This window comes from Rhodothermales bacterium (genome assembly GCA_041391505.1).
In the GTDB taxonomy this organism is placed as follows: Bacteria; Bacteroidota; Rhodothermia; order Rhodothermales; family JAHQVL01; genus JAWKNW01.
The window spans coordinates 57,672-405,353 of record JAWKNW010000003.1; the positions used below are offsets into that span (position 1 = coordinate 57,672).

Genomic DNA, 347,682 nt, shown 5'->3' on the forward strand with positions numbered 1-347,682 from the left:
CGGCGCGGATGCCGGGGCGGTTGTCGCCCGGGAGCCGGTCGTCGCCGACGTACGACTGCGGCGGCCAGAACGCCGGCCACGTCTCGGCGAAGTTCGACTGCGACGTGTACTCGATGAGGTTGACGAGTTCGTTCTGGAGCAGCCCGTCGTTGTTCAGGTCCTCCCCGTCGTCCAGCACGCCGTTGCCGTTGGCATCCTCATTCAGGCCGCCGATGAAATAAAAGCCGGCGTCGGTGAGCCGCTGCCGGTCGTCGGCGTTGTCGTTGAGGCGGTTGCGGGTCGTCGGGTCCCCTTTCATGTTGTAGTAGCCAGGGACCGCCGTGAAGTGGAATTTGTGGCTGCCGCTCGGGTGGGTGTCGCCGCCGCTGCGGTTGTAGCTCTCGCTCAGGATCCGGAGGGTGTCGCCGTTGTCGCTCACCACTTCGCCGCCGACGATGAAGCTCATCGTGTGGCCGTATTCCACGCCCGACCCCTTCGGCCAGGTGATGCGGTTCGGCGAGATGGTACCGCCCCAGTAGCCGGCCGAGATGTTGACGTTGGTGACGTACGGCACCTGGATGAGGTTGCCCGAGGCCAGCCCGCCGCGCACGAAGTTGCGCAGCGAGAGGTCGGTGATGGCCTGCACCGTGGCGTCGCGCCGGCCCCGCTTTTTGCCGGCGTCCTCCCATTTCTCGATGGCGGCGTCGACCGCCTCCTGGCGCTCGAGCGCGGCCCGCTCCTCGCGGAGCGCGTTTTTCGACTGCCCGAACGCGCTGGCCGTGGCCATACACCCGATCAAAACCGCGAGCGCTATTTGCCCAACGTACGTCTTCATGAATCGCTGTATTGCAGAGTTCTGAGTGCGGATGCGAGCCGGGTGGATGGACACGCCGTTCGCGCCCTATTGCCGCCGGCGTGCATCGACGCCTTAAAAGTTGACCGTAACCGCCAGCCGGATCAGCCGCGGGGCGGAGTACCAGCTCGGGACGTTGTCGTCCTGGTTGCGGGAGAACAGCCCGACGAATTCGTTGACCCGGTTGCGGTCCGCCTGCACCACCGGCAGACGCACGATCTGGCCGGCGCGGCCGGAGACCGCATCCACGAACCGCTCGTTCAGGCGGTTGAACACGTTGTCGACCTGCAGCCGGATGCCGTACGACAGCGGGCCGGCGCTAAACCGTTTTTCGGCGCTCATGTCGAACGTGAACAGCACGGGCTTGCGCTCGGCGTTCAGGAATTCGTTGTCCGGGAAGTCGAGGTTCGGATCGAGGAACGCCGGCGTGTACGGCTGCCCGGTGGCGAGCTGGCCGATGAAGCCGACGTTCCAGTTGCCGGCGACGCCCACGTTGGCGGACAGGTTGGCGGTCAGCGTCTGGTCCCAGTCCAGCGCGATGATCTGCCGGTCGATGAACAGGTCGCCGACTTCGCCGGAGCGGCCGGCGATCACGATGTTGGCGATGTCGTTCGGGTTGGACGAGCTGCCCCGCGCGTCGGAGTAGGTGACGTCGAACGAGGTGCCCAGCAGCATCCCGACGGGCCGCGTGACGAGCGAGAACGTGCCGCCGCGCACCAGGCCGTAGTCCCGGTTCACCGTCCGCAGGTACTGGACGTTATCCAGCGTGGAGAGGATTTCGGTGCCCAGCAGGTTGCGGATGTTCTTGTAGAAGAGGTTGATGTCGACCCCAATGAAGTCCGTCAGCTGCTGCTGCAGGCCCATCTCGTACTTGATGGTCCGCTCGGGCTGGAGGTCCGGGTTGCCGACCTGCCGGTTTTCGAGCCGGCCGACGTTGATGCCGTCGAACACCGGGTTTTTGAAGATCTCGAGGTACGCCGGCATCTGCACGAAATGCCCGTACGCCACGCGGAACGCGCCGCGGGTGGAGATCGGGTAGGAGACGCCGAGGCGGGGGCTGAAATAGAACTTCGGGCTCGTGGCGGTGAAGTTGTCGGCGCGCCCGAGGCGATCGGTCGGCGTGCGCGGGTCGAGCAGGCGCTGCTCGCGCACGTCGAAGTATTCGAACCGCACGCCGGCCTTGACGACGAGGCGGGAATCGAACTCCAGCTTGTCCTGCGCGAACACGGCCAGTTCGATCGGCGACTGCTCGAAGCGGTCGTTCACGGCAAACCGCTGCAGCTCGGGCACCAGCACCGGCGTCAGCCCGGCGACGGCGTCGAAATAATCCTCGAAGTTGGGGTAGTCGAAGGCCGACGGATACGGCAGGTTGATGAAGAGCGAATCGGGATGGTCGCGGAAGACCCAGCTCCGGTCCAGATCCTCGACGACAAACGTATTCTGCCGGAACTGAACGCCGGTTTTGAACTCGTTGCGGTCGTTCACCTGCCAGGTCAGGTCGGCCGAGCCGATCAGCTGCTCTTCCTTGCGCTGGTAGGCCGTGTTGTCCGTGGCGCCCAGCGTGAAGCCGGTGACGTCGTCCTGGGCATTGATGAACTGATAGCGGGCATCCTGCACCGAGTCGAAGGCGTGCTCTTCGTAGTCGGACGTCTTGTACGACCCGCGCAGGTTGAACACCTTGTTATTCCCGATCGTCTGCTTGTAGTTGAGGATGCCCGTCCACGACGTGAAGTACTCGTGGTCCCGCCCTTCCGGCGCATACCGCCAGGCGTTGTTGAAGCCCTGGCCCTCGGACTGGTTGAAGATGCCGCCGACGGTGAGCGAGGAGCGCGCGCTCGGGCGGAAGACGAATTTAGGGTTGATGGTAAACGAGCGGCGCCAGTCCATGTCGACGATCGAGCCGTCGCCGGAGGCGAAGGTGATGGGGTTGCCGTCGCGGCCCAGGATATAGTTGCCGGCAGGCGTGCGGGCGGTATCGAGCGTGATGAGGCGGGTGTCGTCCGGCTGGTACAGGTCGCGGTACCAGCGGCGGTAGGTGTCGATCTTGAACCCGTCCTCTGGCAGAAAGTCCTCGACGCCCTTCAGATGCCCGACCCGATCCTCGTACCGGCTCGACACGAAAAATCCGAGACGGTCGAATTTCTTGATGATGGGCCCGCTCAGCGTGAGCGAGACGTCCTTGCTTTCGATGGGGTCGAAGGCGTTCGTCCCGACGAAGATGCCGTCCTCCGGCGCCAGGAAGCCGCTCCCCTGCACTTTCAGGTTGCCTTCTAGCTTGTTGCCCGGGTCGCGGGTGGTGAGGCTGACGATGCCCGACTGGGCGCCGCCGAGTTCGGCGTCAAACGTGCCGGTGAACACCTGAAGCTCCTGGATGGACTGGACCTCGAGGTCCACCGTGTTGCCGCCGCCCTGGCTGAACACGTCCTGCACCGGGATGCCGTCGACGATGTACGCCGTCTCGCGCTGCCGGCCGCCGCGAAAGTTGAAGCCGCCCTGCGCGTTCGTCACGACGCCCGGCTGAAACCGCACCAGGTCCGCCACTTCGGTGACCGGCAGGTTCTCGATCGTCTCGCGCGACACGAAGGACACCGTCGTCGTCCGGTCCCGGATCACGATCGGCCGGTCCGCGCTGACGACGATCTCCTCACCCTGAAACACCTCTTCGGCCAGCTTGCCGTCGACGGTCGTCGTGCGCCCCGAAAACACCTGGACGTCGGCCGTCTTGAGCGTCGAAAACCCGACGAAGGACATCACCACGGTGTACGTCCCGGGGGGGACGCTCAGCAGGAAGTACTTGCCGTCGGCGTCCGTGACCGTCCCGACGTACGTGTTCTCTTCGAGAAACACGTTGACACCGGGGAGCGACTCGCCGGTGGCGGTGTCGACCACCTGCCCGGAAATCTTGCCCGTGGACTGTGCCCGCGCCGGCGAGGCACACAGCGCCACACAGGCCAGCAGCACGCTGAAAAGGATCGAAAGACGGTACGAGACCATGCTCGGTATGCGTTTGCGGATGGACTGCCGGTCGGTCGGGAAGCACTGCAGGCCTCGTTGCCCGGACCGAACGCTGCGTTGGAACTTGTCGAAAAAAGACCCGCGCGCGTTCGTGCGGGTGGTGGAATGCCGTGGTGAAGATCGCAAACCCGACAACAGGATCTGTTATGGGAGCATAAAGATTCGCGGTATAGTGACCCTGTTTTCAGGGACACTCGCGCTGACGCGATCCGGTAACAGGACGGCGCAATCTACACCTTTCCAATGTTTCTCAGATTATGAATATGTTTCCTTTCATGCAACACCCGAATAGGGCTGGTTCAAGGTTCTGTGTTCGAGGATCCATGTGTGGATGGCGCGACTCAGGCCATTGAGGATGCGATGTAGGCGCGACCGATCCCTGCGCCGGCATGGCAACGCGTTGAACCTCGAACCTTCCCCCTTGAACCGCCTTACCCATTCCCATAGATGCACAGCACCCGGGCGATCTGGTCGGTGGGGTTGTTGAGGGTGTGCTCGGTGGTGCCGTCCTCGTAGAGGCAGTCGCCGGCTTCCAGGCGGAACCGCTGGTCGCCGTATTCATAGTCGAGGGTGCCTTCGAGCACCATGAGAAACTCCTCGCCCTCGTGCGCCAGCTTCTGCCGGCGCGCCTCGCCGGGCGGGACCTCCAGCAGGAAGGGCTCCATCACCTTGTTGGGCCGCTTGTGGGCCAGGGCATGGTAGACGATATTGGAATCCGGTCGATCACGCTCGACGACCAGCCGCTCGTCTTTCCGCACGATCACCATCTCGGGGCGCGCGTCGAGCCCCTCGAACAGTTCCGACATCGTCACGCCGAGCGCATCCGCGATCTTGGCGAGCGTGGCCAGGGATGGGGTGACGCGGAAGTTCTCTACCTTGGACAGCACGCCGCGCGTGAGGCCTGTCAGTTCGGATACCTGTTCGAGCGTATACCCTCGCAGCGTCCGAAGCACGCGGATGCGCTGCGACAATTGAACCAGATTCATCGCTATATTGGTCATGCATGCGGCGCCGCCCCAGCCGGGTGCGACCCGCATCATCGTATGATGTACCCTTAACGTAGTGCCTTCGGGAGTTTGAACAGGTAGCTTGATGCCCATCGCTCGTCACCCATCCGATGTGAAGATCGGAATCGCTTTTCTTATTTGCCTCTTTTTCTACACGCCGGCCATCGGGCAATCCCTTCCCTTCTACGACGGGTTCGACGACGGCGATTTTGCGGGCTGGAGCGTCCACGACGACGTCGAGCCCCAGAGCGGGCCCAGCCAGTGGGTCGTAGAGAACGGGGTGCTCGTCCAGAAGTCGAATATCTGGTCCTACGCGCCCGTCGAACTCGAAACGAAATATCACCTGGGCACCCACGTCGTCGCCGGCGACGCCGCGTGGGCGGATTACAGCCTCAACGTCATCGCCCGCTCGGCCGACAATGACGGCATCGGCCTCATCTTCCGGTATCAGGACGCGCGGAACTACTACCGCGTCCTCCTGATGAACGACCCGGCGTGGTCGGGCCGCGACATCAACGGCGTCGCCGTCAACACGCCCATCCAGCGCATCGAAAAATATGCGGACGGCGAGCCCTACATCCTGGCCGAAAACAAGGTTGCCCAGGCCTATCCCTCCGGTTTCTTCTCGCTGACCGCGGAGGCGCGGGGCGATACGCTGACCGCCTACCTCAACGGCGACGCCATCCTCACCATCGTCGACACCTCGTATACCGCCGGCCCCGTCGGGCTGCTGTCCTACGCCAACGCCGGCGCCTATTACGACAGCGTGTCGGTGACGGCGGAGCCGCTCGTCTACGACGGCGCGGGCAGCGTCGCGACCACCTACCCGGTTCGCGAGTTTCGCGCGCCGTACATCCAGGACCCGACGCAGACCTCCTTTTCCGTCGCCTGGCGGACGCTGGAGGCCTATGCCGGCGAGGTCCGCTACGACACGGAAAAGGACCTCCTCCGCTTCTCGGCCGTCGAGGCGGACGCCACCAAAAAGCACTTCGTGCGCGTGGACGGCCTCGAACCGGGGCAGCGGTATTATTACGCCGTGTACGACGGGGATACGGAGGTGCAGGGCGAGGAAAAGACGCGCACGGCGCGCGGCCCCGACGAAACGCAGTTCTCTTTTCTCGTCCTGGGCGACAGCGGCGTCGACACCCCCAGCCAGTGGCGCGTCGGCGCAGAGATGCGCGAGAGCATGGACCGCCAGGAAATCGATTTTGTCGTCCACGTGGGCGACGTACACCAGGGCATCGGGGACTATTACGACAACATCTACTTCAAGCCCTACCGCGAAATCATCAAAAACGTCAACATCTTCACCTCGCTCGGCAATCACGACGTGATCACCGACAACGGCGACGTGTACATCGACGATTTTTATCTCCCCCACAACAACCCCGACAGCACCGAGCGCTACTACTCGTTCCGGTGGGCCAACGCCTTTTTTATTGCGCTCGACACGAACGGCGATTACAGTCCGGGCTCCCCCCAGTACCAGTTCCTGGTGGAGCAGCTCGAATCCAAGGAGCGGGAGGATGCGCTGTGGACGTTTATCTATGCGCACCACCCGCCCTTCTCCGAGTACTGGGTGGGCTATTACGGCGAAGCCGGCGTGCAGAATGACCTCATGCCCCTCTACGAGCGGTACGGCGTCGACATGGTCATGAACGGCCACACCCACAGCTACGAACGCGGCGAAAAGGAGCACGTCCATTATCTGATCTCCGGCGGCGGCGGCGGCGCGCTCGACGACTTTTTCGTCGACTACGAGCACATCAGCTACTCCCGCAAGGCCCACCACTTCACCCGAATCGACGTGGTGGACGACCAGCTGACGGTTTCGGCGACCGACGAGTTCGGGACTCCGATCGACCACTTCGTCATCGACAAATACACCCAGGTCGCCCGCGAACCCGGGCCCCTCGTGCCGGCAGGCCTCGAACTCGACCAGAACTTCCCGAACCCCGTCGCCGGCTCGACCAGCATCCGCTACCGCGTCCCCGAACCCGGCCCGGTCCGCCTGGAGCTGTTCGACCTGCTCGGCAAACACATCGCCACCCTGGTGGACCGCCAGCACATCCCGGGCTCCTACCTCGCCACGTACGACACCGTGCGCCTGGCCGCCGGCACCTACCTGCTGCGCCTCACGAGCGGCGAAACGTCGGTCAGTCGGCAGATGAAGGTGGTGGATTAGGGCCGTGTGCCTCGCCGCGTGTCATCCAAGCATCGGTCTGGCGAGAAACAGGACTGGGGCAAGCGCCGAGCCACCGCGCCAGGTGATTCAGTACGGTTTACCCGGTCCTTCTGTCATCACCCGGTCTTCCATGGATCCCCACTTTCGTGAGGATGACAAGACGGGGCTGCGGGGATGACGGTCAGGCGCCTCCCGGCACGGCCTGGTAGTACCCGTTGGCCTGAAGCAGCGTCACGGGCGTTTCGTACAGGGCTGAGAGGACGCCGTCCGTGAGGAGGTCGGTCTTGGCCCCGGCGTCGAAGACCGCGCCGGCCTTGATGAGCACGATCTGCTCGATCTCCGGCGGGATCTCGTGGAGGTGGTGAGTGACGAGGATGACGGTCTTGCCGGCCTGCATGAGAGAGCGGATCGTGTGCAGATACTGAAAGCAGGCGTTCAGGTCGAGGCCGCTCGTCGGCTCGTCGAGGATGAGGGTCTGCGGGTCGTTGACGAGGGCGCGGGCCAGCAGAAAACGGCGCTGCTCGCCGGTGGACATCCGGGCGTAGGTGCGGTCCGCAAGGTGGGCGATGCCCAGGTCTTCGATGACCCGTCGCGCCCGTTCGCGCTGCTCCGGCGAGAAGGTCTGATGCGGCCAGGTGTCGATGCTCGCGTAGAAGCCCGAGAGCACGATGTCGTCCCCTTTCGCATGGCCGACATAGTCGAGCTGCAGATCGTGCGATACGACGCCGATCTGGCTGCGCAGCTCCCAGACGTTCCAGCGCTCCTTGCCGAGGACGCGCACATGGCTATCCTCGGCATACACCGCATGGATCTCGCGGCAGAGCAGCTTGAGGAGGGTCGACTTGCCGGCGCCGTTCGGGCCCAGGATCGCCACATTCACGCCGGCCTCGATGCGCAGGCTCAACCCATCGAACACCTTGTTTCGACCGCGGAAGACGGTGGCGTTGGCGATATCGAGTAGTGCAGATCGCAAATCGCAAAAGGCAAATTGAGTGGCGCACATCGTCGGGGGAAGCGCCGATAACCCGCCGAAGCCCTACCCGGCATTCCGGTGACCGCACGATTACCCCCGTCCTTCAGGGCGGGGACAGGATACCACACGACGACTTCGACGCCAGGACTTTCAGGTTGAACCGATCGAGGTTCAAGGTGCCATGTTTATGGCAACAAATCCCTACACCCCCCGCAGCGTCGCGTCGAAGCGATCCAGGAAGGCGTCCACGGTCGCCTCGTCATGGGCGATCGAAAGATAGAGTTTCGTCCCCATCGGATTCAGAAAAATCCCGCGCGCGAAGAGCCCGAGCATCACCGCGCGGCTTTTGACGGAATCGCCGCGCCGCGTGGCGCGGTAGTCGCGCACCGGCTCCGACTCGGTCGTGAACACGACCTGCGCCAGGGGGCCGTCGCCGATGATCTGGCCGGCGATGCCGCGCTCGGCCAGCACCCGGCGCATGCCGGCGCGCATGTACGCGCCCATCCGGTGCAGCTCGGGATAGATGCCATCCGCCCGAAACACGCCCAGCGCCGCTGCCGCCGCCGTCGTGGAGATCGGATTCCCCCCCAGCGTCGACGCCGTCCACACATAGTGCGGGGAATGGCCGAGACCGTCCTCACGAACCAGCGCCATGATGTCCGCGCGCCCCCCGTACGCCCCGATGGGATACCCACCGCCGAGCGCCTTGCCGTAAGCCACGAGGTCGGGCACGACGCCGTAGTATTCCTGCGCCCCGCCGTAGGCCAGGCGGAAGCCCGTCACCACCTCGTCGAAGATGAGGAGCACGCCGTGGCGCTCTGTCGCCTCGCGGAGCGCCTGCAGGAAGCCCTCCGCCGGCGGCAGGCAGCGGTGCAGCGGCTCGACGATCACGGCCGCCAGCGCGCCGGCGTGTTCGGCGATCAGCCGCGCAGTCGTCTCGATGTCGTTGTAGGGCGCGATCAGGACATGCTGCTGCACGGCGTGGTCGACGCCGGCGGACGACGGCTCGGGCGCCGGGAACGCCTGCAGCTTCTGAGGAAACAGGCTGGTCACGCCCTCGTCGTTCGCGCCGTGGTAGGCGCCCTCGAACTTGAGGACCTTCTTGCGCCCCGTAAACGCGCGCGCCAGCCGCAGCGTGTACATCGTGGCCTCGGTGCCGGAGGCGCAGAAGCGGATCTGGTCGCACGCCGGACTGAGCCGCACCAGCTCCTCCCCCAGCGCGAGCGAGGCCTCGGTAACATACGCGAAGTTCGATCCCCGGCCGGCCTGTCGGACGACGGCGTCCACCACCTCGGGCCGGGCGTGCCCGACGAGCGCGGAGCCCCATCCCATCGAAAAGTCGAGGAACGAACGGCCTTCGGTGTCCCATAGCGTACACCCCTCGCCGCGATCGATCACGATCGCCATGTCGTCGGGAAGGTTGAACTCGCCGTTGGAGCCGGCGGGAAACACGCGCAACGAGCGCTCGGCGTCGGTGATGGTCGTTTGCATGGGCATATGAGAAAGCTCAAGTCGCAAATCGCAAAAGGCACATCGCCTCATGGTGTTCGCGATTCATGTTCGTCATTCGGTGTGCGGTTTACAATTCAGCGATACACGCCTCCAGGATGTCCAGCGCCTCGTCCAGCTCGGCGTAGGAAATCGTCAGCGGCGGCACCAGAAGGAGGATGTTGCCCATCGTGAGCTTGAAGCTGAGGCCTTTCGACAGGGCGGCGTACATCACCCGTTCGGCCTCGTCGATCGCCTTCGATCCGTCGGGGCGGACGAGGTCGGCGCCGAGCATCAGGCCGAGGCCGCGCACATCGCCGATCAGCGGATGCCGCTCCCGCATGTCGAGGAGCCGGCGCAGGGCGTATTCCCCCTTCAGCCGGGTCTGTTCGAGCAATCCTTCCTGCTCGATGACCTCGATGGTGGCGAGCGCCGCCGCGCAGGCGACGGGGTTTTTTTCGTGGGTGAAGTGCCCGAGCGCCCGGTCGCCGGCGACATCAAACCGTTCCCGGGCCAGCACGGCGGCCAGCGGGAAGACCGCCCCGCCCAGCCCCTTGCCAATCACGAGCATGTCGGGCACGATGCCGTAGTGCTCCACGGTGAACATCGTCCCGGTGCGCCCGAGGGCATGCGGGATCTCGTCCAGGATGAGCAGCGCGCCATGCCGGTCGCACGCGGCGCGCACCTTCCGCCAGTAGTCCACGGGCGGGATATAGGGTGTGCTGCGGACCGTCTCGGCGATGACCGCGGCGACGTCGCCCTCCTTGGCGAGGACGTAATCGATGTAGTCCGCGCACTTGAGCCGGCACGTCCCGCCGCAATCCCACGGGCAATCCGACGGGTTCGGGGGCGGCACGTGCTCCGTGCCGGGCATCAGCGGCCCGATATCCTTCCGGAAGATCGCCTCGCCGCCGATGGAGATGGCGTCCAGCGTCGCCCCGTGGAAGGCATCCCACATGGAGATCGTCTTGTGCCGGCCTGTCACCGAACGCGCCAGCTTGAGGGCCATACTCATCGCCTCGGCCCCGCCGGGCGCGAACAGCACCTTGTTGAGGTCGCCGGGCGCCAGTTCGGTGAGTTTTCGGGCGAGATGGATCGCCGGCTCGTTCGTGTAGCGCCGCGTGCAAAACGGCATCGTTTCGAGCTGCTTCACGACGGCCTGCATCACGTGCGGATGCCGGAAACCCACCTGGTGGACCCAGTTGCCGTGGAAGTCCAGGATCCGCCGGCCCTGCCGGTCGATCAGGTAGCTCCCCTCGCAGGCCTCGATGACGTTGAGGCAGGGCGTGGACAGCGACTGATGCAGAAAGTACCGCGCGTCGTCGGCGAGCAGTTCGGCCGTGCGGTCGTCCACATGGGCGTCCTGCCAGGCCTTGCGGTGCGGCGAGATGTTGAGGTCGCCTTCGGAGCGGAGTTCATCGAGCGGATTGCTCATCGGTCACCTCGCCATGGCCGCAACGCCCATCGCCTCCAGCGTGTCCGCGATGGCGCCGGCGAGGCCCCGGATATCGTCCGGGAAGATCTGGCCGATGTTGCCGATCCGGAAACAGTCCGCCTTGCTGAGCTTGCCGGGGTAGATCACGTAGTTGAGATCGCTGAGCCGGCTGTAAAAGACCTCGAAATCGAAGTTCGGATCGGTCGGGTAATAAAACGAGGTGATGATGAAGCTCTGCCGTTCGGCCGGCAGGTAGACCGTAAAACCGAGCCGGCTCATCTCGGCGATGAGCAGCGTATGGTTGCCCCGGTACCGGGCGCCGCGCGCCGCCACGCCGCCTTCGGCCTCCAGTTCGAGAAGCGCCTGATGGAAGGCGAGCAGCGCATGCGTCGGCGGGGTAAACCGGAACTGTCCGTTCTGCTCGAGCCCTTTCCACTGGGCGAGCAGATCGAGGCTGAGGCTGCGGGCGAAGCCGGCGATGGCGAGCAGCGCCTCGCGGCGGGCAAGCACAAACGCGAAGCCCGGCACGCCCTCGATGCACTTGTTGGCCGACGACACCAGGAAATCGATGTGCGCATCCGCCATGTTCGCGGGGATGGCGCCGAAACTGCTCATCGCGTCGACGCAGTACACCTTGCCGTGGCGACGCACGATGTCGCCGATCTCGCGGATCGGGTTCAGGATGCCCGTCGTAGTCTCGCAGTGGACGACGAAGACGTGGGTGATGGCCGGGTCGGCCGCCAGCCGGCGGTCCAGCTCGGCCAGGTCCGGCGTCTCGTCCTCCGGGCAGCTCTGCTCTTCGGTGGCGATCCCCAGCACCCGCGCCATGTGCGCGATGCGGGTCCCGTACGCCCCGTTGATCACGACGAGCAGCTTGCCGTCCGGCGGCACGACGGAGCCGACCACCGACTCGATCCCGAACGTCCCGCTGCCCTGGACGATGACGGCCTCGTAGCCGTTCTCCTGCGAGAGCCCGTCCAGCGCGAGGAGCCGCCGGCGGATGTCGCGGACGACGGCGATGAACGACGCGTCGCGGGAGCCGAGGTCGACCTTCATGGCGTCCTTGACCGTCCGGCTCGTGGTGAGCGGACCCGGGGTGAACAGCAGTTTGCCGCGATCGTCGCCGGCGTGGGTTTCGGATGTGGGTTGCATGCGTGCGCGCTCCTACCAGGGAAGCGAAAAGGTTTTGACGGTCGACATGTACTTCATGGATTCCTGCACCCCCTCCTTGATGCCGAGGCCCGAATCCTTGACGCCGCCGAACGGCGACAGCTCGATCCGGTAGCCGGGCACCTGGTTCACGTTGACGGTGCCGGTGCGAATGCCCTTGACGGCCTTGAGCGCGTGATCGAGGTTCTGCGTCACGATGCCGGACGACAGCCCGAAGTCCGAGCTGTTCGCCAGCGCGATCGCGTCGTCAATGTCGCGCACGGCCAGGATGGGCGCGAGCGGGCCGAAGGATTCCTTGCACACCATCTCGGTCGTGCGCGGGACGTCGGCGATGACGGTCGGCTCGATCTGCGCGCCGGTCCGCTTGCCGCCGAGCAGCACGCGGGCACCCTCGGCGACGGCCTGATGGACGCGGCGTTCGAGGGTCCTGGCGGCGGCCTCATCGATCACGGTGCCCACCACCGTCTTCGGGTCGGCGGGGTCGCCGGCGAGGTAGGATTTCGACTTCTCGACGAACGCCTCGGTGAAGGCCGGCAGGATCCCGTCCTGAACCAGGATGCGCTTGACGGCGGTGCAGCGCTGGCCCGAGTTGCGGTAGCTGCCTTCGGCCGCGAGCGACACCGCGAGGTCGAGGTCGGCGTCATCCAGGATGATGAGCGGCGAGTTGCCGCCCAGCTCGAGGCACAGCTTCTTGTAGCCGGCGATCGAGGCGATCCGTTTCCCCACGCTGGTGCCGCCGGTGAAGGTGACCAGCTCGATCCGCTCGTCGCGGATCATGGGCTCCACCACGTCCTCGATCGATCCCAGAAACACGCTCAGCATCCAGCCGGGCAGGCCGGCTTCGTAGAGCAGCTCGGCGAACTTGATCGCGGTGAGCGGGGTCTTTTCGGAGGGTTTGAGGAGGATGGGCGCGCCCGAGGCGATCGCCGGCGCGATCTTGTGCGCCACCTGGTTCAGCGGATGGTTAAACGGCGTGATGCCGAACACCAGCCGGAGCGGCTCGCGGAGGGTGAAGATCTTGCGCGCCTTGCCCTGGGGCGTGATGTCGCACGAAAAGATCTGGCCGTCGTCGCGAATGGCTTCCATCGCCGCGAACTGGAGGACGTCCTGCGCGCGGCCCACCTCGTAGTGGGTCTCCTTCATGCAGAGCCCGGCCTCGCGGCGGATGCAGTGCGCGAACTCGTCGGCGCGGGCCTTGAGCAGCTCGCGGGCGTTGTTGAGGATTTCGTAGCGCTGGTAGCGCGACAGCGGCTCGCCGGCCTTGAGGGTGCGCGCGATCATGCGATCCGCCTCGTCCCAGCCGATGGCGGCCACCGAGCCGACCTGCTCGCCCGTGTAGGGGTAATGCACCGCCACGGTCCGGCCGGTGCGGACGGCGTCGCCGGCGATGTAGGAAGGGAGGTCCTGGACGGGTAGTTCCGTTTCGCTCATGCTGTCGTTCCGTTACAGATAAAGTCGAAGATGTCGAAGTTGCGCGGGTCGCCGGCGGCCAGCGCATGATAGTGATCGTTGAGCGGCTCGGAGATGAAGAAAGGCACCATTTCCTCGTAGCGCCCACCGTGGGAGCGCAGGCGATCGGCGAGCTGGCTGAGGTCGTGCTGCGCCGGCGTGCGCCCGAGCACGACGTCGCGCGCCGAGAGCACGAACAGGTCGCCGATGCGCTCCGGCGGCAGTTCGAGCTTGAGCGCCGCCATCTCGCGGTCGTACACCTCGGTGACGCCGTCGCGGGCGAGCAGCCAGCGCGCCACGTCGTCGACCGGTACGTCGTCCGGCACGTAGACCGTCACTGCCGAGCCGAGCGCGCCGTGGTGGACGACATACGGATCGGTGATCGGGCAGATGACGCGAAACGGCCGGCCGAACTGCTGCTCCAGCATGGTCTCCACATAGAGCACCTTCGGCGTGCCATCAGGGTGCGTCTTGGCGTTCATGCCGTGGTCGGCGGTGGCGGCGACGATGGCGCCGAGCTGGGCCAGCCGGCCCAGTTCGCGGTCGATCGCTTCGTAGAAGTCGAGCGACTCCGGCGCCTCGGGCGCGTACGCGTGCTGCATGTAGTCCGTCAGCGACAGGTACATAAAATCCGACAGCCCCTCCTCCAGCAGCCGCACGCCGGCGCGGAGCACGTACAGGCTCGCCTCGCCGCTGTAGATATTCGGCATCGGCCCGACCAGCGCTTCCACGTTGTCGATGCCGTTCACGGCCCGACTGGCCTCGCGGGCCTTTTCGGAGGAAAACGCGATGCCGTCCATCCCCTTCGAGAGGATCGCCCGGAGCTTGTCTTTCGCGGTGACCATCGCCACCTTCCGGCCGGCGCGGGCGGCGGCGGCGAGGATCGTGTCCGTCCGCAGGTACTCCGGCGCGTTCATCATCACTTCCTGGCCCGTAGCCGGGTCGAGGAAGTAGTTGCCGCAGATCCCGGTGACCGCCGGCGGGACGCCGGAGACGATGGCCGAGTTGTTGACGTTGGTAAACGACGGCAACGCCCCGCGCATGAAGCCCCGGTAGCCGGCGCGCTGCATGGCGTTCAGGTGCGGCATCCGGCCCCGGGCCAGGGAGACGGACAGGTACTCATCGGCGCATCCGTCGATGCAGATGACGGCCAGCGGGCGGGCCGGGGGGGCGTAGCGCCGGCCGTTCACTTCAAACGGCCGGGTTGCAGGGGTGTCGGACAAAAGAGACCTCGTAGCGACGTTAACGTGATGTTGCGCGCAAGATAACATGCGGATCTTTCAAGAAACAGATAAGAACAGGTCGATCCAAAAAAGTTTATGCGCGCGCGCCAGCGGCAAGCTAGCTGACGCAAGGGGCATGGGGATAATCAAATTGTCATCATGCAACGTGCTTCGGACAACTCGCCGATGTCATCTCAACCACGCCTTCACGCGCCATAGCGAACGGAGAGATCACCAAGCCTCGAAAAATGTCTTCTCGACCGAACCCGCGATGCCATCGTGGGGAAGCGGAGAGACCTCCCGATGAAATGCGATGAGTTGGTGGAGGTCTCTCCGCTCCGGACCGATACATCGGTCCTACGGTCGAGATGACATGGCCCAGCCCTCGTCAGGAGGTCTCTCCGCTCCGGACCGATACATAGGTCCTACGGTCGAGATGACATGGCCTAGCCCTCGTCAAGAGGTCTCTCCGCTCCGGACCGATACATCGGTCCTACGCCGGCTGAGATGACATGGCCCAGCTCCCGTCACGGTTTTCCGCTCCCGACCGATACATGGTCCTACGGTCGAGATGACACTGGAATTTTTATTGTCTGGGCGGGGTTCAGAAACTGTTGAGAAATAAAAAAGAGTTGTCTTCTCGAGCCCCCGGCGCTTGCGACGGGTTATCGAAGGACCTCCCGAATCACTCGCGAATGGCTCCTATGAGCGTCTCACGGTGGTTCGAGAGGTCTCCCGCTTGCGCGGACGAAAGACTATCACGCCCACCGCAAGCGGAGGGCGGTTCAGGATGACGCACCGAGAAGGATTTTTGAAAATCCCAACCGTTTCTCAAGCCACTAAACACCCGCAACGGCGGCAGTGCCGTATCCCCGGCTTGCATCTCCACCGCTTCGAGCGCGAACTTCCGCTGATCCAAACACCAACAAACGCCCCAACCTCGTATGAAACGACTTTTTTCCGGTCTCCTGATCCTCGCGCTCGTCGCCGCAGCGGGCTGCGCCGGCTCGAAAAACGCCGCCAAACAGCCGCACCCGCTCGCCGGCGACTGGAGCTACCAGATCGACAGCCCCGAAGGCGCCTACACGGGCTCCATCATGGTGAGCGAAAACACCGGGGGTGGCATCGACGGCACCCTGACGAGCGATGTCATCCCGGGCGAGATGACCATGACCAACCTGATGTTCGATCAGAACCGCTTCACGTTCCGGTTCGATAGCGGGCAGTACGGGATCGTCGGCGTTAACGTGCTCGTCACCGGCGACGCGTTCAACGGCATGGTCAACGTGGATGGCGTCGGCGAGATGCCGATCCGCGGACAGCGGAAATAAGCCGGCTCTACGTCCGTTTTAGAGACCTCCCCCGGTTGCCGGCGGGAGGTCTCGCTGTTTCAGGCCCCCGTCGCCGTCCACGCCCCGGCTTCCCGAGCCGAGCGATCCATCGCCTCCACCACCCGCAGGGCCGACAGCCCGACGCCGGCGTCCGCCGCCGGCGGGATGCCCTGCTGGATCGCCTCGCCGAACGCCTGCATCTGGAGCAGAAAGCTCTCCATCCGGTAGTCCCAGAACGACTCCTCCGCGGCCGGCCCCTCCCCTTCCCGGTCGTTGTCCGCCGTCCGCCTGAACCAGACGACGTTCGGCTTGCAGCGCATCGTCCCCAGCGTCCCGCTGATCCGAACCTCGAAGCGGACTTCGGTGCAGTAGGTGGAAACCATCGTCCCCAGCGCCCCGTCGGGGAGCGTGAACGCCGCCGCCACGCTGTCGACCACCCCCGGCGGCGTCTGGATCGTCCGCGCCTGCGCGGCGACGGAGGTGATCGGGCCGATGAGGTAATGCACCAGGTCCACCGCGTGCACCCCGAGCTGCATCACAGGCAATAGCGGGCATCGGGTGGGGTCGAGCCGCCAGGCGTCCGCCGGCATCCGCGTCGCGTTGTCGGCCGCATAGTGGATCTCGACGGCGACGACCTGCCCGAGGTCGCCGGCGTCCAGCCGCTCCTTCGCCCGGCGGGCCGCCCGCGTGAACCGCTGGTTGTGCCCCACCATCAGATACCGCCCCGCCCGCCGCGCCGCCTCCGCCATCGCCTCGCCGTCGGCGACCGTGTTGGCGATGGGCTTCTCGACAAACACATGCAGTCCGCGCGCAAACGCCGCCTCGGCCTGTTGCCGGTGCAGGAAGTTGGGGGTGATGAGAGCGACGGCCTCGATGGCGTCGTCGGCGATGAGGGCGTCGAAGTCGGCATACGCCGCCGCGCCGAAGCGCGCCGCGGCGAGGTCGCGCTCGGCGTCGTTGGGGTCGCATACGGCAACAACCTGGATCGCCGGCGCCGCCTCGCAAGTGCTGGGCCCAGGCGTGCGGCCATGCCCGCCGAGTCCGACGCGAGCCCGAGGCGGATGGGAGATGGGGGTGGGTTCACGGATTAAGGATTAAGGTTTTTGGGAGTGTCATCCTCGCGGAAGCGGGGAACTGTCCGCGAATGCGGGGAACCGTCCTCGCGAATGCGGGGATCATACAACCAACCAGCCTGGCGTGGATCCCCAATCGAGTTGGGGATGCCGGGGATGTTGGGGATGACGAGCGCGCGTGTGGTTCGGGAGGTCTTGGTCTTGCCCCGATTTCGCGGAGTCCCGGTTAAGGGGTTCAGTTGGTAGTGTTGTTCGTATTGCTGCGGGCTGAGGTAGCTGATCGTCGGCGTCGACGCCTGTGGGTTGTACCAGCCCTCGATGTATGCAAAGATACTGCTGCGTGCTTCATCACTTGTTCGCGTAGCGTCTCATGGACGCGCCTCGTTTGAGGTGGCGAAGAAGCTCTCGGTGGGCGCGTTGTCCCAGCAGTTGCCTTTGCGGCTCATGCTGCAAACGATGCCGGCATCCCTGAGCATCTGCTGGTAGTCGCTGCTGGCGTATTGACCGCCGCGGTCGCTATGATGCAGCAGGCCGGCGCCAGGCTTACGCTGAGCGAGCGCCATCGTTGCCAGCGCAGGCCTTGACGAGCGCGCCGTCGATGCGCCGGTTCATAGATCAGCCCACCACACGGCGGGAGAACAGATCGAGCACGACGGCCAGGTAGAAGCCAGCCCTGCGCGTCCAGACATACGTGATATCGGATGTCCAGACCCGGATCTGGGCTCGGGAACCGGAAGCCCTGATCCAGCAGATTGGCCGCCACCGGCATCCCGTGCTTCGAATCGGTCGTTACCCTGAATCGCTTCGATCAGCGCCTGAATGCCGTGCGCACGCATCAATCGCGCTACCCGGTGGCGACCGCACTGCGCCCCGCGATCCTTCAGGTCGCGGTACACACGTGGACTGCCGTAGCTCCGATCACTTTCCCGATGGATCGTCTGGATTCGGCCCAGCAGCGACTCGTTGGCCCGGGCTCGCGCGCTCACACCGCACACGCCAGGCAGTGCAACCGCTGAGCGATACCTCCAGCACACGGCACATCGCCGCAACAGCGATTCCTGATGCATGTCAATGAACTGGCATCTGCGCGCCGCTCATGAAGATACCCACTGCCTTTTTAGGGATGAGCACCTCCTCGCGAAGACGGTCGCTCTCGCGTTTGAGGCGGGCGAGCCATCACGCGGATTGCTGCCCGGAAAGGCGCGCCTGGTATCCTGCGCAAGGCGTTCCCGCCACCGGTAAATCATGTTCTCGTTGATGCCCAGATCGCGAGCCGTTTGCGCAATCCCGTGCCTTGCCCGTTGGAGTGCTTCTTGTTGAATTCCTTCGTGTGTTCTGCGTGCTGTCATGGGAGTCTGGTTTGGCGTAAAGTAGTGCTTTTCCAGACTCCACTTTTTCGGGGCAAGCTCATCTCCCCGCGTTCGCGAGGAGTGGCATTCATCACGCCCACCGCAAACGGCCTACGGCTCGGGATGACCGAGTTATTCCTCCGCATTCGCCGGAGGCGTTCCAGGCTGATTTCGGCATTTTGCAACAGCGGCTCGCAGTGCGTTTCCAGCGTCAGGTGCCCGAGTGCCGGGGGTTTCGCCTCGCCGAGCCAGCCGAGGATGTCGGGCCACGGCGGTCATGCCGGCGCCGACGGCCACCCAGGGCGCCTCGGGCTTTTTGGGCGAGAAGTCCTTCACGTGGAGGTTGACCAGATACGGCGCGAGGGTGTGGACGGCCTCGTCCGTGACCCGGCCGCCGCCCCACTGGAGGTTGGCGGGGTCCCAGTTAAAGCGCAGCGCGGGGTGGTCGAGTTCGCGTAGGAGGGCGATGGACTCCGCCGGCCGGTCGATCCAGAAGTTGGGCTCGTTCTCGACAGCCACCGTGATGCCGGCCTCCGCGGCCGCCTCGGCCGTCTGCTCGAACGCGCGGAGGACGCGGGCTCGGTTGGATTCGCGGCTCCGCCGCGTCCATCTCGAACCCGAATACGATGAGTGTCGGCGCTTCGAAGCGCTGCGCCAGTTCGAGGCTTTTGGGGAGGACGTCGTCCAGCTCGCGGCGCAGCCGGTCGGTGTCGGCGACGTTGCCCTTGAAGATCCCGGGGGAGACGGCCGTGATCCGCGCGCCGGCGGCCCGCTCGGCGTCGATCCGGGCGATTTCTTCCTTCGTGAATCCGGGGAAGCGCGCCTTGCCGCCCTCGCGGAGTTCGAAGAGCGAGAGGCCCCAGGTAGCGGCCACGTCGAGGGCCTCGTCGAGGGCGCGGGAGATTTCGTCGGTGACGATACCGATGTTCATTGCAAATCAAAAAATCGTAAATCGCAAAACGGGCCGTCGCAAGCTGAAACCGCCGTAGGTCGGGTTAGGATCCGTCGGGTTGTAAAACCTGACCATCCGTAACCCGACACCCTGCAAGATGTAACCTCGTCCCGACCATCCGTAACCCGACACCCTGCAAGATGCACTCCCTGTCCCGACCATCCGTAACCTGACACCCCTGCAAGATGCACCTCGTCCCGACCATCCGTAACCCGACACCCCGCAAGGTGCACCTCGTCCATTCATCGAATCAACGTCACGGCACGCGTGACGGTCACCGGCCCCTCCCGCCCCACGGCAACCATCTTGACGACATACAGCCCGCTCGCCACCTGACGCCCGGCATCGTCCCGCGCATCCCACACCATGCGGTGCCGGCCGGGGCTCACCGCCCCCTCCTCAAGGCTGCGAACCGACACGCCCAGCGCGTTGTAGATTTCCACCCGCACCTCAGCCTGCTCCGGCACATCGTAGGACACGGTCGTTTGCGAGCGGAAGGGATTGGGGTAGCTCGTGTGCAGGACGTAGCCTTCCGGCAACCCGCTCGTCGGGCGCTGCCGGCCCGTACCCGTAGGCGGCATGTACGTGAACTCCGCCTGGAGCACGCGGAGTGGATCGGGGCCCGCGTGCAGGACGGCGATGGGCTCCTTAACCATGTCGTTAAAAAACCGATAGGTTGTGGTGGTGTCGACGCCGAGGCCCCGAAAGCCGGCCATTAATTTGGCGATATCCGTGACATCCAGCCAGCCGAGTGGAGGAATCTTGGCATCAATCCGCGTCTCCGTAAACCGGGTCTGTTTTTCACGCAGGACGGTGTAGGTACCACCGGGGATGGTGAGGGCGCCAAACGCATCGACCGCCTGGAGCTGATTTATTGCGATCCGGTAACGCAACGAATCCGGCTGTATGAACTGCCGCAAGCTGGCTACCAGCGCCGGCGTAAACGCCTCGGGCGCCTCGGCGTAGAGGATGCCCGAACTACTGGCGCGGGTGTCGAAAAAGTTGAGCGGAGCGTAGCGATCCCCTAGCGGCGGATTGTACTGAAACAGGGAAGGAACGAACAGATCGAGGGGGGTGCCATAGTCCGCCGTCACCTCGATACGATCTTCGGTCACGTTGTAATACCGCTCCAGAGCAGGAGCAAAGACCGTGAACAGCTCGGCATCCGGGACTTCCGCGTTGCCCTCGCCGGCCGGTCGAAAAATGATCGCGTAGGTCGAATCGACCTGGAGACCGCTGTAGTCCCACACCAGATCGAACCCGGGAGGCGAAACCACCACGACGGCCGCGTCCGGCGCGTCGTCGATGGCCATGCGGAGCGTGTCGCCGGCGGCCGGGAAGGTTGCGTTGGTGACGGTGATCTGGGCGAATGCGGCAGGGCAGACCGCGAGGACGACGACGAGCGCCGCGAGACGAACGGAGGTCTTTTCCATAGGGAGCCGGAGTGGGCCGGCGGGCTGGTTGGCCAGGCGACATTACGACACAGCGCACTTCCCTACAAGATCCGCCTATTCGTTCGACGTGCCCCGGGTTACGGCGCCTCCATGGTTCGGATGTTTACCGCGTAGGCCCTCTGAGGATTTTGCATGAGAAGGAGGTCAATCTCCTCCTGACTGAATCCATGATCCGTCAAGGCCGGCACCAGGTAGTCGAAAATATCTATATATCCACGGTAGTCGCCCCCATTCTCCTGCCCTACGTGATACCACCCCGCATCATGCGAGATCAGTACTTTGTGAAGCAGACGCTCATCTTTCATCTTCTTCAGGACAGGCACCAACCAATCGATTCCGCCGGGCTTGTCCGCATTAGCATGATTCACGTTATCCAGTGAAATCCATGCCCCCTGTCTGGCGGCGTTAATGTACCCTTCCACCGTACCTCCCTGCGCATGCGTCCAGACAAACGCGTCGGCAGATACGCCCTCTTCTTTCAGGATCTGCAGTTGAGCCCGCGCAGGACCATCCGCACCCGTATGGGAAACAATGGTCAACCCCGTTTCTTTGTGCGTGATCGCCGCCGCCCTTACGAGGTTTACATGCATGGACGACAAGGTATCTCCCCCATCCACCGCCATTTTGATAAAGCCCGGGAAAATGCCTGTCCCTTCAATTCCGTTCTTAAATTCATTAATCCATACCTTAGCCATCTCATCCGGGCCGGCCTCTAGAGCCGACGAGGGAATAAACCGATTATTCCCCGCCCCATAATACCCTGTGTTTGTAACGATGTTGAGGCCGCTTTTTTCAGAAAGCTCCCGCAGCAACAGAGGATCTCGTCCGACATACGCAGGGGTGCATTCAAACAAGGTTTTTACTCCTCGCTCTTTGGCCTCCAGCAAAAAAGGCAGGGCACGCGCTACTACTTCGGACCGATCCCAGCGATGATACCCCGTGCTGTCCGCTCCGATGAAATCCACCAGGACATGCTCATGAATTAACGTGATCCCCATTTCCCGTACGGGTAGTTCACCGTTCACGGTAATGATGTACTCCTGACTCGGAATCGGCGCACAGCTCGAAACCATCACACATAGAAATAGAAGTATGCTTCGATTCTCCATCCTTATTTCTAACGTTGGGCAGGTGCCATGATGTTGTCTTGCTGCATGTACTGAGCGAAGCCGAAGTGAGCCTCGCGAAACAGCTGTCTGAAACGCGATTCCGAGCGAAAACGGCATCATTTGCGTCTTATTCACTCATGTTACGCAAGGCATCGTGTCCATCTGTGGATGCAAGATGAAGGATGCAGGATTTCGTCCGAAAAGCCTGTTGCCCGGTACAAAATCCTGCATCTTGCATCCTGCATCAGACTACCAGGCACACGGCTGCGTAAGATCAGTTATTCAGTTCCTTCACTGCATTGCTAATGACAACGTATGTAGCGACGCAACCCTTTGATCAGCGATACGCCATAAATACGATCGGTCGTGGGGTTTGTCGCCGAGTGGTGTCAGACTCAAAACCGCCCTGTCATCGCGACCGTACGCAGTGGCGATAGCCGATGCGGAAGCGGAGCGACCTCCCAAAGCCGGCTTTGAGCCATTCATATGGAGGTGCACCCGCCTTCGCGGGGGCAGGCTCTCCGCTGCAGTGCCGCCTTGCGCCGGCACTTCCGGCCAGGATGACAGGGCTCTTTATATAAATACCTCTCGGCGCCGTCCTTCAGACCCACCCGTCCCTGAGTTTTCGCTGACTCTATGCCAGGGCCATGTCATGCCCGAATAAAAAGCCCTGCGCAGCTGGGCTCCGCGTCTCAGGAGGACAAATTAACTCGTGTTACGCAAGGCATCGTGTCCATCTGTGGATGCAAGATGAAGGATGCAGGATTTCGTCCGAAAAGCCTGTTGCCCGGTACAAAATCCTGCATCAGATTACCAGGCACACGGCTGCGGAAGATCAGATATTAAAGCAAAGTGTGTATCGTCAGGTCGTAAAACGGCTTATCCTGGATTCCTTTTCTCCAACTCAGCGATTCGCTGTCGCAAGCGGGCGTTTTCCCGTTCGAGATCTGGCAGGGTTGGTGTACTCAAATTCCCTGGCTGGACGATTCGATCCTCCGTAAGGTAGACGCCGGAGAACATCGACGTCTTGACCGTCGCCTCGTGCAGGCTGCCCGTTCGATCCCGATAGCGGATCTCATAGATACGATCGCTTTTTTCGCCGAACCAGCCCCGTCCGAACGGACTCCACTTCGACTCAAGCAGTTCGCCGCCCTGGCTACCGATATACTCCTTCACCCGATTGCCCTCCAGGCTGCCGGCGATCAGCCGGTAGACGAGCAACACCACCAGAAGAACAGCGATTATCGTATAAGTATCCATGAGCTATGCGAATCAAGCGTTGAAACGTTCAAAAAAGCGGCGTCATCTCGACCAGAGGCCCGATCCATCGGGCCGCAGCGGAGACACGAGCGAAGCGACTGATGAGCGCCGCGAATCAACCCTCCGTAGGCCGAGCCATTCGCCAGTCATAGGAGGTCGCTCAGCTTCCGCATCGGCTGGCGCCGCTGCGTCCGTTCGCGATGACAGGGCTGGTTTTAGAAACACCACTCGAAGCCTGAGCAATGCTTCTACTCGTACCGCTACGCATGCGATCCGTGTTGATAAGCCCACGGGGGACTGGGGTTTTACCTGGTTTCGTTCTTCGGCCCTGTCGTCGTTCCGGGTTCTTTCCGGGCCGGCGTGTGTGCGAGCGCATCGTTCAGCGCGAGCCTGTTCATGGCGCACACTCGAAAAATCGCCGAGCAAGCCCTCCAATGTCACGCCGGCTCGGAGATGAAGCACCAGTGTATCTAACGGAACGCGGGTCGCTGTGAACACCGAGGTGCCAGTATTGGTTTTCCACGCGGTTCATGGCCGTGCTGGATGGATGGTGAAAGGTGCAATGTCGTTGGTGAGAAGAACGAGATCTTCCCGCGTGCCGCTTTGGCCGTAGTGCAAGGCCTCCCCTCGGTGACTTCGTAAACACTCCACGCCGGATCGCCGTAATCGATCAGGACCAGGTCGCGCTCGCGCTTCTTCTCGTGGTCGAAGAATTTGCCCCGGTTGCGCAGGACCTCGACGATTTCCCGGTTGCCGTAGCTGTCGGTATATAGATGGCAGAATGCCCGATCAACACAACCTAAGACTCGGCGTAGCGCGGGTTGTACGCGCACAGCTTGGCGTCAAGTCGGTCGTTGAAAAACAGCGAGCGGTTTCTAGCGCTGGCGGCAAGCGGCACTTCCAGATCAAACCCGCCCCGTCGCTCGGCTTCCTCGCGGTACCAATCGTCCATCGATGGCCTACGCGTATTCGAGGATCCTGGCTTGGACGGTTTCACGCTCTCCGGGGGAATACATAGCTAAAAGTCCCAATCAGTATCGGTCGGTTCTCCGTCAGGCTCGGCCGTTTCATTTGCCGTCCCAACTCCACTCCAATCGTCTGCCACGGCCTGCCAATTTGGCTCTCGCACCACTGGATTGCCATCTGAGTCTTTTCCTGTCCAAACATCCCAGTAATCGGGATCTGCCGACTTGGGTTGCTTGTCTTTCGGTAAGTCATTCATATGCACCAATACCGGTAATTCAGAGGCCCAACCGAGAAGAATGGCATTCTGAGAGGGAAGAGATGGTAGTTCCCTGAGAAGCCCCTTCAAATTGTCAGGAACGAGTTTGTGGACCAGTTCCTGATCTCGATCATTACTGATTCGATGAAGTAGGAACGTGTTGCATTGAGATAGAACAGTCGGAGATAACTCAGATGGCCGTTGTGATGAAAGAACAAGACCCAACCCAAACTTCCGGCCCTCACGGGCAATCTTCTCAAACACCTGACAGCAGATCGCGGACACATTGGAATTATCAGAATCTTCCCGATACCGCTTAATGAACGTATGCGCCTCCTCCAAAACTAGGACGGTTGGCAACGTCAACGTCTTGGTGTGGAGTTTCCGGTAGCGTTGAAGGAACTCGAAGCACATCCGTGCGATCACTGATGTGACAAGATGCATAATCTCCGCAGGAACTAGTGAGAGATCAATGACAATGACACATTTCTCGTCCTCCGGTGCTCTCCCAATATAGTCCCCGAGCCATTTCTCCAGAGTAACTTCGTCGTCGTCTCCAATGACAGAACTCATTCGTGTGTCAGCCAACATTGTGCGAATGCGGGCGAGGAGGAACTCGACATATTGTTCATTACCTGTTTCCTGCGCCAAACCTGCAAGAAAGTCGGCGAAAACCTCGCCAGAGAATTTCACCGGAACATCTTCATTCTTCGGGAGAAGATCATTTGGACTTCCGCCTATCGAGGTATAAGCATTGCGCATTTCTTCCAGAAGATCATCCACCTCGGCGGCCGTGTAGATCAGGTAATCTGTGAATTTTCCAGCGGCATTTGTAATCTTGTGCGCAGTGACCAAACTTTCCAAAGCTTCTTGCAGTGGACTTAAGTCTGTCTCGATTTTCGTGTCATACTGCCCGACACTCGTGGCCCAAGAGGATAGCCGTTCTGTGAAATTTTTTGAGTGAGGGAATGCTCGAAAGGGTTCTCCCGCATTCTTCGCAACACTTGTCGCCTGAAGGATGATCCCAACGAACCTGCGCGCCGAAATTTCCACGTCTTCACTGATTTCAAATTGCTCATTGCGCATGGATCGAAGTGCGCGTTTGAGGAGGGGCACTTGTGCACGCGCGCTGGCTTGAGTAAAAGCGCACCACTCTGCGCTATTCCAAAACCAAAGTGGAACTTTCAGTGGGTTCGCCTCGGTGTTGACCTGAAATACTCTCGCAGTACTGCCAAACGCATGAGCGTATTCGCCATTGGGATCGAGAATCACAAAGCGGGCATTGGGTGTGGAGCCACTCGCAGCTCGGGCCTGTTCAAGAGACCAATGAACTAGACCTGCGACCGAACAGGATTTCCCACTTCCCGTGTTTCCCAATACAGCGAGATGCCTGCCAAAGATTCGATCTGGATCAACCTTAACTTCTGCATATGCTGCCAACGGGCTGGTGCCGATTTTTACACGGCGACAGTCCCCAGACATGACTATCGAATGAAGTTGTTTCTCAGTCGGCAGGAGCACTCCAGTTCCGATCGCTGGTAGTGAGTCTGCGCCACGCCGGAAACCATATTCAGACTTTGAACCCGGCTTCTTCCGAAGAGTCCCGAGCGGAATCAGACTCATTCTGCGAAGCGGATAAGGCAGATCAATCAAACCGAAGTCCTGCATCCCTCGCCGCTTTGGGAAGGCAGATCGCTCGACGGTCAACCACTCGATCTGGCCGACGAGGTATCCGTCATCGACCGGGATGAGCACGTATCCGTTTACTCGCGGAAAAGGGCGAGGAGACCCCGCATTCAACGCGACGGAATCTGGAGCTTCAATATCCAGTAGGACTTTGATTTCGTCGGGAGAGACGAAGTCAACAGTCCCGATTCGGAGGCTTCCAGCGTGCTCAAAAGGCGTTTCACTCATTAGCTGAGTCAGGTTCGGGTGTCTGAGGAGCCGATTCGGCTTGGGATATGCCCCAACGCGATTTGAGCAGTTCGGACATTTTGAACGTGGTCCGGTCAATCGCGGGCTTCGGCATGTAATTATCGACTAGGTTTCGCAGGTCACCCAGATGCGCGCCGATAAGCATCGTGATTTGGGCAGAACGGCCAAGCTCTACGTAGGTCTGCATGATTCGCCCCAAAGGGTCACCGTAGGCTATGACGACGAGGTGAGTGGATGGAATTGTCAGCATGTCCTTGATCACCCGGTTGATGTGCTCGTCTCCGAAGCTGTATCCAAATGAAATCAACGTGCTGTTTGGGCGACAGACCGCCGCCGCAAAATCACGAAAGAGTTCGACGTAAGGGTAAGCCGCTGTCTCCCGATCCTTCGCTGCATTGGGGTGAATCATCAGGTTCAAGGCTTCGCCATCACTCAATCCGGGTGCCTTCAAGTAGGGCGCGATTTCTTCACTACCGAAGGGTAGTCCGATCTTCCGAATTTGCCCCTCCGTGCTTATCCAGTCCAGGGAGCCATGCAATTTTGTGAAGCGGGCAACCCCTTCGAGGTAGCGAGGCTCCCCACGGATCCCTGGTGGGTTGTAGTGCATGTCGATGTCTAACCGAGAAGACCTGAATATGGGCGCGAGCGAGCCAACGAAGCGGTCAATGAGGTGCAACCCTGCGGCATCTGCGCCAGCCTCGATAAAGCGGTCGTAATTGGTCGTAAATACCTGCAGACGATCTCTCATTCCCGTTCTGCTGGCAAAGCTCATGAGGAAACTCACGAGATAGTTGAATGCTTTCTCACGCTTTTCCGACGGAGCGGTGATCAATCCGTTCTCTCCCTTGAGCACTGAATCCGCAAAATTTGCGAGAACGATCTTCAGTTCGGACCGCAGAGACTTTAAAGACTCTTTGAGCGTGAGTTCCTGTGACGATAGGATTTCAATTCCCCGGATCAATTCGTTCACGACGCGAATCTGATCTTCTATATTTCCTGCATTTCTCCCTGCTAGCTTCGCTGACTCCCTGGCTTTATCGGCAATTGCGGCGTTGTAGTTTGTGAATGTGGCCTGGCTCATGCCTGGAAGAAGATTGCCCGTAGCGATGCAGTGGACAGCGTGGGAGAGACCGGAGCCAGCCAAAAGCGCAAGGTGCTCCGACTGGAATAGCGAGGTTAACCAAGGCTCGATTCGCGGGCGAAGTTTATCAGATCCGAACTCGGTTCCCCCAGCCATCCACGAGCAGTCGGCATTCTCGACAAGTTTGAAATTACCCTCTTCGCCGCTGTCCACGAATTCGACGCAGGCTTTATCATCTCGCGTTTTGAGGATATGTTTCGTGCTCATACTGTGATCTAAATTTTGTGAACGCGGATCCTCGCGGTCAGTAGTTCGATAAGGGGGGCGCGGAAAAGATATCTGAGTGCTCCGAGCTTTCCTTGATTGCCGCCTAGATTTTGATCAACGATCCCGAGTGCCTTCAAGAAGTCGACTTGCTCAGCTGGGGATGGAATAGGGATAAGCAGCGGCTTGAGTTTGATCGGAAGATACGCGATTGCGGTTCTAGTGTTGGTCACGGTGTGGGTGTGGTTAGAAAAGAATGCGAACATTATCCATTGAACCATGAACTTGTTAGTGATTTGATCATTCTTTGGACGCAATCGGTGATGAGCTTTCCAGTAAATGCGGTTAGCGATGATGCTGTCCCAAAGTGCTGCACGTCCTACTTCTCCGCCTTCACAGACGAGAAGATCACCTCTCCGAAACTGGAACAGATCCGCTTCCCGATCGCTTTTGTCCATTCGCAGCTAATCGTCAGTGTCAATTAGGCCCCACTGGAGGTTGATGTTTCGCAAATAGGCACTCGGCTAATCTTCAACTTTCGCTTTCTCGGAAGGCATTATTCCGAGCAAATTTTCAAAGAAATGGCCGATGGAAAGTAGCTCCTAGCTTTCGAGGAGGGGGCCTATTTCGGTTGGTTTTTGGCGTTCGTTGCAGTGGTCTTCGGTGAGGAGCTTGTGCATAGGGCCTTTTTCAGTTCGGTGGTGGCCTGAATGATCCGCGCCCGCGCTTCGATGGATCAGGCGCATCCCAGATTCAGGATTCGAGGGATTTCCCGCTACCATTATTGTTTGCCATCTGTGCTGAGCCCTGTTGTTTTGATGTGCACACTCATGAATTGTCGGGACACTACCATCTAAGAACCGGAAGACCATCTAAGAACCGGAAGCCCAACTAACACACCACCCTGGCCACTGTAATGTTTCCTTCTTCACGCGACTCGATCCACACGGAATGCCGGCGCCGAAATGTCAACACGAACCGCCGCGCTTGATCACCTCCGAGAAGGACGATTGAGATGTACGGTGAACTGTTATGCGTGTAAAATGCCACGGACTTGGTCCGGGGTCCACGGGTATGCACCATCCTACTGGATCCCCGACTTGATCGGGAGCCTGCCCCAACTTGATCGGGAGCCTTCCCCGACTTGATCAGGAGCCTTCCCCCGACTTGATCGGGAGCCTGCCCCCCGACTTGATCGGGAGCCTGCCCCCAACTTGATCGGGAGCCTGCCCCCGACTTGATCGGGAGCCTGCCCCCGACTTGATCGGGAGCCTGCCCCCGACTTGATCGGGGGAAGACAGGAAATAGGTGAGGTTTCTGCTTTAACGTGGACCCGTTTTCATTAAGGAATGCTATTTCCTCGGCGCCTCAGGGCTCCGGGACCGGGATGACTTGCTGCCTGATCTTACGCAGCGGCTCCCATTGGCGGCAGCTATTCGCCGAAGGATGACCGTAGGGACCACAATATATCGTGTCCCTACTCGCATTCCGCATAATGTCAGTTACTGCTTCATGGAGGCGTCCAGCGAGTGGATGAAACCCCTGTTTACCCGCGCAAATCCCTCTCACCGCCTCCGCCAGCCGATCCACCTCCTCCTCGTTATTGAAGATATGCGTCGACACCCGCAGGGCGTCGACGCCGCGCTCGGTGACGACGCGGCAGCGCATTTTGTGCTCGCCGAGCAGCACGTGGAAGAGCTCGTCGTAGCGGGACTTCTCGGACTTGAACGTCGTCATGATGGCGGGGAGCACTGGATGCGATCGGCTAAAAACAGCTGAAGGAGACAACTACATTTAGAAAAGCATCAGAATGCTCTCCTGCTCGGTCATAGCCAACTTCTCGACCTGACTGTTCTCTCGCCGCAAAAATGCCTCTATGTCACGTGTGGAGCAATTCCCACGGCGTATTCAGATCACTTTTGGCGGCACACAGCGCAAGTGGCTAATCTCATTGAAATCAGAATCTTTGCTCACGATCACGAATCCATTCATACGAGCATAGTGCCAGACAACGAGATCATCCGCTTCATCAAGCCCTACCTCCGTCACGTGAACAGAGTCCTCATACACATCAGCCAGTAATCCAACCAGGCGTGGCGAGAGGTTCTGATCGAACAGCAACTTCATGCAGAAACAGCCACAATAGCACGTTCGCGATCAGCCGCATACTCGAGGCTGGCCAGGATATCCTCTTTCTCCAGATAGGGGAAGTCAACGAGCAGTTCTTCGTACGTCAAACCAGAGGCGAGGTAGCTCAGTACATCGTACACCGTAATGCGTAGTCCCCGAATACAGGGCTTACCGCCGCGTTTTCCGGGTTCGAGCGTTATCCTATCCTTGTAGCTCATGGTTTCTGGTATGGGAGCCGAAATCTTGAAATCAGGTACAGCGCCGGCGATCTGCGGTTTCGTCAAGCCACGTTCCACGGGCGGCTCCCGCAGCCTGATTCCGCTGCTTGATGGTTGGCGGATGTGTCGGGTTACGGATATCGGTCTGGGGACCGATGATCCTAGCCGCGACCTACAGGGCACACCGATCGGCGCGGGATTAACCCATAACGAGGCTGCGCACCGCCTCCGCCAGACGATCCACCTCCTCCTCGTTATTGAAGATATGCGTCGACACCCGCAGGGCGTCGAGGCCGCGCTCGGTGACGACGCGGCAGCGCATCTTGTGCTCGCCGAGCAGCACGCGGAAGAGCTCGTCGTAGCGGACCTTCTCGATCTTGAACGTCGTGATGCCGGCGGACAACGACGCGTCCTCCGGCGTCAGCACGGTCACGCCGGCCATCGCGCGGAGCTGCTTCTGGAGCCGGCGCGCGAGGCCCTGCCCGTAGGCGGCCACCTGCTCCATCCCGATCATCTCCATGAACTCGACGGCAGCGACGATGCCGGCCACGCTCGTCGCGTCCCGCGTGCCGGGCTCGTAGCGCTCGGCTGTTTTGTTATACTCCAGCTTATCCGGAATATCGAACGTCCCGTCGTCGGAGTAGGCGCCGACCTCCGTCGGGGCGACCTCATCGAGCCGGTCTTCGCGGACGTACAGCACGCCGGTGCCGTGCGAGGCGCCGAGCCACTTGTGGCCGCTCGTCGCGTACGAGTCGCACCCGATCTCGCGGAGGTTGAACGGATACGCGCCGGCGGACTGCGCGCCGTCGATATGGAACCACAGCCCCCGGTCGCGCGCGAGGGTCGCCATGGCGTCGACGGGCATCTTGATGCCGGTCGGGGCCGTCGTGTGGCTCACCTGGAGGACCCGCGTGCGCGGGGTGATCAGCGCCTCGATGCGCTCGAGGTTGCCGGCGGCGCTCGTCGGGTCCGGCTCGAAGACTTTCACCTTGATCCCCTGCTGCTTCTGCCGGCTCATCCACGGAATCGCCCCGCCCGGGTGGGCATGCGACTCGAAGATCACCTCGTCGCCGGGGCGCAGGAACGTCAGACCCGATGCGATCGTCGCGTTGCCCTCCGTCGCGTTGCGCAGGAAGGCGATCTCCTCGGGCTTGACGCCGAAGAAGCGAGCGACCGGCTCGCGCGCCTCCATGATGCGGTTGTGGCCGTGCTCGGAGAGGCGCTGGAGCTGCATCATCAGCGACGAGACGGTGTCGACCACCGGATACGGCGCCGGCCCGAGGCCGCCGGTGTTGAAATAGACGCGGTCGTGGGTGAGCGGATACTGCGCCCGCACCAGCGCCCAGAAGTCGTCGGGCGGGAGATGGGCCGGCGGAGGCCACGGCGCGCGGCCGGCGGCCGGCAGCAGCGCGGCCATCGGGGCGGCGGAGAGGCGCTTGAGGAAGTCGCGGCGAGGGGTAGGATCGTGCATGCGATGTGCCTGGCTGATGGAGGTCTCTCCGCTTCACCGACGGCACGCCGTCGCTTCCGGTCGAGATGACGTTTTTTTAGGGTGAGGAGCTTCAATCCATGCGCCATGCCAGCCCCAAGCGCCCCATAGCCCCCACACTTCAGTGTGGGGGGGCGGGATGCGCGCGGAAAGGATCCACGCAAAGGCCCAATCTCAAACGAGCTTTATCGAAGCCTCCATGCGTTGTATAATACCAGCCGCACCGCAAGACCACAACCCCATGATGCCCCGTCTCTTCCTCGTCGTCCTCTTCCTCATCTTGCTCGCCGGCGCCGGGTGCCGGGGCGGGTCGGCTCCAGCGTCGGACGGACGGATTCCGCTGCGGCTCTACCTCCTCCTCATCAACACCGGGCAGGTAGCGTTTTTCGACTGGGCCGAGCAGGAATACGAAGCCCGGCACCCCGACGTCGACGTCATCATCGAGCAGTTCCCCGGGACGTCGCTCAAGGACTACGAGATCAAGCTGCGGCTGCGCTACGCCAGCGGGCAGGCGCCCGACATCTGGTCGCTCCGGGAAAACGAACTCACCACCTTCGTCGAGAACGGGCTCGTCCGGCCGGCGCCGGAGGCCATCGCCCGCATCGTCAAGGAGAACAGCATCAACGACCTGATCCGGCTCGCGCCGGTCTTCAACGACACCGTCTACGGCATCGTGCATCACGCCGGCTGGACGATGCTCTACTACAACCGCGCGCACTTCCGCGAGGCCGGCCTCGACCCCGACCGCCCGCCGCGCACGTGGGACGAGATGATGGATTTCGCCGACCGCCTCACCGTCCACAACGCCGACGGGACCCTCGAACGCGCCGGCATCTCCCTCCGGAAGGTCGGCTACAAACCCGGCACGGCCGAGAAGTGGCTGTCGTTTTTCTATTCGGCCGGCGGCGTCCCGTTCAACGAAGACGGGACGGACAGCTACTTCGACAGCGACGCCGGCCGGGCGGCGTTCCAGTTCTACCGGGACGTCCTCGACCGCGGCTACGACGACGTCACGTTCGAGGGCGACCAGCGCGGCTTCGGGCAGGGGCGCGTAGCGATGTTTATCCGCGAGGATCATGTCATCGCCTGGCTGACCGAGCACTATCCCGACCTCGACTACGGCGTCGGCCACATCCCGAGCCGCGACTCGACCTATACGTCCTACTCCTCCGGCGGCGCGTTCCCGTTCGTGGTAAGCAACCAGTCCGCCCACCCCGACGCCGCGTGGCAGTTTCTGGAGTTCCTGTTCGAGGACGACGTCTACCTGCGCTACATCGACCTCGTACACGCCCAGCCGAACTACCTCTCCGTGGCGCGCCTCCCGCAGTTCTGGGACGACCCGCGGCTGAGCGTCTACCGCACGCAGCCGGTGAAAGTCCCCCCGAAGTTCTCGCACGACAAATACTCGCTGGAGCGCATCGGCGAATACGTCGAGCGGTTCAGCTACGGCCGTCTCGGCATCGACGAGACGCTGCGGCGGATGAACGAGGAAATCGATCGGGGATTGCAAAGTGCGAAATGAAAATGGCAAATCGGGGGTAAGGCACGTATTCAATACAATGTCATCTCGTTCAATACAATGTCATCTCGTTCAATACAATGTCATCTCGTTCAATACAATGTCATCTCGTTCAATACAACGTCATCTCGACCGGACCCCCGACTTGATCGAGGGGTAGCGGAGAGACCTCCTCACAATGGCACTGCCAACCGTCGGGAGGTCTCTCCGCTGCCTCACCACAATTATGGCGATTTCGGTCGAGATGACATTGCGTGTGTTTTAATTATTGTCGGGTTACGGTCCCTGTGGGGGACCTGACCCGACCTACGATATCATTTTTCACGTTGCCTATTGAAATTCCCCATGCTTCTCTCAGGCATTGCCGACGAAGCCGGCACCGACCTCGCAACGCAGATCCGCGCGCACCGGACGCTCGGCTGGGCGTACATCGACCTCCGCAACGTCGACGGGGCGCAGTTCACGACGCTCGACGACGCGGCGTTCGACGCCGTCTGCGGCCGGCTCGCGGACGCCGGCCTGAAGGTATCCAGCTTCGCCTCGGGCATCGCCAACTGGGCCTGCCGGATCGACGACCCGTTTGAGGATTCGGTGGCGACGCTGAACAGGGCAATCCCGAGGATGCGCCGGCTGGATTGCCGCTACATCCGGGTGATGAGTTATCCCAACGCCGGCCTGCCCGAGCCGGCCTGGCGCGACGAGGCCGTCCGGCGGATGAAGGCGCTCGGCCGCATCGCCGAGGACGCCGGCATCGTCATCACGGTGGAGAACTGCGACGGCTGGGCGAGCACGTCGCCCGGGAACTACGCGCGGTTTTTCGAGCTGGTGGATTCGCCGGCCGTGAAGGCGGTTTACGACACCGGCAACCCGGCCTCGCACGGGCACACGAACACGTGGGACTGGTATCTCCATGCGAAGCCGCACATCGCCTACATCCACATCAAGGACCACACAGGGCCCACGGCGGACGGCGCCGGCGAGCACGTCTGGCCCGACGCCGGGATCGGCTGCGTGTCCGAGACCCTGCGCGACCTCGCGGCCGGCGGGTACGACGGGTTCGTCTCCATCGAACCGCATCTGGAGACGGTCATCCACGAAGGAAAAGGCATCACCCGGGCCGAGGCGGCCTTCGCGGCGTACGTCGAGTACGGCCGGCGCGTCGCGGCGCTGGTCGGCGAGGCTACCTCACCACCAGCAACTTGAGGGTTCGCGACGCGCCTCCTTCCTCCAGACGGCCCAGGTAAAGCCCCGGCGGCTGCCCGGCCGCGTGCCAGGGCATTTCATAAACGCCGGCGGGATAGATGCCGGCCATCAGCCGGTCGACTTCCCGGCCGAGCGCGTCGAACACCGTCATCCGCGCAAATCCGGGGCGCTCCAGTTCGAGTCGAATCGTGGTCTCGTCCCGGAAGGGATTGGGGTAGTTTTCCAACCTCCCCTGACGCCCCGGCAGCGGGTCGCGCTCCGTATCGAGTGCGAGCCCGAGCATCGGATACATATCCAGTTTGAGGCTGTCGAAGTACGCGATGCGGTTCGGCACGGTAGCCTGGATCGTGTCGTACAGCGAGGTGCTGATCTGTTCGGGGCGAATGCGGACGGCGAGATAGGTCAGGAAGGTCTCGGCGATGTCCTCGCGCGTCGGGTTATCGCGCGCGTAGGTGGAGATGAAGTCGCCGTCGGCCTGCTGCGCGGCCACCCAGCCGGGAGCGGCGGCATGATAGGCATCCAGCGAGGTGTGGGAGGCTTCGTGGACGAGCGTCTCCTCCAGAATCCCGGCGGCCCGGTAGGCATCCGCCTGGCCGACATGGATCAGCAGGTTGTTGTTGCCGCCGCCGAACGGCTGCGTCCCCATGTGGATCCAGACGGTTTCGAGATCCGTCCGGAGCGCCTCGGGCAGCCGTCCGATCACCGGCGCAAAGACCTCAGCCTGGACCTGCGCCGCCTCGGGCGTCCCGAACTCCGGGTTCACCTGGATCTCGACGACAAAGCTGTCCACCCCGTTGCTGCGCCGAAAGACCGCGTCGTACAGGAAGGCGTTGGCCGTTATCCAGTTGTTGACGCGCCGGTCGAACATGGTGCGCATCCCCTGGCCGGCGTACGAGAGCCGCTGGAAGGCCGTCGGATCGGCGGCGACGATGATCGTCGAATCGAGGAAGATGGTGCCGTTGAACGGCGGCGACGCGGACGCCTTCGAGGCATCCTGGGCGGCGACCGTCGGGCCTGGCGCACTCGACAAAACGAGCAGCAGGGCGAGGAAAATCGGAGTTTGAGATTTCATGGATAGGCGCTGACTGGATGCGTGGCCGGTTGATAACGCGCCCCTGCAGATCTGGTGCCGAAGCGATCCCCTTCGCGCTCGCTGGGGATGCGTGCAGGGTGATTGCATGCTCGCCGTGGTAGTGAGAAGCGTATGGGAGTTTGGGTGTATGGGGGCACTTTTTACCGCAAAACCTCCCATACCCCCATACTCCCATACCGGGAGATGCTCACGTTTGAAGAGCATGCGATTGCCCCTGGGGATGAGCGCATACGACTGGCGTTTTGCCGGCTCGCGCCGTATCGTTGTGCGCTCCGCACCGTAACTGTTTCCCGCACGCAGCATGCCCAAGCCCACCCTCTTCGCCCCCGTCTCCCGCGTCACGTATCCGGCCGGTGGCCCCGAAGTCGAGCAGACCGCCGCGGCCGCGTTGTGCCGGGGCCTCGGGATCGCTCCGCCGACGGCGGCGCAGGACGCCGGCGCCGGCCTCCGCGTCGGCGTCGCGCCCGGGCCGTGGGGTCTCGGGCCCGAGCCCGCGCCGAACGACGCGCCCTGGTGCTGGGCGCGGATCGACGAGGCAGGCAACGGCGAGGTGACGTCGTCCGAGCCGGCGCTGCTGTATGCGTTCGTCCACCTGCTCCTGGAGGGCCTGAGCGATGCCCAGCACGGCCAGCTCCGCGCAGGGTTGCTGCTCCCTGCCTCCTTCGCGTGGAATCGGCCGCTCTACGACTCCGTGCTGACGCAGGTCGCCCGGACCGTGCGCGACTTCGACGCTGAGTCGTACATCGAACAGATCGCCCGCAGCGGCTTCACCCACCTCGAAGTCAACGGCCTCGCGGCGCCGACGCCGCAGGAGCCGGGCGTGCCGACCGAATTTTATCAGGCGTTTTATTCGTACGGCCCGGGCCTGCTGCAATTCGTGGACTCCGACATCACGCGCGGGCTCTACGACCGCTCGTACGTCCGCGCCAACCTGGAGCGGCTCAAGCGGATCGCCGGCATCGGCCGCAAATATGGCCTCAAGCCCGGACTGCTCTGCTACGAGCCGCGCGCGATGCCGGAGCCGTTTTACGACCGCTACCCCTACCTCCGCGGCGCGCGCGTCGATCATCCCTTCCGGTCCCACAAGCCGCGCTACACGCTCGCACAGGACCATCCGGTTTCCCGGGAGCACTACCGGCAGTTGATGGACAACATGATGCGGGAGGTGCCCGACCTCGCGTACCTGTCGGTATGGACCAACGACAGCGGCGCCGGCTTCGAGCACACCAGCTCGCTGTACGTCGGCCGCAACGGCGGGCCGTACCTCATCCGCGAGTGGCGGACGCACGACGCCATCGCCGAGGCCGCCGGCAAGAGCGCCGTCCGCTGGATGCGCCTGCTCCAGGAAACCGCCGCCGCCTACAACCCCGACTTCGTCGTCAGCCTCCGCATCGACGCCTTCCGCGACGAGCACGACCACCTGGTCGGCGCCATGGACCGCCACCTCTCCATCGAGGGCCCGTCGCTGCTGGTGAAAGGGTACGACATGCCGTATGTCCACCCCCGCTATCCGGATCAGGACGGCGTCGCCGGCTCGATCTATCAGACCGAAGTCGACCACCAGGAATCCGAGGCGCTCGCCCACTACCGGAGCCTGTCCGTCGAACCCTCGGTGTCCTACTCGGCGGGATCCAGCTTCAACATGGAGCCCCTGCTCGGCACCCCGTTTCCCCGGTCGCTGCACCGCAAGCTGCTCAACCTGCGCGAGGCCGGCCTGAAGCGGGTGAGCGCGCACGGAGGGCTGCTCCACCTCGACAAGACGCCCTACTGGCCCCATCCGACCGTCATCCAGCAGGCCCAGCTCAACCCCGAACGCCCCATCGACGACATCCTGATGGAACTGGCGGAGCGGTGGGCCGGCGAGGCCCGGGCGCACAAGCTGGTCGACGCCTGGGACATGATCGACGAGGCCATCACCTGGGTACCCTACATCTACCTGTACAGCTTTTTCGGATTCGTCTGGTACCGCGCGTGGATCCGCCCGCTGATCCCCAACCTCGAAGCCGTCCCCGAACCGGAGCGGCGGTACTACGAGCAGTTCATCGTCACCGTCAAGAACAACACAAATAACGTCGACCTCAGCCGCGACGTCATGTTTACCCTCATGACGCCCGAGCAGGCCGCCGTCAAGGTGCGCGGGTTCGACGCCAACGTCTTTCCCCGGCTCGACGCCGTCGAGGCCTTCCTCCAGCCGCTGTCCGGCGAGGCCGTCTTCAGCGACCTGCTCGTCCGCGTACGGGCCCTGCGCGCGTGGACGATGGCGCAGCGCAATGTCTGCGCCTGGACGGAAGGCGTGTACGGCTATCTCGGTGCGACCACCGACGCCGAGCGGGCGCGCCACCGCGCCGGCCTCCAGGACATGATGGATCGGGATCTGGCCAACACCCGGCTGCTGATCGACCTGTGGGAGCAGCGGGAGACGGAGTGGATGCTCGTCGCCGGCGCCGGCGAGACGCCCTTCGTCTTCGGCCCCAATTTCGGCGATCACCTGCGCCGCAAGATCGACCTGACCGAGCGCTACCGCGATGCGGAGCCGTTCATGGACCCCGACGTGCTCTGGAGGATCTGACGCGATGGATGTGCCGCCGCCGCTCCGGGGAACGGACCCCGATTCCTTCGCCCGCTCGACCGTCACGACGCGTCTCGCCGGCCTGGCCCGGCGCGCCCTTCTGAACGCGGCGCTGCCGGCGGACGCCGCGCCGGCCATCGAAGCGCTCGCCGCCGAGCTGCCGCACGCCCCGATCCGCCACCTCGAGGATCCGCTCGCGCCCGACCTCGACGCGTGGCGCGCCCTGGTCGAGCCCCATGCCGGCGCCTCGTGGCTGGAAGCGCCCTGGCTCTTCGCCGAGTTCTACCTGTTCCGCCGCGTGCTCGAAGCGACCGGTTTTTTCGGTACCGGCGGCGGGCGCGGCATCGATCCCTACGCGCCCGACAAGCGCGCGAGCCTCGGCCTGTCCGAGCCCCTCCTGCAGCGCCTCCCGGACACCCTCGCGCCGGACGCCCCCGTGACGCGGCGCGGCGTCATCGATGCGTTCAAGGCGGCGCTGTGGGGCAACCAGGCCGACCTGAGCCTCTGGCAGGCAGGCGAAGGCCCCGGGCACGAACGGATCGACCGGGATGGGCAGCTGCTGGCGGATCACACGTCGCGCGCGGCGGACTGGCTGCTCGGGGCCGCCTCGCCGATCGATATCGGCTTGATGGCGGACAACGCCGGCGAGGAGTTCACCATGGATCTGGTGCTCGCCGACATCCTGCTGCGGCTGCCGCGGCCGGCGCGGATGACGCTCCACGTCAAGGCGTTTCCCACGTACGTGTCGGATGTGACCCCCGCCGATGTCGACGACACGCTCGCGCATCTCCGCCGCGCCGCCCTGCCCGCCGCGCGGCGGCTGGCGGAGCGCCTGGATGCCGCCCTCGCCGAGGGCCGGCTCACCGTCCGGGCGGACGCCGCGTGGGCCCAGCCCTATCCGTTCCGCCGTCTGCCCGATGCCCCGCGCGCCCAGCTCGACCGGCACGACTTCCTCATCTTCAAGGGCGACGCGAATTACCGGCGCTTGCTGGACGACAGCCACTGGCCGGCGACGACGCCCTTTGAATCGGTGGTGACGTATTTCGCCAACCCCATCCTGGCGCTGCGGACCTGCAAGGCCGAGGTCATCGCCGGGCTCGACGCCGACCGGGTGGAGCAGCTTACGGCGATCGACCCGTCCTGGAAGGTGAACGGACGCTGGGCGGTGGCGCAGGCGTCCGGTTTGCCGGCCGACGTTCCGCCGAACCGCCGCCGCATTGCTTGAGGCGCATACGCCTTTGCTCAAAAGACCCCACCCGGATGTCGTCAAACCTCCATTGCCGGGATGGAGGCACGCCGGTACCTTGTCGCCACCTCACCGTCATCAGGCGCGTGCGGTGCTGCCGGCGGATGGTTCGCAAGCGGGTTTCTGCTGGTTCGTCGTTCCGTAACGATCTAATTAACAGCCGGATCACCCCCCATTTCTTACCGGCTTCAGCCCCAAACACAGGCCCACGCAGGTAAGCATTCGCTTATGATGCGATCTTGCGCACCCTGTCGCTCCGATGAGCAGATGCGGGAGATTCGATACGCGATGTACGCGCATCGCGTCACCGAAATCGAGCGTCTGCCGGACGGATTTCAAGCGACGAAGGCGCAGGTGCGGAAGCTCCGTTGTGATAAGGCCGACCGACACGGATCGACATCGCTGCGCCACTCCTCCTCCAGCGCCTGTCGCATCTCCCGGTATCCTGTCTTATCCGGCGTGACCGTGCCACCGCAAGGCGGCCGCGGTGTTTTATTTTCCAAACTGCAACACCCTGAAGCCCAATGAAAAAGAGCGTTGATTTTTACTGGACCCAACGTATTATCGACCTCTTGATGAAAGTCGCGGGTGTGGTCGTCACGTCGGCCGCCACCCTCGAAGTAGCCAAACAGGCGTTTGTCGGCATCGACGAGCCGTGGCTGACCGTGATCAAGGTAGGCGCCCTGATGCTCGTGGAAGGCGCATTTATCGTCTCCTGGCTCGCGATCGACACCCAGCACAACGCGCCCATGCCGATGAAGATCGCCTGGGCCGTGACGCTCGTGGTCATCTACGTCGCCCTGCTCGTCATCGCCCTGGAACACGGCGAAGGCGCCGCCGGCTGGGCGTTCCGCTTCGTACTCGCCGTCATGATCGGCCGAAGCATCTACGAGGCCGGGATGTACGAGCTGCTCAAGAACCACAAGAAGGCCGAACGCGATATACGCAGCAGCTTCGTCGTGCGCCGCGTGGGCCGGCAGCTCGCCAAGAAGGACGCCATCAAGGCGCTGAACATGGAGAGCATCCAGTCCAACTACGCCCGCGAACTGGGCAGCGAGGTCGCCCGCGCCAAACTCGAAGCCGAACACGAAGCGGCGCTGATCGATGTGAAGCTGATGCGCGAGCGCCTGCTCGCGAGCGTTCACGCCAAGGACAACCTGGCGCGCAAGAAATTCCAGGCCCAGCTGGCCGCCGAAAACCGGAGCGCCCAGTATCAGCTGGATTCCGCCAAAAACGGCTCCCTGATGCCGCATGCGCCGGCGAGCAACGGCGCCGCATCACACACCAATGGACAGGCTTCGCAGGAAGTCAACCAGGAAGTGGCCGGCGACGACAGCGAGGACAGCAACCTCGCCAACAAAAAGGAGCGCCTCAAAGACATGCTGCTCTGGGCGCTGATGGAAAACCCGAATCACTCCAAGCAGGCGCTCAGCGCCCACGTCGGCGCGTCGCCAGGCACCATCCGCAAATACCTCGACGAGCTGCTCGATGAAGGCAAGCTCCGCACGACCAACAAGACCCGCTCGGGCTTCATGGTCGTGCAGGGCGATGCGATGATGAATTGAGGGTTCAAGGATCGATGTTCAAGGTTCAAGGGAATTGGGCATAGCCTCCCTTGAACCTTGAACATCGATCCTTGAACGCTTCGTGTTATCGCATCAGCGACAACACGTTAGCAAAGATCCGGTACGGCCCCGGCACGTTGAACGGGACCTGCCGGTGGATGGCGTAGGCGAAGTAGGTGAAGCGGCCCGATCCATATTCCGCGGTCAGCCAGCCGCCGTCCTGCGGCGCCTGTCCGGCATCGTTGCAACGGATCAGGGGGGTGTAGGCGTCGTCCCACGAGGCGAAAAATTTGGAGCCGCGCTGTTCGATCCAGCCGTCGAAATCCGCCGGCGTGATCCGGTTCGGGCCGGCGAACACCGGGTGGTCGGGCGCCAGGATCGTCACCTTTGCATCCTCCTCCGACACCTCCTCGGCCGACTGCGGCAGCGACGCGGTGTAAGGCGCCTGCTCTTCCGGCCGGTACTCCGGCGTCTGGTACAGCACCACGAGGTGCCCGCCCGCCTTCGCGAAATCGAGCAGTCGGCGGTTGTAGGACACCAGGTCGGCGCGGACCGCGTACGCGCGCGTGCCCACCACGATCACATCGTACCCCGTGAGGTCGCTGCCGGCCAGATCGTCCTCCTCCAGCAGCGTAACCGAAGCCCCGAGTTGCTCGATGCCCGACGGCACCTCGTCGCCAACGCCCATCACGTACCCGACCTTGAGCCCCTGTGCGATCCGCACATCGACGCCGCGCACGTTGACGACGGCCGGACTGTAGAGGTACCGCGTCTCCCACGCCGGCCGGCTGATGGCCTCATATCCCTCCGAATACGTGCGCCCCCCGCTCGACAGCTCCGGCTCCAGCGTGTAGCTGCGCCCCTCCAGCCGATCCGGCGTCACGGAGAACGTGAAGGTGGTGCGCTCTCCGCCCCGGGCCAGCGACACCGCATGCACGGCGGGATCCGTTTTCCAGCCGGCCGGCACGCGCAGCCGCAGTTCGCCCTGCGCGTCGTCCGGCTGATTGTTCTGCACCTCGATGCGCACATCGAACGGCGCGACGCCGCCCGAGAGCGGCACCATCCGGCTCGACGGCGCGGCACGGACGGAGAACGCCGGCACGACGCTCAACTCCCGCATCACATACCCTTCCGGCAGCTGCGACTCGCGGGTCCGGACCGTCTCCGTCATCCGGAAGGGCACGCCATACACTTCATATTCGGCTACGGCCCGGAGCGCCGGACGCGGGAACGGCAGCGTCCGATCCGGGGTCTCGGCGATGTCGTACCGGTTGTCCATGATCGTCGCGCGCGAGAAGTACGGGCGCGTCACGGCCACATCGCGCGGCACCACCGTGGCGAAGGCGTGCGTCATCGGCTGGTTGCCGCTCAGGGAGGCGCCGGCGGCGTCGCCGGCCGCCGCCAGCCATCCGCTGCCGCCATCGAGGGTCAGCGCGTGGAGGCGAACCGGGATGTCGGACGGGTTGACGAGCTGCGTCTCGACGCGCAGCGCCTGCCCGGGCACCGCCGCGCCCATCGTGGGCAGCGGCATCCAGGGGCTGGAGGACGTTTCGGATGCCGCCGGCATGGCGATCGCATTCAGCCGGAGCCCCAGCGCCTGCTGGACGGCGTCTTCGATCTGGCGGGCCTTGATGCGGAGTACGAAGGCGACCTCGGAGTCGTCGTCGAGGCTCGCGATGAGCTGTCGCAGGCCGCGGGCGGCCTGGGCGAGCGGCTCGACGACGCGGGCGGGGTTGGCGACATCGTAGCGACGGACGGCCTCGTCGATGCGGCCGGCGGCGGCGCGGAGCGCGTCGAGCCCGCCATCCGGCGGCGTCTCGCCCATCAGCGCGAAGAGGCCAGGCAGCGACGTATCGAGGCCGGCGAAAAAGCCCCCCTCCATGCCGGCCGCGGGATCATCCAGCCGTTCGTAAGTGGCCAGGGCCGGCCCGAACGCCTCGCGGGACCGACCGCTCGTTTGCGATTTCTGGAGGCTGAGGCCGTAGTAACCGAAGTTGTTGTACGTCGCCCCCAGCCAGGGGCTGTAGACGCCAGGGTCCACCACGACGTTGCCCCGTTCGCCGTCGCGGATGCCGCCGCGGTAGAGTTTACGCACGCGCCACGGACGCAGTCCTTCTTTCGAAAGCTGCTCGGGAAACGCGCTGGGGTCGGAGGCGAGCCGGACGGCGTCCGGCGTGATGCCGCCGGCGGCCTGGTGGTTGCCGTGGCCGTCCCGCTCCGAACCGTGGAATCGCGAGATGACCACCAGCGGCCGGTTGATGCGGATGATGCGCACCAGCTCTTCGAGCACCGTGTCGCGCCCCCAGTTGGTGAGGGATTCGTCGAGCGTCTTGGAATAGCCGTAGTCGGTCAGCGCCGTGAAATACTGATCGTCCAGCCCGTAGTAGCGGCCGGCGAGGCGCAACTCCTCGGAGCGGACGAGCCCGAGCCCGTCGAACAGTTCCGACCCGATGGCGTTGGCGCCGGACTCGCCCCGGTTCAGCGTCGCGAGCGCCAGGCGGGCGCCTTCGCCGCGGCTGAGGTAGGCCAGCAGGCCGGCGTGCTCGTCGTCGGGGTGCGCCGTCGTGTGGAGCGCGCTGGCCGTCGTCTGAAGCTTGAGCAGGCGTTGCCAGAGTCCGATCGCCCCTTGATCCTGGGGCAGGGCGCCGTAGCCGCTTTTATCGGAAAGCTTCGTCAGCACGCGGTCCGGTGCAGCGACATAGGGCTGTGCGACGAGATGCCGCGCCGGGGCGACGCACAGCATGACCAGGAGCGCACCGACGATGCGCGCATTCGGGGTGAACATGGCAATGACGGTTGGGATCAGGAGGTTAGCCGGCGTTCATGATAGGTCAGGGGCGGCAAACTTTCCAGATCGGGGACATCCCTCCGCGTATAGCTGCTTGCTCGGCTGAGGGCAATCTATTGAGCTGGGCCGATGGCGCGGGGCGGTGAGGTCTCTCCGCGATTAAACGCTTGCCTGGCGCGGGGAGGTCTCTCCGCGTTTAAATGCTTGCCTGGCTCGGGGAGGTCTCTCCGCGATTAAACGCTTGCCTGGCTCGGGGAGGTCTCTCCGCTGCAGCGCCGGCAGGGCCGTCGCTTTCGGTCGAGATGACATTGCTTTTAGGGTTGTTCTATCCATTGTCATCTCGACCGTAGATCCGATAGCCTGCGACGAAGCGGAGAGACCTCCCGGCCGGCGCTGATGACCTTCCGATTCTATCGTCGCCGCTCAAATCGACCATGTCCGGGTTGATGCTCCGTAAGCGGTGAGCTTTTTCAGTCCCCATCGCTTGATCTGCTTCTCGCGATCGAGTGCGTCGAGAACGAAATGGAATAAATGCGCGCCATGCAGGAACTGGTTTCCTTTCTAGACGATTGGCGCTCATTGACATAACGCGGATCGACCATACGTGCTGCCACCTACCTCATTGCACAGATGCGGAGGTCTCTCCGCTTCAGCGACGGGCAGGCCGCCGCTTTCGGTCGAGATGACATTGCTTTTAGGGTTGTTCTATCCATTGTCATCTCGACCGTAGATGCCGGCGATAGCCGGCGACGAAGCGGAGAGACCTCCCCGAGCCAGGCAGACGATAGACCTTCCCGATTCCTACATCAAGTCGCCACTCAAATCGACCATGTCCGGGTTGATGCTCCGAATAAGGGTGAGCTTTTTCGCACGTCCCCATCGCTTGATCTGCTTCTCGCGATCGAGTGCGTCGAGAACGAAAGCGTGCTCTTCAAGATAAACGAGTTCGTGACACTGATATTTGGATGTAAAGCGCCCTCCCTTTCCGTTCCGATGCAGCCAAATCACTGCGCGATATCTCCAGTAACTCCTGTATAAACACGGTGCGATGCCGGTTGCTCAGGATGTAGATGGAATAAACGCGCCATGCAGGAACTGGTTTTCCTTTCTAGACGATTGGCGCTCATTGAACATAACGTGCGGATCGACCATACGTGCTGCCACCTACCTCATTGCATAGATGCGGGAGGTCTCTCCGCTTCAGCGACGGGCAAGCCGCCGCTTTCGGTCGAGATGACATTGCTTTTTAGGGTTGTTCTATCCATTGTCATCTCGACCGTAGATGCCGGCGATAGCCGGCGACGAAGCGGAGAGACCTCCCCGAGCCAGGCAGACGATAGACCTTCCCGATTCCTACATCAAGTCGCCACTCAAATCGACCATGTCCGGGTTGATGCTCCGAATAAGCGTGCGCTTTTTCGCACGTCCCCATCGCTTGATCTGCTTCTCGCGATCGAGTGCGTCGAGAACGAAATGGAATAAACGCGCGCCATGCAGGAACTGGTTTTCCTTTCTAGACGATTGGCGCTCATTGAACATAACGTGCGGATCGACCATACGTGCTGCCGCCCACCTCATTGCACAGATGCGGGAGGTCTCTCCGCTTCAGCGACGGGCAAGCCGCCGCTTTCGGTCGAGATGACAATAGGTTATTTTGAGAAGCATCATCGCAAAAGCGACTCTGCATGCCACCGGGGAAAGCAGAGAGAACCCTCCAACCATCGCCACCCATGACCGACCCCGCCCACCGCCCTGCCGATGTCATCCGCGTCACGCGCGGCGCGCCGGCGGCGCTGATCGATACGCTGGCCGTCGAGGAACCGCTCGAGATCCGCCTCGCGACAGCCGGCGAGGCCGGCCGGCCGATCTCCATCACCATGCGCACGCCCGGGCACGACGCCGAGCTGGCGGCCGGCTTCCTCATGGGCGAAGGCCTCGTCCGGTCGGCCTCCGACATCGCCGGCATCGTAGAGGACGACGCGACCGGGTGCGGCAGATCCGCCGGCAACACCCTCACCGTCGTCGTCCGCCCCGGTCTCGCGATCGACCCCGCGCGGCTGGAACGGCATTTCTACACGACGTCGAGCTGCGGCGTCTGCGGTAAGGCCTCGCTCGATGCGCTCGAAGCGCTGAATCCGCCGGCGATCAGGCCGCGCCTGCCCGAGATCGGGCCGGATGTCGTCCACCGCCTGCCGGGCCTCCTGCGGGAATGCCAGCCCGTCTTCTCGCGAACGGGCGGACTCCACGGGGCCGGCCTCGTCACCCCGGAGGGCGTCATGATGCATTGCCGGGAGGATGTCGGCCGGCACAACGCGGTCGACAAGACGCTCGGCCGCGCGCTGCTCGACGGGAGTTGCCCGCTGTCGGACTGCATCCTCCTGCTCAGCGGCCGCGCCAGCTTTGAACTGATCCAGAAGGGGGCGATGGCCGGCATCCCGATCGTCGCGGCGGTCGGCGCGCCCTCCACGCTGGCCGTCGACTACGCCAGCCGGCGCGGGATGACGCTCCTGGGTTTCGTGCGCGACACCCACTTCAACGTCTACACCGGCGCCGAACGCATCGCCTCCCTCGAACCCGTTCTCCCCATCCTCACGCCATGAACGAATCGCCGCATCACATCCGCGCCGAGCCGCCCGAGGAGACCACCCGGCTCGATCTCCGGCCACCGCCGGAGCGTGCCGCCGGCGTCGCCGCCATCCGATCCGCCCTGCGCATCATCCGCGAAGAGATGCGCCTCGGGCGAGGCCTGAACATCCTCCGCCGCGTCAACCAGCGCGAGGGCTTCGACTGCCCCGGCTGCGCCTGGCCCGACCCCGCCGGCCGCCGCTCGTCCCTCGGCGAGTACTGCGAAAACGGCGCCAAGGCCGTCGCCTCCGAGGCCACGGAAAAACGCATCGGGCCCGACTTCTTCGCGGAATACAGCGTGGACGACCTGCTGGGGCAGTCCGACTACTGGCACAACCAGCAGGGCCGCCTCACCCACCCGATGATCCTCCGGGAAGGGAGCCGGCACTACGAACCCATCGCGTGGGACGACGCCTTCACCCGCATCGCCGCGCATCTCCAGGCGCTGGACAGCCCGGACCAGGCGCTGTTCTACACGTCGGGGCGGACGAGCAACGAGGCGGCGTTTCTCTACCAGCTGTTCGGCCGGCTGTTCGGCACGAACAACTTCCCCGACTGCTCCAACATGTGCCACGAGTCGAGCGGGATGGCCCTCGGCGCGGTCATCGGGTCGGGCAAAGGGACGGTGACGCTGGACGACTTCGACGTGGCGGAGGTCATCGTCGTGATCGGGCAGAACCCGGGCACGAACCATCCCCGCATGCTGTCGGCCCTCCAGCGCGCCAAACGCAACGGGGCCACCATCCTCCACATCAACCCGCTGCCCGAGGCCGGCCTCAAACGGTTCAACCACCCGCAGGAGGTCGCCGGCTGGTTATCCCGGGGGACGATGCTGGCGGACCAGTTTCTGCAGGTCCGCATCAACGGCGACGTCGCCCTGCTGAAAGGCCTCATGAAGGCGATGATCGAGCGCCACGGCGAGGCCGCGCTCGATCGGGCGTTTATCGATCCGAAGACGGACGGCGTGGAGGGCTTTCTGGAGGATCTCCGGACCGAATCGTGGGAGACGATAGGCGAGGAGTCGGGAATCGACCGGGATGAGATCGATCGCGCGGCCGACATCCTGGCCCGTCGGGAACGGATCATCGTCTGCTGGGCGATGGGGTTGACCCAGCACAAGAACGCGATCGCCAACATCCAGTCGTGCGTGAACCTCCTGCTGATGCGGGGGGCGTTCGGCAAACTCGGCGCCGGCGCCTGCCCGGTCCGCGGCCACAGCAACGTCCAGGGCGACCGGACGATGGGGATCACGCCGCGCCCGGCGCAGCCCTTTCTCGACGCCCTCGCCGCCCGCTACGGCTTCGAGCCTCCCCGCCGGCCCGGCCTCGACACCGTCGACGCCATCCAGGCGATGCACGCCGGCCGGGCGCACGTGTTCTTCGCGCTGGGCGGCAACTTCCTCTCCGCCACCCCGGACACCGCCTTCACCGCCGAGGCACTGCGCCGCTGCCGGCTGACGGTCCAGGTATCTACCAAACTCAACCGCGCCCACCTCGTCACCGGGCGCGAGGCCCTCATCCTGCCGTGTCTGGGCCGTACGGAGGTCGACCTGCAGGCCTCCGGCCGGCAGTTTGTGACGGTCGAGAACTCGATGGGGATCGTGCATACGTCGCGCGGGTTTCTGCCGCCGGCGTCCGAACACCTGCTCAGCGAGCCGGCGCTCGTCGCCCGGCTGGCGCGGGCCGTCCTCGGCGCCGCCTCGCCGCAGCCGTGGGAGGCGTGGGCCGGCGACTACAACCGCATCCGCGAGGAGATCGAGGCCGTCATCCCCGGCTTCACCGACTACAACCGCCGCGTCCGCGAGCCCGACGGGTTCTACCTGCCGAATGGCCCGCGATCGGGGGTTTTTAAGACGGATACCGGGCGCGCCATGTTCACCGTCCACACCATCCCCCGGTCTGCTCTCCCTGAGGGTCAGTACCTCATGATGACGATCCGGAGCCACGACCAGTACAACACGACCATCTACGGCCTCGACGACCGGTACCGCGGCATCAAGGGCGCGCGACGCGTCGTCATGATGAACCCCGAGGACATGGCCGATGCCGGCCTGAAGGAGCGCGACGTCGTCGACCTGACCAGCCACTTCCACGGCGAAACCCGCCGCGCCGAGGCCTTCCAGGTCGTCCCCTTCGCCATCCCCCGCCGCTGCGTGGCGACCTACTTCCCCGAAGCCAACGTCCTCGTCCCGATAGGGAGCACCGCGGACGGGAGCAACACGCCGGCGTCGAAGTCGGTAGTGGTATCACTGGCTTTCGCCAGGAATACCGTCATTGGTCAATAGCCACTGGTCAGGAACAGCCTGCGGCTGCGGTCAGGAGACTTCGCGGGCATGAGCAGCCTGCGGCTGCGGTCAGGAGACTTCGCGGGCATGAGCAGCCTGCGGCTGCGATCAGAAATCGCCTTCGGCCCGGTCAGGAGCAGCCTGCGGCTGCGGTCATTCATACCAGCATCCCCAACCGCGAGCGAAGCGAGCTCATGACGGCATAGCTCATGACCGCGTAGCTCATAACAGCGAAGCTCCCCACCGCACAGCCCCTCACCACGGAATCCCGAACAGATTCTGGAGCGAAATCGCCAGCGTCGGATCGCGCTTGACGTAATGGATGAGGACGATGTTGCCGTCGAGGTAGACGTCGTAGGAACGGGAGTCGACCAGATTGGCCTGGGTGCGGGCGTCGGCGGGGCGTTTGAAGAAGTAGACGTCGGCCATGTCGCGCGCGTTCAGGGTGAGGCGGGCGCTGTTGTCCGCGACGAGCAGACTGCCGGCGCGGCCCGTGTCGCGGGCCTGGATGCCCTCGCCGGCGAGGACCCGGATAAAGGCGTTGACATCGTCGTAGACGGTGCTGGGTGGCGCTTCGCCGGGCTTGAGGGCGGCGCAGCCGGCGAGAAGGCAAAGCGCAAGGAGCCGGATCATGGCGATGGGGTTGGTTTATGTGCGTATCCGGCAGCGCGCATAAAGTTGCCGAAGCCCCCCATCCTTCACCGCAGCACCGTAGCGACAAACCCGTAGGTCGGGTTAGGCTCCCATCAGGGGCCGTAACCCGACGCGTGCATCCAATGGCCCGGCAGTACCCGTGGATAGGCCCCCATCAGGGGCCGTAACCCGACGCGTGCATCCAATGGCCCGGCAGTACCCCGTGGATAGGCCCCCATCAGGGGCCGTAACCCGACGCGTCAGCATCCAATGGCCCGGCAGTACCCCGTGGATAGTATCCGCGTAGGTAGGGTTAGGCCACCATCAGGGGCCGTAACCCGATAGCAACCAGAATACATCAAGGGTCCGTATCCCGGCCACCCGTCCAACAGACCTCACGCGGAGGCCGAATCCCAACAAACTCGCCTGTTCACCTCAGGGCACTAGAATAGAATGCGCTCCGAGGTATAAAATCGCCGCTCCACCCAGGGCGACACGTAGCCGTCCGCCGACATCTGGATGCGAAAATACCAGGGCTCCGATGGGGGCACCGACGGATTCGGATGCAGCGTTCTCGTCATTTCCAGCACGAGTCCGCTCTGATACCCGTTCATCGAACCACTGCCTGTGATGGCCTCCTCGAACGTCGCGCTCTGACTGATCTGGTAGAAATACCCGAAGGTACCGTTTGGCTCAGACGAGAGCGTCCACGTAAACGTAACCGGCTCTCCGCGCACCACCGCGCTGTCGTGCAGCGGTGATACGAGGTCGAGCTCGATGCCGGCCAGGTTGGTGGCTTCCGGATCGTGGGTGTCGCAAGCAGACACAGCTACGAGCAGGCATGCCAGGATGAGCCGGAACGGGTTGAGGCTACGCATTATATTCCTCTCAATATCTTTGGTCGATTGGGTGTCGGGTTACGGTCCCTAGTGGGACCTAACCCGACCTACGGTCACGACTAACACGATAATATACCTTCATTATCTGGCGCAACATGGCGACACCCCTGAAATCACCATCCGGCCTTGTCCTCGCCGGCGGACGCAGCGCGCGGTTCGGGTCCGACAAGGCCCTGGCGCTCGTCGACGGCCGGCCGATGATCCGGCAGGTTTTCGAGACCCTTGCCGGCATCGCGCAGCCGGTCTTCGTCAGCGTGGGCGACGCGGCGACGACGTACGACCTGCCCGCGCGCCACGTCGCCGATCGGTACCCCGGATGCGGACCGCTCGGCGGAATCCACGCCGGCCTCCTCGCCTCGCCCGCCGAATGGATGCTCGTCGTCCCGTGCGACATGCCGGACCTCGACGCTGCGTCGCTGAAGAAACTCCTCAAGGCGCGCACGGCGGATGGGGATGCGGTCGTGGCCGTCGATCCCGCCGGCCGGCCCGTCCCGGTCGTGGCGTGTTACCATCGCCGGGCCCTGGCCCGCATCGAAGCCCGCCTCGCGGGGCCCGATCTCTCCCTGCACGGCCTGCTCGATCTGCTCGACGTAGTCACCGTGCGCCTGAACGAGCGCGCACTGCGCAACATCAACACGCCGGCCGATGCGGGCGTCTGACCCGCGTCAGGGCGCGTCTGTCCTCACCCCTTTCAGCGCCGGCCGCCGGTCGCCGGCGCCGCGTACGAGATTGTTCGAGAACGACACGTAGATCGAGTCGCCGGCGAACCGGGTCTCCACCCGATCGAAATACGGCCCCTCCGGATAACGCCAGTGCCACGCGAGCGTCGCATCGGACGACCAGACCGCCGCAGCCGTCACCGTCGGGGCATCGGTCGAGAGGATCGGGATGCTCCGGGGCGGCGACAACGGCATGGTGTTGGGCTGCTCAATCCAGGCGCCGAAGCCGGCGCGCACCGTGTGCTCCCCCGTCGAATCCTGCAACGCAAAACGCGCTTCGCTCGGATCGATGGCGATGGTCAGGGTCGTAGCCTGCATCGGGTTGGCGTCGAGGCGGAAGGTGGACGTCCGCCCGTTGGCAAGGGGCGCCGGCGTGGGGGTAACGGCTTCCGGAAACAGCGTCAGCGCGTCGAGGCGGGCGTGCAGGTTCGCCGCCGACCCGGGCGTGGCCGGCAGCGGCGCATCGTGGAACGCCGGCAGGAGCTGCTCCCAGATGATATCGAGGACGCGCTGCATATCCAGCGACGCACCCGTGATCGCCACGACCGCGTCCTGTTCGGGCAGGACCAGACTGTACTGTCCGAACGCCCCGTCGCCCCGGAAGGCGCCGTGCGTGCTGGGCCAGAACTGGTAGCCGTACCCCTGCGCCCAGTCGTCGACCGCCCGCTCTTCCGGCGTGTCGGCATACACCTCGGCCGTCTCGATCTGGGGCGACGTCGCCGCCGCGACCCACTCCGCCGGTAGGAGCCGGCGCCCTTCCCACTCCCCGCCCTGCAGATAGAGCAAACCCAGTTTGGCCATGTCCTCCGTTTTCACCTTGAGCCCCACGCCGCCGGCCCGGATGCCGAGCGGACTCGCGTCCCACGTGGCGCCCTCAATATGCAGCGGCTCGAACAGCCGAGGCGTCAGGAAGGCCACCAGATCCTGTCCGCTCGTTTTCTGGACGATGGCCGACAGCATGAACGTGGCGGAGGTGTTGTAGCGGAAACGGCTACCGGGCGGATGGACCACCGGCGTGGCGAGGAACGACGCCACCCAGTCCGGCGTCGCCGGCGACATGTCGCCGTCCGCTTCCTGCCCGGTCGACATCGTGATCAGGTGGCGGACCCGCATCGCGGCGAGCCCGTCGCTCACCGTGGCCGGCAGCGCGTCGGGGAAAAAGGAGACTACGGGATCGTCCAGCGAAAAGAGGCCTTCGGCCACGGCAAACCCGACGGCGGTCGACGTGAAGCTCTTGCTCATCGAAAACATCATGTGGCTCCGCTCGGCTTCGAACGGCGTCCACCACCCTTCAGCCACCACACGACCGTGGCGCACGATCATGAGGCTGTGGAGTTCGACGGCCGATTGCGGTTTCAGCCGCTCGGCTTCGAGGGCGTCGACGAACGCCTCGATGGCGGCGGACGACATCCCCTGCGCTTCCGGCTCGCTCCGCGGCAACGCGCCGGCAGGCCGCTGCGGCCCGGTTTCAGGCGGCCGGCAGCCCCCGATCAGGCCTGCGAGCAGACACAGAACCGGTGCGATTCGGTACATGGATACGGGTCGATTGCGCATGGTTTTAGGGTTTGCACGGGATGGATTTTGTTGGGGCGGACAAGCCGTCCCTGGACGGCGCGCCGTTCAGCGCAGCCATTCCTCGCGATGCGCCGCCACGAAGGCGTCGTCATTGAGATGGGGGTAGGCGCGGTAGACGCGGTCGATCTCCTCCATCTGGCCGGGCGACAACCCCTCGTGCGGGTCGAGGCAGCGGATGGATTCCAGTAGGCCCTGCCGGCGGAGCACCTCGTGGATGCCCGCGATGCAGCCGGCGAAGGCATTCGCGGCGTCGAAAAACGCGGCGTTGGCATCCGTCACCTGCGCCGCCAGCGTGAGCGCCTCGTGCGGCACCGCCGGCGCTTCGCGCCACGCCTTGCATCGATCGAGCAGTTCCACGGCCTTCTGCGTCCAGCACGCCCAGTGGCCCAGCAGCCCGCCCACGACGCGCAGCGACGCCGCGCCCTCGTCGGTGGGGATCGCAAACCGGGTGATCAGATCCGTCACGATCGCGTCGTCGTTGCCGGTGTATAGCGCGATCGCGGGCGCTCGCCCGGAGGCGGCCACGCCGCGCAGCACATCCAGTGTCTTGTACCGGTCGAACGGCGCCATCTTGATCGCCACGACATTGGGGATGCGCGCAAATTCCCGCCAGAACGCCTCGGGCAGGACGCGCCCGCCGACCGCCGGCTGGAGGTAGAAGCCGATGACCGGGATCTGCTCCGCGACCCGGTGGGCATGCGCCAGCAGGTCGTCGAGCGACGCGTCGCGGAGCGCCGCGAGGGAAAGCAGGCCGGCATGGTATCCAAGGCGCTCCGCAAGCTGTGCCTCACGGACGGCCTGGCGGGTCGGACCGCTGATGCCGGCGACGCGGACCGTCTGCCGCCCCGTCGCGGCGTCGCACGCGGCCAGCGTCTCGGCCGCGAGTTCGAGGACCGGCTCGAAGAGCCCGATCTTCGGGTCGCGGATGGCGAACTGCGTGGTATGGACGCCCACGGCGACGCCGCCGGCGCCCGCCGCATGGTAATACCGTGTCAGCGCCCGCTGCCGGCGCGTGTCGAACCGCCCGTCGGCGTCCAGCGCCAGCGGATGAGCAGGAATGACCAGGCCGGCGTGCAGCGCGTCGAGGACCCAGGCTGGAGGTTGGGGATACATGGGGTTAGCGGGTAAGATGCGAGCCGGCCGTCACAAGCTGCGGCGCTTCAGGCTCGGGTGCGGGATGCGGGGTGCGGGATGCCCACGGGGCCCCATTTTGCGATTTGCGATTTGCCATTTGCGATACACAACCTGCCGTTCATCCTAAAACCCGCCATCCCGGACCTGAAAATGGGTCGGTTTGCCGTGGGTGGTGCCGCCCGACTTCACCCAGTTCGCCGTCCAGGACAGCATCGACTCCAGCGCCGTTTCCGGCTCCCCGAGCAGCGCGGCCGTCTTCCGGGCGTCGTTCAGGAGGGCGGTGGGCGCTTCCGAGCCGGCGAAGGCCACGGGCAGGTCCATCAACGCGCCGAGGCGTTGTGCCAGGTGCCGCACCGAGAGCGTCGCCGTGCCGGTGAGGTTGACGGGAGCGGCGGGGAGCCCGGCGAGCGGGAAGCTGCGGAGGATCATGTCGTTCGCATCGCGTTGCCAGATGCAGTTCAGGTAGCCCATGGTCAGGTCGACCGGCTCGCCGCGGGCGATGCGCTGCGCGAGGTCGACCAGCACGCCATAACGCAGCTCGACCGCGTAGTTGAGGCGCACGGAGGCGAGCGGCGTCTGAAAGCGCTCGCTCGCGTACCGGTAGATCCGTTCGCGCCCCAGGCACGCGTTCGCATATTCGCCGATGGGAGCGAGTGGGATCTCCTCGGTCGCGCCGGCGCTGCCCGCATCGACGAACGGGTAGACGTTGCCGGTCGACAGCGCGACGACGCGGGCGCCGGCGTAGCGCTCCACCGCGATGGCCGGCGCGAGGGTGTTGATGGCCCACGTGAGCGACGGGTTTTGCTTCGTGCCGAACTTCATCCCGACGAGGTAGACGACGTGGCCGGCGTCCGGCAGCCGGCCGACGGCCTCGCGGTCGAGCACGTCGCACGGGATGGTCCGCACGCCCCGCTCCTCCAGCCACATCCGGGAGGCTTCGTCGGAGAATCGGCTGACGGCGACGACGACGAGCCGGTGCCGCGCGGCTTCGGCGGCGCGCTTCGCCATCACGCAGAGCGTGGGCCCCATCTTGCCGCCGGCGCCGAGTACGACGAGCGGGCTGGGAATGGTCGAGATAAAGCGGATCAAGGCTTGCGACGGGCGGGTCAACGCCTCGTCCAGGGCAACCTCTGAATCGATCAACACAGCGGAATCTGGTTAGCTGCCGGGGTGGATGCGCAGTATACAGGAAATCGCGGGCATTGTCATCCGGGCGATGGTCCTCGACCCGCGATCGCGGCCATCAGGGCCGCGACATCCCCGATATGGCGTCCGAGCGCCGCCGGCAGCACCGCGCAGGCCGCCGCCGCCTGCGGCAACGCCTCCTGGCGGATGATGTCCCGCGCCGGCCCGAGCACCCGGTCCCCCAGCGCCACCGCCAGCGACCCGAGCACCACGATCTGGGGATTGAGCGCATCGATCAGCAGTGCCATGCCCCGCCCCATCCAGCGCCCCGCCTCGGCCGCGACGGCCAGCGCCTCGGGATCGTCCGCCAGCATCGCCTCGACAACCGCCCGGATCGGCGTCTCGTCCGTCCATCGCGCCGGATTCTGCCGGATGGCAAGCTCCACCAGCCCCGCCCCCGAGGCGTACCCTTCCCACGATCCGTCCTTTCCGAAGCCGTGCGGGCCGCTTTCGCTCAGCCGCCAGTGCCCCACCTCGCCGGCGGTGTCGGACGCCCCGTGAAGCACCTGGCCGTTGACGATGAACCCGGCCCCGAGGCCCGTTCCGAACGTGAGGAAGACGAGGTGCCGAAGGCCGGCCCGTCCTTTCCCGACGCCGAAATGGAATTCCGCCAGCGCGCCGGCGTTGCCGTCGTGCTCCACAAAAACCGGGAGGTCGGGATAGGCCCCCTCCAGCCGCGCCTTGAGAGGGATGCCGTGCCAGCCGGGGAGGTGCGGCGGGTCGATGAGTTCGCCGGGGCCGATGCGCAGCGGCCCGCCGATGGAGACGCTGAGGGCATCGATGCGCCGGCCGGCGGCAGAGGCCTCGGCGATCGTCGCGTCGATCAGCGCCCGCAGCGCGGGGAACCGCTCGTCGAAGGGCATCGCCGCCAGCGTCGGGATCTCGCGCCGCTGCAGGATCGCGGCGTCGCGCGTCCCCTCGACGACCGCCGTCTTGGTGCCCCCGATGTCGAGGCCGATGATCGTCCCGGAGGGCATCACACCACCAGCACCGTCGACCCCGTCGTGGCGCGGCTCTGGAGCGCCACGTGGGCCTTCGCAGCCTCCTTCAGGGGGAAGCGCTGGTTGACAGCGATCCGGACCTTACCGGAGAGCACGGCATCGAACAGCTCGTTCGCGGTGGCCACCAGTTCGTCACGCGTGCCGGTATAGTGAAACATCGAGGGGCGCGTGAGATACAGCGACCCCTTCTGCGTGAGGAAGGTGACGGGGATCGGCTCCGCCGGGCCGGAGGACTGGCCGAAGGACACCATCAGCCCGCGGATGCGAAGGCAATCGAAGGAACGGATGAGGGTGTCTTTCCCCACCGAATCGTACACGACGGGCAGTTTCGCGCCGCCGGTAATCCGGTTCACCTCCTCCACGAAATCCTGCTTTGTGTAGATGATGGGGTGATGGCAGCCGTTGGCGCGCGCGAGTTCGGCTTTTTCTTCTGTGGATACCGTGCCAATAACGGTCGCGCCGAGCGCGGAGGCCCACTGGCACAGGATGAGCCCCGTCCCGCCGGCGGCGGCGTGGATCAGGATGGTGTCGCCGCGTTTCACCTCGTAGACCCGCCGGATGAGCATCTGCGCCGTCATCCCCTGCAGCATCATCGCGGCGGCCTGCTCGAACGAGATCGCGTCCGGGAGCTTGACGAGTTTGTCGGCGGGGAGGATACGAGCCTCTGCGTAGCTGCCGAGCGGGCCGGCATACGCGACGCGGTCCCCGACGCGCACGGCCGTCACGCCCTCACCTACGGCGTCCACCGTGCCGGCGCCCTCGACGCCGGGCGTAAACGGCAGCGGCAATTCGTACAGCCCCGTCCGGTGGTACGTGTCGATGTAGTTGAGCCCGGAGGCCGCCTGGATGAGACGGACCTCCCCCGGCCCGGGCATGCCGACGGATACCTCCTCCCATTTCATGACATCGGGACCGCCGGTTTTATGGATGCGTATGGCGTAGGGCATGGTTGAATCAGGCTGTGTGGTGATGGAGCCACGGTACACATCGCCGGCGCGTTTTGCAAGCGGTCTCGCATGCAGACGTGTGGCAGGATGGGGGGCCGGGGGAAATTTCGTACATGTACACGCGATGCGTACTTGCAGAACAGCATGCGGGCACGCGCACGAAAAAATGGTCTCCCATCCTCCCACACCCCCATACTCCCACCCCCAACCGTTGCGCAAAGCCCCGACGTCCCCTATTCTTTCCCGCACTTCCCGCCTGCAACCCCGTACCGATGATCGATCGCCGCACGTTTTTCCGTCAATCCACCGCCCTCCTGCCGCTCGCGCTGCACGCGCCGCGCCTCGTCCGCGCCCTGCACGCCGGCCCGCTGCCCTTCGGGCTTTATTTCGACGAACAGCAGCTGCCCACGCTGCAGCGCCGCTTCAACGAAGACCCGCTCTTCCGCCCCTTCCGCGACGAACTCGCCGCAAAGGACCGGGCCGCCGAGCGCCGCTTCCTGACGAGCGAGGTAAAATTCAACGATCACCTGTACGATATCGCCCGCGTCGCCGCGACCGCGCAGCAGATGAGCTTTTATGCGCTGATGACCGGAGACGAGGACGCCGCCGGCCTGGCCCTGCTCGCGCTCCGAACCCTCGCGAAATTTCCGAAGTGGGACTATTTTCAGGAGGCCGGCCGGTACACCATCAGCATCCAGCGGGGCTCGGCCGCGACGTTTGCGACGGCGCTCGCGCTCGACTGGCTCGGCGATCGGGTGTCGGACGACGAGCGCCGCGAGCTGCTCACCATCATGGCCGAGCGCGGCTGCGAAACCACGTTTCGCACGATCTACGGCATGCGGTATCCCGACCGCGTCGTCGGCTGGTCGATGGATCCCGAGAGCAACTACCTGGAGCACCGCCCCGGCGACATCATCGACCTCTCCAACTGGCCCATCATCCTCAACCGCAACAACCTGAAGGCCGTGCCGGCGTCCGCCCTCGCCATCGGCGCCATCGCGTACCGGATGACCTTCGGCGAGACGGAGGACACCGCCCGCTGGATCGAGCAGGCCGCCTTCAGCCTCGGCGAGTTCGACGCGCTCTTCGAACCGGACGGCTCATACGAGGAGAACATTTCCTACGCCGACTACACGGCCGTCCAGCTCATGCAGGGGATCACCCTGCTGGACCGGCACGCCGGCATCGACCTGCTCGACATCGTCAACTGGCAGGGGCTGATGACCTTCTCCCTCGAGATGTCGATGCCCACCCACGCCGAGCCCCGCACCGTCGTCAACTTCGGCGACACCGGCCGCTCCATGTTTTCCGGCACCCCGTTCTGGATCGCGGCCCATGCACGCGACGGGCAGGCCCAGTGGTACGGCACGTACCGGACCATGGGGCACAACGAGTGGTCGGTAATGTGGTACGACGAACGCGTCCGCCCGGAACCCCCGCCCCGCCGGCCGCACCTGTATGTCTCCGCGCTCGACTGGCTCGTCGCCCGCACCGGCTACGCTCCCGACGACCTGGTCGTCGCCCTGCGCAGCGGCCGGCCGGCCAATCACGAGCACGCCGACCGCAACAGCCTCATCGTGAAGTGTTATGGCGAGGTCCTCGTCGCCGATCCGTACCGCCCGCCCTACAGCTACAGCGATCCCTCGTGGATGCTCCGCACCACCGCCGGCCACAGCGCGCTGCTGATCGACGGGAAAGGGCATCAGTATCACGACGGCCGGGAAGGCACCAACGCTTCCGATGCCGCGGCGCACATCGTGCGCTCGGGGGAACGGAACGGCTACATGTTCTGGGCGAGCGACGCCACCGAGGCGTACGCGCTCGTCATGCCGGACGTATCCTCGGTCACCCGCAGCGTCGTCGTGCTACCCGATTGGCCGGCCATCGTCGTGGTCGACAAGGTGATCAAGTCCAGCACCCCCTCCACCCTCGAAGCCCGCTTTTTCGCGGACAACATGGACGGCGAGGCCACCGTCAGCGCCGACAACGCCATGTTTGCCGTCGAGCGACCCCATGGCGCGCTGCAGGCCCGTGGCTTCAGCACGCAAAAGGCGTCGGCGTCGGCGGGGCAACTCCCCATTCCCGCCGAAGTAGCCGCGCGCCATCCGTTTGTGGCGGTGAAGACGGCCGAGCCGGCGCTGGAAAGCCTGCTAATCACCGTCCTCCTCCCCCGCCGGCCGGGGCAGGCCGAAACCATCATCCAGGCCGATCACCCCGTGCCGGGGCACCATCGCATCGCCCTGTCGCGCGACGGTCAGTCCGCCGCGTGCACCGTGATCGATTCGGGAACGCTGCCGGAATTCGACATCGAGGTGTGACACGGGGCGTTCGATGGAGGGATGATGGATGTTGGATGCGGGATGCAAGATGTTGGATGCGGGAGGTTGGATGCGGGAGGTTGGATGCGGGAGGTTGGATGCGGGAGGTTGGATGCGGGAGGTTGGATGCGGGAGGTTGGATGCAGGATCTTGGATGCAGGATGTTGGATGCAGGATGTTGGATGCAGGATGTTGGATGCAGGATATTGGATGCAGGATATTGGATGCAGGATTACCGATTAACCGCTCGGTTTTTCCATAAACATCCTGCATCTTGCATCCCGCATCCAACATCCATCATCCCGCATCCACCATCGTCCCTGACGCCACCTGGCAATTTTACACGTTCCATTTTTCGATTGGCTTTCCCATGAATGTCTACGTCACACGTCCTATCCCGCAACCCGGCATCGACATCCTCGAGGCTGCCGGCGCCACCGTCACCTGCAATCCGGATGACCGCGCGCTGACGCGTGAGGAGCTACATGAAGCCGTTCAGGGGCGCGACGGCGTGTTATGCCTGCTGTCGGACCGCATCGACGCGGACACCATGGACGCCGCCGGCGCGCAGTGCCGGGTGTTCGCCAACTATGCCGTCGGGTTCAACAACATCGACCTGGACGCGGCCCGGGCGCGGGGCATCCGCATCACCAACACGCCGGGGGTGCTCACGGATGCGACCGCCGATATGGCGTGGGCGCTGCTGTTCGGCGCGGCGCGGCGCGTGGTGGAGAGCGATCGCTTCATCCGCACCGGCGCCTGGAAGAGCTGGGGACCGATGCAGTTCATCAGCGCCGACATCACGGGGCGCACGCTGGGCATCGTAGGCGCCGGCCGCATCGGGACGAACATGGCGCTCAAATCCGCCGGCTTCCGGATGAAGGTGCTCTACACCGGCCGTCGGCCCAACGAAGAGCTGGAGACCCACCTCGGCGCCCGTCGCGTCGCCCTCGAAGAGCTGCTGCGGGAGTCGGACTTCGTCTCGCTGCACGTCCCACTCAACGAAAGCACCCGCCACCTGATCGACGACGCGGCCTTGCGCCTCATGAAACCGTCGGCGATCCTGATCAACACGAGCCGCGGCCCGGTGGTGGATGAAAAGGCGCTCGTGGCCGCGCTGCAGCGGCGTCAGATCGCCGGCGCCGGCCTGGATGTCTACGAAGAGGAGCCGCTCATGGCGCCGGGCCTCGCCGAACTGGACAACGTGGTGCTCACCCCGCATACGTCGAGCGCCACCCTCACGACCCGGACGAAAATGGCGACGATGGCCGCGACCAACCTCGTGGCGGTGCTGCGCGGCGAAGAACCCCCGAACCCGGTGGTTTGAGTGTCAGCGCATCGCCAGCCGGGCGGCCTCGTAGTTTGCCCGGCCGTCGTTCAGGAAAGCCACGAACCGGTCGACGGCGACGACGCCGCTGACGCGCGCGATGAGCTTGTTCTGCGTCGGGTCGACGATGGCATAGGTGGGCAGCGCGACCGTGCCGGTGAGGTCGAGTTGATACCGCTGGAGGTCCGGGCCGGCGTCGAGGTCGTCGGTATACAGGCGCAGCGTCACAAACTCGTCGTCGAACTGGCGCGCCACTTCCGGATGCGGGAAGACGTTGGCTTCCATCTGCCGGCAATTCGTGCAGGTATAACCCGTAAAGTCGATAAACACCGGCTTGCCGGTCTCCCGCGCTTGCGCGAACGCCGGCTCGATCTCCTCAAACCACCCCTCGCTGCTCGCATTCGACGCCTCGCTACGTACGAATGAGGCCGTGAGACTCATGTCCGTGCCTTTCCGCGGCGGCAGAAACGCATCGAGCCGGTTGAGGGGGGCGCCGAACAGGCCCGGAATCAGGTACAGCGAGACGCCCAGGAACGCGATGGCGGCCAGCAGCCGGCCGGTGCCGATCTGCTCCAGCGCCTCGTCGTGCGCAAGGCGAATCTTGCCGAGCAGGTACAGGCCGGCGAGGAAGAAGATCACGACGGACAACGCGATGGCCAGCGGCCTCGAAATGATGTTCCAGCCCCAGACCAGATCCGCGTTGGAGAGAAACTTGAGCGCCGCGGCGAGTTCGATAAAGCCGAACGCGACCTTCAGGCTGCTCATCCAGCTCCCCGAGGCCGGCAGACGGGAGAGCCCGCTGGGAAATAGCGCGAACAGGACGAAAGGCGCGGCAAACGTGGCGCTGAAGATCACCATGCCGAGCGCCGGGTAGTTCCACTGCCCCACCGTCGTGGCCGCCAGCAGGGTGCCCACAAACGGCGCTGTGCAGGAGAACGACACCAGCGCAAGCGTGGCGCCCATGAACACGACCCCGACATAGCCTTTCTGCTCGTTGCTCTGCCGGTTGAAGAAGTTGAGCATGCCGTTTGGCAGCCGCAACTCGAAGAGCCCGAGCAGCGACAGCGCAAACGCGACAAACACGAGGCCGATAAACAGGTTGATCCACGGATTCGCCGCGATCGTCTGCGCGCCGGATGCGCCGAGCAGGAGCGCCATCAACAGGCCGAGCCCGGTAAACAGCCCCACGATGGAGAGGCCGTAGACGAGCGCCATCCGGACCGCCTCGCCGCGGTCGTGCGCGTGTTTGGTGAAGTAGGATACCGTCAGCGGGATCATCGGAAACACGCACGGCATCAGCAGCGCGCCGAGGCCAGCCCCGATGGCCAGGAGGATGAATCCCCAGAGGCCCCCCGAACGAACCGGGGCGATTTCAAGCGATTCGACGGCCGGGCCGGCCGGCGCCGGCGCAGCGTTTTCGGCCAAAGCGGGAGTCTGGGGCGAGGCGGCCGGCGTCGAGACCGCCCCCGTGGCGGTTCCGCTGAGCGTCAGGGAGGCCTCGAACGGCGTCCGCGACGGCGGAAGACAGATGAGCGTCTCGTCGTTGCAGATTACGAACGTCACCGTGCCGGCAAGCGGCGTGGGGCCGGCGGGCGCCCCGGCGCCGACGCGGACGTCGGCTTCCAGAAACGTGTGCTCCTTGACGATGAGGACTTCTTTTTGGAACGCCTCGTCGTAAAAAACGGTCGGTTCGCGCTGCCGGAGGTCCCCTTCGACGGCGAAGCCCGCCGGCGATTCATTCAGCTTGAACCGAAGCGGGTAGCTGGGGCTGGGCGAGCCCACGGCATACATCTTCCAGGGTTTGGCGATGGTCGCGTCGAGCCGCAGGGTGACGAGATCCCCGGCCGAGGCCTCGGCCGGCGCGAGGGTGCTTTTCCAGGACACATACTCGCTCGCCGGCCCCTGCGCCAGCGCGGGAGACGCGATTTCAACCGAAAAACCGAGCGCCAGCAGGGCGACCAGGAAGACCGATGTGATACGATAGGATGGCATGCGAAACGTCTCCAGGCAATCAGGTGGCGGGTCGGAAGTTCGAGTTATGCGACCAGTACACCCGACGGCCTCCTCACACGTAATGGAAAAGGGTGTTCGCCACACTCGGTAACGAACACCCTTTCCAAAATGTTGCCAGATTTACGGGCGCGTACTCAGGCGGCCTCGCCCTCTTCCTGGAGCGGCTCGACGCGCACTTTGACCTGCGCCGAAACGTCGCTGCTGAGCCGAACCGTGGCCGAATACACACCGATCATACGGATGTCTTCGTTCAGTTCGATCAGGCGGCGATCCAGTTCAAAGCCCTGCTTGGCGAGTTCGATCGCAACCTGCGTGGGGGTTACCGTACCGAAAATACGGTTTTCTTCGCCCACGCGCGCATGAACCACCACCTCGGCCTGCTCGAGCTGGGCAACCAGCTGGAGCTGCTCCTCTTTCCGCTTCGCGATCTTGCGCGACATCTGGCGGCGTTCTTCGGTGCGCGCCTTGATCGAACTCGGCGTCGCCATGACACCCAGGTGCCGGGGAATCAGGTAGTTGCGGCCATAGCCGTCCTTTACCGTTACGACGTCGCCCTGATCGCCCAGCCCGACTACGTCTTGCAAAAGAATGATCTTCATAGTCTCACCGAACCGTATCAGAAACAAACGGAATAAGTGCCAGATGCCGGGCGCGCTTGATGGCGCGCGTCAGCTGGCGCTGCTGCTTGGCCGTAATGCCGGTAATACGCCGGGGCAGGATCTTGCCCTGCTCGTTCAGAAAGCGCAACAGCAACTCGGTATTCTTGTAGTCGATGTACTCGACCTTCTCCATGCCCGGGACTTTTTCTTCCGAGACATCTTCGCCTTTCGGCATGCGTTTGGGCTCCATTGCCATTCAGCCTCTCGTCATGTGATCGTGGATGGGGGAATCAAGCCGGCGTGCCGGCCTTCTTCGACTGCTCGTAGTGCCGGACCATTTTCGAATCCATGCGCAGCGTGATGTAGCGCAGGATGTCGTCGTCGATCTCCAGCGAACGCTCCAGACGTGGGATAATCCCGCCCGGCGCGTTCATGTAAAGGTTGACGTAGTGTCCGTTCCGCTTCTTCTTGATCGGATACGCCAGTCGGCGGTTGCCCCATTCGGTCGTGTCGATGATAGAGCCGCCGTTTTCCTCAATCGTCTTCTTGACGCGCTGTACGACACCCTTGATCTGATCGTCGTTGAGCACAGCGTTCACGATGTACGTCACTTCGTACATGTACGTGGAATCAGCCATTTTACCCTGTGGTATGATGATGAATCATGCCCCCGAGGTCGGGAGCAGGGATAGGCAGCCTGATAGCCGCTTCCCCGGCAGAAGATCCGAAAGCGCGGGAATCTTCACAAAAACCCAAATAATCGCAAAATGGGAATCGCAAAAGGCAAATTGAACGGGGGCCGTTTCAGGGTCATCGCATTCGCTTCAAACGTGAGCATCTCCTGGCTTGGGAGTATGGGGGTATGGGAGGTTTTGCGGTAATAAATGCCCCCATGCGCCCAAACTCCCATACGCTTCTCACTGCCACGGCGAGAATGCGATGGCCCTGGGGCCGTTTCAGAATTTTCGATATGCGATTTGCGATTACAAATGCCCCAGCTTCTCCGCGTAATCGGCCGTACGCAGGGCGTTGATGACGTCGGCGAGGTCTCCGTGCATGACCTGCTGGAGGGGGTAGTTCTTGGCGTCGCCTTCGAGGCGGTGATCCGTGAGGCGGTCCTGGGGGAAATTGTACGTCCGGATCTTGGCGGACCGGTCGCCGGAGCCCACCATCGATCGCCGGGCTTCGCTGCGTTCGGCGTTGCGGCGCGCCAGTTCCTGGTCGTAGAGCCTGGACCGGAGCACGCGAAGCGCCTTGTCCTTGTTCTTCAGCTGGCTCTTCTCGTCCTGGCAGGTGACGACAAGGCCGGTGGGGAGGTGTGTGATGCGGACCGCGGAGTCGGTGGTGTTGACCGACTGGCCGCCCGGGCCGCTGGAGCGATACACGTCGATCTTGAGGTCGTTCGGGTGGATGGCGATATCCACCTCATCGGCCTCGGGGAGGACGGCGACGGTGGCCGCGGAGGTGTGGATGCGCCCGCTGGACTCGGTCGCCGGCACGCGCTGCACGCGGTGCACGCCGCTCTCGTATTTCATCATCCCGAACACGTCGGCTCCTTTCAGGCCGAAGATGACCTCCTTGAAACCGCCCTGCGCTCCGTGCGAGGCCTGCATCTCGTCCACCTTCCACCCCTGATCTTCGGCGAACCGGGTGTAGAGCCGGTACAGGTCGCCGGCAAACAGCGCGGCCTCGTCGCCACCGGTGCCGGCGCGGATTTCGACGATCGCGTTTTTGGAATCTTCAGGGTCTTTCGGGATCAGCTTGAAGCGGAGGTCTTCCTCGACATCGGGCAGCCGCTCCTCGAGCGCCCGGATCTCATCCCACGCCATCTCGACCAGCTCCTCGTCCTTCTCCACCTGCACCAGCTCCCGGAGGTTGTCCAGCTCGCCCAGCGTCTTTTCGTACGACGCGATGGCCTCGACCACGTCCTTCAGCTCGGTATGCTCGCGCCCCAGCGCCGCCATCCGCTGCACGTCTGTCGCGATATCCGGCAGGGACATCAGCTCCGTCACTTCGGAAAACCGACGTTTTATATCTTGTAGCGATTCGAGATTGATCATCGATGCATGCCTCTACATGCCGGCGTGCGTCTAAATCGGCCGGCGCGACACGTAAACGCGGCAACGACCCGCTTGTTGATGCCGCCCCACGCTTTTTTTGCGGATTCGCGGTAAAAAACGGACCTTGGTCAGGTTCTGCCTGAAAAACCGTTCAGACAGCAACGTATCCTGAACGTGATTCGGGATCCAACGCTGTATGGGAGGTCTTTTGGATGCTCCGGGACGACCCGAACGATTTTTCAGACACTGCCTGGAAGCTCGATGCGGGATGCTCGCCGCGGGCTGTCCCCGCAATCCGTCCCCGCCGGCACGACGCTTCGTCGACGCCCTCCATCACCCCACTCCCTGTCGGAGCCATGAATAAAACCTTTTCACTGGGCACCGTGCTGCTGATCGCGCTCGTGGCGGTCGTCGCCGCGTTGCTCGCGTATCGCGCCTGGTTCGGCCCTTCGGCCGAAGGGATCGACCGCGAAAACCGGGAGCTGATGATCCGGCTCGAACGCTCCCAGCGCACGCGCGACTCGCTCCAAACGATCGTCGCCTCGCTCAACACGGAACTGACCGGGCTGCAGCGCCGCGAGGGCCAACTCGTCGCGTCGCTCGACAGCCTGGATACCACACTGGCCGACCGCAACACGCGCATCCGCATCCTCCAACGTAACCTCACCCGCTATGATCTCCCGCCTGACTCGCTCGTTCGCGATCTCAATGCTATTCTTGCTCGGCTCTATGCCGACTCAAGCGCAGGCGCCCCGTGACAGCGTCGCCCTGGTGAGCATGCCGGCGCGCGGCGAAACCTACGCCCTGCCCCGCGCGGCCGCGGTGCACTACCGGAATCTGGTGTTCGAACTCGTGCCGGCGATGGAAGCCAAGATCGCCGCGCTCGAAACCACGGTCAGCACCCAGTCCGAACTCGCCGCCAATCGCCTCCGGCAGGTCGAGAACCTGTCCCAGACGCGCGACACGATGACGCGGCAGATCGATTCGCTAGAATCCGACCTGACCGCCCTGCGCGACCAGTTCGAACGCGTCGACGCGGCCCGCAAACGCGAAATGCGCTGGAAGAAGTTCTGGAAAGGATCCAGCTTCGTCGCGGTGGGCGCCGCCGTCGTGCTGGGCGTCGTGGCGCTGGGGAACTAGGCGGGACGCGAGGTCCGGGGTCCGGGGTCCGGGATGCGAGATCCGGGGTGAAGATACCTTAATGGATCCGAGGGGACGGGACCGAGTTTCTCTTCCCTTAAACAGAATTCGTTCGGCCAGACCGCACAATTCCCTTCGAACAACAGCCTGGATCCTGCTTCGAGTATCTCGCATCCTGCATCCCGGATTTCGCATCCCGGATCTCGCATCCCACACCCAGTACCCCATGTCCCAGATTCCACGCGAAAAAGGCATCTTCTGTAACCGTACCCTCAACCTGCGTAGCATCGAAGCGATTGGCTACGACATGGATTACACGCTCATCCACTACGACATGGCGGCGTGGGAAGAGCGTGCGTACGCCTACCTCAGGGAGGGATTAAAACGCAACCTGCACTGGCCGGTGGACGACCTCGCGTTCGACCCGGACCTCGCGATGCAGGGGCTTATCGTGGATACGCAGACGGGCAATGTCCTCAAGGCCAACCGGTTCGGCTATGTCAAGCGCGTGTTCCACGGCACGAAGCCGATGGACTTCACCCAGCAGCGGGATCTGTACCAGGGCACGCTGATCGACCTGCACGACGACCGCTGGAAGTTCATGAACACGCTCTTCTCGATCTCGGAGGCGTGCATGTACATGCAGCTGGTGGAACTGCTCGACGCCGGCAAGCTCCCTCCCTCGCTCGGCTATGAAAACCTCTACCGGCATGTCCGCGAAGTGCTCGACGAAGCCCACCTCGAAGGCCTGCTCAAACAGGAGATCATCGACCACCCCGAGCGGTTCGTCCAGCCCGACCCGGACGTGCCGCTGACGCTGCTCGACCAGAAGGAGGCCGGCAAAAAGGTGATGCTCATCACCAATTCCGAATGGAGCTACGCCGCGCCCATGCTGTCGTACGTGTTCGACCCGCACCTGCCCGGCACGATGACATGGCGCGACCTCTTCCACTACACCATCGTCGGCGCCCGCAAGCCGGACTTCTTTTCGAGTCGCTCTCCGGTCTTCGAGGTCGTCAACGAGGAAGGCCTCCTGCGCGAACACCGCCGGCCGCTGCAGGAAGGCGGCATCTACGTCGGTGGCAACGCCGCGCTCGTCGAGCGGTCCCTCGGCCTGACCGGCGAAAAAATCCTCTACGTGGGCGACCACATCTTCTCGGACGTCAAGGTGTCCAAGGCGCTGCTGCGGTGGCGCACGGCGCTCATCATCCGGGAACTGGAGGACGAGATCCGCGCGATCGACGCCTTCGAGGAGCAGCAGTACACGCTCTCGATGCTCATGCACCAGAAGGAAGAACTCGAGAGCGAGTTTTCGGCGCTCCGGCTGGAAAGGCAGCGTAACGTCCGCCAGTACGGCCCGCAGACGGACCGGAGCCCGGCGACCCTCGACGCGCAGTTGCAGGAATTGCGCCGGCAGCTCGTCGCCCTCGACGAGGCGATCGGCGAACTCGCCGTGGCCGCCGGAGAACTGCACAACCCGAACTGGGGGCTGCTCATGCACGCCGGCAACGACAAAAGCCACTTCGCCCGCCAGCTCGAACACTCGGCCGACATCTACATGTCGCGTGTATCCAACTTCCTCAACTACACCCCCTTCGTCTACCTCCGCTCGTTCCGCGGCAGCCTCCCGCACAGCCCGATGGATCAATCAGACTACTCTTCGCTCGCAAAATGAGCATCACACATCCGGCCTTCTGTACCGGCGGACGCAGAGCCGGCGCCCCATTTTACGATGTACGATCGAGCGATCCCACCCATTCCCAGGCCCGCGCCGCCGTTCCCAGCACCCCCATGTGATCGCTCAGGTTGGATATCACGATCGGAACGGGCTCGCCGACCGGGTAGCGGAAGATGTGCCGGTTGACATGCTGTCGTAGTGGTTCCAGAAACTGATCTGCGGCGAGCGTGGCCCCGCCGCAGAGGATGATGATTTCCGGCGCGTAGACATGCACCGCGCTGACCAGCAGCCAGCCGAGTTGCTCGATCCAGCGGTCGAGTTCGTCCCGGCAGAGCCGGTCGCCCCGCTCGACGGCTTGCATCACGCGCTTGAAGTCGACGCTCGTCGGATCCTTGAAGTAGGCGTCGCTCAGGCTCGACTCGATGCCGCGCTGGAGCGCGTTGCGGACGGACATCGCCAGCGCGGTGGCCGAACACAGCATCTCGGCCGTGCCCCGGGCCCCGGTGATGCACAGGTGGCCCTGGTTGGATTGCTGCACGATGTGGGACATCTGCGTCCCGAACTGGAGGTGCGGATCCCGCAGGATTTTCCCGTCGAGCCGGACGCCCGAACCGACACCCGTCCCGATGGTGATCGTCATTGCCCAGGCGTGATCCTTCGCGGCGCCATAGGTCGCCTCGGCATACATCGAGATGCGTCCGTCGTTGTCGGCGATGACCGGCACGCCGGCGGCGTCCTCGAGCAATTCGACGATCGGGAATCCCTCCAGCCCCTTCACCTTACCCGGTAGAAAGACAACCCCCTTGCGCGGGTCGACGGCGCCGGAAAACGCCAGTCCGATCGCCTTCGGCTGCTCCCCCATCGCCCCCGCGATGCGCTTGATCTCGTCGCGATAGGCTTTCAGGAGCTTCTTCGGCACCATGCCGTACCCGGATGGCATCACGCCGGCCGCCCGGATGCGTCCCGCACGCGTCACCGCGCCGCTCTTGAGCCGCGTGCCGCCGAGATCGAAGCCGATGACGTAATCGGAGGGGTTCAAGGTTTGAGGTTCGAGGTTTAAGGGGGATGATACGGGCAGGGGGATGCCTTTTGAACCGCCCTCGCGCTAGCGATACAGGTGGGCGAGGCTCTTCCGGTATCCTTCGTAAAACCGCTCGAGCTGTTCTTCGGCGGGGTCGTTGCCGATGAACTGGTGGCTGGGGAGCAGTTCGGGCTTGATGCCGCGGGCGAGCAGCTTTTCGGCTGTCTCGACGCGGAGCATGTTCATGATCATCCCGCCGGTAACGGTGGACGTCGGGCCGGTGCGCCATTCGAGGCCTTCGAGCTCCAGGATGCAATCGCCGGGCGGGCAGTGGTTGTCCAGCACGACGTCGGCGAGGTCGATGAGTTTTTTGCCGGAGGAATGCGCCGGCTTCGACTGCTCGCAGTGCGGCCGCGACACCATCGCGATGACGGGCATCCCGCGCTGTTTCGCCCCCATCGCCATCTCGACGATCAGCGGGCGGATGCCGCTCGTGGAGATCAGGATAAACGCGTCGTGCGGCCCGAACTTGAAGCCCTTGAGCAACTCCTCCGCATACCCCTCCACCTTCTCCAGATGGAGCGGTCCGCGCAACCCGTTCATCCCGATGATCGAGGCATGGTTCGATACGGCCAGTTCGACGAACGCCACGAAGCCCACGAAACCGCCCTGCCGCGGCGTGATCTCCTCGCACATCATGCGTGAATGGCCGGCGCCGAACAAAAAGACGAGCCCGCCTTTCTCGATGGCGTTTGCGCAGATCTCGGCCGCCCGGTCGATGTGGGGCTGCTGCGACGTTTCGATCTGGCGAAGCAGCGCCATGGTTTTATTGAAATAGTCCTGTCCTGCTGACATGGGTTGACAATGGATGAGGGTTTTACGGAGTCGCCGCGCGACGGACGCAAGGTACCGCAGCCGCCGGCGTCCGTCAAATGGCCGCATAGGGCTCACCATGCTGGCGGCGCAAAATCCTGCGTTTCTTACCCGTCGAATCGTACCATCGATTCGCCACCACAACCGCGGCACGCCACAACCCGCCCGGAGGCACAAGATTTTGCGTCTCTTGGTGGGGCGGCGTATGATTACTGCCTGTCCTCGGCTTGACTGGGGACCTGTCCCCAGCTCGACTGGGGGCCTGTCCTCAGCTTGATTGGGGACCCATTCCCAACCTGACTGGAGCTTGTCGCTAGCTCGACTGAGAACCCATTCCCAGCCTGATTTGCAGCAGTCCCCTCACCCGATCGAACGGATGCGTCGTTATTTCGTCTTCGCCCTCTTTCTGTCGATGGCCGCGCCGGCCTTCGCGCAGTCGCCCGACACCAACACGGTCGTCGACCCCGCGTTTTTACAGGCACTCACCTACCGCAACGTCGGTCCTTCGCGCGGCGGACGCGTCACCGCGGTGGCCGGCACCCGATCCCCCAAACCGACCCTCTATTTCGGGGCCACGGGCGGCGGCGTGTGGCGGAGCCGTAATCACGGACTGAGCTACCAGAACGTTTCGGACGGCTTTTTTTCGGTTGGATCGATCGGCGCCATCGGCGTCGCCGAGTCCGACTCCAACGTCGTCTTCGTCGGCACCGGCTCGGCGTGCATCCGGAGCAACGTATCGGCCGGCAAGGGCGTCTACCGGTCGCTCGACGCGGGCGAGACCTGGACCTTCGCCGGCCTTCCGAACGCCGGCCAGATAGGCGACCTCCTCATCGACCCCCAGGACCCGCAGCGCGTCTATGTGGCCGTCCTCGGCGATGCGTTCGGGCCGAGTCCGGAGCGCGGCGTGTACCGATCCGTCGACGGCGGCGAACATTGGGAGCGGGTGCTGTATGTGTCGGACAGCACCGGCGCCGTGGCGCTGGCCATCAATCCCCGGAAACCAACGGAGCTGTACGCCGCCATGTGGCGGGCGCAGCGCAAGCCGTGGACGATCGTCAGCGGCGGCTATGAGAGCGGGCTGTACAAGACGACCGACGGGGGCACGACGTGGAAGAAGCTGGAAAACGGCCTCCCTGCGGGCATCGTCGGAAAAATCGATGTCGACGTCTCGCCGGCCGACCCCGACCGGGTGTATGCGCTGATCGAGGCGGCCGACGGGCAGAGCGGGTTGTATCGATCGGACAACGCCGGCGAGCAGTTCGAGCGGGTTAGCACGCAGCTCAGCCTCCTGTGGCGGCCGTTCTACTACACCCATCTCACCGCCGACCCGAAAGACCCTGACGTCGTCTACGTCAGCAACGAAAGCTTTTTCCGGTCCGCCGACGGAGGCCGCACGTTTCAGTCCATCGGCACCCCGCACGGCGACCACCACGCGTTGTGGATCCATCCGGAGGACCCCGACTACCTGTTCCAGGGCAACGACGGCGGCGCGACGGTGAGCACCGACCGCGGCGTCTCGTGGTCGTCGATCTACAATCAGAACACGGCGGAGCTGTACCATGTCGTGGTGGACAACCAGTGGCCGTACTGGCTGTACGGCGAGCAGCAGGACAACACCACCATCGCCGTCCCCTCCCTCCCGCCCCAGGCGTCGCAGAGCCTGGACGCGCGGCAGCACTGGTCGGCCGTCGCCGGCTGCGAGACCGGGCCGCTCGCCATCCATCCCACCGACCCGAACATCGTCTACGGCGGATGCAAGGGGCGCTTCAGCCGGTTCAACCGGGCCACCGGGCAGGAGCAGCAATACTGGGTCTATCCGTATTTCAATTACGGCCACGCCGCCTCCGAAATGCCGTACCGGTTCCAGCGCACGGCGCCCATCGAAGTGTCGCCGCACGACCCGAAGATCATCTACACCGGATCCCAGTTCGTGCACCGCACCGCCAACGAGGGCGTCAACTGGGAGGTGATCAGCCCCGACCTCACCGCCGCCGAGCCCGACAAGCAGGGGTATTCGGGCGGCCCCATCACGCGGGACATCACCGGCGAGGAGATCTACAGCACGCTCTACCAGATTCGTGAGTCGCCGGTACGCGCCGGCGTGATCTGGACCGGTTCGAACGACGGCCTCGTCTACGTCTCCCAGGACAACGGCGCGACGTGGACGAACGTCACGCCCGACTCGCTCGCCCCGGGCGGACGCATCCAGACCATCGAGCCTTCTCCGCACTACGCCGGCCGCGTCTACTTCGCCGCCTACCGGTACATGCTGGACGACTGGCGCCCCTACATCTTCCGCAGCGACGACTACGGCGCCACCTGGACGCTCCTGACCGACGGCCGCAACGGCATTCCGGCCGATCATCCCACGCGGGTCGTACGGGAGGATCCGGACCGCGCCGGCCTGCTCTACGCCGGCACCGAGTTCGGGATGTTTGTCTCGTTCGACGACGGCGGCCACTGGCAGTCGTTCCAGCAAAACCTGCCCGCCACCCCGATCACCGACCTCCGCATCCACCGCGACGACCTCGTGATGAGCACGATGGGGCGGTCTTTCTGGATCATGGACGACCTGACGCCGCTCCGCACGCTCGTCCAGCCCGAAGCACTCCACGTCTACGCGCCGCGCGACGCCTATCGCATCCGCTTCTCGCCCCCGAGCGACCTGTTCGACGGCGCCACGCCGGAATACCCGACTTTCGGGGCCTCCATCTACTACGCGCTTCCCGACGAGCGGTACGAGCCGCTGTCGATCGACATCCTCGACGCCGCCGGCCAGACGATCCGCACCTTTTCGAGCGACACCTCCGCCGCCCCGCCACGCGACGCCGCCTTCCCGATGCACACCCACGCCGCGCGACCGGCCGAACGCGCCCGCCTTGAACGCGGCCGCGGACTGCATCGCTTCTCGTGGGATCTCGCGCACGCCGGCCCCGACGTGCTGCCCGGCCAGCGTCGCGGCGAATCGGGCCCGATGGCGGCTCCGGGGGCCTATACCGTCCGCTTCCGCCTCGGCTCGGAGACCGTGTCCGTCCCGCTGACGCTCCGTGCGGATCCACGACTGGCCGCCGATAACGTGACGCTGGCCGATATGGAGGCGCAGGTCCTGCTCATGAACCGGATTCGAGACCGAATCTCCGCCGTGCGCGATGGGATTAGCGAAATACGGGCGGTACGCAAGTCGTTGCAGGGCAACGACGAACCCCAGGCCCGACTGGTGCTGGAGCGCCTGTCTCAGATTGAAAACGCGCTGATCCAGACCGAGGCCGGCAAGGTAGGCGCGCAGCTCAAACCGATGCTGATGCGCCAGTTGACGTACCTCTACGACATGCTGTCCTACGCCGACCAGCGCCCCGGTGAAGATGCCTACCTGCGATTGACCGATATCGAGCGGGAATTGGAGCTTCACCTGGCTGAACTGAGACAGGTCGTGGACCACGAGACCCCATCCAGACCGGAGTGACGCACGATCTTGCGCCATACCCTCATCCCCACGCACGCCCGATCGCGCATTGAGCCGGCACGGTTTTAGTAAAGGTTCGATGAACCTCCTCCCCTCCGGATGCCGGCGCCCGTAGAGGCCGGCATACTACGCAACGCCCAGTGTTCGTTTGTACGATGATCACGGATGGCCGTGACGGCCGGCGTTGATGTTTTACGCATCCCTGTTCAAGATCGACCTTTGGCCGATAGGGGATCTCCCTCTCAGCCGTGGATACCATACATGCAGCTCTCCGATCCGATAGATCTCGACCCCATGGAAAACCGACTCACACCCAACGTCCTCGTCGTTGACGATAATCCGCTCCACCAGGAGTTGATGAAACACCTCCTCCGCATCCTCGGCTACCGCGCCGTGATCGTGCGATCCGGCGAGGAGGCTGTCGAAGCCATCTCCAAAGATAACTTCGTCATCGTCCTGACCGATGTGGCCATGCCCGGCATGGACGGCCTGGAAACAGCACGCCAGATCCGCAAGATCACCGGGTACGAAGAGCCGTGGATCATCGCCGTGAGCGCGATGAAATGGCCTAACGCCTACAACGAGTGTCTCGCCGCCGGCATGAACGACTACATGCTCAAGCCGGTGACGCTGGACGATCTCCGAAACACCCTCGCCCGGTACGAAGCCCCTTTAGCTAGCGCGACCTCGTAGGGTCGCGTTTTTTATCGGGGTCTCGCCCGATCGCGGCGACTTCGATGATGCGGAGTGGGGGGATGAGAGAAAACCTGGAGGCAACGCGCGTCGATGAATAAAACGCCCCCACGCTGAAGCATGGGGGCATAATGAAGATGCACGCTTTGAGCGGGCCACGAACGTCGCTCCTCCAAGCCGCCCCCATGCTTCAGCGTGGGGGCTACAACACAAGGCGCGGCGACTATCGATGGTGCGGAGTCGAGGCTCTGGCAAACCAGGAGACGACGCTCGTCGATGAATAAAAGCCCCCACGCTGAAGCATGGGGGCGTAGTGGAAATGCAGGCTTTGAGCCAGCCACGAACGTCGCTCCTCCGTGCCGCCCCCATGCTTTAGCGTGGGGGCTACAAATCAAGGCGTGGCCACGAACGTCGACTCCATGCGGCCCCCTTGCTTCAGCACGGGGGCGAACATCAAGACGCAAATTCGGGCTCAGGGCGACCTCGAGACCCTGAGGAAGCCGCCGGCCATCCTCACATCTCCGCCGCCACGCGCTCAACCTCACGCAGGACGCGCAGCAGGTTGCCCGACCACAGCTTCCCGATCTGCTCTTCCGTGTACCCGCGGCGGACCAGCTCCAGGGTCACGTTGCCCGACTCCGCCGCGTTGTTCCAGCCCGAGATGCCGCCGCCGCCATCGAAATCCGAGCTGATGCCCACGTGGTCGATGCCGATCAACTTCACGGCGTAGTCGATGTGGTCGACCACATCCTTGATCGTCGGGCCCGGATACTGCCGATCGATGGCGGCCATCTTCTGCTGGTAGCCGGCGCGCTGCGCGGCGCTCAGGTTTCGGAAAGCGCCCGGGCTGTCGATGCCGTACTCGGCGCGCAGGTCGGAGATGGCTTTGGTCTTCTCGGGCGAGTCCTTTTTGATGAAGGAATCAAGCGCCACGATATTCATGACGCCGCCCGTCTCCTTGAGCGCCAGCATCGCCTCGTCGTCCATGTTGCGGGGCACGTCGCATAGCGCCTTCACGCTCGAGTGGGAGGCGATGATGGGCGCGCGCGACACGCGGGCCGCGTGGATGGCGGCTTTTTTGGAGATGTGGGATACATCCACCATGATCCCCACCCGGTTCAGCTCGCGGACCACCTCCTCGCCGAAGGGGCTGAGCCCGCCGTGTTCCTCGCCGTTGTCGCCCAGATTTTCACGAGGGTTGGCGGAATCGGCGATGTCGTTATTTCCGTTGTGCGCCAGCGTCATGTAGCGGGCGCCGAGCTGCTGGTACTTCTCGATGAGCGAGAGGTCCTTTCCGACGACATAGCCGTTTTCGATGGCGATCAGCGAAACCAGCTTGCCGCTCTGGTGGATGCGCTCCACATCGTCGGCCGTATAAGCGATTTCGATCTCTTCAGGGTACATCTGCTCGGCCATGCGGTGGATCGCGTTGAACTTGTTCATGGCGTCCGCCTTCGCTTTTTCGTAGTTCTCGGGCGTGCGCTCCGTCTGGCCGACGTAGACGATAAAGGTCGCCACATCCAGCTTGCCCTCGCGCATCTTCGGGAGATCCACCTGCCGGCTGCCGTTGACCCCGGGGTCCACCTCCGGCGTCGCGAAGTTTTCCTCGATGTCATCGTGGGTGTCGAGCGTGAGGACGCGCTCGTGGATGCCGGCCGCGTAGGCGCGCAGCTGCGCCTCCGTCATGGACCGAACATCGGGGCCCTGCTGGGCAAAGAGGTTGCCCGACGTCACGAGCAGCAGGGCGAGCAGCAGAAAGGAACGGTATAGGAGGTTTCGCGAGGTCATCCGGTTACGAATGGCTGGTGGAGAAAAGCGATGCCCCAATATACCACACGCGCGCCTTGCGCGCGAGGCATCGCGAAACACGGCGCGGATGCGGTTATCTTTCGATAAATTTGAATATCTTGCCCCTCAGCACTGCTATGCTGTCGTACGCACCAAGTCATCCCCATCCAGCCAACCATGCGCACCCGCTTCCTATTCCTCTTCGCCCTCCTCCTCGCCCTCCCCGCCTGCGGCCCGCAAGGTGGCTCGGACACCGCGGCTCAGGCCGATGAAGTCACCGTCGGCGTTTCGCTGCTGACGATGACGCACCCGTTCTTCCAGAACCTGGCCGCCGGCCTCGAGGAGGAAGGCGCGAAGCACGGGATGAAGGTCACCGTGGTCTCGACCGAATTCGATGTCGCGAAACAGAAAGACCAGCTCTCCAACTTCATCGTCCAGGGCGTCGACGCGATCGTGCTCAGCCCGGCCGACTCGAAGGCGATCGGGACGGCCATCAAGGAGGCCAACGACGCCGGCATCCCCGTCTTCACCGCCGATATCGCCGCGCTGGCGGATGGCGTGAGCATCGTCACCCACATCGCGACGGACAACTACGCCGGCGGCCGGCTGGCGGCCGAAGCCGTCATGGAGGTGATCGGCACGAACGGCCAGGTCGCGATCGTCGACCACCCGGAGGTCGAGTCCGTCATCCAGCGCACGAAAGGATTTCACGACGTGATCGACGAGGCGAACGCGAAGGGCGCGAAGATCGAAATCGTCGCCCAGCTGACCGGCGGCGGCACGAAGGACCGCGCCTTCAAGGTGGCCGAGGACATCCTGCAGGCCCATCCGAACCTCGACGTGATCTTCGCGATCAACGACGACACGGCGCTCGGCGCGGTGGCGGCGATCGAGAAGGCCGGCAAGTCGGGCACCGTCCAGGTCGTCGGGTTCGACGGCACGAACGAGGCCCGCAAGGCAATCCGCGACGGCAAGATCTACGCGGATGTGATTCAGCATCCCCGGCAGATCGGCGAGATGACCATCAAATCGATCATGGGCTATATGGCCGGCGACGCCATGCCCGCCGAGCAGCTCATCCCGGCTACCCTCTACCGGAAAGCCGACGCCCAGGCCGACCCGACGATCGCGGAATGACCATGGCGGCAGCGGATGGGGCGCCCCTCCTGGCGATGGAGGGCATCGACAAGTCGTTTCCCGGCGTGCACGCGCTGAAGGGCGTCCGGCTGGACCTCCGGCGGGGCGAGGTGCTGGCCGTCGTCGGGGAAAACGGCGCCGGCAAAAGCACGCTCATCAAGGTGCTCGCCGGCGTGCACCAGCCGGAATCGGGCGAAATCCGCATCGACGGCGTCGCACAGCGGTTTGCGACGCCCCTGGATGCGCAGCGGGCCGGCATCGCGGTCATCTACCAGGAATTCAACCTCATTCCCGGCCTCACCGCCCGCGAAAATATCCTGCTCGGGCATGAAAAAACCCGCTTCGGATTCTTTTCGAAGAAAGAGGAGCAGCAGACCGCCGAGGCGCTCTTCGCCCGGATGAACATCCGCATCAACCCGGACGCCGTCTGCTCCACCCTGAGCGTCGCTCAGCAGCAGCTCGTCGAAATCGCCAAGGCGCTCTCGCTCGGCGCCCGGATCCTGGTGATGGACGAGCCGAGCGCCACCCTCACCAACCAGGAGGTCGAAACCCTCTTCAACATCATCCGCGACCTCCAGCGGCAGGACATCGGAGTGATCTACATCAGCCACCGGCTCGATGAGATCTTTACGATCGCCGACCGGGTGACGGTGCTGCGGGATGGATCCTACATCGACACCCGCCCGGTGGCCGACGTCAACCGCGACGCCCTCATCGAGATGATGGTGGGCCGCTCCATCGAGAACGAATTCCCGAAGGTCAGCCATCCCGTGGGCGACGTGCGGCTGGAGGTGCGCGGGCTCGCGCGTACGCTCGAGGAGCCCGGCGTGTCCCTCGCGATCCACCGGGGCGAGGTGCTGGGGTTGACCGGACTCGTCGGCGCCGGCCGGACCGAGCTGGCCCGGCTCATCTTCGGGGCGGACCGCGCCGCGAAGGGCGAGGTCCTCCTCGACGGCCGGCCGCTGCTGATCCGCAATCCGAAGGACGCCATCCGCCAGGGCATCTGCCTGCTCACCGAGGACCGCAAGGCGCAAGGCCTCGTGCTCGGACTGTCCTCGCGCGAGAACTTTGCGCTCCCCAACCTCGGCCACTGGTCGAGCCGCGGCTTCATCGACCGGAAGGACGAACGCGATCAATTCGCGCGGTATATCGACAGCCTCAAGATCAAGCTCTCCAACCAGGACCAGATCGTCCGCAACCTCTCCGGCGGCAACCAGCAGAAGGTGCTGCTGGCGCGGTGGCTGGAGTCGAACTCGGACGTCATCATCTTCGACGAGCCCACCCGCGGCATCGATGTCGGGGCGAAGTACGAGATCTACCTCCTCATCAACGAACTCGCGCAGGCCGGCAAGGCGATCCTCATGATCTCCTCCGAATTGCCCGAGGTCCTCGGCATGAGCGACCGGGTGCTCGTGATGCACGAGGGCCGCATCAGCGGCGAAATCACCGACGTCCGCCGCGCCACGCAGGAAGAGGTGATGGCGCTGGCGGTGGCGTGAGCTTGGTTGGGTTGGGGAGTTTGGGGGGAGTATGGGGGGGGGTGGGAGTATGGCTGTAAGTACCTATTTTTCGTACTCAACCATCCGCTCGCACCCCGACCCCTCCACTCCTCCACACCATACCCTCAGACTCCCAGCCCTCAACCACCCATACTCCCAAACACCCACACTCCCAAACACCCAGACTCCCAACCTCCCACACCTGCACCATGCCGAACCAGACCGTCACCGACTTCCTCACCCGCTACGGCATGGTCGCCGTGCTGCTCGCGTTGTGCCTGTTTTATTCGTTCATGACGATGGCCGAGCAGAACCCGCGAGGCGAGGACGCGGCGGCGGCGATCGCGGACGACATCCGGGAGGCGGCCGGCAGCGGGCAGGTGGTCATCGTCGCCAAGACCAACACGGAGCACCGGCAGTTTGCGGAAACGCTCGAAGCGACGCTGCGCGCATCCGGCACCCCGATCGCCGGCGTGATCTCGGGTGAGCCGCCCGAAATCCGCGAGGCGCTGGAGGCCCTGGCGGCCTCGGGCACACCGGTGACGGCCATCGCGACGCCGCAGGACTACGCCACGATCGTCGGCAACGTGACGTCGCGGATACCAGCGCTGGCCGGCGCCACCATCACGGCGCCCCGGAGCTACCGCTGGCCGACCTTCCTGCTGGCGAACAACCTGCGCAACGTCGCGAACCAGATCGTCGTGATCGCCATCCTGGCGGTGGGGATGACGATGGTGATCATCACAGCCGGCATCGACCTGTCGGTGGGCAGCCTCATCGCCCTCTCGGCCGTCGTGGCGGCGTGGCTCATCCGCAACATGGGCGGCACGGAGGCCTCGTTTGGCGCGATGTTCATCGCGTCGCTCGCGGCCATCCTGATGTGCGGGCTCGTCGGGGTCGCGACCGGTCTCACGATCACCCGGTTCAAGGTGCCGCCATTCATCACCACGCTGGCCGTGATGCTCGTCGCAAGCGGGTTCGCCTACATCATCTCGCGGGGCGAATCGATCTACGAGATCCCCGACTCCTACGTATGGCTCGGCCGCGGGGCGGACCTGTTCTCGATCCCGAACGCCGTCATTCTCATGGCGGTCATCTACGTCCTCGCGCACATCCTCATGACGCGCACCACCCTGGGCCGGTACATCTACGCCGTGGGGGGCAATCCCGAAGCCGCCCGGCTTTCGGGCATCCGCGTAGACAGCGTGCTGCTGTTCGTGTATACCGTGTGCGGCATGCTCGCCGGCCTCGGCGGCATCGTCCAGGCCTCCCAGCTCAAAAGCGGCGCGCCGACGTACGGCCTGCTGTACGAGCTGTACGTGATCGCCGCCGTCGTCGTCGGCGGCACCAGCCTGTCCGGCGGCGAGGGCCGCATCATGGGCACCCTCGTCGGCGCCTTCATCATCGCCGTCATCCAGAACGGGATGAACCTCACCGGCGTCGAGAGCTACACCCAAAAGGTCGTGCTCGGCCTCGTCATCCTCGGCGCGGTGCTGCTGGACATGATGAAGAAGCGCAAATGACGCTGTCATTTGAGGTTCAACAATCGATGCTCCATGTCCAAGGATCAAAGTTCAAGGCGCCCATCCTTCTCCCTTCATTTCTGACCGCCTTGAACCTTACACATTGAACCTTAAACCTCGAACGGCGAACGCCCTCCGCGTTCGCTCCTCCTACGGCGCACCGCCGCTTGCGCCACACGCTTAAGTAAGCGACGCCTAACGTCGATACTCCCGCAGGTCATAGGCGGCTACTTTTCTGTACGCGTTTCGCGCAGGGGCTCCTCTCCGAATCCTCACTCTGGCCCTTCAATTCCCCCGCGCAACGCAGTCGCTTCGTTCGTCACTTCCTGCCTGTCTCGTACTCATGCTTCCACGTTTTACGCGGAGCGCGTGGCGCATTGCGGCCATGCTGTGCCTCGTTGGCGCCGTTGCCGGCGGCGCGTACCGATTGATCCCCTACGGACTCGACGCCCCGGCGCCGGTCGGCCGGTTTCTCAACGGCGCCTTCCCGTCGACCACGCCGCAGCCCGGCGCCAAGGCCGTGAGCTGGCGCGCGACGCCGGCGTTCCCGGACGTCGCATTCACCGACGCCATGGCGATCGCGCCGGTCCCGGGTACCACCTACCTCTGCGTCGCCGAACGATCCGGACTGATCTGGTTTATCGAGAACGATCCCGCGACACGCCTCCGACTCCTCGTGGCCGACCTGCGCGACCGCGTCGAACTGCCGCGCGACGGGGGGTTTATGGGGATCGCCTTTCACCCCCATTTCGCCGCCGCCGGCACGACGGGCGCGGGCGAGGTGTTCGTCTCCTACAATGCCGTCGGCGGGACGATGCGGCTCAGCCGGTTCACGATGGCCTCCGCCACCGTGCTGGATCTGCACAGCGAGGAAGTCATGATCGACCTCAGCCGGCATGGCGGCGACACCCACTTCGGAGGAAGCCTCGCATTCGGTCCGGACGGGATGCTCTACGTGCCCTTCGGCGAGGCGGAGAAGCGGATCGAGGACGCGCAAACGATCTCGGACAACCTGCTGGGCGGGATCTTGCGGCTCGACGTGGACCGGGACCCCGCACGCAGCCACCCGCCGCGCCGGATGCTTCCCCAGGCCTATCCGGGCGAACGCTCCGGCATCGGCTACTGGATTCCGAACGACAACCCCTTCGTGGATCCCGCCGGCGGATCGATGGAGGAATATTTCAGCATCGGCCACCGCAACCCGTGGCGGCTGAGCATCGACGGCGTGTCCGGCCGCATCTGGGTGAGCGAGGTCGGCCACCTCCAGCGCGACGAGTTCAACGTCATTGAAAAGGGCGGAAATTACGGGTGGTTCATGCGCGAGGGGTCGACCGAGGCCCGGCTCGCGGCCGACGAGCAGCCGGCGCCGCCGGCGCAGGTGCTCGGCACCTTGCGGGAGCCGGCGCTCGACGCGCGCTTCGGCGTCGTCAGCGGCGGCGTAACCTACCGTGGCGCGGCCCTTCCCGAACTCTACGGCAGGTACATCGGCTACGCCGGCGGCCTCGTCGCGCTGCGCTACGACGAGGCGACGGGCAAGGCGACGGCCGAAACGCTCCTCACGCCGGCCCAGCTCCAGCTCCCCTATGCCTTCGGCGCTGACCACGCGGGTGAACTCCTGTTCGTCGAGGGCGGCGAAAACAAACCCATCCTGCGCCTCGACCGTGTAGGCGCCTCCGGCGACGAGCCGCCGGCGTTGCTCTCCGAGACCGGCGCGTTCAAGGACCTCGCGACGCTCGAGCCGGCCGACGGCCTCATCCCGTACGCCCTGATCGCCCCGTTCTGGTCGGATGCCGCGATCAAGTCGCGCTGGATGGCGGTCCCGAACGACGGCACGCACGACGCGGCGGACGAGCAGATCACGATCCAGGACGACGGGATCTGGCGGTTTCCGGTAGGCACGGTGCTGGTGAAGCATTTCGAGATGGATATGGACGAGACGAGCGAGGCGGACGCCCCCCGCCGGCTCGAGACGCGCTTCCTCGTCCACGGCGAAGACGGGATCTACTACGGACTGACCTACCGGTGGAACGAGGCCGGCACCGACGCCGTCCTGCTCGCCGACAGCCTCGTCGAAAACCTGGCCATCCGCGGCCCGGAAGGCATCCGGCTCCAGCCCTGGCTCTATCCGGCGCGCACCCAGTGCGAGACGTGCCACGGCTCCGCCGCCGGCTTCACGCTCGGCCCGCGTTCGCATCAGCTCAACGCCGACCTGCGGTATCCGCAGACGGGCCGCGTCGCCAACCAGCTCGCGACCCTCAACCATCTCGGCCTCTTCAAGACACCGCTCGACGAAGCCGGGCTGGCGACGGCACTGACCGCCGCGGCGCCGGGCGACACGTCGGCGTCCCTCGAGCAGCGCGCGCGCTCGTACCTCGACGCCAACTGCAGTTCCTGCCACCGCCCCGGCGGCGTCGGTCGCGCCCTGTTCGATGCCCGGCTCGCCACACCGCTCGCGGATGCCAACCTGATCGACGGCTATGTGCTCAGCCCGATCGGCATCCCGGACGGCGTCGCGATCGCGCCCGGGGATACCGCGCGTTCCGTGCTGTATCGGCGCTTGAACAGCCTCGATCCCCTGATCGCGATGCCGCCGCTGGCGAAGAGCCGGATCGACACCGCCGGCGTAGCCCTGCTGGCCGCCTGGATCCAGTCGCTGGGAGAGGATAATGAACACCCGGTGGCCGTGCAGACCGAAACGCCGCTGCATTTCGGGATCCGGGGCGTTTTCCCGAATCCCGTGGCGGGCGCGGCGACGGCGGTGATCGAACTGCACCGGGCGGGGCCGGCGACGGTGGATGTGTTCGACGGGCTCGGTCGGCCCGTGCGCCGGCTGATGAACGAATCGCGCGCCCCGGGCCGGCATGAGCTCCATCTCGACGCCGGCGGGCTTTCGGCGGGCGTCTATTACCTCGTTCTCGAGGCCGACGGCCGGCGCGAGACGCGCCCGATCACCGTGGTGCGCTGAGCGCTGAGCCTCGGGCATCCCGAAAACGAAACACCTGTCGGGGAATGAAATGTTAAGATGACGTAATTTCTTCTCTCGCTGCCGATCCGAGGGCGCAGAAGATCGTATTTTAGGTTCGCCAATCACCCCTAACCCGTTTGCCTACAAGGAATTGAATGATGAAGGAAAAAACGGTGCTGTTCCTTGCGCTCGTCCTGTTGTTCGTCGTCCCGGCCCGTGCCTATGCCCCTCAGGTAGCCTATCACCGCTACGATGCACCCCGTTTCGACGACAAGAAGGACAAACGCCCTGCGGACAAGGCATGCACCGCCGGCGATCCTGACCCCTGCGACAAAAACGCCATCCCGGCCATCTTCTTCGATTGCGCCGCGTGCGACCAGCTCTACCTGAAGCAGGAAATCAACTTCGTCAACCACGTTCGCGACAAGGAAATGGCGGATGTGCACGTCCTGATCACCAACATGCGGACGGGCAGCGGCGGGCAGGCGTATACCATCAACTTCATCGGCAAGGGGCGATTCCAGGATTTGCAGCAGACGCTGATCTACAACAGCCTGCAGACCAACACGGCCGACGAAGTCCGCCGCGGGCTGACGCACCAGATCCTGCTCGGCCTGATGCCCTACCTCGCGCGTACGCCGGTGGGATCCCAGCTGCAAATCGGCTACAACGGAAAAGAGTCGATCGAAGTCCAGCCGGTGGACGATCCGTGGAACTTCTGGGTCTTCCGGATCAACGGCAGCGGCTACTTCGACAGCCAGGCCTCGCGCGACATCTACCAGATGAGTTCATCGGTCACTGCCGACCGGGTGACGGAAGACTGGCGGATCCAGACGCAGGTGTACGGCAACCGCGACTTGCGGCGTTTCAAGGATGACGAGGAGACCATCGAAAGCAACTCGGAGCGCGCCGGCGCGTGGGCCTCGATCGTCAAGAGTCTGTCGGAGCACTGGTCGCTCGGCGTCTCCGGCTCGGCGAACAGGTCGTCCTTCAACAACACCGATCTGGGGCTTTCGACCGGGCCGGCGGTGGAGTACAACATCTACCCCTACGACCAGTCGACCCGCCGCGAGTTCACGTTCGCCTACCGGCTCTCCTACACCTACCAGGATTATACCGAGACGACGATCTTTAACCAGGACGAGGAGTCGCTCCTCCGCCACAGCCTCGAAGCCCGCCTGCGGCTGAAGGAAACGTGGGGCGAGACGAATGCGCGGCTGCTCGGGTCACAGTACATGCACGACCCGTCCAAAAACCGGCTCGAAGTGTCCGGCAACATCTCGCTCCGCCTGACGCGCGGTCTCTCGGTGCGGCTGGCCAGCGGCCTGGAGTTCATCCACGACCAGCTGTACCTCCCGAAGGGCGAGACCAACCTGGAGGACCTGCTCCTCCAGCAGCGGCAGCTGGCCACGACCTACCAGTTTAGCAGCTCCATCGGCCTCAGCTACACGTTCGGCTCGATGTACAACAACGTCGTCAACACCCGGCTTTAGGGTCCACCGGTCCACGTTGCTGGTTCCAGAACGTAGTACCTGTAGCCTCGTGCCGTGACCGCTGAACGGTCCACGGCGCCGGACAGGTTACCCGGACAAACATTCATCATGCGCCGGCGCGGTCGAGGGCACCGCGCCGGCGCATGTGCGTATGAGGTGGCTGTCATCGCACCGCATCCTGTAACCTTCCTCCCATTTCCTTGAGCGACAACAAAATCATTTTCTCCATGCTGGGCGTGGGCAAGATCCACAAACCCAGCAAGCAGGTACTCAAAAACATCAACCTGTCGTTCTTCTACGGCGCGAAGATTGGTGTGCTGGGTCTCAACGGCGCCGGCAAGAGCACCTTGCTTCGCATCATCGCCGGGCTCGACAAGGACTACCTCGGCACGATCGAAACCAAAAAGGGCATCACGTTCGGATACCTCTCCCAGGAGCCCGAACTGGACCCGGAAAGCACCGTCCGCGCCATCGTCGAAGAGGGGGCCTCGCGCATCGTGGGCCTGGTGAAGGCGTACGAGGAGGTGAGCGCGAAATTCGCCGAGCCCGACGCCGACTATGACGCGCTCATGGCGGAGCAGGCGAAGCTGCAGGACCAGATCGATCACGTCAACGGCTGGGACATCCAGAGCAAGCTCGACATGGCGATGGACGCGTTGCGCTGTCCCCCGCCCGACACCCAGATCAAGGTGCTTTCCGGCGGCGAGCGCCGGCGCGTTGCCCTCTGCCGGCTGCTGCTCCAGGAGCCCGATGTCCTCCTGCTCGACGAGCCGACGAACCACCTCGACGCCGAGTCGGTCTCCTGGCTCGAACAGCATCTGGCCCGGTACCCCGGCACCGTCATCGCCGTCACGCACGACCGCTACTTCCTCGACAACGTCGCCGGCTGGATCCTCGAGCTGGACCGCGGCCAGGGCATTCCCTTCGAGGGCAATTACTCCACCTGGCTTGAATTGAAGGGCAAGCGCCTCGCCCTCGAAGAAAAGCAGGCCTCGAAGCTGCAGAAAACCCTGGAACGCGAGCTGGAATGGATCCGGACGTCGCCCAAGGGCCGGCACGCCAAAAGCAAGGCCCGTATCGCCTCGTACGAGAAGATGGTGGCCGATCAGCAGGAGAAACGCAACGAGGATATGGAAATCCCCATTCCTCCGGGACCGCGCCTCGGCAACCTCGTTATCGAGGCAACGAAGGTCTCCAAGGCGTTCGGCGATCGCCTCCTGTTCGAGGACCTCAGCTTTGCGCTGCCTCCGGGCGGCATCATCGGCGTCATCGGCCCCAACGGCGCCGGCAAGACGACGCTCTTCCGGATGATCACCGGGCAGGAGACGCCCGACAGCGGATCGTTCCGGCTCGGCGAGACGGTGAAGCTCGGCTATGTCGACCAGAACCGTCCGCTCGACCCCAACAAGACCATCTGGGAAGAGATCTCCGGCGGCATGGAGCTGTTGCAGGTCGGCAACCGGGAGATGAATTCGCGCGCCTACGTCGGCCGGTTCAACTTCGCCGGCAGCGACCAGCAGAAGCGCGTGGGGCAGCTCTCCGGCGGCGAGCGCAACCGCGTCCACCTCGCCAAAACCCTGCGCGAGAGCTGTAACGTCCTCCTGCTCGACGAGCCGACGAACGACCTCGACGTGAATACGCTCCGCGCCCTCGAAGAAGCGCTGCAGAACTTCGTCGGCTGCGCCGTCGTGATCTCGCACGACCGGTGGTTCCTCGACCGCATCGCCACGCATATCCTCGCCTTCGAGGGCAACAGCGAGGTGACGTGGTTCGACGGCAACTACTCTCAATATGAGAATCACCGCCGCGAGGTGCTCGGGATCGAGGCGGACCAGCCGCACCGCATCCGCTACAAAAAGCTCGTCCGCTAGTCGTTCAGCGCCTCCCTGGCGCGAACCGCCGGGCTCCTGGCTCCGTTCGGAGGGATTCTATCAGGCATGTGCCGTTTCCAGCGTGAAGCGGCACATGCTTTGTTTATATAGAGCCGTTACATCGATCGCGTCCGCAATTTTACCGCCGGCTCGACGAACGAGACGAATAGAATACATCCCCCTCTATCCTATCCGTCCCCCCGCGTCGCAGGGTCTGCCTGCCGCCATCTGCCGTACCTCTCGTTTTTGGACGGAACCCGATATGGAATCGAACGACAAGCCCACGCGTCCTCCGCTGGAACTCGTAGCCAACCACCTGTTTACCCCGGCGCACCCGTCCAACTCGGTCGTCGCCGCCACGGTATCCCCCTCCGGCTACGACGCGATCCGGGCGTTTTTCAAGGCGCTGCCCGGCAGCTGCCGCACGCCCTTTATCGTGCTGTCGAGCGGGACGGGCAATGGCCCCCGGCTCGACGAGTCGCAATTCGACGTTCCGCATCTGGAAACGATCGTGCTCAAGGGACGGGAGAAGCTCCGGCCCGGCTGCATCTACCTCGTGCCCCAGGGCAAACACATAGCGGTGCGCGACAACATCGTGCAGATCGTCGCGCCGGCCACGCTCGACACGTCGCAGCTCCCGCTCGACGCCATCTTCCGTTCGCTCTCCCAGCTCGAGAACACGCAAACCATCGCGCTCCTGTTCAACGACGTCTTTACGGACGGCATCGCCGGCCTGAAGCAGCTGCGCAGCGCCGGGGGGCTGATCTTCCAGGCGACGCCCCGCCAGAGCGACGAGGACGACGTGCTGGGGCTCGAGGTGCGCACGCTGGTCGATGCCGTCGTATCCCCGCAGCAGATGGCCACGCTGCTGGCGGGCTATCTGAAGTCGCGCTCGTCGGCGGAGTCGACCCGGGCGGTATTGTGGCGGGATGAGAAGGAGACGCAGATCCTCGAACAGATTTTCGAGATGCTCGAGAAAGAGCACGGCATCAACTTCGGCGTCTTCAAGCCGGCGTTCCTGGAGGCGCATTTCGCGCAGCGGATGGCCATTCATCAGGTGTCGAGTCTTTCGCAGTACATCGGCATCCTGAAGTCCTATCCCGCGGAAACAGGCTTTCTCGCCAAGCGCCTGTTGTTTCGGAACGCGTCGTTCTACAAGCAGAGCCGCATCTTCCAGCGCATCAAGGAGACGCTGCTCCATCGGATCATGGAGATGGGCTCGTCGCAAGGCACCTGCCGGATCTGGGTGCCTGAATGCGCGAGCGGCGAGGAAGCGCTCATGCTGGCCATCCTGCTGCATGAACGGGCTTCCAAGAGCATGTCGTCAACGAAGCTGCAGGTCATCGCGACCGACAGCGACATCGAGACCCTCGCTTTTGCCCGCAAGGGCGTGTACGGACTGGGCATCGCATCGCACCTGCCGGCCGTCTACATGGATCGCTATTTCCGGCGCGACGGCGAGCGGTATATCGTTTCCGAGGAGTTGCAGAAGATCATCCACTTCTTCTCGCACAACACGCTGATGACGCCGCCGCTGAACGGCCTGCACGCCATCTATTGCAGCGAGGTCTTCGCCCGGCTCAACGACGCGATGGCGCATCAGGTAGCGAACCAGTTTCACGAAGCGCTGGCGCCGGGCGGTTTCCTCATCCTCGACCAGCCGGACGCGCCCGCTCCCGAACCGGCGGGATTCGTGCCGGTGAACGGGGCCGGCTTCATTCTACAGAAAAAAACGAATATGCCCCTCTTCGCCCCGTCGACACCGAAGCCCGTCGATGCGGAGCCTGCCGGAGAGCCGGACGAAGCCGTCGAGGACATGGTGGAAATCGAACTGACCGATTCGGAAGTCGCCGCGATCGAGGATCCGCCGGCCGAGCCCGCGGAAGCCGAGGCCATCGAACTGCTGGAGGTTCATCCCTCCCTGCTGGTCGATGCCGATGGCCGCATCGTCGAGCAATACGGTCCGGTCAGCGAGTTTCTCGAGCTGCCGGGCGACAGCCTGCGCGTCGATCTGGTCGATCTCGTGATCCCGGATATCCGCGCGGATCTGAAGGCGGCGCTCGAGCAGGCGATTCAGCGCAACAAGACGTTTAAATCCAAAGCCATCCCCTTTGAAATCAACGGGGAAACGAGACCTGTACAGCTTCAAATCCGGCCCGTGCCCCTCAACGATGGGGCATCGACCGGCGCACAGGTAACATTTTACGACGCAGGCGCGGGCGACCGTGAACGGACCGAAATGGATTCCAACAAAAGTGTGACCCATGCCCTGGAGTCGATGGAAAGCGACCTCGCGCAGCTCAAGTCGAGGCTGCACGCGATGCTCCAGGACATCCAGAAATCCCGTGAGGAACTGCGCGTCGAGAACGCCGGCCTGCTCGAACAGGCCGACGAGCTGCGCCGGCAGATCGACGAGCTGACCCAGCGAAACGGCGACCTGACCGACACCAACAAGGAGCTGCTGGCGCTGAACCGCGACCTCGTCAAGAAGGTCGAGGAAATGCGCAAGGGCCTGCAGCAGGCCGCGCGCCGGCCCGAGCCGGCCCCGGCACCGGTCTCCGAACCGGAGCCGCTCCTGAAGACACCCCTCGGCGGCCTGCTCTCGAAGAAGCATGAGATCCGGACGGCGCTCACGTCGATCATCGGCTTCGCCGACCTGCTCGCCGAGCGGCTGCGCGACGAAAACAAGGAGCTCGCCCAGTACGTCGGCGCCGGCGGAAAGCAGCTTTCCGATGCGTTATCCGTCCTCCTCAACCAGGAAGACGACGCCCCGCCGCCGCCTCAGGTCAAGAGCCACGACATTCAGCTTACGCCCACCAAGACGGCCCGCCTCCTCGTGGTGGACGACAGCATCGACACCCGCCGGCTGCTGGCGCTCGTGCTGGGCGACCGCTTCGAGTGCGAGATGGCCTCGTCCGCCTCTGAAGCCATCGAAAAAGCGCGGCAGGAATACTTCACCGCCGTCCTGCTGGACATCAACCTCGGCAAGGACGCCTCCGGCGTGGACGTCCTGCACCACCTCCGCGAACTCCAGCACTACCAGAACGTCCCGTTCATGGCCGTCACCGCCATGGCAACGCCGAAGGATCGGGCGCTCCTCCTCCGCGAAGGCTTCGACGCCTACATGCCCAAGCCCTTCCACAAAACGGCCCTGCTGAACACGCTGGACCAGATCCTCTCCCAGAAGTCGATGAATTAGGGTAGATCTTTAGATCTACCCGTATCCAGAATCTCGCTGGTCTGACGCACCGTTGCCCTGGGTCAACGGATGCACGATGCACGATGCAGGATCTTCGGGGCCTGCATCCATACAGATCTACCCGTTTCCTTAACCTGATCCAGGATCTCGCTGGTCTGACGCACCGTTGCCCTGGGTCAACGGATGCACGATGCAGGATGCAGGATCTTCGGGGCCTGCATCCATACAGATCGGCTCGGGCAATCGATCCTCTCCTGCGCGAGGTCCGTTTCCCCACCTGTGGCGTCATCCGATGCGCTTCGGTTATATTGCGGTCATTCGTCCCGCCTACCGATGACTCGTACGACACCCATGCGACGCTTTCAACGCATTTCGACTTCGCTGCTCGCACTCGCCCTGCTTGCCTCGCCGGCCTGCCAGACGGCACCGCCAGCCTCCAGCGCCGCGACATCCCCGGAGGACGCCCTCGCCGGCTTCCAGATCGCCGGCGGCTTCTCCATCGAGCTTTTCGCCGCCGAGCCGCTCGTCACCGACCCCGTCGCGATGGAAATCGACGAGCAGGGCCGGCTCTACGTCGTCGAGATGCCCGGCTACCCGCTCGACGTGAGCCCCAGCGGCCGCATCAAGCGGCTCGAGGACACGGACGGCGACGGAATCCCGGACCGCAGCACCGTTTTCGCCGACGGCATCGTGCTACCTACGGGCATCATGCGCTGGAAACAGGGCATCCTCGTCACCGCGCCGCCCGAGCTGATCTATTTTGAGGATACGGACGGCGACGGCCGCGCGGACCGCCGGGAAACGATGCTGTCCGGTTTCGCGCTGTCCAACCCCCAGCACAACTTCAATAAGCCGTATTTCGGGCTCGACAACTGGATCTACCTCGCGAACGAGGGCACCGTCGGCACCGACGACTACGCCGACCTGTTCGGCGACGTGGGCTCCGAGGTCTTCTTCCCCGCCCGGCCCGACGCCGGCCGGCTCGGACGCAACGGCGAACACCGCAACGTGCGGCTCAAGCCGGACCACTTCGAGGTGGAGGCGCTATCCAGCCGTTCCCAGTTCGGGATGGCGTTCGACGACTGGGGGCACCGCTTCACGCTCAACAACGCGCGTCCGCAGTTTCACGAGGTGATCGCCAACCGTTATCTGACCCGCAATCCCTTGCTGCCGGTCCAGTTCGCCATCCAGTACACGCCAGCGTACGGGCAGAACACGGCCGTCTATCCCATCACGGACAACCCCGAGCACCAGCTGCTCACCGACCGCGGCATGATCACGTCGGCGACGGGCATCACGCTCTACCAGGCCGACCTCTTCCCCCCGGAATTCCACCACGTCAGCTTCGTCGGCGAGCCCGTGCACAACCTCGTCCACGCGCTGCGCACGGTCGAGTCCGGCCCGACCTTCCGCTCGGAGCGGATCGAGGCGCACCGGGAATTCCTCGCCTCGCGGGACGCCTGGTTTCGGCCCGTCAATTTTTATATCGGCCCGGATGGGGCGCTGTATGTGGTCGACTACTACCGCCAGATCATCGAGCATCCGGAGTGGATGGACGAGGCCACGATCAACTCGGGCAACCTGTACAACGGCAACGACCGCGGCCGCATCTACCGGATCGCCCCCACCGGCGCGCCGGCGGCGGACTGGCTCGACAACGATCCGCTTGAAGCGGCCTCCACCGACGCGCTCGTCGCGCAGCTCGCCAACGGCAACATCTGGTGGCGGCGGAACGCCCAGCGCCTGCTGCTCGATCGGCAGGATGCGGCCGCCGTGCCGGCGTTGACCGCGCTCGCCGCGGGGGCATCGCCCCTGGGCCGCGTGCACGCGCTGTGGACGCTGGACGGACTCGGGGCGCTGACGCCATCCCTCATCGAGGGGGCTCTGCAGGATGCCGTCGCCGGCATCCGCGAAAACGCGATCGTCCTGGCCGAGTCGCGCCTGGACGCCCGGCCCGACCTCCTGGACGCGCTCGCCCGGTTGGAAAACGACGCCAATGCGCGCGTGCGCTTCCAGCTATTGTGTACGCTGGGCTTTTTCGATACCCCGCAGAGCCGCACGATCCGTCAGCGCATGCTCAGTCGCGATCTCGAGGATCCCTGGATGCAGATCGCCGCGCTCTCCGCGCCCGATCGCGTCGACGACGCCTACCTGGCCCGGGCGGTCGCCACCGCCGGCCGCGAGGCCACGCCGGGGCGCGCCACTTATCTGGAGCGCGTCGGCTATCTGGCGGCCGCGCAGAAAGACGAACGTTTTTACACATCCACCGCCGACCGGCTGACGCGCCGGCCGGCTCCCTATCCGATGTGGCAAACCACGGCCTTGCTTCGCGGCCTGGCCCAGGGCACGCCCCGCAACGCGCCGTTCACCTCCGCCGCGGCGCCCCATGCGCTGGCCGCGTTCACCCGTTCCGAGGAGCCCGAGGCACGGACCGCCTTCCTGGCGCTGCTCGACAAAACCGGGCTCCCCGATGCGACGATCGTTTCCGCCGCCATTGACGCCGCCCGGAGCGGCGCCGCAGATACCCGGCGTACGCCGGCGCTGCGCGCCCAGGACATCCAGCTGCTCGCCATGCACGACCCCGATGCGCACGAACAGCTCCTGACCGCGCTGATCGTACCGACGGAGCACCCTGACGTCCAGACCGCGGCGGTGCGGGCGCTCAAGAACGTGGAAGACGCCGGCATCGGCGACGTGCTGATCGAACGGTGGGCCGGGCTCACGCCGGCGGTGCGCGACGTAGCCCTCGACGTCCTGATGGGCTCCCCCGAACGCGCCGCGCGGCTGCTGGACGCCGTGGAAGCCGGCACGATCCAGCGCTCGTCGCTGGGGTGGAATCGGACCGTGGTGCTGATGCGCGATTGGGCCGGACCGCTGCGCGACCGCGCCCGGGCGCTGCTCAGCGAAGAACCCGGCGCCCGCGAGCAGATTGTCGCCACCTACATGGCGTCACTGGGGGGAGACGGCAGGGTCGATGCCGGCCAGGCCAACTTTGAGCGGGTTTGCGGGACCTGCCACCAGGTCGGCGGCGCGCACGGCACGGCCTTCGGCCCCGACCTCGCCACCGTACGCCACTGGTCGCCCGAGGCACTCGTCGCCAAAATCCTCATGCCCCAGCGCTCGGTCTCCGACGGGTATGAACTGTGGTCCGTCGAACGCACGTCCGGCGAAACGGTCACCGGTCTCCTCGCCGCGGATTCCCCTTCCAGCATCACCATCCGCACGCCGGCCCGGGAAGACATCACCATCCCCCGCACCGAGGTCGTCACCATGCAAAACCTGAATCAGACCATGATGCCCACGGGCCTCGAAGCCGCCCTCGATCAGCAGCAGATGGTGGATTTGATCGCGTTTTTGCGGTTCAATTAAGAGCGGAAGGCTTTGGAACGGCCTTTGGCCGTGGACATGAGATAGGGCTGTCAGGAACGGCCTGCGGCCGTGGACATGAGGCTTTACGGGCAGAAACGGCCTGCGGCCGTGGACATGATTCGCGGCGAGGTGCGCTCGAGCGTTTCGACATATCGCTTCCATCTTCTACCGTCATGTAGGACCACTTGAGGTCCAGCCCAGCTGCCGCCACCATTGGTAATCCGGTATGTCCGAAAGCCGCTCGCCGAAGGAGATCGGAAACTTGCGGTATTTCACTTCACGTTGCATGACGCGTACGCATTGCCTGGATGGAACGAACTGATGACTGCTTCCCAGGGCAGCCGGCAAGTCTAGCAGTATCGCAACCTTCCGGCAAGCCTAGCGTTGTGACAGAAGTACCATCGTCGGAAGGAGCCGGCGGGGCGGCTAATGCCCGCCAGGCGTCGATGACCTCGCCGGCCCGCGCCACTCGGCGGCCCCTATCGCGGCAAGCGACGCGCCGCCCTCTATTGCGTCCCCAGACGGACCAGTGCGGCAGGCGCCCGCCAGGCATCGCCCGGCCCGTCGGGTCGATGCAGGCCGTCTGCGGTGCGGGGACGTGGACCGATTCCGAACCGCCGTCAGCCAGGCCCCGCGCGCCATCCGTCAGGATCCGGAGGGCGAACGACGCCGCCGGCGCAGCGCTGGATCCACACCACTCCCGCCGGCCCCGACGCCAGGAGGTCGACGTCACCCAGGAAGGCGACGAGGCGTTCCTGGGCATCCGGCGGAATCCGGTCAGTGGGATGTTCGGGTCGAACGATACCCATCCCCCGCCGGCGCGCACCCGCCGGGCGAGCGCGCCGGCTGTCGCCGCCGTGACCTCGCCCAGGAAGGCCGTGCCGTTGATGTGCAACGCGGCATCGGGTGGATGCAGCGCGTCGGCCACGTCCTCCAGCGGCAGGGTCTGGTCCGCGCTCCGGCGGTTGACGATCTGTCGACGTCGCGCGCCGGCCGTCCGCGCCGTAGGCGGTGAACGCGCGCCGCACGTGGAGCCGGTCGGGGTCCACGCCGAGGGTGCTGGTCGAAACCCCCGGCGTTCGGACCTATTTCCCGAGGAAGCGGCCGGCAGGGTGGTCTTCCACGCGGCTCATCAGCACGGGCGCCACGCCGAAGGTGCAGGGCCCCACCGCCACGTTGGCCGCCGCGCCGCGGCGCACTGCAGAACGTGCGCGTCTCGGCGGGGACGGCCCTCGGCCCCCGTGTAATCAACGATCACTTCACCGGGCAAGCCGATCTTCACATGTTCTTCACGGAGTATACTGCCGATTTCCTGGCCGGCGCGCCGGTTATCTCTTCCTGCAACGCGATAGTCGCCATGGGTGCCTCTTTGCCTCCTTCTACCTTGCTGGCGGCTGCTGGCGGGATCCCGCCGCCCTTCAGCCGCGTCGCGCCATATATCGGGGTGTTTTGTGTTGGGGCTGGCCGGCCCATAGCAGCTCGGACCCACGCTGCCCGCGCTCGCGGAGCAGACGGGCGTCACCCTGCGAAAAGCATCGGCTTCGTGTTTACGGCGCGCATGGTGGGGTATATGGTGATATTTGCTTTTTCATCGGCCGGCTGATCGACGGCCGCCGACCATCCGCTCATCGGAGGCGCGCTGGAGCACGATGGCGGCGATCATGCTGCTGGTGCCGCACATCCGCTCGCTGCCGTTGCTGTTGCTGCTCGTCTTCCACGGCTCGGCCAGTGCGACGGCGGATATCGGCACCAACACCCTGCTCAGGACGTTCGCGAAAAGTGGGACCGTACCTGAACGGGCTCCATTTCTGCTTCGGCAGCGCGTTTCTCACGCCCCATCCTCGTCGCCAGGGCCTTCCACTTCACCGGTCACCGCTGTTCGCCTACTGGGCATCGGCGTATGCGCCATCGGTCGCGATATGGGTGATCCCGTCCAGCCCGAGGTCACCGTCCGACCGCACGGACATGTCGAGGCGCCCGACCTCCGGACGTGTCCATGCTGGTGTTCTTCTTCCGCTTCATGTACGCCGGCATCAGCCGGCTTTCGGCTGGATCTACCTACGCCATCCCGAGCGCGGCCTCGCCCGGGTGGATACCGCCACGGCGCACCAACTCGACGTTCTCGGGCGGACTGATGGTGGGCCGGCTGATGTCGGTCTACATGTCGAGACGCTACCTTCCCCGCCGATCCTGCGGGTGCACCTCATCTGGGCGATCGTGAGCATCGGCATGGTGGCGCAAGCACCGTCCTGCCGGCGCTGATCTGGGTCGGGGCGCTGAACCTGGGCTGGCGGCGTCGACCATTTTCCCCACCGCGCTCGCCTTCGCCGAGCGCAACATCGAGCGGCAACATCACGACGTTTTATCTCGGCAGCACGTCGGGTCGATGACCTTGCCGCTCTGACCGGCTCTGATCGACGCCGTAGGCGGGAGCTGGCGATCATGGTCACGTGGCGTGTGCGCCTTCGCGGCCCTCGCCGATATGCAGCTGATCATCAGATATGGAAGAAATCGTGAAGGCACCAAATGCCCACAATAGGGCCCAGCGGACGGTCGTTATCGCCATGCTGGCGACAGCGCCCCCCGGCGCACTGTGTTTTATCAGGAAATCCGCTATTTTCCGGTCGCGGTCGTGGACCGCTCGTGCTATTACGAACACCCTGCATCATGATTGAGGTAAACGGACTCACCAAGACGTACGGATCCGAACGCGCGGTGAACGCGATATCGCTCGAGGTCCGTCAGGAGAGGTGCTTGGCTTTCGGCCGAACGGCGCGGGCAAGACCACGACGATGAAGGTCATCACGTGTTATCTCCCGCCTTCCGAAGGCACCGTCCTCGTGGACGGGCTCGACGTCCGCAAGGACGGTCTCGAAATCCGGACGCAAGATCGGCTACCTCCCCGAGCACACGCCGCTATATCACGACATGCAGGTATACGACTACCTGTCGTTTGTCGCGGCGATGCGCGGCGCCGGCCGGCGACCGATCAAAGCGCATCGCCCAGATGGCCGATTGTATGCGGCCTGGGCTCCGTGCTCGGAAAAGATCGACGCCCCGTCCAAAGGCTACCGGCAACGGGTGGGCCCTGCCCAGGCGATGATCCACAACCCCCCCATCGTCATCCTCGACGAGCCGACGTCGGGCCTCGACCCCAACCAGATCGTCGAGATCCGGAGCTCATCAAGGCCATCGGCACAGAGCGGACGGTCATCCTTTCCACCCACATCCTTTCGGAAGTGGAAGCCCCGTGCGATCGCGTGCTCATCATCAACAAGGGCTCGATCGAGGCGGACGGCACGCCGGACGAGCTGCGCACCATGTACCGCGGCGCGCAGATCCGTTTCGGCCTCCAGCACGCCGGCGCGGACGTGGCCCCGCCCTGGAAGCCTGGGCAAAGGCCCGCATCACGGGCCAGCTCGTTCAGGACGGCGAGACGCTCACCCTGTCCACCGACCTCAAGGAAGACCTCCGGCCCGAACTCTTCCGCATGGCGGTAGACCGGGGCTGGACGCTCACCGAGCTGCACCGCAACCAGGCCAACTTGGAAGACATCTTCCGTCAGCCACCACCACGGCCTGACGGGCCGCCTCATCGTTTGTTGTCGCTACGATCATGCATGAAACCTGGACCCTGACGAAGCGCGAGTTGCACGCCTATTTCGACAGCCCGGCGGCGTACGTCGTGCTGAGCGTGTTTCTCCTGTTCACCGGCTGGTTCTTCTTCAGCAACCCGCTGTTTATCGAAAACGTCGCGTCCCTGCGTACGTTGTTCGAGTTCGCCCTGTTCCATCTTCTCCTCTTTTTCGTGCCGGCGATCAACATGTCGCTCTTCGCCGAGGAGCGCCGCGCCGCACGCTCGAGCTGCTGCTCACGATGCCCATCCGCGACTGGCAGATCATCGTCGGCAAGCTGCTCGCCGCGACGGTGCTGCTATGGCCGCCCGCGTTGACCTTCGTATACGCCATCACATTCTCCATCCTGGGCGACCTCGACTTCGGGCCACTGCCGGCGGCTACCTCGGCTTCCCTGCTCTTCGGGCCGTCGTGCGTGCCGATCGGGCTCCTCGCGTCCAGCTTCCTGACGCGGAATCAGATCGTGGCGTTCATCCTCGGATTCGCCATCATTTTCGTGTGCTGTACAGCTGGATAAGGTGACGCTGTTCGTCCCCCAGTCGCTCGCCGGCATATTCCAGTATCTCAGCTCTGGATTACCACTCACAAAACCTGCTGCGCGGAGTCATCGACACGCGCGACATCCTGTACTACCTGTCGGTTACGGGATTCGCCTGTGTGCTGACGGCCTACAACCTGGCCCGCCGGCCTGAATGACCGCGCCGCCCCGGTCTGGCCGCGCCGTGCGGCCGCGCCGCCAGACCGGGACGCTGCATGTACCTGCAACATCTCCGAGACGCAAGCTTTTGCATCTCGGCAAGGACAAACCCATGAAACGCGACTGGAATACCCGTACGGCCCTGCTCCTGATCGCCTGATCCTGGTGGCGGTCAATCTGGTCGGCATGAACCTGTTCGGCCGGCTCGACCACCGACGACCGGGTCTACTCGTTGTCCGACGCCTCGATCGACATCGTCGAATCCCCTGCCCGACCCGATCACGATCAAGGCGTTTTTCACCGACAACCTGCCGGCGCCCCATAGCGACAACCGCCGCTTCAAGGATAAGCTCGACGACTACCGGCCTACGGCGGCGCCAATGTGCAATACGCGTTTCGTCGATCCCGTGGACGATGAGGAGCTGCAACAGGAAGCCGCCCGCTACCGCATCCCGCCCGTCCAGATCCAGGTCTTCGAACAGGACAACGTCCAGTTCAAGAACGCCTATATGGGCGTGGCCATCCTCTACGGCAACAAGCGGGAAGTCATCCCGTGTTCGAGGACCGCGCCACGCTCGAATACGACATCACGAGCGCCATCCGCCGGCTCAACGGACGCCCTGCCGTCCATCGGATTCTGAGCGAGATGGCGCGCGATGCCGTCGTTCTATCAGCAGCTCGGGCGAAACTACGAGCGCAAGACGATCACCGTGGTGGATTCCACCGGCCGGCTCAGCGAGGCGCCCGACGCGCTGTTTATCGTCGCGCCCCGGGATTCGCTCCCCGAAGCCCACCTGCGCGCCATCGACACCTATCTGATGGAGGGCGGCCGGCTCGCCGTGCTCCTCAACCGCGTGGATGTGATCATCCAGGCCGGCCAGGCCTTCGAACACAACACGGCGCTCGAATCCCTGCTCGCCTCCTACGGCGTGGGGCTCCACACCGACCTCGTGATGGACGAGCAGAACGCCCCCATCTCGGTGCAGCGCCCGATGGGCTCCTACACGGTCAGCCAGCAGATCCCGTATCCGTTCCTGCCCGTCGTCACGAATTTCAACGCCGGCAACAACATGGTGAACCGGATCGGCAGCGCCATGCTGTTCTTCGCGAGCACCGTGGACACCTCGCTGGCCCTGCCGCCCGGCGCGACGCGTGAGATCCTGGCGTCCAGCACCCAGCGAAGCCAGCTCCAGGAAGGCTTTTTTATGATCCAGCCCGGCTTCCCGCCCGAGATGAACTTCTCCGACGGGCCGTTCCCGCTCGCGGCCGCCTACACGGGGTCCTTCCCCAGCGCCTATGAGCCGGGCGTCCAGAGCGCCGGCACGCGCATCGTGCTGGTGGGCGACGGCGATTTCATCAACGAGTCGATCGTCGGCGCCGTGCCCGGCAACATCAACCTGGGGCTTAACATGGCCGACTGGCTCGTCCAGGACGACGCGCTCCTCGCGATCCGGTCCAAGAGCAACGAACCGCGGGTCCTCCGCGAGACGTCGGAAGGCGCCCGCGCCTGGATCAAATACGGCAACATGCTCGCGCCCCTGCTCCTGCTGGTAGGCTTCGGCCTCTTCCGCTGGCAGAAACGCCGTTCGAGGCAGATCGTGCTGGCGCCCTGAAGCGCCGCGCGACCGCCATCGACTCCACCAACCTCGCTTCCCGCACCGATCCCATGCAACAACGTCAACTCCTCTGGTTGCTCGGCGCCCTCGTCGTCCTCGTGGGGATTGCTTTTGCAACAGGCTCTTTCAACAAAAACGCCTCCACGCTCGACCTCCCGGCGCTGAAGATCCCCGGCAACGAACTGACGCGCATCGTCATCACGCGCGGCGGATCGCCGTTCGCCTTCGAAAAACAGGAGGATGGATGGCAGGTCGTCGAGCCGATCGCCGGCAAGGCCGATAGCGCCCTCGTCGCCCAGCTCATCGCCAACCTCACCGCCATCGAGCTGGAGACCATCGTGTCGAACAACGAGGAACGGTATGCCGAATACGGCCTCGGCGAGGGGGAAAAGCAGGTGGACCTCATCTGGCCGAGCGGCGGCAAGACGATCCTGATCGGCGGCAACGGCCCCGATCTCCAGTCGTATTACCTGCGCATCGCCGGCGACCGCCGGGTGTACCTCACGAAGGGCCGCCTCAACCTGCCGGACGACACCGACCGCTGGCGCGACAAAACCGTCCTGGCCATCCCGCGCGGCAACATCGAGAAGGTCGTCGTCTCGGGCCCGGACGCCGGCTACGAACTCGCACTGACCGCCGAAGGATGGTCCATCTCCATCGACGGAGACGGCAGCGAGCCGGCGGACTCGTCCGCGGTGATGGACTGGCTCTCCCGCTTCGCGCCCCTCAAGGCCGCGGGCTTCATGCGCGGCACCACGGCCGCCGACATCAAGGCCAACGCCACGCATCAGGTCCACTTCAGCATTCCGGGCGCCGGCACCCAGACCCTCTGGATCGAGGCGCGCGAAACCGAACTCGCCGCCACGGCATCCGGCCAGGACACGGCCTACCGGCTCAACTTCAACCAGCTGGAGCAGCTCACTCCGCAAGCCGGCACCTTTGAGAACTAGCGCCGGGCTTCGCCGCGCGTCACTCCACCGTCACGCTCTTGGCCAGGTTTCGGGGCTGGTCGACGTTGCAGCCGCGCAGGACGGCGATGTGGTAGGATAGCAGCTGCAGCGGGATCGACGCGAGGATCGGCGAGAGGAACGGCTCGGTCGGCGGGATGTGGATGACATGCTCGCACAGCTCGTCGAGTTCGTGATTGCCTTCCTCGGTGATCGCGATGACCGAGCCCTGGCGGGCCACCACCTCCTCGATGTTGGAGATGACCTTGTCGTACGTCCCGTCTTTCAGGGCGATGAACACCACCGGCATTTGCCGGTCGATGAGCGCGATCGGCCCGTGTTTCATTTCCGCCGCCGGATATCCTTCCGCGTGGATGTACGAGATCTCCTTCAGCTTGAGCGCGCCTTCGAGCGCGACGGGGAAATTATAGCCGCGCCCGAGGTACAAAAAGTTCGTCGCGTAGCGGTACGTGGCGCTGAGCGAGCGGATCTCCTCGTCGATCTTGAGCACCTCGCGGACCTGGTCCGGCAGGCCGGCCAGCGCCCGGAGGTGATAGGCCATCGCCGCCGGCGTGAGCGTCCGCCCCTCCGCCAGTTTGAGCGCGATCATGCTCAGCACGAGCACCTGCGCGGTGAACGCCTTCGTCGACGCCACGCCGATTTCGGGCCCCGCATGGAGGTACACACCGGCGTCCGTCTCGCGCGCGATGGTCGAGCCGACCGCGTTGCAGATCCCGAGCACCGGGACGCCCTTCCGCTGCGCCTCGCGCACGGCGGCCAGCGTATCGGCCGTCTCGCCGCTCTGCGAGATCACGAGCACGATGTCTCCCTGGCGCAGAATCGGGTCGCGGTAGCGGAATTCGCTAGCGTATTCGACTTCCACCGGGATGCGGGCCAGCGCTTCGATGAGGTATTCGCCCACGAGGCCGGCGTGCCACGACGTCCCGCACGCGCAGATGATGATGCGGTTCGCATCCCGCAGCGTATCCATCACATCGATCAGGCCGCCGAGCAGGATCCGGTTTTCATCCACGAGGACACGGCCGCGCATGCAGTTCTCGAGCGAGGCCGGCTGCTCCATAATCTCCTTCAGCATGAAATGCGGATAACCGCTCTTTTCAATCTCCTCGAGATCCCATTCCAGTGCGTGCACCTCCTTCTCCAGCGGCACGTTGAGGATAGTGCGCACCTGATAGCCGCCGCGGCGGACTTCCACCATCTCGCCGTCGTTCAGGTAGACGACCTGGCGCGTGTGCTCCACGATCGCGGAGGCGTCGGAAGCCAGAAAAAACTCGCCATCCCCCACGCCCAGGATCAGCGGACTCCCCTTCCGGGCCGCCAGCAGCAAATCGGGATCGCTCTGGGAGACGATGACGATGCCGTAGGTGCCGGCGACCTGCGTGAGCGCCTGCTGCATCGCCTGCGGCAGCGGCAACCCCGTCTCCTTGCGGACGTCGTCGATCAGATGCACCAGCGCCTCGGTGTCGGTCTGACTCACGAACGTATACCCCTGCCGCGTCAGGCGTTCTCGGATGGTCTGGTAGTTTTCGATGATGCCGTTGTGCGCCAGCGCGAAATCGCCGTCGGCCGAGACGTGCGGGTGCGCGTTGATGTCGCTCGGGAAGCCGTGCGTCGCCCAGCGCGTGTGCCCGATGCCTAGCGTCCCGTTCATCCCGCCGGCGTTCAGCGAACCCGTCAGGTCGCTCACTTTCCCCTTCTTCTTCCGAACCGTCAGCACATCCTCGACGGTGGCGATGCCCGCCGAATCGTAGCCTCGGTATTCGAGACGCTGAAGACCTTGAACGAGAATGGGCTGGGCCTGACGATGCCCGATATATCCGACAATGCCGCACATAAGCGCTGGAAATCTAGGGTGAGATGAAATGCGGGGAGACGCACCGGAGGCACCCGATCACGGATCGTGCCGAACGGATGGGCGACGCGCCGGAGAAACGCAGGAGGCGCGTCGGGAGGTGGCTGCCGGCCCGATTCCCAACGCCGCCCCGATAGCGAGGTTTCAGCGGCCGGCGGGCGAGGTGACCGTGCGCCCCACGGCTTCCGCGATGAGCCGGATCTGCTGCATGAGTTCGACGAACTGCTCGAACAGCGCCGGGACCGTCGCAGCGCCGATTGCGGGTCGGGGTGGATGTCGATCAAGACCTGTGCGCGCCGGCGGCGTCGGCCGCGCGCGCCATCGGCGTCACCTTGTTGCGGAGCCCGGGGATGCCGTGGCTCGGATCGGCGAGGACGGGGAGGGCCTGGACTGCACCACCGGATGGAGGACAGATCGAGCGTATGCGTACGGTCGAATGTCCGGATGCCGCCCTCGCAGAGCATGACGGGCGTTGTTCTGGGTCAGGATTTTTCAGCCCCCATCAGCCAGTCCTCGATCCGGGCGGCGAGGCCGCGCTGCAGGGATCACCGGCTTGCCGGTCCGCGCCACCTCCGACAGCAGCACGTCGTTCTGCATGCCCTGCGCCGCCACGAGGAGGCCGTCCGCCGCGTCGGCGGCCTTTTCGACCAGCGTTCGTCGGCCACTCCGAGCACGAGGTTGAGGCCATGCCGGCTCGCGATGGCGCGGATCAGATCGACCCGATCGTCCGCCGGCCACTGCGGCGTGTGCGCGGCCTTCTTCGGGCGCAACAGACTCGTCCGCAGGAACCGGGCACGTTCTCCGACACCAGCAGGGTGGCCACCTGCTCCAGTTGTTCCTCCGACCTCGAACACCTGCGGTCCGGCCATCACCGCGACCCGGTCGCTGCCGATCGGAAATGCCGTTCACCCGATTACCGTAGGCCTGCTGCGCCGCCAGGTCCGGCTGGCGATCTTGCAGGGGCCGGTGACCTGATACACCTCGGCCACCCTCCAGCACCCGCACCTGGCGCAGATCGAAATCAGGCCGCACACCGATCGCGCCCAGCACCGTCTGATGCACGCCGCTCGATCGATGCACATCGAACCCGAACCGACCTCTCGCCCGATGACGGCCTCGATCAGCCTCTCTTCCACACCGGCTTGCATGACTACGACCATGGGGCAATCGGATTAAGGTTTAAGGATTAAAGATCAAGGATCAAGAATCAAGGATTGTGTTTACGGTCAGAAACAGTGAGGATGTTTGATCGCCAAAACATCCCTGAAACCATGAACTCAAACCTTGAACCCCTACTTGTACCGCTCCAGGGTAACCAAGATAGCGTTTTCGCACTTCTTCGTCGCTCGCGAGGGCCTTCGGCGGAAGCCCTGTTTCAGGATGCACCTCGTGAGAGCAGGTAGGCGCGGTCGGTGATCGCCAGGGTCTCGTGGACATTGTACAGCATCGGCACCCTGATCCTTGTCCTTCAGGCCGGCGACGATCGACTGAATGTCCTCCACCGCGATCGGGTCGACGCCGGTGAAAGGCTCATCCAGCAAAAAGCGCGGATCGGACGCCAGGGCGCGCGCGACTTCGTGCGCCGGCGTGCTCCCCGCCCGACAGCATGTAGCCCTTCGACTTGCGCACCCGTTCGAGCCCGAACTCCTCGATCAGGCTGTCCACGCGTACTGCCCGCGCCTTCCGGTCGAGCGACCGGAATTCCCAGCACCGCCGCGTGCAGGTTGCCTCCACGCTCAGATGGCTAAAAATCGACGCTTCCTGCGCCAGATAGCCGATCCCGTAGCGCGCCCGCTTGTACATCGGCACCTCGCGAAATATCCCGGTCGCCGAGTGTGATCTGGCCAGTGTGCGGTTTCACCATCCCGACGATCACGTAATGGCCGTCGTCTTGCCCGCCCCGTTCGGCCCCAGCAGCCCGACGATCTCGCCCTGCGCCACATCGAGGCTCACGCCGGAGACCGCCTCCCGCTTCTTGTAGCGGCGGACCAGGTTGCGCGCCCGGAGAACGAGCGTGCCGGCAGATGCCATGTGCGTTGCTTCTTCCCATTTTCCCGTCATCTCTTGAGCCGCCGCGATCCCATCACGGCGCGTCGAAGGACCTTATTTTAACGGACGCTGCACTTATCACGTCTGTCGCGCTCACCGGCCGCGGCGCGGAACGCGAGCCGCCCGGCGCCCGGATCGAGCAGCCGTTCCATCGCTGGCCGGCGTTCGGGCTGCCAGCGCTCTGCAGCTCGAACGGAGGGAATCAACGCAACGGGATACATCACGTTCTGCGTTCCGGACAACGCCTGGAATAATTTCAGCTCGGCTGGCAAACTGAAGCAAAACGGTCGCCCGATGCGTGACTGCGCCATCGACCCCACCGGTGTCGTTGCTGCGGTAGTAGATCGCCCGGCCTGGGGCCAGACCTTCAGGCTCTGGAGGAATCCTCCTGAAACAGCCCCATCAGGTTTTCGCCGCGCAGCTGGTGGATGCGCTCGATCGTCGTATCCTCCCGGGCGGCAGGCGCGCCCCGCACGAGGAGGGAATCGATGGAGCCGGCGGTCGCCGTGGCCTGCAGGCTGTCGCCCGTGATCTGCAGAACTGGTACCAGGCCATCGGCTCCTGTAGAACCGGTTCGACCGCGCAGCGGCCTCCCTTCCAGCGCGATCCGGTCGTACACCGACGAATCCGCCACCGCCGCGAACTCTTGCGCTGCCATACCCGGACGGAATCCACCGCGATCAGACGCTGAGCGAGCCCGGAACACATCCAGCCGCGGCGCATCAGCAGCGTGTCCGTGTCGACGCCTCGTCGAATCCCGCCGGAACTGGGCAAAAGCAGGCGTCGCTGACGATGTTGCTGATCCCGTTCCGGTTGTCGTTGAAGGCGTAGTCGCCGAAGAGGTAGGACTGCGAGAGGGAATCGGATCTTCGGACACGTCTCTGCCCTCCGCCAGCCGATGCGCTGTACGAAAACGCGCCCGCGCCCGATGGAGATTTCCGTCTCCCGAAATAGGTGACGAGTCGGCCTCGAGGTGGGTCCGATCTTCGTCCAGCACCACGTCGTGATAAACTCGGCGCGTTTCTCGTCCGAGAAGTATTCACGCCTTTGCTGCGAAGCACGGTAAGGCTGTCCACCAGCCGCACGTCGCGGTCGAACACCGTGCGTCTTCGTTGGCATAGTACCGTGCAGACGGCGCGTAGACGTCGATATCGCCATCGGTGAGCCAGCCACGTTGCCGGTGGCGCGCCCTTCCTTGATGCGGGTGTTGTAGACGATGCTGTCCGCCTCGCGAATCGCCGCTCGACGATCATCACGCGTCCGGTGAGGACCACCCGGGTCCCGTTCCAGATAGCGGATACCCGATTGGCCCAGAGGCGGGTGCTGTCCTGGACGAGCTGCACACGGCCTTCGAGGATCTGCACCGGGTCGTCGCCGACGTTGCCGCGCGGAGAGGCGGTCGTGGTGTTGAGTGATCTGGACCTGTTTCTCCGTGAATCGCGCGGGCGTGAGGCCCTGCGCCCGCGCGCCGGCCCCGCCGGCTGCTCCCCAGAGCGCCGTCGCGATCGTTGCCAGTATCCAGTGCAGCCTCATGACGTGGCGTCTATTGCTCCTCGACCAGTACCTGCCCTGTAACCCGCGACAGCGTGTGTAATGCTCCAGATCTCGTCCGCGTCCAGTTCGTATCCCTGACCCGCTCTTCGGGGTGGTGATGCGGATCGAAGCCCGGCGTCGTGACCTTGCGGTCGGTCTCGTCCCACACGAGATGCTCGGTTTCCAGCCGCTTGTCGTAGGTGTCCAGCCGATCATGTTGCCGCGCGACTCGAACCGGCGCTCCGTCTCGTAATAATAGAGGATGTCCGCCACGAGCACGGCCGGAGAGTCGCCGGCCGTCGAACAAAAACGCCGTGACGCGCTCCTCCGGGGCCGACTCGTCCGTGCGCAGCAGCAGGTAGGCGCCGTCCGCTCACCGGATCTTCGCCAGCGTAGCCAGTGAGATGGTCACGCGCGGCCGCTCCCCTTCAGCCACGCTGAATCGGGCCCCCAACTTTCCCGCGCCGGATCGCCGATCCAGCTGAATTTCTTCCCCGTCGGCACCTCGCCTCTACGGGCGGCAGGCCGGCCGTAACGAAAATACCATGAGCACGGCAAGGGCCGGAACGCTTGCGTAAGAGACTGGTTGTATGGGCACGTTCCGTTTCATTCCTGATGCAGGAGCATCGGGCATATCGATCTCCCGATCATCTTCTCTTCTTCCTGCACGTCCAGTCCCCTCCGGTCAACGATACTGTTTCGCTTGAACGCGAGAGGTGCGAAAAGGGTTTTACTTTTCATAGCGCGAGCCGATACCCAGTGAGACCTCTTACGCTCTAGGTATATCTTCTTAACTGGAGTACGCACATGAGCTTTAAAATCGAGCCTCATGACCAGGAAACGGCGGTCGTAACCGCTGGCAAAACGCTCGACTTTCGCAACGCCGAGGCCTTCAAGACGGCCTGTGGAACATGTGGATGCGGGGAAGCACAACTTCATCCCTCGACTCACGGACACCGGCATCCTCGACTCGACGGGCCCGGATCGATCTTTCCCTGTATCGGAAGGTCTCTCCGCTGAACGGCCAGGTCGTTTTCGCTTCGATCTCCGCCCGGTGCAGGTGGTCGTTCAACTGACCCGGTGTCGCAGGTTTTTCGTCAATTTCCGACGGTCGAGGATGCGCTCGAAGTACCAGCAGGGCATTCCCTCGCATCGGCGGTTGACGCGGTCGGTTTCGTAGAACCGAACACCTTGTGCCCCGGGTTATCTATGTACAATACGATGCACTATTTCACGGACCTGGATACCCTCGTCGATGATGTGCATGGCCTCTTGAGCGCTGGGAAGAACAGTACTCAACGCGGCGAGCCGTTCTCACTGGATACGCTGATGGCCGCCAAGCTGGCCATCCACGAGTGGGTTGCAAATCTGAAGCGTCACGCGACATTCGCCGTACCAGACTCCCCGCGGACTGTGCGTTTCCTCGAGCGCCGACGGCCTGCTCAGGCCGTGAGGACAACTCCGTAGGATTCGACCTCGACGGGTATTTGTAAACACGGCTCAATCACCCAGGTCCTTCCAGAAAGTGGCATGGGATTGCATTGGATCAAGTCATTCGCGAACAATCTGCGCTACCAGCGGGTTCTGAGCGGCTGCCAGCAGCTGGCGTTTTTTGTACCGGACAATAACGATCCCTCTCTGGACATCCCGTTTTCATGAGTTGATTATTCGACTCTGGTCGTTGAAGACGAAGATCCTGCAGGCTCGAAATTCGCCTCAGCAAGCTGTACACCGTACGCACGGCGGAGAACGGAGAAGATGCCCCGGCGAAGGTAGCTGAAAACATGCCGGACCTGATCATCTCGGACATCATGATGCCCAAGATGGATGGATTCCAGCTGCAGCAAACCCTCCAGGAGCAGCAGAGCACGCGCGCGATCCCGTTCATCTTCCTGACGGCAAAAGCCGACGACAACAGCCGGCTCAAAGGGCCTGCGCATGGGGATCGACGACTATATCACGGAAGCCGTTCGACCTCGACCAGCTCCTTTTCCCGGATCGAGCGCCTGCTCGAACGGACGCGGCTCTTCCAGACCCAGCCTGGACGCGCGCATCGGCCAGGACTTCTCCAACAAGCTGGATGCCCAAGCGGCTGCCTGAAGTGGATGGCTATGCTGTCAGCTACTTCAACCGGCCCCGCGACACGGCGGCGGCGACTTCTTCTGACCGGACGGAGGCATCCCCCGGCGTCTACTTTACCATCGGCGACGTCATGGGGAAAGGCTTCAGGCGAAATTCTACGCCTCCAGCTTCCTCAGCTATATCCGCGGCACGCTCTACGCGATGCTCAAGACGACCTAATCGCCGTCGACCTCATCCGTCGCGTCAACCAGATCATCATGGAAGACGAGATGATGGAGGACACCTTCGCCTCGCTCCTGCTGATGCGCTGGGAGCCGGCGAAAAACGAGATTGCCTACACCAATGCCGGCCACTGCCGCCCCGTCCCCGTCTCACCGGACAAGACGGAGGTGGTCCCGCGCCAGCGACGTCATCCTCGGGCTGGACAAATACGCGGAATTTATGTCGACACCACGATCAAGATGCCCGCCGTGGCGCCTCGATCGTTACGTATACCGACGGCCTGCAACGCCCCGCCTCCGGCGAGATGCTCGGCGAGGAAGGCATCGCCCGCCCTTCCGCCAGCGCCATGAACGATACGGACCCGATCGCCGGCATGCTCCGCCGCATCCTCGAACAGAGCAAGGAGCCGACCTTCGCCGACGATATCCTCGTCTTCTGGCTCAACCGCCTCGTCGAGCAGCACGCGTGATCGTGTGAGCGGGACGTCTGGATGGTTCAAGGCGGTAGATTCAAGGTTCAAGTCACAGCAACCAGGCCGCCACCAACCAGGCCCCCTCTCAAGAGGAGGGGCGGATCCCGAAGACGCAACGCGTCGTCGGGACGGGGAGGTCCGCAACGTGGAGGTCGCCACTAACCAGGCCTCCTCAGGAGGAGGGCGATCCCGGGAAGACGCAACGCGTCGTCGGGACGGGGAGGTCCGCTACGAGGAGGTCGCCACTCAACCAGGCCCCTCCTCAAGAGGAGGGGCGGATCCCGAAGACGCAACGCGTCGTCGGGACGGGGAGGTCCGCAACGTGGAGGTCGCGCGCTCCGCAAACCACGGCCGCGGCGGCTTCAATCCCGCCGGCGCATCCGCCGGCCACGGCGCGATCCCGACCGGCAGCTTGAACCGTGGCAACCCCTCCGCCAGCTGACGCAGTAGCGCGTCCTCCCCACCGTACGCCGGTCCGGTCTCCACAAACGCGAACGGGCCGCTGGCCGTAGACGGCATCCGGCACCGGCACCACCAGCGCCCGCAACACGCCGGCGCACCGCACCAGCGCCTGCTCGATTTCTCCGGCTGGATGTTTTCGCCCCTGAGATAAAGAGGTTGTCGCGCTGGCTGCGCACATGGAGCAGCCCCTGTTCGTCGAGCCGCCCGAGGTCCCCGTCGCATACCACCCCGCCTCGTCGAACGGCTGCTGCAGCCCGTCCGCCGTCAGATAGCCGGCGAAAAGCGTCTTACCTCGGACGTGGATCTCGCCGGCCTCGTCGATCCGCAGCTCGCGATACGGAAGCAAGGCGCCCGAAGAGCGCAGTCGGGCCAGTCCGGCCCCTGCCCGCGTCGTCGTCACCTGAGAGCCCATTTCGGTCAACCTGTATGTCGTATGGATCGGCCAGCCCCGCTCCAGCGCCCGTTCCAGCAAACCCGATTTGCACCTGGCCGCCGCCCAGCAACACCGCCTGCAGCGCGCCCGGCATCACGCCGGCGTCGAGGAGCCGGGGACAATCCGGGCGGGCACGAGCGAGAGGTGTGGGTGATGTCCCCCGCCCGAGGCGTTCCTCCAGCGGGGTGGACGAGGGGCAGCACGCCGAGCGACGATCCGGCGAGAAAGGTCCGGAACAGCACCCCGATGCCTGAGACGTGGTAGCAGCGGGAGCGCCAGCAGCCACCGGTCGCCGGCGCCGAGGGGCATGTTCTGCGAGGCCCCGAGGGCGTTGAAGTAGAGCTGTCCGAAACGGAGCAGCGCGGCGGGGCCGGCCGGTGCCGCCGGAGGTGAACAGCGCGGCTGCCGGCGCATCCAGATCGAACGCCGCCGGTCGCTTTTTCCCGTCGACGTTCGCGAAGGCCTGCCGGCGCGCCACGGTATCGGCCGCGCGCCGGCGCGGGTCGTCCCATCCGCCGCCAGCAGAAACCGATGCCCAGTTCGTCGATCCGCGTCGATCGCCGCAGCCGGAAGCCGGTCGCTCAGGGGGCACACGACCGCCTGCCGGCGCATCGCCAGCCCAGAACGCGGCGATGGCGTGCCGGTCCGCCGGCCCGATCGTCGCCACCCGATCTCCGCACCAACCCTCCGCCGCCATCGCCGCTTCCACGCCGGCGATCATCCGATCCAGGGCCCGATACGACAGGCGTCCCCGCGGCGTCGACGAGCGCGGGCGCTCTCCGGCGTCGCACGGCCCCGCTCGGCTATCGGACAGGGCAGCGCATCATACATTCCATCCACCGCGAACACGATGCTGTAGAGGAGCAGCAGCCTCGCGGTGGCGCCCAGCATCGGGTTGAGGATGGCCGGGGCGCGCCCGCGTCCGAGCCGGCCCACCATCGGCAGGCCGGCCAGCGCCACCGCCGAACAGAGCAGCACGGGCCAGTGCCCCGGTCGCCACCGCCAGCCAGATCGGGACCAGCGCGGCCGCGACGAGGCACACGCCGTACAGTCCGACCCTCGAAACGGCGCCTCGAGCCGCACTACGAGGGTGCGCTTCGCAGCCGATCGGTCCTCTTCCACATCGCGGACGTTATTCACCAGCAGGATCGCCACTGCCAGCAAGCCCGGCGCGAGGCCGGCCTGGAGCACCAGCGGGTCGATGGCAAGCGCCTGGACGGCCACGTCCCGCCCACGGCGACCGGGCCGAAAAAGATCAGCACGAACAGATCCCCCAGCCCCAGGTACGCGAGCGAATAGCGGCCGGCGGTGTAAAGAATCCTCGAAACCACCGACGCGACCCCGATGATCACCACCGGCAAGCCCCCGCCACATCAGGTACCCGCCGGCGACGACGGCAAACACGAAGGTCACCGTGGTACGCCGCGACGGATGCACCGGGGCGGACCAGGCCGTGGCCTGCGTGACGCGGACGGGGCCCTTACGGGCTTCGGTGTCCGCGCCCTTTCAGGAAGTCGGCGTAGTCGTTGTAGAGGTTCGTGCCGATCTGGATGCAGATCGCGCCCACCAGCGCCAGCATGGCCGACACCGGGGTGGTGGAAGACGCCGGCCTCGAACGCCATCGCCGTCCCCATCAGCACCGGGGCCAGCGCCGCCCACAGCGTTTTGGGGCGCACGGCCGCCCACCAGATGGCGAACCGGGACATCGCGGCCGGCTGCGCGGAGGGGATCGTGTTCATGGATCAGGGGCGATAGGGGAACTGCCCGAAATCGGGCTTTCGTTTCTCCAGATACGCTCCTTGCCCTCCTGCCCTTCCTCCGTCATGAAGAGGAGCGGCGTTGCCAGCGAGTTCCTGAGCCCTGCCTGCCCGTCGCAGTCCGCGTTCAGGGCCGACTTTGAGGCATCGGATGAGTGAGTTGCGAGTTGGCGAGAATCTCGCGGCACCACTGCACGGTTTCTTCTCCAGACGCTCCAGCGGCACGACAGTATTGACGAGGCCCATGTCGAGGTGGCTCCCGCCAGCGTCGTAGGCCGGCACAGATACCAGATCTCCGCTTTTTCTGTCCGACGATGCGCGCCAGCGTAGTTGGCTCCGTAGCCGCCGTCGAACGACCCGACCCGGGGCCGGTCTGGCCAGAACTGGCATTTTCGGCCGCGATCGAGGTCGATCACGTGGAGCATCGTGGCCTCGCCGACCGCCCAGCCGGCCACCATCGCGATCACCGGTTTCGGGCAGCTGCGGATCTGCCGCTGGAAGTCGAGCACGCCGGGTTTACGATGCCGGAGCCCTCCTCGACATAGCTGGCGTCGCCCTGGATGCGCTGGTCGCCGCCTCGAGCAGAAGGCGTCCGGCCCTCTCCCGTGAGGATGATGACGCCGATCCGCTCGTCGTCGCGGGCATCATTGAGCGCCTCCCATCAATATTTCCTTCACGGTCAGCGGACGGAAGGCATTGCGCACCTCGGGCCGGCGATCGTGATCTTGGCGATGCCTTCGGCTTTCTCGTATCGGATGATACGGGTATAGGCTGCAGCCTGCTTCCATTCAATAACGGACATATTAGGTCGGGTTTGGTGGTCGGTAATCGGCGGGGTTCGGTAAGCCCGGGACGGGATCGACCTGCGCAGTACCACCGGAGCGGTGTACCTCGTATCATGGCGTCGCTTGACACCCCCACGCATCAGCAGAACACGCAAACGTATGGTCATACACAACGTCTACTTCGTTGAAAGACGGCATCACGCCGGCGGAAATCGCCACCTTCAGCGCAGCGCCCGCAGCCTGCTCACCATCGACGGCGTACCGGCGGGTATGTCGGCAAGCCGGCCGCCACGGAGGCCCGGCCCATCATCGACCGGTCCTACAGTTACGGCCTCGTCGTCATGTTCGACGACATCGCCGGGCCACGACGCCTACCAGGTCGATCCGATTCATGATGCTCGCGAACTCGCGCACCTGTGGACGCGCGTGCAGATCTACGACATGAGCTGCTAGGACGCCGTCACGGCATGGGCGCGCTGACGCGGCTTCGGCGCCTCGCGGACGAAGCGCATCTCGGGGTTGAACAGCACCGCCTGTAGTCGCTGGCGATCGCCAGGCAAATGTGGCTCAGGTAGCCGGCCCACACCGACCTCAATCCCGAGCGCCACGAAACCCAGCAACAGGCTGTAGGGCACCGTGGCAAACGTCTCTTTCGCCCTTCGGGATATGGTCGCCGTCGCCAGCGCCGAGCTCAGCGCGACCGCCGTCCACGGGTTGGAAAGCGAGGCCGAACCGATGACGAGCAGACCGGGCGAAAAAGAAATTCGTAGGCCAGCAGATAGATCATCCAGGCCAACTGTTCTGGGCGACGAGCTGCCCATTCCACTCCATCGCCCGCACCTGGGGATAAAAGGCCTGCACGTCCTCGCCCGCGCGGGAGAAATAGGGTACCGGCAGCGCACAGAGCGAGAGGATGCTGCCCCAGACCAGCGTGGCCCGCCAGTCGGCACGCCCAGCCCCTTCATTCGGAGGGCGATCGCCCATCAGCATCCAGACCAGCAGCGCTGGCGCAATCCGCTCCAGCAGCGTCCCCAGGTACTTCTGGGCTAGGGCTGACAGCCGGCGGGGTCGATGCGCTGTCGTACGTGCGCGCATCGAAGGCCTTGACGAAGAAACGAACCAGTACAGGGTGAACACGCTGACAGCCATCAAGATGATGACAAACTGCGCTACATCGCGTTGAATCCAGGTCATCTGAACCATTAGCTGGGAAAAGGGCCGTGATCGCTTGGTCAGAGTGGCCCGGTGCTCGTACAGGTTGGCTTGCCGATCGGTAATGCACTGATCAGGCTCGGTCCGGGACGCGAAAGCGCCGCAAAAACGCTTCGCGGAACGCCCCCTCGTCCGCCGGCGCCGCATAGGGGACGCCAAACAACGAAGCCGCGTGAGCAACGCGTGGTCATGTGGCGTCGCAAAATAGTGTTCAAACACGTGAGGAAAGGAAACGGCAAAAAAGGAGTAGAAAATTCCTCCCGGCTGTTCACCAGCACCACACGAGTGGCTTCGCGCCGCCTTCAGGAGCGGTACCGAGTTGAGATCAGTAAAAAAGCCAGGTCGTCATCACCAGGATGACGGGCCCTCGTGGCCGATGGCGGACGCCCGCAGCGGTGGCGAACGTCCCGTCGATCCCGCTTCGCCCCGCGATTCGAGGACTACCAGCGCGCCGGCGCCCGAGGACGCGGCAGCGGTCCATGTCCTGGATCGGCATGCTGCTCGCCAGGTACAACGCGCTTCCCTTCCGGCACCCACCGGGACACCAGCCGGGCGACAGCCGGCTCGGTGAGCGCCCCTGCGACATGGGCGTCGAGCGCCTCGCCGGCGCGGCGATCCGCCTCGCGCCACGCGTGCAGCCAGCTGGCTTCCGCCGCGTCTGCCGGCTGCGCGGCGAGCCTCGTGCAAAGGCGGCGATATCGGCCTCGACCCGGTGGCTCACACCGTGCAACGGATCGAGACGATCGCCTCGAGGATGCACGACGATGTGAACGGCCTCAGGATGGCTCGCCGGCAGCGAAAAAGGCGTTTTGACGTGAGCTGATCGCCCACCTGCAGGATGCAGTCGGGCGCGTGGTGCCCCGGCGAAAGCCGGCGTGCCGACGAGCATCTCGCCGTGCGCGATGGCGCCGGTGGTCCGGGCATCCAGCCGCGCTGATCCGATGTCGGCCACCAGCGGCCAGCCTCGGCAGCCGCCAGCGCGGCCACTTCGCCTGCGCCGTCGACGGCAGCCGCCCCGCAAGGATCAGCCCCGCCGCGCCGTTCGCAGCACGGCCCTCGGCGCTGGTGTCGCCGGCCGGCACGGAAGCCGGCTGTTCGTACGTCGTGAAGGGCGCTCGCCGGCCCGCCAGCCGGCGACCGGACCGCCGTACGCTTCGGCATTGAACCCGCTCGCCGTCGGGGCGAGCGGCTCGCGAAACATGGCGTTGAGATGGACCGGCCCGGTTCGGGCGGCGCACGGCGGCAGACGATCGTGGTGAGCACGTAGCCGGGGCGATGCCGACCGTGGGCGCCGGTAGGTCGACGAAGCGCCGGACATGCCCACCGAAGAGCTTCACCTGATCGATCGTCTGGTTCGCCCTGGTGTCCCGCAGTTCGGCGGGCGGTCGGCGGTGAGCAGCACCATGGGCACGCGGTCGGCGGAGGTTTCGACGATCGCGGGGAAGCTGTTCGCCAGCGCCGAGCCCGACGTCGTCACCCAACACGCCGGCCGGCCCGTGGCGCGGGCATACCCGAGCGCGGCGAAGCTGTCCCCCGCTCGTCGTAATGGATCGTGTGCGTGGCGCGGGGTGTTCCGGCGATGGCGACCACAAGCGGCGTCGAGCGCGACCCCGCGCGAGAAAACGATCGACGCCGCAGCGCACGAGTTCCTCGACGACGAGATAGGCCCAGAACTGGTTAATATTTGACGTCGCGGAGGTCAAGGCCGAGTACGGTCAGAAATCGTTGATCTTGTGTTCGATTTCGGCTCCACTCCTTCTCCGCCTCTCGAGCCACGAACGATGCCAGCGCCGGCGTACAGCGTGAGGGGCGCGGGGCGAGACCTGCCCGAGCGGATGCCGACGGCGAATCCCGGCCCGGTCGTGCGCCCGATCCAGCCGACCGGCCCCGGCATACCAGCCGCGATCGAATTCTTCGCCGGCCCGATGTCCTGCATGGCCCTGCCGAGGGGACGCCGCCCACGGCGGGCGTCGGGTGAAGCCGTTCGAGGATGTCGGCGTCGCCGGCCGAATCGGCCAGGGAGCCCTCGATCAGCGTGCACAGGTGCCGGCCTTTCCGCCAGCTCCATCAACCGGGGTTCGTCGTCGACACGGACATCGACACAGAGGGCCCTCAGCGCTTCTTCAATGCTATCCCGCACGAAGGCCTGCTCGCGGCGGTCCTTGTCGCTATGGGAGCAGCTCCTGTTTCAGCTCGGCGTCGCGCTCCCGTGAGGCGCCGCGCGGCCGCGTGCCGGCCACGGCCTCGCCCGATCCGTCGGCCCTCGCCGATACAGCCGCTCGGGCGACGCCCCCAGAAACTGGGCGTCCGCATCGAACTGGAACAGGAAATGGAAGCAATGCGGCGTGTGGCGGCCTGGAGGCGCTGGAGCAGGCGTGGCGTCCAGGCGTTCGGCGAAGGTGAACCGCGAACGCCGGGCGAGCACCACTTTTCGAGCGCGCCTGACGCAAAAACGCTGATCGCGCGGTCGATGGTGGCGGCCTGCGGCATCGTGCACCGGCACATCCTGCCGCGCGATGGGCACCGGCAAGGCATACTGGCTCGCCAGTTTTTGTTCGGCGAGGGCGGCTTGCTGCGATGGCCGCCGGCTGATCGAGGTCCGCCGGCACCACGAGGTTGCACACCAGCGTCGAGCCGGCCTCGGCCGGCTCCAGGACGAAGCGCGGCAGTACGAACCGGCCGGCCCCGAATCCCTCCCACTCCGCGGCGGCGTCGCGATCCAGGTCAAAACGCATCCCCCCGAAAAAGCGGACGCCAGGGTCGGCGTCGCGCAGGAGCGGCGTCAGCGTGCGTCGAATGACCTGATAGGGATCCCCCTCCCCGAGGCGCACGTCGAGCGCGATGCCGACCGCGGCGCGGGCATCCGACTCGTCGCGCCCGCACCAGAACAGCCGCTGCGTCTCCGGTTGGGCGCGCAGCCAGTCCAGCGGATCCATGTACGGCACCGCCACGCGCACCTGATGGATGGCCGGCGAGCCGGACGGATTCCGGCGCAACGCGCGGAGCGCGGCGTCGATGGCTTCCTCGAGGCCGGCCACCCAGCGATCTCCCCCGGCCATGACGCCGGTTTCCGACCTATCGTCCTGTCTGATCGTAGACTTCATGGCACTGCGCGGGCCGGGCCCGTTTGGCATGTGGATACGGCATGGCCGGACTACTCGCCCTGCGGGATGCCCGCCTCTTCCAGGTGTACGACGCAATCCAGCACCTGCGCCTCGAACCGACCGTCGACCAGGACGAGGTGGTTGAGCGCCGTATTGCGATGATCCAGTTTCTCCATCTGCGCCAGCCCGTATTCCGGAAGCAACGACGCCAGGATGATCCTCAAAAACCGACCGTGCGTGACGACGAGCACCCGCTGCCCGGGATGCGCCTGCACGATGTGGTGGATGGCCGCCAGCCCGCGACGCTGCACATCGTAGACCGACTCGCCCTGCTCGACGGCATAGTCGTACTCGCCGGCGCCCCAGCGATCCCGCATCTCCCGGAAGGCGAGTTTCAGCTCCGGTGAACGCGGCCGGCCCTCGTACACGCCCCACGACATTTCCTCCAGATCCGACAACCGGTGCACCTGCGCCGCGCCGACGGCCTCGGCGACGATATCGGCGGTTTCGCCGGCCCGCGTCAGGGTGCTCGCAAAGATCGCGTCCAGCTCGAGCGTCGCCGCCCGCCTGGCCAGCGCGCCCGCCTGGAGCCGGCCCGTTTCGTTCAGAGGGACGTCGACGCCCCGACCCTGCACGATCCGCTGCCGGTTGAAATCGGTCTCGCCATGACGAACCAGAAACAGATGCGTGGCGGCGGCAAAACGTGGAAATTCGGTCGTCATCGGCCTCCGAGATGCTGTAGAATCTGTCGTTCGATACGGTCCAGCTCCGGCAACGATACGCGATACCGCATCGCGGCGCGAACGATCGTCGACCGCAGCACCTGATCGGCCATGGGGATCGGATAGAGCCGCTTCGTAAGCCGCTGCAGCACAGGGGCCGCGGTGCGCTCGACGAGCCCCCAGCGGAACAACACAAAGCCGGCGATGCCCACGACGACCTGGGAATACGCCCCCTGCACGCCGAACTGGCTCAGCACGACGATGTAGGCGAGGGCCTGGGCGGGAAGCGCCTGCAGGAGTTTCAGCACCGGATCGAGCCAGCGGGAAACCAGGAGGGGGCGGAAGGTCTGCACCAGCAGAAAGACGAGCACGGCCAGCGGCAGCGCCGCTGCGGCCGGCGTCAGGTACAGGAAAAGCAGCAGCGACCACAGGCCGGCCGTCTGCCCGGCCAGGCACCAGCGGACCGCCTGGGCGATCAGCCGGCCCAGATCGGTATGCTCGAGCACCGGCGCGGCAAACGCGGTCAGATCCGCCTCGGATACCCGAAACCAGATCCCCTCCGCCGTGAAGATCCCTTCCGGCGTGTCGACATAGCCCGCTTGTGCGTCGAAACGCGAGTGTCTCATGATGGCGTGCAGCATCGCGCAATTCGCTTCTTTCGCCGGGGACGTCCGCCTCCTGATCGCGCATGTTGTGCGGTAACGAGAGACGACTATCAATAGTTTCAATAATTTTTGAAAGCCGGATCGCCGCCGGTCAACGCGGCGGTTCGACGATCGTCGGCGCGATGCGTACGCGTACCTGGGGATGCTGAACGCCCACGGATTGCAGCGCGGGGACCAGCAGGCGCTGGAGCGCCATTTCGGTATTGAGCAGCGGTTGACCCGACCGCTCGATGTGCGCGACCGCCTCTTCGCGCAGGGCGTCCTGCGCCGCGATGATGGCGCGTCGTTCGACGTTCCGGCCGCTCCGCGCGCTCAATCGCGCCCACCCCACTTCCGTCTGCACCATCATCCCGCCAAGGTCCGGCTCGACGGATTCGATCTGGATGCCGGAGACGGTGATGACCAGGACGCTGTCGCTCGTGAAGGCGATGGTCTCGGGAGAAAGCGAGGACAGGTCGATCCCGTAGGCGGCCACGCCGGGCAGCCGGACGGTGGAGCGGGTCGTCCCGAGCGATAACGACTCGTCGAAATACTCGGGAAACAGGTATTTGGTATTGGCCTCGGTGATGTCGGCCGTGATATCCAGCCGGCCGGTGACCAGAAACGCCGCCGGCGTCTCGCGCTGCAGGGTCGTGATGACGACCTGTTCGATATCCGACTCGGTAAACCGCGGCAGAAAGAGGGACGGCTGCCGCATCAGCCAGATGCCGCCGGCGGCGCCCAGCACCAGCAGCACCGCCGCGAGCGTCAGGCGATATGTCCAGCGGGTAAGCAGCGGCATGGGCTAGCGATCCACGAGCAGGTCGTAGTAGCGTACGCGGGAGGGCGCGACCTCGATGTCCAGCAGCACGATGTCCTGCGGCAACTCGATCCGCGGGATGATGTAGCCGGTCGTGTCGCTCCGGATGTCGTCGTAGGTAACGGCCGCGAGGAAATCCGGCGCCTTCTGGGCCAGATCGTACTGCGGCAACGGCACCCGAAACCGCACCGTCACCGACGGCGGATCGAGCTGGATCGATTTGGCGGTGGACGGCACGCCGCCGATCATCACGTCCAGCACGCGGGTCCCCTCCGTGAACTCCGCCGCGCGGGCGCGCAGCGCGACGGAACGGATGCCGAGTTCGACGATGCCCACAAGGGAATCCTCCAGCGCCACCCGCACCGAAAGCGAATCCTTCAGATCCGGATAGGCGACGTGGCGTGTCGGCCAGGATTGCAGCGTTTGGATGAGGCTCTCGGGACCGGACACCACGACGGAATCCGGGGAGATCGTCGGCGCTTCGAGCAGGGCGTGCGTCGGGGGCACGTCGATCGCGGCATCCAGGGCGATGGGGATCTTGCGCGTTTCCCGTTTTTCTTTTTCGAGGGGATAATACCGGGGATAGGTGCTTTCCAGGCGGATGTCTTCGGGCAGACTCGCGCGCGTGGCCTCATCCAGATCGATCACGGAGGCCTCGGCGCTCAGCCGGATCGTCGGCCGGTGGTAGAAGAGCCGCAGCAGATGCATGCCTTCGCTCTGGACCTCGGCGCGGACGGTCGCGGGCGGCAAGGCGCTCAGGGCCTCGTCCGCCGGCAGGTTTTCGAGCTGGGTATCGAAAACGAAGGTGCGCGAGTAGGTCTCGGCCAGCGAGCTGAAGAACCACAGGAGGATCGAAAAGAAAATACACAGGGAGATGGTCAGCCCCCGATGGGCGGGCGCCTCGTAGCGGTCCCCTTCCTTCCGCCGCGCGCGGTTCGAGCGCGAAAACAACTCGCTCCTCGTCAGGGGAGCGAGCCATGCGCGCAGGGGCGATGGAAGCTTTTTTTTGGATTGATCCATCGAGGTCGGTGTGGTGAGGCAGCGGTGCGCCGGCATGCGCCCGATGAACGGTAGAAATGCGCGGTAGCGCGCTACGTTCCTTCCGAGCCGGCGGCGGGCCGTCCGCTGCGGCGGGCGCGGAGGGCCTCCCAGCCGGCGCGCAGCTCCTCGCGCGAGTACAGCCCGAGCCAGGCGCCCAGGGGAAGGTACGACAGGATGAGCCCGATCCGCGCGGTGAGACGCATCCCCGTCGACCAGTCGGCCGTCAGCGCGCCGGCCGCATACAGCGCCAGGATCAGCCCCACCGTGAGCCCGAACGTGCGCCACGGATATCCCATGCGCATCTCCCGCTCGGCGCGGCGATACGCGCCGCCGGCGAGGGCCGCATACGAGCACACCGTCGCCACAGCGGCCCCCATCGAGCCGGCCACCGGGATGAGGAGCAGATTGAGCACGATGTTGAGCAGCGCCGCCCCCACGACCAGCACACCGATCACCGGCGTCTTCCAGGCCGCGTAGAGGACATTGGTGATGATGACATAGTTGCCATACACGAAGAAACCGAACGCGAGGGGCAGCACGAGTCCGGATGCGTCGAGATAATGCGGATCCGCCCCGATCCGCGTCAGCACGAGCGTCCCGTCGTACGCGAGCAGCGAGAGGGCCAGAACCGCCCAGCCGGCCCAGACCGTGTAATGCCGGAAGGTGCGGCGATGCAGCCCGTGGTCCCCATCCCCCAGCGTTTTTAACCCGATGACGGTGAACGCGAGCTGGAAGCTCTGCACGACGAGCAGATTCAGCACCCCGCTGATGCGGGCCGCCCAGTCGTACATCCCCACCGTTTCGGCATCGGTGAGGCCGTTGAGCAGGTAGCGGTCGCCGGCGTTGAGCACCAGGCTGGCCAGACTCACCATCACGAGCGGCGAGCCGTACCGGATGAGCGGCTTGAGCAGCGACCCATCGAAACGCCACCGGATGCGCTGCAGGCTCCCGACGAGCAGCACGGCCGTGCTGGCGCCGGCCGACCACATGTAGGCCTCCATGACGCCATAGAGCCCCTCCTGCCGCACCACCAGGAAATAATAGACGCCGCCGAGCAGCAAGCCCATCTCCAGCGCCATCGCGAGGGCGAAGAGGCCGGCGCGCTCCTGGATGCGCAGCAGCATCATCGGAACGGCGCCGACCGTCTTGAACACGACGTAGGTGCCCAGCGCCATCAGGATAAGGCTGCGGTCCGGGCTGCCGAGGATCAGCCGCGACAGTCCGGTGGCCCCCGCCTGAAAGGCGAACCAGGCGAGCACGCTCACGCCGATCGTGGTGACGAGCGCCGTAAAGGGCAGCCGGTCCCGCACGCCGGCCATCTCCCGATCCGCCATGAACTTGAGCAGCCCCGTGCCGATACCGAGCCCGACGACGAAGATGCCGATCTGGGACGTCGCCATGAGCAGCGCCAGGTAGCCGTAGTCGGAGAGCGACAGGTAGCGCGAATCGAGATAAAACGGCGCCAGCAGCAACCCGCTGAGCTTGACAGCCACGTTGCCGATCGCGTACAGACCGCTTTGTTTGATGATGCGCAGCAGGGGTCGCTCAGCCATCGTACGTTCCTCGGCGGGTCATTCCGTTGCGATGGGCAGGGCGCGCAGCAGATCGACCGCCCGCTCGGTATGCCGGTGGATCCCCTCGACCCGATCACTCAGGATCCGGCGCGCCTCGGGCAGGCGGGCAAGCAGCGTGTCGATGGTCTTCGTCAGTTCCTCGCCGCGCAGGGTGTCGATGTCCATCGTCGTAGCCGTGCCGGCCCAGGCCGCATAATCCACCAGCTCCATCAGCTCCCGCGTCTTGAACTCGTAGACGATCGGCGCCACCGGCGTCCCGGCCAGCATCGACAGGATCGCCATGTGCATCCGCGTCGCGATGACGAGATCGAAGCCGGCGAGCGCCTCCAGCAACGCCTCCGGACGGTGAAAGTCGGCGTCGACGCGGACGCGCGGGCGCACGGACGCGGGCAGCAGGTCCACCACCTGCCGTCCGACCCCGGAATCGTCGATCCGGTAGGCCGGCACGCCCTGGCAGGTCGACAAAAAAACGACCTCCGCATCGTAGCGCGTCACCAGATGCTCGACCCCAGCCGCGACGGCCTGCAAGTAGCCGCGCATGCCGTCCTCCGGCGACTGGTTCCGGAAATGCTGCCACGACCGCACCGACACCGCCACGCGCGGCCGGCCCTCGTCCGACCGCACCGGCCGGCGATCCGGATCCCGGAGCGCAAAGACGACATCCGGCATCACGTGAACCCGGTCGTTCGCGACGCCGATGTCGCGGAGATACCCGAGCGACTGCTCGTCCCGGAGCAGCACCAGCTGCGCGTCGTCGAACACGGCGCGGAGCTTCTTCCGGTGCGCCGGCCGGTTGAATGGCCCGAGCGACTGGGTGTAGAACACGAGGGGCTTGCGCAGCAGGCGTGCGATCGTGAACTCGAAGAGGCGCGGGGCGAGGCTGTAGTGCTCCACCAGGTACGTGCCACCGGTGCTGACGATGAGGTCGGCGCCGGCATAGGCCTCGAACGCGGCCCGCTGCCGACGGGTCAGGAGCAGCCGCGCCAGGCGCGGCCGGCCGCCGGCGTGAAGCCGCGCCGCCGCGTAGGCCCGGGGCCGGGCCAGATGCCACATCGCGAACCGGATGACGCCCCAGATGCGGCGCAACCATCCGTCTCGCGCCGGCATCAGGAAGGCGTTGACGAGCGCCTCGCGCACGATAAATTCCGGATAGAGCGCCGCCGCGGCGTCCGGCCTGGCCTCGCAAATTTCGATGTGCGCATCCGCGCCGAAGGCGGTTCGCAACTGACGGACGATGGCGATCAGGATCGCCGCGTCGCCGCCGTTCAGCAGGACGGTATTGGTGACCAGGATCTTCATGCCCCTTCGATCAATTCCTCAAAAGCCGCCATCATCCGAGCCTCCCGGTGGCTGCGCTGGAAGTGCTGTTCGATCTGCCGGCGCGCCGCGGCGCGCATCCCGTCGTCGGCCGCCAGCGCGCTCCGTATTGCCCCTGCCACGGCGCCGGCATCGGGCGCATCGACGAGGAAGCCGGCCGGCCCGACGGCCGCGGGATTCCCGAACACGCGGCTCGCGACGGGGATGCAGCCGCAGAGCATGGCCTCGCACAGGACGTTGGGCATGCCTTCGGCGCGGGAAAGCTGGAGGTAGACGGCCGTTTGCTGATAGATGTGGACCAGGGCTTCGCGGGGGATCTGGCCCTCGACCGTCACGTTGGCCGGCGCCCGAAGCCCATCGCGGATGAACGCCTGCATCGCGTCGGAGGCCCCGATCACCCGGAACGGGATGTCGGGCATGGCGCGCGCCGCATCCACGACCAGATCGATGCCCTTTCGCCGCAGCGTCTGCTCGCTGTCGATGAGGCCCACCGTCGTCACGGAGGGCGTACGCCGGCTCGGGCCGATGGGCCACCGCTCGGGCACGTAGCCGGTGGGCATGAACCGGTGCGGCGTTCGCACGTCCGGCGCTTGGGCGCAGACGCCGAAACTCCGCGTTTCAGGGTAGGCGCTGAACCGGTTTTCGGAACAGATGAGCGCCTCCGCCACGGGCAGCAGCATCGAGGCGTTCCGCAGCACGTACCGGGCCAGCGGGGCCCGCCACAGGCTCTGATAGACGCCGTAGCCCAGTTCGGGCAGATGGATCGCATCGTAGCCGCCGAGCGACACGGCGACGGGGACGGCGTGCCGGAGCCCTGCCAGGACGGGGTTCGCCATGTGATAGTCGGCGAACCAGCCGAAAACGAGGTCGGCGCCCGGCATCTCGCGCGCGAGCCACTGACGCTGCTCGCGCCACAACCTCCGAAACCCCCGCCACGTACGGGCGCGCTCCACATCGAAATGAAAAGGGACGAGATCGACGCGCCGGCCCAGCATCTCCAGATCGTCGCGCACGAACGAAGTCGGGCTCAGATAAACAAATAGAACGCGATATGTCCTCATCGAACCGGGTTGCCGCCTTCATTGGGGCATAGAATACGCCCGTTGAGGGGATTTGTATCAGCGGGGCTAGTCGTTTCTATGTTTTTTTTTATTATTGAGCGTCTAAACCCACTCGGATCCTGAATATGCACACCCCTATGCGTGAGACGCGACTCCTTGCCGGCGCTGGTCGGACAGCCATGCTGGTCGTACTGGTACTGATTGCGCTCGCAACATCCGCCCTCAGCCCGTCGCCTGCGGCGTCGCCGGCCGGGCTCGTTCAGGAAGCCGACGCCGGCCCCGAATCGCCCACCCCGCTGGTGTCGCGCCTGCTCGACATCGACCCGGACAACCCGTCCGACTGGATCGTTTTCTTCGGCCGGTTTCACCCGCTCGTCGTCCACCTCCCCATCGGCCTGCTCCTGCTCGCGTTTCTGATGGAGTACCTCTCCCGCGGCAAGCGCTTCGCCGAACTGAAGCCGGCCGTGTCGTTCACGCTATTCCTGGGTGCCCTGAGCGCCGTCGGCGCCGTGTGCGCGGGCCTGCTGCTCGCGGCGAGCGGCGACTACGGCGGGGACGACATCTGGTGGCACAAATGGCTCGGCATCGGGGTGGCCGCGCTGGCCGTCGTCGCCTATATCTTCAAGCGGAAGACGCTCGCGCCCACGCCGGCGCCGCGCTCCCGCACGGTCTACGGCGCCTCGCTCTTCGCCGCCGTCCTCCTTCTGACCGCGGCGAGCCATTTCGGCGGCACACTCACGCACGGCGAAGGCTACCTCACCAGCTACATGCCGGAGCCCTTCCGGTCCATCGCCGGCATCCCGCCCCGCGACCAGGCCGAGGCGGAGATCGTGATCGAAAACCTGGAAGAGGCCGCGGTTTATCCGGACATCATCCACCCCATCCTCGATGCCCGGTGCGTGAGCTGCCACAATCCCCGAAAGATCAAGGGCGAACTGCTCCTCGAGACGCCGGAAAACATCATGAAGGGGGGTGAGAACGGCGCCATCCTCGCCGCCGGCGACGCCGCCGGCAGCGAGCTGTTCCGGCGCATCACGCTCGACGAAAACCACGACGACCACATGCCCCCCAGCGGGCGGCGGCCCCTCACCGACGACCAGATCGACCTCATCGGGTGGTGGATCGACAGCGGCGCTTCGTTCGACCACAAGGTCGCGCAGGTCGAGGTGCCGGCGAAGATCCAGACCATCCTCGACCGCCTCACCGAGAAGAAGGATGAATCGCTCGCGATCCAGGTCCCGCCGGCCGATGCCGACGCCCTCGCGAAGCTGGCCGAACTCGGCGTCCTGGCGATGCCGCTATCCGTCGAAACCAACCTCCTGCAGATCCAGGCCATCAACGTCCGCGACGCGTTCGGCGACGAGCAGATGGACCTGCTGCGCCCCATCGCCGAACAGATCGCGTGGCTGAACCTCGGCAACACGAAGGTGACGGACGCCGGCCTCGCCACCGTCGAATCCTTCGTCAACCTGTCGCGGCTCCATCTGGAAAAGACGGCCGTCACCGACGCCGGCCTCGCGCACCTGTCCGGGCTCCAGTACCTGAGCTACCTGAACCTCTACGGCACGGGGGTGACGGACGCCGGCCTGACCCACCTCGAACCGCTCAAAAACCTCAAGGCGCTCTACCTCTGGCAATCCGGGGTCACCGCCGAAGGCGCGGACCGGCTACGCGCGGCGCTGCCCGGGATCGACATCAACATGGGCTGGGAGCTGTCGACGCCCGAGGCCGAGACCCCGCCGCCGACGTCCACCGACTGATCATCCCCGCAGCAGGTCGCCGATATGGCGGGCCACGGCGTTGGATGCCGATTCGGTCGGCCCCGCGAAGAAAGCGTGACGCGGGGCCTTGCCGGCGTCGGTGATCCCCTGGTAGGCCTCCCGGATGGCGGCCGGATCGGACCCGACGAGCTGATTCCATCCGCCGGCGAGGGTCTCCGTCCATTCGGTCTCGCGCCGCAGCGTCACGCACGGGACTTGCAGCCAGAAGGCTTCCTTCTGGAGGCCGCCAGAGTCGGTAAACACGGCCTGCGCGTGCGAGAGCAGCTTGAGCATGGCCAGATAGCCGAGCGGATCGATCATCAGGACGGTCTCCGGGGGCACAAAATCGCCCAGGCGGGCCCGCGTCCGCGGATGCAGCGGCATCACGACCGGCACCCCGAGCCGCCCGAGGCCGGCAAAGATCCGTTTCAGCGTGGGCGCGTCGTCCGTATTCTCCGCCCGGTGCACGGTCGCCACGACATACTCGCCCGGCGCAAACGGGATGAGGCGCTCCAGGTCCACGCGCTCGTCCGCCCGGGCCGCAAAATGCCGGGTCGCGTCGTACATCACATCCCCGGTGAGGTGCACCCCCTCCACCATGCCCTCGCTGGCCAGATGCCGCACGGCATTTTCGGTGGGGCAACACAGCAGCGTGGAAAGCCGATCCGTCACGATGCGGTTGATCTCCTCGGGCATGGCGCGGTTGAACGACCGCAAGCCGGCTTCGACATGGACGATCGGGTGCCCGAGTTTCGCGGCGACGATCGCGCCGGCCAGCGTGGTATTCGTATCGCCGTACACCTGGATGGCAAGCGGGCCCCGGAACGAGCGCAGCACCTCTTCGAGCCGCTCCATGATGCGCCCCGTCTGCGCCGCATGCGATCCGGACCCGACCCCGAGGTCGTAGTCGGGCCGCGGCACGTCCAGCTCCTCGAAAAACACCTGGCTCATGGCGGCGTCGTAGTGCTGCCCGGAATGGATGACGCGCTCGGCGATGCCGGCCCGCGCAAGGGCGCGACTGACCATCGCCGCCTTCACGAACTGCGGGCGCGCCCCGACTACGGTCACCAGTCGACGATGTGGCATGGAGGATGGGGTTACAGTCGTTAGCGGGGCATGGAAAGGCGGGTCAGCAGGTCGGCCAGCTCGCCGGCCTGGGCGCGCCGGCTGTAACGCGCCGCCGCCTCCGCCGTGGCGCCGCGCGCCGGCGTCCCGTCTCGCCAGGCAGCGACCCAGCGCTGTAGACTAGTCGTCACGCCGGCGACGTCCTCGTAGTCGCACGCCGCGCCGGCGCCGGCGTCCAGGACGATTTGCGCCGTCTCGCCGTCCGGCGGCCCCAGCACCAGCACCGGACGCTGCGACGCCAGATACTCAAACACCTTGCCCGGAATGATGTCGTTGGCGGCGCGCACGCGGTTTACGGCCAGCAGCAGGACCTGCGACGACACCACGTGCCGGACGGCCTCGCGATGCGGCATGTAGGGCAGATAAACGACCTGCCCATCCAAGCCAAGCCGGCTCACCTCCTCCCGGACGCGCGCGTCCACGTTGCCGACGAGCCGGACTTCCACGTCAGGATTCTGCAGCGCCGCGAGCGCCCGCCACAACGCATGCGGGTTGCGGTCGGCGTTCATGTTGCCGACATGCGTGATGACGAACCGACCGGTGTCGGGAAACGGCTCCTGATCGAAGTCGGCCTCGTCGTAGCCGTTGTAGATGTTGACGCACGGCGTCGCCGTCCGCGCCGCGAAGGCGCGCTGGACGGCGGGGCTCACCGTGACGACGCACTGCGCCTCGTCCAGCACCGATTGTTCGAGCGCGCGGTTGCGCCGGCTCGCCCAGGCCGACATCGGCAGCGCGTCGAGGTAGTCGATGTCGGTCCACGGGTCGCGGAAGTCGGCCACCCACGGGATGCCGAAACGCCGATGCAGCGCGCGGCCGATGAGGTGCGTCGAGTGCGGCGGGCCCGTCGTCAGCAGCACATCCGGGCGGTGCGCCGCGATCGCGGCGGCGCCGGCGCGCGTGGCGTAGGGCACCCACCCCACCCGGGCGTCGGGGATGAACAGGTTGGCGCGCACCCAGCGGGCGAGCCGCTCCACCCTGCCGGGCGGCTTGTCGGACAGGAAGCCCACCGTCACGGCATCCGATTTCGACTTGCCGCTCAACGCCCCGTACCAGGAATACGGATCCCACGCCCCGGTACGGATCACGTCGATGCTGGCCGGCACCTCGCCGGCCATCGCGGGGTCCAGATCCGGATAGGCGGCGGACTCCGGAGCGACGGTGAGCACCCGCGGCGACCAGCCGCTTGCCGGGAGATACTTGACGAATTTGAGCGTCCGCTGCACCCCCGACCCGCCGGAAGGGGGGAAATAATAGGCGATGTAAAGGACGCTCCGCACGCGCATCAACGCCTGGTCCGTACGTACCCCAGCCCGAGCAGCGCCAGCACGCCGCCATAGGTCAGCAGCGTCGCGATGAGCGACAGCGTGTACCCCAGCCGCACGCTGGAGGGATCGAAGCGCATCTCGACGGTATGCGCCCCCGCCGGCACGACGACGCCCCGGATGAGATAATCCACCTTCTCGATGGGCGCCTCGACCCCGTCGATCGTGGCCGTCCATCCGGCCGGGTAATAGACCTCGCTGACGACGAGCAAACGCGGGGCGTCCGTCTCGACCGACCACCGGATCTCCCGGGGCGAAAATACCTCGAGGTCGACACGCGCCACGGCGTTCGAGTCAATCGGTGCCGGCGCGAGATCCAGCGGCGTCTCCACGATGGCCGTCTTTCCCACATCGAACGACGCGCTCCGCAGCCGATCCCAGATCTGCTGGTAATCCTGCATCACCTCCACCTCGCCGACGAAATGCGCGCGCGGCTCGACATCCACCTTCTCGAACACCCGATAGCCGGTCTGATCGCCCGTGTATACGGGCTGAAGACCCGGCACCGGGCTGCCGGCGACCACGTACTTCACACCCAGCAGGTCGAGCGCGTTCGGGTTCGGGATGCCCGTCGACGGATCGAACAGGAGGTGTTCGAGATAATCCTGATACAGCCGGAGCTTCGCGCCGTGGTAGCCGCCGAGCGACTCGTAATGGAACGAGGGACGGGCCGTGACGGACGGGTGCCGGCCTTCTAGCGAGAGCACGCGGAAGTGCCCCGGCCCGCCGGCCTGCGCGACCTGGTCGATGAGGTACCGGTCAAAATCGTAGGTCTGGATCTGATCCTGCGACGAAGCGGCATCGACCAGGATCTCGCTGTTGAGATAACGCCGGTCCACCCCCCAGAGATCGACCACGACGAGCGCGGCAAAGAGGAATGCCCCGACGCCGGCGGGAATCGTCCCGCGGCGAACCAGCACGATGGCGCCCATCCCCAGCACCAGGAAGATCAGCGACCGCACGGCGTCTTCGCCGAACATGTCGCGCCGCTCCTGACTGGCATTCGTCAGATACTGGCGCGCCGCCTGAACGACGCGGGGGTCCGACGGCGACACGTTGTTGCCCGAGGCGATCTGCTGCACGGCCATCTCGTATTCGCCCGGCCGCTCGAACGAAAAAAGCGACGCCTTCCCGCCGAGCAGGACGACGAGGAACAGGATGACCGATCCGAACACGATAAACGCCGGCGTCTTCCAGATCGGCGTCGCGTCGGTTTCCTCCGTCATCACCCCGTGCAGTCCGATCGCGGCGAGCGCCGCCAGCACCAGCGCCACGATGCTCAGCCAGGTCTCCGGCACCCGGAACGCATCGAACATCGGGAAATGATCGAACATCAACCGGTTGAGCAGCGAAAAGTGTTCGCCCAGCGAAAACAGCGTCATCACCAGCGCGGCGATGCCGAGCGCGAGCACCTTGCGGTCGCGGTAGCGCCAGATCGCGAGGATCGCGAGGGCGATCACGAGGCCGCCCACGTAATGCGGACCGCCCGTCGAACCCTTCGGGCCCCAGTACGCCGCGGAGCCGCCAAAGGCGTGCGCCACGAGCAGCGTCAGCAGCTCGCCGACACCCTGGCTCCACCCCATCGCGTACGTCCAGTCCATCGTGCCCGGCTCGCCGCCGACTTCCGCGCCCCGGATCGTGTAGTTCTTGTATTCCGAGATCGCGAGGTAGGGATGCGCGACCATGAGGATACCGAGCACGCCGCCAAGCGCGAGCCAACCCGTCGATTTGAGAAAGCCGGCCCGATCGGCCGATCGCAGGGCGCTCACCCCTTCCACCACCCACCAGATGCCGATCACCCAGACCGCGTAATAGGTGATCTGGACGTGCCCGGCGCGGAGGTTGACCGCGAGCGCTATCGCGAACAGCAGCCCGCCCAGCAGGCCGGGGCGCTTCAAGGCGTAGGCAAAGGCTAGCACCAGCCAGGGCGCGAAGGCCAGGGCGATAAACTTGGAGTTATGACCGGCGGCGAGAATGACGGGCATGTAGGTCGTCAGACCGTAGGCGACGGCGCCGAATACCGAACTCCAGACGCTGCCCGTTAGAAAAAACGCGAGGAGATAGGCGCCGACGAGCATGACGATGAGATGCGACGAGGGCCAGATCACCCCGCGCAGGAGCCGCGGGATGTCGTCCACCTGCGGGGCGCCTTCGGGGGTCGATATCAAATAGCCCGGCATGCCGGCGAACGCGTTCGTGGCCCACAGCGCCTCGTCGCCCGTCGCCTCCTCGTACGAAATCATCGACTGCGCCATGGCGCGCCAGCTGACCGTATCGTAGGCGATCAGCGACTTGCCCGAGAAATGGATCGCGCCGAAAAACGTAAAGGAGAGCGCGACGAGGAGCCCTATCGCCATCGCGTGCTGGTAGAGCGGGCGCTGGAAGGGTCCGGCCAGACTTCCTGCCGCCGGCGTCACCGGGCTGGATTTCGACGCCGCGCCGGCGGTCGATTTTTTCTTCTTGTGGGATGCCATGTATTCAGGGATGGAGAGCCGCCGGCGAGGCGGTGGGACGGCTCATTCGATGACTTTCGGGACTCGAAAATACGTGCCGTCCGCATCAGGTGCATTCTTGAGCGCCTCCGCATGGCTGATCCGCTGCTGCGCGGCATCCTCCCGCTCCACATTGTACAGGTCGATCACATGCGACATCGGGGGCACCCCATCGGTGTCCAGCTCGTTCAGCTTCGCCATGTAACCGAGAACCGCCTCCAGGTCCTCGACCATGCGCGCCTCTTCCTCGGGGGTGAAGCGCAGCCGGGCCAGCGCCGCCATGTATCGTACGTCTTCGCGGGTGATTGCCATCGTTCAGGTTGCCAGGTGGTCGGAAGGTCGTGCGGCGCTTTGCCGGATCAGTTCATGGAGGCGCGTGGCGGCGCGAAGGCCTTCTTTCGGCTTGGGCTCGACCTGGACGCACAGGCTGAGCGGCCCGGCGTATCCGATGTCGCGCAACTCCCGAAGCCGGGCGCCCCAGTCCACCGCGCCCTCCCCGAACGAGGCCGGCCGCCAGGACTGTTTCGCCGGCAGGGCGTCGGCGCAGCGGACAAAACCCAGCCGGTTCGCCAGCCGAGGCAGGCCGTCCGCCGGATCGTCTCCCTGCATCACGGCCGACGCGGGATCCCACCCGGCCCGTACGGCCGGATGATCGACCCGATCCAGCAGCTCCGCCAGCGCCTGGGCATCGGGCGCGCAGGTGTCGGCCTCGTGAAACACGATCAGGTCGACGCCGGCGCGCGCGGACCGGTCGGCCGCGCGGCGAAGCGCCTCGGCCGCCGTGGCGGCGTGCTCCGGCGACGAAGCAAACGACGACACGATCAGGCGCGTGCAGCCGATGCGGGTGCAAAAGGCCAGCGTGTCGTCCAGCGAGGCGATCTCGTTCATCCATCCCGCCCGATCCTCCGCCGGCCCCAGAAAGAGGCCCGGATCGATGGCGGCCACCGGCAGTTCGTTTTCATCGAGCCGGCGGCGGAGCCGCGCCTCGTTGACAAACGGCACGCGCTCGCAATGTTTGCCTACGGCGCGCAACTCGACGGCCTCCAGCCCCCACAGCATCGTATAGTGCAGGGCGCGATCCAGGTCGCACGTAACGCTATCGGTGAGCCAGGTGGGGATCATGGAAACGGGCGGGGACAAAAAAAGGGCAGCACGCTGCTGCGTGCTGCCCGTGATAAGACCAAACGTTCCGAACGTTCCTAGTTGTTATCCGGATAGGTCACTTTGCGCGCCTTCGAGGCGTCGAGCCGGCGAACATCCTCTTCCAGCTGACGGCGGCGGCGTTCGAGCAACTGATCCGGGAACGGACGCTGGGTGCGGACGTTCGGCTGGTCGAGCAGGCGGGCCTGGATGATGATCAGGAGTTCGTATGCACTGTCGAACTGGCTGTACCCGAACAAATAACGCAGCCCGAAGAACCGCAGTGGGAGATCCTTCAGGATCGGAACGCCGCGGCGGGTGATCGTTTTCTGCGTCGTATAGAGCCCGCCGATGACCGTCTGCTCGCCATCGAGCAGCAGCACCTGCAGTGTCGGCGCGGTTTCGCGATCACGATGCCGGCTTCCGACGGCGGCGAGCTGTTCGAGTTTTCGACGGCGACGAGGGTGAATGGAACTCGACCACTCGGTGCCGAGCGACGTTTACGGTCTCCGACTGCCGTCAAGTCACGTCGATGATGATACCCGTCGAGAAGAACTGCGTGATCGTGTTGCTGGCGAAGTCGCGCTGCTGCACGGGCACGTCGCTACCTATCTGGATATTGCCCTTCTGGCCGCTCTGGACCGTCACGGTCGGGCTGATCGTCTCGCCGAGGCCTTCCTGTTCAAACGCGCGGATCAACTGGGTGAGCGAGAAACTGGATCCGGTCCGGCCCGATGATGTAGTTGTCGACGCTGCTGAAGACGTTCTCGGTATTGATGAAAACGCGGGATGTCCTGCCGTTGTTCGTATTGCCCGTGCCCCCGCCAAGGAATCCGCCGCCGGCGCCGCCGCCACCACCGCCGCGCCAGCCTGCGGACCGAACCACACGCTCCAGTCGATACCGAGTTCGAGCGACTCGTGAGGCTGGCGCTCATCACACGGCGTTGACCACCTCACGCGTGCCGGCGGTCGCCGGAACGACCTGCGTCACCGCCGGATCGACCGGCCGGCCGGCGGCCTGGTCGGCATTCATGACGAGCGGCGTCGCCTGGGCCGCTCGGATGATGCAAGATCGGTCTCGCGATACGTCAGCCCTTCAGTTCAGAGCACAAACTCCAGCGTCGAAAAACTGCAGGCTGGTGATCGTGACGCCGACGGTCGAGCGCCTTCCGGGTCGATCACCTGTTTCGGTCACCCGGTCGAACACCGGATTGATAACCCAGGAACTGATCGCCGAACGGCGTCGACGGGAAGGAACGACACGAGTTGATCGGGAGGAACGTAGGTACGGATCTGCCGCGGTGGGCGATCCGTACCGCGCCAGGGTAACGGCCGTCATCCCCAGAAAAGAAAGAAGAGCTAACAGTTCGGCCGAGTGCGGGCCGCAGTTGGGGTAAATCCAATCATCGGTTTCCAATATCACACGTCAGGGAGATGCCGGTGCCTGAGATGCTTTGCCGTGCGGGAGGCAGCTACCTACCGCCGTAAGAAGCGTTATCCCCGGACAAATAATTAGATGCTTGCGGACCCTATCAAAAACCTTACCGATTACCGGTCGGTGCGAGTGTTCCTCCGATCGCCTGCCGGTAACCCTACGCGTATCGAGGTCAGATCGATATTATCAATGATTCAATCTTGTTCAAGCGGGCCGATACGCGCCCTTCCACGGGATCGGATATCGGCGGACGCCGAGGCAGCGGGTCGCCGACACCGAGTTGACGATATCCACGCATCCACCCGAACACGGCCTTTCCACCCCAACAGAAACCAACTGCGTACCAGGATCTTCGATTTCCAGGTAGCCGTCGGTATTCGGCGGAATTTGATCCAGAATACCTGGATAAAACGGGCTGACCGCCGGCGATTCATCCGGCAAAACATCTTCGGAACCGGAGGAAGCTGCCCCGACCAGCCCACGGGCAGCGACTGCCCCCAGGAGTACGTCGGCAAAAAGATCTTTTCCGGGGCGCCCACCCTTCCGTGCCGGAGAAATAGCAAGCTCAACGACATCCGGAAGGAGACCATCACCTGGTTGCGCCCTTCTCCTTGTTCTCCGTCACCAGATCGATGTGATCGAGGCTGAGATTCTCAATTCGATAAAAGTTGCGGTTGTTCTCGATGCTCCAGATCCTTGTAGAGGCTGCTAAAATACCCGCGCCCGTCCACCGTGGCTGCGTGGTAGCTGATATCGATCCTTCTTCGTGCCGGTCGCCGTCACGTCGAAGTTCTTGAAGCCGGCGGTCGTGAGGCCGTTCAGATAGCCGATCACGTCCGGGCTCTTGAGTTCCTCCGGGATGATCTTAGCGCGCGAACCACCGCCGCGTCGCATCGCGCGGACTCGCGAGACCGGGTCTCGGTGAGGAACAGCTGTCTGCTTCGGCCTTCTTCAGCCGGCCACCTTTTTCAGCGCGCATGATCTGATCCAGCCCTCGCCTTTTTCGCGCGCATGACGACACACCAAAACCGATAACGATCAGCCAGATGGCCGCCATGACGAGGATAATATAAATCGACTTTCGACATGGTCACAACGATCGGTGAACGATGGACGTGGAGAAACGACGCGCCCACTGGGCGGTCGGTCTTCTTCGAGATGGCCGATTTGCTCGCGCAGATATTTCATGGCTTCCGGCAGTTCGATGACGATCGGCACGCGCATGCGGAAGGTGAACACGGGCGCCTCTTAATCTCGGAGAAGACCTGCGCCTCGATGTTGCCGTCGATGCGTTGCGCCAGCTGCACGATCCGGTCGCGCGACGTCGCGTTGCCGCTGATTTCCAGCATCTGCCCGTTCGGACGCCAGCTGTCGATCCAGATGCTCCCGACTTCGGACGTCTCGCGGGAGATCTTTTCCAGCGTCCGGCTCCACTGGTCGCTGCCGTGCAGCAACCCGTCCAGCACGTTCAGGGCATTCAGGTAGCTGGCCGTGACGGCATCGAAGCTGTCGATCCGCGCCTGCAGCTGCCGGGGGTCGGCTTCCATGATGTCGGCCGGATACGAGAGCAACAGTTCGCGGGTCGAGGTGATGTTGTCTTCGATCGCCATGTAGCGGTAGAAGAAAAACAGCACGGTCAACCCGACCAGCAGACCCATCACCGGCACGTGCCAGGTGATCGGGATGCGGAACCGGCGCTTGATGAGCCGGCGCGGCATCAGGTTGATGTCGTCGAACACGCCCTCGTAGCGGGCATCGTCGGTCAGCCGCAGGGCCGCGCCGACGGCGCCGATGATTGGGCTCGTATTGGCTTCGTCCAGCCCGATGTCGCCCAGCTCGGACACCACGAGACGGAGCGAGTCCACCTGCGCGTCCGGGAAGAACATTTCGAAGCTTTCGACCAGCTCTTCCTCGCGCTCCTCGCTCAGCAGGAAGACGTGCTGGACATCGCTGATGCCATGTTCGTCCTGCTGGAGCAGCACGCGGCTGCAAATCGTTTCCGGGGATTCGTAGGCCGTGAGCGAACGCAGGCTTTCATAGTGGAACAGCTCCTCGCCGCGCATGAAGAGCACGAGCGTGTCCTCGGTGCCGGCGCGCACGATCAGCGAATGCCGATCCGGCGGCACCGCCGGCGCCTGCGTCTCGTTGCCGCGCCGCAGCGCCCGCCGCAGCGTGGCGCGTGCCAGCCCCACGTACAGCGGCACCTCCGCATCCATGATGCGGACGGTCGGCACGCGCACGTTCTGCTGCTCGCGCATCGCCAGCAGCGTCGCGATGACGCTGTCGCGCTGCTTCGGGAAGATGGAGAGAAAGCGCTGCTCCTTCGGGTCCAGCGAGGTCATCGCCATGAAACCGACCCGATTGCTGTCGAATCCGCCCTGGTACTGCTCACCGAGCATCTTCAGAAGCAGGTTGCGGTCGATTTTGCGCCCGCCGGCTTTTTTGTCGCCTTCCTCGGCCGCCGCGGCGGCCTTGCCTTCCTTGACCGTGCGCAGCTCGACATGCGTCACATCCGACGAATCCGCGCAAAAGGCCACCTCGGGATCCTCGTAACCGGCATCCCGGCATTCAGCCAGGATGTCCCCCAGTTCGAGCACGAAGGTCGACGAAAACCCGCCTATATCCTCACCGCCGGTATCCACCGCCGGCGCCGATCCGCCAAATTCGGAGCTGAGGAAAAGGTTGCTCGCGGCATCGTTGTCGCCGAACTGGATGGTGAAATCGCCGGTGGTCGACGACTCCTGCAATTCGGGGACGCTTGTCATCAAACCCGACTGGGCCGCCCGCGATACGCGCTGACGGGTGAAGCGACGCAGCACGCGCGCGTTCCCATTGCCGTTCTCGATGAGAACCGCATGGAGCGTCTTGCTGGTCACCATCACTCCCAGAATGAGTTCTGAGGACTTACTCTTTTGCATGACACATGGTATGGTTCATGACATCGGGCGGGCACGACCGGCGATCAGCCGCCGCCAGATAACAATTGCTTGAACCGGCGTTTGTTGTTTGCGTAGTGCATCGCCGTTTCAGGTGTGATAAAGCGTTGCTGCATCAACCGATACAGGTCCTGCTCCATCGTAATCTGACCCTGCGCGCCGCCTTCCCACATCATCTGGTAAATTTCTCCCGAGTTGTTGTTCTTGATGGCGGCGCGGGTCGAGGGCGTCATCCAGAGGACTTCCTTCGCCATGATTCGGCCACCGCCCACCTTGGGACACAGCTTCTGGGATATGATGCAGCGGAGCACGTCGGCCAGACGGTTACGGACGCGGTCCTGCTCGTCGGTCGGATACTCTGCGATAATACGATCGATGCTTTCAACCGCGGAACTGGTGTGCAGCGTCGAAAATACCTTGTGGCCCGAGTCGGTCACTTCGAGCGCCGCCGAAATCGTCGACGGGTCGCGCATTTCCCCGATGATGATCATGTCAGGGTCCTGACGCAACGCCTGCACGACGCCATCCTTGAACGTCGAGACGTCCCGCCCCACTTCGCGATGTCGAACAATGCAGTTCTTGGAGTCGTGCATGTATTCGATCGGGTTACCGATGATCACGATGTGCGCCTGGACGTCCGTATTGTTCGCATCGACGATGGCGTCGAGCGTCGTACTCTTACCGGAACCGGTTACCCCGGTCACCAGCGTGAGCCCGTCCCGGACGTGCCGGAACATCAGGCCATTTTCAATTATCGGATGGAATTTGAGCGAGCTAAGCGAACGCAGCTTATCCTCGATGGCGCGCACGTTGAGCGCCAGGTGCCCGTAGTCGAAATAGATGGTGACGCGGAAGCGCCGATCCTTCTTGCCTTCGAGGTACAGCTGGTACGAAAAGTCGATCGCGGATTCCCGGAACAGGTGTTCCATCTGGGATTCCGAGAGGAGGTTCAGGAAGAGGATGTCGGAGAGGTCCTCGCTGCAGCGCCCCATCTCTTTGTGGGGCGTCTTGTTGCCGTCCACGCGATACCATACGTAGCCGTTGCACGCCGGCCCCCCGGTGTCGATGTCGCTCGCGCCGATCTTGAGCATGTGTTTGATGTAATGCTCCACATGCTGGCGCAGGATCGCGCGGTCCTTGTCGAGCAGCGCGGTGACATGCTCGCTCAGGAACCGCACGCGGTCGACTCCGCTGACCGATTTCGGGACGGAGTCGATAATGATCTGGCAAACCTTCGGCGGCTGAGGTGCGAGAGGCACTTTCACCCGCTCTTTCATCGCCCCTTCCTTTCGGGGGCCACGATCCCATTTGATGTCGCTGATGTTTGTACTCACGGCAATCTCTCGGATGTGGTAGAAACGGTGTTGGCTGAAAAAGCGTCCTTGAGGTGAAACGGGGTGCTTTCGCGCCGCTACGGCACGAATACCTGGAAAAGTACTGCGTTTCTACCTACAAAACCTGTACACTTTGGCGCAAGGCACGCAAGCGACAGCGTCCTTTCAGGTGATGCTTTCTCGACTCGGGCCACCCGATTCTGGATAACAGGCGGTACTACAGGGCGCGATAGCTGGGCAGGCGGAAGTCCTTTCCGCGTCCCGGGAAGCATTTCTCGTCTAGCTAATTCGATTTACCAAACTAAGTTTCCCTGCATGGATCGTGCCCGCCTTGGCGTCCGTAGGCGACGCGGCGGGTTCTGCGGCGGCCGTCCGGGTTGGGACCGCCGCGAGAGCGAGGCGGCGGTGTGGGCCGGCGGTACGCGTGGGAAACCGTTCATCCGACGGTTAGTCGTCACAGCGAATTAGCGCTGCGTTAATTAACGAGAATTGTAGCGCCCCAGTGTGTCTCGCGGACGTAGCTGCGCTGCGTCAGCGGCACCCCCATGGAGAATGACATGCGGATCTGTTCGGTGAGCTGCGGGGCGCCGGCTACGGAAACGCCGTTTACGTCGAGCAGATCGATGTTGAAATAGGTCACGTACGGGGCGCTTTTCCCATCGAGGACCCCGTCTACGAAGCGCTGCACTTCGAACAGCGGCACGGTGAGGCTGTCGACGCCGATCGTGCGGGGGGTCACGCCGTCGGATTCGTACACGGGCGTCAGCTGGTAGGAGATCGTCGCGACCGTCCCCGTGCTATCGTCCGGCGGGATCGCCAGAAACGAAAACGAGGACGTCATGCCCGGCAGCGTGGCGTGCGGCACGTACCCGGTCACCGGAGGGACGCCCGACCCCACGCCGTTGCCGATGTTCGCGATGTCGTCGCGCATCCACAGGCCGAACTCGAGCGACTGCTTTTTCGCAGCGTAGACGCCGACCTGTTCGATCGATACGTCGCGCATGCGCTGTTGCATCGACACGAGGACCAGGAGCACGGCCAGGGCGACCATCGTGGCCGCCAGGTTGTCGTAGATAAAAAACATAACCCTCCAGAATACCGGAAATACTCAGCTACAGGTATCGCACGCCTTGAGGCGCGACAGCCGAACCGGATTGATGAGGAGACGGCGACCACCGGGCGTCGCCGGCACATCCTGCAGGCTGACGGTGATCTGTTTTTCGTAGGTGGGGCCGGCGGAAACGGTGACGCTGGAGCCCGTAACGGTCACGTACTGGACGGTCGCGGTCACTTCAAAGGCATAGGTCGCCCCATCGCGCATCGTGAAACTCAGGGTATCGGGCGTCATCTCGTGGAAATCGTCCACGTCGTCGCAGAGGGTATTCAGGCCGCGCAGGCTGCACCCGTTGCCGGTGGCGAAAGGAAGCGCGGTCAGCGCCGACGGATTGCTGACGGACGCTCCGCCCAGGGTCGCGCTGTCGAAGGCCTTGCCTTCGATGACCTCCATCGCCTGCAACGCGATGCCCGAGGCCATCACCTCCATCTCGTCGTCGAGCATGGCCTCGTAGGTGCGGAGGATGCGTTGCTGCTGGTTGATAGACAACAACGTGACGATCATCATCGCCAGAAAAGCCAGAAGCGTCTGCGTCATGATATACTACAAATGATATCCTGAGCGCAGCCGGGGGTTTACTGGCGCCAAGATCCCCGATGTTAGTCGAACTGGGTCGTGTCACCCATCGGTCGTCACGACCCGGATCATCTCACGGACAGAGGTCTGTCCCATTTTCACGATCTCACGCGCGGAGTCGCGCAGCGTAAGCATGCCTTCTTTCACGGCCAGATCCTTGACCGCGCCTTCGTCGATCGCGGTGTCCGATTCGACGATCAGATGGCGGATGGCGCGCGAGAAGAAGAGCGCTTCGCTGATGGCGCGCCGGCCCTTGTACCCGACGCCCTTGCAATTCGAGCAATGGCTGTCGTTTCCAGGGAGATAGAACGTCAGGCTGTTGATCTCTTCCTCGGTGAAACCCAGCTTGTCGAGCATCACCGGATCCGGATCCGAGTCCACGGTCTTGCAAACCGGGCACAGCATGCGGATGAGGCGCTGGGCGACCACCAGGTTGATCGCGTAGGCGATCAGGAAGGGCTCGATGCCCATCTTGTACAGACGGCTCACCGCGCTCGGCGCGTCGTTGGTGTGCAGCGTCGAGAACGTGAGGTGACCCGTGTTGGCCAGCTTGATGGCCAGTTCCGCCGTTTTCCGGTCGCGCATCTCACCCACCATCACGATGTCGGGGTCGTGACGCAGGATGGCGCGCAGCGCGTCCTCGAGTTCGAGCTTGTGATTGAGCTTGATCTGACGGACGCCGGGAATGATGTATTCGACGGGATCTTCCACGGTGAGCACGTTCACTTCACCCGTGATGACATGGTGGAGCGCCGCCACGAGCGACGTACTCTTACCGGAACCGGTCGGACCCGTGAGGATCACCATGCCGTGCGGCTGGCTGATGGCCTGTTCGAACCGCTGCATGGCGTTGTCGAGCAGACCCAGCTTGCGCAGATCCCGAATGACCTTTCGGTCGTCGAGCACACGAATTACGATACTTTCGGAACGCAGCTCCTGCCGGGCGTTCGCGATCGGGAGCACCGAGACGCGGAAACGGATCAGCACGTCGTCGATCCAGCGCTGGATGTAGCCGTCCTGCGCCGCGTCCCGCTCGAAGCGGTCGACGTTCATCGCGTTGTCCTTGATGACCGCGAGGAGCGCCTCCGGGTGCACCTTGTTCTCCGTGTGCCAGAGACTCAACCGGCCGTCGATACGGAAATGGATTTCGACGCGTTTGCTGGCATTCGGATAAATATGGATGTCGGATGCGCCCTGCCGGACGGCCTCGACGAGCGTCGCCTCGAACAGGTTGATGAGCGACGAGCGGCTGATCTCCGCTTCGAGCGCGTCCTCATCGATCAGTTCGGTGCCTTCCTCGTACGTCATGCCGAGGTCGAACGCCATCTCCTCGTCGCGCACGCGTTCGAGGAACACGTTGCGGCGCGGGAAGGCTTCGGCGATGAGATTCTCCACGGCCGACTGCGGCGCATAGTAGAGGTCGAAGCGATCCAGCTTCAACTCCTTCATCACCTGACGCACTTCCGTACGCATCGGGTCGTGCGTGATGAACACGAGCTTCACGGCGCCGGAGGCGTGCTCCGTTTCACACTCGAACGGCACCAGGCGCAGGTTCAGGAGCCGATCCCGGTTTTCCTCCGAGAGCGTCTCCATGACCGAGCGGGCGAATTTGGGATCGAGCTTGCCTTCGATGTCGGCCGAAGGGAAGGCGTAAATGCGGGCGGCTTCGGCGAAGATCGCTTCCGTATCGACGTCGCCGATCTCGGCGAGGATACGCCAGAGGGTTTCCTTGCTGCCTTCGCGTTCCTTGCGTTTCTGCGCTTCGAGCACCTGGCTCATCGTCACGAGCTGCTTTCCGAGCAGGCTGGCGACCACACGGTCCTTGGTGCGGATGGCTTCGAGATCGAGCGGTCCGCGGCGATCCGGCACCTGCGGCGTATTCGTGGCCTGCGGAGCCGACGCGCGCTCGGCCGGCCGTGCCGGCGGCGGAGGTGGCGGCGCAGGCGTCTTGGCCCGAGGCGGTTCCGGAGCCGGCCGGCTCGCGGGCGCCGGCGGAGCCGGAGGAACGACCGGTGTGGGCGGCTCGACGGGCGCATCCGGAACCGGCATGTCCGACCAGGCAGCCGGCGGCCGCTGTTTCGGGCCGCCGAAGGGATCCGCATCGTCGTTGAAGCCGTCGCCGACGATCGCGGTCGGATCGAACGGCATCGCGGAGCCCGGCACGTCGCCATCGCCGAGCACCAGTTCCAGGTCCTCGGGCGCGAAGCCGGCGTTCGGGCTGACGAGCGGCGGCCGCTGGGCGTCCGCCGGGGTGTCGGCAAAGGGGTCGACGGAGCGCCATCTGGGCTTTTCGTCGGCCGGCTTGGCCGGCGGCGGCGTTTCGGACGGCTTGTCGTCCTCATCATCCGCGATAAAATCGACGAGCCAGTTCAGGCGCTTGTCCTTCTCGCCCGCGTTCGCATCCGGATCGGCGGGTTTACGCCGCATGGGGCGAAGCCGCTCCGACGTACGGGGCCGCATGTCCGCATCGGCTGCCGGCGCCGGCGGGGCGCTGGCTTCCCGGGCCTTGCGCTCGGCAAGGGCCTGTTTGATGCGAAGTAAGTCGCTTTTTTTGTCCGTTTCCTCGACACCGCCCGGTTCGTCGCCGAGCAGGGAGGCAATTTCGTCGCGCGCGGCGGCATCCCAGTCGATCTGACCATCGCGACTGCGGCGAGCCGTTTTATTTCGAGACAGGCCGTCACCGGCGCCGGGGATGGGCGTCGTGTTGCTGAAAAGCGACGCAACATCGCGCCGGGCGGCCGTACTGCCCGGTTCGTGCCGGCTCACGGGCGGATTCGGGGTTTCCGCCCCCGCCCCGTTGCCGGACGCCGGCGAAGCGCTCGCGCCGCGAGGCTTCACTTCGTCTTTTGCGCCTTTTCGCTTAAACAACATGCTCGAACAACCGCTGTTAATGGCGAGATCTCATCTCGTGTACTCGAAATCCCGATAACCGTTTCAGCGCTTCATGATATCCTGGGAAGACGGCTGGATGAGCGCGATCTCCGAGGAGATGACGGTCAGGAAACATATTGCGATCGTGATCAGAATCGCAACAGCCGTCTGGATCGTCTCGACAGCGCCTTTGAGCTTCAGGGTCGTCTCTTTCTCGTAGTAGTCCGCCATCTGCTGCGCGCTCTTCCGGACGTTGCCGGTTTCCGAGCCGCTGCGGAAGCGGGCGATCGCCATCTGGGTAAAGACCCCGCTGGCCTCCATGGCCTTGACCAGTTCCGCGCCCTGCGCCACCATCATGGGCACCGTGATGGTTTTTATACGATGCTCCAGATAAGCGTTCCCGCAGGATTCGGCCGCGACCTTGATCACGCTGATATTTTCACCGCTGCCAGAATACAGAATCGCGAAGGTCCGGCAAAAGATCTCGATGTTCAGCTTGTGAAGCAGCGGACCGATCACCGGAATTTTAATCATGTACTGGTGCAGCAAAAAGCGGCCCTTTTTTGTATTCGCGAAAAACACGAAGCCGCCGATCGTCAAAAAGGTGAGCGCAAAGACCCAGACATAGTTCGCGTCGAACCAGTCGGCAAACGCGAGTGTCGCCGCCGTCATCGGCGGCAGCGTGATGTTGTATTGCGAGAACAGGCCGGCCGTCGCGGGGAAAATGTACCACACGTACCAGATAAACACGGCAATGAGGACGAGCACGGTGATCGCCGGCGTCACCATGGCGCTGCGCACGTTTTTCTTGAACTCGTCCTGCCGCTCGAGGAAGCGGGCCGTGGAGTCGTAGATCTCGGCCATGTTACCGCTTCGCGACGCGATGCCCAGCATGTACGAGGTAAACTTCCCGAGCATGTGCTGGTGCTTCATGAACGCCTGCTGGGCTTCCATGCCGCCTTTGAGATCGGTATTGAGATCGCGAATCACCTGCTTGAGCCCCTTCGAGGACACGTCGCCCACGAGCAGGTTGAGGATTTCGTCGAACGGCAGGTGCTCGCGCAGCAGGTTCGCCGAGAGCCGGACGAACATGATGATGTCCTGGCGGGGCGGCTTCCGCTGCACGTCGAACAGCTTCTTCTCGACGCGGATGACCTCGAGCCCCATCTTCGAGAGCGCCTTGACGATCTCGTCCGACGAAAAGGCTTTCTGCTCGCCCGACGCCACTTCCCCGCTCGGGTGCCGCACCTTGTACAGGAACGCCTGCCGGCGCTGCAGCCCCTGCAGCCGGAACTGATGTTTCTTCGAAAGCGAGGAGACCTTCTTTTCAGCTGCCCGCTTCGTCGGCGCGAACACCGTGCCCTGCACCGGTTGTCCCGTGGCGCCAATGCCGCTAAACTTGTACTCCTGGACTGGCATCGACTTCTACTCGTTCTGGGTTAAAGCATGCAAGTGAGATATCGGGGGATTCGCGCCGGGCACAAGCGCCTCCGTTAGCTCATGCGCCGTCGCAGCAAAAAAAACGCCAACCTCTGACCAGGTTCTGCCCCGCGCCGGCGGTCAAAAAACCGGATCGGAGGAGCCAATATAGCAAAACGCGGCGAAGAGACTCCCCTGCCGCGTCGTAAAATGTGCAAAGACGCCCGGGGAAATCGGGTCCCCCTGCTAGCCAACACTATCAGCCCGTAGCGCATCACGGCAATGGATACCTCCTGAATAATCGATCTCGGTTTGGTAATCTCGTTAATTGTCACGGTACACGTACACCAACTTCCGGATATCGATTGCTCACTGCAACCAGCACAAATTGTGTCGTGAGTGAAGAGCGATGTATCAATCTTGAATGTACCTGTCTCCGTCATTTCGCCAACAAAAAGCTGCTGCATGCCGGCAGTGGCAAGAGCAGTAAACGATGCACCACCGGAGACCTGCGTACGGATCGTTTTTAGCTTTCCAATAGATGGCATCCTGCGCGATGGAGATGCACCGCCCCACCAGCACATCGGCGTCATGCTGTTTGAGGCTCGTCTCGGCCATCTGGAATCCGGCAACTACCGCGATTCCGACGATGACGATGCTCATGACGAGGAGTAATAACTGCTGCTGACCCATGATCTACGAACGTATCACACTGCGATCGAACGCGGCGAGGGGTGCGCCAGACGGCCGATGAGTCGTATCTAAAAAACTGGAACTGCGAATTCCTCCCTGGGGAAGGCAAGAGATGTGCAGCAAGCGAACGAACGAGGTAGAGAAAAACGTGCCTTTCCAGGCGTGAATTACGGTTCACTCGAGGAAAGGCACGTTTCACAGACTCGAATTAAGGACAAGCCCGTACCATTCACAAACGTCGTAATGTCTTCGGATCGTGCTCCACAACACCAGCACGGTGAATTGTCAGATCACCGCCGCCACTCGACACCGCCAGGCTGTTGCCTTCGATTTCAAGCGTGGCGCCACTGGCATCGAGCGTAAACGTACCATTCAGGTTCGAGTAAATGCCGCTGTTGACGGTGTAGCCAAGCTGTGCCAGCGTCAGCGCGGCTCCATTGGCATCCGACCAGTTGGTGCCGCCGGCGCCGCCGCCGAAGGCCTGCGGTTTGAGTTTCCAGGCCTGCGCGTCGGAAGCGATGCGGATGCCGTCGTTCACGAGCGCATCGGCGTTCGCTTTTTTCTTGTTTTCACTGAAGGCCTGAATACCGACCACGACGGCGAGGCCGACGATGACGATACCCAGAACGAGAAGCAGGAGTTGTTGCTGACCCATAGCAGATTCTCTCCGTGTTGTTTGGTTTGGTTAACGTGTTGTTTGTATTCACCTGATGGCACAGCCAGTTCCCGGTGAGGTCTGGCTACAGGTGGGCATCAACTTGTTTCAGAGCGCTTGCCGCAATGTGATCTATCGACCGGCTCGGAAAAAACTAAAGTAAATGCACAGGCGCCGCGAAAAGACCCCGGCCGGCTTTCCGGACTTGCATCCGTCGACCTGCCTGCGTCGTTCTCAAAGCACCGATCGTACGAGCCGAACTGAAATCGCACGTTGAATCCGTTACGGATTCTATGTGTCTCATTTCAGTACAGCTCCGCCAAGCGGGTAATAGTAAGTGGATGCCTATTTAAAATAAAGGCCGATCGTTCTTTAGTTGTATGAAAAGAACAGGAAGGAATTCCTACGATCGGCCCCGATAAAACAGGCAGGCACCCACCGGAATCGTCGCGGGAACGAGGCGGAACATGGTTCATTTTTCCATTACCTGTAATCGTCCGCCCTGCTCCCGGCACCGCTTGACAGGCCGGCAAGGGCTGAGTCGTAACGCGGTTGGACGCTTGCGAAAAGCACCCTGAGAAAGGACCTGTGCCGAACCGCGAAGGTTCGGATTGCCCTGCATCCTGACGGATGCGCCATTTCGGTCAAAGAACGCCTATATGGAGGTACGTGCAGCGGGAGTCCGGCGCGCACCGGAGTGCAACATGGATTCCTCCCGCACGTATCAACTCGTTCACATTGAATATCATGCCAATCGCGGACACCAACGCCCCCACACGCATCCGCCTTACCGGGCTACACGTTATGAAGGAATCGACGAACGCGTCCAAAATCACCATCCAGGAGCTGAAACTGAAGACCAGTCAGCTCAAGGAAAAGGTCTCGGAGATCATCGAGGAAGGAAACGCCCGGCGCATTATCGTCAAAAAAGACGGGCGTACGCTGGTTGAATTCCCCCTCGCCGTGGGCGTCGGCGGGGCCGCCGCCGCACTCCTGATTTCGGCGCCGCTCACGGCGCTGGGCGCACTGGCGGCCCTCGTGGCCGAAGTGCAGGTGATCATAGAGCGTGAGGAGCCGGCATCCACCGATCCGGAAGAGGAAGGAGATGTCGACTGACGGAAGTTCTTTCCGTCGGTCCAAACGCCGATCGCGCATGAGCGGGTTGGCATAAAAAGAACGTGCACCGGCGCGCGCCTCCACGCACGTTTTTCCGGTACGAGGCTAAAACTACCACATGCGGCGGCCCGAGTTGTCACAAAGCTGTGCTCATTTGATGAGTGTGTTCGCACGATTTGGCGCTTCTCCGGCCTGTTCGGTGGCCAGCACCCGCAGTTCGACCGGGGTGGAGGAAAAGTCGTCCCGGGTCTCCTCGCGCAGCAGCACCACGCGCACGTCCGTGAGGGCGGGATCGAGCGCCCGCGATTGCCGCAGCCAGTAGCGCGCGAGCTCCGGCGCGAGCAGCGGCGCCTGGTCCATCACGTATTCGAGATACTTGCGCCACCGCTGGTTTTTATAGGTCTCCGCGATGTGCGCGGGCCGCTCCCAGGACAGGGGCCCGCCGTGGAAGAGGTCGACGGAAGCGCCGTCCGCCAGGCGTCCTTCCATGACGTACCACCCGTCGCGCGTGGGCGGCGCGGGCGCAAACATGTTCCAGCGTTCCTCGAACCGGATGGCATTGCCGAACGGCTCCAGCCGGCTGAAGAACAGGTCGTAGTAGACGCTTTCCATCAGATTTGCCGTCAGCAGGTTGGCCGACAGCATGTAGACGAGCAGCAGGGCCTGGAGGACCATCCCCCGGAGCCCGGGCGCGGCGCCCGGATCGATGCCGCGCACGCGCAGGCGCTGCGCCAGCCGGCGGAAACGCGGCAGGTTGTGGACGGCGAAGCGCCGGGCCGGGTCCATCGGAACGAGGGCGCCGAGCCGATCCCAGAACGGCGCCGGCAGAAACAGGACCCAGGCGGCCATGCACACAAACGGAAAGAGGCCGATCATGAGGGTCGCCGCCAGCCCGGCGTGGAACGCGATGAACGAAAGCGCGGCCAGGCTCCGCCAGAATCCCGTAATAAACGGAACAAACGCGAGCGCCGGCCCCACCATCTCCAGCCAGTAGGTGCCCACGCTGAGCGCGTTCAGCACGGCGTCGGGCGCGCCGAGCAGCCAGACGCCGGCCGGCCGCACGAACCGGTCGAGCCGAAGCGCATACTGCAGCGCCGAGCCGTCGACGAGCCACACCTCCTCCGCCTTAAAAATGACGGTAAACCAGTACACGAAACACACCTGGAGGAGGATGCCGAGCGTGGCCACGGAGAGATGGTACGGGGCCGGCTGGGCCGGCCGGCCGGCGAGCGCGTCCAGCGAAAAGCGGGCGCCGAGCGGGAGAAACAGGCTCCAGAGGAGCAGGTCGAGCAGCAGCCAGTCGCCGCCGTTGAGCACGAGCGGGTTGCGGGTGTGCAGGCTGAGCGTGAGCAGCCACGCGCACCAGGTGGCGGCGCGCGTGCGGTAGCCGGCCGTCAGGGCCAGCGCCGCCAGGCCGGCGGCGGCGAACAACACGGCCTGCCACCACAGGCTGCCGGAGAGCAGGTGCAGGGATAGCGCCCAGTCGGCCGGATAGTAGGTAAAATAAAAGGAGCGCGGCACGACGCCGGCATCCGTGTAGTGCGCACCGAGCGCCGTAGCCCGAACGACCAGATCCACCAGCAGGATCACCCCGATGGCCACGCGAAAAACCGCCAGCGCCCTGAGGTCGATGCCGAGCAGCACCTCAAGACGGCCAATGATTCCACCTATTTGTCCAGAATTGTGATTAGACACAGATTCAGACTCCTGCAATAAAATCCTTCAATAACTATACTTGCACAATAATACTACCATAGAATGAACGCTCCCCAACCCGCTTCAACATAGCCCATGCCCATACACGCCACCTCTACGGACACGGAACTGCCGGTCCGTTTTGACGACATCCGGGACGCCGCGGCGCGCATCGCCGGCGTCGCGCACCGCACGCCCGTCCTGACCTCCTCGACCCTCGACAGCCGGCTCGGCGCCCGCGTATTCGTCAAGTGCGAGAATTTTCAACGCGCCGGGGCGTTCAAGTTTCGCGGGGCCTACAACGCGCTCGCCCGGCTCGACGCCGGGCAACGGGCGCGGGGCGTGCTCGCGTTTTCGTCCGGCAACCACGCGCAGGCCGTGGCGCTGGCGGGCCGGGCGCTGGGCATTCCCGCTACGATCATCATGCCGAACGACGCGCCTTCCGTAAAGCGGCGGGCCACCGAGGGGTACGGGGCCGAGGTCATCGCCTACGATCCGGCCCGCGAATCGCGCGAGACGCTGGCGGGCTGCATCGCCGAGGAACGGGGCCTGACGCTGATACCGCCGTACAACCACCCCGACGTCATCGCCGGCCAGGGCACGGTGGCCCTGGAGCTGTTCGAGGATGTGCCGGACCTCGACGCGCTGGTCGTGTGCTGCGGCGGGGGCGGCTTGCTGAGCGGCTCGGCCATCGCCGCGCGCGCGATGGCGCCGGCGTGTTCGGTGGTCGGCGTCGAGCCCGAAGCCGGGGACGACGCCTGCCGGTCGTTTCGTACCGGCACGCTGCAAACGGTCAGCCATCCGGACACGATCGCCGACGGGGCCCGCACCCCGTCGCTCGGGACGTTCACGTTTCCCATCGTGCTCCGGTGCGTCGACGACATGGTGTCGGTGCCGGACACGGCGCTGGTCGAGGCGATGCGCTTCCTGTGGGAACGGATGAAAATCGTCGTCGAGCCCACGGGCGCGCTGGCGCTGGCAGGGCTGCTCGCCGGCCGGCTGCCGGCGCAGGGCCGGCGCATCGGCGTGATCGTCAGCGGCGGCAACATCGACCTCTCGGCCGCAGGACGGCTCTTTTCTTGAGGGGATCTCGTCAGTCGGCATCCGGGTTCGTGACGAGGGTCGTCGTGAACACCAGGCTGAGTCGACCTGTTCTGTCCGCAATCGGCGGCTTTCGTCCCGCGCTCCATCCATTCAATCGCTCGGCGCGGGCGTTTTTTGTATGATCGTATTATGCACGTAGGGATTATTGGCGCGGGGCCGGCAGGTATCACGGCGGCGTATCAACTGGCAAAAAAGGGCGTCTCGGTGGACGTGTACGAGGCCGGTCCGGCCGTCGGCGGTCTGGCGCGCACGATCGATCTGTGGGGGCAGCGGGTCGACCTCGGCCCGCACCGCTTTTTCAGCACCGACCGCCGGGTGAACGCGCTGTGGCTCGAAGTGGTCGGGCGGGACTACAGCATGGTCGATCGGCTCACCCGCATCTATTACGGCGGACGCTTTTTCAGCTACCCGCTGCGCATCTTCAACGCGCTGCGTCTGCTGGGGCCGGTGGAGGCCGCACAGTGCCTCGGCAGCTACGTCCAGGAGCGCCTGTCGCCCACCGAGCAGGACGGGTCGTTCGAGGACTGGGTAGTGCACCAGTTCGGCCGGCGTCTCTTCGAGATCTTTTTCAAATCGTACAGCGAGAAGCTCTGGGGCATCTCGTGCAAGGAACTCGACGCCGACTTCGCCTCGCAGCGCATCAAGAAGCTCTCGCTGGCCGAGGCCATCTTCAACGCGATCAAACAGGGGCGAGGCAACCGGCACAAGACGCTCGTTGACCGTTTCGCCTACCCGCACCTCGGCAGCGGCATCGTCTACGAACGCATGGCCGAGGCCATCACGCGCCGGGGCGGCCGGCTTTTTCTCGATCGGCCGGTGCGCCGCGTCGTGCCGGCGGGCGACGCTGTCCAGCTCGAACTGGAGTCCGGCGAAACGGCGTGGTACGACCACGTGGTGTCCTCGATGCCGCTGACGTTGATGGTGCAGCGGCTGCCGGACGTGCCCGACGCGATCCGCGAACACGCGGCGGCGCTGCGGTTTCGGAACACCACCCTCGTCTACCTGCAGGTCGAAGGCGACGCCATCTTCCCGGATAACTGGATCTACGTCCACGACCCGGCGCTGCAATTCGGGCGGATCACCAACTTCCGCAACTGGACCCCGCAGCTCCACGGCCCCCGGGGCGAGAGCATCCTGGCGCTGGAGTACTGGAGCTACGACGAGGACGCCCTCTGGGCGGCGTCGGATGACGACCTGATCGCGCTGGCCCGCCGCGAGATCGGTGCGACCGGACTCCTCGGCGAGCGGGCCGTGCTGGCCGGCCACGTCGTGCGCATCCGGCGGTGCTACCCGGTGTACGACCGCGACTACAAACGCCACCTCCGCCCCATCGAACAGTATCTGCAGACGATCCCGAACGTCACCGCCATCGGGCGGTACGGGGCCTTCAAGTACAACAATCAGGATCACAGCATCCTGATGGGCATCCTCGCGGCGGAGCGCATCGCCGACGACGCCAATCACAGCCTCTGGGACATCAACACCGACTACGACACCTACCAGGAAGGGGCGCTCATCACCGAAACCGGGCTCCAGGAGCTATGACGGCGGCCCGCGTTCCCTGGATCAAGACCCGCGCCGGCACCGTCGCCACGCTCGCATTGCTGTTCGCCCTGTCCGTCGCCGTGCGCGCCCCGATGCTGGGGCGCCCCCTGTTCATGGCGCACGAATGGCTGACGGCGCACGTGTTGACCACGCTGACCATCTGGTCGGAAGAAGGGATCTCGACGTACGGATACAACCCGGTGTATACATTCGACACGCCGGCGGATCGCCACGTCAAGAGCCTGACGAGCGGCATCGTGGACGAGGCGGGCAACTACTACTACGTTTCCTACCCCCCGCTCACCTTTCTGCTGCCCTACGCCGCGTTTTCGCTGCTCCACGTCGAGCCCGGCGTGCTCGCCATCCGCATCTGGTCGCTCCTGCTTCACGCCATAACGGCTATCATGGTGTATGCGCTGGTCGCCAGCATCTACGGCATCCGGCTGCGGGACGGGCTGTTTCCGCCGGCGCTGATCGCCTATGCGATCTACCTGTTCATGCCCATGGCGCTCAAGCACCATCTGAACTCCTACTTTGCCGACATGCTCGTGCAGCCCCTCTGGCTGGGGTGCATCTGGTATGCGTTTCAACTGTACGAGCGGGAAAAGCTGGGGCTTACCGGGTATGTGTGGGGCTTCGCCCTGCTGAACTTCCTGGCCGTGTATACCGAATGGCTGGGCGTTTTTAGCGCCTTCGTGCTGTTCGTGTTCGCCCTGGTTCGATGGCGGTCGGACCCGAGGTATCTGCGGGTCCTGATCGCGATCGCCGTGAGCACCGCCCTCGCGCTGGGTCTCGCCGTGGTGCAGTACAGCACGATCGCGGGGCTGGACGGCTTCATCGACGCCTCGATCGAGCGGTTTACCGTACGCAGCGGGGTCGAGGGCACAGGCGGGGTGTCGATTCGCCGGCCGCTGTATCACATCATTCTGCTGCTGAGCTACTGGTATCGCTTCTATCCCATCCTCGGTTTACTCGCGTTCCTGCTGCTGTTCGTCGCCCTGACGTACCGGTGGAAGCCGCTCACGCGGCGGCGGCGGCACTTTTTCATGCTGATCGCGCTCGGCTTGCCGGTCATCATGCATCACGTGGTGTTTTTCGATTTCACCTACGAGCACGAGTTCGCCGAATTAAAAACCGTCGGGAGTGCTGTTCGCCTACCTCGCAGCGGCGGACTGTATCATCACATCCGCTATGCCATCTTCCCGGAGACCCGAAGGGTCTTTCATGCGATGGTCGTTGCGATGCCAGCCGTTCTCTGTATGCCTGGGCGTGTATACATACTATCAGCAGATTCCTCGGAAGGATTTGAGGCTACACCGGCAAACCGGGAAATCATTGGACGATTAGCCGCCGAGAATGAAACGATCTACGTGTTAGGCCCGAGAGAACGAATGACATAACTCACTACCGCAACAATGAACGCGCGGTCTCAGCACCAATTCAGTATTACGCCGGCCGCAACATGCTGATGGTTGTCGACCGGAATGAAGTCGAATCCCATATGCGTGAAAACGGAATCCGGCGCGCAATCGTGTTCACCTCGACTCAGACGAATACGCTGAACGCCGTGGAGCACATCCGCCTGGACAACCTTCCCTAACCGTCGTCCAATCTTGCGAGAGAAAAATCACATCGGATTCCGCCCAGCCAGACTCCTAGCCCTTGTGCTTCTAGGAAGCTTCCTGGTTAGCATTCTGATTCGCCTGCCCAACCTCGACCGCCCCCTCTCCAACGACTATGAGTGGGTCACGGCGCATACCCTCATCACCCTCGACATCTGGCGCACGGACGGCGCGCTCCGCCACCGGCTCGCGCCGATTTATACCTACCCCTACGCCGCGGATACGCACATCGAGAGCCTGACGAGCGGCGTGGCGGATGCCGAGGGGCGGTATTATTACGTCTCCTACCCGCCGCTGACCTTCATCGCCCCGCATCTCGTCTTCACCGCGCTGCGGATCGCGCCGTCGCCGCTGGCGCTGCAGGGGCTGAACCTGGTCCTGCACGCCCTGACGGCGTGGTGTCTGTACCTGCTCGTCGCCGGCCTCCGCCGCCGCCCCCTGCGCGACGGCCTCGACCTGCCGGCGCTGGCGGCCTTTCTGGTGTACACGTTTTCGGCCCCGAACCTCTGGTTTCATGCGAACGTGTATTTCGCGGATGTGCTCGTCCAGCTGTTTTTTGTCGCCGCGGTGTGGGCCATCGCCCGGCATGTGCTGGAAGACAGGCCGATCTGGCCGGTGGGCGTCGCCCTGTTTTTGATGACCTACACCGAATGGCTGGGCGTTTTCCTGACCGCGACGGTCGCCGGCGTGGCCGCGGCGCGCGGGTTCGATCGGCGCTGGATGCGTGTCGCCGGCGTGTGCATCGCCGGCTCGGGCCTGGCGCTGCTCGTCACGTTCCTCCAGTATGCGTCGATCGCCGGCGCGAGCGCGTTCATCGACGCATCCGTCACCCGTTTTGCCGTCCGCAGCGGGCAGAGCCAGGGGCTGTTCGGCAATCCAGAGGCCTACCTGAGCATCGGGATCGCGTACGCGCGCGGCTATTTCCCCCAGGCGGTGCTGCTGGTCGTGCTGGGGGCGGCGGCGTGGACGACCCGCGCGGCGCGTCCGGCCGGCGAGGTCGGCTGGCTGCACTGGATCGGCCTCACGCTCGCCCCGGCCCTCATGCACCACCTGGTGTTTTTCGAGTTCACGACCATCCACGATTTTGCGCTGCTGAAAACATCCGTCCCGCTCGCGCTGGGCACGGCGGCGTGTATGGATCGGCTTTGCGCGACGGACGAGCGCGACGGCGCCCGCTTTTATGCGGCCTTCGGGCTGGGCGTCACCGCCGCGCTGCTCGCCTTCTCCGTGTTCCTGTACTACGCGCACATCACGCACGACGCCGTGGATCAATTCCAGCTCGTCGGGGAGACCGTCGGGCGCGAGGCGCGGTCCGACGAGACCGTGTTCATCGTGGCGGACCGGTCGCTGTACGGGCTCATCATCCCCGGGCCGGATCATGACGTCGTCGCGCCCCAGATCCTCTACTACGCCGGCCGGGACATCCTGCTGGTCGATTCGATCGACGACGCGTACCGGCATCTGGAAACCTATGGCAAACCGCGGGGTGTGCTCTTTTCGTTCGCGGCATCGCGCCAGGCGCCGGTCGTGACGCGCCTCACCCTCCCCCGCCCCGCCCCGGATCCCTGAATCCTCCAAGCCATCCCTCCGTGCCCACCGACGACGCGCTCAAAGCCTACCTCGAGGAACTCGTCGCCCGGTTCGAGCAGCCGGCGTTCATCCAGCCCGACCCCATCTCGATCCCGCACGCGTTCGAGGACCCGCGCGACCAGGAAATCATCGGCCTCTACGCGGCCCTGCTGGCTTGGGGGCAGCGGGCGACCGTGCTGAAGAAGATGGAAGAGCTGTGCGAGCGGATGCGGTATCAGCCGTACGCGTTTGTGTCCGGCTACGACCCGGCGCGCGACGCCCCGCGTCTCGCCGGCTTCAAACATCGCACGTTCCAGCCGGCCGATGCGCACTGGCTCACCCACGCGCTGTCGACCGCGCTGCGTCGTTCGGGCAGCGTCGAGGCCCTCTTTCTCGCCCACCTGCCCGACGAGGCGCCCGACATCGGGCCGGCGATCCAGGGCTTCAGCGACACAATCCTTCAGGCGCTCCCCGAAACACCCGGCCGGCTCGCCAAACACCTGGCCCGCCCGTCGACCGGCAGCGCCTGCAAGCGCCTGGCGATGTATGTCCGCTGGATGGTCCGCCCCGGCCCCGTCGACCTCGGCATCTGGCGCCGCATCGCGCCCCGCCAGCTGATCCTGCCGGTGGACGTGCATTCGGGACGTCAGGCGCGGGCGCTGGGGCTGCTGGAGCGGAAGCAGGACGACTGGCGCGCGGCCCTCGCCCTGACGGAAGCCTGCCGCCGGCTGGATCCGAACGACCCCTGCCGGTACGATTACGCGTTTTTCGGCGCCGGCGCCTACGGCGTATCGCTCGACGCCCGGTTTACGGCGGAGAGGAGCGGCGCCCCGACTTCATCGCCGGGGACGCGGTAGCCCTGGCGGTAATACAGGATGGGCAGTTCGTCGAGGCCGTAGTCGTGGATCGCCTCGACCTCGCACAGGAACAGCGAGTGGTCGCCGGCGGGATGCACGGCGTAGCGCCGGCACGTCAGCACGGCGAGGGCCTCCCCGAGGATCGGCAGCCCGTCGGCCGAGCGGTGCGCGACCGATCGAAACTGGGATTCGGAGGACGAGTCCGGCAGCGCGAAATGCTGGCTGAGGCGGGCCTGGCCGGCGTGGAGGATATGGATGGCGAACCGCTCCGCCTCCACGATCGACGCGTGGATGGACGAGTCGATGCTCACGTTGAACGACACCAGCGGCGGATCGAGCGAAACGCTCGCGAACGAACCGATCGTGACGCCGCGAGGACCAGCCGCGGTGGCGATGGTGACGACCGTGACGGGTGAAGGCACGTGGCGCATCACGGCGCGCAGCGCCTCTCCGTCGATAGGGCTCTTCATGGCGTACTCACCTCGCTGTGCCGGCGTCCCCTCGCGTCATCGCGGAGCGGCGTCGACACCGAACAGGCTGTGGGGGTGGTGGGGCGGTGTCAGGAAAAGACGTCCTTCACCTTGCTGAAGAAGGATTTCCGCTCCTCTTCCTTACCCGGTTTGGGGATGAAGGAGGGGGATTCGCGGTATTCTTCAAAGAAACGGCGTTCTTCGTCGGAAAGCGTCTTCGGAGTCCAAACGTTGATACGCACCATCTGATCCCCGCGCCGGCTGCCGTTGAGTTCGGGCAGGCCGCGCTCGCGCATCCGGAGCACCTTGCCGGACTGGATGCCGGCGTCGATCTCGAGCCGGGCGCGTCCTTTCAGGGTGGGCACTTCCACTTCGGTGCCGAGGGCGGCATCCGGCATGGAGATGTAGAGTTCGTAATAGATGTCGAGGCCTTCCCGCGTAAAGTGCTTGTGCGCGACTTCCTCTATTTCGACGCGCAGGTCGCCCGTGCCGCCGCCGCGCACGCCGGCATTGCCCGCGCCGCGCATGGTCAGGTAGTTGCCTTCGAGCACGCCCGGGGGGACGGGGATCGAAATCGTCTCCTCGCCCTTGAGCCGGCCTTCGCCGTGGCATTTCTTGCAGCGGTCGTTGATCGTGCGCCCCTCGCCCTGGCAGGTCGGGCAGGCCTGGACGTTGACGAACTGGCCGAAGACCGAACGCGTCACCTGGCGAATCTCGCCGGTGCCCTGGCAGGTCTGGCAGGTCGAATACCCTTCCTTGCCCGCTTCGGCGCCCGATCCGGTGCACGAATCGCAGACCACGAACTTGCGCACCTTGATCTTTTTCTCCGTGCCCTCGCTGATGTCCTCGTAGGTGAGCTGCAGCTTGATGCGGAGATCGCCGCCGGGCCGGCCGCCGCGACGGGGACGGGGCCGCCGGCCGCCGAACACCTCGTCGAAAATGCCGCCGCTGCCGCCGAAGATATCGCTGAACGCGCTGAAGATGTCGTTGATATCCTGGAAGCCCGCGTTGCCCGCGCCGTTGCCGCGCACGCCGGCGTGGCCGAAGCGATCGTACCGGGCTTTTTTCTCCGGGTTGGATAACACTTCGTAGGCTTCGGCCGCCTCCTTGAACCTGGCTTCCGCTTCCTTGTCGTCCGGATTCCGGTCGGGGTGGTATTTCAGCGCCAGCTGGCGGTACGCGCGCTTGATCTCGGCCTCGCTGGCCGTCTTGGTCACACCCAGTATTTCGTAATAATCGCGCATGGAACTCACGGGCTTGCGGCTTCGCCTTACCGGGCGTCGGGTAAATGATGCGTGGTCTTGGGGAGAAGAACGGTCGCCCTACGCACGGCGGGCGGCGGCGTTCCGGAATCCGTGCAGGTCAGGTCGATACGACCACTTTGCTGTGGCGGAGCACGCGGTCGCCCATGCGGTAGCCTTTCTGCAACTCGTTGAGCACAATCCCCGGTTCCGTATCGTCGGGAGCGGGCTGCTGCATTAGGGCGTCGTGCTCATTTTCGTTGAAGGGTTGCCCGACCGCCTCGATCGGCTCGACGCCGAGACGCACCATCTCGTCGTTGAACTTCCGGTAGACGAGGTCGACGCCTTCCTTCAGCTTGACGTACATCGGGTCGAGCGTCTTCTGATCGGTTTCGAGCAGCGAGGCCGCTTCGAGCGAACGCCCGAGATCGTCCAGGATTTCGAGCATGCGCTGCACGACCTGGACCTGTCCGGACTGCATGAGCGTCTGGCGCTCCTGGTCGGTCCGGCGCTTGTAATTCTGGAACTCGGCGACCTGCCGGAGCAGGCGGTCCTTGGAATCCTTCAGTTCGGACCGCAGCCGGACCACGTCGGCCGGGTCGCCGCCGGCGCCGTGCACCGAGGGGGGCGCCATTTCCTCCGCGTCCGCGGGATTAGGGGCTGCCTGGGTATCGTCTTGCACGTGTTCTTCCTGTATGTCTGATGCCTTGGTCATACGCCAAAACAGTTCATAAACTCAGTGATGGGTCGCGCGGTCGTGCCGGCCCAGGAGCGACGCCATGCCCTCCACCAGCGCGACCACGCGCACATAGTCCATACGCGTCGGCCCGATGATGCCGATGGTGCCGCTCGTCTCGCCCAGCTGGTAGCTGGCCGTCACGATCGAATATTTGTCGACTTTGCCATCGACGATCTCGCTGCCGATGCGCACCGTGGCCTTTCCGGGATCAGCCGGGCGCCCCGTCTCGTCCTCGAAGAGCTGCACGACCACATCCTCCTCCTCGAGCAGACTGATCAGGTTGCGCAGGGCTTCGGGATCTTCCTGAAACTCCGGCTGCGCGAGGATATGCTGCGCGCCGGCGAAGCTCATGCGGCCGTCCGCCGGCTCGGAGAAGACCGTGCCCGTAGCGTTGAACACCAGGCGGACGATGCCGGTCTTTTCATCCTTCACATCCTGCATCCGCGACGCATAGGTGCGGCGGATATCTTCCAGCGTGAGGCCGGCGAGGCGTTCGTTCATCACCGCTACCGCGGCGTCCACGTCGCGGCGATCGAGTTCGGACTCGACCTCGAGCACGATCGTCTTGAACAGCCCGCCGCGCAGGCTGATGACGAACATCAGGCGCGACGAGGAGAGCGGCACGGCTTCCATCCGCTCCAGGATGCCTTTGGACAGCTTCGGGCTGAGCACCACGCCAAGCAGGTTGGAGAGGCGCCCGAGCAGCCGGGAGCATTCTTTCAAAAAGACTTCGTTGTGCGTCGAGGCGCGTTCCATCTCCTCGCGGAGCATCCTTCCCTCTTCGCGGGACAGGGATTGCCGCATCATCAACTGATCGACAAATACCCGGTAGCCGAGTTCGGTCGGCACGCGGCCGGCGGAGGTGTACGGATGATCGAGGAATCCGCGCTCCTCGAGGTCGCTCATGGTGTTGCGGATCGAAGCCGGACTGATGCCCAGCGGATACCGCCGCGCCAGGGCACGCGAACCTACCGGCCCGGCCGTATCGATGAAATCCGATATGACCAGACGCAGGATCTCGCCCTCACGCTCGGTGAGCGCGTGGTGCGGGACGGGACGGTATGGTTGGGCCGAGCTTTTCACGATACGACAACTCTTAGCAAAACCCTTGCCGACAGCCTTATCGGGGTCCGGACCGCGCCGAAACGGCAGACGCGGGCCGGCACCGCACGCGGCGATGCGATAGAACCCTCCAAAATAGCCGTTTTTCGATTGCGAGCATACTGACACCTCCAAAAAAGCGGCGTACCAGGCCATGCCATCCTGGCACATCCTGGTACGCGGGAGACGGAAGTAATCTGGATCGCAACGCCCTCGATGGCGTGTCGATGCTAACAGTTGGTGTTCGTCCGGGTTTCCGCACGCCGGCGGTCTCGACGGGGAGGAAAGCGCAGCATCATCATTGAGATTATATCATGCATCGTTTCATCGCGCTCCCCTCCCCATCGTAGACATCCCTGGGGTGTGCGGATCGGGTTATTTGATCCGCTCCAATTCGATATCACGTTTGATGGAGATATCCGCACCGAACTCGGTTTTGTACGCGTTGCGCGAGCTGGAAACATAGGGCCCCGTTTGAGGCTGGCTCGTCGAAACGCGCGGCGCGAGTCCGTCATACTGATAACCATTCCCTTCGCCCAGGCGCGATTGCGGATTGTAGCCGTCGTAGGGGTTGGAATTATACATCACGCCGTCCTCTTCGTACTGGTACGGATCGTTGTAGCGCCCGCCGAAATAGGGGTCGTAATCGTCGTCCCGGTAGTAGCGGTAGCTGAGGGCGTCGTCGCCGAAGTCGGCCAGCAGGTTGCGATCGTCCGGCAGGAGCGAGATGGGGGGATAGCCATTAAAATCGCGGGGATTAAAGAGCCGGCTGTGGCGGCGCGAATACACGCGCTGGCGGCGCAGGTTGAGTTCGCCGACACGATAGCCGTGCGAGTCCCGGTACCGGTCCAGGATGTATCCGTCGTAGGACCGCGTGGAAATCATCTCGAAGCCGACGACCGGATCGCCCACGAGGAAGACATCCCGATCGAAGGCCACGTCGCCATCGCGGTAGATCGTCGCCACGATGTGGGCCAGGTCGTTGGGAATGCGGTTGACTTCACCCATGAACCGGCCGTTGCGATAGATTTCGATGGCGTCGATGAAGATGTCGACTTCCGCATAGCGGCCGTTCGCGTTGCGTACCCGCTGGTGGTAGCGCGTGCGCACATCCACATCGATTGTGCGGCGCCGGCTGCCCCATCCCACTTCCAGATACACCACCTGGCGATACCGGTAATGCGGTTCCCAGTGGCGCTGGTAGCGATACTGCCAGGGCCAGCGGACACTCACGTGGACATCGGGGCGATTGCGCCGGTAGTAGTCGGGGTGATCGCGCCGGTACACGTTCGTGCGGTCGCGCCCCGTCTCGTAGGTCGGCAGGCGGCGCTGCGGCTCGGCGCGGCGGACCGGCTCGTTACGGCGCTCGGGCTCCACGCGGCGCTCAGGTTCGCCACGGCGCTCGGGCTGGGCCCGCGTATCGCCACGGCGTTCGGGCTCGGCGCGGCGCTCCGGCTGGCTCCGCTGCGCGGGCTCGGCGCGGCGCTCCGGCTGGCTCCGTTGCGCGGGTTCGGCGCGGCGCTCCGGCTGGTTACGCGGCGCGGGTTCGGCGCGGCGCTCCGGCTGGCTCCGTTGCGCGGGCTCGGCGCGGCGATCCGTCGTGCGCGAGGAGGACCGGCTGGAGGCCTGACCCGAGTCGTTGCCCCCGCGCGAGGCTTCTTCGCGTCGCTGCGGCGCGCTCTGGCGGCTTTCCGGCTGGCTGGACCGGGACCGCGAGGTTTCCTGCCCGGACCGGGCCGGCGCGGCTTCGCTCTTCGGCGCCGGCGCCTCTTTCTTTTCCGTGCCCGATCCGTTGCCGCGGCCGTTCGTGCCGGAGCGCGACTGGCCGGAAGCGGCCTGTGCTCCGGCCAGCAGGACGAGTAAGGCGATCGTCGCCATCCAGAGCACGCGAGAGCGGTGTACCAGCTTGTTCATGACATCCTCCATACTTTAAATGGGTGCAGGATCTACGCCTGCAGCGTTGGTCTTGCCGGAAAACCCCTACAAGGACGTGCCAACCCCCAAAATGGCCTTCTATGCCCTATCGCGTCTTCATTCATGGCCTCTTCACGGCGCAGCGCTCCGTGAAGTTGTCCACTTTCGCGGACAATGTCACGCGACGCAAACCGGCTTTTGACGCCGATCCCTTCCCGGTGCGCAACCGATGATGCGACACCCGGGTATATCTGACCACAACCGGCCGGCGCCCCTCGCGCGCCGACGCGTTGCTGCCACCACGTTTTTACCATTTGATCGTCACGCGCCATGCGCTTTTTTTCGACGTTGATCGCCAGCACGCTGGGCTCCTTGATTGCGCTGGGCGTGATCGTAATGTTCTTTTTCCTGCTCGTCTTCGCGCTTGCCGCGTCCACCGACCAGTCGCCGCGCGTACGCCCCGGATCCGTGCTCGTCATCGAACTGGGTGGATCGATTCCCGAGGTCGTTTCCGAGGACCCCATCGCCGTCGCGCTTTCCGGCGAACATGCCTACGACCTGCTCGACTTCAAGAGCGCCGTCAAGAAGGCCGGCGTCGACGAGCGGATCGACGCCATCTGGCTCAAGCTTTCGCCCATGAGCGCCTCGTGGGCCACCCTGGAAGAGGTCAGGACGTCGCTCAACGAATTCAAGAAAGCCGGCAAGCCGATCATCGCGTCGAGCGACGATCAGTACGTGAACGAAGTGACGTACTACGTGGGCAGCGTGGCGGATGAGCTGTATGCCTCTGCCGCGGCGCCGTTCGAGTTCAACGGGTTTTACATCGTGGCCGAGTTCTACAAGAACCTGCTCGACAAGCTCGAGATCGCTCCGCAGGTCACGCGCGCCGGCACCTATAAGAGCGCCGTCGAGCCCTTCCTGCGCACGAACCTGTCGGACGAAAACCGCGAACAGCTCACGCAGCTCTTGACCGACCAGCAGGACGTGTTCGTAGCCGCGGTTGCCGAAAGCCGGTCCATGGAGCCGGAAGAGGTGGTGCGCCTCATCGAGGGCGAGTCGATCCTGACCGCGACGGACGCCTACAACGCCGGCCTGCTGGACGACCTGCTCTTCCGCGACGAGGTGGAGACGGTGATCAAAAACCGCCTGAGCTACGACGCCGACGACGACCTCCGCCTGATCGGCCTGCACGCCTACGCGCGGGTGCCGGCCACGGAAGCCGGTCTGCCGCGCCCCTCGACCGAGGAAATCGCCATCGTCTACGCCGTCGGCACGATCATGACGGGCGAGAGCGGGTACAGCGCCAACCCGCTGTTCGGGGGAGAGACGGTCGGATCGGATACGTTCGTCGAAGCCATGCGCGCGGCGCACGAGTCCGACAACGTCAAGGCCATCGTGGTGCGCGTCAATTCTCCGGGCGGCTCCGTGGCGGCTTCGGACGCGATGTGGCGCGAGATTTCACGCGCAGCGGCCATCAAGCCGGTCGTCATCTCGATGGGCGACCTCGCCGCGTCCGGTGGATTCTGGATCGCCACCGCCGGCCATCATATCGTGGCCGATCCGCTGACCATCACCGGCTCGATCGGCGTCTTCGGGATGGCGTTCGACATGGGCGGGCTGTACGAAGACAAGCTGGGCATCTCGTTCGATGTCGTCCGCACCGGCCCCTATGCCGACATGTATTCGGGCGTCCGCTCCCTCTCGCCCGATGAGATGCGGCTGCTGGATAAATCGACGGAGGAGACTTACCAGAACTTCCTCGAACTGGTCGCCGCCAGCCGCAACATGACCGTGGAGGAAGTGGACAAGGTGGCGCAGGGCCGCGTATGGACGGGCAAGCAGGCGCTGGCCGTCGGCCTCGTCGACGAACTGGGGGGACTGGAGGTCGCCATACAGCGCGCGGCGGAACGCGCCGGCATCGAAGGCGACACCTACCGCACCCGCGTGCTGCCGCTGCCCAAAACGATGCTCGAGCAGATGACGGAGTCGCTCAACGGACGCATCGCCAGCGCCTGGCTCAACCGCAACACGACCGCCGCCGAGCGGGCGCTGATGCAACACCTCGACGTGATCCACACCCTGATGCAATTCCAGGGAACGGTCCAGGCCCGCCTCCCCTTCCGCCTGGTCGTACAGTGAGACTGAAGGTTTAAGGTTCAAGGTTCAAGGTTCAAGGGAAAGAGATCCTTGAACCTTGAACCTTGATCCTCGAACTTCAAACCTCAAACCCCTCACACCAGCACGTCGCCCGTCATCTCGGCGGGTATCGGTTCGCCGAGCAGGGTGAGGATGGTGGGCGCGATGTCGCCGAGTTTGCCGGCCTTGATCGGTCCGGTGAATCCATCCTTGATGATGAGGTGCGGCACGAGCGCGGTCGTGTGGGCCGTGTTCGGCGTGCCGTCAGCGTTGCGCATCTTGTCGGCGTTGCCGTGGTCGGCGATGATGTTGATGCTGTAGCCCTGCTCGATCGCCGCCTCGACGACGATCCGCGCGCAGGCATCCACCGTCTCCACCGCCTTGACGGCGGCTTCGAAGACCCCGGTGTGCCCGACCATGTCCGGATTCGCGAAGTTCAGAACCACCAGGTTATATGCGTTCTCGCGCATGGCGTTAGCGACCTGCTCTGCGAGGGGCTTCGCGCTCATTTCGGGCTGCAGGTCGTAGGTGGCGACCTTCGGCGACGGAACGAGGATGCGGTCTTCGCCGGCGAAGGGCTCCTCCCGGCCGCCGCTAAAGAAAAACGTGACGTGCGGGTACTTCTCCGTCTCCGCCGCACGCAGTTGCCGGCCTCCCCGCGCCGAGATGACCTCGCCCAGCGTCTGCGTCAGGTTGACCTTCGGGAACGCGATCGGCACATCGAACGAGGACTCGTAGGGCGCGAAAATGGTATAGTGAAGATCGAGCTTTTTCCCGCGATCGAAGCCGTCGAACCCGTCGGTGATAAACGCGTGGGTGATCTGGCGCGCGCGGTCCGCCCGGAAGTTATAGAAGATGACGGCATCGCCGGACTCGATCAGGCCGCCGCCGTGGGAGAAGCGTTCGATTTCCGGGTCGACGATGCGCCGCGGTTTCACGAACTCATCGGTCACATCCTCGTCGTAGCTCGCCTGGATGGCGGCGACCGGGTCGTCGAAGCGCTCGCCGGCGTCGCCTGTCAGCAGGTCGTAGGCGAGCTTGATCCGCTCCCACCGTTTGTCGCGATCCATCGCGTAGTACCGGCCCACGATGGATGCGATGCGCCCCACCCCGATCGTCTTCGCCTGCTCCTGGAAGAGCCGGATGTACTCGATGGCGCCGTGCGGGTCCGTGTCGCGCCCGTCCGTGAAGGCGTGGACGAGCACCTGGCCGGCTTCGAGCCCCTCGCGCCGCGCCAGTTCGAGCAGCGCGAAGAGGTGGTTGAGCGAGGAGTGGACGCCGCCGTCCGAAAAACAGCCGAGGAGATGGAGCTTGGTGCCGTTCTCCTTCGCGTGCCGCGCCGCGCGGACGAGTTCGGTATTCGAAAAAAACGCGCCTTCCCGGATGTCCTTGTCGATCCGCGTGATTTCCTGGTACACGACGCGGCCGGCGCCGAGGTTCATGTGGCCGACTTCCGAGTTGCCCATCTGCCCTTCGGGCAGGCCCACGGCCAGGCCGGAAGCTTCCAGGGTGCTGTGCGGATACGTGCGGAACAGCTCGTCGAGGAACGGTTTGCGGGCCTTGTCGATCGCGCTTACGGACGAATCGACGGCGATCCCGAATCCATCCAGGATAATGAGAATGTGGCGTTGCGTTGGTTTCATCAGCGGGTTGTCTATGGAAGACGCGGCAGGGAATAAAAATCCGGTTCGAGTTTAACGCCGAGTGCGGTCATCGCGCAAATCAGCATCTGGATCCTGCATCGCGCCAAAGATGCGGCCCTGTCTGAAGGGGTTTCAAACAGCGCCTAGTTCACACGAAAATCGGGCACTTTCCGGGTGGTCCGGCCCGTCCGGCATTCAAATACATTCATCGAGCCGCAGATCGGGCAGCTCATCTGCGTCGTCCCGTATCGGTCCGTCCGTTCGGCGGGGGCGTCGAAATAATGGCCGTTGGTCTTGCAGAAGTACTTCCCCCGACGCGCATCGAGCCCTTCCAGAGGCGCCGGCAATTTCTGCAGGCGCTCATAATACAGACAAACGTCCGTCAGCGGGCAGGTCGCGCAGCGGGGCGAGCGGGCGAGGCAGGTGTAACGGCCATGGAGGATCAGCAGATGATGGGCCTCCGACCAGTCCTTCCGGGCCAGCAGCTGCTTCAACTGTCGTTCCACATGCAGGGGTGTCGGCGCTTTCGCCGTCAGGCCGATGCGGTTGGCGACGCGAAACACGTGGGTGTCCACCGGCAGCGCGGCCACTTCGAAGGCGACGGACGCGACGACCTGCGCCGTTTTCCGCCCCACGCCGGGCAGAGTCACGAGCGCGTCCACCGCATCGGGCACCTTGCCGTCGAACACCTCGAGCACCTTGCGGGCCATGCCCACGAGATGCTTCGCCTTGTTGTTGGGGTAGGATACGGAGCGAATGTACGGAAAAACGTCTTCCGGCGTCGCCCGTGCGAGAGCCTGCACATCCGGGAAGGCCTCGAACAGCGCCGGCGTGACCTTGTTCACCCGCTCGTCCGTGCATTGCGCGGAGAGAATCACCGCCACGATGAGTTCGTACTCGTCGCGGTAGTGGAGTTCGGTTTCGGGCCGGGGGATCGCCAGCCTGAGGGCGGTCAGGGTCGCGCGCGCGCGTTCGCTCCGGGTCACTCGAAAAACGGGGTTGGAATGCAGAAAGAGGGCGAGATCCACGATTCGGATCGACGCCGGGGCTGAAATTAGTGAATCGATCCGAAACCTAATCCGAATTTTGTTCTTAGATTCACCGGCCTTCTCGCCCTGCTACATCCCTTATGTCTCATCGATTCAGCCCGCTGCCCGTCTTTCTGCTCGTATGCTGGGTGGGGCTTGCCGGCGCCCCGACGAGTCAGGCCCAGCGGCTGACTCCGCTCTCTCCCCAGGCCAGGCTGTCGCTGGTCACCGTCCTGCCCGGCGAAGCCGCCTACGAGCTGTTCGGGCACAGCGCGATCCGCCTGCAGGACCCCGTGCGCGGCATCGATGCCCTGTTCAACTATGGGACTTTCCAGTTCGACGCCCTCTTCCTGCCGAAATTCGTGTACGGCGAGCTGGACTACCTCCTCTGGGTGAGCGCGTATCAACGGGAATTGCCGCACTACCGGGAGCGGGGCCGCTCCGTCATCGAGCAGGAATTGCGCGTCACGCCGGCGCAGCGCGACGCCATCGTGCAGTTCCTCGAGATCAACGCGCAGCCGGAAAACCGCACCTACCGGTATCAATTCCTGGCAGACAACTGCTCGACGCGCATCCGGGACGTGCTCGAGCGCACGCTGGACGGGAATGTCCGTTTCAGCGACGCATACGAAAACCCCGGGACCTACCGCGCCCTGCTCGATCGCTATGTCGATCACCTGCCCTTTCTCAAGCTCGGATTTTACCTCGTCCTCGGCGAACCCGCCGACCGGCCGGCCGATGCCCGGGCCTCCATGTTTCTGCCGATCAATCTGATGGAGGCCTTCGATACCGCCGAAATCAGGTCGGACAGCGCCTGGATGCCCCTCGTGGTGCGGACCGACACGACGTACTGGAATCCCCGGGCCGACGCGCTCCGGTCGGGTTACCCGGTCTGGCCGCTGACGTGGTTGGTGCTCGGTCTCGGCGCGTGGCTGACGTGGAAGCGCCGCGATGCCTCCGACGGCGTGGTGCCTTATTTCGACCGGATCCTGTTCGGCGTGGTGGGGTTGGCCGGCGCGCTCATGTTTTTCCTCTGGTTCATCGCCCTGCACGACGTGACCAACCAGAACTGGAACTTGCTGTGGGCCTGGCCGACGCACCTCGTCGCGGCCGGCCTCATGAGACGGCGCCCCGAGGGGCTTCGGTACTACTGGATGGCGACGGCCTGCGTGAGCGCGATCGCGCTGCTGGGATGGCCGTTGTGGCCCCAGGCGCTGCATCCGGCCGTGATACCGGTGGTCCTGCTGCTCGTGCTGCGGAGCGGGTGGCTCGTCTGGAGCACCCGGCGCCGGTAGCGGATCCTAGAGGTCGTCGAGCTTGAAATCGAAGAAGAGCGTGTGCCAGACCTTGACCGGCTTGCCGCCGACGCGTCCGGGTTCGAAGCGCGCGCCGCGGAGGACGCGCAGCACCTCCTGGTCGAGGCCGTAGCCGAGGCCGTTCATGATCTCCGGTTTCTGCATGTTGCCGGCTTCGTCGACGATCATGCGGACGGTGACGCGTCCTTCGATCCCCGCCTCGCGGGCGAAGGCCGGGTACCGGATGCGCGACTGGAGCGCCTGCTTGCCGCCGATCAGTTCGGGGGCTTCTTCCGAGAAGTTGTAGATGCCGTTCGCATCGATCATGCCCTCGGGGAGCTGCTGTTCGAGCCGGCGGAGCGCCTCGATATTCGCGCTCGTCTCCCTGACGCGGTTGGTGGCGTATTCGTCGTTCGCCTTCGCGCTCAGCGCCGCCTGGTAACTCGCCATGGCGCCCTCGAAGTCGCCCTGCTCGAAGAGCACGTCGCCGCGCGCCCGGAAGCTCATGTACTCCTCCTCGCGTCGCTGCGCCTGGTTGAGCTGCAGATCCACCTCGAAGAGCCCCGACTTCGCCTCGTAATCGTCCGGCTTCGCCTGGAGCGCCAGCTCGAATTCGCGTTTCGCCTCGACGAGCCGGTTTTCGGCGCGGAGGGCCTTGCCGGCGTCCATATGCTGCTTGTACTGCGCGTCGCGCGATGAATCGGCGAGCTTCCGCTCGATCTGCCGCAGCATCGACGTGGCGTATTCGTCGTCTTTCCGGTACTCCAGGGCTTCGATGAACTTGCGCTGGGCGTCCCGGAAGTTGCGGGCGTCGAACGCGGAGTCGCCCTGCGACCGGTAGAGCTGGTAGAACTGCTCGTTGCGGATAAGGTCGTTATTGACCGTGGGCCGCGGCACCGGCGGCGCCGGCAGGGCCTGCGCCTCTGTCCGGCCCGGCAACTGGCGCTGGAACGTCGCGGAGAGCCGCGCATTGGCCAGCGAGTCGTTCGGGCGATATTCGAGCACGCGGCGGTAGAAGCGGCGGGCGTCGGTATAGAGCGGACGCGCGCGCACCGAGTCCCCCTGGAGCACCAGCCCGTCGGCGGCGCGCAGGATGGAATCCGCATCGGCGATGATCGAGAGGTAATCCTTTTCCGTCAGCGTCGAGGCCACCTGTTGCTCGAGGCGGGTGTTGACGACCGCGATGCGATCCTGGGCTTCGTTGCCGTCCGGCTTGAAGCTCTGGGCGACGCGATAATGTTCGAGGGCCTTCACGTAGTAGGTGCGGGCCTGCTCGGCCGAGGCGACCTCCTCGACATCCTGCGCGAGCTTGAACAGCGAGTCCCCTTCCGCCATGCGGGCCGCGTACGCCTCGTTGTCGATCGAGAACGCCGCCGGCTCCGTCTGGCTCTGACGGATCAGGATCATGACCAGGAGCGCGACGACCGAAATACCGATCACGGCGAATACGGCGACCTGCCAGATCCGACGCGGCGACTGGTAGATGGCCTTCCGCGCGCGCACGGTTTCATCGAGCGTGGCGGGAATCTGGATATCCTCGGGGTCGCCGAACGAAAAGAGCGGAGGCTCTTCGGGCGGCGGAGCGACCGGCGTGGAGGGCTGGCGCAGCGTGAGCCCGTGTTGCGGGATCAGCGCCGGCGAGGCCGGCCCGTCGCCGCTCAATGCGCGCGAGGCCTCCTCGATATCCTCCAACTCCAGGTGCAGCGTCTCTTCCTCGTCTTCCGCATCCTCGGTATCCGGATCGAAGTCCTCCACCGGCTGACCGAAAGGAGACACCTTCGCGCTCGGGCTGCCGGCATCCTTGATCGATGTCGCGGGTCCCTGTCCGGCGCCGAAGATCGCATGGGCGTAGGCCGCGCTGTCTTCGCGGTCGCCGGCGACGAGCCGGTTCTTCGGCACAAAAAGCGGGGTGTGCTTGACCGGTTCCTCATCTTCCGCTTCCGGCAGCGCGGCGATACGCGTCGGCTCGGGTTCGCTGACGGGCTCCGGCTCGGGAGCGACCGGTTCGGCCGGCTCCGTGCCGCGCATCAGCAGGTCGCGGAACGCGTCGATGGTCTGCGGTCGACGGGTGCCGTCGAGGATGAGGCCTTTGGCCAGCGCCTCGCGCACGGAGGAGGTGAGGCGCGACTGGCCGGCGAGCAGCTCGGCCAGCGTATCCTGCTCCATCCGGTCGAGGGCCGGCGGCACGTGCTGTCCGGTCAGGATATAATACAGCGTCGCGGCGCAGCCGTAGACATCGGTCCACGGCCCCTGTTTCCCGCCCGGGACGTACTGTTCGGGCGGCGCGAAGCCCGGTTTCAGGTATTCGTCGAAGATCCGGGAGCGCTGGGCCAGCAGGATGTGCGTCGTGTGGAACGAGAGCAGCATCGGCCGGCCGTTTTTGGCCAGGAAGATCTCCGAGGGCGTGATGCCGCCGTGGATGAGCCCGTGTTTATGCCCGGCGCGCACGCCGTCGAGCAACGGCATGATGAGCGTGATAGCGGAGCGCACGGGAATGCGGCCGCCCTGATGGCGGACCACATCGGCGAGCGTGGCGCCTTCGTGGTAGTCGCTGACGCGATAGGCCGTGCCGTTTTCGCGGAAGAAAGCGCGCTCCCGAACCACGTTCGGATGCTCGATGCGGCTCAGTACGGCCGCTTCCTTCAGATAGCGTTCGAGGCCGTACTGGAAAAACGTACGGTCTTTTTCAGAGCGGGGCTGAACGTTGAGCTGTTCGGCTTCGCGGGTGACGAACCGCGCGGGGTAATATTCGCGAACAACGACCTGTTCTTCGTTACGCAGATCCCAGGCCAGGTACGTAACGTCGACCGGCCCCACTCCTCCCAGCACGTTGCGAACAGCATACTGCTCGTTTAATACCGTGAGACGTGGCAACACCATGGCAATGGTTCCGAGCTTCTAAATTGGATCGGGCGAGATTGGGCGATTGGAAGCGAAATCGGCGCTTCAGATGCGTGACCAACGCATCCTCATAGTAAGAAGCATCACCGGTAAAGATCCAGCCGCCGGGGAATTAGCCGGGCCGGCGATGTGCGCTTCCCTGCTAGCTCACGTCGGGACCTGACTTTTGTTCTCGTATTCAAACGGTTCGCATCCCCCTCCCCCCATGCCAGACGCCATGCGGACCGAAACAGGGTCGCTCCGCGCGCTGCCGAAATGCACCGCAATCTACGGGCCAATCGTTCCGGGCCGCGCTAACCCCGGGATGTCATCGGCAAGTCGTTACGGTGTGCAGCGAAGAAAGAAAGCCGGAGATCGATCGGGCGCCGGAAACGATGCCGAGTCCGCGGTACCCGGCGAGGAGCGCCCTCCGTAACGCGAAAAAGCCGCAAGCTCTATCGCAGAGCTTGCGGCTTTTCCTGTGTAGCGCGTACGGGATTCGAACCCGTGTTACCGGCGTGAAAGGCCAGCGTCCTAGACCCCTAGACGAACGCGCCGCGTCTACACACAATCAATAATAGGGTACTCTCAAGGGTGACCGAGGGGATTTGAACCCCCGACCTCCAGGGCCACAACCTGGCGCTCTAACCAACTGAGCTACGGCCACCGTGGACATAGACCGCGAAAGTAGCACTTATACCGGCTTCGCACAAGGTCGATCCGGCGTCGGTCGATGAAGAATCTATGCAAGGCAGGGGGCATCGCTACCGGATGATCGCCACCTTGCCGACGGCGGCTTTTTCACCATTCGTCCCGACGGCGATGATCAGGTACATCCCCGAAGGCACGTCCCGGCCGGCCCGGTCGCGGCCATCCCATTGCGCTCTTCCGCCGCGCGCCTCGATCTCCTGGATCAGCTGCCCGTCGACGGTGAGGATCCGAATGTCGGTCTCCTCGACGAGCCCTTCCATGAAAATCGTCGGCGACGAGGCCTCGGAAAATCGCGCAGGGTTGGGGTAAACCACAAGGTCCTGGCTCTGTTCCGCGGGCGCGATGGCGTCCGATCGGAAGCTGAGCAGGCCGGCGTCGGTGCCGATATATACGTCGCCGGTGCGCTCATCGACGGCCACCGAAACGATGACGTCGGAGAACAGCGGGGAGTTTTCCGTGGTGTAGTGGGCGAGCTCCTGAAAGCCGAGGCCGGCCTCCTCGATCAGCCACACGCCCTCGTCCGTCGCGACCCACAACCGGTTCGCGGGGTCGACGGCCAGGTCGTTCACCTTCAGGCCGAACAGCAGAAACTGGCTCTCCCCTTCCTTCCGGTCCGCGCGGATCGGCCAGATCGGCGTCGTGTTCGGGTCGCGGGCGACGATGCCGGTGTTGACCACGTATGCGAGCCCCTCGTCCGTCCCGATCCACACGAGGCCATCGCGATCCTCCACGATGGCGTTCACCCCGATGCTGGGCAACCCCTGGCCGCTCCCCCCCTCTTCGGAGATAAAGATGAAGGCATCGTCGGTGGGGTCGGCCGGCGTGCTGCCTGTCTCCACCACCACCAGCCCCACGCTGACGCGGAGGTTGCGGCGGTCGATCGCCACGATCCACTTTTGCCCGTACGAGTCGATAAAAAGACGCCCCAGCGTCTGACCGCTCCCGATGGGCGAAGGCAGCGACGTCCAGCCGGCGCCGGGCTGCCAGACGCTGATCGGCCGCGCCGCGTCGACGTTCGTCACCCAGACCGTCCCGTCCGCCTGGCTGTCGATGCCGCCGATGATGATGAACGTCTCGTCGCTGACCGACTCGGAGCGGCGGAGGCTGGAATTCGACTGGTCGTGCACGATGATCTCATCGTCGGGCGTGACTTCGAGCAGGGCGCCGCCGAACGAGCCGACCCACGTATGGCCTCGGGAGTCGACATCGATCGCCCGGAACTCGGTCCGCCGGCCGACCAGTTCGTCGTAAAAGCGCGAGGTGTAGCTCGTCCACGCCCCGTCGGGGCCGAGTTTGTAGAACCCTACGTTGGTGCCGCGCACGCCGCCGAGCCAGAGGGTGCCGTCGGCGGCAAAGGTGAGATCCGAGAACTGCCCGTCGTACGGGCCTTCGGGATAGATGTCGATGCCCAGAACGGAGAGGTCGGAGACGCCCGTGGCGATCGGCTCGACGGCGGCGAGGCCGGCGGCATCGTCGCCCACCCACATCAGGCCTTGCGGGCCTTCGATCACGGCGTTCATGGCCTGAAGCTCCAGATCGAATCCGGATTGCGGCGCCCCGCCGGCATCGACGGCGATCAACGAGAACAGGGACACGCCAACCAGGCGGTCCTGCACCTGCCGGAGCCGACGGATCGGGGCGCTCGTGCTGGCGATCGCCGAATAGACGCCCGCCCCATCGCGCCGGTAGAGGGCGTCCTCGCCGCCGGCATAGAGCGCGCCCTCGAAGAGCGCGACGGCCGTGAGTTCGCCCGAGCCGGAGATGGTTTCCACGCTCCAGCTGCCCGGATCTTTGGGGTTCGGCGTGGAGAGCGGCGTGCTGGCGACTCCTTCGCGCGTGGCCAGCCAGAATGCCGGCGCCTGGCCCTCGAGCGCCCCGACAGCCACGTCATACACCGGCACGCCGGGCGTGAAGGAGCCGAGCTGATTGTAGGTGTCGCGCACCTCGCCCTTGAGCGGGTCGAACACGACGAGCCCGAAATCCGTCGCCACGAGCAGCGAGTCGCCCTGTTCGTGGAGGCGGCGGATCGTGCGGGACGCGAACTGGCCGGCGCGTTCGATGTCGCGGAACGAGCGCACGACGCCCGTTTCGACATCCAGCCGATCCAGTACCCCATCCTGATAGCCGATCCAGACGCACGCGCAGCCTTCGCTGTAGAGGATGGCGCGTGTCAGCACGCTGTGCAGCCCCTCGGCCGGCGTGAAGCGGCGCAGCTCCTGCGAGGCCGGCGCGTAGCTGAAGACGCCGCCCGACGTCGCCACCCAGATTGCGTTGTTCGAGGCGGAGAGATCGACCACCTGCCGGAAGGACGTGTGTGCCTCCCACTCGCCGATCTGCGCGCGGCTCGTGGACGGCACGGACAGCACGACGAGCAGGCCCAGACAGGCTATGTAGCGCCGCGCGTTCATCCGCATTTTTTGAGGACGTTGACCATCTCGATGGCCGAAACGGCGGCTTCCGCGCCTTTGTTGCCGGCTTTCGTGCCGGCGCGCTCGATGGCCTGCTCGATGGTTTCCGTGGTGATCACGCCAAAGAGCACGGGGATGTCGGCGTCGAGTGCGGTGCGCGCCACGCCGGCCGCGGCCTGGCCGGCCACGAAGTCGTAGTGCGAGGTCGCGCCGCGGATGACGGCGCCGAGGCAGATCACGGCGTCGAAGCGCCCGGTGGCGGCGAGCCGTTTGATGAGCAGCGGCGCCTCGAAGGCGCCCGGGCACCAGGCGACGGTGACGGCGTCCATGTCGGCTCCATGCCGACGCAGGGCGTCGAGCGCGCCATCCAGCAGCTTCTCGGTGATAAACGAATTGAACCGGCTGACCACGATCGCAAAGCGAGCGCCGCCGGCCGTCATCTCTCCTTCCAGAACGGTTGGCATGTCGACGTGTTGAGGACTACGATAGGATTCAGGAAATACAGGCGGCGCGGGCCCGTTCGAGCGCTTCGGGCGAGGTGCCCAGGCGTCCGAGGCGGCGGTCGTCCGCCGGCTTGTGCCCGTGAAAATCGGAGCCGCCGGTCTCGACAAGGCCGAGCGTCCGCGCCAGCCGGCGGTAATACTCGATGAGGCTTGTATCGTGCGAAGGATGAATCGTTTCCACGCCGTCGAGCCCGTCGTTTTTGAGCGCGCGGATTTCGCGGTCCGACGTCCAGTGCCCGGGATGGGCCAGCACGCCGATGCCGCCGGCCCGATGCAGCGCCTCGAGGGCGTCGCGCGCCGGCGGGCAGGCGATCGGCACATAGGCCGGGCCGGCGTCGTGCAGGTAGCGGGAGAAGGCCTCTTCGGGGGAGCCGGCGAGGCGGTTGCGCACCATCGCGCGCGCGATGTGCGGGCGGCCGACGATGCCTTCGCCGGCGATCTCCACCACATCCTCCAGCGCGAGCTCCAGCCCGCGCTGCCGCAACCGATCCACGATGGCGGAGGCGCGATCCATCCGCAGCGTGGTGTATCCGCCCAGAAAATCGCGCAGGGCGGCGTCGTTCGGATCGAAGAAGTACCCGAGCAGATGCACGACGCGCCGCTCGATCCGCACGCTGAGTTCGACCCCGGGAAACACCTCGATGCCGTGCTCCACGCCGGCGGCGCGGGCCGCCTCGTAACCCTGGACCGTGTCGTGATCCGTCAGCGCCAGGCCGGCGAGCCCCCGCTTCCGGGCGCGCTCCACCAGGTCGGCCGGCGCCAGCGCGCCATCCGAGCAGGTACTGTGCGTATGGAGGTCGACGAGCGGGCGAAGCGGCATGGCATACAGGGCACGACGGTCAGGGCGTGGCGAGGGGGTAGAACCAACGTCCTCCCAATTGGTTTTGAAGGATGCGTGCGGCGCGACGTAACCGAACGACCCTCCGGTCCGTCTTGCACGCAGACGACCCGACCCGCTAACCCCAGATCCTCCCGGAAACCACCCATGGAACGAATGTGGAGTCCCTGGCGCTCGGTCCATATCGAACGCGCCGACGACACGAATGGGACCGAAAAGGGATCCCTCTTCGCCCGGCTGGCGGGCGAGCAGAACGACGAAAAAAATTACATCGTGTGGCGGGGCGTCAATGTTTTCGTCATAATGAACCTCTATCCTTATAACAACGGCCATTTGCTCATCGTCCCCTACCGCGCCGTGGACGCCTACGAAGAACTTTCGACGGACGAACAAATTGAAATGGCCGTTACGCTCGACAAATGCATCCGGTGGCTCCGTGCGGCGCTTTCCCCCGAGGGGTTCAACGTGGGCATGAACCTGGGCAAGGCGGCGGGAGCCGGCATTCCGGATCATTTACATATGCATGTGGTACCGCGCTGGCGAGGGGATACGAACTTCATGCCCACGATCGGTGAAGTCAAAGTGGTCCCGGAAGCGCTCGAAACCACATACCGCAAACTCGTGGCCGTCATTGAGGCCGGCGAGCCCAAACCACCTACGCCGCGATAATGCGCCGTTCCTGTTGTACATATCGGGTCGCAGCAGACTATTTCGATTGCCACGCAGAATAGACCATGTCTGAGACGAACATCGTTCCCCCCGATCACGACCCGGATGGCCCGGCACACGCCGAAGCGCACGTCCCTTCGTCTTCGAGGATTTCGCTGCGCAACGTACTCTGGCCGCTCCTGCTCAGTCTGGTGATGTTGCTGTTGATCGGCTATTTCACCTTCGACGCCGGCTCGTTCCGCGCCATGCTCTCCACGATCAACCCGACCTTCCTGGTCGCCGCGATCGTCACCGTCGCGCTGCGCGTCCTGTTTGGCGCCCTCCGCTTCCAGCACGCCGCCCGGGGCGCGCTCAGCTTCATGCAGAGCCTGCGCGGGCAGCTTTCGTGGGATTTCTTCTCGAACGTGACCCCCGCGGCGCTGGGGGGCGGCCCTTTCGCCGCCGTCTACATGGCCCGCGACTCCCAGAACAAGGTGGGCGAAACCACGGCGCTCGTCCTCTACACCATGCTGCTGGATCAGCTCTGGTCCGCCATCCTGATCCCGATCATCCTGCTGTCGACCCTGTACGTGGTGGTCATCCCGCCGTCGGTCGGCTCGGTGGGGATGCTCGCGTTCATCGGCTATTTTATCGTGATGATGACCTGGGTGAGCCTCTTCGGCTACGCCACGCTCTTCCGGCCCGAGCTGATCCAGCGCCTGAGCGACCGGATTTTCCGGCTCAAGTTTCTCCGGCGGTTCAGGCCGCACGTGGCCCGGGAGATGAAGCAGATGGGGGAATGCGCCCGCATCATCCGCTCCCAGCCGCCGAGCTTCTTCGCCTACAGCTTCATGCTCACCGCCGGCACCTGGATCCCGCGCTACCTGCTCCCGGTGTGCATCGTGATGAGCGTCTTTCCGGACCTCGACAGCCTGCTTTTCCTGATCCGCGGCATCACCATGATGGTGAGCGCCATGATCATCCCGACGCCGGGCGGAGCCGGCGGCATCGAGGGCCTCTATGCCCTCTTCATGGGCCCGCTGATGCCCAAGGCGCTCGTCGCGCCCACGCTGTTCATGTGGCGCTTCCTGGGCTACTACATCTTCCTGGGCCTCGGGGCCTTCCTCTTCAAGAAGAAACACGCGACGCCCCGTCCGCTCGATCCGCCGGCCGTGCCGGAGGGCCCCAGCCGGCGCACCGACCTGGCCACCCCGCTCTCGCATGAACCGGAGTTCGCCGACAGCCAGGAGCAATCCTGACCGGCGCGCCGCTTCCCGCCATGTCCCTCGCCTTCGCCCGCCAGCGCGAGCAGATCGACGCCTACGACTTCCGCGCGATCCACGACCATCTGCGTTTCGGCACCGCGTCCGACCGCTACGCCGGCTGGATCGGGCAGATCTACCCCGAGTCGTACGCCGGCCGGCTGAGTTCCAGGCCGCGCCAGCTGGATGGGCAGCGCTTCACCGAACGCACCCTGCCCGTCGAGTCCGTGGCCGACTATTTCCAGCATTTCGAGGTGCTCGAGCTGGATTTCACGTTTTACCGGCCCCTGCGCGACCCCGACGGCAGCCCCTCCAACAACTACTTCGTGCTCCAGCAGTACGCCGAGCACGCCCCCGACAGCGCCGGCTTCTTCCTGAAGGCCCCGCAGCTCTACGCCGCGCGGACGATCCGCGGCCAACAGGGTGGGGCTGCGACGTACACAGCGAACGCGCATTTTCTGGACGCCGGCGATTTCCAGCGGCGCTTTCTGGAACCCGCCGTCGAGATCCTGGGTAATCGGCTCCTCGGCATCCTGTTCGAACAAGAATACCAGCGGGTGTCTGAAAGCCCGTCTCCAGAAGAGAACATTGCAGATCTCGACGGATTCTTTTCGAAACTGCCCTCCGATGTCCAGGTACACCTCGAATTGCGCTCCGCGCATCTCCTTTCGGAATCGTACTTTGCCTGGCTGGCGTCGCGGGGGTTGGGATTTGTCTTCAGTCACTGGACGTGGCTGCCCCCGATTCGCGAACAGTGGCGCCTGTGCGGCGGGCAGTTCACGGCCCGGGACGGGCAGATCGTCACGCGGTTGCTGACGCCGCTCGGCATGCCGTACGCGAAGGCCTACGCGCAGGCGCACCCTTTCGACAAACCGCTTCCGACCATTACCGACAGCGAGGCCGGCAAGGCGATGGTGCTCGACGTCACCGCGCTCGCGTACCAGGCCTTCGGCTCCAATCGACTGCTGAACGTCATCGTCAACAACAGAGCCTGGGGCAACGCGCCGGCACTCGCCCAGGCCATTGCACATCGCGTGATCGACGAGGAAGCCCGACGATCCGGGTGATTCGCCGCGCACATCAGACGCTTTTTTCACGCATCATGCCCATCATTCGAACCCTGAACCTGACACGCTACTTCGGCGAAAAAGCCGCGGTGCGCGATCTTTCGATCGAGATCCGGCGGGGGGAGATTTTCGGGCTGCTCGGGCACAACGGCGCCGGCAAGACGACCACCATCCGCCTGCTCACGGGGATTCTGCGGCCCAGCAGCGGCGAGGTGCAGGTGCTGGGCCTGACGCCCCCGGAGGATGGCCCGGCGATACGCCAGCGGACCGGCGTCCTCCCCGAATCGCACGCGCTGGACGAGCGCATGACGCCGTACGACACCCTGCGCCTCCACGGCCTGACCTTCGGCTGGAAATCGGCGCGCATCCCCGCGCGCATCGCGGAGGTGCTCGACGCCTTCGACCTCGTCCCGCAAACACACCAGCGCATCCGCCGGCTCAGCAAGGGCATGAAACAGCGCCTCGCCCTGGCGCGCACGCTGTTTCATCATCCCGAACTCATCTTCCTGGACGAGCCGACGTCGGCGCTCGATCCGGTGGCGCGCATGGCCGTGCATACGTTCCTGAAGCGGATGGTCGAGTCCGAAGGCGCCACGGCTGTCGTCTGCACCCACAACCTGAACGAGGCGCAGACGCTGTGCGACCGGGTGGGCGTGCTGGAGAAGGGTCGCCTCATCGCCATCGGAAAGCCGGACGAGCTGATCGCCGGCCTCAACAGCCAGGCGACGCGCGCCGATCACCCCGTGCTCGTGGAAGTCGCCCCGGAAGACATGGACCGCGCCTGCCGCGCCCTCACGGAGACGAACGGGCTGCTGCATGTCGAAAAAAACAGCCACAGCCTCCGCGTCCATGGCGTCGGACGCACCGCGGTGCCGGACGTCGTCGACTGCCTCGTCCAGCATCACATCCGCATCTTCGCCGTAAACGTCCCCCCGCTCACGCTGACAGACGTCTACATGGCGCTGCACGCATCGGACAACGCATCTACCTGACACTGCCCATGCATATCTCCGCCGTCGTCGCGCTCGTGCGCAGGGATTTGAAGATCGTGGGGCAGAGCCGGGGGGTTTTGCTCCCCATGCTCATCGTACCCATTTTGTCTCTTGTGTTATTGCCCGTCCTGGCCGTCGTCGCGCCGTCGCTCGGCGAATCGGAGCAGGCGACGGTGCTGGCGTTATCCCGGATCGTGGACTGGATGTCCGCCGGCCTGCAGGATCAGCTCGCCGGCTACTCGGAGCTGCAGAAGTGGGTCGTCCTCGTGCTGGTCTATTTTCTCGCGCCGCTCTATCTGGTGGTGCCGCTCATGGTCGCCAGCGTCGTGGCGGCGGACAGCTTCGCGGGCGAGAAGGAGCGGAAGACGCTGGAGGCGCTGCTGTACACGCCGACGACCGACGCCGAGTTGTTCTTCGGCAAGCTGCTGGCCGCTTGGCTGCCGGCGATGGCCGTCTCGCTGGGCAGTTTCGTGCTCTACGCTACCATTTCCAACTGGGTGGCCTGGCCCATCCTCAACCGTCTGCTGTTTCCGAACGCGATCTGGATGATCCTGGTCTTCTGGGTGGCGCCGGCCGTGGCGGCGATGGGGCTAGGGGTGACCGTGCTGATCTCCAGCCGGGTGCAGAGCTTCCAGGAGGCGTTCCAGCTCGGCGGCTTCGTCGTGCTGCCGATCGTCGTATTGCTGGTCGGTCAGGTGTCGGGCGTGATGTACTTCAGCACCGGGATGGTCGCGCTGCTGGGGCTCGGCTTCTGGATCATCGACGCCGTGCTGCTGGTGGTCGGGGCCCGGATCTTTCAGCGCGAGAACCTGCTCACGGGCGATCAGGACTGACGGCGAGGGCCCGGAGCGCCGCCGGCCCGATGCGGTCTACCCACGCCGCATACATGGGCGATCCGGGATGGAGTCCGTCGCCGGCCATCCAGGCCGGCCGAGTCGCCCCGCGCCGGCTGATGTCGGTGATGTCGACCCACGGGATCCCGCCCTTCCGCGCCACGGTCGCCGCGATGCGGTTGAAGGCGTCGATCGAGGCGGCGATCGCGCGCCGGTCGCGTCCGTCGGCAAACGGCGTGGCGCCCCAGTCGGGGATGGAAATCATCACTACGCGGCGCGCGGCGCCGCCGGCCCATTCGACCGCCCGATCCAGCAGGCTGCACAGGTCCGCCGAAAACGACGAAATCGACTGGCCTCGATACTGGTTGTTGACCCCGACGAGCAGGGTGACCAGATCAAACGGTCCCTCCGGCGCGGCGTCATCCAGGGCGCTCAGTAACTCACCGGACGTCCAGCCCGTCCGCGCGATCACCTCGGTCTCGACCTCCGTCACCCCCTGGCCGGCCAGCCAGCGGGAAAGCAGCGCCGGCCAGGCTTCGTCGCGCCCCACGCCTTCGCCGCACGTATACGAATCGCCCAGGGCTAGCCATTTCATGCCGCGCCGGCCCGGGTCTGGGGCGCATCCACCTCCTTCCCCACATACCGCAAAATCAGGAAGAGGATGACGGCGCCTCCCAGCTGCGCCACCCACCAGGGCAGCCCGAACCCCGTGGGGATGGTTCCGATCATGACCGCCACGAGACCGACCGTCAATGCATAGGGCAGCTGGGTCCGCACGTGTTCGATGTGATCGCAGCTCGACGCCATCGACGAGAGAATCGTCGTGTCCGAGATCGGCGAGCAGTGATCCCCCCAGACGGAGCCGGCGAGCACGCAGGCGACCGTGGAGTAGATGACGTAGAAATGCTGCGGGTCCGACATGCCGTTGACCTGGAGCACCGCCCAGGCGAGGGGAAGGACGAGCGGCATGAGGATCCCCATCGCGCCCCAGCTGGAGCCGGTCGCAAAACCGGTGGCGGCGGCCAGCAGGAAGACGAGGGCGGGGATGAAGCCCGGCGCGAGCGCGTCGCCGAGGATGGAGACCAGGAATTCGGCGGTATGCAGCACCTCGGTGACCGACGACAGCGCCCAGGCCATCAGCAGGATGATCATGGCGAACATCATCGATTTGAGGCCGGCGTACCAGGCCTCGATCGTCTGCTCGAGGGTGAGGATGCGCTGTACGACGGAGAGGAGGATGGCCGCCAGCACGCCCGCGAGCGAGCCGCCCATCAGCGACTTGTAGGAATCCGCGCTGCCGATGATGTCGCGCAGGGTCTCGCCCTCCCCCGTCGTGTACAGCCCGACGAGGACGCCGAGGATGAGCACGGTCACCGGGATGATCGCATTAAACGCGCGCTGCGGCTTTCCGGGGATGGGCGCGATCTCGCGCGTCTCGTCATCCTGCGCCGTGGCGCTCTCGGCGACCGGGGAGACCGCGCCCGTCGTGCGGGCCCGCCGCTCGGCCCGGTACATCGGCCCGAAATCGCGCCGCAACAGGGCGACCATCAACACGAAGTAGATGGCGAGAATGGGGTAGAAACTGTAGCCGAGCGAGTTAAGGAAGATCGAGTAGGCCGACTCGCTGAATCCGTCGATCTGGCTCACCGAGTCGCCGATGAGGCCGACCTCGTAGCCGATCCAGGTGGTCGCCAGCGCGATGCTCGCCACCGGCGCCGCCGTCGAGTCGACGATGTAGGCGAGCTTTTCGCGCGAGATCTTGAGGCTGTCCGTTACCGGGCGCATCGTCTTGCCGACGACGAGCGTGTTCGCGTAGTCATCGAAAAAGATCACCATCCCGAGCACCCAGGTAGCGACCTGCCCGCGTTGCGCGGACTTCGCCCAGCTCACGATGCCGTTCACGATGCCCTGGGTCCCCCCGTTGCGGGAGATGATGCCCACCATCCCGCCGATCATCAGGGTGAAGATGATGATCGACGCGTGATCGGTATCGGCGAGGGCGTGGAGGACGTAGACCTGGACGGTGTCGAGCAGGCCGGTGAAGATGCCGGCGAACGACAGGCCGGCCGCCGCCCAGCTCCCCACCCAGATGCCGAGAAACAGCGCGGGGATCACCCGCTTGAAGATCAGGGCGATCAGGATGGCCAGCAGCGGCGGGACGATGGCCAGCCACCCGGGGATGACGCGCTTCTCCATCGACTGGATTACGGCGCCGTCACGGACGAGCGCAATGGATACCATCCCTCCGGAGTCCAACGTGATGGGATCGCTGACGGCGGATGCCGCATCCGGGTCGAGCGTGAGCGCATATTCCCGGCCGGCCACCCGCACCAGCGCGCCGTCGGCCACCTCGGCATCGACTTCGACGGTAAACGGGATGCCGGATAGCACGGCTTGCGGCGCCTGGAGGGCTGCCGCGTCCTGCGCCTGCGCCGGGGATACGGTAATCGCGAAAAAGAAAAAGCCGGCCAGCAGCCGGTAGAATACGAAGCTTGCCCGCTGCATCACGTGATCGGACTGGTGGGTAAAAACAGCGAGGTAAGATAGGGAATTCGACCGCGATCTCCACAAGGCCGGCGGAGACGGGCAGGGCCGTCGCATTCTCTTCAAACGTGAGCATCTCCCGGCTTGGGGGCGTGGGAGTATGGCGGTGTGGGGGTGTGGGTGGTTTTGCGGTAAAAATGCCCCCATGCACCCATACGCTTCTCAGTGCCAGGGCGAGCATGCGAAGGCCCTGTGGAGACGGGTCGAAGCGGTCCTCGCAAGAGGAAGATGGGATAACCTGTGACGCGCTGCCCGGGCCCGGGACGTTGCGTGCGTGGGTCCTCGTCAGGCTCGAGGACGGGGATCTACGGCGTGTGTGCAATCACCAGCCAGAGGTCCCGAAAAGCGTGCGATCCGTTCGAAAGGTACTGGGGTAGACGGATCAGAGGGGCGATACGCGCGGCGTGTCCTAGCGGACGCTGCCGCGAAAGTGCGAGCTGAACGCCTGCATAACCGGCTGCGGCGTGGCGATCGTGTTGCCGGCGAGGACGAGCCGGGATGCGCGGAGGCAATCCTGGGTCTGCGCGAAGCCGTCTTTCATGCGCGTCTTGAAACGAAGCGAGAGCGGGGCGCGGTCCTGTATGGGCTGAAAGGTCTGGTGCATGACTCAGAGCGTGGTTGTGTGGGTGATCTGTCATTCCCGATGACAAGTACTGTGCCCAATCGCCACAGCTCTGTGACATATTTTCGTCTGAACCCGCCCAAAAGCCCCGAATCGAATCAAAATAAGCATCTTCTATTTCGAGCCCTCCGTCGCATCCCCTCCCGCCGCAGAGATCAAACCCGTCAGTGCAGCGCGATTCGACAGGCCACCGAACGGCCCAACGGAAGGATTTCGGCTGAGTCCCACTCTGATACGGCCGCGTATCGGCGCCTACCGGAGCGGCCCGGTCGCTGTTGACGTCGGCTAGAGGGTGCCGAACGTCCGGTCACCGGCGTCGCCGAGACCGGGGCGGATGAAGGCGCGTTCGTCGAGCGCGCGATCGAGCACGGCGGCGACGATGGGGACGTCGGGATGGGTCTCGGACAACCCCTCGACCCCTTCCGGGGCGGCCACTAGGCAGACAAACGTGAACCGCGTGCCGCCGGCGCGTTTGAGGTGGGCGATGGCTTCGCAGGCGCTCCCGCCCGTCGCGAGCATGGGATCGACGACAAAGATCTCGGACGATTCGAGGCCGGGCGGGATGTTGCTGTAGTACGGCACCGGCCGGCGCGACTCCTCGTCCCGATACATGCCCAGGTGCCCGACGCGCACCTCGGGCACGTAGCGGACAAAGGCGTCGACCATGCCGAGTCCGGCGCGCAGGATCGCCACGACCGTGACCTCCCGCGCGAGCCGGTAGCCGGTCGTCGGCTCGAGCGGCGTCTCGATCGGGACGGGCGTCACCTCGAGCCGGCGCAGGGCCTCATAGGCCAGCATCGCAGCCGCATCCGACATCTTCTGGCGAAATACCCCGTGCGTCGTGCTCCGGTCACGCAGCAGGGTCAGGTCGCGTTGCAGCAAGGGGTGCTCGACGACCGTGAGCAAGGGATACGTTCGCGATGTCACGGGGGTGTCCTTAGACCGAGGCGCCGGTTTTTTTCTTCACAGTGACCTTTTCCCACGCACGGCGCTCGAAATAGCTGTCGGTCAGCTGTTTCACGAGCCCGGAGAGCAGCAGGAGTGCGATGACGTTCGGTATCGTCACCAGCGAGAGGGCCACGTCGCCGAGGTCCCAGATGGTGGTCACGGCCAGCGTGGCGCCGACGAAGTGCATGATCACATAGACCGTCTTGTACGGCAGGATGGCCTTTTCTCCGAAGAGGTAGTGCGCGCACCGGTCGCCGTAGTAGCTCCAGCTGATGGCCGTGGACAGCGCGAAGAGGATGACGCAGACGAGCACGATCAACCGCCCGAGCCAGCCGAGCCCCATCGGCTCCATGCCGCGTTCGAACGCGAGCGTGGTGAGGGGCGAACTGCTTCGGACGGCGCGTCCGTAGAGCGTCGTGTACGACTGCCCGCTGGCGTCTTCCGCGCGCGCTTCGGACGGCAGGAGCGTTCCGCTGAACGGCTGCGTGAGGGCCTCGTCGGTGTACAGCCCGTCGACCGGCACATCGAAATACGCGAGGAGCGCCCCGCCGGCCTCGACGGGTTCGCCGTTCGCCACCTGCCAGCTTCCCGGCGTGGCGGTGGACGTAAAGCCGCCATCGGGCCCGGCTTCCACGAACGAGATGTTGCCGTCGTTTAGCTCCAGCGTCGTTTCGACCCGCTCGTTGTACACGCCGGTGCCCACGACGACGATGCCCGTGATGGTGCAGATGATGATGGTGTCGATAAACGGCTCGAGCAGCGCGACGACGCCTTCGGACACCGGCTCGTCGGTTTTAGCGGCCGAGTGCGCGATGGGCGCGGAGCCCTGGCCGGCCTCGTTCGAGAACAGGCCTCGCTGCACGCCATATTGCATGGTGAGCAAAAACACCCCGACGCCCGTCCCGGCGACGCCGGCCGAGGGGTTGAAGGCCTCGCTGAAGATGGTGCTGAACGCGTGCCCGATGGAGTTGGGGTTGGCGAAGATGATGATCAGCGCGCCGAGCACGTAGATGAACGCCATGACCGGAGCGAGCACGCCCGTCACCGCGCCGATCCGCCGGATGCCGCCGATGATGACGATGCCCACCAGGCTGGCCGTGATGAGCCCCGTGATCCACGTGGAGACCCCGAAGTTGTGGTACATCTGGGTGGCGAGCGTATTGGCCTGGATGGCGTTGCCGGTCAGGAACGACGTCAGCATGAGCGCGCAGGCGAAGAAGACGGCGACGTACTTGGCAGCCTTTTTCCCGTACTTGGCCAGACCGTGTTCGATGTAGTACATCGGGCCGCCGGCGACCGAGCCGGCCCAGTTCTTCCCGTCCGGCCGCAGCTCCTGGCGGAAATGCTGCGCGAGGGTTACCTCGCTGTATTTCGTGGCCATGCCCAGCAGCGCCGTCATCCACATCCAGAACAGCGCGCCGGGGCCGCCCCAGTGGATGGCGATCGCCACGCCGGCGATGTTGCCGATGCCGACCGTCGCCGACAGCGCCGTGGTCAGCGCCTGGAAATGCGAAACGTCACCGGGGGTGTCGGGGTCGTCGTACCTGCCCGTCGTAACGGCAAAGCCGTGCCCCAGCTTGCGAATCTGGATAAAACCAAGTCGAATCGTGAGGATCAACCCGACGCCGAGCAGCGCCGTCACGAGGACAGGCGCCAGCAGGCCGTTCATGAATCCGATAAACTGCTCCAGATGCTCCATACGGACTACAGGTAAGCTTTAATACCCCGTGACCGCCCTCTCCGGACGCCCATGGCGGTGAGTTCAGAACGCGCGATCAGGCTCAACATGTAAGGGCAGGAATCCGCCCCTATATGCAAAACACGGCGCGTTCGTTGTCATACCTGGTGGGAATTAACGAACGTGCCGCAGACACCTGAAAAAAGGTGAGGGAATATAGCGTCCCTGAAACTGGGTAGCAAATACCGGTCAGAGCGACTGGGGATGGACTTCGACCACCTGCTGATTCATCAGCGCGAGCGTGCGGGAGGGGTATTTTTTGACGAGGCGGTAGTCGTGCGTCGCCATCAGCACGGTCATCCCCTGCTGGTTGAGGCTGAGGAGCAATTTGTGGATTTCGTCCGCGACGCGGGGGTCGAGGTTGCCCGTGGGTTCGTCGGCCAGCAGGATCCAGGGTTCGTTGACGATGGCCCGGGCGACGGAGACGCGCTGCTGCTCGCCGCCGGAGATCTCGTGGGGAAAGCGCTTGCTCTTGTGCGACAGCCCCACGCGGGCGAGCACCTGCATGGTGCGCGAGCGGACGAGGTTGCCTTTCTTGCCGGTGACGTGCAGCGCGAAGGCGACGTTGTCGTACACGGTGCGGTCCGGCAGGAGCTGAAAATCCTGGTAGATGACGCCCAGGGAACGCCGCAGGTACGGGATGTCGCGGCTCTTGATCGTATCCGACCGGTAATCCCCGATGCGCGTCACGCCCTGATCGGGGAGGCGATCCATGTACAGCATGCGCAGCAGCGTGCTCTTGCCGCTGCCCGTCTGGCCGATCAGATACACCAGTTCTCCCCGATTGATCGTCATCGAGATGTTTTCGAGCACCGACCGCCGCAACCCATTCGGCAATTCGTACGAAACGGATACGTTCTTAAAATCGATCAACTTGCGTCAGAGATTTGTCATCGTAGGGCGCCGGCGTGAAAGGAGTCCGGGCACGCCAGGGCAGAGCGCGTAGCACATCGCGGGCCCGTTGCGGGCCGTAACCTGTGCGTTAATTGCGCATACGGAGCGTAAGTTTCGGCTTCGCCGACAATATGTGCAACCGGGAACGCGCGGATTCGGCCTCAGGCCGGCCGGCGGACGATCCAGTGCACGCGTTCGGATTCGTCGTTCGCCTCCTGCGTCGTGAACCCGTCGAAGGCGGAGACGATCTCGAAGCCGGCCTTGAGCACGGGCGCGCGCACGTCGTCGATCGTGTAGGCACGCTGGACGTGCCGCTCGAAATACGAGCGCCCGTTCGCATGGACCTCGAAGGTCGTCGTGTGGAGGCGCGTCTCGCGGTCGTAATGGCTCCCGCGGACATAGGAAAAGTCGTCTTCCTCGCCCTCGTCCTCGAAAAACGCCTCGTTGTTGATCGAGTTGGCCGGCGTGCTCTGGTCGAAGAAGAAGAGCCCACCCGGCTTTAGCGCGGCGAACGTGCAGGTGAAGAGCCCTTCGAGCCGGGACGGGTCGAGCACGTAGTTGAGGCCGTCGTACAGCAGCACGGCCGCGTCGAACGGCTCATCGAAGGCGTAATCGGTGAAGTCCTGCACCTCGAACTGCGCCGGGATCTCCTCGACCTCGGCCTTCCAGCGCGCCTGCTCGATCATCTCGGGCGAACGGTCGGTCCCGACATATTCGTAATCGCGCAGCGGCTGCAGGGCCACGGCGAACGATCCCGTGCCGCAGCCCAGTTCCAGGATGCGCCGGGGTTCGGCGTGATGTTCGTGGAGCACCTTGTCCGTGAACGTGGCCCAGTACTCGTAGGACACGTGCTCCATGATCAGATCGTATCCCTGCGCGATGGCGCTGTAGGGGGCTACTTCGACGATATCGGACGGATTCATGACGGTAAGGAAAGGCGGAGAGAGATGAGATGAGGAAACAGGACGAGGGTCAGGCCGCATCCGGGGCGCGCAACCGCCGGCGGACCACGTCGAGCGCGAGGAACACCGCGCTGCGCATGCTGCCGGGATCGGCTTCGCCCCGGCCGGCGATATTAAACGCCGTGCCGTGGTCCGGCGACGTGCGGATGATCGGGAGGCCGGCCGTGTAGTTGACGCCGGTGCTGAAGGCCAGGGTCTTGAACGGGATGAGCCCCTGATCGTGATACATGGCCAGCACGGCGTCGTAATTCCGGTACATCCCGATGGCGAAGAAACCATCGGAGGGGAAGGGGCCGAAGGCGTGGCATCCGTCCTCGCAGGCGGCTTCTATCGCCGGCAGGATGGTTTCGAGCTCTTCGCGCCCCAGGAGCCCGCCGTCGCCGGCGTGCGGGTTGAGCCCGAGCACCGCGATGCGTGGCCGCTCGACGCCGAAATCCCGCACCAGGCATTGCCCGATGAGCTGGATCTTCTGCCGGATCGCGTCGACGGTGACCCGGGCCGGCACCTCGGAGATGGCGATGTGTTCGGTGAGGAGGCCGATGCGCAGCTGGTCCGCCACCATCATCATCGTGTGCCCGCCTACGCCGGTCTTCCGGGCGATGAACTCGGTGTGGCCGCGGTTCGTATAGCCGGCCATCGCGATCGCCTCCTTGGAGATCGGCGCCGTGACCATCGCCTGGACGCGCCCCTGGAGGCACAGATCGACCGCCGCTTCCACCGCCGCCATCGAAACACGCCCCCCCGCTTCCGTGATTTCGCCGAGCTGCATCGCGGGCTCCTCGCCGCCCAGCACATCGAGCACGCGGATGCCGCCCTGGGGCGGGCCCGCTTCCGACAGGTCGGACACTTCGACGATCTGGTCGGGGTGCATCGGTACGAGGCCGGCGTAATACCGCATCACGGCGACAGAGCCCACGACGATCGGATCGATGTACTTCAATATCCGGGAATCCATCAGGGTCTTCAGAACCACTTCCGGTCCGATCCCGTTTGGATCTCCCATGGTCACGGCAATCCGCGGACGTTCCATGGACACTTCTATATGAACGCGCCGGTCAGGCGCCGGGTTAAAGCACGTCGTACGGCGTCAGCGCCGTTTTTTGGGGCTCGCGATCGTGCGGAGGTACTCCACGAGCAGCCGCACGCCGAAGCCGGTGCCCCCCTTCGTCCGGTAGGACTTGGCCTCGTGCAGAAACGCCGGGCCGGCGATGTCCAGATGGATCCAGGGGTAGTCGACGAAGTGCTCGAGGAATTTCGCGGCGGTGATCGAGCTGGCCTCGCGGCCGCCTACGTTTTTCAGGTCGGCGACGTCGCTCTGAAGCGCGCGCTTGAAGTCGGCGAACATCGGCATGCGATGCACGCGGTCGCCACTGCGCTGGCCGGCTTCCTCGATCATCTCGATCCGGCTCTGCGCCCCCTCCCCTTCGTTCGTCATCACGGCGGCGACGTCTTTGCCGAGCGAGATTACGGCGGCGCCGGTCAGCGTGGCGATGTCGATCACCAGCTCCGGCTTGTACGTCTTCGCATAGCTGAGCGCGTCGGCCAGGATCATGCGACCCTCGGCGTCGGTGTTGAGCACCTCGACGGTGGCGCCGGAGTGCATCCGCACCACCTCGCCCGGCACGTAGGCCTGCTGGCCGGGCCGGTTGTCGGTCGAGGGGATCAACCCGATCAGGTGCACCGGCAGTTCGAGCCGGGCGACGGCCTCGAAGGTGCCGATGACGGCCGCGGCGCCGCTCATGTCGGACTTCATGTAATCCATGGAGTCCTTCGTCGGCTTGAGCGACAGGCCGCCCGTGTCGTACACGACCCCCTTGCCGACGAGCACGATCGGGCGCTGGTTGACCGGGTTTTCCGGCTCCCACGTGAGCACGGTGAAGGTGGGCGGTTCGAGGCTGCCCTTGTTGACGGCGAGGAGGCCGCCCATCTTTTCTTCCTCGATGAGGGCCTTGTCCCAGACCCAGGCGTCGTAGCCGTGTTTCTTGGCCGACTTTTCGGCCGCGCGGGCCAGAGCGGTGGCCGTCTTCTCGTCCGGCGACAGGTTGATGAGGTCGCGCGCCGACATCACGCTTTCGGCGATGACCCGGCCGCGCTCGGCGCCGAGCCGGCAGGTTTTTTCGGCGTCGCTCACGTGAAGGACGAGACGCTGGATTTCTTTCGTCTTCGCCTCCTCCTGCGTCTTGTAATAGAGGTAGCGGTACGAACCCAGCAGGAAGCCCTCGACGAGGGCCTGGCTCGTCGTTTCCGGGTCGAGGCCGGCGTTCGGGATCACGAACGCCACGGTCTCCGCCTGGCGCTCGACCGCCATGGAGGCGCCCTGAGCCGCCATGGTGCGGATCGTTTCGGGTTCGGCCGCGCGTTTTTCGCCGAGGCCGAGCAGCGCCAGCCGGCGCGCGCGGGCCTTCTCGGGATAGAGCACCACGCTCTTCGACAGCTCGCCGTCGAAGTCGCAAAGCGCCCGGCTTACCGACTCGCCGAAGGCGGTCTTGAGCGCGGCGACGGTATCGTTGAAATCATCCTTGGAGACGGGGACCAGAAGCAGGTCTACATCCAGCTCGCTAAAGGGAATGGTGGTAACAGAGACTTTCATCACCGCGGTCTGTGCGACTTACTGGCTAGAAGTGAGGAGTAGTAGGACGCGTCTTCGCCGTCCAGTTCGCCGTCGCCGGTGTGGTCGGCGGGAACGTCGATGAATCGGGGCGCGCGCTCCAGGGTCTCGGCGATGACATCGTCGAGCGGACGCCGTTCGACGAACGCGCCCGAGGCGTTGCGATGGCCGCCGCCGCCGAGGGAGCGCGCCCACTCGTGCACGTGCGTCTCACCGCGCGACCGGAAGCTGATCTTGATCCCGCGGGCCGTTTCGAGAAACATCACGGCCACGCGTACGCCTTCGATCGACATGGCGTAGTTGACAAATCCGTCGGCCTCTTCGGAATCCGCCCGGGTCTCGTTCAGCATGCGCTGGGAGATGACGATGTAGCCGACGGTGCCCTGGTACCGCAGCGTCAGGGTGCCCAGCACCTGGGCCAGCAGCCGCAGACTTTCGGCCGAGCGCGATTCGTAGATGGCGGTGTAGATCTCGGCCGGCGACAGCGATCCCCGTGCGATGAGATCGCCGACGATATGGTGCACGGCCGGCGTGACGGAGCTGAACCGGAACGAGCCGGTGTCCGTGAGGATGGCCGCGTAGAGCGGCGTCGCGATCGAGGCGTCGATGAGATCGGCGTCGTGGTGCGCGATGAGTTCGTAGACCAGCTCGCCGGCCGACGAGGCCGTATCCCGCACGTACATCGCATCAAACCACTGCTCGGGCCCGGTGTGATGGTCGATGAGGACCTTCCGCGCGGAGCTGCCACGGATCGGGCCGGCCATCTGGCCTACCCGGTCGATGGCGTTCGTGTCGACGACGATGATCGTATCCGCGCGGTCGATGCGCTCACGCTGGGCGAGCGACTGGTCGAACGTCTGGATTTCGCGCACCCCGGGCAGCCATCCCAGGTTCATGGGAGGCGGGTCGCTGTTTATCATCTCGACCGTTTTGCCCAACTTCTGCAAGAACAACCCGAGCGCCAGTTGCGAACCGATGGCATCGCCATCCGGCCGCACATGGGTCGTTATCACTACATGCTGGCCGGCCAGCAGGCCGGCTAGAAACTGATCGATCATACGTCCACGTTTGCCCCAAAATTTTCAGCCCCTCATGAACGCAATCCCCTTGATTTTGTTCGTTCACCGCCCCGTGCTTCCGGTGCCGCCGCGTAATGTTCTGGGAATCCTCACCAAAAACCGGCGCCGGGGCCGTCATCCCACCACGTCCCGAAACCGGGCCATATCGATATTTCCGCCGCACAACACGACCACGGCGCGGGCGCCCGCGGGCATCGGGCTGGCGGCGGCGTAGGCGAGCAGGCCGGCGAGCCCCACCCCGGCGGCGCCCTCCACCACGACGCGGTGCTCGTAGAACAGCCGCTTCATGGCCGAGGCGATGGCGGCTTCGTCGACCGCCACCCAGTCGTCGACCCATTTCGCGCAGAGGTCGAACGTGATCGCGCCGGCCTCGATGCCGCCGGCCGTCCCGTCGCTCAGCGTGGGCTCGGTGGGCATGTCGACGATGCGGCCGCACTCGACGGAGACCTTCATGACGGGCGAGTTCGCCGGCAGGCAGCCCACGATGCGCGCCGCAGGGTGCGCGGCCTTCAGACAGGCCGCAATACCGGATATCAGGCCGCCGCCGCCTACCGGCACGAAAACCCGATCGACGCTCCCCAGCCGGGCCAGGATCTCCAGGCCGATCGTGCCCTGCCCGCAGACCACGTCGGGATCGTTATAGGGTGAGATGAAGACGGCGCCGGTCCGCGTCGCCTCGTCCCGCGCGAACCGCTCGGTCTCGACGCTGTCGGTCCCGTGAAACCGCAGCTGCGCGCCCATCGCCTCGAGGAGAGCCCGCTTCTGAGGACTCACGGTTTCGGGCAGCACGATGGCGCCTTGCCGGCCCAGCTTCGCCATGCCGTAGGCCATCGCCAGCCCGTGATTGCCGGTGGAGGCCGTGACGACGGGGACGCCGGCCGGGGTTTGCATCAGGGCGTTGAGCGCGCCGCGCACCTTGAACGAGCGGGTGATCTGGAGGCACTCCATCTTGAGATGCACCTCGGCGCCGACATCCCGGCCGATCGCCGGGGCGGGCTCGAGCAGGGTTTCCCAGATGTAGGGCCGGATGCGTTCCGCCGCGGCTTCGATCGCTCCGAGCGTGATCGGCATGGGGTCAATCCTCCGGAAGCAGCCGCATGCTGGCCTCGATGGCGGCATCGAAGAAGCGGAGCGCGGTATCGACCTGCGCCGCGGTGCTGCGGGCCTCGATGAGCCGCTCGCCCGTGAGCGCCGCGCCGAGCCATCCGTTGCGGTGCCACTGCCCGACAGGCAGCGGGGGAAGCGCATCGCCGGCGTGGCGCGGCCAGTGGTTGACGTAAAAATAGGGCTGGGTGTAGGCGGCATCGCCCGGCGACATCCCGACCCCCACGCTGCGCGCCTCCTCGGGCGCCGCGTCGGGGTCGAGCGCGATGAGGAAGGCCATGTCGAGATGATGCGGCCAGCACCGCACCGCCGCGCCCGGATCGTGGGCGTCGCGCAAGTGATGCAGCAGCGCATGCGCATCGACAAACCACCGCTCCAGCGCGTCGAATTCGAGGCTCTCGCCGTAGAGGAACGGGGCCCCGGAAGCGACCGGGTGATCGGGCAGCGTGTGATCGGGGCGGACGAGCGCGTGCGCCACGCCGGTCCGCGCATACAGGGCCCCCGTGAGCCATTCGTAGGCTTCGTCGAGCGTGCGCCCGTGGAGATGCAGGCGATCGACGAACGCGTCGGTGGCATCGATGAGTTCGAGCGTAAGATCGGCCACGCGGATGGACGCGCGGATGCCGCCGAGCACGGGCTGGCTCACCAGGCGGGCCACGCCGGTGTCTACCCGGCTGAAAAGACTCGTGTGGCTGAAATCGGGTTCAGGGGGCACATACGTGAAGCCCAGCGAAGCCGGCACCTGGGCCGCCCAGTGCAGCTGCAAACGCGCGCCGATCAGATAGCGGGGCGAAATCTGACCGAGCGTTTGCCAGTGGGTGAGAAGATCCTGAAGCATGGCGCGTGGGGTAAAGCGAACGAGCGCGACGGCGAAGCAAGATAACGAAAGACTGGAACAAAGTGTCCCGGCCCGGGCTTTTCTCGCACGCTCCAAACTCACGCCCGCCCATGCCGAACACCGCCCGCGTCGCCCTCGAATCCACCGTCATCACCCACGGTCTCCCCCATCCCCACAACGCGCGTCTCGCCCGGCAGATGGAGGCGAACGTCGCCGCGCACGGCGCGACGCCGGCGACGATCGGCATCATCGCCGGCGAACCCATCGTGGGGCTGTCGCCGGCGCAACTCGACGCGCTTGCGACGACCGCCGGCGCGCTGAAGGTGAGCATGCGGGATCTGCCGGCGGCGCTCGCCCGGCGGGCGCACGGCGGAACGACGGTGTCGGCCACGATGTGGCTGGCACACCGCGCCGGCATCGAGGTATTCGCCACCGGCGGCATCGGCGGGGTGCACCGCGTGGTGCCGGGCGCCGGCGCCTCGCACGACGTGAGCAACGACCTCGACGCCCTGGGTCGCATCCCGATGACGATCGTCTGCGCCGGCCCCAAGGCCATCCTCGATCTCGCCGCCACCCGCGAGCAGCTCGAAACGCGCGGGGTGACGGTGGTGGGGTATCAAACCGACACGATGCCGGGGTTTTATTACACCGACAGCGGCCTGCCGGTCGACGTGCGGTGCGACAGCGTCGAGGCCATCGCGGAGATCGTCCGCGCCCGCCGAAGCCTGGATCTGCCGGCGGCCACGCTCGTCGTGGTCCCGGTGCCCGAAGAGGCCGCGCTGGCGCGAAAGGACGTCGAGCCGGCCATCGAAACCGCCGTCCGCGAGGCCGAGGCTCGCGGCATCCGCGCCGCGGACGCCACGCCGTACCTGCTCGCGGCGGTGGCCGCCCTCACCGAAGGCCGGTCGCGCGAGGCCAATCTGGCCCTGCTGCTGCACAACGCCGGCGTGGCGGCCCGCCTCGCCGTAGCGCTCGCCGGCTAACCCCATGCGCTCGTTCCAGGCCTGGCTCGACCCCGACCGTTACCACGGCCATCGCGCCCGGAAGGGATTCTTCGAGGGATGGTACTTCAAGCTCGCCGACGCGGGTGCCGGCCGCCTCCTCGCCGTCATCCCGGGGGTGTTCATGAGCCGGTCCGGCGCGAACCGGTACGCCTTCGTCATGACCGTCGACGGGCAGACGCAGCGCGTCGGGATGACGCGGTACCCGCTATCCGACTTCTCGGCGGACGCGGACCGCTTTGCGATCCGCATCGGGCCCAACACCTTTTCGGCGGAAGGACTGCGCCTCGACCTGGCCGGCGACGCGCCGTGGCGCGGCGAACTGGCCTTCAGCGGGCTCGCGCCGTGGCCCGTCACGCTCGCGGCGCCCGGCGTCATGGGGTGGTATGCGTACATGCCGTTCATGGAGTGCTTCCACGGCGTCGTAAGCATGGACCACCTGATCGACGGCGCGCTCGACCTCGGTGGGGAGCGCGTGGACCTCACCGGTGGGCGCGGCTATATCGAGAAAGACTGGGGGCGCAACTTCCCGGCGTCGTGGGTGTGGATGCAGGGCAACCATTTCCCCGAAGCCGGCGTGAGCCTGTCGGCGTCGGTCGCCATCATCCCGTTCGTCGGCACCACCTTCGGCGGCTCGATCGTCGGCCTGCGCCACGAGGGCCGGCTGTACCGCTTCACGACCTACACCGGCGCGCGCGTCCGGACGCTGGACGTCTCGCCGGATCGGGTGCGCCTCGTCGCGGAGGACCGCCGGCACCGGCTGGAGGTCGAGGCGGAGCGCGGCCCGACCGTCCGGCTCTTCGCGCCGGGTCCCGACGACATGATGCCCCGGGTGGACGAGTGCCTCGCCGCGCCCCTGACCGTCAGGCTGACCGAACGCGACGGACGCCCTATCTACGCGGGACGGAGCACGCAGGGCGCGCTGGAAGTACAGGGCGATCTGCCCAGGCTGAAAAAACTGCTCGGCTTGCCCCGGGTGGCATGAATCTCGCACGAGGTGGCAATAGCCCGCCGGCTGCTGTATTCTATAACCTTTCGCGGACCCCGCGCCAGACGTCGGGCTCCACGTCATCTTTTTCGATGCAAGTCCCGCAAACCGATTCGCGCATGACCAGATCCCGGCGGCTCGTGCCCTTTCTGCTCGCAATAGGTCCGCTCTGGATCGCCCTGTTCGCCGGTTCCGACCTCTTCGTGCTGCGCATCGCGGCCGGCCTCGGCGCGTTGGCGTTGAGCCTCGGCCTGATCCTCATGCTGGCACGCCTGACCGCCCTGGAGGAAAAAGGTACGGTGTCCGACCTGCCCCAGCCCTCGCCGCCGGAGCCGAGCCGGCAGGAGCATACCGACTGAGCCCATCTCCCCCCATGCCCCTCGTCTTTGTCTGCCCCAACCGCGCCATGACGGCGTGGGTCGACGCCCTCCACGCGGTCGCGCCCGAAATCGACCTCCGCATCTGGCCGGACGACGGGCCGCCCGAGGACGTCGCGATGGCCGTCACCTGGAAACATCCGGCCGGCGTGTTGCGCCGCTACCCGAACCTGAAAGCCGTCCTCTCCCTCGGCGCCGGCATCGACCATTTCCTGACCGACGACGCGCTCCCCGCGGGGCCGGCGTATGGCCGCATCGTCGATCCCCAGCTCGTCGCCGGCATGAGCCAGTACGTCGCGGCCGCCGTGCTCGACGCGCACCGGGGTTTCGCGGGATACCGGCAGCACCAGGCCGAACGCCGCTGGCAGCCCGAAGCGTATGCGCCGGCCGGCGAGTGGCCCGTTGGGCTGCTGGGTCTGGGCGCGATGGGGATGGATGCCGCCCGCGTGCTCCGGGCCCTGGGCTACCCCGTGCTCGGCTGGAGCACCTCCCCCAAACCCGACGCCCCGTTCGAGACGTTCACCGGCGAGGCCGGTCTCGACCGAATGCTGCCCCGTTGCCGGGCGCTCGTCTGCCTGCTGCCGCTGACGGGCCGGACGCGCGGCATCCTGGATCGATCCCTGTTTGACCGCCTGCCGCGGGGCGCATATCTGATCAACGCCGCGCGGGGCGGGCACCTCGTCGAGGCCGATCTGACGGCGGCCCTGGAGGCCGGCCGGCTGGCCGGCGCCTGGCTCGACGTCTTCAACGAAGAACCGCTGCCGGCGGCGCATCCGTTCTGGACGCACCCCGCGATCACCGTCACGCCGCATATCGCGAGCATCACCAACCCCGTCTCCGCGGCGCCGCAGGTCGTCGCCGACTACCGCTCCGCCCTCGCCGGCCGGGCGCTGACGTTTCCGGTCGACCTCGAGCGCGCCTACTGACCGCGCCCCGGGGGCCCGACACCACGCGAACTCGATTTTTTCCGAAGCACCGAGTAGGCACACCCGCGGCTTGATGTACATACAAAAACGAAATGAAGATGCCGCGAGCCGAGGCGTGTGTGCCGATTACAAGACAACGATTACGCATGGATGTACCGCAGGTCTGGCCGGCACCGAATGGCCACATCGACGATTCCAACTTCTTCATATTCATCTCCCTTATCGTACCACGTTTTATGCAAACCACCGATACCGTTCGCGCCCCGCGTGTGTCCCGTCTCGCAGCGCTGTACCTGAGCCTTTTCCTCGCCCTTGGCATCACCGCCCCCGCAGTGGGGCAGTCGGCCGACCTGGAGGCCCGTGTCTCCGAGCTGTTCAACCGTTCCTGCACCGCCGCCGGCTGCCATAGCGCCCCGATCGCGCAGATGAACATGAACCTCCAGCCGGATAATTTTTACGCCTCGACCGTCGGCGAAGCCAGCATGGAGCGTCCGGAACTCAAGCGCATCGTCCCCGGAGACCCCGCGAGCAGCTACCTGATCATGAAGCTCAAGGGCGACCCCGGCATCATCGGGCTGCAGATGCCCATGACGGGCGACAAACTCACGCCGGCGGAGATCGGTCTGGTGGAAGACTGGATCCGCAGCCTCGGCGGCGTCGACGAGGCGCGCAAGGCGGCGGCACCCAGGGCGGAGCCCCTGGCGTTCCCGGGATGGCGCATCGTCAACCTGCCTACGGACCGCGCGCTGGCGAAGGGCAACATCCTCTTTCAGATTTCCCACCGCTTCAACCCCCGCATCAACGACGGCTACGACGCCCTGTACGGCCTCGACGGCAGCGGCATCATCTACCTGCACCTCGGGTATTCGGTGACCGACCAGTTCCTGCTCGGCCTCGCGCGCAGCAATGTGGGGGATAACGTGGAATTGTACGGGCGCTACAAGGTGAAGGCGCAGGAAGCCGGCGGCTGGCCGGTGGGCGTCAACGTGGTCGCCACCGGCAACTGGGCGAGCCAGAAGGAGCCGGAGCTGGATCGATTCCGCAAGGAGGTGATGAAGTTCACCGGGCAGGTTTCCCTGACCCGCGCAATCGGCGACCAGTTCGGCCTCGCCGTCGTGCCGGGCATCACGACGAACCCGGTGGAGACCGTGGCGGACGAGCCCGTGCTCGTGACCGTCGGCCTGGGCGGCCGCTGGCGGTTCAAAGGCCGGATGGCCGTTGTGGCCGAGTGGGTGCCCATCGTTTCGGGCTACACCCGGAGCCTGACGTTCGGTAACGACATCCGGTTCGACAGCGCCGGCGCCGGCTTCGAGATCGCGACCGCCGGCCACGTCTTCCAGATCGTCCTCAGCAACACCGTCGGCCTCACCGCCGACCAGTACCTCCGCGGCGGCGACCTCGACCTCACCAAAGGCGACGTCCGCCTCGGGTTCAATATCTTCCGCGTGCTGAACTGACCCGCGAGTCCTCAACGTGATTGAGGATGGTCCTCAACGTGATTGGGGATGGTCCTCAACGTGATTGGGGATGGTCCTCAACGTGATTGGGGATGGTCCTCAACTTGATTGAGGATGGTCCTCAACTTGATTGAGGATGGTCCTCAACGTGATTGAGGATCACGAGGGATGGAGGGATGACGCGAACTAGGGGGATTACCCCGATGCAGGGGATCCCATGGACTTATTGTGCCATCAACAAACCAACCCACTGAGAACATGCGACACCCGTTGACATACATCGCCCTTTTCGTCCTCGTCCTCGCCGGCTGCGAAAAAGACGACCCCGTCGGCCCGGACCCCAACAACCAGACGGCGACGTTCACCGACATCCAGAACACCATCTTCACGACGAGCTGTGCGCTTTCGGGCTGCCACGCGGGTGCGAGCCCGCAGCAGGGGATGAACCTGAGCGCCGGCCAGGCCTATGCGAACATCGTAAACGTCCCGAGCAACGAAAATCCGCAGATGAACCGGATCACCCCGAACGATCCGGACAACAGCTACCTGTTCCTTAAGATCAGCGGCACCAACATCTCCGGCTCGCGGATGCCCCTGGGCGGCTCGCCGCTGTCCGACGACAAGATCGCGATGGTTCGCGAGTGGATCGAGGACGGGGCGCCGAATAACTGAGGGGGAAATGCGGTCATGGGGCCGGCGGAGGTGAGCGCGCTTGCCTCGCGGTCATCATGATCGCCGATTTCGCCACATTCCGGCTACATGCAGCGGCTTGCGCGCACGATGGTGGGCGCAAGCCGCTGTGTTTTCCGGCGTCGCCTCCCGCTCAACATGAGGGTCCGATTCAAATGGCACTCGACTCGTTGATATTCAACGTCGACAACCTGGCCCCCACGTTTCAACGTGGGGCCGAGTCATAGGGCACCCGTCTTGGAGAAGCCATCGTATCTGGCCGGCCCCCACGTTAAAACATGGGGGCCACTCAGGGCCTACAGTTTGCAGCATCTCTTCACCAAACAGCCTCATCGTTTTAACGCGAGGGGCCGAGCCATAGGGCACGCGTCGCATAGGAGCGTTAGTGCCTAGCCCTCCCCCATGTTTAAACGCGGGGGCAACATCGCCATGCCCAGAAGCTCGATCCGAATACAAGAAAGCCCCCACGTTTCAACGTGAGGGGCTAAGTCAAATGGCACTCGACTCGTTGATATGCATGGCTGACAACCTGGCCCCCACGCTTCATCGTGGGGCCGAGTCATAGGGCACGTCGCAGAGAAGCGTTGATGTCAAGCAGGCCCCTACGTTTTAACGTGGGGGCCGAGTCATCTGGCAATCCTCTCAGGGAAGCTGGTCTTTCTCCCACCTACGCCTTGCGCTTCGCGCCACCGGACGCGCGCAGGGCGAGGAGGTTGACGTCGTACGACCGCACCCGTCGGTTTTTCTCGCGATGCCGGGCCAGGGCGAGCTGGATGAGGCGATGTGCGAGCTCGTCGAACGGGACGCCGCTTGGCTCCCACAGGTAGAAGGAGAACGAACCGGGGATGGTGTTGATCTCGTTAAAAAAGACCTCACCGGTTTCGCCATCCATCAGGAAATCGATGCGCGCCAGGCCGGCGCACTCGAACAGCTTGAACACGCGCACGGCCAGTTCCTGGACCGCCGCCGTCTGCTCCGGAGCAATCGGGGCGGGGATGATGCGGTCCAGGGACGCCATCCCTTCCGATGGCGACGCCGGCTGCTTCGCGCCTTTCGACCCGGAGCCGCCTCGCATGTACTTCTCCTGAAACGTCAGCATCGTCTCGCCGGCACTCGTCCGTGGCTCCTCCAGCACGCTCGCGACGGCCTCGTCGGCGTCGCCCAGGACGGAGCAGTTGATCTCGCGGAGGTGGCGGACGGCGTATTCGACGACCACCTTGTCGTCGTACCGGATGGCGTCCTCGATGGCGGCGTCGAGCGCGGCACGGTCGCGGGCGAGACGGATGCCGATCGACGAGCCGAGGCGGGCCGGCTTCACCACCACGGGGTAGCCGAGCTGCTCCTCGATCCGATCCAGCCATTCCTCCTCACGGTCCGCCCACTCCGACTCCCGCAGCGCGACATACTTCACCACCGGGATGCCCTGGTCGCGGCAGAGCATCTTCGTGATCACCTTATCCATCCCCACGGCCGAGCCGAGGACGCCGCTGCCGGTGTAGGGCACGTTGTAGGTCTCGCACAACCCCTGCACGCCGCCGTTTTCACCCTCGCCGCCGTGAAGCGCGAGGAAGAGCACGTCCAGCATCCGGGCCGGCGCCGGCTTCTGCCAGAACTTTGTCGCCTCGCGGGACTGCATCTCCACACCCCCAGCTTGTGCGGGCGCCAGTGTGACGGGATAAGCCGCATCGACGAGCGCGTCCAGATCCTTGTAGCGACTCAAATCGAGCAGCGGATCGCCGGAGTACCAGGTGCCATCCTTCGCGATGTACAGCGGCACCGGCGTGTATTTTGTCCGATCCATCGCCGACGCCATCTGGAGCGCGGTGATGACCGACACCTCATGTTCGGGCGACACGCCCCCGAATACCAGGCCGATCGTCAGCATATCACCCGTTCCTCACCAGCTGCCCCTTGTTGTAGATCGCCCAGGCGCGGCCGACCATCCGGGCGCCGACAAACGGCGTGTTGGCGCTTTTCGACTTGATGTGTTCTTTCTCGAAGACCCAGTGCGTCGTCGCGTCGAAGATCGTCAGATTCGCCGGCTGGCCGTCCTTGATCTCCGGCACGGGTATCCCGAGGATCCGGCGCGGCGCAACGGTCAGCTTGTAGACCGCCTGCGCGATCGGCAGCACGCCCGGCTCGATGATCTCACGTCCCGTGAGGCCCCAGGCGGTTTCCAGCCCGAGGATGCCGAACGGCGCCTCGATGTATTCGACCTCCTTCTCGAACGACGCGTGCGGCGCGTGGTCGGTGCAGATCGCGTCGATCGTGCCGTCGCGCAACCCCTCCTTCATCGCCTCGACGGAGGCCGCGTCGGCGAGGGGCGGGTGCATCTTGGTATTGGTCGAGAACTCGGTGCGCTCGACCTCTTCGTCCGACAGCGTGAAGTGGTGGGTGCAGACTTCCGCCGTCACCGGCACGCCGCGCTCCTTGGCTCGGCGCACGAGCTCCACGGCCCCTTTCGTCGAGATATGGGCGACGTGCACGTGGCCTTTCGTGAACTCGGCCAGCAGGATGTCGCGCGCGATCATCACCTCCTCGGCGAGGCACGGGATGCCGGGGATGCCGAGGCGGGTGGAGACGTCGCCCTCGAACATGTGACCGCCCGGGTTGAGCGTCTTCTCCTCCATGTGGTTGACGATCGGCCGGCCCAGCATCGAGCTGTATTCGAGCGCGCGGCGCATGAGGCCGGCGTTCTGCACCGGCGCGCCGTCGTCGCTGAAGGCCACGGCGCCGCCCTCGACGAGGTCGGCCATCTCCGTCAGCTCATGGCCGGCGCGGTCTCGCGACACGCAGGCGATGGGGTAGACGTCCACCGGCGTCGACGCCCCCCGCTCGATCACGAACTCGACCACGTCCCGCGTATGGATGGGGGGATTCGTGTTCGGCATGCAGGCGACGGCGGTGAACCCGCCGAAGGCTGCGGCGGCGCAGCCCGTCGCCACCGTCTCCTTGTATTCGAAGCCCGGTTCGCGGAGGTGGACGTGCATGTCCATCCATCCGGGCGAAATGAGCCGGTCCGTGCAGTCGTATACCGGCACATCGCCGGCGGTGAGGCCGGCGCCCACGGCGGCGATGCGTCCCCCGCGAATCAACACATCCTTCTTCTCGAGGCGGCCGCTCACCGGGTCGAGCACGGAGCCGCCTTTCAGCAATACATCAGGGGTGGTCATGGAGTAAAACGTGCAAATTGAACAGTAAACGTGCGCCGATCGAGCGCAAATCGCATCCCTACCGCGTCTCTTCCACCGAACCGACCACGGGCTGCTGGAGGCTCTCGCGGATAAAATCCGTCATCATCGTATGCAGATGGAGCCGGGTTTTACCGCCGAAGATGCCATGGTTGCGGCCGGGATACATCATAAACTCGAACTGTTTGTTCGCGGCCTGCAGCGCGTCGGCCATCTGGGCCGCGTTCTGGAAGTGGACGTTGTCGTCGAAGTCGCCGTGCACGAGCAGGAGCCGCTGATGCGGCTCGAGCCGGCTCGCGTAGTTGACCGGGGCGCCAACCACATACCCGTCGCGATTGTTCGCGGGGGTCGACATAAATCGTTCGGTGTAGATCGTGTCGTAGAGCCGCCAGTCGGTCACCGGCGCCACCGCCGCTCCGAAGCTGAACACCTGCGGACCGTTGCCGGCGAGCATCGACATGAGGGTCATGTAGCCGCCGTAGCTCCAGCCCCAGATGCCGATCCGGTTTTCGTCGATGTACGGCAGGCTGCCGAGCGACCTGGCCGCCGCGATCTGGTCGGCGGATTCGAGCAGGCCGAGCTGCCGGTAGGTGCCGCTCTTGAACGCCTTGCCGCGCCCCCCCGTCCCCCGGTTGTCGACGCTGACGACGATCATATTGAGTTCATCGGCCAGGTAGGTGTGCCAGAGGTACCGGGAGCCGCCCCAGCTGTCGACCACCGTCTGCGAACCCGGACCGCCGTAGACGTACATCAGCATCGGATAGTCGGCGTTCGGGTCGAATTTCGACGGCTTGATCATGTAGGCGTTGAGCGGCATGCCGTCGGCGCCGGGCACCGTCATGAACTCCGGCGCCGGCAGGTCGTAGGCGGCCAGCCGGTCGATCAACGCCTGATTGCCCTCCAGGACGCGCACCAGTTCGCCGTCGATCGTGTGCAGCGACACCACCGGCGGCGTCGTCGCGCTGGAATAGGTATCGATGAAGTACCGCCTGTCGCTCGAGAGGTTGACCGCGTGGGTGCCGGCCCGGCGCGTGATCTTGCGCGGCAGGGTCGCCGGCGTGGCGCGGTTCAGCACCTGCCGGTAATCGGTCGCGTAGAGCTGGCGTTCGAGCGGGCTCGCGAGGGTGCCGGTGAAATAGACCAGGCCGGCCGCTTCGTCGACGCCGGCCAGGCTGCTGACTTCCCAGTTGCCCTGCGTCACCGCGCCGATCCGAAGACCACCGTTCCGGTGCAGATAGATATGGCGGTAGCCGTCGCTCTCGCTGAGCCAGAGGAAATGCTCGTTGTCGTCGAGATACCACAGTTTCCGCTGCCCGACCTCGATCCACGTCGTCTCCGTTTCCGTGTAGGCGTTGCGCACCAGCCCGTCGGCGGGGTCGCCGTAGAGCAGGTCCAGCCGGCTCTGATCCCGGTTCAGCCGGAACATCCAGACCAGATTCACGCCCCCGATCGGCGGCGTCCAGCCCATGCGGGGGATGTATTCGTGATCCTCACCGCCGGCGCGCCAGGTGTCGGTATCGAAAAAGATCGTCTCCCCCGAACGCACGTCGGCGACGCCGACGCGGACCTCGCTGTTGGCCTCGCCGGCCTTCGGGTACCGGAACTGCTCCATGCGCGGGTATTGCTCGCGCAGATCCGTCATGAAGAAATCCCGCGTGCTCGACTCGTCGAACTGGAAGAACGCGATGTGCCGGCTGTCCGGGCTCCACGAGAAGCCGTCGCGCAGCGCGAATTCCTCCTCGTAGACCCAGTCCGACGTCCCGTTGATGATCGACCCTTCCGCGCCGTCGGTCGTGAGGGCGCGTTCTTCCATCGTTTCGAGGTTCACCACGAACAGGTTGCGGTCGCGCACGAACGCCGCGTACCGGCCGTCCGGGCTGAACTTGGCGAACATCTGGAAGCCGAGGTCGCGCCGGCTGAGCGGCTTCATCGTGCGGGATTCGACATCGAAGAGGTAGTAAAATCCTTTGGTATTCGCCCGCCAGACCGGCTCGGAGTCGGTGAACAGGAGCGCCGCCTTGCCGTCCTCCGAAAAGCTGTAGCCCTCGATTGCGATGCGCCGGCCCACATCGTCGGCCAGCACGTCGTACCCGTCGATGAGGCGCTCCGAGGCCTGGGTCTCCAGGTTGAAGCTCATCAGATGGGTAATCCGCTGCGCCCGGTCGTTTTCGATGTAGGTGATGACCGGCCCCCGGGCCGCCCACTCGCCCCCCTGGAACGAGGCGCCGTCGAAGAGGCTGGAGGCATGGATGTCTTCGAGCGTAAGCCGGGGATGGCCGGCGGGCGTCTGCGCGGACGAGGGCGGCGTCGCCGCCACGACGAGGAGGAACCAGCACAACCCGGCGCACAGAACGCGGGACACGAACGACGATGCAGGTGCGAACATGAAGATAACAGGACCGGCCGGGTGCGAAGGGGGATCGCCGACATGGGATGAAACGTCCGGGGAAGCGGCTCCTGACGATAGGAGGTTTCCCGTTGAAAAACAATAAACGGCGTCGGGGGATGAGGTTCCGGGTATGGGGTTCCAGGTTTGAGGATCAAGGTTCAAGGGCTCGTTCCGTGGCGACCTTAAACCTTGAACCTCAAACCTGGAACCTCATCCCCCCTCACGGATACACGCCCGGCTCCCGCGACCCACCCGCTTCGATGTCCCTGACCCCGTCCCACATCGCGCTTTCGAGCCCCACGCGGGCCGAATTGTCGCTTGACCGGCTCCGTTCCAATGTCCGCACGCTGATGCGCCTCGCGGCGCCGGCGGGCCTGCTCGCCGTCATCAAGGCCAACGCCTACGGGCACGGAGCGTACCGTGTGGCGCAGGTGCTCGAGACCGAGGGCGTCCGCGACTTCGCCGTCGCCCGGCTCGACGAGGCGTTGCGGCTCCGCAGCGAGGGGCTCGAATCGCACATCCTCGTCATCGGAGCGCCGCTGAAGGAGCACCTGCCGCTCTATCGCCGGCACCGGATCGGGATGACCGTCTCCTCCGCCGACATCGCCCACGCCGCGCAAGAGCCGGCCCCCGGGGAGCCGCCGCTGGAGGTGCACGTCAAGATCGATACCGGCATGCGCCGGATCGGCGTCGCGCCCGAGGAGGCCGCCGGGGTGGTCCGCGCGCTCGTGGACACGCCGGGCGTGACACTCGGAAGCGTGTGGACGCACTTCGCCTCCGCCGGCGCGGCGGACCCGAGCTTCGCGCACGAGCAAATCGCCCTTTTCGATGCCGTGCAGGCCGCCCTCGACGCGGCGTACATCCCCATCCACATTGGAAACACCAACGCCCTGCTGCGGCTGCGCGACCGGCTCTGCGGCACCGACCGCGAGCGCGTTCGGGTGGGCGGGGCGCTCTATGGCGTCTCGCACGCCCCGGAACGCCTCGCCGAGGCCGGCCTGCTGCCCGTCATGCGCATGACCTCGCGGGTCGTGCATGTCAAGACCGTGCCGGCCGGCGCCAGCGTTTCCTACGGCCGCACCTGGTTCGCCCGGGCCCCGACCCTCATCGCCACCGTCGCCACCGGCTACGCCGACGGGTACCCGCGCGCCCTCTCCAACCGCGGACGGGCCCGCATCGGAGACATCCTCTACCCCGTCGCCGGCACCGTGTGCATGGACATGACGATGCTCGATCTCGGCCCCCCCGGCGGCCCCGGCGCGTCGGTCCGCGCCGGCGACGAGGTGGTGCTCTTCGGCCCCGAAGGCCCCAGCATCTACGAGGTGGCCGCCTGGAGCGACCGGACGCCCTACGAGATCCTGTGCGGCATTTCGCCCCGCGTGCCGCGATTCGACCGGTGAGCCCGAAAAAAATGCGCGGTGCTGGAAAAGAAAAAACCTGTATATTGTGAAGATCCGTCCATTCCTGGCCGGTCCATCACCCTTTCCCCCGGTACCCGTTCCCACGCTATTAACCACCCGATACATACATAATGATCTCTACAGACCCCTCCCAGATCAACGTCCTCGTCGTCGACGACGAGGAAGACGTTGTCGAAGTCGTCAGCCACTTCCTGGAACAGGAAGGCTACACGGTCACGACCGCGTATGATGGCGAGGAGGCCCTCCAGAAGGCAAACCCCGACATCCATCTCATCCTCCTCGATGTGATGCTGCCCGGGCTTGACGGGTTTGAAGTGTGCCGGGCCCTCCGTTCGCGCGCGGAAACCGAAACCATCCCGATCATCTTCCTGACCGCCAAGGTCGAGGAAGAGGACCAGGTTCGCGGCCTCATGATGGGCGGCGACGACTACATGACGAAGCCGGCCTCGCCGCAGGTCATCCTCGCCCACGTCAAGGCCGTGCTCCGCCGCACCGGCGTCGACGAGAGCCGGATGATCCACGTCAACGACCTCACCATCTACGAAGACGAATACCGGGCGACCATCGACAGCAAGGACCTCGGGCTCACCCTCACGGAGTTCGAGCTGCTGCGCTACCTCGTCCGCCATCCCCGGAAGGCCTTCACGCGCCAGCAGCTGCTCGAAACCATCTGGAAAGACGCCATGATGGTCACCGAGCGCACCGTCGACGCGCACATCAAGAATCTGCGCGAGAAGCTGGGCGACTTCGCCCAGCACATCCAGACCGTTCGCGGCGTCGGCTACCGGTTCGTCGAAGACGAAGTGCCGCAGGAATAATTCATGACGTGGTTACGGCGGCTTGCCTCCTGGATCGCGCTGGTTTTCAGGGAAGCGTGGTCACTCGGCTATCCTAAACGAGCCCGGACGCAAACCTGGATGTTTCTCACGTTCGCCCTGTTCGTGGGAGCCGCCGTGCTGGGCGTCGGGATGTACGCCGGCCTCGTCCTCAAAGGCCAGTTCGAAAACGCGACCAAACGCATGCTCCGCGACCAGGGCGTGCGTCTGGTCGCGGCCCTCGTCGACGCCCCCAGCGAGGCCGATGCGTGGTTCGCGATGGACCAGGCGAGCCGGCTGCTCGACATGCGCATCATCGTCATGCGCAACGACTCGCTCCTGTTCGACGTCCGCGGCGAACCGTTCAAGCACAACATCCTCCTTCCGCCCACCCTGGAGAACGTGCCCATCCATCAGGGCCGGCTGGATTTCGAGGAATACACGGCCCCCGACGGCATGACGGTCCTTATCGGCGCCATGAAGCCGCCGGATTCGCCCTACGCGCTCCGCCTCATCGTGCCCGAACCGCCGCTCTACGCCCTCGTCAACCAGATGATGATCGCGTTGATGGGCGGCATGATGGCGACCTTTATCCTCACCCTCTTCGGCAGCTGGGTCGCCTCGCGCGAGGTGACGAAGCCGCTGGAAGCCATCAACAAGAGCGCCAGCAGCATCAACGAGGGGAAATTCGATCAGAAGATCTATGTGGACTCCCGCGCGGCGGAGTTTCAGGACCTGGCGAAGAACCTCAACCGGATGTCGGACCGGTTCCGCAACAAGATCGACGACCTCCAGAGCCTGGCGCGCCTGCAGGGCGAATTCATCGGCAACGTCAGCCATGAAGTCCGCAACCCGATCTTCGCCGTGAGCGGCTATCTGGAGGCGCTGTCCTCCCCCAACCTGTCGCCGGAGCAGCAGAAACGCTACGCCCAGAAAGGGCTGGCCAACCTGGAGCGGCTGAGCAACCTGTTCAACGACCTGATCGAGATCGCCCGGCTCGAGTACCGGGAGGACCTCATCAAGCCGGCGGTATTCGACCTCCAGGAACTCGCCCTCGAGGTCGCCGAGATGCTCCGCCCGAAAGCGGAAACCAAGGAACTGGAGCTGGAGGTGGAGAACACCCCCCAGCTCGTGCTGGCGGACCGCGACCGCATCCGGCAGGTGCTCGTGAACCTGATCGAAAACGCCATCGTCTACACCGACGCCGGCCACGTCCGCTTCCGGTTCCGCCGGCGCGGGCCGAAGGTGCGCCTGGAGGTCGTCGACACGGGCCGCGGGATCCCGGAAGACCACCTGGAGCGTATTTTCGAGCGGTTCTACCGGGTCGATCCGGACCGCTCCCGCAAAAGCGGCGGGACGGGGCTCGGGCTCAGCATCGTCAAACAGATCCTGCTGGCGCACGAGGAGCAGATCCACGTGGAGAGCACGCCCGGACGCGGCACGCGATTCTGGTTCGACCTCCCCTACGCCGGCAAAAACTCCGAACTCGACGCCGATTGAGGCGTTCGAGTGTACGCTTCTCCCCGATAGAAGCGTACGCCAGAGGAGCAGGCATTCCGAGGACGCAAGACCGCTATCGTCTTGCGCAAGAAATCAACAACGCATGCCTCGCCAAACTGCTATATTTCGGGCAAGAATGAGTCCGCGCCGCCGACTCGCGTCGCTGAGGCGCGCCGGGCTGCGGCGCGGCGCCGGGGTCCACCTTTATGCCCCGTCGGCCGCGAGCCGATACTTTTTGCGGAAAAGCGCGAACGCCTTACGGCGCACCATCGCCTGGCCGCCCACCGATCTGCCCGAGTTACCCTTTTAACTGGAGCACGCATGGCCAAGACGAAGACAGCCTCCAAGCCGACCAAGCCCGCCCTACCGTCCAACGGCGCCGATCATGCCGAGGAACGGGACGGTATGGTGTCCGTCGGGCTCGACATCACGCCGCTTCAGCCGGCCGACTTCGACCCCGCCACGCTGCTGGGCATCTATCGCACGATGCTGATGTCCCGCCGGCTCGACGAGAAGATGATCACGTTGCTCAAACAGGGCAAGGGCTTCTTCCATATCGGATGTGCCGGCCACGAAGCCGCGCAGGCCGCCGTCGCCCTGTATTCACGGCCCGGTCGCGACTGGTTCACGACCTATTACCGGGACATGTGCATGGCGCTCTCGCTGGGGATGACGCCCCGCGAAATCCTCCTGGCGCATCTGGCCAAGGCCGCCGACCCGAACTCGGGCGGCCGGCAGATGGCCGAGCACTTCTCGTCGGTCGAACTCAACATCCTCCCTACGTCGTCGTCGGTAGGCGCGCAGTTCCTGCCGGCCCTCGGCGCGGCGATGTCCATCCAGCGATCGGACGACGACGGGTACTCCTACGTCTCCTGCGGCGAAGGCGCCACCTCGCAAGGCTCCTTCCACGAAGCGCTCAACTGGGCCGCTCGCGTCAAGGCGCCGGTGCTGTTCTTCGTCCAGGACAACAAATACGCGATTTCCGTCCCGGTCTCCGAGCAGACCGCCGGCGGCTCGCCCTATAAGCTCGGGGCCGGCTACGAGGGCCTCGTCCGTGCCAAAGTCGACGGGACGGATTTCTTCAAGACGGCCGCCGTCGCGCGCGCCGCGATCGACTACATCCGCGCCGGCAACGGCCCCGCCCTCATCGTCGCCGACGTGGTGCGCCTCCTCCCCCACTCGTCGTCCGACAACCACATGAAGTACCGGACGCCCGAGGAACTGGAGCTCGACCGTCAGATCGACCCGATCGCCCGGCTGGAGCTGGCGCTGATCGAGGCCGGCATGCTGGACGAGACGTCGATGGGTCGTATCCGCGATGAAGTCCGCAAAACTGTCGACGAAGAGGCCGTCTGGGCCGACGCCCAGCCCGATCCGGAGCCGGACACGGCGACGCGCCACGTCTATTTCGAAGGCGACATCGGCATCAAATATGAGACCTCGACGCCGTCGGGCGAGCCCATCGTGATGGTGGACGCGATCAACCACGCGCTCCACGAAGAGATGGCCTACAACGACCGCGTCATTGTCTATGGCGAGGACGTGGCCGGCGGAAAAGGCGGCGTCTTCACGGCGACGCGCGAACTGACGGACCGGTTTGGCGCCGACCGCTGCTTCAACTCGCCCCTCGCCGAAGACTCGATCATCGGCACGGCGGTGGGCATCAGCGCCGCCGGCTACAAACCCGTCGTCGAAATCCAGTTCGCCGACTACATCTGGCCGGCCTTGCAGCAGCTTCGCAACCAGCTTTCGAGCTTCCGCTACCGGTCGAACGGCATCTGGGGCGCTCCCGTCGTGATCCGCGTCCCCTGCGGCGGCTACATCCACGGCGGCCTCTGCCACTCCCAGAACATCGAAGCCTTTTTCGGCCACATGCCCGGCTTCTACATCGCCATGCCCAGCACCGCGGCCGACGCCAAGGGACTGCTCAAGACGGCGATCCGGATGCAGGATCCGGTCATCTTCCTGGAGCACAAAGCCCTCTACCGCGCCGCGAGCGCCCGTTCGCCGGAGCCGGCGTCTGACTACTTCGTGCCGTTCGGCAAGGCCCGCATCACGCAGGAAGGCACCGACCTGACGGTCGTCACCTACGGCATGATGGTGCACAAGGCCATGGCCGCCGCGAAGACGCTGGCGAAGGAAGGCGCGTCGATCGAGGTCATTGACATCCGCACGATCGTGCCGCTGGATTCCGAAACGATCCTCGCATCGGTGCGGAAGACCAACCGCGCCCTCGTGATCTATGAAGACCACGAGTTCGCCGGCTTCGGCGCCGAAATCAGCGCCCAGATCGCCGACAAGGCGTTTGAATACCTGGATGCGCCCGTGCGCCGGCTGGCCGGCAAGTTCACGCCCATCCCCTTCGCCGACCCGCTCGAACGCGCCGTGCTCCCGCAAGACCAGGACGTCCTGGACGCGATGCGCGACATGCTGAGTTATTGAGGATTCAAGGGGTGAGGTTTGAGGTTCTAGGATGGGATCCTGGATCCTGCATCCCAAACATCGAGGACTGGTGTACACATCGCCATAGGGTTTGCCGCCGGGTGGTGTGAAACAAAACATGGCGTCGTCATCCCCGCGCACGCGGGGACCTCCTGAAGTAGGGCTGAGTCCTGAAGGAGGTTCGCCCCCTCTTTCGCGGGGGCAGGCACACTGATGCGGGGGGAGGTCCCTCCGCTACAGCGCCGGCTCTCGCCGGCACTTACGGTCGGGATGACGAGGCTAATCAGTTAAAATCACCACTCGGTGCCATTCGGATACCCTTGCTCTGCCGCGTTTTCGCTGACGGCGGACAGGCTTCAACCCTCCCTTGTAGCATGTTATTGAAGCCGTGTCTGTCATGCCCGAATTCATCGGACCGGCTTTCGATGCGTCCTGTAAGGATAGCTATCTGGAAATCTCAACAGGTTCTCCAGAGGTGAGGTTTGAGGTTCAAGGATGGGATCCCGCATCCTGCATCCCAAACCCGGCCGCCCCATTTCTGGCACATCTCTTGTCGTCCGCTCAACGCAGTTGCACATGAAACAGCGTTTGTCGCGCACACAAGCAGTATGATGGGAAGGCACGCCGGCCGGATTGTGGCGTTGTGGTTGATCGGGCTCCTCACCCCGGTATCCCTCCACGCGCAGGCCTGGACCACCGCAAAGGGGACGTTTTACGCCAAATTGAGTCGCAGCGACATCCGCGCGGCCGATCAGTTCACCTTCGACGGCCGCACGGCCGACTTTATCGACGGCGTCTCGGGCAACGCGTTCGTCGACCAAAGTTATTACCTCTACACCGAGTGGGGTCTGCTGAACAATCTCACGGTGGTCCTCTCCGCCCCGTTCAAGCAGCTCACCGTGACCGACCAGGCCTTTCGATATGAGACGTCGGCCATCGGATCCGCGACGGTGGGGCTCCGGTTCGGACTCTTTCCGCTGCTCCACATCCGGCCTTCGGCGATTTCGATGGCGCTGAACCTCGGGGCCACCGTCCCGACTGGCTACACCCGCAATTACACGCCCAGCGTGGGCTCCGGGCAGGTGGATGCGCATGCACTGCTCGGTCTCGGCCTGAGCTTCTGGCCCACGGCCGCGTACATCCAGGCCGCCGGCGGATACCGGTACCGGTCCACCTATTACGGCCTCTCGAAAGCCGTCGGCTGCACGTCCGGCACCGACATCTTCTGCATCCGCGACACGCAGCCGGCGTACGGCGACGAATGGCTGTTCCAGGCCGAGGGCGGCATCATCCTGATGAGCGGCACCTTTTTTATCCAGGCGCTCGGACAGGGCGTTTGGTCGGTGGATAAACCCGTCGTGGGCTTCACCGCCCTCAACCCGATCCCCACCCGGCAGCGCTACATCAAGGCCGGCGCCGGCTTCACGGTATACCCCTTCAAGCTGACGCGCGTTTTTCGGCTGGAAAACCTCGGCTTCGGCGTCCAGGCGTTTCTGACGCCGTACGGGCGCAACACGATCGATTCGCAGGATCTCTTTTTCGGGATCGACCTCCGGGGCGCCTGGCGCTAGCCGCCTCCCGGATCCGTCCGTCATCCAAACCTCTCGTACCGTACATGACCCAGCATTCGGGGCGCACCGACGTATCGCGCCGTTCGTTCATCGCCCGGCTCGGAGGCACCGTGCTCGGCGTCGCCCTGACGCCCCTGGCAGGGTGCGAGACGAACATGGTGGCGCCGTTCGTCGAGGGCACCGACATCCCCTTTCTCACCCCGCTGACGGACCCCAATCCCGACCGCGCCTTCTACGTCCAGTACGGCGCCGACGGCACCGTCACCAACTGGCCCGGCCCCCGCCAGATCGCGCGCGACGCGTGGACGCTGACCGTCGACGGCCTCGTGCCCCAGCCGCGCACCTTCACCTATGCCGACATCCAGCGGCTTTCCGGTGAGGCGATCCGCATCGTGGGCACGCTCCGCTGCATCGTCGACAGCACCTTCGTCCCCGGGCTCATCGGCACGACGCTGTTCACGGGGATTCCGCTCCGGCTCCTGCTCCAGGAAGCCGGCGTGGACGCGGCGGCCACCCGCCGGCTGCGCATCTACGGCGCCGACGGTTTCACCAACAACCTGCGGATCCTCGAAGCGATGGGACCGTTCGCGCCCGAGCAGGTCGAGCCGTTGCTCGTCTACCAGATGGGCGACGCGGCCCTCACGCCGGATCACGGCTTCCCCGTCCGCCTCGTCGTTCCGGGCCAGTACGGCTACAAGAGCGTCAAGTGGATCAACCGCATCGAGGCGACGGCGTCGGATGCCGCCTTCGGCAGCTATCAGGACGTGCTCGGCTACACCGACGACGGACGCGTGCAGGTGGTCAACAAGGCGACGAACCCCCTTCGCAACGCCCAGATTTCAGCCGGCACCACGACGATCTTCGGCTATGCGATGAGCGGCATGGCCGGCATCTCGCGCGTCGAGATCTCCATCGACGACGCCCCCTTCACCCCCGTCACGCTCGTCGATCTCCCGCAGGTCCTCAGCGCCAACCCCTCGCTCCGCGCCACCCTGCAGGTCGACAACGCCTCGCTCTACCCCTACCCCTTCCGCGGGGTGTGGACGCTCTGGGAATACCCGTGGACCGCCACCGCCGGCGCCCACACGATCCGCGTCCGCGCCATCGACCGGGCCGGCAATACCCAGCCGGATACCGACGACGTAGTGGAAGACGGCGAAAACCCGGTCTTCCGGATCAGCGTGACGGTCGCCTGATGAGGGCGTTGCGGATCGAGGTTCAAAGTTCGAGGTTCAACGCGCTCAGCCCAATCGTTATGGTACTCCGCCCCATTCCCCCATACTTCGAACCTGAAACCTCGAACCTCGAACCCCATACCTCGAACCTCGAACCCCATACCTCGAACTTCGAACCCCATACCTCGAACAAGGATCGATAAAATCGATCCTATATGTGCCCCAACGCCGCGTCCAGGTCTTCGATCAGATCCACCGCATCCTCGATCCCCACCGAGAGGCGGATGAGGGAGTCGCTCAGGCCGTTTTTGATCCGCTCTTCCCGGGGGATGGACGCATGGGTCATCGACGCCGGATGGCCGATGAGGCTCTCCACACCGCCCAGGCTTTCGGCCAGCGCAAAGACGCGCGTGCCGGAGAGCACCTTGAAGGCATTCTCGACGGAGTCTGACGCGAGGGTGAACGAGAGCATGCCGCCGAAGTCCTTCATCTGCTTCTTGGCGGTCTCGTGACCTGGGTCGTCGGGCAGGCCGGGGAAATAGACGTGGCCGACCTTGTGGTGTTCGGCGAGGAAAGTGGCGATGGCGTGCGCGTTCGCGCAGTGCTGCCGCATGCGGATGTGCAGCGTCTTGGTGCCGCGCAGGTTGAGGAAGCAGTCCATGGGCCCCGGCACCGCGCCGGCGCACTTCACCTGAAACCGCAGCTTCTCGTTCCAATCGTCCCGGCTCGTGCATACGACCCCGCCGATGAGGTCCGAGTGCCCGCCGAGGTATTTCGTCGACGAGTGCAGCACGAGATCCGCCCCGAGGGCGAGCGGCTGCTGGAGGTAGGGCGAGGCGAAGGTGTTGTCGACCGCGACGTCGATGTCGCGGGACTTGGCGAGCGCCACGAGCTGGTGGAGGTCGAGGATGCGGATCAGCGGGTTGGTCGGCGTCTCGAGCCAGAACAGCTTTGTCTGCGGCGTGATGGCCTGCTCGACGGCGTCGAGGTTGCGCATGTCCACGAACGAGAAGCGGAGCCCAAAGGGTTCGTAAACCTGCCGGAAGAGCCGGAAGGTGCCGCCGTAGAGGTCGTTCGTCGACACGACGTGGTCGCCGGGGCGCAGCCCTTTCAGGATGGCGTCGATGCCGGCCACGCCGGACGAGAAGCAGATGCCGTGCTCGGCCTGCTCGAGCGCCGCCAGGTTCTTCTCGAGCGCCGTCCGCGTCGGGTTCGTGACGCGCGCGTACTCGTGCCCCTTGTGTTCGCCCGGCGCCGCCTGGACGTAGGTCGAAGTCTGGTAGATGGGCGTCATGATGGCGCCGCTGACGGGGTCCGGTTCCTGGCCGGCGTGAACGGCGAGGGTGCCGAAACGGTACGGGGTCCTGGTGTCGACTTGCATGGCAGAGCGGTAAAAACGGGTGCGATCGAAAAGGAATGGATGGCAAACGCGGCAGCCTATCGGAGGTTGCCGCAGGTATAAACGACAAAGACCCGAGGAGCCGTGGCCCCTCGGGTCTGTCTACATTCGAGCGTCATCTCGACCGGAGGTCTGTTCTCACGAACATGGGAATACCTCCCCGAGACGTGCAAAGCCAATCGGCAGGAGATCCCTCGGCGAATCCACTCGTTTCACGAGGGAACGCTCGGGATGACGCCGTGGGCGTCAGTTCAGGTCGATGCCGGCGCAGGCGGCGGCTTCTTCCGCCTTGTCCTGCTGGCCCGTCTGGACGTACGCCGTGAAGAGCGCGTTGCAGGTCAGCGTGGCGTCTTCGCCGGCGGCCACCTGGAGGTCGCGCGCCTTTTCAAGGGGCTCGACGGCCTGCTCGAAGTACTGCTTGCGCTGTTCGACCAGCCCTTCCAGTTCTTCTTCGGCCTGCGTGCGCTGGCTGGACGACATGCTGTCGCGGTTCTCGCGCAGGTGGTCGTCCTTCTCCGAGATCTGCTCGTTGACCGCGACCGCCTGGTTGATGAACGTCGCGCCGAGGTTGTAGTAGGCGACGCCGTAATCCGGATCGAGACGGATCGCCGAACGGAATTCCGCTTCGGCCGCCGCGTACTCTTCGGCTTCCAGGAGGAGCGTGCCGTAGTTGTAGTGGTAGAGCTTGTTATCCGGCTCGCGCTTCACGGCGTCGGCATAGACCTGCTTGGCGCGGTCCATCTGGCCCGACGTGATGTAGGCGTTGAGCAGCTGGCTCTGCAGCTCCGGCTTGTCGGGATACATGTCGCGCGCTTTTTCGAGCAGGGCGATGGCATCCGGCGTCCGGTTGTGCTGCATGTAGAGGTTCGACAGAAGCACGTAGGAATCGGCCTCGTTTTCGCCCAGGGAGAGGGCTTTTTCGAACGGCGCGATGGCCTGCTGCTGCATGCCGGCGTTGATCATCGCGTAGGCCGCGTTGACGTAGGGGCCGGCGGAGTCGGGCTGGATGGTCGACGTGTTCTGGAAGTACGTCACCGCTTCGGTGTACGCATCCTTGTTTTCGCGGCCCCGGTTGAAGGCCTGGAAGCCCAGCTGGAACTCGCTCACGTAGGCCTGGCGCAGCTGCTGGATGGTCGACGCGCGACCGGGCTCGACTTCGAGCGCCTTGTTGTAGGCTTCCACCATCTTCTCGACGATCTCCGTGTGCTGGGCGGCGTCGCGCACTTCGCCAGCCTGGCGCTGCAGGAGTTTGCCCTTCACTTCGTACGCTTCCGCATTCTGCGGATTCGATGCGATCGCCTGGTCGAGCTTGCTGAGGTATTCCTCGTAGTTCACATCGTCCAGCGTCAACGCAAGCTTGGCACCCTCCACATTCGGATCGCCGCCGCAGCCCGCCGCCATCGATATAAGTCCGACCAACAACAGGCCGCAGTACATGACAAGGTTTTTCATGGCTCTTTTTAGCCCTCCTTTATTCGAGTTCACTGGTATGATCCAATTCCAGGTTGTGGGTGAGAAGCTGGAAATTGACAGTTGCGCATGTTGCTAAACCGTGCAAACTACGCATAATGGTCGCAGATTGTAAATGCACTAACCCAAAGTTCATGCGGCGCGGCGCGCACCGGACCCTGTCGACAGGCCGGGAACAGCGCACGTAGCCACGCTTAGGACCCATGAGTCCTTCGATAGTTGCTCCCGATCCCATGCACCCACATCCCGCCAGCGGCGTCGCCGCGTTCCTCGCCGGCCTGATCGACTACGCCGGCCTCTACCCGCCCGCCGCCCTCCCCCTCGCCGACGCCGCCGCCCACTACCGCCGCTACCTCGGGGGCCCCGACGGCTGGATGCTGGGCCGCTTCGTGTGTCCCGCCGGCCAGCTCGCCGCCCTCGACGGCCTCCTCGCGCCCGACGACTCCTGCCGCCTCACCGTCATCCCCACCGGCGGCCCTGACGCCGAGTTATACCTCGGCGCGCTGGACGCCGACCTCGCCGCCGCCCGCGCGTTTCTGGACCTGCGCGCCCCGCAGTCCGCCATCGAGCTGCTCGAACTCCGCCTCCCCGCCGGCCTGCTGGAGCCGTTCGAGCCGGGCGACGTCCTCCGCTTCCTGGAGACCCTGCTCGACCGCATCGACCGCGCCGGCCTCGCGCCGCGGCGCCTCTTCGTGGAAGGCCCCTTCCTCCGCCCCGACGACCCGCGCACCGCGCAACTCGTCGAGCTGCTCCACAGTCTCGACGCCGACCGCCTCGGCTTCAAGATCCGCACCGGAGGCCTCAACGCCGCCGACTTCCCCGCCCCCGACGCCCTCGCCGAGGCCCTCGCCGCCTGCCGCGACGCCGGCCTGCCGTTCAAGGCCACCGCCGGCCTCCACCACCCCGTCCGCAGCTTCCGCCGCGAGGTGAACGGGGAGATGCACGGCTTCCTCAACGTCTTCGGCGCCGGCGTCCTCGCCCACGCCCGCGGCCTCGACCGCGAGACCCTCGCCCGCCTCCTCTCCGACACCGACGCCGCCCACTTCCGCCTCGACGACGCCGGCTTCGCCTGGACCAACTACCACGCCGGCCCCACCGAAATCGCCCTGGCCCGCGCATTTGCCACCTCCTTCGGCAGCTGCAGCTTCGACGAGCCGCGCGAGGATCTGGCGGGAATCGGCATTACCCTGTAAACGCAGGCGCATCATACATGGCTATGCCGGGCAGGCGTCCGGCCGAGCCGGACGGCGTCGTAGAGGACTTGTGCCCGCGAACGCGGGTAACTCCCCGAATCACCGAGATATCTCATCACCACGACATCTCGGATGCGAGTCCAGGACTCATACCGGACTCGATCCGAGACCCCGTGCTCCTGCGCCTTCACTGACCGCCTCAAAGAGGCCTGAGCCTGACCGCCGAGTCACTTGTGCTCTATAGTTAAACGTCCGTTATTCCTCACCCGAAAAAGAGAGCAAAACAAGACGAAAACCAACGCTGTAGTATGGGGAGTCGGACTCGCCCCAGGCGCGTGCGGCACAGTGCGCCCTGCGAAGACCAAGGATGAACGAGCCGCCCCGTACAGAGCGTCGGTCGGTTCTTATTGGATCTTCCCATTCCTCGTCTGCCCAAGTATAGGGGTAGGTTTTATAGGGGCTCCGTGTCCATTCCCACACGTTTCCAGCCATCTCTTCGGCGCCTATGGGACTGATACCCCCAGGAAAACACCCAAGCGTCTGCGGCGATTCAATGCGGGTCTCATGGACATTAGCTCGATCAACCTCGAAGTCATCACCCCATGGAAAGGTCCTGGCGGCCATAGAGTTGTTCTTAGATCTGCCCTGTTTTACCATACTCATTTTCTGTATACAAACCGGCTCAACCTTTCGAGGCAAACTGGCTGCACCGCGAGCTGCCATTTCCCATTCGGGCTCGGAGGGAAGCGCAACTCGCCACCTTTCTGGCAGCCAGCCGGCCAAACGATACTTCCGGGTGAGCCAACTGGGTACGCATGCGGCTTCATACCAGGAAACGCCGACAACTGGATTGTTTTGTAGGGTGAACGGCACCCCAAAATCAAGAGGCAATGCACTCGCAGATTCCTCCTTCCAGTGCCATCCATTCGTGCTCCATAGCATCCGGTCGTTGTATCCCCCATCACTTACGAAGGCCTGGTATTGAGCGTTTGATACCGGATACCTTGCGATCCAGAACTCATTGGACAGCACAACCGCATGTCTCCCTTTGCCCCAAAAAGATCCAGTTCTTCTTGAGGTAAGTCCGAAGACGAAATGGGATTCTTTTCATCTGTACCCATAAGCACTTCCCCAGCCGGCACATAGCAAAACTCCATCTGGTCGACGTCCATAACCTCCGGCCTAGGATCACCCAGAAACCCAAGCAATCGGCCGGATTCGACGCGTTCTGTGGCTGGAAGTGTGCCGCGGAGAATTTGAACCAGCTGCGCCTTGAGTCGTGCCAGAAACGCCGCCCCGCCCCCTTTGGTCTGTGTATCTTCCAGGATAAAAGTCGGTTTCACCAAATTGGCGATAAAGCCGGCCCAGAGTACAAGCCGTTGTTCGTGCACCGGCTCGGGGCATTCGTCTTGGCAGAACGCGTAGGCGAGGCGCAACACCTCCCAGGTGCGTTTGTTGTTGTAGAACATCTCCTCCAGGCCGAGCTGCACCGCCACGTACCAGAAATCGCCTTTTTCGGCGTGGGTCACCAGCTCGCCCTGCACGTTCGGGCGGCTGACAATGTAGCAGCCGGCAAGGTATTCCTGAAAGGTGCGGTGAGGAAACCCGTAGGTATCGGGCGTTTCCGCGTCGCCGCCACGACCGAGCAGAAGCCCGGATTTTTTGTCGGCATAGTCCAGAAACCCTTCTGCCGCCGCGTAGCTGCCAAGGTACTTGTTGTCTTTGAGGATGTTGATGGCCTCGTCGCGATTCAAATCGGCCAGCCCGTCGTCGCCGGCCGGCGACGCGTGGGCTTCGTAGGCGATCCGTTGCATGGCCTCCCGCAGTCGATCTTCGCTCCCAAGGAACGCAGCGATAGCTGCAGATGGCTCCTCGTCGCCCACCTTGTGGCGCTGCCATCGGCGGAGCATCACATCCACGGCGAGATGGTACAGCCGCGCGCGCTCGTCGGGCAGCTCGATATCGCGCTGGTGGATGATGGCCATCGTGGTGAGCAGCATCGGGTTGCCGGCGATGTCGCGCAGCTCGCGGCGCTTCGCCGCCTCTGTGAGTCGTTTCGAGCGCGTATCGGCCTTCTCCGCGCCGAGCCGCTCGAGTTGCGGCGAGGTGTGGTACCATTGATGGGCAAAACGCTCTTTTTGTTCGTCGTTGAGCGGGGCCAGCGTGTGGTCGACGAAGCCGGCGATCTTGGTGTCGGCATCCTGGTACGAGCGCACCCGGCAGGTGACGATGCAATGACGGATCGTGAAGTGCTCCAGCAACGCGGCTACGGCCATACGCATACGGACACGCGACGCGGGCGGCACTTCATCGAGGCCGTCGAGCACCAGCAGGCAATGGCCGGTCTCAAAGGCCGCCGCGATGCCGTCGGCGAAGTCGGCAGCCTTGAACTGCGCGAGGTCGGCTACGGCCTGATCGCGAAACAGATCGGCCAACGCCGCGCGCCGTTTCTTGGCGGACAGCTTCGCGTCGTCGAAGGCGGCGAGGCGACCCGCAAAATCGCGCAGGACGATCTTCACCGGCGTGAGGGTGCGCGGGAGGCCGGCAGGTGGCTCCGCCGTGTCGTCCTGCAGGGCGATGGCATACCGCGCCAGCACTTCGTTGACGAATGTGCTTTTCCCCGAACCGGGATGGCCGAGCAGCACGAGGCGTGGGTTCCGTTCGAAAGCCTCCAGCGCACTCAGCGGCGGATTTTCTTTGTCGTCTGCACCGCCCATCCCGGCCAATTCCTGTTGCCGTGATGTCGTATCGAGCGAGATGTAGACCTGATCGAGGGTGACGGCGGCTTCGTCGTTGTCGGACCCCATCGCTCCGAGCGGGAGGTGCCGGCAATGGCTGGCGAGGCGCTGGAGGTAGAGGGAGCGCGTCTGGCTGGACGGCAACGCCGCCCGCAGCGTCTCGGTTCGCTCGGCGGATCGGAGCGGCACGCGCGCAACAACAGTGTCAAAGAGGTGTCCGCGCAACTCATCTTTGAACTGGTCTACAGTTTCGTAGACCCAGAAGAAATTCGACTTCTGGTGTTTACGACGAAAGGCCAACACCTTCCCGAACTGCTCATGCTCCTCGTCAGAATCCGGGTAGAACGGTTTCTTACAGAAATAGAACAGGATATCCGGACGCTTTGGTTTTTCCTCACTCTTGAGCCACCGTTCATAAGCGAGGTTGAATTCCTCTTCCGTGCCCGAGCCGGCTTTCGTCGTCGGCGTTCCGAATCGTTTCCAGAGCAGGCCGATGAAGATGTCGTAGTCACCGATCTGCTCGTTGATGTTAGGCTGCGGCTCGCCGGCAGCCGGCCGGCTGTCGGTCTCCCACATCACGAGATCGAGCGAGATCGCGCGTTCCTTCTGGAGAAGCTTTTCCACTTCATCGACGATCCCTTTGATCGCCTTGCGTTCGTCGGCGACGTCGCCCGGAGAGGCGACGAAAATGCGGAGATGGGTATGAGACATACGTATGGGCTGATGCGTAGGTCGCGGGGCTGTCGAATCATAGCGCACCCGGCGGTTAGGCGCAAGGAGGCTCTGTGCCAGACCCGAAGGGTTTCAAAAACCCTTTGGGTCTCGTTCGGGACACCTCCCGCCCCGGAGACACCTCCCCCCCTACGCTGGCGCGACGGCGACCCTCCTCTCGGAGGTGGGCAGGGGGTTCTGCCAATCCTGCACGCGACCTGCCATCCCTGCACCGCGCCTCCGACATCCTGCCGCAGGGGGGTTGCCAGAAGGACAGCGGCCCCGACAGCCCTGTCCGGCGGATCCGCCGAATTGGCGCAAAAACGCGGGCCGGCACGGGCGTTGCACGACCCCGGGCATCCAACGCGTACTATCCACCAACCCTACAGGTGATCAGCTATGTCGAACCTTACGCGCTTTTTCCCCAGCAACGATCTGAGCCGGATGCAGCGAGAATTCGACCGGCTCTTCAACGACTTTTTCCCGACGCAGCCCGCCGAGGGCGAGGCCAAGCGGTCGTGGGTCCCCAGCGTCGACCTCTCGGAAACGAAGGATGCCTACCACCTGCACTTCGACGTGCCGGGCATCGCGAAGGAGGACATCACCATCAACTTCCACGACGGCGTCCTCACGGTGAGCGGCGAGCGGAAGTCGGAAGAGAAGGCGGAAGACACCAACCACGTCCGCCTCGAACGCAGCTTCGGCAGCTTCTACCGCAGCTTCAACCTGCCGGCCGCCGTCAAGGCCAACGCCATCAAGGCGGTCTATAAGGACGGCGTCCTCGAAATCGAGGTCCCGAAGGCGGACGAGGTGAAGCCGCTGAAGATCAAGGTGGCGTAGGCACATCGACGGGGATTCTGCGAATCCCGTCGGTTGCCGTTCCAGGTTTCAGGTTCACGGTTTAAAGAGCGTTTACCTTCACCATTGAACCTTGATCATTGAACCGCCAGAGCATGGGCGTGCCGGGACCGTAATCCCGCCCCGTCCATGCTTTTTTATCCCCCAAACTCCCAAACTCAAACCCCATCCCCCCCGACGGTCACCGTGCCGTTCAGCGGCAGCGCGAGGGTAAACACGCTCCCCTCTCCGGGGGTGCTGCGGGCGGTGAGGGAGCCGCCGTGGGCCTTGGCGATGGCGGAGCTGATCGGGAGGCCCAGGCCGGTCCCGCGCCGGCGCGTGCGGGCGCCTGTCCCCGTGTAATAGCGGTCGAAGATGTGCTCCAGCACGTCCGGCTCCATCCCGCAGCCGGTGTCGCGCACCTCGATGAGGGCCTGGGTGTTTTCCACGCGCGCGGCGAGCTGGAGGGTGCCGCCGGCCGGCGTGTGGTGCATCGCATTCGACAACAGGTTGTCCAGCACGCGGAGCAGGCGCACGCCATCCCCCTCGATCATCGGAAGCGACGGCGACAGCTCCACGGCGAAGTTGATTTCGGCCTTCTTGAGCGCCGGCCGGTGCGTGTTCGCCGCATCGGAGAGGAGTTCGCCCAGCGGGATCGGCTCCTTGCGCAGCGGGGCGTTGGCGCTGTCGAGCAGGCTGAGCTCGAAGAGGTCGCCGATGAGCTGCTGGAGGTATTTGCCCTGCCGCTCGGCCACGTCGAGCGCCTCGTCGGCCGAGGCGCGGTTGCCCTCGTCGAGGTAGCGGCGCGTCTCCTCCAGGTAGCCGAGGAGCGCGGCGAGCGGCGTGCGGAGGTCGTGCCCGAAGTTGGCGATCATCTGCCGGCGCAGCATGTCCGTCGCCCGCAGCGTCTCGACGCTGTTCTCCACCTGGCTGGCCATGTGATTGATCACCGAGGCGAGGCGGCCGAACTCGTCCTCCTTGCGCATGGCGATGCGGGCGCTGAAGTCGCCGGCGCCGAACCGCTCCACCTGCTGCATCACGTCGCGCAGCGGCTTCACGATGAGGAACGTGAAGACGGCGCCGAAGATCAGGGCGGTGAAGACCGACAGCGTCATGACGATCAGGAACGCCGAGACGTACGCCGCATTCGTGTCCGCCAGCTCGCGGCGGATGGAGTTGGTGAGCGGCTGGACGAGCAGGCCGCCGACGAGGCGGTCGCTGGCGTCGTAGATCGGCGCCATGGCCCAGGTCATCTCGCTGGACATCGACGTCTGGTCGAGCCGGACGATCACGCGGCTGCGTTCGAGCCGGCGGCGGATGTTGTCGGGCGCGGTGACGACGAGCGGGCCGGCCTCGAGCCGGCCTTTGAACACCGCGGGGTTCGGCTGGATGGTGTGCAGGACGTTGCCGTCTTCATCCAGCAGGGAGATGGGATCGGGAAACCGCGAGGCGAGGTCGAGCAGCAGCGATTCCGGGAGCGGATCCTGCAAGGAACGCACCTTCTCCGCCGACGAGCCGGGCGGAAAGGCGCGGCGTTCTACCTCCCCGGCCAGGTCGTCCAGACGCACGCGAATCGTCTTCTCGACCAGGTTGAGACTGCGGTCATAGGCGAAATAGGCGCTGAGGGCCACGGCCAGCAGGCCGGTAGCCACCTGCACCCCCACCAGGATGCCCGCAACCTTCCAGAAAGCAGAACGCGACAGACTGAACCATGGTGCTGGTTCGATGTCGTGCTCTTCGTGGATCATGCCTCGATATCAGCCTGGAATTTGTACCCGACGCCCCACACGGTCCGGATGAACCGCGGGTTGCCCGGGTCGTCTTCGATTTTAGCTCGGAGGCGCTGTACATGCGAATCCACCGTCCGGTCGTACCCTTCGTACTGGATTTCCCAGACCTTGCCCAGCAGCTGGGTGCGGGTGAAGGGGCGGTCGGCGTTTCGCGCGAGGAAAATGAGCAGATCGAACTCCCGCACCGTGAGCCGGATCAGCTCGCCATGCAGGCGCACCTCGCGGCGGATCGGGTCGATGTGGAGTTCGTCGAACACGAGGATCGACTCTTCGTCGCCCTCTTCGCCGGCGGGGCGCTGCTCGGCGGTGAGCCGGAGCCGGCGCAGGGCGGCGCGCACGCGCGCGACGAGTTCCTGCAGGCTGAACGGCTTGGTTACGTAGTCGTCCGCCCCCACCTCGAGGCCCACGACGCGGTCGAGTTCGTCCGTCCGCGCGGTAAGCATGATGATGTACAGCAACGGGTGCGTGGCGCGGAGCCGCCGGCACACCTCCAACCCATCCATTTCGGGGAGCATCACATCGAGCAGTACCAGATCGGGGGCCTGTTCGTCGACCCGAACGAGCGCCTCGGTGCCCGTGGCGGCCGTCCGCACGTTATAGCCAGATTCGCGGAGCCGTCCTTCAACCAGCGAACGCAACTCGGCGTCGTCCTCAACAAGTAAGATTCGGGGTTCTTGCATATACCTGGGGTAACCGGAATAAACGGAATGCTGAGCGCGCGGGCCCGGCGTCTACTGCATTCGAGCAGGGAGCTAGAACGATGCAAAACGTAGCTGGTTCATCGTTTTGGGGCGCTGGCCGCATCTTCAATATAATCATGTCGATCCATCGCACATCCGCTCCGCAAAATACCGAACAACCGTGATAGTTCCGTGACACCTCCCGCCGGCGATTTTGCATATTATTGGAAGCATTTTTCTGCAATCTCTAACCATACAAAATGAAACGCCTCTCTTTTGCGATGGGCCTGTTTCTCGTCCTGTGGATTACCCCTCCCGCTCGGACGCAAGAAGCACGTACAGGCCCTACGGTAGCCGAGGCGAATCCACCTACTCGGACAGAGGCGCGCGTGCTTTACCAGGCGTGGCGCGCCTTACAACGACAAAACAGCCGTAACATACAACGCGTCAGCGTAAAGGAGCGACTTGATTCGCGATTCGACGGACCCACCGGATCGTGGAGTAGTTCGGTGGACCTTAGCCTGCAAGGCTACCCGGATCGGCCAGGATGGCAGATCGATCTTACGGAGTTTAGGAGCGACGGACGGTCGGTGACGGCCGCCGAGTCGGAGGCGCTGCTGCAGGAGTGGCAGGGCCTGCTGGGCGAGCCGTTCGCGTCGATGATCCAGGACCCGGCATTTCCGCTGGAGATGCTCGAATACATGAAGCCGACCGGCTCCGTGCAGGAAGAGGTGTTGGATAACGCGGTGCATTACCGGCTCGAAATGGTGCCCATCAACGGCGGCACGCTCTACCAGCGCATCACGATGTGGGTGGATAAATCCGGCCGGCTGACCCGCACCCGCGCCAGCAGCATCAACCGACGCGCCGAGCTGACCACCCTCACGGAGTATCGCCGCGAAAACGGCATCGACGTGCCGACCCGGCGCACCTACGAAGGCCACGTCCAGTCCCGCCGGCGCTCGCGCCTCTCGACGCTCTTCTTTACGATCGAGGCGGGCTACGAAGCCTTCGGCTTCGAAGAACAGGACGAATCCGGCAACTGACGTCCGGTTGCAACCCATTCCGTTCGCGCGTAGTATCTCGCACATCTGCCACGCGCTACCGGTATTCGGCATCCGCCGCGCCATCGGTCTTTCCGGCCCGATCCGAAGCGCCTTTTTTCTTCGCGCACCCGCCGCATGCCCGTCGTTCCGTTCCACGCGCTCATCGCCCGGCTCCGGACCCGCCTGTCGTCTCCCCTGCCCGGCACCGCCGCGCACCTGACGATGGCCCCGGGCTACCGCCTGCCGGACACGCTGCGCATCGACGACAAGCCCTGCCGCCAGGCCGGGGTCCTCGCGCTGCTCTTCCCCGTCGGCGACGAGGCGGCGGTGCTCCTCACGCAGCGACGGCACGACCTCAAGCGCCACGCCGGCCAGCTCTCCTTCCCAGGCGGCCGCAGCGAGCCGGACGAGCCGCTCCACCGCACGGCCCTCCGTGAAACCTACGAAGAAATCGGCCTCGCGCCCGACCGCATCGAACTCCTCGGCGCCCTCTCGCCGCTCTATATCAACGTCTCCAACTACTGTGTCCATCCGTATGTAGGGGCCACGCCCGCCGAGCCGGCGGATCTCGTGCTTCAGGAAGCGGAGGTGACGCTCGTGCACACGCTGCGCCTCGCCGACCTGCTCGCACCCGGCGCGCGCACGATGGAAGGTCTACCGATCAACGGCGCCCGGGTGGATGTGCCTGTATTCGCCGTCAACGGCCTCTCGATCTGGGGCGCGACGGCCATGATGCTGGCGGAATTGCTCGCGGTGTGCGAAGAAGCGGGATGAGCCGGCATCAGGCGCCGGCCTCCAGCAGCCGGCGATAGATCGCCCCCAGCCCGTGCCGCCGGCGCATCCCGAGGGCCTCGGAAAGGCCGAGCCGGTCCAGAATGTTTGCGGGAGCCTCGCGCAGCGACTCGGCCGGCGCGCCGTCGAAGAGGGTGATGAGCAGGGAGACAAAGCCGCGCGCTACCGGCGCCTCCGCCGGCACGTCGGCATGGATCTCCACCCGGCCGTCGGCGAGGCGGGCGACAAAAAAGACCGGCGACTGGCACTCGAGCACCATGTGCAGCCCGGCGTCGCGCGCCGGCGCCCAGGCGGGGTCGAGCGCCGGCAGGCGGCTGGCGTAGTCGGTCAGGATCTCCAGCCGGTCGGTCGCGTCGAGCTCGGCCAGGAGGCCGGCGAGCGACGCCAGTTCGGCGGCGACGGACATGGATCAGGGCGCGGATTGGGGCACGATCGTCACCACGAACGACGAGCGGGCATAGCTGCCGAACACGCCGGCGCCCCCTTCCACATGCTCGATGACGTTCGGGATCTCGCCCGGCGAAAGCGTCGAGCCGCCCTGCTGCACGCTTTGCGAACGGAAGAAGTCGTACAGGTTGTCGTCGAGCGCGCTCGCGGTGAGCCGGTTCTGCCCGTAAAAGGCGACCGCGATCCACGGGAGCCGGATCGTGAGCGTGCCGTCCGGATTGATATCGTAGTTGCCCTCGTTGATCAGCGGCGAATTGGTGACCTGGAGGTTGCCAATGTCCTCCTCGTTGTCGCCGGCGACGTCGCGGTAGAACGGCGTGAGCAGGTCGGCCGTCGGGGTCAGCGATTCGGTCGTGAAGACGTAGATGCTCTGCCGGCCCGGGTAGACGCTCCGCGTCACGTCGAGCTCGAGCTGGCTCCCCCCCTGGTACACGATGGTGTCCGCATTGACGGCGACGAGCTCGAAGTCGCCCGGAACGATCGTCGTCGCGGTCACCGGCGCGGGTTCGCCGGGCACGACGACTTCGAGGCGGTAGGTCCGTTCGGACTCCACGAGGACTACATCGCTCGGCCGGTAGACGCCCGGCTCCTGTTCGAGGATGAAGTAGTCGTACACCGCCTCGGTCGAACCATCTGCCGCGAGGAGCAGGATGCGGACGGTCGCGTCGCTGATGGCGCGCTCCGTGAAGTCATAAATCTCCTTGATGCTCGTGCTGCGGCTGATGCGCACTTGCGGCAGCCTTTCGCCGGCGAGGAGATAGGCCTCCACCACGACTTCCGGTTCGTGTTCGAAGGTGCTGGTCGTATCGCAGCCGGTCGCCAGCGCCAGCGCCATCAGGGCGGCGAGCGACGCGGCGCGGCTAGAAGCGAATCGTAAAAGAGACATTGGGAATCGGGACAGGGATTTGCGGAATCTCGTTGCGGGTCACCGAGTCGTCGTCTTCGAACTCGAAGAAGTAGAACCAGATGTTCCGGCGATTATAGACGTTGATCAGCTGGAGCTGCAGCTCCGACTCGGCAAAACGGAAGAACTTCCCTTTCCGCGCGAAGCCGACATCGAGCCGGTGATAGGTCGGCAGACGCGCCGCGTTGAACGGGCTCACGAGCACCTCGACCGATCCCCCGGTGAAGGGGCCGTCGACCAGGCTGTATTGCCCCGCCGGCTCGGTGTAGGCCTGACCGGACGCCAGATTGAACACGCTCGTCAGGCTCCACTTGCGCGACAGCGCGTAGTTGGCCACGACGTTCACCTCGTGCCGGCGGTCGTATTTCGGCGGATAGTAGTTGAAGTTGTTGATGTCCGGGAAACGGCGCTTCGTCAGGCCGATCGTGTATCCGATGAACCCGTTCAGCCGCCCCCGGGGTTTCTGGATCAACAGCTCGGTGCCGTAGGCGTACCCCTCGCCGAACGTAAACAGATCGGCGTAGTCGAGGCCGGCGGCATCGGGCAGGAACGGATCGAGCTGGAAGAGCTGGCGCATCGTGCGGTAGTACACTTCCACGTCCGCCTGGAGCGATCCGCCGAGGTTGGTCTTCAGGCCGGCGACGAACTGATCGCCGAAGGCCGGCTCCACCCCGTCGTCGGTCGTGAGCCACAGGTCGAAGCCGGAAAACAGCTCGCTCGTGATGAGGGTGAGGAACTGGTAATAACGGCCGTATCCGAACTGAAGCCTGACGTTTTCGTCCGGCTTGTTCTCGATGGAAACACGCGGCTCGAGCCGCACATAATCCCCCTGCCCGAAATAGTTGGCCCGCAGGCCGGCGTTGATCTGCCAGTTCGGGCGCGGCCGGAACAGCTCCTGGGCGTAGAACGAGAGGTAAGGCGACTGGATGCGGTCGCTGAGCCCCACCTGGCCGTCGAACTCGTCGCGGAGGCGGAAGGTGAACATCCCGCTCCAGAACCCGACCTCAAACTGGTGCCGTTCGTTCGGGATGTATTCGAAGTCGCCCTTCGCCGACACGTCGTAAACGTTGTTGACGCGGCTGAACTCGGTGCCGGCGATGCCGAACCGCGGCCGGTTGAAATACCGCGAGTACGTCAGCGTGAAGTTCGAGAAGAGCTTCTGGTTGAACAGATGCGTCCAGTTCGTGCTCAGCGTCCGGTTGCCGTAGGCGAGTTTGATGCGGGCGTCGTCGACGAACGGCAGGTTCAGTTCGTCGGTGCCGCCGTAGGTAGCGATCGAGAGCCGGTCGTTGGCCGTGGCGTCGAAGTTCACCTTGCCGTTGACGTCGATGAAATAAAACCCGTCGGGGATGCCGTCCACATCCGCATTCCGGAGCGCGCCGAGGAGCGGCTCGAGCGTGGAGCGACGCACGGCCAGCATCCACGAGCCTTTTTTGTAGGGTCCTTCGAGGTACGCCCGGCTGGCGAGCAAACCCAGGCTCAGGCCGCCATGCGTCTTGATCCGGTTTCCGTCCTTGTTGTAGATGTCGACCACCGAACCCAGCCGGCCGCCGTATTCGGCCGGATACCCGCCCTTGTACAGCCGCACGTCCTTGATGGCGTCCGGGTTGAAGGTGGAGAAGAAGCCGAAGAAGTGCGTGGGGTTGTAGACCGTGGTGCGGTCGAGCAGGATGAGCGTCTGGTCCGGACTGCCGCCCCGGATGTAGAGACCGCTCGAATAATCCGACGCCGCCTTGACGCCGGGCAGCAGCTGCAACGAGCGGAAGACATCGGGTTCGAGGATGGTGGGCACCTGGCGCACGACCTCGGTCGTCAGCTGGCTGACGCCGATCCGGCGGATTTCTTCCTCCTGATCCTTCTCCGCCGTCACGACGACGCCGTCCAGCAATACGCTCTCCGGCTGGAGTTCGATGTCGAGCCGGCGCGTTTCGCCCGTCCCCAGCGTCAGCGGGATGCGAGCGGTCTGAAACCCGATGTAAGTGCAGACGACGGTGTAGTCGCCGGCCGGCAGGCCGTTCAGCGCGAAATACCCGCTGGTATTCGTCGCCGCCCCGTAATCGGTGCCGAGGAGGACGACGTTGGCGAGCAGCAGGGTCTCCCCGGAGGTGGCGTCCTTCACGAAACCGTTGATGGACGCCGAATTCTGCGCCTGCGCGGCGATGCCGAACAGGCACAGGAATGCCGCGAGGGCAATCGATCTATAAAGCATGCGAAAAAGCGTTCGATGTGCGATGGGCGGCCTACGAGGCACGCCGGCTCCATGTTTCGGCGGAGCGGGCCGATATCGTGTTAAGAAACGCAACGCGCGCCGCGGCATGCCCCTGTCGCAACGCGTTCAATACCGGAACCCGGGCACGCCGATACGGCTCAGCGGTACAGGATTTCGACGTTCTGCTGGGACGACCGCCGGGCGCGATGCACGGCGATGTGCGCGGCGGCTTCTTCGGCGATGCGCATGAAGGCCTGCGTCGAAAAGCCGTTTTCGTCCGCGATCACGATCGGCCGGCCGCTGTCGCCGCTTTCCCGGAGCTTCTGTTCGATCGGCACTTCGCCGAGGAAGGGCACGCCGAGGGTCTCGGCGAGCCGGCGCGCGCCGCCCTCGCCGAAAAGATAGTACTTGCGGTCGGGCAGATCGGGCGGCGTGAAATAGGCCATGTTTTCGACGATCCCCAGCACCGGCACATGCACGTTCTGGAACATCGCCACGCCCCGGCGCGCGTCGGCGAGCGCCACATCCTGCGGCGTCGAGACGATGATCGAGCCGGTGAGGTCGAGCGTCTGCACGATGGTCAGCTGGATGTCGCCCGTCCCCGGCGGAAGGTCGAGGATGAGGTAATCCAGATCCCCCCAGTCGGCATCGCCCAGGAACTGCCGGACCGCTCCCGAGACCATCGGGCCGCGCCAGATGACCGCCTGGTCCGTGTCGGCGAGCAAACCCATCGACAGGAGCCGCACCCCGTAGCGCTCGATGGGGATAATCTTGCGTTCGGCGCTCACGCGCGGCTTCTCTTTCTCGATGCCAAACATGGTGGGAATCGAGGGGCCGTAGATGTCGGTGTCGACCAGGCCCACCGCATACCCTTGCTTCGCGAGCGAGGTAGCGAGGTTGACGGCGACGGTGCTCTTGCCCACACCGCCCTTGCCGGAGGCGACGGCGATCGTCGCCGTGCGCCCGAAGTCCACGCGGTTCTGCCGGCCGGCATCCGCCGGCGAGGCCGCGACCCCAAGCGGGATCATCGCGTTGTCCACATGAACGGCCACATCGACGCCGGCGCCCAGGGCCGTCTTCAACGCCTCGGTCGCCTTGCGCGCCGCGTCGCGCCCGAAGGCGCTGCCGGGGTCGGGCAGGACCAGCGTGAGCGTCACCCGGTTCTCGCCGATTTGCAGGTCGCGGACGCGGTCGTTCCGGACGATGTCGCGGCCGGAATCGGGCTCGACGAGGGTGCGCAGCGCGCGGATGATGCGTTGTGGATCGGGCGCCATGGGAATCTGCCTCAAATGCCTCCTGGGAGCGAAAAAAACGCGCGTCAAAGCGCCCGGATAGGACCAGAGCATCCCGCCTTTGTTCCAGCGGAACGCCCCGTTCGAGCCGCCGGTCAGCGCGCCGGATGATCGCGCCAGTACCGCAGCGCCAGCCCGTGGCGAAGTCCGCGATGCGCCGCGCGAAGGGACGCGATGCCGGCGCGCCGCAGCACGGTTTCGAGGATCAGCACGCCGGCGGGAAACACGTCGGCCCGGCCGCGCATCACGGCCGGATTGAGCGCCAGCACCTCGTCGAGCGTCATCGCCAGCAACCGCTCGCGCCACGACCCGATGCGCGCGAGGTCGATGCGCGGCAGGGGATCCGGCAGATCGCTCCACGCCGTTGCGCCGGCTTCGACGAGCGCGAGCGAGGTCGTGGTGCCGGAGGCTCCGAGGAGCAAGGCATCGGATGGCACGGCCATGTCGGCCGAGGCCAGCTCCCGCTCAACCCATGCCGCCGCTTCGGCGACGGCGGCGGCCGGCGGGGGCTGTGTGGGGAAAAAGCGTTCGGTAAGCCGCACGGAGCCGACGTTGATGCTCGTGGCGTCGACGACCTGCCACACGCCGGCGCCGGCATCCCATTGCCCCAGCACGCGTTCGGTGGAGCCGCCGCCGATGTCGAGGGTTGCGACAGGGCCCGGCCGGGGGGGCACGCCGGACAGCGCGCCGTTGAAACTCCAGAGAGCTTCTTCTTCCCCGGAGATGATTTCATAGGTCAGGCCGGTCTCTTCGCGAACAAACCGGACGAGCTCGTCTCCGTTGCGGGCGTCCCGCGATGCGCTCGTCGCCGCCACCACGATGTCGGCCACGCTCCACTCATCCGCGATCGCCCTGAACGCGCGCAGCGCGTCGCGAAGACGCCCCATGGCTTCGGGCTGGATCATGCGGTTTTTGTCCACGCCGGCGCCCAGACGCACGAAGCGATCCTCGGTCGCGCAGACGCGCATCCCGCCGGGCGCGGGTTCGGCGATCAGCAGCAGCGCCGTGTTGGTGCCCACATCGACCGTCGCGACGCGGCGGGCCTGCGCATCGGGACTCATGCCACGCCCCCCCTGGCCAGATGCACCGCCCACCAGGTGTTCTCGCGCGCCTCGCCGGCCACCGTGAGGCCGTTTCGCGCCGCATGGTCCAGCATCTCGTCGCGATCCGTGAGCAGCAGCCCCGCCAGCGCGAGCGTTCCGCCCGGCTTCAGCCTGGCCGCGAGTTCCGGCATGTAGGCGATCAGTACGTTCTTGTTGATGTTCGCGAGCACCACGTCGAACCCCGTCTCGGGGATCACCTCCAACCCGCCGATACGCACCGCGATGGCGTCCGCCCCGCCGTTGTTCTGCACGTTTTCCTTCGCGTTCTCCTCGATCCAGGGGTCGTTGTCGAAGGCGATGACCTCCGCGGCGCCCAGCTTGAGGGCGGCGATGCCGAGGATGCCCGTTCCGGTGCCGGCGTCGAGCACGCGCATACCGGGGCGGATGAAGCTCGGCGCCATCCCCAGCACCAGGCGGGTGCTCTCGTGATGGCCGGTGCCGAAGCTCATTTTGGGGTCGATGACGAGTTCGATCGGATGGCGTTCGGAGGCCATCGGGGGATGCCAGGAGGCGCGCACGATAAACGGGCCGGCGGCCACGGGTTCGATGGACGCTTCCCAGGGGGTGTTCCAGTCCTGCTGCGGGATGCTGCGCTCTTCATGCGGCTGCGCGATGCCGGCGTCGCGCAGCCAGGCGGTGAGGTGCTCACGGGGGTCGTCACCCCAGGCCGTCGCCGGCACGTAGGCTTTCAGGCCGTCGCCATCGTCCTGCAGGAAGGCGACGAATCCGCGGGCGTCGAGTTCGGCGATGAGCCGTTCCTGCGTCTCGGCGGGCGCGGTAAACGACAGTTCGACGGTATCGCTGGGCGATGCCGTCGGGGGAATCGGGGTGGACAACAGGTCAGGGCGTTTCGTTGAGGCGGCTGATCACCATCCCCCACGCTTCGGGTGAAGCCGGAGGATCCTTGTCGAAATCGCCGAAGGCGTGGGTGCCGTCGGTTTCGAACTGCGCAATATAACGCCCGGCCTCAAGAATAATGTCCCCGTCGAACAAACGATTCGCGTTGCCGCCGCCGGCCGGAACCGTGTTGTCGCGGTTCATCGTCCAGACGACATCGCCCCCGCGCTCGGTCACGATGCGGCCGTAGTCGTAGAGGCCGCCGCTCAGCGAGATCTCGCCCATCGCCCGGATGTGCAGCACCGTCTTTTCGCTCAGCTCGAACGTCTCGGCGCGCTTCTCGTTGCTCCCGAGGGGGGCCATGGTGACGATGATGCTCCCCGGCATGGCGGGCATCGCGGCGATGGCCGGCACGGGGGGTACCGGCGCGATCGCGGGCGGCGGCGGCAGGGGCGACACGCTGGTGACGGGACCGGCCTCCTCCGCATAGTCGATGAGGCCGCGCATGGTAAACGATGCAGGCGGGCCGGACCGGAGTCCGAACAGGCTGATCCCCCAGCGTTCGGCGTGCGCCGGCCGTTCGCGGCGCCAGTCGCCATAGGCGTGGGCATAGTCCGACCGGTACACCATGGCGTACAACCCGGGATCGAGCCGGATGACGTCGAATTGTTCGCGGTTGTCGTCGCTCCCGCCGGCGTTCGCGCTCGCCGCGTAGTCCATCTCCCATACCGCCGTCGACGGATCGGGGGCGTCGTCGCGCTCCTCGCGTCGCGTCACCACCTCGGTGGGCGAAACACGCTCGATCCACCCGAAATCATAGCGCCCCTCGGGGGTCATCTCGCCCATGCCGTACACGAAGAAAACGGAGGGCTCTTCCACCGTGAAAAGAACCGAGCGGAAGACATCGTTCCCCACGCGATCGATGGAGGCGAGGGGGATCCCGTCCTGCCAGGGGTCGATGGCGCGGAAGGCGAGTTTGTCCGCCGGGCGGGCGGCGGAAAGCGTCATGCCCCAGCTCGTCGGATCGTACGGCGGGTTGGCGAGCCAGGCATCGTAGGCGTGGGTCCGATCCGTCCGGAAGGAAGCCCGGTAGACGCCCGGCTGCAACGCCAGGGTTTCGACGGCTTCGCGATTCTCCGGTGCGCCGCCCGCCGGCCGGGTGCGGTCGAGCGCCATCGTCCAGATCATCTCGCCCGTGCCCAGGTTTTCGATCGAGCCGGCGTCGTTGGGTTCGCTGGTGATTTCGCCCGTCGCGTGAATCCGAACGGTCGCGGGCTCCTCGATGCGGAAGGTATGGCTGCGAAATTCGCCGTTCCCGACGGACGTGGCCGACCAGATCACGTCATCCCGCGTCCGGGGCGGCAGGTCGTCGAGGTCGACTTCGTTGGCGGTGTTCTCCTTGGGGCCGACGCCCGTAACGACCACCTGCCAGCGGCGGGCGTCGTCCTGCCAGCGCTGGCGGGCGTTGATGAGCCGGCCAAAAAGGGTGCTGGGCGTGGAGGAGACGCTGGCTCCGGATAACAGTCCGCCGTAGGCCGCGAAATACACCTCATACGCGCCGGTGGGCAGCATCAGCGAGTCTTCGCTTTCGGCGAGGAGCCCGCGTCCGAGCGTGGTGTTGCGGTCGGGGTCCATGTGCCACACCGGCTCGCGGGTGGTATGGTCGAGGATCCAGGCCTGGGCCGCGAGCTGCGGCGTATCGCCGGCCCGATGATCGAAGGCGCCGACGGCGTGGATATGCAGTTTCGTGGGCGTTTCGAGCACGAAGGCGCGCTCCTGGATTTCGTTCGGCTCAAGCCGGTCCATCACCACGAGACCGTCCGGCGAAGGAGGCCCGGAGACCACGCGAACGAGGAGCAAGACCGTGATCCCGGCCAACGCGAGAAGTTGTAAACGAACGACTGATTTCTTTTCCATGTACGGTAGCGTAGCTCCGGGCGGACAAGTGCTTGCTCATGCTACGAGGCATTTCGCGCTAAGTTACCGAAATCCCCGTCTTTTTAGAGCCGGCGTCGCGGGGCCGGCGCGCTTCGCCGGCGGGGTACCGAATCCGCGCCGGAATCCGTAGCTTGCGTGATGCCGTCATTCCCTCGATTGTAACAAATCGATGACTGCGCAGTACGATGAAGGGTTTCAAAAAACTCGCTCACGGCCTGCGACTTCCTCTCCGACGCCAGGCGTCCGACATGCCCGTTCCACTCTTAGCCAAGGCGGTTGACAGTACACGCTGGTCGACGATGGATTCGCGGGCCGGCCGCACCGTACTCCTCGTGGTCGGCGCCGTGAGCGTCGTGTTCGGGTTCGTATACCACCTGCTGGCGATGCAGGCCGGCGCGCCGCCTTCCGTTTTTCTGCAGGTGCTCTACAACGTGCTCGTCATCGTCGGCTACGGGGCGATCGGGTTGTTGTTGGCGATACGCTTCCAGCGCCGAAACGCCACGCCGGCGCGGGTATTCTGGACCATCCTTTTCTTCGGCCTGATTTTTATCGCGGTGTCCAGTTACGTGACCTCCATCGGCCGGGAGGTGGATGAGGAGCTGCTGGATCTTTACGAAGCGGAAGGGGAATTCGACTATTACACCGGGGTCCCGCGCGTCCTGCTGACGGTGATCAAGATCAATGTCCTGAGCCTGCTCGGGTCGGTGTTCGCCTTCTACGTGCTGCTGCGCATCGGCAGCCTGGTGCTGTTCAAGCGGACGAAAGTCAGCCAGCGTAACTGGCAGCTGATGCTGACGCTCTTCCTGATCACGGCCGTGACGGCGTTCATGAAGTCGCCCCAGTCCGACCCCAGCATCTACCAGCTGGTTGCGCTCGTGCCGGCCATCGGCTTCATGGTGGTCAACTCGTTCCGGGCATCCTGGATCGTGTACATGACCTTCCAGGAGAAGCTGATCAGCATCGCCCTCTCGCTCGTGCTGCTCGTGCTGCTCTTCGTGGGCGTCGGCTTTACCAATTTCGACAACCCCCTGCCCTTCCTGGCCGACATGCGGGTGTACATGTTGTATTACAACTATGTGCTCTACCTGTTTGTCATGCTCGTATTCGGCTTCGGGGTGATGTACTGCACGGCCTCGCTGCTCCTGCTGCTTTTCCATCTGCCGACGACGGGCGACTTCCAGCGGCGCACGCACGAGCGGGTGGTGATGCAGTCGCTCACGAACCTCGTCACGCAGGCGTTCGACCCCGAGAAGCTCTATTCGAGCGTCGCCTCGTCGCCCGTCGAAGCCGGCACGGCCGACACCGGCTGGCTCGCCCTGGCCGACCCGAAGACCGGCTCGCTCCACCCCGAAATCGCGGCATCCTACAACATCACGCCGCAGCGGGTGACCCGGCTGATGGATGTGGATGCCCTGTACAGCGAGCTGAGCGCGACCCGGACCTCGCTCTACCTCGAACAGGCGTCGACCGACCACCGGCTGAATGTGCGCCCCGGAGACGGGTTCAGCAGCCTGCTCGCCGTGCCGCTGATGGCGCGCGAGGAGATGCTGGGCGCGCTGTTCGTGACGAAGGAGGTGGCCCACGGCTTCGAGAAGGACGACATCGAATCGATCCACATGTTTGCGGCGCAGGCCGCGCTGGCGCTCGACAACGCCCGCCTCTTCCGGGAGCAGGTCGAAAAGGAACGCCTCGCCCGCGAGCTGGACATCGCCCGCGAGGTGCAGCGCAAGCTCTTACCGCAACGCCTGCCGCTCTACCGCGGGCTGTCGCTCTGCGCGTCGAACGTGTCCGCCGAGCGCGTGGGCGGCGACTTTTACGACTTCTTCGAGCTCGACGAACACCGGCTCTGCGTCATCATCGGCGACGTGTCCGGCAAGGGGACGTCGGCGGCGTTTTTCATGGCGGTGATGCAGGGGATTTTCCAGTCGGTCAGCCGGCTCGCGCCCCGCCCGGTGGATTTCCTGCGGCACGCAAATGCGGCCCTGGGGCATACGCTGGACAAAAACGTCTTTATCTCGCTGATCTACGGCATTCTGGATACGCAGCGGGAAGAGTTCGTGATGGCGCGCGCCGGACACAACCCGATGGCCACCATCAACCTGCACGGCGACACCCGCCTCGTGCGTCCGGACGGCATCGGGCTCGGCCTGGATCGCAGCGGGGTCTTCGAAAAGTCGCTCGAAGAGATTACTATCCCTCTGAAACCGGGCGACGCGTTCGTATTGTACACCGACGGCGTCGTCGAGAGCCGGAACATGCAGGGCGACGAATACGGCTACGAACGCCTCCTCGAAGCGATGCGCCGGCATCGCGCCGAGGAGGCCGCCGGCATCCACGACGCCCTGTTGACCGATTTGCAAACCTTTATCGGGTCCAAAGCCTACGACGACGACATGACCCTCGTGGTCATGAAATGGCACGGGATCGATCTCCCAACGGCGGGCGATGCGGCCCAGTCGAGGCCGGCGTCGTTGAAGCCGGCGTGAGATCCCGGGCCGCGACGGCGCGAGCCACCCTATTCGAAGCAACGAGAAGACACACAAAACAATGAGTAATTTTTCTGTCGGCTTCCGCTCCAACACCTCGATTGAGGTCCTCGACCTCAATGGCGAGCTGGATGCCCACACGGCTTCCGAACTCGAAGCAGCCATCCAGAAATGCAAAGACGAACAGGCGTATCGCATCGTGGTGAACGGCGCCAACCTGCAGTATATCTCGAGCGCAGGTCTCGGCGTCTTCATGGCGTACATCGAAGAGCTGCGCGCCAAGGGCGGCGACATCAAGATCGCCGCGCTCCAGCCCAAAGTGTATAACGTGTTCGACCTCCTCGGCTTTCCGATGCTGTTCGACATTGTGGAGACCGAAGACGAAGCGATCGCAAAATTCAACCACTCCTGACGCTCCAGACCACCATCTGCCCCATGCGACCGGCCAACCTATCCATGTAAATCCGTGGCTCGCTCAACCTACCATCTTTCCATTCCAAGCTCGACGCGCTATCTCGAGAAAGTGCGCCGGTTCGTGGAAACCCATACCATAGCGGCCGGCTTCTCGACGGAGTCCGTCGAGCAATTCAAGGTGGCGGTAGACGAAGCGTGCACCAACGTGATCAAACATGCCTACAGCGGCGACGAATCCCGCGTCCTCGACATCAGCGTGATCCTCGACAGCGCCAAATGCACGATCCGCATCCGGGACGACGGCTACTCCTTCAAACCCTCTGAATACGTCGAGCCCAACATCTTCGAGCTGGCAAAAAAACGCCACGCCGGCGGCTTCGGCGTCCACATCATGCGCCGGCTGATGGACCGTGTGGAATACGACTACGATGGACGCATCAACGAAGTGAGGCTCATCAAATACCTCAACAAGGACGCCGCGCAGAACGGGAAAAAATAAGAGCGTCCCTCCCTGCCCCTCGCCTCAAACGATGCCCTTGTAGAGCGACACGATGCCCAGCGTGAGCGGGCGCGCGGCGACGGCGGTGAAGCCGGCTTCCCGCAATTCGGTCAGAAACGCTTCACCCGAGGGAAACGCCGCGATTGAATCCGGGAGGTACTTGTAGGCGCCGCTGTCCTTGGAAATGGCGCCGCCGATGCGCGGCAGCAGGACGCGGGTATAGAACTGGTAGACCTGCTTCACGGGAAAAGCGGTCGGCTGACTGAATTCGAGCACGACCAGCGCCCCGCCCGGCTTCAGCACGCGCCGGATATCCTTCAGGCCGGCGCCCAGATCCTCGAAGTTGCGCACCCCGAAAGCGACGAGCGCGCCGTCGAACTGGTTGTCCGAGAACGGAAGCCGCTCGGCATCCCCGCGCTGGAGGGTAATCTGATCTTCGCAGCCGAGTTGCGCGATCTTCTGGCGACCGATATGGAGCATCTGCTCCGAAATATCCACCCCCACGATCTTTTCCGGCCCGATCGCGCGGGCTTCGATCGCGAGATCCGCGGTGCCGGTGGCGACGTCGAGGATGCGCCGCGGCTGGTGCTCCCCGAGCCAGGCGACCGCCTTCTTGCGCCACCGCTGATCGATGCCGGCGCTGAGTACCCGGTTCAAGAGGTCGTACCGGGGCGCGATGGCGTCGAACATCGCCTCGACATGCTGCTTCTTGCCTTCTACTTCTCCGACGGGCGGGTAATGCTTCATGATCTACCGTTGGCGCTCAACTGATCAGCTGCGTGAGCTTGAGCAATTCGTAATCGATGTTCTTCTTGCGGCTCCAGACGTTCCGCATGGGGGTCAGCTTCACTTCGTTGTTGACAATACCCACCATGACGTTGGAATGCCCTTCCAGGAGGGCTTCGACGGCGTGGGACCCCAGCAGGCTGGCCAGCACGCGGTCCCGCGCGTTGGGCGAACCGCCGCGCTGGGTGTGCCCGAGGATGCATACCCGCAGATCGATCGCGTCGAAGGCCGGATCGGCCTTGAGCATCTCGGCGATGCGGGTGGCTCCGCCAAACTCCTCGCCTTCGGCCACGATGACGATGGAGGATCGCATCTGGGCGGACATGAGCGAGAAGATCCGGTCCTTGACCGAGTCCATGTCGGTCAGCGTCTCCGGGATCAGCACCAGCTCGGCCCCTCCTCCGATCGCGCAGTTGAGGGCGATGAAGCCGGCATCCCGCCCCATCACTTCGACGATAAAGAGCCGGTCGTGTGCGTCCGCCGTGTCGCGGATGCGGTCGATGTTCTCGATCGCCGTGTTCAGGGCGGTATCGTACCCGATCGTCTCGTCGGTGCCAAAGAGGTCGTTATCGATCGTCCCGGGGCATCCCACCGTCGGAACGCCGTGCTCCTCGAAGAACAGCGCGGCGCCGCGGAGGGTGCCGTCGCCGCCGATCCCGACCATGCCGTCGATGCCGGCCTCGCGCAGCTTCTGGGCCGCGATCTGCCGCCCCTCCTTGGTCCGGAAGGCCTCCGAGCGCGCGCTTTTGAGGATCGTGCCGCCCATCTGGAGGATGTGCGATACGGAGCGGCCGTCCATTTCGACGAAGTCGCCATCGATCATGCCGGCATAGCCGCGCCGGATGCCGATGACCTCGAGGTCGTGAGCGAGGGCCGTGCGGACGACCGCGCGCAGGCACGCGTTCATCCCCGGCGCATCGCCACCGCTCGTGTACACGCCGATCCGTTTGATATCTTCCATCGGTTTCCCGGAACGTGGGAGTGGGTAGGTTCGCAGGACAGGTTTACCTGGGCCTGGCAACCACTATTCCGATCTGCCGCTTATTGTTCTCCACATACGATTGAAGATCCGGCGAAACCGTCACGCCGGCGGAGGTCGACGCATGCAGCAATCCGATGCGCCCGTCGCCGAACGCGTACACCAGGCCGGTATGCGACACATCCAGCCCCTCGATGTCGGTCGCGAGCGCGAGGATGTCGCCGGCCTGCAGCCGGCCGTACACGGTGCGGATGCGATCCTGCGGGATGTAGAACAGGCGCAGTCCCTCCAGATCCCGCTCGATCGTTTGCAGCTCGCCGAACAGGCTGTCGTTTTTTGCCAGCAGCGGGTAGCTCTGGCGGTGCTGGCTCATGAAGTTCAGCGTTTTTTCGAGCGGCACGCCCCCGAGCTGCTCGGTCATCGGCTGGACGATGCCGCGCTCGGCATTGTCCGCGATCCACTCGGAAAAATAATGGAGCCGGCTGCAGTACCCGTTCAAGCGGCCGTCACGGTACCGCTGCTCGGTCAGGTGGCGGGCGAACGTGGGATAGTCGTACGCGCCCTCGCGGACGCCCCGCGCCATAGCGAGCATCGACTCGACGAAGGTCACGCAATCAAATCCCATAAACCCCACGACGAGCGTTTCCTCTTCGTTGCGGTCCAGCGTACCGGCCTCGTACGGCGTCTCCTTCAGCGATTCGCCCAGCGCCTGCATGATCTCCCCGATCGGACGGCCAGACAGGTCGTTCGTTCGGGCGAAAGCCATGGTCTCCGCGAACCGTCGCGCGGTGGCGCTGTCGGGCGGCGCCGGCGCGGCCACGACGGCGTTCACCGGTTCCATGGGGGGAGCGGCCTCGGGTTCGGGCCGGCAGCCTGCCGCGACCAGGGCGAGTGCGCCGGCGGCGGCGAACATCGCGTTACGAATACGTGCCGTTCGCATAAATTTGGGTGGTCCAGGGTTTGGGACGGATGCGCAGCGCCTGCTTGAGGCGCTCCTCATACGCATCACGCGGGATTTCGATCACGCCGAATTGCGCCAGATGCGACGTCGTGAACTGGGTGTCCAGCAGGGTGTACCCGAGCCGCCGGAGGGCCTCGACCAGATGCACGAGCGCGACCTTCGAGGCGTCGCGCACGCGGTGAAACATCGATTCGCCAAAAAACGCCCCGCCGAGCGCCACGCCATACAGCCCGCCGGCCAGCTCGCCATCCAGCCAGCACTCGACGCTGTGCGCGAACCCGAAACGGTGCAGCGCCGTGTAGGCCTCCACGATCTCGTCCGAAATCCACGTGGCCGGCCGATCGGAGCAGGCCCGCATCACCCCCTCGAAGTCGCGATCGGTCACCACCTCGAAACGCTGCCGGCGGACGACCTTCATGAGGTTTTTCGACGCGCGAAACCCGTCCAGCGGGAGGATGGCGCGCGGATCGGGCGCATACCAGTAGATGGCGCCGCCCTCCCGGTCGTCCGCCATCGGGAAGACGCCCATCGCATAAGCGCGAAGCAACAATTCCGGCGTCAGTTCGGTATCCATGGCCCGGCGCGATCAGGTCGACTGCGTAACGCTCAAACCTACGTCCCGGGCCGTGCAAAGTTCATCCGTCAGACCTCGGGAAACGCCCATGCAGGGAGTTCGATACCACGTCCAGTTGGGCGAATCCACCTACGAGATCGTGCTCGGCGAGGGCGCGGCCACGATCGATGGCCGGCCGGTCGACCTGTCCATCGAGGTGACACCCGGCGGCTACTCGCTGATCGTGGACGGGCAGAGTTACCGCATCCAGGGCGAGGCCGACGAACACGGGGGAGTGCGGTTCATGGCGAACGGCGTCGCGTTCTCGGCGACGGCGCGGGACGACCGCGCGATGCTCCTCGACCAGTACGGCGCCGGCGACGGCGCGCGCCACGAGGAAACGGAGGTACGCGCCCCGATGCCCGGTCTCGTGGTCAAGATCCTGGTGGAGACCGGCGTGGCCGTGCGCAAGGGCGACGGACTCGTCATCCTCGAGGCGATGAAGATGGAAAACGAACTCCGCGCGCCGCAGGACGGGACGATACACCGGATCCATGTGGCCGGCGGCGAGGCCGTCCAGAAAAGCCAGATCCTGATCGAACTCGGGTGAACGCGGCGGTCAGTTGACGCGCTTCGCCGTATACGTGCCGCCGCCCATGTGGAACGTGACCCCGGTCGGGCGCCCCTCCGCATCCAGGTCGAATACGAACTCACCGCCGGTCTTGTCGAGCGCAAACGTGGTGAGCGAGTGGGGCGTCAGATTGAGCTTGCGGCCGTTGACGGCGCCGTAAAGGTGGTCCCCTTCCTTGCCGATCTCGTAGCTGTTGCCGGTGCCCTGGTAGGTGCCCAGGTAGCGCGCGATCACCGCATCCGGAAACGCGACGGCGCGGCCCTGGAAGGGCTGGTCGATCTTGACGGCGGACTCATCCAGCTCGCGCAGCCAGATATTCCGGTAGAGCACCGGGTTGCCGTGGTCCTGGAATGCCAGCGGCAGCCGGTCCGGCCCGGCCGTGTAGAGCTTGTTTTCGAGCCACTCCGTCGGGCCCCAGACCTCCACATTGTCCTGGATGAGCACGTTGTTGTGCATGACGGTGATCCGCGCCGGCGCCATCAGTTCGCCCTTGCTGTTGAAGCGCGGCCGGCGAAACACGATGTCGTAGCTCTGCCATTCGCCCGGAGGCCGCGTCACGTTGGCGAGCGGCGGATACTGGCCGTAGATCGCGCCGGCCTGCCCGTCGGGGTAGGTATCGTTCTGGTAGGAATCGAGCACCTGGACCTCATAGAGCCCCATCAGGAAGACGCCGCTGTTGCCGCGGCCCTGGCTCGTCCCCCGCGCCGGCACCGGCGCCGCCCACTCGACGTGGAGCTGGATGTCGCCAAATCCCTGTTTGGTGCGGATGTAGCCGGCGCCCGGGACGGCTTCCATGTTGCCGTTCTTGATGATCCACTTCGTCGGGGTGCCGTCCATCGCCTGCCAGTTGTCCATCGACGTGCCATCGAAGAGGACGACGGCGTCGGAGGGCGGCGCGACGGGCAGATTCTGCACCGGCGGCGTCACGACCGGTGGGCGCGGCCGGCTGAAGTCGTGGGCGCGCCAGCGAGGCTGGGCGAGGAGGGTAGCCGGCGCGAACAGCGCGCACAGAAAAAAGGCGAATGCGAACGAAGAACGGATGCGAAGCATGGCGGGTGACCGGATTCCAGAAACAAAAAGCCGGGGCGTTAACCGCCGGCCGCGCTAAAATCCGTAAAAAAGACGTGAGATAAAAGAGTCCTCGCGGATCGCCCAGCGCAATCGCATGCTCTTCAAACGTGAGCGTCTCCCGGTCTGAGAGTATGGGAGTCTGGGGGGATGGGAGGTTTTGCGGTAAAAAATGCCCCCATGCACCCAAACGCCTATGCGCTTCTCACTGCCACGGCGAGGATGCGATTGCCCGGCCGGATCGCCACGAATCAGGCTCTTGCTGAAAATTTTTAGACAGAGCCTATCCTGCACGCGATATAGGCTACGACGCTACGGGATCTAGACCGCCATTTTGAGCGGGTAGTCGGCCTCGACGACGCCGTTCGCCATGTCCTTCAGCCGGCGCTTGAGCAGCCGGCGACGAAGCTACTGATGAGATCGACGAAGAGCACGCCGTCCAGGTGGTCGTACTCGTGCTGCACCACCCGCGCGAGCAGGCCATCGGCCTCGATCTCGCGATCCACGAAGTCGCGGTCCTTGGCACCGGATGCGCACCCATTCCGGGCGCGCGCCACATATTCGCGGAGGTCGGGGATCGACGGGCGGCCTTCCTCGAACTCGACTTCCTCCTCGCTTTCCTCCACGATCTCGGGTTGATAAACACAGGGGGCCGCGCGGCTGGTCGGCATCTTCTTCATCGTCGTCATCCAGCATGGGCGTCAGGTCGACCACAAACAGCCGGAATTCCAGCACGCCGGCCTACCTGAGGCGGCCAGGCCGATTCCCGAGGCGCCACGCATCGTCTCGACCATGTCGTCGATCAGTTTGCTGCAACGCATCCGAATTTTCAGCGACAGGGCTCGGTAGAAATTCCGGAGTTCCTCCGATCCGTAGACGTAAATCGGCAAAATCATAAGGCGGGCATGGGAGTACGTTCCTGGAGAGGTCCGGCAGGATTCCTGAACGGTTCAACGATCAACAGGCAGGGTTCGGGGGCCGAGGGCTCGAACCGTGGGCATGCACCCTGGGGCGGCAATCCGGCTCGTCTCGCCTCGCGGCGTTCGCGCTTCCGGGCTACGCCCGCCCCATGACCGCGTCCTCCGCGGGTCGGGTTCGCGGTCTTCGCCCTTATCAAAGATCGTCCTGTTCCCGAGGTAATCCTGGAGGATTATGGCGGCGGCGGCGGCGTCGATGCGTTCTTTTCGCCGCGTTTTCCGGCCCGCACCAGCGTCGATCAAGCGCTTCCACGGCGCGGCGCGGGCTCGAGCCGCTCGTCGACTTTCCCAGGATGGGCACCTTGCGGAGCCGTTTGGCCACGCGGTTGATGTATTGCTGAACCCGTTCCGTCGCGGCCTCCTCCCTTCCGGCGTCGGCAACCCATCAGCAGGCAGGCGATGCCCATCTCGCGATGGATGGTCTCGAGTTCGATGACGGCCTGATCCGGCGATGTAGGTTCCGTAGGGTCTCGCGATGATGTGCAACGGATCCAGCGATGGCGATGCCAAACGCGCCCGGGTACCGTAATCCACGGCCACAATCCGCGGCGGATCCGGTAATCATGGCGTGGCCGGCTACCGCCCGTTGCGGGAAACGACCGCGACGTCTTCGCTGGCATCGGCGCTCCCGTCAGGAATGTCGTACTGCTTCTTCAAGGGCAGGATCTTCTTGAGCCGCTTGCTGGGCTTGAAATGCGTTTTCCGCCGGCTGGGGATGAACACCGTCTCGTTGGTCTTGGGGTTGCGCGCTTTAGGCTTTGCTTTGGTACGCTTGACCTCGAAAACGCCGAAGTCGCGCAATTCGATACGCACCTCGGGATCGGCTTCGACCATCAACTCGGCCAGGGCCTGGATCACCGCACCAACCCAGGGTTCGCTCTTGTAGATCGGCTCGTCCATGAGGTCGGAGACCTTCCGAGCGACATCTTTCTTGGTGAGCGTCTTGATGCGATCCTCCATTCCGGCATTACTCGTTTGTGGCTAGTCGCATGGAAAGTAATCACTTACACGAAAGAATGCCAGCAAAAAATCTCCCGCGGATCGAGCGGTGACGCCGGCTATTTTTCGAAGCGGTACACGCCGTGGATGCTCTGCACACGGCGGATACGTTCCATCAGTCGTTTGAGGTGTTCGAGGTCGCTCACGCTCAGCACGATGGTCCCGGTAAACACGCCATCCTCGGTGTCGACGGTGATCGACCGGATGTTGGTTTTCAGGTTTTTCGAAATGACCGTCGTGATGTCGCTGAGGATGCCCACGCGGTCCTCGCCCACGATACGGAGGGCGGCGACGAACTCGACATCCTTCTGCCGGCTCCACTCGACCTGCATGATGCGGTCCGGGTGGTTGATGAGCAGGTAGGGCGAGTTCTTGCAGTTGACGCGGTGGATCTTGATGCTTCCGTTTTTACTCAGATAGCCGTACACCTCGTCCCCCGGGATGGGATTGCAGCAGCCGGCATACGTGGTCACGATGTCGGTGTGCAGTTCGCCGTCGATCAGGAGGGCCGGCGAACCGGTCGACTTCGCGACGTCGAGGAAGGAGTCGTACTGGAGCTGGGCCGCCTTGTCCTGCGTCTCCAGTTCTTCCTCTTCGGCCTGCGCTTCGGTTTTGGTCAGGATCGAGCGGATGAGATCGCCCGGGTCGAAGAGGCCGGCGCCGATCTCATAAAACATGTGCTGCGGACTCGGAAACCGGAGCCGGGTCGCGTGCCGCTGCAATTCGCGGTCATCCATCTGCAGGTGCGCGCGTTTGAGCTTCCGTTTCCAGATCGCCTGGCCGGCCTCCACCGTCTGCCGGCGCTGCTCGTTGATCCAGTGCCGTATCCGGCTGCGCGCCTTGTGGGTGACGACGAACTTGATCCAGTCCGGCCTCGGCGTTTGTTTCTTCGAGGTGATGATCTCGACCTGGTCGCCGCTGGCCAGCTCGTGGGAGAGCGGCACCATCTTGCCGTTCACTTTCGCGCCGATGCAATGGTAGCCGACCTCGGTGTGCACCTGGAAGGCAAAATCCACCGGCGTGGCCCCCCGCGGCAGGTTCAGCAGCGATCCTTTCGGGGTGAAGACATAGATCTCCTCGTCGTACAGGTTGAGCCGGAATTCCTGCACGAACTCGGTCGCCTGCTCCGGGCGCGGGTTTTCGAGGAGGTCGCGGACCCACGAGAGCCATTTGTCCATGTGGACGTCCGCGTGCTCGAACCCTTCCTTGTATTTCCAGTGAGCGGCGAGGCCGCGCTCGGCCACTTCGTGCATCTCCTGGGTTCGGATCTGGACCTCCACCCGCCGGCCTCGGGGGCCGAGCACCGTCGTATGGAGGCTCTGGTACCCGTTCGACTTCGGCACGGAGATGAAATCCCGAAAGCGTTCGGGCAGCGGGCGATAGAGATCCGTGATGATCGAATACACCCGCCAGCAATCCTCCTTGCCCTTGCGCCCGGTGCTCTTGAGCACGATCCGGATCGCGAACAGGTCGTAGATCTCGTTGAGCGGCTTATCCTGCTGCCGCATCTTGCGGTAGATGGAGAAGATGCGCTTGGGCCGGCCGTAAATCTCGAGGTCGAACCCCTCCTTCACGAGCCGTTCCTTGAGCGGTTCGATGAACGAGGCCACATAGGCCTCCCGCTCCCGCTTCGTGGCGCTCAGGCCGCGCGCGATTTCCGTATACGCCTCCCGCTCCAGCGCCTTGAGCGACAGGTCTTCCAATTCGCCCTTGATGGCGAAGAGGCCGAAGCGGTGCGCGAGCGGCGCGTACAGTTCGAGCGTTTCGCTGGCAATCTTGAGCTGCTTTTTCTTCGCCAGCGAACTGAGCGTCCGCATGTTGTGCAGGCGATCGGCGAACTTGACGAGGATGACGCGGATGTCCGAAGCCATGGAGAGCATGAGCTTGCGGACGTTCTCGGCCTGTCCGGTCTCTCTGGACGAGAAGACGTCGGAGATCTTGGTCAGGCCGTCGATGATGAGCGCCATCGTCGGCCCGAACTCCTGGCGGATGTAGTCGAGCGAAAACTCCGTATCCTCGACGACGTCGTGCAGCAGGGCCGCCGCGACGCTGACATCGTCGAACCCGATCTCCTGGGCCACGATCAGGGCGACCTCGAGGGGATGGCTGATATACTTTTCCCCGGACGCGCGGACGTCGTTCCGATGAGCCCAGTATCCGAGCTTGAAGGCGCGCTCGATCAGGTCCTCGTCGACGCTTTTCAGGTTCGCGCGACAACTCTTGAGTAACTCCAGCAGCTTTTCCTGGTACTCCGGTTCGACGCGCAGGTCGGCGCTTTTAAGTATCGTTGAGGCCTGAATCATAGGCGTTTAAATATGCGATTCAGGGACGGTTCCGCAGCGCCCCGACCTGCGGCATGGAAAAAGAGATGCCTGATGCCCGGGCGCCCCCCGCCGGCGGCCCTGGGGGCATAAAAAAAGGCGCCCCCGGATAAGGGGGGCGCCTCGTACTTCCTGACGGAGCAGGACTATTCTTCCGCGCCTTCTTCCGGCTCGGCGGCCTGCTTGGGCGCGGCCTTGGCTTTCTTCGGCGCGCCTTCCGGCTTTGCGGTGGTAGCAGCGCTGCTTCCGCCGCGGCGGGTGCGCTTGCGACCCGTCTTCGCCGTCGTCGTTTCGGCCTGGCTGACGTTGTAGTCGACCAGCTCGATCACGGCGAGTTCAGCGGAGTCGCCGGCGCGCTGGCCCAGCTTCACGATGCGGGTATACCCACCGGGGCGCTCCATGACCTTCCCGCGGATCTCGCCGAACAGCTCCTTCACCGCTTCCTTGTTCTGCAAGGTGCGGAAGACCTGACGCCGGTTGTGCATCGAGTCGTCCTTGGAGCGGTTGATGATCGGCTCGACGTACATACGCAGGGCGCGCGCCTTGGTGAGCGTCGTCTTGATGCGCTTGTGCGTGATCAACGCGTTCGAGAGCGCAGTCAGCGTCGCCTTACGGTGGGAGTGCGTGCGCCCGAGCTTGAAACCTTTATTCTGGTGTCTCATGACTTCGACTAAGATGACGACCGCCGGCGCATGGGCCGTGGCAAGTCGTTAGGATCGTTAGGTCTGCCGGCCGTAGCCCGCTCAATCGTGGAGATACTTATCGACGTCCATCCCGAAATGCAGGCCGCGTTCTTCGAGAACCTGCATCAGCTCCTGGAGCGACTTGCGGCCGAAGTTGCGGAATTTCAGCATTTCAGGCTCGTCGCGGCGTACCAGGTCGCCGATGTTCTTGATGTTCGCCGCCTTGAGGCAGTTGTGCGCGCGGACGGAGAGATCGAGTTCATCCACGGACTGCGAGAGCAGCTCGCGAATGCGCTGCACCTCGGCGTCGACTTCCTTCTCGGCCACCGTGGGCTGGGAGGGTTCGTCGATCTTGAGGAACAGCGCGATGTGGTCGCGCATGATCAGCGCCGCATGGTGCAGCGCCTCATCCGGCGCGATCGAGCCATCGGTCGTGATCTCGAGGATCAGGCGCTCGTAATCGATCCGCTGCCCGACGCGCGTCGGCTTGACGGTGTACTTGACGTTGCGGATGGGGGTGAAGATCGAGTCGATCGCAATCACACCGATCGGATCGTCGGCCTGCTTGTTCTCGTCGGACGGCACATAGCCCAGACCGCGGCCCATGCGCAGTTCGACCGATACTTCAGCGCCTTCCGAAAGCGTCGCGATGTGGAAGTCCGGATTGAGGACTTCGTACGCGCTGGTCGCCTTCCCGATATCGCGGGCCGTCCATTCGCCCGGACCCTTGAGCATCAGGTGGATATTGCTATCCGCCGTATCGAGCGCTTTGAAGCGCACGCCCTTCAGGTTCAGGATGATATCCGACACGTCCTCGATGACACCCGGTATCGTCGAAAACTCGTGCTGCACCCCATCAATCTTGATCGCCGTGACCGCCGCACCCTGGAGCGAAGACAGCAGCACGCGGCGAAGCGCGTTGCCGATCGTAACCCCGTAGCCCCGTTCCAATGGCTGGACCACGAAGACTCCGTAGGTTTCCGTTACTTCCTCCGGCTGAACGCCATCCGGCATCTGAATCGCGTAAGTGCTCATATTGGATAATGCTGTTCTAATGTTCGATGCCCCGACCGTGCGGGATTCAGGAGGAGGGTTGCCCGACGCATAAACCCAATGGGGCCCTCCTTCAGAGCGCTGTTACTTCGAATAGAGCTCTACGATGAGCTGCTCGCGAATATTCTCGGGGATGTCGGTGCGGGCCGGGAATTCGAGAAACTTGCCTTGCAGTTTCTGCCGGTCGACCTCGAGCCAGGGGAACGTACGCCGGTTCCGCTTGGCGGCTTCGCGAATCGATTCCACGTTTTTGCTGCGCGGACGGATGGCGACGATATCGCCGGCGCGAAGCTGATACGACGGAATGTTCACGACCCGTTCGTTGACCAGGATGTGGCAGTGCGTCACGAACTGACGCGCCTGCCGGCGGGTCATGGCGAACCCGAGACGGTATACCGTGTTGTCGAGACGGGCCTCCAGGAATTTGAGGAGGTTCTCGCCGGTGACGCCCTTTTTACGCGCCGCCTTCTCGAACAGATTTCTGAACTGACGCTCCAGCAGGCCGTAGGTGTGTTTGGCCTTCTGCTTCTCTTTCAACTGGATCGCGTACTCGCTCTCTTTCGTACGGCGGGTGCGTCCATGTTGCCCGGGGGGGTACGGTTTCTTTTCGAGCGACTTGCTGGGACCGAACAGCGGCTCACGAAAACGCCGCGCGATCTTCTGTTTTGGGCCTCTATAACGGGCCATATAGGTTTACCTCGTTTGTTATGGTAAGTACAAACGTACGACAGCTCCCCTCAGGAGCTGCCGCAACCGGTAGCTTACACCCAATAACGGTCGACGGTCTGACGAATCAGACGCGACGGCGCTTGGGCGGCCGGCAGCCATTGTGCGGAATGGGCGTTACGTCGCGGATGGTAGCGATTTCGAGACCGACCCCGGCCAGCGCGCGAATCGCGGATTCGCGGCCCGAACCAGGACCCTTCACGAACACTTCCACCCGACGCAACCCCAGATCGTATGCTTCCTTCGCCGCCGTGCTCGAAGCAACCTGCGCGGCGTAGGGAGTATTCTTGCGGCTTCCCTTGAAGCCCATCTTGCCCGAGCTGGCCCAGGAAATGGCATTGCCATACTGGTCCGTCAACGTCACCTGCACGTTGTTGAAGGTGGCCTTGATGTGCGCCTGGCCATTGGCTTCGACGACAACCTTCTTCTTGCGTACGGCGCGTCCGGCGCCTTTCTGTTTCTTCGACATAATGCTGTTCTACAGGATGCTCGGAGATTATTTGCGCGGTGCCTTCTTCTTGCCGGCCACCGTACGTTTACGGCCCTTCCGCGTACGGGCGTTCGTCTTCGTCCGCTGACCGCGCACAGGCAAACCCTTGCGATGACGCAACCCGCGATAGCACCCGATGTCCATCAAGCGCTTGATGTTCATCTGCACTTCCGTGCGCAGCTGGCCTTCGACTTGGTATTCGTCTTCCAGCAACTGACGGATGTGACGCGTCTGGTCTTCAGTCCATTCGCTCGGGTGCGTGTCGCGGTCGAGACCAACGCGCTCGAGAATTTCGCAGGCACGGGAACGACCGATCCCGAAAATGGACGTCAGCGCGATCTCGCCTCGCTTGTCGTTCGGTACGTCAACTCCAGAAATACGTGGCATAGGTTACCAGCTAAAAATGCGCATCGAGCAGGGGGCTTCAGCCCTGACGCTGCTTGTGCTTCGGGTTCTTCTTGTTGATGATGTAAATGCGTCCTTTGCGGCGGACGATCTTGTCGTCGGCGCTCCGCTTTTTGACACTGGCCTGGACTTTCATGGATTACCTGATTCGGTTTTTCAGCAAATACGATCGATTTAGCAGACACGCCTAAACGTGCCCGGCGGAAAAAAGTTCTGCGAACAGAACCCGCCGCCTGAACGGCCATCGCTTACTTATAGCGGTAAACAATGCGTCCTTTGGACAAATCGTAGGGTGACAGCTCGATCTTCACCCGATCGCCCGGTAAAATCTTGATGAAGTGCATCCGCATCTTCCCCGAAAGCAGCCCGAGAATCTCATGACCGTTTTCGAGGCGAACGCGAAACTGCGCGTTCGGCAGCGCTTCAACCACTTCGCCGTCCTGTTCTATGGCATTCTGCTTAGCCATTTGTGAACTCGATAGTATAGGGTGCTTCGACTACCGCCTCGATATACGAGAACGTGCTCAATACGTCGGCCTCTCCGCGCTGAACGACCACCATGTGCTCGTAGTGCGCGGACGGTGATGCATCGTCGGTCACGATCGTCCAGCCATCCGGCCGCGTGGTCACCTCATACGTCCCTGCATTGATCATCGGCTCGATGCAGATCGTCATTCCTTCCTTCAGCTTTCGCCCGGTCCCCCGCCGGCCATAATTCGGCACCTGGGGGTCTTCGTGCAGTTGCCGGCCGATGCCATGCCCGACCAGATCCCGCACGACTCCGTACCCGTGGGACTCGCAATGCGTCTGCACCGCGCTCGAGATATCCCCGATCCGATGCCCCACCGTCGAAACCTCGATCGCCTTGATGAGCGAATCGTACGTCACGCGGCACAGCTGCAGCTTCTCGGCCGGCACCTCGCCCACCGCAAACGTGTAGGCGCTGTCCCCGAAATACCCGTTCAGCCGCACCCCGCAATCCACCGAGATCAGATCGCCTTCCTGCAACGCATAGTCGCCCGGAATGCCATGCACAACCTCTTCGTTCACCGAGATACACAGCGTCGCCGGAAACGAGCGTGGACCGACGCGGTAGCCCTTGAACGCCGGCTTGCCGTTGTTGCCGGCGATATACGCCTCGGCTACGGCATCCAGCGCCGCCGTCGTCACACCCGGCCGAATATGCCCGGCGACCTCCGCGAGCGTCTTGCTGACCAGCGTGGCGCTGGCTCGCATCGCTTCGATTTCCTGTATGTTCTTGAGGTGAACCATCGGAACAGAGACCGCCGGCGCCGTATTACCGGGCGCGACCGCGAACGCGGCCCGTTTTCATGAAGCCGTCGTAGTGGCGCATGAGCAGGTGGCTCTCGATCTGCTGGAGCGTATCCAGCGTGACCTGAACCAGAATCAGAAGGCTCGTACCGCCATAAAACAGCGCAAACTGCTGGGTGACGCCGGCGCGCATCGCCAGGGCCGGAAGAATCGCGATCAACCCGAGAAACACGGCGCCCGGGAAGGTGATGCGCGTCAGAATGTTGTCGATGAACTCGCTCGTCTGCTTGCCCGGCCGGATGCCCGGGACAAAGCCGCCCTGCCGTTTCATCGTGTCCGACATTTCCTTCGGGTTCACGGCGATGGCCGTGTAGAAGTACGTAAAGAACACGCAGATCAGGAAGAACACGATCGAGTAGCTCAGGCTGGAAATATCGCTGAACCAGGTGCCGAACTGCTGCATGAACGGGCTCGTCGGGAAGAACTGCGCGATGGTCGCCGGCACGAACATGATCGACTGCGCGAAGATGATCGGCATGACGCCCGCCGCGTTGATGCGGATCGGCAGGTACTGCGTGGTCCCGCCGTACACCTTCCGCCCCACCACGCGCTTCGCGTACTGCACCGGCACGCGTCGCGTACCCTGCGAAATCAGCACGATGAACGCGACGATGAGGACCAGCACCGCGATCTCGATCAGGAACACGAAGAAGTTGGGCGACAGGTCGAACTCGTTGAACAGCGCGACGGGCAGGTGCGAGATGATGCCGATCATGATGATCAGGGAGATCCCGTTCCCGATGCCGGCTTCCGTAATCCGCTCACCCAGCCACATCACGAACACCGTCCCGGCCGTCAGCACGATGATGGTGCTGAACATGAACAGGGTCTGGTTCGCGACGATGGCCTGGCCGGTGGCCCCGTACCGCAGGTTGATGACATACCCGATAGCCTGGATGGCCGTGATCAGGATGGTCGCGTACCGCGTGTACTGCGTGATCTTGCGGCGTCCTTCCTCGCCCTCGCGCTGCATCTTCTGGATGGCCGGCGATACCGCGCCGAGCAGCTGGAAAATGATCGATGCCGTGATGTACGGCATGATGCCCAGCGCGAAGATGCCGGCCTGGCTGAACGCGCCGCCCACGAACAGATCGAGAAACCCGAACAGGTCGTTCGTCGAATTCTGTTCGTTGACCGCCGCCAGAACGCTCGCGTCGACGCCCGGAAGCGTGACCTGGGCGCCCAGTCGATAGACCAGGAGCAGGCTGAGGGTGTAGACGATCCGCTGACGCAGTTCGTCTACTTTCCAGATGTTACGGATACTCTCGGCAAATCCTGCCATAACGCATGCTATAGTAAATACGTCCGCTCGCGCAGAACAGAAGGAGGAGCTACTTGATGACGGTTGCCGTCCCGCCGGCGCCTTCGATCTTCGTGCGGGCCGAAGCGCTGAAGCCGTGCGCCTGCACAGTGAGCGCGCCGCCGGCTTCGCCGTTGCCGAGGATCTTCACGCGCTCATTCTTGCGAACCAGGCCGAGCTCGACAAGCACTTCGGGCGTGATCGCCTGCGAGGCGTCGCACCGGCCGGAAGCTACCAGCTGCGCGATGCTCTCGAGGTTGACGCCCCGGTATTCGACGCGGAACGGGTTCTTGAACCCGAACTTCGGAATACGGCGCTGCAACGGCATCTGGCCGCCCTCGAAGTGCACCGGGATGCTCGAGCCGGCACGGCTCTTCTGTCCCTTGTCGCCCCGCGTCGAGCTGTGACCACCGTAGCCCGAGCCCACGCCGCGAGCGATACGTTTGTCCTTCTTCGTAGCCCCTTTGGCGGGCTTGAGATTGCTGAGATCCATGTTACTTGCTCTCTTCGATGGTGACCAGGTGATGCACTTTCGTCAGCATGCCCCGGATCTGAGCCGTATCCTCGTGCTCAACGGTCTGATGCATGCGACGCAGCCCGAGCGCTTCCATGTTGCGCTTCTGGTTCTTCGTATGACGGATGACGCTCCGTATCTGCGTGATTTTCAGTTTACCCATGGTAGAACCTTACTCGATCCTGCTTTGCTAGCTAACGCATCGCCGCCACCCATGACGGCGTGAGGGGGATGTTACCCTTCGAACACCTTCCGAAGGGGTACCCCACGCCGCTGCGCCACTTCGATCGGATCTTCGATCGTGGTGAGCGCGTCGAGCGTCGCCGCTACCTGGTTGTGAGGGTTGCTCGAGCCCAGCGACTTCGAGAGGATATCCGTGATGCCCGCGCACTCCAGGACGGCGCGCACGCCGCCGCCGGCCTTTACGCCGGTACCCGGCGCCGCCGGACGAAGCAGTACGCGGCCGGCGCCCTGCACGCCCGTCACGGGGTGCGGGATGGTCCCCTTCCGCAGCGGAACCGAAACGACGTTCTTCTTGGCGTCTTCTGTCCCCTTCGCAATCGCGCTGGCGACTTCATTGGCCTTGCCGAGACCGGCGCCAACCAGACCGTTGCCGTCTCCAACCACCACCACGGCGTTGAACGAGAAGCGACGGCCGCCCTTGACGACTTTCGCAACGCGGCTCACCGACACGAGGCGTTCGATCCATTCCTTCTGCGGTGCGCTGGCGCGTTCCCGGTTGCGACGATTTCTTTCTTTTGCCATGTTGCGTTCGTTCTAGAACATGAATGCGGTCATTGGCCGCATTCGATCGACGTTAAAATTGGAGACCGCCTTCGCGCGCGCCTTCGGCGAGCGCTTTCACGCGACCGTGATACCGGTAACCGTTCCGATCGAATACGACCGCTTCGATTCCAGCCGCCTTGGCCTTCTCGGCCAGCATCTTGCCAATCTGGTTACTGGCCTCGACCGGTTTGCCCATCGCTTCGCCTGCGGCGAACGTGGACACGGCGGCGAGCGTGTGCCCGGCTACGTCGTCAATCAATTGCGCGTAAATGTGCCGGTTCGAGCGGTACACACTCAGCCGAGGACGTTCGCTCGTGCCGGAGACTTTCTTGCGAATCCGCAGACGGATCCGCGAGCGACGCATGTTCTTGAGATTCTTTTTCATGTCAGTTTTAACCCGAATGCCGGAAGATACCGACCCTCCAGCGCGGTTGAACAGGGTGACATCCGCCGCCTAGCGAGCGGCGGTCTTGCCGGCCTTGCGGCGTACGGCCTCGTCGAGGTAACGCACACCCTTGCCTTTGTACGGCTCGGGCGGTTTCAAATTGCGGATCTTGGCGGCAACCTGCCCGACCATCTGCTTGTCGACACCTTCGACGATGATGATCGGGTTCTTGCCCCGCTTCGTATCTACATCCAGCGCCACGCCGCGCGGGGGCAGGAAGTAAATCGGATGCGAATACCCCAGCGCCAGCTCCAGCACGCCGTTGTTGACGGCCGCGCGAAACCCGATGCCGATGACTTCGAGTTCCTTCTTGAAGCCCTGCGAGACACCCGTCACCATATTGTTGATGAGCGACCGGTAAAGGCCGTGCAGCGCCCGATGGCGCTTCTGATCCGTGGGCCGCTTGACAAGAAGCTCCTTGTCTTCCTGTTCGACTTTGATATCGGGATCGACCTGCAGCTTCAACTCTCCCTTCGGGCCCTTGACCGTCAGCAGGTTGTTGGAAGCAACATTGATCGAAACCCCGTTGCTCAAGTCTATCGGCAGCTTTCCAACACGAGACATCGCGTACCTTGACTAAGATCTAAGTGAGTCGCTGCGGCCGGCTCGGCCCACGCGACATGCAGCTGATTAATAAACGTAGGCGAGCACTTCGCCGCCCACATGGATGCGGCGAGCCTCCTTGTCCGTCATCACGCCCTTCGACGTGGACAGGATGGCAATTCCCAACCCGTTCTTGACGCGAGGCAGTTCGTCCGACCCGACGTATTTACGCAGGCCCGGCTTCGAAACACGCGTCAGCGTATGAATAGCCGGCCGGCCGCTCTGGTCGTACTTCAGGTAAATCCGGATCAGGCCCTGCTTGCCGTCATCCACGTCCAGGTAGTTCTTGACAAACCCCTTCTCCACGAGGATCTGCGTCATCGCGCGCTTCAGTTTCGAGGCGGGCACATCGACGTGGCGATGGCGCGCCTGGTGCGCGTTACGCAACCGCGTAAGATAATCCGCTACGGGATCGGAAATTCCACTCATGGTCTGGTCATGTTTTCGGGCCGTTTCGCCTGCGTGGCGACGCGCCCGATTGATCGATTGGAGGATGGATTACCAGCTCGACTTCCGGACGCCCGGAATCTTGCCGGCGAGCGCCATCTCCCGGAATACAATACGCGACACGCCGAATTTGCGGATGTATCCGCGCGTACGGCCGGTGAGCGCGCAGCGGTTCTTGAGCCGAACGGGGCTCGCATCCCGCGGGAGCTTCTGCAGCCCCTCAGCGTCGCCGATGGCCTTCAGATGCTTGCGTCGTTCCGCGTATTTTTTGACGGCTGCGCGGCGCTTGCGCTCACGGGCCATCCAGCTTTTCTTCGCCATGTTCGAATTCTACGATTCGGTTGATACGTAAATCTTGGATCAGGCCCCGACCGGGGTTTCCTCCCGGCGAACGAACGGCATGCCCAGCGCCTTCAGCAGCGCCATGGCCTCCTCGTCCGTACGGGCGCTCGTCACGAAGGAGACATCCAGCCCGCTGATCTTGTCGATCTTGTCGACGTTGATCTCCGGGAAGATGATCTGCTCCTTGACGCCCATCGTGTAGTTGCCGCGTCCGTCGAAACAGCGGTCGGACACGCCGCGGAAGTCACGCACGCGGGGCAACGCCAGCGTCACGAGCCGGTCGTAGAACTCCCACATGTGCTCGCCCCGGAGGGTCACGAAAACCCCTACCGGCATGCCTTCACGGAGCTTGAAGTTCGACACGCTCTTCTTCGCCTTCGCGATCTGAGGCTGCTGCCCCGTGATGAGGCGAAGCTCCTGCACGGCATCGTCAAGGATCTTCTTGTTGCCCGTGGCCTCGCCCACACCTTTGTTGACGCTGATCTTCAGCAGGCGGGGAATCTGCATCACGCTGCGGTAACCGAACTGCTTCATCAGCTCGGGCGCGACTTTCTCCTGATACAGTTGCTTGAGTCTGGGTGTATACGCCATGGTTGTTCTAACGCTAAACAGGTCAGGCTGACGGCGAGGTCAGGGAGGCTGCTGCCGCCCTTCCGCGTCGACTAGCGATCCAGTTCTTCTCCGGTGGTTTTAGCAATGCGAATCCAGTGACCACGGCCGGTTTCGGGATCTTCGATCCGTTTGCGCCCGACGCGGGTACGGTTGCCGTTGCCGTCGATCGGCATCACGTTGGAGAGGTGAATCGGCATTTCGCGCTGGATGCGCCCGCCCTGGGGGTAGGTCTGATTCGGCTTCGTGTGGCGAATGCGGAGGTTCACGCCCTCGACGATCACGCGATCCTTCTCAGGATAGATCCGAAGCACTTTACCGACATACCCTTTTTCCCGGTCGGATGAAAGCGACTTCGCACTGGTGATGACTTTGTTCAGCATCACCATGTCCCCTTTCTTAATGTGCAGCTTCTTCTGCTTGTTCTTCGTGCGAGGCATGATGCTACGGGTTGTTTTCGTTGGCCGGCCCTTCCGGACCGTCGCCGTTCAAATGGTCAGAGCACTTCAGGAGCGAGGGACACGATGCGCATGAACTGCTTCTCGCGCAGTTCGCGGGCAACGGGGCCGAAGATACGCGTCCCTTTCGGTTCGTCGTTGTTGTCGAGCAGCACGGCGGCGTTCTCGTCGAAACGGATGTACGATCCGTCCTTCCGGCGAAACTCCTTGCGGGTGCGAACGACAACGGCGGGGCTCACATCGCCCTTCTTGACGTTGCCGCCCGGGATGGCCGATTTCACGCTGACGATGATTTTGTCGCCAACACGCGCGTAGCGCCGCTTGCTGCCGCCGAGTACGCGGATGCAGAGCACTTCTTTCGCGCCGCTATTGTCGGCAACTGCGAGTCTGGATTCCTGCTGGATCATGGCTTAAAAAAAGTTCTATACACGTGGAGCGAATACCAGGGATCGGGGCGGCCGGCTGGCTGCCTGCGCCGCGGTGATCACTTGGCCCGTTCGATGATCTCGACCAGACGCCAGCGTTTGTTTTTGCTCAGAGGGCGGGTTTCCATGACGCGAACGGTGTCTCCCTCACGGGCATCGTTCGTCTCGTCATGCACCATCAGCTTGCTCGTCTGCTTGATGAACTTGCCGTAGATGGGGTGCTTGACCTGCCGCTTGATGGCGACGCTGATCGACTTGTTCATCTTGGCGCTTACGACGACCCCGATGCGCTCTTTTCTTCTGTTGCGTGGTGCTTCTTCTGTTGCCATGGGATGCAGGGGCTTGGTGAGCCGTATACCGTACCTCACCAACTACCCGTTAGTGGTCAGGCAGCCGACTCGGCCGCGGAGGATTCCTTTTGTTGGAGGATGGTCATCAGACGGGCGATGAGCCGGCGCGCGTGGCGCATCTGAATCGGGTTTTGCACGTCGGCAATGGCGTGCTGAAACTCGAGATGCTCCAGCTGCACCTTCTCCTCGCGAATACGCTGACGAATCTCGTCGGCGCTCATCTCTCGTATTTCTTTCGCTTTCATCTCAGCGTCCTGTTAATAGCCCGGCGGGATAGGTCACTTGGCGGGTGCCACCTCGTGGTAATCCGGCCTGGTGATGAATTTCGTTTTGATCGGAAGCTTCTGCTGCGCCAGGGCGAGCGCTTCCTTGGCCAGATCCTGGGGAATGCTGCCGCCGATTTCGAACAGGACACGGCCCGGACGAACCACGGCTACCCAGAACTCGGGCGAACCCTTGCCTTTACCCATTCGGGTTTCGGCCGGCTTCTTCGTAATCGGTTTGTCCGGGAAGATGCGGATCCATACGCGTCCCGCACGCTTCATGCGGCGGGTCATCGCGATACGGGCCGCCTCGATCTGGCGGCTCGTGATACGTCCCGGTTCGAGCGCCTTAATCCCGAAATCACCAAAGTTGATCAGCGTTCCGCGGGTCGCATTGCCCTTGATGCGGCCTTTCTGGACGCGGCGGAACTTTGTGCGCTTGGGCATTAACATGACGTCACCTACACTCGTTCAAATGTTGAATGATCTCGCTTGACGGCGTTATTCCCCGGACGGCTTGCCGGCCGAAGCCTGCTTCCCGCCACGGCCACGACCACCGCCGCCACCCCCGCTGCGCTGACGACGCTGACGCTGCGGCGGCATCTGCTGCATCTGCTGGCGCTGCGCCTGCACGTTGGGGCTGAGATCGGGTTTGCCAATCACTTCACCGCGGAAGATCCAGACTTTCACGCCCAGCGTTCCGTAGATCGTAAAGGCCGTCGCCTCCGCGTAGTCGATGTCTGCGCGAACCGTGTGGAGGGGCACGCGCCCTTCGAGGTACTGCTCCGTGCGGCCCATTTCAGCGCCGCCGAGACGGCCGCCCACCTTGATGCGGATCCCTTCGGCGCCCATGCGCATCGCGGCCGTAATGGCCTGCTTCATCGCGCGGCGGAAGGAAACGCGGCCGGCCAGCTGCTGGGCCACGTTCTGGGCCACCAGGCTCGCATCGAGCTCAGGACGCTTGATCTCCGTAATGTTGATCTGGATGTCCTTGTTGGTCAGCTTCTTCAGCTCCTCGCGAAGCTTCTCGACCTCGGCGCCCCCGCGTCCGATGACGACGCCCGGCCGGCTCGTGTGCAGCGTGAGGATCACGCGTTTCGGCGTGCGCTCGATGACGACACGGCTGAGACCCGCGCGCTTCAGACGCGCAATCAGGTATTTGCGGATTTCTTCGTCTTCCACCAGCTTGTCGGCGAAATCCTTTTCCGCATACCAGTTGGAATCCCAGCCCCGGATGATGCCGAGGCGAAAGCCGATCGGATTGGTTTTCTGACCCACTGTAAAGTCCTGTGCTGTTATCTAAAGTTTGCGTGTGGCGCGACGAACGCGCCGGCTGGCGTCTGGCGCCGTTAAGCTTCTTCCCCTTCCGCAGCCCCAACCGTCCCGACGACGACCGTCAGGTGGCTCGTGCGCTTCAGGATCGGTTGGGCCCGCCCACGCGGTCCCGGACGGTACCGCTTGAAGCTCGGCCCGACGTCGACGCGAATTTCCTGAACGACCAGCTCGTTTTCGTCGATGCGCTGATCCTGATGCTGATCGATCAGGTTGTGCACCGCCGATAGGATGGTCTTGCGAACCGTATCGGTCGCCTTCTGCGGCATGAAGTTCAGCGCGTTGATCGCCTCCGTTACCCGCTGACCGCGCACCACGTTGATCACGGGGCGCATCTTCATGGGAGAACTCCGAATAAATTTCCGTACAGCCTTAGCCTGCATAGCCTAACCGATTCGGTTTATCTGGCCGGATGAAACCGGCCTGTACTGTGTAAGGATCGTGCGAAAGGGCGGCGCCTACTTTCTCTTGTCGCCGGAGTGACCGCGGAACGTGCGGGTAGGAGAAAACTCGCCGAGGCGGTGGCCTACCATGTTTTCCGTGATGTACACCGGGATAAACTGCTTTCCGTTGTGCACGGCGAAGGTGTGACCGACAAAGTCCGGCGCGATCATCGATGCGCGGCTCCAGGTCTTGATCACTTTCTTCTTGCCGGTATCGTTCAACTGCGTCACTTTACGCTGCAGTTTGTAGTGAACGAAAGGTCCTTTCTTGAGTGAGCGTGCCATGCGATACTTGAGTCAACTCGTTGCTCTGAGGAAATAAAAGACGCAGCCCGATTACTTCTTGCGGCGGCGGATGATGTAGCGATCCGACAGTTTGCGTTTGCGGCGCGTCTTGAAGCCCTTGGCCGGCACGCCGCTCGGAGAGCGTGGATGCCCGCCGGAGGCCTTGCCTTCGCCACCGCCCATCGGGTGATCGACCGGGTTCATGGCGACACCGCGAACTTTCGGGCGGATGCCCAGCCAGCGCTTGCGGCCGGCCTTGCCGTAGTCAATGTTGTTGTGGTCCGGATTGCTGGTCGTACCGATCGTCGCCATGCAATTCACCGGCACCATCCGCGTCTCGCCCGAGGGCAGCCGCAGCGTGGCGTAGGCGCCTTCGCGCGCCGTAAGCTGGGCGAACGTGCCGGCGGAACGCGCCAGCTGGGCGCCCTTGCCCGGCTTCATCTCGATCGCGTGGACAAACGAACCGACCGGCACGTTCGCCAGCGGAAGGCAGTTGCCCGCTTCGGGCGGTGCGTCCGCGCCGTTCTGGACGGTCATCCCCACCTGCACCTCGTTCGGCGCGATGATGTACCGCTTCTCGCCGTCCGCATACACCAGGAGCGCGATGCGCGCGCTGCGGTTCGGGTCGTATTCGATGCTGGCCACACGGGCCGGAATACCCACCTTGTTCCGCTTGAAGTCGATGATACGATACCGACGCTTGTGCCCGCCGCCCTGATGGCGCACGGTGATGCGTCCGTTGTTGTTTCGACCGCTCTTGTTGGACAGCGGTGCCAGGAGGCTCTTTTCGGGTTCCGACTTCGTGATCGTGTCGAACGCGGAAACCGAGCGTTGCCGTTGTCCAGGCGTATTTGGTTTATACTGTCGAATAGCCATTGCTCTACCGTACGTCTACCGCGTTACACGCTCTCAAAGAAATCGATTTCAGCGCTTCCAGGCTGGAGCGTCACGATCGCCCGTTTGTAGGACGTCGTGGTGCCGGCCACCAGACCGCGCTTCGTAAACTGGCGGCGGCGTTTGCCCCGCACATTCAACGTGCGCACTTCCTTGACCTGCACGCCCGGATAGCGCGCTTCAATCGCCTTGCGAATTTCAATCTTGTTCGCGCCCGAAGCCACAACGAAGGCGTAGTGACGCGTCTCCATGAGGCGCGACATCTTCTCCGTTACAAAGGGCCGAATGAGTACTTGCTTGTTCATGATCGCTCCGTGAGCACGTTTGCGTCGTTAAGTTCAGGCCTTATTCGGCTGCTTCCGTCGTGGCTTTCGCCGCTTTTTTGGATGCCGGCTTCCGCGCGGGCTTGGCCGCCGGTTCACCGCCGCCCAGTACACGACCGATGCCGTCGAGCGCGCCTTCGCAAAGAAGCAGCACCTGCGCATTCAGCACGTCGAGCGTGGACGCGGCGTCGGCGTTGATCACCTGCAGCTTCGGCACGTTGCGACCCGAGCGGTATACGTTCAGGTTCACGTCCCCCGTAAGCAGGAGCACCTTCGTCCCGGCGAGGCCGAGCGCGTTCAGCATGTCGACCAGCGCGCGGGTGTCCGGCGCGTCCATCTGCAGGTTCTCGATGACCTGGATGGCGCCGGCGGTCGCCTTGTACGACAGGGCCGAACGGCGGGCCAGCTGGCTCGTCTTGCGATTTACCTTGAAGGAATAGTCGCGCGGACGAGGGCCGAAGATCGTACCGCCACTGCGGCGCAGCGGCGACTTGATGTCGCCCGAGCGCGCATGGCCGGTGCCTTTCTGGCGATAGAGCTTGCGCGTGCTACCCGCGACTTCCGACCGTTCCTTCGCCTTGTGCGTGCCCTGCCGGGCGGCAGCCTGGATTCGGCGCACATCCAGCCAGATAGAATGGTCGTTCGGCTCAATGCCAAACACCGTCGTATCCAGGGTAACGGAACGCCCTGTTTCCTTGCCGTCTTTCTGAAGGACCTTGAGTTTCATGTTCTTCAATTCGGTATGCGTTTCTACTCGGCCGGCGCTAGTGCGTCACGACCGGTCTTTGCTCAGGCGCGGTGGATCTCCACAATGCCGTTCTTGGGTCCCGGCACCGCTCCGCGCAGCAGGATGACCTGATGCTCCGGATAGATACGCACGACTTGCAAGTTCTGGATCTTAACCCGTTTGTTGCCCGTCTGGCCGGCCATGCGAAGCCCCTTGACGACGCGCGACGGGAACGACGAAGCACCGATGGAACCCGGGGCGCGGCCGCGGTTGTGCTGACCGTGGGTCCGCATGCCGACGCCGCTGAACCCGTGACGCTTTACGACGCCCTGGAAGCCCTTGCCCTTCGAGGTCCCGACGACGTCAACCGTGTCGCCTTCCTGGAAGATGTCCTCGACCCGAGCCTCTGCGCCCAGTTCGATCTCCCGCTCGAAGTCCCGAAATTCGACGACGGCCCGCTTGGGGGTGGTGCTGGCTTTGGTGAAGTGGCCTTTCATGGCGCTGGTGGTGCGCTTTTCCTTGCGCTCGCCAAAGCTCAACTGCACGGCATCGTACCCGTCGGGGCCTTCGGTCGATTTGACCTGGGTAACCACATTCGGGCCGGCTTCAATGACCGTACACGGGATACTGTTTCCAGCTTCATCGAAAATGCTGGTCATCCCTATCTTTTTCCCGATCAATCCGCTACTCATGGCTCTATTCGATTCGTTTGCCTCGGCCCGCAAGCAGACCGTTGTCTATAAGGTGTGGCCTAAGGCCTGTATCAACTCGTGCGTTCGATGGTCAGCGTGACGTCGCCTTCCAGCAGCGCGCCGGCCTCCGCGCCGAGCAGCGCAGCAATCACCGTGCTGTTGGCCGTGAGCACCACCGTGTCCGCATCCTGAATGACATAGTCGAAGGTCAGGTTGAACGGGACGCCGCTGAAGGTGATCGCGAGCAGCAGCTGCTGGGCAATGTCGTTGACCGTGTAGGTACCGGCCAGATTGACGTCATCCGCCTCGGGATCCGTGAGGTCGACCGCGAGCACATGCGTGCCGTCTTCGTTCAGGTCCAACGTGAGCGAACCCAGCGCGGCAAAAACAGCCGTCTTGTCACCGGTGTCGTCGCTGGCGCTGACCAGCCGCCAGGACCCGATGAACTGCGACAGATCGGTCGGATCTTCGGAGCTGTCGCAACCTGTTGCCATGAAGGAGAGCAACAGCGTGGCAACCAGGGCCGGCAGTATGGAAAAAATACGCTTCATCGCTGGGGGTAGCTTGGGTCAGACTTTGATTTCGACATCGACACCGCTCGGCAGCTCCAGCTTCATGAGCGCATCCACGGTTTTGCTGCTCGTCGACAGGATGTCGATCAGGCGCTTGTGGCTACGCGTCTCGAACTGCTCGCGGCTTTTCTTGTCCACGTGCGGGCTGCGAAGTACGGTGTAGATCGATTTCCGTGTGGGAAGCGGAATCGGGCCGCTCACCACCGCGCCCGTCTGCTTGACGGTGCGGATGATCTTTTCTGCACTCTTATCGATCAGGCTGTGATCAAACGATTTCAGCTTGATTCGAATCTTCTGATGACTTGCCATCTGTGCTCTCTTGTTCGTAATCACTGGTCGCCGGTCGTCGGTCACCGATTCGGCGACCGACGACCAGGGCCTGTTTATCTCAGTCGAGGATCTTCGTCACAACGCCGGCGCCGACCGTACGGCCGCCTTCGCGGATGGCGAAGCGCAACCCTTCCTCCATCGCGATCGGCTGGATCAGCTGCACCGTGAACTGGGTGTTGTCGCCCGGCATCACCATCTCGACGCCCGCCGGCAACTCGATGTCGCCCGTCACGTCCGTCGTACGGAAGTAGAACTGCGGGCGGTACCCCTTGAAGAACGGCGTGTGACGACCGCCCTCTTCCTTCGAAAGCACGTACACCTCGCTCTCGAACGACTTGTGCGGCTTCACGCTGCCCGGCTTACACACCACCATGCCGCGCTCCACGTCGTCCTTGCCCGTACCGCGAAGCAGAAGACCCACGTTGTCACCCGCCTCACCGCTGTCCAGCAGCTTGCGGAACATCTCAACGCCCGTCACCGTCGTCGTGATCTTCTCCTCGCGGATGCCGATGATCTCCACCGTCTCACCCACCTTGATCACGCCGCGCTCGATACGACCCGTCACCACCGTGCCGCGGCCCGTGATCGAAAACACGTCTTCGATCGGCATCAGGAACGGCTTGTCCTTGTCGCGCTCCGGCGTCGGAATGTACTCGTCGACCGCCGTCATCAGCTCGATGATCTTCTCTTCCCACTGCTTCTCCCCGTTCAGCGCGCCCAGCGCGCTGCCGCGGATCACCGGCACGTCGTCGCCCGGAAACTCGTACTGGCTCAGCAGCTCACGAACTTCCATCTCCACCAGCTCCAGAAGCTCCTCGTCGTCCACCAGGTCGACCTTGTTCATGAACACCACCAGGTACGGAACACCCACCTGACGAGCCAGCAGGATGTGCTCACGCGTCTGAGGCATCGGGCCGTCCGTCGCCGCTACCACCAGCACCGCACCGTCCATCTGGGCCGCTCCCGTCACCATGTTCTTCACATAGTCCGCGTGGCCCGGGCAGTCCACGTGCGCGTAGTGACGATTGTCCGTCTCATACTCCACGTGCGCCGTCGCAATCGTGATACCGCGCTCGCGCTCTTCCGGCGCGTTGTCGATCGAATCAAACGAACGCACTTCGCCCGATCCCATCCGCTCCGCGAGAACCTTCGTGATCGCCGCCGTCAGCGTCGTCTTACCATGATCCACGTGACCAATCGTCCCTACGTTCACGTGGGGCTTGTTCCGTTGAAACGTCTCTTTCGCCATAACAGTGTCGGTTAAACTTATTCGTTAAGATTATGCTGGTGTCCGTCGTGGAGTGCGTTACGCCGCCACGCCTGTGGAGGCCGCCACCACTTCGTCGGCAACGCTCTTCGGCACCGCTTCATAGCTATGAAACTGCATGCTGTAGATGGCGCGGCCCTGGGTGATCGAGCGCATGTCCGTCGAGTATCCGAACATTTCGGACAGCGGAACGAGCGCCTTGATGACCTGGGCGTCGTTGCGCTGCCCGAGGCTCTCAATCCGGCCGCGCCGGCTGTTGAGGTCGCCGATGACGTCGCCCATGTACTCGTCGGGCGTTACCACCTCGACTTCCATGATCGGCTCTTTCAGCACCGGCTTCGCCTTGCGCGCCGCTTCGCGGAACGCCATGCGGCCGGCGATTTCGAACGACATCTGGTCCGAGTCGACCGCGTGGAACTTGCCGTCGTACAGCCGCGCCTTGATCCCTTCCACCGGATAACCGGCGAGCGGGCCCTGCATGAGGGCGCTGCGCAGACCTTTTTCGATGGCCGGAATAAATTCCTTCGGGATGTTGCCGCCGACGACGTCGTTCTGGAAGTCCATGCCGACGCCGCTTTCGTTCGGCCCGATTTCCACCTGGATTTCGGCGAACTGACCGCGACCGCCCGACTGCTTCTTGTGCGTATACCGCTCGTCCACGGTCGACTGCAGCGCTTCGCGGTACGCCACCTGCGGCTTGCCCACGTTGGCTTCGACCTTGAATTCGCGCTTGAGCCGGTCGACGATGATTTCCAGGTGCAACTCGCCCATGCCGGCGATGATCGTCTGACCGGTTTCATGGTCGATCGAGACCTTGAAGGTCGGATCTTCTTCCGCCAGCTTCTGCAGACCGGCGCCCAGCTTATCGCTGTCGGCCTTCGTCTTGGGCTCGATGGCGATCCGGATCACCGGCTCGGGGAAGTTCATCTGCTCGAGCAGGATCGGCTTGTCGATATCGCACAGGGTATCGCCCGTACGCACATCTTTCAGACCGACGGCCGCCGCGATATCGCCGGCCCGGACGTTCTCGATGTCCTCACGGCTGTTCGCATGCATGAACAGGATGCGGCCCACGCGCTCTTTCTTGCTGTTCGATGCATTAAACACCGCCCCGCCCTTCTGCAGCGTGCCGCTGTAGACGCGGAAGAACGTCAGCTTGCCGACATACGGGTCGGTCATGATCTTGAACGCGATGGCGCTGAACGGACCATCCGGATCCGGCGTGCGCGCAATCTCTTCGTCGGTGTGGGGATGGATACCCGACACCGGCGGGACGTCCAGCGGGCTCGGCAGGTAGTCGATGACACCGTCGAGCAGGCGCTGCACGCCTTTGTTCTTGAACGCCGTACCGCAGAAGATCGGCGTGATGTCCATGCTGATCGTCGCCTTGCGGACCGTTGCGCGAATCTCTTCCGGCGTAATGTCTTCGCCTTCGAGATACTTCATTAGCAGCTCGTCGTTGTGCTCGGCGATGGCCTCGAGAAGATGGATCCGCCAGTGACGGGCCTCCTTCTTCAGATCGTCGGGGATCTCGATCTCGTCCCACGTAGCGCCGAGGGCTTCGTCGTGATACACGATCGCCTTGCCGCGGACCAGGTCGATCACGCCGCGGAACATGTCGCCGGCGCCGATCGGGATCTGAACCGGAACAGGATTGGCCTTGAGCCGCTCCTTCATCATGTCGATCGCGTTGTAGAAGTTCGCGCCCGTGCGGTCCATCTTATTGATGAACGCGATGCGCGGCACATGGTATTTGTCGGCCTGACGCCAGACGGTTTCCGACTGCGGCTCCACACCACCCACCGCGCAGAACAGCGCGATGGCGCCGTCGAGCACGCGCAGGGACCGCTCGACTTCCACCGTGAAGTCTACGTGGCCCGGCGTATCGATGATGTTAATCCGGTGATCTTTCCAGAAACACGTCGTAGCGGCGCTCGTGATCGTGATGCCACGCTCCTTCTCCTGCTCCATCCAGTCCATGGTGGCGCCCCCCTCATGGACTTCGCCCATGCGATGCAGCCGCCCCGTGTAAAACAGAATGCGCTCCGTCGTGGTCGTCTTCCCGGCATCAATATGGGCCATGATGCCGATATTGCGCGTTTCCTGGAGGGCAACTTTTATAGTGTCAGCCATTTCTGGTATTCGCTAGGATACGTGTACTGCGCGGCCATCTCACGCTCAACCCGCGGCCATGAGCCGCCAGCCTCGCAGCGCCGTGTATGGTTAGAACCTGAAGTGGGAGAAAGCCTTGTTGGCTTCCGCCATGCGGTGCGTGTCGTCTTTTTTCTTGATAGCGCCGCCCTCACCGCCTGCGGCACTCATCAGTTCCTTTGCCAGGCGCACAGCCATGCTCTTGTCCGTGCGTGTCCAGGCGTACTGGATGATCCAGCGAAACGCCAGCGCAACACGACGGTCAGGGCGCACTTCGACGGGCACCTGGTAGGTAGCGCCACCAACGCGCCGGCTCCTCACCTCGAGCAGCGGCGACACATTGTTCACCGCTTTCTTGAACACATCCACACCCGGCTCGTTCGTGCGCTCCTCAATGAAATCGAACGCCTTGTAAACAATGCGCTGAGCAACGCTCTTCTTGCCACTCCGCATCACACTGCTTACAAATCGGGACACCAGCTGATCATTGTATACCGGATCAGGTGATATCGTACGCCGTTCTGCTGTTCTTCTGCGCATAAGTGTAAATTCTAATAGGAAAGCTTCTTATAACGCTCCAGAGTCACCCGGCCACCGCAACGGCGCACCGGCGCATCCAGAAGACTATTTCTTCTTGGGACGCTTCGCCCCATACTTCGACCGGCTCTTCCGCCGATCATCGACACCCGAGGTATCGAGCGCACCGCGCACGATGTGGTACTTCACGCCCGGAAGGTCCTTCACACGCCCGCCGCGCACCAGCACGATCGAGTGCTCCTGAAGGTTGTGCCCCTCGCCCGGGATATAGGCAATCACCTCGACGCTATTGCTGAGGCGAACCTTCGCCACTTTACGCAATGCCGAGTTCGGCTTCTTCGGCGTCGTCGTATACACACGCGTGCACACGCCACGACGCTGCGGCATGCTCATCAAGGCAGGGGACTTCGTCTTGCGGACCTTGTTCAGGCGCCCCTTGCGAACCAATTGCTGAATTGTCGGCACGTAAGCTTCCGTTCTTCTGACTGTTTATCAGTCAGGCACTGGCTGCTGCCATGCGCCCGACCAACGAGAATTTTTTTCAGACCGGTATGATACTCTACAGGGGTGTTTTGTTCAAATTTTTTCTTCAAGATACGGTTAATTAGAGGCCATATTGCCCTGTTTTGCCAGATTTGCGGGCATCAATCGATCAATTGGTATAGATCAATTGATCGAATTGCAATTCAGACAACGCCTCGGCCGTATCCCGTTCCCCTTTGCGTGTATCCACCCGGTGAAGCCCGACACGACGGGCGCGAAGGGGGCGCCATAAAAAAACGTTCATCCCTTCCGCGTCGCGCGGCCGGGATGAACGTAGTGCTCATCGAGCGTGTTCCTCAGGAATTTCCTTCGGCCTCAGGAAGCGGCCGATTCCACATTTTCTTCGCTCTGGTGGCCCTTGCCGTTGAACGATACATACTCGCCGTAGGGGCGCGGTCCGAGAATCTCGATCAGGTCGCGCGGCCCCAGCACCTCTTTCTTCAGCAGCAGCTCGGCCATCTCCGTAAGCTTTTCGCGCTTCTCTTCGAGCAGGCGGTGCGCGCGGCGTTCGACTTCCTCGATGATCCGCTTCGCTTCCTGGTCGATGATGCGCGCCGTCTCGTCCGAATAGGGCTTATCGAACACCGGCGAGTCGTCCGCACGCCCGGAGACGTTGAAGCTGATGTTTCCGACCTTCTCGCTCATCCCGTAGTCGACCACCATCGCGTACGACATCTTGGTGATGCGCTCCAGGTCGTTCTGCGCCCCGGTAGTGATCTGCCCGAAGACGATCTTTTCGGCGACACGGCCCCCGATCGCCATCGTCATCCGGTCCATCAGGGCTTCACGCGTGTAGAGGTAGCGCTCTTCGGGGAGGTACTGGGCATAGCCCAGCGCCGCCAGCCCGCGCGGAACGATGGAAACCTTGACGACGGGGTCGGTGTGGCGCAGGAACCAGCCCGTAATGGCGTGGCCGGCTTCGTGGTAGGCCACGATCTTGCGTTCCTCCGGCGAGATGATCTTGTTCTTCTTCTCGAGCCCGCCGATCACCCGATCGATCGAGCGCTCGAAGTCATCCATCTCGATGGAGTCCTTGTTTTCCCGGGCCGCCAGGATCGCCGCCTCGTTGCAGACGTTGGCGATCTCCGCGCCGGCGAAGCCCGGCGTCTGGCTGGCCAGCACCCCCACGTCGACTTCCTTCGACAGGATGAGGTTGCGGGTGTGCACGCGGAAGATCTCCTCGCGCTCTTTCCGGTCGGGTTTGTCGATCAGGATCTGGCGGTCGAAGCGGCCGGGACGCAGCAGCGCCGAGTCCAGCACGTCGGGCCGGTTGGTCGCCGCCATGATGATGACGCCTTTGTCGGTATTGAACCCGTCCATCTCCACCAGAATCTGGTTGAGCGTATTCTCGCGCTCGTCGTTCGCGCCCATCATCATCCCGCGGCCACGCGAACGGCCGATGGCGTCGATCTCATCGATAAAGATGATGCAGGGCGCCTTCTCCTTCGCCTGCCGGAACAGGTCGCGCACACGCGCGGCGCCGACGCCGACGAACATCTCGACAAAGTCGGAGCCCGAGAGGGAGAAGAACGGCGTGCCGGCCTCGCCGGCGACGGCCTTGGCCAGCAGCGTCTTGCCCGTACCCGGAGGCCCCACCAGGAGCACCCCCTTGGGCAGCTTGCCGCCGAGCTTGGTGAATCGCTTCGGATTCTTGAGAAACTCGACGACCTCGACGACCTCCTCCTTGGCCTCGTCCAGGCCGGCGACATCCTTGAAGGTGATCGTCTGATCGCCCATGGCGTCGAAGAGGACTGCCTTGTTCTTGCCAATATTCAGGACCTGCGAACCGGGGTTCATGCGGCGAATCAAGAACATCCAGAGCGCCACGATGATCAACAGCGGAAACACCCAGGTCAGCATGCCGCCAAACCAGTTGTTCTCGGATTCGAAACTGAACGCGACGTTGTGCTCGCTCAGAAAGTCGCTGATCGGCTCCTCGGACGATTTGATCGTCGTAAACCGCCGCGTGGAGCCTTCGGATACCCCGCCGAGAAAGTCCTGCCGGGGTTTGGCCAGCTTCACATGACCCTGTTCGGCGGCCTGCTCGGTATACATCCCGTTGATGCGGGTATCGCCGACGATCTCCACTTTTTCCACATACCCGTTGCGGACATGCTCGAGGAACGTGCTGTAGTCGATGCGATTGGGATCCTCTCCGCTCAAAAAGAACAGGAAATTAGCCAGCAGCGCCAGAAACACGATGAGATAAATCCACAACGAGAACCGATTCCGGCGATCGTTCATCCGATTGCCGTCACCGCCGGAAGGGAAATCAGTATTTTCGCGCTCGTTCTGAGCCATGGGGACGCGTCCTAAGGTTAAAAGTGCGTTTCTTTAGCGGCAGGCGTTCTCGCTACTGCGTCTTTCTACGTCGTGATTCGAAAAAAGGATGTAGGTGGGCTTACCCGGTATCTACGCCCAGCGTCCAGGCCGGGTGTCCTGGTACGTCCAAGCCGAACCTTTCAAAATGGGCTTTAGTTCCTCTGGCACACGGCTTGCGGGGCGCCGTCAATCCATCGCATGGTCCAGTCTCATCGCGGTTTCTGCAGATCCAGAAACCATGTATTGGGGGGAAACTCGTCTTTGTGCGCGGCGAGTACGTTACGCGCCTCGTCCAATGTTGGGAAGTGCCCCAGTATGACCCGGTACCTGGTCGGCGCCTTCATAACGCCGCTGCGGTACCCTTTTTCCTGATACTCTTTCATCACGCCGGCCGCGCGTTCCTGATCGGCGAACGAGGCGACCACGAACACCCAGCCTTCTGCGGCCTGATCGATGGGCTCGGGCCCCTTGAACATGCGTTCCTCGGGCGTCATCGCATCGAATTCCGCCTGTTGCTGGATTTGTTCGATCATTTCCTGCACCTCCTGCTCGGGACGCAGCTCGGCAATGGCGCTGAGCCGGCGGTTGGCGACGTCCGCATACGGGGTACGCGGATAGCGCTCGACAATCGCCGCATATATCCTGTCGATTCGTATCGGCGCCCAGACCGGGCGGACGGCGGCCATTTTTTCGGCGTGCGTCAACACGCGCGCCCGCCCCGGCGCTACGGGCGTCGCCAGCGTATCGGGCGTCATCGCCGGCACCGTGTCGGCCCGCATCGTGTCGGCCCGCACTTTGTCGACCCGCACTGTGTCGACCCGCACTGAGTCGACCGCTGCCGTCGTGGTCGAATCGGCCGGCAGTGCCGCGGCGACGGCGGCGGAATCGGGCAGCGCCGATTGCCCCGACGCCGACGTATCGGACGCCGGCGTGGCGGGCCGTGCCGTCCGGGGAGGGATAACACGACGCTGAGCGGAAGCCAGGGTGTCGGCGGGCGCTCCCTCTTTCTGTGGGGTCACGCCGGCCGCGCCGTTCTCCGCAGCCGGGGTCGCTTGAGCCGGGGTCGTGGGAGGCACGGGGGGCAGGGTCGTCTTGAGCGTATCGACGAAGGCGAGATGCGCGAGCAGGGAGTCGGGCAGATCCGGCACCGGCAGGGCATAGATGTCGAGGCTGTCGGCATCCGCCCATTCCATATACATGGCCCCGATCGCCAGCATCGCGCGCGGGGCGATGTCGCTGGACGGATAGGCCTCGGCGGCGAGGATCATCTCCTCGATGGCGCGTCCGTACTGTCTGGCGTTCCACATGTCGTAAGCGCGGTCGTAGGCGGCATCGGCGAGGGCGGTGGAGTCCGGCACCTCGATGACCTCGATCGGCGCCATGCCCAGCTGTTCGCGGACCCGCCCGGCGAAGTCGTTGCTCGGAAAGAGATCAAGAACCCGCGCATACAGACCCTGCGCGGCAAGCGTATCGCCCAGGGCGCGCTGCACCTCGGCGAGGGCGTAATAGGCGCGTTGGGCCACGGGCAGATCGCCGGTGTCCTCGATTACCATGCGGTACCACGTGGCCGCGGAATCGGGGCGCTCCATGGAGAGGAAGAGCACGTTGGCCAGTTCATAGCGGACCTGCGCGCGCTGTTCTTCCATCGCCGCGCGGCTCTCCTCGTCGCGGGGCACGGCGGAGTAGTCGACGGGCGGCAGCTCCATGTCATCCAGCAGTTGCTGGCGGGCACTGATGACGACGGAATCGGCCGTGGCGCTCTGCGCCGAGTGTGCGGCGGAGTTGACCGCGTCGAGCCGGCGCCAGTTAGGTACACGGGGGCGGTCTCCCCATTTCGCGATAAAATTGAGGCGTCCTTCCTGCAGCCGGATCCGGTCCTTATAAAAGAGGAAGCCCGAGTCGGCATCGCCCTGGGACGAGGACGACGACGCCGCCGCGGCGAACTGGTCGAGCTGTTTGCCGCTCCGATCCGCCACGTTCGAGATTTGCTGGAACTGCTGCTCCGCCTGCCGGCGCGCCTGGAGGCGCTGTTCTTCGAGAATTTCTTCCGCCTTCTTTTTGCGCAGATCCAGGATAAACGCCTCGAAGGTCTCCTCATCCAGCTCGCCCAGTCGCATCAGCGAATCCAGGTTGACGAGTTTGTTATGGACCGTATAAAAGCTGCCGAAGACTTCGGCCTGTTTCTCGCCGTCGGTGATGGCTTCCGGCGCATACTGGATGGCGGCGGCGCCGGGAGCCTGCCGGCGGTTGCCCGACTGGAGGGACGCCCGGGCGGTATCGAAGTGCGCGGCGGCATAGTTGTAGTCCACGTACACGTCGCGATACAGTTCGCCCATCGCATAGTGGATTTTGCCCTTGATCGCATTCGCATTCAGGGTGCGATCGTCGGAATAAAGCAATCCTTCAAAGACGGTGTACGCCTGATCGCCCAGCCGCATCGCCTGGTAGACCCGGCCGCGCAGATAGACGAGTTCGGCCCGGTTGTCGAAATTCTTGTCGTCCCGTTCCATGCTGCGCACCTGGCGCAACGCCAGTTCGGGATTGCCGTGCTGGGCTTCCACGCGGATTTCGCTCACCATGGCGGCGTACGAAAGCGCGTATTCGGGTTTGTAGCGCTGCACGCGGCGATAGGCCTCCATCGCCTTGTCGTACCGTTGCAGGGACTCGTACACCTGTCCGAGCAGGAAGGAAGCCCGGGAGGCGGTCGTCCCATCCGAGACGCGCTCGAGGCCGCGCTCGAGTTCGAGGGAAGCCTCTTCCCAGGCGTTCTGACGCACGTGCAGCTCACCGAGCGCGAGGCGGAGCAGCGACGCCCACTTGCGGGACATCCCCTCCATGCTCAGGCTGAATTCGAGGTGATTCATCGCCTCGTCGAACGAGTTCGACGCGATGAGCGTCCGCGCGAGCCAGAAACGCGCCTCATCCTCCAGGGGCCCGCCGATCGAGATCACCTCCTGGAATTTTTCCTCGGCGCCGACATAGTTCTCGAGATAAAAATAGGACTTGCCGATGAGCAGCAGCGCGTCGTCGACCCATTTGGAGCCCGGATTCTCCCGGAGCACGTCCGCGCTTTTTTTGATCGCGTCGTTGAACTCCTGCTGGTTGGCGACGCGTTCGGGCTTGTAGAAGATGGAGAGATAGATCGTGCGATCGATGCCCTGGTTGGCCGTGCGCTCGACCGATTTCACCCCTTCCGCGTACGTCTTCCGCGCATTGTAGAAGGTATTGTAATACGCCGTAAAGTTCTCGTACCGGCGGCCGATGAACGAGCCCTCCTTGCAGCCGGTTGCCAGCATCAGGAAGGCCGAGAGCATCAGGATCAGCCGGCGGCGATAAAACGCCGGCCGCCGCGATGGGGAAGAGTCTGGACCTGGGGTGAGATGTCGCATTGCATGTAGGCGGGCGGAGCGCCTGGCTCCGCCTCTCCGTCGGCTGGTAAAGGGACAACGATGGTAGCTACCGTTGCAATACGCGTTTGGGCTAGACCTGGGTGACGTGGATCATATTCGTGCGCCCGCGAGCGGGGAGCGGCATACCGGCGGTGACCACCACGCGGTCTCCGGGGGAGACGAGCTGGTGTTTCTTCAGCAGGTCGTGCACCAGTTTGACGCCCTGATCGGTATCCCGTTGAAAAGGAATCGCAAAGGCTTTTGTTCCCCAGAGCAGGGCCAGCTGCTTGACGACCTTTTCATGGTTTGTAAAGGCGTAAAGCGGCATTCCTGGCCGATGGCGTGCGATCGAGCGGGCCGTCGTGCCGGAGCTGGTCAGGCAGGCAATCGCGCTCGCGCCCACCTGGCAGGCCAGCTGATAGGCCGTATAGCTGACCGATTCGGTCAGGGCCTTCGATATCCATTCCGATTCCGGGCCCAGCGGCATCTGGAAACCCTGCCGCTCCGTTTCGAGGATGATCTGGGACATCGCCTCGACCACCCGCGTCGGGTGTTTGCCGGCTGCCGTCTCCCCCGACAGCATAACGGCGTCGCTGCCGTCGTACACGGCGTTGGCCACGTCGCTCGCTTCGGCGCGGGTGGGGCGCGGGTTTTCGATCATGCTTTCGAGCATCTGCGTCGCGGTGATGACCGGCTTGGCCGCCCGCCGGCACTTGCGGATGATCATCTTCTGGGTGGTGGGCACCTGGGCCATCGGCATCTCGATCCCGAGATCGCCGCGGGCCACCATGATGCCGTCGGCCTTTTTCATGATCTGATCGATGTTCTGCACGGCCTCGGGCTTCTCGATCTTCGCGATGACCTGCACCTGTTTGCCGGACGTCCGGATGCGCTGCACCAGGTTGGCGACGTCGGTCTCGTCGCGGACGAACGAGAGGGCGATGAGGTCGACATCCATGGAGAGACCGAACTCGAGGTCGGCGATGTCTTTCTCGGTGAGCGCCGGCGTGGACGTGCGGATGTGGGGCAGATTGACGCCTTTTCGGGAACGCAGCATGCCCCCCACGATCACTTCGGTGACGACATCCTCACCTTCCAACCCCATCACCTGGAGTTCCAGCAGGCCGTCGTCCAGCAGGATGCGGCCGCCGGCATCGACGTCGCGCGCGAGGGTGGCATAGCTGACGTAGATGCGATCTTCGCTTTGCCCGTCCGGATCCGGGGTGAGCACGAGCCGCTGCCCCTTGTGGATCAGCATGGCGCCGTTGTCGATGTCTCCGACACGGATTTTGGGCCCCTGGAGGTCCTGCAGGATCGCCACGTCCCGGCCGGCGGCGGCGGCGGCCTCGCGCACGTCGAGGATGCGCTTGCGGTGATCCTCGTGCGAACCGTGCGAAAAATTAAGCCGCGCGACGTCCATCCCGGCATCGATCAACGCACGGATGGTGCCGGGATCGGAGGAGGCAGGACCTAGGGTGCAGATGATCTTCGTGCGACGGGACATGGGGACGTAGGGGATCTTGGATTGAGGTGCTGCAGAGAAGCGGTCGGATGTGCCCGATCCCGTTCTCCGGATCGTTCAGGCACACATCAACGGCAAATCACCTACTTTGATTCAAGCCGCTGCACGCGCCGCGCGTCGCGCGCCGGCGTGGGGTGTTAACCGACTGTTAAAGTTGTAAATTGTACCCCGGCCAAGAACTTGACACGCGCGTGGCCCGTTTTCAGGCCATGCACCCTCCTGCCGTCATGCGCCATGTTCAATCGCATTAAACCTTCCTGGATGCTCCTGATGGCCGTGAGCATGGCCATCCTGCTTCCCGGACTCGCCTTTCTACAGTACCGCTGGATCGGCCAGTTGAGCGCGAGCGAACTGGAGCGGATGCGCGCGAATCTGAACACCGGCGCCGAATACTTCCACGACGCCTTCGACCGGGAGATTTCGCCGCTCCGGTGGCTGTTCCGCGTCAGCCTCGCCGGCTCGACGGACGAGGTCGCGAACCAGCTCGCCCTGAACTACCGACACTGGGAGCGGATGACCGAACATCCGTCGCTTATCGAGCACGTGTACTGGATCGATTACCAGAGCCGGCACGCCGTCCGCCTGCACGAACTGGATCCATCCACCGGCACGCTCCATGAGATCCCGTGGCCCGACCGGCTGCTGCCCTGGCGCGAGTACATCGTGCTCCGCAACGAGTTGCAGCGCAAGGCCCTTGAGGCGACGCCTGCCCTCGACCCCCAGGAAGCCGACGCCGCGCTGCAGGCCTTTCGCGCCCGGAATGCCTCGCTGCTCGCCGAAACGCCCGCGATCCCCATCCCCATCTCCATCGATCCCGAGATCGCCGCCGAAGACCTGCTCTCGAACCTCGACGCCACCATTCAGGGGCGCGCCGGCCACACCCTGCTGCTGCTCAACAGGTCGTACCTCGTCGATTCCATGCTGACCAACCTCGCCGCCGAGTTCGCGGGGACCAACGACGACATGGGGTACAACGTGATGGTGGTGAGCCAGGACGATGCGAATCAGGTCATCTTCCGGTCGGACACGACGCTTACCCTGGAGGATTTCAAGCGCCCGGACGCCGTGCATTACCTCGGCGGGGGGTTTTTCTGGCAGCGCCAGCCCCTCACCCCCAGCTCGATGATCGTCCGCGGCTATACGGCGCTGGCCAACCGGGACAGTAGTTTCGCCAACTTGCTGCTGACCCGCGCGGAGTCCGGGTGGTGGCCCGCCCTCCACGACAGCCTCGCCTACGAAACGGTCGCCCACGAAGCGCCTTTCCCGCTCCAGGCGGTGCTCCGTATGGCGCGCGAAAACGATGTCGAGGGCAAGTTGACGACGGACTACCTGCTGAGCGCCCTGTCGCGGCTGCAGGACGAGGCGATGGACCGGAACCCGATGCCGCCGCAGCGTGCGCCGGCGGACAGCACCGCGAACAACGAGGATGACGGCCGGCATGCCTGGAAGATGCTGCTCAAGCACCGCGCCGGCTCGCTCGAGGCCTCTGTCCGGGCGAACCGCACCCGCAACCTCTTCATGAGCTTCGGCATCCTGCTGCTGCTCGGGTCGGCCGTGGCGCTGCTTTATAACTCCTCGCGTCGGGCGCGCATCCTGGCCGAGCAGCAGATGGAATTCGTCGCCGGCATCTCGCACGAGCTGCGCACTCCGCTGGCCGTGATCCACTCCGCGGCCGAGAACCTGGCCGACGGCGTCGTGCAGAACGCAGATCAGTCGAAACGCTATGGCGACCTGATCCGCAAGGAAGGCCGGCGCCTGACGGAGATGGTCGAGCAGGTGCTCGAACTCGCCGGCGTGCAGTCTGGCCGAAAACGGTACACCTTCCGGCAGGCGTCGTTGACGAACACCATCGAACAGGCGATTTCATCCTGCGACGGCGCTCTGCGCGAAGCCGACTTCACCGTCTCGAAACACATCGCCCCCGACCTCCCCGAACTCGTCATCGACGACCGGTCGATCCAGACGGCGCTCCGCAACCTGATCACGAACGCGATCAAATACAGCGATCAAAGCACCTGGCTGGGCATCGAGGCGCAGGTGGCGAAGAACGGCAAAGGGCCGGAAGTACAGATCACGGTGCGCGACAAGGGGAGCGGCATACCCGCCTCCGAGCTGCCCTACATTTTCGACCGTTTCTACCGCGGGCACGCCGTCCGCGAGGCGCAGATCCACGGCAACGGACTCGGCCTCAGCCTGGTCAGGTCGACGGCCGAAGCACACGGCGGACGCGTGTCGGTGGTGAGCGAGCCCGGCAAGGGCAGCGCGTTCACCCTGCACATCCCGCTGCGAACCATGGAAGAGCCCGAGACGGCGGCATCACCCCTGAAAGCATGAGCAAGCGCATTCTGCTGATTGAAGACGAGCCGGGCCTCGTGCTCACCCTGACCGATCGGTTGGCGAGCGAAGGGTACAGCGTGACGAGCCGCGGCGACGGCGAGTCCGGGCTGCAGACGGCCCTGTCGGAATCGTTCGAGCTGGTTCTGCTGGACGTCATGCTCCCCAAAAAGAGCGGCTTCGATGTCTGCCAGGAGCTGCGGAAGCGCGATATCCGCACCCCGATCCTGATGCTTACGGCGCGGGGGCAGGTCGTGGACAAGGTCGTCGGCCTCAAGATCGGCGCCGACGACTACCTGACGAAGCCCTTCGAGATGCCCGAGCTGATCGCCCGGATCGAGGCGCTGCTGCGGCGCGCCGGCACGACGAACGGCCACCAGACCGCCGAGGTTCATCAATTCGGCGACGTCGAGGTGGACTTCCGCCGCGCGGAGGTGCGCCGCGCCGGCGACATCGTCGATCTCTCCGCCAAGGAATTCCAGCTGTTGCGGTATTTCATCGAACACCGCGGCGCCACCCTGTCCCGCGACGAACTCCTCAACGAGGTCTGGGGCTACAATTCCCTCCCCTCCACGCGCACGATCGACGTCCACGTCGCCTGGCTCCGTCAGAAACTCGAGCCCAATCCCCGGCACCCGCAGTACATCCTCACCGTGCACGGCCTCGGCTACAAGTTCGCCGAGTAGTTCGAGGTTCAAGGTTCAGGGTTCTAGGTTCAAGGTACCCTCCCTTAAACCTAGACCCTTACACCTTGAACCTTGAAGCACGTCCACCCACATGGAGTAATGCGATGGATACGGTTGCCTGGGGCATCATCGGATGCGGCGACGTTACGGAGGTCAAGAGCGGGCCGGCGCTTCGGAAGACGGCGAACGCCTCGCTGGTGGCTGTCATGCGCCGCGACGCCGGAAAAGCGCGCGACTACGCCGAGCGCCACGGCGTCCCCCGGTGGTACGACGACGCGCAGGCCCTGATCGACGACCCCGAGGTGAGCGCGATCTATGTCGCCACGCCGCCCGACACGCACGAGGTCTACACGGTGGCCGCGGCGCGCGCCGGCAAGCCCGTGCTGGTAGAGAAACCCATGGCGCCTGACGCCGCGGCGTGCCGGCGGATGATCGATGCCTGCGCGCGCGCCGGCGTGCCGCTGTTCGTGGCGTATTATCGGCGCGCGCTGCCCCGGTTCGAAGCCATGCGCCGGCTGATCCAGTCGGGCGCCATCGGCGCGCCGCGGGTGGTCTCGATCCGGCATTTCCTGCGCGAGGGCCAGATGCCGGCGCAACCCTGGAAGGTGGACCCCACGGTCAACGGCGGCGGCTTTTTTGTCGATATGCAATCCCATACGCTCGACTGGCTGGATCATGTATTCGGCCCGGCCGAAGCGGCGCGGGGCATCGCCGTCCACCAGGCCGGCCGGTATGCCGCGGAGGATGCGGTATCCTTCAGCCTGCGCTTCGGCGGCGGCGTGATCGCCAACGGGCTTTGCGGCTATGCCACTGCGCGCGAGGAAGAAGGTGTGACCGTGTACGGCTCGGAGGGCGAGGTCTCGATGCCCTTCTTTCGCCCCGGCCCGCTTCGCCTCGTCACCGGCACCGGCGAAGTATGCACTGAACACCCCGATCCCCCGCATGTGCACCAGCCGCTCATCGCGAGCGTGGTGGCGCACCTGCTTGGCCAGGGCGTCTGCGCGAGCACCGGCGAGAGCGCGCTTCGCACGACACGCGTCATCGACGCCATCCTGGCCGACCTATCCACCCGTTGATTCCTTCGCCATGCGCCTCCCCTTCGACGACCTCGTACACACCCTCCAGCGCCTCTTTCTCCACAAAGGGTATCCCCCCGAGGCAGCGGCGCTCAGCGCGCGGCTGATCGCGGAAACGAGCCGGGACGGCGTGTATTCGCACGGGCTGAACCGGGTGCCCCGTGTGCTCGCCATGATCGACAACGGCTCGATCGTGGTGGATGCGAAACCGAGCCGCATCGCCGGCCACGGCGGGTTTGAGCAATGGGACGGCGGGATGGGACCGGGCAACGTCGTCGCCCATGCCTGCATGGCCCGCACCCTCGAACTGGCGGGCGAACATGGCATCGGCGCGGTCGCGCTGCGGCATACGAACCACTGGATGCGGGGCGGCACGTACGGCTGGCAGGCCGCCGACGCCGGCTTCATCGGGCTGTGCTGGACCAACACCAACCAGAACCTCCCGCCCTGGGGCGGCCTGTCCCCGCGCATCGGCAACAACCCGATCGTCATGGCGCTGCCGCGTCCGGAAGGCCACGTGGTCATCGACATGGCGATGTCGCAGTTCTCGTACGGAGCGCTCGACTCCTACAAAAAGAAGGGGCAGCGCCTGCCCGTGCCGGGCGGTTTCGATGCGGCGGGCGCCCTGACCGACGACCCTGCGGCGATCGAGGAAAGCGGCCGGGCGCTGCCGATCGGCTACTGGAAGGGGTCGGCGCTGTCGATCGTCCTCGACCTGGTCGCCGCCGGCCTCTCCGGTGGCGACGCGACCTGCACCATCGCGACCGACCCGCTGCTGGAGCGCAGCCTTTCGCAGGTCTTCATCGCCATCAAACCGCTCTCGCCGGCCTTCGTCGCGCGCATCGCCGACGAGACGGTGGCGCATCTCCATGCGTCGCCGGCCGTCCCGGGGCAATCGGTGCATTACCCCGGCGAGCGCACGCTCGCCACGCGGCGGGACAATCTGGCGCACGGGATCCCCGTGGATGCCGGCGTGTGGGCGAAGATCCAGCAGGCGCTCGCGCACTGACCGGCGGCACTGCATTGTTTTCTGTTGTATAATGCAACAGCCCGCCGGCGTCGCCCGCGCATCCCACCGAGGCCTAACCGCCTGTTTATCAACGACATCCCGCCGGATCACGATCCATCGCGCGCCGGGCTGGCGCGGTTCTCGAGCGGTGCCGGGGCGATCTTCATCCCACGAATCAATCCCGAAGGCTCTCCCATGCGATTTTCCTCCTCTCGCATCGCCACGCTCCTGTTCGCTGGATGGTTCGTCCTCGCCGGGACGAGCTATGGACAGATCAAGGTGTCGTGTGACGCGCCGAACATCACCCGCTGGAAGGGCGACATGGCGCTGAGCATCGAGGCCGCCAAACAGGATTGCGAAGAGGCCGAGCGGCTCGCCAAACGGGCCTCCGAGATGCGGAAGGATGTGAAGGAGCACGACAAAAAAGCGGATACCGAGCTGAAGCGGGCGAAGGCGCTGCGCGACGAGGCACGCGACAAACGCAAGGAATCCGAACGTCGCAACGACGAGTCGACGAGCGTGCTGAACGACGCCAAGCGCGAGGTGAACCGGATGCAGGAGCACAGCGACGCCATCGGCAACTGGAGCAACGCCCTCTCGCTCCGCATCCCGTTCCGTTTCGGCGCGGTGGACACAGTGGCCGTACCGACGGTGCAGGGCATTGAATCCGAGACGGCCCGCAACGACGCGATCGCGGCGTTCGAGACCTACGCCGGCGAGGTGAAGCAGCTCGCCGAAGGCGAGGCCGAGGCGGTCGAGCAGCTGGCGCTGTACCTGGAACAGGAGGCGGCGAGCCTGGATGCGCGCGCCGATCTGCACGAGCAGCGCGCCGGCCGGTACCGCTCCACGATGGCCGCCGCCGAGCGGGCGGCCGACCGCCTCGAGACCGCCGCGCGGGTGAGCGAAGACGCCGCCATCCTGCACCAGCTGAATGCCGCGATGCGGTTTCTCGCGCAGGAAGAAGGCAATACCGATGCGCGCAAGGAGATCGAGCGCGCCATCAATTTCGTCAACGACAACCTGAGCCGGCTCCCGCTCGCCGTTTCCCAGCAGGCCTCGGCACTCGTCAGTTCGAGCCGGCAGGCGCTGCAGAAGTAGGGGATGGAGGGTGTGCGGGATACGGGGTGTGGGATACGGGATATGGGATGCGATAACGCGTACGGATCGACTTGCGACCATCGCGTATTATCCTCTCCCGCATCCAGCATCAAGCATCCCCTCTCTCAGCACGGCGGCGGGATGACGGTGCACGACGGATCCGTCAGCGGGGTGCGGGCGGGATCGCAGGGGCTGGCGGTGGCGAAGCCGGCGGCGCTGAGCACGTCGGCGGGCTGGATGGCGTTGAAGGTGACGGGGTAGCCGGCGCCGACGTAGCCGAAGCCGTTCTCGACATTGGAGAACGCGTCCGGCTGCGCGAGCGCCTCCGGATCGAACGTGCCGCCAGGCGGCACCCAGCCGTCGTCGCCGATGAAGATCGTGAACCGCATCGCGCGGACGCCGATGTAATCCCGCGTGAGGCAATGCGCGTCGAATTCGTCCTCGACGACGCGGTAGTCGTCGGCGATCCGGACGACGAAGCGCCACCCATCCTCCGCAGCCTCCTCCTTCCCGCGGTACGAGATCGAGATGGGCCAGCGGATGGGATTCTCCCGGCTGGAGAGCGGCTGGAGCCGCACGGCGTCGTAGACGATGTCGGCCTGGACGATGTTAGGCAGCGTGGCACTCACCACCTTGTAGCTGAGGAAGAGGGGCGACGGATTCGATTCCGGCAACACCTGCACATCCACCGGGGTCGTCACCTCGACCGACGAGGCGACACCGTCCGAGCGGACTACATCGAGGCGATAGCGCTCCCGGTATGCCGGCTGGAAGTTGGCGACGAAGACGTGTCCGTACGTGCTGTCCGCGAACAGGACGTAGGTGGGGCGCCAGGTGATCTGTTCGCCCGTGGCCAGGCGGGTGGAGGTGACGATGGCGTCGACCTCGGCGGTCTGGCCGGCGTCGATCCGCTGTTCGATGGGGATCACGCGCAGCGTCTGCCGGCTCGTGCGCGGGTTCAGGTAACCGTACAGGGTGTACGGCTCCTCGATCCCGACGAAGGGGTTCGGGGTATCCTCGCATCCGGCGAGCACCGGCAGGCACAGCAACGCCGCCACGGCCAAGTATCTTCCGCGCATGGTCAGAATTCGATTTTGAGCCCGACGATCGGGACGATGGGCAGCTGGTTCGTCTGCTTGAGGGTAAACAGATCGAGGGCGAACAGATTGGTACGGTCGTACACGTTCAGCACGCCGGCCTGCGCGGTGAATACGCCTCCCTCGAAGGGAAACGCCCTGTCCACCGACACATCGAGCCGGTGGTAGGCCGGGAGGACGCCGCCATAGGGCCGGTCGTAGATCACGCGCCGGACGCCCGGTTCGGTCTCCACATCCACCTGGCCGTCGAGGAGCAGAAAGGAATCGAAACCCTGCACCTGGTTGTAGGGCAGGCCGGAGCCGAAATTCCACCGGATGGCGAGATCGAACCCGCCGAGGTCGGCCTGAATGAGGGCGTTGACCTGATGCCGGCGATCGTGCGGCGGACGGAACGTCACCGTCTCGGCGCCGAACCACAGGGCCAGCTCCTCCTGCATGGCCTCGTAATCAACGGAGGCCAGCCCGTACGTGACGTACGCCGACCACGTGTCGCCGGTCACCTCGACCCGCAGATCCGCCCCTCGCACGCGCCCGGTGGCGGCCTGAAGCTCCGTGGTGAACCGGGGCAAGGGTGACCACTCCGAGATATAGAGGTTCTCGAGCGTCTTGTAATAGACCTCCGCGCCGAGACGCACCGCGCGGTTGAGATCCACCTGGTACCCCGCGAGCGCATGGTAGGAACGCGTCAGTTCACCGAAGGGGGCATCCGTCCACGCCGTAAAGACGTTCGTGGCGTCGCGCCGATCGTTGAGACCGGTCAGCTCCTGGTGATACCTGCCGGCGGCGACGCTGAGCTGGTGGGCGCCGCGTTCCCAGATCGCCCGGAAGCGGGGCTCGGCGAAGAATCCGAACTGGTCGAAGAACTGCACCGTGACGCCCGGGCGGAGCGACAGGCCGCCGCCGAGCACCATGTTGGGTTCGAGGTAAAAGCCGAGTTTGGGCAGGCGGGCCGTTTTGAGGCTGAGGTTCTGATAGAGCCCGCCGAGTTCCGTGTCGATTTCCGTCGTCCGGAGGTAGGCGCCATAGGATACCTCGGACCGGCCGGCGTACGTCACCAGGTGGATGCCCGTGTTGAAGCTCTTTAGCTCGGAGAACCGGTCGGGCGCCCGGCGCGGACCGGATTCGATGCGGTAGCGCGAGATCGAAAACAGAAACTCCGCCTGGACCGGGCTCCGGCGCGGCGTCACCAGGTAGCGGGCGCCGACGGCCGTGTTGTTCCAGCGCACCTCGTTGCCTCCGGTAGCGTCCGCGTTGTCTAGGGCGCCGCGGTCGTAGGTGCGCAGGGCCGTCACCGTGAACTGGTTGTTGTCGTTGATCCGGAGGTGCGCCTTCCCGAACAGATCGCCAAACTTATACGGCAGGGGCTGGTCGATGTACTGCGTGGCGAACCGATCGATGACCGATTGCCGGACCGATCCGATAAACGAAAGACGATCCGTTTTGATGGGCCCTTCGACGCGGAGCGCGTTGACGAAGGGCGACACCGAAAAGGAACGGACGTGCTCGCGCATGTTGCCGCTGCGGCTCGCGATGTCCATGACGGAGGATACGCGGCCGGCATACCGGCTGCCGTACCCGCCGGCGTAGACGTCGGCCCGCTGGAGGATGTCGGACGAAAACGCGGAGTAGAACCCGAGGATATGGAAGGGCTGATAGATCGTCATCCCGTCCAGCAGCACCAGGTTGTGCGCCGGTTCGCCGCCGCGGATGAACAGCTGCCCCCCGCGATCTCCCGACGTGATGACCCCGGGCAGCGTGGTCAGGTAGGAGGCGAGGTCGCCCGACAGATCGGGCGAGGGCACGAGTTCGAGGTCTTCGGCCCTGATGGACTGGAGCCCCGCCGTGATGTGCGACACGCCGGCCGGCCGCTCCCCTTCCACCAGCACCTCGTCCAGCGCGCCCGTCCCCGGCGTCAGCGTTTCGCGGACTTCCACCACCTCGCCCGGCGCAAGCGAAAGCGAATCGCGGATGGGCTGGTAACCGATGTACGAGATCCTGAGTTCGTACGCGCCGGGATCGATGCGGGAGAGAAAAAAGAGCCCGTCGCCATTTGTCACGACGCCCCGGTAAAACGCGCCGGCGCGATAGAGCACCACGTTGACGCCTTGCAGCGGCAGGCCGCCGGCCTCGTCGAGGACGACGCCGCGCACCGACGCATCCTGCCCCCGCGCCTGCCCGGCGACCCCGGCCCACACGAACAGGCAACAGGCCAGATAGGCCGGCACTATGCGTCTCTGCATCAGCAAGGCTCCATATTATAGCGTATGTCGTAGCGTTAGCAGGCTGTGAACCGGGTCGCCCCGACGATGCCGCGCCGCGCTTGTTCGACGATCGGTATGCGCGTGAGCGTCTTGGATACGCCGGCTCAGGCGGCCTGGTCCATGTAGCCGGCCATGTACTGCACGTACAGCTTTTCCAGATCCTCGCCGACCAGTTCATCATGCGTGCGCATCATCACGAGCTTGCCCCGGTTCATGATGCCCACCACGTCGGCGATCTCCTTCGCGCGGAAGATGTCGTGCGTCGACATCAGGATCGCCTTCCCCTCCTCGCGGAGCGACTGGAGCAGGTGCGTGAACTCGAACGCCGCCTTGGGGTCCAGCCCGCTCGTCGGCTCGTCCAGCAGGATCGCCGGCGCGTCTTTCAGGATCGCGATCGCGATGCCGCATTTCTGGCGCATCCCTTTCGAAAAGCCCTTGAGCCGCTTGTTATGCGCCTCCTCCTGGAGTCCGACGCGCAGGAGCACCTTGCGGTAGTCTTCGCGCGCATAATGCGTCTTGCCCCCGAGTCGGACGAAGAAGTCGAGGTTCTGCATCGCCGTGAAGTTCGGGTAGAGCATCACGTTTTCCGACACGTACGCGACGCGCTCCTTCGCCTTGAGCGGCTCCTTGTGGGTGACGACGCCGTCGATCCGGGCCTCGCCGGACGTCGGCTCGATGAAGTTGAGGAAGATATTGATACACGTCGTCTTGCCGGCGCCGTTGCCGCCGAGCATCGCGAAGATCTTCCCGCTTTCGACGGTGAAGCTGACGTCGTCCAGCGCCAGCTGGCCGTCCTCGTACCGTTTGCTGAGCCGGTCGGCTACGATCATCGGCCGGCCGAAGGCGGCGGGTGCAGGTGTTTCCATAGCGTGTTGTGCGTCTTGTCCGCGAAAATGGTACGAATCGTTTACCGGCGCGAGAGCCGGATGCCGAAGATGACGATGCCGACCACGAGACCGACGATGAGCAGCACGATGACGAGCGTGCCCAGGACGTTGGCTTCGGGGTCGATCTGGATGGATACGGTTTTGTCCTCGCCGCGAATCGGGAGGTCGTCCGACAGCGAGGAGGTCCGGATGCGGACCTCGTAGCGGCCGGGGGCCACATCGGGCGCCGGCGTGAACTTGAGCTGTACGCGCCGCTCCTCGTTGATGTCGAGCGACTGGATCACCGCCGGCTCGACGGCATCCGTCCAGTTCAGCGGCGGGTCGGCCTCGATGCGCACGTTGTTCAGCGCGCGCGTCCCCTCGTTGACGACCTCGACGTTAAAGACGACTTCCTCGCTCGGCTTGATCGAGAAAAACAGCTGCTGGGCGCGCACCAGGATCTCGCCGATGCCGCGCGGCACCAGTTCGAGCTTGGCGTAGCCCACGTTGAGCGCCCGGATCTCTTCCTCCGTCATCTGGCGGTTGCCGAGCGGGCCGATCTCGTCGATCCGCTCCCGGGGAATGGCCAGCGCGTAAAACGAAATCCGCTCGTCGATCCGGACGTTGTCGGTCGGCCGCTCGGGTAGAAAGATGCGCAGGGCGGCCTGCCGGGTGTTGACCCCCTCGGTGAACTGGAACTGGCTGAGCCGGTTGTCCGATGTCGGGTCGACAAAATACCGGTTGATTTCCGTAGGCAGGTTGACGGCTTCCAGGGCGAAGGTATTCGCGTCGCTGCTGAAGAGTTCGAGCGACATCCGGTAGTCGGTGCTGCCGCCAAGCTCCACCTCCTGTGAAAACTGCTCGGGCTTGATCGCGAGGATGTTTTCCGAGGCATCTTTCTGCAGATAGATCTTCCGGCTCTGTTGCGACCCGTTACCATAAATCAGGCTGACCGACACCGCATCCAGATCCTGGAGGAGCTCGAACGACACGGTCGCCGGCTGCCCGTAGACGAGCCGATCGATCTTCTGCTCGTAGGGCTGGCTGACGATGGCGTTGTCGTCGTTCAGGAGGGAGATGTACACGTTGTTGATGATGTCCGGCGTCAGCAGGGTGAAGAGCGAGTCCTCGATCCCGATCAGTTTTTCGTATTCGCCGGAGCCGCGCGAGGCATTTTCGAGGGTGATGCGCACCCCCTTGCGGCCGTCCTTGCGCTGGTATTTCAGGGCGCGCGACACCACGATGTACTGCTGCTCGAAGATGACGGCGAGCAGGGACTGCTGGAAGTTTACTTCCGCTTCCGAGTAGTTGCGAAACGCCTGGTCGAGCGCGCTGCGCGAGATGAGCTGTTTATCGAAGAGGCCCTGCTGGCGTTCGTATTCGGCGCGCTGCGTGTCGTACGCCTCCTTGGCGCGGCGCAGGCCGAGCAGCGGATAGGTGTCGTCGCGCTGGTTGAAGAAGGTGCCGCCCTGGGCGTGGGCCGCCGGGCCGGCGAGCGGGAAGAGTGCGCCCATCCACAGCACGAGAAGCAGCGTGAGTCGGGCACATCGGGACAGAAAGGGCTTCATGAGTATCCGGGCGGTGGGCAGTGGCTGGTTTACGGCTGGAGAATGCGCGGCCGGCCCCCATCGGCCGGCGTGGCTACTCCAACAACGCGAAAACCCGTTGTAAAGTATGCAAAAGTATCAGATCTTGCCGCAAACGTTTTCGATCCCATCCCATGACGCCATGAATCGCCGCGCATTCGCCCAGACCGTTGCATCGATCGCTCCCCTGAGCGCGTTCCCGGGCCTTTTTTCGCCCGCACCCTCCACGCCGGCGCCGCGCACGGCTGCACGTAACATCAAACTCGGCTTCGACAATTTCTCGATCCGCGCCTTCGGCTGGAAAGCGCCACAACTGCTGGACTACGCCGCGACGCAGGGCGTCGATACCGTGCTGTTCTCCGATCTCGACGTCTACGAGCGCCACGACGACGCCTACCTGAAGGACGTCAAGAAACGGGCGGATGACCACGGCATCGAGATCCAGGCCGGCACCGGCGGGATCTGCCCCTCCTCCACCGCGTGGGACGGCCGCTTCGGCACCGCCGAAGAGCACCTCGCCCTGGTGATCCGCGTGGCCGAGCGGCTCGGATCGTCGGTCGCCCGCTGCTACCAGGGACGCGCGGAAGACCGCGGCACCGAGGGCGGTCTGCGCGCCCGCATGGCCGACACCGTCCGCGTCTGCAAGGCGGTCCGGAGCCGCGCGCTCGACGCGGGGGTCAAGATCGCGATCGAAAACCACGCCGGCGACATGCAGGCCTGGGAGCTGGTGGAGCTGATCGAGGAAGCCGGCCCGGAATACGTCGGCGCCACGCTCGACTCCGGCAACGCCACGTGGACCCTCGAGGACCCGCTGGTCAACCTCGAGATCCTCGGCCCCTACGCCGTCTCGACCGGCATCCGCGACTCGATGATCTGGGAGTACGAGCAGGGCGCGATGGTGCAGTGGACCGCCGTGGGCGAGGGCTGCGTGGATATGAAGGCGTATATGGATCGCTACGAACAGATCTGCCCCAACACGCCGGTCCAGCTCGAGATCATCTCCGGCTTCGCCCGCCCCTATGCGTATCTGGACCCCGGATTCTGGGACCTCTACGGCGACGTCCGCGCCCCCGAGTTCGCCCGGTTCATCGCGCTGGCCAAAAAAGGCCGCGCCATCACGAGCTTCCGGCCGGCCGCCGGCACCGACCCGGCCACGGCGCAGCAGGCCTACCAGAAGGCCGAGCTCGAACGCAGTCTGACATTCTGCAAGGAAGTGCTGGGGCTCGGGCTTAAGCGGTAACGCGCCCGTTCAGCGCCCGTTCAGCGGCCGCTCATCCGCGCCAGCTCGACCAGCGTCTCCAGCGCGCGCGGATCGTCGCTTTCTCCCAGCATGTAGATGGCCTGTTTCCGGAGCCGCACGTTCGGGTGCGTCCGTGCGATGCGGATGAGCACGGGCACGCCGTCTTCCGCCGGCATCTGCGCCAGCGCATACAGCGCCTGTTTCTGCACCTCCGTGTCGCTTTCTTCCGCCACAATGTCCGACAACACGGCCAGCACCTGCTTCGAGGCTTTCTGACCGAGCCAGAAGACGGCCTTTTTACGCACTTCGGTTACTTTTTCGTGCCGCGCCGTCTCGATCAGGAGATCCGTCGCCTCGGGCAGATCCATCTGGCTGAGCGCAAACACCGCCTGCTCGCGGACCTCCATCGAGGGATCGTTGCGCATCGTCTTTTCGATCGCCGCCAGGGCGCGCGGATCGCTCTGCTGTCCCATCCAGAACGCCGCTTTCTCGCGCAGCGCGGCGGGCGTCCGCACGTCGAGCACGGCGAGGAGGAAGTCCAGCGCCGCCGGCTCGTTGCGATGCAGCGCGACGGCCATGAGGGCATGCTCACGGGCATCCAGACGCTGCGCCGCCTCATAGATGGACCGCATCTGCGCGATGCTCTCCGGCGCGTCCGCCTTCCCGAGCCAGTAGAGCGGCAGCCCATCCAGGCCGACCGCCAGCGAGATGCTGGAGATGGTGACGTCCACGGGCACGGCATTCCGGTCGTACCGAACGAGGTAGACCACTTCCTTGCGCACCGTCACGGGCAGCGCGTCGTACGCGTTGTCGTCATCGTACAACGGCTCCACCTCGCGGCCGTAGAGCAGGAGCGAAAGCGACGGCTCGCGGCGCTGCCGATCCGACGAGAACGAGCCGATGAACGAGCGCGCGTGCATGAGGCGCTCGATGGAGTAGGCGACCCAGTAGTCGGACGCCCGGTCGCCGCGCGCCGCGTCCAGGGCCCAGGTCCTTCGCGCTCCCAGGCTGGCGGCCCGTTGCGCGTCGGGGAGGTGAACGATGGGCTGGGCGCCGGCCGGCGCCGCCGCGAAGCCGGCCCACAGCAGCACCGCCAGCACAAGGATGTTCGGGCGGATCGTCATCGGCGTACCTCGGCGAGGGGTGCATAGGTTTCGATGACCTGGCGCAACGCCTCGCGCGCGGCCTCGGTATCGATCTCGCCCAGAGCGTGCACGGCCGCCTTGCGGACATCCGCCGCGGTCTGCGACATGGCCACCTTGAGCAGGGCCTTGACCGCATGGGCGTCTCCCCGCTGGCCGAGCGCGTAGGCCGCCTGCCGGCGGATGTCGGCGTCCATATCGTCCTCCAGGATGCGGATCAGCGCCTTCAGGGCCTCGGCCGATCCGTCCTGCGCCAGGGCGTGCAGGGCCGCCATCCGCACGTCCCGGCCGGCGCGGGCGACCGCCTCGGGCGCCGTCGGGGCGACCTCCAGCACGAAACGTGCTTCGTAGCGAGGCTCGGCCCGCTCCGGGCCGCCTCTCCAGGACGACACCCATTCGTAGAGCCACCCCTGGTCGACCCAGGAGCGATAGAGCCACTTGACCTCGAAGACGACGCCGGCGGACAGCACGAGGATCAGCGCCAGGGCCGGCAGGGTGTGTTTTGCGGGTGCGGACATGGGATCGGTCGGTTTGGGTTGCGAACGGATGGATGCGGCCTCAATTCAGCAGCTGCAGGATCGCCTCCTGCGCTTTCGGGCTGCCGATGTTGCCGAGGGCATTGACGGCGGCCTTGCGGACATCGACGGAGGCGTCGTTGCGGGCGGCGTCGAGCAGGATCGGGACGGCGTCGTCGGATTCCGTGTTGCCGATGGCATAGACGACCGCCTTGCGCAGTTCGACGTCTTTCTCGTCCTCCAGCAGGCGCTTCAGCAGCGCCAGCGACTCACTCACATCCTGCTCCGCCAGCTGGTAGAGCGCCGCCTTCTTCACCTCGCTGCGGGTCGACTCGGAGATGATCCGCATGAGGACATCCGCCTCCCCGTCCTCCAGCTGGTTCGAGAGCGCATAGGTGGCGGCTTTTGCGATTTCGGTATCGGGGTCGTTGATGGCCGTCTGGACCAGGAACGCCTTCATCTCGGCGCTTTCGGTGTTGCCGATGGCGTAGAGCGCGGCCTTGCGCAATTCCGTCTCCCGGGAGGCCTCGAACACCTGCTTGATCATGGGCCCGCTGTCGTCCTGGTTGGCGAGGGCGAAGACCGCGTTCTTGCGGAGTTCGATGCTGGCGTTGGCGTCGAGCGCGATCGTCTTGATGGCCTGCTGCGCCTCGGCCTCGTCGCGGTTGCCCAGCGCGAAGAGCGACGCTTTCCGCACCTCGTCCGACCGGGCGTTCGCCAGCAGGCCGGCGAGGATGCGCGTCGCGGCCGGATCGTCGGTATTGCCCAGGGCAAACGCCGCGGTCTTGCCGAGTTCGGCGTCGTCCGTCGTACGCGCCAGGTCGCCCAGGTACGCGGCGAGGCCCGCGACGTCGCTATTCCCCAGCGCATTCAGCGCCGCCTTCTTGACCTCGGTGTCGGCCTTCGAGGTCAGGATCGCCTTGAGCCGTTCGACCGATTCGGCCTCGTCCCGATTGCCGAGCGCATACACCGCGTTCTTGCGCACCGAGGTGCTCGCGTCGCTCATGGCGATCTCGGCGAGTTTGGCGGTGACGGCATCCCCGTCGAAGTTGCCGAGCACGTACACGATCTTGCCCCGCATGCGCTCGCTCGTGGAGCGGTCGTACAGCGCCATGACCGTCTGCAGCGCCCGGTCGTCCCCTACGTTCTGGAGCGCGTAGAGCGCCGCAAGCGCCACTTCTTCGTCGTCGCTCGCCTGCATGGACTTCACCAGCGTGGCATACTCCGGGTTGCCGGCGCGGACGAGCTCCTGACCGATACGCACCATGTTCACCTTCGCGTCGTCGGCCCAGTTGCTGTCCCGGTAGCGCTCGGTGAACGCCTGGTAGCAGGAAAACGCGGCTTTCGATGCGCCGGAGCGCTTTTCATCGACATAGCAGGTCCAGTACCGGGCGTCGTCCTGCCACGGACTCGACCCATGGTCGCGGAGGAAGGCCGCCAGGGCCGTTTGCGCCTCGTCCCAGCGTTCGCCGAGCACGAGGTCGTACGCCGCGCTGTAGGCCGCGTCGGCCGAGGCGTTTTGCGCCGAGGCGATGCCGGGCACGCCGCCGGCGACACAGACGAGCACGACGAGGACGATGAGGTTCTTTTTCATGGTATGATCTCTTCGGATAAAAACAGGGGTGGCAGGATCTACAGCGTGGTGGGGATCGGGGCCTGAACGGCCTGTTGTTCGACCACGCGCATCCGGGCCAGGTTGATTTTCAGGAGCAGGGCGTTCTGGTCGACGCCCCGCTGCACCAGTTCGATGGACGGCAGATCGACGCTCGTTTCCAGGTTCGCGATCTGGAGCAGGACGCGTTCGAGATCCGCCATCAGTTCGCGGAGCATCAGGCGCTCGCTCGGGTCGAGGGCTTCGTTCAGGGCGACCGTTTCTTCGAGCAGGCTGCGTGCCATGCGCTGCCGCGCCGGCAGGTTGATGCCGGCTGGATCGTCTTCGACCGGGTCGAAATTGACGAGTCCGAGCAGCAGCACGTTGGTCCGGTCGAGGTACCGCACGGTCTGGGCGTCCAGCGACGCCTGGATGATCCCTGGATCCGGCTCAGAGGGGCCGACCGGGCGCCGTTCGACCGTGCTCCGGCCGATGAGGACGCCGAGCAGCAGGATGACCGCGACGGCGGCGATGCGCAGGACGGCCGGCTGCCAGCGCCGGCGAGCCGGCGCGCGATCCGCGCGGGAAGCGGTGGCCGGCGCGGCCGCGAGGCGCGCCTGCAGCCGGTCGTAATAGGTATCCCAGTAGGCCTCGTCGGGCAGCTCCGGCGCGTGGCGCGTCACGAGGTGGACCGCCGCTTCCGCCTGCCGGTACGCCGTGTCGCAGGCGGGGCAGCCGGCGCGGTGCACGTCGACCTCGGCGCGCGCGGTGTCGTCGACCTCGTCGAAGAGAGCGGCGTAGAGCCGGTCTTCGTATTCCTTGCACGGTTCGGCGTTCATGGCATCAGGGTTTGGATGGATCATCCGGTTTCACGTCAGGTCGGCCACGAGGTGGCCGAGTTGCCGGCGGAGCTTCTGGACGGCGCGGAACAGGAGGCTCTTGACGGTCCCGTCCGCTACCCCCATCGCTTCGGCGACCTCGCGAACCGGCAGGTCGCTATGGAACCGCAGCGCGAAGGCCGCCCGCTCCTGGGGCGACAGGTCTTCCAGGGCCCGCTCGACCTCGAGCCGGATCGCCGTGGCCTGGGCATCCTGCTCGGGTCCCGCCTGGTCGGACGCGACCTCGTGATCGAAGAGGTCGCGCGGCTGGACCATGGTCAGGCTCTTTTTGCGCCGACCGGAGACAAAGGTGTTCACCGTGATCCGGAGGAGCCAGGAGCGCAGGGATCCGTCCCCGCGGAACGAAGCCAGCGTCCGATGGGCCTGGATAAAGACATCCTGTGAAAGATCTTCCGCGTCGTGATGGTTGCCGGTCAGGTGCAGGGCGAAGGCATAGACCCCTCGCTGGTGCTCGCGCACCACCTCGCGGAAAGCGGTCCCGTTATGAAATCCTGCCTGTTCGAGCACCTGTCCGGCTCCATCGTGAATCGGTTACGCCTGCTAAGACGAGGGGTCTGCGGGATTCGTTTACGGCGCGGGAAAGAAAGTTGGGGCGGGTGACGGGGCAGAAGGTGCAAATCCACCCATTCTGCTATATTGGCGATACGGTCGGTGGATCCGTGCGCTGCGGCGGCAGCGGATGGGTCGCCGATCCCACGAAAACCGCCCGTTTTAAACGTGAGTTGACCGTGAACCATACGCGTCGCGAATTCATCGCGCGCGCCGGACAGGCCGGCGCGCTGGTTGCCCTGACCCCCACGCTCCCCCGTCACCTGCTCGCCGCTCCCGAAGCGCGCCCATTCGGGGCGCTGGCGGCGGCAGACGCCCGGCTCGACGGCCTGCGCTGGCGCCTGCTCGGTCCCTTCCGCGGCGGCCGTGTCGATGCGGTGAGCGGCGTCATCGGCCGGCCGAACGAGTTCTACTTCGGCGCGGTAAACGGCGGCGTCTGGAAGTCCATCGACGCGGGACGCGTGTGGGAGCCCATCTTCGACGACCAGCCGGTCGCCTCGATCGGGGCCATCGCGGTGTCCGAATCCGACCCCGACGTCGTCTATGTCGGCACGGGCGAATCGACCCTGCGCGACTCCGCCGGCTTCGGCAACGGCGTCTACAAATCGACGGATGCGGGCAAGACGTGGACGCACCTCGGCCTGGCCGGCACCCAGCATATCGGCAAGATCGCGATCGATCCCCGCAATCCGGACATCGTGTTCGTCGCCGCCATCGGCTCGCTTTATGCGGCGAACGAGGAACGCGGCGTGTTCAGGAGCACCGACGGCGGCCGTTCGTGGCAGAAGGTGCTGTACAAAAATGCGGATGTCGGCGCGGTGGAGGTCGTGATCGACCCGAGCGATTCGGAGGTCGTCTACGCCGGCCTGTGGAATACCCGGCGTCCGCCCTGGTTCGTGTATGCCCCCACGAACGGCCCGGGCGGCGGCCTGTACAAGTCGACCGACGGCGGTTCGACGTGGAAGCCGATGACCAACGGCCTTCCCGCCTCCGACATCGGCCGCACCGGCATCGCCGTGGCGCCCTCCGAGCCGTCGCGCCTCTACGCCGTGGTTGATTGCCTGCTGCCCGATCCGGGCGCTGACGCCTCCTCGGGCGGCGGCCGGCGGCAGGCGCCCAAGCAGGGCGGCGTCTACCGCTCCGACGACGCAGGGGCCTCGTGGCGCCGGCTCTCCAACGACCCGGCGCTCTGGGGGCGCGGGTGGTATTTCGAGAAGATCGCGGTCGACCCGCAGGACGCGGACATCGTCTACGTCCCGAACGTGGCGTTCAACCGCACCCTCGACGGCGGCAAGACCTGGGATGTGATTCGCGGTTCGCCGGGCGGCGACGACTACCACCAGATCTGGATCTCGCCGGCGGACCCCAACACCATCGTCATCGCCAGCGACCAGGGCTGCGTCATCACGCACAACGCCAGGGACGCCGACCCAATGGCCATCACCTACACGTCGTGGCTCAACCAGCCCACGGCCCAGCTCTACCACATCGCCATCGACTACCGCTTCCCGTACTGGGTGACGGGCGCGCAGCAGGACAGCGGCGCGGTGGCGGTGCGGTCCCGCGGGAAATTCGCCGAGATCTCAATGCGGGACTGGGAGCCCGTCGGCGCCGGCGGGGAAAGCGGCTACACCTGCGGCGACCCGCTGCACCCGGGCATCATCTTCGGCGGCACCGGCGAGCGCTGGGACATCGCCCAGAACCGGCAGATACCGGACACCACGACGCCGACGAGCGCCGACGCGCCGGCGCGCACCGACTGGACCCAGCCGCTGGTGCGGTCCGAGGCCGATCAGCGGGCGATGTACTACGCCAGCCAGTTCCTCTTCAAAAGCACGGACGGCGCCAAAAGCTGGACGCAGATCAGCCCCGATCTGACGCGGGAGAACCCCGGCATTCCATCGAACCTCGACGAGGCGGCCCGCAACAATGTCGGCAACGACCGGCGCGGCGTTATCTACACCATCGCGCCCTCCCCCATCCACACGAAGACCCTGTGGATCGGCACCGACGACGGCTACATCCAGCTCACGCGCGACGACGGCGGAAGCTGGCAGAACGTGACGCCGGCCGCCCTCACGGCGTGGAGCCGCGTCACCATGATGGAAGCCTCGCACTTCGACGTGGACACCGCCTACGCGAGCGTGGACCGTCACCAGTTGCAGGACTTCGACCCGTACATCTACCGAACGCGCGACCAGGGCAAGACGTGGCAGCAGATCACGACGGGGCTGCCAGCGGGGGCCTATGTGCATGTGGTGAAGGAAGACCCCGTGCGGCGCGGGCTCCTGTTCGCCGGCACCGAACGCGGCGTATTCGTCTCGTTCGACGACGGCGACCGGTGGCAGCCGCTCCAGCTCAACCTGCCGGCCTCGTCGATGCGCGACTTCCAGATCTACGGCAACGATCTCATCGTCGGCAGTTTCGGCCGCGGCATCTGGGTCATGGACGACATCAGCCCGCTGCGCCAGCTGAGCGACGCGATCCTCGCGAGCGAGGCGCACCTCTTCAAGCCGGCGGATGCGATCAACTACGACCAGGGCGGGGACAACGCGACGCCCCTCCCCAAGGATGAGCCGCAGGCCCAAAACCCCGGAAACGACGACCCGTGGACGGGCAGCCGGGGGCCGGCGTTTATCTACTATTACCTCAGGGAGGATGCGACCGGACCGGTGAACCTCGAGGTGCTCGATGCGAGCGGCGAAGTCGTCGCGACGTTCGGCGAGCCGGCCGATCGGCCGGCGGGCCGGCAGCCTTCCGGTCTGCCTCGCACGTCGCCGCAGTGGCGCGTGCCGGCGGAGCCGTTCGGCACGCGCGCCGGCCTGCATCGCGTCGTGTGGAGCCCCGTCATCCCCGGCCGGCGCGGCGGCGACGGTGAGGCCGGCACCGAGGCGCGCCTCCTCACGGGCGCCTTTACGGCGCGCCTTCGCGTCGGCGGCACGACCTACGAACAGCCGTTCACGGTGAAGCCGGATCCCCGGGAGCTATCGGGCTATTGACGCATGCCCCCGCTACTCGAGGGCCCAGTCCGGCACGGGGGTTTCGGCGTCGAACAATTCGTCGACGTAATAGGTACGCCGCGGGCGGGCGTTGCCGGCGTAGATGCCTGCCAGATTTCCGCTGACCATGAGGCTCGATCGGCTGTTGTTGGGCAACAGGTCGTCGCGATGAAACCGGTCCAGCACCATATGCCCCAGCTCGTGAAAGATCAGCGCTTCGTTGTCCTCGACCGGACGCGTCGTCCAGCACCGTTCGTTGACGACGATCGAGATGGTCCGAGACGTCGATTGCGGGTCGGCATACCACGGCGCCAGACCGCATAGGGAGCGTCCTTCGTAGAGGATCTCTTCCTCGATCTTGAAGACGACCGTGGCCATGGATGCCGACACGTCGATCCCGCGCATGCCGGCTTCCTGGACGAAGGCCGCGGCGTGCTCCTGAATCTCGGCCATGAAGTCGCGCTCGGGCTCGTCTTTCTCCTCGAACACGCCGCAGCCGGCGAACGCCAGGATCAGCAGCGCGAGCACGCCTCGTTGTATGGGGTTCATGGGATGCATCGGATTCCCGTTCATGAGTTCCCTTCGTCTCGGCGCCCCGGACGGCGCGCTGTAGCAGGTCGGTGGCGTCAAAAGACGTTCTTACAGGAAAATCCCGCATCCCGCATCGGTTCGATGTCTAAGTACCGTGCGCGTCCCACCTCACGCTCCGTCGTAACGTCGCCGGCCCGCTCAGGGTCATGAGGCTGGACGCCGTTCGGCCTATCTGCATAAAAAAACTCCCTGGCGACAGAAAGGCGTCGTCGCCAGGGAGGCGTGTACAGAGCGTATTGGTTTGGCGCAGGACGATGCGCCGCCGGATGCGCGTGGAGGTGTCGGGCTCACGAGATGGAGCCGGCGCGCGGTGACGTGGTTTGGAGCAATAAAGACAAGAACGGCGCACGCTTCAGGAGCGCCCGTGGGCGCCTTCCGAACAACGGCCTACGCTTCCTTGAGGCATTTCCTGAACGCCAGACCCGCGATAAGCGCGGCCGTACCCCATACGATGGTCGCATAGAGCATCTGGGAGTCGAGGCTGGTCAGGGCATTGATGATGTATGAGAGCGTCATGGCAATCACCTCCTGTGAGGTTGATGTCGGGATGGCACAAAAGGCACATGAAGTACCTCATTGGTAAGCCTAAGTTACCTTAAGCGTGTGCGTCAAAAATCACCTGATTGTCACAGGACTCCACGATTCTGTGTCAATTCTTTGACGTGTTTTGACGTACAGACCGGTGCGCCTGCACACGGCATGCCGAAAAAAACATGCGCCAGAGCTTGTCATCCATCCGCGCCGTCGCCGGCAGATTTCCGCGCGCGCAAGGTCGTTCATAGGGGGTGCCGTACCGCATCGGGGGTCTTCGCCCCGAGTTGTCAACATCATTTTACATCTTGATTCGATGCCGGCATGTATCTTTAGGCACCTCAATCCCCATCGCAATCACCTCATCAAGACCGATCACGAGCGGCCGGCGCCGGCGTTGCAACCCGCCTGCGAACGCGCCGCTGCAACCGTAGTCATCAGCGGCGCGTACATCCACGACCGCCCAACCGGTCCGACGCTCCATCGCCTACCCGCATGGTGGACGTCAGGAAAACGCGCTCGCTGTGCCGTTTGACCCATTCGTCATGATGATGCTGACACCTGGATCGCAGACCGTTCGAGGCTTCTATCACCTGGTATGCGCCGCCGGACTGGGGCTCGTGCTGGCCTCCGGATGCGCCAACGAACGCGTGGTTCGTGGCGTACAGAACCTCCATCAAACCCCGTACGACGCCTACGTCGATGCGCTCCGCACGGCGCATCTCGACGGCACCGCCCTCGGGCGCACGTGGATCGACGCCGGCTCCGAAGCCGTTTCCGCCCCGCTTGCCATCGAATCGCCGTACCAGGAAGTAGGCTTTCTCGACCCCCGCGAAGTCACCGCCCGCGCCTACCAGATCCACCTGTACCAGGGCCAGCGCCTCGACGTACAGATCGCCCTGCAGGCCAGCGACTCCGCCATCGTATTCGTCGATCTGTTCGAAGTGCCGGAAGATTCTTCCGCCGGCCTGCGGCACGTCGCCATCGCCGACAGCACCAACCGGCTGATCGTCGAGGCCCGGGAAGATCTGTCCTACGTCCTCCGCCTGCAGCCCGAGCTGCTTCGGGGCGGGCGATACACGGTGGATATCACCGTCGACGCCTCGCTCGGTTTTCCGGTTGCCGGCCGAGGCCGGTCGGCCGTGCAGAGCCTGTTCGGCGCCGACCGCGACGGGGGCCGGCGTTCGCATGAGGGGGTGGATATCTTCGCCCCGCGCGGCACCCCGGTGGTCGCGATCTCTCCGGGCTATGTGGCGCGGATCGACGAGACGACCATCGGAGGGAAGGTCATCTGGGTGCGGGATGCGATGCGCAACCAGGCCTATTATTATGCCCACCTGGACCGGCAGCTAGTCGAGCCCAACACGCGGGTCGAAGCCGGCGATACGCTCGGAACGGTCGGCAACACGGGCAATGCGATCAGCACGCCGTCGCATCTGCATTTCGGCATCTACACCACCCGCCGCGCGGTCGACCCCCTGCCGTATATCAACCCGATGCAGAACGCTCCCCTGACGCTCGCGGCGGACACGTCGCGCCTGGGTGAGTGGGCGCGCGTCACGGCGAGCCTCGCGTTCCTCCGCGCCGCGCCCCAGCCACGCGCCGACAAGCGCTACGAGCTGCCGCGCAACACGGCGCTGCGCCTCCTGGCCGGCAGCGGCGACTGGTACCGCGTGGCGCTGCCCGACGGCGAAGAAGGCTTCATCCTCGCCCACCAGATCGAAACGGCCAGCGAACCAATCCGCAGCCTCGAGATCGCCGAGGGCCTCCCCATCCGGCGCGCGGCGACTTCCACCTCGTATCCCATCGACAGCGTGCGCGTCGCCAGTCAGCTCCCGGTCTTCGGGGAGTTCGGCGGCTACCTCGGCGTGACCGCGCCGAGCGGGCGCACAGGATGGATCGAATTCACCGAGTAGGCGCGCGAAACCGCCCGTCGCAACCTCGGAGGCCCGTCGCCCGTACGCAGGCTCAACGCGTCCGGCTCCAACTACACGACATCCACCGGACGCCGCCGCAGGTGGCTCATCATCCAACCTCGACTTCCATGCGTTTCTCTCTCGCTGCGGGCGCGCTCTTCGTGAGCGTCGCCCTTTCGGCCTGTTCCCCCTCCGACGAGGCGCCGGCGCCATCGACCTACCAGGTGCCGGTCAGTTACCATAAGCTCGACAACGGGCTCCGCGTCGTGCTCTCCCAGGATAAGACGGCGCCGACCGTAGTCGTGGCCGTCTACTACAACATCGGCTTCCGCAACGAGCCGCGCGACCGCACCGGCTTCGCCCATCTCTTCGAACACATGATGTTCCAGGGCTCGGAAAACCTGGGCAAGATGGAGTTCGTGTCCCTCGTGCAGAACAACGGCGGCGTGCTCAACGGATCGACGCGGTTCGACTTCACGAATTACTTCCAGATCGTGCCGGCGCACAAGCTGGAGACCATCCTCTGGGCCGAGGCGGACCGCATGAAGGGCCTCGCCGTCACCCAGGAGAACCTCGTCAACCAGCAGGACGTGGTGAAGAACGAGGTCCGCGTCAATGTGATCAACCAGCCCTACGGCGGTTTCCCGTGGCTGGACATGCCGCAGTACGCCAACGAAAACTGGCACAACGCCCACAACTTCTACAGCGAGATGGGCGACCTCGAGGCCGCGACGCTGGAAGACGTGCAGGCGTTTTTCCACACCTTCTACGCCCCCAACAACGCGGCCCTCGTGATCGTGGGCGACTTCGAGGAGGCGCACGCGATGGAGCTGGTCCGCACCTACTTCGCCGACATCGAGCCCTCCGACCTGCCGGCCATGCCGGACCTCACCGAGCCCCGGCAGACCGCGGAGAAGCGGGCCAGCAAAACCGACAAGCTGGCCCAGCGGCCGGCGCTGGCCTTCGCCTACCACATGCCCGAGCGCAACACGCCTGAATATTACGCCATGGGCCTGATCGACCAGATCCTGCTCCAGGGCAACGACAGCCGGATCCGCCAGGAACTCGTCAAGAACCGGGGCCTGACGGGCAGCGTCGACGGCGGCATCAACCTGATCGGCAACATGTTCAACTACAACGGGCCGATGCTCTGGGTGGGCTCGCTCTTCCACGACTCGAACGTACCGGGCGACTCGATCATCGCCGCACTCGACGCGGTGATCGCGGACCTTACGGCGAAGGAAGTGGACCAGGAAACCCTGGACCGCGCCGTCGTCAAGATGCGCTCGAACCTCTACGACGCCGCCGGCGACTTCTTCGGCTTCGGCCGGGCCGACCTGCTGGCCTCGTTCGCGTTGTTCGACGACGACCCGTCGCGCATCAACGACCTCGAGGCGGAGTTCCGGAAGGTTACCCCCGAACTCCTGCTCAAAACGGCGCGCGAATACCTGAGTCCGACGAACCGCACGGTCCTCTCCGTCGAGCCGGCGTTCGAATCGCCCCAGAAACCTACGGGCTGAGCCGGGTGCGGCGCCCTGGCGCGCCACCCGTGTCCTTCCCAGTTAGCGAACCCCATTTCCAGAACGATCATGCTCCGCCTTTCCACGCTCGGGCTCCTGGCCCTCGGCCTCGTCGCCACGCCCGCACTCGCCCAGAAGCAGACTCCGCCTCCGGGCGACCCGCCGCGCGACTTCGTCCTACCGGCGAAATCCGAACTCACCCTGAGCAACGGCCTCGTCGTGACGCTCATCCCCTACGGCACGCTGCCCAAAGCCACCGTGCAGCTGATCATCGACGCCGGCAACGCCGATGAGGGCGCAAACGAGATCTGGCTGGCCGATCTCCTCGGCGATCTGATGGAAGAAGGCACGAACAGCCGCTCCGCCGAAGACATCGCCGCGGAAGCCGCGCGGATGGGCGGCGAGATCAACATTGGCGTCGGGCTGGACCAGACGTCGATCGCGGGCGACGTGCTGAGCGAGTTCGCGCCGGACATCCTTGCGCTCATCGCCGACATCGCACAGAACCCGAGCCTGCCGGGCAGCGAGATCGATCGCCTCAAACGCGATCGCGTGCGCGAACTCAGCATCCAGAAAACCCAGCCGCAGGCGATCGCCCTGGCCGAGTTTCGCAAGGTGATGTACGGCGAACATCCCTATGGCCGCATCTTCCCGACGGAAGCGATGGTCGAGGGCTACACCATCGAGCAAGTCCGCGCCTTCTACAACACCCATTTCAACGCCTCGCGCGCGCGGCTCTATATCGCCGGCGTGTTCGACGAGCAGGCGGTCCGCTCGGCGGTCGAAGCCGCGTTCGGCAAGTGGAAGGGCGGCATGGAGTCCTCGCGTGAGCTGCCGACGCCGAGGTCGCAGCGCGAGGTCTACATCGTCGACATCCCTGGCGCCGCCCAATCGAATGTCTACATCGGCCTGCCCACCATCGACCCGTCGAATCCGGATTATATCCCGCTGCTGGTCACCAATTCGCTGCTGGGCGGCTCCTTCGGCTCGCGCATCACGCGCAACATCCGTGAGGAAAAGGGCTACACGTACTCCCCGTTCAGCTCGGTATCCGTCCGCTACCGCGATGGCTACTGGGTGCAGACGGCGGCGGTCACGACCGATGTGACGGGGCCGGCGATCAAGGAGATTTTTTACGAGATCAACCGCCTCCAGCAAGAGCCGCCGAGCGCCGAGGAGCTGGATGGCATCAAGAACTACATGGCCGGCACGTTCGTCCTGCAGAACTCATCGCGGCAGGGCATCATCGGCCAGATCAACTTCCTGAACCTCCACGGCCTGCCGGACACCTACCTGTCCACCTTCGTCGAGCGCATCCACGCCGTCACCCCGGACGACGTGCAACGCATCACGCAGACCTACCTGCGGGACGAGGACATGCTCATCGTCATCTCGGGCGATCGCAAGGCCATCCAGAGCCAGGTCGCCGGCTTCGGCCCCATCGCGAGCGACTGAGGGGGTGAGGGTTTGAGGTTCAAGGTTTGAGGTTCAAGGTTTGAGGTTCAAGGTTTGAGGGATTTGACGGGGGACCTGGCGGGGGGATAGGGCCTATGCCCAACCTTGAACCTTGAACCTCCCCCCTTAAACCCCCTTTCCATAGACGGCATTCGGGTCGAACTGGGGTTCGCTGGTTACGACGAGATCGTCACCTTCCAGGCTGCGGTAGAAGCAGGAGACGCGCCCCGTATGACAGGCCGCCGCGCCCTGCTGTTCGACCTTGAAGAGGAGCGCGTCGCCGTCGCAATCGATCGACGCCTGGCGCACGATCTGGGTGTTGCCGCTGCTTTCGCCTTTCACCCACACCTTCTGGCGCGACCGGCTCCAGTACGTCATCACGCCCGTTTCGATCGTCTGGCGGAGTGTCGCCTCGTTCATGTAGGCCAGCATGAGGACCTCTCCCGTGGCATGATCCTGCGCCACTGCGATCACGAGTCCGTCGGCATTAAATTTGACCTGTTCGAGGAGAGCATCGGCGCGCATGGTGTCGGTGAGGTTTGTTTCGGATGATGAGGGGCACGCATGGCCCAGCATGGGTACGATGAACCGTTCTGAAAGCGCACTCCGCGCTTTGGTTTCCGTCGACGACAGATCCCCGGGATATGGAATCATTTTCTCACGGCTGGAAAATTCGCCGGCTCGCCGGCCTCGCGCTGATCGTGGCGATGGGGTTCGTCGGCCAGGCCGCCGCCGGGGCGTCGCCCGCCGGCGACGGCGAGGCGGTGCTGGAGGCGCTCCGCAAGTTACCGCCCCTGGCGATGGACGAGGTGATGTGGCTGGCCCGCTGCATCCTGTCGGAATCGGATCGCGCGGACGAGCAGGAGCTGGTCGCGTGGGTGGTCCGCAACCGCGTGGAAACGCGCTATCGGGGCGATTCGTACCGCGAGGTCGTCCTCGAACCCCTTCAATTCAGCGCGTTCAACACCCCGAGCCCGCGGCGGACCTACCTGCTCGGTCTGAACCAGCACAGCAAGGTCGATAGCTGGCTCGGCGCGCTGCAGGTGGCGATGAAGGTCTACGACGCGCCGGATCTGAACCGGCCGCTTTCCCGGGAGACGCGGCATTTCTACAGTCCGGTTTCGATGAAAGGCGGCAAGACGCCGCCGTGGGCGGTGAACGCCACGCCGCTCGACCTCGCCGATCGTTCGATCGATCCGAAGCGATTCCTCTTTTTCGAGCAGATCGACGAAAGCCAGGACCCCTTCCTCGCCAGCCAGGCCCCCACCGAACGGATCCGGTCGTTCCAGGAAGAAACGCGTCAGACGCTGCAGGCGGCGCGGCCGCGGACGTCGACCCGGAGCACGCGGCTTCAGCCGAGCGGACGCGTCCTGAGGCCGGCGCGACCCAGCGTCGGCGGCACCCGCAAGGTGGGCTGGAAGTAGACGGGACCCCAACGCGAGGATGGCGGGTTACTACCGAAACCCAAGCCGCCGCCATCCGCCATGCTCCAGCGCATCGCCCAGCTCCCCCGTCTCGCGCTCATCGCGCTCGTGCGGGGCTATCAGCTGTTTATCTCCCCGCTTTTTCCCCCGGTGTGCCGGTACCAGCCGACCTGCTCGCAGTATTCGATCCTCGCCCTCCGCAAATACGGCGTCTTCAAGGGGCTGATCCTGACGGCCTATCGGCTCGGCCGCTGCCATCCCTGGGGGGGCGAAGGCTACGACCCGCCCCGCTGGTTCGGGGAGGTCGACATCGAAGACGACCACGCCCACACGCACCCGGCCGCGCCGGTCGATTCACATCCCGCGGCCGTGGATTAAGGGTTCTTCATCTCTTCAAAAAATATTTTTTTGCCCTTTTCAGGCAGAAACAAAGCAATCGACCCTCTGTAATCAGCCCTATCAGACGCCGCATGAGGCGATTCCTATGGGCTGCCAGGCTGGTCCGATCCCATCTCATCTCTCCGTTTCCCGGCATGTGCTTTATGTGCTGGGCGTGCTCGCATTGATTCTTGCCAGCACCGGACAGCCGGCCCTCGCCGTCCCCGCCATGCCCGGGCCGCACCCCGTAGTGGCCCAGCCTTCCGCGCATGACGCCCAGGGGTTCATCCCGTCCGAGGTCATGCCGACGCTCCTGCTGATGGGTTCCATGGATCGAGAGGTCGCCCGCGTCATCGCGCTCTCGATCTGGGGCGCCAGCGGCGGGGACACCCGGGATGTACGGCCGGCGTCTGAAAACAACAAGGCCGGGACGGGGCTGTTGACGCCGAGTCACCGGCATCTCAGGCTGCATATCCTTCGGATTTAGCGAGGCGATCCCGGCTTCTAGCCGGGCACGACGCGCGTCATAACGCGTCCTATCCCTTCCCTTCCTCGCTAACGCGTCGGTCGACATCGCGCGAACGACGCTACGACCATGGCCTACTCCATATCCCGTTTCGAAACCCCGCAAACCGTTCCCGACGAGGAGCGCTTCCACTATCTCGTCAACCCGACGCCCCGCACGGCCAGAGCGCGTCAAAAACGACAGGCGCCGCAGGCCGCGCCCACGCCGCCGCCCTCGTCGGGCTGGGTGATGCCTCTGCTGGTGGCCCTTTTCCTCCTGGGGGTCTCCCTGATCGCGTTTGTGCTCTACGCGTCGCTCCACAATCCGGCGACCTTCACGGGCCCCTGATCGGTAGGAACGAGGGACCGATGAGATACTCGGTTCGTTGCGCTATCTTGAGAGGCCGGCGCCCGGTTGCGCCGGCCTCTTTTTTTGCCGGATCACGCCCGGACCGAAACCAGACCTGTCCTCATGAGCCACGACGAACACCAGCAACTCGCGCGCGACACACCGGTCCGTGTCGCCGTCATCACCGTCAGCGACACGCGAACCGAGGAGACTGATACCAGCGGCGCGCTGATGAAGACGCTCATCGTCAACGCCGGCCATACGGTGGTCGACTACCGGATCGTTCCGGACGAGCCGGCCCGCATCGGCCCCCTGCTCGACACCCTGGGCAAGGAGGCGGACGTGATCCTGCTGAACGGCGGAACCGGCATCAGCCGGCGAGACACCACGTTCGAGGCCGTCTCCGGGCGCCTGGACAAGGTCCTGCCCGGCTTTGGCGAACTCTTCAGGATGCTTTCCTACGAGCAGATCGGGTCCGGCGCGATGCTGTCGCGCGCCACGGCCGGCGTCATGGGGCGCACGCTCGTCTTCTCGACGCCCGGATCGACCAACGCCGTGCGGCTGGCAATGGAAAAGCTCATCGTGCCGGAGCTGGCGCACCTGGTGTGGGAGACGGTGAGGCAAGGGTGACAGGGGCTGTGGTTCAACGTCGGAGGGTCAAGGTTCAAGGTATTTGGGTATCCCGTGCGTTGAACTGCATACGTTGAGCCTTGCACCTCATAACCTGGAGCCTCCTGGTTCGAACCGTGCCCGTCGGCACTTTGGGATCAAGCGTGTGTATAAGCCCGCACGCCGGCGAAAACCGGCAACGCATCTTCATTTGCCGTCGTATTTGGTAGTCCGCCCATGCCGTCGCATCCGCCCTTTCAGTTGTTCAATACGCTGACCGGTGAAGTCCATGAAATCACCCCGCTCGAACCCGATCACCTGCGGATGTATAGCTGCGGTCCGACCGTCTATTCCTATGCCCACATCGGTAATTTCCGGACGTTTTTGACCTCCGACCTCATCACCCGCGTCGCGAAGGCCATCGGGTGGAAGACGACGTATGTGAGCAACATCACGGACGTCGGTCACCTGACGGAGGACGACTTCGCGGATGCCGGCGGCGAGGACAAGATGGCGAAGGCGCTGCGCTCAAAGGAAGGCGAGCGGTTCGTCAACATCTGGGACCTGGCCCGGTATTACACCGACGCCCTGCTCGACGACTGGAACACCCTCAACCTGCGGCATCCCGACGTTCGCCCCCGCGCTACCGAACACGTCACCCAGCAGATCGAAGCGATCGAAACCCTGATCGCCCGCGGGCACGCGTACGAAACCGACAGCGGCGTCTATTTCAGCGTGAGCAGCTTTCCGGACTACGGCAAGCTCTCGGGGAATAACACGGCCGAACAGCTCGAGAATGCGGTACGCGACGTGGTGGTGGACAGCAGCAAGCGCGACCCGCGCGACTTCGCGCTGTGGAAGAAGGACGACAAACACCTGATGCAGTGGTACAGTCCATTCGGCCGCGGCTTTCCGGGCTGGCACATCGAGTGCTCGGTGATGTCGATGCAGTACCTCGGGCCGCACCTCGATCTCCACGCCGGCGGCGAGGACCTCATCTTCCCGCACCACGAATGCGAGATCGCACAGTCGGAAGGCCTCACCGGCGAGCCGTTCGCCACGGTGTGGGCGCACACGCGTTTCCTCCAGGTGGAAGGCGAGAAGATGTCCAAGAGCAAGGGCAACTTCTTCACCGTGCGCGACCTCACTCGCCCCGTCTCCGAAGGCGGCAAGGGCATCGAACCGCTGGCCCTGCGGCTCGCGCTGATCTCCGGGCAGTACCGCAAGCCGTTCAACTTCACGTTCAAAAACGTCAACGACTGCGTCCGTATCGTGGGCCGCTACCGCGACGCGCTCGCCATCGCCGACGCCGGCATCGCCGCGGGCGAGCCGGGCGAAGACCACGTGGGAAGCCGGCTGGACGCGATCTTCGAACGTACGCTGAACGCGCTCCTCGACGACCTGAACACGCCGGAAGCCCTCGCCGCCGCCCTCGAAGGCGCGAAGCTGATCAACGGGATGAAGACGCTCAACGGCGCGTCGGCCCGGAGCGCACGCGCCTGGCTCGAGCGCATCAACGATTTGCTGGGCATCATCTGGCACGACGAGCCGCTCGTCGCGGCAGCGACCGAGCCGGCTGTGGATCCCCTCGCCGAGCAGGTCGAAAACCTCCTCAAGGAGCGCACCGTCGCCCGCCGCACCCGCGACTTCGCCCGCGCCGACGCCATCCGCGCCGAACTGGATGCCCTGGGCATCGACGTAATGGACTCGCCGGAAGGATCGACGTGGCGGCGGAAACCGCCTGTCATTGGCGAGTAGCGATCGATAAATCATGAAACTCCCCCCTCTGGATCTCCCCCATCGTCCGCGGCGGATGCGCCGTACGGAGAACCTGCACCGGCTCAACCGGGAGACGCGGCTGGCGGTCGACAACCTCATCGCGCCGCTTTTTGTCGTGGAAGGCGAGCAGGTGCGCCAGCCGATCGATGCGATGCCGGGGCAGTACCGTTTTTCGATCGACACCCTCGTCGAGGAAGCGCGGGTGATTCACGAACTCGGCATCCCGGGCGTGGCGCTGTTTCCGGCGATCGCCGAATCGTTGAAGGACCCGAAAGGGAGCGAGGGCCTCAACCCGTACGGCCTCTTCCCCCGCGCCATCCGGGCAATCAAGGAGGCCTTGCCGGATTTGCTCGTCATATCGGATGTGGCGCTCGATCCGTATTCGTCGGATGGGCACGACGGGGTAGTGCACGGGGGCGCGATCGACAACGATCCATCCGTCGAGATCCTGGCCCGGATGGCCGTGGTGCAGGCGGAGGCCGGCGCCGACATCATCGCGCCGTCCGACATGATGGACGGACGCGTCGGCGCCCTGCGCGATGCGCTCGATGCCGCCGGCTACACGGACCGCGCCATCCTCGCCTACACCGCCAAGTACGCGTCGGCTTTTTACGGCCCGTTCCGGGAAGCGCTCGACTCCGCCCCGCGCACGCGCGACGGGATCCCCGGTGACAAAAAAACCTACCAGATGGACCCCGCCAACGCCCGCGAGGCGCTGCGGGAAGCCGCGCTGGACCTCGACGAAGGCGCCGACATGGTGATGGTGAAGCCGGCGGTCAACTACCTCGACGTCATCTACCGCCTCCGCGAAATGTCCGACGTCCCCGTGGCCGCCTACCACGTCAGCGGCGAATACGCGATGATCAAGGCGGCCGTCGCCCGCGGCTGGCTCGACGAGCGCAGCGCCGTCATGGAGACCCTCACCGCCATCCGCCGCGCCGGCGCGGACGTCATCCTGACCTACTTCGCGCGGCAGGCCGCGGGATGGCTGTAGGAGTGCGAATTGCACATCGTATAATGAAAATCGCACATTGACAGCACGTATCCCGGCACGAGCATCCAGAATCGAGCATCCAGTAACCCGAATCCTGCATCCCACACCATGAAACACATCGACTACAGCCACATGGAAGGCGGACTCGTCCGCATGATGGACCGGTTCAAGGAAGAGGGGACGCTCACGGGCGACCGTGACGCGGACGACTACATCCGCCAATCGCCCAACGCCGCGCTTCTCGGGCTGCTGTACGACCAGCGGGTGCGGGCCGAGTATGCCTTCATGGGGCCGCAGCGGCTCCACGAAAAGCTGGGGCATCTCGACATGAAGCAGATCGCCGCTCACGATCCGGACGCCTTCAAGGTGCTATTTGGCGAGCCGCCGGCGGTGCACCGGTTTACCAACAAGATGGCGGACATGACCCAGGCCGTCGCCGCGATTATTGCGGATCAATATGCCGGCAATGCCGCCGGCCTGTGGAACGACGACGCGCCGTTCGACGTGATCCGCAAGCGCGTCCAGGCCCTGCCGGGCTTCGGGGCGCAGAAGTCCGAGAAGATGAAATACGTCCTCCACTACTTCGGCTTCCGGGACCTCAGCGAGTGACGTTCAGATCGACGTCAGGATATCCCCACCCTCTTCCCGGGCCTTGAGCAGGCTGTTGATCCGGTGCGTGAGCCGGCCTGCTTCCGGGGCGTCGATCTTGCGCTCGCGCTTGCCACGCGCCTTGAGCCGGATGGTGCCGTCGATCTGGTAGGTGATCACCATTTCACACACGCCGGCGCGGCGTACCACGTGGCGCGTCTGCCCGATGGGGTCGCGGTAAACCATCAGGAGGTAGTCGTTGTATTTGTTGTGTTCGACGACGAGGAGGTCTTCCGACTCGTACGAGAAGGGCTGCGAGGTCGAGGCGCAGCCGGCGAGCAAAAAGAGTGTCGCCAGCGCGAGCGAAAGGCGATGCATGGACGGGCCCGATCGGGTGATACAAGGAGATCAGTATCTCTCTAGCATCGGAAGCGTTCGCGGACACTTTATCGGTTCGAGGATTATGGGCTGAAGTTCAAGATCGGCCCTGAGTATGGGGTGGGATGTCAGGCGCGAAGGATGAGCAGGGTTCAGACAGGTTCAGCGCGTACACAATACGGCGTAATGCGCATGATAAAACCTGGTCCATGCCGCACCGAACAGACGAGGCCCCAGATCTTCGGTGCATCGCTTGATCAGACGCGTCGTCATGCCCGATGAGCCGTAGGCGAACTGGAAGGTCTCCCTGTCCAGATAGGGCGCGTACGCATGGGACCGTACGATCTGCCAGCCGGCACGCCGAATCAGGGCGTCGCACGTCGATCGATCAAAGAACTGCACGTGCCCGGCGGGGTGGCGCGAACGATCGGAAAAACGCGCCTTGAGCCGCCCCAGCGGCAGGTTCTCCAGCGGCACTTCAACGATGAGGTACGGCGCCGGCACCGCCCGCAAGCCACCCAGAAAGGTCTCGGGTTCTTCGAGGTGTTCTACGACATGGCTCGCGACCATGAGATCATACCCTCCCGGCGTCGCAAAGGGATCGGGAGTGACCATGATATCGGCAACCGTGGCCTGGATTCCGGCCTCGGTCCTCCTCAGTTCGTCAATGGCCTCCTGCGAGAAATCGACCGCGAAATGAGATATCCCCACCCCGACGCGGCGTAGGCGTGCGATCACGGCGCCCGTTCCCGCACCGATTTCGAGGACGGTCTGTGGGCGCAGCCGTTCGGTGCTCAAAAGCGCCTGGATGGCGGCAGCCTTCTGGGGAGCGGTCCGCCGCAGCCACTCGGCCTCACGCTGGAGATCGCCTCGGTAGACGCCGGCATAGTAGTCCCTGCCGGATTGCCCGGAAGAAAGCGGCGAATCGATACGATGCATTCGATGGACTGACTTGAGAAATGACCCGGGGGGAGAAAGATACTACATCGCTGGGTTAGCACGCTGCTAATTCTTTGCACCAGAGCGCTACGTTTTCAACGATCCCGCATCCCCCTCCACGGGTCGCTTCACGGAACCGTGCGGCATCGTTCAGTAATACGATTCGATGTTGTTGCCGAACTGCTTCCCCTTCGCCGACATGGCCACCAGATGCGCCAGCCGTTTTTCGAACTCGCCGCCCGGCCGCGGGCGGGCGTGGTCGACGTAGGCGATGCGGATGCGCTGGTACGCCGGCGAGGTCGACTGGAAAAAGGCCCACGCCGCCGGCTCGGCCCGGAGCGCCTCCAGGATGTCGGGCGGCGCGACAAACGGCTCCTGCGCGAGGCGCTCGGCCTCGGCGGCCAGCGCCGGCATCAGCCGGCCGGCTGCGAGCAGGCGAGCCATCCGCTCGCGGTTCGTCTGTGAGTAGCCGCTGCCCTTCTTGCGCGGGCTGAACCGCTGCGCGTGGCGATCCGCGTCGAGCCCCTTCCGAATGCTGTCGATCCAACCGAAACACAGCGCCTCCTCGACGGCGTCGTTGTAGGAGACGCTGGGGGTGCCGGCGCGTTTGACGTAGGTGACGAGCCAGATCTCGGCAGCCGTCGCGTGATTCGCCTCCAGCCAGGCTCGCCAGTCTGCCCGGGTCGGGGCGAAAAAGGTGTCGGAGATGATCATGCGTACATCGGAATGGGCTGGAGGTCGGGATCGACAAAAGCGGCCCGCGCATCGGGCGAGAACAGGCGCTCGGCCGTGTAGTGCGTGAGCAGGATGCCGGTGTCGAGCAGGCGCGGGGATGCTTCGATAAACGCCGCCGCCGAATCGCACGGCACCGATCGCGCCATGAAGTGCCGGACGGCGAGCACCCATGCGCGGGTCAGCGTCTCATGGTATTTGCCCTCCCCCATGCCGAGATGGGCCAGATAGGCTTGCAGTACCTCGCGAACCCGAGCGACGGCGCGATCCGCCGGCATCTCGCACAGGTACACGTACGCCAGCCGGATATGCGCGGCGTGGTCAAAATCAGCCGGCGCGACGGCGCAGGCTTCGAAGTCGCGGACGAACGCGCGGTCGGCGGAGGATGGACGATGCACAGAGGGGATGTTCAAGGTTCGAGGATCAATGGTTAAGGTAAAGACTGTTCCTTGAACATTGATCCTCAAACCTGGAACAGCGAGCGCGCTGGCGCGCTCGCCTAGTTCTCCCAGAAGACCGGCGAGAGCAGGATGAGCACGGTGAAGATCTCGAGGCGGCCGGCCATCATCAGGAACGAGAGCACCCATTTGCCGAAGGCCGTGATCGAAGCGTAGTTCTCCGCCGGCCCGAAGTCGCCAAAAGCCGGGCCGATGTTGCCGATGCACGACACCGTGGCGGTGAATGCGCTCAGCACATCGAGGCCGGTCATCGCCATGACCAGCGTACCCAGGCCGGACAGGCCGCAGTACAGCACGAGGAACGACAGCACGTTGCGCATCACATCGTCCGCCACCGGCTGGCCGTTGATCCGGACCGTCAGCACCGCGCGCGGATGGATCAGTTGTTTGAGCTCCTTGAAGGAGTTTTTGAACATGAGCACGTGGCGGACGATCTTGATGCCGCCGCCCGTCGAGCCGGCCATGCCGCCGGCGAAAAACAGCAGGAAGATGACCGTCATCGCCAGCGCCGGCCAGAGCTCGTAGTCGGCCGTCCCGAAGCCCGTCGTCGTCACGATGGATGCGGCCTGAAACGCGGCGAGGCGGAGCGACATCCAGAACGATTCGTCGTCCCCCATCAGTGAGACGGTCATGAGCACGGTGGCGCCCAGCAGGATGAGCAGATAGACCCGCAGCTCGGTATCCTTGAAGACCGATTCGAAGCGGCCCTTCAGCAGGCGGTAGTGCAGCGCGAAGTTGAAGCCGGCGAGGATCATGAAGATCGTGATCACCCAGTCGACGTATCCGGACGCATACTGCCCGACCGATCCGTTTTTGGTCGAGAAGCCTCCCGTCGCCATCGTGGCGAAGGCGTGGTTGATGGCGTCGAACAGGCCCATCGCCGGCCAGAGCAGGATCACCTGTACGCCCGTGATGCCCACATAGATCAGCCACAGCCGCTGGGCCGTTTCCCGGACGCGGGGGGTGAGCTTGTCCGCCGTGGGCCCGGGCACCTCGGCCTTGAACATCTGCATCCCGCCGATGCCGAGGATCGGGAGGATGGCCAGCGTGAGCACGATGATCCCCATGCCGCCGATCCAGTGCGAGAGGCTGCGCCAGAACAGGAGGGCATGCGAGAGTTCCTCGATCGCCGGCGTGTGCTCGCCGCCCAGGATCGTCGCCCCCGTCGTCGTGAAGCCGCTCATCGTCTCGAAAAACGCGTCGGTATACGAATCCAGCGTGCCGCTGAGGTAAAACGGCAGCGCGCCGAGGAGCGAGAGCACGAACCAGGAAAAGGCGACGATGGCGAATCCATCCCGTGCGCGAAGTTCGCTCCCCTTACCGCCCCAGCGGTACCACAGCGCGCCCCCGCCGGCCATCGACACGAGGGCCGTGATGCCGAACGCCAGCCAGTCGCCTTCGCGGTAGATGAGATCCACCCCGAGCGGCAGCAGCAGCGCGACCCCGAGGAAAAACAGCAGGGCTCCGAGGGTACCGACGACCGGTTTTACGTTCAGAATCATGGCAACGTACCGTCAAACCCATCACGTCGGATGTGTTTGATGGTGTTTCAGGTTTCAGGTCGCAGGTTTATGGAGGTATGCATTCATATTCGACGTCCGCTCGTCAGATACCTTCCGCACCGATCCACAGCGTTTGGTGGCATGGTGCGGGTTACTTCGAGAAGTAGCGCTCGGCTTCTCCGATGAAGTGGGGCCGGACAAAAATGATGGCGCGATCCCCCGGCTCAATCTGCGTCTTCCCCATCGCCACCTCCACTTCGCCGCTGGTCCGCATGATGGCGCCGATGAGCATATCTCCAGGGATCGACAGGTCGGCCAGCGGCTTGCGCGTGATGGGCGAGCGGTAGTGCGCTTCGACCTCGAGGATCTCCAGGTCGAGGCCGTGCACCGTCGCCACGCTCAGCACGTGTTTGCCGCGGAGAAACCGCATGATCTCACGCGATATCGCCAGTTTCTTGTTGACGGCGGCGTCGAGCCCGATCACCTGGCTGATGGGAACGTACGCGCTCTTCGAGAGCAGGGCCACCGTTTTCGACACGCCGAGGTGCTTGGCCATGAGGCAGGACACGAGGTTGGATTCCTCGTCGTCCGTGACGGCCACGAAGGCGTCCATCTCCGAGAGCCCTTCCATCGCCAGCAGATCGATGTCAGTCGCGTCGCCGTGGATCACCATCACGTCGGGCAGCTGGCGGGCGAGCTGTTCGGCTTTTTCCCGGTCGGGCTCGACGAGCTTGACGCGTTTGTGTTTTTCGCCGCTCAGCTGCGCGGCGACGCGCGCGCCGATCTTCGTGCCGCCCAGGATCATTGTCTTGTCGATGCGCGACTCGCTCTTGCCCAGCAGGCGGGCCACGTGCGGCATGTGTTTGGGCTGCGCGAGCGCAAAGATCTGATCGTTTTTCTGGAGACGTTCGTTGCCCCGGGGGATGAGGGTCCGGATGCCGCGGGCGATGCCCATGATGCGGAACGGCAGTTCGGGCAGGTCGTGGGCGAGATCGAGGAGCGATTTGCCGATCGCCGGCGAGCCGGCGTCGAGCCGCATGCCCACGAGGTGCAGCCGGCCCTCGGCGAACGTCAGCACGTCGGTGGCGCTCGACCGCCGGATGAGGCGGATCACTTCCGCCGCCGCGCTCTCTTCCGGATGGATGATGATGTCGATCCCGAAGTCGGAAGCCTGGATCACCGACCCCGATTCGGCCAGCACGTCGCTGCGGACGCGGGCCACCGTAGTTTCGACCCCGAGCCGGCGCGCCATCATGCAGGCGATGATATTCACTTCGTCCACCGTGGTGACGGCGATCAGGATGTCGGCCCGCTGGGCCCCGCACTGGGTGAGCACCTCGGGCGACGTGCCGCCCCCTTGCACGGTCATCACATCGAGCCGGTCGCGTACCGCTTCGAGCGCCTCGGCGTCGAAATCGACTACCGTGACGTCGTGCTGCTCCATGGCAAGAAGTCTCGCCACATCGAACCCGACTTCGCCTGCCCCGATGACTATCGCTCTCATGAGCCGCGTTTACCCGTGTTGATTTCCGTGTTCACGTTCCGGCTCTTCACGTTATTGAATGATCGCGTGTACCTGGCAGCTTGTCGATGGTTGCGTTCAGAACGACTCGACAGCCGGTCAAGATACTGTATCGACCCGCTTCATTCACCTATAGCCGGCCAACCTGATCTAAATCTTCAAGGGAATCTCATGGAGCCGTGGCCAGCGGCAGCGCGATCCAGAACAGGGAGCCGACGCCGACCTCCGTCTCGAACCCGATCGTCCCGCGCATGTCCTCGACGCTTTTCCGGACGATGGCGAGTCCGAGCCCCGTTCCGCTGGTTTTGGACGAAAAGTTGGGCTCGAAGATCTTGGCCTGGAGTTCGGGGCTGATGCCGGTGCCGTGATCGCGGACGGTACTGTACGCCACATCGGCCCCGTCTTCGGTGCGCCGGCTCGTGACGACTTCGATCCGGTTCTCGCGGTCGTCCTGCGAGGCTTCGATGGCATTCTTGATGAGATTGATATAGATGCGCCGGAGCTCCTCGCGGTCGCCCATCACCGCCAGCGGGGCCGGATGCAGGGTGAGTTCGATGGATACGCCTTGTTGTTCCTGCATGAGCGCCACGGCTTCCTGGATCACCGCGTTGAGATCCAGCGTCTCGAGGATCTGTTTGGGCATGCGGGCGAAGGTTGAGAATTCGTTGGCGATGCGGGCGAGGGCGTCCACCTGTTCGATGAGGGTGTTGGTGATGCGGTCGAACAGGCTCGCGAACTTGCCGGCATCGCCGGCGTCGGGGCGCGCGTCGCTGTACGCGCGCCGGAGATGCTGCACCGACAGCTTCATCGGCGTGAGCGGATTCTTGATCTCGTGGGCCACCTGCCTCGCCATCTCGCGCCACGCGAGCTGACGCTCCTGCTGGGTCAGCCGGCGCCGGCTCTCGGCGAGCTGCTCCTGCATCTGGTTGAACGTCTGCACCAGTTCGCCAATTTCATCGTCCGTCTCGACGGGCAGCGGCTGCTCGTACCGTCCTCTCGCCACGGCCTCCAGGCCCTCGCGCAGCCGGCCGATCGGGCGCGTCAGCGCGTTCGCCAGGAGACCGGCCGTGAACATCACGACCAGCATGAGCAGCAGCAGCGACCCGAAGAGGTACGCCACCGTGCGGGCCCGCTCTTCCTCGATGCGCTCCTGCTCGGGCAGCGTCGGGACCGAGATCACGAAGCCGGGGCGGCCGTCGCGGTCAGGCAGCGCCCGGTAGCCGGCCATGTAGGAGAAGGTGCCCACCCGCTCGTGCGTGAAGGCGTTGCGGTCGCCCTCGTAAAACAGCCGCTCATACGCCAGCGGCGGCAGCCGGCTGTCGATGAGCCGCTCACGCACCAGCTGTTGCCGGCTGGACGTGTAGAGCGCGTGGCCCCGGTACACGTTCAAATCGAGCCCCACCAGCGACGCGAGCGCGGACACGTTGGTTCGCTCGAGCACGTCCGCCGGCAGCTCGCCGACGTCGGCCTGCTGGGCCAGGGTCTCCTCCACCCTATCCAGCTGCTGCTCGATCCAGCTCTGGATCGCATTTTCGTTCTCCCGATTGATGACCTGGAGTCCCAGGACGCTCACGACGAGCACCGCCGCCATCCCGACCGACAGAAACGCGTTCAGCACCCGGTCCGTGAAGCGCGTCCGTACGGCCTCGAAAGGCCGCCGCCGGCCGCGGACGAGGCGCAGGATGCCGTACACCATCGCCAGCACCAGCAGCGCGGCGAGCGTCATCCGCAACAGATAATAGAGGTGGTCGAAGAAATGCGGTACGGAGGCGCGTACGGCGATGACTTTCTGCGGGCTGGCGATCAGCGGCCCGCCCTGGTCGATGGACCGCCGCGTGTAGTAGGTCAGGAACGAGCGGTCGGCCATCGTTTCCTCGCGCCATACGCTCGCATGGATCCGCAGCGCCCGGACGACCTCGTCATCCAGCCGGAAGCGGCCGAAGACGGTACCCGCATTGCGATACAGCGCCTGGTCCCTGAATTCGGCGATGGAGAAGATGCTCTGTACATCCAGGATGCTCGCCGGCAGCAGCACGCGCGGAAACAGCGCCGCGTCGTCCTGCAACAGGGTTTTGGGTTCGATCCGCACGAGCGTCCACCCGAGCAGGGCCCCGCCGGCCGTGCCGTGGATGGGGGCGAACCCCTCGTACTGCAGGCGCGCCGCGATGCGCCGGCCGGTCATCAACTCGACCATCAGGCTGTCCGGGTCGTCGCGTTCGGCGTAGATGCGGGTCAGGATGCTGAAGTCGTCCTGGTCCACCAGATCGGTGGCCGCGGCGCTCTCCTGGCTCTCGCCCTCGAAATACCGGCCCCGTACGACACCGCTGGTGTCGAATACCGTGAGGCTGACCTCATACGTGCCGAGGTTGGCCAGCGGGGAGCTGACGACGAGTTCGGCGATCGACTCATAGAGCCGGCTCCGCTGGCCCGGCGCGCCGTCGTGCGTCATTTCCTCGACGATGGCCGGCTCCTGCCGCGTCCGGTCCAGCATCTGCTCCACGGCGAAGACGACGCTGGCGTCCCGCTCCGCGTCGAACGTTTCGACGGCCTCGACCATGCGCGTCCGAAGCTGCGTCTCCATGCTCCGGTTGAGCATGAGGTATACGGGCAGGATGAGCACGAGCATGAAGGCCGCCAGGCGACGGGCGTAGCGGGTGGCCGCGCGGCCGCCTCCGCGCCGGGCCGCCAGCCATCCGGCCCCGAGCGTCACGAGCAGAAATCCCAGCGTCGCCGACGGAGGCACCTCCCGGAAGGCGGCAACGAGCCGGTAGGCGCCGGCGGTGAGGGTCACGGCGAGCAGCAGCACGCCGCCCCAGAACAGCCGCGGCGGCGTCGCCGGCCGCGCCACCCGGCCAAAGACCCACCATGCCACGCCGCTGCCGATGACGGCGAGCCCGAGGGCGAGCAGCATCACCGCGCAGAACACAAAGAGCACGAGGCGGTCCGGCAGCAGCCCCGTCCGCGCGAAATAATCCAGCGTGCTGTCGAGCACCGTATGGCGCACGACCTCGCCCTGGATGTGCGCGAGGGCGAGCAGGAAGACGATGAGGACGGCCAGCGCGCCGAGCATGGCCGGCAGCCCGGCCGGTCCGTCCTTTTCGGTCGCCCGGGGCGGCATCCGCCCGACGACATGCCATATCGCGGCGCCCGTGAGCGCCAGAAACACCGCGGACGTGAACAGATCGCCCATGGACTGCATCAGCCCGAAGCCGTAGTCGGATGCGAAATGCGAGGGATCGAACAGGGCGGCGAACGGGGCCTTGCCCCGCTGCCAGCGGGCCGGGACCTCCAGCGCCAGCCACGCCACGCGCGCCGTCCACAAACCGGCCAGAAAAAGCAGGAGCCTGCCGGCAAGCGAACCGGTCGATGCCGGCTCGAAGCCCCACCCGCGCCGCACCCAGAACCAGAGACCGACCAGCGCGACGCCGATGAGCATGGCCACCCAGATGGCCATCAGGTCGGCATACCGCTGGCGGGTGGTTTCCTGGAGCGCCGCCTCGCCGGGGGCTTCGACATAGACGCGCCCCATCTCGTCGCCGCGGATGCTCTGGAGCAGCCGCATGTGCCAGTGGGGCTGGCGCACCACGTCGGGCAGGACGTCGTCGTAGCGCACCTCCACCGGCAGCCGGGTGAGGCGGCGCCAGGTGTCCGCCGGGTTGAAGCTGCGCAGAAACTGATTTTCCACCGGCATCTTCGCGGCGATGAAGCGCACCAGCCGCAGCGCGCCGATCGAGCGGCTCCCGTCGTACACGGGCCACCAGAGCACGAGGGCGCGCCGCAGGCCGGCGTCGTCGACGAGCGTCATCTCGAACGATTCGAGCCGGGCCGCCCGCCCGGGCTGGCGCTCCAGCCGGATGCTCTGCCCCTTCCAGGCCAGCAGTTCTCCGTCGGCCGCATACAGCTCGACGGCGCCCTGCTCGGCGGGGCCGTAGCCGGAGAAATAGTGGAGGAGCCGCTCGACGCCGGCGTCGTCCACCCGTTCGTCATACGCGAGAAGCTGGGCGCGGACCTCGTTGTCGGAAGACAGTCGCCGCGCCTCGGCCACCATGTCGCGCTGCATCCCCATCCAGTCCGCCTCGATCGCCCCGAACGCATCGGCCACGACGGCGGACTGTGCCGCCTCGAGATCGCGCCCGATCGAGGCCAGGCTCCAGGTGCGCGCCACGAACGTCAGCGCCAGCGCCAGCCCGAGCCCGGCGCTCAGCCACGCGAGCCAGCGCAGGGAGCGGCGGTCGGCGGCGGCGGGTGTCTCGACGGTAGCGGTCATGGGCTTGTGTTCTTCCTGGCCGACCGCGCTCAGGAGCGGAGGTGTTCGATGCGGATGCTGCGCACCTGCACCGCGCCGGCGCGCTCACGGAATACCAGCGTCACCCGGTACGGATGGGCGTCACCCCGATTCCAGTAACGCCCCGTGGCCAGCCACGTCCCTTTTTCCTCCACCGTCCGCTGAATGACGAACTGCTCGGGCGGGTGGTCGCGGAAAAAGGCGCGCATGACGTATTCCGTCTGCGCCCGGCTGTACAACGTCTGCACCCCGAAGATGGACACGTCGACGCGGGGCTCCAGGTGGGGCGACAGGGCTTCCGCATTGCCGCGCTGGATGGCTTCCTGCACGTCGTGGATGACCGCGTCGTTGGGAGACTGCGCCGCCGCCGGGAACGACCAGGCCCCCGCCGCCCAGATTACGATCAGCAAGATGCTTCGCGCCAACCCGTTCATGGGCACACCCCGGAGCGCACCGGGCAATCGGGTGTGGGCAAAAAACGTGGAGTGTGGAGCATACGTCACAGGCAGCAGGTACCGCTCGGGCCGCGTTGGCCCGGGCACAATGTAGGCGAAAGATCGCGCTGGTTTTCCAATTCTTCTCCCAGATCCGGTCCAAACCCGCGTTTCAGGGTGAATGCGCCGCGTACGGTCGATTCGTGCGGACCGATTGACCTATCGACGCTTCAACCGCCGGCCCCCACTGTAAGTTTTCCTGGACGATTCGCCGTCTCGACGCTTTTTCCATTTTAGCCGGCCTGCTTTGCTCCGATATCCCCGGTGAAAGCCCCACCCCACGCGCTTTTCACCCGCTGCGCCCGGTAACGGATCGCCGGCGCACTAAATAGCTAGCAGGCATGGTATCATCTTCCAGAACACGCGCAGCTGGTACTGCGACGTGGTTTTTATTGACCGCGCTGCTCTTCTGCCAGTGCGATATCCCCACGGAAGGCCCCGACTTTGAAGTGTCCACCAGCGTACGGGCCCCGCTGCTCCTCGAGAAGACGTTCGTCCTGCTCGGACCGGACGAAGACGGCCACAGTCCGCTCATCGACACGACGGCGGCGGAATTCGATACGCTGTTCTCCGTGAATCCGTCCAACAACGTCCTGCTGATCGAGCAGGAACTCGACGACTTCGAGATCGGCGATCTCAACGATCTCGTCGGCGCGATCGAGCTCGACCCGATCAGCGTGGATGTAGGCATCGGATCGCTGGAAAGCCAGACATTTGACACGGCGCCCTTCGGCTCGCCGATCGGCCTGTTCGTGACGCCGGAAATCGACCTCGGGTCCGCGCCGGTGAACTCGGGCGTGTCGTCCTATCCGATCGGCTCCGTCCTCGTGCCGCCGAGCGTCGAGCTGATCTCGCTCTCCGACGTGACGGTGGAGGCCGTGGCGCTTTCCTCCAACACGAGCGGTGTAAACCAGTTCACCTTCACGCTGACCAACGGGCTGGCTACGGCCACGCTGACCGACGGCAGCGGCGGCGCGCCCGTTCTCGTCCTGGAACGTCCCGACGGCGGTTCCACCCTGGAGATCGCCCGCGTGGCTTTCCCGGGAACGATCGCCGCCGGCGCATCGCGCACGGCGACGATGAGCGTGGCCTCCGCCCTGCTCACGTCCGACACCGTCTATCGCCTCGTGATTGGCACCAACCAGGGCAGCGGCGCCATCGACGCCAACCCGACCGGCGTGCAGATCGCCACGGTCGTCGCCCCGCTCGAATACGCCGACACGCACGTTTCCGGCATCTCGGCCCAGGCCAACATCGACGCGTCCGGCGACGCGATCTCCCTGAACAGTGACGATGCCGACTTCTCGGGCATCCTCGCGGCCGGCGGCGATCTCGTCATCACCCTGGAAAACAGCCTGCCGATCGCGGTGACGCTCACCGACCTCACGGTGCGCAACCTCGGCCCCGTCGGCAACCTGGCGGCGCCGAGCACCATGCTCCAGCTGAGCGACCTGCCGCCCGGCACGGATGTCAACATCCCCGCCGACGGCACCCTGACGCTCACCTTCCCCCTCGCCGGCGCTTCGATCGCCAACCTCATCGACGTCGTCGTCAAGGCGAGCAGCCCGGGCATCGGTTCCAGCGCCATCCTCAGCGACACCGACGGGCTCTTTACCACGGTGACGGGGGTGGTCGCGGTGGATCAGCTGTACTTCACGCCGGATTCCGAGGTGTTTACCAGCAACGGCATCATCGACATCGACGTGGATGACGTCTCGTTCGACACCGGAGAGGACTACGTCGAACTCCAGTCCGGCACCCTGATGATCGCCGAACTGGCGAACGAAATGGATCTGGACTTTGCCCGGCTCGCGTTCAGCCTCCCCGGTTTCCGGGTGGCGCCGTACACGCCGGCGGATTCGCTCGTCATCACCTTCGAGGGCCCGAGCGAAAACCCCAACGGGCGCCGCTACACCGGCCTCAAGCGCGGTACGACGCGGACCAACATCGACGTCGACCTGACCGGCGTCCGCATCTACCCGTCGGACAACCAGACGGTCTACCATGTCTACGGCGTCAGCGACAGCGGTTTGCCGAGCGCCCTGAACATCGCCGACCGCATCCGCGCCTCCATCGCTCCGGAAGGCCTCGAAATCGCTACCGTGAACGCCCTGATGGATCCCATCTCGGTCGCGATGAGCGATGACGTCGACGGCGACGACAAGCTCGACCTGTACAACAACGCCGAGGCCAACGTGATGGACCTGGGCAGCCTGGATTCGGTGCGCGACCTCGCCATCGAAGGCCTCCAGCTGAACGGGACGGAGCTGACGTTCTCGATCGACACGAACATCGGCGCCGACATCATCTTCTACGCCGCCATGGTCGGCATCAAGGATGACGGGACGGAAGTGTACCTGCAAGGCCGCAACGACCTCGCCGTGTCCGCCTCCGACACGATGGCCGCGCAGTTCCTCGTGAACGGGTCGCCCATCGCCGCCTCCAACCTGATCGCCTTCCCGATCCCCGGCACGCCCGACGCGTCGGAGACCGTCACGCGGACCGTTCGCATCAACAGCGAGAACTCGAACCTGGACGCTTTCCTGAGCAGCCTGCCGAAAGAGATGCGGTACGTGGGCAAGGGCATCGTCAAGGGCATGAACGGGCAGCGCGTGCAGCTTCAGAAGCCGTTCGTGCTCAACGCCGGCCTGAATGCCGGCATCCCGGTCAGCCTCGCCGGCGACGCCACCTACGCCGACGTGTTCGAGATCGACCTGTCGGACCTCGACGAGCTGACGGATCCGGACAACGACGTCCAGATCAATGGCGCGTCGCTCATCATCACGTACGAAAACGGCATCCCGCTCGGCATCGAGGCCTCCCTCGAAGTCCTCGACGGATCGGATCTCTCGCTGACGACCCTGCCGGAACTCGACGCCGAGGCCTGGTCGCTCGTGGCCGCGAAGTCCGACAACACGGGCTTTGCCACGGATGCCACGGCGGGCACGCTCGAATTCACGATCACCGAGGAGCAGCTCCGCACGATGAGTGCGGGCCGGAAAGCCCGGCTGCGGCTCACGCTCCGCACCAACGAAGGCCAGCCGGCCACGCTCCGCGCCAGCGACACGCTGAAGTTCAGCGTCCAGGGCCGGTTCGACCTCAACGTTCCCGTGAGCTTCGACTGACGGACCGCCCGTCGGTCCACGGTCCATCGTTCCATCTTCCCCTGTCCACGACTATGAAGCGTATTTTCTCCAGCATCTTTCTGGTCGCTGTCCTGGCGGTTTCGTTTACGACGAAGCCCGCCCAGGCCCAGCTCGACCTTCGGGGCGCCGCGACGCTCAGCACGGGAGGCGGCGGCGCCGCCTACGTCCGCGATACGGACGCCCTGTTCCTCAACCCGGGCAACCTGCTGCTCGACGACCGCGGCAGCCGGGTGGTGGTCACCCTCGGCGCGCTCCAGGCGTACGGCGGCGGGAGCCTGTTGCAGTTCAATCATTACACCAACAACTTCACGGGCGGCAACCTGATCGCGCCGGCGGATGTGGATGTGATGCTCGACGACTGGTTCGGCTCCAACCGCAAGGCCCACATGCGGCAGGTAGGCGTCGCCACCGATGTCGTGCCGCTGGCCTTCATGTTCCGCACGCGGCACAACTGGGCGGCCGGCATGGCGGTCCGGTCCCGCACGTTCAACCAGGTCGGCGTCAGCCGCGGCCTGTTCGAGCTGCTCCTCGAAGGAACGGACCAGACGGCCCAGCTGCCCGTCAACGTCGACGCCCAGTCGATGGCGATCACGGAGATCTCGGTGGCCTACAGCCGGCTGCTGCCGCGCTACCGGTTCCACTTCGGCATCGCGCCGAAGCTGGTCCTCGGCCACCACTACGCCCGCGGCTGGCTCGGCTCCAAACTGAACCTCGATGACGACGCCATCTCGCATCAGCTCAGCTATGTCACGCGAATCGCCGGCCCCCTGGCGAGCGACGCCGCCGACGCGTTCACGCTGTTCGAAGACTCCGGCTTCCTGTCCGACGCCGCGGCGCCCGATTTCGGGGACCCCACCTCGTTCATCGCCGGCAAGGGCTTCGGGTTCGATCTGGGCATCACCAACGAATTCAACAACGACCTCTATTTCGCCTTCAGCTTCACCGACCTCGGGTTCGTCCGGTGGACGCAGAACGCCGACGCCGTGGTCTCGGGGACGCATGAGTTCCAGTTCGGCGGCCTCGACGTGGATCTGGACCGGCTGAACGACGAATTCGACGGCGACCTCGGCGCCTACGCCGAAGACGTGCTCACGGAACTGGTCGAAGGCGCCTACGACACCTACGAGCGCTGGCCGGGCGCGTTCACCACGTCGCTCCCGACGGCCATGCACGCCGGCGTGTCCTGGCACCGGATGGGCGGCCGGCTCATCCTGAACGGCGGCAGCTCCATGGCGCTGAACACCGAGGCCGGCAACATGTCGCGCGTGCCGAGCCTGCATGCCGGCGTGTCCTTCAGCCCCGGCCGGCGGTATTCGCTGCCCCTGCGCACCGGCGTCCGTGTCGGCGGCGGCGGCGCGATGACCCTCGGCTTCGGCTTCGGCATCCTGACGCCCGTCTACGACATCAACATCGGCCTCGCCGCCACCCCCCGCTCCGACCTCGTCGGCGGCGGCGCCCGCTACATGCTGGCCGTGTCGGTGGCGAATATTCGGATTTGAGGGGTTTAGGGTTCGAGGTTCAAGGTTCAAGGTGTAAATGGAGACCGATCTCCCTTGAACCTTATGCCTTGAACCTCGAACATCGAACCTTGAACCTCGAACCGTATGCCTTGAACGCCTGATCGCGCCAGCGATCAGGCAAAATGCACCTGCGTCACCCCCGGGCCGCCGTCGTCCCAGGAGGCGTCTTCGTAGCGGGTGACTTCGGGCGTCTGGTTGAGGTATTCGTGGATCGCGGCGCGCAGGGCGCCGGTGCCTTTTCCGTGCAGGATCTCGACGCGGTTCAGGTTGGCGGCGATGGCTTCGTCGATAAAGCGGGACGTCTCGGCGAGGGCTTCGTCGACGCGACGCCCGCGCAGGTCGATGCGTTGGCGAGCGCGAACGGCGCTCATCTGCATGGGATCCGCAGCGACGTGGCGGACGGTGACCTGCTGCCGGCGGGGGCCGGCCACCTTGGTCAGCCGCTTCAAATCCACCCGGAGGTGCATCGATCCGGCCATGATGACGGCCTGCTTGCCGTCGATCTCCAGCAGATCGGCCGTGGTGTTTCCGCCGTCGAGCACGACCTGATCGCCCACGGTCAGCGGGCCGGCGGCTTCCTGCGCGGGAGACGGCTTCGGGCGCGGCGGCCGGCGCTTCTTCACCTGCTGCTTCTGCACCTGGACAGTCTCCTTGAGCGCATCGAGCTCGGCGCGCACCTGACGGGTGACGTCGCGCGCGGCCTGGCTCTCCTTGATCTCGCGGATCGTCCGTTCCACCTGGGCATTCGCCTTCTGGATCACCTGCTCCGCCGCCTCGAGGGCCTGCTCCTTGATGACCTCTTTCTGGTCCTGCAGGCGCTGGTGGAGCTGCCGGTATTTCGCCTCCTCGGCGCGCGCCAGCCCGGCGGCCGCCTCGGCATCGCGTAGCTGGTGCTCGAGCGACACGGTCCGGCGTTCGAGCGTGTTGATCAGGTCTTCCAGGTTCGTTTTTTCGCGACCGACGAGGTCGCGCGCCCGCTCGAGCACGTCCACATCGAGCCCGCGCCGCTCCGCGATCGAAAACGCGTACGACGATCCGGGGATGCCGGCCTGGAAAACGTACGTCGGCTCCAGCGTTTCCTGATCGAACTGCATCGACCCGTTTTCGACGCCGGGCGTTTCATGCGCGAAGGCCTTCAGCGAGCCGTGATGGGTGGTGGCGATGGTGCGCGCCTGCTTCCGGGTGAGCGTTTCCAGGACCGCCTGCGCCAGCGCCCCGCCCTCCGCCGGATCCGTCCCCGTCCCCGCCTCATCGATCAGGATCAGTGTCGAAGCGCCGGCGTGCTGCAGCATGTGGTGCAGGTTGGCGATGTGCGAGCTGAAGGTGGACAGGTCGTCCTCGATCGACTGGCCGTCGCCGATGTCCACGAACAGGTTTGAGAAGAGGGCGAACCGCGTCGAGGGGTGCGCCGGCAGCGGCATCCCGTAGGCGATCATCAGCGCAAAGAGGCCGACGGTCTTGAGCGCGACGGTTTTCCCGCCGGCGTTGGGCCCGGTGATAAGCAGCGTGTTGAACGCCTCGCCGAGTTGCAGATTCAGTGGGATGACCTCGCGCGCCGCCTCCTGCGGTCCGGGCTGGGCAAAACGCAGCGCCAGGACCGGGTTGCGCCCGCCTCGGATGTCGACCACGCCGGCCGTGTTCAGTTCAGGGACGGAGGCATCCATCGCCCGGGCGAGCCGCGCGCGCGCCTGGATCGTGTCGAACGCGGCGAGTTCGCCGAGGCCGGCGCGCAGGGGCGCCTGGTGTTCCCGAAGCAGGTCGGTCGCTTCCTGCAGGATCCGGATGATCTCGCGCCGCTCCTCCGCTTCGAGCGACCGCACGTCGTTGTTCAGGTCGAGGCAGTCCGCCGGCTCGATGTACACCGTCTGCCCCGTGGCCGAGACGTCGTGCACGAACCCGTCGATCTTGCGTTTGGCTTCGACGCGGACCGGGATCACCATGCGCCCGCCCCGGATCGTCGGCTGCTCTTCGGTCGAATACCCCTGCCCGATCGCCTTGCGGAGTGCCTGCTGCATCGCCTCGCGCAGCTGCGCCTGCCGGCGGGCGAGGCGGTCGCGGATGCGGCGCAGCTCCGGCGACGCGTGCTCGCGGATCCGCCCCTCGTCGTCGACGATCTCGCGCAGCCGCTGCTCCACCTGGGGCAGGGCGCAGAGGGCCTCGGCTTCGCGCGCCAGCATGGGGTATTTGTCCTTCCGCTGGATGAAGTACTGCCGCACGAGCCGCATGACCGAGAGGACGCGCCAGACGTCGAGCAGCGTTTCGGGTTCGAGGTAGGCGCCGGCGGGGCCGATCTGCTGGAGCCCTTCCCGCACGTCGGGCACGGCGTCGAACGGAATGCGGTCGTCGTACCGGAGCGCGTCCAGGTATTCGGCGACCCGCGCGAGCGCGTTCCGCGTGGCCTCCTCCCCGCGCAGCGGGCGCATGGCGGCGAGGCGGTCGGCGCCGGCCGAACTCATCGCGTGTTCGATGAGTCGGTCGCGGAGGACGTCGAAACCGAGCGCCGACTCCAGACTGGCGGGGTAAAGAACCATGGGATGTTATTCGATGATCGCGTGATCGCCCACGTTGATCCGTTTCGGCCGATCGATGACGCGGGCGTTCTGCCCCACCAGCGAGTTCGCCAGGACCGCATTCTCCACCCGCGCGTGCGCGAAGATGATGCTGTCCCGGATCACGGCGCCCGACACTTCGGAGCCTTCCTCGATGGAGACGTACGGCCCGATCACCGAATTCACGACGCGTGCGCCGGGTCCGACGAATACCGGATCGTGGATGATGCTGTTGTTGATGGATCCGAGATGGAGCGCGTCGGATTCCTTCGAGAGGATGGTCTTCGTCGTTTCCATCAAGGCGTCGATGGTGCCGCAGTCGAGCCATTCGGACACCGTGGCGGTTTTGAAGACGGCCCCCTGCTTGAGGAGCTTGTCGAACGCGTCGGTGAGGTAAAATTCGCCCGTGGGGCCCCGCTCGTCGTTGCGTACCATCGAATCGACCGCATCGCGCAGCATTTCGAGGCGCGCGACATAATAGATGCCGATGAGCGCCTCGTTGGATATCAGGTCGTCCGGCTTTTCGACGAACGCCTTGATGCGGTCGCCATCGCGGACGGCCACGCCAAACCGGCTGGGGTCGTCGACATGCTTGACCCAGGCGACGACATCCGCGTCGGAAAGGTTGATGCCGGGCTTCATGTCGAATAATGTGTCCGCAAATACGACAATCCCCTCGCCGCTCAGGTTATCGCCGGCGCAGTAGACAGCATGCGCCGTCCCCTGTGCTTTTTCCTGGACAGCGAAGCGGGCTTCCATCCCGCGCTCCTTGCAGATCGCACGCAATTGTTCGCGCACATTTTCGCCAAAGTCGGGGCCCAGGATAAACACGGCGGCGTCGATATGCTGGGGCAGAACCCGGGAGAAGGTGTCGATGATACGTTCGACCATGCTCTTGCCGCAGACGGCGAGCAGCGGCTTGGGCGTGACCAGTGAATGCGGCCGCACGCGGGTGCCCCGCCCGGCCATCGGAATAATCAATTTCATAGAGTAGAAGCGAATTTGAGGGGATTTGCCGGATAGAAATGTCGCTTATACGCGGCTCGGTGTAATGGGCTTCCGGTTTGATTTTTTTAACAGATGGTTAGTTAGATCGATGGGGGATGGGGGGGTTCGGGATGCAGGATGCAGGATGCGGGATGCAGGATGCGGGATGCAGGATGCGGGATGCAGGATGCGGGATGCAGGATGCGGGATGGGGGATGACGGTTTAAAAAGAGGTTTCTCGAGTAAAATCCTGCATCCTGCATCCCCGATCGTTTCACCATGCCCCGCCACAGCGCTTATTTAAGGATTTCCCAAAAATTGTCTATCCCCCTGTTGGCCCGGATCCCTGGCCGTTCGTTACCTTGCGTGTTCACTGCGCGTGTTTCTGAGCGCCCGGGGCGGCATTTCGTACGCTACCGTCGCGTGCGGCAGATTGGCACCATCCTTGAAAGATGCCACGCCGCATACGGGTACGGCCCTATTCGCGGCCGAAATCCATACACTTGCACGGAATGATCACTATGAAAACCAACCACGCCATGTATAAAGCTTTTTTTGTCGTCATCGCCGCGTCGCTCACCCTGATGGGGTGCGCGAACATGAACAAGACCGGTAAGGGTGCGGCCATCGGCGCCGGCGCCGGCGCCGCGGTCGGTGCGATCATCGGCAAGGCCACGGGCAAAACCGCGACCGGAGCCATCGTGGGCGCTGCGGTTGGCGGCACGGCCGGCGCCATCATCGGGCGTCAGATGGACAAACAGGCCGAGGAGCTCGAGGAAGAACTCGAGGGCGCCAAGGTCGAACGCGTGGGAGAAGGCATCCAGATCACCTTCGATTCCGCCATCCTGTTCGAATTCGGCAAGGCGGATCTCTCGGCCCAGGCCAAGACGAACCTCGACAACCTGGCCCAGAGCCTGAAGGAGTATCCGAACACGGAGATCCTCATCGCCGGCCACACCGACAGCGTCGGCTCCGAAGAGTTCAACCAGAAGCTCTCCGAAACGCGCGCCAACTCGGCCGCCTCGTACCTCCTGCAGGCCGGCATCACGTCGGACCGCATGAGCGTCATCGGCCACGGCGAAACGCAGCCGGTCGCCTCGAACGACACGGACATGGGCCGCGCCCAGAACCGCCGCGTCGAAGTGGCCATCTACGCCTCCGAGGAATACCGCCAGGAACTGGAGACGCAGGGCAATCAGTAATCCAGGGCAACCTATTGCTGGCCTGACTGTCTATAGAAGACCGCCCCGGAGTCATTCGGGGCGGTCTTCGTGCGTACTGGGGGGGCGTACTGGGGGCCTCGTCGAGGTCCTTTTCTCCCGGCTCGGGACGAATCTTGATGTAAAGCTGTAGCTTGCGTACCTTGCGTATTCGCACCCCGCGCCGGCTCGCCCGATCGCCTCTGCATACCACCCTGCATGCGGACCTCGCGTGTCAGTTATCGATAGGGCGTTGTATGCAAAAGTATACAATGCGTCATCGCAAACGGCATCGCGCAGTCGCCATCGATCGGCCCGGTTTGGGAGCGAAAGCCTTGAAATCTCCCTTGCAGGGCCCAAAACACAGACCTTGCTGTGTTTCCTGACCATGCGATCCGGCGTTTGGGCCGGTCCTTGCAGGACACCATGCAAACAGTGTCACCGAACGCTAACCTGACAATATCGACGTCACCGTTCACCTAACCCTAGTTTCCATGGCTATGAGTTCGACGTACAGTGCCCTGTTGCACACCACACGATTCGTTGCAAGCGCCATCTTGATTGCTTTCTTCGCGTTTTCCCCTGCTTTCGGTCAGGATACCGAAACGCGCGTGAAGGAAGGTCAGGAGTACAAGATGAAATACAACGAAGCCCTGGAAGCGGCAAAGGCCAAGCAATACGACAAGGCTTATGCGGCTTTCGAATCGACGATTCCGCTGGCGCAGGCCGCCGGCGACGCAGAAGTCGTTTCCAAATCCAGCAAGGTGCTCGCCCAGCTCGATAACTCGCGCGGCGTTCAGTCCTTCAAACAGGAGAAATACGAAGAGTCCCTCGCACACCATCAGAAGGGTATCGAGCACGACAACAGCTACGTGCCGAACCACTACGGCAAGGCCAAGGCGCTCGAGAAAATGGGTCGGATGGAAGAAGCGCTGCCCCTGCTGCAGGCGGTTATGGGCATGGACGACCGCAAGTCGGCCTCCGCGGCGGAAAACACGATTCGCGGGCACTACATCTACGTAGCATCTTCCAGCCTGAGCGGCGGCAGCGGCACGCCGTCCCGCAACGACGCGCAGAAAGCCCTGGATGCGCTCGACGAGATGGAACTCTACGTGGAAGCCGACGCCGACGCGTTCTACTACCGCGCCGAGGCCCTCAAGACGATGGGCGACTATGCGAAATCGATCGAAGCCGCCAACAAGGCGCTCGAACTGCACAAGGGCAGCAAGAGCGACAAGGCCAAGATCTACTTCGTACAGGGTGAGTCGCTGATGTTCGCCGGCTCCAACTCGGAAGCCCGCGCCGCCTTCGAGAACGCCGCGTTCGGCAGCTACAAACCCCTCGCCGAGCACTACATCGAGGAACTGAAGTCGCTCAACTGATCGACGCCACCGAGATGCCTCCAAAAAACCCGTCGTCCAATGTGGACGGCGGGTTTTCTTTTTCACCCCGATCCCGGCCGTGCGCGGTCAGAGGCTTACTTTCAGGGAGAACACCGGCGTGACGGAAGGCATCAGCCGGGGCACGCGCTCGTACCGCGTCTCGCTCACCCGGGTGAGGCTCCAGTCGACCACGTTGTCGCGGTTCAGCACATTGATCACGTCCACGCTGACTTGAACCCGCGCGGTGCCAACGGAACGGGCGTACGTCATGCCCAGATCGAGCTGAAGATGCGCCGGCAGGCGGTGGTCGGGCGCATCGGGTTGGGAGAGGTCGTACGGCGGAAACGCCCGGGAGCCGGCATGGGCATTCAGCCAGTCGTAATACGCGCGCCGGAAGCCCCACTGCCGCCCCCAGACGCCCTGCCAGCGGGCGCGCACGCTGAGATCGGAACCGATGAAGCGATCGCTCGCCAGGGTGAGGCGATGCGGCTCATTCCACGGGGACGTCACCTCCTCGCCGCCAAATCGTGAGGGGTAGGTGCGATAGGATGCGCTGTAACTATAGGACAGTTCGTGCAGGAAGCGAGTCCCCTCCCATTCGAGGTGCATCCCGGCCCCGTACGCCCTGCCGCTGACCGGCTCGATGAAGTGGGCGTGTCGGGCGTTTTCGGGGATGGGCGGCCCCAGCCCGAGCAACGTCGGATAGTTGATGGCGAGCAATACAGGCTGCCACTTGTGGTAGAGTTCCAGACGCATCCGCAGGGCATCGACCGGCGCCCACAGGAACTCGCCGGCCAGATGATAGGCCCGCGGAAGCGGAAGCGTCTCATCCACCGGATACCAGAAGCGGACCGAGGGCGCGAGCGCCGTGGGCCCGACGCTGCTCAGATCGAACTCGCCGACAAACTGACGGTACACGCCGGCGGCCAGGCGGGCGGCATATACGGCGCCGCCAGCGGCAGCGACGTCGTAGCGCAGCGCGACACGGGGTTCGAAGAAGGCCGTCGACTGATCCGGCAGGTACGAGCCGCGCAGTCCGAAATCGGCCTGCATATGCATCCCGATCGACCGGCGATGTTCGAGGTACCCCGCGATGAGCCAGCTTTCGGCCAGCGCGTTGGTCTGCTGGAAAAACGGCGTATTGAGGCGGATGGCGTTGGAGCGATAAATAGCTTCGAGCCCGCCTTCGATATGGTCGGTGGAGGAGAGGCTGTATTCGAGCGTACCGCCGAACCCGGCTTCCGAGATCTCGTTGCGGTCGCGGGATAATCCACCTTCCGTCAGACTGTCCTGCAGCGCTTCGATGCCCGAGGCGCCGATCAGCTGCTCATCGACCAGACCGTAGTCGTGCGACATCGTGTGCCTGCTCCCGCGCACGCGCACGCCGGCCAGAAGCCGCGCGTTGGCGATCCACTCATAGCGGAGCTGGCCGTTGCTGTTGCTCCAGTCGTAGCGGTCGCGCGTGAGCAACAGGTGGGGCGATGTGGCGGCATCGATCGTCGAACGGACATCCGCCACCAGATCGGTCGACAGCGCGTTCGCTCCCCGGTAGCCTGAGACATAGAGCCGGCTGAAAGGACCCGTTTCGAGCCGGGTCGCCAGATGGAGGTCGGAAAAGGAAATCGAGGGCGCCTGCGTCCTGGGCGCATAGGTGGACGAGCCGTACGGCTGCTTCAGGAACTGCTGCGTCAGCCCGGGGTCGACGGCATTCCATTCGTCCATGATCTGGTTCAGCGTCGGAGCGCTGTAGACGTCCCACAGCGACTCGCGCACGGCGACCATGAAGGGGCCCTTCACCCGCGAAGAAAAGCGAAGCGCGCCATCGCCCCGCACGTTCAGGCTGAGCGGATCCACCGAGGCGGTCAGAAACGCATCGGCGGAGCCATCCAGCCGATGCTCCGCCTGGATGACGCCCGAGAGCTGGCTTCCGTACCGCGCGCCGAAACCGGCTTTCTGGACGCTGAGACGCCCGATGGAAAGCGGGCTGAAGGCGCCCAGAAAGCGCCCCAGCGCCACGGGGCTGAATACGGGAACGCCATCGAGCTGCATCTGGTGCTCGCTCGCCTCGCCCCCCTGGATGTGCAGATCGGCCAGCGGCGAACGGAGCGCCACGCCGAGAATCTGATTGATGGCCCGCGTCACGTCCGACGACAGGCCGCCGATGGCCTCGAGCGAGGCCGGGTTCGCCTCGCCCATGCCGATGGTGCGCGACGGAAGACGCTGCTGCAGGCCGTTCACGACGATCGGGTCCGAAACGATCGTTTTCGGTTTCATGTAGATGAACGACCGGGCCTCGCCGCCGGCCGGCACGAAGATGCTGTCCAGCACCGGCTGATAGCCGACATACGTGGCCGAAATGGCATGCCGGCCAGGAAGCAGCGCGGCAAAGCTGAACATGCCGGATTCGTTCGTCGCGGTGCCGGTGGCCGCGTCGGCGAGCACGACGCTCGCATACGGCAGCGGTTCACCCGTCTCGCTATCGATCACGATGCCGGCGAGTTGACCGTAGCGGGGCCGCTCGAGCACCGCTTCGCGCAGGACGTACGTCCCGGAAGAGAGGCGATAAAAATCGAGCCGGGTGGGCTCGATCAGGCATCGCAAAACCCCCTCGGCGTCGGTAGCGTCCTTGACGCAATAGGTTTCGATATCGCGCACCAGGGCGGGGTCGTAGAGGAGGCTGAGCTGAGTTACCGTGACCAGTTCCTGCAGGGCATGTTCGAGCGAGGCGCCGCGCGCCATGACCTCGTATCGGCCGTCTTCCAGCGCCCTGATGTGCATCGCCGCCGGCGCGGGCTGCGCAACGGCATCCCGCGCCGGCAAGATCGATGCGGCAACCAGAAGCATCGCCGCCATCCACGCCGCCGACACAGCGTGCAGGCCTCTCGTCTCGATGTCCATCCTCAATCCGGGTAATACAACCTCATCGGTACACTTCGTATCCGCGTACCGTTTTCCTGAACTTGAGTCCATGCGCCGCGCAGAGGTCTCCAAGGAGCGTCTCGACATGGGGTTCCGACCGGTAATATACGATCTGGAGTTGCGGGTCGATGGGCGTACGGAGATCGATCTCCACGCCGTACTGGCGTTCCAGCTGCATGAACGCCGCCGCCAGCGGCTCGCCCAGGACGGAGAAACCGTGCTGGCGCCAGTTGAGCACGATATCGAGATCGTCGTCCATCCGGATCGCTTCATCCCGCTCGCCGGAGACGATCCGGACCGACTGGTTGGCCAGCAGATCGACGTCACCCGGGGCCACCCGGACATGCCCCGACCGGACCGCCACACGGGTGTCGTGGGCGGGGCTTCCCGGCCAGCTCTTTACGTTGAATTCGGTACCGAGCACCTGAACCCGCGCATTGAAGGTTTCGACCTCAAAGGCCCGGCCGTCCGAAACGACGGTAAAAAACGCCTCGCCCTCGAGATGCACCCGGCGGGTCTCATCGCGCGAGAAGAGGCCGCGCCCCAGGCCGCGATCGAACGTCAACACGCTCCCCCCGTTCAGCTCAGCCTTGGAGCCGTCGGGCAGCGACACGGCGAGCGTCTCGCCGGCGCTGGCCGCGTAGCGCACCGGCGAAAACAGGCAGATCCCCACGAGCAGGCACACCGTCGCCGCGACGGCCGCCCAGACAGGGCGCCTGAGCCGCGCGCGCTCGGCAGGCGGTCGCGCCGGCCGGCGATCCGGACGTGCCGGGGTGGACTCGTCCTCCGAAAAAAGCGAGGCGGAGACGCGGTTCCAGCCGGCAACCGCGTCCGGGGGGTTTACATCATAGGAGGGCCGGACGGTCCCCAGAAGCTGCCATACCTGTTCCAGCTCCTGACGATCTTCGGGCTCTTCCCTGGCCAGTTCCCTGAGGAGTTCCTCAGGCAGCCGATTGGCATCCGATCGATCAGCCTTCATGACTCAAGAGATTAGGTTCATAAGCGCGAATCCGGTCACGAATGTGCTTTAGCGCTTTAACCAGGTGATTGTTGACGGTCCTGGGGGATATCTCCATCAGGGCGGCGATTTCATCGTGGCTCAACCCATCGAACCGGCTAAGCGACAGCGCTTCGCGCTGACGTTCCGGGAGTTCGTCGATCCAACGATGAAGCATCGTTTCCAGCATATCCGAGCCTACGACCTGGTCGGGCCGTACGACTTCCGATGAAGCATAGTCCGACATAGCACCGTGTTTGGCTTCGCGACTCTTCGTGTCGCGATGGTGGTTAAAGGCCAGATTCCGCACCATGCGATAAAGGAGGGCCTTCAGGGAACGGTCGGGATCGAGGGTATGCCGCACCTCCCACAACTTCGTAAAGACATCCTGGATGATATCCAACGAAGCCGCCGTGCTCCGGGTGAACGTCAGGGAATAACGCACCAGCGCATCGTGGGTGGCCTTAAACACATCCTCAAACGCTTTCCGATCCGATGCCTTGATTTGTCGGCACCAGACTGAAAACTGTTCTGCAGATTCCATATCTATCGAATTAAGGCAACGTATGGCGGCGGGCAGGCGCCCGGCTGTCGGTGTCCACAGCACCCCGCATCAGCCGGTGCGGGGCGTTCTTCGTTGCTCTGTGCGTACTACACAGTCTGATTCTCGAATGACTACCGCAAGGACGCGCGCGAATTTGGACCCGTCGATGCGGGCGGATCGAGGCGCCGGCCGCACCGTGGAACAATCGCCCTCCCCCCTCCTACAAGGCGCGATGGCATCATTTCTGATCCCTGGCGCCAGGAAGCGCCGCAGCGTGCCGGCATGACGCGCCATGCGCCGGAAACGCCGTCCGCGCGGAATCTTTCTCCTCATCAAGCTCCGCTGGTATGACTGCAGCCCAGACCTCTCCGATAGCCGACTCCGCGATCATCGACCCGTCCGCAACCCTCGGGGCCTACTGCGTGATCGGCGAGCATGTACAGATCGGGCGCAACTGCCAGATCGGACATCACGTCGTCATTCACGATGGTACGAAGATCGGGGACAACGTGCGCATCGACGACCATGCAACGCTGGGCAAGCAGCCGATGCGCTCGCTGAACAGCGCCGTGACCCAGGCGAAACGACAGCCGCCCCTCGTCGTCGGAGACGGCTGCCTGATCGGCGCCGGCGCCGTGCTCTATGCCGGCTGCACGCTGGGCAGCCACGTGCTCGTCGCCGACCTCGCCACCGTCCGTGAAGACGTAACCGTCGGCGACTACACCATCCTCGGCCGCGGCGTCGCCGTCGAAAATCGGTGTACGATCGGGCGCTACTGCAAGCTCGAAACGAACGCCTACCTGACGGCCTATTCGACGCTCGAAGACCGCGTCTTTGTCGCTCCGGGCGTGCTGACGAGCAACGACAATTTCGTCGGGCGCTCCGAGGAGCGCTTCAAGCATTTCGCCGGCGTCACGATCCGGAAAGGCGGCCGGGTGGGCGTGGGCGCCGTCATCCTGCCGGGCATCGAAGTCGCGGCGGACTCGCTGGTGGCCGCCGGCGGCGTCGCCACGCACGACACGGAATCGCGCAGCGTCTTTGCCGGCGTGCCGGCCCGCCGCTTCAAGGATGTGCCGGCGGATCAACTCCTCGAAAACCAGGGCTGGGCCGACGTCTAGCCGGCGCCCCTCCCCCGAACTTCTGCTCACATCAAGCCAGCATCGGCATGAACGATATACAGATGGTCGACCTCAGCGGGCAACTCGCCGCCATGCGCGGTGAAATCGATGCCGCCATCGCCGAGGTGCTCGACTCCACGCACTTCATCAAAGGCAAACCGGTCGGTCTGTTCGAGGCCGAACTGGCGGCTTATCTCGGCGGTCAACACGCCATCGGCGTCGGCAACGGCACCGACGCGCTTCAACTGGCGATGATGGCGCTCGATCTGCAACCGGGCGATGAGGTCATCACGTCGGCGTTTACCTTCATCGCCACCGCCGAGGCCGCGGCGCTCCTCGGGTTGGTCCCGGTCTTCGCCGATATCGATCCGGAAACGTTCAATATCGATCCCGCGCGCATCGAGGCGCTCATCACGCCCCGGACGCGGGCCATCGTGCCCGTCCACCTCTTCGGCCAGCCGGCGGACATGGACCCTATCCTGGCCCTTGCGCGCCGGCACGGGCTGCGCGTCATCGAGGACAACGCCCAGTCCATCGGCGCGCGCTACCGCGACCGGCAGGTCGGATACCTGGGCGACCTGGGAACGCTCTCGTTTTTCCCCTCGAAAAACCTCGGCGCCTATGGCGACGGCGGCGCCGTCCTGACCGACGACGCCGGCCTGTTCGAGCGCGTTCAGATGATCGCGAACCATGGCTCGCGCCGGAAATACTACAACGAAGTCGTCGGCATCAACAGCCGGCTCGACACGCTGCAGGCCGCGATCCTGCGCGTCAAGCTCCGTCATCTCGACGCGTTCGCACGCGCGCGGCAGCGCGCCGCGGCGCGGTACGACGCGCTCTTCGCCGACTGCCCCGCGATCGTGACGCCGTCGGTGGCCCCGGACCGGACCCACGTCTACCACCAGTATACGATCCGCATCCGCCCCGACGGCTACCGGACGCGCGACACGCTGGCGCAACACCTGAAGAGCGCCGGCATCCCGCACGCGATCTATTATCCGACGTCGCTCCATGAGCTGCCGGTGTTTCGCGAGGCCGGCCGCGCCCGCTGGGAGGATCTCTCCCACACCGAACAGGCCGCCGGCGAGGTAATCTCGCTGCCCATGCACACCGAACTGACCGAAGCGCAACAGGCCTACATCGCGCAGCACGTGCTCGCTTTTCTGCACGACGCGCCTATCCCCAATAAACAGACGGTCTCCGTAACACCGTGAGCAAAAAACCTGTCGCCCTCGCCCAGGTCGGGATCGGTTACTGGGGGAAAAATCTCTATCGCAACTTCGACGCGGTACCCGATGCCCGCGTCATCCAGCTCTGCGACGTCGACGAGGGGATGCTGGCCTCGTACCGCAAGAAAGACCCGGAGCTGCACACGACGACACGTTACGAGGAGGTGCTCGCGAACCCCGACGTGGACGCGGTGATCATCGCGGTGCAGACGCCGATGCACTTCGATTTCGCGCGGCGGGCGCTGGAGGCCGGGAAACATGTCTTCGTCGAAAAACCCCTCGCGCAATCGGCCGAGCAGGCGGAATGCCTGGTGCAGCTGGCGGAGGCGAACGACCGCCGGCTCATGGTGGGGCATCTGCTGATGTACCATCCGGCCTTCAACTACGTCCGCGACCTGATCCAGCGCGGCGAACTCGGCGACGTTCGGTATCTGTACAGCGTACGCGTAAACCTTGGCATCGTCCGGAAACAGGAGAACGCTTTCGAAAGCCTGGCGCCGCACGATCTGTCGATCGCCCTCCAGTTTCTCGATACGCGGCCCGTCGCGATCTCGGCGACCGGGCAGGCTTTCCTGCAGGCCGGCGTCGAGGATGTCGCGTTTGCCACCGTCTTCTTCGAAAACGGCAAGCTCGCGCACCTGCACACCAGCTGGCTCGACCCGCACAAGATCCGGAAAGTCACCGTCGTGGGCAGCCAGAAGATGGCTGTCATCGACGACACGGAAAGCACCGAAATGGTGCGTCTGTTCGATAAAGGAGTGACCATCTCCGCCGGCAACCCGCAACTGCCCTACGAGAATTACTCGGAGGCGATGGCCTACCGCACGGGGGATATCGTCATCCCCAAGATCCCGATGCAGGAACCGTTGCGGATCGAATGCCAGCACTTCGTCGACTGTGTCCGGACGGGCGCGACGCCGCTGTCGGACGGGCGCAATGGCCTGATGGTCGTTCAGCTGCTCCAGGCCGCACAGACCTCGCTGAATCAGAGCGGGGCGTGCGTGTTTCTTTGAGTCGCGCCGCCTGAAGCCGGCTGCCGGGAGGGTGGTCGCGCACCCTCGCGCCCACCCTCCCGGCACCCTTCGACTTATCGCACGACGACGGAACGCGAAACGACGCCGGCCTCCGATTTCGCCTGCAGGAGATACAGCCCCGGCGCCAGCGGTTCACCCGTCGACCGCCCGCGCCACGAGACGACCTGAGCGCCGGCGGGCAGCGGGCCCTCGTGGATGAGCGCGACCTCGCGCCCCAGCACGTCGTACAGCGCCATGCGGACGGTCGACGCCGTCTCCAGGTCGATCGGGATCGACAGCGCCTCGCCGGCCCCCGGCCGGTACGGGTTGGGATACGGAACGCCCAGCGCGCCCGCCCGAATCGGGATTTCTTCGGTCCCCGTCGCGACATACCCGTCGAGGCGCACCGCCATCCGGGTCAGTCCTGCCCCCACCGCAACCCCGTAGCGGAGGTCCGCCGGCTCGATGGACGCCACGCGACCAAGGCGCAATAACGGGTACGAGCCCGGGGCGAAGGCCCCGCCATCGATCCGGTAGATCAGGACGCGTGTGAGGCCGGCGGCGTCCACGCGATGCACCAGGGCGATCGCCTCGCCGCGCGCGACTTCTTCCATCATCACCTCGGCCAGCGCGTCGGGCTCGTCGAGATACAGCGAGAGCTGGATCGCGCGCACCGGTTCGTCGTGCGCGGCGCGGAGGAGCAGCCCGCCGGCAATCGCCTCGGCCTTCACGTCGAACACACCCGTCCCGCCCGCAGCCTGCTTGCCGGCGGGGGCCGTCTCGAGCGGCGGCACGGCGCCATCAGGCCAGGCGCCGAGGACGATGGCCTGCGCCAGCACCGTCAGGTCGCGTACGTCGAGCGCGCCGTCCGGCGCGGCGAAGGGGAATACATCGAGGCTCGCGATCTGGCCGGCGTTGGGCACGATCCGCTCCAGCACCGCATCGATCCCGAGCACCAGATCCAGCACATCGACCGCCCCGTCACCGCTCGCATCGCCGCGACCGCCGACACCCAGCGCGGAGGCCGCGATCCCCGTCGAGCCGCCGGCGGCGTTGTGCGCGAAGGTGAGTACGGTCGCCTGCGCGCCAAAGACGGTGGCGGTGGGCGTGAACACGATCGTAAACGCCTGCGAACCGCCCGGGGCGACGGTCGCCGACGCCGGCGTCACCGCGAACAGCGGGTTCGAGGACGTCACATTCCCCACGACGAGGTCCGCCGTGCCGCCCGGGTTGGATACCGTAAGCACCGCCTCGCCGGCCGCGCCCACCGTGACGGACCCGATGTCGAACGAGGTCGCCGAAGGCACGAACTCCGCCGCGCCCGTTTCGGGAAGCGTCACCGTGTGCGTCGCGAGGCCGAGGCCCAGGCCCGCGTCGTCGCCGGTGGGCACGGCCAGCGCGCTGACGAGCCCGGATAGCGTCAGCACCGTCTGCGCCGCGGTGGTGCCGGCATTCGCGCGCAGGCGGAGGGTGAGGACGGGGTCGTAGGCGCCGTCCGGGAGGCCGCCGGCGCCGCTGTTCAGCAGCACGACGCGGGCGGACGACCCGTCGGGCTCCGCCGAGAGCTGCCATTGCGCCGCGTCGGACACGGCCGCGCCGCGGAGGACCTCCACGAACGAAACCGTGGCCACGTCCCACCCCAGCGAGAACTGGACGCCCTGGAGCGAGAGCGTGTTGCGGAAGTCGATGTAGACATCCACATCGAACGTCCCCGTCGCGTCCGCCGCGCCGGCCGCCTGCGAGAAACCGAACAGGTTGCCCTCGGCCGAGCCGGCGATGGTGATATCGTCGATGCGGACGTTCGAGCCCGTGCTCGTGCCGCCGGCGGCGTCGAACCGGAGCACCACCTGGGCTGCGCCGAGGAGCTGCGCCGGCACGGCCATGCTGATGAGCTGGTAGCTGCCGTCGGTGGCCGGCAGCGCCTGCCCCGCAGCGAGCAGGGTGATGCCGAACGTGGCGCCGCCATCCGTCGACGCCAGGACCGTGAGGGACGCCTGGTCGTAGGTCGCCGTACGCCGGGCCAGGTAGCTGATGGTCCCTTCGGTCAGACCGGAAAGGTTGACCGTCGGGGTGGTCAGACTCGCCGGCGCGGTCCCCTGGATATACAGGTTGTTGAGTCCGGAGCCGGTGGACGAGACGCTGGCGCTGGTTTCCCAGACCCCGGCGGCATCCGCCCAGCCGGCCGGCAACGCCGGGGGCGTCGCGCCGTCGAAATCCTCGAAAAAGAGCTGCGCCGTCTGGCCCGTGGCGGACGCCGCCGCCAGATGAAGCCCGAGCAGCAGGCAAAACGCACGTATGAAACCGATTCGCATGGTATTCCTCGCAAGGCTGGTTAAGGGTAGCGAATACTTACCTAGACCCGAACCGGCGGCCCGGCATAACGCCCGAGCCGGCGTTTTGCCCGATCTTTTTTCACGGTATGTCCGTTGCATAAACGGCGGCGCGTCTGGCACTCCTGTCTTGCGCCGCCCCCCTACGCCGCGACGCACCTCGGCCCGATTATGGCTTCGCGCCGGGCGTCGTATCCTTGATCTGCTCCCGATGCCTCTCACCGTAAACCTGAAGCCGGAATTGCCGGAGATCCTTCCGCCAGCCGCACCGGCCCCGTGCCGTGGGCTGACGCGGGCGCTCGCGGTTCGCGGCGCGGCCATCCTGGCGCTGTGCGCACTCTGGGCCGCGCCGGCGTCCGCGCAGCTACGCACCCCGTCGTATTCGGCCGGCCTCTTCGCCGCCGGCGCCGGATCCGACCCGTTGCCGTACTACCTGACCGCCAACCGTTTCGGGGTCGTCGACCCGTTCGGCGTCAACGCCGGGTTGCGTGCCGGAGCGCACGCGCCGTACGATGGCGGTCGGAAGCTCGACTATGCCTATGGCATCGAGGGGATCGCGCGGGCCGGCGAAACGATGACGGCGCATCTGCACGAAGCGTATGTGCGGGGCCGCTACGGTCCGTTCGAACTCAGCGCCGGCCGGTGGGAGCAGACGCTCGGCGTCGTGGACCCGACGCTCACCGCCGGCTCGATGATCTGGAGCGCCAACACCTCGCCCCTCCCCCGCGTCACGATCGCCATCCCCCGGTACACGCCGATTCCATGGACGCATCGCTTCGCCTTCATCCGCGGGCATCTGTCGCACGGCTGGTTCGAGGACGATCGTTTCGTGCGCGACGCCCTCCTCCACGAGAAATCGTTCTACCTTCGCCTCTTTTCCGAGAAAGCGCCCATCCAGCTGCATGGCGGCGTGACGCATGCCGTGATCTGGGCCGGCACGCATCCGAACTACGGCAAGCTCCCCGGCGGGATCGCCAACTACTGGCGCATCTTTTTCGTGCAGGAAGGGAACGAGGAAGCGCCGGAGAATGAGATCGTCAACGTGCTCGGCAACACGATCGGTTCGTACGACTTCAGCGTGACCATGCAGGTGCTCGGGCTCGACTGGCTCATCTACCGGCATTTCTACATCGAGACGGGGCCTTCGCTACGCTACCGCAATCCGTGGGACGGGATGTGGGGTTTCAGCCTCAAGCGGCAGGATCGGCGCGGCATCCTGACCGGTCTGCTCTACGAACACGCCAACACGAAGCGGCAGGGCGCCCAGTACAGCGAGGGCGAGCCGTTTGGGGTGGACAACTACTACAACAACGTGCTGTACCGGGGCGGCTGGGTGTACCACGGACGCACGATCGGGCTGCCGCTGCTGGCGGCGGACGGCCGGCGTTTCGGTGTCGTCAACAACATCGTGCTCGCGCACCACGTGGGCATCGAGGGCAACCCGGGAGGCGGCTTCAGCTACCGCGCGTTCATGACCTACAGTCGCAACTACGGGGCGGACCAGGTGTTCGAGGCGCCCGACAGCTTCCGGTTGGTCAGCGGACGCACGGACCGGCTCGATCAGTATTCGATGCTGTTCGAGTTGACCGGGCCGCTCTGGCCGGCGCATGGTCTGTCCTTCACCGGGGCCGTCGCCGTCGACGCCGGGTCGCTGTATGCCCGAAACGCCGGCGTGCTGTTCGGTGTGACGTGGCGCGGCCCGTGATCCCTGTCGGGGCTATTTCGCCCGCATCCGATTGTTGCGCGCGTTGTGTTCCACCTCGGCAAGGCCCAGCACTTCCATGAGCGGCGGGATATACATGCCGAAGCGGCCGCGAAAGCCTTTTTTGAGGCCGTACCAACCTCCCACCGGATTTTCGGCCGACCGCCCCCAGTGTTCCACGGTCCCCGGGGTCGCTTCCTGCTTTTCATCCTTGCTGCCGAGTTCCATCCAGTCTCCGTGCGCCTTGAGCATGGCGTGCAGATCGGCCAGGCAGCGATAATCGTAGTGCAACACGGTGCTTCCTACGGTGCACACCAAGATCTCGCGGCCGTCCTTCACATCGACATACATCGTGTAGTCGGAGGTACCGGGAGGCGTTTTCAAACGCCAGGGATTGTCTTTCCCACGCTTTTCCATATGAAAATCCGGTTATACCGCGCGTTCAGCGGCCTGTTTGAGGTCCATGGCAAATTGCTCGAACAGCGCGTCGAACGGCGGGATGAAACGGGCGAACAGGGGGAATAACGGTCCGCCGATCCGTTCATCCATGGTGAACCGCACGCCGGCCGGCTCGTCCGTCAGGGTGAAGGTACGCCTTCCGTTCGCATCGCCCCATACCATCCGGTGTTCGGGTTCGAACGTCTTGATCCAGAGCACGAACGTGCGTTTGGGGTCGAGCGTGGATGTGAGCCGTATCGCACTCCCGGGTTCGATGCGGTTTTCGATGGATAACACCGTAGAATTCCAGGCCGGATATTCCGGCGCATCGGTCAGCAACGCCCAAACGACCGAGCGTGGGGCGCGGATGACGATCGAAACGGCCGTCGTACGGCTGAAGAAGGTGCGGGTGGTGCTGGCTTTTCCGTCCTGCATACATCCAACCAGGTGCTGTTTGTGAAACCGTCCTATTCATAGGACGAACGAGCCGCGCCAAAGGATAGGATGTCAGGCCGGATCGTCCAGGTATTTCTCCATTACCTTCCGGTTATGTTCGAGGTGATGCAACTGCAGGGCCGCGCCGTCGGACGCGAAAGGATCGATCTGGCGGACCATCTCCAGGCGCAGGTCGAACAACGCCTCCTTCGTCGGTATCCGCGGTCATCCGGAGCACAAACCCGCGCAAGTCCGTGCGAAACGACTCGAAGGCGGTTGCCCGTTCTTCAGGTGTCATACACACCCATCAGGCAACGACGGCGCCCGGTTCCACAGCGTCAAGGGGTATTGGGCTTCACGTGCGCAAAGATAACCCGCCACTGCCACTGAGACAAGCCGCGTTGCCCCCCTCACTCGTTCACGCGGTAGTCCACGACCTCGAGTTCGATGTACGGATACGAACCGGACGCCGCGTGCCACACGCCGGCTCCCCCGTGCATGACGCGGCGCCCGCCGAACGCGCGGTAGCCGGTGATCGGGGTCGACCAGCGGGTGGGGGTGAAGGTCTTGCCGTCCGGCGAAGCGAGCAGCCGGTCGTCCGAGATGAAATCCACGAGGTCGCCGGCGTCGTCGACCACCAGCACCGCGCTGACGGTGTGGGCGCCGATCGTCAGGAAGCCCCGCGCCGACCGGTCGTCGAGCGCTTCCCACCGGATGCGGGGATTCGCCAGCCCCGACGGCGCCAGCAGCGCGATGTCGTTGAAGATGGTGACGGTCTCGGCCCGATTCATCTCGGGACCGCGCGCATCGACCAGCGGGAAGAGCGAGAGGAGGCGAACGCGCATCGAGGCGGTTCCCGCTTCAAACCGGTGCAGGACATCCACCGGCACCCCGCGCTTGGAGGCCCGGAGGTGAAAATAGCGGCTGTCGTCGTCGATGAAGTTGACCTGCTCGGCGGTGAAGGGCATCCACGGATCGTCCGGCGCGCCCCGGATGCGGCCCTGCCAGACGACGCGGACGCTCCGGATGGCCGGCTGGCCCGTGACGCCGACGGCATGCAGGTACCGCTGGATGGGATCGGGGAGCGGATGCAGATCCGCCTCGATCACGAGCGGCGCGGCGACGGACGGCGTCGGGTGCGCGGCGATAGCGCGCCGGTACTCCGCCTCGAAACTGAAAGGCCCCTGCGCGACGAAGCCGTACACGCCGGCGGCGAACAGGAGGATATTGGCGAGCGTGCCGAAACGGGCATCGCTCCAGGCCGACACGATGACGATCTGGGAGAGCAGGGCGGCCACGATGGCCACCATCCCCCACGCCCGCGGAGCGACCGCAAGGAGCACGGCGGCCCCGATCACCGCCACGCCGGCGACAAGCCAGAGCACCCCCATCCCCTTCGAAATCGGCAGCTGGAGTTGGGGAAGTTCGGCGTAGCCGAACGCTTTGGCGAACCCCATCAGATGGATCAGCCCGTGCAGCACGAGCAGCAGGATGAAGCCGGCGCGCATCGTCGTAGCCCGTTTTTTGCATCAAGCTACGCCCCGGGCTCGTTCGCGGCTGTCAGGGCAGGATGACACGATCCGCCGGCTGCGGACGGGCGTCCTGTGAGGTCTACCCCGGCAGGCGCCGCGCTCGCGCGCGGATCAGGTCCCGCTCGGTTGCGGCTTGCGCTTCCAGCTCAGGATGCCGGCCGAGACGAGCGCGAAGAGGAGTCCGATGGGCAGCGGCTCGAGGAAGGTGAAGGCGATGTTGACGAGCGGATTGCGGTACATCTCCTGAAACCGGGCCATCTCCGCAGCCCGGGCCGCGATCTCTGCTTCCGTCGCGCCGGAGCTGCGCTCCTTTTCGAGGATGAATGTGGCGTATTGATCGCCGAAATCGGGCATGAGCTGGTAATAGATCAGCTCCCATGTCGCCACGTAACAGCATATCGCCACGGCCATGATGGCGAGGGCGACGACGAGGGCGCGACCGAACGAGACGCGGCCGCCGGCCACCGTGTCGCGGTAGGAACGGACGCCGAAATAGATCATCAGGAAGGCGAGCACCATCGTCGTGTACCCGATGACGGCGCCCCGCTCGAACCCGATCTGGTCCTGGAACGGAATGGTGAGCAGCATCATCGCCGCCATGATGGCGCCGGCGATGAGGCCGAAGGTCAGTACGATGTTGCGCATGGCAGAAGCAGTCTGGTGAACGATGCCCGAACCTAACGCTCCTCGCCGGGCCGGCGCGTCACCCGAACGGGTGATTCGACAGAAAACGCCCCTAGGGAATCAATTTCAGCGCCCGGCCCTGCTGGACGGCCTGCGTCCGCCGGCTGGCGCCGAGCTTCTCGAACACCCGCTTCGTATGCGTCTTCACGGTGTTCTCGCTCACGAAGACACGCTCGGCGATCTCCCGGGTGCTCAACCCTTCGGCCATCAGTTCGAGGACTTCCAGTTCGCGCGGGGTGAGCCCCAGGGACGCGACCCGATCGGCATCGCGGACAAAATCGACGGGCGCGGGCACCTCCACCTCCCGGATCACGACCTTTTCCCTCCGCCCCGTCAACCTCAGGCCGAGCCAGATCCCGAGGCTCGCAAAGACCGCCGCTACCAGTCCGCCATAAATCTCCACCGAGTGCTCGATGACGAGCCACCGGTACTCGATGAATTGCAGGCCGGCGATCAGGACGCCGGCGAGGAGACCATACAACAGGACGTGTTTGCGCATGCGGTCGCCAGGCAGCGGTGCCGGTATCCGGCGTGTACGAACGGGGAATCCGCACCGCTTGCACGCGAAGCGCCGGCCGAGGTTGCCGGGCTCAGATCAGGCCCCGTGGCTCCGCGCGTCGGCCCGCGCGGCGTCGGCGTCTTCCGGTTGCGCGATCTCGATCACCACGCTGCCGCGTTTCCGGCCCGTGTCGACGTAGCGGTGCGCCTCGGCGGCGTCCTCCATCGAATACGTCCGGTCGATCACCGCCCGATAGGCGCCGGCCTCCGCCAGTTCGGCGAGTTGTGCGATGTATTCCGGCTTTTCGGCCGCCGGCCCGGCGATCACCGTCTTGTCCGTCGTCATCGAATACCAGGGCGCCGACAACATCCCCGGCAGTTCGGACATGATGAGCAGCAGCCGGCCGCCCGGCGCCAGCGATCCCTTGCTCACCGGATACGGCGCGGTTCCTACCGTGTCTACGATGACATCGTACGTCTTCCCGTTTTTCGAGAAGTCCTCCTTCGTATAGTCGATCACCTCGTCGGCCCCGAGGGAGCGCACCAGATCGGCGTTGCGGCCGCTGGTTACGCCGGTCACGTGCGCGCCGGCGTGTTTCGCGAGCTGGACGGCCGCTGTTCCCACGCCTCCCGAGGCCCCTACGACGAGCACGCGGTCGCCGGCCTTGAGCACGGCCTTCTTGTAAAAATGGAGCATCGTGGCGCCGCCAAAACTCAACGCCGCGGCCTCGTCGAACGAGAGATTCGCGGGCTTGGGTGCGATGGGTCCGTCCTCGGCCAGGGTGCGGTACTCGGCGTAGGCGCCCATGCCCGCACCGCTGAATGCGAAGACGGCGTCGCCCGGCTTGAACCGGGTCACCCGCTCCCCGACGGCCTCCACCACGCCCGACAACTCCGTCCCGAGGATGGACTGCCGGGGCTTCGTGACGCCGAAGATGAGCCGGCCGACGAGACCAAAACCCGCCGGCAGGTCCAGGCTCCGCGCCCTCCGGTCGCCGGCGGTGACGGTCGTCGCGTGGATGCGGACGAGCACTTCGTTGTCGGCGGGGGTCGGGGTCGGGACGTCCTGGATCCGGAGCACGTCAGGGGATCCGTAGGCGCTGTATACGATGGCTTTCATGGCGCTGGCCTGGCTTGTTTCGGGGGAATCGACATGAATCCCTACGGAGGCAACCGCGGAAAGGTTGTGCCTACCGGGCATCCGTGGGCGGCGCATCGGCCGGCAGCGTCATCAGCAGCGTCGTCACCCCGTCGTCGCCGGCCTCGACGGTCAACGTGCCGGCATGGCCGTGCGTGACGATATCGTAGCTCAGGCTCAGCCCGAGCCCGGTCCCGCTGCCGGCGGGTTTGGTGGTAAAAAAGGGCTCGAAGATGCGGTCCCGGACGTCCGGCGGGATGCCCACGCCGTTGTCGCTCACGCGGACCTCGACGCCGGTGCCCGCGGAGCGGGTCGCGAGCCCTACGGTGGGGACATAGTCGGCGCCGGACGCGGCGGCGCGCTGGCGGACGGCGTCGAACGCGTTCGACAGCAGGTTGTCCATGACGCGTTCGATCTCCCCGGGCACGAGGGAGACGGCGACGATCCCGTCGTCATGCCGGCGTTCGATGACGCACACGAACCCGGGATATTCCCCTTGAAACCGGTGATAGACCCGCTCGGCAACGCGATCGACGAGGGCAGGCACATCGGTAGACTGCCGGCGCCCCGGCTTCATGCGCGCGTGTTCGAGCATCCCGTCGACGATGCGATCGGCGCGCTGCCCATGCGTCGCGATGCGCTCGACGTTTTCCCTCACATCCCGCATCAACATATCCACCTCGTCTTCGTCGTCGGCCGCCTCCCGCTCCGGCCCCTCGCGCACGGCCTCGCGCAGTTCGCCGATCAACTCGATGGTCAGCTTCGCAAAATTGTTGACGAAATTGAGCGGGTTCTTGATCTCATGCGCGATGCCGGCGGTGAGCTGCCCCAGCGAGGCCATCTTCTCCGAGTGGATGAGCCGCGCCTGGGTGGTCTTGAGGTGCGCGTGCGCCGCTTCGAGTTCGGCATGCGTGCGGCGCAGGATGTCGTGCGACCGTTCCCGCTCGATGCGGAGCAGGCGATCGCGCTGGTAACGGGCCAGCGCCGCGATCGCGCCGGCGAGCAGCAACCCGAAGCCCGCATAGGCCCAGCCGGTGCGCCACCAGGGCGGGTGGACGGTCATCGTGACGCGGGCCCCGGCCTCGTTCCAGACCCCGTCGCTGCTGGCGGCCCGCACCCGGAAGGTGTACCGCGCGGGAGGCAGATTGGTGTAGGTGGCGCTCCGCCGCGTGCCGGCCTCCACCCAGTCGGTCTCATAGGGTTCGAGCCGGTACTGGTACCGGTTCTGGCCGGCGTTCTTGTAGTGGAGCGCCACGTAACCGAAGGTCACGGCGTTTTGGTCGTGGCGCAGGTCGATCGTCTCGGTCTGTGCGATGTGGACGGCGAGCGGCGAACCGGGTCCGGGCGTGACGGACTGGTTGAACAGCTGGAAATCGGTCAACGCCACCTGCGGCGGCAGCGGATTCGTGGCGAAGCGCGACGGGTCAAAGGCCGTGACGCCGGCGGAATGACCGAAATACAACCGGCCCGTTCGGGGACTCCGATACACGGACGTGCCGCCGCTGAACGCGAGCGACGCGAGGCCGTCGTTGGTATCGAAGGTGCGGAAGGTCGCGTCTCGGGGGTCGAAGCGGACCAGGCCCCGGTTCGTGCTGAGCCAGAGCATGCCGGCGGCGTCTTCGAGCAGGCCGCCGACCATGTCGCTGGGCAGGCCGCTGTTGGCCTCGTCGAAGTGCTCGAAGCGTCCCGTGGACCGATCCATCCGGGCGAGGCCCCCGGTCGTCCCGATCCAGAGCGTCCCCGCCGCGTCCTCGAGTAGGGCGCCGTTCCATATCGGCCTCAAGGTGGCCGGATCGCCGGCGTCGTGCAGAAAACGCGTGAACCGGCCGGTGACCCGGTCCAGCCGGCTCAGTCCGCCGCTGGTCGCCACCCAGAGCGTGCCGTCGCGGTCTTCGAGGATCGACCACACCGTGCCCGGGCCGAGCGTGGTCGCGTCGTCGGGTACGCTCACGTAGCGCGTGACCTGCTCCGACGCCGGATCGAACCGGTTCAACCCGCCCTCCGTGCCGATCCATAGCAGGCCCTCCCGATCCTCCAGCAAGGCATAGATGGCGCCGGGCGTCAGGCTGGCGGGGTCGCCGGCATCGTGCGCGTACAGGGCAAAGGCTTCGGTGGCGGCGTCCATCCGGATGAGCCCGCCAGCCCAGGTACCCATCCACAGATCGCCCGACCGTACCTGCAGGATGCTCGTGATCATGCCGGTAGCCGAACTGAACACCGTGCCCTGGTCCGGATTCCAGGATGTCCGTTCGCCGGTTTCGAGATCCAGCCGGGTCAACTGGCCGAGCGAACCCATCCAGAGCCGGCCGGCGGCATCCTCCAGCACGCCTACCACCCCTCCGGGCGTCCCGGGCTCATAGGTCACGAACCGCCCGCCCGACGGGTCGAAACGGACGACGCCCTGGTCCAGGCTGCCCAGCCACACGCTGCCGGTCCGGTCGGCCAGGATCGTCAGCAGCTGGTTGGTGGGGAGTTCGTCCGGGCCGCCGGCGGCGCGCGCGAAACGGCGGTACTGGCGGCTGGCGGTGTCCAGCCGCAAGAGGCCCTGCCCCACCGAGGTAATCCATACCACGCCGGGCGTCACGGGGTCGTTGGCGAGGTCGATCACGAACGCGCCGCCCAGATCCAGCATTTCGGCCGCGCCGGTGCGGGTATCGAAGCGAAGGAGGCTGCTCGCATTCATGCCCGGGTTGACGCGGACGATCCAGAGGATGCCGGCGTCCTGCGGATCCTCCATGGTTCGGTGCCAGATGACCTGCCCGCCCGGACGGTCATCGATCGCATACCGGGTGAATCGCCCCGGACGCGTCGGATCCATGCGATCGAGCCCGGCGGACGTACCCACCCACAGCGTGCCGGAGGCGTCCTGGAACACATCCAGCACGTGGTCGCTGCTGAGGCTCGCCGCGTCCTCCGGATCGTGCCGGTAGCGAACGAAGCGGCCCGGGGCGTCGCCCTGCATCGCGCTCAGGCCCCCTCCCCAGGTGCCCACCCACAGCCTGCCGGAGACGCCGACCTCGAGCGAGGTGACGTTGCCGGGGGGAAGACTCGCGGGATCGCCCGGCTGATGCGCATACCGCCGGACGGTCTCCGTCGCGCGGTCGAACCGATCGAGCCCCACCCGCGTGCCGATCCATAGGTACCCGTCGGCATCTTCGACCATCCTGAAGATCGTCGGGTCGTCGTCGATCGGGTTCAGGGGATCGTTTTCGTAATAGGCGTTCGCCGAGATGGACGTCGAATCGAACGGATCGCTCCGGTAGGTCGTGAACGAGATCCCATCGAATCGATTGAGGCCGTCGTAGGTCCCAAACCACATGAAGCCCAGGCGGTCCTGCAGGATGCTGGTGACCGTGCCGTTGGACAGCCCCGCGTTGACGCCGAAGGGCTCGAACCGGGGCGGCGGGACGTCGGTCTGCGCCTGGATCGGGCCGGCCGGAACGAGCAGGGCCAGAAGAAGAGGCAGGATGGGGATAATGGATGGGGATGATGGATGCAAGATGGGGACGGTGGATGGGGGATAGGGATGCGGGATGGGGGATAGGGATGCAAGATGCAGGATGCGGGATGCTGGACCGGGATGTTCGATGCTGGACCGGGATGCTCGATGCTGGATGCGAGATGGAGAAACGGGATGGGAGATGCAGAGTCGGCATCCTGCATCCCACATTCCGCATCCTGCATCAGGACTGTTAACAAAAATGGCTGTGCGCACTCTATAA

General features: G+C 64.6%; 288 protein-coding genes, 2 tRNA genes and 6 pseudogenes (1 of these 296 cut by a window edge). 95 read left to right on the top strand and 201 right to left on the bottom strand.

Annotated features, from left to right (window positions below):
• The 3 genes from R2834_03845 to R2834_03855 all read right to left on the bottom strand — a co-directional run.
• A protein-coding gene (locus R2834_03845) for a hypothetical protein (protein ID MEZ4699441.1) crosses the window boundary here: on the bottom strand, nt 1-814 show its 5' portion. It extends 3,071 nt beyond the left edge of the window; 814 of the gene's 3,885 nt are visible here — the first part of the coding sequence; the start codon lies at nt 812-814; its stop codon lies beyond the left edge, outside the window.
• A 93-nt stretch (nt 815-907) separates the two neighbouring features.
• Complete coding sequence (locus tag R2834_03850; GenBank protein ID MEZ4699442.1) at nt 908-3,826, bottom strand: TonB-dependent receptor; 2,919 nt, start codon at nt 3,824-3,826, stop codon at nt 908-910.
• Nucleotides 3,827-4,278: 452 nt separating this feature from the next.
• On the bottom strand, nt 4,279-4,833 hold the full coding sequence (locus R2834_03855) for an XRE family transcriptional regulator (protein ID MEZ4699443.1): 555 nt from the start codon (nt 4,831-4,833) through the stop codon (nt 4,279-4,281).
• Nucleotides 4,834-4,939: 106 nt separating this feature from the next.
• Here R2834_03855 and R2834_03860 point away from each other — a divergent pair, with 106 nt between their 5' ends.
• Nucleotides 4,940-7,039 carry a metallophosphoesterase gene (locus tag R2834_03860; protein MEZ4699444.1) on the top strand — a complete coding sequence of 700 codons (2,100 nt, stop codon included), beginning with the start codon at nt 4,940-4,942 and terminating at the stop codon, nt 7,037-7,039.
• Nucleotides 7,040-7,220: 181 nt separating this feature from the next.
• On the opposite strand, the gene R2834_03865 is transcribed toward R2834_03860, so the two are convergent.
• The 6 genes from R2834_03865 to phnA form a co-directional block, all read right to left on the bottom strand.
• On the bottom strand, nt 7,221-8,012 hold the full coding sequence (locus tag R2834_03865) for an ATP-binding cassette domain-containing protein (protein MEZ4699445.1): 792 nt from the start codon (nt 8,010-8,012) through the stop codon (nt 7,221-7,223).
• 201 nt (nt 8,013-8,213) lie between these two features.
• Nucleotides 8,214-9,503 carry an aspartate aminotransferase family protein gene (locus tag R2834_03870; protein MEZ4699446.1) on the bottom strand — a complete coding sequence of 430 codons (1,290 nt, stop codon included), beginning with the start codon at nt 9,501-9,503 and terminating at the stop codon, nt 8,214-8,216.
• Between the two features lie 88 nt (nt 9,504-9,591).
• Nucleotides 9,592-10,935: an aspartate aminotransferase family protein gene (locus tag R2834_03875; protein ID MEZ4699447.1), complete on the bottom strand. Its 1,344-nt coding sequence runs from the start codon at nt 10,933-10,935 to the stop codon at nt 9,592-9,594.
• A gap of 3 nt (nt 10,936-10,938) precedes the next feature.
• Nucleotides 10,939-12,087: a 2-aminoethylphosphonate--pyruvate transaminase gene (locus tag R2834_03880; GenBank protein MEZ4699448.1), complete on the bottom strand. Its 1,149-nt coding sequence runs from the start codon at nt 12,085-12,087 to the stop codon at nt 10,939-10,941.
• 12 nt (nt 12,088-12,099) lie between these two features.
• Complete coding sequence (locus tag R2834_03885) at nt 12,100-13,536, bottom strand: aldehyde dehydrogenase family protein (GenBank protein MEZ4699449.1); 1,437 nt, start codon at nt 13,534-13,536, stop codon at nt 12,100-12,102.
• Nucleotides 13,533-14,777 carry a phosphonoacetate hydrolase gene (gene phnA, locus R2834_03890; GenBank protein ID MEZ4699450.1) on the bottom strand — a complete coding sequence of 415 codons (1,245 nt, stop codon included), beginning with the start codon at nt 14,775-14,777 and terminating at the stop codon, nt 13,533-13,535. The genes R2834_03885 and phnA overlap by 4 nt, the downstream gene beginning before the upstream one ends.
• Before the next feature lie 944 nt (nt 14,778-15,721).
• On the opposite strand from phnA, the gene R2834_03895 reads away from it, so the two are divergent.
• Nucleotides 15,722-16,108 carry a hypothetical protein gene (locus tag R2834_03895; GenBank protein MEZ4699451.1) on the top strand — a complete coding sequence of 129 codons (387 nt, stop codon included), beginning with the start codon at nt 15,722-15,724 and terminating at the stop codon, nt 16,106-16,108.
• A gap of 59 nt (nt 16,109-16,167) precedes the next feature.
• On the opposite strand, the gene R2834_03900 is transcribed toward R2834_03895, so the two are convergent.
• From R2834_03900 to R2834_03965, 14 genes are all read right to left on the bottom strand, one after another.
• Nucleotides 16,168-17,196, bottom strand: coding sequence for a Gfo/Idh/MocA family oxidoreductase (locus tag R2834_03900; GenBank protein ID MEZ4699452.1), 1,029 nt, complete (start codon nt 17,194-17,196; stop codon nt 16,168-16,170).
• Nucleotides 17,197-17,549: 353 nt separating this feature from the next.
• Nucleotides 17,550-17,744 (bottom strand): hypothetical protein, encoded by a 195-nt coding sequence (locus tag R2834_03905; protein ID MEZ4699453.1) that lies wholly within the window; start codon nt 17,742-17,744, stop codon nt 17,550-17,552.
• Nucleotides 17,745-18,954: 1,210 nt separating this feature from the next.
• Nucleotides 18,955-19,461: a hypothetical protein gene (locus R2834_03910; protein MEZ4699454.1), complete on the bottom strand. Its 507-nt coding sequence runs from the start codon at nt 19,459-19,461 to the stop codon at nt 18,955-18,957.
• A gap of 263 nt (nt 19,462-19,724) precedes the next feature.
• Nucleotides 19,725-20,915, bottom strand: a complete 1,191-nt coding sequence (locus tag R2834_03915) for a FlgD immunoglobulin-like domain containing protein (GenBank protein ID MEZ4699455.1) — start codon at nt 20,913-20,915, stop codon at nt 19,725-19,727.
• A gap of 98 nt (nt 20,916-21,013) precedes the next feature.
• On the bottom strand, nt 21,014-21,961 hold the full coding sequence (locus R2834_03920) for a hypothetical protein (GenBank protein ID MEZ4699456.1): 948 nt from the start codon (nt 21,959-21,961) through the stop codon (nt 21,014-21,016).
• Between the two features lie 963 nt (nt 21,962-22,924).
• Nucleotides 22,925-23,305, bottom strand: a complete 381-nt coding sequence (locus R2834_03925) for a hypothetical protein (protein MEZ4699457.1) — start codon at nt 23,303-23,305, stop codon at nt 22,925-22,927.
• A gap of 799 nt (nt 23,306-24,104) precedes the next feature.
• Nucleotides 24,105-24,257, bottom strand: a complete 153-nt coding sequence (locus R2834_03930; GenBank protein ID MEZ4699458.1) for a hypothetical protein — start codon at nt 24,255-24,257, stop codon at nt 24,105-24,107.
• A gap of 66 nt (nt 24,258-24,323) precedes the next feature.
• A complete protein-coding gene (locus tag R2834_03935) occupies nt 24,324-26,441 on the bottom strand; it encodes a DUF87 domain-containing protein (GenBank protein MEZ4699459.1) in 2,118 nt (705 codons plus the stop codon).
• Nucleotides 26,434-27,810, bottom strand: a complete 1,377-nt coding sequence (locus tag R2834_03940) for an SIR2 family protein (GenBank protein ID MEZ4699460.1) — start codon at nt 27,808-27,810, stop codon at nt 26,434-26,436. The genes R2834_03935 and R2834_03940 overlap by 8 nt, the downstream gene beginning before the upstream one ends.
• Before the next feature lie 8 nt (nt 27,811-27,818).
• Nucleotides 27,819-28,265 carry a hypothetical protein gene (locus R2834_03945; protein MEZ4699461.1) on the bottom strand — a complete coding sequence of 149 codons (447 nt, stop codon included), beginning with the start codon at nt 28,263-28,265 and terminating at the stop codon, nt 27,819-27,821.
• 910 nt (nt 28,266-29,175) lie between these two features.
• Nucleotides 29,176-29,544, bottom strand: a complete 369-nt coding sequence (locus R2834_03950; protein MEZ4699462.1) for a hypothetical protein — start codon at nt 29,542-29,544, stop codon at nt 29,176-29,178.
• A gap of 171 nt (nt 29,545-29,715) precedes the next feature.
• Nucleotides 29,716-29,934 carry a DUF5615 family PIN-like protein gene (locus R2834_03955; GenBank protein ID MEZ4699463.1) on the bottom strand — a complete coding sequence of 73 codons (219 nt, stop codon included), beginning with the start codon at nt 29,932-29,934 and terminating at the stop codon, nt 29,716-29,718.
• Entirely contained in the window at nt 29,931-30,155 is a 225-nt protein-coding gene (locus tag R2834_03960; protein ID MEZ4699464.1) for a DUF433 domain-containing protein, read from the bottom strand. Before R2834_03960 ends, R2834_03955 begins: the two co-directional genes overlap by 4 nt.
• Before the next feature lie 199 nt (nt 30,156-30,354).
• Nucleotides 30,355-31,626, bottom strand: a complete 1,272-nt coding sequence (locus R2834_03965) for an aminotransferase class V-fold PLP-dependent enzyme (protein MEZ4699465.1) — start codon at nt 31,624-31,626, stop codon at nt 30,355-30,357.
• 259 nt (nt 31,627-31,885) lie between these two features.
• On the opposite strand from R2834_03965, the gene R2834_03970 reads away from it, so the two are divergent.
• Both R2834_03970 and R2834_03975 read left to right on the top strand, forming a co-directional pair.
• A complete protein-coding gene (locus R2834_03970) occupies nt 31,886-33,166 on the top strand; it encodes an extracellular solute-binding protein (GenBank protein MEZ4699466.1) in 1,281 nt (426 codons plus the stop codon).
• A gap of 342 nt (nt 33,167-33,508) precedes the next feature.
• Nucleotides 33,509-34,366, top strand: a complete 858-nt coding sequence (locus R2834_03975; protein ID MEZ4699467.1) for a sugar phosphate isomerase/epimerase family protein — start codon at nt 33,509-33,511, stop codon at nt 34,364-34,366.
• On the opposite strand, the gene R2834_03980 is transcribed toward R2834_03975, so the two are convergent.
• The gene (locus R2834_03980) at nt 34,344-35,438 is read right to left on the bottom strand and encodes a T9SS type A sorting domain-containing protein (GenBank protein ID MEZ4699468.1); all 1,095 of its coding nucleotides are present in this window, start codon (nt 35,436-35,438) and stop codon (nt 34,344-34,346) included. The genes R2834_03975 and R2834_03980 overlap by 23 nt on opposite strands.
• Before the next feature lie 322 nt (nt 35,439-35,760).
• Here R2834_03980 and R2834_03985 point away from each other — a divergent pair, with 322 nt between their 5' ends.
• The 3 genes from R2834_03985 (at nt 35,761) to R2834_03995 (ending at nt 40,839) form a co-directional block, all read left to right on the top strand.
• Nucleotides 35,761-38,028 (top strand): hypothetical protein, encoded by a 2,268-nt coding sequence (locus R2834_03985; protein ID MEZ4699469.1) that lies wholly within the window; start codon nt 35,761-35,763, stop codon nt 38,026-38,028.
• A 4-nt stretch (nt 38,029-38,032) separates the two neighbouring features.
• Complete coding sequence (locus tag R2834_03990) at nt 38,033-39,253, top strand: damage-control phosphatase ARMT1 family protein (protein ID MEZ4699470.1); 1,221 nt, start codon at nt 38,033-38,035, stop codon at nt 39,251-39,253.
• 596 nt (nt 39,254-39,849) lie between these two features.
• A complete protein-coding gene (locus tag R2834_03995) occupies nt 39,850-40,839 on the top strand; it encodes a winged helix-turn-helix domain-containing protein (GenBank protein MEZ4699471.1) in 990 nt (329 codons plus the stop codon).
• Between the two features lie 85 nt (nt 40,840-40,924).
• Here R2834_03995 and R2834_04000 read toward each other — a convergent pair whose 3' ends face one another.
• The gene (locus tag R2834_04000; protein MEZ4699472.1) at nt 40,925-43,624 is read right to left on the bottom strand and encodes a PIG-L family deacetylase; all 2,700 of its coding nucleotides are present in this window, start codon (nt 43,622-43,624) and stop codon (nt 40,925-40,927) included.
• A 1,356-nt stretch (nt 43,625-44,980) separates the two neighbouring features.
• On the bottom strand, nt 44,981-45,184 hold the full coding sequence (locus R2834_04005; GenBank protein ID MEZ4699473.1) for a hypothetical protein: 204 nt from the start codon (nt 45,182-45,184) through the stop codon (nt 44,981-44,983).
• Between the two features lie 173 nt (nt 45,185-45,357).
• Here R2834_04005 and fdhD point away from each other — a divergent pair, with 173 nt between their 5' ends.
• Both fdhD and R2834_04015 read left to right on the top strand, forming a co-directional pair.
• Entirely contained in the window at nt 45,358-46,227 is an 870-nt protein-coding gene (fdhD, locus tag R2834_04010; GenBank protein ID MEZ4699474.1) for a formate dehydrogenase accessory sulfurtransferase FdhD, read from the top strand.
• Nucleotides 46,224-48,536, top strand: coding sequence for an FdhF/YdeP family oxidoreductase (locus R2834_04015; protein MEZ4699475.1), 2,313 nt, complete (start codon nt 46,224-46,226; stop codon nt 48,534-48,536). Before fdhD ends, R2834_04015 begins: the two co-directional genes overlap by 4 nt.
• A 255-nt stretch (nt 48,537-48,791) precedes the next feature.
• Here R2834_04015 and R2834_04020 read toward each other — a convergent pair whose 3' ends face one another.
• Both R2834_04020 and R2834_04025 read right to left on the bottom strand, forming a co-directional pair.
• The gene (locus R2834_04020; GenBank protein MEZ4699476.1) at nt 48,792-49,169 is read right to left on the bottom strand and encodes a hypothetical protein; all 378 of its coding nucleotides are present in this window, start codon (nt 49,167-49,169) and stop codon (nt 48,792-48,794) included.
• 443 nt (nt 49,170-49,612) lie between these two features.
• The gene (locus tag R2834_04025) at nt 49,613-50,047 is read right to left on the bottom strand and encodes a hypothetical protein (GenBank protein ID MEZ4699477.1); all 435 of its coding nucleotides are present in this window, start codon (nt 50,045-50,047) and stop codon (nt 49,613-49,615) included.
• A 116-nt stretch (nt 50,048-50,163) separates the two neighbouring features.
• Between R2834_04025 and R2834_04030 the strand changes: the two genes are divergently transcribed.
• Nucleotides 50,164-50,727, top strand: coding sequence for a molybdenum cofactor guanylyltransferase (locus R2834_04030; protein ID MEZ4699478.1), 564 nt, complete (start codon nt 50,164-50,166; stop codon nt 50,725-50,727).
• A 6-nt stretch (nt 50,728-50,733) separates the two neighbouring features.
• On the opposite strand, the gene R2834_04035 is transcribed toward R2834_04030, so the two are convergent.
• The 5 genes from R2834_04035 to R2834_04055 all read right to left on the bottom strand — a co-directional run bounded on the left by R2834_04035 (nt 50,734) and on the right by R2834_04055 (nt 56,629).
• On the bottom strand, nt 50,734-52,320 hold the full coding sequence (locus R2834_04035; GenBank protein MEZ4699479.1) for a serine hydrolase: 1,587 nt from the start codon (nt 52,318-52,320) through the stop codon (nt 50,734-50,736).
• 87 nt (nt 52,321-52,407) lie between these two features.
• The gene (locus R2834_04040; GenBank protein ID MEZ4699480.1) at nt 52,408-53,475 is read right to left on the bottom strand and encodes a dihydrodipicolinate synthase family protein; all 1,068 of its coding nucleotides are present in this window, start codon (nt 53,473-53,475) and stop codon (nt 52,408-52,410) included.
• 144 nt (nt 53,476-53,619) lie between these two features.
• Nucleotides 53,620-54,642, bottom strand: coding sequence for an NAD-dependent epimerase/dehydratase family protein (locus R2834_04045; protein MEZ4699481.1), 1,023 nt, complete (start codon nt 54,640-54,642; stop codon nt 53,620-53,622).
• A gap of 59 nt (nt 54,643-54,701) precedes the next feature.
• Entirely contained in the window at nt 54,702-55,658 is a 957-nt protein-coding gene (locus tag R2834_04050) for an ROK family protein (GenBank protein ID MEZ4699482.1), read from the bottom strand.
• On the bottom strand, nt 55,658-56,629 hold the full coding sequence (locus R2834_04055; protein MEZ4699483.1) for a quinone oxidoreductase: 972 nt from the start codon (nt 56,627-56,629) through the stop codon (nt 55,658-55,660). The genes R2834_04050 and R2834_04055 overlap by 1 nt, the downstream gene beginning before the upstream one ends.
• 272 nt (nt 56,630-56,901) lie before the next feature.
• On the opposite strand from R2834_04055, the gene R2834_04060 reads away from it, so the two are divergent.
• Together R2834_04060 and R2834_04065 are read left to right on the top strand one after the other, a co-directional pair.
• A complete protein-coding gene (locus R2834_04060; GenBank protein MEZ4699484.1) occupies nt 56,902-58,947 on the top strand; it encodes a heparinase II/III family protein in 2,046 nt (681 codons plus the stop codon).
• Nucleotides 58,948-59,221: 274 nt separating this feature from the next.
• Nucleotides 59,222-60,274, top strand: a complete 1,053-nt coding sequence (locus R2834_04065; GenBank protein MEZ4699485.1) for a D-glycerate dehydrogenase — start codon at nt 59,222-59,224, stop codon at nt 60,272-60,274.
• Nucleotides 60,275-60,277: 3 nt separating this feature from the next.
• On the opposite strand, the gene R2834_04070 is transcribed toward R2834_04065, so the two are convergent.
• From R2834_04070 to prfA, 5 genes are all read right to left on the bottom strand, one after another.
• Entirely contained in the window at nt 60,278-62,266 is a 1,989-nt protein-coding gene (locus R2834_04070; protein ID MEZ4699486.1) for a cytochrome c biogenesis protein CcdA, read from the bottom strand.
• A 155-nt stretch (nt 62,267-62,421) separates the two neighbouring features.
• On the bottom strand, nt 62,422-62,886 hold the full coding sequence (rplI, locus tag R2834_04075) for a 50S ribosomal protein L9 (protein ID MEZ4699487.1): 465 nt from the start codon (nt 62,884-62,886) through the stop codon (nt 62,422-62,424).
• A 4-nt stretch (nt 62,887-62,890) separates the two neighbouring features.
• The gene (gene rpsR, locus R2834_04080) at nt 62,891-63,121 is read right to left on the bottom strand and encodes a 30S ribosomal protein S18 (GenBank protein ID MEZ4699488.1); all 231 of its coding nucleotides are present in this window, start codon (nt 63,119-63,121) and stop codon (nt 62,891-62,893) included.
• Nucleotides 63,122-63,176: 55 nt separating this feature from the next.
• Nucleotides 63,177-63,524: a 30S ribosomal protein S6 gene (gene rpsF, locus R2834_04085; GenBank protein MEZ4699489.1), complete on the bottom strand. Its 348-nt coding sequence runs from the start codon at nt 63,522-63,524 to the stop codon at nt 63,177-63,179.
• Nucleotides 63,525-63,869: 345 nt separating this feature from the next.
• Entirely contained in the window at nt 63,870-64,946 is a 1,077-nt protein-coding gene (gene prfA, locus R2834_04090; protein ID MEZ4699490.1) for a peptide chain release factor 1, read from the bottom strand.
• 356 nt (nt 64,947-65,302) lie between these two features.
• Here prfA and R2834_04095 point away from each other — a divergent pair, with 356 nt between their 5' ends.
• From R2834_04095 to R2834_04105, 3 genes are all read left to right on the top strand, one after another.
• Nucleotides 65,303-65,704 carry a hypothetical protein gene (locus tag R2834_04095; GenBank protein ID MEZ4699491.1) on the top strand — a complete coding sequence of 134 codons (402 nt, stop codon included), beginning with the start codon at nt 65,303-65,305 and terminating at the stop codon, nt 65,702-65,704.
• On the top strand, nt 65,676-66,086 hold the full coding sequence (locus R2834_04100; protein MEZ4699492.1) for a hypothetical protein: 411 nt from the start codon (nt 65,676-65,678) through the stop codon (nt 66,084-66,086). The genes R2834_04095 and R2834_04100 overlap by 29 nt, the downstream gene beginning before the upstream one ends.
• 226 nt (nt 66,087-66,312) lie before the next feature.
• Complete coding sequence (locus R2834_04105; GenBank protein MEZ4699493.1) at nt 66,313-67,761, top strand: HAD-IG family 5'-nucleotidase; 1,449 nt, start codon at nt 66,313-66,315, stop codon at nt 67,759-67,761.
• A gap of 52 nt (nt 67,762-67,813) precedes the next feature.
• On the opposite strand, the gene R2834_04110 is transcribed toward R2834_04105, so the two are convergent.
• Together R2834_04110 and R2834_04115 are read right to left on the bottom strand one after the other, a co-directional pair.
• Complete coding sequence (locus R2834_04110; GenBank protein ID MEZ4699494.1) at nt 67,814-68,803, bottom strand: ROK family protein; 990 nt, start codon at nt 68,801-68,803, stop codon at nt 67,814-67,816.
• Between the two features lie 66 nt (nt 68,804-68,869).
• Nucleotides 68,870-69,640 (bottom strand): SIS domain-containing protein, encoded by a 771-nt coding sequence (locus tag R2834_04115; GenBank protein ID MEZ4699495.1) that lies wholly within the window; start codon nt 69,638-69,640, stop codon nt 68,870-68,872.
• A 394-nt stretch (nt 69,641-70,034) separates the two neighbouring features.
• On the opposite strand from R2834_04115, the gene R2834_04120 reads away from it, so the two are divergent.
• Nucleotides 70,035-73,121 (top strand): glycosyl hydrolase, encoded by a 3,087-nt coding sequence (locus R2834_04120; protein MEZ4699496.1) that lies wholly within the window; start codon nt 70,035-70,037, stop codon nt 73,119-73,121.
• Between the two features lie 294 nt (nt 73,122-73,415).
• Nucleotides 73,416-73,814 (top strand): response regulator, encoded by a 399-nt coding sequence (locus tag R2834_04125; GenBank protein ID MEZ4699497.1) that lies wholly within the window; start codon nt 73,416-73,418, stop codon nt 73,812-73,814.
• A gap of 513 nt (nt 73,815-74,327) precedes the next feature.
• On the opposite strand, the gene R2834_04130 is transcribed toward R2834_04125, so the two are convergent.
• Complete coding sequence (locus R2834_04130; protein MEZ4699498.1) at nt 74,328-75,602, bottom strand: dipeptidase; 1,275 nt, start codon at nt 75,600-75,602, stop codon at nt 74,328-74,330.
• Between the two features lie 177 nt (nt 75,603-75,779).
• Here R2834_04130 and R2834_04135 point away from each other — a divergent pair, with 177 nt between their 5' ends.
• From R2834_04135 to R2834_04170, 8 genes are all read left to right on the top strand, one after another.
• On the top strand, nt 75,780-76,739 hold the full coding sequence (locus R2834_04135) for a substrate-binding domain-containing protein (GenBank protein MEZ4699499.1): 960 nt from the start codon (nt 75,780-75,782) through the stop codon (nt 76,737-76,739).
• Nucleotides 76,736-78,238 (top strand): sugar ABC transporter ATP-binding protein, encoded by a 1,503-nt coding sequence (locus tag R2834_04140; GenBank protein MEZ4699500.1) that lies wholly within the window; start codon nt 76,736-76,738, stop codon nt 78,236-78,238. The genes R2834_04135 and R2834_04140 overlap by 4 nt, the downstream gene beginning before the upstream one ends.
• A 209-nt stretch (nt 78,239-78,447) precedes the next feature.
• A complete protein-coding gene (locus tag R2834_04145; GenBank protein MEZ4699501.1) occupies nt 78,448-79,761 on the top strand; it encodes a hypothetical protein in 1,314 nt (437 codons plus the stop codon).
• A 343-nt stretch (nt 79,762-80,104) separates the two neighbouring features.
• Nucleotides 80,105-82,726, top strand: a complete 2,622-nt coding sequence (locus R2834_04150) for a PQQ-dependent sugar dehydrogenase (GenBank protein MEZ4699502.1) — start codon at nt 80,105-80,107, stop codon at nt 82,724-82,726.
• 155 nt (nt 82,727-82,881) lie between these two features.
• Nucleotides 82,882-84,219, top strand: coding sequence for a hypothetical protein (locus R2834_04155; GenBank protein MEZ4699503.1), 1,338 nt, complete (start codon nt 82,882-82,884; stop codon nt 84,217-84,219).
• A gap of 200 nt (nt 84,220-84,419) precedes the next feature.
• Nucleotides 84,420-86,090 (top strand): energy-dependent translational throttle protein EttA, encoded by a 1,671-nt coding sequence (gene ettA / locus R2834_04160; protein ID MEZ4699504.1) that lies wholly within the window; start codon nt 84,420-84,422, stop codon nt 86,088-86,090.
• Nucleotides 86,091-86,352: 262 nt separating this feature from the next.
• Complete coding sequence (locus tag R2834_04165) at nt 86,353-89,289, top strand: CheR family methyltransferase (GenBank protein MEZ4699505.1); 2,937 nt, start codon at nt 86,353-86,355, stop codon at nt 89,287-89,289.
• A gap of 351 nt (nt 89,290-89,640) precedes the next feature.
• Complete coding sequence (locus tag R2834_04170; protein ID MEZ4699506.1) at nt 89,641-92,658, top strand: c-type cytochrome; 3,018 nt, start codon at nt 89,641-89,643, stop codon at nt 92,656-92,658.
• A gap of 620 nt (nt 92,659-93,278) precedes the next feature.
• Here R2834_04170 and R2834_04175 read toward each other — a convergent pair.
• Both R2834_04175 and R2834_04180 read right to left on the bottom strand, forming a co-directional pair.
• Nucleotides 93,279-93,467, bottom strand: coding sequence for a hypothetical protein (locus R2834_04175; GenBank protein ID MEZ4699507.1), 189 nt, complete (start codon nt 93,465-93,467; stop codon nt 93,279-93,281).
• A gap of 779 nt (nt 93,468-94,246) precedes the next feature.
• Entirely contained in the window at nt 94,247-94,408 is a 162-nt protein-coding gene (locus tag R2834_04180) for a hypothetical protein (GenBank protein MEZ4699508.1), read from the bottom strand.
• A 246-nt stretch (nt 94,409-94,654) separates the two neighbouring features.
• Here R2834_04180 and R2834_04185 point away from each other — a divergent pair, with 246 nt between their 5' ends.
• Together R2834_04185 and R2834_04190 are read left to right on the top strand one after the other, a co-directional pair.
• The gene (locus R2834_04185) at nt 94,655-94,879 is read left to right on the top strand and encodes a hypothetical protein (GenBank protein ID MEZ4699509.1); all 225 of its coding nucleotides are present in this window, start codon (nt 94,655-94,657) and stop codon (nt 94,877-94,879) included.
• 668 nt (nt 94,880-95,547) lie between these two features.
• A complete protein-coding gene (locus R2834_04190) occupies nt 95,548-96,240 on the top strand; it encodes a hypothetical protein (GenBank protein ID MEZ4699510.1) in 693 nt (230 codons plus the stop codon).
• A gap of 9 nt (nt 96,241-96,249) precedes the next feature.
• Here R2834_04190 and R2834_04195 read toward each other — a convergent pair whose 3' ends face one another.
• Nucleotides 96,250-96,450, bottom strand: coding sequence for a hypothetical protein (locus R2834_04195; GenBank protein ID MEZ4699511.1), 201 nt, complete (start codon nt 96,448-96,450; stop codon nt 96,250-96,252).
• A gap of 83 nt (nt 96,451-96,533) precedes the next feature.
• Here R2834_04195 and R2834_04200 point away from each other — a divergent pair, with 83 nt between their 5' ends.
• The 3 genes and pseudogenes from R2834_04200 (at nt 96,534) to R2834_04210 (ending at nt 99,555) form a co-directional block, all read left to right on the top strand.
• Nucleotides 96,534-96,809 (top strand): hypothetical protein, encoded by a 276-nt coding sequence (locus tag R2834_04200; GenBank protein MEZ4699512.1) that lies wholly within the window; start codon nt 96,534-96,536, stop codon nt 96,807-96,809.
• Between the two features lie 488 nt (nt 96,810-97,297).
• A pseudogene (locus tag R2834_04205) lies at nt 97,298-98,602 on the top strand (Gldg family protein).
• Between the two features lie 53 nt (nt 98,603-98,655).
• On the top strand, nt 98,656-99,555 hold the full coding sequence (locus R2834_04210; GenBank protein ID MEZ4699513.1) for a DUF4340 domain-containing protein: 900 nt from the start codon (nt 98,656-98,658) through the stop codon (nt 99,553-99,555).
• A gap of 19 nt (nt 99,556-99,574) precedes the next feature.
• Here the strand turns inward: R2834_04210 and glmS are convergent, their stop codons facing one another.
• The 5 genes from glmS to R2834_04235 form a co-directional block, all read right to left on the bottom strand.
• A complete protein-coding gene (glmS, locus tag R2834_04215) occupies nt 99,575-101,407 on the bottom strand; it encodes a glutamine--fructose-6-phosphate transaminase (isomerizing) (GenBank protein ID MEZ4699514.1) in 1,833 nt (610 codons plus the stop codon).
• A gap of 1,548 nt (nt 101,408-102,955) precedes the next feature.
• Complete coding sequence (locus R2834_04220; protein MEZ4699515.1) at nt 102,956-103,228, bottom strand: hypothetical protein; 273 nt, start codon at nt 103,226-103,228, stop codon at nt 102,956-102,958.
• Nucleotides 103,229-103,297: 69 nt separating this feature from the next.
• Nucleotides 103,298-103,456: an ATP-binding cassette domain-containing protein gene (locus R2834_04225; protein ID MEZ4699516.1), complete on the bottom strand. Its 159-nt coding sequence runs from the start codon at nt 103,454-103,456 to the stop codon at nt 103,298-103,300.
• A 77-nt stretch (nt 103,457-103,533) separates the two neighbouring features.
• Nucleotides 103,534-103,785 carry a hypothetical protein gene (locus R2834_04230; GenBank protein MEZ4699517.1) on the bottom strand — a complete coding sequence of 84 codons (252 nt, stop codon included), beginning with the start codon at nt 103,783-103,785 and terminating at the stop codon, nt 103,534-103,536.
• A gap of 56 nt (nt 103,786-103,841) precedes the next feature.
• On the bottom strand, nt 103,842-104,132 hold the full coding sequence (locus tag R2834_04235; GenBank protein ID MEZ4699518.1) for a hypothetical protein: 291 nt from the start codon (nt 104,130-104,132) through the stop codon (nt 103,842-103,844).
• Between the two features lie 2,599 nt (nt 104,133-106,731).
• Between R2834_04235 and R2834_04240 the strand changes: the two genes are divergently transcribed.
• Nucleotides 106,732-107,661: a response regulator gene (locus R2834_04240; GenBank protein ID MEZ4699519.1), complete on the top strand. Its 930-nt coding sequence runs from the start codon at nt 106,732-106,734 to the stop codon at nt 107,659-107,661.
• Complete coding sequence (locus tag R2834_04245; GenBank protein ID MEZ4699520.1) at nt 107,658-107,780, top strand: hypothetical protein; 123 nt, start codon at nt 107,658-107,660, stop codon at nt 107,778-107,780. The genes R2834_04240 and R2834_04245 overlap by 4 nt, the downstream gene beginning before the upstream one ends.
• Nucleotides 107,781-108,045: 265 nt before the next feature.
• Here the strand turns inward: R2834_04245 and R2834_04250 are convergent.
• The 5 genes and pseudogenes from R2834_04250 to R2834_04270 all read right to left on the bottom strand — a co-directional run bounded on the left by R2834_04250 (nt 108,046) and on the right by R2834_04270 (nt 112,315).
• Nucleotides 108,046-108,747 (bottom strand): annotated as a pseudogene (locus R2834_04250) (AMP-binding protein).
• Nucleotides 108,748-109,395: 648 nt separating this feature from the next.
• Complete coding sequence (locus R2834_04255) at nt 109,396-109,902, bottom strand: hypothetical protein (GenBank protein MEZ4699521.1); 507 nt, start codon at nt 109,900-109,902, stop codon at nt 109,396-109,398.
• Nucleotides 109,903-110,420: 518 nt separating this feature from the next.
• Nucleotides 110,421-111,228 (bottom strand): annotated as a pseudogene (locus tag R2834_04260) (enoyl-CoA hydratase-related protein).
• A 441-nt stretch (nt 111,229-111,669) separates the two neighbouring features.
• Nucleotides 111,670-112,041, bottom strand: a complete 372-nt coding sequence (locus tag R2834_04265) for a hypothetical protein (GenBank protein ID MEZ4699522.1) — start codon at nt 112,039-112,041, stop codon at nt 111,670-111,672.
• Complete coding sequence (locus tag R2834_04270; protein MEZ4699523.1) at nt 112,004-112,315, bottom strand: hypothetical protein; 312 nt, start codon at nt 112,313-112,315, stop codon at nt 112,004-112,006. The genes R2834_04265 and R2834_04270 overlap by 38 nt, the downstream gene beginning before the upstream one ends.
• A gap of 611 nt (nt 112,316-112,926) precedes the next feature.
• Here R2834_04270 and R2834_04275 point away from each other — a divergent pair.
• Nucleotides 112,927-113,202 carry a hypothetical protein gene (locus tag R2834_04275; GenBank protein MEZ4699524.1) on the top strand — a complete coding sequence of 92 codons (276 nt, stop codon included), beginning with the start codon at nt 112,927-112,929 and terminating at the stop codon, nt 113,200-113,202.
• A 254-nt stretch (nt 113,203-113,456) separates the two neighbouring features.
• On the opposite strand, the gene R2834_04280 is transcribed toward R2834_04275, so the two are convergent.
• On the bottom strand, nt 113,457-113,633 hold the full coding sequence (locus R2834_04280) for a hypothetical protein (protein ID MEZ4699525.1): 177 nt from the start codon (nt 113,631-113,633) through the stop codon (nt 113,457-113,459).
• A gap of 115 nt (nt 113,634-113,748) precedes the next feature.
• Here R2834_04280 and R2834_04285 point away from each other — a divergent pair, with 115 nt between their 5' ends.
• On the top strand, nt 113,749-114,120 hold the full coding sequence (locus tag R2834_04285) for a hypothetical protein (GenBank protein MEZ4699526.1): 372 nt from the start codon (nt 113,749-113,751) through the stop codon (nt 114,118-114,120).
• Between the two features lie 480 nt (nt 114,121-114,600).
• Here R2834_04285 and R2834_04290 read toward each other — a convergent pair whose 3' ends face one another.
• The 8 genes from R2834_04290 to R2834_04325 form a co-directional block, all read right to left on the bottom strand.
• Complete coding sequence (locus tag R2834_04290) at nt 114,601-115,536, bottom strand: hypothetical protein (protein ID MEZ4699527.1); 936 nt, start codon at nt 115,534-115,536, stop codon at nt 114,601-114,603.
• Between the two features lie 50 nt (nt 115,537-115,586).
• Nucleotides 115,587-116,258, bottom strand: a complete 672-nt coding sequence (locus R2834_04295; GenBank protein MEZ4699528.1) for a histidine phosphatase family protein — start codon at nt 116,256-116,258, stop codon at nt 115,587-115,589.
• Nucleotides 116,255-116,884 (bottom strand): hypothetical protein, encoded by a 630-nt coding sequence (locus R2834_04300; GenBank protein ID MEZ4699529.1) that lies wholly within the window; start codon nt 116,882-116,884, stop codon nt 116,255-116,257. Before R2834_04300 ends, R2834_04295 begins: the two co-directional genes overlap by 4 nt.
• A 130-nt stretch (nt 116,885-117,014) precedes the next feature.
• A complete protein-coding gene (locus tag R2834_04305; protein MEZ4699530.1) occupies nt 117,015-117,704 on the bottom strand; it encodes a DUF4230 domain-containing protein in 690 nt (229 codons plus the stop codon).
• A 3-nt stretch (nt 117,705-117,707) separates the two neighbouring features.
• Complete coding sequence (locus tag R2834_04310; protein MEZ4699531.1) at nt 117,708-118,742, bottom strand: hypothetical protein; 1,035 nt, start codon at nt 118,740-118,742, stop codon at nt 117,708-117,710.
• Between the two features lie 71 nt (nt 118,743-118,813).
• On the bottom strand, nt 118,814-120,316 hold the full coding sequence (locus tag R2834_04315) for a polysaccharide biosynthesis C-terminal domain-containing protein (GenBank protein ID MEZ4699532.1): 1,503 nt from the start codon (nt 120,314-120,316) through the stop codon (nt 118,814-118,816).
• Nucleotides 120,317-120,334: 18 nt separating this feature from the next.
• Nucleotides 120,335-121,636, bottom strand: a complete 1,302-nt coding sequence (locus R2834_04320; protein ID MEZ4699533.1) for a polysaccharide pyruvyl transferase family protein — start codon at nt 121,634-121,636, stop codon at nt 120,335-120,337.
• Nucleotides 121,633-122,715 carry a glycosyltransferase family 4 protein gene (locus tag R2834_04325; GenBank protein ID MEZ4699534.1) on the bottom strand — a complete coding sequence of 361 codons (1,083 nt, stop codon included), beginning with the start codon at nt 122,713-122,715 and terminating at the stop codon, nt 121,633-121,635. Before R2834_04325 ends, R2834_04320 begins: the two co-directional genes overlap by 4 nt.
• A 179-nt stretch (nt 122,716-122,894) precedes the next feature.
• Between R2834_04325 and R2834_04330 the strand changes: the two genes are divergently transcribed.
• Complete coding sequence (locus tag R2834_04330) at nt 122,895-124,475, top strand: c-type cytochrome domain-containing protein (GenBank protein MEZ4699535.1); 1,581 nt, start codon at nt 122,895-122,897, stop codon at nt 124,473-124,475.
• Here the strand turns inward: R2834_04330 and wecB are convergent, their stop codons facing one another.
• The 16 genes from wecB to R2834_04410 form a co-directional block, all read right to left on the bottom strand.
• The gene (gene wecB / locus R2834_04335; GenBank protein MEZ4699536.1) at nt 124,476-125,561 is read right to left on the bottom strand and encodes a UDP-N-acetylglucosamine 2-epimerase (non-hydrolyzing); all 1,086 of its coding nucleotides are present in this window, start codon (nt 125,559-125,561) and stop codon (nt 124,476-124,478) included.
• Between the two features lie 20 nt (nt 125,562-125,581).
• Nucleotides 125,582-126,877 carry a glycosyltransferase family 4 protein gene (locus R2834_04340; protein MEZ4699537.1) on the bottom strand — a complete coding sequence of 432 codons (1,296 nt, stop codon included), beginning with the start codon at nt 126,875-126,877 and terminating at the stop codon, nt 125,582-125,584.
• Nucleotides 126,878-126,882: 5 nt separating this feature from the next.
• A complete protein-coding gene (locus R2834_04345; protein ID MEZ4699538.1) occupies nt 126,883-129,396 on the bottom strand; it encodes a YfhO family protein in 2,514 nt (837 codons plus the stop codon).
• Between the two features lie 42 nt (nt 129,397-129,438).
• Nucleotides 129,439-129,726, bottom strand: a complete 288-nt coding sequence (gene gatC, locus R2834_04350) for an Asp-tRNA(Asn)/Glu-tRNA(Gln) amidotransferase subunit GatC (GenBank protein ID MEZ4699539.1) — start codon at nt 129,724-129,726, stop codon at nt 129,439-129,441.
• Between the two features lie 3 nt (nt 129,727-129,729).
• Nucleotides 129,730-130,536 (bottom strand): sugar phosphate isomerase/epimerase family protein, encoded by an 807-nt coding sequence (locus R2834_04355; protein ID MEZ4699540.1) that lies wholly within the window; start codon nt 130,534-130,536, stop codon nt 129,730-129,732.
• 77 nt (nt 130,537-130,613) lie between these two features.
• The gene (locus R2834_04360; protein ID MEZ4699541.1) at nt 130,614-131,024 is read right to left on the bottom strand and encodes a hypothetical protein; all 411 of its coding nucleotides are present in this window, start codon (nt 131,022-131,024) and stop codon (nt 130,614-130,616) included.
• Nucleotides 131,025-131,073: 49 nt separating this feature from the next.
• A complete protein-coding gene (locus R2834_04365; protein ID MEZ4699542.1) occupies nt 131,074-131,253 on the bottom strand; it encodes a hypothetical protein in 180 nt (59 codons plus the stop codon).
• Entirely contained in the window at nt 131,237-131,440 is a 204-nt protein-coding gene (locus R2834_04370; GenBank protein ID MEZ4699543.1) for a hypothetical protein, read from the bottom strand. The genes R2834_04365 and R2834_04370 overlap by 17 nt, the downstream gene beginning before the upstream one ends.
• Nucleotides 131,441-131,650: 210 nt before the next feature.
• On the bottom strand, nt 131,651-131,977 hold the full coding sequence (locus R2834_04375; protein MEZ4699544.1) for a hypothetical protein: 327 nt from the start codon (nt 131,975-131,977) through the stop codon (nt 131,651-131,653).
• 720 nt (nt 131,978-132,697) lie between these two features.
• Nucleotides 132,698-132,883 (bottom strand): hypothetical protein, encoded by a 186-nt coding sequence (locus R2834_04380; protein ID MEZ4699545.1) that lies wholly within the window; start codon nt 132,881-132,883, stop codon nt 132,698-132,700.
• A 290-nt stretch (nt 132,884-133,173) separates the two neighbouring features.
• Entirely contained in the window at nt 133,174-134,907 is a 1,734-nt protein-coding gene (locus tag R2834_04385; GenBank protein ID MEZ4699546.1) for a hypothetical protein, read from the bottom strand.
• Nucleotides 134,908-134,951: 44 nt separating this feature from the next.
• Entirely contained in the window at nt 134,952-136,259 is a 1,308-nt protein-coding gene (locus R2834_04390) for a type IV pilus twitching motility protein PilT (protein MEZ4699547.1), read from the bottom strand.
• A gap of 475 nt (nt 136,260-136,734) precedes the next feature.
• Complete coding sequence (locus tag R2834_04395; protein ID MEZ4699548.1) at nt 136,735-137,343, bottom strand: hypothetical protein; 609 nt, start codon at nt 137,341-137,343, stop codon at nt 136,735-136,737.
• 24 nt (nt 137,344-137,367) lie between these two features.
• Nucleotides 137,368-137,910: a hypothetical protein gene (locus R2834_04400; protein MEZ4699549.1), complete on the bottom strand. Its 543-nt coding sequence runs from the start codon at nt 137,908-137,910 to the stop codon at nt 137,368-137,370.
• Between the two features lie 81 nt (nt 137,911-137,991).
• Nucleotides 137,992-140,820 carry a GspE/PulE family protein gene (locus R2834_04405; GenBank protein MEZ4699550.1) on the bottom strand — a complete coding sequence of 943 codons (2,829 nt, stop codon included), beginning with the start codon at nt 140,818-140,820 and terminating at the stop codon, nt 137,992-137,994.
• Between the two features lie 63 nt (nt 140,821-140,883).
• Nucleotides 140,884-142,239, bottom strand: coding sequence for a type II secretion system F family protein (locus tag R2834_04410; GenBank protein MEZ4699551.1), 1,356 nt, complete (start codon nt 142,237-142,239; stop codon nt 140,884-140,886).
• A 420-nt stretch (nt 142,240-142,659) separates the two neighbouring features.
• Here R2834_04410 and R2834_04415 point away from each other — a divergent pair, with 420 nt between their 5' ends.
• A complete protein-coding gene (locus tag R2834_04415; GenBank protein MEZ4699552.1) occupies nt 142,660-142,914 on the top strand; it encodes a hypothetical protein in 255 nt (84 codons plus the stop codon).
• Nucleotides 142,915-143,161: 247 nt separating this feature from the next.
• Here the strand turns inward: R2834_04415 and R2834_04420 are convergent, their stop codons facing one another.
• Nucleotides 143,162-143,587: a hypothetical protein gene (locus tag R2834_04420; GenBank protein ID MEZ4699553.1), complete on the bottom strand. Its 426-nt coding sequence runs from the start codon at nt 143,585-143,587 to the stop codon at nt 143,162-143,164.
• A gap of 747 nt (nt 143,588-144,334) precedes the next feature.
• Here R2834_04420 and R2834_04425 point away from each other — a divergent pair.
• Complete coding sequence (locus tag R2834_04425; GenBank protein MEZ4699554.1) at nt 144,335-144,703, top strand: DUF4342 domain-containing protein; 369 nt, start codon at nt 144,335-144,337, stop codon at nt 144,701-144,703.
• A gap of 150 nt (nt 144,704-144,853) precedes the next feature.
• Here R2834_04425 and R2834_04430 read toward each other — a convergent pair whose 3' ends face one another.
• The gene (locus R2834_04430; protein MEZ4699555.1) at nt 144,854-146,347 is read right to left on the bottom strand and encodes an HTTM domain-containing protein; all 1,494 of its coding nucleotides are present in this window, start codon (nt 146,345-146,347) and stop codon (nt 144,854-144,856) included.
• Between the two features lie 147 nt (nt 146,348-146,494).
• Between R2834_04430 and R2834_04435 the strand changes: the two genes are divergently transcribed.
• The 5 genes from R2834_04435 to R2834_04455 all read left to right on the top strand — a co-directional run bounded on the left by R2834_04435 (nt 146,495) and on the right by R2834_04455 (nt 153,095).
• A complete protein-coding gene (locus R2834_04435) occupies nt 146,495-147,481 on the top strand; it encodes a threo-3-hydroxy-L-aspartate ammonia-lyase (protein MEZ4699556.1) in 987 nt (328 codons plus the stop codon).
• A 150-nt stretch (nt 147,482-147,631) separates the two neighbouring features.
• Complete coding sequence (locus R2834_04440; GenBank protein MEZ4699557.1) at nt 147,632-149,047, top strand: FAD-dependent oxidoreductase; 1,416 nt, start codon at nt 147,632-147,634, stop codon at nt 149,045-149,047.
• Complete coding sequence (locus R2834_04445) at nt 149,044-150,447, top strand: hypothetical protein (protein MEZ4699558.1); 1,404 nt, start codon at nt 149,044-149,046, stop codon at nt 150,445-150,447. The genes R2834_04440 and R2834_04445 overlap by 4 nt, the downstream gene beginning before the upstream one ends.
• A 264-nt stretch (nt 150,448-150,711) precedes the next feature.
• Nucleotides 150,712-152,238, top strand: a complete 1,527-nt coding sequence (locus R2834_04450; protein ID MEZ4699559.1) for a hypothetical protein — start codon at nt 150,712-150,714, stop codon at nt 152,236-152,238.
• Between the two features lie 20 nt (nt 152,239-152,258).
• A complete protein-coding gene (locus R2834_04455; GenBank protein MEZ4699560.1) occupies nt 152,259-153,095 on the top strand; it encodes a TIGR02757 family protein in 837 nt (278 codons plus the stop codon).
• Here R2834_04455 and R2834_04460 read toward each other — a convergent pair.
• The 5 genes from R2834_04460 to R2834_04480 all read right to left on the bottom strand — a co-directional run bounded on the left by R2834_04460 (nt 153,020) and on the right by R2834_04480 (nt 158,560).
• Nucleotides 153,020-153,565 carry a flavin reductase family protein gene (locus R2834_04460; GenBank protein MEZ4699561.1) on the bottom strand — a complete coding sequence of 182 codons (546 nt, stop codon included), beginning with the start codon at nt 153,563-153,565 and terminating at the stop codon, nt 153,020-153,022. The genes R2834_04455 and R2834_04460 overlap by 76 nt on opposite strands.
• Before the next feature lie 89 nt (nt 153,566-153,654).
• Nucleotides 153,655-154,809 (bottom strand): molecular chaperone DnaJ, encoded by a 1,155-nt coding sequence (gene dnaJ, locus R2834_04465; GenBank protein MEZ4699562.1) that lies wholly within the window; start codon nt 154,807-154,809, stop codon nt 153,655-153,657.
• Between the two features lie 118 nt (nt 154,810-154,927).
• Nucleotides 154,928-155,488, bottom strand: coding sequence for a nucleotide exchange factor GrpE (locus tag R2834_04470; protein MEZ4699563.1), 561 nt, complete (start codon nt 155,486-155,488; stop codon nt 154,928-154,930).
• 54 nt (nt 155,489-155,542) lie between these two features.
• A complete protein-coding gene (gene hrcA / locus R2834_04475) occupies nt 155,543-156,628 on the bottom strand; it encodes a heat-inducible transcriptional repressor HrcA (protein ID MEZ4699564.1) in 1,086 nt (361 codons plus the stop codon).
• Nucleotides 156,629-157,021: 393 nt separating this feature from the next.
• Nucleotides 157,022-158,560: a hypothetical protein gene (locus R2834_04480; GenBank protein MEZ4699565.1), complete on the bottom strand. Its 1,539-nt coding sequence runs from the start codon at nt 158,558-158,560 to the stop codon at nt 157,022-157,024.
• A gap of 330 nt (nt 158,561-158,890) precedes the next feature.
• Here R2834_04480 and sppA point away from each other — a divergent pair, with 330 nt between their 5' ends.
• On the top strand, nt 158,891-160,699 hold the full coding sequence (sppA, locus tag R2834_04485) for a signal peptide peptidase SppA (GenBank protein ID MEZ4699566.1): 1,809 nt from the start codon (nt 158,891-158,893) through the stop codon (nt 160,697-160,699).
• Nucleotides 160,700-160,791: 92 nt separating this feature from the next.
• Here sppA and gpmI read toward each other — a convergent pair whose 3' ends face one another.
• The gene (gpmI, locus tag R2834_04490; GenBank protein MEZ4699567.1) at nt 160,792-162,339 is read right to left on the bottom strand and encodes a 2,3-bisphosphoglycerate-independent phosphoglycerate mutase; all 1,548 of its coding nucleotides are present in this window, start codon (nt 162,337-162,339) and stop codon (nt 160,792-160,794) included.
• A gap of 143 nt (nt 162,340-162,482) precedes the next feature.
• The gene (gene nth / locus R2834_04495; protein MEZ4699568.1) at nt 162,483-163,367 is read right to left on the bottom strand and encodes an endonuclease III; all 885 of its coding nucleotides are present in this window, start codon (nt 163,365-163,367) and stop codon (nt 162,483-162,485) included.
• Between the two features lie 101 nt (nt 163,368-163,468).
• Here nth and R2834_04500 point away from each other — a divergent pair, with 101 nt between their 5' ends.
• Nucleotides 163,469-164,662 (top strand): DUF4105 domain-containing protein, encoded by a 1,194-nt coding sequence (locus R2834_04500; protein MEZ4699569.1) that lies wholly within the window; start codon nt 163,469-163,471, stop codon nt 164,660-164,662.
• Nucleotides 164,663-164,668: 6 nt separating this feature from the next.
• Here R2834_04500 and R2834_04505 read toward each other — a convergent pair whose 3' ends face one another.
• The 6 genes from R2834_04505 to R2834_04530 all read right to left on the bottom strand — a co-directional run bounded on the left by R2834_04505 (nt 164,669) and on the right by R2834_04530 (nt 171,984).
• Nucleotides 164,669-167,542, bottom strand: a complete 2,874-nt coding sequence (locus R2834_04505; GenBank protein MEZ4699570.1) for a TonB family protein — start codon at nt 167,540-167,542, stop codon at nt 164,669-164,671.
• A 484-nt stretch (nt 167,543-168,026) separates the two neighbouring features.
• Nucleotides 168,027-168,099 (bottom strand) — tRNA-Glu (locus R2834_04510).
• Between the two features lie 36 nt (nt 168,100-168,135).
• A tRNA-His gene (locus R2834_04515) sits at nt 168,136-168,209 on the bottom strand.
• Nucleotides 168,210-168,306: 97 nt separating this feature from the next.
• A complete protein-coding gene (locus tag R2834_04520; protein ID MEZ4699571.1) occupies nt 168,307-170,667 on the bottom strand; it encodes a two-component regulator propeller domain-containing protein in 2,361 nt (786 codons plus the stop codon).
• Nucleotides 170,658-171,125, bottom strand: a complete 468-nt coding sequence (ribE, locus tag R2834_04525; protein MEZ4699572.1) for a 6,7-dimethyl-8-ribityllumazine synthase — start codon at nt 171,123-171,125, stop codon at nt 170,658-170,660. Before ribE ends, R2834_04520 begins: the two co-directional genes overlap by 10 nt.
• A 28-nt stretch (nt 171,126-171,153) precedes the next feature.
• Nucleotides 171,154-171,984: a PHP domain-containing protein gene (locus R2834_04530; protein MEZ4699573.1), complete on the bottom strand. Its 831-nt coding sequence runs from the start codon at nt 171,982-171,984 to the stop codon at nt 171,154-171,156.
• A gap of 165 nt (nt 171,985-172,149) precedes the next feature.
• On the opposite strand from R2834_04530, the gene R2834_04535 reads away from it, so the two are divergent.
• The 5 genes from R2834_04535 (at nt 172,150) to R2834_04555 (ending at nt 176,804) form a co-directional block, all read left to right on the top strand.
• A complete protein-coding gene (locus R2834_04535) occupies nt 172,150-172,671 on the top strand; it encodes an HIT domain-containing protein (protein ID MEZ4699574.1) in 522 nt (173 codons plus the stop codon).
• A 65-nt stretch (nt 172,672-172,736) separates the two neighbouring features.
• Nucleotides 172,737-173,909: a lysylphosphatidylglycerol synthase transmembrane domain-containing protein gene (locus R2834_04540; protein MEZ4699575.1), complete on the top strand. Its 1,173-nt coding sequence runs from the start codon at nt 172,737-172,739 to the stop codon at nt 173,907-173,909.
• Nucleotides 173,910-173,929: 20 nt separating this feature from the next.
• A complete protein-coding gene (locus R2834_04545) occupies nt 173,930-174,979 on the top strand; it encodes a DUF72 domain-containing protein (protein MEZ4699576.1) in 1,050 nt (349 codons plus the stop codon).
• Between the two features lie 35 nt (nt 174,980-175,014).
• Nucleotides 175,015-175,971 carry an ABC transporter ATP-binding protein gene (locus R2834_04550; GenBank protein MEZ4699577.1) on the top strand — a complete coding sequence of 319 codons (957 nt, stop codon included), beginning with the start codon at nt 175,015-175,017 and terminating at the stop codon, nt 175,969-175,971.
• An 8-nt stretch (nt 175,972-175,979) separates the two neighbouring features.
• On the top strand, nt 175,980-176,804 hold the full coding sequence (locus R2834_04555) for an ABC transporter permease subunit (GenBank protein ID MEZ4699578.1): 825 nt from the start codon (nt 175,980-175,982) through the stop codon (nt 176,802-176,804).
• On the opposite strand, the gene R2834_04560 is transcribed toward R2834_04555, so the two are convergent.
• The 12 genes from R2834_04560 to R2834_04615 form a co-directional block, all read right to left on the bottom strand.
• Entirely contained in the window at nt 176,785-177,399 is a 615-nt protein-coding gene (locus R2834_04560; protein MEZ4699579.1) for a GDSL-type esterase/lipase family protein, read from the bottom strand. The genes R2834_04555 and R2834_04560 overlap by 20 nt on opposite strands.
• Nucleotides 177,396-179,309, bottom strand: coding sequence for a Na+/H+ antiporter NhaC family protein (locus R2834_04565; GenBank protein MEZ4699580.1), 1,914 nt, complete (start codon nt 179,307-179,309; stop codon nt 177,396-177,398). Before R2834_04565 ends, R2834_04560 begins: the two co-directional genes overlap by 4 nt.
• Nucleotides 179,310-179,757: 448 nt before the next feature.
• A complete protein-coding gene (locus tag R2834_04570) occupies nt 179,758-179,952 on the bottom strand; it encodes a hypothetical protein (GenBank protein ID MEZ4699581.1) in 195 nt (64 codons plus the stop codon).
• Between the two features lie 303 nt (nt 179,953-180,255).
• Complete coding sequence (gene upp / locus R2834_04575; GenBank protein ID MEZ4699582.1) at nt 180,256-180,897, bottom strand: uracil phosphoribosyltransferase; 642 nt, start codon at nt 180,895-180,897, stop codon at nt 180,256-180,258.
• A 10-nt stretch (nt 180,898-180,907) separates the two neighbouring features.
• Nucleotides 180,908-182,617 carry an amino acid carrier protein gene (locus R2834_04580; GenBank protein ID MEZ4699583.1) on the bottom strand — a complete coding sequence of 570 codons (1,710 nt, stop codon included), beginning with the start codon at nt 182,615-182,617 and terminating at the stop codon, nt 180,908-180,910.
• A gap of 228 nt (nt 182,618-182,845) precedes the next feature.
• Nucleotides 182,846-183,529, bottom strand: a complete 684-nt coding sequence (locus R2834_04585; GenBank protein ID MEZ4699584.1) for an ATP-binding cassette domain-containing protein — start codon at nt 183,527-183,529, stop codon at nt 182,846-182,848.
• A 182-nt stretch (nt 183,530-183,711) separates the two neighbouring features.
• Nucleotides 183,712-184,473 (bottom strand): class I SAM-dependent methyltransferase, encoded by a 762-nt coding sequence (locus R2834_04590; GenBank protein ID MEZ4699585.1) that lies wholly within the window; start codon nt 184,471-184,473, stop codon nt 183,712-183,714.
• Between the two features lie 49 nt (nt 184,474-184,522).
• Entirely contained in the window at nt 184,523-185,542 is a 1,020-nt protein-coding gene (gene pdxA / locus R2834_04595; GenBank protein MEZ4699586.1) for a 4-hydroxythreonine-4-phosphate dehydrogenase PdxA, read from the bottom strand.
• A gap of 57 nt (nt 185,543-185,599) precedes the next feature.
• On the bottom strand, nt 185,600-187,102 hold the full coding sequence (locus R2834_04600) for a leucyl aminopeptidase (protein ID MEZ4699587.1): 1,503 nt from the start codon (nt 187,100-187,102) through the stop codon (nt 185,600-185,602).
• Nucleotides 187,102-188,178 carry a bifunctional oligoribonuclease/PAP phosphatase NrnA gene (locus R2834_04605; GenBank protein MEZ4699588.1) on the bottom strand — a complete coding sequence of 359 codons (1,077 nt, stop codon included), beginning with the start codon at nt 188,176-188,178 and terminating at the stop codon, nt 187,102-187,104. Before R2834_04605 ends, R2834_04600 begins: the two co-directional genes overlap by 1 nt.
• 135 nt (nt 188,179-188,313) lie before the next feature.
• Nucleotides 188,314-189,270 (bottom strand): pyridoxal-phosphate dependent enzyme, encoded by a 957-nt coding sequence (locus R2834_04610; GenBank protein MEZ4699589.1) that lies wholly within the window; start codon nt 189,268-189,270, stop codon nt 188,314-188,316.
• Between the two features lie 4 nt (nt 189,271-189,274).
• Nucleotides 189,275-190,141: a hypothetical protein gene (locus tag R2834_04615; protein ID MEZ4699590.1), complete on the bottom strand. Its 867-nt coding sequence runs from the start codon at nt 190,139-190,141 to the stop codon at nt 189,275-189,277.
• Between the two features lie 110 nt (nt 190,142-190,251).
• Between R2834_04615 and R2834_04620 the strand changes: the two genes are divergently transcribed.
• The 6 genes from R2834_04620 (at nt 190,252) to R2834_04645 (ending at nt 195,562) form a co-directional block, all read left to right on the top strand.
• The gene (locus R2834_04620) at nt 190,252-191,124 is read left to right on the top strand and encodes a pseudouridine-5'-phosphate glycosidase (GenBank protein ID MEZ4699591.1); all 873 of its coding nucleotides are present in this window, start codon (nt 190,252-190,254) and stop codon (nt 191,122-191,124) included.
• A gap of 4 nt (nt 191,125-191,128) precedes the next feature.
• The gene (locus R2834_04625; GenBank protein MEZ4699592.1) at nt 191,129-192,127 is read left to right on the top strand and encodes a tocopherol cyclase family protein; all 999 of its coding nucleotides are present in this window, start codon (nt 191,129-191,131) and stop codon (nt 192,125-192,127) included.
• A 122-nt stretch (nt 192,128-192,249) separates the two neighbouring features.
• Complete coding sequence (locus R2834_04630; GenBank protein MEZ4699593.1) at nt 192,250-192,489, top strand: hypothetical protein; 240 nt, start codon at nt 192,250-192,252, stop codon at nt 192,487-192,489.
• Nucleotides 192,490-192,503: 14 nt separating this feature from the next.
• The gene (locus R2834_04635; GenBank protein MEZ4699594.1) at nt 192,504-193,433 is read left to right on the top strand and encodes a glyoxylate/hydroxypyruvate reductase A; all 930 of its coding nucleotides are present in this window, start codon (nt 192,504-192,506) and stop codon (nt 193,431-193,433) included.
• Between the two features lie 236 nt (nt 193,434-193,669).
• Nucleotides 193,670-194,890, top strand: coding sequence for a DUF5777 family beta-barrel protein (locus tag R2834_04640; protein MEZ4699595.1), 1,221 nt, complete (start codon nt 193,670-193,672; stop codon nt 194,888-194,890).
• Nucleotides 194,891-195,148: 258 nt separating this feature from the next.
• The gene (locus R2834_04645; GenBank protein MEZ4699596.1) at nt 195,149-195,562 is read left to right on the top strand and encodes a hypothetical protein; all 414 of its coding nucleotides are present in this window, start codon (nt 195,149-195,151) and stop codon (nt 195,560-195,562) included.
• Nucleotides 195,563-196,247: 685 nt separating this feature from the next.
• Here R2834_04645 and R2834_04650 read toward each other — a convergent pair.
• Genes R2834_04650 through R2834_04660 form a run of 3 tightly spaced genes read right to left on the bottom strand, consistent with a single transcriptional unit; the run spans nt 196,248 to nt 201,157 of the window.
• Complete coding sequence (locus R2834_04650) at nt 196,248-197,465, bottom strand: D-alanine--D-alanine ligase family protein (protein ID MEZ4699597.1); 1,218 nt, start codon at nt 197,463-197,465, stop codon at nt 196,248-196,250.
• Between the two features lies 1 nt (nt 197,466).
• On the bottom strand, nt 197,467-198,753 hold the full coding sequence (locus tag R2834_04655) for a dihydroorotase (protein ID MEZ4699598.1): 1,287 nt from the start codon (nt 198,751-198,753) through the stop codon (nt 197,467-197,469).
• 58 nt (nt 198,754-198,811) lie between these two features.
• Nucleotides 198,812-201,157: a S9 family peptidase gene (locus R2834_04660; protein ID MEZ4699599.1), complete on the bottom strand. Its 2,346-nt coding sequence runs from the start codon at nt 201,155-201,157 to the stop codon at nt 198,812-198,814.
• A gap of 263 nt (nt 201,158-201,420) precedes the next feature.
• Between R2834_04660 and alr the strand changes: the two genes are divergently transcribed.
• The 6 genes from alr (at nt 201,421) to R2834_04690 (ending at nt 210,105) form a co-directional block, all read left to right on the top strand.
• On the top strand, nt 201,421-202,560 hold the full coding sequence (gene alr, locus R2834_04665) for an alanine racemase (GenBank protein MEZ4699600.1): 1,140 nt from the start codon (nt 201,421-201,423) through the stop codon (nt 202,558-202,560).
• Nucleotides 202,561-202,691: 131 nt separating this feature from the next.
• A complete protein-coding gene (locus tag R2834_04670) occupies nt 202,692-203,399 on the top strand; it encodes a response regulator transcription factor (protein MEZ4699601.1) in 708 nt (235 codons plus the stop codon).
• A 99-nt stretch (nt 203,400-203,498) separates the two neighbouring features.
• Entirely contained in the window at nt 203,499-204,896 is a 1,398-nt protein-coding gene (locus tag R2834_04675; protein ID MEZ4699602.1) for a HAMP domain-containing sensor histidine kinase, read from the top strand.
• A gap of 321 nt (nt 204,897-205,217) precedes the next feature.
• Nucleotides 205,218-207,338: a dehydrogenase E1 component subunit alpha/beta gene (locus R2834_04680; GenBank protein ID MEZ4699603.1), complete on the top strand. Its 2,121-nt coding sequence runs from the start codon at nt 205,218-205,220 to the stop codon at nt 207,336-207,338.
• Between the two features lie 608 nt (nt 207,339-207,946).
• Entirely contained in the window at nt 207,947-208,909 is a 963-nt protein-coding gene (locus R2834_04685) for a hypothetical protein (GenBank protein ID MEZ4699604.1), read from the top strand.
• A gap of 44 nt (nt 208,910-208,953) precedes the next feature.
• Nucleotides 208,954-210,105 (top strand): molybdopterin-dependent oxidoreductase, encoded by a 1,152-nt coding sequence (locus R2834_04690; GenBank protein MEZ4699605.1) that lies wholly within the window; start codon nt 208,954-208,956, stop codon nt 210,103-210,105.
• A 190-nt stretch (nt 210,106-210,295) separates the two neighbouring features.
• Here R2834_04690 and R2834_04695 read toward each other — a convergent pair whose 3' ends face one another.
• Together R2834_04695 and R2834_04700 are read right to left on the bottom strand one after the other, a co-directional pair.
• Nucleotides 210,296-211,465 carry a PLP-dependent aspartate aminotransferase family protein gene (locus R2834_04695; GenBank protein MEZ4699606.1) on the bottom strand — a complete coding sequence of 390 codons (1,170 nt, stop codon included), beginning with the start codon at nt 211,463-211,465 and terminating at the stop codon, nt 210,296-210,298.
• Between the two features lie 264 nt (nt 211,466-211,729).
• Nucleotides 211,730-212,935, bottom strand: a complete 1,206-nt coding sequence (locus R2834_04700; GenBank protein ID MEZ4699607.1) for a tetratricopeptide repeat protein — start codon at nt 212,933-212,935, stop codon at nt 211,730-211,732.
• A gap of 251 nt (nt 212,936-213,186) precedes the next feature.
• Between R2834_04700 and R2834_04705 the strand changes: the two genes are divergently transcribed.
• Nucleotides 213,187-214,146 (top strand): hypothetical protein, encoded by a 960-nt coding sequence (locus R2834_04705; protein MEZ4699608.1) that lies wholly within the window; start codon nt 213,187-213,189, stop codon nt 214,144-214,146.
• A gap of 965 nt (nt 214,147-215,111) precedes the next feature.
• Here R2834_04705 and R2834_04710 read toward each other — a convergent pair.
• Nucleotides 215,112-217,595: a DUF4062 domain-containing protein gene (locus R2834_04710; protein MEZ4699609.1), complete on the bottom strand. Its 2,484-nt coding sequence runs from the start codon at nt 217,593-217,595 to the stop codon at nt 215,112-215,114.
• Between the two features lie 399 nt (nt 217,596-217,994).
• Between R2834_04710 and R2834_04715 the strand changes: the two genes are divergently transcribed.
• On the top strand, nt 217,995-218,435 hold the full coding sequence (locus R2834_04715) for an Hsp20/alpha crystallin family protein (GenBank protein MEZ4699610.1): 441 nt from the start codon (nt 217,995-217,997) through the stop codon (nt 218,433-218,435).
• A gap of 176 nt (nt 218,436-218,611) precedes the next feature.
• On the opposite strand, the gene R2834_04720 is transcribed toward R2834_04715, so the two are convergent.
• Nucleotides 218,612-220,180 (bottom strand): HAMP domain-containing sensor histidine kinase, encoded by a 1,569-nt coding sequence (locus tag R2834_04720; protein MEZ4699611.1) that lies wholly within the window; start codon nt 220,178-220,180, stop codon nt 218,612-218,614.
• On the bottom strand, nt 220,177-220,902 hold the full coding sequence (locus R2834_04725; protein ID MEZ4699612.1) for a response regulator transcription factor: 726 nt from the start codon (nt 220,900-220,902) through the stop codon (nt 220,177-220,179). Before R2834_04725 ends, R2834_04720 begins: the two co-directional genes overlap by 4 nt.
• Nucleotides 220,903-221,411: 509 nt before the next feature.
• Here R2834_04725 and R2834_04730 point away from each other — a divergent pair.
• Together R2834_04730 and R2834_04735 are read left to right on the top strand one after the other, a co-directional pair.
• The gene (locus tag R2834_04730) at nt 221,412-221,948 is read left to right on the top strand and encodes a hypothetical protein (GenBank protein ID MEZ4699613.1); all 537 of its coding nucleotides are present in this window, start codon (nt 221,412-221,414) and stop codon (nt 221,946-221,948) included.
• 135 nt (nt 221,949-222,083) lie between these two features.
• Nucleotides 222,084-222,722: a CoA pyrophosphatase gene (locus R2834_04735; GenBank protein ID MEZ4699614.1), complete on the top strand. Its 639-nt coding sequence runs from the start codon at nt 222,084-222,086 to the stop codon at nt 222,720-222,722.
• A 7-nt stretch (nt 222,723-222,729) separates the two neighbouring features.
• On the opposite strand, the gene R2834_04740 is transcribed toward R2834_04735, so the two are convergent.
• The 7 genes from R2834_04740 to R2834_04770 all read right to left on the bottom strand — a co-directional run bounded on the left by R2834_04740 (nt 222,730) and on the right by R2834_04770 (nt 231,449).
• A complete protein-coding gene (locus tag R2834_04740) occupies nt 222,730-223,146 on the bottom strand; it encodes a SufE family protein (GenBank protein ID MEZ4699615.1) in 417 nt (138 codons plus the stop codon).
• Between the two features lie 3 nt (nt 223,147-223,149).
• Complete coding sequence (locus R2834_04745) at nt 223,150-224,073, bottom strand: DUF4249 family protein (protein ID MEZ4699616.1); 924 nt, start codon at nt 224,071-224,073, stop codon at nt 223,150-223,152.
• A complete protein-coding gene (locus R2834_04750) occupies nt 224,048-226,300 on the bottom strand; it encodes a TonB-dependent receptor (GenBank protein ID MEZ4699617.1) in 2,253 nt (750 codons plus the stop codon). The genes R2834_04745 and R2834_04750 overlap by 26 nt, the downstream gene beginning before the upstream one ends.
• A gap of 158 nt (nt 226,301-226,458) precedes the next feature.
• Nucleotides 226,459-227,574, bottom strand: coding sequence for an Mrp/NBP35 family ATP-binding protein (locus R2834_04755; protein ID MEZ4699618.1), 1,116 nt, complete (start codon nt 227,572-227,574; stop codon nt 226,459-226,461).
• Nucleotides 227,575-227,687: 113 nt separating this feature from the next.
• Nucleotides 227,688-228,653, bottom strand: coding sequence for an exopolyphosphatase (locus R2834_04760; GenBank protein ID MEZ4699619.1), 966 nt, complete (start codon nt 228,651-228,653; stop codon nt 227,688-227,690).
• Nucleotides 228,650-229,531 (bottom strand): 50S ribosomal protein L11 methyltransferase, encoded by an 882-nt coding sequence (gene prmA / locus R2834_04765; GenBank protein MEZ4699620.1) that lies wholly within the window; start codon nt 229,529-229,531, stop codon nt 228,650-228,652. The genes R2834_04760 and prmA overlap by 4 nt, the downstream gene beginning before the upstream one ends.
• Nucleotides 229,532-229,535: 4 nt before the next feature.
• A complete protein-coding gene (locus R2834_04770) occupies nt 229,536-231,449 on the bottom strand; it encodes a hypothetical protein (protein ID MEZ4699621.1) in 1,914 nt (637 codons plus the stop codon).
• 269 nt (nt 231,450-231,718) lie between these two features.
• Between R2834_04770 and R2834_04775 the strand changes: the two genes are divergently transcribed.
• The 3 genes from R2834_04775 (at nt 231,719) to R2834_04785 (ending at nt 234,869) form a co-directional block, all read left to right on the top strand.
• A complete protein-coding gene (locus R2834_04775) occupies nt 231,719-233,956 on the top strand; it encodes a GAF domain-containing SpoIIE family protein phosphatase (GenBank protein MEZ4699622.1) in 2,238 nt (745 codons plus the stop codon).
• A 61-nt stretch (nt 233,957-234,017) separates the two neighbouring features.
• Nucleotides 234,018-234,368, top strand: coding sequence for an STAS domain-containing protein (locus tag R2834_04780; GenBank protein ID MEZ4699623.1), 351 nt, complete (start codon nt 234,018-234,020; stop codon nt 234,366-234,368).
• 54 nt (nt 234,369-234,422) lie between these two features.
• Nucleotides 234,423-234,869: an ATP-binding protein gene (locus tag R2834_04785; protein ID MEZ4699624.1), complete on the top strand. Its 447-nt coding sequence runs from the start codon at nt 234,423-234,425 to the stop codon at nt 234,867-234,869.
• A gap of 24 nt (nt 234,870-234,893) precedes the next feature.
• On the opposite strand, the gene ubiE is transcribed toward R2834_04785, so the two are convergent.
• Genes ubiE through aat form a run of 4 tightly spaced genes read right to left on the bottom strand, consistent with a single transcriptional unit; the run spans nt 234,894 to nt 238,169 of the window.
• Complete coding sequence (ubiE, locus tag R2834_04790; GenBank protein ID MEZ4699625.1) at nt 234,894-235,616, bottom strand: bifunctional demethylmenaquinone methyltransferase/2-methoxy-6-polyprenyl-1,4-benzoquinol methylase UbiE; 723 nt, start codon at nt 235,614-235,616, stop codon at nt 234,894-234,896.
• Nucleotides 235,617-235,632: 16 nt separating this feature from the next.
• Nucleotides 235,633-236,616 carry a 6-phosphofructokinase gene (pfkA, locus tag R2834_04795; GenBank protein MEZ4699626.1) on the bottom strand — a complete coding sequence of 328 codons (984 nt, stop codon included), beginning with the start codon at nt 236,614-236,616 and terminating at the stop codon, nt 235,633-235,635.
• Between the two features lie 43 nt (nt 236,617-236,659).
• Entirely contained in the window at nt 236,660-237,574 is a 915-nt protein-coding gene (locus R2834_04800; GenBank protein ID MEZ4699627.1) for a DUF1460 domain-containing protein, read from the bottom strand.
• Nucleotides 237,552-238,169, bottom strand: coding sequence for a leucyl/phenylalanyl-tRNA--protein transferase (gene aat, locus R2834_04805; GenBank protein MEZ4699628.1), 618 nt, complete (start codon nt 238,167-238,169; stop codon nt 237,552-237,554). The genes R2834_04800 and aat overlap by 23 nt, the downstream gene beginning before the upstream one ends.
• Before the next feature lie 88 nt (nt 238,170-238,257).
• On the opposite strand from aat, the gene R2834_04810 reads away from it, so the two are divergent.
• On the top strand, nt 238,258-238,758 hold the full coding sequence (locus R2834_04810; protein ID MEZ4699629.1) for a biotin/lipoyl-containing protein: 501 nt from the start codon (nt 238,258-238,260) through the stop codon (nt 238,756-238,758).
• Between the two features lie 9 nt (nt 238,759-238,767).
• Here the strand turns inward: R2834_04810 and R2834_04815 are convergent, their stop codons facing one another.
• The 42 genes and pseudogenes from R2834_04815 to pyk all read right to left on the bottom strand — a co-directional run bounded on the left by R2834_04815 (nt 238,768) and on the right by pyk (nt 272,686).
• Nucleotides 238,768-239,829 (bottom strand): DUF1080 domain-containing protein, encoded by a 1,062-nt coding sequence (locus tag R2834_04815; GenBank protein ID MEZ4699630.1) that lies wholly within the window; start codon nt 239,827-239,829, stop codon nt 238,768-238,770.
• A gap of 395 nt (nt 239,830-240,224) precedes the next feature.
• Nucleotides 240,225-240,743, bottom strand: a pseudogene (locus R2834_04820) (peptide deformylase).
• Nucleotides 240,744-241,400: 657 nt separating this feature from the next.
• The gene (locus tag R2834_04825; GenBank protein MEZ4699631.1) at nt 241,401-241,784 is read right to left on the bottom strand and encodes an HU family DNA-binding protein; all 384 of its coding nucleotides are present in this window, start codon (nt 241,782-241,784) and stop codon (nt 241,401-241,403) included.
• Nucleotides 241,785-241,882: 98 nt separating this feature from the next.
• Nucleotides 241,883-244,126, bottom strand: coding sequence for a bifunctional (p)ppGpp synthetase/guanosine-3',5'-bis(diphosphate) 3'-pyrophosphohydrolase (locus R2834_04830; GenBank protein ID MEZ4699632.1), 2,244 nt, complete (start codon nt 244,124-244,126; stop codon nt 241,883-241,885).
• Nucleotides 244,127-244,455: 329 nt separating this feature from the next.
• Nucleotides 244,456-244,806, bottom strand: a pseudogene (gene rplQ / locus R2834_04835) (50S ribosomal protein L17).
• Between the two features lie 81 nt (nt 244,807-244,887).
• Nucleotides 244,888-245,862 (bottom strand): DNA-directed RNA polymerase subunit alpha, encoded by a 975-nt coding sequence (locus R2834_04840; GenBank protein MEZ4699633.1) that lies wholly within the window; start codon nt 245,860-245,862, stop codon nt 244,888-244,890.
• Between the two features lie 102 nt (nt 245,863-245,964).
• Entirely contained in the window at nt 245,965-246,567 is a 603-nt protein-coding gene (gene rpsD, locus R2834_04845; GenBank protein MEZ4699634.1) for a 30S ribosomal protein S4, read from the bottom strand.
• Nucleotides 246,568-246,673: 106 nt separating this feature from the next.
• Nucleotides 246,674-247,075, bottom strand: a complete 402-nt coding sequence (rpsK, locus tag R2834_04850; protein ID MEZ4699635.1) for a 30S ribosomal protein S11 — start codon at nt 247,073-247,075, stop codon at nt 246,674-246,676.
• 27 nt (nt 247,076-247,102) lie between these two features.
• The gene (gene rpsM, locus R2834_04855; GenBank protein ID MEZ4699636.1) at nt 247,103-247,483 is read right to left on the bottom strand and encodes a 30S ribosomal protein S13; all 381 of its coding nucleotides are present in this window, start codon (nt 247,481-247,483) and stop codon (nt 247,103-247,105) included.
• Nucleotides 247,484-247,520: 37 nt separating this feature from the next.
• Nucleotides 247,521-247,637: a 50S ribosomal protein L36 gene (gene rpmJ / locus R2834_04860; protein MEZ4699637.1), complete on the bottom strand. Its 117-nt coding sequence runs from the start codon at nt 247,635-247,637 to the stop codon at nt 247,521-247,523.
• Nucleotides 247,638-247,749: 112 nt separating this feature from the next.
• A complete protein-coding gene (gene infA, locus R2834_04865; GenBank protein MEZ4699638.1) occupies nt 247,750-247,968 on the bottom strand; it encodes a translation initiation factor IF-1 in 219 nt (72 codons plus the stop codon).
• Nucleotides 247,961-248,773, bottom strand: coding sequence for a type I methionyl aminopeptidase (gene map / locus R2834_04870; protein ID MEZ4699639.1), 813 nt, complete (start codon nt 248,771-248,773; stop codon nt 247,961-247,963). Before map ends, infA begins: the two co-directional genes overlap by 8 nt.
• A 25-nt stretch (nt 248,774-248,798) precedes the next feature.
• Entirely contained in the window at nt 248,799-250,115 is a 1,317-nt protein-coding gene (gene secY, locus R2834_04875) for a preprotein translocase subunit SecY (GenBank protein MEZ4699640.1), read from the bottom strand.
• Between the two features lie 49 nt (nt 250,116-250,164).
• Nucleotides 250,165-250,626, bottom strand: coding sequence for a 50S ribosomal protein L15 (gene rplO / locus R2834_04880; GenBank protein MEZ4699641.1), 462 nt, complete (start codon nt 250,624-250,626; stop codon nt 250,165-250,167).
• Between the two features lies 1 nt (nt 250,627).
• Complete coding sequence (gene rpmD / locus R2834_04885) at nt 250,628-250,810, bottom strand: 50S ribosomal protein L30 (GenBank protein ID MEZ4699642.1); 183 nt, start codon at nt 250,808-250,810, stop codon at nt 250,628-250,630.
• A 71-nt stretch (nt 250,811-250,881) separates the two neighbouring features.
• A complete protein-coding gene (gene rpsE, locus R2834_04890) occupies nt 250,882-251,412 on the bottom strand; it encodes a 30S ribosomal protein S5 (protein MEZ4699643.1) in 531 nt (176 codons plus the stop codon).
• Between the two features lie 52 nt (nt 251,413-251,464).
• Nucleotides 251,465-251,818, bottom strand: coding sequence for a 50S ribosomal protein L18 (gene rplR, locus R2834_04895; protein MEZ4699644.1), 354 nt, complete (start codon nt 251,816-251,818; stop codon nt 251,465-251,467).
• Nucleotides 251,819-251,887: 69 nt separating this feature from the next.
• Complete coding sequence (rplF, locus tag R2834_04900; protein MEZ4699645.1) at nt 251,888-252,442, bottom strand: 50S ribosomal protein L6; 555 nt, start codon at nt 252,440-252,442, stop codon at nt 251,888-251,890.
• Nucleotides 252,443-252,508: 66 nt separating this feature from the next.
• Entirely contained in the window at nt 252,509-252,910 is a 402-nt protein-coding gene (rpsH, locus tag R2834_04905) for a 30S ribosomal protein S8 (protein MEZ4699646.1), read from the bottom strand.
• Between the two features lie 69 nt (nt 252,911-252,979).
• Nucleotides 252,980-253,249, bottom strand: a complete 270-nt coding sequence (rpsN, locus tag R2834_04910) for a 30S ribosomal protein S14 (protein ID MEZ4699647.1) — start codon at nt 253,247-253,249, stop codon at nt 252,980-252,982.
• A 39-nt stretch (nt 253,250-253,288) separates the two neighbouring features.
• Nucleotides 253,289-253,861, bottom strand: a complete 573-nt coding sequence (gene rplE, locus R2834_04915) for a 50S ribosomal protein L5 (protein ID MEZ4699648.1) — start codon at nt 253,859-253,861, stop codon at nt 253,289-253,291.
• A 71-nt stretch (nt 253,862-253,932) separates the two neighbouring features.
• On the bottom strand, nt 253,933-254,289 hold the full coding sequence (rplX, locus tag R2834_04920) for a 50S ribosomal protein L24 (protein MEZ4699649.1): 357 nt from the start codon (nt 254,287-254,289) through the stop codon (nt 253,933-253,935).
• Nucleotides 254,290-254,375: 86 nt separating this feature from the next.
• Nucleotides 254,376-254,744: a 50S ribosomal protein L14 gene (gene rplN / locus R2834_04925; protein MEZ4699650.1), complete on the bottom strand. Its 369-nt coding sequence runs from the start codon at nt 254,742-254,744 to the stop codon at nt 254,376-254,378.
• Between the two features lie 77 nt (nt 254,745-254,821).
• Nucleotides 254,822-255,091, bottom strand: coding sequence for a 30S ribosomal protein S17 (rpsQ, locus tag R2834_04930; protein ID MEZ4699651.1), 270 nt, complete (start codon nt 255,089-255,091; stop codon nt 254,822-254,824).
• Nucleotides 255,092-255,147: 56 nt separating this feature from the next.
• On the bottom strand, nt 255,148-255,357 hold the full coding sequence (gene rpmC / locus R2834_04935; protein MEZ4699652.1) for a 50S ribosomal protein L29: 210 nt from the start codon (nt 255,355-255,357) through the stop codon (nt 255,148-255,150).
• Nucleotides 255,358-255,390: 33 nt separating this feature from the next.
• Nucleotides 255,391-255,828: a 50S ribosomal protein L16 gene (gene rplP, locus R2834_04940; protein ID MEZ4699653.1), complete on the bottom strand. Its 438-nt coding sequence runs from the start codon at nt 255,826-255,828 to the stop codon at nt 255,391-255,393.
• A 48-nt stretch (nt 255,829-255,876) separates the two neighbouring features.
• Complete coding sequence (gene rpsC / locus R2834_04945; GenBank protein ID MEZ4699654.1) at nt 255,877-256,653, bottom strand: 30S ribosomal protein S3; 777 nt, start codon at nt 256,651-256,653, stop codon at nt 255,877-255,879.
• A 71-nt stretch (nt 256,654-256,724) separates the two neighbouring features.
• Nucleotides 256,725-257,090 (bottom strand): 50S ribosomal protein L22, encoded by a 366-nt coding sequence (gene rplV / locus R2834_04950; protein MEZ4699655.1) that lies wholly within the window; start codon nt 257,088-257,090, stop codon nt 256,725-256,727.
• 75 nt (nt 257,091-257,165) lie between these two features.
• Complete coding sequence (gene rpsS, locus R2834_04955) at nt 257,166-257,435, bottom strand: 30S ribosomal protein S19 (GenBank protein ID MEZ4699656.1); 270 nt, start codon at nt 257,433-257,435, stop codon at nt 257,166-257,168.
• 51 nt (nt 257,436-257,486) lie between these two features.
• The gene (gene rplB, locus R2834_04960) at nt 257,487-258,311 is read right to left on the bottom strand and encodes a 50S ribosomal protein L2 (protein MEZ4699657.1); all 825 of its coding nucleotides are present in this window, start codon (nt 258,309-258,311) and stop codon (nt 257,487-257,489) included.
• A 23-nt stretch (nt 258,312-258,334) separates the two neighbouring features.
• On the bottom strand, nt 258,335-258,634 hold the full coding sequence (gene rplW / locus R2834_04965) for a 50S ribosomal protein L23 (protein MEZ4699658.1): 300 nt from the start codon (nt 258,632-258,634) through the stop codon (nt 258,335-258,337).
• A gap of 145 nt (nt 258,635-258,779) precedes the next feature.
• A pseudogene (gene rplD, locus R2834_04970) lies at nt 258,780-259,379 on the bottom strand (50S ribosomal protein L4).
• Nucleotides 259,380-259,441: 62 nt separating this feature from the next.
• Nucleotides 259,442-260,071, bottom strand: a complete 630-nt coding sequence (gene rplC, locus R2834_04975; GenBank protein ID MEZ4699659.1) for a 50S ribosomal protein L3 — start codon at nt 260,069-260,071, stop codon at nt 259,442-259,444.
• A gap of 71 nt (nt 260,072-260,142) precedes the next feature.
• The gene (locus tag R2834_04980; GenBank protein ID MEZ4699660.1) at nt 260,143-260,622 is read right to left on the bottom strand and encodes a hypothetical protein; all 480 of its coding nucleotides are present in this window, start codon (nt 260,620-260,622) and stop codon (nt 260,143-260,145) included.
• A gap of 18 nt (nt 260,623-260,640) precedes the next feature.
• Entirely contained in the window at nt 260,641-260,952 is a 312-nt protein-coding gene (gene rpsJ, locus R2834_04985) for a 30S ribosomal protein S10 (GenBank protein MEZ4699661.1), read from the bottom strand.
• A gap of 79 nt (nt 260,953-261,031) precedes the next feature.
• A complete protein-coding gene (gene tuf / locus R2834_04990; protein MEZ4699662.1) occupies nt 261,032-262,222 on the bottom strand; it encodes an elongation factor Tu in 1,191 nt (396 codons plus the stop codon).
• Between the two features lie 57 nt (nt 262,223-262,279).
• The gene (gene fusA / locus R2834_04995; GenBank protein ID MEZ4699663.1) at nt 262,280-264,373 is read right to left on the bottom strand and encodes an elongation factor G; all 2,094 of its coding nucleotides are present in this window, start codon (nt 264,371-264,373) and stop codon (nt 262,280-262,282) included.
• A 90-nt stretch (nt 264,374-264,463) separates the two neighbouring features.
• Nucleotides 264,464-264,931, bottom strand: coding sequence for a 30S ribosomal protein S7 (rpsG, locus tag R2834_05000; GenBank protein ID MEZ4699664.1), 468 nt, complete (start codon nt 264,929-264,931; stop codon nt 264,464-264,466).
• 84 nt (nt 264,932-265,015) lie between these two features.
• Entirely contained in the window at nt 265,016-265,393 is a 378-nt protein-coding gene (gene rpsL, locus R2834_05005) for a 30S ribosomal protein S12 (GenBank protein MEZ4699665.1), read from the bottom strand.
• 393 nt (nt 265,394-265,786) lie between these two features.
• Nucleotides 265,787-267,772 (bottom strand): ATP-dependent zinc metalloprotease FtsH, encoded by a 1,986-nt coding sequence (gene ftsH, locus R2834_05010; protein ID MEZ4699666.1) that lies wholly within the window; start codon nt 267,770-267,772, stop codon nt 265,787-265,789.
• Nucleotides 267,773-268,002: 230 nt separating this feature from the next.
• Entirely contained in the window at nt 268,003-271,107 is a 3,105-nt protein-coding gene (locus tag R2834_05015) for a tetratricopeptide repeat protein (protein ID MEZ4699667.1), read from the bottom strand.
• A gap of 166 nt (nt 271,108-271,273) precedes the next feature.
• Entirely contained in the window at nt 271,274-272,686 is a 1,413-nt protein-coding gene (pyk, locus tag R2834_05020; GenBank protein ID MEZ4699668.1) for a pyruvate kinase, read from the bottom strand.
• A gap of 252 nt (nt 272,687-272,938) precedes the next feature.
• Between pyk and R2834_05025 the strand changes: the two genes are divergently transcribed.
• The 5 genes from R2834_05025 to R2834_05045 all read left to right on the top strand — a co-directional run bounded on the left by R2834_05025 (nt 272,939) and on the right by R2834_05045 (nt 278,907).
• A complete protein-coding gene (locus R2834_05025) occupies nt 272,939-275,038 on the top strand; it encodes a HAMP domain-containing sensor histidine kinase (GenBank protein ID MEZ4699669.1) in 2,100 nt (699 codons plus the stop codon).
• Nucleotides 275,035-275,724: a response regulator transcription factor gene (locus tag R2834_05030; protein MEZ4699670.1), complete on the top strand. Its 690-nt coding sequence runs from the start codon at nt 275,035-275,037 to the stop codon at nt 275,722-275,724. The genes R2834_05025 and R2834_05030 overlap by 4 nt, the downstream gene beginning before the upstream one ends.
• Before the next feature lie 104 nt (nt 275,725-275,828).
• Nucleotides 275,829-276,800, top strand: coding sequence for a Gfo/Idh/MocA family oxidoreductase (locus R2834_05035; GenBank protein MEZ4699671.1), 972 nt, complete (start codon nt 275,829-275,831; stop codon nt 276,798-276,800).
• Nucleotides 276,801-276,810: 10 nt separating this feature from the next.
• On the top strand, nt 276,811-277,809 hold the full coding sequence (gene yiaK, locus R2834_05040; protein ID MEZ4699672.1) for a 3-dehydro-L-gulonate 2-dehydrogenase: 999 nt from the start codon (nt 276,811-276,813) through the stop codon (nt 277,807-277,809).
• A 195-nt stretch (nt 277,810-278,004) separates the two neighbouring features.
• Nucleotides 278,005-278,907, top strand: a complete 903-nt coding sequence (locus R2834_05045) for a hypothetical protein (GenBank protein ID MEZ4699673.1) — start codon at nt 278,005-278,007, stop codon at nt 278,905-278,907.
• 125 nt (nt 278,908-279,032) lie between these two features.
• Here the strand turns inward: R2834_05045 and R2834_05050 are convergent, their stop codons facing one another.
• The 4 genes from R2834_05050 to R2834_05065 all read right to left on the bottom strand — a co-directional run bounded on the left by R2834_05050 (nt 279,033) and on the right by R2834_05065 (nt 284,699).
• Nucleotides 279,033-279,986 (bottom strand): hypothetical protein, encoded by a 954-nt coding sequence (locus tag R2834_05050; GenBank protein MEZ4699674.1) that lies wholly within the window; start codon nt 279,984-279,986, stop codon nt 279,033-279,035.
• Nucleotides 279,987-279,988: 2 nt separating this feature from the next.
• Nucleotides 279,989-282,244, bottom strand: coding sequence for a TonB-dependent receptor (locus R2834_05055; protein ID MEZ4699675.1), 2,256 nt, complete (start codon nt 282,242-282,244; stop codon nt 279,989-279,991).
• A gap of 125 nt (nt 282,245-282,369) precedes the next feature.
• Complete coding sequence (locus R2834_05060; GenBank protein ID MEZ4699676.1) at nt 282,370-283,131, bottom strand: ABC transporter ATP-binding protein; 762 nt, start codon at nt 283,129-283,131, stop codon at nt 282,370-282,372.
• A 41-nt stretch (nt 283,132-283,172) separates the two neighbouring features.
• Nucleotides 283,173-284,699, bottom strand: a complete 1,527-nt coding sequence (locus tag R2834_05065; protein MEZ4699677.1) for an NEW3 domain-containing protein — start codon at nt 284,697-284,699, stop codon at nt 283,173-283,175.
• 160 nt (nt 284,700-284,859) lie between these two features.
• On the opposite strand from R2834_05065, the gene R2834_05070 reads away from it, so the two are divergent.
• The gene (locus tag R2834_05070) at nt 284,860-285,957 is read left to right on the top strand and encodes a sugar phosphate isomerase/epimerase (GenBank protein MEZ4699678.1); all 1,098 of its coding nucleotides are present in this window, start codon (nt 284,860-284,862) and stop codon (nt 285,955-285,957) included.
• A 20-nt stretch (nt 285,958-285,977) separates the two neighbouring features.
• Here R2834_05070 and R2834_05075 read toward each other — a convergent pair whose 3' ends face one another.
• Genes R2834_05075 through R2834_05095 form a run of 5 tightly spaced genes read right to left on the bottom strand, consistent with a single transcriptional unit; the run spans nt 285,978 to nt 290,611 of the window.
• Nucleotides 285,978-287,081, bottom strand: coding sequence for a HEAT repeat domain-containing protein (locus R2834_05075; GenBank protein ID MEZ4699679.1), 1,104 nt, complete (start codon nt 287,079-287,081; stop codon nt 285,978-285,980).
• On the bottom strand, nt 287,078-287,617 hold the full coding sequence (locus tag R2834_05080; protein MEZ4699680.1) for a HEAT repeat domain-containing protein: 540 nt from the start codon (nt 287,615-287,617) through the stop codon (nt 287,078-287,080). Before R2834_05080 ends, R2834_05075 begins: the two co-directional genes overlap by 4 nt.
• Nucleotides 287,618-287,657: 40 nt before the next feature.
• A complete protein-coding gene (locus R2834_05085) occupies nt 287,658-289,208 on the bottom strand; it encodes a HEAT repeat domain-containing protein (GenBank protein MEZ4699681.1) in 1,551 nt (516 codons plus the stop codon).
• Between the two features lie 38 nt (nt 289,209-289,246).
• Nucleotides 289,247-290,044 carry a hypothetical protein gene (locus R2834_05090; protein MEZ4699682.1) on the bottom strand — a complete coding sequence of 266 codons (798 nt, stop codon included), beginning with the start codon at nt 290,042-290,044 and terminating at the stop codon, nt 289,247-289,249.
• 30 nt (nt 290,045-290,074) lie between these two features.
• Complete coding sequence (locus tag R2834_05095) at nt 290,075-290,611, bottom strand: RNA polymerase sigma factor (protein ID MEZ4699683.1); 537 nt, start codon at nt 290,609-290,611, stop codon at nt 290,075-290,077.
• A gap of 221 nt (nt 290,612-290,832) precedes the next feature.
• On the opposite strand from R2834_05095, the gene R2834_05100 reads away from it, so the two are divergent.
• Nucleotides 290,833-293,652, top strand: a complete 2,820-nt coding sequence (locus R2834_05100; protein ID MEZ4699684.1) for a glycosyl hydrolase — start codon at nt 290,833-290,835, stop codon at nt 293,650-293,652.
• Between the two features lie 12 nt (nt 293,653-293,664).
• Here the strand turns inward: R2834_05100 and R2834_05105 are convergent, their stop codons facing one another.
• Both R2834_05105 and R2834_05110 read right to left on the bottom strand, forming a co-directional pair.
• Entirely contained in the window at nt 293,665-294,201 is a 537-nt protein-coding gene (locus R2834_05105) for a hypothetical protein (protein MEZ4699685.1), read from the bottom strand.
• A 429-nt stretch (nt 294,202-294,630) separates the two neighbouring features.
• Nucleotides 294,631-294,759 (bottom strand): hypothetical protein, encoded by a 129-nt coding sequence (locus tag R2834_05110; protein MEZ4699686.1) that lies wholly within the window; start codon nt 294,757-294,759, stop codon nt 294,631-294,633.
• Between the two features lie 560 nt (nt 294,760-295,319).
• On the opposite strand from R2834_05110, the gene R2834_05115 reads away from it, so the two are divergent.
• The 3 genes from R2834_05115 (at nt 295,320) to R2834_05125 (ending at nt 299,665) form a co-directional block, all read left to right on the top strand.
• Entirely contained in the window at nt 295,320-296,690 is a 1,371-nt protein-coding gene (locus R2834_05115; protein ID MEZ4699687.1) for a M23 family metallopeptidase, read from the top strand.
• Between the two features lie 128 nt (nt 296,691-296,818).
• Nucleotides 296,819-298,210 carry a pitrilysin family protein gene (locus R2834_05120; protein ID MEZ4699688.1) on the top strand — a complete coding sequence of 464 codons (1,392 nt, stop codon included), beginning with the start codon at nt 296,819-296,821 and terminating at the stop codon, nt 298,208-298,210.
• Between the two features lie 69 nt (nt 298,211-298,279).
• Nucleotides 298,280-299,665, top strand: a complete 1,386-nt coding sequence (locus R2834_05125; GenBank protein ID MEZ4699689.1) for a pitrilysin family protein — start codon at nt 298,280-298,282, stop codon at nt 299,663-299,665.
• A 126-nt stretch (nt 299,666-299,791) separates the two neighbouring features.
• Here the strand turns inward: R2834_05125 and hisI are convergent, their stop codons facing one another.
• A complete protein-coding gene (gene hisI, locus R2834_05130) occupies nt 299,792-300,190 on the bottom strand; it encodes a phosphoribosyl-AMP cyclohydrolase (GenBank protein MEZ4699690.1) in 399 nt (132 codons plus the stop codon).
• Nucleotides 300,191-300,309: 119 nt separating this feature from the next.
• Between hisI and R2834_05135 the strand changes: the two genes are divergently transcribed.
• From R2834_05135 to R2834_05170, 8 genes are all read left to right on the top strand, one after another.
• Nucleotides 300,310-301,089, top strand: a complete 780-nt coding sequence (locus R2834_05135) for a cell wall hydrolase (protein MEZ4699691.1) — start codon at nt 300,310-300,312, stop codon at nt 301,087-301,089.
• A 60-nt stretch (nt 301,090-301,149) separates the two neighbouring features.
• On the top strand, nt 301,150-301,467 hold the full coding sequence (gene yidD / locus R2834_05140; GenBank protein MEZ4699692.1) for a membrane protein insertion efficiency factor YidD: 318 nt from the start codon (nt 301,150-301,152) through the stop codon (nt 301,465-301,467).
• Nucleotides 301,468-301,573: 106 nt separating this feature from the next.
• Nucleotides 301,574-301,954: a hypothetical protein gene (locus R2834_05145; GenBank protein ID MEZ4699693.1), complete on the top strand. Its 381-nt coding sequence runs from the start codon at nt 301,574-301,576 to the stop codon at nt 301,952-301,954.
• 108 nt (nt 301,955-302,062) lie between these two features.
• Nucleotides 302,063-302,320: a hypothetical protein gene (locus R2834_05150; GenBank protein ID MEZ4699694.1), complete on the top strand. Its 258-nt coding sequence runs from the start codon at nt 302,063-302,065 to the stop codon at nt 302,318-302,320.
• A 123-nt stretch (nt 302,321-302,443) separates the two neighbouring features.
• A complete protein-coding gene (locus R2834_05155) occupies nt 302,444-302,950 on the top strand; it encodes a MogA/MoaB family molybdenum cofactor biosynthesis protein (GenBank protein ID MEZ4699695.1) in 507 nt (168 codons plus the stop codon).
• Between the two features lie 216 nt (nt 302,951-303,166).
• Complete coding sequence (cysS, locus tag R2834_05160) at nt 303,167-304,687, top strand: cysteine--tRNA ligase (GenBank protein ID MEZ4699696.1); 1,521 nt, start codon at nt 303,167-303,169, stop codon at nt 304,685-304,687.
• A 13-nt stretch (nt 304,688-304,700) separates the two neighbouring features.
• Nucleotides 304,701-305,702 carry a porphobilinogen synthase gene (hemB, locus tag R2834_05165; GenBank protein ID MEZ4699697.1) on the top strand — a complete coding sequence of 334 codons (1,002 nt, stop codon included), beginning with the start codon at nt 304,701-304,703 and terminating at the stop codon, nt 305,700-305,702.
• 108 nt (nt 305,703-305,810) lie between these two features.
• A complete protein-coding gene (locus tag R2834_05170) occupies nt 305,811-306,311 on the top strand; it encodes a hypothetical protein (protein MEZ4699698.1) in 501 nt (166 codons plus the stop codon).
• A gap of 3 nt (nt 306,312-306,314) precedes the next feature.
• Here R2834_05170 and R2834_05175 read toward each other — a convergent pair whose 3' ends face one another.
• The 8 genes from R2834_05175 to R2834_05210 all read right to left on the bottom strand — a co-directional run bounded on the left by R2834_05175 (nt 306,315) and on the right by R2834_05210 (nt 316,516).
• Nucleotides 306,315-306,668 carry a hypothetical protein gene (locus R2834_05175; protein MEZ4699699.1) on the bottom strand — a complete coding sequence of 118 codons (354 nt, stop codon included), beginning with the start codon at nt 306,666-306,668 and terminating at the stop codon, nt 306,315-306,317.
• 162 nt (nt 306,669-306,830) lie between these two features.
• Nucleotides 306,831-307,607 carry a class I SAM-dependent methyltransferase gene (locus R2834_05180; GenBank protein ID MEZ4699700.1) on the bottom strand — a complete coding sequence of 259 codons (777 nt, stop codon included), beginning with the start codon at nt 307,605-307,607 and terminating at the stop codon, nt 306,831-306,833.
• Between the two features lie 150 nt (nt 307,608-307,757).
• Nucleotides 307,758-308,321, bottom strand: a complete 564-nt coding sequence (locus tag R2834_05185) for a YdeI/OmpD-associated family protein (GenBank protein MEZ4699701.1) — start codon at nt 308,319-308,321, stop codon at nt 307,758-307,760.
• Nucleotides 308,318-308,752 (bottom strand): hypothetical protein, encoded by a 435-nt coding sequence (locus R2834_05190; GenBank protein ID MEZ4699702.1) that lies wholly within the window; start codon nt 308,750-308,752, stop codon nt 308,318-308,320. The genes R2834_05185 and R2834_05190 overlap by 4 nt, the downstream gene beginning before the upstream one ends.
• Nucleotides 308,753-308,838: 86 nt before the next feature.
• Nucleotides 308,839-310,299, bottom strand: a complete 1,461-nt coding sequence (locus R2834_05195; GenBank protein ID MEZ4699703.1) for a potassium transporter TrkG — start codon at nt 310,297-310,299, stop codon at nt 308,839-308,841.
• A gap of 151 nt (nt 310,300-310,450) precedes the next feature.
• A complete protein-coding gene (trkA, locus tag R2834_05200) occupies nt 310,451-311,803 on the bottom strand; it encodes a Trk system potassium transporter TrkA (protein MEZ4699704.1) in 1,353 nt (450 codons plus the stop codon).
• Nucleotides 311,804-311,990: 187 nt separating this feature from the next.
• On the bottom strand, nt 311,991-316,088 hold the full coding sequence (locus R2834_05205) for an ATP-binding protein (GenBank protein ID MEZ4699705.1): 4,098 nt from the start codon (nt 316,086-316,088) through the stop codon (nt 311,991-311,993).
• A gap of 29 nt (nt 316,089-316,117) precedes the next feature.
• Nucleotides 316,118-316,516, bottom strand: coding sequence for a DUF4783 domain-containing protein (locus R2834_05210; protein MEZ4699706.1), 399 nt, complete (start codon nt 316,514-316,516; stop codon nt 316,118-316,120).
• Nucleotides 316,517-316,992: 476 nt separating this feature from the next.
• On the opposite strand from R2834_05210, the gene R2834_05215 reads away from it, so the two are divergent.
• Nucleotides 316,993-319,725, top strand: a complete 2,733-nt coding sequence (locus R2834_05215) for a hypothetical protein (GenBank protein ID MEZ4699707.1) — start codon at nt 316,993-316,995, stop codon at nt 319,723-319,725.
• A 53-nt stretch (nt 319,726-319,778) separates the two neighbouring features.
• A complete protein-coding gene (locus R2834_05220) occupies nt 319,779-321,245 on the top strand; it encodes a DUF5723 family protein (GenBank protein MEZ4699708.1) in 1,467 nt (488 codons plus the stop codon).
• A 134-nt stretch (nt 321,246-321,379) separates the two neighbouring features.
• On the opposite strand, the gene R2834_05225 is transcribed toward R2834_05220, so the two are convergent.
• Together R2834_05225 and R2834_05230 are read right to left on the bottom strand one after the other, a co-directional pair.
• Nucleotides 321,380-323,797, bottom strand: coding sequence for an endonuclease MutS2 (locus R2834_05225; protein MEZ4699709.1), 2,418 nt, complete (start codon nt 323,795-323,797; stop codon nt 321,380-321,382).
• 6 nt (nt 323,798-323,803) lie between these two features.
• Entirely contained in the window at nt 323,804-324,802 is a 999-nt protein-coding gene (locus tag R2834_05230) for a sugar phosphate nucleotidyltransferase (protein ID MEZ4699710.1), read from the bottom strand.
• A gap of 539 nt (nt 324,803-325,341) precedes the next feature.
• Here R2834_05230 and R2834_05235 point away from each other — a divergent pair.
• Both R2834_05235 and R2834_05240 read left to right on the top strand, forming a co-directional pair.
• Nucleotides 325,342-326,004 carry an OmpA family protein gene (locus R2834_05235; GenBank protein MEZ4699711.1) on the top strand — a complete coding sequence of 221 codons (663 nt, stop codon included), beginning with the start codon at nt 325,342-325,344 and terminating at the stop codon, nt 326,002-326,004.
• Between the two features lie 608 nt (nt 326,005-326,612).
• A complete protein-coding gene (locus R2834_05240) occupies nt 326,613-327,383 on the top strand; it encodes a hypothetical protein (protein MEZ4699712.1) in 771 nt (256 codons plus the stop codon).
• Nucleotides 327,384-327,470: 87 nt separating this feature from the next.
• Here the strand turns inward: R2834_05240 and R2834_05245 are convergent, their stop codons facing one another.
• Genes R2834_05245 through R2834_05255 form a run of 3 tightly spaced genes read right to left on the bottom strand, consistent with a single transcriptional unit; the run spans nt 327,471 to nt 331,843 of the window.
• Nucleotides 327,471-330,281, bottom strand: coding sequence for a TonB-dependent receptor (locus R2834_05245; GenBank protein MEZ4699713.1), 2,811 nt, complete (start codon nt 330,279-330,281; stop codon nt 327,471-327,473).
• A 22-nt stretch (nt 330,282-330,303) separates the two neighbouring features.
• Nucleotides 330,304-331,281, bottom strand: coding sequence for a FecR domain-containing protein (locus R2834_05250; GenBank protein ID MEZ4699714.1), 978 nt, complete (start codon nt 331,279-331,281; stop codon nt 330,304-330,306).
• Nucleotides 331,271-331,843 carry an RNA polymerase sigma-70 factor gene (locus tag R2834_05255; protein MEZ4699715.1) on the bottom strand — a complete coding sequence of 191 codons (573 nt, stop codon included), beginning with the start codon at nt 331,841-331,843 and terminating at the stop codon, nt 331,271-331,273. Before R2834_05255 ends, R2834_05250 begins: the two co-directional genes overlap by 11 nt.
• Before the next feature lie 347 nt (nt 331,844-332,190).
• On the opposite strand from R2834_05255, the gene R2834_05260 reads away from it, so the two are divergent.
• The 3 genes from R2834_05260 to R2834_05270 are packed head-to-tail and all read left to right on the top strand — an operon-like array spanning nt 332,191 to nt 335,203.
• Entirely contained in the window at nt 332,191-332,961 is a 771-nt protein-coding gene (locus tag R2834_05260; GenBank protein MEZ4699716.1) for an acyltransferase, read from the top strand.
• Nucleotides 332,962-333,008: 47 nt separating this feature from the next.
• The gene (locus R2834_05265; protein ID MEZ4699717.1) at nt 333,009-334,175 is read left to right on the top strand and encodes a DegT/DnrJ/EryC1/StrS family aminotransferase; all 1,167 of its coding nucleotides are present in this window, start codon (nt 333,009-333,011) and stop codon (nt 334,173-334,175) included.
• Entirely contained in the window at nt 334,172-335,203 is a 1,032-nt protein-coding gene (locus R2834_05270) for a Gfo/Idh/MocA family oxidoreductase (protein ID MEZ4699718.1), read from the top strand. Before R2834_05265 ends, R2834_05270 begins: the two co-directional genes overlap by 4 nt.
• A 74-nt stretch (nt 335,204-335,277) precedes the next feature.
• Here the strand turns inward: R2834_05270 and R2834_05275 are convergent, their stop codons facing one another.
• Nucleotides 335,278-337,515, bottom strand: a complete 2,238-nt coding sequence (locus tag R2834_05275) for a hypothetical protein (GenBank protein MEZ4699719.1) — start codon at nt 337,513-337,515, stop codon at nt 335,278-335,280.
• 229 nt (nt 337,516-337,744) lie between these two features.
• Between R2834_05275 and R2834_05280 the strand changes: the two genes are divergently transcribed.
• Nucleotides 337,745-339,238, top strand: coding sequence for a capsule assembly Wzi family protein (locus R2834_05280; protein ID MEZ4699720.1), 1,494 nt, complete (start codon nt 337,745-337,747; stop codon nt 339,236-339,238).
• 12 nt (nt 339,239-339,250) lie between these two features.
• Here R2834_05280 and R2834_05285 read toward each other — a convergent pair whose 3' ends face one another.
• The 8 genes from R2834_05285 to R2834_05320 form a co-directional block, all read right to left on the bottom strand.
• Complete coding sequence (locus R2834_05285; GenBank protein ID MEZ4699721.1) at nt 339,251-339,652, bottom strand: hypothetical protein; 402 nt, start codon at nt 339,650-339,652, stop codon at nt 339,251-339,253.
• Between the two features lie 12 nt (nt 339,653-339,664).
• On the bottom strand, nt 339,665-340,108 hold the full coding sequence (locus tag R2834_05290; protein MEZ4699722.1) for an SRPBCC domain-containing protein: 444 nt from the start codon (nt 340,106-340,108) through the stop codon (nt 339,665-339,667).
• Between the two features lie 72 nt (nt 340,109-340,180).
• Nucleotides 340,181-340,309: a hypothetical protein gene (locus R2834_05295; GenBank protein MEZ4699723.1), complete on the bottom strand. Its 129-nt coding sequence runs from the start codon at nt 340,307-340,309 to the stop codon at nt 340,181-340,183.
• Between the two features lie 209 nt (nt 340,310-340,518).
• A complete protein-coding gene (locus tag R2834_05300) occupies nt 340,519-341,616 on the bottom strand; it encodes a DUF6544 family protein (protein ID MEZ4699724.1) in 1,098 nt (365 codons plus the stop codon).
• 135 nt (nt 341,617-341,751) lie between these two features.
• Nucleotides 341,752-342,285 (bottom strand): DUF4199 domain-containing protein, encoded by a 534-nt coding sequence (locus R2834_05305; GenBank protein MEZ4699725.1) that lies wholly within the window; start codon nt 342,283-342,285, stop codon nt 341,752-341,754.
• A 91-nt stretch (nt 342,286-342,376) separates the two neighbouring features.
• The gene (locus R2834_05310; GenBank protein MEZ4699726.1) at nt 342,377-342,823 is read right to left on the bottom strand and encodes a helix-turn-helix transcriptional regulator; all 447 of its coding nucleotides are present in this window, start codon (nt 342,821-342,823) and stop codon (nt 342,377-342,379) included.
• 96 nt (nt 342,824-342,919) lie between these two features.
• Nucleotides 342,920-343,942, bottom strand: a complete 1,023-nt coding sequence (locus R2834_05315) for an NAD(P)-dependent alcohol dehydrogenase (protein ID MEZ4699727.1) — start codon at nt 343,940-343,942, stop codon at nt 342,920-342,922.
• A 70-nt stretch (nt 343,943-344,012) separates the two neighbouring features.
• On the bottom strand, nt 344,013-347,459 hold the full coding sequence (locus tag R2834_05320) for a two-component regulator propeller domain-containing protein (GenBank protein MEZ4699728.1): 3,447 nt from the start codon (nt 347,457-347,459) through the stop codon (nt 344,013-344,015).
• Nucleotides 347,460-347,682: the final 223 nt, after the last annotated feature.

Coding starts and splice junctions, on each gene's coding strand:
- R2834_04100 (MEZ4699492.1), top strand. CDS start 65,676: ATGCCGACTCAAGCGCAGGCGCCCCGTGACAGCGTCGCCCTGGTGAGC.
- R2834_04715 (MEZ4699610.1), top strand. CDS start 217,995: ATGTCGAACCTTACGCGCTTTTTCCCCAGCAACGATCTGAGCCGGATG.
- R2834_05225 (MEZ4699709.1), bottom strand. CDS start 323,797: ATGGTTCTTTACCCCGCCAGTCTGGAGTCGGCGCTCGGTTTCGACGTC.
- R2834_05305 (MEZ4699725.1), bottom strand. CDS start 342,285: ATGCGCAACATCGTACTGACCTTCGGCCTCATCGCCGGCGCCATCATG.
- rpsH (MEZ4699646.1), bottom strand. CDS start 252,910: ATGAGTGGAATTTCCGATCCCGTAGCGGATTATCTTACGCGGTTGCGT.
- R2834_05035 (MEZ4699671.1), top strand. CDS start 275,829: ATGGATACGGTTGCCTGGGGCATCATCGGATGCGGCGACGTTACGGAG.
- rpsN (MEZ4699647.1), bottom strand. CDS start 253,249: ATGGCGAAGAAAAGCTGGATGGCCCGTGAGCGCAAGCGCCGCGCAGCC.
- R2834_04015 (MEZ4699475.1), top strand. CDS start 46,224: ATGAACGAATCGCCGCATCACATCCGCGCCGAGCCGCCCGAGGAGACC.
- alr (MEZ4699600.1), top strand. CDS start 201,421: ATGTCCCTGACCCCGTCCCACATCGCGCTTTCGAGCCCCACGCGGGCC.
- R2834_05230 (MEZ4699710.1), bottom strand. CDS start 324,802: ATGAAATTGATTATTCCGATGGCCGGGCGGGGCACCCGCGTGCGGCCG.
- R2834_04660 (MEZ4699599.1), bottom strand. CDS start 201,157: ATGTTCGCACCTGCATCGTCGTTCGTGTCCCGCGTTCTGTGCGCCGGG.
- R2834_03870 (MEZ4699446.1), bottom strand. CDS start 9,503: ATGCAAACGACCATCACCGACGCCGAGCGCTCGTTGCGCGTGTTTCCC.
- R2834_04460 (MEZ4699561.1), bottom strand. CDS start 153,565: ATGAAGAGCCCTATCGACGGAGAGGCGCTGCGCGCCGTGATGCGCCAC.
- R2834_03960 (MEZ4699464.1), bottom strand. CDS start 30,155: ATGAGCTACAAGGATAGGATAACGCTCGAACCCGGAAAACGCGGCGGT.
- R2834_05120 (MEZ4699688.1), top strand. CDS start 296,819: ATGCGTTTCTCTCTCGCTGCGGGCGCGCTCTTCGTGAGCGTCGCCCTT.
- R2834_05185 (MEZ4699701.1), bottom strand. CDS start 308,321: ATGATCATCTCCGACACCTTTTTCGCCCCGACCCGGGCAGACTGGCGA.
- R2834_04055 (MEZ4699483.1), bottom strand. CDS start 56,629: ATGCCCTACGCCATACGCATCCATAAAACCGGCGGTCCCGATGTCATG.
- infA (MEZ4699638.1), bottom strand. CDS start 247,968: ATGGCTAAGCAGAATGCCATAGAACAGGACGGCGAAGTGGTTGAAGCG.
- rpmJ (MEZ4699637.1), bottom strand. CDS start 247,637: ATGAAAGTCCAGGCCAGTGTCAAAAAGCGGAGCGCCGACGACAAGATC.
- ubiE (MEZ4699625.1), bottom strand. CDS start 235,616: ATGAAGCATTACCCGCCCGTCGGAGAAGTAGAAGGCAAGAAGCAGCAT.
- R2834_04270 (MEZ4699523.1), bottom strand. CDS start 112,315: ATGCGCGCACGTACGACAGCGCATCGACCCCGCCGGCTGTCAGCCCTA.
- R2834_04315 (MEZ4699532.1), bottom strand. CDS start 120,316: ATGGCTGAGCGACCCCTGCTGCGCATCATCAAACAAAGCGGTCTGTAC.
- R2834_04220 (MEZ4699515.1), bottom strand. CDS start 103,228: ATGTACAAGCGGGCGCGCTACGGGATCGGCTATCTGGCGCAGGAAGCG.
- R2834_04780 (MEZ4699623.1), top strand. CDS start 234,018: ATGAGTAATTTTTCTGTCGGCTTCCGCTCCAACACCTCGATTGAGGTC.
- R2834_04695 (MEZ4699606.1), bottom strand. CDS start 211,465: ATGCAAGTCGACACCAGGACCCCGTACCGTTTCGGCACCCTCGCCGTT.
- R2834_04980 (MEZ4699660.1), bottom strand. CDS start 260,622: ATGAAGCGTATTTTTTCCATACTGCCGGCCCTGGTTGCCACGCTGTTG.
- R2834_04735 (MEZ4699614.1), top strand. CDS start 222,084: ATGCCCGTCGTTCCGTTCCACGCGCTCATCGCCCGGCTCCGGACCCGC.
- R2834_04285 (MEZ4699526.1), top strand. CDS start 113,749: ATGCCCACCGAAGAGCTTCACCTGATCGATCGTCTGGTTCGCCCTGGT.
- rplE (MEZ4699648.1), bottom strand. CDS start 253,861: ATGGCGTATACACCCAGACTCAAGCAACTGTATCAGGAGAAAGTCGCG.
- trkA (MEZ4699704.1), bottom strand. CDS start 311,803: ATGAGAGCGATAGTCATCGGGGCAGGCGAAGTCGGGTTCGATGTGGCG.
- rplC (MEZ4699659.1), bottom strand. CDS start 260,071: ATGAGTAGCGGATTGATCGGGAAAAAGATAGGGATGACCAGCATTTTC.
- R2834_04540 (MEZ4699575.1), top strand. CDS start 172,737: ATGTCTGAGACGAACATCGTTCCCCCCGATCACGACCCGGATGGCCCG.
- R2834_05025 (MEZ4699669.1), top strand. CDS start 272,939: ATGTTCAATCGCATTAAACCTTCCTGGATGCTCCTGATGGCCGTGAGC.
- R2834_05195 (MEZ4699703.1), bottom strand. CDS start 310,299: ATGATTCTGAACGTAAAACCGGTCGTCGGTACCCTCGGAGCCCTGCTG.
- R2834_04395 (MEZ4699548.1), bottom strand. CDS start 137,343: ATGTTTTTTATCTACGACAACCTGGCGGCCACGATGGTCGCCCTGGCC.
- R2834_04560 (MEZ4699579.1), bottom strand. CDS start 177,399: ATGAAATGGCTAGCCCTGGGCGATTCGTATACGTGCGGCGAAGGCGTG.
- R2834_04680 (MEZ4699603.1), top strand. CDS start 205,218: ATGGCCAAGACGAAGACAGCCTCCAAGCCGACCAAGCCCGCCCTACCG.
- ribE (MEZ4699572.1), bottom strand. CDS start 171,125: ATGCCAACCGTTCTGGAAGGAGAGATGACGGCCGGCGGCGCTCGCTTT.
- R2834_04400 (MEZ4699549.1), bottom strand. CDS start 137,910: ATGACGCAGACGCTTCTGGCTTTTCTGGCGATGATGATCGTCACGTTG.
- R2834_05245 (MEZ4699713.1), bottom strand. CDS start 330,281: ATGGACATCGAGACGAGAGGCCTGCACGCTGTGTCGGCGGCGTGGATG.
- R2834_04275 (MEZ4699524.1), top strand. CDS start 112,927: ATGCTGCTCGCCAGGTACAACGCGCTTCCCTTCCGGCACCCACCGGGA.
- R2834_04040 (MEZ4699480.1), bottom strand. CDS start 53,475: ATGTATCCCCAACCTCCAGCCTGGGTCCTCGACGCGCTGCACGCCGGC.
- R2834_04750 (MEZ4699617.1), bottom strand. CDS start 226,300: ATGCTTTATAGATCGATTGCCCTCGCGGCATTCCTGTGCCTGTTCGGC.
- R2834_04705 (MEZ4699608.1), top strand. CDS start 213,187: ATGCACCCACATCCCGCCAGCGGCGTCGCCGCGTTCCTCGCCGGCCTG.
- rplV (MEZ4699655.1), bottom strand. CDS start 257,090: ATGCAGGCTAAGGCTGTACGGAAATTTATTCGGAGTTCTCCCATGAAG.
- R2834_04185 (MEZ4699509.1), top strand. CDS start 94,655: ATGCTGGTGTTCTTCTTCCGCTTCATGTACGCCGGCATCAGCCGGCTT.
- R2834_04655 (MEZ4699598.1), bottom strand. CDS start 198,753: ATGACCACCCCTGATGTATTGCTGAAAGGCGGCTCCGTGCTCGACCCG.
- R2834_04420 (MEZ4699553.1), bottom strand. CDS start 143,587: ATGGGTCAGCAACAACTCCTGCTTCTCGTTCTGGGTATCGTCATCGTC.
- R2834_05290 (MEZ4699722.1), bottom strand. CDS start 340,108: ATGCAGGACGGAAAAGCCAGCACCACCCGCACCTTCTTCAGCCGTACG.
- hisI (MEZ4699690.1), bottom strand. CDS start 300,190: ATGCGCGCCGATGCTCTCCTCGAACAGGTCAAATTTAATGCCGACGGA.
- R2834_05030 (MEZ4699670.1), top strand. CDS start 275,035: ATGAGCAAGCGCATTCTGCTGATTGAAGACGAGCCGGGCCTCGTGCTC.
- R2834_04645 (MEZ4699596.1), top strand. CDS start 195,149: ATGCGACACCCGTTGACATACATCGCCCTTTTCGTCCTCGTCCTCGCC.
- R2834_04245 (MEZ4699520.1), top strand. CDS start 107,658: ATGAACGATACGGACCCGATCGCCGGCATGCTCCGCCGCATCCTCGAA.
- R2834_03925 (MEZ4699457.1), bottom strand. CDS start 23,305: ATGGATACTTATACGATAATCGCTGTTCTTCTGGTGGTGTTGCTCGTC.
- R2834_03895 (MEZ4699451.1), top strand. CDS start 15,722: ATGAAACGACTTTTTTCCGGTCTCCTGATCCTCGCGCTCGTCGCCGCA.
- gpmI (MEZ4699567.1), bottom strand. CDS start 162,339: ATGAAACCAACGCAACGCCACATTCTCATTATCCTGGATGGATTCGGG.
- R2834_04125 (MEZ4699497.1), top strand. CDS start 73,416: ATGGAAAACCGACTCACACCCAACGTCCTCGTCGTTGACGATAATCCG.
- R2834_05260 (MEZ4699716.1), top strand. CDS start 332,191: ATGACTGCAGCCCAGACCTCTCCGATAGCCGACTCCGCGATCATCGAC.
- R2834_03875 (MEZ4699447.1), bottom strand. CDS start 10,935: ATGAGCAATCCGCTCGATGAACTCCGCTCCGAAGGCGACCTCAACATC.
- R2834_03995 (MEZ4699471.1), top strand. CDS start 39,850: ATGAAAGTCGCGGGTGTGGTCGTCACGTCGGCCGCCACCCTCGAAGTA.
- fusA (MEZ4699663.1), bottom strand. CDS start 264,373: ATGGCTGACACTATAAAAGTTGCCCTCCAGGAAACGCGCAATATCGGC.
- R2834_04620 (MEZ4699591.1), top strand. CDS start 190,252: ATGCCGAACACCGCCCGCGTCGCCCTCGAATCCACCGTCATCACCCAC.
- rplN (MEZ4699650.1), bottom strand. CDS start 254,744: ATGATCCAGCAGGAATCCAGACTCGCAGTTGCCGACAATAGCGGCGCG.
- R2834_05275 (MEZ4699719.1), bottom strand. CDS start 337,515: ATGCGAATCGGTTTCATACGTGCGTTTTGCCTGCTGCTCGGGCTTCAT.
- R2834_04580 (MEZ4699583.1), bottom strand. CDS start 182,617: ATGGAGCATCTGGAGCAGTTTATCGGATTCATGAACGGCCTGCTGGCG.
- rpsQ (MEZ4699651.1), bottom strand. CDS start 255,091: ATGGCAACAGAAGAAGCACCACGCAACAGAAGAAAAGAGCGCATCGGG.
- R2834_05235 (MEZ4699711.1), top strand. CDS start 325,342: ATGTATAAAGCTTTTTTTGTCGTCATCGCCGCGTCGCTCACCCTGATG.
- secY (MEZ4699640.1), bottom strand. CDS start 250,115: ATGGCAGGATTTGCCGAGAGTATCCGTAACATCTGGAAAGTAGACGAA.
- rpsJ (MEZ4699661.1), bottom strand. CDS start 260,952: ATGGCAAGTCATCAGAAGATTCGAATCAAGCTGAAATCGTTTGATCAC.
- R2834_04500 (MEZ4699569.1), top strand. CDS start 163,469: ATGTCTCATCGATTCAGCCCGCTGCCCGTCTTTCTGCTCGTATGCTGG.
- R2834_04545 (MEZ4699576.1), top strand. CDS start 173,930: ATGTCCCTCGCCTTCGCCCGCCAGCGCGAGCAGATCGACGCCTACGAC.
- R2834_04670 (MEZ4699601.1), top strand. CDS start 202,692: ATGATCTCTACAGACCCCTCCCAGATCAACGTCCTCGTCGTCGACGAC.
- R2834_04690 (MEZ4699605.1), top strand. CDS start 208,954: ATGACCCAGCATTCGGGGCGCACCGACGTATCGCGCCGTTCGTTCATC.
- R2834_04050 (MEZ4699482.1), bottom strand. CDS start 55,658: ATGCCCTCCGGGACGATCATCGGCCTCGACATCGGGGGCACCAAGACG.
- R2834_05155 (MEZ4699695.1), top strand. CDS start 302,444: ATGAGCCACGACGAACACCAGCAACTCGCGCGCGACACACCGGTCCGT.
- R2834_05085 (MEZ4699681.1), bottom strand. CDS start 289,208: ATGAAAAAGAACCTCATCGTCCTCGTCGTGCTCGTCTGTGTCGCCGGC.
- R2834_04425 (MEZ4699554.1), top strand. CDS start 144,335: ATGCCAATCGCGGACACCAACGCCCCCACACGCATCCGCCTTACCGGG.
- R2834_04435 (MEZ4699556.1), top strand. CDS start 146,495: ATGCCCATACACGCCACCTCTACGGACACGGAACTGCCGGTCCGTTTT.
- R2834_04825 (MEZ4699631.1), bottom strand. CDS start 241,784: ATGGAGGATCGCATCAAGACGCTCACCAAGAAAGATGTCGCTCGGAAG.
- R2834_05145 (MEZ4699693.1), top strand. CDS start 301,574: ATGGGCTGCCAGGCTGGTCCGATCCCATCTCATCTCTCCGTTTCCCGG.
- R2834_04745 (MEZ4699616.1), bottom strand. CDS start 224,073: ATGTCTCTTTTACGATTCGCTTCTAGCCGCGCCGCGTCGCTCGCCGCC.
- R2834_04290 (MEZ4699527.1), bottom strand. CDS start 115,536: ATGAAGTCTACGATCAGACAGGACGATAGGTCGGAAACCGGCGTCATG.
- rplI (MEZ4699487.1), bottom strand. CDS start 62,886: ATGAAGATCATTCTTTTGCAAGACGTAGTCGGGCTGGGCGATCAGGGC.
- R2834_03955 (MEZ4699463.1), bottom strand. CDS start 29,934: ATGAAGTTGCTGTTCGATCAGAACCTCTCGCCACGCCTGGTTGGATTA.
- R2834_04325 (MEZ4699534.1), bottom strand. CDS start 122,715: ATGAGGACATATCGCGTTCTATTTGTTTATCTGAGCCCGACTTCGTTC.
- R2834_03905 (MEZ4699453.1), bottom strand. CDS start 17,744: ATGGCGCTCGCTCAGCGTAAGCCTGGCGCCGGCCTGCTGCATCATAGC.
- R2834_04840 (MEZ4699633.1), bottom strand. CDS start 245,862: ATGAGCACTTACGCGATTCAGATGCCGGATGGCGTTCAGCCGGAGGAA.
- R2834_05205 (MEZ4699705.1), bottom strand. CDS start 316,088: ATGACCGCTACCGTCGAGACACCCGCCGCCGCCGACCGCCGCTCCCTG.
- R2834_04235 (MEZ4699518.1), bottom strand. CDS start 104,132: ATGGCAGCGCAAGAGTTCGCGGCGGTGGCGGATTCGTCGGTGTACGAC.
- R2834_04165 (MEZ4699505.1), top strand. CDS start 86,353: ATGGAATCGAACGACAAGCCCACGCGTCCTCCGCTGGAACTCGTAGCC.
- R2834_03850 (MEZ4699442.1), bottom strand. CDS start 3,826: ATGGTCTCGTACCGTCTTTCGATCCTTTTCAGCGTGCTGCTGGCCTGT.
- R2834_04600 (MEZ4699587.1), bottom strand. CDS start 187,102: ATGAAAGTCTCTGTTACCACCATTCCCTTTAGCGAGCTGGATGTAGAC.
- R2834_04630 (MEZ4699593.1), top strand. CDS start 192,250: ATGACCAGATCCCGGCGGCTCGTGCCCTTTCTGCTCGCAATAGGTCCG.
- R2834_04675 (MEZ4699602.1), top strand. CDS start 203,499: ATGTTTCTCACGTTCGCCCTGTTCGTGGGAGCCGCCGTGCTGGGCGTC.
- R2834_05105 (MEZ4699685.1), bottom strand. CDS start 294,201: ATGAACCCCATACAACGAGGCGTGCTCGCGCTGCTGATCCTGGCGTTC.
- R2834_04410 (MEZ4699551.1), bottom strand. CDS start 142,239: ATGCCAGTCCAGGAGTACAAGTTTAGCGGCATTGGCGCCACGGGACAA.
- R2834_04555 (MEZ4699578.1), top strand. CDS start 175,980: ATGCATATCTCCGCCGTCGTCGCGCTCGTGCGCAGGGATTTGAAGATC.
- rpmD (MEZ4699642.1), bottom strand. CDS start 250,810: ATGGGTAAACTGAAAATCACGCAGATACGGAGCGTCATCCGTCATACG.
- R2834_04305 (MEZ4699530.1), bottom strand. CDS start 117,704: ATGCCGCTGCTTACCCGCTGGACATATCGCCTGACGCTCGCGGCGGTG.
- R2834_04710 (MEZ4699609.1), bottom strand. CDS start 217,595: ATGTCTCATACCCATCTCCGCATTTTCGTCGCCTCTCCGGGCGACGTC.
- R2834_04265 (MEZ4699522.1), bottom strand. CDS start 112,041: ATGGGCAGCTCGTCGCCCAGAACAGTTGGCCTGGATGATCTATCTGCT.
- R2834_04440 (MEZ4699557.1), top strand. CDS start 147,632: ATGCACGTAGGGATTATTGGCGCGGGGCCGGCAGGTATCACGGCGGCG.
- R2834_04030 (MEZ4699478.1), top strand. CDS start 50,164: ATGGCGACACCCCTGAAATCACCATCCGGCCTTGTCCTCGCCGGCGGA.
- R2834_04230 (MEZ4699517.1), bottom strand. CDS start 103,785: ATGGCGCAGTCACGCATCGGGCGACCGTTTTGCTTCAGTTTGCCAGCC.
- R2834_05075 (MEZ4699679.1), bottom strand. CDS start 287,081: ATGACGATCCGCCCGAACATCCTTGTGCTGGCGGTGCTGCTGTGGGCC.
- rpsS (MEZ4699656.1), bottom strand. CDS start 257,435: ATGGCACGCTCACTCAAGAAAGGACCTTTCGTTCACTACAAACTGCAG.
- R2834_04570 (MEZ4699581.1), bottom strand. CDS start 179,952: ATGCACCAGACCTTTCAGCCCATACAGGACCGCGCCCCGCTCTCGCTT.
- R2834_04195 (MEZ4699511.1), bottom strand. CDS start 96,450: ATGGAACAGGGCGAACTCGAACAACGTACGCAGGGACGCGACGTTTTC.
- R2834_04830 (MEZ4699632.1), bottom strand. CDS start 244,126: ATGATTCAGGCCTCAACGATACTTAAAAGCGCCGACCTGCGCGTCGAA.
- R2834_04155 (MEZ4699503.1), top strand. CDS start 82,882: ATGATGAAGGAAAAAACGGTGCTGTTCCTTGCGCTCGTCCTGTTGTTC.
- rplW (MEZ4699658.1), bottom strand. CDS start 258,634: ATGAACAAGCAAGTACTCATTCGGCCCTTTGTAACGGAGAAGATGTCG.
- R2834_04035 (MEZ4699479.1), bottom strand. CDS start 52,320: ATGTACCGAATCGCACCGGTTCTGTGTCTGCTCGCAGGCCTGATCGGG.
- R2834_03910 (MEZ4699454.1), bottom strand. CDS start 19,461: ATGAACATCGGTATCGTCACCGACGAAATCTCCCGCGCCCTCGACGAG.
- R2834_03940 (MEZ4699460.1), bottom strand. CDS start 27,810: ATGAGCACGAAACATATCCTCAAAACGCGAGATGATAAAGCCTGCGTC.
- pfkA (MEZ4699626.1), bottom strand. CDS start 236,616: ATGGAAGATATCAAACGGATCGGCGTGTACACGAGCGGTGGCGATGCG.
- R2834_04505 (MEZ4699570.1), bottom strand. CDS start 167,542: ATGGTGTTGCCACGTCTCACGGTATTAAACGAGCAGTATGCTGTTCGC.
- aat (MEZ4699628.1), bottom strand. CDS start 238,169: ATGGATACCGAACTGACGCCGGAATTGTTGCTTCGCGCTTATGCGATG.
- R2834_04535 (MEZ4699574.1), top strand. CDS start 172,150: ATGGAACGAATGTGGAGTCCCTGGCGCTCGGTCCATATCGAACGCGCC.
- rplF (MEZ4699645.1), bottom strand. CDS start 252,442: ATGTCTCGTGTTGGAAAGCTGCCGATAGACTTGAGCAACGGGGTTTCG.
- R2834_04200 (MEZ4699512.1), top strand. CDS start 96,534: ATGCCCATCCGCGACTGGCAGATCATCGTCGGCAAGCTGCTCGCCGCG.
- R2834_03965 (MEZ4699465.1), bottom strand. CDS start 31,626: ATGCACGATCCTACCCCTCGCCGCGACTTCCTCAAGCGCCTCTCCGCC.
- rplO (MEZ4699641.1), bottom strand. CDS start 250,626: ATGGATCTCAGCAATCTCAAGCCCGCCAAAGGGGCTACGAAGAAGGAC.
- R2834_04815 (MEZ4699630.1), bottom strand. CDS start 239,829: ATGCTTCGCATCCGTTCTTCGTTCGCATTCGCCTTTTTTCTGTGCGCG.
- R2834_04725 (MEZ4699612.1), bottom strand. CDS start 220,902: ATGCAAGAACCCCGAATCTTACTTGTTGAGGACGACGCCGAGTTGCGT.
- R2834_04550 (MEZ4699577.1), top strand. CDS start 175,015: ATGCCCATCATTCGAACCCTGAACCTGACACGCTACTTCGGCGAAAAA.
- R2834_04345 (MEZ4699538.1), bottom strand. CDS start 129,396: ATGGCATCCCACAAGAAGAAAAAATCGACCGCCGGCGCGGCGTCGAAA.
- R2834_03880 (MEZ4699448.1), bottom strand. CDS start 12,087: ATGCAACCCACATCCGAAACCCACGCCGGCGACGATCGCGGCAAACTG.
- yiaK (MEZ4699672.1), top strand. CDS start 276,811: ATGCGCCTCCCCTTCGACGACCTCGTACACACCCTCCAGCGCCTCTTT.
- R2834_05150 (MEZ4699694.1), top strand. CDS start 302,063: ATGGCCTACTCCATATCCCGTTTCGAAACCCCGCAAACCGTTCCCGAC.
- R2834_05280 (MEZ4699720.1), top strand. CDS start 337,745: ATGCCTCTCACCGTAAACCTGAAGCCGGAATTGCCGGAGATCCTTCCG.
- rpsE (MEZ4699643.1), bottom strand. CDS start 251,412: ATGGCAAAAGAAAGAAATCGTCGCAACCGGGAACGCGCCAGCGCACCG.
- R2834_05050 (MEZ4699674.1), bottom strand. CDS start 279,986: ATGCGCGGAAGATACTTGGCCGTGGCGGCGTTGCTGTGCCTGCCGGTG.
- R2834_04225 (MEZ4699516.1), bottom strand. CDS start 103,456: ATGGCATCTGCCGGCACGCTCGTTCTCCGGGCGCGCAACCTGGTCCGC.
- rpsF (MEZ4699489.1), bottom strand. CDS start 63,524: ATGGCTGATTCCACGTACATGTACGAAGTGACGTACATCGTGAACGCT.
- R2834_04210 (MEZ4699513.1), top strand. CDS start 98,656: ATGCAACAACGTCAACTCCTCTGGTTGCTCGGCGCCCTCGTCGTCCTC.
- R2834_05055 (MEZ4699675.1), bottom strand. CDS start 282,244: ATGCAGAGACGCATAGTGCCGGCCTATCTGGCCTGTTGCCTGTTCGTG.
- sppA (MEZ4699566.1), top strand. CDS start 158,891: ATGCGCTTTTTTTCGACGTTGATCGCCAGCACGCTGGGCTCCTTGATT.
- R2834_04720 (MEZ4699611.1), bottom strand. CDS start 220,180: ATGATCCACGAAGAGCACGACATCGAACCAGCACCATGGTTCAGTCTG.
- rpsM (MEZ4699636.1), bottom strand. CDS start 247,483: ATGCCACGTATTTCTGGAGTTGACGTACCGAACGACAAGCGAGGCGAG.
- R2834_04320 (MEZ4699533.1), bottom strand. CDS start 121,636: ATGAAGATCCTGGTCACCAATACCGTCCTGCTGAACGGCGGCGACGCG.
- R2834_03985 (MEZ4699469.1), top strand. CDS start 35,761: ATGCCCAAGCCCACCCTCTTCGCCCCCGTCTCCCGCGTCACGTATCCG.
- prfA (MEZ4699490.1), bottom strand. CDS start 64,946: ATGATCAATCTCGAATCGCTACAAGATATAAAACGTCGGTTTTCCGAA.
- tuf (MEZ4699662.1), bottom strand. CDS start 262,222: ATGGCGAAAGAGACGTTTCAACGGAACAAGCCCCACGTGAACGTAGGG.
- R2834_04650 (MEZ4699597.1), bottom strand. CDS start 197,465: ATGCTGACGATCGGCCTGGTATTCGGGGGCGTGTCGCCCGAACATGAG.
- R2834_04115 (MEZ4699495.1), bottom strand. CDS start 69,640: ATGTCAGCAGGACAGGACTATTTCAATAAAACCATGGCGCTGCTTCGC.
- R2834_05285 (MEZ4699721.1), bottom strand. CDS start 339,652: ATGGAAAAGCGTGGGAAAGACAATCCCTGGCGTTTGAAAACGCCTCCC.
- R2834_04775 (MEZ4699622.1), top strand. CDS start 231,719: ATGCCCGTTCCACTCTTAGCCAAGGCGGTTGACAGTACACGCTGGTCG.
- R2834_04530 (MEZ4699573.1), bottom strand. CDS start 171,984: ATGCCGCTTCGCCCGCTCGTCGACCTCCATACGCACAGTACCTGCTCG.
- R2834_04760 (MEZ4699619.1), bottom strand. CDS start 228,653: ATGAGTCCCGATGCGCAGGCCCGCCGCGTCGCGACGGTCGATGTGGGC.
- R2834_03860 (MEZ4699444.1), top strand. CDS start 4,940: ATGCCCATCGCTCGTCACCCATCCGATGTGAAGATCGGAATCGCTTTT.
- R2834_04770 (MEZ4699621.1), bottom strand. CDS start 231,449: ATGGAAAAGAAATCAGTCGTTCGTTTACAACTTCTCGCGTTGGCCGGG.
- R2834_03915 (MEZ4699455.1), bottom strand. CDS start 20,915: ATGGAAAAGACCTCCGTTCGTCTCGCGGCGCTCGTCGTCGTCCTCGCG.
- wecB (MEZ4699536.1), bottom strand. CDS start 125,561: ATGCCACATCGTCGACTGGTGACCGTAGTCGGGGCGCGCCCGCAGTTC.
- R2834_05070 (MEZ4699678.1), top strand. CDS start 284,860: ATGAATCGCCGCGCATTCGCCCAGACCGTTGCATCGATCGCTCCCCTG.
- R2834_03970 (MEZ4699466.1), top strand. CDS start 31,886: ATGATGCCCCGTCTCTTCCTCGTCGTCCTCTTCCTCATCTTGCTCGCC.
- R2834_04105 (MEZ4699493.1), top strand. CDS start 66,313: ATGTCCCAGATTCCACGCGAAAAAGGCATCTTCTGTAACCGTACCCTC.
- R2834_04175 (MEZ4699507.1), bottom strand. CDS start 93,467: ATGGGTATCGTTCGACCCGAACATCCCACTGACCGGATTCCGCCGGAT.
- rplP (MEZ4699653.1), bottom strand. CDS start 255,828: ATGTTAATGCCCAAGCGCACAAAGTTCCGCCGCGTCCAGAAAGGCCGC.
- R2834_03980 (MEZ4699468.1), bottom strand. CDS start 35,438: ATGAAATCTCAAACTCCGATTTTCCTCGCCCTGCTGCTCGTTTTGTCG.
- rplR (MEZ4699644.1), bottom strand. CDS start 251,818: ATGAAAAAGAATCTCAAGAACATGCGTCGCTCGCGGATCCGTCTGCGG.
- R2834_03950 (MEZ4699462.1), bottom strand. CDS start 29,544: ATGACGACGTTCAAGTCCGAGAAGTCCCGCTACGACGAGCTCTTCCAC.
- R2834_04095 (MEZ4699491.1), top strand. CDS start 65,303: ATGAATAAAACCTTTTCACTGGGCACCGTGCTGCTGATCGCGCTCGTG.
- R2834_04405 (MEZ4699550.1), bottom strand. CDS start 140,820: ATGTTGTTTAAGCGAAAAGGCGCAAAAGACGAAGTGAAGCCTCGCGGC.
- R2834_05015 (MEZ4699667.1), bottom strand. CDS start 271,107: ATGCTCTCGGCCTTCCTGATGCTGGCAACCGGCTGCAAGGAGGGCTCG.
- R2834_04120 (MEZ4699496.1), top strand. CDS start 70,035: ATGCGTCGTTATTTCGTCTTCGCCCTCTTTCTGTCGATGGCCGCGCCG.
- R2834_04385 (MEZ4699546.1), bottom strand. CDS start 134,907: ATGCAAAAGAGTAAGTCCTCAGAACTCATTCTGGGAGTGATGGTGACC.
- R2834_04300 (MEZ4699529.1), bottom strand. CDS start 116,884: ATGAGACACTCGCGTTTCGACGCACAAGCGGGCTATGTCGACACGCCG.
- rpsD (MEZ4699634.1), bottom strand. CDS start 246,567: ATGGCCCGTTATAGAGGCCCAAAACAGAAGATCGCGCGGCGTTTTCGT.
- R2834_05265 (MEZ4699717.1), top strand. CDS start 333,009: ATGAACGATATACAGATGGTCGACCTCAGCGGGCAACTCGCCGCCATG.
- R2834_04755 (MEZ4699618.1), bottom strand. CDS start 227,574: ATGGCGCCCGATCCACAACGCATCATCCGCGCGCTGCGCACCCTCGTC.
- rpsK (MEZ4699635.1), bottom strand. CDS start 247,075: ATGTCGAAGAAACAGAAAGGCGCCGGACGCGCCGTACGCAAGAAGAAG.
- R2834_05250 (MEZ4699714.1), bottom strand. CDS start 331,281: ATGAAGGCTGATCGATCGGATGCCAATCGGCTGCCTGAGGAACTCCTC.
- R2834_04610 (MEZ4699589.1), bottom strand. CDS start 189,270: ATGCCGATCACGCTCGGAGCGATCGAAGCCGCGGCGGAACGCATCCGG.
- R2834_05110 (MEZ4699686.1), bottom strand. CDS start 294,759: ATGACGCTCTCATACATCATCAATGCCCTGACCAGCCTCGACTCCCAG.
- R2834_04615 (MEZ4699590.1), bottom strand. CDS start 190,141: ATGCTTCAGGATCTTCTCACCCACTGGCAAACGCTCGGTCAGATTTCG.
- R2834_03945 (MEZ4699461.1), bottom strand. CDS start 28,265: ATGGACAAAAGCGATCGGGAAGCGGATCTGTTCCAGTTTCGGAGAGGT.
- R2834_03990 (MEZ4699470.1), top strand. CDS start 38,033: ATGGATGTGCCGCCGCCGCTCCGGGGAACGGACCCCGATTCCTTCGCC.
- R2834_04150 (MEZ4699502.1), top strand. CDS start 80,105: ATGCTTCCACGTTTTACGCGGAGCGCGTGGCGCATTGCGGCCATGCTG.
- R2834_04005 (MEZ4699473.1), bottom strand. CDS start 45,184: ATGGTCGATCCGCACGTTATGTTCAATGAGCGCCAATCGTCTAGAAAG.
- ftsH (MEZ4699666.1), bottom strand. CDS start 267,772: ATGGCTCAGAACGAGCGCGAAAATACTGATTTCCCTTCCGGCGGTGAC.
- R2834_05125 (MEZ4699689.1), top strand. CDS start 298,280: ATGCTCCGCCTTTCCACGCTCGGGCTCCTGGCCCTCGGCCTCGTCGCC.
- R2834_05315 (MEZ4699727.1), bottom strand. CDS start 343,942: ATGAAAGCCATCGTATACAGCGCCTACGGATCCCCTGACGTGCTCCGG.
- hemB (MEZ4699697.1), top strand. CDS start 304,701: ATGAAACTCCCCCCTCTGGATCTCCCCCATCGTCCGCGGCGGATGCGC.
- R2834_04810 (MEZ4699629.1), top strand. CDS start 238,258: ATGCAGGGAGTTCGATACCACGTCCAGTTGGGCGAATCCACCTACGAG.
- R2834_03855 (MEZ4699443.1), bottom strand. CDS start 4,833: ATGAATCTGGTTCAATTGTCGCAGCGCATCCGCGTGCTTCGGACGCTG.
- R2834_04280 (MEZ4699525.1), bottom strand. CDS start 113,633: ATGTTTCGCGAGCCGCTCGCCCCGACGGCGAGCGGGTTCAATGCCGAA.
- rpsG (MEZ4699664.1), bottom strand. CDS start 264,931: ATGCGCAGAAGAACAGCAGAACGGCGTACGATATCACCTGATCCGGTA.
- R2834_04445 (MEZ4699558.1), top strand. CDS start 149,044: ATGACGGCGGCCCGCGTTCCCTGGATCAAGACCCGCGCCGGCACCGTC.
- R2834_05080 (MEZ4699680.1), bottom strand. CDS start 287,617: ATGTCCGCACCCGCAAAACACACCCTGCCGGCCCTGGCGCTGATCCTC.
- R2834_03975 (MEZ4699467.1), top strand. CDS start 33,509: ATGCTTCTCTCAGGCATTGCCGACGAAGCCGGCACCGACCTCGCAACG.
- R2834_04145 (MEZ4699501.1), top strand. CDS start 78,448: ATGCCGAACCAGACCGTCACCGACTTCCTCACCCGCTACGGCATGGTC.
- rplB (MEZ4699657.1), bottom strand. CDS start 258,311: ATGGCTATTCGACAGTATAAACCAAATACGCCTGGACAACGGCAACGC.
- R2834_03935 (MEZ4699459.1), bottom strand. CDS start 26,441: ATGAGTGAAACGCCTTTTGAGCACGCTGGAAGCCTCCGAATCGGGACT.
- R2834_04020 (MEZ4699476.1), bottom strand. CDS start 49,169: ATGATCCGGCTCCTTGCGCTTTGCCTTCTCGCCGGCTGCGCCGCCCTC.
- pdxA (MEZ4699586.1), bottom strand. CDS start 185,542: ATGGAACGTCCGCGGATTGCCGTGACCATGGGAGATCCAAACGGGATC.
- R2834_05045 (MEZ4699673.1), top strand. CDS start 278,005: ATGCGATTTTCCTCCTCTCGCATCGCCACGCTCCTGTTCGCTGGATGG.
- dnaJ (MEZ4699562.1), bottom strand. CDS start 154,809: ATGCGCGATTATTACGAAATACTGGGTGTGACCAAGACGGCCAGCGAG.
- rpsR (MEZ4699488.1), bottom strand. CDS start 63,121: ATGCCGAAAGGCGAAGATGTCTCGGAAGAAAAAGTCCCGGGCATGGAG.
- R2834_04060 (MEZ4699484.1), top strand. CDS start 56,902: ATGATCGATCGCCGCACGTTTTTCCGTCAATCCACCGCCCTCCTGCCG.
- R2834_04520 (MEZ4699571.1), bottom strand. CDS start 170,667: ATGCGGATGAACGCGCGGCGCTACATAGCCTGTCTGGGCCTGCTCGTC.
- R2834_04000 (MEZ4699472.1), bottom strand. CDS start 43,624: ATGTTCACCCCGAATGCGCGCATCGTCGGTGCGCTCCTGGTCATGCTG.
- R2834_04135 (MEZ4699499.1), top strand. CDS start 75,780: ATGCGCACCCGCTTCCTATTCCTCTTCGCCCTCCTCCTCGCCCTCCCC.
- gatC (MEZ4699539.1), bottom strand. CDS start 129,726: ATGGCAATCACCCGCGAAGACGTACGATACATGGCGGCGCTGGCCCGG.
- R2834_04380 (MEZ4699545.1), bottom strand. CDS start 132,883: ATGCGACGCGGCGGTGGTTCGCGCGCTAAGATCATCCCGGAGGAACTC.
- R2834_05180 (MEZ4699700.1), bottom strand. CDS start 307,607: ATGCATCGTATCGATTCGCCGCTTTCTTCCGGGCAATCCGGCAGGGAC.
- R2834_04330 (MEZ4699535.1), top strand. CDS start 122,895: ATGCTGGTCGTACTGGTACTGATTGCGCTCGCAACATCCGCCCTCAGC.
- R2834_05090 (MEZ4699682.1), bottom strand. CDS start 290,044: ATGAACGCCGAACCGTGCAAGGAATACGAAGACCGGCTCTACGCCGCT.
- R2834_04640 (MEZ4699595.1), top strand. CDS start 193,670: ATGCAAACCACCGATACCGTTCGCGCCCCGCGTGTGTCCCGTCTCGCA.
- R2834_05135 (MEZ4699691.1), top strand. CDS start 300,310: ATGGAATCATTTTCTCACGGCTGGAAAATTCGCCGGCTCGCCGGCCTC.
- R2834_05060 (MEZ4699676.1), bottom strand. CDS start 283,131: ATGGAAACACCTGCACCCGCCGCCTTCGGCCGGCCGATGATCGTAGCC.
- R2834_04025 (MEZ4699477.1), bottom strand. CDS start 50,047: ATGCGTAGCCTCAACCCGTTCCGGCTCATCCTGGCATGCCTGCTCGTA.
- fdhD (MEZ4699474.1), top strand. CDS start 45,358: ATGACCGACCCCGCCCACCGCCCTGCCGATGTCATCCGCGTCACGCGC.
- R2834_03930 (MEZ4699458.1), bottom strand. CDS start 24,257: ATGGACGATTGGTACCGCGAGGAAGCCGAGCGACGGGGCGGGTTTGAT.
- yidD (MEZ4699692.1), top strand. CDS start 301,150: ATGCTCCAGCGCATCGCCCAGCTCCCCCGTCTCGCGCTCATCGCGCTC.
- R2834_05170 (MEZ4699698.1), top strand. CDS start 305,811: ATGAAACACATCGACTACAGCCACATGGAAGGCGGACTCGTCCGCATG.
- R2834_04700 (MEZ4699607.1), bottom strand. CDS start 212,935: ATGAAAAACCTTGTCATGTACTGCGGCCTGTTGTTGGTCGGACTTATA.
- R2834_04635 (MEZ4699594.1), top strand. CDS start 192,504: ATGCCCCTCGTCTTTGTCTGCCCCAACCGCGCCATGACGGCGTGGGTC.
- R2834_04070 (MEZ4699486.1), bottom strand. CDS start 62,266: ATGCCATCCTATCGTATCACATCGGTCTTCCTGGTCGCCCTGCTGGCG.
- rpmC (MEZ4699652.1), bottom strand. CDS start 255,357: ATGAAAGCGAAAGAAATACGAGAGATGAGCGCCGACGAGATTCGTCAG.
- R2834_04140 (MEZ4699500.1), top strand. CDS start 76,736: ATGACCATGGCGGCAGCGGATGGGGCGCCCCTCCTGGCGATGGAGGGC.
- R2834_04685 (MEZ4699604.1), top strand. CDS start 207,947: ATGATGGGAAGGCACGCCGGCCGGATTGTGGCGTTGTGGTTGATCGGG.
- R2834_04310 (MEZ4699531.1), bottom strand. CDS start 118,742: ATGGATCAATCCAAAAAAAAGCTTCCATCGCCCCTGCGCGCATGGCTC.
- R2834_05220 (MEZ4699708.1), top strand. CDS start 319,779: ATGAAGCGTATTTTCTCCAGCATCTTTCTGGTCGCTGTCCTGGCGGTT.
- R2834_04800 (MEZ4699627.1), bottom strand. CDS start 237,574: ATGCGAACGGCACGTATTCGTAACGCGATGTTCGCCGCCGCCGGCGCA.
- R2834_04480 (MEZ4699565.1), bottom strand. CDS start 158,560: ATGAACAAGCTGGTACACCGCTCTCGCGTGCTCTGGATGGCGACGATC.
- R2834_05175 (MEZ4699699.1), bottom strand. CDS start 306,668: ATGCATCGCCTTTCGCTCGCGCTGGCGACACTCTTTTTGCTCGCCGGC.
- R2834_04170 (MEZ4699506.1), top strand. CDS start 89,641: ATGCGACGCTTTCAACGCATTTCGACTTCGCTGCTCGCACTCGCCCTG.
- R2834_04605 (MEZ4699588.1), bottom strand. CDS start 188,178: ATGATCGATCAGTTTCTAGCCGGCCTGCTGGCCGGCCAGCATGTAGTG.
- R2834_05255 (MEZ4699715.1), bottom strand. CDS start 331,843: ATGGAATCTGCAGAACAGTTTTCAGTCTGGTGCCGACAAATCAAGGCA.
- R2834_05310 (MEZ4699726.1), bottom strand. CDS start 342,823: ATGCGCAAACACGTCCTGTTGTATGGTCTCCTCGCCGGCGTCCTGATC.
- R2834_04740 (MEZ4699615.1), bottom strand. CDS start 223,146: ATGTCCGTCGCCGCCGAACTGGCGTCGCTCGCCGGCCTCCTGGCCGAG.
- R2834_04130 (MEZ4699498.1), bottom strand. CDS start 75,602: ATGACCTCGCGAAACCTCCTATACCGTTCCTTTCTGCTGCTCGCCCTG.
- glmS (MEZ4699514.1), bottom strand. CDS start 101,407: ATGTGCGGCATTGTCGGATATATCGGGCATCGTCAGGCCCAGCCCATT.
- R2834_03885 (MEZ4699449.1), bottom strand. CDS start 13,536: ATGAGCGAAACGGAACTACCCGTCCAGGACCTCCCTTCCTACATCGCC.
- cysS (MEZ4699696.1), top strand. CDS start 303,167: ATGCCGTCGCATCCGCCCTTTCAGTTGTTCAATACGCTGACCGGTGAA.
- R2834_05115 (MEZ4699687.1), top strand. CDS start 295,320: ATGATGATGCTGACACCTGGATCGCAGACCGTTCGAGGCTTCTATCAC.
- R2834_04625 (MEZ4699592.1), top strand. CDS start 191,129: ATGCGCTCGTTCCAGGCCTGGCTCGACCCCGACCGTTACCACGGCCAT.
- R2834_05065 (MEZ4699677.1), bottom strand. CDS start 284,699: ATGAAGCCCTTTCTGTCCCGATGTGCCCGACTCACGCTGCTTCTCGTG.
- R2834_04295 (MEZ4699528.1), bottom strand. CDS start 116,258: ATGACGACCGAATTTCCACGTTTTGCCGCCGCCACGCATCTGTTTCTG.
- pyk (MEZ4699668.1), bottom strand. CDS start 272,686: ATGTCCCGTCGCACGAAGATCATCTGCACCCTAGGTCCTGCCTCCTCC.
- R2834_04565 (MEZ4699580.1), bottom strand. CDS start 179,309: ATGCAGCGGGCAAGCTTCGTATTCTACCGGCTGCTGGCCGGCTTTTTC.
- R2834_04590 (MEZ4699585.1), bottom strand. CDS start 184,473: ATGAATCCGTCCGATATCGTCGAAGTAGCCCCCTACAGCGCCATCGCG.
- R2834_04355 (MEZ4699540.1), bottom strand. CDS start 130,536: ATGATCCCCACCTGGCTCACCGATAGCGTTACGTGCGACCTGGATCGC.
- map (MEZ4699639.1), bottom strand. CDS start 248,773: ATGGTTCACCTCAAGAACATACAGGAAATCGAAGCGATGCGAGCCAGC.
- R2834_05300 (MEZ4699724.1), bottom strand. CDS start 341,616: ATGCGCGCCGGCTTCATCCTGCTGCTCGTGCTGCACGGGCTGATCCAT.